Source organism: Kribbella pratensis (assembly GCF_004366075.1).
Classification (GTDB): Bacteria; Actinomycetota; Actinomycetes; order Propionibacteriales; family Kribbellaceae; genus Kribbella; species Kribbella pratensis.
Window position 1 is genome coordinate 56,655 of the sequence record NZ_SODU01000005.1, and the last position, 458,332, is coordinate 514,986.

General features: G+C 68.5%; 422 protein-coding genes, 2 tRNA genes and 1 riboswitch (2 of these 425 only partly in view). Of the genes, 157 read left to right on the forward strand and 267 right to left on the reverse strand.

Annotation, left to right across the window (positions count from 1 at the left end; genetic code table 11):
- The 6 genes in view from EV137_RS36905 to EV137_RS36930 are tightly spaced (at most 40 nt apart) and all read right to left on the reverse strand, a layout consistent with a single transcriptional unit that may run on beyond the window.
- Window positions 1–224, reverse strand: the 5' end (the start) of a protein-coding gene (locus EV137_RS36905) for an iron-sulfur cluster assembly protein (protein WP_134011359.1). Its footprint begins 502 nt before the window's first position; only the first 224 of its 726 coding nucleotides appear in the window; the start codon lies at window positions 222–224; the stop codon falls past the left edge of the window.
- On the reverse strand, window positions 221–1,240 hold the full coding sequence (locus EV137_RS36910; protein WP_134011357.1) for an amidohydrolase family protein: 1,020 nt from the start codon (window positions 1,238–1,240) through the stop codon (window positions 221–223). Before EV137_RS36910 ends, EV137_RS36905 begins: the two co-directional genes overlap by 4 nt.
- A 7-nt stretch (window positions 1,241–1,247) precedes the next feature.
- A complete protein-coding gene (gene mimD, locus EV137_RS36915) occupies window positions 1,248–1,583 on the reverse strand; it encodes a propane 2-monooxygenase effector subunit MimD (protein ID WP_134011534.1) in 336 nt (111 codons plus the stop codon).
- A 2-nt stretch (window positions 1,584–1,585) separates the two neighbouring features.
- The gene (locus tag EV137_RS36920) at window positions 1,586–2,683 is read right to left on the reverse strand and encodes an aromatic/alkene monooxygenase hydroxylase subunit beta (RefSeq protein WP_134132821.1); all 1,098 of its coding nucleotides are present in this window, start codon (window positions 2,681–2,683) and stop codon (window positions 1,586–1,588) included.
- Window position 2,684: 1 nt separating this feature from the next.
- Window positions 2,685–3,725 carry a 2Fe-2S iron-sulfur cluster-binding protein gene (locus EV137_RS36925; protein WP_133788667.1) on the reverse strand — a complete coding sequence of 347 codons (1,041 nt, stop codon included), beginning with the start codon at window positions 3,723–3,725 and terminating at the stop codon, window positions 2,685–2,687.
- A gap of 40 nt (window positions 3,726–3,765) precedes the next feature.
- A complete protein-coding gene (locus EV137_RS36930; RefSeq protein ID WP_134132823.1) occupies window positions 3,766–5,400 on the reverse strand; it encodes a ferritin family protein in 1,635 nt (544 codons plus the stop codon).
- 141 nt (window positions 5,401–5,541) lie between these two features.
- Here EV137_RS36930 and EV137_RS36935 point away from each other — a divergent pair, with 141 nt between their 5' ends.
- From EV137_RS36935 to EV137_RS36955, 5 genes are all read left to right on the forward strand, one after another.
- Window positions 5,542–7,233 (forward strand): sigma-54-dependent Fis family transcriptional regulator, encoded by a 1,692-nt coding sequence (locus tag EV137_RS36935; protein WP_134132824.1) that lies wholly within the window; start codon window positions 5,542–5,544, stop codon window positions 7,231–7,233.
- Between the two features lie 175 nt (window positions 7,234–7,408).
- Window positions 7,409–8,137: an amino acid ABC transporter ATP-binding protein gene (locus EV137_RS36940; protein WP_166680147.1), complete on the forward strand. Its 729-nt coding sequence runs from the start codon at window positions 7,409–7,411 to the stop codon at window positions 8,135–8,137.
- Window positions 8,138–8,185: 48 nt separating this feature from the next.
- Window positions 8,186–9,112: a glutamate ABC transporter substrate-binding protein gene (locus tag EV137_RS36945; protein ID WP_134011345.1), complete on the forward strand. Its 927-nt coding sequence runs from the start codon at window positions 8,186–8,188 to the stop codon at window positions 9,110–9,112.
- An 86-nt stretch (window positions 9,113–9,198) separates the two neighbouring features.
- Entirely contained in the window at window positions 9,199–9,846 is a 648-nt protein-coding gene (locus tag EV137_RS36950) for an amino acid ABC transporter permease (RefSeq protein WP_134011343.1), read from the forward strand.
- Window positions 9,846–10,715, forward strand: a complete 870-nt coding sequence (locus EV137_RS36955) for an amino acid ABC transporter permease (protein WP_134011341.1) — start codon at window positions 9,846–9,848, stop codon at window positions 10,713–10,715. Before EV137_RS36950 ends, EV137_RS36955 begins: the two co-directional genes overlap by 1 nt.
- 42 nt (window positions 10,716–10,757) lie before the next feature.
- Here EV137_RS36955 and EV137_RS36960 read toward each other — a convergent pair whose 3' ends face one another.
- The gene (locus EV137_RS36960) at window positions 10,758–12,047 is read right to left on the reverse strand and encodes an aspartate aminotransferase family protein (protein ID WP_134132825.1); all 1,290 of its coding nucleotides are present in this window, start codon (window positions 12,045–12,047) and stop codon (window positions 10,758–10,760) included.
- 56 nt (window positions 12,048–12,103) lie between these two features.
- Here EV137_RS36960 and EV137_RS36965 point away from each other — a divergent pair, with 56 nt between their 5' ends.
- Complete coding sequence (locus tag EV137_RS36965) at window positions 12,104–13,192, forward strand: LOG family protein (protein ID WP_202871346.1); 1,089 nt, start codon at window positions 12,104–12,106, stop codon at window positions 13,190–13,192.
- On the opposite strand, the gene EV137_RS36970 is transcribed toward EV137_RS36965, so the two are convergent.
- Both EV137_RS36970 and pdxY read right to left on the reverse strand, forming a co-directional pair.
- Window positions 13,185–13,640: a GNAT family N-acetyltransferase gene (locus EV137_RS36970; RefSeq protein WP_134132828.1), complete on the reverse strand. Its 456-nt coding sequence runs from the start codon at window positions 13,638–13,640 to the stop codon at window positions 13,185–13,187. The two genes, EV137_RS36965 and EV137_RS36970, sit on opposite strands and share 8 nt — an antisense overlap.
- A 13-nt stretch (window positions 13,641–13,653) precedes the next feature.
- Window positions 13,654–14,505 carry a pyridoxal kinase PdxY gene (pdxY, locus tag EV137_RS36975; protein ID WP_134132829.1) on the reverse strand — a complete coding sequence of 284 codons (852 nt, stop codon included), beginning with the start codon at window positions 14,503–14,505 and terminating at the stop codon, window positions 13,654–13,656.
- A gap of 120 nt (window positions 14,506–14,625) precedes the next feature.
- On the opposite strand from pdxY, the gene EV137_RS36980 reads away from it, so the two are divergent.
- Window positions 14,626–15,324: an alpha/beta fold hydrolase gene (locus tag EV137_RS36980; protein ID WP_134132831.1), complete on the forward strand. Its 699-nt coding sequence runs from the start codon at window positions 14,626–14,628 to the stop codon at window positions 15,322–15,324.
- Here EV137_RS36980 and EV137_RS41885 read toward each other — a convergent pair.
- The 5 genes from EV137_RS41885 to EV137_RS37005 all read right to left on the reverse strand — a co-directional run bounded on the left by EV137_RS41885 (window position 15,321) and on the right by EV137_RS37005 (window position 19,045).
- Window positions 15,321–15,821: a DivIVA domain-containing protein gene (locus tag EV137_RS41885; RefSeq protein ID WP_134133239.1), complete on the reverse strand. Its 501-nt coding sequence runs from the start codon at window positions 15,819–15,821 to the stop codon at window positions 15,321–15,323. The two genes, EV137_RS36980 and EV137_RS41885, sit on opposite strands and share 4 nt — an antisense overlap.
- The gene (gene rlmN / locus EV137_RS36990) at window positions 15,821–16,939 is read right to left on the reverse strand and encodes a dual-specificity RNA methyltransferase RlmN (protein ID WP_134011327.1); all 1,119 of its coding nucleotides are present in this window, start codon (window positions 16,937–16,939) and stop codon (window positions 15,821–15,823) included. Before rlmN ends, EV137_RS41885 begins: the two co-directional genes overlap by 1 nt.
- 33 nt (window positions 16,940–16,972) lie before the next feature.
- Entirely contained in the window at window positions 16,973–17,290 is a 318-nt protein-coding gene (locus EV137_RS36995; protein ID WP_134132832.1) for an Rdx family protein, read from the reverse strand.
- Window positions 17,291–17,383: 93 nt separating this feature from the next.
- Window positions 17,384–18,052, reverse strand: coding sequence for a C39 family peptidase (locus EV137_RS37000; RefSeq protein ID WP_134132833.1), 669 nt, complete (start codon window positions 18,050–18,052; stop codon window positions 17,384–17,386).
- Between the two features lie 96 nt (window positions 18,053–18,148).
- Window positions 18,149–19,045, reverse strand: a complete 897-nt coding sequence (locus EV137_RS37005) for an LLM class flavin-dependent oxidoreductase (RefSeq protein WP_202871323.1) — start codon at window positions 19,043–19,045, stop codon at window positions 18,149–18,151.
- Window positions 19,046–19,107: 62 nt separating this feature from the next.
- Here EV137_RS37005 and EV137_RS37010 point away from each other — a divergent pair, with 62 nt between their 5' ends.
- Window positions 19,108–19,512 (forward strand): MarR family winged helix-turn-helix transcriptional regulator, encoded by a 405-nt coding sequence (locus EV137_RS37010; protein WP_134011321.1) that lies wholly within the window; start codon window positions 19,108–19,110, stop codon window positions 19,510–19,512.
- A gap of 28 nt (window positions 19,513–19,540) precedes the next feature.
- Window positions 19,541–20,506: an LLM class flavin-dependent oxidoreductase gene (locus EV137_RS37015; RefSeq protein WP_134132835.1), complete on the forward strand. Its 966-nt coding sequence runs from the start codon at window positions 19,541–19,543 to the stop codon at window positions 20,504–20,506.
- Here the strand turns inward: EV137_RS37015 and EV137_RS37020 are convergent.
- From EV137_RS37020 to rpsB, 6 genes are all read right to left on the reverse strand, one after another.
- Window positions 20,496–21,086, reverse strand: coding sequence for a GNAT family N-acetyltransferase (locus tag EV137_RS37020; RefSeq protein WP_134011317.1), 591 nt, complete (start codon window positions 21,084–21,086; stop codon window positions 20,496–20,498). The two genes, EV137_RS37015 and EV137_RS37020, sit on opposite strands and share 11 nt — an antisense overlap.
- Window positions 21,083–21,931, reverse strand: a complete 849-nt coding sequence (locus EV137_RS37025; RefSeq protein WP_134011316.1) for a phosphatidate cytidylyltransferase — start codon at window positions 21,929–21,931, stop codon at window positions 21,083–21,085. Before EV137_RS37025 ends, EV137_RS37020 begins: the two co-directional genes overlap by 4 nt.
- Complete coding sequence (frr, locus tag EV137_RS37030) at window positions 21,931–22,485, reverse strand: ribosome recycling factor (RefSeq protein ID WP_202871347.1); 555 nt, start codon at window positions 22,483–22,485, stop codon at window positions 21,931–21,933. The genes EV137_RS37025 and frr overlap by 1 nt, the downstream gene beginning before the upstream one ends.
- A 147-nt stretch (window positions 22,486–22,632) precedes the next feature.
- The gene (pyrH, locus tag EV137_RS37035; protein ID WP_238175817.1) at window positions 22,633–23,394 is read right to left on the reverse strand and encodes a UMP kinase; all 762 of its coding nucleotides are present in this window, start codon (window positions 23,392–23,394) and stop codon (window positions 22,633–22,635) included.
- A gap of 64 nt (window positions 23,395–23,458) precedes the next feature.
- Window positions 23,459–24,277: a translation elongation factor Ts gene (gene tsf / locus EV137_RS37040; RefSeq protein ID WP_134011312.1), complete on the reverse strand. Its 819-nt coding sequence runs from the start codon at window positions 24,275–24,277 to the stop codon at window positions 23,459–23,461.
- Window positions 24,278–24,422: 145 nt separating this feature from the next.
- Window positions 24,423–25,424 (reverse strand): 30S ribosomal protein S2, encoded by a 1,002-nt coding sequence (gene rpsB, locus EV137_RS37045; RefSeq protein ID WP_134132837.1) that lies wholly within the window; start codon window positions 25,422–25,424, stop codon window positions 24,423–24,425.
- 282 nt (window positions 25,425–25,706) lie between these two features.
- On the opposite strand from rpsB, the gene EV137_RS37050 reads away from it, so the two are divergent.
- Entirely contained in the window at window positions 25,707–26,330 is a 624-nt protein-coding gene (locus EV137_RS37050) for a M23 family metallopeptidase (RefSeq protein WP_134132839.1), read from the forward strand.
- A gap of 3 nt (window positions 26,331–26,333) precedes the next feature.
- Here the strand turns inward: EV137_RS37050 and EV137_RS37055 are convergent, their stop codons facing one another.
- The 3 genes from EV137_RS37055 to EV137_RS37065 all read right to left on the reverse strand — a co-directional run bounded on the left by EV137_RS37055 (window position 26,334) and on the right by EV137_RS37065 (window position 28,268).
- The gene (locus EV137_RS37055) at window positions 26,334–26,732 is read right to left on the reverse strand and encodes a VOC family protein (protein WP_134132840.1); all 399 of its coding nucleotides are present in this window, start codon (window positions 26,730–26,732) and stop codon (window positions 26,334–26,336) included.
- A 51-nt stretch (window positions 26,733–26,783) separates the two neighbouring features.
- On the reverse strand, window positions 26,784–27,263 hold the full coding sequence (locus EV137_RS37060) for an RrF2 family transcriptional regulator (RefSeq protein WP_130387678.1): 480 nt from the start codon (window positions 27,261–27,263) through the stop codon (window positions 26,784–26,786).
- Window positions 27,264–27,326: 63 nt separating this feature from the next.
- Complete coding sequence (locus EV137_RS37065) at window positions 27,327–28,268, reverse strand: tyrosine recombinase XerC (RefSeq protein ID WP_134011304.1); 942 nt, start codon at window positions 28,266–28,268, stop codon at window positions 27,327–27,329.
- A 136-nt stretch (window positions 28,269–28,404) separates the two neighbouring features.
- Between EV137_RS37065 and EV137_RS37070 the strand changes: the two genes are divergently transcribed.
- Together EV137_RS37070 and EV137_RS37075 are read left to right on the forward strand one after the other, a co-directional pair.
- Complete coding sequence (locus tag EV137_RS37070) at window positions 28,405–30,039, forward strand: APC family permease (RefSeq protein WP_134011302.1); 1,635 nt, start codon at window positions 28,405–28,407, stop codon at window positions 30,037–30,039.
- A 233-nt stretch (window positions 30,040–30,272) separates the two neighbouring features.
- Window positions 30,273–30,614 (forward strand): DUF2200 domain-containing protein, encoded by a 342-nt coding sequence (locus EV137_RS37075; protein ID WP_134132841.1) that lies wholly within the window; start codon window positions 30,273–30,275, stop codon window positions 30,612–30,614.
- A 22-nt stretch (window positions 30,615–30,636) separates the two neighbouring features.
- Here the strand turns inward: EV137_RS37075 and EV137_RS37080 are convergent, their stop codons facing one another.
- The 15 genes from EV137_RS37080 to EV137_RS37155 all read right to left on the reverse strand — a co-directional run bounded on the left by EV137_RS37080 (window position 30,637) and on the right by EV137_RS37155 (window position 42,947).
- Window positions 30,637–31,179, reverse strand: coding sequence for a VOC family protein (locus tag EV137_RS37080; RefSeq protein WP_238175818.1), 543 nt, complete (start codon window positions 31,177–31,179; stop codon window positions 30,637–30,639).
- Window positions 31,180–31,370: 191 nt separating this feature from the next.
- Window positions 31,371–32,459, reverse strand: a complete 1,089-nt coding sequence (gene dprA / locus EV137_RS37085) for a DNA-processing protein DprA (RefSeq protein ID WP_134132845.1) — start codon at window positions 32,457–32,459, stop codon at window positions 31,371–31,373.
- 389 nt (window positions 32,460–32,848) lie between these two features.
- The gene (locus EV137_RS37095; protein WP_134132848.1) at window positions 32,849–34,426 is read right to left on the reverse strand and encodes a YifB family Mg chelatase-like AAA ATPase; all 1,578 of its coding nucleotides are present in this window, start codon (window positions 34,424–34,426) and stop codon (window positions 32,849–32,851) included.
- Window positions 34,426–34,782, reverse strand: coding sequence for a YraN family protein (locus EV137_RS37100; RefSeq protein WP_134011292.1), 357 nt, complete (start codon window positions 34,780–34,782; stop codon window positions 34,426–34,428). Before EV137_RS37100 ends, EV137_RS37095 begins: the two co-directional genes overlap by 1 nt.
- 94 nt (window positions 34,783–34,876) lie before the next feature.
- A complete protein-coding gene (locus EV137_RS37105; protein WP_012922325.1) occupies window positions 34,877–35,200 on the reverse strand; it encodes a DUF2469 domain-containing protein in 324 nt (107 codons plus the stop codon).
- A complete protein-coding gene (locus tag EV137_RS37110) occupies window positions 35,197–35,898 on the reverse strand; it encodes a ribonuclease HII (protein ID WP_134011288.1) in 702 nt (233 codons plus the stop codon). The genes EV137_RS37105 and EV137_RS37110 overlap by 4 nt, the downstream gene beginning before the upstream one ends.
- A gap of 52 nt (window positions 35,899–35,950) precedes the next feature.
- Window positions 35,951–36,715: a signal peptidase I gene (gene lepB, locus EV137_RS37115; protein ID WP_134132850.1), complete on the reverse strand. Its 765-nt coding sequence runs from the start codon at window positions 36,713–36,715 to the stop codon at window positions 35,951–35,953.
- Entirely contained in the window at window positions 36,712–37,341 is a 630-nt protein-coding gene (gene lepB / locus EV137_RS37120) for a signal peptidase I (protein WP_238151156.1), read from the reverse strand. Before lepB (EV137_RS37120) ends, lepB (EV137_RS37115) begins: the two co-directional genes overlap by 4 nt.
- Before the next feature lie 144 nt (window positions 37,342–37,485).
- On the reverse strand, window positions 37,486–37,845 hold the full coding sequence (rplS, locus tag EV137_RS37125; RefSeq protein ID WP_131291903.1) for a 50S ribosomal protein L19: 360 nt from the start codon (window positions 37,843–37,845) through the stop codon (window positions 37,486–37,488).
- Window positions 37,846–38,026: 181 nt separating this feature from the next.
- Entirely contained in the window at window positions 38,027–39,226 is a 1,200-nt protein-coding gene (gene trmD, locus EV137_RS37130; protein WP_134132851.1) for a tRNA (guanosine(37)-N1)-methyltransferase TrmD, read from the reverse strand.
- A gap of 1 nt (window position 39,227) precedes the next feature.
- Window positions 39,228–39,773: a ribosome maturation factor RimM gene (gene rimM, locus EV137_RS37135; protein ID WP_134132853.1), complete on the reverse strand. Its 546-nt coding sequence runs from the start codon at window positions 39,771–39,773 to the stop codon at window positions 39,228–39,230.
- A 94-nt stretch (window positions 39,774–39,867) separates the two neighbouring features.
- On the reverse strand, window positions 39,868–40,119 hold the full coding sequence (locus EV137_RS37140) for an RNA-binding protein (protein ID WP_133788830.1): 252 nt from the start codon (window positions 40,117–40,119) through the stop codon (window positions 39,868–39,870).
- A 5-nt stretch (window positions 40,120–40,124) separates the two neighbouring features.
- Window positions 40,125–40,652 (reverse strand): 30S ribosomal protein S16, encoded by a 528-nt coding sequence (rpsP, locus tag EV137_RS37145; RefSeq protein WP_134132854.1) that lies wholly within the window; start codon window positions 40,650–40,652, stop codon window positions 40,125–40,127.
- A gap of 175 nt (window positions 40,653–40,827) precedes the next feature.
- A complete protein-coding gene (locus tag EV137_RS37150; RefSeq protein ID WP_134132856.1) occupies window positions 40,828–42,198 on the reverse strand; it encodes a 6-phospho-beta-glucosidase in 1,371 nt (456 codons plus the stop codon).
- Complete coding sequence (locus EV137_RS37155; RefSeq protein ID WP_133788702.1) at window positions 42,195–42,947, reverse strand: DeoR/GlpR family DNA-binding transcription regulator; 753 nt, start codon at window positions 42,945–42,947, stop codon at window positions 42,195–42,197. Before EV137_RS37155 ends, EV137_RS37150 begins: the two co-directional genes overlap by 4 nt.
- Before the next feature lie 125 nt (window positions 42,948–43,072).
- On the opposite strand from EV137_RS37155, the gene EV137_RS37160 reads away from it, so the two are divergent.
- Genes EV137_RS37160 through EV137_RS37190 form a run of 7 tightly spaced genes read left to right on the forward strand, consistent with a single transcriptional unit; the run spans window position 43,073 to window position 49,569 of the window.
- A complete protein-coding gene (locus EV137_RS37160) occupies window positions 43,073–44,059 on the forward strand; it encodes a carbohydrate kinase family protein (protein ID WP_134132857.1) in 987 nt (328 codons plus the stop codon).
- A 4-nt stretch (window positions 44,060–44,063) separates the two neighbouring features.
- A complete protein-coding gene (locus EV137_RS37165) occupies window positions 44,064–45,353 on the forward strand; it encodes an ABC transporter substrate-binding protein (RefSeq protein ID WP_134132859.1) in 1,290 nt (429 codons plus the stop codon).
- Between the two features lie 11 nt (window positions 45,354–45,364).
- On the forward strand, window positions 45,365–46,282 hold the full coding sequence (locus tag EV137_RS37170) for a carbohydrate ABC transporter permease (protein WP_134011528.1): 918 nt from the start codon (window positions 45,365–45,367) through the stop codon (window positions 46,280–46,282).
- Window positions 46,279–47,106 (forward strand): carbohydrate ABC transporter permease, encoded by an 828-nt coding sequence (locus tag EV137_RS37175; protein WP_134132861.1) that lies wholly within the window; start codon window positions 46,279–46,281, stop codon window positions 47,104–47,106. Before EV137_RS37170 ends, EV137_RS37175 begins: the two co-directional genes overlap by 4 nt.
- Window positions 47,107–47,161: 55 nt before the next feature.
- Window positions 47,162–47,356 (forward strand): NfeD C-terminal domain-containing protein, encoded by a 195-nt coding sequence (locus EV137_RS37180; RefSeq protein WP_130387656.1) that lies wholly within the window; start codon window positions 47,162–47,164, stop codon window positions 47,354–47,356.
- A gap of 21 nt (window positions 47,357–47,377) precedes the next feature.
- Window positions 47,378–48,727, forward strand: a complete 1,350-nt coding sequence (locus tag EV137_RS37185) for a flotillin family protein (RefSeq protein ID WP_134011258.1) — start codon at window positions 47,378–47,380, stop codon at window positions 48,725–48,727.
- A gap of 59 nt (window positions 48,728–48,786) precedes the next feature.
- The gene (locus tag EV137_RS37190) at window positions 48,787–49,569 is read left to right on the forward strand and encodes a peptidoglycan DD-metalloendopeptidase family protein (protein WP_134132862.1); all 783 of its coding nucleotides are present in this window, start codon (window positions 48,787–48,789) and stop codon (window positions 49,567–49,569) included.
- A gap of 42 nt (window positions 49,570–49,611) precedes the next feature.
- Here EV137_RS37190 and EV137_RS37195 read toward each other — a convergent pair whose 3' ends face one another.
- The 8 genes from EV137_RS37195 to ffh all read right to left on the reverse strand — a co-directional run bounded on the left by EV137_RS37195 (window position 49,612) and on the right by ffh (window position 60,049).
- The gene (locus EV137_RS37195) at window positions 49,612–50,730 is read right to left on the reverse strand and encodes an alpha-lytic protease prodomain-containing protein (RefSeq protein ID WP_134132864.1); all 1,119 of its coding nucleotides are present in this window, start codon (window positions 50,728–50,730) and stop codon (window positions 49,612–49,614) included.
- 86 nt (window positions 50,731–50,816) lie between these two features.
- Entirely contained in the window at window positions 50,817–51,455 is a 639-nt protein-coding gene (locus tag EV137_RS37200) for a response regulator (RefSeq protein WP_134011255.1), read from the reverse strand.
- The gene (locus EV137_RS37205) at window positions 51,446–52,678 is read right to left on the reverse strand and encodes a sensor histidine kinase (RefSeq protein WP_134132865.1); all 1,233 of its coding nucleotides are present in this window, start codon (window positions 52,676–52,678) and stop codon (window positions 51,446–51,448) included. Before EV137_RS37205 ends, EV137_RS37200 begins: the two co-directional genes overlap by 10 nt.
- A gap of 60 nt (window positions 52,679–52,738) precedes the next feature.
- Complete coding sequence (locus EV137_RS37210; RefSeq protein WP_134132867.1) at window positions 52,739–54,058, reverse strand: N-acetylmuramoyl-L-alanine amidase; 1,320 nt, start codon at window positions 54,056–54,058, stop codon at window positions 52,739–52,741.
- Window positions 54,059–54,168: 110 nt separating this feature from the next.
- Window positions 54,169–55,263 (reverse strand): amidohydrolase family protein, encoded by a 1,095-nt coding sequence (locus tag EV137_RS37215; RefSeq protein ID WP_134132868.1) that lies wholly within the window; start codon window positions 55,261–55,263, stop codon window positions 54,169–54,171.
- 143 nt (window positions 55,264–55,406) lie between these two features.
- Entirely contained in the window at window positions 55,407–56,591 is a 1,185-nt protein-coding gene (locus tag EV137_RS37220; protein ID WP_238175820.1) for a lytic transglycosylase domain-containing protein, read from the reverse strand.
- Between the two features lie 276 nt (window positions 56,592–56,867).
- Window positions 56,868–58,232, reverse strand: coding sequence for a lytic transglycosylase domain-containing protein (locus EV137_RS37225; RefSeq protein ID WP_134132870.1), 1,365 nt, complete (start codon window positions 58,230–58,232; stop codon window positions 56,868–56,870).
- Window positions 58,233–58,492: 260 nt separating this feature from the next.
- Complete coding sequence (gene ffh, locus EV137_RS37230) at window positions 58,493–60,049, reverse strand: signal recognition particle protein (RefSeq protein WP_134011243.1); 1,557 nt, start codon at window positions 60,047–60,049, stop codon at window positions 58,493–58,495.
- Window positions 60,050–60,326: 277 nt separating this feature from the next.
- On the opposite strand from ffh, the gene EV137_RS37235 reads away from it, so the two are divergent.
- Window positions 60,327–61,202: an arginase family protein gene (locus tag EV137_RS37235; protein ID WP_238175821.1), complete on the forward strand. Its 876-nt coding sequence runs from the start codon at window positions 60,327–60,329 to the stop codon at window positions 61,200–61,202.
- 30 nt (window positions 61,203–61,232) lie between these two features.
- Here EV137_RS37235 and EV137_RS37240 read toward each other — a convergent pair whose 3' ends face one another.
- From EV137_RS37240 to EV137_RS37255, 4 genes are read right to left on the reverse strand one after another with little or no spacing between them, the layout of a single operon-like run.
- Window positions 61,233–62,291, reverse strand: coding sequence for a DUF2332 domain-containing protein (locus EV137_RS37240; RefSeq protein ID WP_134132871.1), 1,059 nt, complete (start codon window positions 62,289–62,291; stop codon window positions 61,233–61,235).
- 9 nt (window positions 62,292–62,300) lie between these two features.
- Window positions 62,301–64,559 (reverse strand): [protein-PII] uridylyltransferase, encoded by a 2,259-nt coding sequence (locus tag EV137_RS37245; RefSeq protein WP_134011239.1) that lies wholly within the window; start codon window positions 64,557–64,559, stop codon window positions 62,301–62,303.
- Window positions 64,560–64,898: a P-II family nitrogen regulator gene (locus EV137_RS37250; protein ID WP_133788719.1), complete on the reverse strand. Its 339-nt coding sequence runs from the start codon at window positions 64,896–64,898 to the stop codon at window positions 64,560–64,562.
- Window positions 64,895–66,250, reverse strand: a complete 1,356-nt coding sequence (locus EV137_RS37255; RefSeq protein ID WP_238175823.1) for an ammonium transporter — start codon at window positions 66,248–66,250, stop codon at window positions 64,895–64,897. The genes EV137_RS37250 and EV137_RS37255 overlap by 4 nt, the downstream gene beginning before the upstream one ends.
- A gap of 264 nt (window positions 66,251–66,514) precedes the next feature.
- On the opposite strand from EV137_RS37255, the gene EV137_RS37260 reads away from it, so the two are divergent.
- Window positions 66,515–67,129, forward strand: a complete 615-nt coding sequence (locus EV137_RS37260; RefSeq protein ID WP_134011237.1) for a TetR/AcrR family transcriptional regulator — start codon at window positions 66,515–66,517, stop codon at window positions 67,127–67,129.
- On the opposite strand, the gene EV137_RS37265 is transcribed toward EV137_RS37260, so the two are convergent.
- The 3 genes from EV137_RS37265 to EV137_RS37275 are packed head-to-tail and all read right to left on the reverse strand — an operon-like array spanning window position 67,118 to window position 69,768.
- Complete coding sequence (locus EV137_RS37265; protein ID WP_134011235.1) at window positions 67,118–68,353, reverse strand: hypothetical protein; 1,236 nt, start codon at window positions 68,351–68,353, stop codon at window positions 67,118–67,120. The genes EV137_RS37260 and EV137_RS37265 overlap by 12 nt on opposite strands.
- Window positions 68,350–68,793: a sigma factor-like helix-turn-helix DNA-binding protein gene (locus tag EV137_RS37270; RefSeq protein ID WP_134132872.1), complete on the reverse strand. Its 444-nt coding sequence runs from the start codon at window positions 68,791–68,793 to the stop codon at window positions 68,350–68,352. Before EV137_RS37270 ends, EV137_RS37265 begins: the two co-directional genes overlap by 4 nt.
- A 27-nt stretch (window positions 68,794–68,820) precedes the next feature.
- Window positions 68,821–69,768, reverse strand: a complete 948-nt coding sequence (locus EV137_RS37275; RefSeq protein ID WP_134132873.1) for an NAD(P)/FAD-dependent oxidoreductase — start codon at window positions 69,766–69,768, stop codon at window positions 68,821–68,823.
- A gap of 78 nt (window positions 69,769–69,846) precedes the next feature.
- On the opposite strand from EV137_RS37275, the gene EV137_RS37280 reads away from it, so the two are divergent.
- Together EV137_RS37280 and EV137_RS37285 are read left to right on the forward strand one after the other, a co-directional pair.
- Entirely contained in the window at window positions 69,847–70,422 is a 576-nt protein-coding gene (locus tag EV137_RS37280; protein ID WP_131463962.1) for a helix-turn-helix domain-containing protein, read from the forward strand.
- Window positions 70,423–70,433: 11 nt separating this feature from the next.
- Entirely contained in the window at window positions 70,434–71,393 is a 960-nt protein-coding gene (locus EV137_RS37285; protein WP_134132875.1) for an asparaginase, read from the forward strand.
- Here the strand turns inward: EV137_RS37285 and EV137_RS37290 are convergent.
- The 7 genes from EV137_RS37290 to EV137_RS37320 form a co-directional block, all read right to left on the reverse strand.
- On the reverse strand, window positions 71,390–72,601 hold the full coding sequence (locus tag EV137_RS37290) for an RNA polymerase sigma factor (protein ID WP_134132876.1): 1,212 nt from the start codon (window positions 72,599–72,601) through the stop codon (window positions 71,390–71,392). The genes EV137_RS37285 and EV137_RS37290 overlap by 4 nt on opposite strands.
- Window positions 72,579–72,986 (reverse strand): YciI family protein, encoded by a 408-nt coding sequence (locus EV137_RS37295; RefSeq protein WP_133788729.1) that lies wholly within the window; start codon window positions 72,984–72,986, stop codon window positions 72,579–72,581. Before EV137_RS37295 ends, EV137_RS37290 begins: the two co-directional genes overlap by 23 nt.
- Before the next feature lie 60 nt (window positions 72,987–73,046).
- On the reverse strand, window positions 73,047–74,195 hold the full coding sequence (gene ftsY / locus EV137_RS37300) for a signal recognition particle-docking protein FtsY (RefSeq protein WP_134133245.1): 1,149 nt from the start codon (window positions 74,193–74,195) through the stop codon (window positions 73,047–73,049).
- Between the two features lie 94 nt (window positions 74,196–74,289).
- Complete coding sequence (cydC, locus tag EV137_RS37305; protein WP_134132877.1) at window positions 74,290–75,903, reverse strand: thiol reductant ABC exporter subunit CydC; 1,614 nt, start codon at window positions 75,901–75,903, stop codon at window positions 74,290–74,292.
- Entirely contained in the window at window positions 75,900–77,525 is a 1,626-nt protein-coding gene (gene cydD / locus EV137_RS37310; protein ID WP_134132878.1) for a thiol reductant ABC exporter subunit CydD, read from the reverse strand. Before cydD ends, cydC begins: the two co-directional genes overlap by 4 nt.
- Window positions 77,522–78,505: a cytochrome d ubiquinol oxidase subunit II gene (gene cydB, locus EV137_RS37315; RefSeq protein WP_134132880.1), complete on the reverse strand. Its 984-nt coding sequence runs from the start codon at window positions 78,503–78,505 to the stop codon at window positions 77,522–77,524. The genes cydD and cydB overlap by 4 nt, the downstream gene beginning before the upstream one ends.
- Before the next feature lie 10 nt (window positions 78,506–78,515).
- Window positions 78,516–79,919: a cytochrome ubiquinol oxidase subunit I gene (locus EV137_RS37320; protein ID WP_134132881.1), complete on the reverse strand. Its 1,404-nt coding sequence runs from the start codon at window positions 79,917–79,919 to the stop codon at window positions 78,516–78,518.
- Window positions 79,920–80,001: 82 nt separating this feature from the next.
- Here EV137_RS37320 and EV137_RS37325 point away from each other — a divergent pair, with 82 nt between their 5' ends.
- Together EV137_RS37325 and EV137_RS37330 are read left to right on the forward strand one after the other, a co-directional pair.
- Window positions 80,002–80,394, forward strand: a complete 393-nt coding sequence (locus EV137_RS37325; RefSeq protein ID WP_134011217.1) for a BlaI/MecI/CopY family transcriptional regulator — start codon at window positions 80,002–80,004, stop codon at window positions 80,392–80,394.
- Window positions 80,391–81,296, forward strand: a complete 906-nt coding sequence (locus EV137_RS37330; RefSeq protein ID WP_134132883.1) for a M56 family metallopeptidase — start codon at window positions 80,391–80,393, stop codon at window positions 81,294–81,296. The genes EV137_RS37325 and EV137_RS37330 overlap by 4 nt, the downstream gene beginning before the upstream one ends.
- On the opposite strand, the gene EV137_RS37335 is transcribed toward EV137_RS37330, so the two are convergent.
- The 4 genes from EV137_RS37335 to EV137_RS37350 all read right to left on the reverse strand — a co-directional run bounded on the left by EV137_RS37335 (window position 81,289) and on the right by EV137_RS37350 (window position 84,347).
- Entirely contained in the window at window positions 81,289–81,849 is a 561-nt protein-coding gene (locus EV137_RS37335; RefSeq protein ID WP_134011213.1) for a dihydrofolate reductase family protein, read from the reverse strand. The two genes, EV137_RS37330 and EV137_RS37335, sit on opposite strands and share 8 nt — an antisense overlap.
- 148 nt (window positions 81,850–81,997) lie before the next feature.
- Window positions 81,998–83,089 (reverse strand): threonine aldolase family protein, encoded by a 1,092-nt coding sequence (locus EV137_RS37340; RefSeq protein ID WP_134132884.1) that lies wholly within the window; start codon window positions 83,087–83,089, stop codon window positions 81,998–82,000.
- Window positions 83,090–83,119: 30 nt separating this feature from the next.
- Window positions 83,120–83,821 (reverse strand): anti-sigma factor family protein, encoded by a 702-nt coding sequence (locus tag EV137_RS37345; protein ID WP_134132886.1) that lies wholly within the window; start codon window positions 83,819–83,821, stop codon window positions 83,120–83,122.
- The gene (locus EV137_RS37350) at window positions 83,814–84,347 is read right to left on the reverse strand and encodes a sigma-70 family RNA polymerase sigma factor (RefSeq protein WP_134011207.1); all 534 of its coding nucleotides are present in this window, start codon (window positions 84,345–84,347) and stop codon (window positions 83,814–83,816) included. Before EV137_RS37350 ends, EV137_RS37345 begins: the two co-directional genes overlap by 8 nt.
- A gap of 180 nt (window positions 84,348–84,527) precedes the next feature.
- Between EV137_RS37350 and EV137_RS37355 the strand changes: the two genes are divergently transcribed.
- Window positions 84,528–84,851, forward strand: a complete 324-nt coding sequence (locus tag EV137_RS37355; protein ID WP_134132887.1) for a nuclear transport factor 2 family protein — start codon at window positions 84,528–84,530, stop codon at window positions 84,849–84,851.
- A 4-nt stretch (window positions 84,852–84,855) separates the two neighbouring features.
- Here the strand turns inward: EV137_RS37355 and smc are convergent, their stop codons facing one another.
- The 10 genes from smc to fakA all read right to left on the reverse strand — a co-directional run bounded on the left by smc (window position 84,856) and on the right by fakA (window position 96,632).
- A complete protein-coding gene (gene smc / locus EV137_RS37360) occupies window positions 84,856–88,416 on the reverse strand; it encodes a chromosome segregation protein SMC (protein ID WP_166680151.1) in 3,561 nt (1,186 codons plus the stop codon).
- A 295-nt stretch (window positions 88,417–88,711) separates the two neighbouring features.
- Complete coding sequence (locus tag EV137_RS37365) at window positions 88,712–88,867, reverse strand: hypothetical protein (protein ID WP_238151152.1); 156 nt, start codon at window positions 88,865–88,867, stop codon at window positions 88,712–88,714.
- A gap of 188 nt (window positions 88,868–89,055) precedes the next feature.
- Complete coding sequence (gene mutM, locus EV137_RS37370; protein ID WP_134011201.1) at window positions 89,056–89,910, reverse strand: bifunctional DNA-formamidopyrimidine glycosylase/DNA-(apurinic or apyrimidinic site) lyase; 855 nt, start codon at window positions 89,908–89,910, stop codon at window positions 89,056–89,058.
- A 1-nt stretch (window position 89,911) separates the two neighbouring features.
- Window positions 89,912–90,640 carry a ribonuclease III gene (rnc, locus tag EV137_RS37375; RefSeq protein WP_130387617.1) on the reverse strand — a complete coding sequence of 243 codons (729 nt, stop codon included), beginning with the start codon at window positions 90,638–90,640 and terminating at the stop codon, window positions 89,912–89,914.
- Window positions 90,641–90,655: 15 nt separating this feature from the next.
- Entirely contained in the window at window positions 90,656–90,847 is a 192-nt protein-coding gene (gene rpmF, locus EV137_RS37380) for a 50S ribosomal protein L32 (RefSeq protein ID WP_130387616.1), read from the reverse strand.
- Between the two features lie 99 nt (window positions 90,848–90,946).
- Window positions 90,947–91,462 carry a YceD family protein gene (locus EV137_RS37385; RefSeq protein WP_238175824.1) on the reverse strand — a complete coding sequence of 172 codons (516 nt, stop codon included), beginning with the start codon at window positions 91,460–91,462 and terminating at the stop codon, window positions 90,947–90,949.
- Between the two features lie 128 nt (window positions 91,463–91,590).
- Window positions 91,591–92,061: a pantetheine-phosphate adenylyltransferase gene (gene coaD / locus EV137_RS37390; RefSeq protein WP_134011197.1), complete on the reverse strand. Its 471-nt coding sequence runs from the start codon at window positions 92,059–92,061 to the stop codon at window positions 91,591–91,593.
- Window positions 92,058–92,654 (reverse strand): 16S rRNA (guanine(966)-N(2))-methyltransferase RsmD, encoded by a 597-nt coding sequence (gene rsmD / locus EV137_RS37395; RefSeq protein WP_134132890.1) that lies wholly within the window; start codon window positions 92,652–92,654, stop codon window positions 92,058–92,060. Before rsmD ends, coaD begins: the two co-directional genes overlap by 4 nt.
- Before the next feature lie 115 nt (window positions 92,655–92,769).
- On the reverse strand, window positions 92,770–95,016 hold the full coding sequence (gene recG, locus EV137_RS37400) for an ATP-dependent DNA helicase RecG (protein WP_238175825.1): 2,247 nt from the start codon (window positions 95,014–95,016) through the stop codon (window positions 92,770–92,772).
- A gap of 2 nt (window positions 95,017–95,018) precedes the next feature.
- On the reverse strand, window positions 95,019–96,632 hold the full coding sequence (fakA, locus tag EV137_RS37405; protein ID WP_134132891.1) for a fatty acid kinase ATP-binding subunit FakA: 1,614 nt from the start codon (window positions 96,630–96,632) through the stop codon (window positions 95,019–95,021).
- Window positions 96,633–96,760: 128 nt separating this feature from the next.
- Here fakA and EV137_RS37410 point away from each other — a divergent pair, with 128 nt between their 5' ends.
- Window positions 96,761–97,780: an SAM-dependent methyltransferase gene (locus EV137_RS37410; RefSeq protein WP_238175826.1), complete on the forward strand. Its 1,020-nt coding sequence runs from the start codon at window positions 96,761–96,763 to the stop codon at window positions 97,778–97,780.
- Between the two features lie 216 nt (window positions 97,781–97,996).
- On the opposite strand, the gene rpmB is transcribed toward EV137_RS37410, so the two are convergent.
- From rpmB to EV137_RS37435, 5 genes are all read right to left on the reverse strand, one after another.
- A complete protein-coding gene (gene rpmB / locus EV137_RS37415; protein ID WP_130387610.1) occupies window positions 97,997–98,218 on the reverse strand; it encodes a 50S ribosomal protein L28 in 222 nt (73 codons plus the stop codon).
- Window positions 98,219–98,291: 73 nt separating this feature from the next.
- Entirely contained in the window at window positions 98,292–100,280 is a 1,989-nt protein-coding gene (locus EV137_RS37420; RefSeq protein WP_134132893.1) for an aldo/keto reductase, read from the reverse strand.
- 44 nt (window positions 100,281–100,324) lie between these two features.
- Window positions 100,325–101,152, reverse strand: coding sequence for a carbohydrate ABC transporter permease (locus tag EV137_RS37425; protein WP_131498669.1), 828 nt, complete (start codon window positions 101,150–101,152; stop codon window positions 100,325–100,327).
- Window positions 101,142–102,146, reverse strand: coding sequence for a carbohydrate ABC transporter permease (locus EV137_RS37430; RefSeq protein ID WP_238175827.1), 1,005 nt, complete (start codon window positions 102,144–102,146; stop codon window positions 101,142–101,144). Before EV137_RS37430 ends, EV137_RS37425 begins: the two co-directional genes overlap by 11 nt.
- Before the next feature lie 28 nt (window positions 102,147–102,174).
- Window positions 102,175–103,449, reverse strand: a complete 1,275-nt coding sequence (locus EV137_RS37435; protein ID WP_134132895.1) for an ABC transporter substrate-binding protein — start codon at window positions 103,447–103,449, stop codon at window positions 102,175–102,177.
- A gap of 121 nt (window positions 103,450–103,570) precedes the next feature.
- On the opposite strand from EV137_RS37435, the gene EV137_RS37440 reads away from it, so the two are divergent.
- Together EV137_RS37440 and EV137_RS37445 are read left to right on the forward strand one after the other, a co-directional pair.
- Window positions 103,571–104,182: an HAD family hydrolase gene (locus tag EV137_RS37440; protein WP_134132897.1), complete on the forward strand. Its 612-nt coding sequence runs from the start codon at window positions 103,571–103,573 to the stop codon at window positions 104,180–104,182.
- Between the two features lie 78 nt (window positions 104,183–104,260).
- The gene (locus tag EV137_RS37445) at window positions 104,261–105,832 is read left to right on the forward strand and encodes a GxGYxYP domain-containing protein (protein ID WP_134132898.1); all 1,572 of its coding nucleotides are present in this window, start codon (window positions 104,261–104,263) and stop codon (window positions 105,830–105,832) included.
- Window positions 105,833–105,841: 9 nt separating this feature from the next.
- Here the strand turns inward: EV137_RS37445 and EV137_RS37450 are convergent, their stop codons facing one another.
- The 6 genes from EV137_RS37450 to EV137_RS37475 all read right to left on the reverse strand — a co-directional run bounded on the left by EV137_RS37450 (window position 105,842) and on the right by EV137_RS37475 (window position 110,199).
- Entirely contained in the window at window positions 105,842–106,585 is a 744-nt protein-coding gene (locus EV137_RS37450) for a peptidoglycan-binding protein (RefSeq protein WP_202871325.1), read from the reverse strand.
- Complete coding sequence (locus tag EV137_RS37455) at window positions 106,582–106,812, reverse strand: hypothetical protein (RefSeq protein ID WP_134011181.1); 231 nt, start codon at window positions 106,810–106,812, stop codon at window positions 106,582–106,584. The genes EV137_RS37450 and EV137_RS37455 overlap by 4 nt, the downstream gene beginning before the upstream one ends.
- A 76-nt stretch (window positions 106,813–106,888) precedes the next feature.
- The gene (locus EV137_RS37460; RefSeq protein WP_134132900.1) at window positions 106,889–107,371 is read right to left on the reverse strand and encodes a GNAT family N-acetyltransferase; all 483 of its coding nucleotides are present in this window, start codon (window positions 107,369–107,371) and stop codon (window positions 106,889–106,891) included.
- A gap of 133 nt (window positions 107,372–107,504) precedes the next feature.
- Entirely contained in the window at window positions 107,505–108,338 is an 834-nt protein-coding gene (locus EV137_RS37465) for an SMP-30/gluconolactonase/LRE family protein (protein ID WP_134132901.1), read from the reverse strand.
- Window positions 108,339–108,376: 38 nt separating this feature from the next.
- A complete protein-coding gene (locus EV137_RS37470; RefSeq protein WP_134132902.1) occupies window positions 108,377–109,582 on the reverse strand; it encodes an MFS transporter in 1,206 nt (401 codons plus the stop codon).
- Complete coding sequence (locus tag EV137_RS37475; protein ID WP_134132904.1) at window positions 109,579–110,199, reverse strand: HAD-IA family hydrolase; 621 nt, start codon at window positions 110,197–110,199, stop codon at window positions 109,579–109,581. The genes EV137_RS37470 and EV137_RS37475 overlap by 4 nt, the downstream gene beginning before the upstream one ends.
- Before the next feature lie 48 nt (window positions 110,200–110,247).
- On the opposite strand from EV137_RS37475, the gene EV137_RS37480 reads away from it, so the two are divergent.
- Window positions 110,248–111,405 (forward strand): ROK family transcriptional regulator, encoded by a 1,158-nt coding sequence (locus tag EV137_RS37480; RefSeq protein ID WP_134132905.1) that lies wholly within the window; start codon window positions 110,248–110,250, stop codon window positions 111,403–111,405.
- Here EV137_RS37480 and EV137_RS37485 read toward each other — a convergent pair.
- From EV137_RS37485 to EV137_RS37495, 3 genes are all read right to left on the reverse strand, one after another.
- Window positions 111,402–112,103 (reverse strand): DinB family protein, encoded by a 702-nt coding sequence (locus tag EV137_RS37485; protein WP_238175828.1) that lies wholly within the window; start codon window positions 112,101–112,103, stop codon window positions 111,402–111,404. The genes EV137_RS37480 and EV137_RS37485 overlap by 4 nt on opposite strands.
- 78 nt (window positions 112,104–112,181) lie before the next feature.
- Window positions 112,182–112,988, reverse strand: a complete 807-nt coding sequence (gene thiD / locus EV137_RS37490; protein ID WP_134132906.1) for a bifunctional hydroxymethylpyrimidine kinase/phosphomethylpyrimidine kinase — start codon at window positions 112,986–112,988, stop codon at window positions 112,182–112,184.
- Between the two features lies 1 nt (window position 112,989).
- On the reverse strand, window positions 112,990–113,952 hold the full coding sequence (locus EV137_RS37495) for a thiamine-phosphate kinase (protein ID WP_134011167.1): 963 nt from the start codon (window positions 113,950–113,952) through the stop codon (window positions 112,990–112,992).
- A 124-nt stretch (window positions 113,953–114,076) separates the two neighbouring features.
- On the opposite strand from EV137_RS37495, the gene EV137_RS37500 reads away from it, so the two are divergent.
- Entirely contained in the window at window positions 114,077–114,313 is a 237-nt protein-coding gene (locus EV137_RS37500) for an Lrp/AsnC family transcriptional regulator (protein WP_170990044.1), read from the forward strand.
- 43 nt (window positions 114,314–114,356) lie between these two features.
- Window positions 114,357–114,965 (forward strand): DUF3515 domain-containing protein, encoded by a 609-nt coding sequence (locus EV137_RS37505; RefSeq protein ID WP_134132907.1) that lies wholly within the window; start codon window positions 114,357–114,359, stop codon window positions 114,963–114,965.
- A gap of 73 nt (window positions 114,966–115,038) precedes the next feature.
- On the opposite strand, the gene EV137_RS41685 is transcribed toward EV137_RS37505, so the two are convergent.
- Together EV137_RS41685 and EV137_RS37515 are read right to left on the reverse strand one after the other, a co-directional pair.
- On the reverse strand, window positions 115,039–115,794 hold the full coding sequence (locus tag EV137_RS41685; RefSeq protein ID WP_134132909.1) for a class F sortase: 756 nt from the start codon (window positions 115,792–115,794) through the stop codon (window positions 115,039–115,041).
- Window positions 115,791–116,882 (reverse strand): ice-binding family protein, encoded by a 1,092-nt coding sequence (locus tag EV137_RS37515; protein ID WP_134132911.1) that lies wholly within the window; start codon window positions 116,880–116,882, stop codon window positions 115,791–115,793. Before EV137_RS37515 ends, EV137_RS41685 begins: the two co-directional genes overlap by 4 nt.
- Window positions 116,883–117,397: 515 nt before the next feature.
- Here EV137_RS37515 and EV137_RS37520 point away from each other — a divergent pair.
- Together EV137_RS37520 and EV137_RS37525 are read left to right on the forward strand one after the other, a co-directional pair.
- Entirely contained in the window at window positions 117,398–117,814 is a 417-nt protein-coding gene (locus EV137_RS37520) for a YciI family protein (RefSeq protein WP_134011158.1), read from the forward strand.
- Between the two features lie 6 nt (window positions 117,815–117,820).
- Window positions 117,821–119,029 (forward strand): RNA polymerase sigma factor, encoded by a 1,209-nt coding sequence (locus tag EV137_RS37525; protein ID WP_134132912.1) that lies wholly within the window; start codon window positions 117,821–117,823, stop codon window positions 119,027–119,029.
- Between the two features lie 116 nt (window positions 119,030–119,145).
- Here the strand turns inward: EV137_RS37525 and EV137_RS37530 are convergent, their stop codons facing one another.
- Genes EV137_RS37530 through EV137_RS37540 form a run of 3 tightly spaced genes read right to left on the reverse strand, consistent with a single transcriptional unit; the run spans window position 119,146 to window position 123,027 of the window.
- Window positions 119,146–120,612 (reverse strand): carboxylesterase/lipase family protein, encoded by a 1,467-nt coding sequence (locus EV137_RS37530; protein ID WP_134132914.1) that lies wholly within the window; start codon window positions 120,610–120,612, stop codon window positions 119,146–119,148.
- 8 nt (window positions 120,613–120,620) lie between these two features.
- A complete protein-coding gene (locus EV137_RS37535; RefSeq protein ID WP_134132916.1) occupies window positions 120,621–121,751 on the reverse strand; it encodes a D-alanine--D-alanine ligase family protein in 1,131 nt (376 codons plus the stop codon).
- 58 nt (window positions 121,752–121,809) lie between these two features.
- Complete coding sequence (locus tag EV137_RS37540; protein ID WP_134132917.1) at window positions 121,810–123,027, reverse strand: cytochrome P450; 1,218 nt, start codon at window positions 123,025–123,027, stop codon at window positions 121,810–121,812.
- Window positions 123,028–123,135: 108 nt separating this feature from the next.
- On the opposite strand from EV137_RS37540, the gene EV137_RS37545 reads away from it, so the two are divergent.
- Both EV137_RS37545 and EV137_RS37550 read left to right on the forward strand, forming a co-directional pair.
- On the forward strand, window positions 123,136–123,744 hold the full coding sequence (locus tag EV137_RS37545; RefSeq protein ID WP_134011150.1) for a TetR/AcrR family transcriptional regulator: 609 nt from the start codon (window positions 123,136–123,138) through the stop codon (window positions 123,742–123,744).
- Between the two features lie 43 nt (window positions 123,745–123,787).
- Window positions 123,788–124,900 (forward strand): trans-sulfuration enzyme family protein, encoded by a 1,113-nt coding sequence (locus EV137_RS37550; RefSeq protein WP_134132918.1) that lies wholly within the window; start codon window positions 123,788–123,790, stop codon window positions 124,898–124,900.
- Here EV137_RS37550 and EV137_RS37555 read toward each other — a convergent pair.
- On the reverse strand, window positions 124,884–126,050 hold the full coding sequence (locus tag EV137_RS37555; protein ID WP_134132920.1) for an MFS transporter: 1,167 nt from the start codon (window positions 126,048–126,050) through the stop codon (window positions 124,884–124,886). The two genes, EV137_RS37550 and EV137_RS37555, sit on opposite strands and share 17 nt — an antisense overlap.
- Window positions 126,047–126,808 (reverse strand): DeoR/GlpR family DNA-binding transcription regulator, encoded by a 762-nt coding sequence (locus EV137_RS37560; RefSeq protein WP_134011144.1) that lies wholly within the window; start codon window positions 126,806–126,808, stop codon window positions 126,047–126,049. Before EV137_RS37560 ends, EV137_RS37555 begins: the two co-directional genes overlap by 4 nt.
- Before the next feature lie 52 nt (window positions 126,809–126,860).
- Here EV137_RS37560 and EV137_RS37565 point away from each other — a divergent pair, with 52 nt between their 5' ends.
- Together EV137_RS37565 and EV137_RS37570 are read left to right on the forward strand one after the other, a co-directional pair.
- The gene (locus tag EV137_RS37565; RefSeq protein ID WP_134132921.1) at window positions 126,861–128,039 is read left to right on the forward strand and encodes an MFS transporter; all 1,179 of its coding nucleotides are present in this window, start codon (window positions 126,861–126,863) and stop codon (window positions 128,037–128,039) included.
- Between the two features lie 13 nt (window positions 128,040–128,052).
- The gene (locus tag EV137_RS37570) at window positions 128,053–128,601 is read left to right on the forward strand and encodes a GNAT family N-acetyltransferase (RefSeq protein ID WP_134132922.1); all 549 of its coding nucleotides are present in this window, start codon (window positions 128,053–128,055) and stop codon (window positions 128,599–128,601) included.
- Here the strand turns inward: EV137_RS37570 and EV137_RS37575 are convergent.
- Window positions 128,547–129,236 carry a FadR/GntR family transcriptional regulator gene (locus EV137_RS37575; RefSeq protein ID WP_166680129.1) on the reverse strand — a complete coding sequence of 230 codons (690 nt, stop codon included), beginning with the start codon at window positions 129,234–129,236 and terminating at the stop codon, window positions 128,547–128,549. The genes EV137_RS37570 and EV137_RS37575 overlap by 55 nt on opposite strands.
- Window positions 129,237–129,326: 90 nt before the next feature.
- Here EV137_RS37575 and EV137_RS37580 point away from each other — a divergent pair, with 90 nt between their 5' ends.
- Window positions 129,327–130,493 carry an MFS transporter gene (locus tag EV137_RS37580; RefSeq protein ID WP_166680130.1) on the forward strand — a complete coding sequence of 389 codons (1,167 nt, stop codon included), beginning with the start codon at window positions 129,327–129,329 and terminating at the stop codon, window positions 130,491–130,493.
- 55 nt (window positions 130,494–130,548) lie between these two features.
- On the opposite strand, the gene EV137_RS37585 is transcribed toward EV137_RS37580, so the two are convergent.
- Together EV137_RS37585 and EV137_RS37590 are read right to left on the reverse strand one after the other, a co-directional pair.
- Window positions 130,549–131,556: a sugar phosphate isomerase/epimerase family protein gene (locus tag EV137_RS37585; protein ID WP_134011136.1), complete on the reverse strand. Its 1,008-nt coding sequence runs from the start codon at window positions 131,554–131,556 to the stop codon at window positions 130,549–130,551.
- Window positions 131,557–131,567: 11 nt separating this feature from the next.
- The gene (locus tag EV137_RS37590; RefSeq protein ID WP_238175830.1) at window positions 131,568–132,656 is read right to left on the reverse strand and encodes a Gfo/Idh/MocA family protein; all 1,089 of its coding nucleotides are present in this window, start codon (window positions 132,654–132,656) and stop codon (window positions 131,568–131,570) included.
- Between the two features lie 74 nt (window positions 132,657–132,730).
- Here EV137_RS37590 and EV137_RS37595 point away from each other — a divergent pair, with 74 nt between their 5' ends.
- On the forward strand, window positions 132,731–133,849 hold the full coding sequence (locus EV137_RS37595) for an ROK family transcriptional regulator (RefSeq protein WP_134132925.1): 1,119 nt from the start codon (window positions 132,731–132,733) through the stop codon (window positions 133,847–133,849).
- On the opposite strand, the gene EV137_RS37600 is transcribed toward EV137_RS37595, so the two are convergent.
- Genes EV137_RS37600 through EV137_RS37610 form a run of 3 tightly spaced genes read right to left on the reverse strand, consistent with a single transcriptional unit; the run spans window position 133,846 to window position 136,552 of the window.
- Window positions 133,846–134,760, reverse strand: a complete 915-nt coding sequence (locus tag EV137_RS37600; protein ID WP_202871327.1) for an aminoglycoside phosphotransferase family protein — start codon at window positions 134,758–134,760, stop codon at window positions 133,846–133,848. The two genes, EV137_RS37595 and EV137_RS37600, sit on opposite strands and share 4 nt — an antisense overlap.
- On the reverse strand, window positions 134,757–135,761 hold the full coding sequence (locus EV137_RS37605; protein WP_134011132.1) for an NAD(P)H-dependent glycerol-3-phosphate dehydrogenase: 1,005 nt from the start codon (window positions 135,759–135,761) through the stop codon (window positions 134,757–134,759). The genes EV137_RS37600 and EV137_RS37605 overlap by 4 nt, the downstream gene beginning before the upstream one ends.
- On the reverse strand, window positions 135,758–136,552 hold the full coding sequence (locus EV137_RS37610; protein WP_134132926.1) for a lysophospholipid acyltransferase family protein: 795 nt from the start codon (window positions 136,550–136,552) through the stop codon (window positions 135,758–135,760). The genes EV137_RS37605 and EV137_RS37610 overlap by 4 nt, the downstream gene beginning before the upstream one ends.
- A gap of 16 nt (window positions 136,553–136,568) precedes the next feature.
- Here EV137_RS37610 and cofC point away from each other — a divergent pair, with 16 nt between their 5' ends.
- Both cofC and EV137_RS37620 read left to right on the forward strand, forming a co-directional pair.
- Window positions 136,569–137,240 (forward strand): 2-phospho-L-lactate guanylyltransferase, encoded by a 672-nt coding sequence (gene cofC, locus EV137_RS37615; protein WP_134011130.1) that lies wholly within the window; start codon window positions 136,569–136,571, stop codon window positions 137,238–137,240.
- Window position 137,241: 1 nt separating this feature from the next.
- On the forward strand, window positions 137,242–137,448 hold the full coding sequence (locus tag EV137_RS37620) for a hypothetical protein (RefSeq protein ID WP_134011129.1): 207 nt from the start codon (window positions 137,242–137,244) through the stop codon (window positions 137,446–137,448).
- 121 nt (window positions 137,449–137,569) lie between these two features.
- Here EV137_RS37620 and EV137_RS37625 read toward each other — a convergent pair whose 3' ends face one another.
- From EV137_RS37625 to leuC, 4 genes are all read right to left on the reverse strand, one after another.
- Complete coding sequence (locus EV137_RS37625; RefSeq protein ID WP_134132927.1) at window positions 137,570–138,139, reverse strand: HU family DNA-binding protein; 570 nt, start codon at window positions 138,137–138,139, stop codon at window positions 137,570–137,572.
- A gap of 168 nt (window positions 138,140–138,307) precedes the next feature.
- Window positions 138,308–139,474: a magnesium/cobalt transporter CorA gene (corA, locus tag EV137_RS37630; protein WP_134011127.1), complete on the reverse strand. Its 1,167-nt coding sequence runs from the start codon at window positions 139,472–139,474 to the stop codon at window positions 138,308–138,310.
- Window positions 139,475–139,738: 264 nt separating this feature from the next.
- On the reverse strand, window positions 139,739–140,338 hold the full coding sequence (gene leuD / locus EV137_RS37635) for a 3-isopropylmalate dehydratase small subunit (RefSeq protein ID WP_134132928.1): 600 nt from the start codon (window positions 140,336–140,338) through the stop codon (window positions 139,739–139,741).
- Window positions 140,339–140,352: 14 nt separating this feature from the next.
- The gene (gene leuC / locus EV137_RS37640) at window positions 140,353–141,777 is read right to left on the reverse strand and encodes a 3-isopropylmalate dehydratase large subunit (protein ID WP_134132930.1); all 1,425 of its coding nucleotides are present in this window, start codon (window positions 141,775–141,777) and stop codon (window positions 140,353–140,355) included.
- 109 nt (window positions 141,778–141,886) lie between these two features.
- On the opposite strand from leuC, the gene EV137_RS37645 reads away from it, so the two are divergent.
- Window positions 141,887–142,606: an IclR family transcriptional regulator gene (locus EV137_RS37645; protein ID WP_130387568.1), complete on the forward strand. Its 720-nt coding sequence runs from the start codon at window positions 141,887–141,889 to the stop codon at window positions 142,604–142,606.
- A gap of 67 nt (window positions 142,607–142,673) precedes the next feature.
- On the opposite strand, the gene EV137_RS37650 is transcribed toward EV137_RS37645, so the two are convergent.
- Window positions 142,674–143,192, reverse strand: a complete 519-nt coding sequence (locus EV137_RS37650; protein ID WP_134011125.1) for a 2'-5' RNA ligase family protein — start codon at window positions 143,190–143,192, stop codon at window positions 142,674–142,676.
- Between the two features lie 80 nt (window positions 143,193–143,272).
- Here EV137_RS37650 and EV137_RS37655 point away from each other — a divergent pair, with 80 nt between their 5' ends.
- Entirely contained in the window at window positions 143,273–143,845 is a 573-nt protein-coding gene (locus EV137_RS37655; protein ID WP_134011124.1) for an HdeD family acid-resistance protein, read from the forward strand.
- A 7-nt stretch (window positions 143,846–143,852) separates the two neighbouring features.
- On the opposite strand, the gene EV137_RS37660 is transcribed toward EV137_RS37655, so the two are convergent.
- Genes EV137_RS37660 through EV137_RS37685 form a run of 6 tightly spaced genes read right to left on the reverse strand, consistent with a single transcriptional unit; the run spans window position 143,853 to window position 149,137 of the window.
- Window positions 143,853–144,254, reverse strand: coding sequence for a VOC family protein (locus EV137_RS37660; RefSeq protein ID WP_134011122.1), 402 nt, complete (start codon window positions 144,252–144,254; stop codon window positions 143,853–143,855).
- Window positions 144,255–144,263: 9 nt separating this feature from the next.
- Window positions 144,264–145,256 (reverse strand): LacI family DNA-binding transcriptional regulator, encoded by a 993-nt coding sequence (locus EV137_RS37665; RefSeq protein ID WP_166680131.1) that lies wholly within the window; start codon window positions 145,254–145,256, stop codon window positions 144,264–144,266.
- Window positions 145,240–146,157, reverse strand: coding sequence for a nucleoside hydrolase (locus EV137_RS37670; protein ID WP_238175831.1), 918 nt, complete (start codon window positions 146,155–146,157; stop codon window positions 145,240–145,242). The genes EV137_RS37665 and EV137_RS37670 overlap by 17 nt, the downstream gene beginning before the upstream one ends.
- Before the next feature lie 9 nt (window positions 146,158–146,166).
- Entirely contained in the window at window positions 146,167–146,985 is an 819-nt protein-coding gene (locus tag EV137_RS37675; RefSeq protein ID WP_134011118.1) for a carbohydrate ABC transporter permease, read from the reverse strand.
- Window positions 146,982–147,842 carry a carbohydrate ABC transporter permease gene (locus EV137_RS37680; RefSeq protein ID WP_202871328.1) on the reverse strand — a complete coding sequence of 287 codons (861 nt, stop codon included), beginning with the start codon at window positions 147,840–147,842 and terminating at the stop codon, window positions 146,982–146,984. The genes EV137_RS37675 and EV137_RS37680 overlap by 4 nt, the downstream gene beginning before the upstream one ends.
- The gene (locus EV137_RS37685) at window positions 147,839–149,137 is read right to left on the reverse strand and encodes a sugar ABC transporter substrate-binding protein (RefSeq protein WP_134132933.1); all 1,299 of its coding nucleotides are present in this window, start codon (window positions 149,135–149,137) and stop codon (window positions 147,839–147,841) included. Before EV137_RS37685 ends, EV137_RS37680 begins: the two co-directional genes overlap by 4 nt.
- A 126-nt stretch (window positions 149,138–149,263) precedes the next feature.
- Here EV137_RS37685 and EV137_RS37690 point away from each other — a divergent pair, with 126 nt between their 5' ends.
- On the forward strand, window positions 149,264–152,668 hold the full coding sequence (locus tag EV137_RS37690; RefSeq protein WP_134132935.1) for an ATP-binding protein: 3,405 nt from the start codon (window positions 149,264–149,266) through the stop codon (window positions 152,666–152,668).
- 1 nt (window position 152,669) lies between these two features.
- Here EV137_RS37690 and EV137_RS37695 read toward each other — a convergent pair whose 3' ends face one another.
- On the reverse strand, window positions 152,670–153,380 hold the full coding sequence (locus EV137_RS37695) for a hemerythrin domain-containing protein (RefSeq protein ID WP_134132936.1): 711 nt from the start codon (window positions 153,378–153,380) through the stop codon (window positions 152,670–152,672).
- 144 nt (window positions 153,381–153,524) lie between these two features.
- Here EV137_RS37695 and EV137_RS37700 point away from each other — a divergent pair, with 144 nt between their 5' ends.
- Window positions 153,525–154,526, forward strand: a complete 1,002-nt coding sequence (locus tag EV137_RS37700; RefSeq protein ID WP_202871329.1) for a pyridoxamine 5'-phosphate oxidase family protein — start codon at window positions 153,525–153,527, stop codon at window positions 154,524–154,526.
- A 91-nt stretch (window positions 154,527–154,617) separates the two neighbouring features.
- Here the strand turns inward: EV137_RS37700 and EV137_RS37705 are convergent.
- The 5 genes from EV137_RS37705 to EV137_RS37725 form a co-directional block, all read right to left on the reverse strand.
- Window positions 154,618–154,693 (reverse strand) — tRNA-Glu (locus tag EV137_RS37705).
- 78 nt (window positions 154,694–154,771) lie between these two features.
- Window positions 154,772–154,843, reverse strand: a tRNA-Gln gene (locus EV137_RS37710).
- Between the two features lie 117 nt (window positions 154,844–154,960).
- Complete coding sequence (locus EV137_RS37715) at window positions 154,961–155,872, reverse strand: CPBP family intramembrane glutamic endopeptidase (RefSeq protein WP_134132938.1); 912 nt, start codon at window positions 155,870–155,872, stop codon at window positions 154,961–154,963.
- Window positions 155,872–157,386: a glutamate--tRNA ligase gene (gltX, locus tag EV137_RS37720; RefSeq protein ID WP_134132940.1), complete on the reverse strand. Its 1,515-nt coding sequence runs from the start codon at window positions 157,384–157,386 to the stop codon at window positions 155,872–155,874. Before gltX ends, EV137_RS37715 begins: the two co-directional genes overlap by 1 nt.
- A complete protein-coding gene (locus EV137_RS37725; RefSeq protein ID WP_134132941.1) occupies window positions 157,379–158,167 on the reverse strand; it encodes a fumarylacetoacetate hydrolase family protein in 789 nt (262 codons plus the stop codon). The genes gltX and EV137_RS37725 overlap by 8 nt, the downstream gene beginning before the upstream one ends.
- A 40-nt stretch (window positions 158,168–158,207) precedes the next feature.
- On the opposite strand from EV137_RS37725, the gene EV137_RS37730 reads away from it, so the two are divergent.
- From EV137_RS37730 to EV137_RS37740, 3 genes are read left to right on the forward strand one after another with little or no spacing between them, the layout of a single operon-like run.
- Window positions 158,208–158,690, forward strand: coding sequence for a GNAT family N-acetyltransferase (locus EV137_RS37730; protein WP_134132942.1), 483 nt, complete (start codon window positions 158,208–158,210; stop codon window positions 158,688–158,690).
- Complete coding sequence (locus EV137_RS37735; RefSeq protein ID WP_134132944.1) at window positions 158,687–159,538, forward strand: 3-methyladenine DNA glycosylase; 852 nt, start codon at window positions 158,687–158,689, stop codon at window positions 159,536–159,538. Before EV137_RS37730 ends, EV137_RS37735 begins: the two co-directional genes overlap by 4 nt.
- Before the next feature lie 9 nt (window positions 159,539–159,547).
- Window positions 159,548–159,742 carry a hypothetical protein gene (locus EV137_RS37740; protein WP_134011098.1) on the forward strand — a complete coding sequence of 65 codons (195 nt, stop codon included), beginning with the start codon at window positions 159,548–159,550 and terminating at the stop codon, window positions 159,740–159,742.
- Here EV137_RS37740 and EV137_RS37745 read toward each other — a convergent pair.
- Together EV137_RS37745 and EV137_RS37750 are read right to left on the reverse strand one after the other, a co-directional pair.
- On the reverse strand, window positions 159,729–160,355 hold the full coding sequence (locus EV137_RS37745) for a class I SAM-dependent methyltransferase (RefSeq protein WP_134132945.1): 627 nt from the start codon (window positions 160,353–160,355) through the stop codon (window positions 159,729–159,731). The two genes, EV137_RS37740 and EV137_RS37745, sit on opposite strands and share 14 nt — an antisense overlap.
- Complete coding sequence (locus EV137_RS37750) at window positions 160,352–161,176, reverse strand: class I SAM-dependent methyltransferase (RefSeq protein WP_134132947.1); 825 nt, start codon at window positions 161,174–161,176, stop codon at window positions 160,352–160,354. Before EV137_RS37750 ends, EV137_RS37745 begins: the two co-directional genes overlap by 4 nt.
- Window positions 161,177–161,264: 88 nt before the next feature.
- Between EV137_RS37750 and EV137_RS37755 the strand changes: the two genes are divergently transcribed.
- The 5 genes from EV137_RS37755 to EV137_RS37770 all read left to right on the forward strand — a co-directional run bounded on the left by EV137_RS37755 (window position 161,265) and on the right by EV137_RS37770 (window position 167,314).
- Entirely contained in the window at window positions 161,265–162,530 is a 1,266-nt protein-coding gene (locus tag EV137_RS37755) for a Fic family protein (protein WP_238175832.1), read from the forward strand.
- A 69-nt stretch (window positions 162,531–162,599) separates the two neighbouring features.
- Window positions 162,600–163,181, forward strand: a complete 582-nt coding sequence (locus EV137_RS37760; protein ID WP_133788795.1) for a DinB family protein — start codon at window positions 162,600–162,602, stop codon at window positions 163,179–163,181.
- Window positions 163,182–163,317: 136 nt separating this feature from the next.
- The gene (locus EV137_RS40910) at window positions 163,318–163,467 is read left to right on the forward strand and encodes a hypothetical protein (protein ID WP_166680123.1); all 150 of its coding nucleotides are present in this window, start codon (window positions 163,318–163,320) and stop codon (window positions 163,465–163,467) included.
- Between the two features lie 20 nt (window positions 163,468–163,487).
- On the forward strand, window positions 163,488–166,277 hold the full coding sequence (locus EV137_RS37765) for a ribonucleoside-diphosphate reductase subunit alpha (protein WP_238175835.1): 2,790 nt from the start codon (window positions 163,488–163,490) through the stop codon (window positions 166,275–166,277).
- Window positions 166,274–167,314: a ribonucleotide-diphosphate reductase subunit beta gene (locus EV137_RS37770; RefSeq protein ID WP_238175836.1), complete on the forward strand. Its 1,041-nt coding sequence runs from the start codon at window positions 166,274–166,276 to the stop codon at window positions 167,312–167,314. The genes EV137_RS37765 and EV137_RS37770 overlap by 4 nt, the downstream gene beginning before the upstream one ends.
- Window positions 167,315–167,529: 215 nt before the next feature.
- On the opposite strand, the gene EV137_RS37775 is transcribed toward EV137_RS37770, so the two are convergent.
- Genes EV137_RS37775 through EV137_RS37805 form a run of 7 tightly spaced genes read right to left on the reverse strand, consistent with a single transcriptional unit; the run spans window position 167,530 to window position 174,367 of the window.
- A complete protein-coding gene (locus EV137_RS37775) occupies window positions 167,530–168,108 on the reverse strand; it encodes an isochorismatase family protein (RefSeq protein WP_134132950.1) in 579 nt (192 codons plus the stop codon).
- Between the two features lie 12 nt (window positions 168,109–168,120).
- A complete protein-coding gene (locus tag EV137_RS37780; RefSeq protein WP_202871331.1) occupies window positions 168,121–169,452 on the reverse strand; it encodes an MFS transporter in 1,332 nt (443 codons plus the stop codon).
- A 34-nt stretch (window positions 169,453–169,486) separates the two neighbouring features.
- Window positions 169,487–169,936, reverse strand: a complete 450-nt coding sequence (locus EV137_RS37785) for a MarR family winged helix-turn-helix transcriptional regulator (protein ID WP_134132951.1) — start codon at window positions 169,934–169,936, stop codon at window positions 169,487–169,489.
- A gap of 32 nt (window positions 169,937–169,968) precedes the next feature.
- Window positions 169,969–171,147 (reverse strand): ROK family transcriptional regulator, encoded by a 1,179-nt coding sequence (locus EV137_RS37790; protein WP_202871332.1) that lies wholly within the window; start codon window positions 171,145–171,147, stop codon window positions 169,969–169,971.
- Entirely contained in the window at window positions 171,128–171,991 is an 864-nt protein-coding gene (locus EV137_RS37795; RefSeq protein WP_238175837.1) for a carbohydrate ABC transporter permease, read from the reverse strand. The genes EV137_RS37790 and EV137_RS37795 overlap by 20 nt, the downstream gene beginning before the upstream one ends.
- Window positions 171,988–172,968, reverse strand: coding sequence for a carbohydrate ABC transporter permease (locus EV137_RS37800; RefSeq protein WP_134132953.1), 981 nt, complete (start codon window positions 172,966–172,968; stop codon window positions 171,988–171,990). Before EV137_RS37800 ends, EV137_RS37795 begins: the two co-directional genes overlap by 4 nt.
- A gap of 7 nt (window positions 172,969–172,975) precedes the next feature.
- Window positions 172,976–174,367 carry an ABC transporter substrate-binding protein gene (locus EV137_RS37805; RefSeq protein WP_134132954.1) on the reverse strand — a complete coding sequence of 464 codons (1,392 nt, stop codon included), beginning with the start codon at window positions 174,365–174,367 and terminating at the stop codon, window positions 172,976–172,978.
- A gap of 116 nt (window positions 174,368–174,483) precedes the next feature.
- Between EV137_RS37805 and EV137_RS37810 the strand changes: the two genes are divergently transcribed.
- The 4 genes from EV137_RS37810 (at window position 174,484) to EV137_RS37825 (ending at window position 178,169) form a co-directional block, all read left to right on the forward strand.
- Window positions 174,484–175,509: a zinc-dependent alcohol dehydrogenase gene (locus EV137_RS37810; protein WP_134132955.1), complete on the forward strand. Its 1,026-nt coding sequence runs from the start codon at window positions 174,484–174,486 to the stop codon at window positions 175,507–175,509.
- A complete protein-coding gene (locus EV137_RS37815) occupies window positions 175,509–176,303 on the forward strand; it encodes a sugar phosphate isomerase/epimerase family protein (protein ID WP_134132957.1) in 795 nt (264 codons plus the stop codon). Before EV137_RS37810 ends, EV137_RS37815 begins: the two co-directional genes overlap by 1 nt.
- Complete coding sequence (locus EV137_RS37820) at window positions 176,300–177,625, forward strand: MGH1-like glycoside hydrolase domain-containing protein (protein WP_134132958.1); 1,326 nt, start codon at window positions 176,300–176,302, stop codon at window positions 177,623–177,625. Before EV137_RS37815 ends, EV137_RS37820 begins: the two co-directional genes overlap by 4 nt.
- A gap of 268 nt (window positions 177,626–177,893) precedes the next feature.
- Complete coding sequence (locus EV137_RS37825; RefSeq protein ID WP_134011078.1) at window positions 177,894–178,169, forward strand: response regulator transcription factor; 276 nt, start codon at window positions 177,894–177,896, stop codon at window positions 178,167–178,169.
- On the opposite strand, the gene EV137_RS37830 is transcribed toward EV137_RS37825, so the two are convergent.
- From EV137_RS37830 to EV137_RS37840, 3 genes are all read right to left on the reverse strand, one after another.
- A complete protein-coding gene (locus EV137_RS37830; protein WP_134132959.1) occupies window positions 178,162–178,398 on the reverse strand; it encodes a hypothetical protein in 237 nt (78 codons plus the stop codon). The genes EV137_RS37825 and EV137_RS37830 overlap by 8 nt on opposite strands.
- Entirely contained in the window at window positions 178,395–179,984 is a 1,590-nt protein-coding gene (gene cimA, locus EV137_RS37835) for a citramalate synthase (protein ID WP_134011073.1), read from the reverse strand. Before cimA ends, EV137_RS37830 begins: the two co-directional genes overlap by 4 nt.
- Window positions 179,985–180,221: 237 nt before the next feature.
- Complete coding sequence (locus EV137_RS37840) at window positions 180,222–180,620, reverse strand: hypothetical protein (RefSeq protein ID WP_134011071.1); 399 nt, start codon at window positions 180,618–180,620, stop codon at window positions 180,222–180,224.
- 106 nt (window positions 180,621–180,726) lie between these two features.
- On the opposite strand from EV137_RS37840, the gene EV137_RS37845 reads away from it, so the two are divergent.
- Window positions 180,727–181,209, forward strand: a complete 483-nt coding sequence (locus EV137_RS37845; RefSeq protein WP_134011069.1) for a hypothetical protein — start codon at window positions 180,727–180,729, stop codon at window positions 181,207–181,209.
- 41 nt (window positions 181,210–181,250) lie between these two features.
- Here the strand turns inward: EV137_RS37845 and EV137_RS37850 are convergent, their stop codons facing one another.
- Window positions 181,251–182,342: a branched-chain amino acid aminotransferase gene (locus tag EV137_RS37850; protein WP_134132961.1), complete on the reverse strand. Its 1,092-nt coding sequence runs from the start codon at window positions 182,340–182,342 to the stop codon at window positions 181,251–181,253.
- 49 nt (window positions 182,343–182,391) lie between these two features.
- Entirely contained in the window at window positions 182,392–183,441 is a 1,050-nt protein-coding gene (locus EV137_RS37855) for a 3-isopropylmalate dehydrogenase (RefSeq protein WP_134132962.1), read from the reverse strand.
- A gap of 298 nt (window positions 183,442–183,739) precedes the next feature.
- Here EV137_RS37855 and EV137_RS37860 point away from each other — a divergent pair, with 298 nt between their 5' ends.
- Entirely contained in the window at window positions 183,740–184,306 is a 567-nt protein-coding gene (locus EV137_RS37860) for an O-methyltransferase (RefSeq protein ID WP_134011063.1), read from the forward strand.
- A 370-nt stretch (window positions 184,307–184,676) separates the two neighbouring features.
- On the opposite strand, the gene serA is transcribed toward EV137_RS37860, so the two are convergent.
- The 6 genes from serA to ilvD all read right to left on the reverse strand — a co-directional run bounded on the left by serA (window position 184,677) and on the right by ilvD (window position 193,154).
- A complete protein-coding gene (serA, locus tag EV137_RS37865) occupies window positions 184,677–186,275 on the reverse strand; it encodes a phosphoglycerate dehydrogenase (RefSeq protein ID WP_134132963.1) in 1,599 nt (532 codons plus the stop codon).
- 129 nt (window positions 186,276–186,404) lie between these two features.
- Window positions 186,405–187,589: a S1C family serine protease gene (locus EV137_RS37870; RefSeq protein WP_134132965.1), complete on the reverse strand. Its 1,185-nt coding sequence runs from the start codon at window positions 187,587–187,589 to the stop codon at window positions 186,405–186,407.
- A gap of 120 nt (window positions 187,590–187,709) precedes the next feature.
- Window positions 187,710–188,729: a ketol-acid reductoisomerase gene (ilvC, locus tag EV137_RS37875; protein WP_134011493.1), complete on the reverse strand. Its 1,020-nt coding sequence runs from the start codon at window positions 188,727–188,729 to the stop codon at window positions 187,710–187,712.
- Window positions 188,730–188,756: 27 nt separating this feature from the next.
- On the reverse strand, window positions 188,757–189,443 hold the full coding sequence (gene ilvN / locus EV137_RS37880) for an acetolactate synthase small subunit (RefSeq protein ID WP_134132966.1): 687 nt from the start codon (window positions 189,441–189,443) through the stop codon (window positions 188,757–188,759).
- Window positions 189,443–191,194 carry an acetolactate synthase large subunit gene (locus EV137_RS37885; protein ID WP_134011057.1) on the reverse strand — a complete coding sequence of 584 codons (1,752 nt, stop codon included), beginning with the start codon at window positions 191,192–191,194 and terminating at the stop codon, window positions 189,443–189,445. The genes ilvN and EV137_RS37885 overlap by 1 nt, the downstream gene beginning before the upstream one ends.
- A gap of 292 nt (window positions 191,195–191,486) precedes the next feature.
- Window positions 191,487–193,154 (reverse strand): dihydroxy-acid dehydratase, encoded by a 1,668-nt coding sequence (gene ilvD, locus EV137_RS37890; protein ID WP_134011055.1) that lies wholly within the window; start codon window positions 193,152–193,154, stop codon window positions 191,487–191,489.
- A 44-nt stretch (window positions 193,155–193,198) separates the two neighbouring features.
- On the opposite strand from ilvD, the gene EV137_RS37895 reads away from it, so the two are divergent.
- Window positions 193,199–193,918, forward strand: a complete 720-nt coding sequence (locus EV137_RS37895; RefSeq protein WP_134132968.1) for a class I SAM-dependent methyltransferase — start codon at window positions 193,199–193,201, stop codon at window positions 193,916–193,918.
- Between the two features lie 2 nt (window positions 193,919–193,920).
- Window positions 193,921–194,013, forward strand: a riboswitch (ZMP/ZTP riboswitch).
- Between the two features lie 18 nt (window positions 194,014–194,031).
- Window positions 194,032–194,910 (forward strand): 5-aminoimidazole-4-carboxamide ribonucleotide transformylase, encoded by an 879-nt coding sequence (locus EV137_RS37900; RefSeq protein WP_134132969.1) that lies wholly within the window; start codon window positions 194,032–194,034, stop codon window positions 194,908–194,910.
- Here EV137_RS37900 and EV137_RS37905 read toward each other — a convergent pair.
- The 4 genes from EV137_RS37905 to EV137_RS37920 form a co-directional block, all read right to left on the reverse strand.
- Window positions 194,900–195,439, reverse strand: coding sequence for an AAA family ATPase (locus tag EV137_RS37905; protein WP_134132971.1), 540 nt, complete (start codon window positions 195,437–195,439; stop codon window positions 194,900–194,902). The two genes, EV137_RS37900 and EV137_RS37905, sit on opposite strands and share 11 nt — an antisense overlap.
- A gap of 64 nt (window positions 195,440–195,503) precedes the next feature.
- Window positions 195,504–195,785 carry a ubiquitin-like small modifier protein 1 gene (locus EV137_RS37910; protein WP_134132972.1) on the reverse strand — a complete coding sequence of 94 codons (282 nt, stop codon included), beginning with the start codon at window positions 195,783–195,785 and terminating at the stop codon, window positions 195,504–195,506.
- A gap of 9 nt (window positions 195,786–195,794) precedes the next feature.
- Window positions 195,795–196,907, reverse strand: coding sequence for a WD40/YVTN/BNR-like repeat-containing protein (locus EV137_RS37915; RefSeq protein WP_134132973.1), 1,113 nt, complete (start codon window positions 196,905–196,907; stop codon window positions 195,795–195,797).
- 34 nt (window positions 196,908–196,941) lie between these two features.
- Window positions 196,942–197,874, reverse strand: a complete 933-nt coding sequence (locus EV137_RS37920; protein ID WP_134132974.1) for a 2-hydroxyacid dehydrogenase — start codon at window positions 197,872–197,874, stop codon at window positions 196,942–196,944.
- Window positions 197,875–197,951: 77 nt separating this feature from the next.
- Between EV137_RS37920 and EV137_RS37925 the strand changes: the two genes are divergently transcribed.
- The 4 genes from EV137_RS37925 to EV137_RS37940 all read left to right on the forward strand — a co-directional run bounded on the left by EV137_RS37925 (window position 197,952) and on the right by EV137_RS37940 (window position 202,392).
- The gene (locus tag EV137_RS37925) at window positions 197,952–199,331 is read left to right on the forward strand and encodes an FAD-binding oxidoreductase (RefSeq protein WP_238175838.1); all 1,380 of its coding nucleotides are present in this window, start codon (window positions 197,952–197,954) and stop codon (window positions 199,329–199,331) included.
- Window positions 199,328–200,614 (forward strand): SAM-dependent methyltransferase, encoded by a 1,287-nt coding sequence (locus tag EV137_RS37930; RefSeq protein WP_134132976.1) that lies wholly within the window; start codon window positions 199,328–199,330, stop codon window positions 200,612–200,614. The genes EV137_RS37925 and EV137_RS37930 overlap by 4 nt, the downstream gene beginning before the upstream one ends.
- 54 nt (window positions 200,615–200,668) lie before the next feature.
- Complete coding sequence (locus EV137_RS37935; protein ID WP_134132977.1) at window positions 200,669–201,781, forward strand: PQQ-dependent sugar dehydrogenase; 1,113 nt, start codon at window positions 200,669–200,671, stop codon at window positions 201,779–201,781.
- A 77-nt stretch (window positions 201,782–201,858) separates the two neighbouring features.
- Window positions 201,859–202,392, forward strand: coding sequence for a general stress protein (locus EV137_RS37940; RefSeq protein WP_134132978.1), 534 nt, complete (start codon window positions 201,859–201,861; stop codon window positions 202,390–202,392).
- 41 nt (window positions 202,393–202,433) lie between these two features.
- Here the strand turns inward: EV137_RS37940 and gatB are convergent, their stop codons facing one another.
- The 3 genes from gatB to gatC are packed head-to-tail and all read right to left on the reverse strand — an operon-like array spanning window position 202,434 to window position 205,743.
- On the reverse strand, window positions 202,434–203,930 hold the full coding sequence (gene gatB / locus EV137_RS37945) for an Asp-tRNA(Asn)/Glu-tRNA(Gln) amidotransferase subunit GatB (RefSeq protein ID WP_134132979.1): 1,497 nt from the start codon (window positions 203,928–203,930) through the stop codon (window positions 202,434–202,436).
- On the reverse strand, window positions 203,927–205,444 hold the full coding sequence (gene gatA, locus EV137_RS37950) for an Asp-tRNA(Asn)/Glu-tRNA(Gln) amidotransferase subunit GatA (protein ID WP_134132981.1): 1,518 nt from the start codon (window positions 205,442–205,444) through the stop codon (window positions 203,927–203,929). Before gatA ends, gatB begins: the two co-directional genes overlap by 4 nt.
- 2 nt (window positions 205,445–205,446) lie before the next feature.
- The gene (gatC, locus tag EV137_RS37955) at window positions 205,447–205,743 is read right to left on the reverse strand and encodes an Asp-tRNA(Asn)/Glu-tRNA(Gln) amidotransferase subunit GatC (protein ID WP_134011031.1); all 297 of its coding nucleotides are present in this window, start codon (window positions 205,741–205,743) and stop codon (window positions 205,447–205,449) included.
- Between the two features lie 213 nt (window positions 205,744–205,956).
- On the opposite strand from gatC, the gene EV137_RS37960 reads away from it, so the two are divergent.
- Entirely contained in the window at window positions 205,957–206,601 is a 645-nt protein-coding gene (locus EV137_RS37960; protein ID WP_134011029.1) for an amino acid-binding protein, read from the forward strand.
- Window positions 206,602–206,952: 351 nt separating this feature from the next.
- On the opposite strand, the gene EV137_RS37965 is transcribed toward EV137_RS37960, so the two are convergent.
- The 7 genes from EV137_RS37965 to EV137_RS37995 form a co-directional block, all read right to left on the reverse strand.
- The gene (locus tag EV137_RS37965; protein WP_134011027.1) at window positions 206,953–207,177 is read right to left on the reverse strand and encodes a hypothetical protein; all 225 of its coding nucleotides are present in this window, start codon (window positions 207,175–207,177) and stop codon (window positions 206,953–206,955) included.
- A 40-nt stretch (window positions 207,178–207,217) separates the two neighbouring features.
- On the reverse strand, window positions 207,218–208,702 hold the full coding sequence (locus EV137_RS37970; RefSeq protein ID WP_134132982.1) for a hypothetical protein: 1,485 nt from the start codon (window positions 208,700–208,702) through the stop codon (window positions 207,218–207,220).
- 97 nt (window positions 208,703–208,799) lie between these two features.
- Entirely contained in the window at window positions 208,800–210,908 is a 2,109-nt protein-coding gene (gene ligA / locus EV137_RS37975; protein ID WP_134132983.1) for an NAD-dependent DNA ligase LigA, read from the reverse strand.
- Window positions 210,909–210,943: 35 nt separating this feature from the next.
- Entirely contained in the window at window positions 210,944–211,921 is a 978-nt protein-coding gene (locus tag EV137_RS37980) for a uroporphyrinogen decarboxylase/cobalamine-independent methonine synthase family protein (RefSeq protein ID WP_134132985.1), read from the reverse strand.
- Window positions 211,918–213,006 carry a tRNA 2-thiouridine(34) synthase MnmA gene (gene mnmA, locus EV137_RS37985; protein ID WP_134132986.1) on the reverse strand — a complete coding sequence of 363 codons (1,089 nt, stop codon included), beginning with the start codon at window positions 213,004–213,006 and terminating at the stop codon, window positions 211,918–211,920. Before mnmA ends, EV137_RS37980 begins: the two co-directional genes overlap by 4 nt.
- Window positions 213,006–214,208, reverse strand: coding sequence for a cysteine desulfurase family protein (locus EV137_RS37990; protein WP_134132987.1), 1,203 nt, complete (start codon window positions 214,206–214,208; stop codon window positions 213,006–213,008). The genes mnmA and EV137_RS37990 overlap by 1 nt, the downstream gene beginning before the upstream one ends.
- A gap of 48 nt (window positions 214,209–214,256) precedes the next feature.
- Window positions 214,257–216,845, reverse strand: a complete 2,589-nt coding sequence (locus tag EV137_RS37995) for an ATP-binding protein (RefSeq protein ID WP_134132989.1) — start codon at window positions 216,843–216,845, stop codon at window positions 214,257–214,259.
- Window positions 216,846–216,950: 105 nt separating this feature from the next.
- On the opposite strand from EV137_RS37995, the gene EV137_RS38000 reads away from it, so the two are divergent.
- From EV137_RS38000 to EV137_RS38010, 3 genes are all read left to right on the forward strand, one after another.
- Complete coding sequence (locus EV137_RS38000; RefSeq protein WP_134132990.1) at window positions 216,951–217,544, forward strand: dihydrofolate reductase family protein; 594 nt, start codon at window positions 216,951–216,953, stop codon at window positions 217,542–217,544.
- Complete coding sequence (locus tag EV137_RS38005) at window positions 217,544–218,014, forward strand: pyridoxamine 5'-phosphate oxidase family protein (RefSeq protein ID WP_134132991.1); 471 nt, start codon at window positions 217,544–217,546, stop codon at window positions 218,012–218,014. The genes EV137_RS38000 and EV137_RS38005 overlap by 1 nt, the downstream gene beginning before the upstream one ends.
- Window positions 218,015–218,075: 61 nt before the next feature.
- A complete protein-coding gene (locus EV137_RS38010) occupies window positions 218,076–219,671 on the forward strand; it encodes a hypothetical protein (RefSeq protein WP_134132993.1) in 1,596 nt (531 codons plus the stop codon).
- 83 nt (window positions 219,672–219,754) lie between these two features.
- On the opposite strand, the gene EV137_RS38015 is transcribed toward EV137_RS38010, so the two are convergent.
- Both EV137_RS38015 and EV137_RS38020 read right to left on the reverse strand, forming a co-directional pair.
- Complete coding sequence (locus EV137_RS38015) at window positions 219,755–220,720, reverse strand: electron transfer flavoprotein subunit alpha/FixB family protein (RefSeq protein WP_134132994.1); 966 nt, start codon at window positions 220,718–220,720, stop codon at window positions 219,755–219,757.
- A 17-nt stretch (window positions 220,721–220,737) separates the two neighbouring features.
- Window positions 220,738–221,520, reverse strand: coding sequence for an electron transfer flavoprotein subunit beta/FixA family protein (locus EV137_RS38020; protein WP_134011007.1), 783 nt, complete (start codon window positions 221,518–221,520; stop codon window positions 220,738–220,740).
- A 119-nt stretch (window positions 221,521–221,639) separates the two neighbouring features.
- Between EV137_RS38020 and EV137_RS38025 the strand changes: the two genes are divergently transcribed.
- Window positions 221,640–222,365 (forward strand): class I SAM-dependent methyltransferase, encoded by a 726-nt coding sequence (locus EV137_RS38025; protein WP_134132996.1) that lies wholly within the window; start codon window positions 221,640–221,642, stop codon window positions 222,363–222,365.
- On the opposite strand, the gene EV137_RS38030 is transcribed toward EV137_RS38025, so the two are convergent.
- From EV137_RS38030 to EV137_RS38055, 6 genes are all read right to left on the reverse strand, one after another.
- Entirely contained in the window at window positions 222,352–223,458 is a 1,107-nt protein-coding gene (locus EV137_RS38030; protein ID WP_134132997.1) for a hypothetical protein, read from the reverse strand. The two genes, EV137_RS38025 and EV137_RS38030, sit on opposite strands and share 14 nt — an antisense overlap.
- A gap of 21 nt (window positions 223,459–223,479) precedes the next feature.
- Window positions 223,480–224,325, reverse strand: coding sequence for an acyltransferase (locus EV137_RS38035; protein ID WP_134132998.1), 846 nt, complete (start codon window positions 224,323–224,325; stop codon window positions 223,480–223,482).
- Window positions 224,326–224,334: 9 nt separating this feature from the next.
- A complete protein-coding gene (locus tag EV137_RS38040) occupies window positions 224,335–225,279 on the reverse strand; it encodes a class I SAM-dependent methyltransferase (protein ID WP_134010999.1) in 945 nt (314 codons plus the stop codon).
- Window positions 225,279–226,058 carry an enoyl-CoA hydratase/isomerase family protein gene (locus EV137_RS38045; RefSeq protein ID WP_134010997.1) on the reverse strand — a complete coding sequence of 260 codons (780 nt, stop codon included), beginning with the start codon at window positions 226,056–226,058 and terminating at the stop codon, window positions 225,279–225,281. The genes EV137_RS38040 and EV137_RS38045 overlap by 1 nt, the downstream gene beginning before the upstream one ends.
- A 77-nt stretch (window positions 226,059–226,135) precedes the next feature.
- Window positions 226,136–227,179, reverse strand: a complete 1,044-nt coding sequence (locus EV137_RS38050) for a Gfo/Idh/MocA family protein (RefSeq protein ID WP_134010995.1) — start codon at window positions 227,177–227,179, stop codon at window positions 226,136–226,138.
- Window positions 227,176–228,198, reverse strand: coding sequence for a Gfo/Idh/MocA family protein (locus tag EV137_RS38055; RefSeq protein ID WP_134010993.1), 1,023 nt, complete (start codon window positions 228,196–228,198; stop codon window positions 227,176–227,178). Before EV137_RS38055 ends, EV137_RS38050 begins: the two co-directional genes overlap by 4 nt.
- Before the next feature lie 201 nt (window positions 228,199–228,399).
- Between EV137_RS38055 and glgX the strand changes: the two genes are divergently transcribed.
- Both glgX and EV137_RS38065 read left to right on the forward strand, forming a co-directional pair.
- The gene (gene glgX, locus EV137_RS38060) at window positions 228,400–230,439 is read left to right on the forward strand and encodes a glycogen debranching protein GlgX (RefSeq protein ID WP_375372050.1); all 2,040 of its coding nucleotides are present in this window, start codon (window positions 228,400–228,402) and stop codon (window positions 230,437–230,439) included.
- 61 nt (window positions 230,440–230,500) lie between these two features.
- The gene (locus tag EV137_RS38065) at window positions 230,501–231,247 is read left to right on the forward strand and encodes an SGNH/GDSL hydrolase family protein (RefSeq protein ID WP_134010989.1); all 747 of its coding nucleotides are present in this window, start codon (window positions 230,501–230,503) and stop codon (window positions 231,245–231,247) included.
- Here the strand turns inward: EV137_RS38065 and EV137_RS38070 are convergent.
- From EV137_RS38070 to EV137_RS38080, 3 genes are read right to left on the reverse strand one after another with little or no spacing between them, the layout of a single operon-like run.
- On the reverse strand, window positions 231,215–231,676 hold the full coding sequence (locus EV137_RS38070) for a hypothetical protein (protein WP_202871333.1): 462 nt from the start codon (window positions 231,674–231,676) through the stop codon (window positions 231,215–231,217). The two genes, EV137_RS38065 and EV137_RS38070, sit on opposite strands and share 33 nt — an antisense overlap.
- Window positions 231,673–232,164 (reverse strand): RNA polymerase sigma factor, encoded by a 492-nt coding sequence (locus EV137_RS38075; protein WP_238175839.1) that lies wholly within the window; start codon window positions 232,162–232,164, stop codon window positions 231,673–231,675. The genes EV137_RS38070 and EV137_RS38075 overlap by 4 nt, the downstream gene beginning before the upstream one ends.
- Window positions 232,161–232,604: a DUF3995 domain-containing protein gene (locus EV137_RS38080; protein WP_134133001.1), complete on the reverse strand. Its 444-nt coding sequence runs from the start codon at window positions 232,602–232,604 to the stop codon at window positions 232,161–232,163. Before EV137_RS38080 ends, EV137_RS38075 begins: the two co-directional genes overlap by 4 nt.
- 124 nt (window positions 232,605–232,728) lie before the next feature.
- Here EV137_RS38080 and EV137_RS38085 point away from each other — a divergent pair, with 124 nt between their 5' ends.
- From EV137_RS38085 to EV137_RS38100, 4 genes are read left to right on the forward strand one after another with little or no spacing between them, the layout of a single operon-like run.
- Window positions 232,729–233,037, forward strand: a complete 309-nt coding sequence (locus EV137_RS38085; protein ID WP_166680132.1) for a MarR family winged helix-turn-helix transcriptional regulator — start codon at window positions 232,729–232,731, stop codon at window positions 233,035–233,037.
- Window positions 233,034–233,444, forward strand: coding sequence for a hypothetical protein (locus tag EV137_RS38090; protein WP_202871334.1), 411 nt, complete (start codon window positions 233,034–233,036; stop codon window positions 233,442–233,444). The genes EV137_RS38085 and EV137_RS38090 overlap by 4 nt, the downstream gene beginning before the upstream one ends.
- A 7-nt stretch (window positions 233,445–233,451) precedes the next feature.
- Complete coding sequence (locus EV137_RS38095; RefSeq protein WP_134133003.1) at window positions 233,452–234,276, forward strand: MerR family transcriptional regulator; 825 nt, start codon at window positions 233,452–233,454, stop codon at window positions 234,274–234,276.
- Window positions 234,276–235,148: a transglutaminase-like domain-containing protein gene (locus EV137_RS38100; RefSeq protein ID WP_134133005.1), complete on the forward strand. Its 873-nt coding sequence runs from the start codon at window positions 234,276–234,278 to the stop codon at window positions 235,146–235,148. Before EV137_RS38095 ends, EV137_RS38100 begins: the two co-directional genes overlap by 1 nt.
- A gap of 119 nt (window positions 235,149–235,267) precedes the next feature.
- Here EV137_RS38100 and glgP read toward each other — a convergent pair whose 3' ends face one another.
- Window positions 235,268–237,877, reverse strand: a complete 2,610-nt coding sequence (gene glgP, locus EV137_RS38105; protein WP_134010979.1) for an alpha-glucan family phosphorylase — start codon at window positions 237,875–237,877, stop codon at window positions 235,268–235,270.
- A 206-nt stretch (window positions 237,878–238,083) separates the two neighbouring features.
- Here glgP and EV137_RS38110 point away from each other — a divergent pair, with 206 nt between their 5' ends.
- On the forward strand, window positions 238,084–240,072 hold the full coding sequence (locus EV137_RS38110; RefSeq protein WP_134133006.1) for a maltotransferase domain-containing protein: 1,989 nt from the start codon (window positions 238,084–238,086) through the stop codon (window positions 240,070–240,072).
- Between the two features lie 125 nt (window positions 240,073–240,197).
- Here the strand turns inward: EV137_RS38110 and EV137_RS38115 are convergent, their stop codons facing one another.
- Entirely contained in the window at window positions 240,198–241,073 is an 876-nt protein-coding gene (locus EV137_RS38115) for an SDR family oxidoreductase (RefSeq protein WP_134133008.1), read from the reverse strand.
- Complete coding sequence (locus tag EV137_RS38120; RefSeq protein ID WP_134133009.1) at window positions 241,070–241,513, reverse strand: nuclear transport factor 2 family protein; 444 nt, start codon at window positions 241,511–241,513, stop codon at window positions 241,070–241,072. Before EV137_RS38120 ends, EV137_RS38115 begins: the two co-directional genes overlap by 4 nt.
- Window positions 241,514–241,572: 59 nt before the next feature.
- On the opposite strand from EV137_RS38120, the gene EV137_RS38125 reads away from it, so the two are divergent.
- The gene (locus EV137_RS38125) at window positions 241,573–242,256 is read left to right on the forward strand and encodes a TetR/AcrR family transcriptional regulator (RefSeq protein ID WP_202871335.1); all 684 of its coding nucleotides are present in this window, start codon (window positions 241,573–241,575) and stop codon (window positions 242,254–242,256) included.
- Between the two features lies 1 nt (window position 242,257).
- Here EV137_RS38125 and EV137_RS38130 read toward each other — a convergent pair whose 3' ends face one another.
- Together EV137_RS38130 and EV137_RS38135 are read right to left on the reverse strand one after the other, a co-directional pair.
- Window positions 242,258–243,436, reverse strand: a complete 1,179-nt coding sequence (locus tag EV137_RS38130; protein WP_134133011.1) for a threonine synthase — start codon at window positions 243,434–243,436, stop codon at window positions 242,258–242,260.
- Window positions 243,437–243,447: 11 nt separating this feature from the next.
- Window positions 243,448–244,056, reverse strand: a complete 609-nt coding sequence (locus EV137_RS38135; protein ID WP_134133012.1) for a winged helix-turn-helix domain-containing protein — start codon at window positions 244,054–244,056, stop codon at window positions 243,448–243,450.
- A gap of 259 nt (window positions 244,057–244,315) precedes the next feature.
- Between EV137_RS38135 and EV137_RS38140 the strand changes: the two genes are divergently transcribed.
- Entirely contained in the window at window positions 244,316–248,731 is a 4,416-nt protein-coding gene (locus EV137_RS38140) for a S8 family serine peptidase (protein ID WP_134133013.1), read from the forward strand.
- A gap of 606 nt (window positions 248,732–249,337) precedes the next feature.
- Here EV137_RS38140 and EV137_RS38145 read toward each other — a convergent pair.
- Window positions 249,338–249,886: a winged helix-turn-helix domain-containing protein gene (locus tag EV137_RS38145; protein WP_134010963.1), complete on the reverse strand. Its 549-nt coding sequence runs from the start codon at window positions 249,884–249,886 to the stop codon at window positions 249,338–249,340.
- Between the two features lie 231 nt (window positions 249,887–250,117).
- Here EV137_RS38145 and arfA point away from each other — a divergent pair, with 231 nt between their 5' ends.
- The 9 genes from arfA to EV137_RS38190 all read left to right on the forward strand — a co-directional run bounded on the left by arfA (window position 250,118) and on the right by EV137_RS38190 (window position 259,354).
- Complete coding sequence (gene arfA / locus EV137_RS38150; RefSeq protein ID WP_238175841.1) at window positions 250,118–251,221, forward strand: channel-forming protein ArfA/OmpATb; 1,104 nt, start codon at window positions 250,118–250,120, stop codon at window positions 251,219–251,221.
- Window positions 251,222–251,336: 115 nt separating this feature from the next.
- Window positions 251,337–251,984: a sunset domain-containing protein gene (locus tag EV137_RS41890; RefSeq protein ID WP_134133016.1), complete on the forward strand. Its 648-nt coding sequence runs from the start codon at window positions 251,337–251,339 to the stop codon at window positions 251,982–251,984.
- A 14-nt stretch (window positions 251,985–251,998) separates the two neighbouring features.
- Complete coding sequence (locus EV137_RS38160; RefSeq protein WP_134133017.1) at window positions 251,999–252,214, forward strand: hypothetical protein; 216 nt, start codon at window positions 251,999–252,001, stop codon at window positions 252,212–252,214.
- 50 nt (window positions 252,215–252,264) lie between these two features.
- The gene (locus EV137_RS38165; RefSeq protein WP_134133019.1) at window positions 252,265–252,474 is read left to right on the forward strand and encodes a hypothetical protein; all 210 of its coding nucleotides are present in this window, start codon (window positions 252,265–252,267) and stop codon (window positions 252,472–252,474) included.
- Window positions 252,475–252,491: 17 nt separating this feature from the next.
- The gene (locus EV137_RS38170; RefSeq protein WP_134133020.1) at window positions 252,492–252,743 is read left to right on the forward strand and encodes a hypothetical protein; all 252 of its coding nucleotides are present in this window, start codon (window positions 252,492–252,494) and stop codon (window positions 252,741–252,743) included.
- 259 nt (window positions 252,744–253,002) lie between these two features.
- Window positions 253,003–254,736 (forward strand): maltose alpha-D-glucosyltransferase, encoded by a 1,734-nt coding sequence (gene treS / locus EV137_RS38175; protein ID WP_133790726.1) that lies wholly within the window; start codon window positions 253,003–253,005, stop codon window positions 254,734–254,736.
- Window positions 254,737–256,149, forward strand: a complete 1,413-nt coding sequence (locus EV137_RS38180; protein ID WP_134010950.1) for a maltokinase N-terminal cap-like domain-containing protein — start codon at window positions 254,737–254,739, stop codon at window positions 256,147–256,149. It begins immediately after the preceding gene.
- A gap of 90 nt (window positions 256,150–256,239) precedes the next feature.
- Entirely contained in the window at window positions 256,240–258,468 is a 2,229-nt protein-coding gene (gene glgB / locus EV137_RS38185) for a 1,4-alpha-glucan branching protein GlgB (RefSeq protein WP_134133021.1), read from the forward strand.
- 10 nt (window positions 258,469–258,478) lie between these two features.
- Entirely contained in the window at window positions 258,479–259,354 is an 876-nt protein-coding gene (locus tag EV137_RS38190; RefSeq protein WP_134133022.1) for an NUDIX hydrolase, read from the forward strand.
- On the opposite strand, the gene EV137_RS38195 is transcribed toward EV137_RS38190, so the two are convergent.
- Both EV137_RS38195 and EV137_RS38200 read right to left on the reverse strand, forming a co-directional pair.
- Window positions 259,344–260,156 carry an aminoglycoside phosphotransferase family protein gene (locus EV137_RS38195; protein WP_134133023.1) on the reverse strand — a complete coding sequence of 271 codons (813 nt, stop codon included), beginning with the start codon at window positions 260,154–260,156 and terminating at the stop codon, window positions 259,344–259,346. The genes EV137_RS38190 and EV137_RS38195 overlap by 11 nt on opposite strands.
- Before the next feature lie 37 nt (window positions 260,157–260,193).
- On the reverse strand, window positions 260,194–260,577 hold the full coding sequence (locus EV137_RS38200) for a DUF4870 domain-containing protein (protein ID WP_134133024.1): 384 nt from the start codon (window positions 260,575–260,577) through the stop codon (window positions 260,194–260,196).
- Between the two features lie 66 nt (window positions 260,578–260,643).
- Here EV137_RS38200 and EV137_RS38205 point away from each other — a divergent pair, with 66 nt between their 5' ends.
- Together EV137_RS38205 and EV137_RS38210 are read left to right on the forward strand one after the other, a co-directional pair.
- Window positions 260,644–261,543 carry an alpha/beta hydrolase gene (locus tag EV137_RS38205; RefSeq protein ID WP_134133026.1) on the forward strand — a complete coding sequence of 300 codons (900 nt, stop codon included), beginning with the start codon at window positions 260,644–260,646 and terminating at the stop codon, window positions 261,541–261,543.
- Window positions 261,544–261,557: 14 nt separating this feature from the next.
- On the forward strand, window positions 261,558–262,505 hold the full coding sequence (locus tag EV137_RS38210; protein ID WP_202871337.1) for a sigma-70 family RNA polymerase sigma factor: 948 nt from the start codon (window positions 261,558–261,560) through the stop codon (window positions 262,503–262,505).
- On the opposite strand, the gene EV137_RS38215 is transcribed toward EV137_RS38210, so the two are convergent.
- Window positions 262,486–263,877, reverse strand: coding sequence for an MFS transporter (locus tag EV137_RS38215; protein WP_134133028.1), 1,392 nt, complete (start codon window positions 263,875–263,877; stop codon window positions 262,486–262,488). The two genes, EV137_RS38210 and EV137_RS38215, sit on opposite strands and share 20 nt — an antisense overlap.
- A 23-nt stretch (window positions 263,878–263,900) precedes the next feature.
- On the opposite strand from EV137_RS38215, the gene EV137_RS38220 reads away from it, so the two are divergent.
- Window positions 263,901–264,317 carry a MerR family transcriptional regulator gene (locus EV137_RS38220; RefSeq protein ID WP_133790712.1) on the forward strand — a complete coding sequence of 139 codons (417 nt, stop codon included), beginning with the start codon at window positions 263,901–263,903 and terminating at the stop codon, window positions 264,315–264,317.
- Between the two features lie 25 nt (window positions 264,318–264,342).
- Here EV137_RS38220 and EV137_RS38225 read toward each other — a convergent pair whose 3' ends face one another.
- Both EV137_RS38225 and EV137_RS38230 read right to left on the reverse strand, forming a co-directional pair.
- Window positions 264,343–265,647: an RNA polymerase sigma factor gene (locus EV137_RS38225; RefSeq protein WP_311136393.1), complete on the reverse strand. Its 1,305-nt coding sequence runs from the start codon at window positions 265,645–265,647 to the stop codon at window positions 264,343–264,345.
- Window positions 265,648–265,671: 24 nt separating this feature from the next.
- A complete protein-coding gene (locus EV137_RS38230) occupies window positions 265,672–266,043 on the reverse strand; it encodes a YciI family protein (protein WP_134010936.1) in 372 nt (123 codons plus the stop codon).
- 103 nt (window positions 266,044–266,146) lie between these two features.
- On the opposite strand from EV137_RS38230, the gene EV137_RS38235 reads away from it, so the two are divergent.
- The gene (locus EV137_RS38235; RefSeq protein WP_134133029.1) at window positions 266,147–267,583 is read left to right on the forward strand and encodes a flavin-containing monooxygenase; all 1,437 of its coding nucleotides are present in this window, start codon (window positions 266,147–266,149) and stop codon (window positions 267,581–267,583) included.
- A gap of 273 nt (window positions 267,584–267,856) precedes the next feature.
- Here the strand turns inward: EV137_RS38235 and EV137_RS38240 are convergent, their stop codons facing one another.
- Window positions 267,857–268,996, reverse strand: coding sequence for a citrate/2-methylcitrate synthase (locus tag EV137_RS38240; RefSeq protein ID WP_134133031.1), 1,140 nt, complete (start codon window positions 268,994–268,996; stop codon window positions 267,857–267,859).
- A gap of 73 nt (window positions 268,997–269,069) precedes the next feature.
- Between EV137_RS38240 and EV137_RS38245 the strand changes: the two genes are divergently transcribed.
- Window positions 269,070–270,245 carry a citrate/2-methylcitrate synthase gene (locus tag EV137_RS38245; protein ID WP_134133032.1) on the forward strand — a complete coding sequence of 392 codons (1,176 nt, stop codon included), beginning with the start codon at window positions 269,070–269,072 and terminating at the stop codon, window positions 270,243–270,245.
- Between the two features lie 32 nt (window positions 270,246–270,277).
- Here the strand turns inward: EV137_RS38245 and EV137_RS38250 are convergent, their stop codons facing one another.
- The 6 genes from EV137_RS38250 to EV137_RS38275 all read right to left on the reverse strand — a co-directional run bounded on the left by EV137_RS38250 (window position 270,278) and on the right by EV137_RS38275 (window position 277,848).
- Window positions 270,278–271,732: a hypothetical protein gene (locus tag EV137_RS38250; RefSeq protein WP_238175842.1), complete on the reverse strand. Its 1,455-nt coding sequence runs from the start codon at window positions 271,730–271,732 to the stop codon at window positions 270,278–270,280.
- Window positions 271,733–271,842: 110 nt separating this feature from the next.
- Window positions 271,843–272,724, reverse strand: coding sequence for a MurR/RpiR family transcriptional regulator (locus tag EV137_RS38255; protein WP_134133033.1), 882 nt, complete (start codon window positions 272,722–272,724; stop codon window positions 271,843–271,845).
- Window positions 272,725–272,871: 147 nt separating this feature from the next.
- Window positions 272,872–273,822 carry a tetratricopeptide repeat protein gene (locus tag EV137_RS38260; RefSeq protein WP_134133035.1) on the reverse strand — a complete coding sequence of 317 codons (951 nt, stop codon included), beginning with the start codon at window positions 273,820–273,822 and terminating at the stop codon, window positions 272,872–272,874.
- A 49-nt stretch (window positions 273,823–273,871) separates the two neighbouring features.
- Window positions 273,872–275,527, reverse strand: coding sequence for an NAD-binding protein (locus tag EV137_RS38265; RefSeq protein WP_238175843.1), 1,656 nt, complete (start codon window positions 275,525–275,527; stop codon window positions 273,872–273,874).
- A gap of 61 nt (window positions 275,528–275,588) precedes the next feature.
- Window positions 275,589–277,262, reverse strand: a complete 1,674-nt coding sequence (gene icmA, locus EV137_RS38270; RefSeq protein WP_134133037.1) for a coenzyme B12-dependent isobutyryl-CoA mutase large subunit — start codon at window positions 277,260–277,262, stop codon at window positions 275,589–275,591.
- Window positions 277,263–277,344: 82 nt separating this feature from the next.
- Window positions 277,345–277,848: a MarR family winged helix-turn-helix transcriptional regulator gene (locus EV137_RS38275; RefSeq protein WP_134010920.1), complete on the reverse strand. Its 504-nt coding sequence runs from the start codon at window positions 277,846–277,848 to the stop codon at window positions 277,345–277,347.
- A 109-nt stretch (window positions 277,849–277,957) separates the two neighbouring features.
- Between EV137_RS38275 and EV137_RS38280 the strand changes: the two genes are divergently transcribed.
- From EV137_RS38280 to EV137_RS38290, 3 genes are all read left to right on the forward strand, one after another.
- Window positions 277,958–278,680, forward strand: coding sequence for a maleylpyruvate isomerase family mycothiol-dependent enzyme (locus EV137_RS38280; RefSeq protein ID WP_134133038.1), 723 nt, complete (start codon window positions 277,958–277,960; stop codon window positions 278,678–278,680).
- Between the two features lie 91 nt (window positions 278,681–278,771).
- Entirely contained in the window at window positions 278,772–279,119 is a 348-nt protein-coding gene (locus tag EV137_RS38285; RefSeq protein WP_134133040.1) for a YciI family protein, read from the forward strand.
- 10 nt (window positions 279,120–279,129) lie between these two features.
- Window positions 279,130–280,374 carry an RNA polymerase sigma factor gene (locus EV137_RS38290; RefSeq protein ID WP_134133041.1) on the forward strand — a complete coding sequence of 415 codons (1,245 nt, stop codon included), beginning with the start codon at window positions 279,130–279,132 and terminating at the stop codon, window positions 280,372–280,374.
- 19 nt (window positions 280,375–280,393) lie between these two features.
- Here the strand turns inward: EV137_RS38290 and EV137_RS38295 are convergent, their stop codons facing one another.
- The 4 genes from EV137_RS38295 to EV137_RS38305 all read right to left on the reverse strand — a co-directional run bounded on the left by EV137_RS38295 (window position 280,394) and on the right by EV137_RS38305 (window position 283,843).
- Window positions 280,394–281,116: a PH domain-containing protein gene (locus tag EV137_RS38295; RefSeq protein WP_134010912.1), complete on the reverse strand. Its 723-nt coding sequence runs from the start codon at window positions 281,114–281,116 to the stop codon at window positions 280,394–280,396.
- Between the two features lie 90 nt (window positions 281,117–281,206).
- Window positions 281,207–281,365 carry a hypothetical protein gene (locus EV137_RS40915; protein WP_165546737.1) on the reverse strand — a complete coding sequence of 53 codons (159 nt, stop codon included), beginning with the start codon at window positions 281,363–281,365 and terminating at the stop codon, window positions 281,207–281,209.
- A 297-nt stretch (window positions 281,366–281,662) separates the two neighbouring features.
- On the reverse strand, window positions 281,663–282,619 hold the full coding sequence (meaB, locus tag EV137_RS38300; protein ID WP_134133043.1) for a methylmalonyl Co-A mutase-associated GTPase MeaB: 957 nt from the start codon (window positions 282,617–282,619) through the stop codon (window positions 281,663–281,665).
- A 21-nt stretch (window positions 282,620–282,640) separates the two neighbouring features.
- Window positions 282,641–283,843, reverse strand: a complete 1,203-nt coding sequence (locus EV137_RS38305; RefSeq protein WP_134133044.1) for an acetyl-CoA C-acetyltransferase — start codon at window positions 283,841–283,843, stop codon at window positions 282,641–282,643.
- 89 nt (window positions 283,844–283,932) lie between these two features.
- Between EV137_RS38305 and mce the strand changes: the two genes are divergently transcribed.
- The 5 genes from mce to EV137_RS38330 all read left to right on the forward strand — a co-directional run bounded on the left by mce (window position 283,933) and on the right by EV137_RS38330 (window position 290,079).
- A complete protein-coding gene (gene mce / locus EV137_RS38310; RefSeq protein WP_238175844.1) occupies window positions 283,933–284,394 on the forward strand; it encodes a methylmalonyl-CoA epimerase in 462 nt (153 codons plus the stop codon).
- A gap of 57 nt (window positions 284,395–284,451) precedes the next feature.
- Window positions 284,452–285,351 (forward strand): anti-sigma factor RsbA family regulatory protein, encoded by a 900-nt coding sequence (locus EV137_RS38315; protein WP_134010904.1) that lies wholly within the window; start codon window positions 284,452–284,454, stop codon window positions 285,349–285,351.
- A 158-nt stretch (window positions 285,352–285,509) separates the two neighbouring features.
- Window positions 285,510–286,841, forward strand: coding sequence for a crotonyl-CoA carboxylase/reductase (ccrA, locus tag EV137_RS38320; protein ID WP_202871338.1), 1,332 nt, complete (start codon window positions 285,510–285,512; stop codon window positions 286,839–286,841).
- Between the two features lie 95 nt (window positions 286,842–286,936).
- Window positions 286,937–288,805 (forward strand): transposase, encoded by a 1,869-nt coding sequence (locus EV137_RS38325; RefSeq protein WP_238175845.1) that lies wholly within the window; start codon window positions 286,937–286,939, stop codon window positions 288,803–288,805.
- The gene (locus EV137_RS38330; RefSeq protein WP_134133046.1) at window positions 288,802–290,079 is read left to right on the forward strand and encodes an AI-2E family transporter; all 1,278 of its coding nucleotides are present in this window, start codon (window positions 288,802–288,804) and stop codon (window positions 290,077–290,079) included. Before EV137_RS38325 ends, EV137_RS38330 begins: the two co-directional genes overlap by 4 nt.
- On the opposite strand, the gene EV137_RS38335 is transcribed toward EV137_RS38330, so the two are convergent.
- Window positions 290,080–290,844: a phytanoyl-CoA dioxygenase family protein gene (locus EV137_RS38335; RefSeq protein WP_134133047.1), complete on the reverse strand. Its 765-nt coding sequence runs from the start codon at window positions 290,842–290,844 to the stop codon at window positions 290,080–290,082.
- Between the two features lie 85 nt (window positions 290,845–290,929).
- Here EV137_RS38335 and EV137_RS38340 point away from each other — a divergent pair, with 85 nt between their 5' ends.
- Window positions 290,930–291,664, forward strand: a complete 735-nt coding sequence (locus tag EV137_RS38340; RefSeq protein WP_166680133.1) for a helix-turn-helix transcriptional regulator — start codon at window positions 290,930–290,932, stop codon at window positions 291,662–291,664.
- Window position 291,665: 1 nt separating this feature from the next.
- On the opposite strand, the gene EV137_RS38345 is transcribed toward EV137_RS38340, so the two are convergent.
- The 12 genes from EV137_RS38345 to EV137_RS40920 form a co-directional block, all read right to left on the reverse strand.
- Window positions 291,666–292,418 (reverse strand): carbohydrate deacetylase, encoded by a 753-nt coding sequence (locus EV137_RS38345; RefSeq protein WP_166680134.1) that lies wholly within the window; start codon window positions 292,416–292,418, stop codon window positions 291,666–291,668.
- A gap of 64 nt (window positions 292,419–292,482) precedes the next feature.
- Window positions 292,483–293,229, reverse strand: coding sequence for a PIG-L deacetylase family protein (locus EV137_RS38350; RefSeq protein ID WP_134133051.1), 747 nt, complete (start codon window positions 293,227–293,229; stop codon window positions 292,483–292,485).
- A 10-nt stretch (window positions 293,230–293,239) separates the two neighbouring features.
- Window positions 293,240–294,115, reverse strand: a complete 876-nt coding sequence (locus EV137_RS38355) for a carbohydrate ABC transporter permease (RefSeq protein WP_134133053.1) — start codon at window positions 294,113–294,115, stop codon at window positions 293,240–293,242.
- The gene (locus tag EV137_RS38360; RefSeq protein WP_238175846.1) at window positions 294,112–295,050 is read right to left on the reverse strand and encodes a carbohydrate ABC transporter permease; all 939 of its coding nucleotides are present in this window, start codon (window positions 295,048–295,050) and stop codon (window positions 294,112–294,114) included. Before EV137_RS38360 ends, EV137_RS38355 begins: the two co-directional genes overlap by 4 nt.
- Entirely contained in the window at window positions 295,047–296,333 is a 1,287-nt protein-coding gene (locus EV137_RS38365) for an extracellular solute-binding protein (protein WP_134133054.1), read from the reverse strand. Before EV137_RS38365 ends, EV137_RS38360 begins: the two co-directional genes overlap by 4 nt.
- A gap of 1 nt (window position 296,334) precedes the next feature.
- Window positions 296,335–297,300, reverse strand: a complete 966-nt coding sequence (locus tag EV137_RS38370; protein WP_134133056.1) for a GNAT family N-acetyltransferase — start codon at window positions 297,298–297,300, stop codon at window positions 296,335–296,337.
- Window positions 297,297–298,403, reverse strand: a complete 1,107-nt coding sequence (locus EV137_RS38375; RefSeq protein ID WP_134133057.1) for an exo-beta-N-acetylmuramidase NamZ family protein — start codon at window positions 298,401–298,403, stop codon at window positions 297,297–297,299. The genes EV137_RS38370 and EV137_RS38375 overlap by 4 nt, the downstream gene beginning before the upstream one ends.
- A gap of 100 nt (window positions 298,404–298,503) precedes the next feature.
- Window positions 298,504–298,983, reverse strand: coding sequence for a VOC family protein (locus EV137_RS38380; protein ID WP_134133058.1), 480 nt, complete (start codon window positions 298,981–298,983; stop codon window positions 298,504–298,506).
- 41 nt (window positions 298,984–299,024) lie between these two features.
- A complete protein-coding gene (locus tag EV137_RS38385; protein WP_134133060.1) occupies window positions 299,025–299,789 on the reverse strand; it encodes an alpha/beta fold hydrolase in 765 nt (254 codons plus the stop codon).
- 44 nt (window positions 299,790–299,833) lie between these two features.
- The gene (locus tag EV137_RS38390) at window positions 299,834–300,049 is read right to left on the reverse strand and encodes an Rv1322 family protein (RefSeq protein WP_238175847.1); all 216 of its coding nucleotides are present in this window, start codon (window positions 300,047–300,049) and stop codon (window positions 299,834–299,836) included.
- Window positions 300,050–300,169: 120 nt separating this feature from the next.
- The gene (locus EV137_RS38395; RefSeq protein ID WP_134133061.1) at window positions 300,170–300,607 is read right to left on the reverse strand and encodes a hypothetical protein; all 438 of its coding nucleotides are present in this window, start codon (window positions 300,605–300,607) and stop codon (window positions 300,170–300,172) included.
- Window positions 300,608–300,630: 23 nt separating this feature from the next.
- Window positions 300,631–302,181, reverse strand: coding sequence for an FAD-dependent oxidoreductase (locus EV137_RS40920; protein WP_166680136.1), 1,551 nt, complete (start codon window positions 302,179–302,181; stop codon window positions 300,631–300,633).
- A gap of 77 nt (window positions 302,182–302,258) precedes the next feature.
- Here EV137_RS40920 and EV137_RS38415 point away from each other — a divergent pair, with 77 nt between their 5' ends.
- The 3 genes from EV137_RS38415 (at window position 302,259) to EV137_RS38425 (ending at window position 305,914) form a co-directional block, all read left to right on the forward strand.
- A complete protein-coding gene (locus EV137_RS38415; protein ID WP_134133062.1) occupies window positions 302,259–302,846 on the forward strand; it encodes a helix-turn-helix domain-containing protein in 588 nt (195 codons plus the stop codon).
- A gap of 509 nt (window positions 302,847–303,355) precedes the next feature.
- A complete protein-coding gene (locus EV137_RS38420) occupies window positions 303,356–305,533 on the forward strand; it encodes an HNH endonuclease signature motif containing protein (protein WP_166680137.1) in 2,178 nt (725 codons plus the stop codon).
- A gap of 150 nt (window positions 305,534–305,683) precedes the next feature.
- Window positions 305,684–305,914, forward strand: coding sequence for a hypothetical protein (locus tag EV137_RS38425; protein WP_134133065.1), 231 nt, complete (start codon window positions 305,684–305,686; stop codon window positions 305,912–305,914).
- A gap of 974 nt (window positions 305,915–306,888) precedes the next feature.
- On the opposite strand, the gene EV137_RS38435 is transcribed toward EV137_RS38425, so the two are convergent.
- Entirely contained in the window at window positions 306,889–307,566 is a 678-nt protein-coding gene (locus EV137_RS38435; RefSeq protein WP_134133068.1) for a TetR/AcrR family transcriptional regulator C-terminal domain-containing protein, read from the reverse strand.
- Between the two features lie 84 nt (window positions 307,567–307,650).
- Between EV137_RS38435 and EV137_RS38440 the strand changes: the two genes are divergently transcribed.
- Window positions 307,651–308,697 carry an NAD(P)-dependent alcohol dehydrogenase gene (locus tag EV137_RS38440; protein WP_238175848.1) on the forward strand — a complete coding sequence of 349 codons (1,047 nt, stop codon included), beginning with the start codon at window positions 307,651–307,653 and terminating at the stop codon, window positions 308,695–308,697.
- A 6-nt stretch (window positions 308,698–308,703) separates the two neighbouring features.
- Here EV137_RS38440 and EV137_RS38445 read toward each other — a convergent pair whose 3' ends face one another.
- Entirely contained in the window at window positions 308,704–309,729 is a 1,026-nt protein-coding gene (locus tag EV137_RS38445) for a fatty acid desaturase family protein (RefSeq protein WP_134010865.1), read from the reverse strand.
- A 189-nt stretch (window positions 309,730–309,918) separates the two neighbouring features.
- Between EV137_RS38445 and EV137_RS38450 the strand changes: the two genes are divergently transcribed.
- Window positions 309,919–311,217 (forward strand): sensor histidine kinase, encoded by a 1,299-nt coding sequence (locus EV137_RS38450; RefSeq protein WP_134133069.1) that lies wholly within the window; start codon window positions 309,919–309,921, stop codon window positions 311,215–311,217.
- Complete coding sequence (locus EV137_RS38455) at window positions 311,169–311,816, forward strand: response regulator (RefSeq protein WP_134010862.1); 648 nt, start codon at window positions 311,169–311,171, stop codon at window positions 311,814–311,816. The genes EV137_RS38450 and EV137_RS38455 overlap by 49 nt, the downstream gene beginning before the upstream one ends.
- Here the strand turns inward: EV137_RS38455 and EV137_RS38460 are convergent.
- The 4 genes from EV137_RS38460 to EV137_RS38475 are packed head-to-tail and all read right to left on the reverse strand — an operon-like array spanning window position 311,794 to window position 315,056.
- Window positions 311,794–312,549 carry an amino acid ABC transporter ATP-binding protein gene (locus EV137_RS38460; protein ID WP_134010860.1) on the reverse strand — a complete coding sequence of 252 codons (756 nt, stop codon included), beginning with the start codon at window positions 312,547–312,549 and terminating at the stop codon, window positions 311,794–311,796. The two genes, EV137_RS38455 and EV137_RS38460, sit on opposite strands and share 23 nt — an antisense overlap.
- A complete protein-coding gene (locus EV137_RS38465) occupies window positions 312,546–313,397 on the reverse strand; it encodes an amino acid ABC transporter permease (protein ID WP_134133071.1) in 852 nt (283 codons plus the stop codon). Before EV137_RS38465 ends, EV137_RS38460 begins: the two co-directional genes overlap by 4 nt.
- The gene (locus tag EV137_RS38470; protein WP_134133072.1) at window positions 313,394–314,248 is read right to left on the reverse strand and encodes an ABC transporter substrate-binding protein; all 855 of its coding nucleotides are present in this window, start codon (window positions 314,246–314,248) and stop codon (window positions 313,394–313,396) included. The genes EV137_RS38465 and EV137_RS38470 overlap by 4 nt, the downstream gene beginning before the upstream one ends.
- 10 nt (window positions 314,249–314,258) lie before the next feature.
- The gene (locus EV137_RS38475; protein ID WP_238175849.1) at window positions 314,259–315,056 is read right to left on the reverse strand and encodes a helix-turn-helix domain-containing protein; all 798 of its coding nucleotides are present in this window, start codon (window positions 315,054–315,056) and stop codon (window positions 314,259–314,261) included.
- A gap of 50 nt (window positions 315,057–315,106) precedes the next feature.
- Between EV137_RS38475 and EV137_RS38480 the strand changes: the two genes are divergently transcribed.
- Window positions 315,107–315,889, forward strand: coding sequence for a phytanoyl-CoA dioxygenase family protein (locus tag EV137_RS38480; RefSeq protein WP_134133074.1), 783 nt, complete (start codon window positions 315,107–315,109; stop codon window positions 315,887–315,889).
- Window position 315,890: 1 nt separating this feature from the next.
- On the opposite strand, the gene EV137_RS38485 is transcribed toward EV137_RS38480, so the two are convergent.
- The 4 genes from EV137_RS38485 to EV137_RS38500 form a co-directional block, all read right to left on the reverse strand.
- Window positions 315,891–317,669, reverse strand: coding sequence for a 3-hydroxyacyl-CoA dehydrogenase family protein (locus EV137_RS38485; protein ID WP_134133075.1), 1,779 nt, complete (start codon window positions 317,667–317,669; stop codon window positions 315,891–315,893).
- 73 nt (window positions 317,670–317,742) lie between these two features.
- Window positions 317,743–318,198: an NUDIX hydrolase gene (locus EV137_RS38490; RefSeq protein ID WP_166680138.1), complete on the reverse strand. Its 456-nt coding sequence runs from the start codon at window positions 318,196–318,198 to the stop codon at window positions 317,743–317,745.
- Window positions 318,195–319,076, reverse strand: coding sequence for a class I SAM-dependent methyltransferase (locus tag EV137_RS38495; protein ID WP_134010850.1), 882 nt, complete (start codon window positions 319,074–319,076; stop codon window positions 318,195–318,197). Before EV137_RS38495 ends, EV137_RS38490 begins: the two co-directional genes overlap by 4 nt.
- The gene (locus EV137_RS38500; protein ID WP_202870535.1) at window positions 319,073–319,396 is read right to left on the reverse strand and encodes a hypothetical protein; all 324 of its coding nucleotides are present in this window, start codon (window positions 319,394–319,396) and stop codon (window positions 319,073–319,075) included. The genes EV137_RS38495 and EV137_RS38500 overlap by 4 nt, the downstream gene beginning before the upstream one ends.
- A gap of 49 nt (window positions 319,397–319,445) precedes the next feature.
- On the opposite strand from EV137_RS38500, the gene nucS reads away from it, so the two are divergent.
- The 3 genes from nucS to glmS all read left to right on the forward strand — a co-directional run bounded on the left by nucS (window position 319,446) and on the right by glmS (window position 322,337).
- Window positions 319,446–320,105 carry an endonuclease NucS gene (gene nucS, locus EV137_RS38505; RefSeq protein ID WP_130387417.1) on the forward strand — a complete coding sequence of 220 codons (660 nt, stop codon included), beginning with the start codon at window positions 319,446–319,448 and terminating at the stop codon, window positions 320,103–320,105.
- Between the two features lie 78 nt (window positions 320,106–320,183).
- The gene (locus EV137_RS38510) at window positions 320,184–320,468 is read left to right on the forward strand and encodes a hypothetical protein (RefSeq protein ID WP_238151128.1); all 285 of its coding nucleotides are present in this window, start codon (window positions 320,184–320,186) and stop codon (window positions 320,466–320,468) included.
- 48 nt (window positions 320,469–320,516) lie between these two features.
- Window positions 320,517–322,337, forward strand: coding sequence for a glutamine--fructose-6-phosphate transaminase (isomerizing) (gene glmS, locus EV137_RS38515; RefSeq protein ID WP_134010848.1), 1,821 nt, complete (start codon window positions 320,517–320,519; stop codon window positions 322,335–322,337).
- A 3-nt stretch (window positions 322,338–322,340) separates the two neighbouring features.
- Here glmS and glsA read toward each other — a convergent pair whose 3' ends face one another.
- Window positions 322,341–323,780: a glutaminase A gene (glsA, locus tag EV137_RS38520; RefSeq protein ID WP_134010846.1), complete on the reverse strand. Its 1,440-nt coding sequence runs from the start codon at window positions 323,778–323,780 to the stop codon at window positions 322,341–322,343.
- Between the two features lie 172 nt (window positions 323,781–323,952).
- Between glsA and EV137_RS38525 the strand changes: the two genes are divergently transcribed.
- Window positions 323,953–325,068, forward strand: coding sequence for an L-talarate/galactarate dehydratase (locus EV137_RS38525; RefSeq protein ID WP_134010844.1), 1,116 nt, complete (start codon window positions 323,953–323,955; stop codon window positions 325,066–325,068).
- Entirely contained in the window at window positions 325,065–325,745 is a 681-nt protein-coding gene (locus EV137_RS38530; protein WP_134010842.1) for a FadR/GntR family transcriptional regulator, read from the forward strand. Before EV137_RS38525 ends, EV137_RS38530 begins: the two co-directional genes overlap by 4 nt.
- On the opposite strand, the gene EV137_RS38535 is transcribed toward EV137_RS38530, so the two are convergent.
- From EV137_RS38535 to EV137_RS38550, 4 genes are read right to left on the reverse strand one after another with little or no spacing between them, the layout of a single operon-like run.
- Window positions 325,746–326,996: a glucarate dehydratase family protein gene (locus tag EV137_RS38535; RefSeq protein WP_134133077.1), complete on the reverse strand. Its 1,251-nt coding sequence runs from the start codon at window positions 326,994–326,996 to the stop codon at window positions 325,746–325,748. It lies immediately after the preceding gene.
- Window positions 326,993–328,483 carry a tripartite tricarboxylate transporter permease gene (locus tag EV137_RS38540; RefSeq protein WP_134133078.1) on the reverse strand — a complete coding sequence of 497 codons (1,491 nt, stop codon included), beginning with the start codon at window positions 328,481–328,483 and terminating at the stop codon, window positions 326,993–326,995. Before EV137_RS38540 ends, EV137_RS38535 begins: the two co-directional genes overlap by 4 nt.
- Entirely contained in the window at window positions 328,483–328,968 is a 486-nt protein-coding gene (locus tag EV137_RS38545) for a tripartite tricarboxylate transporter TctB family protein (protein WP_134133079.1), read from the reverse strand. The genes EV137_RS38540 and EV137_RS38545 overlap by 1 nt, the downstream gene beginning before the upstream one ends.
- The gene (locus EV137_RS38550; RefSeq protein ID WP_134133081.1) at window positions 328,965–329,978 is read right to left on the reverse strand and encodes a tripartite tricarboxylate transporter substrate binding protein; all 1,014 of its coding nucleotides are present in this window, start codon (window positions 329,976–329,978) and stop codon (window positions 328,965–328,967) included. The genes EV137_RS38545 and EV137_RS38550 overlap by 4 nt, the downstream gene beginning before the upstream one ends.
- A gap of 112 nt (window positions 329,979–330,090) precedes the next feature.
- On the opposite strand from EV137_RS38550, the gene EV137_RS38555 reads away from it, so the two are divergent.
- The 7 genes from EV137_RS38555 to mmuM all read left to right on the forward strand — a co-directional run bounded on the left by EV137_RS38555 (window position 330,091) and on the right by mmuM (window position 337,077).
- On the forward strand, window positions 330,091–330,978 hold the full coding sequence (locus EV137_RS38555; protein ID WP_134133082.1) for a LysR substrate-binding domain-containing protein: 888 nt from the start codon (window positions 330,091–330,093) through the stop codon (window positions 330,976–330,978).
- A gap of 51 nt (window positions 330,979–331,029) precedes the next feature.
- Window positions 331,030–331,944: a 5-dehydro-4-deoxyglucarate dehydratase gene (gene kdgD, locus EV137_RS38560; protein WP_134133083.1), complete on the forward strand. Its 915-nt coding sequence runs from the start codon at window positions 331,030–331,032 to the stop codon at window positions 331,942–331,944.
- Window positions 331,941–333,263, forward strand: a complete 1,323-nt coding sequence (locus tag EV137_RS38565) for an enolase C-terminal domain-like protein (RefSeq protein WP_134133085.1) — start codon at window positions 331,941–331,943, stop codon at window positions 333,261–333,263. The genes kdgD and EV137_RS38565 overlap by 4 nt, the downstream gene beginning before the upstream one ends.
- Window positions 333,264–334,088, forward strand: coding sequence for a M55 family metallopeptidase (locus tag EV137_RS38570; protein WP_134133086.1), 825 nt, complete (start codon window positions 333,264–333,266; stop codon window positions 334,086–334,088).
- Between the two features lie 70 nt (window positions 334,089–334,158).
- A complete protein-coding gene (locus tag EV137_RS38575; protein WP_134133087.1) occupies window positions 334,159–335,244 on the forward strand; it encodes an esterase-like activity of phytase family protein in 1,086 nt (361 codons plus the stop codon).
- A gap of 41 nt (window positions 335,245–335,285) precedes the next feature.
- Complete coding sequence (locus EV137_RS38580; protein WP_134133089.1) at window positions 335,286–336,212, forward strand: FAD-dependent oxidoreductase; 927 nt, start codon at window positions 335,286–335,288, stop codon at window positions 336,210–336,212.
- Window positions 336,205–337,077 (forward strand): homocysteine S-methyltransferase, encoded by an 873-nt coding sequence (mmuM, locus tag EV137_RS38585; RefSeq protein ID WP_134133090.1) that lies wholly within the window; start codon window positions 336,205–336,207, stop codon window positions 337,075–337,077. Before EV137_RS38580 ends, mmuM begins: the two co-directional genes overlap by 8 nt.
- 12 nt (window positions 337,078–337,089) lie before the next feature.
- Here the strand turns inward: mmuM and pdxR are convergent, their stop codons facing one another.
- Window positions 337,090–338,457, reverse strand: a complete 1,368-nt coding sequence (gene pdxR / locus EV137_RS38590; protein WP_134010818.1) for a MocR-like pyridoxine biosynthesis transcription factor PdxR — start codon at window positions 338,455–338,457, stop codon at window positions 337,090–337,092.
- Between the two features lie 147 nt (window positions 338,458–338,604).
- Between pdxR and EV137_RS38595 the strand changes: the two genes are divergently transcribed.
- Together EV137_RS38595 and EV137_RS38600 are read left to right on the forward strand one after the other, a co-directional pair.
- Window positions 338,605–339,207 carry an AMIN-like domain-containing (lipo)protein gene (locus EV137_RS38595; protein WP_238175850.1) on the forward strand — a complete coding sequence of 201 codons (603 nt, stop codon included), beginning with the start codon at window positions 338,605–338,607 and terminating at the stop codon, window positions 339,205–339,207.
- A gap of 11 nt (window positions 339,208–339,218) precedes the next feature.
- Window positions 339,219–340,175 (forward strand): hypothetical protein, encoded by a 957-nt coding sequence (locus EV137_RS38600; protein ID WP_238175851.1) that lies wholly within the window; start codon window positions 339,219–339,221, stop codon window positions 340,173–340,175.
- A 25-nt stretch (window positions 340,176–340,200) separates the two neighbouring features.
- Here EV137_RS38600 and EV137_RS38605 read toward each other — a convergent pair whose 3' ends face one another.
- The 8 genes from EV137_RS38605 to EV137_RS38640 are packed head-to-tail and all read right to left on the reverse strand — an operon-like array spanning window position 340,201 to window position 348,138.
- Window positions 340,201–340,965: a hypothetical protein gene (locus EV137_RS38605; protein WP_134133092.1), complete on the reverse strand. Its 765-nt coding sequence runs from the start codon at window positions 340,963–340,965 to the stop codon at window positions 340,201–340,203.
- Window positions 340,958–341,329, reverse strand: a complete 372-nt coding sequence (locus EV137_RS38610) for an STAS domain-containing protein (protein ID WP_134010814.1) — start codon at window positions 341,327–341,329, stop codon at window positions 340,958–340,960. Before EV137_RS38610 ends, EV137_RS38605 begins: the two co-directional genes overlap by 8 nt.
- The gene (locus EV137_RS38615) at window positions 341,322–341,723 is read right to left on the reverse strand and encodes an STAS domain-containing protein (RefSeq protein ID WP_134133093.1); all 402 of its coding nucleotides are present in this window, start codon (window positions 341,721–341,723) and stop codon (window positions 341,322–341,324) included. Before EV137_RS38615 ends, EV137_RS38610 begins: the two co-directional genes overlap by 8 nt.
- Entirely contained in the window at window positions 341,710–343,338 is a 1,629-nt protein-coding gene (locus EV137_RS38620) for an ATP-binding SpoIIE family protein phosphatase (RefSeq protein WP_134133095.1), read from the reverse strand. The genes EV137_RS38615 and EV137_RS38620 overlap by 14 nt, the downstream gene beginning before the upstream one ends.
- A 12-nt stretch (window positions 343,339–343,350) precedes the next feature.
- Entirely contained in the window at window positions 343,351–344,550 is a 1,200-nt protein-coding gene (locus EV137_RS38625) for a hypothetical protein (RefSeq protein ID WP_134133096.1), read from the reverse strand.
- Window positions 344,547–345,713, reverse strand: a complete 1,167-nt coding sequence (locus EV137_RS38630; RefSeq protein ID WP_134010806.1) for a hypothetical protein — start codon at window positions 345,711–345,713, stop codon at window positions 344,547–344,549. Before EV137_RS38630 ends, EV137_RS38625 begins: the two co-directional genes overlap by 4 nt.
- The gene (locus tag EV137_RS38635; RefSeq protein WP_134133097.1) at window positions 345,710–346,909 is read right to left on the reverse strand and encodes a hypothetical protein; all 1,200 of its coding nucleotides are present in this window, start codon (window positions 346,907–346,909) and stop codon (window positions 345,710–345,712) included. Before EV137_RS38635 ends, EV137_RS38630 begins: the two co-directional genes overlap by 4 nt.
- Entirely contained in the window at window positions 346,906–348,138 is a 1,233-nt protein-coding gene (locus EV137_RS38640; RefSeq protein WP_134133099.1) for a hypothetical protein, read from the reverse strand. The genes EV137_RS38635 and EV137_RS38640 overlap by 4 nt, the downstream gene beginning before the upstream one ends.
- Window positions 348,139–348,269: 131 nt before the next feature.
- On the opposite strand from EV137_RS38640, the gene EV137_RS38645 reads away from it, so the two are divergent.
- The 6 genes from EV137_RS38645 (at window position 348,270) to EV137_RS38670 (ending at window position 354,055) form a co-directional block, all read left to right on the forward strand.
- Window positions 348,270–351,023 carry an ATP-binding protein gene (locus EV137_RS38645; protein WP_134133100.1) on the forward strand — a complete coding sequence of 918 codons (2,754 nt, stop codon included), beginning with the start codon at window positions 348,270–348,272 and terminating at the stop codon, window positions 351,021–351,023.
- Window positions 351,024–351,168: 145 nt separating this feature from the next.
- A complete protein-coding gene (locus tag EV137_RS38650) occupies window positions 351,169–352,239 on the forward strand; it encodes a fatty acid desaturase family protein (protein WP_134010798.1) in 1,071 nt (356 codons plus the stop codon).
- Complete coding sequence (locus EV137_RS38655; protein ID WP_134010796.1) at window positions 352,236–352,463, forward strand: protein-tyrosine phosphatase family protein; 228 nt, start codon at window positions 352,236–352,238, stop codon at window positions 352,461–352,463. The genes EV137_RS38650 and EV137_RS38655 overlap by 4 nt, the downstream gene beginning before the upstream one ends.
- 133 nt (window positions 352,464–352,596) lie before the next feature.
- Complete coding sequence (locus tag EV137_RS38660) at window positions 352,597–352,785, forward strand: hypothetical protein (RefSeq protein WP_134010793.1); 189 nt, start codon at window positions 352,597–352,599, stop codon at window positions 352,783–352,785.
- A 69-nt stretch (window positions 352,786–352,854) separates the two neighbouring features.
- Complete coding sequence (locus EV137_RS38665) at window positions 352,855–353,325, forward strand: carboxymuconolactone decarboxylase family protein (RefSeq protein ID WP_134133101.1); 471 nt, start codon at window positions 352,855–352,857, stop codon at window positions 353,323–353,325.
- Between the two features lie 10 nt (window positions 353,326–353,335).
- A complete protein-coding gene (locus tag EV137_RS38670; RefSeq protein WP_134133103.1) occupies window positions 353,336–354,055 on the forward strand; it encodes an isocitrate lyase/PEP mutase family protein in 720 nt (239 codons plus the stop codon).
- Here the strand turns inward: EV137_RS38670 and EV137_RS38675 are convergent.
- Window positions 354,029–355,033, reverse strand: a complete 1,005-nt coding sequence (locus EV137_RS38675) for a sigma-70 family RNA polymerase sigma factor (RefSeq protein WP_134133104.1) — start codon at window positions 355,031–355,033, stop codon at window positions 354,029–354,031. The two genes, EV137_RS38670 and EV137_RS38675, sit on opposite strands and share 27 nt — an antisense overlap.
- 145 nt (window positions 355,034–355,178) lie before the next feature.
- Here EV137_RS38675 and EV137_RS38680 point away from each other — a divergent pair, with 145 nt between their 5' ends.
- Window positions 355,179–355,892 (forward strand): SDR family NAD(P)-dependent oxidoreductase, encoded by a 714-nt coding sequence (locus tag EV137_RS38680; RefSeq protein ID WP_134133105.1) that lies wholly within the window; start codon window positions 355,179–355,181, stop codon window positions 355,890–355,892.
- Here EV137_RS38680 and EV137_RS38685 read toward each other — a convergent pair.
- Entirely contained in the window at window positions 355,885–357,762 is a 1,878-nt protein-coding gene (locus tag EV137_RS38685) for a hypothetical protein (protein ID WP_238175852.1), read from the reverse strand. The genes EV137_RS38680 and EV137_RS38685 overlap by 8 nt on opposite strands.
- A gap of 51 nt (window positions 357,763–357,813) precedes the next feature.
- Here EV137_RS38685 and EV137_RS38690 point away from each other — a divergent pair, with 51 nt between their 5' ends.
- From EV137_RS38690 to EV137_RS38710, 5 genes are all read left to right on the forward strand, one after another.
- Window positions 357,814–358,335: a pyridoxamine 5'-phosphate oxidase family protein gene (locus EV137_RS38690; protein ID WP_238175853.1), complete on the forward strand. Its 522-nt coding sequence runs from the start codon at window positions 357,814–357,816 to the stop codon at window positions 358,333–358,335.
- 72 nt (window positions 358,336–358,407) lie between these two features.
- Window positions 358,408–359,046: a GntR family transcriptional regulator gene (locus tag EV137_RS38695; protein ID WP_134133107.1), complete on the forward strand. Its 639-nt coding sequence runs from the start codon at window positions 358,408–358,410 to the stop codon at window positions 359,044–359,046.
- A gap of 33 nt (window positions 359,047–359,079) precedes the next feature.
- Window positions 359,080–360,303: an amidohydrolase gene (locus tag EV137_RS38700; RefSeq protein ID WP_134133108.1), complete on the forward strand. Its 1,224-nt coding sequence runs from the start codon at window positions 359,080–359,082 to the stop codon at window positions 360,301–360,303.
- Window positions 360,300–361,538 (forward strand): MFS transporter, encoded by a 1,239-nt coding sequence (locus EV137_RS38705; protein WP_134133109.1) that lies wholly within the window; start codon window positions 360,300–360,302, stop codon window positions 361,536–361,538. The genes EV137_RS38700 and EV137_RS38705 overlap by 4 nt, the downstream gene beginning before the upstream one ends.
- A 145-nt stretch (window positions 361,539–361,683) precedes the next feature.
- Entirely contained in the window at window positions 361,684–364,494 is a 2,811-nt protein-coding gene (locus tag EV137_RS38710; RefSeq protein ID WP_134133111.1) for a glycosyltransferase, read from the forward strand.
- A gap of 9 nt (window positions 364,495–364,503) precedes the next feature.
- Here EV137_RS38710 and EV137_RS38715 read toward each other — a convergent pair whose 3' ends face one another.
- From EV137_RS38715 to EV137_RS38725, 3 genes are all read right to left on the reverse strand, one after another.
- Window positions 364,504–365,322 carry an aldo/keto reductase gene (locus EV137_RS38715; protein ID WP_134010775.1) on the reverse strand — a complete coding sequence of 273 codons (819 nt, stop codon included), beginning with the start codon at window positions 365,320–365,322 and terminating at the stop codon, window positions 364,504–364,506.
- 19 nt (window positions 365,323–365,341) lie between these two features.
- Window positions 365,342–367,321, reverse strand: a complete 1,980-nt coding sequence (locus EV137_RS38720; protein WP_134133113.1) for an ethylmalonyl-CoA mutase — start codon at window positions 367,319–367,321, stop codon at window positions 365,342–365,344.
- Window positions 367,322–367,396: 75 nt separating this feature from the next.
- A complete protein-coding gene (locus EV137_RS38725) occupies window positions 367,397–367,732 on the reverse strand; it encodes an STAS domain-containing protein (protein ID WP_134010771.1) in 336 nt (111 codons plus the stop codon).
- Window positions 367,733–367,874: 142 nt separating this feature from the next.
- Here EV137_RS38725 and EV137_RS38730 point away from each other — a divergent pair, with 142 nt between their 5' ends.
- Window positions 367,875–368,207, forward strand: a complete 333-nt coding sequence (locus tag EV137_RS38730) for a hypothetical protein (protein ID WP_134010769.1) — start codon at window positions 367,875–367,877, stop codon at window positions 368,205–368,207.
- Window positions 368,208–368,256: 49 nt separating this feature from the next.
- A complete protein-coding gene (gene sppA, locus EV137_RS38735) occupies window positions 368,257–369,909 on the forward strand; it encodes a signal peptide peptidase SppA (RefSeq protein WP_134133114.1) in 1,653 nt (550 codons plus the stop codon).
- On the opposite strand, the gene EV137_RS38740 is transcribed toward sppA, so the two are convergent.
- Window positions 369,906–370,487: a cob(I)yrinic acid a,c-diamide adenosyltransferase gene (locus tag EV137_RS38740; RefSeq protein ID WP_134010765.1), complete on the reverse strand. Its 582-nt coding sequence runs from the start codon at window positions 370,485–370,487 to the stop codon at window positions 369,906–369,908. The genes sppA and EV137_RS38740 overlap by 4 nt on opposite strands.
- A gap of 49 nt (window positions 370,488–370,536) precedes the next feature.
- Between EV137_RS38740 and murA the strand changes: the two genes are divergently transcribed.
- Both murA and fabV read left to right on the forward strand, forming a co-directional pair.
- A complete protein-coding gene (gene murA, locus EV137_RS38745) occupies window positions 370,537–371,823 on the forward strand; it encodes a UDP-N-acetylglucosamine 1-carboxyvinyltransferase (protein WP_134010763.1) in 1,287 nt (428 codons plus the stop codon).
- A 13-nt stretch (window positions 371,824–371,836) separates the two neighbouring features.
- Window positions 371,837–373,009, forward strand: coding sequence for an enoyl-[acyl-carrier-protein] reductase FabV (gene fabV, locus EV137_RS38750; RefSeq protein ID WP_134133116.1), 1,173 nt, complete (start codon window positions 371,837–371,839; stop codon window positions 373,007–373,009).
- Here fabV and ybiA read toward each other — a convergent pair.
- Together ybiA and EV137_RS38760 are read right to left on the reverse strand one after the other, a co-directional pair.
- Window positions 372,961–374,079, reverse strand: coding sequence for a riboflavin biosynthesis intermediates N-glycosidase (ybiA, locus tag EV137_RS41695; RefSeq protein ID WP_238175854.1), 1,119 nt, complete (start codon window positions 374,077–374,079; stop codon window positions 372,961–372,963). The genes fabV and ybiA overlap by 49 nt on opposite strands.
- Before the next feature lie 48 nt (window positions 374,080–374,127).
- A complete protein-coding gene (locus tag EV137_RS38760; protein ID WP_134010757.1) occupies window positions 374,128–376,629 on the reverse strand; it encodes a DEAD/DEAH box helicase in 2,502 nt (833 codons plus the stop codon).
- A gap of 136 nt (window positions 376,630–376,765) precedes the next feature.
- Between EV137_RS38760 and EV137_RS38765 the strand changes: the two genes are divergently transcribed.
- Window positions 376,766–378,001 (forward strand): SGNH/GDSL hydrolase family protein, encoded by a 1,236-nt coding sequence (locus tag EV137_RS38765; RefSeq protein WP_134133117.1) that lies wholly within the window; start codon window positions 376,766–376,768, stop codon window positions 377,999–378,001.
- Between the two features lie 59 nt (window positions 378,002–378,060).
- Here the strand turns inward: EV137_RS38765 and EV137_RS38770 are convergent, their stop codons facing one another.
- From EV137_RS38770 to EV137_RS38835, 14 genes are all read right to left on the reverse strand, one after another.
- Window positions 378,061–379,689, reverse strand: coding sequence for a type 2 periplasmic-binding domain-containing protein (locus EV137_RS38770; protein WP_134133119.1), 1,629 nt, complete (start codon window positions 379,687–379,689; stop codon window positions 378,061–378,063).
- Complete coding sequence (locus EV137_RS38775; RefSeq protein WP_134010751.1) at window positions 379,686–380,582, reverse strand: carbohydrate ABC transporter permease; 897 nt, start codon at window positions 380,580–380,582, stop codon at window positions 379,686–379,688. The genes EV137_RS38770 and EV137_RS38775 overlap by 4 nt, the downstream gene beginning before the upstream one ends.
- Entirely contained in the window at window positions 380,579–381,442 is an 864-nt protein-coding gene (locus EV137_RS38780) for an ABC transporter permease (protein ID WP_134010749.1), read from the reverse strand. The genes EV137_RS38775 and EV137_RS38780 overlap by 4 nt, the downstream gene beginning before the upstream one ends.
- Window positions 381,443–381,722: 280 nt before the next feature.
- Window positions 381,723–382,661 (reverse strand): MBL fold metallo-hydrolase, encoded by a 939-nt coding sequence (locus EV137_RS38785; RefSeq protein ID WP_166680140.1) that lies wholly within the window; start codon window positions 382,659–382,661, stop codon window positions 381,723–381,725.
- Between the two features lie 4 nt (window positions 382,662–382,665).
- Window positions 382,666–383,439, reverse strand: coding sequence for an enoyl-CoA hydratase/isomerase family protein (locus EV137_RS38790; RefSeq protein ID WP_134133121.1), 774 nt, complete (start codon window positions 383,437–383,439; stop codon window positions 382,666–382,668).
- Window positions 383,439–384,626, reverse strand: a complete 1,188-nt coding sequence (locus EV137_RS38795) for a CaiB/BaiF CoA transferase family protein (RefSeq protein WP_134010743.1) — start codon at window positions 384,624–384,626, stop codon at window positions 383,439–383,441. The genes EV137_RS38790 and EV137_RS38795 overlap by 1 nt, the downstream gene beginning before the upstream one ends.
- Window positions 384,623–385,369 carry an SDR family NAD(P)-dependent oxidoreductase gene (locus EV137_RS38800; protein WP_134133123.1) on the reverse strand — a complete coding sequence of 249 codons (747 nt, stop codon included), beginning with the start codon at window positions 385,367–385,369 and terminating at the stop codon, window positions 384,623–384,625. The genes EV137_RS38795 and EV137_RS38800 overlap by 4 nt, the downstream gene beginning before the upstream one ends.
- Before the next feature lie 16 nt (window positions 385,370–385,385).
- The gene (locus EV137_RS38805; RefSeq protein WP_134133124.1) at window positions 385,386–387,227 is read right to left on the reverse strand and encodes a right-handed parallel beta-helix repeat-containing protein; all 1,842 of its coding nucleotides are present in this window, start codon (window positions 387,225–387,227) and stop codon (window positions 385,386–385,388) included.
- A 5-nt stretch (window positions 387,228–387,232) separates the two neighbouring features.
- Window positions 387,233–389,092, reverse strand: a complete 1,860-nt coding sequence (locus tag EV137_RS38810; RefSeq protein ID WP_134010737.1) for a right-handed parallel beta-helix repeat-containing protein — start codon at window positions 389,090–389,092, stop codon at window positions 387,233–387,235.
- Window positions 389,093–389,120: 28 nt separating this feature from the next.
- Window positions 389,121–389,915: an RraA family protein gene (locus EV137_RS38815; RefSeq protein ID WP_134010735.1), complete on the reverse strand. Its 795-nt coding sequence runs from the start codon at window positions 389,913–389,915 to the stop codon at window positions 389,121–389,123.
- Between the two features lie 19 nt (window positions 389,916–389,934).
- A complete protein-coding gene (locus EV137_RS38820; protein WP_134133126.1) occupies window positions 389,935–391,851 on the reverse strand; it encodes a DUF8034 domain-containing protein in 1,917 nt (638 codons plus the stop codon).
- A complete protein-coding gene (locus tag EV137_RS38825; RefSeq protein WP_134133127.1) occupies window positions 391,848–392,726 on the reverse strand; it encodes a carbohydrate ABC transporter permease in 879 nt (292 codons plus the stop codon). The genes EV137_RS38820 and EV137_RS38825 overlap by 4 nt, the downstream gene beginning before the upstream one ends.
- Window positions 392,723–393,565 (reverse strand): carbohydrate ABC transporter permease, encoded by an 843-nt coding sequence (locus EV137_RS38830; protein WP_134133128.1) that lies wholly within the window; start codon window positions 393,563–393,565, stop codon window positions 392,723–392,725. The genes EV137_RS38825 and EV137_RS38830 overlap by 4 nt, the downstream gene beginning before the upstream one ends.
- A 35-nt stretch (window positions 393,566–393,600) precedes the next feature.
- Complete coding sequence (locus EV137_RS38835; protein ID WP_166680141.1) at window positions 393,601–394,878, reverse strand: ABC transporter substrate-binding protein; 1,278 nt, start codon at window positions 394,876–394,878, stop codon at window positions 393,601–393,603.
- Between the two features lie 177 nt (window positions 394,879–395,055).
- On the opposite strand from EV137_RS38835, the gene EV137_RS38840 reads away from it, so the two are divergent.
- The 5 genes from EV137_RS38840 to EV137_RS38860 are packed head-to-tail and all read left to right on the forward strand — an operon-like array spanning window position 395,056 to window position 402,613.
- Entirely contained in the window at window positions 395,056–396,183 is a 1,128-nt protein-coding gene (locus EV137_RS38840) for an FCD domain-containing protein (protein WP_134010725.1), read from the forward strand.
- Window positions 396,176–396,970 (forward strand): amidohydrolase family protein, encoded by a 795-nt coding sequence (locus EV137_RS38845; protein ID WP_134133131.1) that lies wholly within the window; start codon window positions 396,176–396,178, stop codon window positions 396,968–396,970. The genes EV137_RS38840 and EV137_RS38845 overlap by 8 nt, the downstream gene beginning before the upstream one ends.
- Window positions 396,967–399,399 carry a glycoside hydrolase family 95 protein gene (locus tag EV137_RS38850; RefSeq protein WP_134133133.1) on the forward strand — a complete coding sequence of 811 codons (2,433 nt, stop codon included), beginning with the start codon at window positions 396,967–396,969 and terminating at the stop codon, window positions 399,397–399,399. Before EV137_RS38845 ends, EV137_RS38850 begins: the two co-directional genes overlap by 4 nt.
- Window positions 399,396–402,146 (forward strand): glycosyl hydrolase family 95 catalytic domain-containing protein, encoded by a 2,751-nt coding sequence (locus tag EV137_RS38855; protein WP_134133134.1) that lies wholly within the window; start codon window positions 399,396–399,398, stop codon window positions 402,144–402,146. Before EV137_RS38850 ends, EV137_RS38855 begins: the two co-directional genes overlap by 4 nt.
- 2 nt (window positions 402,147–402,148) lie before the next feature.
- The gene (locus tag EV137_RS38860; RefSeq protein ID WP_134133136.1) at window positions 402,149–402,613 is read left to right on the forward strand and encodes an HIT family protein; all 465 of its coding nucleotides are present in this window, start codon (window positions 402,149–402,151) and stop codon (window positions 402,611–402,613) included.
- A 15-nt stretch (window positions 402,614–402,628) separates the two neighbouring features.
- Here EV137_RS38860 and EV137_RS38865 read toward each other — a convergent pair whose 3' ends face one another.
- Window positions 402,629–403,333 carry an SDR family oxidoreductase gene (locus EV137_RS38865; protein ID WP_134133137.1) on the reverse strand — a complete coding sequence of 235 codons (705 nt, stop codon included), beginning with the start codon at window positions 403,331–403,333 and terminating at the stop codon, window positions 402,629–402,631.
- A gap of 79 nt (window positions 403,334–403,412) precedes the next feature.
- Here EV137_RS38865 and EV137_RS38870 point away from each other — a divergent pair, with 79 nt between their 5' ends.
- A complete protein-coding gene (locus tag EV137_RS38870) occupies window positions 403,413–403,790 on the forward strand; it encodes a winged helix-turn-helix transcriptional regulator (RefSeq protein WP_134010714.1) in 378 nt (125 codons plus the stop codon).
- 625 nt (window positions 403,791–404,415) lie between these two features.
- On the opposite strand, the gene EV137_RS41895 is transcribed toward EV137_RS38870, so the two are convergent.
- From EV137_RS41895 to EV137_RS38905, 5 genes are all read right to left on the reverse strand, one after another.
- Window positions 404,416–406,482, reverse strand: coding sequence for an HNH endonuclease signature motif containing protein (locus EV137_RS41895; RefSeq protein ID WP_134133139.1), 2,067 nt, complete (start codon window positions 406,480–406,482; stop codon window positions 404,416–404,418).
- 77 nt (window positions 406,483–406,559) lie between these two features.
- Window positions 406,560–409,733: a glycoside hydrolase family 2 TIM barrel-domain containing protein gene (locus EV137_RS40925; protein WP_202871339.1), complete on the reverse strand. Its 3,174-nt coding sequence runs from the start codon at window positions 409,731–409,733 to the stop codon at window positions 406,560–406,562.
- Window positions 409,730–411,760, reverse strand: a complete 2,031-nt coding sequence (locus EV137_RS38895) for a beta-galactosidase (protein ID WP_134133140.1) — start codon at window positions 411,758–411,760, stop codon at window positions 409,730–409,732. Before EV137_RS38895 ends, EV137_RS40925 begins: the two co-directional genes overlap by 4 nt.
- Before the next feature lie 280 nt (window positions 411,761–412,040).
- The gene (locus EV137_RS38900) at window positions 412,041–413,048 is read right to left on the reverse strand and encodes a LacI family DNA-binding transcriptional regulator (protein WP_134010708.1); all 1,008 of its coding nucleotides are present in this window, start codon (window positions 413,046–413,048) and stop codon (window positions 412,041–412,043) included.
- 24 nt (window positions 413,049–413,072) lie between these two features.
- Entirely contained in the window at window positions 413,073–414,458 is a 1,386-nt protein-coding gene (locus EV137_RS38905) for a glycoside hydrolase family 28 protein (RefSeq protein WP_134133141.1), read from the reverse strand.
- Between the two features lie 155 nt (window positions 414,459–414,613).
- On the opposite strand from EV137_RS38905, the gene EV137_RS38910 reads away from it, so the two are divergent.
- From EV137_RS38910 to EV137_RS38920, 3 genes are read left to right on the forward strand one after another with little or no spacing between them, the layout of a single operon-like run.
- On the forward strand, window positions 414,614–416,014 hold the full coding sequence (locus EV137_RS38910; RefSeq protein WP_202871340.1) for a glycoside hydrolase family 28 protein: 1,401 nt from the start codon (window positions 414,614–414,616) through the stop codon (window positions 416,012–416,014).
- Between the two features lie 11 nt (window positions 416,015–416,025).
- A complete protein-coding gene (locus tag EV137_RS38915) occupies window positions 416,026–417,504 on the forward strand; it encodes a glycoside hydrolase family 28 protein (protein ID WP_134010704.1) in 1,479 nt (492 codons plus the stop codon).
- Window positions 417,501–418,775: a glycoside hydrolase family 28 protein gene (locus EV137_RS38920; protein ID WP_134133143.1), complete on the forward strand. Its 1,275-nt coding sequence runs from the start codon at window positions 417,501–417,503 to the stop codon at window positions 418,773–418,775. Before EV137_RS38915 ends, EV137_RS38920 begins: the two co-directional genes overlap by 4 nt.
- A gap of 39 nt (window positions 418,776–418,814) precedes the next feature.
- Here the strand turns inward: EV137_RS38920 and EV137_RS38925 are convergent, their stop codons facing one another.
- Entirely contained in the window at window positions 418,815–420,056 is a 1,242-nt protein-coding gene (locus tag EV137_RS38925; protein WP_134133144.1) for a hypothetical protein, read from the reverse strand.
- 6 nt (window positions 420,057–420,062) lie between these two features.
- Complete coding sequence (locus EV137_RS38930; RefSeq protein ID WP_134133145.1) at window positions 420,063–422,513, reverse strand: pectinesterase family protein; 2,451 nt, start codon at window positions 422,511–422,513, stop codon at window positions 420,063–420,065.
- 179 nt (window positions 422,514–422,692) lie between these two features.
- Between EV137_RS38930 and EV137_RS38935 the strand changes: the two genes are divergently transcribed.
- Window positions 422,693–423,718: a LacI family DNA-binding transcriptional regulator gene (locus tag EV137_RS38935; protein ID WP_134133147.1), complete on the forward strand. Its 1,026-nt coding sequence runs from the start codon at window positions 422,693–422,695 to the stop codon at window positions 423,716–423,718.
- Between the two features lie 953 nt (window positions 423,719–424,671).
- Here the strand turns inward: EV137_RS38935 and EV137_RS38945 are convergent.
- Window positions 424,672–427,395 carry an alpha-L-rhamnosidase gene (locus EV137_RS38945; RefSeq protein WP_166680143.1) on the reverse strand — a complete coding sequence of 908 codons (2,724 nt, stop codon included), beginning with the start codon at window positions 427,393–427,395 and terminating at the stop codon, window positions 424,672–424,674.
- A complete protein-coding gene (locus tag EV137_RS38950) occupies window positions 427,392–429,104 on the reverse strand; it encodes a glycoside hydrolase family protein (RefSeq protein WP_134133149.1) in 1,713 nt (570 codons plus the stop codon). The genes EV137_RS38945 and EV137_RS38950 overlap by 4 nt, the downstream gene beginning before the upstream one ends.
- A 124-nt stretch (window positions 429,105–429,228) precedes the next feature.
- On the opposite strand from EV137_RS38950, the gene EV137_RS38955 reads away from it, so the two are divergent.
- From EV137_RS38955 to EV137_RS38970, 4 genes are all read left to right on the forward strand, one after another.
- Window positions 429,229–430,236 (forward strand): zinc-dependent alcohol dehydrogenase, encoded by a 1,008-nt coding sequence (locus EV137_RS38955; RefSeq protein WP_134133151.1) that lies wholly within the window; start codon window positions 429,229–429,231, stop codon window positions 430,234–430,236.
- Window positions 430,233–431,612 (forward strand): RuBisCO large subunit C-terminal-like domain-containing protein, encoded by a 1,380-nt coding sequence (locus tag EV137_RS38960; RefSeq protein WP_134133152.1) that lies wholly within the window; start codon window positions 430,233–430,235, stop codon window positions 431,610–431,612. The genes EV137_RS38955 and EV137_RS38960 overlap by 4 nt, the downstream gene beginning before the upstream one ends.
- Window positions 431,613–431,760: 148 nt before the next feature.
- The gene (locus EV137_RS38965; protein WP_134133153.1) at window positions 431,761–433,107 is read left to right on the forward strand and encodes a four-carbon acid sugar kinase family protein; all 1,347 of its coding nucleotides are present in this window, start codon (window positions 431,761–431,763) and stop codon (window positions 433,105–433,107) included.
- Between the two features lie 78 nt (window positions 433,108–433,185).
- Window positions 433,186–434,394, forward strand: coding sequence for a lipase family protein (locus EV137_RS38970; RefSeq protein WP_134133155.1), 1,209 nt, complete (start codon window positions 433,186–433,188; stop codon window positions 434,392–434,394).
- 527 nt (window positions 434,395–434,921) lie between these two features.
- Here EV137_RS38970 and EV137_RS38975 read toward each other — a convergent pair.
- From EV137_RS38975 to EV137_RS39030, 12 genes are read right to left on the reverse strand one after another with little or no spacing between them, the layout of a single operon-like run.
- Window positions 434,922–436,103 carry a glycoside hydrolase family 28 protein gene (locus EV137_RS38975; RefSeq protein WP_134133156.1) on the reverse strand — a complete coding sequence of 394 codons (1,182 nt, stop codon included), beginning with the start codon at window positions 436,101–436,103 and terminating at the stop codon, window positions 434,922–434,924.
- Window positions 436,100–438,160: a hypothetical protein gene (locus tag EV137_RS38980; protein ID WP_134133157.1), complete on the reverse strand. Its 2,061-nt coding sequence runs from the start codon at window positions 438,158–438,160 to the stop codon at window positions 436,100–436,102. Before EV137_RS38980 ends, EV137_RS38975 begins: the two co-directional genes overlap by 4 nt.
- Entirely contained in the window at window positions 438,160–439,335 is a 1,176-nt protein-coding gene (locus tag EV137_RS38985) for a DUF5605 domain-containing protein (protein WP_134133158.1), read from the reverse strand. The genes EV137_RS38980 and EV137_RS38985 overlap by 1 nt, the downstream gene beginning before the upstream one ends.
- Complete coding sequence (locus EV137_RS38990) at window positions 439,332–440,756, reverse strand: DUF5060 domain-containing protein (protein ID WP_134133159.1); 1,425 nt, start codon at window positions 440,754–440,756, stop codon at window positions 439,332–439,334. The genes EV137_RS38985 and EV137_RS38990 overlap by 4 nt, the downstream gene beginning before the upstream one ends.
- Window positions 440,753–441,817 carry a sialidase family protein gene (locus tag EV137_RS38995; RefSeq protein ID WP_238175855.1) on the reverse strand — a complete coding sequence of 355 codons (1,065 nt, stop codon included), beginning with the start codon at window positions 441,815–441,817 and terminating at the stop codon, window positions 440,753–440,755. The genes EV137_RS38990 and EV137_RS38995 overlap by 4 nt, the downstream gene beginning before the upstream one ends.
- Entirely contained in the window at window positions 441,814–443,373 is a 1,560-nt protein-coding gene (locus EV137_RS39000) for an ABC transporter substrate-binding protein (protein WP_134133162.1), read from the reverse strand. Before EV137_RS39000 ends, EV137_RS38995 begins: the two co-directional genes overlap by 4 nt.
- 12 nt (window positions 443,374–443,385) lie before the next feature.
- Window positions 443,386–444,402 (reverse strand): ABC transporter ATP-binding protein, encoded by a 1,017-nt coding sequence (locus EV137_RS39005; protein WP_134133163.1) that lies wholly within the window; start codon window positions 444,400–444,402, stop codon window positions 443,386–443,388.
- On the reverse strand, window positions 444,399–445,400 hold the full coding sequence (locus EV137_RS39010; RefSeq protein WP_134133164.1) for an ABC transporter ATP-binding protein: 1,002 nt from the start codon (window positions 445,398–445,400) through the stop codon (window positions 444,399–444,401). The genes EV137_RS39005 and EV137_RS39010 overlap by 4 nt, the downstream gene beginning before the upstream one ends.
- A gap of 13 nt (window positions 445,401–445,413) precedes the next feature.
- Window positions 445,414–446,556 (reverse strand): ABC transporter permease, encoded by a 1,143-nt coding sequence (locus tag EV137_RS39015; protein ID WP_134010670.1) that lies wholly within the window; start codon window positions 446,554–446,556, stop codon window positions 445,414–445,416.
- Window positions 446,557–446,562: 6 nt separating this feature from the next.
- Complete coding sequence (locus EV137_RS39020) at window positions 446,563–447,561, reverse strand: ABC transporter permease (protein ID WP_134010668.1); 999 nt, start codon at window positions 447,559–447,561, stop codon at window positions 446,563–446,565.
- Complete coding sequence (locus EV137_RS39025; RefSeq protein ID WP_134133166.1) at window positions 447,561–449,543, reverse strand: ABC transporter substrate-binding protein; 1,983 nt, start codon at window positions 449,541–449,543, stop codon at window positions 447,561–447,563. Before EV137_RS39025 ends, EV137_RS39020 begins: the two co-directional genes overlap by 1 nt.
- A 10-nt stretch (window positions 449,544–449,553) precedes the next feature.
- Window positions 449,554–451,929 carry an Ig-like domain-containing protein gene (locus EV137_RS39030; protein WP_134133167.1) on the reverse strand — a complete coding sequence of 792 codons (2,376 nt, stop codon included), beginning with the start codon at window positions 451,927–451,929 and terminating at the stop codon, window positions 449,554–449,556.
- A gap of 228 nt (window positions 451,930–452,157) precedes the next feature.
- On the opposite strand from EV137_RS39030, the gene EV137_RS39035 reads away from it, so the two are divergent.
- Window positions 452,158–453,915: a glycoside hydrolase family 127 protein gene (locus tag EV137_RS39035; RefSeq protein ID WP_134133169.1), complete on the forward strand. Its 1,758-nt coding sequence runs from the start codon at window positions 452,158–452,160 to the stop codon at window positions 453,913–453,915.
- A complete protein-coding gene (locus EV137_RS39040; protein WP_255517882.1) occupies window positions 453,894–456,770 on the forward strand; it encodes a glycoside hydrolase family 2 TIM barrel-domain containing protein in 2,877 nt (958 codons plus the stop codon). Before EV137_RS39035 ends, EV137_RS39040 begins: the two co-directional genes overlap by 22 nt.
- On the opposite strand, the gene EV137_RS39045 is transcribed toward EV137_RS39040, so the two are convergent.
- Window positions 456,754–458,332, reverse strand: partial view of a DUF6351 family protein gene (locus tag EV137_RS39045; RefSeq protein ID WP_202871342.1) — the 3' portion only. 521 nt of this gene lie beyond the right edge of the window; only the last 1,579 of its 2,100 coding nucleotides appear in the window; the start codon falls outside the window, past its right edge — the gene reads right to left on this strand; the stop codon is at window positions 456,754–456,756. The two genes, EV137_RS39040 and EV137_RS39045, sit on opposite strands and share 17 nt — an antisense overlap.

The window sequence follows — 458,332 nt, forward strand, 5'->3', positions numbered from 1 at the left end:
GGCACCCGGCGCAGCGCGTCGACCGCGTCGGATGCCATCAGGTAAGCGAAGTTGGGTGCGCAGAAGGACGTCGGCAACCGGAGGTGGACCGTCACGCCCGTCGGGTCGATCCGGATCGACCGGACGAAGCCGAGGTCGGTGATGGGCTGGTCCAACTCCGGGTCGACAACGGTCGCCAGCGCCGCGACGACTGCGGACTGCAGCGAAGTGGCGACCGCGATCATGACGCCACGGCTTCTTCCCTCGACACGGTACCGGCGGGAAGCCTGAGCTCTTCCGGTACGTCGAGGCCGTACAGCGCCGCCGCGTTCAGGCCGAGGATCTTCTTCTTCTGCTCGACCGTGATCGGCGCGTACTCGGTCAGTTCCGCCGGGATCTGGAAGTCGACGAACGCCTCCACCAGCCACTTCGGCGTCCAGAGCGCGTAGTCGCTGGAGAACAGGATCCGGTCCTCGCCGATCCAGTAGAGCAGTTCGCCGATGATCTGTGCGAAGTACCCCGGCCGGGTGTGGATGAACGGCATCGCCACCGCGAGACCGCCGTACACGTTGGGTTCCTGGGTCGCGATCCAGCAGAAGTCCTCGAGCCGCGGCAGGCCGACGTGCTCGACGATGAAGTTGAGCTCGGTGTAGTCGGTCGCCACCTTGTCGATGTCGGCGACGTCGAACGAGTCCCGGTCCAGCGGCCGGATCGTGGGGCCCTTGTGCACGTGGATGTTCTTGATCCCGAGCTCGAGGCACTCCTCGAGGTAGCGCCGCGACCACGGGTCGTCCAGCTTCCAGCCGCGCGAGTCGCCGTACCACTCGGCGGTGTAGAGCTTGACGCCCTGCAGGTTCATCCGCGCAGCGTCTTTGCGAAGCTGCTCAAGTCCCGCCTCCGCGTGCCTCGGGTCCCAGGCGTGGTTGTACGTGAGCTTGCCGGGGTTCGCCCGGGTCAGCGCGAGTGCGTCCTCGGTCTGCCCGAACCCGTTGACGTAGAAGTCGCTCAGGATCGCGGGCTGGAAGATCGCGTGGTCGACGTACCCGTCCTCGAAGAGGTCCTTCAGCAACCGCTGCCCGCCGTAGTAGGTGTAGGTGTCGTAGTCCCAGACGACCTCTTCGGGGCTGAGGTTCTTGTGGTAGTCGTAGAAGCAGTCGATGAACTGCTTGCCGTGGATGTTCTTCTGGTTCGAGGCGCGACCGTCCCACAGGGCGATGTGCGCGTCGACGATGAAGTACTTCTCGCCGTTCTTCTCGTACATCCCGGCCTCATTTCGTGGTGAGGTCGAAGCCGATGTACTCGGCGGCGTCCTCGGGGCTGGCGAACAGGATGGTCTTGTCGTCCAGGTGGACCATCCGGCCGTAGTGGGTCGAGCTGATCTCCTCGAAGACCGAGCCGTCGAACTCCGAACCGAGCGCGTCGGTCAGCTCGGCGTAGTCGAAGTCGAGCAGCCCTACTCCGTCGACCCGGATCATCGAGGGGTACTCGGTGAGCTCGACGCCCTCCTTGGCGCCCATCACCTCCGCGACGACCCGGCCGATCGGCGTGTTCATCAGGGTCACGCCGCACTTGTTGGAGAACTCGGTGGCCGATCCGAACTGCATGCTCACTGGTCCAGCTCCTTCGGAGAGTCGAGCCCGAGATCCTCGAGCAGCGAACGGAACTTCTGCTTGGCCGCGTCCAGGCTGGACGCGAACGTCACGGACTTCTCGGCCGGCTGCGACCAGATCGGCTGCAGGGCGTGCGCGGCATCGAGGCAGCGCGGAACCCAGATCGCGAGCCACTCGCCGAACAGCACCTTGTTGGTCTCGCCGTACTCGGCGTCCCGGGTCAGCAACCGGAACAGGTTGCGGGTGTAGCCGAGGTCGCGGTCGTAGTCGTGCTCGCCGGTGCCGACGATGGTCGGCGTGATGTAGTCGCCGTTACGGGCGGCGATCTGCATCACCAGCTCGGTCCGGAACAGCGACCCGACCAGCTGCTCGAAGACGATGTTGGCCGCGAACAACAACTCGCACCAGTCCCCCACCGCGGTCAGCCGCTCCACCACCTCGCGGGTCGGCTGCCACTCCGGCGCGCTCTTCCAGACCTCCTTGTGGGCACCGCCGTCGAACGGTACGTCGGCTTCCGACAGGTCCAGGTTGAACAACGCGAGGTCCTGGGCGAAGCGCATCTTGTGGGCGGCGTTGACCGCGACCGCGGTGTTGATCATGTTCGTCGGCCCGGACCGCTGGATGCTGGTGAAGACGTGCAGTGCGAGACCGTTCTCGGCGTGCATCCAGGCGCCGAGGTTGCGCTCGATGAACTTCAGCCAGGCGGGGTTCCAGCTGTCGTACGCGCGGGCCCGCTTCGCGTTCTGCAGGCACAGGTCGACCTGGTGGACCACGGCCGAGTTGTTGCGGTAGATCGTCTGGTCCCACTCCTCGTTCGGGTCGAGGAAGGCGTGCCAGTTGGACGACTTCGCGGCCGTCCACTCCTTCGGGTAGCCGCCGGGACCGTCGCCGAAGCCGTAGATCCAGCCCTGGCTCAGGTGCCGCTCCGGGTCCGGCTGCACGTCAACGGTGACATCCTCGTACATCGTCGCGCGCAGCTTCGCCGGCTTGTAGTAGTTGTACGCGCGGCTCGTCGAGCTCGGGAACTCCAGCGCACCGGCCTCGGAGTCGGTGAACTCGATCGTCGGAAAGCTGCGCTGCTTGGTTTCTGTCATCTCAGGCTCCATCGGTAGTCGCTGGACTGGTGAACTTGTCGTAGAAGACCTGGTCCTTCGGCACGTTGCTTGCCTCCAGCAACGTCAAGGCGGCGTCGACCATCGGCGGCGGGCCGCACAGATACACCTCGCTGCGGTGCAGCTCGGGCTCCCGCCGTTCGACGATGTCGGTGACGTTGCCTTCCTCGGCCCGCAGCCCGTCCGAGCCCTGAGCCGACTCGGACAGGCAGGCGATGAATTCGAAGCCGGTGAGATCGGCACCGAGCTCCTCGATCGCATCCAGGTAGAAGAGGTCGGCCGCCGTACGAGCGCCGTAGTAGAACCGGACCGGACGGGTACTGCCGGTCTCCCGCAGATGTCGCAGGATCGACAGGATCGGGGCCATCCCGGCCCCACCCGCGACGCAGATCACCGGCAGCACATGGCCGTCCTTCAGCGTCGACGAGCCGTACGGCCCGGTCAGCGACAACTCGTCGCCGACCACGAGCTCGCCGTCGAGCAGGGCGGAGAACCGGCCGCCCGGGTACTTCTTGATCAGGAACTCGATCTCGTCCGGCGTCGACTGGGTGGTCGCCATGGAGAACGATCGGTGCTCGTCGGTGCCGGGGATCGTGATGTCGGCGTACTGCCCCGGCCGGAACTCGAAGGGTCGCTCGGTTCGCAGCCGGAGCGAGACGATGTCCCGGGTGACGGGATCGATCGCCTCGACGCGGGCGCCGACGGTCTGGATCGGGATGCCGCCGAGCAGCTCGTCCTCGTCGAAGTTGAGCAGCTCGATCGTGCAGTCGCTGAAGGCGTGCGCCCGGCAGAGCAGCACGTACCCCTCGGCGACCTCGGCGTCGTTGCAGGCGAAGGTGGAGTAGCGCTCCATCTGCAGGTCACCGTCCAGGACGTACGACTTGCAGGCGGAGCACTGCCCCTCCCGGCACCCGTGCATCAGGTGGATGCCCTGCCGGAACGCCGCGTCGAGGATCTTGTCGTCCTCCGTGACGTCCATCTCGATGTCGACCGGTTCGAAGCGGATCCGGTGGGTGTCGGCCATGGCGGCCTCCTCCTGATACTGAGTCGAATTCGGGCGGGATTCAGGCGGCCGTCGTGCCGTTCGCGCGGTACGCCGCCACGTGGGCCGCGCGCTCGGCGTCGGACATCTCGTTCAGCAGCACGTTCGGGCTCATGAACGTGTTGCCGCGGACGTCGTCGAGGGTCCACAGCTTCTTCGGGTCGTCCAGGTCGAGGTGCGGCTGGCCGATCAGCGTCTTGCCGTCGTCACGCACGTACCCGAGGTCCTGCACGATGTCGGCCAGGTCCTTGTTGTGGTGCAGGGTCTCCCACTCGCGGAAGCCGGTCAGGCGGCCCATGTTCGGCGTCGGCCGGCCGTCGTACTCGCCCCGGAACGCGACCGCGTCGGTCCAGTAGCACGTCTCCGAGCAGTACGTGCGCCACTGGTCGTCGACCTTCTCGACCACCATGTCCTCGCGGATGAGGGCAGGCACCATGCAGGTCCAGCAGCGGTGCGGGTACTGGTACCCGACCTCCTCGAAGGCGATCGGCTTGTTCCGGCCCGGGTACGCGAGCCGGTTGTAGTTCTCCCACCACTTGCCGTACTTCGAGTACCAGCCCGGGTACTTGTGCTCGAACCACTCGAAGTCCTTGTCGGTCATCGCGTCGATCCGCCAGTAGTTCACCGGCCAGCCGGTCGCGAAGAACCGGGCCACCTCGTGCACGTAGCCCTTGTTGGTGATCCGGTTCCACGCTTCCTCGACCAGGTCGTGCGGAATCGTGAGACCGTACTTCTCCAGCGGCAGCAGGTAGCTGCGGTAGTAGTCGTCGTAGATCCACCGACGCCACATCTCGGCGTACGACTCCCGGTCCCTGCGCCGGTCCTTGGTGCCGTACTCGATGAACGTTCCGATGGCGGCGTCGACGACACAGTGGTTGTTCCACCACGCGTACCGCAGGTCGCGCTCCAGCAGCGGCCGGTTGCGCTCGTCGGCCAGGGCCATCAGCAGGATCGAGTAGCCGTTGCTGATGTGGCGCGACTCGTCGGACTGCACCGAGTGGAACACGGTCGGCAGCAGGTAGTCGCCGTTCGCGGCCGCCTCGTCCGGCATCGCGACGAACAGCGTGTTGGTGAACGCGGTCTCGGCGACCACGGTCAGGTAGATGTTCGCGGCGGTGATCGCGTCACCGGTGATGAACCCCTCGCCGAACTGCCGGCCGATGGTGCCCGCGTAGTTGTTCGCGAACGCCTTCTCGGTCATGTCGAACCCGGCCGGGTCGATGTAGTTGTTCATGTACAGGCGCTTGAGGTTCATCTGGATCGTCGAGTGCCTGACCTCGTCGATCATCTGTACGGCGAGCCCGTTGTGGATCTCGGGGTTCGGTACGGCGTCGATCGCCATCGGCATCGCCCGCGCCGCGGAGATCTCCGGGAACGGGATGATCGACAGGAACAGCTTCTGCCACTCCAGCCAGCGTTGCTGCACCTGGCGGAACATGTTCCCGCGGATGGCGCCGTCCATGGCGCCGTACACGCGGTTGTCCTTCTCCTCCTCCATCGGGAAGTAGGACCGCATGATCTGCTTCAGCGGATCCTTCTTCGGCGCCTTCTCGAACGTGTAGTCGGTGCCGAAGCGGGTCGCCGGGGTCGCGAAGGTCGGTTCCCAGGACAACTCGGTGATCTTGGCGTGGGCCTTGGTAAGACTCTGCCTGCTCAATGTGGGCCTCCATCATCGGGGTTGAACAGTGATGAAAGCCGCGGATCGGAGGTCTCTGTGTCTCAATGTGAGATGGCGGTCCCGCGGCAGGGGGCTACCGTGGGAGCAGTTCCGCTGGTGACGGACGTGAAGGAGACGGCCATGGGCGCTGCACAGCCGGTCCGCGATCCGATCCGAGTGTCGTGGGAGCGTTCACACGCCTCCCAGGTGGATGTAGACCGCCCGGCACCGGCGTACTTCGACCGGATCGACCGCGAGACCACGCTGATGCGGGCGGCCCGGCCTGTCATCGACGCACTGTCGGCCGAGCTCCACAACGAGCCGGTCTGCATCATCCTGACCGACGCGAAGGGTGTGGTCCTCGACCGCCGGGGCGGCGACCCGGCCCTGCTCCGACGACTGGACTCGGTCGACCTCGCGCCCGGCTTCCAGTACGCCGAGTCCGCGGTCGGGACCAACGGGATCGGTACGGCGCTCGAGGTGTGCGGACCGATCCTGGTCGACGGCGCCGAGCATTACAACGGGAAGCTGCGGATGTTCTCCTGCGCGGGCGCACCGATCACCCATCCGGTCACCGGCGGCCTGCTCGGCGTACTGGACATCACCACCCAGGCGAGGAACTCGAACTCGATCCTGCTGTCGTTCGCCAAACTCGCGGCCCGGCGGATCCACGAGCGGGTCGTCGAGGAGGCGAACGCGCTCGACCACGCCTTGCTGAGTGACTACTACGCGGCCTGCCGGCACAGCGGTGGACCGGTGCTCGCGCTGGGCGACGAGGTGTTCATGATGAACTCCTACGCACAGGCGCGATTCGACGCCATCGACCAGGCGGCCCTGATCGACCGGACCCGCGACGCGCGCGGCGGCACGAAGCCACAGGTCTTCGTCACCGATCTACCCAGCGGGACCACCGCCCGGATGGCCTATCGGCCGACCTTCGTCGGCGACACCCTGGCCGGTGGGGTGATCCAGATCAAGGAGCAACGTCTGCCCGCCCGCAGCCACCAGGCCGCCCGGCTCCCGGTGGTCCCCGGGACGACCGGAACCAGCGCGGTCTGGCAGCACGTCATCCAGGAGATGCTGGAGGCGTGCAGCCGGTCCGAGTGGCTGATCGCCGACGGCGAGCCGGGTGCGGGCAAGCTGTCATTGCTGCGCGCTGTTCGCAGGCACGTGGCACCTGAGCGGCGGCTTGCGGTCCTCGATCCGGCGGTAACGGGCGAAGAACTGGTGGCCGAGGCCCGCGCGGAGCTGGAGTCCGGCGCCGACCTGATCATCCGGCGGGCGCATCTGCTGACCGGAGAGGCCCTCGACGGCTTCACCGAGCTCTTGCAGAGCGTCCGCGACGGCGCGATGGCCGGGGACGCCTGGGTCGCGCTCACGCTGCCGTCGGACCGCACCGAGATCGCCGACCAACTGCTGGCCTTCTTCCCGCGGACCGTCGAGGTGCCGCCGCTGCGGCATCACGTCGAGGACGTTCCGGCACTGGTCCGGTCGCTGCTCGCGACGGCCGGCATCCACGGCCTGACCTTCTCCACCGCCACGATGAACCAGCTGATGCGGCTGCCGTGGGCGGGCAACATCACTCATCTGCGCTCGGTCCTCGCAGCCGTCGCCAGACGACGCCGGTCCGGCGTGGTCGAGCTGGCCGACCTGCCGCCCGAGTGCAGGGCCACGACCCGGCGGCAGCTGACGCCGATCGAAGCGCTCGAGCGGGACGCCATCGTCGACGCGTTGTCGACGTACGACGGGGACAAGAAGGCCTCGGCCACCGCGCTCGGGATGTCCCGGGCAACCATCTACCGCAAGATCCGCGAGTACGGAATCGTCACCTGACCGGGCGGGCCGCTCACAAACGAACAGTCCTACGCAATCCGTGACCGTCCGGCTACGGTCAGCCCAGGTTTATTGCAGATCGTTACCAAGGGGGAACCACCCGGGCCTGCGGGCGCACCCCCGGCTCCAGTAGGTTCTGGCCATGAGCGATTCCGACACCTTGACGAAAACGGGTTTGGTGACGCTGACCGGTGTCAACAAACATTTCGGCGAGCTGCACGTCCTGAAGGACATCAACTTGTCCATCGCCAAGGGCGAAGTGGTCGTGGTGATCGGTCCGTCGGGGTCCGGGAAGTCGACGCTCTGCCGCGCGATCAACCGGCTGGAACCGATCGACTCGGGCGACATCCTGCTGGACGGCCAAGCGCTGCCCAGCGAGGGCAAGGCGCTGGCCAAGCTGCGGGCCGACGTCGGCATGGTCTTCCAGTCGTTCAACCTGTTCGCGCACAAGACGATCCTGCAGAACGTCACCCTCGGCCCCTTGAAGGTCCGCAAGACCGACCCCAAGCAGGCCGAGAAGCGGGCGATGGAGCTGCTGGAACGGGTGGGGGTGGCCAACCAGGCCTCGAAGTACCCGGCTCAGCTGTCCGGTGGCCAGCAGCAGCGCGTCGCGATCGCGCGGGCGCTGGCCATGGACCCCAAGGTCATCCTCTTCGACGAGCCGACGTCGGCGCTCGACCCGGAGATGATCCAGGAGGTCCTCGAGGTGATGGTGGACCTGGCCAAACAGGGCATGACGATGGTGGTGGTCACCCACGAGATGGGCTTCGCCCGGACCGCGGCGAACCGGGTGGTGTTCATGGCCGAGGGCGAGATCGTCGAAGAAGCCAGCCCGGAGACCTTCTTCACCAACCCGACCTCGAGGCGTGCCCAGGACTTCCTCGGCAAGATCCTCAAGCACTGACCTCCGCCCGCAGCCGTACCCAGCAACGAAACGAAGGGGAACCTGATCATGAGAATGCGCACCCTCGTCGCCACCTGCGGCGTCGCAGCGCTCGCGCTGACCGCCGCCGCCTGTGGCAAGGACGAGCCGAGCGCCGGCGGCGGCAACAGCGGCGGCAACGCGACCGACTCCTGTGGCGAGCTGCACAAGTTCACCGCCGCGACCGGCGTGGACGTGCCCGGCAGCACGGCGTTCACCAAGATCAAGTCCGCCGGCAAGGTGACCGTCGGCGTCAAGGCCGACCAGCCGAACCTCGGCTACAAGGATGCCGACGGCAAGCGCTGCGGCTTCGACATCGAGGTGGCCCGGATGGTGGCGGCCGGCCTCGGCGTCGACCCGGACAAGATCGAGTACAAGGAGATCCCGTCCGCGAACCGCGAGACCGCGATCGCCGGTGGTGAGATCGACTACTACGTCGGCACCTACTCGATCACCGACAAGCGCAAGAAGCAGGTCTCGTTCGCCGGCCCGTACTTCATCGCCGGTCAGGACCTGCTGGTCCGCAAGAACGACCCCTCGATGGACGCCGGCAAGACCGCCCTGAAGGGCAAGAAGGTCTGCTCGGCGACCGGCTCGACCCCGATCCAGCGGGTCAAGGACGAGCAGCTGACCGAGGCGAGCAACATCTCCGAGTTCAAGACCTACTCGGAGTGCGTCTCGCAGCTGCTGGACAAGAAGGTCGACACGGTCACCACCGACGACGCGATCCTCAAGGGGTACGCCGCGACGGCGCCCGACGAGCTGCGCGTGGTCGGCAAGCCGTTCAGCACCGAGAAGTACGGTATCGGCCTGCCGCTGGCCGACAAGGCGCTGCGCGAGAAGGTGAACTCCATCCTGGAGACGTCGGCCTCCGACGGCACCTGGAAGGCGATCTACGGCGAGACGCTCGGCAAGTCGGGTTCGGACTCGACCCCGCCGCCGCTCGAGAAGTACTGATCCAGCAGCCGGCCGCGGTGTCCTCGACTGGGCTCCGCGGCCGGACTTTGTTCCTGTAGGCACAGGCAGGTAAGAGGAAGGTCGCGATGTTCTCGGTCCTCACCGACAACTGGCCGTTGTTCCGGGACGGCTTCTGGCTGACCATCAGGCTGTTCCTGGTGTCCGGCGTACTCAGCCTGATCATCGGCACCGTGCTCGGCGCGTTCCGCGTCTCCCCGGTGCCCGCGCTGCGCGGCTTCGGCACCGGCTACGTCAACATCCTGCGGAACACCCCGCTCACGCTGGTTTTCGCGTTCCTGTTCTTCGGCGCCGCCAAGATGGACCTCGCCCTGCCCAACCCGTTCTGGACCGCGGTCGGCGCGCTGACGATCTACACGTCGGCGTTCGTCTGCGAGGTGGTCCGGTCGGGCGTCAACACCATCGCTCCGGGCCAGTCCGAGGCGGCCCGCGCGGTCGGCATGTCGTTCTTCCAGGTGCTCACGATCGTGGTGCTGCCGCAGGCCTTCCGGGCGATCATCCCGCCGTTGATGAGTGTCCTGATCGCCTTGCTGAAGAACACCACGATCGCGGCCGGCTTCTCGGTGGTGGAGGCCGGCTCGATCCCGGCAGCGATGTCCGAGCGCGGTGAGAACCAGCTGGTCACGCTGCTGTGGATCACGATCGGATTCCTGATCCTCATCGTGCCGCTGATCTTCCTGCAACGGTGGGCCGAACGACGGACGGCGGTAGCCTGATGAGCGCAGTTCTGTACGAGACGCCCGGGCCGCGCGCGAAGCTGCGGAACCGGATCTCCAACGTCGTGGTCCTGCTGGTGCTGCTCGGCGCGATCGCCTGGCTGATCCACCGGATGTACGCGTTCGGTCAGTTCGAGGGACGGCTCTGGCGGCAGTTCCAGTACTCGTCGATCCAGCGGCAGATGCTGGAAGGCCTGCTGAACACACTCAAGGCGGCCGGTCTCGCAGCCGTGCTGGCGATGCTGTTCGGCGCGGTGTTCGCCGCGGCCCGGATCAGTGACCACAAGTGGGTGCGGACGCCGGCGACCCTGATCGTGGAACTGTTCCGCGCGGTCCCGCTGCTGATCCTGATGTTCTACTTCTACTTCGGCAACATCCAGTTCGGCCTCGGGCTGAGCCCGTTCTGGGCGGTCGTCTTCGGTCTGACCCTGTACAACGGGTCGGTCCTCGCGGAGATCTTCCGGGCCGGCATCGCCGCCGTACCGAAGGGTCAGCGCGAGGCGGCGTACGCGCTCGGTCTGCGGAAGAACCAGGTCGTCCGAATGGTGCTGCTGCCGCAGGCCATCAGCGCGATGCTGCCGGCGATCGTCAGCCAGTTGGTCGTCCTGCTGAAGGACACCGCGCTCGGCTTCATCATCACGTACGGCGAGTTGCTGTACGTCGCGAAGCAGATGGGCGGCCGGCTCACCTACGGGTTCCCGTACATCCCGACGTACATCGTGACCGCGGTCATCTACATCGGCCTGTGTTCGCTGCTGTCGCTGCTGGCCCGCTACCTGGAGGGCCGCTCGAGGCGGCGCCGCAAGATCACCGGCGCCCCGCCACCACTGCCGCTGGCCAATGACCCGAGCGAAGGAGCTCCGGTCTGACAATCGAGGGCCCCTCCGCGTGGAGGGGCCCTCGATTCTTGTTCAGCGCAGGGTGTTGAAGGAGTCGCGGATGATGTCGAGGGCTTCGGCGGCTTCTTCCTCGGTCAGGGTCATCGGGGGCGCCATGCGGAGGACGTTGCCGTAGAGGCCGCCCTTGCCGACCAGGAGGCCGCGGTTCTTGGTTTCCTGCTGGAGCTTGGCCGTCACCGCGGCGTCCGGGCTGTTGTCGTCCGGTTTGACCAGCTCGGCGGCGAGCATCAGACCCTTGCCGCGGACATCGCCGAGTTCGGGGAACTCGTCGGAGATGCCGCGCAGGCCGTCGACGAGTTGCGCTCCGCGCTTGGCCGCGTTCGCCTGCAGGTCCTTGTCGAGCAGGTAGTCGATCGTGGCCTTCGCCGCGCTGGTCGAGATCGGGTTGCCGCCGAACGTCGACAGGGAGTTCGCCTTGACGCTGTCCATCAGGTCGCCGCGCGCGACCACGCCGCCGATCGCGAATCCGTTGCCGAGACCCTTCGCGAACGTCATCGCGTCCGGTACGACGCCGTGCGCCTGGATGCCCCAGAAGTGGTCGCCGGTGCGGCCCCATCCGGTCTGCACCTCGTCCGAGATGAACAGGATCCCGTACTCGTCCAGGACCTCCTTGAACGCGGCGTACAGACCGTCCGGCGGTGACGAGAACCCGCCGACGCCCTGGATCGGCTCCGCGATCATGCAGGCGACGTCGCCGGCTGTCGTGGTCTCGATGACGTTGCGCAGGTCATCGGTGCAGACCTTGATGTACTCCGCGTCGGGCAGGTCGCGGAACGGGCTGCGGTAGCGGTACGCGCCCTGCACGTACTGCACGTTCACCGGCGACAGGCTGCTCGCGGACCAACCGCGGTTGCCGGTGATCGCAACGGTGCCGAACGCGCGGCCGTGGTACGAGTTGCGCATCGCCAGCACCTGGTTGGAGCGGCGGTTCTGGGTGGCGAGCAGGAGGGCCGTCTCGTTCGCCTCGGTGCCCGAGTTCGCGAAGAACACCTTCGCGTCCGGGATCCCGGACAGCTCGGCGATCTGCTCGGCCAGCTCGATCTGCTGGCGGATCAGGTACACCGTCGAGGTGTGCGCGATCCCCGACGCCAACTGCTCCCGCACCGCATCGGAGATCTCCGCGATGTCGTACCCGATCGCGTTGGTCAGGATGCCGGCGAAGAAGTCGAGGTACGTGTTCCCCTCACCGTCGGTGACCCGGCGGCCGGACCCCTGCACGATCTCGATCGGCTCCTCGTAGTACAACGCGAGCCAAGCCGGCATAACGGCCTTGTGACGCTCCCAGAGCTCCGCATGTGTCATGCCCTAAGCATTACCTCAGCCGATAGCAGGCGTCTATTAGTGTGCTCTCCGTGACAATGCCGAGCATTCCGCACGTGGACATCGAGTCGTTGGAGCAGTTCGACCGGCTGCTGGCAGCGGGGGCCACCGCGATGGCCGGGTGGCGGGTGCAGTCGGTGGATCTGACTGGCCGTACGGCGGAACTCCTCGGGCTGCAGCCGACCGGCTCGGTGTTCCTCGGCTGCGTGCTGGAGGACAAGGCCGACGCGTGGGTCCGGGACGGCGGCGGGCTGGTGTTCCCGGCGATCCCCGAGTTGCCGTTCGACGCGTACCGCGGGCGGCTGTACGACGCCGACGAGCTGTACGCCGGTCTCGAGAACGGGTACGACGCGACTCCGGACGCCCGGATTTACGCGTGGTCCCGTCAGCACGACGAGAAGGGCGATACGAGCCGTACGCTCGCCACCGCGCTCCACGACCACGCGATCGCGGATGCGTTGACAGAACTGCCCGACGACAAGCCGTGGGTCGGGGTGATGGGAGGTCACGGCGTACTGCGGGGCGACGGCAACTACCGCGCCGCCGTACTGCTCGGCCGTACGCTTGCCCGGCGCAACCACCTGGTCGTCACCGGCGGCGGGCCGGGCGCGATGGAGGCCGCCAACCTCGGTGCGTCACTGGCGTCGTACGACGATGCCGACGTCGACGTCGCGCTGACCGAGCTGGCCGCCGTACCGTCGTTCCGCCCGTCGATCGGCGCGTGGGCAGCGGCAGGGCTGGGCGTGCGGGCTCGGTTCCCCGGGAACGGCGGGGTGTCGATCCCGACGTGGTTCTACGGCCACGAGCCGCCCAACGTGTTCGCCGCCTCGATCGCAAAGTACTTCTCGAACGCCCAACGCGAAGACGTCCTCCTCGGCCGCGCCCGAGGCGGCATCATCTACCTCCCCGGCGCCGCCGGCACCGTCCAGGAGGTCTTCCAAGCGGTAACCCCCAACTACTACGGCGACGCAGCCACCCAGATCCCCCTCGTCCTCGTAGACGTGGAGCACTGGACCGTGAAGCTGCCGGTGTGGCCCCTCCTTCAGTCCCTGGCCACCAACCGCCCCATGACCCACTCGATCCACCTGGTCGACACCATCGACGAGGCAGCCTCGTTGGTCAGCTGAGCCTCTTCGTCAGCTTGACGTCCTCCTCCTCGAAGCCGAGCTGGTTGTAGAACGTACGGGCGTTGGTGTTGGCAGCGCCGGTGTCCAAGGTGATCGACCTCAGGCCCTGCTGCCTCGCGTGGTCGGTGACTGCTTCCATCAGCGCACGACCGATTCCACGGCCCTCGTAGGGTTGAGCGACCACCAACTCACCGACGTACAGCTCGCGGTCGCCGGACCAGTGGGCGCGTTGCTCGCCGGCGACGAAGCCTGTGATGTCGTCGCCGTCCTCGGCAACGAACACGAAGCGTCCGGGTTCCCCGGCACGGTGCAGGGCTTCCACTACCCATCCGATGACGGCTGCAAGCACACCCTCGGGTGAGCGCCAGGGCGCGACACCTTCGGTCAGGCGTGGGGCAAGGGCGAGGACGGCTGAGCGGTCTGCCTCTTCGTACCGGCGAATGTGCATGCCCTTAGTTTCGTCAGGCGACCCGGTATGGCTTGAACTGCATCTGCGGGTTGGCGTACGCGTCCTGTGATTCGACGAGCTGCAACTCGCGCTCTCCCGACTCGTGGGTGCGCGTGAGCAGGTCGAACACGCTCGAGGTCGTGCGCGCGAGCGCCTCCGCGAGATCACCCGCACGGCGGTAGTGCGCCGTGAAGAGCGCGGCCGTCACGTCACCCGAGCCGTTCGCCTTCATCGGGATGTACGGCGTCTGCACGAGCCACGCGCCGCTGTCGTCGACGGCCAGCATCTCGATCGTGCCGTCCTCGCGATCGGGACGCTCGACGCTGGTGACGAGCACCGTGCGCGGCCCGGTCGCGCGGACCAGCTCCACCGAGGCCAGCGTGGACTCGAGCGTGTCCGGCTCGGTGCCGGTCAGGAAACCCAGCTCGAACTGGTTGGGCGTGATGATGTCGGCTGCCGGAACCACCCGATCGCGCAGCAGCACCGGGATGGCGGGAGCGACGAAGCACCCGGACTTCGCGTTCCCCATCACCGGGTCGCAGGAGTACACCGCCGCGGGATTGGCCGCCTTCACCCGTTCGACCGTCTCGAGGATCACGTCGGCGATTCCCTCGCCACCCTGATAGCCCGAGAGCACCACGTCGATCTGCGGCAGGACCCCGCGGTCCTCGATCCCCAGCAGAACCTCTCGCACATCGTCCGGACTGATCATGGGACCACGCCACGCCCCGTAGCCGGTGTGGTTCGAGAAGTTCACCGTGTACACCGGCAGCACCTCCACACCGATGCGCTGAAGCGGAAACACAGCTGCCGAGTTACCCACATGCCCGAAGGCAACCGCCGACTGAATCGAGAGAATCTTCACCGCTCGATCATGCCCCACCGCGCCTTCGCCGACCGCCGCCACCCCAGCTCGTCTGCCCCTCAGGACCGCCGTAGACGCATGCTGCACAGTCTGTCGGTGGCGTGGTTTACGGTGCGCTGCATGGCGAATTTTGTGTTGGTGCCGGGGGCTTGGTTGGGGGCCTGGGCTTGGGATGACGTCGCGGGTGTGCTGCGGGACGAGGGGCATGACGTCTACCCAGTGACTCTGAGTGGGCTGGCCGAGCGGCGAGGACAGGACGCTGGGCAGCTGCAGCACGTCGAGGACATCGTGGCCGTGATCGAGGAGAACGATCTGCGGGAGGTTGTGCTTGCGGGGCACAGCTACGCCGGTGTCCCGGTGGGACAGGCGGCGGGACGGATCGGGGACCGGTTGCGGCGGGTGGTGTACGTCGACTCGAACATCCCGACCCACGGGAAGTCCTTCGTGGACGGCTGGTCCGAGGAGGGCCAGGCCTGGGTTCGGGACCAGTTGGAGCAGTCCGGCGGTTACTGGCCACCCTTGACCGCGGAGGACTACGTCGGCCAGGACCTCTCCGACGAGTCCGTCGCGTTGATCCTGGAGCGCGGTACGCCGCATCCCGGCCGCTCGATCACCGAGCCGGCTCAGCTGACCAGGCCGATCGGCGAGCTGCCCACGACGTACATCAAGTGCCTGATGGACGGCGCGACGCCCTCGTCCTCGGTGGCCGAGCAGCTCACTTCCCCGTCCTGGGAGCTGGTGGAACTGAACACCGGCCACTGGCCGATGTTCTCCCAGCCCGCGGCGCTCGCAAAGACCCTCACCGAGGTGAACGCTTAGCTGAGCCATCCCTCGGCGGTGTCGAGGAATGCGTCGACCTCCGCCACGTCGTACCCCTCGGTCAGCCGGACCGGCGTGAACTGGACATGCCGGATCTCGCGTACCGTCACCGGCCGCTTGACCGGTAGCCCGTTGACGGTTGCCATCAACCGGTCGATGAATTCGTCGACCTCGTACGGCGCGTAGCCTTCGCGCAACCGCACCGGCGTGAACAGCGGGGCCGTCCGCTCGCCGTTGACCGACCCCGACGGACGAGCCGCCGGGCGATCGGGCAGCCAGCGCTCGGCCTCGGTCAGGAAGTCGTCGACCTCGTCGGCCCGATAACCCGGGCCGAGCAACGGCGTACGGAAGGCAGCGTTGCGAAGGTCGTCCACGGTGACGTTCGGACCGACCGACCGGCGTTCGACCGTGGCGACGACGCGGTCGACGAACGCGTCGACCTCCCCGCGGTCGTAGCGGTCACCGAGCAGGCGCACGCTGAACGCGGGCTTCAGCATCAGGACTCGCTGGCGGCGAGCTGGCCGCAGGCGCCGTCGATCTCCTGACCGCGGGTGTCGCGGACCGTGACCGGGATCCCGCCGGCCTCGAGACGGCGGACGAACTCGCGCTCGTCGGCCGGGTCGGACGCGGTCCACTTCGAGCCCGGCGTCGGGTTCAGCGGGATCAGGTTGACGTGCACCCAGCCCCAGTCGCCGCGCGCGTTCAGCTTCTCGGCGAGCAGATCGGCCCGCCAGGCGTGGTCGTTGATGTCGCGGATCATCGCGTACTCGATCGAGACCCGCCGCTTCGTCTGCCGCGCGTACCCCCAGGCCGCGTCCAGCACCTCGTCGACCTTCCAGCGGTTGTTGATCGGCACCAGCTCGTCGCGCAGCTCGTCGTCCGGCGCGTGCAGCGACAGCGCGAGCGTGACCGGGATCCCCTCGGTCGCCAGCTGGTTGATCCGCGGCACCAGCCCGACCGTCGACACGGTCACACCGCGCGCCGAGATCCCGAGACCTTCCGGCGACGGATCCGTGAACCGCCGTACGGCGCCCATCACGGCCTTGTAGTTCGCCATCGGCTCGCCCATGCCCATGAACACGATGTTCGAGACGCGTCCCGGCCCGCCGGCGACCTCGCCGCGCGCGAGCGCCCGCGCACCGTCGACGACCTGCTCGACGATCTCCGCGGTCGTCATGTTGCGCGTCAGGCCGCCCTGACCGGTGGCGCAGAACGGGCACGCCATCCCGCAGCCGGCCTGGGACGACACGCACATCGTCACGCGGCCCGGGTACCGCATCAGGACCGACTCGACGAGCGAACCGTCGAGCAGCTTCCACAGCGTCTTGCGGGTCTCGCCGTTGTCGCACTCCAGGTCGCGAACCCGGGTGAGCAGCGGCGGCATCAGGTCGGCGACGAGCTTGTCGCGGGTCGCCGCCGGCAGGTCGGTCATCTCGGCCGGGTCGGACACCAGCCGGGAGAAGTAGTGGTTGGACAGCTGCTTGGCCCGGAACGCGGGCTCGCCCAGCGCCTCGACCGCCGTACGCCGTTCCTCCCCGGTGAGATCGGCCAGGTGCCGCGGCGGCTTCTTGGCACGGCGCGGCTCATCGAACACAAGGGGAAGGGAGGTAGACATAACCGACCTATTGTCGCCCGCCGGTACGGCGCTTCACAAATTCACATCCCCGGCGTGCTGCGGATCACTCTCCTTGCGGTCCGAGTGGCCGAGCTTGCGGTCCGGCGCGATCCGGTCACGGACCATCTGCTTCAGCAGCGGGATCTCGGCGAATCCACCCTCCGCCTTCCGCGACCACAACAGCTCCCCGTCGAGGCTGACGTCGAACACTCCCCCTGTCCCCGGGACGAGCGCCACCTCCCCCAGTTCCTTCGGGAACGTGGTCAGCAGCTCCTGAGCGGTCCACGCCGCGCGCATCAACCACCGGCACTGCGTGCAGTACTCGATCTCCAACCGCGGCGCTCGACTCACACGCACCAGTATCGCTGACCCGCCTCTCCCAACTTTGAGAAGCCACCGACCATTCTCGGGGCGGCGAAATGATCGGTGGCTTCTCAAAGTTGCTCAGGCCGAGTAGCCCTTGGGCGGGATGAGGGTGGCCAGTTGGTTGAAGGTGAGCCAGTACGTCGCCGTGGGGGCGAAGCCGGCCGGGTCGGCGATGAGGACGGTCTGGTCGCTGTCGTCGTACCCGATCACCGTGAAGTAGTGGTAGATCGTGTAGTTCGGGTAGCCCGGCGGGTGGTTGCCGGCCGGGGCGACGATGTTGGCGACGATCGGGTAGTTGTTGTCGATGTCCAGTACGACGTCCCGCCAGAGCAGATCGCGCTGCGCCTGGGTGGGCGGGTCGTTCGGCATCTCCTTGGTCTCGTACCAGCCGGTGCCGAGGTGGTTGTTGAGCACCCTGGTGACCTGGCCGATCCAGTCGGTGCCGTTGGTTGTGGTCGGCAACTCGTTGGCCAGTTGCTGCTGGCTCGGCGGCGAGATCCGCGCCGAAAGCGCGATCCGGGTTGCGGCCGGGCCGCACCAGTAGCCGGTCTGCTGGTACTGGAAGTCGATGTTCAGCGTCTTGACGGTCTGCGTCGAGTAGCCGAGCTTCGGGACCGGCTTGCTCGCCGCGACCGCTTCGGCCGAGACAGTCTGCGGTACGGCGCTGGCCGCGTTCAGCGGAAGCACCGCGGCCGCAATCAGGGCGAGACCGCTCAGAGCGGCCTTGAACTTCGTGGTGGGAATCATGTCAGCTCCTCACTGGACGACCGGGGCGGGTCATCCTTGTTTGATACTGACACGGCGCGTTGAGTCGTGGTGAAAAAATCACCACTGGTTTCCAGTTCAGTGGAAAGGGTCGATGATTTCGCGAACCAGCCAGCGCACGGCGCGTTCCGGGTACGGGCGGGGCAGCGAGAGCACGATGTGATCGAAGCCGAGTTCAACGGCTTTTCGTACGATCGCCCGGGTCTCGGCCGGGTCGTCGTACGAGACGATCTGCTGCAGCGAGCGGCTGATCGTCGACGGGTCCCGTCCGATCCGCTCGCATTCCGCGTCCAAACGGCGCACGCGATCGGCAATGGTGCCGAAGTCGACATGCGGCGGGCCGCTGATGTTCCAGGTGTCGGCGTACTCCGCGACGAGGCGCAGCATGCGGTTGCCCCAACCGCCGATCAGCAGCGGCGGGCCACCTTGTTGGACCGGCTTCGGCGCGTTGCGGGTCCGCTCCAGCATGTAATACCGGCCGTGGAAGTCGAACTCGTCCTCGGTCCACATCCGGCGCAGGATCTCGATCGTCTCGCGCAGCCGGTCGATGCCCTCCCCCGGAGGGACGAGCGTCAACCCGTAGGCGGCGTACTCCTCGATCGCGGGATTCGGGCCGGGGATGCCGCTCTGGCCGGCTGGTTGGTGGGTGCCTCCGGCGCCGAGGCCCATGATCAGCCGGCCGCCGGAGATCACGTCCAGCGTGCTGGCGATCTTGCCGAGGACGGCCGGCGGGCGGATCCGGTTGCTGGTGACGAGGAGGCCGAGGCGGAGTCGCGTGGTTTGCGCGGCGAGCGCGGTCAGCAGGGTCCAGCCCTCGAGTACGTCGCCGTCCTTCGGGCCGGCGAGCGGGAGGAAGTGGTCCCAGAGCCAGGCGTCGCGGATCTGCGGCACCTCGTCGGCCTCGAGCCAGACGCGGCGGATCTCGGCGTACGGGACATGCATCGGGGTGGTCTTCAGACCGAAGGTCGGTTCCATAATCGTCAGGATAGCTGATGATCAGCAATCCTGACGATCAGTTACCCGGTAGATTTGACGGTATGGCGTCCGACCGGCTGGGGTACCTGCTCAAACACGTCCTCGCGCAGCTCACCGAAGCGCAGACGTCAGCGTTGGCGCCGCACGGCCTGAACGGGCGTGATCTGGCGGTGCTGGCGGCGATCGTGTCCGGTGAACCGCTCTCGCAGCTCGAGGTCGCCGCGCGACTGCGGGTGGACCGGACGTCCATCGGCGATCTGCTGGACGGTCTCGAGGAACGTGGCTTCGTCGAACGCCGGCGCAGCCCGGAGGATCGGCGCCGGAACGTCGTCGTCCTGACGCCACTGGGCGAGTCCACATTCGAGACCGCGGAGCGAATCCGCTTGGAGGTGGAAGAGGAGTTCCTCGCTCCCCTCTCCTCCGCTGATCGTTTCCGCGACGACCTGCGGCTGCTGCTCGGGGAATGAGTGCTCTGGTGGGCAGGTTGGACTCTGCATGCTTTCCGTCCCGCTGTCAGTTCTAGACCGCTCCCGGACGCGTGTAGGCGAGACCGAGGCGGAGACGCTGCGCGCGACCGTGGAGCTGGCGCAGCGGGTGGAAGAGCTTGGCTACAAGCGTTTCTGGGTGTCGGAGCACCACAGCGTGCCAGGAGTGGTCGGCTCTGCGCCGACGGTACTGGCTGCGGCTGTTGCGGCTCGCACTGATCAGATCCGCGTCGGCACGGGCGGTGTGATGCTGCCGAACCACAAGCCACTGGTCGTGGCGGAGCAGTTCGGCGTACTGGAGTCGCTGTACCCGGGCCGGATCGACATGGGCCTGGGCCGCTCGGTCGGCTTCACCAACGGCGTACGGCGGGCGCTCGGTGTCGAGAAGGACGCAGCGGACGACTTCACCGCGCAGGTCCAGGAGCTCCTCGGGTATCTGGCCGGTACGTCGACCGACCAAGTTCATGCGCGACCGGGTGAGGGACTGCGCATCCCGCCGTTCGTTCTGGCTGTCGGCGAAGGCGCGACGATCGCGGCGTCGCTGGGGCTGCCCGTGGTGCTGGCTGCGCGCTCGGACTCGGCCGACCTGCTCAAGGAATATCGGAGCACATTCCGGCCGTCCGCGTGGGCGTCGGAGCCGTACGTCATCCTCGCTGTCACCGCTGCGGTAGCTGACTCCTCTGATGCAGCACGAGAGCTCTTGTTGCCGGAGGCATGGGCCAGTGCGTACTCACGTACGCGGGGCGTGTTCCCTCCGCTGCAGCCCGACGTACCGGAGGAAATGACCGCGCGCGAGCAGGAGTTCTTCGAGAACGCGCTCCGCGGTCAGATCTACGGCACGCCCGCCGACGTAGACGAGGCGCTCGACGACCTGGTACGCCGGACCGCTGCCGACGAACTGCTGATCACCACGAACACCTACGACCGCGCCGCACTCCTGGCCACCTACGCGGCGCTGGCGAAGCTCACCGGCTGATCCGGTCCTCGAGCCGCTTGCGCACGTCCGGCCACTCGTCTGCCAGGATCGAGAACACCACCGTGTCCCGGAACGAGCCGTCGGCCAACAGCATGTGCCGCCGCAGCACGCCCTCGCGGGTCGCCCCGAGCTTCGCGATCGCCGCCTGCGACCGGGTGTTCTTCGAGCCGGTCTGGATCTTCACGCGCCCGAATCCACACGTCTCGAAGGCATGCTCGAGCAGCAGGAGCTTCGTCGCCGGATTGACGGCCGTCCCCCAGACTGCCGGCGCGTAGCCGGTCCACCCGAGGTGGATCCGCTCGTTGACGACGTCGACGTCGCCGAGGCTCGACGTACCGACGACGGTGCCGTCGGCAACCAGGCGGACGACGTACGCGAACCGCTTGGCCGCGGCCGGGATCCACTGCGCGCGCATGTCCTCCGCACTGGTGGGCATCGCGGCGGGGCCGCCGCCGAAGCCGCCCGCGTACACCTGCTCGTTGGCGATCGCGGCGTACAGCTCGTCGATGTCGGACTCCTGCATCCGGTCCAGGCGTACGACGTCGCCGACCAGGGAGCGTCCGTCCGGTGCGACCGTCATGCCTTCACCAGCAGGTGCAGGAGGAGCCAGACGACCGGCGCGGTCGCGAGCAGCGAGTCCAGCCGGTCCATGACGCCGCCGTGGCCGGGCAGCAGATTCGACATGTCCTTGATCCCCAGGTCGCGCTTGATCATCGATTCTCCGAGGTCACCGACCGTCGCGGTCAGCACTGCGACCGCGCCGACGATCGCACCGACCCACCAGTGACCGTCCAGCAGGAAAACAACCGCGGCGATGCCGCCGCCGATGCACGCGAGCACCGAGCCGGTGAAACCCTCCCAGGACTTCTTCGGGCTGATCGTCGGCGCCATCGGGTGCTTGCCGAACAGCACACCGGCCGCGTAACCGCCGACGTCACTGGCGACGACGACCACGAAGAACGTGACCACCCGTCCGGGTCCGTCCGCCTCCGGCTGGACCAGCAGGATCGCGAACCCGGCCAGCAACGGTACGTAGCCGATCAGGAACACCCCGGCGGTCACGTCCCGGACGAACCCGACCGACCCACCCGGCATCCGCCAGAAGATCGTCCCGAGCACCGTGATCCCGAGCGCGACGAGCAGCGCCATCGGTCCACCGAAGTACGCCGCCACCAGCATCGCCGTCGTACCGGCGAACAGCGGGATCCGCGGGATGACCGCCCCGCCGGTGCGTAGCGCCTTGATCATCTCGTCGACGGCAACCAGCACGACGGCCAGCACCAGGACGGTGAACAGGACTTTCTGCCAGTACAGCGATCCGAGGATCAGCGCGCCGAGCCCGACCCCCACCGCGATCGCCGCGGGCAGATTGCGCCCGGCACGGCTCGGGCTGGGACTCGGCGCAGGCGTGCTGTCGACGCCCATCACACCTCGAGCAGTTCGGCTTCCTTGTGCTTGAGCAGGTCGTCGATGGAGTCGACGAACTTCTTCGTCAACCCGTCGAGCCGCTTCTCAGCACTCTTGCCCTCGTCCTCGCCGGCGTCCCCGTCCTTGACGGTCTTGTGCACCTGGTCCATGGCGTGCCGGCGGATGTTGCGGACCGAGACCTTGGCCTCCTCGGCCTTGGTCTTCGCGACCTTGATGTACTCCTTGCGGCGCTCCTCGGTCAACGCCGGCATCACGACCCGGATGATCGAGCCGTCGTTGCCCGGGTTCACACCCAGGTCCGAGTCGCGGATCGCCTTCTCGATCGCCGCCATCGCACCCTTGTCGTACGGCGAGATCAGCACGGTCCGGGGCTCCGGCACCTGGAACCCGGCCAGCTGCTGCAGCGGGGTCGGGCTGCCGTAGTAGTCGGCCAGAATGCCGGCGAACATCTGCGGGTGCGCCCGGCCGGTGCGGATCGCGGCGAAGTCGTCCTTCGCAACCTCCACGGCCTTCGACATCTTCTGCTCGGCATCGCGGAGAGCTTCGTCGATCACGACATTCCTCGCTTCCTCTGGGCCACCTCGGCGCGGCCACAACTTCTACCCTACGAACGCAGGTCTACCAGATAACGGACATCCACCCGTGTCCGACGATCCTAGTCGTACGGGCGGGGTACCGAGAACGCCGGGTACGCCGGGTTACTGCCCCCGGGAGACGACCGTGCCGATCTTCTCGCCGTGGATCACCCGGGCGATGTTGCCTTCCTCGAGACCGAAGATCACGATCGGCAGCGCGTTGTCGCGGGCCAGGCTGATCGCGGTCGCGTCGGCGACCCGGAGTCCGCGGGCCAGGAAGTCGTCGTACGACAGCTGGTCGAACTTCACCGCGTCCGGGTTCTTCTTCGGGTCGGAGTCGTAGACGCCGTCAACACCCTGCTTGCCCATCAGCAGCGCCTCGGCGCCGACCTCCAGCGCGCGCTGGGCTGCGACCGTGTCGGTGGAGAAGTACGGCATACCGGAGCCGGCGCCGAAGATGACCACGCGGCCCTTCTCCAGGTGCCGCTCGGCCTTGCGCGGGATGTACGGCTCGGCGACCTGGCCCATCGTGATCGCGGTCTGCACCCGCGTCTCGATGCCGAGCTTCTCCAGGAAGTCCTGCAGTGCCAGGCAGTTCATGACGGTGCCGAGCATGCCCATGTAGTCGGCCCGGTTCCGCTCCATGCCGCGCTGCTGGAGCTCGGCGCCACGGAAGAAGTTCCCGCCGCCGACCACGACGGCGACCTGCACGCCCACCCGCGCCACGTCCGCGATCTGCTTGGCGATCGAGTTCACCACGTCGGGGTCGACGCCGAGCTTGCCGCCGCCGAACACCTCCCCGGACAGTTTCAGCAGCACGCGGTGGTAGGCGGGCGAGGACGGCGAAGAGGCCGGACTCGTCTCGGTACCCAGGGTTTCCGTCACGATTCCGGCCTCCTCGTTCGTTGCCTTGTGCTTCGTTGCCTGTGCGCTCAGATCCTTCGCGGGATCAGGCGCCGACCTCGAAGCGGGCGAACCGCTTCACGGTGACACCGGCGGCGTCGAGCACGGCCTTCACGGTCTTCTTGTTCTCCGTGACCGACGGCTGCTCGAGCAGCACGACGTCCTTGAAGAAGCCGTTGACCCGGCCCTCGACGATCTTCGGCAGGGCGCCTTCCGGCTTGCCCTCCTCGCGCGCGGTGGCCTCGGCGATCCGCTTCTCGTTCTCGACCGTCTCGGCCGGGACCTCGTCGCGGGTGGTGTACAGCGGGCGCATCGCGGCGGCCTGCATGGCGGCGCCACGGGCAGCCTCCACGTCGTCGCCCTCGAACTCGACCAGTACGCCGACCTGGGCCGGCAGATCCGCGGCGCGCTTGTGCATGTACGCCGTGACCTTGCCGTCGAAGACGGCGACCCGGCCGAGCTCCAGCTTCTCGCCGATGACCGCGGCCAGCGCCTCGATGTTCTCGGCGACCGACTTGCCGTCGGTCAGCTTCTCGTTGAGCAGGCCCTCGACGTCGCCGACCTTGCTCGCCGAGGCGTGCGCGACGATGTCGGCGGCCAACTGCTGGAACTGCTCGTTCTTGGCGACGAAGTCGGTCTCGCAGTTCAGCTGGACCAGAGCGTTCTCCGCCGCGGCCACGAGGCCGTTGGTGGCGGACCGCTCGGCGCCGCGCTTGGCTGCCTTGGCCGCGCCGTGGATGCGCAGCTCCTCGATCGCCTTCTCGAAGTCGCCGTCGGTGGTCTCGAGCGCCTTCTTCGCGTCCATCATGCCCGCGCCGGTGGCGTCGCGGAGCTTCTTCACGTCAGCGGCGGTGTAGTTCGCCATTCCTCGATCTCTCGTCTTGTCGATGCGTCAGCTAGTGGGACTCGGGCGGTCCGCCGGCCCTTGACCGGGCGGTACCCGGTGACGGACCGGCGAATGCGGTCCGGCGACGGCCGCTCGGCGTGAACCGAGCGGCCCCGCAGGCAACTCAGGCCTCGTCGGACTTCTCGGAAGCCTCGGCCGGGTCGACCGGGACAACCGGGGTGTCGTCGGCCTTGGCGACGGTCTCCGCGACCGCACCGGACTCGGCGACCGGCGGCTGCTCGGCCACAGCGTCCGTGGCCTCCGCAGCGGCAACGGCCTCGGCGGTCTCCGTCGTGGCAGCCTCCGTCTTGGCAGCCTCCGTCTTGGCAGCTTCCGTCTTGGCAGTGCCGTTCTGGCTCTCCAGCAGCTCGCGCTCCCAGGCGGCCATCGGCTCTTCCTGGCCCAGCTCCTCGCCGGCGGCGGCGGAGCCCTGGCCGGAGCGGCCCATCAGGCCGTCGGCGACAGCGTCGGCGACGACCCGCGTGAGCAGGCCGACCGAGCGGATCGCGTCGTCGTTCCCCGGAATCGGGTAGTCGACCTCGTCCGGGTCGCAGTTGGTGTCCAGGATGCCGATGATCGGCAGCTTCAGCTTGCGCGCCTCGTCGACGGCGAGGTGCTCCTTCTTGGTGTCCACGATCCACACGGCGGCCGGAACCCGGGCCATGTCGCGGATACCGCCGAGGGTCTTGAGCAGCTTGTCGTGCTCGCGACGCTTCTGCAGCAGCTCCTTCTTGGTGACACCGGAGGCGGCGACGTCGTCGAAGTCGATGAGCTCGAGCTCCTTGAGCCGCTGCAGCCGCTTGTTCACCGTCTGGAAGTTGGTCAGCATGCCGCCCAGCCAGCGCTGGTTCACGTACGGCATCCCGACGCGGGTCGCCTGCTCGGCGATCGCTTCCTGGGCCTGCTTCTTGGTGCCGACGAACAGGATCGCCCCGCCCGACGCCACGGTGCTGCGCACGAACTCGTACGCGCGGTCGATGTAGGACAGCGACTGCTGCAGGTCGATGATGTAGATGCCGTTGCGCTCGGTGAGGATGTAGCGCTTCATCTTGGGGTTCCAGCGCCGGGTCTGGTGCCCGAAGTGCACGCCGCTCTCGAGCAGCTGCTTCATGGTCACGACGGCCACGAGGTCTCCTTATTGCGACCCGGATTGCTCCGGGTCTACTCGGTTGTCTCGCCACTGACCGGATGATCCGTGGCTCCTGATGCCCGTCGCGCGAATCCACCCGGATCGCTCCGGGACCGTCGGATTCGACGCTCTTGTGCGGGCATGCGTAGTCGCCCCACCTAGGTGTGGCGCCACCGGAAGTGTACGGGACCACCCACGCCCAACGCGAACCGGGTCAGGTTGTCCACAAATCCCGGATCGCCGGTCCGCAGCCACCCCGAAACCGGCATCTTCCCTGGCATGAACCTCGCCCTGCTCCCCCTCGCCGCCCCGCCCCCGCCACCCACACCCAGCCCACCTCCGCACGCCGTCGCGGCCTGGCCGCTCCAACCCCGCCCGGAGATCGTGCGCGGCTTCGAGCTACCCGCGAAACCCTGGCTCCCCGGCCATCGCGGGGTCGACCTCGCCGGCCGCCCCGGCCAACCCGTCCTCGCAGCCACCGCCGGCACGATCACGTACGCCGGTGCACTAGCCGGGCGCGGCGTCGTCACGATCGCCATCGGTCCTCGCCGTACGACGTACGAACCCGTCGTCCCCGCGGTGTCGGTCGGAGTCACCGTCAAGACCGGCACCGTCATCGGCCGCCTGTCCGCCGCGGGCTCGCACTGCGTGCCCAGATCCTGCCTGCACTGGGGCCTGCTCCAGGGCAAGCAGTACGTCAATCCCCTGACCCTGCTCCCCAACCGCCCCGTCCGCCTACTCCCGCTCGCCGAGAGACCGGCCCAACCGGCCGCGGCAGCGCCCCGCGCCGTCTCGCCTGCACCTGAAAGCCCACCGAACCACAACCAGCGCGCGGCCAAGCTCGTCATCGCCGCGGCCGCCGCCCTGGCACTCACCGCCGGCGTGCTGATCAGGCGCGGATGAACCTCACGCGTGCGGCAGGTTCAGCTGCCAGGACACCCCGTACCGGTCGTTGACCCACCCGAACTTCTTGCTGAACCCGTAGTCACCCAGCGGCATCAGCGCTCCCCCGCCCTCGACCAGCGCGCCGTACAGCCGGTCCAATTCCGCCTCGTCCGCACAGTCCACGAACAACGACATCGAAGGAGTGAAGGTGAAGCCATGATGCTGATAGCTGTCGCTGCACATGAACTGCTGCCCGGCCAACCGGAAGACGGCCACCATCACAGACCCTTCGGGCCCCGGCCCTTCGGCGCCGTACTTGACCATCGACACGATCTCCGCGTCCTCGAACAGCGACAGGTAGAAGGTCATCGCCTTCTCCGCGCCGCCCTCGAACATGAGGAACGTCTTGATCTGCTGCATCGCCCATCTCCTACAGTCGCGGCTTATATAAGCCACGACTGTAACATGCGGTCAGCTGCCGGGGACCCGGGCCTGCCAGGCGTCCTCGTCCTTCGAGCGGCGCTCGACGCCGGCCGGGAGCTTGTTCTTGGCGAGATCGATCAGCGTGGTGTTCTCGAGCACGTCCCGCAGGCTCGCCCGAGCGGCGATCCAGACCCGCTGCAGGACGACCGCGTGCTCGTTGTACGTGACGCTCTCCGGCCGGACGCCCGAGATGCTCACGATCGGGCCGTCGACCGCGCGCATCACGTCGGCGACGGAGATCTCGTTGGGGTCGACGGCCAGCCGCCAGCCGCCCGACTGCCCGCGCTGGCTGGACAGGACGCCGGCTCGCCGCAGATCGGCCAGGATGCCCTGCAAGAACCCGTGCGGGATGCCCTGCGCCCGACTCAGCTCCTCGGCCGACACCACCGCCGCATCGCCGGCCACCCACCGCTGGGTGATCTCGATCAGAGCTCGCAACGCATAGTCAGACTTCGCCGAAACCCGCATGTCCCGCAGTCTGCCGCATCCCGGCGCCCACGCGCCGCATCCCCGGGCCATGTCATGCCTGGGTCACGCCCTGGGGTGCGCCTGCTGATAGGCCTGGCGGAGACGATCCGTGGAGACGTGCGTGTAGATCTGGGTGGTCGCGAGCGACGCGTGCCCGAGGAGCTCCTGCACGCTGCGGAGGTCCGCGCCGCCCTCCAGCAAATGCGTGGCCGCCGTGTGGCGCAGACCGTGTGGCGCGAGATCCGGTGCGTCGACGACCGCGATCCGCTCGTGCACCATCCGCCGTACCGTCCGCTGATCGATCCGGCCGCCCCGCGCCCCGAGAAAGGCCGCCGGCCCGCTCCCCTCACGCGCCAGCTTCGGCCGGGCCTCGACCAGCCACCGTTCGAGCGCCTGCCCGGCCGGCACGCCGTACGGGACCGACCGCTCCTTCCGCCCTTTGCCGAAGACCCGCACGACGCGGCGCGAGTCGTCCACGTCGTCTACGTCGAGGGCACACAGCTCGCCGACGCGGATACCCGTTGCATAGAGCAACTCCATGATCGCGAGATCGCGCAGCCCGACGGGACTGCCGTCGTCCGCGGCAACCGCTGCAGCGTCGAGCACCGCGCGGGTATCAGCCTGACCGAGCACCCCAGGAAGAGTCTTGTGCGCCTTGGGACTGGCCAGCAACGCTCCAGGATCGGTACCGATCCGCCCGGTCCGCTGCGCCCAGGCCGTGAACACCCTTGCGGCCGTCGCCCGGCGAGCCATCGTGCTGCGGGATTTCCCGAGACTTTGCTGTTTCGCCAACCACGAGCGCAGGCTCCGGATATCCAACTGCCCGAGATCATCGTGACCAAGCCGAATCAAATGTTCGAGTAAATCCGCGACATCTCCGATGTAGGCTCTGACCGAGTGAGTGCTGAGGTCTCTTTCCGCCGTCAGATGCCTTTCGTAGTCAGCCAGTAACACAGCGAAACCCTCCGGCCAGGAACGGTTTCCGGTGACTTCGTCCGGCGTCATACCTCGACGATGCGTGAGGTGGCCCGGCATCGCAAGCCACCGCGCGGAGACCGACGAGAGGAGGGCTGGTCGATATCCCGACGGTCGACTACTGTTCGGCCCGATTGCCCTAGTAGCAACGGAGGCACCCCTGACCATGGCCCCCTCAGCGAACGGACAGACCGTAGGCCGGCGCCTGCCGGTCGAGTCGGCGTTCACTCGAGTCGAGGACGCGCGGCACCGTCTGCCGCGTTTGTTCGGTCGTCGCGACCTGGTTGTACTCGGCCTGGGCGTGATGATCGGCTCCGGCATTTTCAGCATCAGCGGCGTTCAGGCGGCAAATGTCGCCGGACCGGCAGTGATCCTGTCGTTCGTCATCGCCGCGATCGTCTGTCTGCTGGCCGCGGCCTGTTACGCCGAACTGTCGTCCACCATCCCGGTTTCCGGTAGCGCGTACACGTTCAGTTACGTCACCTTCGGCGAAGCGTGGGCGTGGCTGGTCGGCTGGGCGCTCGTGCTCGAACTCGTCACCGCGGCGGCGATCGTCGCCCGGGTCTGGTCGGCGTACTTCCTGGCCACGCTGGACGGCTTCGGAGTGACGCTGCCCGCCGGAGTGGCCCAGTTCTTCGGCCCCGAGGCCAAGTTGAACCTGGTGGCCCCGCTGCTGCTGCTGATCCTGACCGCGCTGATCGTGACCGGCACCAAGCTCTCCTCCCGCGTGCTGACCGTCGTCGTGATCGCGAAGGTCGCGGTGATCCTGCTGGTGGTGATCGTCGGCGCCGCGCACATCAACATGGACAACTACCACCCGTTCGTCCCGCCGGCCCGGGCCGCGCCCGCGACCGCGAGCCCGACGTTGCTGGGCTGGATCCTGGACTCGTCGTTCGGCTCGTTCGGGACGATGGGCATCTTCACGGCCGCGAGCACGATCGTGTTCGCCTACATCGGCTTCGACCTGATCGCGACCGCGTCCGAGGACGCCCGCAGCCCGCGCAAGACCGTCCCGCAGGGCATGCTGCTCGGCGTCGGCGCGGTGACGATTCTCTACATCGCGATGGCAGTCGTGCTGGTCGGCATGCGCCCGTACGGCCAACTGGGCGGCGGGGCACCGGTCTCCGAAGCGCTGGCCGCGGTCGGGGTCGGGTGGGCCGCGAAGGTGGTCAACCTCGGTGCTCTGCTCGCGTTGATGACGGTGATCATGGTGGTCCTCATCGCGCAGAGCCGGGTGCTGTTCAACATGGGCCGAGACGGCCTGCTCCCGAAGAGCCTCGGCCGCGTCAGCCGCGTGTACTCCTCCCCCGCCCGCGCCGCAGCCGCCGCGGGCGTCGCCGCCCTGGCCCTCACGCTCTACCCGAAGGTCCTGGAGCTCGAGGAACTGCTCGTCATCGGAGCCCTGTTCTGCTTCGCGTTCTGCGCGATCGGCGTCCTCACCCTGCGCCGCTCCGAGCCCAACCTGGAGCGCGGCTTCCGGGTGCCGATGGTCCCGCTGATCCCGCTGCTGTCACTGGCCGCCACGGTCTGGCTGATGCTCAACCTGAAGACGAGCACCTGGACCAAGTTCGGCATCTGGATGGTCATCGGTATCGCGATCTACGGCCTTTACGGCCGCTGGCACAGCCGCCTCGCCAACGAGGACAGCTGGGACTTCGACCTCGGCGACACCGACCCGGGCACCGGCGGCCTCCAAGCCATCCGTCCCGACCACGACCGCCCCACCGAACTCCGCGCCATCCGCACCCCACCCCCACAACAACCCCAAAAACCCACCCGCGGCAAACACATGCGCAGCTAGCAGGACTTCGTTCTCCCTGGGCCGCCTCGCGTGGCTCGGCAAGGTTGCGCTCGCGGGCACGTTCGCGGCGGCGCTAGGTGCGTTTGCTCGCACCCGCCGGCTGTCTGCGCCTGGGGCGGGGATAGCGCCCTGGACCAGGAAAGGCCACTGGTAGGAGTCAGCCGGGCCCCGAACGGCCGTCGTTCGGCGAGCCGACCAGGCCCTGCCGGCCGCTGACCTTTTACGTTTGTCAGATGAGCCGAATCTTCACCGCCACTTTCGCGTCTGTGTATCCGCTGTATGTGACCAAGGTCGAAAAGAAGGGACGCACCAAGGCCGAACTCGATCAGGTCATCGAGTGGCTGACCGGTTTCGGCCCGGCAGCGTTGAAGGATCACCTGGAGGCGGGCACGACCTTCGAGGACTTCTTCGCCGACGCAGAACTCAATCCACGCGCATCGTCGATCACCGGAGTCATCTGCGGCGTACGCGTCGAACACATCGAAGATCCCCTGATGCAGAAGATCCGCTATCTCGACAAACTGGTCGACGAACTGGCCAAGGGCAAGCCAATGGAAAAAATCCTGCGCCCGTAGCCGCACCGCCGGCCCCGCCACCTCATCGGCTCGTCAGATCGCCATCGACCGTTGCCGGCATGGGCTCCCAGACGAATCCGTCCGGGTCGACGAAGTTGCCCGCGTCCCCGCTCAGTGCGATCCGGTGCGACCCGTTGCCGTCGACCGGTACGCCGGCGTCCTTCGCCAGGGCCCTCCGCCCGTACAGTCCCAGCTTGATGGGCCCCGTGGTGGCGAACTCGACGTACTTGCGCCCGAAGCTCCTCGCCACGGCCAACCCGTGGTCCACGTAGAATTTCTTGCTCACGGCAACATCGGCGCAGCCGAGCAGCAGTACGACGGAGTCGATCGCTCGTGTCGCCGGACCGGTGTCCTTCTTCGCCGAGGTGGCCACCTTCCAGATCGTGCCGTCGGGCGACTCGACGACGCCGCCGTACCCCCAGAGCAACTTGGTCACCGGCTTCACCACCGTCGCACCGGCAGCCACCGCCGTCTCGAAGAGGCTGCTCACCGTACTCGGCTGGGCCACCGTCAACGACAACGTGAAGTCACGAAAACCAGTCGTTTCCGCGCTCGACTCACGCACCCTTACCTGCCCACTCAGCCCGAAGGCATCCGTGAGAAACCGCTCTGCCGACGAACGGTCAGCCACTTCCAGAACCACACTGTGAAGAGTTGTCATGTCTCCAACCTAGGTAGCCAGGCTGCGGCTTGCTTCTCGATTCCTGACCAACTCCGGACGGCTGAAGGTGGTTCGTTGTGTTGGGCCCGTGGTTGTCACGGGGACGGCGGAGGTGGGGTGGGTAGGCGCCAGCCGGTGGGGGTTTGGGTTATGAGGGTCAGGGCGGCGAGGGTTTGTAGGCATTGCTGGGTGGTGGGGACGTCGAGGCCCGCGGTGCTGGCTATGCGGTCGGTGGGGGCGGGGTTGTGGACCGGGACGGCGTCCAGGGTTCGTTGGAGGTCGGGGTCGAGGGTGTCGGTGAGCGTTGGGGCGACTCTCGGGGGTTGGGTGAGGTTCGTGCCGAAGGGGGAGATTGCCTCGATGATGTCGGCGACGTTGGTGGCCAGGACGGCGTTGCGTTCGCGGACGAGTAGGTGGCTGCCGGCGGACATGCGCGAGGTGATCGGGCCGGGGACGGCCAGGACGGGGCGGCCGCATTGCTCGGCCCAGCCGGCGGTGTTGAGGGCGCCGCTGCGTACTGCGGCTTCGATGACGACGGTGCCTTGGGTGATGGCGGCGATGAGTCGGTTGCGGGCGAGGAAGCGGAGCTTGGTCGGGGCACAGCCGGGTGGGAGTTCGGTGACGACCAGGCCGTCCTCGGCGATGCGGCTGAGCAGGGCGGAGTTGCGTTTCGGGTAGCTGACGTCGACGCCGCAGGCGAGGACTGCGATTGTCGTGCCGGCCGCTGCGAGGGCTCCGCGGTGTGCGGCCGCGTCGATGCCGTAGGCGCCTCCGGAGACGACCGTGAGGCCGTTGTCGGCGAGGCCGGAGGACAGTTCGGCGGATACGTGTTCGCCGTACGACGAGCAGGCGCGGGCGCCGACGATGGCGACGGCTCGGGTGAGGGCGTGGCGGAGGTTCGCGCGGCCACGGATCCAGAGGCCGAACGGTACGCCTGCTCGGCGGGTCAACTGACCTGCTTCGTCGAGGACTTCGACCTCAGCCGGCCATTCGTCGTCGCCGGGGATCACGAACCGGGCACCCGCGGCCGCGGCTCGCTCGAGATCTCGGTGTGGATCGGCTGTGGCGAGTCGCGTGGACCAGCGCTCCAAGCCGGAGGCGTTGTGCTGGAGGCGGTCCCAGATCTCCAACGGTGGAAGGCCTTCGAATGCCTCGAGAGCGGCGAGATCGCCCGGCTCGACCACCCGGGACAGACCGGCGCGGGCCAGACGCTCCTCATCTCCGTTGCCACCAGCAACCGACTCGAAGCCATCCGCTCCTCTCCCGGAGCCAGAACCCTCGGCTCCGACTCCCCCGGCTCCGGAAGTCCCAGCCCCGGGTCGCCCAGGCTCTCCTCCCCCGAGGCCAACCGCGGCGCGAACGGTTGCTGCACGGACGGCTGCTGTGGGGACAGCTGGTGCGACAGCGGCTGGCGCGAGGACGGGCGCTGCGGGGATGGGCGCTGCGGGGATGGGCGCTGCGGGGATGGGCGCTGCGGGGATGGGCGCTGCGGGGATGGGCGCTGCGGGGATGGGCGCTGCGGGGATGGGGGATGCGGAGGCGAGGACCGTGGGTCGGAGTGCTTGGTGGGTGGTCATTGGGTGGGTCCTTTGAGGGGGCGGAGGTCGGCTAGCTGGGTCAAGGGCTCGCCTGAGCGGAGTTGGAAGGCTTCGTGGGTTTGGTCGACGGTGGGGATGGCGGCGCCGGCTAGGTCGGTCAAGGTCCAGGCGAGGCGGACCACGCGGTCGAAGCCTCGGGCAGTAAGGCGGCCGGCGGAGTAGTGCTCTTCGAGGAGTTTTTGGCTGGCGTCGTCCAGCGGGTGCTCGCGACGCAGGACCGGGCCGGGGATCTCGCTGTTGAGGGTCCAGGCGCTATCGCGGTAGCGGTGCGCCTGGCGATCGCGGGCGGCCTGGACGCGGGCGGCGACGACGGCGGTCGACTCCACGGGTTGGCCGTCGGTGACGGTGCGGGCGGCCGGCAGGATCTGGCGCTGGATGTCGAGGCGGTCCTTGATCGGGCCGCTGATCCGCTGGCGGTACCGCGCCAGATGCTGTGGGGTGCAGCTGCAGATGCCTTGGTTGGTGCCGGACAGGCCGCAGGGACAAGGGTTGGCGGCGAGGACGAGCATGAAGCGGGCGGGGAACTTCGCAACGGCTGCGGCCCGGTGGACCTCGACGAAACCGGATTCGAGTGGCTGACGAAGGGTGTCGAGGGTCAGGGGATGCATTTCGGGCGCCTCGTCGATGAAGAGGATGCCGCGGTGCGCGCAGCTGATGGCGCCCGGTCTCGGCACGCCGGTGCCGCCGCCGACCAGGCTGGCCAGGGACGCTGTGTGGTGCGGCGCGATGAACGGCGGCCGGTGGACCAGCTCGGCGTCGTTGGTGAGCAGGCCGGCGAGTGAGTGCACGGCCGAGACCTCGAGGGAGTCGTCCGTGCTGAGGTCAGGCATCAGTCCGGCCAGGCGCTCGGCGAGCATGGTTTTGCCTGAGCCCGGTGGGCCGTGCAGGAACAGGTGGTGACCGCCGGCGGCTGCGGCCTCGATGGCGCGCCGACCCTCGCGTTGGCCGATGATGTCTTCGAGATCGACCTCCGGCAGCCGGATCAGCGACTCCGACACCAGGCGCGGCTCGGCGCGGGGTGGTGCTTCGTCGGGGATCTCGGTGCCGCGGAGCAGGGCGAGGACCTGGCGCAGCGAGCGAGCGCCGTACACCTCGATTCCGGGGACCAGGCGGGCCTCGCCGACGTTGAGGTCGGGGACGACGATGCGGTCGAAGCCGGCCCGGGACGCGGCCAGGGTCATCGCGAGTGCGCCGCGGACCTCGCGGATGCGGCCGTCGAGGCCCAGTTCGCCGATGATCGCCGTACGGCGGAGCGCGCCGGGATCGACTGCGCCGGCTGCCGTGAGGAGCGACAAAGCGATCGCGACGTCGTAGTGCGAGCCGGTTTTGGGGAGGGTGGCGGGTGACAGGCCGATCGTGACCTTGCGGTCGGGGAACCGCTCCCCGCTGTTCACCACGGCGGCGCGGACGCGGTCGCGGGCTTCGGACAGCGACGTGTCGGGAAGACCGATCAAGGTCGTCTTCGGCAGGCCCTGGGCGATGTCGGCCTCGACCTCGACCAGGTGGCCCTCCAGACCGACCAGGGCGACGGACCAGGTGTGTGCGAGGGCCATCAGATCGCACCTCGCACGTGGTCCACGGTCGGTGGCGTGTTGTGGTCGAACAGGACCGAGATGACGTCGATCCTGATCTCGGCCGGTCTGAGCTGATGGGTCTGCAGCCAGCGGCCGGCCAGCCTCCGGAGTGTGGCCAGCTTCCGATAGGTGATCGACTCCAGCGGGGAGCCGTAGTTCAGCCCGCGCCGGGTCTTCACCTCACAGACGACGAGTGTGTCGCCTTCGCGCGCGACGATGTCGATCTCGCCGAACTCGCAGCGCCAGTTGCGCTCGAGCACCGCGAAACCGTGGGTGCTGAGATACCTCGCGGCGAGATCCTCGCCGTACCGTCCGACGGTGTTCCTGGTCCGCATCGATGACCACCTCCGGCAGAGAAGATGCCGGGATCAGGCCTCGGAAACGGACCTCACCTTCGAACTGTGGACAACCGCCTGCCGGTGGACGAGGTCAGCGGCCGAAGTCGGAGTCCTTCGGGACTTCCAGGTCGGACTTGGCGAGCTCTTCGATGTTGACGTCGCGGAAGGTGACGACCTTGGCGTTCTTGACGAAGCGGGCGGAACGGTACACGTCCCAGACCCACGCGTCGGCCATCGTCACCTCGAAGTACACGTCGCCGCCCTCGGTGCGGACCTTCAGGTCGACCGCGTTGCACAGGTAGAAGCGCCGTTCGGTCTCCACGACGTACTTGAAGATCCCGACGACGTCCTTGTACTCCCGATAGAGCTGAAGCTCCATATCGGTCTCGTACTTCTCGAGGTCGTCAGCGCTCATGCCTGGCTCTCCACTCCGGTGGGACTGGTGACATTCTGTCCCATATCGGGCCGCAGACTGCGGCGGACATTCTCAAACCGCCGTCGATGTTGTGGGCACGGGCCGTATTCGTCCAGTGCCGCCTGGTGTTCAGGGGTGCAGTACCCCTTGTGGATCCCGAACCCGTACTGCGGGTACACCTTGTCCCAGTGCTCCATCACGCGATCCCGCGTCACCTTGGCGATCACTGACGCGGCAGAGATGCAGGCGGCCACCCGGTCGCCCTTCCACATCGCCAGGCCCGGTACGCCGAGACCGTCGACGCCGAAGCCGTCGGTCAGCACGTACGACGGCCGCACGTCGAGCCGGAACAACGCCCGGCGGAGCGCCTGCACGTTCGCGACGTGCATACCGAGCCGGTCGCACTCGTCCGCCTCGATGGACACCACCGACCAGGCGAGAGCACGCTTGCGGACCTCTTCGTAGCAGCGCTCCCGCGCCTTCGCGGTGAGCAGCTTCGAGTCGGCCAGACCCGGGATCTGACCGCGCTTGCCCTCCGGCAGGATCACCGCCGCAGCCACCAGCGGGCCCGCACACGGTCCACGACCGGCCTCGTCGACACCGGCGATCGGATCCAGGCCGACGCGCCGCAGGGCTCGCTCGTACCCGTACAGCCCGGCGTCCCGCCGTACCGTGCTCCCGCGCGGCAACGCGCTCATCCAGCCCTCCGCATCACACAACTCACCCTAGGCGTCCGAGGCGACAGAACGGTTACTTGGGTGGTGGCGTCAGCGATATCGAGGGTTTGTCAGGGGCCGGACCGGCCGTCGGGACGGCCTTGAACGTGTCCGGTACGCCGAGTTTGCCCCAGCGGCCCGCCGGCCAGACGATCATGATCGCCCGCCCGGTGACCTTGTCGAGCGGGACGAACGCCGCGTCGCCCTGGTTGCCGCCGTTCGCGTCGAGGTCCTGCAGGTGCACGCGGGAGTCCCCGGAGGCGGAGCGGTGGTCGCCCATCACGAAGATCCGGCCGGCCGGGACGGTGACCTGGAAGTCCATCTGGGACGGGGCGTCGCCCGGATACAGGTAGCTGGTCTCGTCGAGCGGCTGGCCGTTCACGAGCAGCCGGCCCTTCGCGTCGCAGCACGCGACCTTGTCACCGGGCATGCCGATCAGGCGCTTGATCAGGTGACCGTGGCTGGAGTCCGGGAGCAGACCGACGATCTCGAAGAACCGGCCGATCGAGCCGCGCTTCTGGCCGCTCTCCTCGGCACCGAGCCAGCCGCCCGGGTCCTCGAACACGACCACGTCGCCGCGCTTGACGTCGGTGAGCTTCTCCACCACGACCCGGTCGCCGACCAGCAGGGTGTTCTCCATCGACTCGCTCGGGATGATGAACATCTGCCCGACGAACGCCCGCAGGATCGAGGAGACGATCAGGGCACCGACCACGATCAGCACGAACTCGCGGGCGGCCGCCGCGAAGCCCGAGCGGTGGGCAGGTTTGGCGTCCGTCTTGGTCGGTGTATCGGTCACTTCTTCAGCCCCGGCTTCTTGAAGGTTTCCGGAGGACGCAGCATCGTCATCCGGTCAGACGGCCAGATTACGCAACAGGCCCGGCCAACCACGTTCTCGACCGGCACGAATCCGCCGCCGGGGCCGCCCATGTGGGCGCGGGAATCGGCGGACTCGGCCCGGTTGTCGCCCATCACCCACAGGTGACCGGCCGGAACCAGCACGTTGAAGGGCAGCTCGGACGGCTTGGCGTCCTTCAGGAGGTACTCCCGCTCGTCCAGCGGGATGCCGTTGACGGTGATCTGGCCCTGCTTGTTGCAGCACACCACCCGGTCGCCGCCGATGCCGATCACCCGCTTCACCAGGTGACCCTCGCCGCTGCGCGGCAGGATGCCGACGAACTCACCGATCCGGCGCACCGTGCCCGGCTTGACCTCTTCCTCGTTCAGCCAGTTGTCCGGGTCCTTGAAGACGATGATGTCACCGCGGTCGACGTCGCGGTGCAGGTAGCTGATCTTCTCGGCGAGGATCCGGTCGTCCTTCGTCAGCGTGTCGTACATCGACTCCGACGGGACGTAGAACGCCTCCGCGACGAACAGCCGCAGGACCACCGTGATGACGAGGGCGAGCACCGTCACGGTGCTCATCTCGACGAGCAGGCTGAGCAGCGGATTCCGCTGCTTCAGCCTGCGGTGACGTCCCTTGCTGCGACGTGCCCTCTTGGATACCGGTCGAGGGCGAGCGCGAGTCGCAGTGCTCGGCGCCATAGGTGACCGTCGTCGTTACGGGCGTCAGGAGGCCGGGACTTCGCGCTTCTCCTTGATCTTCGCTGCCTTACCGCGCAGCTCGCGCAGGTAGTACAGCTTGGCGCGGCGGACGTCGCCGCGGGTCACGACCTCGATCTTCTCGACGATCGGGGTGTGCAGCGGGAAGGTCCGCTCGACACCGACGCCGAAGCTGACCTTGCGGACCGTGAAGGTCTCCTGCAGGCCGCCACCCTGGCGACGGATCACGACACCCTGGAAGACCTGGACGCGGGACCGGTTGCCCTCGACGACCTTGACGTGCACCTTGACGGTGTCACCGGGGCGGAAGGCGGGGATGTCGTCGCGCTTGCTCGCGTTGTCGAGCTCGTTCAGGACGTTGCTCATCAGGTGTCTCTTCCTCGCGCGTGCCACAGGTCACCCACGAATGTCGGTGGTGATGAAGTCATCAAAAGGCTGCCGGTCGGTGGTCACCCCCTGTGGCAGGAGCACCGAAGGGCAGCAACAGACAATCTTGCCACACGCCCCACACGGCGACGAAATCCGGTGCGTCGACCGCGCAGGGTGATCACTTACGGCGGCGGCGTTTGCCGAGCCGGACCAGGTCGACCTTGGGCGTCTGGGGCTCGCGGCTGAGCTCCCGGTAGCCCGCTTTCCGGTACAGGGCGAGATTCCGGTCACTCTGCGCGCCCGTGTTCAGGGTGTACGACGTGACTTCGGCGGGCGCCACCTGCTCGGCGGCACGCAGTAGGCGGGTACCGAGCCCCCGGCCCTGCCAGTCGGGGGCAACGATGAGGCGTTCGATCTGTCCGACCGTGTCGTCCACCAGGAGCTGGACCGATCCGACGATGCGGGTGCCGGCGACAGCCTTCAGGACGGTCCCCCGCTCCAGGCGGGCGGCAGTCGCGGCAGGGTCGTCTGTCAGCGGCGGGATCGTGTAATCGTCGTACAACCGCGCCTCGGACAGGAAGGCGGCCAGCTGCAGTACGTGGATCTCACCCGCGTCAGCAGCCGTGGCGGGCAGCAGGCGGACCCCTGAGGTGGCGTCCTCCTTCTGAGCGACCACGTCGCCCCACGCTGCCAGGAGGTCCGGCCGACGTTCCGCAGTACGCCGTACGGACTCGTCGTGGCGCCAGTCGGCGATCAGAGCGTGGTTCCCGGACAGCAGCACCTCAGGTACGTCGTACCCGCGCCAGCTCGGCGGTTTCGTGTAGACCGGGTACTCGAGCAGGCCGTCGCCCGAGTGGGACTCCTCCGCCAGCGACTCCGGGTTGCCGATCACACCGGGCAGGAGGCGCGCCACCGCCTCGACCATCACGAGTACGGCAACCTCACCGCCGTTCAGCACGTAGTCGCCGATGGACACCTCGTCGACGCGCATCCGCTCGCCGGCGTACGACGCCACGCGCGCGTCGATGCCCTCGTACCGCCCGCACGCGAACGCGAGCCAGGGCTCAGCAGCGAGCTCGTACGCGAGCTCCTGGGTGAAGGGCCGCCCGGCCGGGGTCGGCACGATCAGCCGCGGCTGCGAGGGGCTGTCGACGGGGGCGACCGCGTCCAGCGCCTGTCCCCAGGGCTCCGGCTTCATCACCATGCCCGCTCCCCCGCCGTACGGGGTGTCGTCGACGGTCCGGTGGCGGTCGTGGGTCCACTCGCGCAGGTCGTGCAGGTGGATGTCCAGCAGACCGCTCTTGGCCGCCTTCCCGACCAGGGAGACGTCAAGGGCGGCCAGATACTCCGGAAAGATCGTGACGACGTCCAGCCGCATGTCAGTCCCCCGGCTCGGTCTCTACCACCTCTGCGCCCTCGGGGTCGAGCAAACCGGGGCGGTCTGCCACCACGACGTACCGCTTGTCGATGTCGATCTCCGGGACGAGTTCCTCGACCATCGGGACCAGCACGAGGTTCCCCGCGGTACGCCGAATCTCCAGGAGGTCCTGCGCCGGCAGGTGCACGATGTCGGTCACTTCGCCGACCTCGGCGCCGTCGGTGGTGCGGACCGCGAGGCCGATCAGGTCGCGGTCGTAGTACTCCTCGGGGTCCTCGGGGCGCTCGGCCTCGTCGATCTCGGACTGGATGACCAGGTTGCGCAGCTGCTCCGCCGCGGTCCGGTCCGGCACCTCCGCGAACTTCACCAGCAGCTTCCCGCTGTGCCAGCGGCTCGAAGCGATGGTCAGGGTCCGGGACACCTTGGCATCGGTCACGACGGTCGCTCCGTCGGCGAACCGGCGGTCCGGCTCGTCGGTGCGCACGTCGATACCGACCTCGCCCTTGATCCCATGCGCCCGGCCGATCCGCCCGACAGTCACCAACACCTGCATTACTCCTTTGTAGGACCTCTTGTACGAAATGAAGGGCCGCACCCCAGACCGGGTGCGGCCCCTCACAGGACTGCTGTGGACTACCGAGTCAGCGGCGCGGGCGCCGGTTGAACTCGTCGACGAAGTCGATGCGTAGCGAGGACTCGGTGCTGAGGGCGCCGACGACGGTGCGGATCGCGGTGGCGGTGCGGCCGTTACGGCCGATCACCTTGCCGATGTCGTCGGGGTGGACGTGCACCTCGAGGGTGCGGCCACGCCGCAGGTTCCGGGCCCGGACGCTGACGTCGTCGGGGTTGTCCACGATGCCTCGGACCAGGTGCTCGAGCGCCTCGGTCTCCATCATCGTCAGGCCTCGGTGGTCTCGGCCGCAGCCTCGTCGGCCTTCGGCTCGTCGGCCTTGGCCTCAGCCTTCGCGTCCTCCGCCTTGTCAGCCTTCGGAGCCTCGTCGGCCTTGGGCGCCTCGGCGGCGTCGTCCTTCTTCTCAGCCTTCTTCGCGGTCTTCTTGGCGGTGACCGCCTCGGTCTTCAGCGAGCCGTGGGCCTCGGCCAGCGCCTCGTTGAAGATCTCCTGCTTGTCCCGCTTCGGCTCGGCCACCCGCAGCGGCGCCGGGGCGTCCAGGCCCTTGAACTTCTGCCAGTCGCCGGTGGCCTTGAAGAGCGCCTCGACGGCCTCGCTCGGCTGCGCGCCGACGCCCAGCCAGTACTGCGCCCGCTCCGACTCGACGCGGATGAACGAGGGCTCGGTCTTCGGGTTGTAGATCCCGATCTCCTCGATCGCGCGGCCGTCCCGCTTGGCGCGGGCGTCCATCACGACGATGCGGTAGTGCGGGGTGCGCTTCTTGCCGATGCGCTTCAAACGGATCTTGACTGCCACGTTTGTGGGGTCTCCCTTGGAATTACTGTCTTGATGAACTGCACGACGCGTCGTGGGGACAACGCAGTGACAAGCTCGATGGGCCGGCCGGGCAGTGGAGTTAGAGGGCTGCACGAAACCTGGACGGACTCAGCAGGCCATTGTGCCAGAAACCACGCTGCCCAACCAATTCGCCTCAGGGGCGCAGGTAGGCCAAGTTGGGGAGCTGCTCGACGTACGTGTCCAGGAGGCTGCGGGCGACCGTCACAGAGTCTACGAGCGGGTGGTAGGCGAAGGCCTTCACAGCGGTGGCCCGGGAGGCAGTGGTGGCGGCCTCGATCGTCGCGCGCTCGACGGCCTTCACAGCACTGACCAGACCGGCCTGGTGGTCGCTCAGTTGCGACACGGTCACCGGGAGTGCCCCGTTGGCGTCAACGGTGCAGGGGATCTCCACGACGGCGTCGTCATCGAGGTGGCGCAGTACGCCGCGGTTGCGAACGTTGAGGATCAGCGAGGCCCGCTCGTTGTGTGCGATCGCCCGCATCAGCGAGAGCGCGACCTGCTCGTACCCACCGGCCGCCATGTCCCGCTCGTCCCGCTCCCCCGCGTCGGCGACCTCACGGCTTTCCACCATGTACGTCGACTCGCGCTCGGCCCGGGTCTTCTGCCAGAGCTCGAACGCCTGCTCGGGGTGCTGCCCAGTCTCGGCGTAGAACGCGGACTGCTGCTCCAGGAGGAACGTGCCACGCGTCTGCCGCACCCCCTGTACGGCGGCCAGCGTCTCGCGGGCGAAGTAGTAGTAGTGCAGGTACTCGTTCGGAATGGACCCCAGCGACCGCAGCCAGTCCACACCGAACAGCCGGCCCTCCTCGAAGGAGGCCAACGCGTCAGTCGACTGCAGCAGCTCCGGCAAGCGGTCCGCTCCACCGGACCGCAGGCCCCGAAGCCAGCCGAGGTGGTTGAGACCGGCGTAGTCGTAGAACGCAGTAGACGGGTCGACGCCGAGCGCCAGCGCCGCCCGGCGACCCAGACCGGACGGGGAGTCGCAGATGCCGATCACCCGGTCGCCCAGGTACGGAATCATCGCCTCCGTCACCATGCCGGCCGGGTTGGTGAAGTTGATGGTCCACGCTTCCGGAGCGACCGCCGCGATCCGCTGGGCGATCTGTACGGCGACCGGGAGTGTCCGCAGCCCGTAGGCGATCCCGCCGGCGCCAACCGTCTCCTGCCCCAGTACGCCGAGGTCGAGGGCGACCCGTTCGTCGACGGTCCGTCCCTCGAGGCCGCCCACGCGGATCGCGGAGAAGATGAAGTCGGCACCACGCAACGCCTCGTCGAGGTCCGTGGTCGCGGTCACGACCGGCGGGTCGAGCGGGGCCGCGTCGACATCGGAGTGGCCGAGGCCTGCCGCCTGCTGACGCAGCACTGCGGCGATGGCGGACAGGCGCGACGGATCGGTGTCATAGAGAACGACGGACGTGATCCGTCCGGCTCCACGGTCGCCGAGCAACGCGTGGTACACGAGCGGAACCCGAAAGCCGCCCCCACCCAGGATCGTCAGCTTCACGCCAGCACCACCTCTACTCCTGCTTCGGTCAGTTGGGCACGCGTTGCCGCGTCGGAGTCGGGTTCGGTGACGACCATGGAGAGCTCTCCCGGCTCGCACACCCGGGCGACGCCGTGCCCCGGGAACTTCGTCCGATCGGCGAGCAGGACCACCCGGTCGGCGGCGTTGATCATCGCCCGCTTGACCGGCACCTCGATCATCGTGCTGTCCATGACCCGGCCGTCCGGCCGGACCCCGCTGGTCCCCAGGAACAGCCAGTCGACGTGGATCTGCCGCAGGCTTTCCTCGGTCAGGTAGCCGACCAGCGACCGGTAGCTTCGCCGGACGAACCCGCCCAGCACGATCAGCTCGATCTGCTCGTCGTTCTGCAACTCCTCCAGTACGGCGAGGTTGCTGGTCACCACGGTCAACGAGCGGCCGTGCAGGTGCTGCGCGACCCGGAGTGCCGTCGTACCGATGTCCAGCAGCACCGACTCGCCGTCGGCGACCAGCTCGGCCGCACGCCGCGCGATGCGGTCCTTCTCCTCGGCATGGACGGCGTTGACGTCCGCGAACGGCTCGTCACCGCCGTCGACCGCGAGCGCACCGCCGTACACGCGGGTCAGACGACCCTCTGCGTGCAACTGCTCGAGGTCGCGCCGGATGGTGGCCTCGCTGACGCCGAGCTTCCCGGCCAGCACCTTGACGCCCCCGGCCCCGTCGGCCCGGAGCGCGCGGACGATCTGATCCTGACGCTGCTTCGGCAACACAGAGAGACCGTATCACGCAAACTCCGTCATTATCAGTCAAATTTGTGATCAGCTCTTGCGGATCCTGAGCAAGAGTTTCAAGATTCATGCACGAGTTTGATCGACCCTGCAGGAGTGTGCTGAGCATGCACGAGCTGGACGTTCCCGTCCTAGATGTCGTCGTGTCCGGTCTGGTATTTGAGGACCTGGTGCTCGGCCTGCCCATGGCGCCACGTCCGGGCACCGAGGTCTGGGCCACCGAGTCGCACGAGAGCCCGGGAGGTATCGCGAACTTCGCGGTCGCGCTCGCCCGGCTCGGCCTGCGGACCGGCATGGCCGCGGCCTTCGGGGCGGACGCCGCCGGTGACCGCGTCTGGACGTACCTGAGCGCCGAGGGCATCGATCTGACACTCTCCCGAAAACTCGCCGGCTGGCAGACGCCCCTCACCGTGGCCCTTGCCTACGACAACGACAGGGCACTGGTCACCCGGGGTACCCCTCCCCTGCTGTCGGCCGACGAGCTGATCACCACGCCGCCGGCTGCTCGAGCCGTCGCCGCCCACATCGGATCCTGGCCGAACGAGTGGCTGGCGAAGGCGAAGGCGGCCGGCAGTGTGGTGTTCGCAGACGTGGGCTGGGACCCGACCGAGCAGTGGGACCCGGCAGTGCTCGACCAGCTCCAGCACTGCGACGTGTTCCTGCCGAACGCCGACGAGGCCATGCACTACACGCGGACGGACTCACCAGAGCAGGCCATGCGCCGCTTGGCGGAGCAGGTGCCGCTGGTGGTCGTGTCCAACGGCGCTGCGGGCGCCACCGCACTCGACGCGAGTACTGGCGAGCAGGTCGCCGTACCTGCGTATGCGGTCCCGGCGGCGGACACCACCGGGGCGGGTGATGTGTTCGCCGCCGGCTTCATCGCCGCCACGCTCTGGGACCTGCCGCTGGCGCAGCGGGTGCGGTTCGCGGCACTCACCGCCGCGCTCTCCGTCACCCGGCTGGGCGGTGCTGACGCCGCACCGCGCTGGGCCGACCTGGTGGCCTGGCAGGCCCTGCTCGATACCGGGCATCCCGAAGACCACCACCTCCAGGCGCTGATCAGCGCACACTCATGGGCACACTCAGGAAGGTAGAACCATGGAGCTCTCACGTCGGACATTGCTCGGGGGCTTCGCAGCCGTAGCGGGCGGGTCGCTGGTCGGCTGCTCGTCAGGAATGAACAACACCGGGACGACGGCCAAGAAGAACACTGCCACCACGCTGACCATGTGGTGCTGGCCGGGCGGTCTCGGCAAGTCGGTGCTGGACGACACGATCGCGCACTTCCCGGACCCGAAGATCAAGTACTCCGAGATCGGCGGCGACTTCAAGCAGAAGCTGATCACCACCTTCAACGGCGGTACGTCGATCCCCGACATCACGGGCCTGAAGGGCGAGGACATCGCGTCGCTGCTGCCCCAGGCCGAGCGGTTCGTGGACCTGAAGACCGTCGGCGCGGACTCGATCCTCGGCGACTACCTGGAGTGGAAGGTCAAGCAGGCCACCACCCTGGACGGCAAGGTCATCGGTCTGCCGATCGACGTCGGCCCGACCGCGCTGTTCTACCGCGAGGACGTCTTCGCCGCGGCCGGGCTGCCGAGCGACCCCGCGAAGGTGGCCGAGCAGCTGAAGACCTGGGACGACTTCTTCGCCGCCGGTGTCCAGTTGAAGGCGAAGAACCCGAAGGCGCTGCTGGTCTGGGACGCCACCGACCTCTACGACATGGTCGTCGGCCAGGGCACCGAGCGGTACATCTCCAAGGACAACAAGTTCATCGGCGACCAGGACCACATCCGCAAGGCCTGGGACACCTCGGTCAAGGCGATGACGATGAAGATCGACGGCAAGACGCCGAGCGGTTCGCCGGACTGGAACGCCGGCCTCGATCAGGGCACGGTGCCCGCGCACATCGGGGCGGCCTGGGTCGCGCTCGACATCAAGTCCGCGGTGAAGAAGACCGCGGGCAAGTGGCGGCTCGCGCCGACCCCGGGCGGCGCGGCGAACTTCGGCGGCTCGTTCCTCGCGATCACCAAGAACGCCGCCGACCCGCAGAAGGCGTTCGACGTGATCAAGTACATGCTCAGCGCCGACAACGAGGCCAAGGCGTTCGCCGACGCGCAGATCTTCCCGTCGACGCCGGCGGCGTACGACAAGCCGCAGCTCAAGGCGGCCGACAAGTTCTTCGGCGGCCAGGTCCCGATCGACATCTTCGGCCCGGCCGCGAAGGCAATCCCGGTCGCGTACCAGAGCCCGTACGACGACTCGGTCGCGGCACCCTTCCACGACGAGCTCAAGACCGTGCAGACCGGCGCCAAGACCTCGGACGCGGCATGGTCCGCCGCCGTCTCGAAGGCGAAGGCGATCGCCAAACGCCAGGGAGTGCAGTGACGGCTACAACGATGCGGACCGCGCCGCTGACCAGATCATCGACCGGTCAGCGACGCCGGATCTGGTCGTACTGGCGGTTCTACCTGGCGCTGTCACCGTTCTACGTTCTGTTCGCGGTGTTCGGGCTGTACCCGATGCTGTCCACGATCGTGCTGGCGTTCCAGCGCTGGGACGGCCTGAGCGCCCGCAGGTTCACCGGCCTGGACAACTTCGCGTTCCTGGTGAAGGACCCGACGTTCTGGCAGTCGCTGGAGAACACCGTCGTACTGTTCCTGATGTCGACGGTGCCGACGCTGGTACTGGCGCTGTTGCTGGCGGTGATGCTGCAGTCCGCGGTCCGGTTCACCAACGTCTACCGGATCGCGTACTTCATCCCGAACGTCACGTCGCTGGTCGCGATGGCGATCTTCTTCAGCTCGATCTTCAGCACGAACTTCGGTCTGGTGAACGCCGCGCTGCGCTCCCTCGGCATCCCGCAGCAGGACTGGCTCGGGCAGCCGTGGGGGATCAAGATCGCGATCTCCACGATGATCGTGTGGCAGTGGGTCGGGTACAACACGCTGATCTACCTGGCCGGTCTGCAGGCGATCCCGAAGGACCAGTACGAGGCCGCCAAGGTGGACGGGGCGGGAGCGGTCCGGACGTTCTTCTCGATCACGCTGCCGCAGCTGCGTCCCGTCGTACTGTTCACCGTCGTCATGTCGACGATCGGCGGGCTGCAGACGTTCACCGAGCCGCAGGTGATGGTCGGCAACAGCGGTGGCACCGGGCAGAGCGGGATGACCGTGGTGCTGTTCTTCTACCGGGCCGCGTTCCTGGACAACGACTACGGGTACGCCGCCGCGATCGCGCTGAGCATCTTCGCGCTCGTGCTGTTGTTCACGGCAATCAACTGGCGGATCTTCCGTGGACGGAGTGAGGACCGATGACGCGGTACCGGCTGCGCGGGCTCGCGCTGCACGCCGCCCTCGTGCTGGCCCTGCTGGTGTTCATGTTCCCGTTCGCGTGGACGATCATCATGGCGTCGAACACGACCGCGGACATCTATCGTTTCCCGCCGAAGTTCACGTTCGGCGGGCACTTCGGCGACAACGTCCGGCACGTGCTGGAGAACGTCGCGTTCTTCCCGTCGATGGCGAACACCGCGACGGTGGCGATCTCGACCACGTTGCTGGTGCTGTTCTTCGACTCGCTCGCGGCGTTCACATTCGCCAAGTTCCGGTTCCCGGGGCGTAACGCGTTGTTCGTGATCCTGCTGGCGACCATGCTGCTGCCGGCGCAACTTGCCGCCGTACCGCAGTTCCAGACGATGGCGATCCTGGGCTGGGTCGGCTCGCTGAAGGCGCTGATCATCCCGGGTGCTGCGAACGCGTTCGGCATCTTCTGGATGCGGCAGTACTTCCAGAACTCGATCCACGACGAGCTGATCGAGGCCGCGACGCTGGACGGCTGCGGCTTCTTCGGGACGTACTGGCACGTCGCGCTGCCGTCGGCGCGGCCGGCACTGGCGTTCCTCGGCATCTTCACGTTCGTCGGTTCCTGGAACGACTACATGTGGCCGCTGATCGTGCTGACCAACCCCGACCACGTGACGCTGCAGGTCGCCCTGTCGACATTGAACCGCTCGCACGGCGTGGACTACAGCATGGTGATGACCGGAGCGTTGATGGCGATGATCCCGCTGGTGATCGTGTTCGCGATCTTCGCCCGCCAGTTCATCAAGGGCGCGACGGAAGGCGCAGTACGCGGCTGACCCTCCGATGTAAGCTGCGGAACCCAGAGCAGCAGCGGTACGTCGGAGGGGCAACATGGTAGGCAAGCGGGGGCGGGTGATCGGCCGGATCGCACCCGGGATCGTCGGCGAAGTGATGCTGCCGGTCCGGGGTGCCACCGAGGCCTTCTACGCTTACCCGGCGACCGACGAGGTGCTCGAGGTGGGGACGCAGGTTGTCGTCGTCGACTTCGACCCACCCCGCACCGTGTACGTCGCTCGCGCCATCTAATTTCGTTCCCTTGGAGGGGAAATGCTCTGGACGTACCTGATCATCGCGGCGGTCGCGGTGGTCGTCCTTCTGATCCTGTTCCGGATGGTCTGGCGGGTGGCGGAGCCGAACGAGGCGCTGATCATCTCCGGCCTCGGCGCGCACTCGAGCACCGACCAGGTCAACGAGACCCTCGGTTTCAAGATCGTCGTCGGCCGCGGCACCGCGGTGCTCCCGGGGTTCCAGACGGTACGGCGGTTGCCGCTGGACATCCGCGCGACGCCGCTGACCGTGACGTGCGTGTCCAGCCAGGGCATCCCGCTGCACATCAAGGGCGTCACGGCGTACAAGGTCGGTGACGACTACGGCTCGATCGCGAACGCGGCCCGGCGGTTCCTGGAGCAGAGCGACGAGCAGGTGATGGGCACCATCCACGAGCTGTTCGCGGGTCACCTGCGGGCGATCGTCGGCTCCACCACGGTCGAGGAGATGCTGCACGACCGGGAGACGCTGACCACCAACATCCGCGGCTCGCTGGCCGGGGACATGGAGAAGCTCGGCCTGGTCGTGGACTCGCTGCAGATCCAGGAGATCGACGACGAGTCCGGCTACATCAAGAACCTCGGCCGTCCGCAGGCCGCCGCGGTCGAGGCCGCGGCCCGGATCGCGCAGGCCGAGCGGGACCGGGAGGCGACCGAGCGCGAGCAGGCCGCCGCCGCCCAGAAGGCCGCAGCCGTCCGGGAGAGCTCGATCGCCCAGGCCGGTTACCAGGCCGAGGTCGACCAGGCGAAGTCGAAGGCGTCGCAGTCCGGTCCGCTGGCCGAGGCGCTGGCCCGCCAGGAGGTCGTCGTCGCCGAGACGGAGACCGCCAAGCTGAACGCGTCGCTGGCCGAGAAGCAGCTGGAGTCGACGGTGCTGAAGCCGGCCGACGCCGAGGCGTACCGGCAGCGCACGCTGGCGCAGGCCGCCCGTGACGCGCAGATCGCGGCCGCCGAGGCGAACGCCCGGGAGGTCCAGCTGCGCGGTGAGGCGCAGGCGAAGGCCACCGAGCTGACCGGTAAGGCCGAGGCGTCCGCCGTACAGGCCAAGGCGATGGCGGAAGCGGCCGGTATCAAGGCGCGCGCCGAGGCGCTGGCCACCAACACCGAGGCGGTCGTCGCGCAGCAGCTGGCCGAGGCCTACCCGGCGATCGTGACCGCCGCGGCGAGCTCGTTCGACAAGGTCGGCAACATGGTCGTGCTGAACGGTGCCCAGGGCATCGAGGACACCCTGGTGAAGACGATCACGATGGGCGGCTCCGGCTTCGCGCTGGCCAAGCAGCTGATCGACTCGCTGGCCACCAAGAAGGACGAGGCCCCGAAACTGGAGCCGGTTCCGGACGAATCCGCCTGACAATTAACTACAGGCGGAAACCGTTGAAGGTTGCTGCTTGACGTCTGACACTGAGCAGCATGCCGCCCAGAAGGATTCTCGCAGCACTCGCCGCGCTCCTGCTCGGCGCCGCCACCCTGGTGGCGGTGCCGACGCAGGCGCAGGCCGCGCCGAACTTCAAGGCCCCGTTCCCGTGTGGCCAACGCTGGACCTACAGTCACCACTCCGGTGAGGTCCGCCGCGCACTCGACTTCATCCGCGCCGACGGCGGGACGACGAACGGTACGCCGGTACTCGCGTCCGCCGGTGGTACGGCGTACCGCTTCTCGCAACCGAGCGGCGCCGGAAACTACATCGCCATCGAGCACGGCGGCGGCTGGAAGACGTACTACTTCCACCTGTCCGCCTACTCCGTCGCCAACGGCCAGCAGGTCTCGCAGGGCCAGCAGATCGGTGTCACCGGCAGCACCGGCAACTCCACCGGTCCGCACATCCACTACGAGCAACTGCTCAACGGTGTCGGTCAGAACATCGTGATCAACGGGTCCGGACTGGCCTACCCGGGCTCGTACGGCTCCTACTTCCTCACCAGCGACAACGGCTGCTCCGGCCCGGGCAAGAACTACATGACCTGGGGCTCCGGCGTGAACGTCCGCTCCGACGCGCACCTGAGCTCGCCGGTCGTGACCACGCTGGCCGGACCGACCTCGGTGTGGGTGCTCTGCCAGAAGCAGGGCGACACCGTGAACGCCGAGGGCTACACGAACAACTGGTGGTCGAAGCTGCGTGACCAGAACGGCTTCATCAGCAACATCTACATCGACGATCCGAACGCCCAGCTCCCCGGCGTACCACTCTGCTGATCCCATGGGATCCCCTTGCACCGCAAGGGGATCCCACACGCGTTATGCCGTGTGCAACGTCAGGCCGTAGGCCTGCAGGATCTCGTTGACCGGCTGGAACCACGTCTCGCCGCCGCTGCTGCAGTTGCCCCAGCCACCGGACGTGACGCCCTGCGCCTGGTCACCCGTGATGAACGACCCCCCGGAGTCCCCGCCCTCGGCGCAGACGCTGGTCTTGGTCGCGCCGTAGAACAGCTGGCCGTTGCCGTAGTTCACGGTCTCGTTCTTGGCCAGGATCGAGCCGCAGTGCCAGTGCGTCGTCGAACCGCTCCGGCACACCGACGAGCCGATCGGTGCCTCCCACGACCCGCGGACGAGCTGGTCGCTCACCTGTCCCCAGCCGAGCACGACTGGTACGGTCCACCAGCCATAGCCCGTGGCGACCCAGGCGTAGTCGTTGCCGGGGAACGACCAGCCACGGAACTCACCCTGGTTCGAACCGTCCCAGCCGCGCACGATGCCGCTGCGGCCGCAGTGGCCGGCGGTCACGTACCCGCCGTACACCGAGAAGCCGATCGAGCAGCGGATGTTGCTGACGTAGTACGGGTCACCGCCGACGGTGCCGGCCGCGAAGGTGCGGGGCGCCTGCGCCGCGACCTCCTTGACCGTAACTGCTCCGGCCTTCGCGACCTTGGCGACGAACGCGTCGACGGCCTGGGAACGCTTGCCTGCTTGGACGTTGATCACCACGCTGCCGCTCCGCGGATCGGCAGACCAGCCGCTGACTGCAGCAGGCACCGCTTTGCCGGCCAGCTTGTCGACTGCAGCCTTCTGCTGATCCAACGCCTTTGCCGGCACCGGTACGGCGGCCACTTGCGCACCAGTCGCGCGTACAGCGGCTGCACGCTCAGAGCCAACTACGCCGACGACCAGCTTCTGCGTGGCCGGGTCGTACCAGGCTCCGCCGAACGCGACGCCGGCCGCTTTCTGGGCCGCAGGCAACAGCTTGGCCGCCGAGGTCTCGGCTGCCAGGCGCTGCTGCATCTGCTGCTCGGTCAGCCCGAAGTCACGTTGCATGGCGGCAGACTGGCCGGGCACAGCCAGCGGCTCGGGTGCTGCCAACGCCTGCGCGGGCACAGTCAGGACAGCCGCCGTGAGTACGGCAGCCAGTAGGACCTTCATGGGAACTCTCCTCACCTAGGGGCGGTTCGGTGGATGAGAGCGCTCTCAGGTCGAGAGTGGCCTACGTTGTCAGGCTCGTCAAGGGCTCAGAGTCCGAGGTAGGCGAGAACGGCCAGCACCCGGCGGTGGCCGGAGTCGGTCGGCGGCAGGTCGAGCTTCAGGAACACGTTGCCGACATGCTTGTGCACCGCGCCGTCAGAGATGACCAGCTTCTCCCCGATCGCCGTGTTGCCGAGGCCTTCGGCCATCAGTGCGAGTACTTCGCGTTCACGCGGCGTGAGCCGGTCCAGCGGGCTGCTCCGCTTCACCATGAGCTGGCTGACCACCTCCGGATCCAGCACAGTCCCTCCGGCCGCAACCCGGCGTACTGCTTCCAGGAACTCGTCGACGCGGGACACCCGGTCCTTCAGGAGGTAGCCGACTCCTTCGCTGCCGGCCGCCAGTAACTCGGCGGCGTACACCTCCTCGACGTACTGCGAGAACACCAGCACCGGCAGCCCCGGCCGGACGCGGCGGGCCTCGATCGCGGCGCGCAGGCCCTCGTCGGTGAAGGTCGGTGGCAGTCGTACGTCGACGATCGCGATATCCACGTGGTGCTCGTCGATCGCCTTGGCGAACTCTTCCGCGTCGGTGGCTACGGCGGCGACCTGGAAGCCGGAGTTGTCGAGCAGCAGGCTCAGGCCCTCGGCGAGGATCGGGTTGTCCTCGAGGATGATCACCTGCACGGAAGGATCACCTCGACGGTGGTCGGCCCGCCGATCGGACTGTTCAGCTCCAGGTGACCGTCGATCGCCTGCACGCGATGGAGCATGCCATGCAGACCGCTCCCCCGACCCAGTAGGTCGTACTGCTCACTGACTCGTGCTCCACCGATCCCGTCGTCTGTGACCGCCAGGTAGAGCTCAAGGCCGCGTCGCTCGAGCTGTATGTCGACATGTCCCGCAGCACTGTGTTTGGTGATGTTGGTGAGGGACTCTGCGACTACGAAGTACGCAGCGGCCTCTACTGCCGCGGGGACCTCGCCCAGCTCACCGATGCGGAGCTCAACGGGTAGCGGGCATCGGGCTGCCAGTGCGGAGACCGCTCCGGCCAGACCGCGATCCGCAAGGATCGGTGGGTACATGGTCCGCAGTACGCCGCGTAGCTCGGTCATGGCTTGCTCCGCGCCGTCACGCGCGTCGTCCAGCAGTTTGGCGGCCTTCTCCGGGTCGTTAGCCATCGTCTGCTTGGCGATGCCGATCCGCATCGCCAACGACACCAGCTGCGCCTGGGTACCGTCGTGCAGGTCTCGCTCGATACGGCGCAGTTCAGCGCCGTGTGAGTCGACAGCACCTGCCCTGCTCTTGGTGAGCTCTTCGACGCGTTGCTCGAGTTTGGCTGTCGCCAACTGCTCCTGAGTCGGGGCGAGCGCCGTCAGCACCGTCCTGGCATGGCCCCGAGCCAGAGCAGGGGCAACCCGTCCCAGGAACCACAGACTGGCGCCGATCTGCAGCGGGCCGAGGGTGAGCGCCTCGAACCAGTTGCTGACGCCTACACCCATCAAGCTGAAGTTGCCCGGGTCAAGCTTCCACAGCAGCATGCCCGCGACCCCAGCCGGCGCACCGATCACCGAGACCACCGCGACGAACAGCTCCGGGATCATCACGACCGGCATCAGCAGGCAGCGCAGACTCCGCTTGAACGACGCGTCCCGGAACAGCGTCACCACGTCGCCCGGGCCGCGCGGCAGCGCGGGCGGCAGCTCCTCGGCCTGCGGGAGACCGAGGTACTTCGCCGCGCGATACCGCTCGCTGTTGGCGAGCCGCACCAGCCCTGCGGTGGCGCCCGGGATGAGCCAGCCCCAGATCAGGCTGACCGGAAGCGCGGCCAGCAATGTGACCGACTTGAGGAAGCGGATGACCAGGTAACCAGCGGCCGGACCACCCCGGGACACGATCTTCGTGAGCATGGACCCATCCTGCGGTACACCGGCACCGCAGTCGGTACAGCAGGCTCTACCTTTCGTCTTCTAGCAGTCAGGTACGCCGGGCAGCTTCGCGTTGGGGTCGTCGATGTAGATGTTGGTCATGTAGCCCTTCTGGTCGCGCAGCTTGGCCCACCAGTTGTTGGTGTAGCCGCCGGCGGTCACCGTGTCGCCCTGGACCTGGCACTCGACGAACACCCGGGTCGGGCCGGGCAGCGTGGTCACGACCGACGCGGACAGCTTCGGCGCGGAGCGGACATTCACGCCGCTGCCCCAGGTGGTGAAGTTGTACACCGGCGGGTTCGGGTCGCCGCCGTTCACCAGCTGCATGTAGTAGTCCCAGTTCCAGTTCGGTCCCGGGTCGGTGTGGTCGTTGTTCGGCATCTCGCTGTGGCCCTTGATGTGGGCCCGGTCCTTCGGGATGCCCCGCCGGTCGGCGATGTTGCGGGTCAACGCCGCGGACGAGCGGTACATGGCGTCGGTGAACCAGGACGGCTGGTCGACGTACCCCTCGTGCTCGATGCCGATCGTGTACGGGTTCTCGGTCCGGACGTGCCAGGCGGTGTCCTTCTCGGCCACCATCTGGGTCACCTCACCGTCGCTGGAGCGGACCACGTAGTGCGCGCTGACCTGTGCGGACGGGTTCTTGAACCAGCTGATGGTGCCGGCGTACGAGCCCTGGGTCACGTGGATCACGATCGTGGTGATCGCCGCCGTCCGGCCGACGCGGTAGTTGCTGGTGGTGGCCGGGTTCCAGATCGCGCCCGGATAGTCGACCGCGGCAGTCCCGAGCGGCGCGGCCTTCGCGTACGCGCCGCGGTCCGGCGTGACCGTCTTCGGGTCCGTCGAAACGCCTGCCGTGCGGACGCCGCGGGCGATCACGCGGTAGACCTCGTCGGTGTACAGCCGCGCGGTCGGGGCGTCGGCGGAGTGCGAGTACTTCGCGATCACGCCGTACCACTTGCCGACATCCGATCGATCCGTCAGACCGGCCTGGTCGGCGTAGGAGTCGAGCACGGCGGCGGCGCCGAGGATGTTCGACGTGTCGTCCTTGGACAGCTCGGCGACCGGCATCCCGGTCAGTTTGCTTGCCTCGGACATCGTCTTGTTCACGTTGTTGCCGGCCAGGTGCATCACGCCGTAGCCGTTCGCCTGGCTCGGCGTGCCGTTGTGGCCGTCGAGATGCGTCTCGGCGAAGCCGACACCGACCAGGACTTCCCGCGGTACGTCGTACTTCGCGGACGCCGTCGTGAACGCGGCCGCGAGTTCGGACTCGGAGGGCGGTGGTGCCGCGTTGCTGGGCAGGGCGGTCAGCGCGAGTGCGCCGACGGCCAGGAGTGCGGACAGTTTGGGTACTCGGGACATTGGGGCGGTTCCTTCCCGTGTCTGGTCCGCCGAGGGGCGTCGGCGGTCCCGAGAGCCACGCTAAGGGAAGATCTTCCGTCCAATCCAGTGTTTGAGTGAATTTCTTCCCGTCACCGGGAGAAGACCACGTTTCCACGCAGTGCGATCAGCCGCGGATGCGTCAGTACGGCGGGATTCGCGCGCGGATCCTCGTCGTAGACGACCAGATCGGCCGGATCGCCGGGGCGCAGCTCGCTGGGCGCACCGAGCCAGGCGCGGGCCGCCCACGACCCGGCGGCGAGGGCCTGCTCCCCCGACATGCCGATCTCGGTGAGCGCCTGGACCTCCTGCGCGACGAGTCCGTGTCCGAGGACACCGCCCGCGTCGGTCCCGGCGTACACGGGGACGCCTGCCTCGAACGCGTCCCGCAGCCGGTGCAGGCGGCGCTCGTACAGGTCGCGCATGTGGGCCGAGTAGACCGGGAACTTGGCCGCGGCCTGATCGGCGTACTGCGGGAAGTTCTCGAGCTGGATCATGGTCGGTACGACGGCCACCTGACGCTCGGCCATCTCGCTGAGCAGGCCGGGCTCGATGCCGGTGCCGTGTTCGAGGCAGTCGATGCCCGCGGCCAGCAGATCCGGGAGGGCGTGCTCGCCGAACACGTGCGCGGTCACGCGGGCGCCGAGCTCGTGGGCGCGGGCGATCGCGGCGTTCAGCGCCTCGGCCGGCCAGCACGGGGTCAGATCGCCGGCGTCGCGGTCGATCCAGTCGCCGACGAGCTTCACCCAGCCGTCACCACGGCGGGCCTCCTGCTCGACGTACGCGACCAGCTCGTCGGGCTCGATCTCCCAGCCGTAGTTCCGGATGTACCGCTTCGAGCGGGCGATGTGCCGGCCGGCGCGGATGATCTTCGGCAGGTCCGCGCGCTCGTCGATCCAGCGGGTGTCGACCGGCGAACCGGCGTCGCGGACGAGCAGCGCACCGGCCTCGCGGTCGGCGATCGCCTGCTGCTCCTGGACCTCCTCGTCGACACCGCCGTGCTGGTCGAGGCCGATGTGGCAGTGCGCGTCGACCAGGCCCGGCACGATCCAGCCGCCGGTGTGCACGGTGCTCACATCAGCAGCGGTGGGCCGGTCGACGACCAGCCCACCGCTGAGATGAAGCTCCTGCTGCTCACCGGCCGGCAGAACCGTGCCGACCAGCCTGAGTACGCCGGAACCGGTCATCGGGCCTCCCGGCCTGGACTGAGGAGCGCAGGAAGCGAAGCGACCGGAGCGACGAGGGAAGGCCGGGAGTCACAGCCCGATGACCCGCCGCGCCGGAGGCGTGGCATCAATACCGTCATGGAGCGACCGTATCGGGCGGCGTGTTATCCGTGCGAGCCAGTGCCCGGGGTGCAGGTCGGGGTGGTGGTCTCGTTGCCGGCGCACGGCGATCCGGACGGGGTGCCCGTCGGGGTCGGTGTGGGCGTCGGGGTCGGAGTCGGTGTGGGCGTCGGAGTCGGGGTCGGCGTCGGCGTCCTGGTCGGCGTCTTCGTCGGCGTCCTGGTGGGGGTCTTCGTCGGCGTCGGCGTCCTGGTAGGAATCCTGGTCGGCGTGTCCACCGGCTTCGGCAGCGTCGGCGTCGCCCACGGCGTGGACGGCGGCACCTCGGTCGGCAGCGTCGTCGGGTCCGCGGTCGGGGTCGGCGTCGGCGTCTTGGTGTCGTCCGGTACGTCCGGGACGTCCCGCGGGTCGACCCGGCGGTCGGCGTTGCCGTTCGCCTTGGCGCTCGCGATGTTTCCCTTCGCGTTCGGCACCAGGACCGCGTTCTTGCTGTAGACGCGCATCCACTTCAGCACGGTGGCGACGAAGTCCTTGGAGTGCTGGTAGCGCAGCAGGGCGGCGACCAGGTCGCGCGGGCTGCGCAGGTCGTCGCCCTCGGCGCACAGCACCACGGCGACCGTGGTGACCGCGTCGTACACGTTGTTCGGGTTGCGGTAGCCGTCACCGTTGCCGTCGGCCCCGTACTCGTCCCAGACCTGCGGGATGATCTGCATCGGGCCGACCGCGCGGTCCCAGGTCGAATCCGCGTCGTACTTGCCCTTGTCGGAGTCGGTGATCCGGCCGTTGCCGTGCCGGCCGTTCAGCACCGGGCCGAGGATCCGGCCGCGGGTGGTGCCGGCCACGTCGACGCGGCCGCCGCTCGCGTGGTCGGACTCGACCTTGCCGACACCGGCCAGCAGCGGCCAGGTCAGCCCACAGTTCGGCCGCACGACCGCGAGGTTGGCGGTGGCGCGGCGGTAGGCGGGGAAGACCCCGCGCGGGATGCCGTTCACGGCACCCGGACGCCCGGGACGGACGACCGACCGGCCGTCGGTGGCCCCCTGCACGGGGACGTCGTCGCGAGCAGGTTTGTCCGAACCGAGCCGGCCGTCCACTCCGGGACGTTGCGGCACGATCATCGTCAGTTCGTCGAACTCACCGCTGTTCAGCCCGGCCCCAGGCGATGGGGCGACCGGGTTGCCTGCCGTGAGCGGTCCGGAGGCACCGGCTCCGCCCGAGGCGACGGTCACGATGGCCCCGACCAGGAGCGGGGCCGTACACAATGAAGCGATGATGATTTTGACCCGACGGTTACCACTACGGGTTAGGCGCATAGCCCCTTCAACGAACCATGCGCCAGAAAGTTACATCAAGACGACGCAAAGTTACGCCGTCCAGAATCCCCTCGGAAAACCGGCACCGAGGTAACGACCGCCGCTACGTCACCTTACCCACGGTAGGCAGCCGACAGCCACCCGGCCGAGTTTCAGCCGGCGGAGCAGGCGCGGCAGACCACAGCTAGCGGTTCAGTTGGTCGTCTGCGGAGCGGCGCTCGGGCTACCTGCCGGCTCGCTCGGGTTCGACTCCGGGTCGGTGGAGCTGCACGGGCTCGGGGTCGGCGTAGGCGTCACCGTCGGCGTGGTCGTCGGCGTCCCGGTCGGAGTCGACGTCGGGGTGCAGGTCGGGTCGCTCGGAGTCGGGGTTGGCGTCGTCGGCGTCGTGGTTGGCGTCGTCGGCGTCGTAGTGGGCGTCGTCGGCGTGGTGGTCGGGGTGTTCTGCGTCTTGGTCGGCGTAGGGGTCGGCGTCCTGGTCGACGTCGGCGACGGGGTGGGCTTCGACGTGGTCACGCTCGCGGTCGGACGAGGCGTCGTCGGCCGCGTGGTCGCCGGCACGCTGGTGGGCACCGTGGTGGGCACAGTGGTCGGCACGGTGGTCGGGGCCGTCGTGGGCGCGGACGTCGGAGCAGTGGTCGACGGCGAGGTCGTCGTACGGGTCGAGTCCCGCTCGTCGTTGTTGCCGTCGTCGTCCGGGGTGTCGATGGTCCCCGGCTCGTCCGGGATCGTCACGGTGTCCTTGCTGTAGGTCTGCATCCACCGCAGGACGGTCGACACGTAGTCCATCGAGTGGTTGTAACGCAGCACCGCCTGGACCAGGCCCTGCGGGTCGGACAGGTTCGCCCCGCCGGAGCAGAGGTACTCCCCCGCCGCCCGCGACGCATCGAACACGTTGTGCGGGTCCTTGACGCCGTCACCGTTGCCGTCGGCACCGAACGCGTTCCAGGTCCCCGGGATGAACTGCATCGGCCCGACGGCACGGTCCCACGTCGGGTTCCCGTCGTACACGCCCTGGTCGGTGTCGGCGATCGCTGCCATCCCGGGGCCGCCGTCGAGGACCGGCCCGAGGATCTTGCCGCGGGTGTTGCCGTTCGCGTCCACCTTGCCGCCGCTCGCGTGCCCGGACTCGACCTTGCCGATCCCGGCCAGCAGCGGCCACGTGATGTGACAGCCCGGCATCGACATCGCGAGGTCGCGCGCCGCCTTCTGGTACGCCGCCAGCACGGTGCCCGGGATCCCCGAAGCGTCCCCGAACACGCCGGGGATCGGCTTCCCGGTACCGTCCGTCGTCCCCGTGATCGGGACCTGGACCGTGGACTTCTCCTGGGTCGGCAGACTGCCGTCGACACCCGGCTGGTTCGGCACGTCCTGGGCCAGCTCGTCGAACACCGCGTCCTGCCGCGGGGCGGCCAACGCGTGCGCGTCGACGACGAACGTGTTCGAGGTGACTCCGCCGACCACGAACACGGCGATCATGGCGGTGGGCGGAGCCAGGCAGACCCAGGTGGCGGTCAGCTTTCCCCGCCACGTGTCCAGGTTCTTGAACTGCTGCCTCATCCGAACCGTCCTCGACGCGTTCCGCAGTGGTGTGTCTCTCGGGCGTAGGGATGATCTTAGCCGCCCGAAGGTCGGCCACAACCGGAGCCGGTGCGCCGTGATCGAGTACCGAACACGCAAGTTCAGGTATTCGTCCCCGGGCGTTCACTCCCCCACGCCTCTCCACAGTAGACCGCGGGCAGCACCGGGCGCGCCGGGTGAACGGATGACAAAGTTCGCCATCCGTTCGGCCGACGCGGGTCTGCCCTTTCGGGAAGGGCTCAGTTGCCGCCGAGCATCTTCTTCAGGTCGTCCGGCAGCTCGAAGTCGCCGCCGTCCTGCCCGCCGAACGCAGCCGGCAGCTGACCCGGCTGCGGAGCCTGCGGCTGCTGGTTGCCCTGGTTGGCCCGCTTGGCAGGGTTGCCGGAGCCGCGCTTCTTGCCCTTCTTCTGCTGCTGCTTGGCCTTCCGGCCGCCGGAGCCCATCCCCGGCATGCCCGGCATCCCGGGCATTCCCGGCATCCCCTTGCCGGAGGCCATCGCGGACATCATCTTGCGGGCCTCGAAGAACCGCTCGACCAGGCCGCTGACGGTCGCCACCTCGGTCCCGGAACCCTTCGCGATCCGGGCCCGGCGGGAGCCGTTGATGATGGTCGGGTCGTTCCGCTCGGCCGGCGTCATCGAGTGGATGACCGCCTCGATCCGGTCGATCTCGCGCTCGTCGAAGTTCTCCAGCTGGTCCTTGAACTGGTTCGCGCCCGGCAGCATGCCGAAGATCTTGGTCAGCGGGCCCATCTTGCGGACCGACTGCATCTGGGCGAGGAAGTCGTCCAGCGTGAAGTCCTTGCCGCCCTTCTTCTGCAGCTTGGCCGCGGTCTTGGCGGCCTCCTCCGCGTCGAAGGAGCGCTCGGCCTGCTCGATCAGGCTCAGCACGTCGCCCATGCCGAGGATGCGCGACGCCATCCGGTCGGGGTGGAAGACGTCGAAGTCCTCGAGCTTCTCGCCGTTGCTGGCGAACATCACCTGGCGGCCGGTGACCTGCGCGATCGACAGCGCGGCACCACCCCGGGCGTCACCGTCGAGCTTCGACAGCACGACACCGTCGAACCCGACGCCGTCCAGGAAGGCCTGCGCGGTGACGACCGCGTCCTGACCGATCATCGCGTCGACGACGAACAGGATCTCGTCCGGGCTGACCGCGTCGCGGATGTCCGCGGCCTGCTTCATCAGCTCCTCGTCGACACCCAACCGGCCGGCGGTGTCGACGATGACCACGCTGTGCTGCTTGGAGCGCGCCTCGTCCATCGCCTTGCGGGCCACCTCGACCGGGTCGCCGACGCCGTTGCCGGGCTCGGGCGCGAACACCGGTACGCCGGCGCGCTCGCCGACCACCTGCAGCTGGGTCACCGCGTTCGGCCGCTGGAGGTCGGCGGCGACCAGCATCGGGGTCTGGTGCTTGGTCTCCTTCAGCCACTTGGCGAGCTTTCCGGCCAGGGTGGTCTTACCGGCACCCTGCAGACCGGCGAGCATGATCACCGTCGGCGGCCGCTTCGCCATCCGCAGCTCGCGGGTCTCGCCGCCGAGGATGTTGACCAGTTCCTCGTTGACGATCTTGATGACCTGCTGCGCCGGGTTCAGCCCGCCACGGACCTCTGCCCCGGAGGCGCGTTCCTTCACCGCCGCGATGAACTCCCGCACGACGGGCAGCGCGACATCGGCCTCCAGCAACGCGACCCGGATCTCCCGGGCGGTCGCGTCGATGTCGGCGTCGGTCAGCTTGCCCTTGCCCCGCAGGTTCTTGAACGCGGTGGAGAGCCGATCGGAAAGCGTGTCGAACACGAGAAACAGTCCGTTTCCTCGAAGCGATGAACTCCCCGAGTCTACCGGCCCCCCAACCTGTGGATAACTCCACCGGCACAGTCCTCTTTCTCGGCCTCCGCGGCCGACGGCGTACGGCAGCGGGCTGCGGAGCAGACGCCCGTACGAAGCAGCAAACAGTCGGAGGTGACGCCCGCACGGGACGGGAGGCAGGCGGGGGTGGCGGCTGGTTGACAGGTGGGGATCAAGGATCGAGGATCTAACCAATTCAATGGCATTTACAGGTTAGGAGACTCGGGTGCGGGTTGTGGTGGACGGGCCTTCTAACTTGGGGTTGCGGGCGCCGAAGGCGGGGGTGGTGCCGGGGTGTTACAAGTTGGCGGGGGCGGTGCGGGACCGGGGGTTCCTGGGGCGGATCGGGGCGGAGGACGGTGGGTGTGTGACGCCGCCGCGGTACGACGTGCACGACTGGAAACCCGGAGACGGCGTGTTCAACGCGGCGGGCATGGTGTCGTACACGGTGCAGCTCGCGGATCGGGTCGCCGGGTTCGTCGAGCAGGGGAAGTTCGTGGTGTTGCTGGGCGGTGAGTGCAGCAACCTGCTCGGGCCGGCGTTGGCGTTGAAGCGGCTCGGGCGGTACGGCGTGGTGTACCTCGACGGGCATTCGGACTTCCGGACCGTCGACAACTCTCCGTACGTCGGAGCAGCGGGCGGTGAGGCGCTGGCGTTGATCACCGGCCGGGGCCAGGCGGACCTGACGGATCTCGAAGGACTGGGGCCGTACACGCGGGACACCGATGCGGTGCTGCTCGGGATCCGGGCGGACGACGAGTACGCCGGCGATGTCGAGAAGGCCGGGATTCCGGTCTGGCCGGCGTCGAAGATCGCCGACGACCCGACCACAGCCGCCCAAGGAACGCTCAAGCACCTGGCCGACCTCGACGGGTTCTGGGTGCATCTGGACGCGGACATCCTCGACGCGGCGATCATGCCGGCCGTCGACAGCCCGGACCCGGGCGGCATCGACCACGACCAACTGCGGGCACTCCTCCGTCCACTGCTCGCGTCCCCGCAGTGCGTCGGGGTCGACATCGGCATCTTCGACCCCGACCTCGACCCCGACGGCACTTACGCCACCGAACTCACCGACACCCTCGTCGCTGCTCTCAGCTGAACGGGGATGTAGACGTCGCCCTCGGCGAGCTCATTTCTCGCCCGATCCCCACACCAGGCCCTGTCCGTGTGGTTCGGCACGGCCGAGGACCCGGCGCTGTCCGCCTGGCCAGGTCTGCAGGTCGACGCGGTACTCCCAGCCGGTCGCGCCGCGACCATGGGCGATCACCTGGTGCGGCTCGAGCCGCAGATGGGCTAGTGGCGTCGACGCGGTGGCCGATGCGCCGAGCTCGTCCAGTCGCGCCTCGATCGCAGCTCGGTCGGGGCGGCGCAGGTACTGCCACATGATCGAGTGCCACACGACAGTCACGTGCTCCGACGACAGCTCCAGCCCGCGCAGGAACGAGACCGCGTCCTCCCGTCGTACGTCGGCCGGCACCTCTCGCGCGACCTTCAGGGCACCACGGAGTCGCTCGAGGCGATCAGCCATGTCCGGCCACACGTACGACGTGAGTGTGAGCGCACCGTCGGCCGTCAGCGGGTTCAGCGGGGCGATGTCGCATCCCACTCGCTCAGCGATCCGCAAGTCCACTGACGGCACCTGTCCGGACCAGGCCGAGTCAAACACCACCGGACTGTCAGCAGGCCCGTACGACGCCTCGTCCGTCACATACCGGTACCGATCGGCCCGCAGGTTCAGACCGCCGCTCGCACCGATCTCGAACAGCCGCACCGGCAGCGGCACCGCCTCGACCAACTGCAGCAGGCCGCCGTACAGCGCGGCGGACCGTCCCACCTCGTTCGTCTGCGGCGGCTGTGCCAGTAGCGACCGCACCTCTCCCATCCGCGACTGCAGTACCTGCTCGAACGCCTCCCAGCCGAGCACTGGGTCCCACGTCCCGCCGACACTCGGGTAGAACTCCGCCAGCTCAGGAGCCGTACCGGACAGCACCATGCCGTGCACAGCTGCCAGCAAGCGCAAACCGATCGCCTCACCGAACGAACGACCCTCATACCCGGCCAGTACTTCGACCGACACCCCGCCGACCTCGTAGTCGTCCACGAGCAGCCGGAGCAGCTCGGCGTACATCGGGGACCCAAGGTCCTCGCAGGCGGTCGCTTGTCGCTGGAGAGCCTCTACAAGATCCACGTGCCGAGACTAGAAGGTCAGTCGATCCAGAACTGACTTTGCGGTCGTCCGCGCGTCCTCGGATTCGAGTGGCGCGCCATGGCTGTCGGTGAGGTAGAAGACGTCCACACACTCCGCGCCGAGGGTGCTGACGTGTGCGGAGCGGATGTCCGCACCAGTGGAGGCGATCGCCGCTGTGACGTCGTACAGCAGGCCCGGACGGTCGTGGGCGCGCACCTGCAGCACCGTGGCTGTCTCTGACGCTTCCGGCAACAGGTCCACGCGACTCGCGACACGAGCGCGCGACGAGTCCCGTGCGGCCAATCGCCGTACGACGTCGGTCGAGTCACGCAGCGCCACCGCCAGCCGGTCCCTCAGACGCACCGGATCGGGAGGTGATCCGGCGACGGTCCACTGCGAGATGCCCAGCCCATCAACGGACGTTATGACCGCAGACCGGACCGCCAGCCGCTCCACCGCGAGTACGGCGGCAACGGTCGACAGCGTGCCTACTTGGTCGGGTACGGCGACGTTCACTCGCAGGTCGCCGTGATGGTCGGACACCGTGACGCCGAGCCGCCCCACACCAACCACCTGGTGCAGCACGGGCACCGCAACGGGCGGTGCCTCGGTCCACATCCCCTCGCCACCACCAGCCAGCTCACCACGCACGCGCCGGCAGAGCTCACCAACCAGGCGCATCCGCCAGGGCGACGACGCGGCCGGACCGGCTGCCCGTGCGTCGGCGTAGGTCAGGGCCTCCAGCAGGTCCAGCGTCTCGGTGCTGCGCACGATGCCGACGACCATGTCCACGGTCATCGGGTCTTCCAGGTCTCGCCGGGTGGCGACCTGCGCGAGCATGAGGTGCTGACGAACCAGCAGCGTGATGGTGTCTGCGTCGGCCTCGCTGAAGCCGATGCGACGGGCCACCCGAGCCGCGATGCCCGCACCGGTGACGCTGTGGTCGCCGTCGAGCGCCTTTCCCAGGTCGTGCACCAGAGCAGCCACCAGCAACAGGTCCGGTCGCCGTACGTCGCGCACCATCGCCGACGCCTCGACACAGGTCTCCAGCAGGTGCCGGTCGACGGTGAACCGGTGGATCGCCGACTGCGGCGGCCGGAACCGTACGGCGTCCCACTCGGGCAGGATCCGGGAGATGTACCCGGCCTGATCCAACGCCTCCCACACTTCAAGCAAACCGTTGCCCGCGCCGAGCAGGGCGCACAGCAACCGCCGCGCCTCCCCCGGCCACGGCTCGGGCAGGTCCGCAGCTGACGCCGCCAGCCGCGCACAGACAGCAGGCGACAACACGAGCTCGCGGTCCGCAGCAACTGCAGCAGCGCGCAGTCCGAGCACCGGGTCCCGCTCCGGACGCGCGTCCGGCATCAACACGACCTCGCCCTCGTGCTGGGCCACACCCTCGTCCAGTGCGAGCAGCAACGGCCCACCGCTCCGCTGACGACGCCGGGACCGCGGCGGCTTGGTCATCAAGCTCTCGACGCGCCGCCAGGACACGTCACACACGTGTGCCAGCGTCCGGCCCGTCGCGTACACATGCCGCAGCAGCTCGTCCCGCCCCGACATCCCGAGCCCAGCCGCCACTTCACCGGCCAGGTCGGCAACAAGCCGGTCCGTCGCGCGACCGGCAACCTCGTGCAGTACGTCGCGGACCTCGAGCAGGTCGCGCCGCGCACGCTCCAGCACGGGGTGCGGTACGTCGACCAACCACGACGCCACCAACGCACGCAGTACGACGGCATCGCGCAGACCGCCGTACGCCTCCTTCAGGTCGGGCTCCGCGAGGTGTGCGAGCTCTCCGACCGTGGACGCCCGGTCACGGCACGCCTGAGCCAGCCCGGGCAGCCTGGACTTCGCAGTACGTCGCCAGTCCGCCATCAGCACCGAACGCAGCTGGAGCGTCAGGTGCGTGTCCCCCGCGACATGTCGTGCGTCGAGCAGTCCCAGGGCCACGCGGTCATCAGCCGCCGCGGCCTCCCGTGCCTCGGCCAGTGTGCGGACGCTGTGGTCCAGCTTGGTCCTCGAGTCCCACAGCGGGTACCAGATCTGCGCGGCCAGCTCGTCGAGCCGCGGGTACCCCTCGGCGTGCACGAGCATCACGTCGAGGTCGCTGTACGGCGACAGCTCCTCACGCCCGTAGCCGCCCACCGCAACCAGGGCGACGCCCTCGGTAGGTACACCGAGGGCGTCGCATGCCTTTGCGAGCAGCAGCTGCAGCAGCGCGTCGGCCTCTTCGGCACGCCCGCGCCGCTGCTCTGCTCGATCGGTCATCTAGAGTGCGTCTCCATCCAGTTCGCCGGTGCGGACCCGGACGATCGACTCCACCGGGGTGACCCAGACCTTGCCGTCGCCGATCTTGCCGGTCTGCGCGGCCTTCACGATCACATCGACCACGTCGGTGCTGTCACCGTCCTCGACGACCACCTCGAGCCGCACCTTCGGCACCAGGTCCACCTCGTACTCCGCGCCACGATAGACCTCGGTGTGGCCCTTCTGCCGGCCGTAGCCGCTCGCCTCGGTGACCGTCATGCCGGTGACGCCGAACGTCTCCAGCGCGGCCCGGACGTCCTCCAGCTTGTGCGGCTTGACCACCGCGGTGATCAGCTTCATGCCTTGACACCTTCCTTCTCCGAGGCCTCAGTGGTTCCATTCTCGGTCTCGGCGGGGGCCGGTGCCGGGCGGGCCGTCCCCAGCGCGCCGCGCAGACCGCCGGCGCTGAGGTAGTCGTACGCCGTCTCCGCGTGCTCGGTCTGGTCGACACCGGTGACCTCGTCGTCCTCCTTGAGCCGGAAGCCGATCGTCTTGTCGATCACCTTGCCGAGGATGAACGCGACCGCGAAGGAGTAGACACCGACCGCCAGGTTGGCCACCGCCTGCTTACCGAGCTGGGACGCTCCACCGCCGTAGAAGAGGCCGTCGACCGCGGACGGCGCCGCCGCCGAGCCGAGCAGACCGATCGCCAGCGAGCCGAACAGACCGCCGACCAGGTGGACGCCGACCACGTCGAGCGAGTCGTCGAAGCCGAGCTTGTACTTCAGCGACACCGCGAAGGCGCAGATGGCACCGGCGAACAGGCCGAGGATGATCGCACCGACCGGGGTGACAGCCCCACAGGACGGGGTGATCGCGACCAGACCGGCGACCGCACCGGACGCCAGACCCAGCGTGGTGGCCTTGCCGTGCGTCAGCCGCTCGACGATCAGCCAGCCGATCACCGCGGCAGCGGTGGCGACCTGGGTGTTCACGAAGGTGACGGCCGCGGTGGTTCCGGCGCTCAGCGCGGAGCCGGCGTTGAACCCGAACCAGCCGAACCACAGCAGGCCGGCGCCGAGCAGCACGAGCGGCAGGCTGTGCGGCCGCATCGGGTCCTTCTTCCAGCCGATCCGCTTGCCGAGCACGATCGCCAGCGCGAGCGCGGCAGCACCGGCGTTCACGTGCACCGCCGTACCGCCGGCGAAGTCGACCGCCTTCAGCTTGTCGCCGATCCAGCCGCCGTTGCCGTCGTCGAGGAACCAGACCGAGTGCGCGACCGGGAAGTACACGAGCAGCGTCCAGCCGACGACGAACGCGATCCAGCCGCGGAACGTGGCCCGGTCGGCGATCGCGCCCGAGATCAGCGCGGGGGTGATGATCGCGAACATCAACTGGAAGGCGACGAAAGCGAGCGTGGGCGTCGTCCCGCTCACCGCCTCGGGTGCGAGCAGGCCCTTCAGCCCGACTTCGGAGAAGTCTCCGATCACGTGCCCGGTGTCACCGGCGAATGTCAGCGAGTAGCCGACCACCACCCAGAGGATGGTGACGACGGCGATGGTGACGAAACTCATCATCATCATGTTCAGCACGCTCTTCACGCGCACCATGCCGCCGTAGAAGAAAGCCAGGCCCGGGGTCATCAGCATCACCAGGGCGGCACTTGCCAAGACCCAGGCGGTATCGCCGGCGTTGATCTCCATCAACGTCATCCCTTCCATCGAACTGGGGGTGGCCGGCGTCCTCAGTCGGGAGGTCTCCACAACGCCGGGGAGCCCGCCGCTCGGCCACAACGCACACGGTGTCGGCGTGCCGTTTCAGCCGATCGGTCCATTTGTTTCAGGCATGTGACAAAGCGGGCTCCCAGGTGACATCGAGGTGACATCGCTCACCGAAGGCCGACATGTGGCACTCTGGCCTGGACCACACGGGCCGCAGCCGCGCCACTGCACCCGTCCGAGCTGGGGAACGACGAAATGGAGCAGAACCACGGGGTGAGGCCGCGCCGCGGCCGACCACGGGACCCGGACGCGGAGCCGAGGATCCGCAGGTACGCGGTGCAGCTGCTGCTGGAGCGGGGATTCGAGGGAATGACGGTGGACGACGTCGCCGAGGCCGCGGGGGTGGGCAAGGCGACGATCTACCGGCGGTGGGCCAGCAAGGAGCTGCTCGCCAATGATGCGATGGCCGATTTGTTCGACCTGGAGATCCCGGACGCGGACACCGGTTCGATCGTGGGTGACCTGCGCCAGGTCTACCGCGTCGCACTGGCGTTCGCGAACAGCGAGTACGGCCGGGCGATGATTCGCCTGGCGGTCTCGGAGGCGAACCGCGACGCGCGGTCCGCCGCGATCTACCGAGGTGTACTGGAGCGCCGGATCGAACTCACCCGGCAAGCACTCGAGCGCGCACGGGCGCGTGGCGAACCGATCAAGAGCACCGCGGACCCGGTGCTGATGGTCGAGTGGATGGCCGGGGTGTTCGTGATCCGAGCCCTGACCGGACAGCCGATGCCGCCGCCCGAAGATGCCGATCGCCTGGCCGACATCACGCTGCGCGCAGTACTCGACCTGCCTGTCTCAGAGCCGTAGTCCGGGGCCCAGAGCCACCTGGTCCACGCCCATTTCGGTAACGCGTCGGACCCGTCCGCTGTCGAGGTTCCAGGCCAAGACCCAGCCGTGGACCCGGAACAGCACGTTGTTGTCGTCGTACCAGCCGAGCACGACGCAGCAGCCTGCCTCCCGCACGAACGGACGATCCCCCGCCCCCTCGTACGTCGGGGGACTGTCCTGTGGTTCCCCGAGCACCAGCAGTCGGCTGGGCAGCGTCCGCAGCGTGGAGATCGCGGCCACCACCTGCGGCTGCGACACCCGCGTCGGGACCTCTGGGAGGTCCTCCGCGATGAAGACGCGTGCTGCGGCTGAGTTCGACGACATGGTCTGCCCCTGCCAGGACCGGACAGGCAGGGTGAGAGGACTGTCGTCCGACCACTGGCCGTCGACCACGTAGCGCAGCACCGCCCCGGTCTGGATCCGGTACGGCGCGGTGACCTCGTCCGGGTCCTTCGTCGCCGGGATCGGGAGCACAGCCCGCTCTCCGTTCGCGATTTCTCCGACGACCACCTGATATGCCGAACTGGGGCCGCTGATCAGGACACGCTGCCCATCGGCGACCCAGGACACACTGCGGAACGCACCTTCGGGCAGCGGGAAGTGAGCGATCTCCGCGGTCGATGCGTTCACCGTGACCAGTTCGGCCGGCTGTGGGAAGGCCGCCACCCGGCCGTCCGGAGAGATCGCTCCCGAGCTGAGCGGTTCCTCGCCGCCGACCGCGCCGAGGCTGACGTCCGCCTGGGCCCAGGAGCCGTCCGCGCCGAGCAGCAGCGGCCGGTAGCGGTCGTCCTGCTTCACGAGGACGACCGCCGCAATGTCGTCCAGGGTGTGCTTCGCCAGCGGACGGACTTTGTGCGGCAACTCCAGCCGATCACCGAGCGGTGTCTCGAGCCGGTCGAGGAAGCGCTCGCTGCCGGGCGGCGGCGCGACCCAGTAGTCGATCCCGCTGATCTTGCCGGACGCTTCGATGTACCCGGGCGGCGTCGTCGGGGGTGTGATGTCGGCGTTGCCCGACGTACCCACCCCGATCAGGATCGAGGCGAGGATCGCCAGCGCGATGAAGGCGATCACGCTGATCACGACGGTACGGCGCCGACGGCGACTGACCCTCACACCGGCTGTCCATGCCGCGTCGGCCAGCTCAGGCTCCGGCAGCTGGTCGGCCGCCTGCAGCAGCAGGGGCTGCACGTCCTCCCGTCTCATCGGGCATCACGCCAGTCCCCCGCGCCCATCGCCGTACGGAAGCGGCCGAACGCGCTCATGCCATGGGCGTGTACTGCGGTGTGCGACAGACCGAGCAGCTCGGACACCTCGAACTCGGTCAGCTCCTCCAGGTGCAGCAGCACGAACACCGTGCGTTGTGCGGGCGTCAGCTCGGCCAGTGCCAGCTTCACCGGGTCTTCCTCGTCCGGAAACGGTTTCGCCCGGTTCCACGGCCGCAGGGCCGGCTGGTAGAGCTGGCGCTGGACGAAGGCGTCCGGGTCGTCCACCCTGGTCCAGCGCACGGACAGCTGCGTGAAGGCGCGCAGCAGTAGCTCCTCGGCTCGGTGCAGGTCGCCGTACACGAGGTACGCCGTACGGAGCCATCTGCCCTGCCGCGCATCGACGAACGAGGCGAAGTCCGGGTCGACCGTGTCGTGCATCCACCCTCCCGGCCTCCATTCAACTCCTCAACTACTGCGCGCTGCTACAGCCAGACGCGTCTCTTCGGTGATCAGGTCGAAGTTGATACCCCCTGCGGCTGCCAACCCGGCTGCTGCGGACGGCATGACCTGCGCCATCGGGTTGCTGACGTTGCCGGCCGCGAAGACACCAGGGACCTGCGTGGCACCCATGCCGTCGACCTGGACCGCAGTACCGACCTCTACCCCGTTCGACTCCACCAGAGTGGTCTCCAGGCCCAGGTCGGCCAGGAAGCCGGCGCGTGCCCGCATGGTCGTCTGAATCGCCAGTGCTTGCCGCGGAACGACCTTGCCACCCTCCAGCCGCACACCGGTGATCCGGTCGTCCGTGATCTCGACCTGCTCGACCTTGCCCTGCACTACAGCGATTCCACGCGCAGCCAGTTCCTCCCACTGCTCCTCGGTCGGCTCCGGCGCAGTGTGCAGGAACAGGGTCACGTCATCACTCAACTGCCGGAACAGCTGCACCTGGTGCATTGCCATGGAGCTGGTCGCCAGCACTCCGATGGCCTGGTCTCGCACCTCCCACCCGTGGCAGTACGGGCAGTGCACCACGTCCTTCCCCCACCGCTCCGCCAGCCCAGGTACGTCGGGCAGCACATCAGTCAACCCTGTCGTAACCAGCAGTCGCCTGCTCCGGTACGTCGTACCGTCGGCCAGCTCGACCGTGAACCCGTCCTCGTCTCGCCGGGCCGTCGTCACTGTGCCGTCGACGAACTCGCCGCCGTACCCCTGCACCTCCTGGCGGCCGATCGCGTAGATCTCCCGGGGCGGTACGCCGTCACGCGTCAGGAAGTTGTGCACACCGTCGGCGGGCGCGTTGCGCGGCGTACCGTCGTCGATCACCAGCACCGCCCGGCGGAACCGGGACAGCGCCAGCGCTCCGCTCAGGCCGGCCGCGCCGCCGCCGATCACGATCACGTCGTACTTCGTCATCTCTGGACTCCTCTGTTGTTCAAGGTCTGAACCGAGGATGCGTCGTGGTTTTCATTTTCGACAAGTATTGTTGCCGGTATGGCAAACGACGAGGACGTACTCGAGTCGGTCGGACCGCGGCTGCGGGCGCTCCGGACCGAGCGTGGCACGACGCTGGCCCAGCTGTCCGAGACGACCGGCATCTCGGTCAGCACACTGTCCCGGCTGGAGTCCGGGCAGCGCCGCCCGACGCTGGAACTGCTGCTGCCGTTGGCCCGCGCGCACCAGGTGCAGCTGGACGAGCTGGTGGACGCACCACCGACCGGAGACCCGCGGATCTACCAGAAACCGATCAAGCGCCACGGCACCATTCACGTTCCGCTGAGCCGGCGGCCGGGCGGACTGCAGGCGTTCAAGCAGATCCTGCCGGCCGGTTATCCGGGCAATGACGTGGTGCAGAAGACCCACGAGGGCTACGACTGGTTCTACGTGCTGTCGGGCCGCATCCGGCTGAAGCTCGGCGACCAGGACTTCATCGTCAAGGAGGGTGAGGCGGTCGAGTTCGACTGCCGGGTGCCGCACTGGTTCTCCAATCCGGGACCTGGACCGACCGAGGTGCTATGTCTTTACGGCCCGCAAGGGGAGCGGATGCACGTCAGAGCTCGCACTACCTGAGGAGAGACCAAGTGAGCGTCGCGTTGTTCACGCTGGGCGGGACCATCTCGATGGCCGGCACCCATCGCCTTACCGGTGACGACCTCACCGCCGCGATGCCCGGGCTCCTTGAGCTTGGCCATGCGGTCGAGATCCAGGACATCGAGAAGGTTCCCAGCGCCAACCTCACAGCCGCCAAGCTGCTCGAGGTCGTCGACGCCGCCTCCAAGGCCGTCGCCGCCGGAGCCGCGGGAGTCGTCGTCACCCAGGGAACGGACACGCTGGAAGAGAGCTCGTTCCTCGCCGATCTGGTCTGGCCGCATCCGCAGCCGCTTGTGTTCACCGGGGCGATGCGCAATCCGACGCTGGCCGGTCCCGACGGCCCTGCGAACTTGCTGGCCGCGCTGCGCGTCGCCTGCTCTCCCGCGGCACGTGACCTGGGTGCACTGGTCGTCTTCAAGGAGGAGATCCACGCGGCCCGCTGGGTGCGCAAGACGCACAGCACGAGTACGGCGACGTTCGTGTCACCGAACACCGGTCCGATCGGTCACGTCGTCGAGGACCAGGCCCGCGTACTCACCCGCCCGCTGCGGCTGGACGGCGTACAGGGCAGTCCTGAACCGGCCGAGCTCGACAACATCCACGTCGCGCTCTACACCGTCACGCTGGACGACGACGGCCTGCTGCTGCAGGGCCTGGCCGAGACACACCAGGGGCTCGTCGTCGCCGGGTACGGCGTCGGACACGTGCCGGCCGCGCTCGCACCGGTTCTCGGCCAGTTGGCGGCCCGGATGCCGGTCGTCCTCACGTCACGGACCGGCGCCGGCTCGATCGTCCGTAACACGTACCACTCCCCCGGCTCGGAGACCGACCTGTTGCAGCGCGGTCTGATCGACGGCGGGTTCCTCGATCCCTACAAGGCGCGCATCCTGCTCCGGTTGCTCCTGGCAACGGACGACGACCTCGCCGCGGGTTTCGCACAGTACTGCTAACTCAGCGACGCGGCCTTCGTCATCAGGTAGTCGCGTTCCGGCAAGCTCGTCGTACCGCGGGCCGCCGCCCGGAAGTGCTCGGCGGCGGTCTCGCGGTCGCCACGCATCTCGTAGAGGTGACCGCGAGTGGCGGCGAGGCGGTAGTGGCCGGCCAGCTCGTCGTCCAACGGTGCGAGGAGCTTCAGGCCGGCGTCCGGTCCGTCCACCATGGCGGCGGCGATCGCCCGGTTGAGCTTCACCATCGGGTTGCCGGACAGGTCTTCGAGGAGGCCGTACAGCCCTAGGATCTGCGGCCAGTCGGTGTCCTCGGCGCGGTCCACCTCGTCGTGCAGTGCGGCGATCGCCGCCTGGATCTGGTACTCACCCAGGGGAGGCGTGCTGAACGCCTCGACCGCGAGTGCCACGCCTTCTGTGATGGCTTCGTGGTCCCACAGGGACCTGTCCTGCTCAGCCAGCGGGATGATCTCCCCGCCCTTACCGGTCCGCGCTGCGCGACGTGCGTCGGTCAGCAGCATCAGAGCGAGCAGTCCGGTGACCTGTCCGTCGTCCGGCAGCTGAGTCCGTACTGCGCGAGTCAGGCGGATCGCCTCACTGGACAGGTCGCTGCGGTGCAGCTCCGGACCACTGGTGCTCGTGTAGCCCTCGTTGAACATCAGGTACAGCACGTGGAGCACGTTGCGCAGCCGGTCCGGGTCGGCGTCCAGCTCGAAGCTGGAGCCCTTGAGCTTCGACTTCGCCCTGCTGATGCGCTGCGCCATCGTCGCCTCAGGCACCAGGTACGCCGTGGCGATCTCGGCCGTGGTGAGCCCACCGACCGCCCGCAGGGTCAGTGCGATCGCCGAGGCCGGTGTGAGCGTCGGGTGGCAGCACAGGAACAGCAGCCGGAGCGTGTCGTCGTGCTCTTCGACCTCACCGGCCGGTACCTCCCGTAGCGCCGCCCGCTCCTCGCGGCGTCGCCGGGCCTGTTGCTGGCGAACCTCGTCGATCAGCCGCCGTGAGGCCGTCTGGATCAGCCAGCTCTTCGGATTGTCCGGCCGGCCGTCCCGCGGCCAGGTGGTCGCTGCAGCGAGCAGTGCCTCCTGGACCGCGTCCTCGGCCGCGGCGAAGTCGCCGGACCAGCGCACGACGGCGCCGAGGACCCGCGGCGTCAACTCCCGCAGCAGGTCCTCGAGCTCGCCGTCCGGTTCAGAAGTCGTGGAGATCGGCATCCGACTCCATCACGCGGCGTACCTCGATCGGTTGCTCGAGCGGTACGCCGCCGGGTCCGGGTGCGGCGGACTGCCACGCCGCGATCTCGTAGGCCCGCTCCTCCGACTCCACGTCGATCATCGTGTAGCCGGCCAGGACCTCCTTCGACTCGGCGTACGGGCCGTCGGTCAGCACCGGAGCGGTCACGCTCGTCGCCCGCACCACCTTGGCGTGTGACGGCCAGGTCAGCCCCTGGACCTCGACCAGCTCGCCGCTCTTCCGCAGTCGCTCGATGCCCTCGCCGAGGTGGTCCATGTGGGCCTTCATGTCGGCCTGGTCCCACTCCAGCATCGGGGTCTCGCAGTTGCCGCCGTCCATGTTCATCAGCAGCATGAACTTGGTCATGTCCTTCTCCTCTTCGTAGAGCCTTTACCCGGAGACGGAGCCGGGGCTGCGTTCTCTACATCAGTCCAGCAGCGCGTCGACGAATTCTTCAGGGTCGAACGGCGCCAGGTCGTCCGGACCCTCGCCGAGGCCGACGAGCTTGACCGGTACGCCGAGTTCGCGCTGTACCGCGATCACGATGCCGCCCTTCGCCGTACCGTCCAGCTTGGTCAGGACGAGGCCGGTGACGTTGATGACCTCTGCGAACACCCGGGCCTGCGTGAGTCCGTTCTGGCCGGTGGTGGCGTCGATGACGAGCAGGACCTCGTCCACCTCGGCGGACTTCTCGATGACCCGCTTCACCTTGCCGAGCTCGTCCATCAGGCCGGTCTTGGTGTGCAGACGGCCGGCTGTGTCGACCAGGACGACGTCGGCCTCTTCCTCGATGCCCTGCTTGACCGAGTCGAACGCGATGCTGGCGGGGTCGCCGCCCTCCGGGCCGCGCACGGTCCGGACACCGACCCGCTCACCCCAGGTCTGCAGCTGGTCGGCCGCGGCAGCGCGGAACGTGTCCGCAGCCCCCAGTACGACGTGCTTGTCCTCGGCAACCAGCACCCGGGCCAGCTTGCCGACCGTGGTGGTCTTGCCAGTGCCGTTCACACCGACGACGAGTACGACCGCCGGCTGCGTCTCCTTGCGGCTCACGTTCAGCGCCCGGTCCAGGGACGGGTTGACAAGGTCGATCAGCTCCTCGCGGAGGATCTCCCGGGCCTGTGCGGCGCCGACGCCCTCGACGCGCATGCGGGTGCGCAGCTTCTCGACCAGCTCCTGCGTGGGCGCCACACCGACATCGGCGGTGATCAGCGTGGTCTCGATGTCCTCCCACGCCTCCTCGTCGAGCTTGTCGCGGGAGAGCAGCGCGAGCAGCCCCTTGCCGAGGGAGCCCTGCGAACGCGCCAGGCGGGCCCGGAGCCGGACCAGCCGGCCCTGCGCGGACTCGGGCTTCTCGATCGTCTCGGTGGCCGCGGGCTCCGGCAGCTCGGTGTCCTCGAGCGTGCGGGTCGGGGTGTCCCGCGGTTCCTCCGCGTCGTCACCGACCTTCGGCTCGGCGACCTCCGCGGACTCGACGGCGGGCTTCTGAGCGTCCGGCGGCAGCTCGGCACGGCGGCGCCGCGCGACGACCAGGCCGGTGGTTCCGACGACCAGAACGACCGCGATGACCACGACCATCGTGATGAGAGCCTGGTCGGTGAGCAGAGAAACGAGCAGTGGGGTCAACACGGTTCCCCATCTTGACAGACACCTGGCCCGCCGCTGGCATTTGTCACGTCAGGCAAACGAATTGTTGCGGTACGTGAGGAGGCACCAACTCGGGGCGGTGAGTGAGCAGAACCACCGTTCGGTTGCCTGCCGCCGCGAACAGGTCGGCCAGCAGCGCCCGTCCGGTCTCCTCGTCCAGGTGCTCGGTCGGCTCGTCGAGCACCAGTACGTCGCGATCGGCCAGTAAGAGCCGCGCGAAGGCGAGCCGCTGGCGCTCACCACCCGACAGCCGCGCACCGTGCTCCCCGACCATGGTGTCGAGGCCCTGCGGCAGCTTCTCGACGAGCATCCCGAGCCGCGCCCGGTAGAGCGCCTTCCACACCTGCAAGTCGCTGACCCCCGGCTTCGCAAGCAGCAGGTTCTCCCGGATGCTCGTGTCGAACACGTGGCTCTCCTGGGTCAGCAGCCCGACGACAGACCGCACCTGGTCGCCTTCGAGCCTGGCCAGGTCCACTCCGTCCAGCAGCACCTCGCCCCCACGTGGCTCGAGGAACCGGAGCAGTACAGCGGCCAGCGTGCTCTTGCCCGAGCCACTCGGGCCGGTGATCACCACACGACTCCCGGCCGGCATGTCCAGGCTGAGTCCATCCAGTACGTCAGGGCCGTCGTACCCGGCTCGCAGCAGGTTCACCTGCAGATCGCGTCCCGTCGGGAGGGGCAGTGGCTTGGCCGGCTCGGTGACCGGCGCGGGGGTGTCTACGAGTTCCTGCACTCTGTCGAGGGACGCCCGTACCCGGATGGCCAGTTGGGCGGCTGCGGGAATTCCGCCGAGTACGTCGGCCAGTGCGAGCGGGGTGAGGACAAGTACAGCGAAGACAGCACCAGTGATGTGCGCCGTACTGCCGAGGATCAGGGCGGCCACGCTGGCGCCGCCGACGCACAGGACGAGCAGGGCACTGCCGAGGCCTGCGCTCCAGGCGGACCGGCGTTCAGCGGCGGCCAGGTGGGCATCGCGGCGGCTGAAGTCGTCCAGCACCGAGTCGATCGCGTTGTAGGCGACCACATCCGCTGCAGTGAGCAGGGACTCGGTGGTGGTGGCTGCGACGTCCCCACGGGCACCAGCGACGTTGCGCTCGGCTCGCTCGGCAGTCCGGGCAGTCAGCCACGGTACGACGGTGCACGCGATCAGGACCGCCAACGCGACGGCGGCGCCGGCTGTGGGAAGCAGCACCGCGAGGAGGCCCACCGTGGCGGCTGCTGTGACAGTTGCGACCGCAACGGGCAGGAGGACTCGTAGCCAGAGGTCGAGGACCGCGTCCACGTCCAGCACCAGTCGGGCGAGCAGATCGCCCTTCCGCTGCGAACCGAGTGGTGCGAGCTTCTCCAGACGCCCGGTGATACGAGCGCGGGTCTCCCCCAGCACCCGGTACGCCGCATCGTGTCCGACGAGCCGCTCGACGTACCGGAAGACGCCACGCCCGACACCGAAGGCGCGCACTGCGACGATCGGGACCATCATCAACAGCACCGGTGGTTGTGCCGAGGCTGCTGTGATCAGCCAGGCCGACGTGGCGAGCAACGCGACAGCCGACCCGGCAGCGGCGACGCCCAGCAGCAGCGCCAACCAGAGCCGCCACATCACTCCGCGCTGCGGCCGAGCTAGCTGCAGGCTCTTCATGCGTTCACCAACTCTCGGGCGCCGACTGTGACTGTGCGGTCGGCGGCGGCGATCAGGGCGGGCCGGTGGGCGACCATGAGGACTGTGCGGCCGCTGGAGCGCAGGCCGGTGATGACGGTGGCCTCCGTGTCGGCGTCGAGGCCGGCTGTTGGTTCGTCGAGCAGCAGCACCGGGGCGTCGGTGATGAGCGCGCGGGCGAGCGCTACCCGGCGTTGCTGACCGCCTGAAAGCTGCTGTCCCTGCTCCCCTACAGGCTTGTCCAACAGTAGGTCGGGAGCACCAGCAGCCAGAAGCGCCAAGCGGACCTCGTCGTCCGACGCGTCCGGCCGGCCCAGGCGCACGTTGTCGGCCACGGTCCCCAGCCTCAGACCGGGACGCTGCGGCACCCACGCGAACTGCCGCCGCCACTCCACCGGATCGAACTCGTCCGCTGCACTGCCGGCAGCGACGACCATCCCACGCTCCGGCGCCACGAACCCGAGCAGTACAGCCAGAGCGGTCGACTTCCCAGCACCACTCGGCCCGGTGAGCGCCACCACCTCACCCGGCCGCAACTCCAGATCGAACCCCTCCAATGCCGGCACGTCCCGCCCCGGGTAAGTCACCGTCACGTCGTACAGGTACAGCGGACTCACTCGAAGATCGGGTACGTCGGTGCGCTCGCCACGTGCGGGCAGTGGCGTCTCCAGCACGCGGAACACCTCTTCGCTCGCCGCAACCCCGTCCGCGCTCGCGTGGAACTGCATGCCGACCTGCCGCAGCGGCAGGTACGCCTCCGGCGCCAGGATCAACACCATCAGCGCGGTCTCGAGCCCTAGTTTCCCGTCAACCAGCCGAAGCCCGACGCCGACAGCAACCAGTGCGACCGACAGACTCGCCAACAGCTCCAACGCGAACGACGAGAGGAACGCCAGCCGCAGGCTCCCCATCGACGCAGCGCGGTGCTGGTCGGTAACCCGCCGTACCGCGGACTCCTGCGACTTCGCGCGGCCGAACAGCTTCAGTGTGGTCAGTCCGCCGACCACATCAGCGAAATGATGCGCTAGCACAGCCAGCGCGTGCTGACGTTGCCGGCTGCGCGCCTGTGTCACCCAGCCGATCAGTGCCATGAAGATCGGGATCAGCGGTAGCGTGATCAGCACTGTCCCAGCGGCAATCAGGTCACCGGTCGCCATCCAGCCGATCACGCCTGCGGGCACAGTGGCGGCCAGGACGAGCTGCGGCAGGTAGCGGGCGAAGTACGGGTCCATATCGTCCAGGCCCTTGGTCAGCAGGGTTGTCAGCGCGCTGCTGCGTTCACCGCTCAGCCAGACCGGTCCGAGCTTCAGAGAGTGCTCCAGCACCTGCCGCCGCAGCGTGGACTTCACCGCGGCGGCTGCGCGTTGTGCGACCACCTCCTGCGCCCACACCAGCAACGCGCGGCCTGCAACGACTGCAGCCAGACCCCAGGCGACAGCAGTCACCCTGCTGCCCCGCAGTACGACGCCTGCAATGCCGTGAGCGAGCAGCACGGCCTGCACGATGATCAGCACGCCGCTGGCGACGCCGATCAGTACTGACGCCGCCAGGAAGACTCGGGCACCACGGGCGCGCCTCAGGAGCCGCGGGTCGAGCGGCTTCATGCGACCACGACCCGCTTACGGAAGACCCAGTACGTCCACCCCTGATAGAGCAGCACCAGCGGCATGAAGATCGCCGTGATGATCGTCATAGCCTTCAACGTGTACGGCGTTGACGCGGCATCAACAATTGTCAATGTTGATCCGGGGTCAAGTGTTGACGGCATGACGTCGGGGAACAGCGCGACGAACAGCGACACCACGGCCAGTCCGATCGCGAGCGTCGTACCGACGAAGGCCCAGCCCTCGCGGCGCAGGAGGTTCGCGACCAGACCGCCCGCGAATGCAACGATCGCCGCGATCGTCACGATGACGGAGACGGTGTCGCCGCGCAACGCCTGCGCCCAGGCGAGGAAGGCGATCGTCAGCACCGCGGCGACGGCACCGGTGCGGGTGGCGAGCCGGTTGGCGCGAACGCGTAGGTCGTCGGTGGTGCGCAGGGCGAGGAAGATCGCGCCGTGGGTGACGAACACCGCGACGAAGGTCAGGCCGCCGAGCAGCGCGAACGGGTTGAGCAGCGTCCCGAAGCCGCCGACGTACTCGTGGCCGGCGTCCAGCGGCACCCCGCGCACGATGTTGCCGAAGGCAACGCCCCAGAGCAGCGCGGGCAGCACCGAACCGACGACGATCATCGCGTCCATCCGCGCGCGCCACTCCGGTTCGTCCCGCTTGCCGCGGTACTCGAGTGCGACGCCGCGCACGATCAGTCCCACCAGGATCGCGAACAGCGGCAGGTAGAACCCGCTGAACAGCGTTGCGTACCACTCCGGGAACGCCGCGAACGTGGCCGCGCCGGCCATGATCAGCCAGACCTCGTTACCGTCCCAGACCGGGCCGATCGTGCTGATCGCGGCCCGCCGTTCGGGCTCGTTCCGGCCCAGCACGCGGTACAGCATCCCGACTCCGAAGTCGAAACCCTCCAGCACGAAATACCCGGTCCACAGCGTCGCGATCGCAACGAACCACACAGTCGTCAGTTCCATCACAGGCCCCTCAGTACGCGAACGAGAGCGGTTTGTCGGGCTGATCCGGAGCCGTGTCCGGTGGCGCATCTGTCCCGGCCAGGCCGGTCCGGATCGTCCGCAGCAGCAGCTTGGTCTCGACCACCGCGAGTACGCCGTACAGCGCGGTGAACCCGACCAGCGAGGTGATCACCTCGCCGCTGGTCGTCCCGGGTGAGACACCCGACGCCGTCGGCAACAGACCGAACACCAGCCACGGCTGCCGGCCGGTCTCGGTGAAGATCCAGCCGAACGTGTTCGCCACCAGCGGCAGCAACGGCAACGGCGCCGCCAGCCACACCAGCCAGCGAGCAGGAGCCCGCCCGCGACGCGTGGTCCACAACAACCACAGCGCGACCGCCGCCGACGCCATCCCGACCCCGATCATCAACCGGAACGTCCAATACGTCAGCGGGATGTTCGGCTTGTACGACCCCGGCCCGTACAACTGCTCGTACGCCTCCTGCAGCGAGTTGATCCCCTGCACCTCACCATCGAAACGCCCGGTCGCCAGGAACGACAGCAGGTACGGCAACTTGATCGAGAAAATCTCCTTCGAACCGTCCAACGTGCCGACCGTGAACACCGAGAACGACGCCGGCTTCTCGGTCTCGTACAACGCCTCGGCCGCCGCCATCTTCATCGGCTGCACCTCAGTCATCACCTTGCCCTGCAGGTCACCGCTGATCGCGACACCCACACCGGCCACCAGCACGACCGACGCCCCGATCTTCAACGCCGACCGGAACACATCCCGGTCCGTGCCCGGCCGACGGACCAGATGCCACAACGCGACACCGGCCACGAACGCACCACCGACCATGAACGCCGCGAAGATCGTGTGCGGAAACGTCACCAGCACGACCTTGTTGGTCAACACCGCCCACAGATCCGTCAACTCCGCACGACCACGAGCCGCGTTGTAACGAAAACCCACCGGGTTCTGCATCCACGAATTGGCCGCAAGGATGAAGTACGCCGACAACTGCGTGCCCAGCACCACCATCCAGATGCACCCCAGATGCACCAACTTCGGGAGCCGGTCCCAGCCGAAGATCCACAAACCGATGAACGTCGACTCCAGAAAGAACGCCAGCAGCCCCTCCAGCGCCAACGGGGCCCCGAACACGTCGCCGACGAACCGCGAATAGTCACTCCAGTTCATCCCGAACTGGAACTCCTGCACCAGGCCGGTGACCACACCCATCGCAATGTTGATCAAGAACAGCTTCCCGTAGAACTTCGTCAGCCGGAGGTACTTCTCCTTCCCGGTCCGGTACCAGGCGGTCTGCAGGCCGGCGGTGATCGCGACCAGCGAGATCGTCACCGGCACGAAGAAGAAGTGGTACACGGTGGTGATCGCGAACTGCCACCGCGCCAGATCCAGGGTGTCCATCGGAAGGCCTCCCCAGCCATCTACGACGTGTCGTAGTAGATGTTAGCGCGGATCTACTACGACGTGTAGTTATACTGGTCACGTGGCGAGTGAGGAGAAAGGACCACGCCCCCTGGGCGACCTGGAACGCCTGGTGATGGAGCAGCTCTGGGCGGCTCCTGCCGCGCTGACCGTGCGTGAGGTGCACGAGCGGCTGGCAGGTACCCGTGAGCTCGCCTACACGACCGTGATGACCGTTCTGGACCGGCTGGCGAAGAAGAAGCTGACCGAACGCGAGCGCGACGGCAAGGCCTGGCGCTACCGCGCCGCCGCACCACGCGAGGAACTGGCCGCCGACCTGATGCGGGACGCACTCGACCGTGCGGGCGACCGGCGCGAGGCCCTGGTCCGTTTCGTGGGTCAGGTGTCCGACGAGGAAGCGGCACTGCTCCGCGAAGCCCTGTCGAGGTTGAACGAACAGGAGCCGACGGGGTGATCACCCCGGTCCTGCTGGCCATTCTGGCGCTGGTCCTCACCGGCCCGGCACCGGCCCTGCTGGCTCGTTCCGACTGGCCCTACCGGGTCCCCCGAGCCGCCGTCATCCTGTGGCAGGCGATCGCACTGGCCGCAGTACTGGCCGCCCTAGGTGCTGGTGTCGCGTTGTCCTACTCGATTGCCGGCCGCCCTGGCGAGCCACGGTTCGATCCGTCGTCGGCACGGGATCTGGTGGCCGCAGCGATCCTCGCCATGGTCGCGCTGGTCGTAGTGCGGCTGCTGTGGGCGATCGGGCGGGTAGCGGTCGGGACTCGGGCACGGCGCAAGCGGCACCGCGATCTCGTCGACGTACTGGCCACACCGGACGGACTGATCCCAGGGCTGCGGGTGCTGGCCGAGGAGACACCGCTGGCCTACTGCCTGCCGGCGCTGCGTGGCGCGCGGGTTGTCGTCTCCGTTGGCGCGTTGGAGCGGCTGGACGACAGTGAGCTGAAGGCTGTCCTCGCCCACGAGCAGGCGCACCTGCGGGCTCGGCACGACCTCGTGCTCGAGGAGTTCACCGCGCTGCACCATGCCTTCCCGCGCTGGGTGCGTAGCGATGTCGCGCTGGAGCAGGCACGCACACTGGTCGAACTGCTCGCAGACGACGACGCTCGCCGCCGCAACGGTGCAGGCCCACTGGCGCGCGCCCTGGTCGCACTCGCCGGTTCACCTGCACCAGAGGCCGCAATGGCAGCAGCCAAGTCCGCCACGGTCCTGAGGGTTCAACGCCTGGCCGGTCCGGCCCCCAACGAGGCCAGGCTCTCCGCTGTCACGTACGCCGCAGCAGCCGCACTCCTGATCCTGCCGACGATCACCATCGCCGCTCCGATCGTGCGCGCGATGGTCGACGCGCTCAGTTAGCCGGCCGGTACCGCACCAGTACCCCGCCCGCACCCCAGGGACGCGCCTCGATCAGCTCCAGACCCACCGGCGAACCACCGGAAGGGAAGGCGCTCTTGCCTACCCCCAGCAACACCGGGCAGATCCGCAGCTGCACCTCGTCGACCAGCCTGGCCCGCAGCAACGACTGGAACAGCGTGATGCTGCCCCACAGGATGATGTCCTTGCCGGTCTGCTCCGCCTTCAGCGCCCGCACCGCGTCCAGGTCACGGACCACCAGACCAGGCTCGTACGGACCCCACGGCGCACTGCGCAGCGTCGTCGACACGACGACCAGTCGCAGAGCGTTGAGCTTCTCGGCGATCGGCTCGCCGGCCGACGCCTCGGTCGGCCAGAACCCTGCGAACAACCGGTACGTCTCGGCGCCCAGCAGCATCGTGTCGACACTCTCGAGCAGCTCGAGGTTGTCGTCGTCCGGCTGCGAGCTGATCGCGTCGAAGAACTCCAGTCCGCCGTCCGGCCCCGCGGCGTACCCGTCGAGCGTCACATATTCCTGGAAAATCAGCCGCCTCATCCAGCGAGGCTACCCGAAATGTTTTCCCTCACCCCGTGCTACCGCCAGGAGCACCAGCCCCGACAGAACCAGCAGAACCACCATCGTGACGACGAATGTCAGCACTTCTCTCCCCAGATCCCCACACCCAACACAGTGCTTGACGTTCTCAGCGTGCCAGAAGTTCCCCGAACGCCTTGGCGATCTCGTCGATCTGCCATTCCAGCGACGCCGGCGTCATCACCAGCTCGACCCACGACCACCCTGGTACGTCGGCAGGCTGCCACGGCCCGCACAGCGACTCGTGTGTCCGCTCCATCCGCTCGACGGCAGCATGCTCGATCGACTCCGCGGAACGCGGCGCGTAGACCCGGAACGAGTTGGTGTGCGGCGGCTCCGGGAAGACGCGGAAACCTTCGCTCTGCAAGGCCATTGCGACCTCGACGGCCCGCTGGTGCAGGTCGTTCATCAACGGCAGCACCGTGCGAAGTCCGTTGCGCGCGGACACGGCGTACGGGAAGAGCGAGTACAGGTTGCCGCCGAGGCGCCGCTGCCACCGCCGTACCTCTGCGATCACGTCCTCGGGGCCGGCCAGCGCTGCACCACTGATGCCGCCCAGCACCTTGTAGAACGACACGTACACCGTCGACGCCAGCGCTGCGATCTCAGCCAGGCTGTGCTCCAGGTACGGCGTGCTCTCCCACAGCCGTGCGCCGTCCAGGTGGAGCGGTACGCCGCGCTCCGCACAGGACTCGGAGAACACGACCAGCTCGTCCCAGCTCGGCAGCACGAACCCTGCATCGCGTAGCGGCAGCTCGAGCGTCACCGCGGCCAGCTTGCCCGGGATCGCGGTCAACTCGTCTGGTCGCGGCTGACGCGGTTCTGACGTCAGCCGCTCGATCCGCAGGTGATGCACCTCTTCCAGCGCGTTGAGTTCGTGCACCAGCAGGTGGGCGAGCCCGTGGACCGCTACTCGGCTGGTGCCCGCGCGGTCGGCGTACACCCGCAGTACGCCCTGCTGAGCGAGGATGCCGGTCGGAAGGAACACGGCGGCCGGTTTGCCCAACAGCTCGGCCACCTCCTGCTCCAGCGCGGCTACCTCACCACCGTTGCCGTAGACATCGACCAGATCGTCGGTTGCGACATCTGCAAGGTGACGCAGCCGGTCCGCTACGGGCACCCGCCGCTGGCCAAGCCAACGCTCACAGTTGTCCGCCGCGTTCTTCCGGCGCTCTCGCAGGTCCTCGGAGGTAGTAGCCACAGCTCCATCCTCTCGCGTCCCGCAACGGGGTTAGATCGTGGCCGTCACCACGTGCTTTCCCTGCACGGTCCTGATCTCCACCGAACGCACCTGGTCGATCGGAGTCAGCACACCGCCCCCGAACGTGCTCCCGTTCTTCGCAGCCTTGTCGGACACCAGCCAACTGCCCGCTACCCAGGTCCTGCCTGACTTGTCGGTGACGACCATCTCGCACTGGTCGCCGGCTTTCAGACCGCTCACCTGCACCCTCACCCAGCTCCAGCCCGCCCGTGGTTCCACTGTGGCGGCCATGGTGGCACCGGTCGTCGTGTCGGACGTTGTGACCTGTTTGGAGCCGGCGACAGGCTCATTGGAGTCCGGTGCGGTAGACCGGCCGAGTACGACACCCCCGCCGAGCGCACCAGCCACCACGACCACCGCGGCCGCGATCAGCAACCAACGCGAGCGTCGCTTGGGCTTCGTTTGGGGCTCCAGTAGCTGCGGCTCCTGTGCCTGCGGCTCCCGGACCTCGCGCAGCGTGCGCTGCAGCAACAGGTCGCCACCCTCAGGTGGTCCCTCCAGGAACGCCTCCGGTGGTACCTCTCCCAGGAGTTCCTTCATCTCGGTGAGCTCAGCCAGCTCCGCACGGCACTCAGCACAGGTGGCCAGGTGCTCGTCGACGGCCGCTACCTCGGCCGGCTCCAGTGCACCGAGAGCGTAGGCGCCCAGTTGCGTACGGTCATGCTCACTCATGGGACACCTCCGTTGCTTTCTCTGCCATCACCGCGCGCAGAGCTCGGAGGGCGTAGTACGAACGCGATTTCACGGTACCGGGCGGAACACCCAGCTCTTTGGCAGCCTCTGCGACGGACCGGCCGCGGTAGTACAGCTGCACGAGTACTTCGCGGTGCTCGGGCGACACCTTGTCCAGCGCGTCCATCACGACCATGGTGTTCACCACGGACTCGGAGTGATCCCCTGTGACCGGCGGCGTGTCCACCACGTCCGCCACCTCGGTCGGGCGCACTGCCCGAGCGCGTGCCCGGTCAGTGACCAGATTGCGCGCCACCGTCAGCAGCCAGCCCCGCACCGACCCGCTGCCGCTGGTCAGGTCGTCCGCGTGCTTCCAGGCCCGCAGCAGCGTCTCCTGTACGACGTCCTCGGCCGCGGCTCGATCTCCGGTGAGGCGGGTGGCGTACGCCAGCAAGCTGCGGCCGTGTTCGGCGTACAGCGCCCGGATCAGGATCTCGGTGTCGTGCGGCCCTGGGTTGTCAGCCACCGACCGCACGATACCGGGATCAGCGGGCGCCCACACCACGACAGCACCAGCCAGACACCACCGACGGCCTATCCACTCATCACACGCTGCATCACAGGCTCCCCCGATCGGGTCCGAACGTCACCTGTCATACGTGCCGATCCGCCGATCGGTTCAGGCTGGAGCGATATCGTCGTCGGCATGAGCCAAGAGATTCCCGCAGCGGTTCAGCGCGCGCTCGACGCGATCGACGCCCTGGACAACGACGCGTTCGTGGCGGCGTTCGCCGCGGACGGCTACGTGAACGACTGGGGCCGCGAGTTCCGCGGCCACGACCGGATCCGCTCCTGGAGCGACAACGAACTGATCGGCAAGAACGTCACCTTCACCGACACCCAGGTCTCCACCCCCGGCAACCCCCTGACGATCCTCACCCAGGTAGGCGGAGACGGCTTCAACGGCCCGTCCCACTTCACCTTCGAAACCCAAGGCGACGAACTGGCCTCCATGACCATCACCGCGTGAGGTCCTAGACGGGTTCGGGTTCGCGGATCCGTTGGGAGATGACGGCGGAGACGCCGTCGCCGCGCATGGTGACGCCGTACAGGGCGTCGGCGACCTCCATGGTGCGTTTCTGGTGGGTGATGACCAGGAGCTGGCTGTTCTCCCGGAGTTCCTCGTAGATCTCCAGGAGGCGGCCGAGGTTGGTGTCGTCCAGGGCGGCCTCGACCTCGTCGAGGATGTAGAACGGCGACGGGCGGGCCTTGAACAGGGCGACCAGGAACGCGACCGCGACCAGCGAACGCTCGCCGCCGGACAGCAGCGACAGCCGCTTGACCTTCTTGCCCGGCGGGCGCGCCTCGACGTCGATACCGGTGGAGAGCATGTCGTCGGGATCGGTCAGCACGAGCCGGCCCTCACCACCCGGGAACAGCCGGCTGAAGACGTGCTCGAACGCGATCTCGACGTCCCGGTACGCCTCGGTGAAGACCTGCTCGACCCTGTCGTCGACCTCCTTGACGATGTCCATCAGGTCGCGCCGCGACTTCTTCAAATCCTCCAGCTGCTCGGAGAGGAACCGGTGCCGCTCCTCCATCGCCTCGAACTCCTCGAGCGCGAGCGGGTTGATCTTGCCGAGCTGGTTGAGCGCACGCTCGGCCTGCTTGAGCCGCTTCTCGACCTTGGTCCGGTTGAACGGCTCGGCCTCGAGCTCGAGCGTGTCGTCGTCACCGGCCTTGGGCAGCGGCGGCACCAGCTGGTCCGGTCCGTACTCGGTGACCAAAGCGTCGACCTCGATACCGAGCTCGCCGAGCGCCTTCTCGTACAGCTGCTCCAGGCGCATCTTCTGCTCGGCCCGGGCCAGTGCGTCCCGGTGCACGGTGTTCGTGAGCTGCTCCAGCTCGGAGCTGAGGTTCCGCGTCGCGGACCGAGCCTGTGCGAGCGCCTGTTCCCGGTCGGCCCGCTGCGCCTGGATCGCCGCCCGCTCGGCCGCGGCCAGCTGCAACGACGACTCCAGCCGCGCCAGCACGTGACCGGCAGCCAGGTGTACGGCGTTCGCCGCCTCGGCCTGCCGCGCACGGCGTGCCGCCCGCGCGATCGACCTGGCCCGCGCCTCGCGCTCCTGCCGGGCCGCGCGCTCCAGCGAGTCCGCGCGACCGGACAGCGCCCGGGCCCGCTCTTCGGTGGTCCGCAGCGCCAGCCGCGCCTCCATCTCGGCCGCACGCCCCGCCTTGGCCTCCTCGGCCAGCCGGTCGCGCTGCGACGTGTCGGGCTCGTCGCCCTCCTCGTCGAACGCCTCGGCGTCCATCAACCGCTCTTCGAGCTCGGCCAGACCGGACAGGTTCCGGTCGCGCTCCTCCTCGGCGGCCGCGATCGCCTCGGCCATCCGCTCCGCCTCGCCGCGGGACGCCTTCGCCAGCGATCCGAAGTGCCCGAGCTGCTCGGCCACCGCCGCCATCGACGCGTCCGACTCGTGCAGCCGGGCCAGCGTGATCTCGACGGACTCCTTCTGCCGGCTCCGCTCGTCCTCGAGGCCCTGCAGCTCGAAGCGCAGCCGCTCGCTCCGGGCAGTCGCCTCGGTCAGCTTCTCCGTCGCCTCGTCGACCGCGGACTGCACCTCAATCAGGCTGGGTGCCGCGTCCGACCCGCCATACGCGAAATGAGCGCCCAGTACGTCGCCCACACGCGTCGTACACGTGACGTCTGGCAGGTTCCGCAGCAGGGACCGTGCCGCGTCCACGTCGTCGACGACCGCGACCTTGCGCAGCAGCCGCCGTAGGGCGGGCCGCAGGGTCTCCGGGCATTCCACGACATCCACGGCGTACGACGCGCCGTACGGCAGCGCCGGCCACGTGGCGTAGTCGTCGGCCGGGGCGTCGCCCAGGAGCATCCCGGCGCGGCCGAGGTCGTGCTCCTTGAGGTGACCGACGGCGTGCAGCGCCGCGTCGGTGTGGGTGACGGCGACCGCGTCCGCGGCCTCACCGAGCGCCGCGGCGATCGCGGTCTCGTACCCGGACCGCACGCTCAGCAGGGCGGCGACCGACCCCATCAGCCCGTTGATCTGCTCCGACGCGGCCAGCAGCGCGCCGGCCCCGTCCTTGCGGTTCAGACCGAGCTCCAGCGCTTCCTTGCGGGCGGCCAGACCGGTGCGCTCGCGCTCGGCGTCGCGCTCCTCGGCTCGCAGCTTCGCCAGCCGCTCGTCCAGCTCGTCGAGAACGGCCTGGGCAGCCTCGTACTGGTCGTCGAGGCCCTTCTCCCCGGCATCCAGCCCGGCGACCTGGGTCTCCAGCGCGGTGAAGTCGTGCTGGGCCTTCGCGGCGCGCTCCTCGGCCTCGCGCCGGTTGGCGGCGAGCCGGCCGATCTCGGACTCGGCGGCGGCCGCGCGGCTCTTCAGCGCGTTCACCTGGCCGGTCAGCCGGGCCAGTCCTTCGCGGCGGTCGGCGGCGGCCCGGATCAGCGCCGAGATCCGGCGCTCCTCCTCGGCCTCCTGGGCCTCCAGCTGCTGGCGGCGCTCGACGCACTCGGCGAGCAGCTCCGAATGCGCCTCGACCTCGGCCTCGATCTGCGCCTCGGTCTCGCGGACCCGGGCGGCTTCCAGTTCGAGTTCCTCGGGGTCGCGGCCGGCCCGCGGCTCCTCGGCCTCGTCGTTCAGCGACCGGATCCGGTCCGCCGCGATCCGCGCCGTACCTTTGATCTTCTCGCCGAAGCCGGACAGCTGGTACCAGGTGTCCTGCGCGGCCTGCAGGGCCGGCGCGTCCTCGCGGAGCGCGTCCTCCAGCTCCGCCTCGAGCTCGCGGGCCTCGCGCAGCTTCGCCTCGGTCTCGGTACGCCGCTGCGTGAGCGCGGCCTCGTCCCGCAGCTCCGCCTCGAGCGCGGACTGCGCCTGGACGATGTCGTCGGCGAGCAGCCGGGCGCGGCCGTCGCGGACCTCCGCCTGGATGGTCACCGCCCGGCGCGCCACCTCCGCCTGGCGCCCGAGCGGCTTCAACTGGCGGCGGATCTCCTGGATCAGGTCGCCGAGCCGGTGCAGGTTGCCCTCGGTGGCCTCCAGCTTCCGGATCGCCTTTTCCTTGCGCTTGCGGTGCTTCAGGACACCGGCGGCCTCCTCGACGAATCCGCGGCGGCCTTCCGGCGTGGCGCGCAGGATCGAGTCCAGCTGGCCCTGACCGACGATGACGTGCATCTCGCGGCCGATCCCGGAGTCGCTGAGCAGCTCCTGGACGTCGAGCAGGCGGCAGTTCTGGCCGTTGATCTGGTAGTCGGACCCGCCGTTGCGGAACATCGTCCGGCTGATCGTCACCTCGGCGTACTCGATCGGCAGGGCGCCGTCGGTGTTGTCGATGGTGAGCACCACCTCGGCGCGGCCCAGCGGGGCGCGGCCGGAGGTGCCGGCGAAGATGACGTCCTCCATCTTGCCGCCGCGCAGCGACTTGGCGCCCTGCTCACCCATCACCCAGGCCAGCGCGTCGACGACGTTGGACTTGCCGGAGCCGTTCGGCCCGACGATGCAGGTGATGCCTGGTTCGAAGTTCATCGTCGTCGCGGACGCGAACGACTTGAAGCCTCGGAGCGTCATGCTCTTCAGGTACAAGGCGAAGCTCTCCAACCCGTGAAAGGACAGACGGTACCGGAGGAACCGCCGTAGCTGTACGTCGCGCTGCCGCTACCCGGGGGAAGGTGTTCCGCTTCGCAGTCTACAAAGAGATCCGCGGAATCCAGCGGAGGCCAGGCCGTTGAGAGATGGCCGGCGAGGATGGGTGCACAACCAATCGTTGAACCTACGGCGCTGTTACACACCACGGCGGCGGAGGCCCGGACGGGGGCCACCGCCGTCCCGCGAACGTAGCAGCGTAGTGCGGACGGTCGAGATCGAATCTCTGCCTGCGTCAGACCGAAGCGGGAGTACGCAGGGCCTCGTCGACGGTCAGCAGCCGACCCTCGTGGATCTGTGCCACCAGGTGGTCGTTCTCTGCCTGGAGCCGCATCACGTGCGCCTCCAGATCTGCGACGCGCCGGTTGAGCAGACGAACCTGCTCGAGCATGCGCGGGTCAGTGCCTCCAAGATGCCCTAGAAGAGCCTTGGCCATTGTGCTGTCCTCCGGAAGGGTTCTGGCCGGTCGCGCTCCGTATCGAGGTCATGAAGGAGCGCCGAAAATGTGTGCCGTCTTTCAGGGTGACACCGGCGAGGGCGACGGGTCAACCTGGACCACGTTTATTAACGATACCTCGTTCACCAGCGGACATGGCGCGGGACCGGTTGACATTTCGGGCAGCGGTACGACGAACGGTTCATGAACGGCTCGCGACGGATCGGCCGGCCGTCCCGCGGGCAGGGCGATCCCTCCTGCCCGTAGACGTTCAGGCCACGCTCGAAGTACCCGGATTCCCCGTTCACGTTGACGTACAGGGCGTCGAAGCTGGTGCCACCAACGGTCAGCGCCTCGGCCATCACGGCGTGCGCCTGCTCGAGAATGCCCTTTATTTGTGAGGGTTTCAGCGTTTCTGTCGCCCGGGCGTAGTGCAGCTTGGCCCGCCACAACGCTTCGTCGGCGTAGATGTTGCCGATCCCGCTGATCGCGGTCTGGTCCAGCAGTGCTCGTTTCAGGCCGGTCCGGCGGCGGCGGATCTTCGCGGTCGCCAGCTCCGGATCGAACAGAGGATCGAACGGGTCGCGGGCGATGTGGGCGATCTCGGCGGGCAGTTCGGCACCGCCCTCGGAGTAGGACAGACCACCGAACATCCGCTGGTCCACAAAACGGACCTCTCCGCCGCCGTCGGCGAACCGGAACCGCACCCGCAGATGCGGCTCGTCGGGCGCGCCGACCGGCTGGACCCGGAACTGACCGCTCATTCCGAGGTGGGTCAATACCGCGTCACCGGACGTCAACGGCAGCCACAGGTACTTGCCGCGCCGGGCCGGCTCGGCGAAAACCTGCCCCTTGAGCCGCGAGACGAAGTCCTCCGGCCCGGCGGCATGACGCCGTACCGGGCGGGGGTGCAGCACCTCGACGGTCTCGATGGTCCGCCCGGCGAGAAACTCCACCAGACCCCGCCGTACGACTTCTACCTCAGGAAGCTCCGGCACTTCAGGACTGCGAGGGGTCCACGCTGTCGGGATGCGCGGCGCGCAGGGCCTTCCAGGCGGTCTCGGCGGCCTGCTGCTCGGCTTCCTTCTTGCTCCGGCCGATGCCGTGGCCGTAGGTGTCGGAACCGATCCGGACCCGCGCCTCGAACGTCTTCGCGTGGTCCGGTCCGGACTCCGCGATCACGTACTCGGGGACGCCGACGCCGAGCTGGGCGACCAGCTCCTGCAGCGACGTCTTCCAGTCCAGGCCGGCGCCGAGCCGGGCCGACGACTCCATCAGGTCGTCGAACAGCCGGTGCACGACCCCGCCCGCGACCTCGAAGCCGCGGTCCAGGTACACGGCGCCGATCAGCGCCTCGACGCAGTCGGCAAGGATCGACGACTTGTCCCGGCCGCCGGTGGCTTCTTCGCCGCGGCCGAGCCGCAGGTACTTGCCCAGCTTGAGCTCGCGGGCGACACCCGCGAGCGCACGCATGTTGACCACCGCGGCCCGTAGCTTGGCCAGTCGGCCCTCGGACAGGTCGGGATGGTTCCGGAACAACGACTCCGTGACGATGACGCCGAGCACGGAGTCCCCGAGGAACTCCAGCCGCTCGTTCGTCGGCAGCCCGCCGTTCTCGTACGCGTACGAGCGGTGGGTGAAGGCGTGCTCCAGCAGTTCGTCAGCCAGCGATACGCCGAGCCGCTGGTTCAGCTCGGCGTAGAGCCCCGTTTCGTTGGCAGAGTTCACTGTGAAGGTGGCCGTTTAGCTCTCGACGACCTGGCGACGCTCGCCCTTCGCGCCGTACTGGCCGCAGTTCGGGCAGACGGTGTGCTGCAGGTGCTTCGCGCGGCAGGCGGGGTTCACGCAGGTGACCAGCGACGGGGCAGTCGTCTTCCACTGCGCCCGGCGGCTCCGGGTGTTGCTGCGCGACATCTTCCGCTTCGGAACGGCCACGGTTATGACTCCTCGGTTCGGCCGGGGGCTGGTGGACCCGGCCGGCTCAGTCTGACGTTTTCGGGTGGAGCGGTACTGCGGTGTTGCGATGGAGCTGTTTCAGTTGTCCTGCTGGTCCTGCTGGAGCAGGTTGCCGAGGGCGGCCCAGCGCGGGTCGGTCCCGTCCTCGTGCTTGTGGCCGGGCTCGTCCGCCAGGCGTACCCCGCAGTCGGGGCACAGACCCGGACAGTCGTCCGTACACAGCGGCTGGAACGGCAGTGCGAGCACCACCTGGTCCCTCAGCACCGGCTCGAGGTCGATCAGATCGCCCTCCATCCGGCTGGCCTCGTCCGGCTCGGCTTCGCTCTCCGGGTAGACGTACAGCTCCTGGATGTCAGCGAGGAACTCGTCCTCGATGTCGACCAGGCACCGCGCGCACTCCCCGACCAGACGGCCGCGAGCCGTTCCGGTGACGAGCACCCCTTCGACCACCGATTCCAGCCGTAGATCGAACTGGATCGGATCGCCCTCGGGGACGCCGATCACGTCGATTCCGAGATCCGCCGGCGCCGGCGCCGTGAAGGTGACTTCGCGTTGGGACCCTGCGCGGCGGGTCAGCTCGTGCGTGTCGATCACGAGTGGGGACCGCGGGTCCAAGACGCTCAGAACATCCCTTTCAGGCGTGGGCAGGCAAGAACTCGGTCTCGTCGAGACCGGTGATCAACACTACCAACTCCCCGGCGTTGCGCCCAATCCGGGGACACTCACAGCGTGTTCAGTAACCGTGTGTGAACGGCCGGCGTCACGAACGTGCTGACGTCGCCGCCGAGCCGGGCGATCTCCTTGACCCAGCTGGACGAGATGAAGGCGTGTTCCGGCGCGGTCGGCAGGAAGACCGTGTCGACGCCGGTCATCCGCCGGTTCAGCTGCGCCATCTGCAGCTCGTAGTCGTAGTCGGCCGCCGAGCGCAGGCCTTTCACGATCACGCCGGCGCCCTCGGCCCGGCAGTAGTCGACCAGCAGCCCCTCGAAGGAGCCGATGCGGACGTTCGGGAACGGCTCTACCAGCTCGGTGAGCATCTCGATCCGCTCCTGCGGGCCGAACAGCCGGTTCTTCGACTGGTTCACCCCGGTCGCGACGATCAGCTCGTCGAAGGCGGCCGCCGCCCGGGTGACGATGTCGAGGTGCCCGACCGTGGGCGGGTCGAAGGTCCCTGGGAAAACGGCCCTACTCATCCCGGCACCTCGCCGTCGCCTTGACCATGGCGGTGACCGTACCAAAGGCGTGCCTCGCCGTACTTACGGTCCCGCAGCGCGGCGAACCCCTCGGGCCAGTCCCACGGCTCCCGTTTCCCGCGTTCGACGACCACGACCGCGTCGTCGGCGAGCCAGCCGTGCGTCACCAGGTCGGTCAGCACGTCCTGCAGCTCGGCCGTCTCTAGCTTGTACGGCGGGTCCGCGAAAACGAGGTCGAACACCGAGTCGAATCCAGGGGGAGCGTCCCCGGCTGTCACCTTCTCCACCGGCCGGGTCAGCAGCGTCGCACCCGGCAGCCCCACGACCTTGATATTGGCCGCGATCACCTCGGCCGCCTTCCGGTCCGATTCGACCAGCACGACCGTCGCGGCACCCCGGGACAGCGCCTCCAGCCCGATCGCACCGGATCCGGCGTACAGATCGAGGACCGCGAGCCCGTGGAAGCTCCCGAACTCGGACTCCAGCGACGAGAACAGCGCCTCGCGCACCCGATCCGCCGTCGGCCGCGTCCCACTCCCCGCCGGCACCCCGATCCGCCGCCCACCAGCCGCTCCCCCGATGATTCGGGTCACGGGGCCTCCCGTTCTGGACTGAGGAGCGGAGGGAGCGAAGCGACCGGAGCGACGAGGGAAGAACGGGAGGAGAAGCCCCGTGACCCCCGCGCCGGAGGCGCGGCATTCGACACAGTCACGTTTTCTCCAGGTACTCGGTGGTCTCGGACTGCAAGGCGTTTCGGACGATTGCGAGGAGTTCCGGGAACTCGGACAGGGCGGGGTCCACGCCGACGATCCTGGTGGCCTCGTGCCGGGCCGCGAGGATGATGTCCTCGTCCCGCAGCACGCTGAGCAGTTTGAGGCTGCTGCGCCGCCCGGACTGCGCGACACCGAGCACGTCGCCCTCGCGGCGGGTCTCCAGGTCGATCCGCGACAGCTCGAACCCGTCGGTCGTCGACGCGACCGCGTCCAGTCGCCCGTACGACTTCGATCCCGCCCACAGGTCCGTGACCAGCAGGCACAGCCCCGGGACCTTGCCCCGCCCGACCCGGCCGCGCAGCTGGTGCAGCTGCGAGATGCCGAACCGGTCGGCGTCCATGATCACCATCGTCGAGGCGTTCGGTACGTCGACCCCGACCTCGATGACCGTGGTCGCGATCAGTACGTCGATGTCCCCGGCCGCGAACCGGGACATCACCGCGTCCTTCTCCTCGGCCGGCAGCCGCCCGTGCAGGATCTCGACGCGCAGGTCGTGCAAGATCTCCGCGAGCGCCTCGGAGACCTGCATCACCGAGATCGGCGGGCGGGCCTGCTTCTTGCCGCCTTCGTCGGTGTCGAGGAGCTCGCCTTCCTCGTCCTTCGCGTTCTTGACGTCGTCCCCGATCCGCGGGCAGACGACGTACGCCTGGTGGCCCTTGCCGACCTCCTCGCGGACGCGCGCCCAGGCCCGCTGCAGCCAGTCCGGCCGCTCCTTGGCGGGCACCACGGACGACTGGATCGGCGATCGCCCGGCCGGCAGCTGGGTGAGCGTCGACACCGCGAGGTCGCCGAACACCGTCATCGCCACGGTCCGTGGGATCGGTGTCGCGGTCATCACCAGCACGTGCGGCGTGTTCTCGCCGGACTTCGCGCTCAGCGCGGCCCGCTGCTCGACCCCGAACCGGTGCTGCTCGTCGACCACCACGAGCCCGAGATCCGCGAACTGGACCTTGTCCTCGAGCAGCGCATGCGTTCCGACGACGATCCCGGCGGCACCACTGGCCGCGTCGAGCATCGCCGTACGGCGGGATGCGGCGTTCAGCGAACCGGTCAGCAGACCGATCTTGGTGGCATGTTCCGCGCCGCCGAGCATGCCCTGCTCGGCCAGGTCGCCGAGCATCTTGGTGAGCGTCTTGTGGTGCTGGACGGCCAGCACCTCGGTCGGCGCGAGCAGCGCGGCCTGACCGCCGTTGTCGACCACGGACAACATCGCCCGCAGCGCGACCACGGTCTTGCCGGAGCCGACCTCGCCTTGCAGCAGCCGGTGCATCGGGTGTGGCCGGGCTAGGTCGGCGAAGATCTCCTCCCCCACCTCGGCCTGGCCCTCGGTCAGCTCGAACGGCAGCCGCTGGTCGAAGTCGTCGAGGAGCCCACCGGCCTGCCGCGGCCGCGGTACGGCGCTCTGCGCGTCCATCACCGCGCGGCGCTGGGCGAGGATCGTCTGCATCACCAGCGCTTCCTCGAACCGGAACCGCTGCTGCGCGTCGTGGATGTCCTTCTCGGTGTCCGGAAGATGCACCTTCTGCAGGGCTTCCCGGAGGCCGAGCAGCTTCTCGTTGCGCAGGACCAGGTCCGGGACCGGGTCGTCGACGCGGTCGTCGAGGCTGTCCAGGACGATCTTGACGGACCGCTCGATCGTTGCGGTGGGCAACTTCGACGTGGCCGGGTAGATCGGGCGGAACGGCCGGGCCCGGCGTTCGATCTCGGCCTCGGTGAGGTCTTCCTCGTCCAGCACCTCGGTGCCGGGATTCTTCAGCTGCATGGTGGTGCGGAACATCGTCACCTCGCCCCAGAACAGGGCAGCGGTGCCGGGCGTCAGCTTCGTCAGCAGCCAGGGCTGGTTGAAGAACGCCAGCTCGATGTCGTTGCGGCCGTCGGTGACCACGACCTTGGTGATCGTCCGCTGCTTGCGGAACCTCTGGACCTGGTCGGGCTTGATCTCGATCTTGCTGTCCAGCGCGCGAGCCGTGACCTTCTTGACCCGGCCGTTGACAGTCGCCTGGTCGCCGACCTCCAGTTCGTCGAACGGGGTCAGCTCGCCCTTCTTCAGGTACCGCCGCGGGTAGTGCCGCAGCAGCTCGCCGACGGTCTCGATCTCGAGCACGTCCGCGAAGGTCTTGGCCGTCTTCGCCCCGAGGAAGTCCCGGAGCTTGCGGTCCATGTCGCCCGTACTGTTCAACACCGCTATTCCACCCCGATCAGCAACGGGTACCTGTCCTGTCCTCCGTCGTACACCACGACATCGACATCTTTGCGTTGCCGACGTACGTGCCGCTCCACAGCCTCGGCCAGGGCGGGGTCGGCGTCGCGGCCGGTGACGATCGTGAGCAGCTCGCCACCGCCGCCGAGCAACCGGTCGACGACCGCCAGCGCCGCCTCCTCCAGGTCGGCGGTGATCAGCGCGAAGTCGCCGTCGACGACGCCGAGCGCGTCGCCGATCCGGCACCGGCCGGCCATCGTCCAGGCATCCTTGACCGCGATCGTGACGGCGCCGTGCCGGGTCTGCCCCGCAGCCGCCGAGAGGTGTACGACGTCGTCGTCGAAGCTGCGGTCCGGGTCGTGGACGGCGATCGCCGCGAGGCCCTGGACCTGGGCGCGGGTCGGGATCACGGCGACCCGGATCCCGTCCTGGCGGGCGGCGGTGGCGGCGGCCTCGGCGACCGCGATCGAGTCCTGGTCGTTGGGCAGGATCACGATCTCCGGCGCCTGGGACTGCTCGATCGCCTGGAGCAGCTCGCCGGTGGAGCAGCGGCGGCCGGGAGCGCCGCGGATGATCCGGGCGCCCGCCTCGGCGAACAGCTCGGCGAGGCCTTCGCCGGCGACGACCGCGATCACCGCGCGTCCGGGGGCGGGCTCGTGGTGGTGCGCCTGGTCGTCGAAGTGGGTGACGCGGATCCGGTGCGGGCGGCCGATGTCGATGCCCTGCTCGATCGCGGCGCCGACGTCGTCGGTGTGGACGTGGACGTTCCAGAGCCCGTCACCGCCGACCACGACCACGGAGTCGCCGAGCGCGGCCAGGGTCTGCCGGAAGTCGCCGATCTTGTCGTCGAGCGCGTCGAGCAGGTACATCACCTCGTACGCGGGCCCGTCCTGGCTCTCGGCGCTCTCGCCCTGCGGTTCGACCCTGGCCGGTACGTCGACGCGCACGTGCTGCCCAGTGAGTACCGATTCCATCGCGCCCAGGATCACGACGAGGCCTGCTCCTCCGGCGTCGACGACCCCCGCATGCCGCAGTACGTCGAGCTGTTCCGTCGTCTTGGTGAGGGCCTGGCGGGCGGAGGCGACCGCGGCGAGGCAGACGTCGGCGAGGGTCTTGCCGTCGTTGGCGGCGGTCATCGCGCCGGTGGCGGCGGCGCGGGCGACGGTGAGCATCGTGCCTTCGACGGGTTGCGCGACGGCCCCGTACGCGGCGTCGGCGGCGAACTTGAGCGCGTCGGCGAAGGCGGCGGCCTCGCTCATCTGTGGATCGGCCAGGACGCCGTCCGTCTGGTGGTGCGGGAGGTTCTCGTCGAGGCGGAGGCCGCAGGCACGGATCAGCTGGGAGGTGATCACGCCGGAGTTGCCGCGAGCGCCGAGCAGGGCACCGCGGCCGAAGGCCTGGATCGCCTCGGTGAAGGTCAGTTCGCCCTTGGGCAGCGCCTCGCAGGCAGCTTCCCAGGTCAGGTAGAGGTTGGTGCCGGTGTCGCCGTCCGGCACCGGGTACACGTTCAGCTCGTCGATCTCGGTCCGGGCGCGGGCCAGATCGGCCAGTGCCGTCCGGGCCCAGGCCCGCAGCACGTCAACGGTCAATTCCTCCACGCCCGGAAGGCTAACGCGTACCGAAGGACAGGAGGTGGTCCCCTCCGGTGCTCGTGTTGCGCGGTTCGCCAGGCGTGGACCGGCCTATACGTACCCGACTACGTCCTGTTGTTCGGTACGGTTCCCGGGTGAGCGGCGGCAGGAGTGTGTTGTTCTCGGCCGCGGCCGACAGTTACGAGTTGGCTGTGCGGGAGATCCGGGGCGAGTTCGGGCGGGACGTGCGGGTCCAGCGGGTCGGCGCGGAGCTGGGACGGGTCGACGGGCCCCCAGGGCTCACAGTGGAGGCATTCGCGGCGGCGTGTGATGCGGGACGGATCATGTTCGTCCGGCATCTGACGGTGGAGATCGCCAGCTTCGAGGAGCTGCCGCCGGAGTACGAGCTGGCCGAGGTGGTGCTGGGCGAGCTGCCCGAGTACCCGAAGGCACTCGCCGTACAGGCCTGGACCGATGCGGCCGGCACCGGCGGGTCGTACTACCACCGCCTGGAGGAGGCCCTGACCGGCCGCGGGGTCGCCGTCACGCGTTCCGGGCAGGAGTACGTCGTCTCGTGCTTCGCGGGGCGGAAGGCGGTGTTGCTGGGGCTGAACCGGCTCGCGGACAGCCTATCGGACTGGCCCGGCGGGCGGATGCGGCTGGCTCGTGGTGACGAGCGGGTATCGCGGTCGGAGTTCAAGCTGGAAGAGGCGATCGCGACCTTCGGGCTGGAGCTGCCGCGGGGCGGGAAAGCAGTCGACCTCGGCGCCTCACCGGGCGGATGGACGCGGATCCTGCGGCAGCACGGGCAGGAGGTGTGGTCGGTCGACCCCGGTTCGCTGGATCCGCGCCTGCGCGGTGATCGCCGGATCCATCACGAGCCCACGACGGCGGGCCGGTTCTTCGCCGCGAACCGGGTCCGCTTCGACGTGGCCGTGAACGACATGCGGATGGACCAGGTGACGAGCGCCCGGATGATGCTGGACGCGGCGGCGCACCTACGGCGCGGCGGTCTCGCGATCGTGACCCTGAAGGGCGGCGGCAAGAACCCGCTGGACGGCGCCCGCCGCGGCATCGACATCCTCCGCGAGCAGTACGACGTACTCCACGCCCGGCAACTCCACCACAACCGCAACGAGATAACCGTGGTCGCGAGGCAGAGGTCCCGCGAGTAGGTGGCGCCGTCGCGAGCGTCGTCCCGCGGAGTGCTGGGCAAGGCGGAGGAGGGAGGCAGGACGGAGTCCTGTCGACCGACGACAACGCCGCCCAGTGCCCGCGGGGCGGCGCGCAGCAGGCGCCACCTACTCGCGGGACCTCTCAACACGAATAGGCGCCCGGGGTGAGACCCGGGCGCCTATCGGAAGGCCCTACACGGAGTGAAAGCTGAGGGATCAGCCGACGACGCGCTGGACCTTGCCGGCCTTGATGCAGGAGGTGCACACCTTCATCTTGGTGGGCGTGCCCTTGATGATGGCGCGGACCGGCTGGATGTTGGGGTTGAACCGGCGGGGCGTACGAGCCTTGACCCGCCGGATCATCGCGCCCTTACCCAGACGGGCAACGCTGTTGCCGAACGTCGGCTGCTTGCCGCAGACATCGCACTTCTTAGACATGATTCTCCGTGTTCAGGGTCGTGACACCGACAGACCATGTTACATGTGTGTCAGCGCCCCGCCAATTCGGCTGTCAGGCAGTGAGGTAGGCCACTTCGTCGTCCGTCAACGTGACCGAAAGACCAGGTGTTGAGGTCCTGGTCTCGCTGACGTGCCGCGGCCCGATCAGCGGGAACACCGGGTACGGCTGGTGCAGCAACCAGGCCAGCGCGATCGCTGTCGGCTCGACTCCCTTGGCGGCCGCCAGCTCCCGTGCCCGGTCGAGCCTACGGAAGTTCTCGTCGGAGTAGAAACAGCGCACGAGCTCCTGGTCCGAGGTGTCCTCCGGCTTGGCCCGTCCGGTGAAGAACCCGCGCGCCTGGCTCGACCACGGGAACAGTGCGACCTGCCGCTCGCGCAGCCACTTCTGCGACTCGTCGTCGGCCACGTGCCGGCAGCCGGCCCACGGTACGTCGTAGGCCCGCGCGAGGCTGAGGTGGTTGCTCAGCAGCGTGAACGGCTGCTTGCTGTTCGCCTCGGCGTACGCGTTGGCCTCGTCGAAGCGCGCGGTCGACCAGTTGGAGCCGCCGAACGCCTTGATCCGGCCGGCCTTGAAGTGCTCGTCGAGGACGTCGACGAACTCCGAGACCGGGATGTCCTCGTTGTCGCGGTGCATGAAGTACAGGTCGACGTGGTCGGTCTGCAGCCGTTCGAGGCTCTCGTGCAGTTGCCGGGTGATCGACTCGGGGTCGCAGTACGGCGTGTGCGCGCCCTTGCCGATCACGACCAGGTCGTCCCGGTTGCCCCGCGACTTCATCCACTGCCCGAGCAGCTTCTCGCCGCGGCCGCCGCCGTAGATGTACGCCGTGTCGAACGTCGTACCGCCACGCTCGACGAAGTCGTCGAAGATCACCGCGGCGTGCGGCAGCGTCTGCTGGTTGTCGACGCCCATGACGAGCCGGGAGACCTGCTTGTCGACGCCCGGCACCTTGCCGTACGTCATCGGGGCGTCGTCGCGCCGGGTCAGCGGCCGTCCGGTCGCGGTCGGGATGATCGCGTCGTCCCGCTCGCTCGCGTACTGCTGTCCGATCGCGGCCCGCCACTGGTCCTGGACCGTGAGGTTCCCGAGGGTGTCGGCCCAGGTCATCTCCGGCGCCTGCTTGGCCCCGGACTGGATCGCGGCCTGCACGGCCTCGGCCTCCGCGGTGTAGATCAGCGCCGGCTCCGCGGAGATGTCCCGCGGCTCCTCCCCCACCCGGTGCAGGGTGACGTGGGTCGGCTTGCCGTCGCCGCCGAACCACGGGTCCTCGACGACGAGGTATCCCTCGCTGCCGAAGATCCGGACCTGGTTCTGGTCGGCGAGCCGTACGCCGGTGCTCACCTGGGCGGTGACGCCGCCGTCGAAGAACAGTGTCGCCACGGTCCATTCGTCGGCGCCGGTCTCACCGACGTGCCCGACCGCGCTGACGGCGGCCGGGTCGGCGTACGGCTGCCCGGTGGCCGCGCCGGCGATCAGGCGGGCCATCGACACCGGGTACCCACCGACGTCGAGGATGCCGCCGCCGGCCAGGTCGTCGGCGAAGATCCGGCTCTCCGGCCGGTACCCGGCGGCGAACGCGAACGTGGCCTGGATCTGGTGGACGGTGCCGATCTCGCCGTCGCGGACCAGCTGGGCGATCAGCTTGGTCTGCGGCAGGCACCGGTACATGTACGCCTCCATCAGGAAGACGTCGTTGCGTACGGCGGCCTCGATCATCGCCTCGGCCCACGCGCGGTTGATCGCGAGCGGCTTCTCGCACAGCACGTGCTTGCCGGCCTCGGCCGCCTTGATCGCCCACTCGACGTGCATCGGGTGCGGCGTGGCGATGTAGACGGCGTCGACGGTTGCGTCGGCGAGCAGGTCGTCGTACGAACCGTGCCGGTTGGCGATGTCCCACTTGTCGGCGAAGGTGTTCGCCGACTCGAGGGACCGGCTGCCGACGGCGACGACCTCGTTGGTCTTCGAGGTCGGCACCTGACTGGCGAACCGGGAAGCGATGTTGCCGGTGCCGATGATGCCCCAGCGGAGCGTGTGGTCAGTCAAAAGAAATCCCGTTGTGATTGTGGTTGCAGGTCAGAATTCCAGGGTCAGAATTTCATCGCCCCCGCGGCCAGGTCGGCGATGAAGGAGCGGGCGCCGATCAGGAAGACGCCGATCAGCGGGATGACGCTCATCAGCGCACCGGCCATCACCATCGAGTAGTCGGTGCCGTAGATGCCGTTCAGCTGGTCGAGAGCGACCTGGAGGGTGAGGCGGTTCGGGTCGGTCATCACGATCAACGGCCAGAGGTAGTCGTTCCAGACGTTGATGAAGGTGAAGATGCCGAGGAAGGCCAGACCGGGCCGGAGCACCGGCAGGCCGACGGTGAGGTACTGCCGGAAGAATCCGGCGCCGTCGACCTTGGCGGCCGAGATGAGTTCGTCGGGGATGGCGCCCTTGGCGTACTGGCGCATCCAGAAGATCCCGAACGCGTTCGCCGCGCCCGGGATGATGAGGGCCTTCAGCGACCCGATCCAGCCGAACTCGGCCAGCGTCACGAACTGCGGCACCAGCGACAGCTGGGCCGGGATCATGAAGGTCGCCAGCAGCAGGCCGAACAGCAGGTTCCGGCCCGGGAACTCGTACTTCGCGAACGCGAACGCGGCGAGCGAGTCGAAGAACAGCACCAGGACCGTGACGCCGAGGGACGCGATCAGCGTGAGCAGCATCGAGCCGAAGAAGTCGATGTTGTCGAGCACCTTGCCCATGTTCTCGAACAGGTGCGAGCCGATCAGCAGCTTCGGCGGGTAGCTGAAGATGTCCGGGGTGGTGTTGGAGGCCATCACCACCATCCAGTAGAACGGGAACAGCGAGACCAGCACGCCGAACATCAGCACGATGTGACCGACGGCGGTGCGAATGCGCTCAACGGACATCTGCGGCCTCCCTCTTGGCATTCTGGGCTGCGATCCTGCGTTCCACCCGTCGTGCGGCGCGTCGGGTCAGCCGTTCGTCGTCGTTTCCGCCGATCAGCCGCCAGTTGATGATGCTGAACAGCACGATCAGGATGAACAGCGCCCAGCCGATCGCGGCGCCGTACCCGAACTGGTTCTTGATGAACGCGCTCTGGTACAGGTACGAGACGATGGTCAGGCCGGCGTCGCCGGGGCCGCCGATGTTGTTCGTGTCGCCGAACAGCACCCGGGACTCGGTGAAGATCTGCAGTCCGCCGATCGTCGAGGTGACCGCGGTGAACAGGATGACCGGCCGCATCATCGGGACGGTGATCCGCCAGAACGTCTGTCGCGGGCTCGCGCCGTCGACCTTGGCGGCCTCGTACACGTCGGCCGAGATCGCCTGCAGGCCGGCCAGGTAGATGATCGCGTTGTAGCCGACCCAGCGCCAGGTGACGATGGTGGCGATCGCGATCTTGATGCCCCACGGGGAGGTCAGCCATTGGACCTCGCCGACGCCGATCGAGCGCAGGAACGCGTTCAGCAGGCCGAAGTTGTTGCTGAAGATCGAGCCGAACACCAGGGTGATCGCGACCACCGAGGTGACGTTCGGGATGAAGTACGCGATCCGGTAGAAGGTGCGCAGCCGGGTCGCGTTGTGCAGGGCGTTGGCGATCACCAGCGCCAGCAGCAGCATCGGGACCGTCGAGAGCACCCAGATGATCATCGTGTTGCCGATGGTCTTCCAGAACGTGACGTCGCTGAGCAGATAGTTGTACTGCTCCAGGCCGACCCACTTCATCTGCCCGATGCCGTCCCAGGAGTGGAACGAGATCCAGATCGAGAACAGCACCGGGAACGCGCCGAAGATCGCGAACAGGATGAAGAAGGGCGAGACAGCGGCGTACTGCGGGAACGCCTGCTTGTACTTGTTCGGCGGCTTCTCCGCGGTGCTCGCGGTCGTGGTCGTTACCACCGGGGCAGTCTTGCTGGTGACAGCCATGTCAGATCGCCCCCGCTCGGGTGAGTTCGCGCTCGACCTGGCGCTGGGCGTCGGCCCAAGCCTGATCCGGGTCCTTGCCGGACGCCTCGATGTTCACGAGTTCGGCGCTGATCGGCGTGTCGATGATGGTGTCGTACGGCGAGAAGTAGGCGCCCGGGTACTTCTTCGCGGACTCCGCGAACACGTCGACGATCTTCTGGCCGCCGAAGAACGGGTCCGGCGCCGACAGCTTCGGATCGGTGTAGCTGGCCGGCGTCGACGGGAACAGCACCGGGTCGAGGAACGCCTGCGCCTGGTTCTTCGCCGACTCCAGCCAGCTGATGAACGCGAACGCCGCCTTGGGGTTCTTGCAGTACTTCGTGATCGCCAGGAAGGACCCACCCTTGTTGCCCGCGCCACCAGGAGCCGCCGTCACCCGCCAGAGCCCCTTCGTCTTCGGCGCCGCGTTCTTCGGCCCGAGCTGCGCCCACCAGACGGCACCCATGAACGCGACGAGCTTGCCGTTGGTCACGACCGCGTTCTTGTCGCTGGAGTTCTGGGCGTTGGCCGACAGGCCCTCCTTCACCACGCGGACAGCCAGGTCGAAGGCCTGCCGGACGTGGTCCTGATCGCCGAGGTACTGCCCGTCGGGCGTCATGTAGCGCTTGGACTGCTGCGCCATCCGGTACCCGTAGATGCTGGTGATGTTGTCGGTGATCGCGGAGCCGGGCACGGCCTGCTTGAGCTTCTTGCCGAGCGCGATGTAGGCGTCCCAGTCCGGCGCCACCCCCGCGACCGCCGCCGGATCTATGTCGACGCCGGCCTTCTGGAAGATGTCGGTCCGGTAGAACAGCGCCGTCGGCCCGGTGTCCATCGGGTAGGCCATCATCTTGCCTTCCGGCGTGACGCCCCACTTCCACTTCCAGGGCAGGAAGTCCTTCTCCAGGTCCTTCGCGCCGAGCTCGTTCAGGTCGTAGAACTGGTCGGCGTTCGGGAAGTACGTCGCGACGTCGTCGTTGATCGCGACGATGTCCGGGACGAGCGACTTGCCGGCCAGGGCGGTCAGCACCTTGGTCTTGTAGTTGGAGCCGATCCGGGTCATCGCCAGCTTCATGCCGTCGTATCCCGGAATCGCCTTCTCCGCCTGGCCGATCAGGTCGTCGTTGACGGACCCGACCCAGGTCCACATGCTGAGCTCGTGCGAGCCGCCCAGCGAGCTGCGCGAACCGCAGCCGGTGAGCCCCGCGGCGGCTATGGCGGAGCCGGCCGCGAGGAAGTGCCTTCTGCTCAGGGTCATAGCCTCACCTGGCGCTTTCTGTTGGATTTCGCCGGAAGGTGTCCACATATGTTTACGTAGCCATCAAGGTAAGCGCATACCGACTGAACCGGTCAAGCCTCGGATGACAAGATTGGGTTCCATGAGTCCCAGCGCAGTCCTCTTCGATGCCGATGGCGTTGTGCAGCGTCCTGACCGCGACTGGTGGTCGCAGCTGACCTCATTCGTCGGCTCGGACGGCGAGGCGTTCGTCGCGGACCTGATGGTGGCCGAGAAGCCGGCGCTGATCGGGAAAGTCGATTTCCGGGACGCGCTGGCCGACGTGCTGCGGCGCTGGAACTCGCCGGCGTCCGTCGACGAGGCGCTCGAGCCGTGGAGCTGGTTCGTCGCGGAGCCCGAGGTGATCGCGCTCATCCAGTCGCTGCGATCGGCCGGCATCGGGTGCCATCTCGCGACCAACCAGCACGCGTACCGGCGGGCGATCATGCAGGACGAGCGCGGGTACGGCGAATGGTTCGACCAGACGTTCTACTCGTGCGACGTCGGGCTGGCCAAGCCGGACCCGGCGTACTTCCGAGCGATCCTCGGCTCGCTCGGATTGCCCGCCTCGTCGGTGCTGTTCATCGACGACAACGTGGACAACGTGGCGGGTGCTGCGAGCGTCGGGCTGCGGGCGGAGGTGTACGACCTGTCGTCCGGCGTACCGGCCCTGGTGGAGCTGCTTCGGCGTCATAATCTGCCTGAGGTCTTGTGATGGCGTGAGGGCTGTGACATCGTCGCCGGGCAGATGACAACGTAGGACAGTCGACCAGCCGCTCCCTGGAGGCATCACATGTCCGATCGCCGCCGCACGCTCTCCCGCCGCAGTGCACTGGGTCTCACCGCGGGCCTGGGCCTCGCCGCTACCGTCTCGCGTCAGTCGCCTTCGGCAGCTGCGTCTGCTCCGTCGGCGTACCCGAAAGGGCAGCGGCCGAGGCTGCTGAACGTATTCGACGAGAACGCGCTGAGCCTGCCCGAGCGGACACTGGCGACCACGCTGCAAGGCCTGATGGCCCGACGCAGCGGTGAGTCGCTGTACCTGAACCTGCCGACGCTCGGCTACCAGCACTGGCTCGACGACCTGGTTTCGCGGTACGGCGTCCAGGCGCGTCCCGGAGACCTGTGGAAAACCGTCAAGCGATCCGGCGTCCGCGGATACGTTCTCTTTCGTACGGGCACCCCGTCGGTCAACGTCGCGACCACGCTCGCCGGCGTGACGGGTGCCGTGGCAATTGAGGAGAGCTTGGAGGCACTCGCGATCCGGAACGGATTGCGCAAGGTCCTGGACGTGCGGGACAAGGACGACCGCTGGGTGTTCGAGACGTACTGGCCCCGGCTGCGGCACGACGTCGTGGTCGAGCAGCGCGCCGACATCCCGGAGCGGCTCCGGGACTACGTCACGATGGCGGGGACGTTCGCCTTCTTCGACGGGAACTCGGAGTTCCGCGCCGACGTCGTCGACGCGCTCGACGACGACGGCACGGTGATCGGCTGGGGTGACGCCTCGGCTGGCGAGGACGCCTTCATCGGCGTGAACTCGGCCACCGGTGTCAAAGCACTGCCCGCCGACCACGCCCGCAACCTGTCGGTGCTGTCAGGCATCTCCGAAGACCGCCTGACGCAGCACGTCCCGGCGCAACCTCCGACTCCGGACCCCGGCGCGCATTACGTCACCTTCCTGATCACCGATGGCGACAACATTCAGTGGGCTCTGGGCGACTTTCCCACCGATCCGCGGTGGTTCGGGAGTCCGCGCCGCGGTGAGGTCGACCTCGGGTGGGGCATCTCCCCGTCGCTGATCGATCTCGCGCCGTCGGTGATGCGCTGGTTCTACGACCAGTCGCGGAAGGATCGCTGGGTCGTCGGCCCGTCGGGCGGCGGGTACATGTACCCGAGCCGCTACCCCGCTGCTGCGCTGGACAAGCACACCGCGTCCCTCGCCCGGGCCATGGGGCGGGCCGATCTCTCGGTCGCGCAGATCATCGACTTCGACGCGTTCGAGAACACCCGGCTGTGGTCGTCGTACCTCAAACGCCCCGAGATCGACGGCCTCATCTACCTCGAGTACTCCAGGTACGACGGTCTCAAGGGCAAGGTGGTCTGGTCCGAGGGGAAGCCGGTGATCTCGGCCCGGACGATGCTCTGGGAGGGCCTCGACGGCGCCGACGAGGCCTCCGTCACCGCGGAACTGAACGCCGCGACCCGCAACCCCTTCTCCACGGCCGGCTACTCGATCGTCGTCTGGCACGCGTGGAGCAAGTCCGTCGACGACGTCCTCACGGTCGTCGACGGCCTCGCCCCGCACGTCAAGGTCATCCCACCCGACACGCTGGTCCGGATGCTCGCAAAGCACGCCAAACCGTAGTTCCCAGGGTCAGGTGCGGGGGACCTTGAGTTTGTCCCAGGTTTCCTTGCCGGGGATGCCGTCGGCATCGGAGCCGGGCTGGGCGACCGAGCCGTGGAAGCCGAGCTTCTGCTGCCAGGCCGAGTAGGATTTGAGGTCGCCGGTGCCCCAGGTGTCCTTGTTGGTCTGGGTCTCGTACCTGTCGCACCCGACGGCCACGAGCCGCGCGTGCATCGCCGCGACGATCGGGCTCTTGCGACCCATCACGAAGAACGACTTGCCCGGGAACGTGACGAACCCGGTGCGCGCCCCGGCCGAGTGCACGTACTTCGGCCGCCCGTAGCCGGCGATCGTGCTGGACATCCGCGTGTGCCGGCCGCACTTGTCGCTGTAGTTGCCCTCGATCGTGTAGACCTTCGAGCCGCTGACCCCGGTGACGAGGCCCACGTGATCGATCCTCGACTTGAGATCGGTGCCGTCCCAGTCGAAGAAGACGATGTCGCCACGCTGGATCCCCGCGACGTCCACGTGCCACTGGTTGTGCGTCTTGAACGCGTGGGCGTGCGCGGTCGTCAGCGCGAAGTCCTTCCCGAACGTGACCGCGTTCTCGTTGCCCGAGTGGAACGCCCAGAAGGTGATGGACGCGTCGCACCAGGCGAAGTTGCCGTTGAACGCCGAGCCGTTGCGCTCGCGGTACCACTTCTGGATGTGGTTCGGCTCGCCGAGGCCGATGTCCTCCTCGGCGATGCTGATCATGTCCTCGACGCCGCTCATGATTCACCACCGCCACCGGTCAACGACGGTTCCTGGTCATCAGCCGGCGGCTTGCGGCCGAACTCACCGTCCTCGGCGGGCCCGAACTCGGCCTCCAGTTCCTCCGCCTCGTTCTCGATGTCATGGTCGAAGCTCGGTTCGACGAGCAACTCGGCCTGCTCTTCCTGCGACATGTCGTCCGGCATCTGGTCCAACTCGTCCAGCGACGGCCGCGCGTTGTCGGTCATGACAATGCCTCCCCCTCACCACGATGAATGCCCCCAGCCCTGATCCCATCATCATGCTCCGGCCCGTGAGGTTCGACTAGAGCTCACGGAAGTACACGGCCACCGGCAGCTGCACACATCCGAGCGACTCGTAGAACGCGCGCGCCGGCGCATGGAAGTCGTCGCCTCCGGTGCCGATCTCGACGTACTCCGCGCCCTCGGCTCGCATCGCGGCGAACGCGTGCTCGCAGAGCGCGGTGGCGATGTTGGAGCGGCGGTACTCGCGCGCGACCGCCAGGAGCTCGACAGTGGCCTGATGGCGGGCGGTGTCGAGATGCCAGGCGACGTACCCGGCAGGTACGTCGTCAGCGACGGCAACGGCGACGTACTTGTGTGCGGCCGGCTCGTGCAGCCCGGCGATCTGCCGGCGATAGTCGCCGCGCCAGTCGCCGTGCTGGCGGGTGAAGATGAGGTCGCCGACCAGCGGCCGGAACGATTCCTCATAGAACGGCCCGAAGGTCTCGATGGTGAGGTCGATGAGCCGGGCCAGGTCAGCGTCGACGTACGAACGGATGTGCATGGAGCGTGCCTCTCGCGAGTGAAGGAGAAATCCGGGCAGGCGCGACCGGCTCACCGCACGCGCGCAGGCGGCGGCGGTGGGCCGGGATCAGCGCCGGGTACGCCCGGCGGCGAAGCACTCCATGTCCGCGATGCTAGCGAGCCGGCGGCGGTACGGCGACCGGGACGGTGTGGATCTGGCCGGTTCGGGGGCCGTTGGTGAGGCGGCCGAGGTTGTCGGCGATGCTGTCGGCCATCCGCCATTCCGCGGTCAGGATGCACAGCGTCGGGCCGTCGAAGTCGACCAGGCCGAGTGCGAACGGCGCCCGGTTCTCGGGTACGTCGATCCGCTCGAAGATCTCGCCGCCCGCCGCGACGCGGACCACGCCTTCTCCCCAGGTCTGGGACCAGATCGCGCCCTCGGCGTCGAGGCAGATACCGTCCGGGCCGAGGTTCTCGGCGTACACGCGACGGTTCGACAACCCGCCGTCCGGCTCGACGTCGAACGCGCTCAGCCGCCCGGCGAACGACTCCGCGATCACCAGCGTCCGGCCGTCCGGCGTCAGCACCATCCCGTTCGGGAACTGGATGTCGTCGGCGACCTGCCGCACCCGGCCGTCGGGGGTGACGAGCTTGATCCAGCCGGGTACCGGCTCCTCGCCACCGGAGAAGTCGAAGTCCGCGCCGTCCAGATAGATGTTGCCCTGGGCATCCACCACGATCTCGTTCGCGGCCTGCTCGGCGAGCACGGTGATCGAGCCGTCGGGCTCGTACCGGCGCAGCTTGTCACCGGTGGTCAGCATCCGGCCGTCCGGCAACCAGTCGACGGACCAGCCCATCAGGCGTTCGACCGGTGCCTCGAAGGTCTCCGTCGTACCGTCGGCGTCGACAGCGACGATCTGCTGCGCGATCCAGTGGCAGAACCACAACCGGCCGTCGTGCCGGCGCGCACCTTCGGGAAAGGCCAGGCCATCCAGCAGAAGCTTCATCACGTCACCTCGTTCGTCGTTTCGGGCTCGTTCACCTTCTACACGAACGCGGCCCGGTCAGATCGACGGCTCAGCAGAAGAAGTACGGCGATCAGCGGCAAGGTCACGAGGTACGCCGTCCGCAGATCGACGAGCCGTGCGAGTACGGCGAGGAGCGCCGGCGCGACGAGGATCGCCGTACCCGAGGCCATCGCACCAACCGCGGCGAGGCGGGCCGAGCTGAGGCCGGGGGTCGCGACGAGGGCTGCGAGCGTCACCGGATACAGCGGGGCGACTCCGAGACCGGCCACGACCAGGCCGAGCGCGACCACGGCCGGCGCGTCGAACAGGCTCACCAGCATCGTGCCGCAGGCGGCGAGTGCGCCGGACGGAAAGACCGGCGACCAGCCTCGGTACCGGATCGGTCCGATCGCGCGGCCGACCGCCATACCGATCGGGAACGCGCTGCCGAGCAGCGCGGCTGCTGCCGTGGGCAACCCGCTGGCCACCAACCGCGCCACGGCCCACACCACGAAACAGAACTCGACCGACACGGCGAGCACGACCCGGAGCCAACCCGCGCCGACGTCCATGACAACCCGCCGCCCCACTCGCCGCCACTTCCCCCCGAGCCCGACAGCCGGCGCCGAATCAATCAGCACCGGCACATCCCCCGCGCCGCGCGCCGCCGTTGTCTGGGGTGGTCGAGTGCGCCGAGTCAGCACCGCTAGGAGGAGGAGTGGTGGCGCGGCGGCGAGCATGGCGTAGCGGCCGCTGGGGCCCAGACCGTCCAGGGTGCCGATTGCCAGCGGCGCCAGGATTCCGGTTCCGCTGGCGACCGCGTTGACCCGGCTCAGCCGGGCGGCGGCTGTCGGACCGTTGAGCATCAGCGGGGCGACCAGGACAAGGAGCGCGCCGCCGAGGCCGACCAGCAGCCCACCGGCGATAGCCACCGAGTACGCCGGGGCAACCGCGATGAGCACTGCGCCAACCGCGCAGACGACTGAACCGAGTCCAAGCACCGTCGGCATCGGCCAGATCTTGAGCATCCGCGGACCGATCACCGCGACCAGCAACAAGCCGACCGCGAACCCCGAGGACATCAGCGCCAGCCGGCCGATCGGCTCGTCGAGGTCCCGAGCGAGGATCGCCACACACGCGCCGAGCCCGGCCAGCACGAACCCCATCGCGGACAGCGCGATGCCGATGCGTATCTCGTCGCCGCGAGCACCGCTCCGCGGCGGGGCCTGCGCGCCCGCGGTCATTCCAGACCTTTGAACAGCGCGTCGAGCCGCTGCAGATCAGCCAGCTCGATGTCCGCCGAAATGCCCTTCAGGCCGGCCGTGAGCGCACCAGACGCCTGACCGGCCGACAATCCGACCACGGTGTCCTCGACCACCAGGCACTGCGTCGCGGGTACGCCGAGAAGCTCCGCCGCCCTGAGGTACCCCTCCGGGTCCGGCTTGCCACGGCTGACGTCGTCGACCGTGACGAGGACCGACGGCGCGATCCCGGCCGCGGTGAGTCGCACCTTCGCGAGCTGGGCCGGCGCACTGGTGTAGACCGCCCACGGCACACCGATCCGGTCGAGCGTGGCGAGCAGATCCAGCGCACCCGGCTTCGCCACCACGCCGTCGACGTCGTTGACCTCGAGATCGAGCACCCGCGCCCCCGCCGCGGCACGCTCGTCCGGCGTCGCGTCGGGCAGCATCTGCGCAACAGTCGCGACCGCGGGGTTCCCGTGCGCGACGGCGAGCACCTCCGCCGGCGAGATGCCGTACTCCGTCGCCCAGCGGCTCCAGCTCCGGTCGACGATCGCGTCGGAATCGACCAGAGTGCCGTCCATGTCGAACAGGACCGCGCGGATGTCCCGGATCTCCATGAGCCCTCCTATTAAACTCGTCCTCCGAGCATAACGGGAAGGACAGCGATGACTCCAGTACGCCGTGGACAGTGGCAGACGGCTGCCGACGTACTGACCCAGCTCACCCGGCAGCCCGGGATCACGCGGGCGGCGGTCGCACGGGCGCTGCGATTGAGCACGAGTTCGGCGACAGAGGTGACCGCTCGGCTACGCGACGTACACCTGCTGACCGAGGTACCTGCTCCCAGTCAGGGCCGCGGTCGGCCGACCACGGTGCTGCAGCCGCATCCGCTGGGACCTGTGGTGCTCGTACTCGACCTGAGGCAGAGCAGTTGGCGGAGTGCGGTTGTAGCGCTCGACGGGGCGCTGCAGGAGCCGCAGTACAAGCGGCACCGCAGTCGGCGCGCACAGGTCGTGCTGAACAACCTGCGGCGTGAGGTGGAGCAGGCGCAGCAGCGGTACGGCGCTCGGCTCCAGATGGTGAGCCTCGCCGTACCGGGCACTGTTCGTGACAACCACCTGATGCAGGCACCGACGCTGGAGTGGGTCGAGCTGGATCTTGCACAGGTCACTGGCGACACCGGCGTACCGCTGCTTGCCGGCAACGACGCGACACTGAGTGGGGTGGCAGAGGCGCGTACTGGCGCTGCTGCAGGAGCTGGTACGGCGGTGCACCTGATCATCGAGGTGGGGATCGGCGGGACGCTGCTGATCGACGGGGTGCCGGTACAGGGCGCGTCGGGAGCAGGTGGCGAGTACGGCCACATGCCCTTTGGCGACCGGTCTCGTGCCTGTCCGTGTGGTGCACGTGGCTGCTGGGACCTGGAGATCGACGGACGGGCGCTGGCGCGTTATCTGAAGCAGCCGACGCCGGACGATCCGGTTGCCTACACAGAAGAGGTACTGCGGCGCAGTGACCGGGCTGCCCGCGCTGCGGTGATCAGGGTGGTTGCTTCCCTGGGCTACGGCATCGCAGGTCTCGTGAACGCGCATGACCCGGATGTGGTGACGATCGGTGGTTTGGCGATCCCCCTGCGGGCAGCGGCGAAGGACAACTTTGCTGAGGCGTACGAGAGCGGACTAATGACGTCCCACCGCAGTGCTCCCCCGCCGGTGCTGCCTGCCACGCACCAGCTGGACGGGCCGCTACGTGGCGCAGCCGCGCTGGCACTCGACCAGCTCACCAGCGAGCAGGCCATCGCAGCCTGGGTCGCCCAGCGCTAGTCGGTCACCTCTACTTCTTCTGCAGCCTCTTCCTCAGTCTCTTCGACGCGGGGCTTGGGGACGATCGGGGGTTCCACCTTGGCCAGGATCTCGAGGATGTCGTGCCGGTGGTGCTGGATCTCGTGGGCCGTGTGCCGGATGATCCAGCCCAGCGTGCGCGGCGCCCGGACCGGATAGTTGTACAGCCCCAGCTTCCCCAGCTCCTGCGGCTGCAGCACCCGCGCCGCCGCGCCGAACTCACGCGCGAACCGCACCAGCGCGGCCGCGACCTCCATCGGGTCCTGGTTCTCGTACTTCTCCTGCTTCACCCGCCCGGTCCGGTCCATCGGCGCGTACACCGGCCGGTCCTCGGCCAGGCACTGCGCGATCCGGTGCCGCTGCACCTCCAGTACGTCGCGCACGTGGCACGCGTACTCGATCGCCGACCACACGTCCGGCTCCGGTCGCAGGCGCACCACGTTCGGGTCCGGACCGGCCGCGGCCTTCGTCAGCGCCATGCTGCAGTCCGCCGACTGCCGGACGAGCAGCGTCACCGTGCCCTGCAAGGTCCCGGTGTCGTAGTTGAAACCGCACTGCTCGCAGTACCCGTCGACCGGGGGCTGCTGCTTAGAGGGCATCTGGGACCCCTGCGCCGTCGCGAGCAGGTGCTCGGCGGAGTGCCTCGGCGTGCTGGAGCGGAGGGTTCGATGTGGTTTCATCGTGCCCTTCGCTCCAGCGCGGCGAGGTGCCCGCCGAGTGCCGCGCAGTAGGCGCAGGGGTCCCAGATGCCCTCTTTATCAACTGCTACTCCCTCTGAATCTCCACGCATGATCGACCGGACCGATGCCGTCGCCGAGCGCGAACCCGGCCGCGATCGCCCCGGTCACATACTCCTTCGCAGCACCGACAGCACCCGGTACGTCGTACCCACGCGCAAGGTACGACGCGATGGTGCTGGCGAGCGTGCATCCTGTGCCGTGCGTGTGCCTGTTGTCGGCCCGGACCGCGCTGTAAGAACGCCGTACCCCAGGACCGTGCAGTACGTCGACCGACGCCGTACCGACGTCGTGGCCGCCCTTCACCAGCACCCACGACGCACCCGCCTCGAGCAGAGCCTTCGCGGCGAGCTCCCGGTCCTCCACCGTCTCCAGGTCGATGCCGGAGACCGGTCCGAGCTCAGTGAGGTTCGGAGTGAGGACTGTGGCCAGCGGGACGATCTCCGAGCGCACGGCCTCCATCGCGTCGGCCGCGAGCAGTGCGTCGCCGTGCTTGGACACCGACACCGGATCGACCACGACCGGCACGTCCGGCGGCAGGGTCCGCAGCAGGGACGCGACGACGCGCACCATCGACTCGGACGCCAGCATGCCCGTCTTGACCGCGTCGACCCCGATGTCGTCCACCACGCTGCGGAACTGGGCGCGGACCTGCTCCTCCGGCAGCTCCCAGGCGCCCTGGACGCCGACGCTGTTCTGCGCGGTGATCGCGGTCAGGACGCTCATACCATGCACGCCGTTCGCGAGCATCGCCTTCAGGTCCGCCTGGATCCCGGCCCCGCCGCCGGAGTCGGAACCGGCGATCGTCAGCACTCTGGGGAGAGGCATCTCAACTCCTGAAATGGGCGTGTCCGGTGTCCGCAGCATACGGCGCGCCGTCGACGGTCACCGTCCCGGCCGGTCGTTCCTCGTTGCCCTCAGCAACTGAGCCGATCACTGTCCAGCCCTCGGGGACGTCGGCCGGCTCGAAGGTGCCGACCAGCGCGTGGTCCTCGCCGCCGGTCAGCACGAACTTCAGCGCGTCCACACCGGTCGCCGCAGCCACCGCCTGCAGCGGCTCGGGCACGGTCAGGGCCTTCGTGTGCACATCGATGATCACCTGGCTCGCCGCCGCGATGTGGCCGAGATCGGACAGCAGGCCGTCGCTCACGTCACACAACGAGGAGGCGCCGGCGAGCGCGGCCCGCGGACCTTCGGCGTACGGCGGTTGCGGGCGACGGTGCGCCTCGACGACGGCCCGTGGCGAGCGGAACCCGCGAGCGAGCACCGCCCAGCCCGCCTCGGCCCAGCCGAGCCGGCCGATGTACGCGACCTCGTCCCCCGGGCGAGCGCCCGAGCGCAGCACCGGTGGACGGCCGTCGAGCGAACCGAAGGCGGTCACCGAGACGACGATCTTGTCGGACTGGACCGTGTCGCCGCCGATGATGCTCGCCTCGACCAGCTCGCATTCGTCGACGAGGCCTTGGTTCAGCTCCAGCGCCCACGCGGTCGGCAGGTCGGCAGGCCCGCCGAAACCGACCACGAGCGCGGTCGGGCGGGCACCCATCGCCACTACGTCGGCCAGATTCTGTGCGGCGGCCTTGCGGCCCACGTCGTACGCCGACGACCAGTCCTGGCGGAAGTGCCGACCCTCGACCAGCAGGTCCGTCGTGATCACCATGCGGCCGTCCGGCACCGCCATCACCGCCGCGTCGTCACCGGGACCGACCAGGACGTCCTCACCTGTGGACAGCCCCTTGGTGACGGCCGCGATCAGGCCGAACTCACCCGTGCTCCCCAACGTCTCTGTCACGTCAGCAGACCTCCCATATCGCTGACCGGAGTCTAGGCGGTACCGTGACCGGGCAACGAGTACGCCCGGCCACCTGGCAGTACTGTGGCTGGAGCCAGCTGAGGACGACTGAGTGGAGAACGACGTGGTGGTCCAGGCCTACATCCTGATCCAGACCGAGGTCGGCCGTGCTGCCGACGTCGCGGCGCAGATCGCCGAGGTCCAGGGCGTCACCCTGGCCGAGGACGTCACCGGTCCGTACGACGTGATCGTCCGCGCGGAAGCTCGCAACGTCGACGAGCTGGGCAAACTGGTGGTTGCCCGGGTCCAGAACGTTCCCGGCATCACCCGCACCCTGACCTGCCCCGTCGTCCACATCTGAACCAGACCTGATCGTCGACACGGGGACCCGCCACTTCATCGGTATGCCCAAGCTCCTGCTCGCAGCACCGCCCTGGTCCCGCCCCCGGACCACGCACCGGCCCCCGACCCACCGCGGCCAGCTCGCTCCGCGCGGCCGGCTCGGCCTGCGCAGCCTGGTTGGTCTGCGCGGCCGGTTTGCTCTGCGCAGCCGGCTCGGTCTGCGCAGCTTGGTCGGTCTGATTGGGCTGTTGCTGATTGCCGGGTGCAGCCCCGGGCCGACGCCGGTGCCTGTGCCCTCCCCCGCGCCTGAGGTCGCGGCCGCCTGCGCCGAGCTCGTCAAGGCGCTCCCCGCCAAGGTCCTTGACGCCGAACGCCGCGAGACCTCCCCGAAGAGCCCGCTGACCGCGGCGTACGGCGACCCGCCGATCGAGATGACCTGCGGCGTCACGCCCCCGGCCGGCATGGCCGAGGCCCAGTCCCAGTGCTTCGAGGTGAACGGCGTCGGCTGGTTCGCCAAACAGGTCGAGAACGGCTTCATCTTCACCACTATCGGCCGCAGCCTCTACTTCGAGGTCGCCGTCCCCGCCAAGTACACTCCCGAAGCCAACGCCCTCACCGACGTCTCCGACGCTGTCCAGAAGCACAACAAGCTCGTCACCCCCTGCACCTGACGACTGCATAGTCGATGACGAGCTCGAGACGTCTCGCGTCGGCGTACTGGGCGCGGCCGTGCAGAGCTGCCCTTCAGCCGATCAGATCGGCGAAGACCACCAGATTGGCCTCGTACTTCTTCTTCACGGCATCGAGCCCACCGCACGTGATCAGTCGCAGTCCGGCGTGGTCGATATCGCCGTAGACCGCGGCGCTCGGGAAGGTGGCCTTCGGGTACTCCTGGACCCGGCTCACCCGGAACGTCGCGGTTGAGCGGTCCTGCCGGGCCACCATGATCTTGTCGCCGGGCTTCAGCGAGGCGAGCCTGGCGAAGACACCGGGCCGGCCGGACCAGCGGACGTGGCCGGCGATAACGGCTGGGCCTGTCTCGCCGGGTGTGGGGGCACCGGTGAACCAGCCGGCCGGGAAGCCGTTCGGCGGCACCTGCAAACTGCCGCTGCTGGTCAGGCCGAGACGCATCAGACGTGAATCCACCCCGATCGCGGGGATCCGCACCCGGATCGGGGTGGACGTCCGCAGCGAGGCCGGCTTTCCGCGCCCGTGACCGTGGGGTGGTCGTCGGGACGGTTCGGCGGATGGCTCCGTGCGGGGTGCTGGGGTGTTCTTGCCTACCGCAAGGGTGCGTCTTCCGGTCGGTGCGCCCGTGTTCCGTGTGCTCGGGGTGGGGATGCTGGGCGTGGGTGTGATGACGGTGGTGGTTGGCGCGGCGGCTCCGCTCGGGACCTCGGCCGTGGGTGCGCCTTGAGTCTGCCCCGTGCCTGACTCAGTGGTGCATCCGGCCACAGTGAGGGTGGTCGCGAGGAACAGAACCGCCGCGCCGGTCCTCATGGGGTGCCGGCCAGTGTCCACCAGAACCAGGGGAAGGTCGGCGGCTCCACGAGGAGTATCGACGGGCCGGACGCGTCACCCGTTCCGACAGAACCTCCCGGCGTCCTGGTGACCTGCGGCGGCCTGGGCGTGGTCGGCGGTGTCGTCGGCGGTGTCGTCGGCGGCGTGGTCGGCGGCGTGGTCGGCGGCGTGGTCGGCGGCGTGGTCGGCGGTGTCGTCGGCGGCGTGGTCGGCGGTGTCGTCGGCGGTGTCGTCGGCGGTGTCGTCGGCGGTGTCGTCGGCGGCGTGGTCGGCGGCGTGGTCGGCGGTGTCGTCGGCGGCGTGGTCGGCGGCGTGGTCGGTGGGGTGGTGCTGCAGGTTGGTTTGGTGAGGGTGTTGGTGTCCAGGGTCACCGAGCCGTTACGAGCCAACATCCGGCCGACCGCGGTGGCACCGGTGTTCATCGTGATCGATGTCAGCGCCATGATCGTCCCGCGGAACTGGGTCGCCGTACCGATCGTCGCCGAGCTACCCACCTGCCAGAACACATTGCACGCCTGAGCACCGTTGGTCAGCACCACGCTGCTGCTGGACGCGGTGGTGAGCGTGGAGCCCGCCTGGAACACGAACACCGCCCCCGCGTCGCCTTCGGCATTCAGAGTCAATGCCCCGGTCAGCCCCATCGAGGAGGCCGAGTTGTAGACGCCCTGGGTCAGCGTCTTGCCGCCCAGGTCGTCCGTCACCGGCGTCGGCGGCGACTCCCCGGCGGCGACGTTGTACGCCGTGACCAGATCCTTCTTCGCCTCCTGGGTCACGTTGTCGCCGGCGTGGTTCGTTCCGGTGATCGTCATCGTTCCGGTGCCGGTGATCGCCGGGTTCGGGAAGCTGCCGATGTCCCCCGTGAGCACGGTCGGTCCGGTGTTGGTGATTCCGGCTCCAGCCAGGACCACGAAACTCTCGGCGGTACCGAGTGGCACCGCCACGGCTGCGGCCTGCGCATTGCCTCCGGTGACGAGCAGACCGCCCGCGGATACGACGAGCGCCGCGGCGACCGCCAGTACGCTCAGCCGGAACCGGCCGAGTGTGGGCGCATAGGTGGGCAACTTCATGATCGGTTTCACCCTCAGTCCGTCGATAAGCCGCCTGATCGGTGACAGGACGACTTGTTGTTCGGGCAGTTCGTCGTTGGAGATGCGCGGTCGCAAGAAATGACATCGAGCGATCCGGGACAGGTCCAGGCCCGGTAACAGGACATCGGGAGATCGCCACGGGAAGCAGAACCGTCGCTGTCCCGCCATCGTGCTGGCGTCCCGTTCGATCAGCGGCGGCCTCACGGGCCGTCTCACGCCGATCACAATTCGTTACTGATAGCAGACGCTAGGTCCATGCTGACTTTCTGTCAACAGTTTGATGCGGGCGCTCGGCAATCAAACCTAGTTGTTGCTTCATTCAACTAGTACCGTGCCGCGATCCACCGCTGCTGCGATCGCGGTCCCACGGTGGACACCGGCATACTCGCTGATGGGGTCGGATTCGTCTGCTGGTGGTGTCCGGTTGGGGATGTCGGGCGCGACGTCTCGGGTGGAGGCGCCCGCAGTGGGCGCCCGGAGGACGGGAGTGATCGATGAAGTACATGATCCTGACGTACGCGTCGCAGCAGGACTACGACGGGATGGCGGGGAAGGACACGGGGAAGCCTGCCTGGAAGCCGGAGGACTTCGCGGCGATGGCGCAGTTCATGGACAAGTTCAACAACGAGCTGGTCGAGTCGGGTGAGCTGGTCGAGACGCGCGCGCTGGCGGCGCCGGTGCTGACCCGGCGGCTGGGGTCGAAGGACGGGGAGTCGGTGGTGACCGACGGGCCGTACGCCGAGACACAGGAGGTGCTCGCGGGGTACTGGATCGTCGAGTGCGAGTCGTTCGACCGGGCCACAGAGATCGCGTCGCGGCTCGCCGACACGCCGGCGCCGGAGTTCGTCCGCGCGACGGCGTACGCGGACATCCGGCCGCTTGTCGAGGATCGCGACGACCTGGTGGAGTGACGTGTCATGACTGGTGCTGTCGAGGAGCTGATGCGGGAGCTGGCACCGCAGGTTCTCGGGGCGCTGGTCCGGCGGTACGGGCACTTCGACACGGCTGAGGACGCGGTGCAGGAGGCGCTGCTCGCGGCGGCGCAGCAGTGGCCGGTGGACGGTGTGCCGGACAGTCCGCGCGCGTGGTTGATCACGGTCGCTTCTCGTCGGCTGACGGATCTGCTCCGGCGGGAGCAGGCCCGTCAGCGGCGGGAGGACCGGGTCGCGTCCTGGGCACTGCAGGGCGACCCGGTCGGGGACGCCGACGACACCTTGGTGTTGTTGTTCCTGTGTTGCCATCCGTCGTTGTCGCCGGCGTCGCAGATCGCGTTGACGTTGCGGGCGGTCGGAGGTCTGACGACGGTGGAGATCGCGCGGGCGTTCCTGGTGCCGGAGGCAACCATGACGCGGCGGATCACCCGGGCGAAGACGAGTGTGCAGGACAGCGGCGCGCGGTTCACGATGCCGGCCGATCGCGAGGAGCGGCTGGGCGCGGTGCTGAAAGTCGTGTACCTGATCTTCAACGAGGGTTACGCGAGTACGACGGGGCCGAGTCTTCAACGGGTCGAGTTGGCGGCCGAAGGGATCCGGTTGGCGCGGATGCTGCACCGGCTCCTCCCGGATGATGCCGAGGTCGCCGGCTTGCTGGCGTTGCTGTTGCTGACGGATGCGCGGCGCCCGGCGCGGACCGGGCCGCTCGGTGAGCTGGTGCCGATGGCGGAGCAGGACCGGTCGTTGTGGATTCCGGAGCTGATCCGGGAGGGCGTCGAGCTGATCACGAAGACGCTGCCGCGTGGGCCGGTCGGGCCGTACCAGTTGCAGGCGGCGATCGCGGCGGTGCACGACGAGTCGCCGACGGCCGAGGAGACGGACTGGCGGCAGATCGTCGCGCTGTACGAGGTGCTGCTGCAACTCACCGACAACCCGATGGTTGCCCTCAACCACGTAGTTGCGGTCGCGATGGCGCGCGGTCCGGACGAGGGGCTCGTGTTGCTGCGGTCGATCGAGCACGACGACCGGATCGCCAAGGACCACCGGCTGTCAGCGGTGCGGGCACATCTGCTGGAGATGTCGGGTGACATGTCGGGCGCGCGAGCGGCATACGAGGAAGCAGCAAGCCGCACAACCAGCCTCCCCCAACAACGCTACCTACACGCCCGAGCCGCCGCCCTCCCCACCACCTGACCCCCGCACCACACCCCGCCCCGCACACGTGCTCCCCGCACCACATGGGTTATCCCGTCGCGTGCAGGTCGCGCCGGTTCCTGTGCAGCGGCGGTCGGCCAAGCTGGCTCGGCGGGTCAGCGGAGGTTTTGCCAGGTGTGGCGTTCGGTGGGGCGGTCGTCGGTGGTGGTGCCGGAGGCGGTGTTGAAGTGGCGGCTGATGCGTTGTTGGGGGGTGTACGGCGGCCAGCCGGGGTCGCCGGTTACCGCGAAGTCCACCCAGGACTTGTGGACGAGATCGGCCAGGTGCTGCGGTGGCGCGGGACCCAGCATCGGTGCCGCCGACGGGTCGTCCAGGTTGTCGAACACGAACGCCAACTCAAGGCCGTGACAGGCACCGAGAGCACCATCGCAGGCGGGCGATCGCCAGCCGAACTCGTAGACGTACGTGCCCTGGTGGGCCTCGGCGAGCCGGATCGCGGGGATGCGGTAGTACGAGTCCGTCATGACCGCCGCCAGCACATCACCTGGCGTGGCACCGGGGAGGCCGGCGCGATAACGACGTACGCCGCCTACAGGCAACCCGAAGCGGAGCGCGGCCGCGGCGTACAGGAAGGGTGTGTTCATCCTGGCGCCGACGCCGGTCGGAACGAGGAAGAGCCGCGCCTCCTCGCTGTTCGTGCCGATGAGGAGGTCGACGTCAGCGCCGGCCCCGGCCCGGATACGGTCGAGCGGCGCAGCGGGCAGAAGGTCGCCGTCGACCACGGGACTGAACGGCAGCAGCGTGCGGGCAACGTCACCCCACGGTTTGGCGCGCGGTTTCGCCGCCACCTGCTGGCTGAGGCTGTCCTGCGCGGCAAGCAACCGCGCGACAGGCACCCGAGCGATTGCCGCACGCGTCGGCGCCGTACCGAGGGCCGCGGCCAAACGAGCGCCGACTTGGCGCGCGGACGACGGCCCGATCGTGTTGTGAGCGGCGCCCGACTCGGCGATCGCCCGGTGGAACAGGCCTTCGGCAGCGGGCATTGCGAGCAACGTGCAGACGCTCATCGCACCGGCCGACTCGCCGAAGATCGTCACGTTTCCCGGGTCGCCGCCGAACCCGTCGATGTTGTCGCGGACCCAGGTCAGGGCCGCGATCTGATCGAGCAGCCCGAGGTTCGGCGTACCGTCACCGAACCACAGGAACCCGTCGGCGCCGAGCCGGTAGTTGATCGTCACGAGTACGACGCCGTCGCGGGCGAACCGCGTGCCGTCGTACACGGATAACGCTCCGGAGCCGCTCGTGAACGAGCCGCCGTGGATGAAGACCATCACCGGCGCCCGCCCGCTCAACCCCGGCGTCCAGACGTTCAGGTTCAGGTAGTCGTCGCCCGGGATGATCGTCCGCGGGATGAGTTCACCCAAAATGCCCTCGGTGCGGGTCTGCGGCGCAGTCGCCCCGTAACTACGCGCGTCACGGGGCGAAGTCCACGGCTCCGGCGGTCGCGGCGGCAGGAAGCGGTTCGGGCCGACGGGCGGCGCGGCGTACGGGATGCCCTTGAAGGACAGCACGCCGGCGTCGGTTCCCCGGACGGGGCCGTACTGCGTGCTGACGAGCGGCATCCGGTGGGTCAGCGGAGGCCGGTGGGGCGGGTCATGGCCAGTTGCAGGAGATGCTCGACGAGGCCTGCGTAGTCCTTGCCGGAGGCGGCCCACAGCCGCGGGAACATGCTGGTCGGCGTGAACCCGGGCATCGTGTTGATCTCGTTGATAACCACGCGGTTGTCGGCGTCCAGGAAGAAGTCGACGCGTGCCAACCCCTCGGCCTCGATCGCGTCGAAGGCGATCAGCGCCTTCCCGCGGACCTCGTCGGCGATCTCCGAAGGCAGGTCGGCCGGCACCGAGAGCGCCGTGTACTCCTCGCCCTCCGGCAGGTACTTGGTCTCGAAGTCGTAGAAGTCGTGCCCGCCGCCCGAGATCGCGATCTCGCCGCAGACGCTGACCTCCGGGTTGCCGCCGTTCAGGCCGCCGAGGACCCCGACCTCGATCTCGCGCGGGCTCTTCGCCGACGCCTCGACGATCACCTTCGGGTCGTGCGCCCGCGCCACCACGATGGCCTCGTCGAGCTCTTCGAGGCTGTTCACCTTGCTGATCCCGAGGCTCGACCCGCCCCGGCACGGCTTCACGAACACCGGGTAGCCGAGCGCGTCCACGGCCTCCCGGCAGGCGGCCGGGTCCCGGGTCCAGTCGCGGTCGCGGATCACGACGTACGGCGTGACCTCGAGTCCGGCGGCCTGGAAGACGACCTTCATGTAGTGCTTGTCCATGCCGACGGCGCTCGCGAGTACGCCGGAACCGACGTACCGGATGTCGGACATCTCGAGCAGGCCCTGGATGGTGCCGTCCTCGCCCCACGGACCGTGCAGCAGCGGGAAGACCACGTCGACCTCGCCGAGCGTGCTCGGCACCTGGTCGGGTTCGCTGACCACCAGCTCGCGGTTGGCGCCGAACAGCACCGGCATCGCGGTCACGTCGACCTCCGGGAGCTTGCCGTCGGTGATCGACAGCCGCTCGGGGTCACCGCTCTCGAGCACCCAGTGCCCGCTGGTGCTGATGCCGACCGGGACCACGTCGTACTTGTCCCGATCGATGACCTGCAGGACGTTCGCGGCGGTCACGCACGAGATGGCGTGCTCGCTCGACCGGCCGCCGAACACGACGGCGACACGGGGCTTTCGCTGACTTTCCGAGTACTCACTCACCGGCTCGACTGTAGCGGCCCGGAGATCAGGTTCCGACCGGGGTTCGGTTAAGAACCCTTCAGATCGCAGTAGGTAGCGGCGGGTCCCAGGTGACTGGCAACGCTGTCACTCCGTACACGAGCGTGTTGTCTCGGTAGTCGATTTCCTCGAACGGTACGGCGAGTCGCAGCGTCGGAATGCGGGCGAACAGCCGCGTGAACACCTCCTGCAGTTCAACCCGGGCGAGCTGCTGGCCGATGCACTGGTGCGGCCCGAACCCGAAGGCCACGTGCGCCGCCGCGTTCCGCTCCAGGTCCAGTCGGTCAGGGTCCGGGAACACGCTCTCGTCGCGGTTGGCCGAGGACAGCGCCGCGATCAGGTAACCGCCGGCGTCGATCGTCAACGGGCCGACGGGCAGATCGTCGGTGACGTAGCGGAACAGTCCGAAGTGCACCACGGACAGGTACCGCAGCAGCTCTTCGACCGCGGCCGGTGCGAGCGATGGATCGGCCCGCAGTGCATCGAGCTGCGCCGGATTCGCCAGCAGCGCCAGCGTGCTGAGCGCGATCATGTTCGCGGTCGTCTCGTGGCCGGCGATCAGCAGCGTGACCCCGACCGTCACCAGCTCCTCCAGGCTCAGCGGCGTACCGAGCTCCTCGCCGCGGGTGATCAGCCGGGACAGCAGGTCGTCCTCGCGATGTGCCTGTTTCGCGAGCACCAGGCCGACGATGTACTGGTTAAGCTCGTCGCTGGCCCGCCCGATCTCCTCGGTCCACCCGTCGACCCGGACGAGCAGGGCGCTCCGCTCCTGGAACTCGTCGCGGTCCGAGTACGGAACGCCCAGCAGCTCGCAGATCACCAGCGACGGAATCGGCAACGCGAACTCCTGCACCAGGTCGACCGGCCCACCACCAGCCAGCATCGCGTCGAGCCGTTCCTCGATCATCGACGCGATCCGCGGCCGCATCGCCTCCATCCGCTTGGCCGCGAACTCGGTCGCCAGCATCCTGCGAAGGCGTTTGTGCGCCGCCCCGTCCACCTGCAGGATCGACCCCGACTCCACCTCCCGGTCCAGATCCGCATCCGGTACGACGTGATCGGACGGCGCCAGCCGCGAACTCAGCCGGCTGTCCCGGAGCAGCGTGCGGACCTCGTCGTACCGGCTGATCACGTACGCGTCGACACCGGCCGGCGTCGACACCTTCGCGGGCGCCTCGGTACGGCGGAACGCGGCGTACTCCGGCGCCGGATCGAAGGGGCAACCGGACGGCCTGCGGACGGGGAAGCTCTCGGTCATCGCGCGCCCTCTCCTGGGAATTTGGTAGTGACTACCATATGGCTGACGCTTCCGATCAGGAACAGGCTGCGGCGCGTCGGAGGCGGTACCCTGCCCGCGGAGGTGCTGATGGGACTGCGCGAGGTGAAGCGGGAGCGGACCCGCCGGCTGATCGCGGACAAGGCGTTCGAGCTGTTCAGCGACAACGGGTTCGGCCGGACGACGGTCGAGCAGATCGCGGCGGCGGCCGAGGTCGGGCCGAGCACGCTGTACCGGTACTTCCCGACCAAGGAGGGCCTGGTCCTCGAGTTCGTCGACGACTGCCTGGCCGACGCGGTCGACTGGTTCCACCAGCAGCCCGCGATGGACCTGCCGGACGGTCTGCGCGCGGTGATCGAGCGGGTCCTCGAACAGCTCGAGAGGAACCCGGAACGGATCCGCGCGGTGTTCGACCTGGCCGAGCAGACCGGTTCGGTGAGCGCCCACCTGAACGAGCTGATCTGGCGCTTCCGCACCGATCTCGCCGACGAGCTGGTACGCCGGCTGCCCACGGACGACCCGCGCCGCTCGGAGTTCGTCGCCGCCCTGTCCGCGGGGATCGCGATGAACATCATCGAGACCGTGGTCCGCGTCTGGGTGGACACCCCGGACACCGTCGAGGCGAAGGCGCTGGCCCGGCGCGCGATGCGACTGCTGTCCACCGGCGGCGTCCCACTCCCCGGAGCGCCCGACGCTTGACCCGCCCGATGCGAACGGTCCGTAGGCAGGGACAATTCGGGGTATGAGTCCTGACCTCGATCCGTCCACCGTTGTCGTCCACGCAGGCCGGCCGGAGCGGGTGCCGAATGCGCCCGTCGGCGAGTCCCCGGTCTTCAGCTCGACGTACGTCGCCGGCGGCGATCGTGGCTACGGGCGGTTCGGGAACGACGCCTGGACCGCGCTCGAGGAGACCCTCGGCGAGTTGGAGGGCGGTCGCGCGCTGACGTTCGCTTCCGGGATGGCGGCCGCAGCAGCCCTCATCGATCTGATCCCGGTCGGTGGCCGCGTGGTCGCACCGCAGCACGCGTACTCCGGCGTACTCTCGCTCCTCGATCAGCAGGCGGCAACCGGCCGGCTGAAGGTTGACCGAGTCGACATCGCCGACACAGACGCAGCTGTCCAAGCGGTCGACGGCGCCGACATGCTGTGGATCGAGTCGCCGACGAATCCCGCGATGGAGGTCGCCGAGATCCCGGCCCTCGCCGTGGCAGGCCGTGCCGCCGGCGCGACCGTCGTCGTCGACAACACGTTCGCCACTCCCCTGCTCCAGCAGCCGTTGCGGCTCGGCGCGGACGTCGTGATGCACTCGGCAACCAAGTTCATCGCCGGCCATTCGGACGTTCTTCTCGGCGCGATCGTCACCGCGGACGACGACCTGTGGTCGGCCATCGACCTGCGTCGCCGCAGCCTCGGCGCGATCCCGGGCCCGATGGAGGCCTGGCTCGCGCTCCGCGGCCTGCGCACGCTCGCACTCCGCCTCGAGCGGGCACAGTCGAACGCCGCCTTCCTCGCCGAGCGACTGCGCGAGCACCCACGCGTCAGCCGGGTGCGCTACCCCGGACTACCGGACGATCCGGGACACGACCGGGCCGCGGCGCAGATGTCCGGCTTCGGCGCGATCCTCGCGTTCGAGCTCGGCGGCGACGCGGCCGGCGCCCAGAAGGTTTGCGAGAGCACCGAACTCTGGGTGCACGCGACCAGCCTCGGCGGCGTCGAGTCGATGCTGGAACGCCGCCGCCGCTGGCCGATCGAGGTCCCGACGATCCCCGAGGACCTGATCCGCCTGTCCGTCGGCATCGAACACCCCAACGACCTCTGGGCCGACCTGGAGCAGGCGCTCAACGCCGTGACTTGAGGACCGGTCCGCCGAAGAACGTCAGGATGCACAGGACGACCGGCAGGATGAACGCGATGTTCAGCGGCATCCAGTGCGCGAGGCCGCCGATCAGTGCGGGACCCGCGAGCAGGCCGACGTACCCGAGGCCGACGACACGGGCCATCAGCGCGCCGGACGAGCGCGGGTCGAGGTTGCCGGCGGCGGTGAACAGTTGCGGTACGCCGCCTGCGAGGCCGAGGCCGAAGATCGCCCAGCCGACGAGCGCGACCGGCACCCACGGTACGACGATCACCAGCGTCAGACCGACCGCGGCCATCGCGGCGCCCCAGCGCACGATCGCCGCCGGACCGACGACGGCCGCCACCCGGTCGGTCAGGAACCGGCCGACGGTCATCGCGACCGCGAACGCGCCGTACGCGAAGGCCGCCGTACTGACCGAGGTGCCGAGGATGTCGCGGAAGTGCAGCGCGGCCCAGTCGTTGGCCACCCCCTCGGACAGCATCAGGCCGAACGCGAGCCCGCCGAGCGCCCAGACCAGCTTGGCCGGCGGCTTCGCCCGCGGTGCCGCGTCGTCCGCGTGGTCCTCCTCGATGGTTGCCTCCAGCAAGAACCGGCTGGCGGCCACTGCGATCGCGATGCAGACCAGGCCGGACAGGCCGAGCGTGACCTCGGTCGGTACGCCGGCCCTCAGGGTGGCCGCGCCGATGACGGCGGCGATCGCCCCGCCGATCGACCACATCGCGTGGAAGGCGGCCATGATCGGTCGCGGGTAGCCGCGCTCGACCACGACGGCCTGCGCGTTCATCCCGACGTCGATCGAACCGTTGCCGAAGCCGACGAGGATCAGCGTGAGCCCCAGCGTCCACCAGTTCGTGGCCAGACCGGGGCCGGCGAGCGCGATACCGAGCAGGATGCCCGCCGCCGGGACGAGCCGGCGCTGGCCGAGTCTGTCGACGAGCGGCCCGGCGACCTGCATGCCGATGAACGCGGCGCCGCCGAGGACCAGCAGGAGCAGTCCGAGGGTGCTGTGGGTGATCCCGGTCTTCTGCTCGATGCTCGGGATGTGCACGACCCACATCCCGACGGCGAACCCGTTCAGACCGAAGTACAACCAGGTCGCGACCCGAGCGGCTCGGGGCGGCGCGCTCTGCAGTTGTAGGGTGCTCAACCTGCCACCTCTACCAGTACGCCGCGTTGGGTCAGCATGGTTCGTTGGTCCTCGGGTGCGGAGTCGTCGGTGATGATCAGGTCGGGGCGATCCGCCGGGCAGACGTAGGCGAGGGCGGCGCGGTCCCACTTGGCGCCGTCGGCGAGCACGATGGTGCGGGTGGCAACGTTCATCGCCTCCTGCTTGACCTCGGCGTCGCCCAGGTCGAAGGCCGTCAGTCCCGCGTCGAGACTGAACGCGCAGGGGCTCAGTACGGCGGCGTCGAAGCGAAGTGCACGCAGCGAGGCAACGGTCAGCGGACCGACCAGCGACAGCTCCCCCTTGCGCGCCTCGCCGCCCGGCATCAGCAGCCGGATCCGCGGCGCGTCGGCGAGTTCGTGCGCGACGTGCAGCGAGAGCGGCATCACCGTCATCGTGCGGTCGCGCAGGAGCTTCGCGGTCTCGAGCGCCGTCGTACCGCTGTCGAGCACGATCGTCTCGCCGTCGCGAAGATGCTCGACGGCAGCGCGGGCGATCGCCTGCTTGGCGGCGACGGCGGCCTGGGCGCGCAACGAGTGCGGCGGCTCCAGGCCGGACGGCATCGAAGACACCGCGCCGCCGTGGACGCGCTTCAGCACGCCCTGCGCCGCCAAGAAGTCGAGGTCGCGGCGGACCGTCATGTCCGAGGCCGCGGTCGCCTCGACCAGCTCCTGGACCGACACTCGGTCAACGACTCGTAGTCGTTCTACGATCACTTGGTGCCGTTCCGCGCTTCTCATGCGCAAAAAACTACCATCCGCCTGATCGTTCAAACAGATAGTGTGTTTGCTTGTGACTGAAGACACCACGCTCGTCAAGCGATCGCGGTACGCCGTGGCCGCCGTCTTCTGCGTGCACGGATCGGTGACCGGGTCGTTCGCGACCCGGGTGCCCTGGATCCAGGACCATGCAGGGGTGTCCGCGGGCCAGCTCGGCCTGGCGCTCGCGTTCCCGGCGCTCGGAGCGGCATTGATGATGCCGCTCGCCGCCCGGGTCAGTCACCGGTTCGGGACCCGCACCGCACTGCGCGGGCTGCTCGCGCTCTGGACGCTCTCCCTGATCCTGCCGTCGTTCGCTCCCGGCCTGCTGACGTTGTGCGCCGCGCTGCTGATCTACGGCGGTACGGCGGGGATGGCCGACGTCGCGATGAACGCGCTCGGCGTCGAGGTCGAGCATCGGCTGAAGAAGTCGATCATGTCCGGGTTGCACGGCCTGTGGAGTGTGGGCGCGCTGCTCGGATCCGCGGTCGGGACGGTCGCGGCGCATGCGGACCTCAGTGCGCAGATCCATCACACGATCGCTGCCGTCGTACTGACCGTCGTCGGCGCGGTGGTGTGTCAGTTCGTGCTGAACATCCATCCCGAGGACGACGAGGAGCCTCCCGCACGGTTCGCGCTGCCGCCGAAGTCGGCGTTGCTGATCGGGGCGGTCGGGTTCTGTGCGGTGTTCGCGGAGGGCGCGAGCCTGGACTGGTCGGCCGTGTACCTGCGCGACATCCTGGACAGCTCGGCCGGTGTCGCGGCCGGCGCGACGACCGGGTTCGCGTTGACGATGGCGATCGCCCGGATCACCGGCGATGCGGTCGTCGACCGGTTCGGCGCCGTACGCACAGTGCGCTGGAGCGGCGTGATCGCGACCCTCGGTGGCCTGCTGGTCGTCCTCGCACCGAACGCGATCCTCGCGATGGTCGGCTTCGGCCTGATCGGCATCGGCATCGCGGTCGCCGTACCGCTCGCCTTCGCCGCCGCCGGCCGCACCGGCCCCAACCCGAGCCAGGCCATCGCCGGCGTCGCCACCATCACCTACGCCTCCGGCCTGGTAGCGCCGTCGATCATCGGCGGCATAGCCCAGGCCAGCAACCTGACCATGTCCTTCATCGTCGTCACCGCCCTCGCCGCCGGCCTGGCTGTCTTCGCCCGGGTCCTCGCACCCACCCAGCGGACAGCACCCGGCGACGTCCTCCCGCGGTGATACGAATCATCAGGTGACGACTTTTCGAGTAGCTGGACCAGATGACGCGGCGGCGGTTGCGGAGTTGCACGGTGACAGTTGGCGGCGGCATTACCGGGGTGCTTACGCGGATGAGTTCCTCGACGACGAGTCGCCCGAATATCTCGGAACTATGTGGGCCGAGCGGCTCGCGGCGCGTGACGGTACGTGGACGACGGTGGCGGAGTACGACGGGCAACTGATCGGGCTCTCGCACGTGGTGTACGACGCGGATCCGAAGTTCGGCGCACTCGTCGACAATCTGCACGTCCGGGCACCGCGCAAGCGGCAAGGGATTGGCACGCGGCTGCTCGCACTCACAGCCGAGACGGTGCGGGACACCGGGATCTATCTGTGGGTGCTCGAGCAGAACACCGCCGCGCAAGGCTTCTACGCAGCGCGCGGTGGTATCCGGGGCGAGCGCAAGGAGGTCCCACCGCCGGGTGGTGAGCCGCGTCGCCTCAACGGCCGGCCCGCCTGCTTCCGGTACTACTGGCCGGATCCCGCCACCTTGACGGACTCGATCAGCGCGTACGACGCCTGACTCGCCGCCTCGGGATCACCGGCCCGGATCGCCTCCAGTACGTCGACGTGCGCGTCGAGGATCCGGTGGTCCTCGGGGATCGTCGCGGTTTCCCGGATCGACTCGGCGAGGACCTCGGCGAGGGCGTCGTACAACCGCAGCAACAACGGGTTCCCGCTCACGACGACGACGCCGCGGTGGAAGTCCGCGTCGACCGCCACGAACGCGTCCAGGTCCCCCGCCGCCAGGGCGGCGGCGCGAGCCTCCAGCGCATCGGACAGCGGCCTCAGGTTCGCCGGATCCGCGTGCTGAGCGGCCAACCGAGCCGCGGCCGCCTCGATGCCGGCGCGGGCGTCGAGCACATGCGTGAGCGACGCTGAGAGCTCGTCCCGGGCCAGTACGCCGCTGATCTCGTTGGTCGCCCGCACGTACGTGCCGTCGCCCACGCGCGGCTCCAGCAGACCGGTCAGGCTCAGCGAACGCAACGCCTCCCGCACCGTGCCACGACTCACCCCGAGCTCGCTTGCGAGCTGGTTCTCCCCGGGGATCCGCGACCCGCGCGGCCACGCCCCGGACTCGATCTGCGCCCGGAACCGCTCCGAGACCTGCAGCACGAGCGGCACCTGCCGCACCGGCCCTTCGAGTGACCCCTTCAACGACATCACCTCTTCACGCGTAGCGTACTGTGTAAATGTAGGACATCTGCACAGAGAGAGAGGCGTGTTGTGGCGGTAGTGTCCGAACCAATGGCTCGAGAGCGGTCGGCGCTGATCACCGCGACCGCCTTCGTGGTCGCGCTGAGCCTGCGCCCGGCACTGACCGCGGTCGGTCCGGTGCTGCCGCGGATCGGGCTCGATCTGCACCTCGGTGAGGCCGCGCAGGGTCTGCTGGGCACGCTGCCGCTGCTCGCGTTCGCGGTCGCCTCTCCCCTGGTCCACCTCGCGTCGCGGCGGTTCGGGATGGAGCGGGCGGTGTTCGTCTCACTCCTGGTGCTCGCGGCGAGCAGCGCGCTCCGCCCGTACACGGGCCAGGCCGGTCTGTGGATCGGTACGGCGGTGGTCGGCGGCGCGATCGCGGTCGGCAACGTGCTGGTGCCGGTCATCATCAAACGCGACTACGCCGCACACGTTTCCCGTGCGACCGGCATCTACACCGCATTCATCACCGGCGGCGCCGCGATCGCCTCGATCCTCGCCGTACCGATCGCCGACGCGGTCGACTGGCGGCTGTCACTCGCCGTCTGGGGCGGGCTCGCCGTACTGGTCGCAGTGATCTGGTTGCCGCGGACGTTGTCGCCGGAGCCGATGCCGTCGGCAACAACGGACGACGGCGCTCCGCCGGTGAGCGTCTGGCGGCAGCCGATGGCCTGGCTGGTAACCGGGTTCATGGGCCTGCAGTCCACGAGTTTCTACCTGTTCGTGAACTGGCTTCCCACCATCGAGATCGCGACCGGCGGCGTCTCGGAGCGGTCCACCGGAGTGCATCTGTTCGTCTTCCAGGTGTTCGGCCTGATCGGCGGGCTGAGCATCCCGTTGCTGCTCAAGCACCCGACCAACCAGCGGGCCGGGTTGATGACCGCGAGCGCGCCGATTCTGCTAGCACTGCTAGGTCTGCTGCTGGCGCCGCACCTGGCGATCGTCTGGGCGGTCGTCGGTGGGCTGGGCCAGGGCGCCGGACTGGTCGCCGCGCTGTCGTTGATCAGCCTCCGCGGCCGCGGCCACCACGAGACCACACAGCTGTCCGGGATGGCGCAGGCAGTCGGGTACACGCTCGCCGCTGCCGGTCCGGTCGTCGCGGGCTACTTGACCCAGGTGACCGGCGGCTGGACCACGACGCTGACCGTGTTCGCGACCCTGGCCGCCGTACAAGTCACGCTCGGCTTCGTGGTCGGCCGCGACTCTCGCCCTGTTTGAGCGACTTGGGGAGGGTTTTGGCCCGTTTCGGGTAGAAAACCCTCCCCAAGTTCGGCTACTTGTCGGTGGCGAAGGCGGCGTCGAAGGCGGCTTCGGGCTTGTCGAAGGCGAGTGCACGGATGACGTTGACCGCCTCCGCCGCGCCGACCTTGCGCTCCATACCGGCGTCCTCCCACTCGACCGAGATCGGGCCGTCGTAGCCGATCGAGTTCAGCACCCGGAAGCAGTCCTCCCACTGCACGTCTCCGTGGCCGGTGGAGTAGAAGTCCCAGCCGCGGCGCGGGTCGCCCCACGGCAGGTGCGAGCCGAGCCGGCCGTTGCGTCCGCCGCCGACCCGCATCCGGGTGTCCTTGCAGTCCACGTGGTAGATCCGGTCCTTGAAGTCCCAGAGGAACGCGACCGGGTCGATGTCCTGCCACACCATGTGCGACGGGTCCCAGTTCAGGCCGAACGCCTCGCGGTGGCCGATCGCCTCGAGGGTGAGCGTGGTGGTCCAGTAGTCGTACGCGATCTCCGACGGGTGCACCTCGTGCGCGAACCGCACGCCCTCCTCGTCGAACACGTCGAGAATCGGGTTCCAGCGGTCGGCGAAGTCCTTGTACCCGGCCTCGATGCGCTCCGCCGGCACCGGTGGGAACATCGCGACGTACTGCCAGATCGAGGAGCCGGTGAAGCCGATGACGGTGTTCACGCCCAGCTTCTTGGCCGCGCGGGCGGTGTTCTTCAGGTCCTCCGCGGCGCGCTGCCGGACACCTTCGGCGTCGCCGTCGCCCCAGATCCGGGACGGCACGATCGCCTGGTGCCGGAAGTCGATCGGGTTGTCGCAGACCGCCTGCCCCACCAGGTGGTTGGAGATCGCGAAGACCTGCAGGTTGTACTTCTCCAGGATGTCCTTGCGGGTCTGGACGTACGAGTCGTCGTCAACGGCCTGCTGGACGTCGAAGTGGTCCCCCGAGCAGGCGATCTCGACGCCGTCGTACCCGGCCTCGGACGCGAACTGACAGACCTCCTCGAACGGCAGATCGGCCCACTGACCGGTGAACAGTGTGATCGGGCGTGGCATCTCACAGGCTCCTAAGAGTTCTCGACTGGGATCCAGGCGCTGTCGTCCGCCGCAGACCGCAGTACGGCGTCGACCACGCGAGCGGACCGCGCTCCGGCGGCGAAATCGGGCAGGCCGTCCGGGCGGTCACCCAGTACGGCGGCATAGCTGTCGGCGACGAACGAATCGAACGCGTCCTGGTACCCCTGCGCGTGCCCGGCCGGCAGCCGGTTCACCCGGGCCGCGGGCGGGCTCAAGGTCTCGGGGTCGCGGGTCAGCAGTTGCGAAGCGGTACGGCGACCGACCCAGAGGCGATCCGGGTCCTCCTGGTCGAAGCCGAAGCTCGACTCAGTGCCCGAGACCTCCAGGTACAGCCGGTTCTTGCGGCCGGCCGCGACCTGACTGACCACGATCGTCCCGACCACACCGGCCTCGGTCCGGAACTGCGCCGTGGCCAGGTCCTCGGTCCGTACGTCGACGCCGCCACGCTGCGCTCGTACCGTCCGCAACTGGGCGCTGATCGCGGCGATCCGGTCACCGGTGACGAACTCGGTCAGGTCGCACCAGTGCGACCCGATGTCGGCGAACGTGCGCGACGGCCCACCGGTGGTGTCGTCCACCCGCCAGTTCTGGTCGTCCGCGCCGGCGAGCCAGTCCTGCAGGTACGAGCCGTGCAGGCTGGTGATCACGCCGGCGTCGCCCGCGGCGATCCGGGTGCTCAACTCGCGGACCATCGGGTGATAGCGGTACACGAACGGCACCGCGCCCACCAAACCTGCCTCGACCGCGGCGGCGTGCAGACCGGTCGCGTCCTGCACCGAGGTGGCGAGCGGCTTCTCGCAGACCACGTGCTTGCCCGCTTCGAGAGCCTTCAGCGCGACGTCGCGATGCGTGTTGTTCGGCGTACAGATGTGGACGACGTCGATGTCGGCGGCCAGCAGCTCGTCGAGGGTCGCGAAGCCGCGCTCGGCACCGGTCGCCTCGGCCGCGGCCTCAGCTCTGGCAGGCGACGAGCCGACCGCGCCGACCACCGTCGCCCCGGAGACCAACGCGGACCTGCCATGGACCTGGCCCATGAAGCCGCCGCCGACGATTCCTACCCTGAGCCGTTTGGTGGACACGTCGTAGGACGCTATGGGACCCTTTTGAACCCTGTCAAGCAAAAGTCCAGGCCCAGTACGACGAAAGTCCGGTGATGAGCGATCTCGGTACGGCGGACACGGTGCTGCGGCTGCTCCTCGACGGGCAACCGCGGACGCGCGCCGAGCTGATCGAGCGCAGTGGTCTTGCGCGGTCCACGGTGACCGGGCGGATCGAGGCGTTGCTCGCGGAAGGGCTGGTGGTGCCGTCGGGTGAGGCGGCGTCGACAGGCGGCCGGCCGCCGGCGCGGTTCCGGTTCAATCCGACCGCGCGGCTCGTGCTCGCCGCGGACGTCGGCGCGACGCACCTGTCCGTCGCCCTCACGGACCTGGCCGGCGAAATCCTGCACCGGTCGACCACGCCGCTCGAGATCGCCGAAGGACCCGAAGTCGTCCTCGATGCGGTCGCCCGGGCCGGACATGCGCTGCTGCGCGAGGCCCGAAGGCCACCGGACGATCTGGCGGGCACCGGCGTCGGGCTGCCCGGGCCGGTCGAGCACAACACCGGGCGGCCGAACCATCCGCCGATCATGCCGGGCTGGGACTCGTACGACGTGGTGGGTCGACTGAGCCGTGAGCTCCCCGGACCCGTCCTGGTCGACAACGACGTGAACATCATGGCGCTCGGCGAGCACGCGACGACGTACCCGGACGTCGAGCACCTGCTGTTCGTGAAGGTTGCCACCGGCATCGGAGCGGGCGTGATCAGCGGCGGCCGGTTGCACCGTGGCGCGCAAGGGGCGGCCGGCGACATCGGCCACATCCAGGCGCCCGGACACACCGAACTCTGCCGCTGCGGCAACACCGGCTGCCTGGAAGCGATCGCGTCCGCGGCCGCACTCGCCCGCACGCTGGGCGTCGAGACCAGTCAGGACATCGTCGACCTTGTCCGAGCGGGCAACACGCCCGCGACCACCGCCGTACGCCAAGCGGGCCGCGAGATCGGCACGGTCCTCGCCGCCGCGGTCAGCCTGCTCAACCCGTCCGTGATCGTCGTCGGCGGCTCCCTGTCCCAGGCCGGCGACAGCCTCCTGGCCGGCCTCCGCGAAGCTGTCTACGCGAGATCGTTGCCCCTGGCCACAACCCACCTCCACGTCGTCCGCTCCCGAACCGGCCGCGACGCCGCCCTCCTGGGCGCCGTCACCCTGGTCCTCAACCAGGTCCTGCAGGCCTAGTCGGTCCAGCTGATGGCGAGCTCGTCGATCAGGCGGAGGATCTGGTCGAGGTGGCTGCCGCCGCGGGCCCGGCCGAAGCCGTGGCGGCGGCCCCAGAACGACGACTGTACGGCGATCAGCTGGAGCCAGCGGTTGATGCGTTCGGGGTCGATGCCTGATGCCTCGGCGAACTGCCCGAGCTCGGCGCGCAACTGCCGCAGCAGGTCGGCCGCGAGAAGACCCTCCCCGACGAACAGGTGGTAGGCCCGGGTGCGGAGAAAGATCGCGGCGTCGTACGCCGGGTCGCCGACGTAGCCTTTCGGGTCGATGGCCAGCCATGGCTCGCGGTCCGCGCTGAGGATGTTGCGGGGGTGGAAGTCGCCGTGGATCAGGATCTCCGGCTGATTGCGACCGAGGTCGTCGACGACCGCGAGGGCTGCGTCCACCACCGCCGCGGGCAACGGGTGATCCAGCTCGGCGGCGTCCTTGCGGAGCGCCTCCGCCCACCCGTCGGCCTGCGCCGACAACCGCGGCAGGCCGTCAGGAGCCGGGATGGTCAACTGGCGATGCAGTACGCCGGCGATGGTGACGACGTCCTCGTCGTACTCGAACAGCGTCGACGGATGGGCTCGCTCAAGAAGCATGGCGTAGCGGGCGTCGTCGCGTTCGTACAGCTTGACCGCCCCGCGACCGTCCCACACCTCGAACGCATCCGGCTCGTGATCGTTGCCGGGGTGCGGGAACGACACCTTCAAAGCAGCACCGCGCACCGGCACGACGACGCCGACCTGGCCGTACGCGACCTCGCCGTCGACCGTGCAGTCCCAACGCGCCAGCAGATCCTCGATGATCTCCGGCAACTCGGCGAGCCACGCCGCCCCGGCGTCACCTTCGCGCGCGACTGTGCTCTGCGCGAACGCTTCCGGGATCAACCCCAGCGCTCCGACTTCGCAGAGCGCGACACGAGACTGAACAGCATGTCCTTCGGCGTCATCTCGCCGGCGACCACCTTGGTGACGTGCTCGACGATCGGCATCTCCACGTCGTGATGGTGCGCGAGTTCGCTGATCGACGCGCAGGACTTCACGCCCTCGGCGACCTGACGGGTCCCGCTCGCGATCTCGGCGACCGTCATGCCCTGACCGAGCTTCTCGCCGAAGGTCCGGTTCCGCGACAACGGCGACGAACACGTGGCCACCAGGTCGCCCAGGCCGGCCAGCCCGGAGAACGTGTGCTCGTCCGCACCCAACGCCGTACCCAGACGAGCGATCTCGGCCAGCCCGCGGGTGATCACCGACGCCCGGGCGTTGTCGCCGAACCCGAGACCGACCGCCATCCCGACCGCGAGTGCGATCACGTTCTTGCAGGCGCCGCCGAGCTCGCAGCCGACGACGTCGTTGTTCGTGTACGGGCGGAACGTCGGGGAATGGCACAGCTTCTGCAACCGCGCCGCCGTCCCCTCGTCAGCACAGGCGACGACCGACGCGGCCGGTTGTCCCTCGGCGATCTCGCGCGCCAGGTTCGGCCCCGACACCACCGCGATTCGCTCGGGGCCGGCGCCGGTGAGCTCGGCGATCACCTCGCTCATCCGCTTCGTCGTACCGAGCTCGACGCCCTTCATCAGGCTGACCAGCGGTACGGCGTTCGGCAGCACGCCGGCCCAGTCCGCGAGGTTCTCGCGCAGCGACTGCGACGGCACCGCGAGAACCACGGCCTCCGCCCCGTCGGCCGCCGCGGCGGGATCGTGCGTCGCGGTGATCGCGTCCGGCAACCGCAGTCCCGGGAGGTAGTCGGGGTTCTCGTGCGCGGTGTTGATGTCCGTGCACAACGTCTCCCGCCGGGCCCACAGGGACACGTGGTTCCCCGCGTTCGCCAGCACCACGGCGAACGCCGTACCCCAGGACCCCGCGCCGAACACCGCTACTTTCGTCATTCCTTTTCCTCACCGTCGGCGGCTTTCCTGGCCTTGCGCAGGTCGTAGAGCTCCTTGGGCGGGGTCTCGCCGCGCAGTTCGCCGAGGGTCTCGGCCACCCGGGCCATGATCACCTCGGTTGCCTCGTGCAACAGCTGGTTGGTCAGCGGCTTGCCTTCGAAGGCGCTCAGGTCGACGGGCGCACCGGCCCGCACCTGCAGGGTCTTGCGCGGCAGCAACCGGATCCGGATCTTGCCGGTGTACGACTGCAGGATCTCCTGCGCGCCCCAGTTCGCGACCGGAATCACCGGGCAGCCGGTCATCAGCGCGATCCGCGCGGCGCCGGTCTTGCCGGTCATCGGCCACATCTCGGGATCGCGGGTGATCGTTCCCTCCGGGTAAACGCCCACACACTCACCGCGTTCGACCGCGGCCACCGCGTCCCGGAAGGCGTCCACGGCCTGCGCGGAATCCCGATACACCGGGATCTGCCCGGCACCGCTGATGATCTTCCCGAGCACCGGGATCTTGAACACCGACGCTTTTCCGAGGAAGCGCGGGATCCGCCGGCACTCCCAGATGAAGTACCCGAGCAGCACCGGGTCGAAGTGCGAGACGTGGTTCGGCACGTACACCACGCCGCCGGTGCGGGGCATGTTCTCCCGTCCGGTGAACCGGCACTTGGTGAACACGATCATGAACGGCTTGACGATCGCGACGATCACCCCGAACCAGAATCCACGCGGCGGCCGTGGGTCCGCCTGCCTCGCGTCCACAGCTGCCTCCTGGTGCTCATGATGGCCGTCGGTCATGGGAGAATCCTGCCTGATGGCAGACCTACAGGTCGCTCCCTGGACCCTGGTGATCCCGGTGAAGCGTACGGCGATCGCGAAGAGCCGGCTCGCTGCGGCCTACCCTCAGCACCGTCCCGAACTGGCCCGCGCGTTCGCTGTCGACACTACTGCGGCCGCTCTCGGCTCTCCCCTGGTGCAGGCCGTCCTGGTGGTCACCGACGACCCGCTGGTCGCCGCGGACGTGACCGCCGCCGGAGCGCACGTGGTCCCGGACCTGCCCGCCGCCGGTCTCAACGAAGCCTTGCTGCATGGAGCCACTGTGGCCGCTGCCGAGTTCGGAGGCAACGCAATCGCAGCCCTCTCGGCTGATCTTCCCGCCCTGCGCCCGGCCGAACTGACCGCCGTCCTCGCAGCCTGTACGGCGCCGCGCTCGTTCGTGATCGACCAGCCCGGCACCGGTACGACGTTGCTCGCCGCGGCGCCCGGGGTGGCGCTGGATCCCCGCTTCGGCGTGGGTTCCGCCCTGGCGCACCAGGCGTCCGGGGCGATGCCGATCGAGCTGACCGCGATCGAGTCGGTACGCCGTGACGTCGACACGGCCGCCGATCTCGCGCACGCCGTACAACTGGGAGTCGGTCCGGCGACCGCGGACGTGATGTCGCTGGTGCTCGGTGCCGCGACCGGGACCGAAGGTCTAGCCTGCTGACATGCAGGCAACCGTGAGCCGCTACGACGGCGAGACGTTCTCCGGTGCAGTGCTGACGGACACCGGGATCGAGCTCCCGTTCACCGTGCACGCCGTCTCGGACACACCGGTCCGCCACCTGCGGGTGGGCCAGCGGGTGCGGATCGAGACCACTGGTTCGGGTGCGGGACTGGCGATCACCAAGCTGGAGTTCGGCACCGCTCTGTAGTTGCCACAAGCATCTCCGGATACTTTCTCCGGACACTTCTCGGGACACGGCGAAGGCCGGTCAACCCTGGAGTGGGATGACCGGCCTTCGCTGTTGTGCGGTATGCCGCAGTGCGTGAAGATCAGCGGGCGGTGCGCTTCGCCGCGGTCTTCTTGGCGGGGGCCTTCTTGGCCGGCGCCTTCTTCGCAACGGTCTTCTTGGCCGGGGCCTTCTTCGCCGGGGCCTTCTTGGCAACGGACTTCGCCGGAGCCTTCTTGGCGACCGTCTTGGCCGGGGCCTTCTTCGCGACCGTCTTCTTCGCAGCGGCGGTCTTGGTCGCAGCGGCCTTGGCCGGAGCGGCCTTCTTCGCCGGGGCAGCCGCCTTGGTGGCGGTCGCGGCCGGCTTCGGGGCTACCAGCTTCGGCAGCTTCTTGGCACCGGAGACAACGGCCTTCAGCTCCGCACCCGCGCGGAACTTCGGAACCGTGGTCTTCTTGGCGCGCTTGGTCTCACCGGTCCGCGGGTTGCGCACGATGCGCGCACCACGCTCGATGGCCTCGAAGGCACCGAAACCGGTGATGGCGACCTTGCCGCCCTTCTTGGTCAGCTCACGCTGGACGGTGTCGATCACCGACTCCAACGCGTGCTGGGCCTGGCGGCGGTTTCCGTCGAAGTGCACTGCGAGCGCTTCGACCAACTGGCTCTTGTTCACTGCTTCCCTCCGTGAACGTAGGCGTCGAGCACAGCGCTCGATCTCACAGGAACGTTATGGACTCAACACGCCGTTCACAAACACCAACGCGGCAATTCGGCCTTGTTTTAGGCGATTCGTGCCACAATTTGGCCCGATTCGGCCCGATACGGTGCCGTTAGCAGGGTTTCAGAGCCAGCCGCGGCGCTTGAAGATCTGGTGCAGACCTCCACACACCAAGGCCATCAGGCCGATCGCGAAGGGGTATCCGTACTCCCAGTGCAACTCCGGCATCTTGTCGAAGTTCATGCCGTAGACGGTGCCGATCAGCGTCGGGGCGAACAGGATCGCCGCCCAGGCAGAGATCCGCTTCACCTCTTCGTTCTGCTCGCTGCTGGCGATCGCGAGGCTCTTCATCTCCTCGTTCTGCTGCTGGGCCACCAGGGTCGCGTTCACGGTCAGGATGTCGCGCAGCAACTCCCGGAAGCCGTCGACCTTCTCCACCACTTCGGTGACGTGGTCGGCCACGTCCCGCAGTGAACGTTGCAGTTCCTCGTCGACGCCGTACTTCTGGAATCCGCCGCGGAGCTGCTCGAGCATGCCGACCAGCGGCCGGGTCGCGCGCTGGAACTCGATCACCTCACGGGACAGTTCGTAGATGCGCCGCGACACCTTCGGGTCACCGCGGAACACCTCGGTCTCGATCTCGTCGATGTCGTTCTCCAGACCGGCGACCACCGGCGCGTACCCGTCGACGACCTTGTCCATGATCGCGTACAGCACCGCTTCGGCGCCCCGGCCGAGGAGTTCGGGGTCGCGCTCGACACGACGCCGTACCGCGGCCAGATTGGGCGCTTCGGCGTGCCGGACCGTCACCACGAAGTCCGGGCCGACGAAGACGTGCACCTCACCGAACTCGACCTCCTCGGTCGCGTCCCGGTACCGCGCGGCCTTCAGTACGACGAACAACGTGTCGCCGTACCGCTCCAGCTTCGGCCGCTGATGCGCCTCGTTCGCGTCCTCGATCGCGAGCTCGTGCAGGTCGAACTCCTGCGCCAGCGAGGCGAGCTCGCGGCGGTCCGGCCGGTACAGGCCGATCCAGGCCAGGCTCTGCGGCGATGTGTGCAGCGCCGCGTAGGTCTCCGCGAGCGAGTGCGGGGACGCGATCCGGTTGCCGCCGCAGTAGATCGCGCTGTCGACGACGCTGTGCCCCTTGGGCTTCTGCGGATCGCGGGACGGCTTCTCGGCCGGCTCGATCGCGGTCGCGGCAACGGACGCGGCGTGCTTACGGGCGGCGGCGCGCAGTGACGGGGTGCGGCTGAACGCGCGGAGCGAACGCAGGCGCAGGTCGGACATGAGTCCTCCAGGAGCAGTGTGGTGCGGGTGAGTGATGAGCGCGCACGTCTGCTCGACCCCACAACTGCTGGCGACTCTGCGACTTCTAGAAGAAGGCGGCCCCCGAAGGTCGAGCGAGACCGGTATGTCTGGAGGGATCGCTGTTCATCAGCGCCTCACCTCCTCGGTCTCGCAAGCCTTGTTCTGACAACCACGCAAGGGTAACACCAGAGTTATCGCCCCCGCCCCCTCCAACGTTACGGGGACGATAACTCCGGTTGAGTTTCAGGCCTTCGCGGGCAGGGTGGCCGGCTTGAAGGACGGGCGGGTCGCTTCGTACGCAGCGATTTCGTCCGCGTGCGACAAGGTGATGCCGACGTCGTCCAGACCGTTCAGCAGCCGGTAGCGCGTGTAGTCGTCGATCTCGAAGGGTGCCGAGACGTCACCGGCCGAGATCGTCTTGTTCTCCAGGTCGACCGTGACCTTGGTCCCCGGGTCGGCCTCGATCGCATTCCACAGCTGCTCCACGACGTCCTGCGTCACCAGGGCCGCGAGCAGACCGGCCTTGCCCGAGTTGCCGCGGAAGATGTCGCCGAACCGCGACGACACGACGACCCGGAACCCGTAGTCGAGCAGGGCCCAGACCGCGTGCTCCCGGGACGATCCGGTGCCGAAGTCCGGTCCCGCCACGAGGACCGAGACACCGTCGTACTCGGGCTGGTTGAGGACGAACGAAGGATCGTTGCGCCAGGCCGCGAACAGTCCGTCCTCGAAGCCGGTCCGAGTGACCCGCTTCAGGTAGACGGCCGGAATGATCTGGTCGGTGTCGACGTTGCTGCGGCGCAGCGGGGCCGCCGTACCGATGTGCTGGGTGAAGGCATCCATGATTCCGTTGCTCCTCAGGCGTTCGCAGGTGCGGCGACGGGCGGCAGGTCGGCCGGTGCGGCCAGGGTGCCGGTGACGGCGGTCGCGGCCGCGACCAGCGGCGACACCAGGTGGGTGCGGCCGCCCTTGCCCTGGCGGCCTTCGAAGTTGCGGTTCGAGGTGGAGGCGCTGCGCTCCCCCGGGGCCAGCTGGTCCGGGTTCATCCCCAGGCACATCGAGCATCCGGCACCCCGCCACTCGGCGCCGGCGTCCTTGAAGATGGTGTCCAGGCCCTCGGCCTCGGCCTGCAGCCGGACCCGGCCGGAGCCCGGGACCACCAGCATCCGGGTGCCCTCGGCAACCTTCCGCCCGGCCAGTACGCCGGCCGCGGCGCGGAGGTCCTCGATCCGGCCGTTGGTGCAGGACCCCAGGAACACCGTGTCCACGTGGATCTCGCGCAACGGCGTACCGGCGGTGAGGCCCATGTACTCCAGGGCGCGCTCGGCGGCGACCTTGTCGTTCTCGTTGTCGAAGTCGTCCGGCGACGGCACGGTCGCGGACAGTGGAACGCCCTGGCCGGGGTTCGTGCCCCAGGTGACGAACGGCGCGATGTCCTCGGCGCGCAGCACGACCTCACGGTCGAAGCCGGCGTCCTCGTCGGTGGCCAGGCTCTTCCAGTACTCGACCGCGGCCTCCCAGTCGACACCCTGCGGCGCGTGCGGCTTGTCCTTCAGGTACGCGAACGTGGTCTCGTCCGGCGCGATCATGCCGGCCTTCGCGCCCCACTCGATCGACATGTTGCAGATCGTCATCCGGGCTTCCATGCTCAGCGCCCGGATCGCCTCGCCGCGGTACTCGACGATGTAGCCCTGGCCGCCGCCGGTGCCGACCTTCGCGATCAGCGAGAGCACCAGATCCTTCGCCGAGACACCGTCCGGCAGTACGCCGTCGACCGTGACGGCCATCGTCTTCGGGCGGGCCTGCATCAGCGTCTGGGTGGCGAGCACGTGCTCGACCTCGCTGGTACCGATGCCGAAGGCAATCGCCCCGAACGCGCCGTGCGTGGACGTGTGGCTGTCACCGCAGACCACGGTCATCCCGGGCTGGGTCAGGCCGAGCTGCGGGCCGATCACGTGCACGACGCCCTGGTCCGGGTCGCCGAGGGTGTGGATCCGGATGCCGAACTCCTCGGCGTTCTTGCGCAGCGTGTCCACCTGCGTCCGCGACACCGGGTCGGCGATCGGCTTGTCCACGTCGAACGTCGGGACGTTGTGGTCCTCGGTCGCGATCGTCAGATCCGGCCGCCGGACCTGGCGGTTCGCCAGCCGGAGGCCGTCGAACGCCTGCGGACTGGTCACCTCGTGCACCAGGTGGAGGTCGATGTACAGGAGGTCGGGTTCTCCGTCGGCATGGCGCACGACATGCGCATCCCAGACCTTTTCCGACAACGTCCTACCCATCAGACTCTCCTTCGAGGATGTGTGTGGTGAAGTGCTCTCGCTCACAGTGCTCTCGATTGGGCAGCTGAAGCGACTTGCGTTCCACGATTCGAGACGGCAATATCGTCTCATGGACAACTCTAGCGGAGTCGGTGTTCTCGACAAAGCAGCCCTCGTACTGTCCGCCCTGGAGTCCGGGCCGGCGACCCTGGCCGGTCTGGTGGCGGCCACGGGCCTGGCTCGTCCGACGGCCCACCGGCTGGCGGTCGCGCTCGAGCACCACCGCCTGGTCGGCCGCGACATGCAGGGACGCTTCGTGCTCGGGCCGCGACTCAGCGAGTTGGCCTCGGCGGCCGGTGAGGACCGGTTGCTCGCGACCGCCGGTCCGGTGCTGGCGCGACTGCGGGACATCACCGGTGAGTCGGCGCAGCTGTTCCGCCGCCAGGGTGAGTACCGGGTGTGCGTCGCCGCTGCCGAGCGTCCGTCCGGTCTGCGTGACACCGTCCCCGTGGGCAGCCAGCTGACCATGGCGGCCGGGTCGGCCGCTCAAATACTGCTTGCGTGGGAAGACCCGGAGCGGATGCACCGCGGTCTGCACAACGCATCGTTCAACGCTGCCGCGCTGGCCGGCGTACGGCGTCGCGGCTGGGCGCACTCGGTCGGCGAAAGGGAGCAGGGCGTCGCGTCCGTCTCCGCCCCCGTCCGCTCCCCCAGCGGCAAGGTGATCGCGGCCGTGTCGGTGTCCGGCCCGATCGAGCGCCTGTCCCGCCAGCCCGGCCGCATGCACGCGCCTGCCGTCATGGCCGCCGCCGAACGCCTCTCCGAAGCCCTCCGCCGCGCGTCGGAGTAGCGCGTCGGAGTAGTCCCAAGAAGGCCAAAGGGTTCCTGGACGCCCAAGAACCCTTCACATGCAGCCGTCAACGCTTGAGGGGCCAGAGTTGTCCTGTGCTGCTGTCGATGAGGGCGGCGTGGTCGGCGGTGGCTTCGAGTGGGAGTACGTCGTACACCGCTGCCGCCAGCACCGGCAGCGCGGCCAGCGGGACCCGCGGTGCAAGAGTGCAATGCGGCACCCACCGCCCCGGCTGATAGTGCCGATGCAGTTCGGCATCCGTCGCCCGCAGCGCGGACACCACGGTCGCCTGCAGTTGCAGCACCTCCACTCCCACAGCCGGCACCAGCCAGGCTCGGCCGCGGCGGAACGTGCCGAGCGCATCGAAGTACAGCTCGGCAGAGTGTTCGTTCAGCAGGGGTTGGACGGCTGTCTGCACTCTGTCGTGGTCCCACTCGCGCAGTACTGCAAGCGACAGGTGCGGCACGTGCCGGCCATGGGTGTGGGATTTCAGCGTCGGTACGCCGAGATTCTCCAAGCGGTCCCACAGCGCTCGCAGGAGCCGGTCGGTGCGGCGATCGAAGAGTAGGCAGACGGCAAGTGCCACACGACCACAGTAGGTCGGTGATTGCCGTGAGTGAGCAATCGGATCACCATGAGGAGAGCGAGCCCTCAAGGAGGTCCGACATGGAGCGGGACTGGTTGACTCTGGGGTGGAAGATGCTGCTCGTCCGCGGTGCGATCGGCATCGTGTTCGGGATTCTCGCGATCGCGTGGCCGATCTCCACGGCGATCGCGCTGGCGCTGCTCTGGGGGTTCTGGGCCCTCACCGACGGGATCGGATCGATCGTTCAGGCCTTCCAGCCCGAGTCCCGGGGTAGTCGGCTGTGGTTGGTCGTGCTCGGCGTGATCGCGTTGCTCGCGGCGTTCTTCGCGATCACCAGTCCCGGCATGACCGCCAAGACGCTGACCTGGATCCTCGGGATCTGGCTGATCATCCGCGGCATCTTCGAGCTCGCGGGCGCCTTCAGCAGCCACCAGGTGATGCCGCGCTGGCTGCTCGTGCTCAACGGGCTGTTGTCGCTCCTGATCGGCGTACTGTTCGCCGCCAATCCCGGTGCGGGCGCGGTCAGCATCGCCGTACTGCTGGGGATCACGGCACTGATCTGGGGCGTGGTCCTGATCGGCGTCGGATGGTCGATGCGGCGCGCGCTCTCGGCCCCACCCGGACCGACCCGGTCGAGTCCGTCGCCGGCCTGACGAGCAACTAACCGAGTGCGTTGCCCTGGTTCCAGCCGCCGTACGGCACCGTGAGGATCTCGAGGTTGTGGCCGTCGGGGTCGTCCCAGTACAGGCCGCGGCCGCCGTCGTTGGTGTTGATCTCGCCTTCGCTGCGGTGGAAGGGGTCGGCCCAGTAGGTCAGCCCGCGGTCGACGATCCGGGCGTGGATCTGGTCGAACTCCTCCTCGCTCACGAGGAAGGCGTAGTGCTGCCGGTGCGGCTGCCCCTGGCCCTCGGCGAAGTCGAGCGTCGTGCCGTTCGCGAGCTGCACGACGGCGAACGGCCCGTAACTGCTCGGTTCGCCGACCCCGAGGATGTAGGCCAGGAACCGGGCCGAGGCATCTTTGTCGGTGCAGTTCACGATGGTGTGGTTGAACTCGACAGCCATTCCTTCAGGCTACTCGGATTCGGTGCAGCCGCAGGAGGTGCTGGGAACCAACTCGTAGTCGAGCACGTGGCGGGCTGCCGGTGGATTGGTGCGGTCCAGCAACAGTTCGACGGCCTGGCGGGCGGTTTTCTCGATCGGCTGGCGGACGCTGGCCAGTGGCGGGATCGTCACTGTGCACTCACTGGTGCCGTCGAACCCCATCACAGCCACGTCGTCCGGCACCTGCAGCCCGGCTTCCCAGGCCGCGAACAATACGCCGAACGCCTGCTCGTCCGTCGAGCAGTAGATCGCCCGCGGCGGCCGCTTCTGCGCGAACCACGGCCGTACGGCGTCCCGCGCGGCGAACCGCGACACGGGCGCGGCGACATACCGGGCCGAGGCTTGCGGATGCGCCTTCAGCGCACGTTCGATGCCCCTGCGGTGTTCCGCCGTACCGGGTGAATCCTCGGGGCCGGTGACGACACCGAGGGTCCGGTAGCCGTGTGACAGCAGATGGTCCGCCGACGCCTCGGCGCCCGCGACGTAATCGATCGAGAGCGTGGAGACCGTCACGCCGTCGGGGACGGGATGCAGAGCGACGACCGGTACGCCGGCGGTCGCGAAGCGCTGGATCGCCGGCGCGACGAGCAGCGAGACGAGGACGACGCCGTCGACCTTGCGTTCGATGAACGAGCCGATGTGGGCCGACTCCTGTTCCGGGTCGCCGGCCGAGTCGCCGATAAGGAGCAGGTGGTCGTGCTGCCGCGCGTAGTTCTCCAGGTGTTCGGCGAGCGTGGCGAAGTACGGGTTGCGGATCTGCGGAATGAGCAACCCGAGCGAGTACGTGCGGCCCGCGCTCAGCGCCCGGGCGAGGATGTTCGGCCGGTACTCCAGCTCCGCCGCGGCCTCCAGCACGCGCCGGCGGGTCTCCGCCGACACGGGCCGGGGGCCGTTGTTGAAGACGTAGCTGACGACCGCCGTGGACGTGCCGGCGCGTTCCGCGACGTCACGTGCGGTCGCCATCGATCTCCCCACGAGCCACAGGGTATGCCGTCCCGGCTGCCACGATCCGCGCCGTGATCTCCTCGGCCACCTGCTCGGCCTCCAGCGCGGTGACGATCCGCACGGTGCCGTCCGCATGGGGCGCGAACGTGCTGTGCCCCGCCCGCTCTCCCCCGACCTCGATCGACACCCGTCCGAGCTTGGAGAACGTGAACAGTTCCGGGCGACTCATCGCGAGCACCGCCACCGGATCGTGCGGCACGTTCCACGTCTCGTTCCAGTACGCCCACCATTGCTCGATGTCCGCCCCGAGCGCGGCGCCGAGTGGTCCGGCGGTGCGGATCCGCTCCAGGCGGGCCGCCTCGATCGTGACCTGCTGGGTGATCTCCAGCCCGGTGATCGTGGTCGGAATCCCCGCGCTCAGCACGGCCTGCGCAGCCACGTCGTCGGACTTGAAGTTGTGCTCGCACACGTCGTCGCCGAACGATCCACCCATCACCCACAGATGCCGGATCCAGTAGGCCGCCTGCGGTTCGAGAGCCAGCGCGGCCGCCACGTTCGTCAGCGGGCCGATCGCGGCTACGTCGAGCTCACCAGGTTGCTCGCGAAGCCGGGCGACCAGCCGTTCGGGTGCGCTGTCCGCGCTGATCGTCTCCTGCTCGAGGTGGTCGTGCAGCGTGCCTTCGTGCCCGGCCCACCAGACCTTTCGCCCCGACAACGCCTCGGCCTCACCGGGTACGACGTTCAGTTCGCGGCCCGCGAGTACGCCGTACCGCCTGGCGAGCTGGGCCCGCAGCCGGGTGTCGCCGTACACGGTGTGCACCTCGACGAGGTCGAGCTCCGGGCTGCCCAGGAGCTGGGCGAGCGCCATCGCGTCGTCGACGTCGGAGCCGATATCGGTATCGAGAATGATGGATCGCACAGATCTCCCTTACTTGAGTCCGGTACTCGACACGGACTGGACGAAGTACCGCTGGAAGCCGGCGATGACGACCAGCGGGATGACGGTGAGGACGACGGCGCCCGCGAACACGAGACCGTAGTCGGTGAAGTTCTGGCCCTGCAGGTTGGACAGCGCGACCGGGCCGAGGATGTGCTTGGCGTCGGTGCCGATCAGCAGCGGCCAGACGTACGCCTGCCACTGGAAGAGGAACAGCATCAGGCCGGCGCCGATCAGCGCTGGCTTCGACAGCGGCAGGTAGATCCACCGGAACACGCCGAACCAGCCCAGCCCGTCGAGCCGGGCGGCCTCGACCAGTTCGGCCGGGATACCGAGGAAGAACTGCCGCAGCAGGAAGATCGCCATCCCGTTGCCGATCCCCGGCAGCACCAGACCCGCGAACGTGTTGGTCAGGTGCCAGTCCCGGAACATCGTCGACAGCGGGATCGCGATCGCGTCGAACGGCACCAGGAAGCTCAGGACGACGATGCCGAAGACCAGCCCGCGGCCGCGGAACTGGAACGCCGCCAGCCCGAACGCCGCGGTCGCGCAGATCGCCAGCCCGATGACGACCGTGGCCGCGCTGACCACGATCGAGTTGAGCGTCGCGCGGCCGATCGCGCTGTTCAGCAGGGCGGAGTAGTTGGTGAGGGTGGGACGCAGCTCGAGGAACGTCTGCCAGGACAGCGGATTGAGGTTGGCGAACGTCTCCGAGCCGGGGCGCAGCGAGTTCGTCACGACCCAGAGCAAGGGCAGGAAGAACAGGATGCCGACGACACCGCCGAGCACCGAGAGGCTGGCGCGCTTCACTGGTCACCTCGCAGCAGCCGGAACTGCCCGGCCACGATCGCCAGCGTGAGCGCGACCAGGATGACGACCTCGGCCTGGGCGACGTGGATGTCGCCGATCGCGTACGCGCGGCTGTAGACGTCGTACATCAGCAGGTTGCTGTTGCCGTTCGGGCCGCCCTTGGTGAGGATCTGCACCGGCGCGAACACGAGCAGGTTCGACACCGTGTCGGCGACCAGGACGAACGCCAGCGGACGACGTACCAGTGGAAGGACCACGGACACCATCCGGCGCCACGGGCCCGCGCCGTCGAGCAGCGCGGCTTCACGGACCTCTTCCGGGACCTCCTGGATGCCCGCGATCAGGAACAGCATCCAGTACCCGACGCCGATCCACGACAGCAGGACGATCAGCGACGGCAGCACCTGGCTCGGCGAGGTGAGGAACGGCTGCGCAGGCAGGCCGAGTCGTTCGAGGACGCCGTTCGCGAGACCGTCCGGCCGGTAGATGACGCTCCAGATCACTGCCGACACCGCAGGCGGGGTGGCTATCGGCAGGATCACGAGCGTGCGCCAGAGCTTCGCACCCGCGGCCCGCTGGGTGAAGAGGACCGCGAGCAGGAACGAGACCGCGACCTGGATCGGGTTCACCAGCACGGTGAACAGCAGCGTCACGCCGATCGACTGCCGGAAGTCCTTGTTCGACAGCAGATCCGTGTAGTTGCCCAGGCCCGCGAACACCCGCCCGCCGCGCAGGAGGCTCTCGGTGTAGAAGCTCTCGACCACGGCCGAGATCGCCGGGACGATCCGCAGTACGGCGAGACACACCAGCGCGGGGGCCAGGAAGGCGAGGGCGATCAGCCCCTGCCTTTGTTTCACTTGATCGACTTCCAGGCGTCGGTGAGCTGCCGGGTCGCCTCCTGCAACCGCGCGTCCGAGTTGGTCCCGTTGCGGATGTCGGCGAACGCCTTGCCCATGACTTCCTCGAACTGGATGTACCCGACACTCACCGGCCGCGACACCGCGGTGTGCTCACTCTCGTACGTCGTGATCGCGGCAGCACCGGCCGTCTTCGCGCCGGAGAACTTGTCCATCTGCGGTGTGTACTGCTTCTGCGCCTCGAGGTTCGCCGGGATGATCGTCGTCGTACTCGTGGTGGCCAGGTTGCCGGCCGGGTCCAGCGTCGCGAACTCGACGAACTTGCGCGCCATCCCCTGCTGCTTCGACGCCGGGTTGATGCCGACCGACCACGAACCGGTCGGCGTGACCGGCTTGCCGCCCTGGAAGTACGGCATCGGGGCGACGCCCCAATCGACCTTCGAGCTGCCGAAGATCTTCAGGTCCCACGGGCCGCCGACGAAGAACGCGACGTCACCGGCCGCGAACACCGGACCGGTCTGGAACCCGCCGATGCCGCGCGGCGACAGTCCGCTCGCGAACGTAGCGCCGTACCACTGCATCGCCTTCTTCCAGCCGTCGGTCTCGACCGCCGGGGTGAGTGCGTCGTCGCCTTCGATCCCGGATCCGCCGCCGAGCGACTCGGCCAGCGGCTGGAGCTGGTAGTACGCCTCGGGCTGTTCCATGAACAGCCCGTACTTCGTGCCGCCCGACTGCATCGCCTTCCGGCCGGCGGCCTCGACCTGCTCCCAGGTCCAGCGCTGCTCCGGGTCCGCGGTCGGCGGCGTCACCTTGGCCTTGGCGAGCGCGGTCTTGTTGTAGAAGAGGAACTGCGTCGAGTTCCACATCGGCAACGACCACAGCTTGTCGCGGAAGTGGTTGGTCTTGTACGCCGTCGCGCTGAAGGACGTCTTCACCTTGGCGTCGAGGTCGCTGAGATCGGTGAGGAAACCCTTCGCGGCGAGCTGCGAGACCCGCGGTTCGTCGACGGTGTAGACATCGATCGCGGCGTCCTTCGCGCTCAGCCGCTGCTGCATGGTCGCGTTGAACTGGTCGAACGGGATCTGGGTGTAGGTCACCTTGATCCCGGGGTTCTTCGCCTCGAACGCCTTGATCACGGGCTGGTAGGTCTCGGCGTTGTCGGTGCCGGTGAACGTGATCGTGCCGGTCTGCGGACCTTGGTCCGCGGTGGCCGGAGCGCCGGTATCCGGCGAGCCACCGCATCCGGCGACGAGTGCCGCGACGGCAACGATCGCGGCGGGAAGTAGTCGCTGCACAGGAGTCCCTTTCCTCGAACGGCCCCCGACGGTCTGATCTAAGCGGTTAGACTAAGCGCTTAGACCTCGCCTGTCCAGCGACTCCGGTGCTGTCCGATCCCGGGCTCACCGACGTACTCTCAGCTGATGAGGGTGGGGATTCTCGGGGCGGCGGAGGTCCTGCGGGACGGGGAGCCGGTGGAACTCGGTGGCCGGAAGCAACGCATGCTGCTTTCGGCCCTGGCGCTGTACGCCGGGCAACCGGTGCCGGTGGACAGCCTGATCGACATGCTGTGGCGGGACAGCCCGCCGCCGAGCGCTCTGTCGACCCTGCAGGTGTATCTCGCCGGCGTGCGCAAGGCACTGGAGCCGGACCGGCCGGCTCGCACCTTGCCGAGAACGGTGGTGACGGTGGCTCCGGGCTACGCCCTGCGCCTGCCCGGGGACTGCCTCGACGCAGCGCGGTTCGCCGCCGTCGTCGACGCGGCACATCGTCGCCTCGGCTCGTGGTCCGACGAGGTTTCGGGGGCAATCGCGGCGCCGGAACTCGAGCCAGACGAACTGGGCCCGGTCATCACCGCGCTCGACGACGCGCTGGCCTTGTGGCGAGGCACGCCATACCTCGATCTGGACGATGCCCCCGCAGCGATCGCCGAGCGCGGACGACTCGAGGAACTTCGGCTCGTGGCTCTCGAGGACCGCGCGGTCGCCCGGCTGGCGCTCGGCCTGCATGCGACGCTCGCCGCCGAACTGGAGGCGCTCACAGCCGAGCACCCCCTGCGGGAACGGCTGTGGGCACTGCGCGTCCTGGCGCTTGCGGGTGCCGGCCGGCAGGCCGACGCGCTCGACGCGCTGCGCCGGGTGCGCAGGGTCCTGGCGGACGAACTCGGGCTGGATCCGGGCACACCGCTGCGTGAACTGGAACTCGCCGTCCTTCGCCAAGACCCGCAACTGGTCTGGCGGCCGAAGCCCGGCAACGGATCCCACGTCCTTCCAGTCGCCACCGGTCCTGTTCCTGATGCTGCTACTGGTGCTGCTACTGGTGCTGGTGCCGGTGGCGCGTCGCAGTGGCCGCTCGTCGGACGGGTCGCGGAGCTCGCGGCGCTCGAACGGCTGCTCGACGAAGCGGGTGCGGCACCGCAGTTCGCCGTACTCACCGGGGAGCCGGGAATCGGCAAGACCAGGCTGGCATCGGAGATCGCGGCGCGAGCGCGGTCGCGCGGATTCGCCGTACTCACCGGGCGGTGTTCGGAGGACGAGGGCGCACCGCCACTGTGGCCGTGGATCGGTGTCCTCCGGGCCCTCGCCGACACAGTCGATCTCCCGGACGCGGTACGGCGGCAGCTCGCCGAGCTGACCGGCCTACTGGAGCCCGGTGTCGCGGGACCGTCAGCGCCCGCGGAGGACGTGGATGCCGCGCGGTTCCGGCTGTGGACCATGACCTCCGATGTCCTGGTCTCCGCGTCGCGGATCCGGCCGCTGCTCGTGATCCTCGACGACCTGCATTGGGCCGACCCGTCGTCACTCAAGCTGCTCAGACATCTCGCCGACATGATCGACACCGGACGCCTGCTCGTCGTCGCCACTCGGCGAGCGGCTCCCGCGCTCGCGGGTCAGCTCGCGGCCGTAGCCGAGAGCCTCGCCCGGCGGCACGCACTGCGCCTGGACCTGCCGGGGCTGACGACGTCCGAGGCGGCCGCACTGGTCGAGGTCGCGACCCATCGCCAACCCGGCGGCCGGGAAGCGGAGGCGTTGCGTGCGCGGACGGACGGAAACCCCTTCTTCCTGGTCGAACTCCTCCGCGACGGCCGCGGGGACGTGCCGGCGGCGGTGACCGACATCGTCGCCCGCCGGGTCGCGAGGTTGCCCGAGGCAACCGGTGAACTGTTGCGCACCGCAGCTGTCATCGGCCGGGAGTTCGACCTCGCGGTCCTCGCCGCGGCGACCGGGTGCGACGAGGACGAGCTTCTCGACGCGCTCGATCCCGCGCTGGCCGCCGGTGTGCTCGCCGAGGGAGACCGGCTGGAGCGGTTCCGGTTCGCCCACGCGCTGGTGCGCGACGTGGTGTACGCCGGTCTGCCGGCGGCGCGGCGGGCTCGCCGGCACGCGGTGATCGCGCGGGTGCTCGAGGACACCGACGCGGCACCATCCGAGACTGCGCGGCACTGGCTGGCCGCCGGGCCGGCGCATGCGGCACGAGCCTGGCGGTCGGCTGCCGTCGCGGCCGAGCACGCGACCCGGCTGTACGGGTACGACGAAGCGGCCGGGCTGCTCGCGGCCGCACTCGACGTACAGCGCACCGACGGCGCGGCCACCCCACTCGACCGGTACGGCCTCTTGATGGCACGAGCCGACGCGTGCCGCTGGTCGGTCGATCGCGACGGCCTGGACGCAGCCCTGACCGCCGCCGTGCAGGAGGCCGAGCAGCTCGGCGACGTCGTACGCATGGCGCAGGCGGCGGTCAGTACCGCAGAGGGCGCCTTGTGGCAGACCCGCGCCTACGGGCGGGCAGATCGGCACATGATCGCGACCCTGCGACGGGCGCTGCGGGAGCTGCCCGCAGAGGACCAGGAGCTGCGCTGCCGGGTCCTTCTCGTCCTGGCGACCGAGCTCTACCACACCGACGCGCCCGCCTACCGGGAGGCGTTGGTCGAGCAAGGCCTGGCGATGGCGCGCAGGCTCGGCGACCCCGCCTTGCTGGTGTGGGCCTGTCAGGCCGCGTTCATCGCCATCTGGCGTCCGGCCACTGCGCCGGACCGTCTGCGGCTGGCGGACGAGGCCCTGGCCAGCGCGGTCGAGCAGGCCGACCCGGTACGCGAGGCGCTGGCGCGCACCCTCCGGGTGATCGTCACCTGTGAGCTGGGCCTGGTCGCGGAGATGCGGGACGAGATCAGCCGGCTCCGGCAGATCGCTGAGCCACGGCGGCTGGTGTACGTCCTCATCGTGCTGACCGAGCTCGAGCCACCGTGGCTGGCGATGCAAGGGCGGTTCGACGAGGCGGACCGGCTCATCGAGCAGCGGCGCGAACTCGTCGCCGGTGCCTCGCTCCCGCAGCGGGACGAGTCGATGGTCGCCGCCCCGGCGTGCATCGAGCTGTGGCGCACCGGCGCAGCCGGGATCGTGCCCGCGTTCCGGGCGCTCGCGTCGGTCAGTCCGATGCCGTTCGACCTGACCGTCCAATGGCTGCTCGTGCGGGCCGGCCGGCTGGAGGAGGCGCGCACGGTCCGGGCCGAACCGGTTCCGTCCACCGACGACTGGGTCTCGGTGCACCACTACTGCATCGCGGCCGAGGTCGCCTTCGCCCTGGAGCGGCCCGCGGCGGCGCGTTCGGTGTACCACTGGCTGAGTCCGTACGCGGGACGCGTCTGCAGCGCCGGATTCTCGGTGGCAATAGGTCCGGTGGACGCCTTCCTGGCCTTCGCGGCGATGGCGTCGGGCGAACGCGAGATCGCGAGCCGGCACGCCGACACGGCGCTGGAGTTGTGCGCCGAATGGGAGATCCCGCTGGCCGCACAGTGGTTGCGCGAGCAGCGGGATCGCGGCGGCTTCTGAGTCAGGCGTAGCGGAACGCCGCGCGTTCCCGGCGCTCGAACGGGCGCCGCCAGAAGAGCCGCCACACCAGTTCCATCGGACGCCCCGCCATGGAGTCGCGAACCCGCCCGAAGTGTTCGGCCGGCAACCCGTACAGGGCCCACGAGGCGATGAACGGCAGGTCGCGCGGGCCGTAGGCGGGCTTGAACTGCTCCGTCTCCAGCCGATGCCAGTCGGCGTCGACCAGATAGCGCTGGACCAGGACCATGGCGTCGCGCTCCTCGTGCGCCAGGTGTCGCGCCAGGAGTTCCCCCAAGGCGACCACACGCACCTCCAACGCATCCCGCGCGTCGACGTCGGCGTACGCCGCCAGTCGCTCGAATCCCGCCGTACACGACGTCAGGAGGGGGTCGATCTCGGCATGCTCATCCTCCATCGCCTCCAGCGTCGCCCGGCTGTCGGCGTCCGCCTTGGCCATCAGGAGCGGCCACAAGCCGGCGTCCTCGCCGGTGTGGTGCTTGTGCAGGATCTCGCAGAACCTGCCCCATCGCGTGGCGAGTGCCCGCCAGGTGCCGCGGTCCTCCACCGGCGTGCGGATGACGGCGGTCTTGAAGGCGGCGAGGTCGCGACGGAACCCGTGGTGCATGACGTACATGGCGGTCAGGTCCACCGGTCCGGGCGGTGCGGCCGCCTGTCCCGGCAGCATCAACTGATCGACGGTCGCTGTGCTCATCAGCGGTTCCTTCCTCTCGAGCTGCGCCTACCGTCTCCCAGCTCGCTTGGAAGGCGCTTGGGGCCGAACCTGAAGCGGACCCCAAGCCGAACCCAAGCGACCGCGCGGATGATCCTTCCAAGGACCCAAGGGGAGGAATTGTCGATGAACACCGTGTCCGCACCGTCGGTCTCGCGCTGGCCCGCGGAGGTGCTGCCGCTCTTCGAACGTGCCATCACCTGCGAGTACGCGTCGCTCACCCGTTCGGGCGCACCGATCACCTGGCCGCTCACGCCGTACTACGACCCGGGCGCGACGACCGTCGACGTCAGCACCGGGCTCACGTATCCGGCCAAGGCGGAGCGTGCCCGGCGTGACCCGCGCGTCGCTCTGCTGTTCTCCGATCCGACCGGTTCCGGCCTGAGTGATACACCGGTTGTTCTGGTCCGGGGGTTGGCGACGGTTCGAGACGCCGACCTGCAGGCCAACACGGATCTGTACGTGCGTCGCGTGCTGGAGAAGCTGCCGCAGACAGTGACCGGGCAGCCGTGGTTCTTGGTACGGCGGCAGCAGTGGTACTGGGGCCGGCTGTGGATCGAGATCACGCCGCTGAAGATCCTGTGGTGGCCTGCCGGTCAGCTCGACGCCGAGCCGCTCCGCTGGGACGCCCCCGCAGACGTAACCGCACCGCCGTCGGATCCGGCGCCCGAGGGTGCCGCACCGCCGCCGTGGGCCGCACCACCGGCCGACTGGCGGCCGGGGGCCGATCGCGCGATGCGACTCGGCCACCCGGTACTGACCGTCCGCGACGCGGAAGGCTGGCCACTGCCGCTGCGATCGCTGGGAGTCGAGCGGGTGGACGACGGCTTCGTGGTCCGGACCGGTGCGCTCGGCACTGCGGCCGCCGGTCGGGCCTGTCTGACGTTCCACGACCATCCGGAAGTCTTCACCGGCCAGGAGAACGCCGCATTCGTCGGCACTGCGACCCCGGCTGCTGGCGGCGTCCATGTCCGGGTCGACCGTGCGCTGGCAGACTTCAGCCTTCCGACCGGCCGCTTCAGCCAGCTGCGGAGATTCGTGTCCAGCGGCCGGAAGTTGACGCCCCGACTTGCTCACGAGGCCGCTCGCAGACACCAGCCGGTACCGGTCGTCCGCCGTCCTGAATGACAGTCGTCAATGACCGTCGACAATGACAGCCGTTGACGACCGTCCGGAATGACAACAGCCTCCCGTCCGACTGGATGGGAGGCTGTTTCTCTGGTAGCCCCGACGGGATTCGAACCCGCGCTACCGCCTTGAGAGGGCGGCGTGCTAGGCCGCTACACAACGGGGCCAGAGGTGTGTCATCCGGACCTGATGGCCCGGGCAACGAGGTTGAACTGTACCGATTTTCACCGGTGCGGTCCAATCCGCTGGGGTACTAGGACTCGAACCTAGACTAACTGAACCAGAATCAGACGGGCTGCCAATTACCCCATACCCCAAAGGCATTTCACTGGGTCGAGAGTTTGTTTCCGCCCTCATCAACCCGGCTCGGAGAGCTTACCCGAGGCAGGGACCGGACAGCAAAACGGGCCCCTCGCAGCGGGTTGTCACTCCCGTCACACCCGTCCCGGGCCGGCGACCGGCAGCGCGGTCAACGGCAACTCGGAGCTGTCGGCCAGCTTCATCCGCCCGGACATCCACCACGCGATCGCGCCGAACGCCACGAACTTCACCACGTCGATCGTCACCAGCGGCCAGGGCGCGTCCTTCACGCCGAAGCTCGCCCCGACGGTGTCGGTCAGCGCCGCGAACACGAACGTCACCACGTTGTTCGCCGCATGCGACGCGATGCCGGCCTCCAGACCGCCGGTCCGGATGACGAGCAGCCCGGCGACCAGACCGAACGCGAGCCGGTCGACGAAGAGCGCCGGGCTCTGCCACGGCCAGATCCCGTGCGCCGCGGTGAACAGCACTCCGGTGACGATCACGACCACCAGCGAGCTCCGCACGAACGACCCGACGGCCTGCAGCAGGTACCCGCGGAAGAAGTACTCCTCCCCCGCGGCCTGGATCGGCGAGGTCAGCAGCGTGATCGCGATGACCGCGATCGCGTCCGGCGCCACACCGCCACCGTGGCGTTCACCGGTGGCGAGCGGGACGTTGCCGACCTGGATGATCGTGAACGCGACCAGCTCGAGCCCGACCGAGACCAGCGCGAACCAGGCCAGCGGCCGCCACCGCAGCCGGCCGACCACCGACGACAGCAGGCCCGGAGTCTGCTTGTTCAGGCCCCGGGCGACCAGCACCGACAGCGGGATCAAGGAGATCAGGGTCAGGTTGACGCCCAGCAACCCGAACCAGGACAGCGTCCCCTCGGCGTCCTTGTGGATCGCGAGTTGCACACCCTGGATCACGACCCCGGCGATCATCCAGCCGACCAGGATCGTGAGCGAACCCAGTACGACGAACGCGCGTGGCGTGATGTCGTTGTCGAGCAGCCGCTGGTACGGCGTGGTCTGCTTGCTCATCACGTCGTACGGCGAGCGCGCTCGAGCCGGTGCAGGGACTTCTCCCGCCCGAGCAGTTCCAGTGACTCGAACAGCGGCGGCGAGATCCGGCGACCGGAAATCGCCACCCGGACCGGGCCGAACGCGTTCTTCGGCTTCAGCCCGAGCCCGTCGATCAACGACGCCCGCAGCGCGGCCTCGATCGCCTCGGTGGCCCACTCGGTGTCGCCCAGGTCGGCCAGCGCCTTCGCGGCCGCGTCCAGTACTGCGTGCGCGTCACCGGTCAGCACCTTCGCGGCGGCGTCCGGATCGACCCTGAACGCGTCCTCGTCGACGAACAGGAACCCGAGCATCTCGTCGGACTCCGACAGCGTGTTCATCCGCTCCTGCACGAGCGGTACGGCGGCCCGCAATACCGCGAGCTGCTCCTCGGACGGCTGCTCCGCAAGCACGCCGGCCGTGGCCAGGAACGGGATCATCCGCTGCGCGAACTCCTCCTGCGGGAGCAGCCGCATGTGCGCGGCGTTGATCGCCTCGCACTTCTTCGGGTCGAAGCGGGCCGCGTTCGAGTTCACCTTGCGGATGTCGAACGCCTCGACCATCTCCGCCATCGTGAACACGTCACGGTCTTCGGCGATCGACCAGCCCAGCAGCGCCAGGTAGTTCAGCAGCCCCTCGGGCAGGAACCCGCGCTCGACGTACTCCGTCAGCCCGGATCCCTTGTCCCGCTTGGACAGCCGCTTGTTGCCCTCGCCCATCACCATCGGCAGATGCCCGAAGCGCGGCGTCCGGCCGCTGCCGACGCCGATCTCCGCCAGCGCCTCGTACAGCGCGATCTGCCGCGGCGTCGACGGCAGCAGGTCCTCACCGCGGAGGATGTGGGTGATCTCCATCAGCGCGTCGTCGACCGGATTCACCAGCGGGTAGAGCGGGTAGCCGTTCGCCCGGACCAGGACGTAGTCGCCGAGGTTCTCCGGAAGGAACGTGATCTCGCCGCGGACCAGGTCGTCGAACACGATCGGGCGGTCCGGCATCCGCAGTCGCACCACGGGCCGCCGGCCTTCGTCGACGTACGCCTGGACCTGCTCGGGCGAGAGGTTGCGGCAGTGACCGTCGTACCCGCTGTGCTGGCCGGCCGTGCGGGCCTCTTCGCGGCGCTGGTCGAGCTCCTCCTGCGAGCAGTAGCAGTGGTACGCCTTGCCGGCGGCCATCAGCTTCGCGACGACGTCGGCGTAGATGTCCATCCGCTCGGACTGCAGGTACGGACCGAAGTCGCCGCCGGCCTCGGGGCCCTCGTCCCAGTTCAGGCCGAGCCAGCGCAGCGCGTCGTACGTGTACCGGTAGCCCTCCTCGGTGTTCCGGGAGGTGTCGGTGTCCTCGATGCGGAGCACCAGCGTGCCGCCGAAGTGCCGGGCGAAGGCCCAGTTGAACAGCGCACTGCGGATGTTGCCGACGGTCAGCATGCCGGTCGGGGACGGTGGGAATCGGACCCTGACGGCACTCGGTTCCAGATCGCCCAGTACGGCGTCAGTCACGCACGATCACCTTGTTCGTCAGGGTTCCGATTCCTTCGATGCTGACCGAGACCTCGTCACCGGGCAGCATCGGGCCGACGCCGGCCGGGGTGCCGGTCAGCACCACGTCACCGGGCAGCAGCGTGGTGAAGGAGGTGATGTAGGCCAGCACCTCGGGGATGTCGAAGATGAACTGGGAGGTGCGCCCGTCCTGCTTGGGCTCACCGTTCAGCTCGGTGCTGACCCGCAGGTCGGACACGTCGAGCTCGGTGCTGATCCACGGACCGAGCGGGCAGAACGTGTCGAAGCCCTTGGCCCGCGCCCACTGCCCGTCGCTCTTCTGCAGGTCGCGCGCGGTCACGTCGTTCGCGATCGTGTAGCCGAAGATCACCTCGTTGACCCGCTCCTTGGGCAGATCCCGGCAGATCCGGCCGATCACGATCGCGAGCTCGCCCTCGAAGTGCAGGTCTCCTGTCTGCTCCGGGTAGACGATGCCGTCCCGCGGGCCGATCACGCTGGTGTTCGGCTTCAGGAAGATCAGCGGTTGTTCCGGTACGTCGTTGCCGAGCTCCGCGGCATGCGCCGCGTAGTTGCGGCCGACACAGACCACCTTGCTGCGCGGGATGACCGGCGCGAGCAGGCGGACGTCCGCGAGCTGCAGCTTTTCCCCGGTGAACTGCGCCGACCGGTAGAGGGGGTCGGAGTCGAGGACGTTGACAGTACCGGCGAGGCCTTCGGGGTCGTCGGTCTCGACGACGCCGTACTTCGGCTCGTCGTCCACGGAGAATCTGGCGATACGCACGGGCCGAGCCTACCGGGGCGTGGGATGAGACAGTTATGCGGTGACTGTTGAGATCCGGCCGGCCGTTCCGGCGGAGTACGACGCTGTGGGCGAGCTGACCGTGGAGGCGTACTCGCACGACGGTTTCGTTCGTGGTGAGTACGCGATGACGCTCCGTGCAGCCGCCGATCGCGCCGCGAAGGCGGAGCTGTGGGTCGCGGCGGACGCTTCCGGTCTGCTTGGCACTGTTACCTACTGTCCTGTCGGCTCGGTCTACCGCGAGATCGGGCGGGACGACGAGGGCGAGTTCCGGATGCTCGGCGTCGCGGGCCGCGCGCGGGGCCTGGGGATCGGGACCGCGCTGACCGAGCGCTGCATCTCGCGAACGCGTGAGCTCGGTCAGCGGCGAATCGTCATGAGCAGCGCCGTCTACATGACCACAGCGCACCGCATCTACGAGCGCCTCGGGTTCGTCCGCCTGCCTGAACGTGACTGGTCCCCCATCCCGGGCGTCGATCTGTACGCGTTCGCCCTGGACCTATGAGCGTCACGCTGCCCTTTGCGGAGTGGTCGTCGTACGCCGAGGATCACGCCGCGCGCGTCGACGTACTGCTGGCGGACCACCTGGAACGGCGGCGCCGCCGGGAAGCGCATCCGGTCGAGGACTTCCTCTTCACCTACTACCCGACGCGGCCGAACCAGCTCCGCGTCTGGCACCCGGGCCCTGGGATCCGCCTGGAAGACGCTGCTTCGTACGGCGATCGGCGCGGGTACGTCGTCGTCGACGGGACTGCCGCACTCGATCCGGCCGAGATCGCACGCCGCGCGGACAGCATCACGTGGATCCGCCGGCTGCTCGTGTCGACACTCGATCGACAGCCCCAGTTCGGGTGCTTCGGCCTGCACGAGTGGGCGATGGCCTACCGGACTCCCGACGTACGGCATGCCGCTTGGCCGCTCCGGCTAGGTGCCGAGGGCACCGATCAGGTCGTGGAGTCGCACAAGATCAGCTGTTCGCACTTCGACGCGTTCCGCTTCTTCACCACTCCTGCTCGGCCCCTGAACACACTCCAGCCCGACCGCGAATCCCAGCCTGCGTTGGAACAAGGCGGCTGCCTGCACGCGAACATGGACCTCTACAAATGGGCGACCAAGCTGATGCCGTTCACGCCCAGCTCACTGCTCCTGGAGTGCTTCGAGCTCGCCCGTGACATCCGCACCCTCGACATGCGCGCATCGCCGTACGACCTGGCTCCCCTCGGCTACTCCCCCGTGCGGATCGAAACCCCTGAAGGCAAAGCGGAGTACACCGCCGCCCAACGCGCCTTCGCCGACCGCGCCCGCCCACTCCGCGCGAAGCTGATCGCCCTCTGCGACGAGCTGCTCCGCTAACCTCCCTGCATGGGAAAGATCGTCGCCATTGCCTTCGCCGCGCTCCTCATCGCGACCGGCGGCGTCTGGACACTGCAGGGCCTCGGCTACCTCAAAGGCAGCTCCATGACCGGCAGCACCCTCTGGGCCACCATCGGCCCAATCACCGCAGCCTTCGGCGTCTCCCTGCTGTACGTCGCGATCCGCGGGCCTAGGAAGCGCTGACTCGCAGCACTGCCCACTGGTAGTGCAAGACGCGGTCGTCGTCCCAGGTCATCCACTCCTCCACCGCGCCGTACCGGCCGAGGACCTCGCGCAGTCCCTCGTCGCTGCGGATGCTGAAGAACCGGCCGGGACCGTAGCCCTTGCCGTCCTCCCAGACGTGTTCGTGTGCGCTGACGTCACCCCAGAGTCCGACGGCCAGCGGTGCTCCTGGGCGCAGTACCCGGATGATCTCCTGCAGCGCTTGGTCGAGATCTTCGTCGGCGACGTGCAGCAACGTGCTCATCGTCCAGCCGGCATCGAACGTCGCGTCGTCGAACGGCAGGTCGACGACCGAGGCGACCTCCGCGCGCAGGCCGAGCTCGCGGCAGGCGTCGACGCCGGCCGGCGACAGATCCACGCCGGTGTAGCTGAATCCGGCCGCCGCGATCGCTTCTCCGTCGCGACCGGGACCGCAGCCGAGTTCGAGGACCGTGTCGCGGCCTTCGGCGCGAAGTTGTTCGAGGTACGCCGTACGCCGGGCGATACGCGGCTCGGGGAGGTCACGCTCGACGCGAGCCTGGATCTCGTTGGAGTAGTAGGTGATGAGGTCCTGCTCGCGTTCTGCGCGGCTCATGGCTTCGTGACCTTCAGGGCGAAGAGAAGTGGGATACGAGGCGCGGTGTCCGGGAGACGCCACCAGCCCTCGGGGGTCTGCTGCATCGATGGCCAGCGAGGCCACGGGAGTACTTCGGATTCGCGCAGTGTAGTGATCTGGAAGCCGGCGCCCGCGAGGGTGGTGACGATCTCGCCGAGGCCGTGGCGCCACTCGTAGCTGGTCTGGCGGCCGGGGACTTCGTCGCCCGTGTAGGTGACGGTGGAGTCGCGAGCGATGGGCCCGCGGCCCTCTAGGTAGTCGGCGCGAAGAACCAGGTCGTCGGACTCGCCGGGCAGGGAGACCTCACGGAGCGCGTTGAGCAGCGGGTGGAACTCGACGATGTAAAGGACGCCGCCTGGCTTGAGCAGGTCGCGAACGACGTCAGCCCACTGCTTCAGCTCGGGCAGGTAACAGAGCGCGCCCTTGCCGGTGTAGACGATGTCGAACCGCCGTCCGTCGACCGCGTCCAAGGCGTCGTACACATTGGCGTGCACGTAGTCGACCTCGACGCCCGCCTCGGCTGCGATCCACCGTGCGGCCGCCAGCGACTTCTCGGACAGGTCGAGTCCGCTGGTCCGCGCACCCCGCCGCGCGAACTCGATCGTCTCGGTCCCCAGGTGACACTGCAGATGCAGTACGTCGCGACCGTCGAGCGGACCGAGATCCTTCCACTCGTAGTCGGCGAACCAGAACTCCGCGGGCCGGTCGTAGAACTCGCTCGCCGCGTGCAGCGGCGCCCGTGCGTTCCAGTCGGCCTGGTTTGCGGCCACCATCTGCTGCGTCTCAGCGTCCAGAGTCACAACCAGCAGTCTCCCCATCGCCGGGTTCAATGCAGGTTGTTTCTCCACAGACCTTGTTCAAGGTTTGTGGATAAGCTTGAATAAGGGTATGGCGAGGGTTGAGTTGCACCGCTGGCCCGGGCACCCCGACGGGTTCACCCGGGCGGAGCGCCTGGGCGGGTCGTACGAGCTGTATTTCCCCGACCCGCTGGTCGGGCGTGAGTTCGACCTGTCCGACGACGTGCTCGCAGTGCTCGAGGACGCCGCCGGCGATCTGGCCCGTCTGGACGCGACAGCCGCCGTCCTGACGAACAGCGAGGCACTGGCGCGATTGCTGCTGCGCGCCGAAGCGGTCGGGTCGTCGCACATCGAGGGACTCGTCGTCGGCGCACGCAGGTTGCTGAAGGCCGACGTACTGCGGGATCGCACCAGCGACGTGACCGCCGAGGAAGTGCTCGGCGCGGTCGACGCGATGACGTGGGTGACCGAGTCCGTCCAGGCCGGGGAGAAGCTCGAGGTCGACCATCTGCTCGAGGCGCATCGCCGGTTGATGGCGCAGTCGCCGCATCCGGAGTACGGCGGCGAGATCCGCTACCTGCAGAACTGGATCGGCGGCCGCTCCCCCGCCGAGGCGTACTACGTGCCGCCGCCGGCGCAACTGATCCCCGAACTGCTCGCGGACCTGATGACATTCGTCCGCGAGTCCGGGCTGCCGGTGCTGGCGAAGACGGCGATCGCGCACGCGCAGTTCGAGACCATCCACCCGTTCGCGGACGGCAACGGCCGGACCGGGCGCGCGCTGATCCACTTGATCCTGCGCGCCGACGGTCTGATCACGCGCACCGTGCCACCGGTCTCGCTCGCACTCGCGACCCACGCCGCGGAGTACGTCGAGACACTGACCGCCTTCCGGTACGTCGGGCGCGCGACGACCGCAAAGGCCCGCGCGGCCGCGAACCCGTGGCTGCGGATGTTCGCGAAGGCCTGCACGCACGCGACCGCCGAAGCCGCGCGCTTCGAGCGAAGTGCCGCAGACCTCAAGGCCGAATGGCGCGAACGCGCGGCGCCGGTCCGCGCCGGCTCCGCGGCCGAACTCCTGATCGAGGCACTGCCCGCCGCACCGGTCCTGACCCTCGCGGCCGCGGCCCAGCTCATCGACCGATCCCAGCAGGCCGCGAACCAGGGTCTCGCCCGGCTGGTCGAGACAGGCATCCTTCGCGAGATCACCGACGGGCGCCGGAACCGCGTCTACGAGGCGCCCGAACTGATCGACGCCTTCACCTTGCTGGAGCGTCGCTTCGCGAGTCCGGCCGCCGACACGCGGATCCAGGCGCCTAGCAGACCGGTCCCCGCGAGGCCAGAACCGACACGCTAGGGGGTTTGACTTTCCGGTCGCGATCGAGCAAGAATTCGAACACATGTTCGATCGTACAGGGGAGTTGTGATGCCGGAGGCGTTCGACTGGGACATCCTGCACCGGCCGTCGGCGATGGCGATGGTCCGCGGCCAGCTCGGCTTCAGCTGGATGGTGCTGTCCGGGCGGCTCGCCCAGTTGACCGACGAGCAGTACTTCTGGCGGCCCAGCAGTGAGGCGCTCACCGTCGTACGGCGGCACTACACCGGGCGATTCCGGCCACTCGGATCCGGCGAGTGGGTCGCGCAGTGGCCGGACGAACCGGACCATCGCGGACCGCGGACGATCGCCTGGCTGATCGCGCATCTGACCGAGATGTTCTTCGAGCGCTGGGAGTGGACGTTCGGCGAGAGCCGGCAGGGACGGGCCGACATCACGCTGCACGGCAACGCCCGGGACGCGGTCGCCTGGCTGACCTACTGGGTCGAGGCCTGGCAGGACGCGATCGCCGGCCTGGACGAGGACGCCGCGATGACGATCGGCCTGAGCCAGGCCAACGAACTGGATGCCGCCGAGCCGTTCGGCCACGTCGTCCTGCGGCTGAATCGCGAGCTGATCCATCACGGCTCGGAGATCATGACGCTCCAGGATCTCTACGCGGTCGCCGCATGATTCGAGGGCGAGGACCACAAGATGTGCGACACGCGGCGTGGCGCTACCACAAGATCTAGATCGATCCGCCTAGCATCACTACCACTGGTGGGTTGGAGCGATCAGCACCACAACATGTTGTGGGCGCCTGCCACCGGTGCGTGTACCGCCGGTGCACGCGGTCCGAGATCTCGCGGGTGGGTCGCAGGGCGTGACGGCAGTGTTCCCGGCCGGTGCCGCCGGTCCCGTCGTACGCCTGCTCGCGCGGTCCCGGATCTCCGAACTCTTCTGGAGCGCACACCTGTGACCATTGCTTCCTCATCATCTGTGGCAACGGCAGATCTCCGAACGGAGCTCACCGTCATCCGCAGGGACGGCACCAGTACGCCGTTCGACGCCACCAAGATCTCCGTCGCCATGACCAAGGCCTTCCTCGCTGTCGAGGGCTCCGAGGCCGGCGCCACGCACCGGGTCCGCGACCTGGTCGCCGACCTGACCGGCCGGGTCGTCGCCGCGTTGACCAGCCGCGGCGACACTCGTCGCAGCGTGCAGGTCGAGGACATCCAGGACCAGGTCGAGCTGGCGCTGATGCGCGCCGGCGAGCACCAGGTCGCCCGCGCCTACGTGCTGTACCGCGAGGAGCGGACCAAGGCCCGCACGCCCGCCGATCCGGCCGGCGTCACCGAGAAGCCGGCGCTGACCGTCCGCGCCGCCGACGGCAGCCGGTCCCCGCTCGACGTCGACCGGCTCCGGGTGATCGTCGCCGAAGCCGCCTCCGGACTCGACGCAGTCGACCCCGAGCTGATCCTGAACGAGACCCTCGGCGCCTGCTACGACGGCATCGCGCAGCACGAGGTCGAGCTCGCGATGGCGATGGCCGCGCGGTCGTACGTCGAGACCGAGCCGCAGTACAGCTTCGCCGCGTCCCGCCTGCTGCTGGACCAGATCCGTCGCGAGACGCTGGGTCGCGTCCACGGCGAGCCGCGTCAGGCGAGTCAGGCCGACATGACCACGGCGTACGTCGACTACTTCCCGCGCTACATCCAGCTCGGCATCGAGGCCGGGCAGCTCGACCCCGAGCTCGGCCGCTTCGATCTCGACCGGCTCGCCGCGGCGATCAAGCCCGAGGCCGATCTGAACTTCACGTTCCTCAGCCTGCAGACGCTCTACGACCGGTACCTGCTGCACCTCGCCAAGGTGCGGTACGAGTTGCCGCAGGCGTTCTTCCTCCGGGTCGCGATGGGAATGGCCCTGCGCGAGGACGACCGCGAGGCGCGGGCGATCGAGTTCTACGAACTGCTCAGCTCGTTCCGCTTCATGTCGTCGACGCCGACGCTGTTCAACTCCGGCACCACCCGGCCGCAGCTGTCGTCGTGCTTCCTGACCACGGTCGAGGACGACCTGTCCGGCATCTTCACCGGCATCCGCAACAACGCCCTGCTCGCGAAGTACTCCGGCGGCCTCGGCAACGACTGGACCCCGGTCCGCGGCATCGGCGCCCACATCCGCGGCACCAACGGCGAGTCCCAGGGCGTAGTCCCCTTCCTCAAAATCGCCAACGACACCGCCGTAGCTGTGAATCAGGGTGGAAAAAGGAAGGGCGCAGTCTGTGCGTATCTCGAGACGTGGCACATTGACGTCGAGGAGTTTCTTGATCTGCGGAAGAACACCGGCGACGAGCGGCGGCGTACGCATGACATGAACACCGCGAACTGGGTGCCGGATCTGTTTCTGCAGCGGGTCGAGGCCGGTGGGGAGTGGACCTTGTTCTCCCCCGACGAGGTGCCGGATCTGCACGATCTGTACGGCGCTGCGTTCGCCGAGGCGTACGCGCGGTACGAGGTGGCTGCGGATCGCGGGGAGATCCGGGTGTTCAAGCGGGTCAAGGCCGTTGACCTGTGGCGGCGGATGCTGACCGTATTGTTCGAGACCGGGCACCCGTGGATCACGTTCAAGGACGCCTGCAACCTGCGCTCGCCGCAGCAGCACGACGGCGTCGTCCACTCGTCGAACCTGTGCACCGAGATCACGCTGAACACGACCGTCGACGAGACCGCGGTCTGCAACCTCGGCTCGGTCAACCTGGTCGCCCATCTGACCGAGGACGGTCTGGATGCCGACCTGCTCCGCGACACCGTGAAGACCGCGGTGCGGATGCTCGACAACGTGATCGACGTGAACTTCTACACCACCCCGGAATCGGAGCGCGCCAACCAGCGGCACCGCCCGGTCGGCCTCGGCCTGATGGGATTCGCCGACGCGTTGTTCACATTGCGGATCCCGTACGCGTCCGACGCCGCGGTCGAGTTCGCGGACCGCTCGATGGAGCAGATCAGCTACCACGCGATCGAGGCGTCCAGTGAGCTCGCGGCCGAGCGCGGCCGGTACTCGTCGTACGACGGATCGCTGTGGAGCCTCGGGATCCTGCCGATCGACTCGCTCGACCTGCTGCACACGGCGCGCGACGGTGACGTGATCATCGACCGCGACACCCGGCTCGACTGGGACGGTCTGCGCGCGAAGGTCCTGCGTGACGGCATGCGGAACTCCAACGTGATGGCGATCGCGCCGACCGCGACGATCTCCAACATCTGCGGCGTGAGTCAGTCGATCGAGCCGACGTACAGCAACCTGTTCGTGAAGTCGAACATGTCAGGCGAGTTCACCGTCGCCAACCCGTACCTCGTCGCCGATCTGAAGGCACGCGGGCTGTGGGACCAGGTGATGGTGTCGGACCTGAAGTATCACGACGGCGTCGTCGCGGGGATCGAGCGGATCCCGGCCGATCTGCGCGAGCTGTACGCGACGGCGTTCGAGATCGACCCGCTCTGGCTGGTGAAGGCGGCGTCGCGGCGGCAGAAGTGGATCGACCAGGCGCAGTCGCTGAACCTCTACATGGCGAAGCCGTCCGGCCGGGCGCTCGACGAGCTTTACCGGTCAGCTTGGCGTTATGGCCTCAAAACGACTTATTACCTGCGTTCCCAGTCAGCGACCCATGTCGAGAAATCCACGCTGAAGGGCACCGACGGCCGGCTCAACGCCGTACCCGTATCCGTCCCTGAACCTACCGGAGCGGTCTGCTCGATCGACGACCCTGACTGCGAGGCCTGCCAGTGAGCGCCATTTCGATCGGGGCCGCCCGCGTCGAGGTCGCCGACAAGGCGATGATCAACTCGCGCGCGGACGTGAACCAGCTGCTGCCCTTGAAGTACACGTGGGCTTGGGAGAAATACCTTGCCGCGTGCAACAACCACTGGATGCCCACCGAGGTCTCGATGCAAGCCGATATCTCGCTGTGGAAGTCACGTGATGGTCTGACCGACGACGAGCGCTTGATGCTGAAGCGGAACCTCGGGTTCTTCGCCACCGCGGAGTCCCTGGTCGCGAACAACATCGTGCTGGCCGTCTACCGCCAGCTGAGCAACCCCGAGTGCAGGCAGTACCTGCTCCGCCAGGCGTTCGAGGAGGCGGTGCACACGCACACCTTCCAGTACATCTGCACGTCGCTCGGTCTCGACGAGGGCGAGCTGTTCAACATGTACCGCGAGGTGCCGTCGATCTCCGACAAGGACGCGTGGGCCCTGAAGTACACGCAACACTTGGAGGACCCGGATTTCCGCACTGGTACGCCGGAAGCGGACACCGCATTCCTGCGCGACCTGATCGCGTTCTACGTGGTGTTCGAGGGGATGTGGTTCTACACCGGGTTCGCGCAGATCCTGTCGCTCGGCCGGCGGAACAAGATGGTCGGGATCGCCGAGCAGTACCAGTACATCCTGCGCGACGAGTCGATCCACCTGAACTTCGGGATCGACTGCATCAACCAGATCAAGCAGGAGAACCCGCACCTGTGGACGACGGCGTTCCAGGCCGAGGTCCGGCAGATGCTGACCGAGGCGTGCGAGCTCGAAGTCGCCTACGGCCGCGCCACGATGCCCAACGGCATGCTCGGCCTGACCGCGGACCTCTGCGAGCAGTACATGCACTTCGTCACGGACCGCAGAGCAGAACAAATTGGTATCGAACCGATTTTCGGTGAAACGCGGAACCCCTTCGGATGGATGTCAGAGGTGATGGACCTGAAGAAGGAGAAGAACTTCTTCGAAACCCGCGTCATCGAGTACCAGTCCTCCAGCGGCCTCAGCTGGGACTGACCCGATCCGGGAGGCCCGCGGCGCAACTCGCCGCCCCGCGGGCCTCCCGCCAACGCACCGCCCGCCGAGCAGCTGACTCGGGGAGGATATTGCGCCGGTTGCGTGGAACGCCAAGCCTTGTCCGGACGATCGCGCCGAGGCGTGTCGTTTGGCTCGGCCCCGGGACCGCGAGTCGTGGATCGGGGTTGCGATTGGCCGCCGAAATCTAACCGGGCTCATCCGAGCAGTGCGAGGATCTCCGCCGTCGAGCCGGTCTCTCCCAGTCGCGGGAAGATCCAGTTCAGTGAGTTCTCGTGCGCGGAGGCGGACAGGTCGGTCATCGCGTCGGTGGCGAGGGTGACGTGGTAGCCGTGCTCGTACGCCGCTCGCGCGGTCGACTCCACGCCGATACTGGTGGCCACGCCGGTCAGCACAATCTGCGTGATGCCGCGACGGCGCAACTGCACATCGAGGTCGGTGCCGTGGAACGCACCCCAGTTGCGTTTCGTCACGACGATGTCCTCGGCGTTACCGGCCAGCTGGTCGACGATCTGGTCCGCCCCGGCCGGCGGCGTCCCTCCACCTGAGCGGGCCGGCTGCTCAGTCCGGCCGGGCAGCCGATCGCCACCGTCGGCGGCGAAGCTGACGCGGACGAGGACAACCGGCAGGTCGTGCTTACGGAAGGCGTCGGCGAGCTCGACGGTCTTGCCGATCACGTCCGCGGTGGAATGCGGCGCACCGGGCAGTAGGGCGACGGCGTTCTGCAGGTCGATGACGACGAGGGCGGTCTTCGGGTCAAGGGTGGTGACAGGCACAGTTGAACCTCTCTATTCGGGTAGGTCGAGGAAGGTGACCAGGAGGAGCAGGCCAGCGACGACGAGCAGGAAGATCGCCAGGTCGTGCAGTCCGGCCGTAGTTGCGCCGTACTGGAAGAAGTGGGCGTTCGCCGCGGCCGAGATGAGAGCGCCGACGTACACGCAGGTTCGTAGCAGGCCCGCGGATGAGCCGATGCGGGCCGGATCGGCCTGCTGGTACAGGGCGGTCTGGTTGGCGAGGTTGTTGAGGCCTTGTGGTACGCCGGCGATCACGCCGACGAGGGCGAGGACCCAGATCGGCGTGCTCGTGCCGACGAACAACTGCGCGGCCGCGGCCAGCAGCAAAAAGAGGCCTCCGGCAACGAGTTTGCCGCGGATCGCTGCCCGCCGGCCGGTCAGCGCGGTGATCACAACCGCCGCGAGCGACAGCGGCAACAGGAGCAGACCGGCCGCGGACGCACCGAGCCCGCGGGCCTCCTCCAGCCACTGGGTGAAGCCGTAGAGGAACGAGTAGGCGCCGACATACGCGAGCACCTGGCGGGTGTAGGTCATGATCAGCGGCCGGTTGCCACCCAGTACACGCAGATCGATGAATGGCTCCACCACCCGCAACTGCGCGATCACGAACGCCACGCCAAGGGCGACCGCGAGCACCACCAGGTACCAGTGCGAGACCCGCGGCTGCATGAGGAAGAACATCAGTGAGACCAAAGTGCCGGTGAACAGCACGATGCCCACGTAGTCCAGTCCGCCGGCACCCCGCGAACGTGCGCGGCGCGGCAGCCAGAGCGAGCCGAGGACCACGCAGATCACGGACAGCGGGACGTTGATCGTGAAGATCAGATGCCAGCCGCCGAGGCCGATCAGGAGGCCGCCCAGCGTCGGGCCGATCACCGCGATCACCTGGTTCGCGATCGACAGACTGCTGAGGATGGCGGCGGGCGTGTCCATCCCGGTCCGGTCGGCCTCGCTGCGGATCAAGGACATCGACGCCGGGTACGCCGCCGACGTACCGAGGCCGAGGAGGACACGCGATGCGACGAGTACGCCGAGGTTGGGGGCCAGCGCACCGAGCAGACCGGCCACGCCGACGAGCGAGGTGGCGATCAGGTAGAGCGGTCGCGGCCCGAACAGGTCGACGAGCCGGCCCATCACGGGCTGACCGACCGCGGTGGCCAGGTACAGGCCGGTGACCAGCCATGCGGTCTGCGACGGCGGTACGCCGAATGCGGCGCCGATCGGGATCAGCGCGACCGCGAGCATCGACGAGTTGATCGGGTTCAGGATCGACCCGACGAGCATCGGTGCGATCAGCCGCCGATCGAAGCGTTCCGGCGGCGTCACCTCGAGGCCGCCGTGGACGTGCGATGAGAACCGGTCAACGGTCGGTCGCCGCCTCGATCGCGTGGTCCAGCAAGGCGAGCGCCTTGATGATCGTCTGTCGCTCGGACTCGGTGCAGTGCTCCTGGAGCGTCTCCGCCAGCCACTCCTGCCGGACCTTGCGATCGCCCTGCAGACGATTCCGGCCGACTGTGGTCAGTGAGACCACCTGGCGGCGACCGTCCTCCGGATCCGGGTTGCGCTCGATCAACTCCGCCTCGCGCAGTCCGGCGAGAATCGCGGCCATCGACTGCGGCCGCACCCGCTCGGCCGCCGCGAGCTCGCTGGCCGACGCCGGTCCCTCCTTGTCCAACCGACTCAGCACGGACGACTGCGACGGCGTCAGGTCGTCGGTGTCCGCAAGCGCCTTCAACCGCCGTTTCACACGGCCGAACACCACCCGCACCTGACTCGCGGCCTGGACGGCAGACTCTGATACACCAGCCATATGAACAGTATAAACTGTTCAGTCCAGACTGACTATCTCTGGAGGGTCGCCAACCGGGCGTCGACGGCGGTCGACGAGAAGACCTCGTTGACGACCAGGCGTGCCATGCCGTCGAGGGCGGCGCGGTCGGCGAGCCGGCCGGTCGTGACGCCCAGATGACGGGTGGCCCGGGGCAGCGTCACCTGATAGAGGACCTCGTTGACGCCGGCCACGAAGTCCGTGTGGGCCAGGTCGCCCGCGATCATCAGCACCCCCGGATTGAGGACGCTCACCACGGTCGCGAGCACCTCCCCCACCCGGCGGCCGGCCTCGCGGGCGAGCCGCAACGCGTCCGGCTGCCCGGCCTGCAGCAACGCCCGGACGTCGGCGCCCGAGCGCGCGGCCACGCCCAGCTCGGTGAGCGCCGCGGCGATCGCGCCGCCGCTCGCGACCGCCGCCAGGCAGCCGATCGAGCCGCACTGGCACTTCGCGTCACCGGCGTCCCGGACCCGGATGTGCCCGATGTCGCCGGCCCCGCCGTCGATCCCACGGAACACCTGCCCGTCGATCACGACCCCGGACCCGATCCCGGTCGACACCTTGACCAGCACGAACGCCGGGCAGTCCGGGTACTCGGCGGTCTGCTCCCCGAGCGCCATCGCGTTCGCGTCGTTGTCGACCAGCACCGGTACGTCGAACCGGCGGCGGAGGTGATCGCGGATCGGGTACTCGTCCCAGCCCGGCATGATCGGCGGCCGGATCACCAGCCCGGTGTCGAACTCGACCGGACCGGGCACCGACACCCCGATTCCCGCCAGCTCCGCCGCCGACCGCCCAGCCGCGGCGAGCAACGCGTCGAACCAGTCCGCCAGCGTGTCGAGGACGACTCCCGGACCGTCCGCGATGACGAGGTCGCCGGACTGCTCGGCCAGCACGGCGCCGCCGAGATCCATCAGCGCGGCCCGCGCGTGCCGGGTGTCCAGGTCGGCGGTCAGCACGCAGGCATGCTGCTCGTCGAACCGCAGGACCACCGGCGGCCGCCCGCCGGTGGAAGCGGTCGACCCCGCTTCCACCAGCCAGCCGTTCTTCAGCAGGCCGTCGAGACGCTGGCCCAGCGTCGACCGGGAGAGGCCGGTGAGCTCCTGCAACTCGCCACGGGTCAGCGCCCGGCCGGTGCGAACGAGCTCCAGCAGGTACCCCGACGTCGTGAGATCAGCTCTTATCGGCCCCACTGGTCAATCCCTCCGTCAGCATGCGCTCCGCCGCGTAGAACATGAGCACCACCGGCAGAGTCAACACGACCGAGCCTGCCATCAGCACGGTCTTCGGCACCTCGACCCCGTTCGACAGTTGCTGCAGCCCGAGCGAGACCGTCCAGTGTGTCGGCTCGGCCGCCAGGAACAGCAGTGCGAACAGGAACTCGTTCCACGCGATCATGAAAACGTACAGCCCGGTGGCCATCACCGACGGAGCGGCCAGCGGCAGCACGATCCGCCGGATGATCGACAGCCGCGAGCACCCGTCCAGCGCGGCGGCCTCCTCGACACTCACCGGCACGGTCGCGAAGTAGTTGCGGAGCATGTAGATCGCGACCGGCACGGTCTGCGCGATGTACACGATCACCAGTCCGACGAGGCTGCCCTGCAGCCCGGCCTTGGCGAACATCACGAACAGCGGTACGGCGAGCAGCGTCGCCGGGAACAGGTACACGCCGAGGAAGAGCGCGCTCACCTCGCGCCGCCCGGTGAACCTCAGGCGGCTCACGGCGTACGCGCCCGGGATGGCGACCAGCAGCGTCAGGACGACGGCTCCGATCGACACCAGGGCGGAGTTCCGCAGCATGGTGAGGAAGCCCTGGCCGCCGTCCTCGACCGAGGTGAGCACCTGCCGGTACGAGTCCACGGTGAACTCGCTGACCGACACCCAGATCCGGCCCGGGTCCAGCAGCAGGTTGTCGATCGGCTTCACCGACAGCAACAGCATGTAGTAGAAGGGGAAGAGCGTCGCCACCACCAGGACAGCGATCACCACCCAGCGCATCACGCCGAAGAACTTCTCCTGGAACGCCGCCCTCACGACTCCTCCTCCTGTGCGCGCCGGCCCCAGAACCGGAAGTACAGACCGAGCAGCACGATCAGCACTGCCGCGAGTACGACGGCCTGCGCGGACGCCAGTCCGACATCGAACCGCGCGGTCAGGAACCGGTAGACCCGGACCGCGACCACGTCGGTCCCGGCGCCGCCGCCGGTCAGCAGGTACACGTCGTCGAACTTGTTGAACGTCATGATGAACCGCAGCACCGACAGCAGCGCGATCACCGGCATCAGCTGCGGCAGCAGGACGAACCGGAACCGCTGCCACGGCGTGGTCCCGTCCACGACGGCCGCCTCCTCGAGCACCACTGGGACCGCCTGCAGCCGGGCCAGCAGGAACAGGAAGGCGAACGGGAAGTACCGCCAGGTCTCGAAGGCGATCACGGTGAACAGCGCCATCGGCACCGGTACGCCGAGAACGTCGTACGAGCGTTGCGTCAGGAAGGCGATCGGGCGGTCCCAGCCGAAGATGTTCATGCCCCAGTGGTTGACCACGCCGAGGTCCGGGCTGAGCAGGACCTGCCAGACGAACGCGACGGCCACGACCGGTGCGACGTACGGCAGCAGCATGGCGCCGCGGATCAGGGCACGGCCGCGGAACGGCCGGCGCAGTGCGAGCGCTGCGACCAGGCCGACCAGGATCGAGCCGAGGGTGGAGCCGATCGTGTAGACGACCGTGGTCCACAGTGACGACCAGAAGCCCGGCGAGCTGAAAACACGTTCGAGGTTGCGCAGGGTCCAGTGGCCCCACAGGCCCTGGCTCTGGATGTCGACGAGCCGGACGCTCTGGAACGCCAGCACGATGGTCCAGAGGATCGGCAGCACCACGACGACCAGCACGATGACGAAGGTCGGCGAGACCAGCGCGAGCCCTGTCCGGTTCTCTTCGCGGCGGGCGGTGCGAGGCCTGGTACGGCGTTCCGGCTCGGTCGCCGGCGGCCGCTCGGTCAGTGTTGTCATCAGGCCCTCATCCCAACGTGTCCTGGATCGCGACGATGTCGTCGGTCGCCTGTTTCGCGGCCTCGTCGGCCGTCACCTGCCCGCTCGCCAGGGCGCTGATCGCCTTCGGCACCGGCAGCTCGCCGAGCGTCGCGCCGACCAGGGCTCCCTGTCCTTCGGTGATCCCCCAGCGCTGCATCTTGCCGACCCCCTCGCGCAGGTCGGTGATGAGCGGCGCAGGGTACAGCGCGGCCAGCGGCTTGCGCGCGTCGACGCCGATGTCGGCCTTGTCCCACGCCTGGTCGAACGCTTCCGGCTCGGCGGCGGTCCCGTGCCGGACCGGGAACTTGCCTTCGGCAGCCATCCCGATCCACTGGTTGTAGCCCTCGTTCAGCATGTACTCGACGAACTGTCGCGAAGCGTCCGCCTTCGCGGTCTTCGTGACGGTCCAGCCAGTGAGTTCACCGAACTGCGCCGGCTGCTTGCCGTCCGGCCCCTGTACGGCGGTGACGACACCGGTGTTGCGCGAGAGCCACTGCTTGTCCGCCTTGCACTGCTCGCAACTGGGCAGTGCGTCGTCGCGCAGGCCGGCGAGCTCGTCGAGCAGGAACGACGACCAGACCACCATGGCGGACTGCCCCGCGAAGTACGTCGCACGCGTCGAGTCGACCGTCTGCGTCCCTGAGGCGGAGTACTTGGTCGCCAGGTCACCGTAGAAGCGGAACGCGTCCTTGCACGGCCGGCTGTCGAGCGTCACCTTGCCCTGCGGGTCCACGAGCTGGCAGCCGTTCGCCAGCGCGAGGTGCTCGAAACTCTGCTGCGTGAACGGGTCCGCGGGGTCGGTGGCCAGCGAGATGCCCTCGACACCGCCCTTGTTCAGCGTCCGGGCCGCCTGCTCGATGGCAGCGTACGTCGTCGGCGCGGGCAGCCCGGCGGCCGCGAACAGGTCCTTGCGGTAGTAGAGCAGCTGAGTCCAGCCGTCCGACGGTACGGCGAGTTGCCGGCCACCGTCCCTGGTGAGCTCGAGCGCCCGCGGGTTGAACGTGGAACTGCCGAGATCCTCGACCGCCTGGTTCGCGACGTCGGGGTTGAGCAGGCCGTTGCTCGACAGCTGCTGCATCGCGGCCAGCGGGACCGCGCCGATCACGTCGGGCAGCTTGCCGGCCGCGGCCGCCGACATCACCAGCTGGCTGAGCTGCGGCTCGTCGACCCCGACGAGCTTCACCTCGATGCCGGTCTCGGCGGTGAACTTCTTCAGGATCTGTCGTGTGGTCTCGAGCCGGTCGGAGACGTTCTCCAGCGACCACACGGTGATGCTGCGCGGGTTGCCGCCGGCGGACTCGTCGCCGCACGACGTCAGCAACCCTGCGGCGAGCACCAGCGCGCACAAGGTGCCGAGCACCTTGGTCAGACGTGCCATGCGTCCTCCTCGATGGACGATCACGAGGCATAACATCAGGACTTATGCGTTTTGACAAGACCTAAGTCCGGATGATTTGTTGGTCTCGTTCCGTTCGCCAGTGCCGGAGGTGCCCTGTGGCCCGTGTCGTCCAGTTCTCCGCTCCCCGCGTCGCCGAGGTCGTCGACTTCGATCCGCCACCGCTGCCGCCGGGCCACGTCCGTGTGCGGACGGCGTTCTCCGGTATCTCCGCCGGCACCGAGCTGACGGCGTACCGCGGCACGAATCCGTACCTGACGCGCAGCTGGGACCCGGACGCCCGGCTGTTCCGCGAATCGACCGCGGGGATCGCGTTCCCGGTCGTCGGCTGGGGGTACTCCGAGTCCGGCGAGGTCACCGAGGTCGCGGACGACGTGACCGGCCTCGCGCTGGGCGACCAGGTGTGGGGCATCTGGGGTCACCGCAGCGAGGCCGTGCTGCCGGCCGAGAAGCTGGCCGGGCACCAACTGCCCGACGGCGTCGACCTGGCCGCGGCCGCGTTCGCGCGGGTCGGAGCGATCGCCTTCAACGCGATCCTGGCCGCCGGGATCTCGCTCGGCGAACTTGTCGCGATCTACGGTCAAGGCGTGATCGGCTTGCTGGCCACCCGGCTCGCGGTGCTGAGCGGTGCGCGCGTCGTCACCGTCGATGCGGTTCCCGCGCGACGCGAGGAGTCGGTGCGCTTCGGAGCGGTCGAGTCGCTGGCGCCCGGGGCGGCGGCCGAGCGGATCCGCGAGCTGAGTCCGGCCGGCGCGGACACGGCGATCGAGCTGTCCGGCGTGTACGCCGCGCTGCACGAAGCGATCCGGTCCGTGACGGTCGGCGGGCGGGTGGTTGCCTCGGGCTTCTACCAAGGTGGCGGCGACGCGCTACGGCTCGGCGAGGAGTTCCACCACAACCGCGTGCAACTGGTCAGCTCGCAGATCGGCGGGGTGCCGCCGGAGCTGACCGGACGCTGGTCGGTCGATCGGCTGCAGACGACGTTCCTCGGTCTGATCGGCAGCGGTCAGGTCGACGTGCGGCCGCTGATCAGTCACCGCGTCCCGGTCGACGACGCCGCGGACGCCTACACCCTGCTCGACACGCGTCCCGGCGACGCCCTGCAAGTGCTGCTGGAGTTCTGATGAAGATCATTTGCCAAGAGCAACTGCTGCCGGGCGAGAGCCTGCAGGAGAAGTGGGACTTCGCGGTTGCCGCCGGCTACGAGGGTATCGAGCTGCGCGGCAAGGGTGACCTGTCGTTCCGCGACCGCTTGCCGGAGCTCCGGCAGGCCAAGGCGGACGGTGTCGTGATGCCGACGGTCTGCGTCGACATGCTGCACTTCTTCGGCGCGTTCGACGCCGATCAGCGGGCCGACGCGGTGGCGCAGATGAAGTCGCAGTTGTCGGTGATCGCGGAGCTCGGCGGGATCGGCGCACAGACCCCGGCGTCCTACGGGATGTTCTCCCGGCGGCTACCGCCGTTCGAGCCGCCGCGGGACGAGGCCGGCGACCGTGAGGTGCTGCTCGACGGACTCCGTCAGCTGGGTGAGCACGCGGCGTCCGAGGGCGTCGAGCTGTTCCTGGAGCCGCTCAATCGGTACGAGGACCACATGGTCAACCGGCTCGAGCAGGCCGCTGGACTGATCCAGGAGGTCGGGCTGGACGCGGTGCGGATCGGCATCGACAGCTATCACATGAACATCGAGGAAGCCGACCCGTCCGCCGCGATCACCGAGTTCGCGGCGTACGTCGGCCATGTGCAGCTGAGCGACTCGAACCGGCTGCAGCCGGGCGCGGGGCATCTCGACTGGGCCGCGTTCCTCGGCGCGCTGGATGCGGTGGGCTACGACCGGTACCTGGCCGTCGAGTGCCGGTTGAGTGGTGACCCGGTCGAGGCGGTCCGCTCGATCCCCGCTGTCGTCAGGCGGTACGTGTGAGCGAGCTGCGGCGCGCGGCGGAGCGCGTGCTGTTGGGGAACTGGACCGGCCGGTCGACCGTGCCGTCGCACTCCCTGTATCCGCATCACTGGAGCTGGGACTCGGCGTTCATCGCGATCGGCCTACGGCACCTCTCGCCCCGCCGTGCCCAGGTCGAGCTGGAGTCCCTGTTCGGCGCGCAGTGGCAGGACGGGCGGATCCCGCACATCAGCTTCTCCCCCAGCGTCCCGCGGGACGCGTACTTTCCCGGGCCCGACTTCTGGCAGGCGACGACGCGAGGCGGGGTGGAGAGCTCCGGGATCGTCCAGCCGCCGGTTCATGCGCTCGCGGTCTGGCTGACCCATCAGGCCGACGAGGCCGAGTCGATCCGCCGGGGCTTCCTGGCCAGGATGTATCCGAAGCTCGTTGCCTGGCACACCTATCTGCGCGAGCGCCGCGATCTCGGTGGGCGCGGACTGGTCGCAGTGGTGCATCCGTGGGAATCGGGCATGGACAACAGTCCGGCCTGGGACGAGGCGCTCGCGCGGGTCGAGCCGGCGCCGTTGCATTCGTTCACCCGCAGGGACACCGACCATGCCAGCGACGACGACCGGCCGACGGACCTCGACTACGGACGCTACGTCCAGCTCGCGGCGACGTACCGGGACCACGGGTACGACGACGCGCGGACACCGTTCACCTTCGCCCTCGAGGACCCCTGTTTCAACGCCCTGCTCATCGCCTCCGAGCATGCGCTGGCCTCCATCGCGGAGGCTCTGTCTCTCGACCCCAGCCGCCATGTCACCGCGGCCGCCGAGTTGACATCCGCCCTGACCACCCTGTTCCACGACGGCATCTTCCGCCCCCGCGACCTGCGCGCAGGCCAGCCGAGAGCGGAAGATGAGCAGACAACGGCGGGTGAGCAGGCAGCGGGGCGGCTTGTCGAGGTCGACACGGTGGCGGGGCTGGTGCCGTTGATCGTGCCGGAGTTGCCGCAGGCGAAGGAGTTGCTGGCGACTGCGCGGGGACCGAAGTTCCGGTTGGGCGAGGTGCGGATGGTGCCGAGCTACGACCTGACCGGGCCGGCGTTCGAGCCCGGACGCTACTGGCGCGGCCCGAGCTGGTTCAACACCGCGTGGCTGTTGCATCGCGGCCTGGTTCAGCGAGGCGAGCACCAGGCGGAAGAGCTGGCCGACGCGTTGCGGGCCGACGTACTCGAGCTTGCGGGATCGACCGGCTTCGCCGAGTACGTCGAGCCCTTCACCGGCGAGGCCCGCGGCGCCCGCGACTTCTCCTGGACCGCAGCCCTCGCCCTCGACCTGCTCCGCCCCTCTCGCCCTTGACCTCCGCCCCTCTCGCCCCTGACCTCCGCCCCTCTCGCCCTTGACCTCCGCCCCTCTCGCCCCTGACCTCCGCCCCTCTAGCCCGGGCCTCCCTCCCACCCGCCCATGACCTTCGACCACTCGCGCTTGACCTGCTGGATGCACTCGCCAACCGAGGCGGCCCCCGGACATCCCAGCTAGGAGGTCAGGCGTCGGCGGAGGGTCGGGAGGAGCCCGAGGGCGTTGTCGCGGCTGATCTGGCGGTGTCGGCGTCGGTGCCGGGTGGCGGATGATCCGGGTGCTGGTCGTGGACGACGAGTGGATGGTGCGCGCGATGCTGTTCCGGATTCTCGACGGGTACGACGACCTCGAGGTCGTCGGCGAGGCCGAGGACGGACGCCAGGCGGTCGAGGAAGCGCGCTGCATCGCCAACAGCGATATCGCCGAGCAGCTGTATCTCAGCGAGGCGACGGTGAAGACTCACGTCAGCCGGATCCTCGCCAAGCTGCAACTCACGAACCGCGTGCAGGCCGCGATCCTCGCCCACCACGCGGGGCTCAGCTGACGGAGACCTCGAGGACGCCGATCACCTTGGCGAGCCGGGCGGCGACGCGGCCGGCGTCGAAACCGTCGCCTTCGACGACGACCCGCAACTCGCCGCGGTCCAGTGAGAGCGAGAGCTCGCGAACGTCGTACGGGTTCAGAAGTACGGCGATCCGCGCGAGGATCCCCGTGGTCTCGACGACCTGGGCGGTGAACTCGGTGACGGTGCGTTCGACCGCGAGGAGACTCATCGCACGACCTCCTTGTGGCGCAGGAGACCGAACGTGAAGCCGTCGACCAGCGCCTCCCAGGACGCCTCGACGATGTTGTGGCCGACCCCGACCGTCACCCACGAGCCCTCGCCGTCCGCGGTCTCGATCAGCACTCTGATCACCGCGTCCGTCCCGTGTCCCTGGTCGAGGATGCGGACCTTGTAGTCGACCAACTCGAACTTGTTCACCACCGGGTACGCGCGCTCGATCGCGGTCCGCAGCGCGTGGTCGAGCGCATTGACCGGGCCGTTGCCCTCGCCCGTGACGATCTCCCGCTCGCCGCCCGCGACCAGCTTCACCGTCGACTCCGACACCGCCTCGCCGTCGGCGCGCGACTCGGTGATCACGCGCCAGGACTCGACGTCGAAGAAGGACGCCCGCTCGCCGGTCACCTCTTCGGTCAGCAGCAGCGAGAACGACGCGTCCGCGGCCTCGAACGTGTATCCGCGCGACTCCATCTCCTTCACCCGATCGGTCACCCGGCTGACCAGCTCGCGGTCGCTGCCGAGGTCGAACCCGAGCTCCCGGCCCTTCAGCTCGACGCTCGCCCGGCCCGCCATCTCGGACACCAGCATCCGCATGTCGTTGCCGACCTTCGCCGGATCCGTGTGCTGGTAGAGATCCGGGTCCACCTTGATCGCGCTGGCGTGCAGGCCCGCCTTGTGGGCGAACGCGGACACACCGACGTACGGCTGCCGGGTCGACGGCGGCACGTTCGTCACCTCGGCGATCGCGTGCGCGAGCCGGAACGACTCGGCGAGATTGCCCTCCGGGAGCAGCTTCAGGTCACGCTTGAGCTCGAGGTTGGCGACGATCGCCAGCAGATCGGCGTTACCGGTGCGTTCGCCGTACCCGTTGATCGTGCCCTGGACGTGCGTGACGCCGGCCTCGACGGCGGCGATCGTGTTCGCCACCGCGCAGCCGGCGTCGTTGTGACAGTGGATGCCGAGCCTGGCCCCGGTCGATTCGAGTACGTCGCGGACGACGTCCTGGAGCTCCCGGGGCAACGTCCCGCCGTTGGTGTCGCACAAGGCGACGACGTCGGCGCCGGCCTCGGTGGCTACCCGTACGACCTCGAGCGCGTAGGCGCGGTTCGCGCGGTACCCGTCGAAGAAGTGTTCGGTGTCGAGGAAGACCCGCTGGCCGTTCTCCCGCAGGTGCCGGACGGTGTCGGCGACCATCCGGAGGTTCTCGTCGAGCGTCGTCCGCAAGGCCCGTTCGACGTGCGCGTCGTGGCTCTTGGCAACGAGTGTGACGACGCCGGCGCCGGACTCCCGCAGCGCGGCGACCTGCGGGTCGTCGGCGGCCACGGCCTCCGGCTTACAGGTCGCACCGAAGGCCGCGAACGTCGCGTGCCGCAGGTGCAGCTCGGTCTTCGCCCGCTCGAAGAACTCGGTGTCCTTGGGTACGGCGCCCGGCCAGCCGCCCTCGATGAAGCCGACCCCGAGCTCGTCCAGGTACTGCGCGATGGCGATCTTGTCGGCCACGGACAGCGCCAGACCCTCCTGCTGCGCACCGTCGCGCAGAGTGGTGTCGTACACGTGGAAATCGTCCGAGATAGTCATGGGGGTCGGCCTTCCGGAGGGGTGTGCGGCGTCGATACGGGCAAACAAAAAACCTCCCGCAAGGTGCGAGAGGTCTGCGCGCTCAGGTACAGCTTGCTGAGCGCGCCTAGGAAATAATCACCCGATAGTGCTTCATGACGTTTTGCAGTCTGCCACACAATGTCCGGACCATGACGCGGCTGTCTCGCATCACGAACATTCAGTACGCGGAGGCGTACTGGAGTTCAGGCCCCAAGATTACGCACTGAGGGACCAGCCGGGATCGTCCCAGGCGGTGTAGAAGTCTTCGCGGGTGAGCGGACGCAGGCCCCACTCCTCGCGGTCCAGGGACTGGTCGGTGAGCATCCCCTCGTCGTCCTCGAGGCGCTGCCACCAGTACCGCCGTACCTCGCCGTCCTCACCCATCCCGAGCTGGCGGACGACGACCCACTCCCGCTCGTGCCAGACCGCCTCGTAGAGCCAGTCGGTGCCGTAGTCGTCGACAACAGCGCCGTACGTCCGCGACGCCGTCCCACGGTCCAGATCCCGAATCAGCTCGACCGTCGCCCGAATCGCGGCGGACGTCTCGGCGGACCATCCCCGGCGCTCGGCCAGCTCGGCGTAGTAGCCCTCGACGTCGTCCGGGAAGCTGCTCATGGCGCCCGACCCTATCGAACCGAACCTGTGCACAGCGACCACCGGTCCAGCCCCCAGACCTGAAAAGATCCTGTGAAACATCCGCTGGAGAGATGGGAACCATCAAGTGAGTGAGCCCGACGACCAGGTCGACCTGAACGTCCTGAAGGCTCCGTTGCCACCGCAGGGCGAAAGGGATCCCCTGCAACGGCTGCGGTTCCAGCTGCTGGGTTACGCCACCGCGCTTGCGGTGCTGGTCACGCTCACGCCGACCTGGCTGACCCGGGAGTACAGCCGCAGCAGCCCTCACCTGTACACCGGATTCGGCATGGCCCGCGACGCCACGATCCTCGGCAGCGCCGCCAACCTCTTGTTCATCGCGTACGTCGTCCTAGTGCTGGTCGCACTGGCGACGCCGACGAGGCTCGCCGGCTTCGTCTGTGCGTACGCCGGGCTCGTGGACACGATCGTGATCATGCTGCTGAAGCCGGACGGGAGTCGACACACCGAGATCGGCTGGACCGGGGCGCCGATCCTCGCGCTCGGACTGTGGTTGCTGCTGGCCGTCATCAACCACATCGGCTGGTTCGAGACCAGGCGCCGGTCATGACAAAGGCCCGGCGACAAATCGCCGGGCCTTCGTCACCTGCTTCAGGAAATGCGGGTCATCCAGCCGTGGGGGTCAGCCGCTCGGCCGTACTGGACGTCGAGGAGGGCGGTGCGGACGGCTGCGGTGACCGGGCCGCCGTTGCCGTCGCCGATCTGGGTCTCGCCGCCCCTCCACTTCAGCGAGGCGACCGGGGTGACGACCGCGGCGGTCCCGCAGGCGAACACCTCGCGCACCTTCCCGGAGGCCGCGCCCTCACGCCACTCGTCGACCGAGACCTTGCGCTCGGTGACCGTGTAGCCGAGGTCGGTGACCAGCTTCAGGATCGAGTCCCGGGTGACGCCCTCCAGGATCGTGCCGGACAGCTCCGGTGTGACCACCGAGTTGTCGTCGAGGACGAAGTACAGGTTCATCCCGCCGAGCTCCTCGACCCACTTCTTCTCCACCGCGTCCAGGAACGCGACCTGGTCGCAGCCCTGCTCGATCGCCTCGGCCTGGGCGAGCAGCGAGGAGGCGTAGTTACCGCCGGTCTTCGCCGCGCCGGTGCCGCCGGGGGCCGCGCGGGTGTACTCCTCGCTCAGCCAGATCCGGACCGGCTTCACGCCGTTCGCGAAGTACGACCCGGCCGGCGACGCGATCGCGCAGTACGTGACCCGGGCGGACGGGCGGACACCGAGGAACGGGTCCGAGCCGAACATGAACGGCCGCAGGTACAGCGACGTCTCGCCGCCACCCGGAACCCAGGCCCGGTCGATCTCGACCAGCTTGTGCAGCGAGTCGAGGAACGCCGCGACCGGCAGCTCCGGCAGCGCGAGCCGGTGCGCGGACCGCTGGAACCGGATCGCGTTCGCCTCGGGGCGGAACAGATGGATCGAGTCGTCGGGATGCCGGTAGGCCTTCATCCCCTCGAAAATCGTCTGGGCGTAGTGGAACACCGAGGTCGCGGGAGACAGCTCCAGCGGCCCGAAGGCGGTGATCCGTGCGTCGTGCCAGCCCTTCTCGGCCGTCCAGGTGGCGATCGCCATGTGGTCGGAGAAGTACTGCCCGAATCCCGGGTTCGCCAGGATCTGGGCGCGCTGGTCGTCGCTGGCCGGTTGGGTGTTCGGCTCAACTGAGAACTGCAGATCGGCGCTCATGCCGAAACCGTACCTCTCGGCTGACTGGTCATGCGAGCATCAGCCTTTCTCAGCCGGCCGCGCGCTTGGCGATCGCGTCACCGATCTCCGCGGTACTGCGGGCAACGCCCGTGCGCTCCTCGATGTCCGCCGTGACGGCGTCCTCGATCGCGCGCGCGGCCTCGGTCAGACCGAGGTGCTCGAGCAGCAGCGCCGCGGACAGGATCGCCGCGGTCGGGTCGGCCTTCTGCTGGCCCGCGATGTCCGGCGCGGAGCCGTGCACCGGCTCGAACATGCTCGGCGCGGTCCGGTCCGGGTTGATGTTGCCGCTCGCGGCCAGCCCGATCCCGCCGCTGATCGCGGCCGCCAGGTCGGTGATGATGTCGCCGAACAGGTTGTCGGTGACGATCACGTCGAACCGGGCCGGGTCGGTGACCAGGAAGATCGTCGCGGCGTCCACGTGCAGGTAGTCGACGGTGATCTCCGGGAACTCCTCGGCGACCTTGTCGACGGTCCGCTTCCACAGGTGGCCGGCGTGCACGAGCACGTTGTTCTTGTGCACGAGCGTCAGCTTCTTGCGCGGGCGGGCCTGCGCGCGGGCGAAGGCGTCCCGCACGACCCGCTCGACGCCGTACGCCGTGTTCACCGACACCTCGGTGGCGATCTCGGCCGGCGTACCGACCCGGAGCGCGCCGCCGTTGCCGACGTACGGGCCCTCGGTGCCTTCGCGGACGACGACGAAGTCGACCTCGCCCGGGTTCGCCAGCGGGGATCCGACGGACGGGTAGATCTTCGACGGCCGCAGGTTCACGTAGTGGTCGAGGGTGAACCGGAGCTTGAGCAGCAGACCGCGCTCGAGGACGCCGGACGGGACACTCGGGTCCCCGACCGCGCCGAGCAGGATCGCGTCGTGCTTGCGGATCTCCTCCAGCTCGGCGTCCGGCAGCGTCTCGCCGGTGGCGTGCCAGCGCTTCGCGCCGAGGTCGTACTCGGTCCGCTCGAACGTCACGCCGTGCTGTGCGGCGACCGCGTCGAGGACCTTGAGCGCCTCGGTGGTCACCTCGGGTCCGATCCCGTCACCGGGGACGACGGCCAGCGTGAAGTTCTTCGTCTCGCTCACTTCTTGGGTTCTCCCCCATTGTCACGGCGGTTCATGGCCTCTTGGACAGCCTTGACCTCGTCGCTCGCCGGGCGCGCGGTGCGGCGACGCCGGGTCGCCTTCCGCTCGCGTGCGTCGATCGAGGGCCAGTTGGCTGGATACATGTCATACATGCAGCTGCTCCCAAATATGTCGTGGGCGGCAGGATGCGCACGAATTTACTCGCACATCCGACTATTTCTCCACCATGCGGGCAGCTTGTCCCGGAATATGAGATCCGAGTGCGGTCACTGGACCGGACCTGTGCGACTCTCAGCCGGTGAGTGCTCCTCCAGAACTGCCGCCGCTGGTTTCAGCGGCCCTCAGCCTGTCCGGCCGGCGCGGATTCGTCAGTTCCACCAGGAACGAGACCGGCCGTTTGCTCGCCACCCTCGCGGCGTCGAAGACCGGCCTGCTCGGTGAGCTCGGGACCGGCTGCGGCGTCGGCTCGGCGTGGCTGCGCAGCGGCGCCGGCGAGAGCACGTCGATCGTCACCGCGGAGAGCGATCCGCAGCTCGCGCAGGTGGTCGCGGAACTGTTCGCCGACGACGAGCGGATCGAGGTCGTCTCCGCCGACTGGACCGCGCTGATCGAGCGCGGCCCGTTCGCGCTGCTGTTCGTGGACGCCCGCGAGGCGAAGCTGTCCGCCCGCGACATCATCGCGGACGTGGTCGAGCCGGGCGGCTTCGTCGTACTGGACGACTTCACGCCGTCGGCCGTCTGGCCGCCGATGTACGAGGGGCGCGTCGACACGCTCCGCCAGGAATGGCTGATGGACAGGCGCTTCACCACCGTCGAGGTGATGGTCGCCCCGGACGCCGCCGTCCTGCTCGCCACGCGCCACTGAAGCTCCACCACCCGTACCACCACCCGACCCGACCACTCGTACCGCCGCCCCAGCGCCCCTCCTCCTCGCCATTTGGCTGGGTGACCCATCAAATGCGGGGTTACGGACCCTGGTTCAGGGTGTAGAACCCCTTAGCTGGCTGGCTTACCCAGCAAACTGGCTGGCTTATCCAGCAAATCGGGCCACGGGACGACCGGCAGGACGGTGGCGGGCGGTGCGGCTGGGTGGGGTGCGGCTGGGTGGGGTGCGGCTGGGTGGGTGGTGGGGTGCAAACGTGAAGCGGGCCCGAGCTATGGAGCTCGGGCCCTTGTCAGCCGCCATGCGCCTGCGGGCGGCTGACCGCCTCCAGTAAATCAGTCGTTGGGGTGAATCAGGCCTCGAGGTCCACGGTGCGGGCTGTGTCCGCCTGAACCGCGACCGCGATGTCGTCCAGGACCGTCGGCACGATCTTCGAGTCGACCGACAGCGCGACGAGCGCCTTGCCGCCCTTGCGGTCCCGGCTGACCTGCATGCCGGCGATGTTGACGTCGGCATCGCCGAGGATCCGGCCGATCTGGCCGACCGCGCCCGGCCGGTCCTCGTAGGTGAGGAACGCCAGGTGCGCGGCGAGCTCGATCTCGGGGTCGTACCCGTCGATCTCGACCAGCCGCTCCGACTGCCGGACGCCGACCAGCGTGCCGGACACCGACACCTGCGCGCCGTCGGCGAGCGTGCCGCGGAGCGTGATCAGGTTGCGGTGCTCGGGGCTGTCGTGGTCGGTGACCAGCCGGACCTCGAGGCCCCGCTCGGCCGCCAGCAGCGGCGCGTTCACGTACGAGACGTTGTCCTCGACGACATCCGCGAAGACGCCCTTCAGCGCGGCGAGCTCGAGCACCTTCACGTCGTACTGCGTGATCTCGCCGCGGACCTCGACGTCGAGCTGCTGCGCGACGCCGCCGGCCAGCGCGGTGAAGATCCGGCCGAGCTTCTCGGTCAGCCCGATGCCCGGGCGGACGTCCTCGGCGATCACGCCGCCCTGGACGTTGACCGCGTCCGGGACCAGCTCACCCGACAGCGCCAGCCGGACCGATTTGGCGACCGCGATACCGGCCTTCTCCTGCGCCTCGTCGGTGGACGCGCCGAGGTGCGGCGTGACGACGACGTTCTCGAACTCGAACAGCGGCGAGTCGGTGCACGGCTCGGACGCGAACACGTCCAGACCGGCGCCGGCCACCCGGCCTTCCTTGAGCGCGCTGTACAGCGCCTGCTCGTCGACGATGCCGCCGCGGGCCGCGTTCACGATGATGACCTCGGGCTTGACCTTGTGCAGCTGCTCGTCGCCGATCAGGCCGATGGTCTCCGGGGTCTTCGGGAGGTGCACGGAGATGAAGTCACTGGTCGCCAGCAGCTCGTCCAGGGTGGCGAGCCGGACGCCCATCTGCGCGGCCCGGCCGGCCTGCACGTACGGGTCGTAGGCGATCACGTTCATGCCGAAGGCGGCCAGCCGCTGTGCGACCAGGACGCCGATCTTGCCGAGGCCGACGATCCCGACGGTCTTCTCGAACAGCTCGACACCCGAGTACTTGCTGCGCTTCCACTCGCCCTTCTTGAGCGCCTCGTTCGCGGCCGGGACCCGGCGCGCGGACGCGAGCAGCAGCGCGACGGCCAGCTCGGCGGCGCTGGTGATGTTGGAGGTCGGGGCGTTCACGACCATCACACCGGCCTGGGTGGCGGCCTTCACGTCCACGTTGTCCAGGCCGACCCCGGCCCGGGCGACGACCTTCAGCTTCTTCGCGGCGGCCAGGGCCTCGGCGTCCACCTTGGTGGCGCTGCGGATCAGGATGGCGTCGACGTCGGCGATGGCCGGGAGCAGTTCGGCGCGGTCGGCGCCGTTGGTCTGGCGGATCTCGAAGTCGGGGCCGAGCGCCTCGACGGTGGCCGGGCTGAGCTCTTCGGCGATCAGGACGACGGGCCGGGTTACGTCAGTCATGGAGGAATCTCCTGCAGAAGCGGTAGGGGCTCATCAAGAACAGAGCACCGCGCTGTGCCCGCTGCCTCGATGGTACCCCGTCCGCTGCACGCCGTGTGCGGGGACCCGGATGCCGGTCACAGGGGGTGTCTAGCTGTCGCAGGGGACCGCTGCGGTCATCGGCGAGGTGCGGTCGATGACCAGCTTGCCCTTCGAGCGGACCAGTTCGAACTTCGTGTCCAGCCGGCTGCAGTTCTGCCCGGCTGCGCCCGTCGCGGTGGGGGCGAACAGCACGTTGTACGACATCCGCGCGTAGGACCCGTCCGCGGCCAGGTCGGTGAGCTTCGGGCCGAAGAAGTACGACGTCAGGTGCTTGGCCCTGTCTTGTTCCTCGCTCAGGTTCCGCGCGAACCGTGGTGAGTACAACGGCCGCAGCGCCGCGAAGTCCTGGCGATTCTCCAGCGTCAGGTAGCTGCCGAGCAGCCTCTGGACTTCTACCGCCAGCGGCGTGTTGGCAACCTGCAGCACCGGCGCGATCGCGGCCTGCGGGCCCTTCGATTGGGCACACGTTCCAACCGCTGCGACGGTGAGGCCCGTCGGCGCGGGAGCGACGTACCCTCGGAGCTTGTCGAGACCGACGACCGTGCCGGCCTGGACGGTTCTGCCGACGACGAGACCGATGAGTCCGCCGGACTTGTCGACGACCGGGCCGCCCAGCTTGGCCGCGTTCATCACCTCGCCCAGCGCCGTAGGGTCGGCCGCCGAGCCGATCGCGTTGATGACCTCCTTGCCCGCGGCGGTGTACCCGACCAACGCGCGCTCGGCCTTCGGCTCGGGATCCGTGGCCGGCAGGTGCAGCGGCGCGCCGTCCAACCCGATCGACTGCAGGACCGCGACCCCGTCGGCGCTGGTGCTGAGCAGGTTGGCCCGCCGGATCCGGCCGTCCGGCGCCACCACCACGATCGACCTCGGATTCTCGACCGCCGATGTCGCGGTCAGGATCCGCCCGTTGTCGATCAGCACGCCGGATGCCTCGCCGGACGAGCCGCAGGTCGTCGCGAGCACCCGGACGACCGACGGTCCGACCGACTCGAGCACCTCGTCGGTGTTGATCCGCAGGCTCTCCTGCCGGATGAACCAGCCCGCACCGGCACCGGCCGCGACGATCACGATCAGCACGAGGAGGCCGGCCAGGATCCGGCCGAAGATCCACGGACCCCGAGGCGGCGGCGTGGCTCCGGCCGGCCGGCTCGGAGCCTCCAGCTGGGTCAGCGTGCCGACCCCCGCCGGAACCCGCCGCGGCGGCCGCGGAAGTCCGCTCCTGCCGTCCTCCACCGCTCGCCCTCCCCCAGATCACCAGTACAGACCACAACCGTCACACATTGTGTCAAACAAAAGGGCCCGGACCACCCACCTGGATGGTCCGGGCCCTCGAGTCACCGGCGAGGTCGTTCGTCAGCGGGCGGCGCTGCCCTCGACGTAGTCGTCGTCGTGCGACTTGACCCACGCCATCAGACCGCGCAGCTCCTTGCCGACGGCCTCGATCGGGTGCTCCTGGCTCTTCTTGCGGAACTCCGCGAACTCCGGCGCGCCGGCGTCCTGGTCGGCGATGAAGCGGGCCGCGAAGGTGCCGTCGGTGATGTCGCCGAGGACCTCCTTCATCCGGGCCTTAACGGACGCGTCGATGATCCGCGGGCCGGACACGTAGTCGCCGTACTCGGCGGTGTCGGACACCGACCAGCGCTGCTTGGCGATGCCGCCTTCGTAGATCAGGTCGACGATCAGCTTGAGCTCGTGCAGGCACTCGAAGTACGCGACCTCGGGCTGGTAGCCGGCCTCGGTCAGCGTCTCGTAGCCGGCCGTGATCAGCGCCGACACGCCACCGCAGAGGACGGCCTGCTCACCGAACAGGTCGGTCTCGGTCTCCTCGGTGAAGGTGGTCTTGATGCCGCCGGCCCGCAGACCGCCGATGCCCTTGGCGTACGAGAGCGCCAGGTCCCACGCCTTGCCGGTGGCGTCCTGCTCGACCGCTACCAGCACGGGTACGCCGCGACCCTCGGAGTACTCGCGACGGACCAGGTGACCCGGGCCCTTCGGGGCGACCATGAACACGTCGACACCCGCCGGCGGCTTGATGTAGCCGAACCGGATGTTGAAGCCGTGACCGAAGACCAGCGCGTCGCCGTCGACCAGGTTCGGCTCGATGGCCTCCTTGTAGAGCTTGCGCTGCGCGGGGTCCGGGGCGAGTACGACGATCACGTCGGCTTCCTCGACCGCCTCGGCCGGCGTGACGACCCGCAGGCCCTGTGCCTCGGCCTTGGCCCGGCTCTTCGAGCCCTCCGGCAGACCGACCCGGACGTCGACGCCGGAGTCGCGCAGCGAGAGCGCGTGGGCGTGGCCCTGGGAGCCGTAGCCGAGCACTGCTACGTGCCGGCCCTGGATCACCGACAGGTCGGCGTTGTCGTCGTAGAACATTTCAGCAGCCACTTCGGGCACTTCTCCTTAGTGTTGATTCGGTACGGCGGCGGCGGTCCGGCCCGGCGGCGGGGCCGGCACCGGGTGGTGCGAGGAGCCGGCACTGGCCTGGGTACTGGCCTGGGCGCTGGTACTGGCACTGGTGTTGGCGGGTCGCGCCTGCACGTTCGGGGGTCCGGTCTGCACGTGCGGCGGCGGCACCGGGACCGGTCGCAGGGTGCGGTCGGAGATGGAGCGGCCGCCCCGGCCGATCGCCACCATGCCGGACTGCACCAGCTCGCGGACGCCGAAGGGTTCCAGCACCCGGAGCATGGCCTCGAGTTTCTCGGGATTGCCGGTCGCCTCGATCGTGATCGCGTCCGGTGCCACGTCCACCACCTTCGCACGGAACAGCTGGACGGTCTCCAGCACCTGTCCGCGGGTCAGGGTGTCCGCCTTGACCTTCACCAGCAGCAGTTCACGCTGAACCGTCTGGCTGGGCTCCAGCTCGACGATCTTGATCACGTTCACCAGCTTGTTCAGCTGCTTGGTGATCTGCTCCAAGGGCTGCTCGTCCACGCTGACCGCGATGGTCATCCGGGAAACCTCGGGGTGCTCGGTCGGACCGACCGCGAGCGAGTCGATGTTGAAGCCCCGCCGCGAGATCAACGCGGCCACCCGGGCCAGCACACCGTGCTTGTTCTCCACCAGGATGCTCAGCGTGTGCTTACTCATCAGAGTTCCTCCCCGTCCCACTTCGGCGCCATGTCGCGGGCGATCTGGATGTCGTCGTTGCTGGTGCCGGCGGCGACCATCGGCCACACCATCGCGTCACGGTGCACGACGAAGTCGACCACGACCGGCTGGTCGGTGACCGACATCGCCTTGTCGATGGTGGCGTCGACCGAGTCCTTGTCGGAGCAGCGCAGCCCGACGCCGCCCATCGCCTCGGCGAGCTTCGCGAAGTCCGGGATCCGGGCGGAGTGCAGATCGGTGTTGGAGTAGCGCTTGTCGTAGAACAGCGTCTGCCACTGGCGGACCATGCCCAGCGACTGGTTGTTGATCACGGCGACCTTGATCGGGATGCCCTCGAGCGCGCAGGTGACGAGCTCCTGGTTGGTCATCTGGAAGCAGCCGTCGCCGTCGATCGCCCACACGGTCTTGTCCGGCCGCGCGACCTTGGCGCCCATCGCGGCCGGCACGGCGTACCCCATCGTGCCGAGGCCGCCGGAGTTCAGCCAGTGGCCGGGCTTCTCGAACGGCAGGTAGTGCGCGGACCACATCTGGTGCTGACCGACGCCCGCGGTGTAGACGGCGTCCGGGCCGGCGATCTTGCCGATCCGCTCGATCACGTACTGCGGGGACAGCGTGCCGTCCTCGGGTTCGTCGTACGCTACCGGGTACTTCGCGCGGACCGATTCGAGCAGCCCGCGCCACGCGTCGTACGACGGGGTGCGGCCGGCGCTCGCGATCTCGGTCTTGAGCGCCGCGATCAGGTCGGTGATGACCTCCTTGCAGTCACCCACGATCGGCACGTCGGCGGCCCGGTTCTTGCCGATCTCGGCCGGGTCGATGTCGGCGTGGATGACCTTCGCCTCCGGCGCGAACGAGTCGAGCCGACCGGTCACGCGGTCGTCGAAGCGGGCGCCCAGGGTGATCAGCAGGTCGGAGCGCTGCAGGGCGCCGACGGCCGAGACGGAGCCGTGCATCCCGGGCATGCCGAAGTGCAGCTCATGGGTGTCGGGGAGCGCGCCGCGGGCCATCAGCGTGGTGACCACCGGGATGCCGAGGAGCTCGGCGAGCTCCTTCAACTCGGCGCTGGCCCGAGCGCGGATCACACCGCCGCCGACGTACAGGACCGGCTTCTCGGCGGCGACGATCAGGCGGGCCGCCTCGCGCACCTGCTTGGGGTGCGGGCGGGTCACCGGCCGGTAGCCGGGCAGCGACAGCTCGGTGGGCCACTGGAAGTCGACGCCGGTGGTCTGCATCGCGTCCTTGGTCACGTCGACGAGCACCGGTCCGGGTCGGCCGGTGGAGGCGATGTGGAACGCCTCGGCGATCGTGCTGGCGATGTCGTTGGGGTCGGTCACCAGGAAGTTGTGCTTGGTGATCGGCATCGTGATGCCGCGGATGTCCGCCTCCTGGAAGGCGTCCGTACCGATCGCGGCCCCGGCCACCTGACCGGTGATCGCGACCATCGGCACCGAGTCCATGTACGCGTCGGCGATCGGCGTCACCAGGTTGGTCGCGCCCGGCCCGGAGGTCGCCATACACACGCCGGTCTTCCCGGACGCGGCGGCGTACCCCTGGGCGGCGTGGCCGGCGCCCTGCTCGTGACGTACCAGGATGTGGCGGATCTGGGTCGAGTCGAGCATCGGGTCGTACGCCGGGAGGATCGCGCCGCCCGGGATGCCGAAGACGGTGTCGACTCCGGCATGTTCCAGTGCGCGGATCAGAGCCTGTGCCCCGGTCAGCAGCTCACTCATGGGTGCCTTCCCTCAGTCCTGTCACGATGTGGCCTTGATGGCTTTTCGCGACCGATCCATCCTCGCTTGTGGCTGTCGTCCGGGCACTACTGGGTCGCAGATAGTCGCCCTGGCAACAAAAAACCCCCTCCGCCGGGTGGGCTGAAGGGGGCGCGCTCGACTCTGTGGTCGCGTCAGTCGGCGCGCCGCACAAGTACGAGGAGAATCGATCGCATGTAGGCATTATTCGCCCGCGGACCGCGACCCGGTCAAGTTGGACGCCGCCGTGTCTCATCATTTGGTACGACCGTCCCTAGATGCAGACAGCGCCTTCGGAGGCGGAGCGGACCAGGCGGGTGTACTTGCCGAGGACGCCCTTGGTGATGGCCGGGGTCTTCGGGGTCCAGCCCACGCGGCGGCGTTCGAGTTCCTCGGGGTCGACGTGGAGTTCGAGGGTGCGGTTCTTGACGTCGAGGGTGATCCGGTCGCCGTCCCGGACGAAGGCGATCGGGCCGCCGTCGACGGCTTCCGGCGCCACGTGCCCCACGCAGAGTCCCGTCGTACCGCCGGAGAAACGGCCGTCGGTGAGCAGCAGGACGTCCTTGCCGAGGCCCGCACCCTTGATCGCGCCGGTGACCGCGAGCATCTCGCGCATGCCGGGGCCGCCCTTCGGGCCTTCGTACCGGATCACCACCACGTCGCCGGGATTCAGCGAGCCGACCGCGTCCATCGCACCACGCTCGCCGTCGAACACCCGCGCCGTACCTTCGAAGACGTCCGAGTCGAAGCCGGCGCTCTTCACCACCGCGCCCTCGGGCGCGAGCGAGCCGTGCAGGATCGTGATGCCGCCGGTGCCGTGGATCGGCTTGTCCAGCGCGCGGATGATGGTGCCGTCGACATCCGGTGGCGCGATGTCGGCGAGGTTCTCGGCCATCGTCTTGCCGGTCACCGTCAGGCAGTCGCCGTGCAGCAGGCCGGCGTCGAGCAGCGCGCGCATGATCACCGGGATGCCGCCGACGCGGTCGACGTCGGTCATCACATAGCGGCCGAACGGCTTGAGATCACCGAGATGCGGGACCCGGTCGCCGATCCGGTTGAAGTCGTCGAGGCTCAGATCGACCTCGGCCTCACGGGCGATCGCGAGGAGATGGAGTACGGCGTTCGTCGAGCCGCCGAGTGCCATCACCACGGCGATCGCGTTCTCGAACGCTTCCTTGGTGAGGATCTGGCGGGCCGTGATGCCTTTCCGCAGCAGCCCGACGACGGCCTCGCCGGACCTGCGGGCGTACCCGTCGCGGCGGCGGTCCACCGCCGGCGGGGCGGCCGAGCCCGGGAGCGACATGCCGAGGGCTTCGGCGGACGCCGCCATGGTGTTGGCGGTGTACATGCCGCCGCAGGCACCTTCGCCGGGGCAGATCGCGCGCTCGACCGCGTCGACCTCGTCCTGGGTGATCAGGCCGCGGACACAGGCGCCGACCGCCTCGAAGGCGTCGATGATCGTGACGTCCTTGTCGCCGAGCTTGCCCGGCATGATCGAACCGGCGTACAGGAACACCGACGCCAGATCGAGCCGGGCCGCGGCCATCAGCATGCCCGGCAGCGACTTGTCGCAGCCGGCCAGCAGGACCGAACCGTCCAGCCGCTCGGCCTCCATCACGGTCTCGACCGAGTCCGCGATGATCTCGCGGCTGACGAGCGAGTAGTGCATGCCGACGTGGCCCATCGAGATGCCGTCGGACACGCTGATCGTGCCGAACTCGAGCGGGTATCCAGCGGCCGCGTGCACGCCGTCCTTGACCGCCTTGGCGAGCCGGTCCAGCGACAGGTTGCACGGGGTGATCTCGTTCCAGCTCGACGCGACGCCGATCTGTGGCTTGACCCAGTCGTCGTCCCCCATCCCGACCGCGCGCAGCATGCCTCTGCTGGCGGTCGCTTCCAATCCGTCGGTGACTGTCCGGCTGCGGGGCTTCACATCGACCATGCCGCCACCCTATTCCTGGGTCGCCGCCCAGTAAGGTGCGGTGGGTGATCGATGACCCGTACGGCGACCAGCAGTTGGTGGAGCTCTACGACCTGGACAACCCGGCCGGGGAGGATCACGACTATTACCGCGCTTTGGCCGAGGGCACTGCGAAGGTCCTGGACTTCGGTTGTGGAACCGGTCTGCTCACCCGGTCTCTGGTCGCACCGGGACGGGTGGTGATCGGCGTCGATCCGAGTCCCACCATGCTCGGGTACGCGCGCCGGCAGCCCGGCGCCGACGCGGTCACCTGGATCGACGGCGACCACCTGGTCGTGGAGCCGACCGGCGATGTGGATCTCGCGGTCAGCAGCGGCAACACGATGATGCACGTCGCGGAGCACGCAGCCGCGGTCGCTGCGCTGGCGGCCGCGCTGCGTCCCGGTGGCGTGCTCGCTTTCGAGTCGCGCAATCCGGCGGCGCGGGCGTGGGAGCAGTGGACGAGCGAAGCGACGTACGGCGAACGGGACACGGTGGCCGGGCACCTGAAGGAGTGGCTCGAGCTGATCGAGATCGCGAACGGGCGCGTGACCTTCGACGCGCACAACGTCTTCGAGGACGGGCGCGACGCGGTCTACCGCAACGTCCTGTACTTCCGCTCTGCCGACGAGATCACGGCTGATCTGGTGGCGGCAGGCTTCTCGGACGTCGTCATCGAGGGCGGTTGGCACGGAGAACCGTTGACCGAGGCATCACGTCTGCTGGTGGTGCGCGCGACGAAGTAGGCTGGGCGCACCGCGACTGGCGAGGGTGGAGTACCACCGGGGAGCGGGTGTTCGTACACTGTTCGTACAGGGCGTCGTCCGCCTGGGCGCCTCCGATCCGATCGGAGGTCCTGATGCGTTTGCGGTACGGCATGAATCCTCATCAAGCGGCGAGCCTCGACTCTGCGCCGTTCACGGTGGTCGCGGGTGAGCCGTCGTACATCAATGTTCTCGATGCGCTGACCGGATGGCAGTTGGTGCGGGAGGCTGCGGAGCGGTTCGGCGTACCGGCTGCGGCGTCGTACAAGCATGTGTCACCGGCGGGTGCCGCGCTCGGCGAGACGGTGGCGGCCGCGTACACCCGTGCGCGGGACGCTGATCCGAAGTCGTCGTACGGCGACTTCGTGGCGGTCTCGCATCCGGTGGATCTCGAGTTGGCCATGGTGCTGAAGCGGGTGGTGTCGGACGGGATCATCGCGCCCGGGTACGACGAGGGCGTGGTGGAAATCCTCGCCGCGAAGAAGCGCGGGACCTACCTGGTGCTGGAGGTCGACCCGGACTTCGAGCCGCCGGCCGAGGAGGTGCGTGAGCTCTACGGAGTGCGGCTGACGCAGGAACGTGATGCGCTGCCGGTGCCCCGCGGCCTTCCGGACGACGTGGTGCTGGGCATGATCGTCGCCCGCTACACCCAGTCGAACACGGTCGTGATGGTGAAGGACGGGATGACCATCGGCATCGGCGCCGGGCAGCAGTCGCGGGTGGACTGTACGAGGCTCGCCGGTGAGAAGGCCGCACTCTGGTGGGCCCGCCGTTCGGCCGATCCGCTCACCGGTGTCTCGATGGTCTCCGACGGTGCGCTGCCGTTCACCGACAACGTCGTGGAGGCCCAGCGGTACGGCGTTTCGCACATTGCCGAACCGGGCGGTTCGATCCGCTCGCCCGAGGTGGCGGCCGCCTGCGCGGCAGCCCGGATCACGTGGTCGGAAACCGGGATCCGCCTGTTCAGGCACTGAGCAGATAGTTACCTGAGGCAACGGCTCCGCGGACCTCGGCCGCCGTCTGCTCCGCATCGAGCCGACTGGTGTCGATCGCGTGCGGCTCGAGGGGGCCGAGGTCCGCGAACGCACCGTGCAGACCGGTGAGCGCGTCGGCGTCCGTCAGCTCGGGGTGGGGCCGGTCTTGCCCGCGCCGCAACGTCGTACCGAGGTCTGGACGCAGTACGACGTACGACATCGTCCACTCCCCCGCCTTCGCGGCCTCGCGGAACGGGGCGAGGAACCAGGGCCCGATGATGCCGTCGACGACCACGTCGTACCCACCGCGCGCGTACACGCTCACCGTCGCGACGATCGCCTCGACGACCACCTCGTTCTGGCGGTGCGCTCCTGGCAGGTACGGCGCGATGAAGCCGGTGCGGATGCCGCGGTAGAACTCATCGGTCGTCAGGTGCATCGTCGGCCGCGGCGCGCCGGTCGCGACCATCCGGGCCACGGTCGTCTTACCGGAGCCCGACGGGCCGGTCAGCAGGAGGACGTTGCTCATGCCGCCCGACGCTAACCAAGCCCGCCGCCGAACGGCAGTCTTTTGTTTTCGCCGGCGCCGGACGTCAGCCGCCGGCGACGCTCGGGAGGACGAGGAGCTCGTCGCCGTCGGTGAGCTTGGTCTCGAGCCCGGAGAGATCACGGATGTTGTCGTTGCCGAGGTAGATGTTCACGTGCCGGCGGACCGCGCCTTGCTCGTCGGTGAGGCGGCGGCGCAGCGCCGGGTGGTCGGCTTCGAGCGCCGCGAAGACCGAGGCGACGGTCGGCGAACCGTCCACCTCGACCTCCACGCGTTCGGCGCCGCCCGCGAACGGGCGCAGCACCGTGGGTAGGCAGACCGCGATCATCCGACCCCCTTATCCCAGCACCGCTGCTCGCACGGTGAGGACATCCGGAAGGTGGCGCGCGACCTCGGTCCAGCTGTCGCCGGCGTCGGCGCTCGCGTAGACGCAGCCGTCCCGCGTGCCGACGTACACACCGGCAGGGTCGGCGGTGTCGACGGTCATCGCGTCCCGCAGCACCGGGGCGTAGGACACGTCCGGCAACCCGGCGGCCAGCGGCTCCCAGGTCGAGCCGGCGTCGCGGGAGCGGTAGACCCGGCACTGCGCCTCGGTCGGGATCCGGTTCGCGTCCGCGACCAGCGGGAAGACGTACACGGTCTCGGGCTCGTGCGGGTGCACCACGATCGGGAACCCGAAGTCCGAGGGGAGGCCGTCGGCGATCGACTTCCAGACCGCGCCGCTGTCGTCCGACCGGTACACGCCGTGGTGGTTCTGGGCGAACATCCGCTCCGGGACGTCGGGGTGCGCGGCCAGCTTGTGGACACACTGACCGAACTCCGGATACGGGTCCGGGAAGAACTTCGCCTGGATGCCCTGGTTCCGCGGCGACCAGGTCTTCCCGCCGTCGGCGGTCTGGTACACCCCGCCGGTCGACATCGCGACACTCACGCGGTCGGCGTCGGTCGGATGCGGCAGCACGGTGTGCACCGCCTGGCCGCCGAATCCGGCGCCCCACTCCTTGCGGTGCGGGTGGTCCCACAGGCCGGTGACCAGCTCGAACGTCACGCCGCCGTCGGTCGACTTCCACAGCGCCGACGGCTGCGTCCCGGCGTACACGACGCCCGGTTGGCCGGCGGGTGCCGGCTGGATCTGCCAGACCCGCTCGAGGGAGGCGTCGGCGCCGGCCGGGAACCCGATCGAACCCTCCGGCGGCTCGGCCCAGGACGCGCCGAGGTCGTCGGAGTGGAAGACCGCCGGGCCCCAGTGCTCGCTGGTGCCGCCGACGAACAGCCGGGCCCCGTGGGCACCGCGGGCACTGTCGCCGCGGGTGTCGATGCCCACGGCGTACACGCCCTGCATCTCGAACTCCGGCACCGGTCCGTCGAGCTGCCACTCCTCGCGGGCAGCGTCACTCCGGCCGATCCAGAGACCTTTCTTGGTCCCGATCAGCAGTACGGCCTCGGACATCGTCGTCCTCCCCTTTCAACCTCTTAAGGCACTGTCAGCGTGGCGGACCCGCCACCACATTGATCAACGGTTCCCCGGACGCGTAGCGCTCGAGTTGCGCGCGCACCAGCCTGGCCACCCGCGGCGCGAACGCCGTCGAGGCGCCGCCGCGATGCGGATTGATCAGTACGTTCGGAGCAGACCACAGCGGATGTCCGGCGGGCAACGGCTCGGGATCCGTGACGTCCAGCGCGGCCCGGATCCGCCGTGTCCCGAGCTCGGCCAGCAACGCGTCGGTGTCCACGACGACACCGCGCGCGACGTTCACCAGCAGGGCGCCGTCCTTCATGCTCGCCAGGAACTTCGCGTCGACCATCCGCTCGGTCTCCGGCGTCGCCGGCGTCAGCAGTACGACGACGTCCGCGCGCGGCAACAGCTCCGGCAGCTCACTCGTAGGATGCACACCGTCGCGGGCCCGCCGGGCGACCCGGATCACGTCGCACTCGAACCCGGTCAGCCGGCGCTCGAGCGCCTCACCGATCGCGCCGTACCCGAGGATCAGCACCGTCCGGTCGGCGAGCGAGTCGTCGACCTCGTCGTACGAGTCCGGCCAGATCTGCTGCTCCTGGTCACGGACGGCCCGCGGAAGATTCCGGTACGACGCCAGGATCAGCCCGACCGCCAGCTCGGCCGTGGACGCGTCGTGCACCCCGCGCGCGTTGCACAAGGTGACGCCGTCGGCGATCCGCGACTGCGCGTGCTCGAACCCGGCCGTCTGCAGCTGCACGACCTTCAGTGCCGGCATCTCCCGGATGACGTCGAACACGTCGCCACCGCCCATGTAGCTGGGCACGTAGAACTCCACCTCGTCGAGCGACCGCGGCCGCTCGGCGCCGGAGTAGAAATCCACGTCGTACCCCTTGGGCACCCCGCCGAGGAACGCGTCCGGATCCTCCCACGGGAGCCATGCCTTCACCACGTCAGCCATGCACCAGAACCTACTCGGGGTCGTGGACACTTTGAACTCCCGCGCCTGAGGAGGCGGCGCCGTCGTACTCTGGTTTGGTGCCTTCGACATCGGACATGGCGGTGGGGGTCGCGCACGATCAGGCCGTCGGGCGGCTGCGGGAGTCGTACGAGCAGATCCCGCCGGGCGAGCCCGTCCGGCTGGCGAAGCGCAGCTCGAACCTCTTCCGGCCGCGTACGGAGATCCAGCGCCCCGGCCTGGACGTGTCGAAGCTGACCGGCGTGATCAGCGTGGACCCGGTCGCGCGGACGGCCGACGTGCAGGGCATGTGCACGTACGAGGACCTGGTCGCGGCGACCCTCCCGCTCGGGCTGACGCCGATGGTCGTGCCGCAGCTCAAGACGATCACGCTCGGCGGCGCGGTGACAGGGCTCGGCATCGAGTCGTCGTCGTTCCGCGCCGGCCTCCCGCACGAGTCCGTGCTCGAACTGGACATCCTCACCGGCGCCGGCTCGTTGGTCACGGCGCGTCCCGAGGGCGAGCACGCCGACCTGTTCCGGATGTTCCCGAACTCGTACGGAACGCTCGGGTACGCGACCCGGTTGCGCATCGAGCTCGACCGCATCTCGCCGTACGTCGCCCTCCGGCACGTCCGGCTCGGCCTCGACGCGCTGGCCCCGGCCGTCGACGAGATCGTTGCCACTGGCACGTACGACGGTGAGCCGGTGCACTTCGTCGACGGTGTCGCGTTCAGCCCCTCCGAGGCGTACCTGACCCTCGGCCGGAACAGCGACGCCGCGGTGCCGACCAGCGACTACACCGGTCAGCAGATCTACTACCGCTCGATCCAGCAGCGCCCGAAGGACTTCCTCACCGCGCACGACTACCTCTGGCGCTGGGACACCGACTGGTTCTGGTGTTCCGCGGCGTTCGGTGCACAGCATCCCGTCGTACGCCGGTTGTGGCCGAAGCGCTGGCGCCGCAGCGACGTGTTCCACAAGATCGTCGGCTTCGAGAACCGGCACCACGTCGCCGCCCGGCTGAACCGTCGCCGCGGCCAGCCGGACCGCGAACGCGTGGTGCAGGACGTGGAGATCCCGGTCGCCCGGCTGGCGGACTTCCTGCGCTGGTTCGACGGAGAAGTCGGCATGCGTCCGGTATGGCTCTGCCCGCTGCGGCTTCGTGGAGACACGTCCTGGCCGCTCTATCCGCTGCAGCCCGGCGAGACGTACGTGAACGTCGGCTTCTGGGGCACCGTCCCGATCGCCCCCGGTGCCGCCGACGGCGACGTCAATCGGCGGATCGAGCAGGCCGTCACCGACTTCGGCGGCCACAAGTCCCTGTACTCCGACGCCTACTACGACCGTGACACCTTCAACCAGCTCTACAACGTCGCGGCGCTGGACAAGGTGAAGAAACGCTATGACCCGGACGCCCGGCTCACCGGGCTCTACGAAAAGGCGGTGACGCGCCGATGACGACGCTTGCGACCCACGTATCGATCGCCGAAGCCCTCACGGCGGTGACTCCGGACGGGCTGCCGTTCAGGTTCACGGCGTACGACGGCAGCGCGACCGGACCCGAAGATTCACCTGTGCACATGCACCTCGCCTCCGAGCGGGGACTGTCGTACGTGCTGACCGCGCCTGGCGACCTCGGTCTGGTGCGGGCCTACGTGATGGGTGATCTGGAGATCACAGGTGTGCATCCGGGCAACCCGTACGACCTGATGCGGATGATGCTGAACCACGTCCACTTCCACCGTCCGAGCCCCAGCGAGGCGCTGCGCATCGTCCGCGGGCTCGGCTGGAGTCACCTGAAGCCGCCGCCCCCTCCGCCGCAGGAGCACCTGCCGAAATGGCGTCGTACCTTCGAGGGACTGCGGCACTCGAAAGCGCGGGACAAGGCGGCGATCCACCACCACTACGACGTGTCGAACCGGTTCTACGAGTTGATCCTCGGACCGTCGATGACCTACACGTGTGCGGTCTACCCGTCGGCCGATGCCACGCTCGAGGAGGCGCAGGCGGAGAAGTACGACCTGGTCGCGCGCAAACTCGACCTGCGACCGGGGCAGCGGCTCCTCGACGTCGGCTGCGGGTGGGGCGGCATGGTCCGGCACGCGGCCCGCGAGTACGGAGTCCAGGCGCTCGGCGTCACGCTGTCCGCGGCCCAGGCGGAGTGGGCGACCCAGGCGATCAAGCGGGACGGCCTGGAGGATCGCGCCGAGGTGCGGTTCCTCGACTACCGCGACGTCGCCGAGCGCGACTTCGACGCGATCAGCTCGATCGGCCTGACCGAACACATCGGCGTCCGCAACTACCCGTCGTACTTCGGTTTCCTGCTCGACCGGCTGAAGCCGGGCGGCCGGCTGCTCAACCACAGCATCACGCGGCCCGACAACCGGTTCCGCTCGACCGGCGCGTTCATCGACCGCTACATCTTCCCGGACGGCGAACTGATCGGGTCCGGCCGGATCATCGCCGAGGCCCAGGACGCCGGCTTCGAGGTCCGCCACGAGGAGAATCTCCGCGAGCACTATGCCCTCACCCTGGCCGGCTGGTCGGCCAACCTGCTCGCGAACTGGGACAAGGCCGTGGCCGAGGTCGGCTACCCGACCGCCAAGATCTGGGGCCTCTACCTGGCCGCCTGCCGCGTCGGCTTCGAACGCAACACCACCCAACTCCACCAGGTCCTCGCCGTAAAACTCGACGACGACGCCAACGCCCACTTCCCCCTCCGCCCCACCTGGGGAAGCTGAGCTCAGGTTGGACCTCGCAGTAGCTTGGGGGCAGGGCTAGCGGAGGAGACGGGCGTGCACGGTCGGGCTGCGGTAGTGGTTGCGGCGTTGGCGTTGGCGTTGGTGTCGGGGTGCTCGGACGACTCGCCGTCGGGCGCGGGTCCGGCGCCGGCGCCGGCCAGCTCGGGTACGGCGTCCGGGCCGCGTGGGGCTGCCGCGGTGAGCCTGACGGTGGCCTCGACCGTGGCGACGGGGATCGAGGTGCCGTGGGGGCTTGCGTTCCTGCCGGACAAGAGCGCGTTGGTGGCCGAGCGGGACTCGGGGAAGATCAAGCGGATCGCCGACGGGCAGGTGTCCGAGGTCGGGTCGGTCGACGGGGTGAAGAACTCGTCGGAGGGTGGGCTGCTCGGGCTGGCGGTGGATCCGGGATATCCGGGCAAACCGTACATCTACGCCTACTACTCGGGTGGGGACGACAACCGGATCGCGCGGATCACCTACCAGGACGGGAAGTTGTCGGACCAGCAGGTGATCCTGGACGGGATTCCGGCGGCGGCGATCCACAACGGCGGGCGGCTGCGGTTCGGGCCGGACGGGTTCCTGTACGCCGGGACCGGCGACGGGTCGGACCGGCCGAACTCGCAGGACGACGACTCGCTCGGCGGGAAGATCCTGCGGATCACCACCGAGGGCAAGGCCGCGCCGGGCAATCCCGACGGCCGGGTCTGGATCACGAAGGGCCACCGCAACGTCCAAGGCCTCGCGTTCGACGGGAACCAGTTGTACGCCGCCGAGTTCGGGCAGAACACCTGGGACGAACTCAACGCCATCACCCCCGGCTCGAACTACGGCTGGCCGGCCGCCGAAGGAATCAGCCAGCTGGACGGGATGACCGACCCGATCGCGCAGTGGCACACGGCCGATGCGTCGCCGTCCGGGATCGCGTTCGCCAAGGGATACGTCTTCATGGCGTCGCTACGCGGCCAGCGACTCTGGGCAATTCCTGTTGCCGGAGGCAAACGAGTTGGCGAGCCGCAGGCGTTCTTCACCAACAAGTACGGGCGTCTGCGCACGGTCGAACTCGCTCCGGACGGCTCGTTGTGGGTCACCACGTCGAACACCGACGGCCGCGGCGGCACCCGCGACGGGGACGACCGCATCCTCCGAGTGACCATCAGCACCTCCTGACCAGTCAACCGTTTGCGCTCTTCGGTCGTCTGGTACTTGTTGAGGAAAGAACCGCACGACTCGAGGAGGAGATCGGTATGCCGACCGGCCAGGCGTCTGGCGTCCCCAGCAGTGTGATCGCATCGGTGAGCAACTTCGGTGATGCTCAGCGGACAGTCGAGTACCTGCGAAGTTACGGGATGGACGCGGCGAGGCTGGAGGTTGTCGGCGCCGGACTCCGGCAGGCGAGGAGACAGCGGGCGGTGCCGGTCGCGCGGCTCACAGCGGTCAGCGCGTCGCAGGGCGCGCTGCTCGGCGTACTCGCGGCGATCTTCATCACCCTGGTCGCCGAGACCACGCTCAACGGCCTCGCCGTCGTGGTCTGGGGCTTTGTGTACGGCGTCCTGATCGGAGCGCTCTGGGGCCTGTTCCGGGGTCTCGTCCGCAACCGCCCGGACGCGTTCGACACAGAAGTGCTGCCGACTCGCTACGAGGTCCGCTGTCCGGCCGATGAGCTGTCGGTCGCCCGAACGTTGCTCGCGGATGCGGCCGACGTGGACGACGGCCGGGTCGAGCGTGGAGTGATCGCCGACGCGCCACAGTCCGAGGAAGCGCACAGAGACGCGGCGTGAGAACCGAGGTGCCGGACCTGGGTCCGGCACCTCGGCCGCATTCAGATACCCAGCTTCTCGTTCAGGAGTTGGCGGACCTTGGCGGCGTCGGCCTGGCCGCGCATGTCCTTCATCACGGCGCCGATCAGCGCACCGGCCGCGGCCGGCTTGCCGGAGTTGACCTTCTCGACCACGTCCGGGTTCGCCGCGATCGCGCGGTCGATCGCCTCGAGCAGCGCCGAGTCGTCCGACACCAGCGCCAGACCGCGCTTCTCGATGATCTCCGCCGGCGTACCCTCACCGGCGAGCAGACCCTCGAACACCTGCCGCGCGAGCTTGTCGTTCAGCGTGCCGTCGTCGACGAGCTTCTGCACCTCGGCGACCTCGGCCGGACCGACACCCAGCGCGTCCAGATCCTGACCGGACTCGTTCGCCGAGCGGGCCAGCTCACCCAGCCACCACTTCTTCGCGGCGGCCGGCGTGACGCCGAGTTCGATGGTCGCCACGATCGGCTCCAGCGCGTTGCCGTTGATGACGTCGCGCATCTCGAGGTCGGTGAAACCCCAGTCCTCCTGCAGCCGCACACGACGTAGCGAAGGTGCCTCGGGCAGGGTCGCGCGCAGCTCCTCGACCCACTCGCGCGACGGCGCGACCGGGACCAGGTCGGGCTCCGGGAAGTACCGGTAGTCGTCGGCGTCGGACTTCTCCCGGCCGGACGTGGTGATACCGGTGTCCTCGTGCCAGTGCCGGGTCTCCTGCAGGACCTTGCCGCCGGACGACAGGACGGCCGCCTGCCGGGTGATCTCGTACGTCACCGCACGCTCGACCGAACGGAACGAGTTCACGTTCTTGGTCTCGGTCCGCGTACCCAGAACAGTCGAGCCGTGCGGCTTCAGCGAGACGTTCGCGTCGCACCGCAGCGAGCCCTGGTCCATCCGGACGTCGGAGACGCCCAGCGCGAACAGCAGGTCACGCAGCATGCTCACGTACGCACGCGCTACCGCCGCGGCCTTCGCCGGCGGCACCTCGATCGTCTTGGTGACGATCTCGATCAGCGGAATACCGGCCCGGTTGTAGTCGACCAGCGAGTGCGAGGCGCCGTGGATCCGGCCGGTCGCGCCACCGACGTGGGTGGACTTGCCGGTGTCCTCCTCCATGTGCGCGCGCTCGATCTCGATCCGGTACGTCTCGCCGTCGACGACGACCTCGGTCCAGCCGTTGAACGCGATCGGCTCGTCGTACTGCGAGGTCTGGAAGTTCTTCGGCATGTCCGGGTAGAAGTAGTTCTTCCGGGCGAACCGGCACCACTCGGCGATCTCGCAGTTCAGCGCCAGGCCGATCTTGATCGCGGACTCGACGGCCTTCGCGTTCACCACCGGCAGCGCGCCCGGCAGACCGAGGCAGACCGGGCAGGTCTGGGTGTTCGGCGGCGCGCCGAACTCGGTCGGGCAGCCGCAGAACATCTTCGACTTCGTGTTCAGCTCGACGTGGACCTCGAGGCCCAGCACCGGGTCGTACTGCGTCAGCGCGTCGTTGATCTCAAGGACATCAGCAGTCATCGGGTCACCTCCAGCTCCGGAGCCTTGGTCATCAGTACGCCGCCCCACTGCTCGGCCAGCGCGGACTCCAGCGCGGCGCCGACCTTGTAGAGCAGGTCGTCGCGCATCACCGGCGCCATCACGTGGAAGCCGACCGGCAAGCCGTCCTCGTCGGCGAGGCCGCACGGGAACGACGCGGCCGCGTTACCGGCCAGGTTGGACGGGATCGTGCACAGGTCGTTCTTGTACATCGCGATCGGGTCGTCGATCCGGTCACCGATCGCGAACGCGGTCGTCGGAGTGGCCGGCGAGACCAGGACGTCGACCTGCTCGTAGGCCTTGGCGAAGTCGCGGGCGATCAGCGTCCGCACCTTCTGCGCCTGACCGTAGTACGCGTCGTAGTACCCGCTCGAGAGCGCGTGCGTGCCGAGGATGATGCGGCGCTTCACCTCGGCGCCGAAACCGGCCTCACGGGTCAGGCTCGTCACCGTCTCCGCGCTGTTGGTGCCGTCATCGCCGACGCGCAGCCCGTACCGCATCGCGTCGAACTTGGCCAGGTTGGACGAGGCCTCGCTCGGCAGGATCAGGTAGTAGGCCGGGAGCGCGTACTCGAAGTGCGGGCAGGAGACCTCGACCACCTCGGCGCCGAGCTTGGTGAGCAGCTCGACCGCCTCGTGGAAGCGGGCCTCGACCCCCGACTGGTACCCCTCACCGCCGAGCTCCTTCACGACACCGATCCGCAGACCGGCGACATCGCCGTTGCGGGCCGCCTCGACGACAGCCGGGACCGGCTGGTTGATCGAGGTCGAGTCCATCGGGTCGTAACCGGCGATCGCCTCGTGCAGCAGCGCCGCGTCCAGCGTCGTCCGCGCACACGGACCGGGCGTGTCCAGCGATGACGCCAGCGCGATCAGTCCGTACCGCGAGGTCCCGCCGTACGTCGGCTTCACACCGACCGTGCCGGTGAACGCGCCGGGCTGCCGGATCGAGCCGCCGGTGTCGGTGCCGATCGCCAGCGGCGCCTCGTACGCCGAGATCGCGGCCGACGAACCGCCGCCGGAACCGCCCGGGATCCGGGCCAGGTCCCACGGGTTGTGGGTGGTGCCGTACGCCGAGTTCTCGGTGGAGGAGCCCATCGCGAACTCGTCCATGTTGGTCTTGCCGAGGATCACGATCCCGGCCGCCTTCAGCCGCTTCACGACCGTCGAGTCGTACGGCGGCTTCCAGCCCTCGAGGATCTTCGAGCCGGCCGTGGTCGGCACGCCCTCCTGGGTGAGCACGTCCTTCAGCGCCAGCGGTACACCGGCCAGCGGGGACAGCTGCTCGCCACTCTTCTTGGCCGCCGTCCGCTTGTCGTCGACCGCCTTCGCCTGCGCCAGCGCGCCTTCGGTGTCGACATGCAGGAACGCGTGCACAGCACCGTCGACAGCGGCGATCCGGTCCAGGTGGGCCTGCGTGATCTCCACCGAGCTGGCCTGCCCGGACGTCATCAACTCCGCGAGCTCCGCCGCAGTTTTCCTGGTGAGGTCGCTCATCGTCAGTCCTCCTCCAGGATCCGCGGCACCCGGAAACGCTGCTCTTCCGCGGCGGGCGCGCCGGACAGCGCCTGCTCGGGGGTGAGGCACGGGACGTTCTCGTCCGGGCGCATCACGTTGGTCAGCGGCAGGGCGTGCGAGGTCGGCGGGATGTCGTCCGCCGCCACCTGGCTGACCTGCCCGACCAAGGTGATGATCTGGTCGAGCTGCGGCGCAAGGTGGTCGAGCTCGTCGTCGGAGAGCTCGATCCGCGCCAGTCGCGCCAGGTGGGCGACCTCTTCGCGGGTAATCGATGGCATGAACTGATCCAATGGTTCGCAGGACTTCCGCAGCGTGTTCCGCCGCGACCCGAGCCATCCTAGTGGGCCGCTGTGACAGGCACGTTGCGTCGCCCCCCGGGCTGGGGACGACGGTGGGATGAGATGGGTCGGCGTGTCTGTGCCTACCGCTCTGTAACATAGGCCGCGACAAGGCGTTACGCGCATGGTGATCGGCTGGGAGATGATCGTTCGGTGTTCCTGCTGCGCTTGATCATCCCCGACCGGCCCGGTTCGCTGGGCGTGGTGGCGACGGCCCTCGGTGAGGTGGACGCCGACATCCACGCGATCGAGATCGTCGAGCACCGGCGGGAGAACGGCACCGCCGTCGACGACATCGTGGTCGACCTGCCACCGGGCGTGCTCCCGGACCGCCTGGTCTCCGCCTGCAACGGCGTACCCGACGTCGAGGTCATCTGGTTCTCGCGGTACGGCGCCGGCGGCGGACTGCACATGGACCTCGAAGCGGTCGAGCAGATGACCTCGGCGCCCGCGGACGCGATCGACATCCTGGTCGAGCAGTCACCGGCCGTGCTGCACGCGGACTGGGCGGCGCTGCTCGACGGCACCGGCAGCGAGGTGAAGGTCGCGCTCGAGACCAGCGCGACGCCGGAGTTCGGTGACATGGCCGGCGCCTGGCTCCCGCTGGAGAAGGCGACGACGCTGCAAGCCCCGGACCACAAGGGTCTGTCGGAGTCCGTGCTGGTCGCCGCGCCCCTGGATTCGGACCGCCGGGTCCTCGTCATCGGCCGCCGCGGCGGCCCCGAGTTCCTCGGCTCCGAAGTGGCCCGCCTCTCCTACCTGGCCTCCCTCGCCGTAACCATCCGCGCCACCGCCTGATCCACCGCGAAAAGCGTCAAGAGCAGCCGCGTCAACGGCCACGCGACGCTACGACCGTCGCCGGATCGACCACAGCCGGGGATATCTCGTCGTGTGTGGGGTTCTCCCCTCGCATATCAGCAGAGAACCCTCCCTCCGAGGGGATAACCGTTCGAGTCGCGGGTTTTCGCCGGTGCCCGGAGGGTGAGCTGTCGCGTCGGCCCGCGTGAGCTCACGTGGTGGGAAACAAACCGTCGCGATATGCAATTTTGTTTCCCCGCTCTTGGGGTTCGGCCCGGAGGAGAGCGCGAGAACCCCCGCTCGCTGAATCGGTGCGAGCGGGGGTTTGCTGTGTCTCAGGTGAAGTGTGGCTCAGGTGAACTGGAAGTAGGCGAGGGCCCAGAGGCCCGCGATGATCAGCAGGACGACGATGCCGATCAGGCTGACGATCAGGATCGCCTGGCTGTTGCTGCCGTTCCGGTCCGGGAGGTCGAACTGGGTGGGACCCCAGGCCCCACCGCCGTCGACCCGCTGGACCGCCTCGGGCGGTGGCTGGGCCATCGTCCGGGACTCCCGCTTCTCCCGGGGGAACTTCAAACCGTCCTCCGTGCTGCTATCTACTGCTCCGTGCTGCTGGTCAGGCGTAGAACGACTCGTACTCGATCGAGACCTGCTGCGACGTGTAGCTGGCGGAGCTGTTCCCGCTGATCTCGACCTTCCAGCCGCCTACATAAGCAGAGTACGGCTTCCCGTCGTTGTGCGCCTCGACGTACGCCTTCACGGCTTCGACGTTGCCGCCCTTGAGGGCACCGAACGCGTCGCCGAGCGCGGCCGGCAGGGCCTTCTTGGCGTCCCCGGCCTCACCTGAGGCGCTGATCTCGATGTCCTTGATGCCCTTGCCGCTGCTGGCGTAGAAGAAGACCCGCTGGTAGCCGTACTTGCCGACGTCCTTCTTGCAGGAGGTCGTGCAGACGTAACCCTTGGCCTTCAGCGCCGTCACCAGCTGCGCCTGGGTGGTGTCGAAGGACTGGTCCGGCAGATCCAGCGAGTCCTCGCCGGACTTGTGACCGGACAGCCGGACGCTCTGGCCCTGGTTGCTCAGCTGGAACTCGCCCCAGGTGGTGCCGACCTCGTCGGAACGCTGACCGGTCTTCACCGCGTCCTGGACCTTCTTCACCTGGTCCGCGCCGAACGTGTCGTTGCCGAGCGCCTGCAGCAGCTGGTCGAAGGCGACCTGGGCGTTGTTGAAGTTGTCGTCGTCCTCGGCCTGCAGCCGCACCGCGATGATGGTGCCGTCGGACTGGAACTGGAAGATCGCCTCGGCGCCCTTGCGGCCGTCGGTCTTGAAGCAGCCGCGGTGCGCGCCCTGACCGGTGTTGAACAGGTCGCTGCAGCCGAAGCCGAGGCCCTGCAACTTGTCGGTCGCGGTCTTGGCCTGGCCGGTCGCGTTGCCGAGCTCGCCGTTCTGGCCCGGACCGCCGGAGGTGGAGGTCGTCGGGTTGCCGGTCGGCTCACCGGTCGGCTGCCCGGTCGGCTGCTCCGTCGTCGTCGGCTGGGTCGTCGGCTCGTCGTCACCGCCGAACGCGCGGATGCCGAGGAACACCAGCAGGCCGATCACAATGAGACCGATCACGCCGCCACCGATCACCAGCGGCAGCTTCTCCTTGCTGATGCCGCCCGGGCCCTTGGAACCCGGACCGCCCGGCTGCCACTGCTGGCCCGGACCGCCCTGCTGCTGGTGCCAGGCGCCTGGCTGCTGCGGGCGCTGACCCCACGACTGCTGCTGGTACGCGCCACCCTGCTGCGGCGGCTGACCCCAGCCACCCGCAGGCGGCTGTCCCTGCTGCGGCTGACCCGGGTGTCCAGGCTGACCCGGTTGTCCAGGCTGCTGTCCCCAGCCGCCCTGCTGCGGGGGCTGGTCCTGCCGCGGCGGCTGACCGTGCGGGGGCTGGCCTTGCGGCTGCTGCGGGGGCTGTCCCCAGCCGCCACCCTGGCCTTGGCCCGGGGGTTGCTGTCCCCAGCCACCCTGCTGTGGCGGCTGGCCGCCTTGTCCCCCGTGCTGCCCGCCTGGCTGGCCCCCCGGCTGCCCAGGACCCCATGGTCCCTGCGGCGGCGTCGTCATATGTGCTCCTTCTGACCCAGTGTCGACGTGCAAAGTTAACAGTCGGACGGCTCAGCGCTGCCGTTGGATCCATCCGGTTCGCGGACTGCCGAAATCGTTACGACTGGTCGGCCGCCGGCGTGGTCGCCACGGCTGCGGCCGCCTCGGCGCCGTCGTCGAGCAGCACCCGGAAACCGGCGGCGTCCAGGATCCGTACGCCGAGCTGGACGGCCTTGTCGTACTTCGATCCCGGCGAATCGCCGACGACCACGAACGACGTCTTCTTCGACACCGAGCTCGCGACCTTCCCGCCGCGCCCGACGATCGCCTCGGTCGCCTCGTCCCGGCTGAACCCCTCGACGGTCCCGGTCACCACGACCGACAGCCCGGTCAGCGTCTGCGGCAGGGTCGGGCCGCTGCGCTCCTCGCGCATGACCACGCCGGAGGCTTGCCACTTGTCCACGATCGCCTGGTGCCACGGCACCTGGAACCACTCGATCATCGCCTGCGCGATGGTCGGTCCGACGCCCTCGGTCTCGGCCAGCTGCTCCTCGCTGGCTGCCCGGACGTCGTCGATGGTCCGGAACACCTCGGTCAGCGCCACCGCCGCCGTCGGTCCGACGTGGCGGATCGACAGCCCGACCAAGACCCGGGACAGCGGCTTGGTCTTCGCTTCCTCGAGGTTCGCCAGCAGCTTGCGGGCGTTGGCCGACAGGGCGCCGGCCTTCGTGGTGAAGAACTCGCTCTCGGCCAGCTTCTCCTCGGTGAGCGCGAACAGGTCGCCCTCGTCGGCGATCAGCCCGCCGCGGATGAGTGCGTCGGCCGCCTTGAACCCGAGTCCTTCGATGTCGAACGCGGACCGCCCGGCCAGGTAGAACAGCCGCTCCCGCAGCTGGCCCTGGCAGTACTGCGAGTTCGGGCAGCGGATGTCAACGTCCGACTCCTTCGCCGGGGCCAGCACCGTGTCGCACCACGGGCACCGGGTCGGCATCTCCCACGCCGGCAGGCCCTTCGGACGCAGGTCCACCACCGGTCCGAGGACCTCGGGGATCACGTCACCCGCTTTCCGCAGTACGACGGTGTCACCCGGGCGGACGTCCTTGCGGGCGACCTCCTTGGCGTTGTGGAGGGTCGCGTACTCGACCGTGGAACCGGCCACGCGGACGGGCTCCATGTGCGCGAACGGGGTGACCCGGCCGGTGCGGCCGACGTTCACCTCGATCTCGATCAGCTTGGTGTTGACCTCTTCCGGCGGGTACTTGTACGCGATCGCCCAGCGCGGGGCGCTCGAGGTCGACCCGAGCGCACGCTGCAGATCGACCTCGTCGACCTTTACCACGACACCGTCGATCTCGTGGTCCACCGAGTGCCGGTTCTCGCCGTAGTACGCGATGAACTCGTTGACCTCGTCGAGCGTGCCGACCCGGCGGGCGCGGTCGCTGACGGGCAGGCCCCACGCCTTCAGCTGGTCGTACGCCTCCGAGAGCCGTCCGACGTGGTAGCCGTCGACCTTGCCGAGGCCGTGTACGACGAACCGCAGCGGCCGGCCGGCCGAGACTCGCGGGTCCTTCTGACGCAGCGATCCGGCCGCGCTGTTCCGCGGGTTGGAGAACACGTCCTTGCCGGCCTCGACGAGCTGGGCGTTGAGCTCCTCGAAGTCCTCGACCCGGAAGTAGACCTCGCCGCGGACCTCCAGGAACGTCGGGAGGTCGTCGCCGCGCAGCTGCTCCGGGATGCTCTTGATCGTCCGGACGTTCGGCGTGACGTCCTCACCGGTGCGGCCGTCCCCGCGGGTCGCGCCGCTGACCAGCTTGCCGTTCTCGTACACCAGGTCGAGGGCGAGGCCGTCCACCTTGAGCTCGCAGAGGAAGCCGCTGTCGTGGATCTGCTGGACCGTGACCTCGCGCTCCAGCCGCTTCGCCCAGGCCTCCATCTGCTCGGCGGAGAACGCGTTGCCGAGGCTCTCCATCCGCGTCGGGTGCTGGACCGGCGTGAACAGCGTGGAGATCGGCGCGCCGACCTTCTGGGTGGGCGAGTCCGGCGTCCGGAGCTCCGGGTACTGCTCCTCGAGACCCTCTAGCTCGTGCATCAGCGCGTCGAAGTCCGCGTCCGAGATGATCGGGCTGGCCAGGTAGTACCGCGCCCGGTGGTCCTCGATCTCCTGGCTCAGCTCAGCGTGCCGCGTCCTGACCTCAGCGGGCGCCGCCCCGTTCTCCTCCGTGCTCATGAGGTGAATTTACAGGGGGTTACCGACATTTCCGCTCAAGCGTCGGCAGCTTCGCCGACGACGTCGACGATGTCGCGGAGGAGCTTCAACCGCGCTCCGGCATCGGCCGGTGACGGAGCGGCCGCAAGCCCGCAGGCGGGCGTGATGACGACCTTCTTCAGCAGTTCAGGGTCGAGGCCGAGTTCGCGCCAGCGGCGGACGAGCGGGTCCGCTGCCTGCTCGGCGGACGGCAGCGCCCCGGTGGTGGGTACGACGCCCGCGTAGATCGTGGTGCCCGCCTCGGCGGCGATCGCGATCTGGTCCCAGGCCGCGGTGTTCAGCAGGGCCGTGTCGACGGCCACCCCGCTGGCTCCCGACTTGGTGAAGACCTCGATCGGAGGCCGGGCGGCGCAGCAGTGGACGACGGTGGGTGCACTCGTGGTGAACAGGCTGAGGAGCTCAACAGCACCAGGCCCGTCGACAGACCTGTGCTTGCTCCAGCCGGACGCAGTCGGCACAGCTCCCGCGAGTACGGCGGGCAGGCCGGGCTCATCCACCTGCAGCACGACCTCTGCCCCTGGAACCCGCTTCCGTACGTCGGCCACGTGTTGCTGCACACCATCCGCCAGAGCCTGCGCCAGGTCCCGCCGCGCACCGTGGTCCGCCAGCATCTTGTCCCCACGCGGCCGCTCCACCGCAGCAGCCAATGTCCACGGCCCTGTGACCTGTACCTTCAGCAGCCCCTGGTACCCGTCCGCGTACTCCTCCAGCACGTCCAGGTCCTCGTGCAGCACCGCACGCGCCCGCCGCTGGTCCAGGCTCGCCCGTGAGTCCCCACCACCGGTCAGCCGCCACCCGACCGGCTGCAGGTCCGCAGCCAACCCCGTCAGTACGGCGACGGTCCGGCTGATCATGTCGCCGTACGGACGCGCTGGGAGCTCCGGCAGGAACGGGAGGTCGACCAGCTCGAGTACGGCGCGCATCCACTCGCGGATGTCGTCGCCGGGGAGCGAGCCCAGGCCAGTGGTTGTCATACCGCAGCAGTGACTCGCTCGACGGTGTCGATGGTCGCGGAGCCGATCACCCGCGTGCCGTCGTACAGCACGACCGCCTGCCCAGGTGCAACGGCAGAGGTCGGCTCGGCGAACTCGACCTGAACCTGGTCACCGTCCAGCCAAGCGGTAACTGCCACCTCGTCACCATGGGCGCGGAGCTGTGCCTTGACGGTCATGCGATCGGCCGGAGCTGGGCCGCACCACCGGGGCTTGGAGGCGGTCAGGCGCTCGACAGCCAGCTCCTCGCGGGATCCGACGGTCACGGTGCGGTCGACCGGGCTGATGTCGAGGACGAAGCGCGGTTTGCCGTCCGCGGCCGGCGTACCGATCCGCAGGCCCTTGCGCTGGCCGATGGTGAAGCCGTGCGTGCCCTGGTGCTCGCCGAGCTTGTTGCCGTGTGCATCGATGATGTCGCCGGGCGCCTCGCCGAGCTGTGCGCTGAGGAAGCCCGGGGTGTTGCCATCGGCGATGAAGCAGATGTCGTGGCTGTCCGGCTTGGCCGCGACCGACAGGCCACGCCGCTCGGCCTCCTCGCGCACCTCGGTCTTGACCGTGTCGCCGAGTGGGAAGAACGCGTGCGCGAGCTGCTGCTGCGTCAGCACGCCGAGCACGTAGGACTGGTCCTTGGCCGGATCCACGGCTCGGTGCAGCTCACGCCCATCAGCCGTGTCCACGATCCGCGCGTAGTGGCCCGTCGCGACCGCGTCGAAGCCGAGTGCGAGGGCCCGCTCCAGTACGGCGCTGAACTTGACCTTCTCGTTGCACCGCAGGCACGGGTTCGGCGTACGGCCGGCGGCGTACTCGCTGACGAAGTCCTCGACCACGTCGGCGTGGAAGCGCTCGGCCAGGTCCCAGACGTAGAACGGGATGCCGATCACGTCCGCGGCCCGGCGGGCGTCGCGCGAGTCCTCGATCGTGCAACAGCCCCGTGCGCCGCTGCGATACGACTGCGGGTTGCGGCTGAGCGCCAGGTGCACGCCGGTCACGTCGTGCCCGGCCTCGGCCATCCGCGCGGCCGCGACCGCGGAGTCCACTCCGCCGGACATGGCTGCGAGTACCCGCATCAGGTGTTCCTTCCCACGTTCTGCAGACCGGCGGACTTGGCCCGCTCCACGACCGGTCCGATGTTCTCCAGTACGGCGTCGATGTCGGCGCGCGTACTCGTGTGCCCGAGGGTGAACCGGAGCGAGCCGCGGGCCCGCTGGTCGTCGTACCCCATCGCCAGCAGCACGTGACTCGGCTCGGCGACCCCGGCGTTGCACGCGGACCCGGTCGAGACCTCGATCCCGCGGGCGTCGAGCAGCAGCAACAACGAGTCACCCTCACAGTCGCTGAAGGACAAGTGTGCGTTACCGGGCAAGCGGTCCGTCGGGTCCCCCGACAGCAGCGCTCCCTCGACGGTGCCGGTGATGCCGCGGATCAGGGTGTCCCGTAGCTCGGTCAGCCGACTGGCCTCGTCCGCCTGGTGCTTCACCGCGTGCTCAGCGGCCACGGCGAACCCGGCCGTCGCAGGCGCGTCGAGAGTGCCGGACCGTACGTCGCGTTCCTGTCCTCCGCCGTGCAGGATCGGCGTCAGTTGCGTCTCCTTGTGGACGACGAGCGCCCCGATCCCGTAAGGACCACCGAGCTTGTGCGCGGACACCGTCATCGCGTCCACACCCAGCTCACCGAAGTCCACCGACACCTGCCCGATCGCCTGTACGGCATCGGTGTGCACGGGTACGCCGTACTCCTGAGCGATCGCCGCGACGTCGGCAACCGGCTGCAGCGTGCCGACCTCGTTGTTCGCCATCATCAGCGTGATGAACGACACGGACTCCGGGTCGCGCTCGACGGCCCGCCGTACGTCCTCCGGACGCACACGACCCAGCTCGTCGACGGGGAGCCACTCGATCTCGGCATGCTCGTGCTGGCCGAGCCACACGGCCGGGTCGAGCACCGCGTGGTGCTCGATGCCGCTCAGCAGGATCCGGCGCCGGCGTGGATCGGCCGCCAGGCGGGACCACCACAGGCCCTTCAGCGCGAGGTTGTCCGCCTCGGTGCCGCCCGACGTGAACACGACCTCGCTCGGCTGCGCTCCGAGCGCCGCGGCGATCGACTCGCGAGCTTCCTCGACTGTACGCCGCGCGCACCGGCCGGAGCCGTGCAGTGACGACGCGTTACCGGTCCGGGAGAGGTGATAGGTCATCGCCTCGATCGCGGCCGGGAGCATCGGGGTCGTCGCCGCGTGGTCCAGGTACACCGTGCGACGGTCGGAAGCAGTCATATCGGTTTCAAGGGTATGTCCGGTCCGGATGTTCCCGCTCCCCGGGAGTCAGCGCGCGAGACCGATCGTGTACTGCTCCTCGAACCGGGCCCCGATCCGGCGGAACATTCCGGCTGCCTCCAGGAGTGCGTCACGGTCCCCCGTCAGGCAGGCCTGGGCCCTTCGGAGGACCGCCTCCGCCCAAGCGTTCTCGCTCACCGCCCGCTCCAGGTACTGCGCCGCATGGGCGTGCCCCGACACCACGGCAAGCTCCGCCCCGGCCGCGTGAGCATACGGAATCCACCACGGCTCCGGAAAGGACGCGAACGCCCGCTCCACCACCTCGCCCATCCCGATCGGCGCGGTGTCGTGGCGGTGGAGGGTGAGGCGGGCTTCTACGAACGCGGCGGGGGCCGCGAGGCCCGGGTCGTCGGTTGCGTCGGTCACGCGGGCGATCTCCAGGGCGCGGGCCTGCCAGACCGCCTCCTGTCCACTGCCGAGCAGTCCGTGGGCGAGCGCTGCCATCGCGGCGGCCGAGGCCATCCAGACCCGCGGCGGGCATCCCGCCGCCCGCCAGCCGTTCCACATCACGTCGGCGGCGTGTACGGCGTCCTCGAACCGCCCGGCGAGCGCGTAGGCCCGCACCTTGCGCGGGGCGGTGATGTACGGATGACCATGCACCGGGTCGTCGATCAGCTGCGCGAGCCGGACGGCCTCCACGATGTCGCCGACCGCGATCGCCGTGGTCGAGGCGACGTGGAACGCGTCGACGATCTCGGCCGCGGCCCGCGGATCGTGTGCGGGAAGGGTTGCAGCCAGCGACATCCGCTCCTTGGACGCCGCGTCGGCCTCGCGCATGCGCCCGGCAGCGGCGACCGCAGTGCTGTACGCGTCGAGCGCACTCATCAGATCCAACGGCTGGTTCGCCCGCCGAGCAGCGGCCACGGCATCCTCCGCCGACGCGACCCCGAACCGATCCGCCCAAGCCCACGCCACCCGAACCAGCACGCTGGCTCCCGGGTCGCCCGGTTTGCCTGGGAGGAGGCTCGCGCCGCGGTCGTCGGGCAGGTCGGCCGGGCGGGTCATCTCGTAGCGGTTCAGGATCGTGACCGCGTACCCAGAAGCGTCAGGGATCCCGTCCGCGGCCGATCGCATCATCAACTGGTAGGCGTGTGCACCGTCCGCAACGACCAACGCAGCATCGGCAGCATCACGCAGGTCGTCGTACCGCTCGGCCGCGTCTGCAGCGTTCGCAGCAGCAACCAGGTAGTGCTCGCGCGCCTCCAGGAAGCGCCGCCTGGCAAACGTCAGATGAGCAAGCTTGCGAGCGACAGACCGTACGCCGCCACTCGCCACGCGCAGGTCCGGAGCAAGCAGGTCGAACTCCTGCTGCCACTCCTCCCCCGCCTCCAGCCGCTGCTCCAGCTTGGTGGCCAACTGGTCAGCCCACCCCACATGGAGCGCAGCAACCTCGTCGTACTCGTCCTTGAGCTCTTCGAGCGCGAAGACCCGCACGGTCTCCAGCATCCGCCAGCGACTGGTCCCCGCGTGTTGACTGCGGTGCAGGAGGCTCTTGTCGGTCAGCCGGCCGAGGAGGTCGCTCAACTCGCCCCTGGTACGGCCCGGCGCCACACCAGCGACCGCAGCAAGGTCGAACCCACCAACGAACACGCCCAGCCGCCGGAACAACCGACGCTCGTCCTCACCAAGCAGGTCGTAGCTCCAGCCGATCACCTGCGCCAGCGAGTTGTGCCGCTCATTAGGACCACGGCCTCCGGACAGGAGCCGCAGCCGATCGTCCAACGCCGCCAGAAGACCGTCCGGCCCCAGCGACCCGGCGCGAGCCGCCGCCAACTCAATAGCCAGCGGTACGCCGTCCAGCTCGGCACACACCTTCTGCGCAAGCTCACTGTCATCCGCCAGCTCAGGCGCGACCAGAGCGGCCCTGTCGCGGAACAGCTGCTCTGCCTCAGCTCCTAGCGTCAGCGGGCCCAGCTGCACCGGCCGCTCCCCCGCCACACCAAGACGCTCGCGGCTCGTCACTAGCACTGCCGTCTCAGTCGCCTCAGTGAGGATGCGGGCGACCAGACCGGCCACCTCGTCCAGCAGGTGCTCGCAGTTGTCCAGCACAAGCAGAGTGCGGCCGCGCTTGAGTCGTTCGAGTACGGCGTCCGCAAGCGTCTGTGGTGGTTGCTCGGTGGCCTGGAGCGCTTCGGCGACCGCAGCGACCACAAAACCAGGACGTACCGGGACGAGATCGACAACTGCACCGCCGTACGGGTAGTTGTCGGCGATGTCGGCTGCGACGCGCAGCGCGAGGCGGGTCTTGCCCACGCCACCAGGTCCCAGCAGGCTGACGAGGCGGTTGCTGCCGAGTGCTCTGGTCAGCTCTGCGCGGTCCTGCTCGCGGCCGACGAACGTCGTACCCGGTCCGGCCGGCGTACTGAAGCCCGGCGGTTGTGAGTCGGCCACGTCCGCGAGTGCGGCGAGCTCGTGCCGGTCCGCGACGCCGTACTTGCGCAGCAGCGACGAGATGTGGCTCTCGACGGTCCGGATGCTGATGTGCAGCCGCCGGGCGATCTGGGCGTTCGAGCGGTCGCCCGCGAGCGCCGCGAGTACCTCGGCCTCCCGTGCCGACACGTCCTTCGGACCAGCCATTGGCCCATCATGCGGGATCCGTGGTCCTTCCGTGGCCGGTACGGACGACTTTCCGTGGCGCCCGCGCCGACTGTGGAGGCACAACCTCGGAACCAGGAGAAGACCATGGGACGCGTACTGCTGGACATCACGATGTCGCTCGACGGATTCGTCACCGGACCGGGAGCGGACCTCACGCACGGTCTCGGGATCGGCGGTGATCCGCTCCACGACTGGATCGCCGGCGAGGCGGACGCCGACCGCGAGGCGTTCGATCGCACCAGCACGGGCATCGGCGCCGTACTGATGGGACGGCGGACGTTCGACCTCATCGACGGGCCGCAGGGGTGGAGCGCCGACGGGTTCGGCGGCGAGCGGCCGGCGATCTACGTGGTGACGTCGAATCCGCCGAGCCGGGTCCGGCTGGACGGCTGGTTCGAGTTCGTGCCGGACGGGATCGGTGCCGCGCTCAAGCTCGCACAGGCCGCCGCGGGTGCGCGGGACGTGATGATCATGGGTGGCGGGCACCTGTGCCGGCAGTACCTGTACGCCGGGCTGGTGGACGAGCTGCGGGTCCACGTCGCGCCGATCGTGCTCGGCGACGGCACCCCGCTGTTCGAGCGGACCACACTGACACCGATCCGGCTGGTGCCACGAGGCACTACGAGCACAGCGAACGCGACCCATCTGACGTACGACGTACCTCATCAGGAGCAGTGATGACACAAGAGATCCTCGACCGGCGGGCTGCGGCGGTCATCGAAGCGAACAAGTACATGGCGCTCGGGACGGTCGGAGGGGACGGGCTGCCGTGGGTGACGCCGGTGTACTTCACGCCGGACGGGCACGACACGTTCTACTGGGCGTCGTCGCCGAACTCGCTGCACTCGCGCAACCTGGCCGAGCGGCCGGACGTGAGCATCGCGATCTTCGACTCGACCGTTCCGATCGGCGGAGCGTCGGCGGTGTACTTCCGCGCGCAGGCCGCTCTCGTCCCGGACGACGAGCTCGAAGCGAGCGCGACGCTCTTCTCGTCGCGCTACACCGAACTGCGCGCGTACACCGCCGACCAACTGCGCGACGACCTCCGCCTGTACCGTGCCCGCGCCACCGAGCACTGGATCCTGGTCACCGGCGGCGACCCGGAGTTCGGCACCGGACGCGACTCGCGGCGACCCGTGTGGCCCTGATGACCCGCTGACACGCAATCCTTCCGGAGAGCAATGTTCTGGTGGAGCGGAAGGCGGAAGCATGAGCGACTGGTGGACTGAACGCAAGCAGAACCAGCAGCTCTCCAACTTGGAGAGCGAGATGTCGTATGCGCGCCAGGAGGCCTCCAGTCTCCGGTCCCAGCTGTCCCGGATCCAGGGCAGCCTGCAGAGCCGCGTGGACAGCATGTCTCGCGCTTTCGACGCCTTCGTCGAGCTTTCCGATCTCCGCCACGAGACGGCCGGTTTCGTTGCCGCCGCGGAACTCCGCCGCTACGCCACCCGGGTCCTCTCCGCAATGGCGTCGGGCACCGAGCTACCGGAGCCCGTTGCGCCCGTCGCCCGGTACTGGTTGAGCCCCGCCACCCAAGCGCTGATCTCCCTGCACGCCGCCACGCCGGACGAGCAGGCGATCAGTGCGGCGATGGAGCTCGACCAGCGCCGTACGTCGATCTACCTGTCGCTGGCGTTGGCAGTGCTCGGTCAGCGGCACCAGGTGCAGAACGAGTGGCTGGACGTCGCGTTCGGCGTACCGGCCGCGGACGGGACGCTGACCCGGGTGCAGCGGGTGCTGTGGACTACAGCTGCGCGTGGGGGCTTCGGGGCCGACGGTCTGGAGCTCGTGGTGAAGCGGCTGCAGTCGGCGGCGTCGCCCGACGGCGGGTGGCTGTCGCGGCTCGAGATCCGCGGCAGCTCGAGCCGCTCGAACGGCCCGCGTCTCAAGGCGACCGAGGAGCAGGACGAGGCGGCGTACCGCTTGAGCCGGATCCGCAACGCCGTCGAGACGATCCTCGGCAACACCGAGGCCCGCGAGCCCGACCCCGACCTGAACTACCCGGAGACCCGAAAGACCGACAGCACCCCGGACGACACCAAGTCGTCCCGTCGCGGTGCCAAGGCGTCCGCCGAGGCCGAGAAGGAGCCCGAGGACAGTGCCGCCGCCATGCTGCGGCTGCTGATCTCCGAAGGCAGCGAGCCGGAGCGCGAGACGCTGGCTCGCATCGCCGTACTGCGTGCACGCGTGAGCGGAGCGGCCGAGTCGGAAGCGCAGACGCTCGACGACTCGGCCGGCACGGTCGACGCGCTACTCACCGAGGACCTCGGCCTGTCCTCCGATCCGCACCTGTCGACCGCCGCCCTGCGCGTCGTCGGCCCGTTGGTCCTGCCCGCGGTCGAGACCGTGGCGCGGACCGCCGAGCTACCGGCCCCGTCGGAGGTCTCCATCGAGAGCGGCGTACACACGATCACCGTCCGCGCCGACGGACCCGACCAGCTCGAGCTCGGCAAGGCGACGTCATCGCTCACCGCGTCCGCCGGCGTCACGACCACCGGACAGCGCGCCACTCCGATCGCGCTCCTGGTCGGCGGCGCGGTGGTGGCGATCGGGCTCGGGTTGCTCCTGCACTGGTTCTGGATCGTGGTCGGCCTGGTCGTGATGGCCTTCGGCCTCAACAGCTACGTCAAGCTGCGGGGCGCCGTCAACGCCGACAAGACCCGAGCCGCCGGAGAGGTAACCACCCTCAACGAACGCTGCGCAACAACCGCCACAGCACTCGCGACCTACCTCAACAACACCGACGCCCGAAAAGCCGCCATCGCGGAAGACCTAGCCACCATCCGCCACCAACTAACCACCTGAGCCAACAGATCCGCCCACACCAGGCGCAGATGGGACAGCCCGGCTCGGGCGGGTGCCGGGCCGGGCTGTTGGCGGGGTGTGGCTCAGGACTTGCGCTTGGTGACTTCTTCGGTGGCGGTGGGGAGGACCTTGTGGAGGTCGCCGACCACGCCGAAGTCGACCAGCTCGAAGATCGGGGCCTCGGGGTCCTTGTTGACCGCGACGATCGTCTTCGAGGTCTGCATGCCGGCCCGGTGCTGGATCGCGCCGGAGATACCGGCCGCGACGTACAGCTGCGGCGACACGGTCTTGCCGGTCTGGCCGACCTGGTAGGCGTGCGGGTACCAGCCTGAGTCCACCGCCGCACGCGACGCACCGACAGCGGCGCCGAGCGAGTCGGCGAAGGCCTCGATCGGGCCGAAGTCACCGCCCGTACCGCGGCCACCGGACACGATGATCGCGGCCTCGGTCAGCTCCGGACGACCCGTCGCCTCCCGCGGCTTCGACTCCACGATCCGCGCCGTCTTCGCGGCGTCGGAGATCGTGACGTCGAACTCCTCCACCTCCGGCGACGTCTCGGCGGCCTCGGGAGTGGCGGCGTTCGGCTTGACCGTGATGATCGGCGTGCCGTGCGTGACCTTCGCCCGCACGGTGAAGTTGCCCGCGAACACCGACTGCGTCGTCACCGCGCCACCGTCGGCCGCGACGACGTCGACGGCGTCGGTGATCAGGCCAGAGTCAAGCTTGACCGCGAGCCGGGCCGCGATCTCCTTGCCCTCGGCGTTCGACGAGATCAGGATCGCCGACGGCTCGATCTTCGCCGCGACCTGCGCCAGCGCCTCGGCCTTGGGAGCGACCAGGAACTGCGTGAGCTCCGGGTTCGACAACGCGATCACCTTCGTCGCGCCGTACTGCCCCAGAGCCGGCAGCGCCGCCTGCACATCAGTGACACCCTCACCGACGAACACCGCGACCGGCTCGCCGAGCCGGCGGGCGATCGTGAGGAGCTCGGCGGTCGTCTTGCGGACCGCGCCCGCGGTGTGGTCAACGAGAACCAGAACGTTCGACATAACTAGACCCGCACCCCTCAGAGGAACTTGTTCGTGGACAGGAACTCGACCAGGCCGGCGGCGCCGCTACCGTCCTCGTCGGTGACGATCGTGCCGGCGGTCCGCGGCGGACGGGCGGTCACCTCGACCACCTCGGTCCACGCCGACGAGCCGCCCACCTGCTCCGGCGTCAGCTCGAGGTCGGCCAGCGACCAGGTCTCGACCGGCTTCTTCTTCGCGGCCATGATCCCCTTGAACGACGGGTACCGCGGCTCGTTCGCCTGGTCCGACACCGACAGCACCAGCGGCAGCGTGCCCTCGATGGTCTCGCTCGCGGTGTCGCCGTCACGGCGGATCCGCACGGTCTGCCCGTCGACGGTCACCTCCGAGCCCAGCGTGACGGCCGGCAGTCCGAGCCGCTCCGACACCATCGCCGGAACGACACCCATGCCGCCGTCGGTCGACCCCATGCCGAACACGACCAGGTCCGCTTCCAGCTTGGCCAGCGCCTTGGACAGGATCAGCGAGGTGGCGACCGCGTCCGAACCGTGGATCGCGTCGTCGAGAACGTGGACACCGGCGTCGGCGCCCATCTGCAGGCCCTTCTTCACCGCGTCGGCCGCCTGCTCGGGGCCGACCGTGAGAACGGTCACCTCGGCGTCCCCGGCCTCCTTCACGGTCAGGGCGGTCTCGACGGCGTACTCGTCCAGCTCGGACAGCAGCCCGTCGACACCCGCACGGTCCACCGTGTTGTCCTCCGGGCGGAAGCGGCGGTCCGCGGTGGCATCCGGCACGAACTTCGCGCAGACGACGATCTTCATAGCGTGTGGGACCCCTTCTGGTTAACGGTCTCTGCCAAGCCTGCCACGGATGTTACTCGCGAGAAACATAACTGCGATGCGAGTCCCATCACAGTCTCGTGGACGACTAGTCTGAGTCAGTGACCGAGACGTTACCGCTGACCGGTGAGAGGACCGCGCCCGGGATCTGGCACGAGAACTATTGGTTCGCGCGCCATGATGCCGCCTATCGCTGGATCACGGCCCACCTGCCGATCGGGACCGGTCGCGTCCTCGACGCCGGCTGCGGCGAGGGCTACGGCGCGGAACTGCTCCGACTCGCCGGGGCGAGCCCGGTCACCGGTCTCGACTATGAAGATACGACGTTGCGGCACGTCCGCCGCGTTTATCCACAGGTCGATGTCGTGCGCGGCAATCTCGTGCAGACGCCCTTCGCGGACGACGCTTTCGAGACGGTGACCTCACTGCAGACGATCGAGCACCTCTGGGAACAGCCGCGGTTCGTCGCCGAGTGCGCGCGCATTCTCGCCCCCGGCGGAACGTTGGTCCTGAGTACGCCGAACCGCCTGACCTTCCCGACCGGGAACTGGTACCACACGCGCGAACTCACCGCCGCCGAGTTCATCGAACTCCTCGAGCCGCACTTCGAGATCACGCAGGCACTCGGGCTCCACCACGGCGAACGGCTGACGTCCTGGGAGACGCAGTACGGATCCTGTGTCGACGCGCAGCTCGCCGCCGGGCACGACCAGTGGGACGACAACCTGGCCGCGCTCGTGCGCAGTACGACGTACGCCGACTTCGAGATCCGCCCAGGAAATCTGGACGAATCTCTCGATCTCGTCCTGGTTGCTACGGCCGGATGATGCGTTCGAGGATCTTGCCGGCGATCAGGTAGACGAGCGCCGCGATCCCCCAGTTGACCAGCAGGGTGTTCTTCGCGGTCTCCAGCCGGAACAGATCCTTGAACGGGCCGACCAGATCGTGACCGCGCTCCAGGATCCAGCGCACGATCTCGTTGCTCTGGTTGGTCTGGTCGAGCGCGGTGAACAGCGCACCGAGCGCCAGCACCGCGGCCGCGAGCACCGCGGCCAGCCAGATCAGCGACGCGATCAGGTTGCGCAGCTTCCGGACACCGGAACCGACCGAGGTCAGCGCCTGCTTGCCCACCCCGGACGCGCCGCCCTTCGAAGCCGGTTTGTTGCCCGAGGCACCGGTCGGTTTCGCGGCAGGCTTGCCCGCCCCAGCGCCTGTACCAGTGCCCGCACCAGTGGCCGCCGCAGCCGGCACCTTGTCAGTGGCACCCGTCCCGGCATCCTTCGAGGGTTCCTTCGAAGCATCGTCCGGCCGACCGGGCGCGGCCTCCTCCGAGGCGGCCGCATCCGCTGCAGGGGCCTCGGCCGCCGCCTTCTCCCGGGCCCGCTGCTCCGCCACGATCTCCGCCGCCGTCTTCGGCCGGGCAGTCTTCGTCGCGGTCGCCGCACCCGAAGCGCCCGTGCCGGCCTCGGCGGCAGGAGTGGTGTCTGCCTTCTCGGCTTTCAACTCAGCCTTCTCGTCCTGCGTACCCACGTCGTCCATCTCCTCAGCCGGGGTCCGTTCCTCGTCCGTGGCCGCTGCGGTCACGTCGGTCACTGTGGTCACTGTGGCCGGCGGTCTCCTACGCCGGCTGACCGGGACCGGGCGTGGCGACAACCGGCGGCGCGCGCCCGCAACCGGTGCCGCCGCCGTACTGCCGTCTACTGCTTCCGGGTTCACGCTGCTGTTCACGCCCATGTCTGACTCGTTCGTTTCAAGCACTGGTTCCAACGTAGCGCTGCCGGCGACCACTGGCTCGGCCACGATCGGCACCGGGTCGACCGCGCGGGTCCTCGCCTGCGTGATCGAGTTGTCGGCCGCGGCCTGGTCGAGCGGCGACCGGGCGGCCGGATCGGCCGGGCCAATCGCGGCTGGGTCAGCCACGCTACTTCTCCTCTCCGATGCTCATCCGGTCGTGGGCGTCCGACCGGATGTGGGGGCCATAGTGCCCGACTGGTGAGTAACTTGAGAACCCCTCACGCTCTCTTTTTCACCATCTGCTTCTACCTCATCACCACCCGCATCCCCCGGCGCCACGCTCTGGGTCGGCCCAGAGGAAGGCACAGTCGGGGCCTCACCGGACCTGAGCAGGCCGGCGGTCCGGGCGTTCGCCGCGGCCAGACCGGCCAGGTACTTGCGGCGTTCGGCATTGGCGGCGTACCGGGCGGTGCGGTCACCGAGGACCTTGGCCGGTACGCCGGCCGCGATCGCGTACGCCGGAATGTTGCCACGGGCAACACTGTTGGCGCCGATCACCGCGCCGCGGCCGATGTCGGCGCCCCGGGTGACCGTGACCTTGGTGGCCAGCCAGCAGTCCGGGCCGATCCGGACCGGCGACTTCACCAGGCCCTGGTCCTTGATCGGCAGGTCCAGGTCCTCGGTCTTGTGGTCGAAGTCGCAGATGTAGGTCCAATCGGCGATCAGCGTCGATGCGCCGATCTCCACGTCCAGGTAGCAGTTCACCGTGACGTCGCGGGCGAACACCACCTTGTCGCCGATCCGCAGCGTGCCCTCGTGCGCGCGCAGCCGGGTCTCGTCACCGAGATGCACCCATCTGCCGAGCACGATCCGCCCGTGACCGGGCCGCGCCACGATCTCCAGGTGCTTGCCGAGGAACACGAACCCCTCGGTGATCACCTGCGGGTGGCGCAGCTTGAACCAGGCGAACCGCCAGTAGCGCTTGAGGTAGTACGGCGTCCACGCCCGATGGCGCACCACCCAGCGCAGATTCGCCACGGACAGCAACCGCATCAGCACACCCTACTGCGCTACTCCGGTGATCGAGACGTTGTAGTACAGCTCGTCCGGTACGACGGCCGACAGCGCCTTGTCCACCTTGGACAGCTGCAGCCACGACTTGTACGCGAACATCCGCCACCCGAACCCGAGCTTCTGCTCCGGTACGGCGGCCTCGAACGTACGGATCGGCCACCCGACCCACGCCGCCAGCAACTCCTCCGTGACGGTCTTCACGTCCACCGCGCCGGCACGCGACGCCATCCGGGCCAGTGTGTCCGGGTCGAACGTGTGCAGGTCGACGACTGCCTCCAACGCCGCGGCCCGGGAGGACTCGTCGAGTTCCGCCTGCGGCCGCCGCCAGTGCGCGAGCGCGGGCAGCTTGGTCACGTTGGTGGTCGCCCACCAGGTGAAGCGGGACAGTCGCCGGGCCACGAAGTCGCCGTACCGTGTCGGCTCACCGCAGATCACGAAACGTCCGCCCGGCTTGAGGACCCGGAGCATCTCGCGGAACGCCAGCTCGACGTCCGGGATGTGGTGGATGACCGCGTGCCCGATGACGAGGTCGAACGTGTCGTCGTCGTACGGCAGTTTCTCGGCGTCCGCGACCTTGCCCTCGATCGCGAACCCGAGGGTCTTCGCGTTCTTCTTCGCGGCCTCGACCATGCCCGGCGAGAGGTCGGTGACGTGCGCCTCGTCGAGAACGCCGGCCAGCTTGAGGTTCAGCGTGAAGAAGCCGGTGCCGGCGCCGATCTCGAGCGTCTTGCCGTAGGGCCAGCCGCGAGTTCCGGCGACCGCGACGAAGCGGTCCCGGGCGTAGTCGACACAGCGTTCGTCGTACGAGATCGACCACTTCTCGTCGTACGTCGACGCTTCCCAGTCGTGGTACAGCACCTGGGCGAGCTTGTTGTCGTTCCAGGCCGCCTCGATGTCTTCGGCAGAAGCAGCGGGCTTAGAAGTAGCAGACATCAGATTCCCTTGAACTCAGCTTTGCCAGGACCGTTCTCGACAAAGGACTTCATCCCGATCGCGCGGTCCTCGGTGGCGAACAGCGCCGCGAACTGCTGACGCTCGATCTCCAGCCCGGTGGTCAGGTCGACGCCCAGACCGGAGTCGATCGACTCCTTGGCCGCGCGCAGCGCCATCGCCGCGCCGCGGGAGAACTGGGACGCCCAGGCAACGGCCGCGTCGTACACCTCGGCGGCCCGGACCACCTTGTTGACCAGACCGATCCCGAGCGCCTCGTAGGCGTCGACGAACCGGCCCGTGTAGATCAGGTCCTTGGCCTTCGACGGGCCGACCAGGCGGGACAGCCGCTGGGTGCCGCCGGCGCCGGGGATGATGCCGAGCAGGATCTCCGGCTGGCCGAGCTTGGCGTCCTCGGCGGCGATCCGGTAGTCGGCGCAGAGCGCGAGCTCGCAGCCGCCGCCGAGGGCGTACCCGGTGATCGCGGCAACGGTCGGCTTCGGTATCGCGGCGACCGCGGTCAGCGAGGACTGCAGCGGACCGGAGCGCTTGGCCATGTCGGCGTACGACATGTCCGCCATCTCCTTGATGTCCGCGCCGGCCGCGAACACCCGCTCGCCGCCGTAGATGACCACGGCGCGTACGTCGTCATTGGCCGCAGCCTCGAGCGCCGCGGCCCGGATCTCCTCCTGGACCTGGACGTTCAGCGCGTTCATCTTCGGCCGATCCAGCCGGATCGTGCCAACACCCTCACTCACGGTGAGGTTGACGAACTCGCCCATGGCGTCCACTCCTTACGGTTCCCGGGGCTTACCGGTCGGTCACATCCCCGGGAACCGTACCTGACAGGAGCAGGACCTTAAACATCCACCGCCTGGCCGGAGGCCGCCGAGCGGCGGGCCGCGTCGACGATCTTCAGCGTGCGGAGGCCGACAGCGCCGTCCGGCTGCGGTACGACGGCCGGCGCCTGGCCGGGCTGTGCCGGGCCGGACGTGCGGACGGCGTCGAGGAACGTGTCGAGCAGTGACGCGTCCAGGTTGCCGCCGATCGGGAGGAAGACCTCGCCCGCGGCATCCGTGCCGCCGATGTGCGCGACGAACGGCTCGATCTCCACGGACCCGTTGGTTCCGGTGACCTGCAGCGATACGCCGCCCCAGGTCGGACCGTTGTCCGGGACGCTCCACGAGCAGTCAATGGTTGCCAGCAGCCCGTTGTCGTAGTTGATCGTCACCAGACCGCCCGTCTCCACCTCCACACCCTTGTCCTGGTGCAGGATCCGGTTCGCAGCGGCGTACACGCGGGTGGCCGACGCGCCACCGGTGAGACCGTCGATCAGGTCCGCGCAGTGCACGGTGTGGTCGACCAGCGCTCCCCCACCGGCGAGTTTCGCGTCGGTGAACCACTGGCGGGCGGCGTAGGGGATCTTCCCGTTGTTGGTGCCGAGAATCGCGAACACGTCACCGAGCCGGCCGGCCTCGACGTTCGCCCGTAGTTGTGCGTACGCCGGCGCGAACCGGACCGGGTACGCGATCATCAGGATCGTCCCGGCCGCCTCGCACGCCGCGAGCATGGCCTCGCCGTCCGCGACCTCGGTCGCCAGCGGCTTCTCGCACAGCACATGCGCACCGACCGCAGCGGCGCGCTCGACCAGTTCGCGGTGGCCCGAGTTCTCGGACGTCACCACGACCGCGTCGGGTCCCCACGCGAACAGTTCGTCGTACGAATCGACGTACGGGATGCCGAACTGTGCGGCGAACTCGGCCCCACGCGGACCGGGGTCCGGCGCCCCGGCACCATCTGGATCGGCGGACAGTACGTCGATGTCCGGCAGCGACGCGAGCAGGTGCGCGTACGAACCCGCGTGGACGTGTGCGAACGAAGCGATCGCAACCTTCAAGCTCATGCCACTGCTCCCGTCGAGACGAAGGTCTTCATGTCGATCGGCTGACCGGACTCCATCGACGCGCGCGCCGCTTCGGCCAGGTAGACCGCGGTCGCACCGTCCGACGCGACAACGCGCGGCTCCGGTCCGCCCCGCAGGCCGATCGCCAGCTCCCGCAGCTGCGTCAGGTACGGGCTCTCGCCCAGAGCCGACTCGGGAATCAGCAGGTCGCCGGCAGTAGCGCCGTTCTGCAGCTCTTCCTTGTAGCCGGTGTCGGCGTCGGACTTGAACTTCAGTACGCCGCTCGAACCCGCGACCGAGAAGCCGGTCTGGAACGTCGTACCGGTCGCTCCCCAGGTCGCGCGGCAGTGGCTGATCGCACCGGACTCGTGCGTCAGCGTGACGTGAGCAGCCACGTTGACGGGACTGACACCGTCCACGGTCGGCGGGTTCTGTACGGCGTACACCGTGGTGACCTCGCCGCACAGCCAGCGCGCCTGGTCGAGGTCGTGCACCATCAGGTCCATGATCACGCCACCGGACCGGGCCACGTCGCGGTACCAGCCCGCACCGGCCGGCGAGGACGCCTGGCGGTAGAACCGCGCCACCGCGACCTCACCGATCCGCCCGGCCTGGATCGCGTCGTACGCCGCCTTGTACGCCGGGAACCACCGCACCACATGCGCCGGGTACAGCCGGACGCCGGCCGCCGCGGCCGCGTCGATCACCTCGTGCGAGTCGGACGCCGTGAGCGTCAGCGGCTTCTCGCAGATCACGTTCCTGCCCGCCTCGATCGCGGCCAGCGTGATCTCCTTGTGCGTCGCCGACGGCGTGACGATGTCGACGAACTCGACCGCGGCCAGCAGCTCCTCCCGCGACGCGACGACCTCCAGCCCGTACTTCTGTGCCAGTTCCTCCGCGCCTTCGAGTGAATAGACCAGGACCCGGGCGCCGACGGCCTTCCAGGACGCGGCGTGGATGCGCGAGATGTTGCCCGCGCCGATCAGACCGACGGTCAGACCGGCCAACTCTTCCGACATGTGTTCCCCTGGGGGTGGGTAAATTAGTAACGGTCCTTGCGTATCACTGCGCACAGGCGTTCGCAACTACCGTCTCACGAACACAACCACCTCACTATCGTGAACTGACGCCGTACTGTGCAGAATGACCCGGTGAAAGAAGCGACCGCCGCCCCGAGCGCTCCAGGCCAGTCCCCCGAGACCGGTCCGCGTCCAGGCGCAGTGGTCCAGACCGATGGGACCACTTTTACGCTCTGGGCTCCGGCCGCGGAACGGGTCGAGCTGGCCCTGATCGCCGACGACGGCAGCCAGCGGAACCTGGACCTCACGCACACCGGCGAGTTCTGGACGGGGTTCGTCCCGGGTGTCGGCGCCGGCCAGCGGTACGGGTACCGCGTGCACGGTCCGTTCGACCCGTCGCACGGTCTGCGCTTCAACCCGTCGAAGCTGCTGCTCGACCCGTACGCACGGGCCGTGGACGATTCGCTCGACTTCGACAGTCCGCTCGTCTACGACTCCTCCGACGGTGACTCGGCCGGACATGTGCCGGTCGGCGTCGTGGTTGCCGACTCCGCGCCGCCGCCACCGATCAGCAAGCCGGTGCACTGGGGCGAGACGGTCATCTACGAGCTGCACACGAAGGGGTTCACGAAGCTGCATCCCGACGTACCCGAGCACCAGCGCGGCACGTACGCCGGTCTCGCGCATCCGTCGGTGATCAAGTATCTGACCGAGCTCGGCGTGACGTCGGTCGAACTGTTGCCGATCCACCACTTCCTCACCGAGCCGGCGATCGCAGCACGCGGCCTGCCGAACTACTGGGGCTACAACACGCTCGGTTTCTTCGCGCCGCACGCGCCGTACTCGTCGTCCGGTTCGCGCGGTGAGCAGGTGGCCGAGTTCAAGGCGATGGTCGCCGCGTTCCATGCGGCGGGCATCGAAGTGATCCTCGACGTGGTCTACAACCACACCGCCGAGGGCGGCTTCGACGGACCGACGCTGAGCTTCCGCGGGATCGACAACCGCGCGTACTACCGGCTGACCCACGGTGACGGTCATGGCGCCGCGATGTACGACGTGACCGGCACCGGCAACTCGGTCGACACCTCGCACCCGCACGTCCGGCAACTGGTGATGGACTCGCTGCGGTACTGGGTCGAGGAGATGGGCGTCGACGGGTTCCGGTTCGACCTCGCCGTCACGCTGGTGCGCAACGAGCGGCACGAGGTCGACATCCCCGACCACCCGTTCCTGGCCGAGGTCGCGGCCGATCCGGTGCTCGGCCGGGTGAAGCTGATCGCCGAGCCGTGGGACGTCGGCCCGTTCGGCTACCAGGTGGGCAACTTCGGGCCGCCGTGGTCGGAGTGGAACGGCAAGTTCCGCGACAGCGTCCGCGACGTCTGGCGCAACACCTCCGACGGAGTGAAGGACCTCGCCTACCGGCTCTCCGGGTCCAGTGACCTGTACGGCGACGACGGCCGCTACCCGTACGCGTCGATCAACTTCCTCACCGCGCACGACGGGTTCACGCTGCGGGACCTGGTCAGCTACGACCACAAGCACAACGAGGCGAACCACGAGGACAACCGGGACGGGACCGACGACAACCGGTCCTGGAACTGCGGGTTCGAGGGCGAGACCGACGACGCCGGCGTGATCGCGTTGCGCAAGCAGCAGATGGCGAACCTGATGTCCACGCTGATCCTGTCCACCGGCGTACCGATGATCACCGCCGGAGACGAGTGCGGGCGGACGCAGCACGGCAACAACAACGCGTACTGCCAGGACAGCGAGATCTCCTGGTTCGACTGGTCGCTGCCGAGCACCTGGTCCGACCACCTCGAGCTGACCAAGAAACTGTTGGCCCTCCGCGCCGCGCATCCCGCCCTGCGGCAGTGGCACTACTTCTCCGGGCAGCCCGTCGTGTCCGGTGGCCGCAAGGACCTGTCGTGGATCGCTCCGCACGGCGGGGAGATGACCGACGCGGACTGGTTCGACGGGAGCCTGCGGACGATCGGCATGTTCCTGCGCGGTGACGCGTTGCGGGCGACTGATGCGGAGGGCAACGCCCTGACCGACAGCTCGTTCCTGCTCGCGCTCAACGCTACGGCCGAGACGCGGAATGTCGTCGTACCGGATGCGTCGTGGGCGCCGGCGTACGAGGTGGTGCTGGACACCAGCAACAGCATGGTGACCGAGGTGGAGGCCGGTGCGACCGTGCCGCTCGGTCCACGCTGTTTGGTGCTGCTGCGCGCGCTCTGAGGTTGTTAACCTTCCGCCTGTACATTCGTCGGTCACCTGGTGTTCACCCCTGGGGGGACCGATGTTGCGGGAACGGACGACCCCGATCGGGGCGATGCATCGCGCGATCATGCGCTGGGGTGAGGCAGAGCGGACCAGCTCGCGGCTGGCGATCCAGCGCTGGGTGGACGGCGTGGCGTACGTCGACGTACAGGCGCGGACGTATGCGGAGTACTGGACTGCGCAGAACTCTTTGACGCTGTCGGCCGAGGGACCGCTCTGGGTCGTCCTCGGCGACTCGACCGCGCAAGGGCTGGGCGCTTCGTCGCCGCTGCACGGGTACGTCGGTCAAGTGCTGAACGCCCTGCGCCGTAAGGGAACGCCGTGGCGAGTACTCAACCTGTCCCGCTCCGGTGCGCAGACGCGACACGTACTGGAGGACCAGCTCCCGCTGCTGGACGGTCTGACGCCGGCACTGGTCACCTGTGGCATCGGCAACAACGACATCCTCGCGACGCCGCCAAAGCGTTTCCGTGACCACCTCCGCCAGGTGATCGACCGACTCCCCTCCTCGTCCGTCGTGATGGACCTGACCGTCCCAGACCGTTTCTGGCGCATCGGTGGAGCTGTGAGCCCGTACGTCTCCGGTATCAACCAGCTGATCAGCAGCACAGCCACCTCCCGTGGCCTCCCGGTTGCCGAGGTGTCCCGCTACGCCCGCCCACCGTGGCGGGGCATGCTCGCGCCAGACGCCTTCCACCCCAACAACCTCGGCTACCGCCGCCACGCCGACGCCCTACTGGCCGCGCTCCCTGAGAAGCTCTTGTAGCCGGTCCAGCGTCTTGTTGCTCTCGTGTCGCACTCTGATCGGGATGATCGCGGCACGGCCCGGTACGCGAATGCCGCCGGTCAGAGCCACCCGCGTGCCACCACCTGGTTCGGCGGCGACTGCCATGCCGGTGATCAGGAAGCGGCTCTGCAACCAGCACCACCCCGGGCGGAGCTGACCTTCCAAGCGCGCGCGTTGTCCTCTGGCGCCTTTCGCCCGTACGACGACGCGATCGCCGTCGCGCTCCTCGAGCGTGGCCGAGACCAGGTCCGCCTGAATGGTGGCGAACACGTCGAGGTCGGCGAGCATTGCCTGCACCCGATCGGGATCCTGTGGCAGCACGCGTTCGGTGACGGCTGCACCCGGCACGCCCGCGGCGAGCGCGCGGAACCGCTCGACGTCGGTCAGTTCAACTTGTGGCCAGTTCATGAGCTCCATGCCTTCCGAAAGCTTGCCCGGGCCCGGTGCAGCCGCGACTTCGCCGTACCCGTTGGCACGTCGAGTACGGCGGCCGCTGCGTGTTCGTCCATTCCTTCGAGATCCCGCAGTACCAGGACCGCCCGATGCTCGGGCGACAGCCTCCTGAGCACGTCCTGTACGTCGATCGCGAGCTGCGGATCGTCTGCGGCCGGCAGGTCCGCGAGCTCGGCGGGCCGTTGCCGCTGCCCGCGGCGCGCGACCCGGACCGCCTCGCGGACGGCGATCGCCCGCGCCCAGCCGAACAGCGCCGCCGGCTCCTGCAGGCTGTGGAGCCCGCGGAAGATCGCGATCAGTGCTTCCTGCGCCGCGTCGGCTCCGTCGTGCAGCGCGATCGGCCCGCAGATCCTCCCGACGTACGGCGTCAACGCGTCGAGCACCTCGTTCATCGCGACCGTGTCACCACGTTGCGCCGCGCGCACCAGATGTTCCTCGATCACCTGAGGAAGTCTGACAGCAGCGGCCTGTCCACTGCTGCTGGCCGGCGCGCTCGGAGGAGCTTCAGATCAGCTACGCACAACGCAACACAGGCCGGGGTGTAGAGGAACAGGTTGAGCCAGTAGAACGCCGTACTCGTGTCAATCGCGCCCGTGATCCAGACCAGCCCAACAGCCGCCCGCGCGGCCAGCCCGGCCACCAGCCCGACGACCACGAGCCTGCTGAGTCTCCACCTCGCACTGGTGAGGACGGCGCCTGCCAGCAGGAGGTGCAGTGCAGCCAGCGGCAGCACGACCCTGGGGCCGAAGCTCACCTGCGTGTTGAGGACAGTCAGCGAGAGGCTGCGCTCATCACTCGCGGGCCAGCTGGCGCCCGTTGCCCAGTAGACGTGCACTGCCGCAAGCAGGAAGTGTGCGCTCGCGGAGACCTTTCGAGAATCCATCTCGACTCCTTCTCAGATGTGCGTGACAGCTGAGAAGAGGAGCCGTTCGACCGAGACGTTCCCCTGCGTGACGCAGATCTCAGTCAGCGCAAATACTACGGATTCGGATAATCTGGCTTCCGAGGTGAACGTGCTGGCGAACCTCGCGGACGGCCGGCCGCGGACGGCCTCCGAGATCGGGGTCGCGGCGGGTGTGCGGCCGACGACGCTGACCGGCGTACTCGATCGGCTTGCCGACAAGGGGCTGCTGACTCGCGCCACCCGAACCGGCGACCGGCGCGCTGTGGAGATCTCACTGACTGCAGCCGGTGCCCGGAGTGCGGCACGGGTGGCGCAGGCGTTCAAGGGGGTGGAGATGCGAGCGTTGGACGGCGTACCCGAGCCAGCGGTCAAACAGACCCGGCGGGTGCTGAAGGCGTTGACGGAATCATGAACGACTTCGACGAGCTGATGGGTGACGTGATGTCGACCGCCGAGCGGTTCGGGCATCGGGAGCACGTCCGCTTGACCTGGCTCGCCGTACGGCGGTGTGGGACAGCCGGCGCGGTGGAGCTGATCAGTAACGGGATCCAGAAGACGGCCCGGTACGCCGGGGTGCCGCAGAAGTACAACGCCACGGTCAGTAGGGCGTGGGTCGAGTTGACGGCGTACCACATGGCCGAGGCGCCGGGCGAGGACTTCGAAGAGCTGGTACGCCGGAACCCGGGACTGCTGGACAAGCGGCTGCTGACGCGCTTCTACAGTTCACGCGCGTTGGCGTCTTCGGCTGCGCGGACCGGATGGGTGGAGCCGGACGTGAACGCGTTCCCCTTTACTCTGCCCCAAGGGCAGGGGGTGTGATGGTCCGGTGTTGACGATCAGTGAGTTCGGGCGGAGGGCCGGGCTTTCGCACAAGGCGCTGCGGTTGTACGACGTGTCGGGGCTGCTTGCACCGGCGCAGGTCGACCCGGCGAACGGGTACCGCTTGTACGACGAGGCGCAACTGGAGCGGGCGCGACGGATCAGTGTGCTGCGGCAGTTGGACATGCCGCTGACCACGATTGCTGAAGTACTCACCGGGACGGACGAGGACGCGTTGATCCGGCTCGACCGGTGGTGGGCCGCCGAGGAGGCGACCACGGCGGCCCGGCGGGCGACGTTGCAGTACCTGCGCGACCGCCTGTCGCGTTCGGGTACGACGGGGCTCGCACCGCGACCGGTGCACACCCGGGACGTGCCGGCGACGAAGATCGCCACCATCCGGGTCGACACCGATCAGCAGATGCTGGTCGGGATGATCGTGACGTGCACCGACGAGATCACGTCGTACCTGCGTGCTGCCGGGGCGACCGCGACCGTGGGCTCGTGGGTGATCTTCCACGGCGCGGTGACGCCGGAGGCTGAGGCGACCGTCGAGATCTGCGTGCCGTTCGACGGCCTCGTGGACCCGTCCGGCCGGATCGGCATCCGGGTCGAGCCGGCCCATCGGGAGGCGTACTGCACGATCACGATGGACGAGTGCGCGTACCCGCGGATCATGCTCGCGTACGACCTCGTCTACGACTGGGTCCGGTCGTCCGGCAACCCCGAAGCGGGTCCGCCGCGGGAAATCTACCGCCCGGACTGCCACCTCCTCCCCCGCGACGAACCTGCCGTCGACATCGCACTGCCCATTCTCGAGAGGAACCTTTGATGGACTACGCGATTCAGACGCGCTTCAGCGATCCCGGCGTACATGCCGGCCTGTTCGACGCGCTGCCGGACGACGTCAGCGAGATCGCCGCGGTGGTCCGCAACCTGCTGATCCACTACCGCGCCGGCGGCATCGAGTTCACCGGCGAACGACTGGCCGAGATCGACAACCGCTGGGTGTCGGCGATCCTCGCCACGGACCAGAAACGCAACGGTACGGCGCTCGCGGTGCCGCGGGAACCGGTGGACCGGGTAGTTGGCTGTTGCCGCGACTACACGCTCCTGTTCGTCTCGATGCTGCGGCACAAGGGGATCCCCGCGCGCAGCCGGGTCGGGTTCGGGAACTACTTCACCGAGGGCTTCAGCCACGACCACGTGGTCGCCGAGTACTGGAACGGCGACCGATGGGTGATGATCGACGCCGAGATGGATCCGGCCGATCCGCGCTTCACGTTCGACGTGGCGGACATGCCGGCCGGCCCGTTCCTGTCGGCGGCCGAGGTGTGGCGGGGATATCGGTCCGGCGAGCTGAACGGTGATCTGTTCGGCGCGGACCCGAATCCGGACGCCCCGCTGAAGCTGCATGGTGGTTGGTTCATTCGCACTTATGTGCACTATCAGCTCGCGCATCTGAACGGCGACGAGCTTCTGCTCTGGGACAACTGGGGGTCCATGTCGGACACGCTGGAAGGCGCCGACGTCGAGCTGACCGATCGGATCGCCGACCTGATGGTTGCCTCCGACAACGGCGACGACGCGGCGACGAAGGAGGTCAACGAGCTGTACCGCACCGACCCCGGACTGACGTACGCGGGCCGCGCCTTCGTCACCTCTCCCGCCGGCGGACCGTTCGCTTGGAAGGACCTCGGCTAGCGGTCGGGGCTGAGCACACCCGCCGGGGCCGCGAGACAGGTTATTGCCTGTGCCGCGGTCCCGGCGCTTGTTCACAGACACAAAGCACCCCCGCCTGGTGAGGCAGGCGGGGGCGTGTCTCAGATGGTGTTGGACCAGAACTCCGAGCCGGCCGGGAGGTCCGGGATGGAGGGGTCGTCCGGGTCGGACGGACCTGCGGCGAGGCCGAGTTCGGCGACGCTCGCCAGGCCGACGTGGTTCGGGACGACGCGCACCGTGTAGCCGAACGGGCCGGTGCGGTCCAGCTTCAGCTCGCCCTCGTACCGGTGCCGGTTGCCCTCGTACGTCTCGGCCAGCGAGAGCGTGGCGCGGACCGGGTCCGTGATCTCGTCGTTGGTGTCGACGCGACCGTGCAGCACCTCGACGCAGATGTCCGACGGGGCGAGGTCGCCGAGCGCCGCGAACGCGCGGATCCCGACGGTCGTGCCCAGCTGCGGTACGTCGCCGAGGCCCTGGAGCTCCACGTGGTCGACCCGGATCTGCGGCCACGCCGCCCGGACCTTCTGCTTCCACGCGGCCAGCTCACGAGCACCGTCGTACGTCGAATTGAGGGCCCGCGACGACTGCGCCGCCGGCACGTACAGCTGCTCGACGTAGTCCTTGACCATCCGGGTGGCGAGCACCTTCGGGCCGAGCTCCTTGATCGTGTGCCGCAGCATCTCGATCCAGCGGGTCGGCACGTCACCGTCGTAGAACCGCGGCGCGACCTGCTTCTCGATCAGGTCGTACAGCGCGTGCGCCTCGAGGTCGTCGCGGCGGTCGGTGTCCTCGATCCCCTCGGCGGACGGGATCGCCCAGCCGAACTCGTCGTCGTACCACTCGTCCCACCACCCGTCGCGGATGGACAGGTTGAGACCGCCGTTGAGCGCGGCCTTCATGCCGGACGTGCCACACGCCTCGTACGGACGCAGCGGGTTGTTCAGCCAGACGTCGGTGCCGGGGTACATCGGCTGCGCGAGCGCGATGTCGTAGTCCGGCACGAACACGATCCGGTGCCGCACCTCCGGGTCGTCGGCGAAGCGGACCATCTCCTGGATCAGCTTCTTGCCGCCCTCGTCGTGCGGGTGCGCCTTGCCGGCGATGACGATCTGCACCGGACGCTCCGGGTGCAGCAGCAGCGCCTTCAGCCGCGCCGGGTCGCGCAGCATCAGCGTCAGCCGCTTGTACGACGGAACCCGCCGGGCGAACCCGATCGTCAGGACGTCCGGGTCGAGGATCGAGTCGACCCAGCCGAGCTCGGCCTCGCTGGCGCCACGGTTCAGCCAGGACTGCCGCACCCGCGAACGGGTGTCGTCGATGAACCGCTGCCGGAGCAGCCGCTTGGTCTCCCAGATCTGCGCGTCGGTGGTCTTGTCCAGACCCTCGAACACCGAGTCGCCGTCGGCGGTGTAGTTCGCGTAGGTCAGGTCGTGCACCTCACGCGCCACCCACGTCGGCGCGTGGACGCCGTTCGTGATCGAGGTGATCGGCACGTCGATCGAGTCGAAACTCGGCCAGAGCCCCGCGAACATCCCGCGGCTGACCACACCGTGCAGCTTCGACACGCCGTTCGCGCGCTGCGCCAGCCGCAGCCCCATGATCGCCATGTTGAACAGCGCCGGGTCGCCGCCCTCGAAGTCCTCGGCGCCGAGCTCGAGGATCCGGTCGACCGGGACCTCCGGGCCGAACACGTCCGGCGAGAAGTGCTGCTGGATCAGCTCGACCGGGAACCGGTCGATACCGGCCGGGACCGGGGTGTGCGTGGTGAACACGGTGCCACCGCGGTTGACCTCGAGCGCGGTGTCGAAGTCGAGATCCTTCTCGGCGGCGAGCTCACGGATCCGCTCGATACCGAGGAAGCCGGCGTGGCCCTCGTTGGTGTGGAACACCTCGGGCGCCGCGTGGCCGGTGATCCGGCAGTACGTGCGGACCGCGCGGACACCGCCGACGCCGAGCAGCAGCTCCTGGAGCAGGCGGTGCTCGGTCGAACCGCCGTACAGCCGGTCGGTCACCTCGCGCTCCGACGGCTCGTTCTCCTCGATGTCGGAGTCGAGCATCAGCAGCGGCACCCGGCCGACCTGGGCGACCCAGATCTGCGCGTGCAGCTCGCGGTTGCCGGGCAGCGTCAGCGTCACGGTCGCGGGGGCGTCACCATCCCGGAGCAGGCTGATCGGCAGCCCGTCCGGGTCCACCAGGGGGTAACGCTCCTGCTGCCAGCCCTCACGGTTCAGCGACTGCGCGAAGTAGCCGTGCCGGTACAACAGACCGACGCCGATCAGCGGTACGGCGAGGTCGCTGGCCGCCTTCAGGTGGTCACCGGCAAGGATGCCCAGACCGCCGGAGTACTGCGGCAGCACGTGGGTGATGCCGAACTCCGGGGAGAAGTACGCGACCGCGTCGAGCGGCGAACCGCCCGCGGTCTGGAACCACCGGTCTTCGGTCACATAGCTGTCCAGGTCGGCTACAGCCAGTTCCAGCCGGCGCAGGAAAGCGTGGTCGTTGGCCAGCTCGTCGAGCCGGGCCGCCGGGACCTCGCCGAGCAGCTTGACCGGGTCACCACCGGTGCTCCGCCACAGCTGCGGGTCGACAGCCTCGAAGACGTCCTGCGTCTCCGGGTGCCAGGCCCAGCGGAGGTTGTTCACCAGGGTGCCCAGGCCGGTCAGCGGCTCGGGCAGGACAGGGCGGACGGAGAATCGTCGTATCGCTCGCACCGGGACACCGTACAAGCCCGGGGCGAGCAAGACACCCTCGGGATGCATCGATCTTGCAACGCGAGCAAGAATTTGCAGCTCTGCATGCCACAGACCGGTACTGGGAACCGATAACGTCAGCAGTGCAGTTCCCGACGTACTTGCCCAACCGCCGGATCCACGATCCGACGGTTCCTCTATTCGGAGAGTGAAGGTTCGTCTACGCCATGACTGGGCGCATCCCGATCACCGACGTCACCCCGACCGTCGACGCCGGAGCTTATCCGGCGAAGGCCGCGGTCGGCGAGACGTTCACCATCGCGGCCACGGTCTTCCGGGAAGGCCATGACGCGGTGAACGCGAACGTCGTACTGACCTCGCCGTCGGGGCAGACCAGACGGATGCTGATGACCCCCGTCGGTCAGGGCACCGACCGCTGGACCGTCGATGTGACGCTGCAGGAGCAGGGCGCGTGGACGTTCGCGGTCGAGGGCTGGAGCGACCCGTACGGGACCTGGCGGCACAACGCCGAGATCAAGATCCCGGCCGGCCTGGACGTCGACCTGATGTTCGCCGAGGGTGCCGCGTTCTTCGACCGCGCGGCCGCCGGCGTGCCACCCGCCGTACGCGCGGATCGCGGAACGTTGAGCGACGCGGCGCATGCGTTGGCGAACGGTGCGCTGCCGCCGGAAGCGCGGCTGGCCGCGGGCATCTCCCCGCAGGTACGGGCGGCCCTCGGTCGCTATCCGGTGCGCGAGCTGATCACCTCCTCCGAGACGTACCCGGTGTGGGTCGACCGGACCCGCGCGCTGTACGGCAGCTGGTACGAGTTCTTCCCGCGCTCCGAGGGTGCGACGTACGACGAAGAAGCCGGTCAGTGGAAGTCCGGAACCTTCCGGACCGCGGCGCGGCGGCTCGAAGCGGTCGCGAAGATGGGCTTCGACATCCTCTACGTGCCGCCGATCCACCCGATCGGGCACTCGTTCCGCAAGGGCCCGAACAACACCCTCGACCCGAAGCCGGGCGACCCGGGTTCGCCGTGGGCGATCGGCTCCGAGGACGGCGGTCACGACGCGATCCACCCCGAGCTCGGCACCTTCGAGGACTTCGAGTACTTCGTCGGCCAGGCCCGCGAGGTCGGCCTCGAGGTCGCGATCGACCTGGCGCTGCAGGCGTCGCCGGACCACCCGTGGGTGAAGGAACACCCGAAGTGGTTCTCGGTCCGCGCCGACGGCTCGATCGCGTACGCCGAGAACCCGCCGAAGAAGTACCAGGACATCTACCCGATCAACTTCGACAACGACCCCGAAGGCATCTACGCCGAAGTCCTGCGGATCGTCCGGCTGTGGATCTCCAAGGGCGTCACGGTGTTCCGGGTCGACAACCCGCACACGAAGCCGGTCAACTTCTGGGAGTACCTGCTCGGCGAGATCCGCAAGACCGACCCGGACGTGGTGTTCCTGTCCGAGGCGTTCACCCGGCGACCGATGATGCAGGAGCTGGCGAAGGTCGGGTTCCACCAGTCGTACACGTACTTCACCTGGCGCAACGAGAAGTGGGAGCTGGAGGAGTACCTGGAGGAGCTCACCAAGGAGACCGGTCACTTCCTGCGGCCGAACTTCTTCGTGAACACGCCGGACATCCTCACGGCGTACCTGCAGTACGGCGGTCCCGGCGCGTTCAAGATCCGCGCGGCGATCGCGTCGACGTCGTCACCGGCCTGGGGTGTGTACGCCGGGTTCGAGCTGTTCGAGCACGTCGCACTGCGGCCCGGCTCGGAGGAGTACCTGGACACCGAGAAGTTCCAGCTCCGCCCGCGGGACTGGGAGGCCGCGGAGGCCGAGGGCCGCTCGCTGGCGCCGTACCTGACGCTGCTGAACAACATCCGCCGCCGGCACCCGTCCCTGCAGCAACTGCGCAACCTGACGCTGCACACGGTCGATGACGAAGCCATCATGTGCTTCTCGAAGCGCTCGACGGCACCCGACGGCCACAGCGACACCGTCATCGTCGTCGTGAACACCGACCCGCACTCGGTCCGCGAGTCGATGGTCCACCTCGACATGACCGCCCTCGGCATGCGGCCCGAAGACACCTTCACCGTCTACGACGAAATCACCGGCGCCACCTGGCGCTGGGGCCAGAGCAACTACGTCAAACTAGACCCCAACGGCGAACCAGCCCACATCCTCGCCGTCCGCCGCGGCCAAGCCTGAACAGTCCCCGTGTCGACGCTCTTGAGGGATTGCTCCGACCGAATGGAGTCTCATCGCCGGGCTGCCGCCGCCCCTGTTCGGGGTCTGTGACCTGCAGCCTGGTTATGGCTGTGACGTCTTCGTTCTCAGCCAACCTGCTGAGGAGTTGCTGCGACGGAGTCGCGGGCGAAGTCGGCGATCGAGGTCGGTGTCACGCCGTAGGAGCTCGCCAAGCGGCTGATGTCGATGTGCGAGTCGTAGCTGTCAAGCACTGCGAGTAGCTGGGCGACGAAGTCCGGGAGGCCGGGCACCGGCTGCCCGGGCGGCACGCTCCGTAGTGCCACTGGATGGCCGAGTTCTTGCTCGAACACCTCGACGATGTCACGCCACGTCAGAGCCTGAGGCCCGCCGATCAACAGTGTTTGCCCCTCTGCGTCTCGGTGGTCGAGCGCTGCTACGGCGTACGCCGCGACGTCGCGCATGGCCACGAAGGAGTGACGTCGCCGCCCGTCGCCGACAACCGTGACTGGCTGGCCCGCGAGGGCTGGGCTGCCGACCACGGCCGGGACCCAGGTGTCCATGACGGCGTCCGGCTGCAGCACCGTCCAGGCCATGCCGCTGTCACGAAGCCGCTGCTCGGTCTCACCCTTCGCCCGCACGAACGGCATGGCGCTCTCGGGACTGGCGCCGAGCACCGACGTGAAGACGAAGCGACGCACGCCCTCGGCCGACGCCGCTTCGACGAGATTGCGATTGCCGACCCGGTCCACTGACTCGACGGTGTCGTCGCCGCCGCGCCCCATGGAGTTTGCCGTGGTGAGAATCGCGGTGGCGCCTGCGCATGCGGCGCGGAGAGAGGGCGGGTCCTTGAGGTCACCGGTCACGGGCTGGGCGCCGGCGGCCACGAGACTCTCGTACGACGAGCCGCTGCGCACCAGGATGCGCACGGGCTTTCCTTGCGCCAACAGTGTCCGGGCGATCAGCCCTCCGAGCCGACCTGTGGCTCCGACAACGAGGATCATGAGATTTCCTTCGGGTTCGCCGCGGTGCCGACAACGCGGCGGGTGTGGGCGTCGACGTCGCCGCTGGTCTCCTCGACCGGTTCCAGGTAGAACCGGGCCGAGGTGATCGCTTGGTCCGTGATGCCGAAGATGACAACGCCGCGCATGAGAAACGCGGTCCCGTCGGGCCGGCTCCCGGTGATGTCCCACTCGGTCCACAGCGTGCCGCCGTCCACCGCGCTGCGAGGCACCCGGGCTCGCAGATCCGGGACGCCGGCGAGGATCTGAGTCCAATTGGTGCGGACCTGCGCGCTGCCGCGAAATCCTCGCTGTGGGTGCGCGGGGGTCTCGTTGACGTAGTCGTCGGCGAAGCAGGCCACCATCGCGTCGAGGTCGTGGGCGTTCATCGCCTCGAGCAGTCGTTGCAACACCGGCAACTGGCCTTGGTTCGGTCGGTCCATGAGGACCTCCTAGCTCTGTTACAGTTATCTGTAACTAATACAGAAGCATGGAACGAATTATGAGCCGAGTCAAGGGCAAGCGTCAGTACGACTCCACCGGCCGCCAGGCGCAAGCACGGCGCGCCCGCGAGGAAGTCCTCGACGCCGCCGAGCGGCAGTTCCTGGCCAACGGGTACGCCGCCACCACCATCGCCGCCGTTGCCGCCGAGGCCGGGGTATCCGTGGAAACCATTTACAAGGCGTTCGGCGGCAAGTCGGGGCTGGTGCGCGCCATCTACGAGCGCGGCCTGACCGGGCGGGGACCGGTCCCGGCATACCAACGCTCCGACGAAATGCGGGCACACGAAACCGACCCCGAATCCATCATGCGCAAGTGGGGCCTGCTCACCACCGAAGTCGCCTCGACGGTTACGCCGATCCGGTTGCTCATGCGCTCGGCCGCCGCCATCGACCCCGACATGTCCACCGTGCTCAGCGACAGCGACGCCGAGCGCCTCACCCGGATGCGGCACCACGCCCGGTTCCTGGCCGAGCGCGGCTATCTCCGCGCCGGCGTCACGGTCACCGAGGCCACCGACATACTGTGGACCTGCAGCTCCGTCGAGATCTACGAACTCCTCGTCCTGCAGCGCGGCTGGTCGCCCCGCCGGTTCGCCCGATTCATCGCCGACTTCATGATCGCTTCGCTGCTGCCGGACCGCGAGGCGAACGTTGCCGCGCCCGATGGAGCCCTAGATGCGTGAGTCATCGCAGATCCGGAAGTGGCGGAACGGTCTCCGGGTACTTCAGGCCCGCGCCGGTGTTCAGGGCGACGACCTGTTCACCGGCGCGGATCCACCCGGACTCTCGCAACTGACGGATCGCCGCGAAGTTCGCGGCACCTTCCGGACAGATGAACGAGCCCTCCAGCTGAGCGACCTGGTGCAGCTCGGCCAGCAGGTCCTCGTCGTCGACGGCTACCGCGCAGCCGTTGGTCTCCGCGATCGCCTGGAGGACGAGGAAATCGCCGAGGGCCTTCGGGACGGTGATGCCGAAGGCAACGGTCTTGGCGTCCGGCCAGGGCTCGCTCTCGGGGAGGCCCTTCTCCCAGGCGCGGACGATCGGGGCGCAGCCGGTCGACTGGACCGCGACCAGGCGCGGCAACGGTCCCTCGATCCAGCCGAGGTCGCGGAGTTCGTTCAGTGCCTTCCAGATGCCGATGATGCCGACGCCGCCCCCGGTCGGGTAGACGATCACGTCGGGCAGCTGCCAGTTCAGCTGCTCGGCGATCTCCAGGCCCATCGTCTTCTTGCCCTCGATCCGGTACGGCTCCTTCAGCGTCGACGCGTCGAAGTACCCGGGCTGTTCCTGGATCAACGACCGGATGTACGCCGCCGCGTCGCCGATCAGCCCGTCGATCAGCTGCAGCCGCGCGCCGACCGCGGTCACCTCGCGCCGGCAGATCTCCGGCGCGGCGATCGGCATCGCGATCAACGCCTCCATCCCGGCGCGCGCGGCGTACGCGGCCCAGGCGGACCCGGCGTTCCCGTTCGTCGGCATCGCGATCTTCCGGACGCCGACCTCGTACGCGCGCGACACCCCGACGGCGGCGCCCCGCGCCTTGAACGTCCCGGTCGGGATCAGCCCCTCGTCCTTCATCAGCAGGCGATCCACCCCGAGCTCGGCGCCGTACCGCGGCAACGGCAGGAGCGGCGTCATCCCCTCCCCCAGCGTCACCACGTTCTCGGGCGAGCGCACCGGCAACAGCTCGTGATACCGCCACAGGTCCGGCGCCCGCGAGGCCAGGTCCTCCTTGCGAAGCGCTGGTACGTCGTACCTCGCGAGGAGCGGCGATCCGCACGGGCACAGGCCGATGATCTGATCGGCGTCATGGGTGGCGCCACAGCGAGGACACTCGAGATGACTCAGCGCGGAGAAGGTCACGACAACAGAAACTACCCCGCGCGCAGATCGGTGATCATCGGGCGCTGATGATCGGTGAGCCGGAACCCGATACCGCGGACGGCGTCGATGGTGACCGTCGTACCGAGGTCGTCGAGCTTGCGGCGCAGACGCTTCACCACCGAGTGCACGTCCGCGGTGCCGCGGATGTTCCGGTCCCGCCACACGGTGTGGTGCAGAGCGTCGTACGACCAGACCCGCAGCGGCGCGGACATCAGACGGCTGAGCAACTCCTGCTCGAGATCGGTCAACTGGATCTCGTCACCACCCCAGCAAGCCACCGAACGAGCCCGATCGATGGTGAGGACGTCGGCCTCGGGGTCGTCGCCGGTTGCACGGACGGCGGTGGCATCGACCGCATCGGGGTCCGGCGGCTCGGGCTGCCCAGGTGCGGCGGGCGGTGGTTGCTGCGCGGGAACCAGCAGTCTGCGCAGCTCGTCGAGGCTGGAGACCAGGAGCAGCGGCGCGACGTCGTCGACGAGTTCGGCCAGCCGGACGCGCTGCTCGGGTGAGGCCGCGACCGCGATGAGCAACGGGAACGCCCCTGATCCGGTAGTGGTCAGATCGGCGTCCGTAGGGGCGGGTTCACGGGCGGTGACCATCTGATCACGATGTCAACATCTGCCTGCGATCGTCAACGGAATGCCAACGATTGCCCAGCTTGCCTCGATCAGTGCGACAGCTAGTCACAAGTTGCTCACCAAGTGTGCTTGTTACCACGTTGTTCTGACACATAAGGTCCACGTCAAGCTTGCGGTGTCACATGCCGCGACCTGGGGGGCACTGAGCGTTCGCACGCCCTCCTGCAGCAATGACTCGGGGGAGTCGACTCGGGGTCGTTTCAAGTGAGGGGCTGCAGAGATGTCACATCAACGAAAGGGACTCGCCAGATCACTGGCGGGCGCCCTCGCGACGGTGGCAGTCGTCGCAACCAGCCTGGCCGCCGCCGGCCAGGCCCAGGCTTCATCACCCACCAAGCCGGAGGCCACGCCGGCCTCCAAGATCAAGCCAGAACTTCTGGAGAAGCTCGACGGCAAGGACGCCAAGTCCGCGACGGACTACTGGGTCCGCTTCGCCGCGAAGGCCGACCTGACCGCCGCGAGCAAGATCACCAACTGGAACGAGCGCGGCACCGCGGTGGCCGCCGCGCTGAAGAAGGCCGCCGCGGACAGCCAGGCGAAGATCCGCGCCGAGCTGGACGCGCAGCAGGTGAAGTACCAGTCCTTCTGGGGCACGAACGCGATCCGCATCGAGAGCGGCTCGCTCGAACTCGCCCAGAACCTGGCCGGTCACACCGAGGTCGAGGGCCTGTACGCGCCCGTCCAGATCGAGGTACCGAAGGTCACCCCCGGCCAGCAGGAGAAGGCGATCCAGGCCGTCGAGTGGGGCGTCGCCAACATCAAGGCGAACCAGGTCTGGTCGCAGTACGGCGACAAGGGCGAGGGGATCGTCGTCGCCAGCATCGACACCGGTGTGCAGTACGACCACCCGGCGCTGGTGAACCAGTACCGCGGCAACAACGGTGACGGCACCTTCAACCACAACTACAACTGGTTCGACGCGGCCGGCACCTCGCCGAACGCGCCGGCCGACGGCAACGGCCACGGCACCCACACGATGGGCACCATGGTCGGTGACGACGGCGCGGGCAACCAGATCGGTGTCGCCCCGGGCGTGAAGTGGATCGCCGCGAACGGCTGCTGCCCGAGCGACGCCGCGCTGATCACGTCCGGCCAGTGGATGCTCGAGCCGACCGACCTCGCCGGGCAGAACCCGGACGCGAGCAAGCGGCCGAACGTCATCAACAACTCGTGGGGCTCCACGCTGCCGTCGAACGACCCGTTCATGGAGGACATCACCCTGGCCTGGACCGCGTCCGGGATCTTCGGGACTTTCGCCAACGGCAACAGCGGTGAGGGCGGCTGCAACACGTCCGGCTCACCGGGCAGCCTGACGAGCAACTACTCGGCCGGCGCCTACGACATCAACAACAACATCGCGTCGTTCTCCGGCCGCGGTGTGGGCCAGAACGGCACCATCAAGCCGAACATCTCGGCCCCCGGTGTCAACGTCCGCTCCAGCCTGCCGGGCAACACGTACGGCGCCTTCAACGGTACGTCGATGGCGACACCGCACCTGACCGCCGCTGTGGCCCTGCTGTGGTCGGCCTCGCCGGCCCTCAAGGGTGACGTCGCGGCGACGCGGGCGCTCCTGAACTCGACCGCGATCGACACGCCGAACAGCCAGTGCGGCGGCACCGACGCGAACAACAACGTCTTCGGTCAGGGCCGTCTGGACGCGCTGGCGCTCCTGAACGCGGCGCCGATCGGCGACACCGGCACGCTCTCCGGCACTGTCACCGCCGCCACCGGTGGTGCCGCTCTCGCCGGCGCCAGCGTGACGGTCAAGGCAGCGGGCCAGCCGGACAAGACGCTGACCACCAGCAGCAACGGCACGTACTCGACCGTGCTGCCGGCCGGCGACTACAACCTGACGGTCGCATCGTTCGGTTACGCGACGCAGACCGCCACCGCCACCATCACCACGGGTCAGACCACCACCAAGAACTTCGCTCTGGTGAGCACGCCGCAGGTGAGCGTCGGCGGCACCGTCACGGACGGCTCCGGCCACGGCTGGCCGTTGTACGCGAAGGTGTCGGTCGAGGGTCCGGGTGGCGTGTTCGACTACACGACCCCGAGCAACGGCCGGTACAGCCTCAAGGTCCCGTCCGGTGCGGCGTACTCGCTCAAGGTCGAGTCGAAGTACCCGGGTTACCAGACCGTCAGCCAGCCGATCACCGTCGGAACCGGCAACCTGACGAAGAACATCGCCGTACCCGCCGACAGCAACTCGTGCAGCACCGCGCCCGGTTACAAGTGGGGCTCGGACGGCGTGTACGAGACCTTCGACTCCGGTGCCGCGCCGAGCGGCTGGACCGTCGTCGACAACAAGGGCAACGGTCAGGTCTGGAAGTTCGACGACCCGGGCAACCGGGGCAACCTGGCCGGCGGCAGCGGCAAGTTCGCCATCATCGACAGCGACAAGTACGGCGGTGGCGGGTCCCAGGACACGTCGCTGGTCAGCCCGGTCGTGGACCTGACCTCGGTCACCGCTCCGGTGATCCGGTTCAACCAGGACCTGAACTACCTCGGCGGTGAGAAGGGCGACGTCGACCTGTCGATCGACGGCGGCGCCACCTGGAGCAACGTGCTCACGCAGTCCGTCGACGCCCGCGGCGTCAAGGAGATCGCGATCCCGCAGGCGGCCGGCAAGTCCGCGGTCCAGGTGCGGTTCCACTACTACAACGCGTCGTACGAATGGTGGTGGGAGGTCGACAACGTCCTCGTCGGCAGCCAGGTCAGCTGTGTGCCGACCGGCGGCGGCATTGTCGTCGGCAACGTCAAGGACGCCAACACGAGCGGCTTCGTCAACGGCGCGGTCGTCACCCGTGACGGCAGCACCGAGTCCGCGACCACCGTGGCGACGCCCGAGGACACCGGTCTGAACGACGGTTTCTACTGGCTGTACTCGTCCGCTGACGGCGACCAGGGCTTCACCGCCAAGGCCGGCAACTACGTCAGCTCGACCGCGACCGTCGGGGTCGAGGCCGACTGGACGACCACGGCCGACTACAGCTTGAAGGCCGGCCAACTGTCCGTGACGCCGGGTGCCGTCAGCGGCAGCCTGAAGCTGCCGACCGGCAAGGTGACCAAGTCGTTCACCGTCAAGAACACCGGCGGTGCCGATGTCGACGTGAAGTTCGGCGAGAAGGACAGCGGTTTCGTCCTGCAGAACGCGAACGGCAGCACGACCACCAAGGCCCAGGTGGAGAACGGGCCCGGCGCACCGCTGCAGCGGCTCGCCGTGGACACCTCGTTCGCCCGGATGCTGATCGGCAAGACCGGCCCGGTGTCACCAGGGCCGGCCGCCGCGAAGCCGATGGCGGCTCCGTGGACCGACATCGCCGACTACCCGGCGTCCGTGATGGACAACCGGGTGGTCAGCCTCGAGGGCAAGACGTACTCGATTGCCGGTGGCAACGGTAGTGCGTCGACCGGGAACAGCTACGTGTACGACCCGGCGACCCTCGCCTGGACCGCGATCGCCCCGCTGCCGGGTGCTCGCAACGCCATCAGCGTCGGTGTGATCGGCGGCAAGATCATCGCCAGCTCCGGCTGGGGATCGTCCGGCCCGGCGCCGGAGACCTGGTCCTACGACCCGGCCGCCAACGCCTGGACCGCACTGGCCGCCAACCCGGCCCCGCGGGCCGCGGCCGGTCAGGCCGTGCTCGACGGCAAGTTGTACGCCGTCGGCGGGTGCACCACCTCCAGCTGTCTGCCGATGAGCAACACGGTCGTCCGGTACGACGCGGCGGCGAACGCCTGGGAGACGCTGGCGAACTACCCGCAGTCGGTCGCGTTCGCGTCCTGCGGTGCCATCGACGGCAAGCTGTACTGCGCCGGCGGTAACGACGGCACGAACTCGCTGAAGGCGGCGTACGTCTACGACCCGGGAGCCGATTCCTGGACCGCGATCGCGGACGCTCCGGCCGACCACTGGGCGGCGTCGTACGCCGTCGCGGGCGGCAAGCTGCTGATCGTCGGCGGTGTCCAGGCCGGTGCGGTCACCAACGCCGGGTTCTCGTACGACCCGTCGTCGGAGAGCTGGACCGCGCTGCCGAACGCCAACCTGCCGCGGTACCGCGGTGGTGCGGCGTGTGGCTTCTACAAGATCGGCGGCTCGTCCGGCAGCTTCAACGCGACGGCGGACAGTGAGGCCCTGCCGGGTCTCGAGGACTGCTCCGAGTCGTCGGCGGACGTGAGCTGGATGTCCATCGACCAGACCGAGGTCACCCTGGCCCCGGGACAGTCGGCGACCGTCAAGGTCACGCTCTCCGCGAGCGTCGACCAGCCCGGCACCTACAGCGGTGCCGTGACGATCGGCGAGAACACCCCCTACACGGTCGCTCCGGTCGGCGTGACGATGACCGTCACCCCGCCCACCACGTGGAGCAAGCTGCAGGGCACCGTCACGGGCGTCAGCTCGTCCGGCGCCTCCGCCGCCCTCCCGGGCGCAATCGTGCAGGTGGACTCGTGGGCCCAGTCCTACACCTTCATCACCGACAAGGACGGTAAGTACGCCTACTGGCTCGACCGTCGCAACAACCCGCTCACCCTGATCGCCGCGAAGGACGGCTACAAGCCTCAGACCCGCACCACCAAGCTGGTCGCCGGCACCCCCGTCACCGAAGACTTCGCCCTGAAGTCGATCAAGTAAGCAGGCAGTAAAAGCTCGGCCCCCGGACCACACACGGTCCGGGGGCCGAGCCCTTTGCAGAGGGAGTGGGGAATCCAACGCACCTGAGACGACCAGTAGGACTCCCCACTCCAGAGACTTGTGCACAGGAGGGAAGTTGGGCGGCAGTCTGGGGTGGGGATCGGTGCATGTGCAGGCTGCGCGGCGAGGCCGGAGTTGTCATCACTCGAACTCGCGACTTCGCTGACCGGGTGCTCGGATCACGCGAGCCGCCGATGGTCCGGCTCGAAGTCGCTGTCCTGACGGTCGCGAGTCGACGGTCCCGGCCGGACGACGCGGCGGCGCTCGTGCTCGACGTATGTCGTCAACGTCCGTACGACGCCACAACGTCTGCTCGCCGAGTTGGCCCGGATGCAGCAACTGCCCCGGCGCGTGGCGGCGAAGGCGACCCTTCGGTTCGGCTACCAGATCGTGAGTGATCCGTGCGGTGCTGCAGTCCAGGTCGCCACGGTCCTCCGCACCCGCGGCTGGCCCGGTCCAGCTACCGCGTGCGGCCCCAAGTGTCCGATTGGGTTGGGGAACGCAGCGAACCTGAACTGACCTGCTGGATTCCCCAGTTCGTGAGGGTCAGGTGGTGGGGAGGAGGTGGAAGCCGACGCCTCGGACGGCGTGGATGGAGACGGTGGCGCCGAGGTTGGTGAGTTTTTGCCGGAGGCGTTTGACCACCGAGTGGATGTGCGAGCCGTGGCCGAGGTGCTCGTTGCCCCAGACGGCGTGGTGCAGGCGCTGGTACGTCCAGACCCGGCCGGGTTCTGCTACCAGGCAGTGCAGGAAGTCGTGCTCCAGCCGGGTCAGCGGCAGCTCGCGGTCCTTCCAGCGGACCACCCGGCGGTGGACGTCCAGCCGCAGCTCGGCGACCGGCTCGGGTTCACGCACCGCCTGCATCCGACGCTCAACAGGCGCCGCCACATCCGGTACGCCGCCTGCCGCACTGATTGCCGCGCTCGGGGCGACCGTGACGCCGGTCAGCTCCAGGAATGCGCGGGCCTGGTCGGCGTTCGAGACCAGCAGCAGCGCGTCGGCTCCGCCGAGCAGACGCGCCAGGTGTACTCGTTCGGCCGTGGACGCGGCCACGCCGATGATCAATGACGAATCGGACGGCCTCTCGATCGGCATCACAAGCTCGCCCCTCCCAGTCGAACCGGCCCGCCACAAGTACGGTTCACGGCGCGAACCAAGTCAAGGGATTCGCCGCTCCGTGGGCTGGCACATATGCGTCCTGTCCGAGACAGGACAGGCAAACCTTGGCAAAACCTCGCGCCGCTCCCCGGACAGGTGTGCGATCGGCCCGCCAAGCGGAGTAGTCTCCTCGCGCACGGTCACTCTGACCGCATCCACGGAGGAACAGTGCCCGGTCTCGTTCGACGGCCGCTCGTCATCTGGTTGCTCGCGGCCCTCGCAGTCCCTGTACTGCTGACGGCTGTGCTGATTCCCGCGAGGGCCGGCACCACCGAGGACGACCTCCGCGAACGCACCACGGCCGCCCTGAAGGCGCGCGGTATCGAGACCGGCGGCGTCGACTTCGACGGCCGGAACGCACGCATCACCGTGCCGTCCGGCGTGGATCCGGCGGTCGTCCGCGAGGTCGTCTCCGGCGTCGACGGCGTGCGGTCGGTCGAGCTCGTCAACGGGCAAGCGGCCGGCGCAACGCCGACACCTGCTCCGACCAGCAGCAGTACGCCGCCGCAATCCGACGTACCGGCGTTCGAGCTCGGGCGGACGGATCGGTCGATCCGGGTGCAGGCGCCGGTGCGGAGCCAGGCGGTCAAGGACGCGATCGCGGCCGAGGTCGACCAGGTGCTCGGCGAGGACCGTGAGTACGACGACCGCACGACGATCGACGCCGCGACCGGGCTCGCCGACGCGTCGACGGTGTCCGCGCTGCTGCGGGCGCTGGCGATCGGTGGCGGTGACGCCTCGGTACGGTACGACGGGGAGACCGTGACGTTGTCCGGTCAGGTGCCGGACCAGGCGACGAAGGCGACGATCGGCCGGGCCGCGGCGACTGCCGTTCCGGGTGCGGTGATCGCGGACGAACTGGCGCTCCCGGCGCCGCCGAAGAGCGCGGTCAGCGAGCCGTGCCGTACCTTCCCGAGCCGGCTGGCCGAGTTCAGCCGGCAGCACCCGATCAACTTCCTGTCCGGTACGTCGATCGTGAACGACGCGTCGAAGCCGTCCGTGGTGAAGGCCGCCGCCGTCCTCAAGTCGTGTACGACGGTGCGCGTCGAGGTGGCCGGTCACACCGACGACCTCGGCTCACCCGCGACCAGCCTGCCGCTGTCCGAGCGCCGGGCCGCCGCGCTGAAGGCCGAACTGGTGCGGCTCGGGGTCGGCGCCGACCGGATCCTCGCGCACGGGTACGGCGAGGCGTTCCCGATCGCATCCAACGCCACGGGCGCCGGGCGGGTCGCGAACCGCCGCGCCGAGATCCGAGTAGTACAGGGGAATTGATGAGCTGGCTGATCGCCGAGACCTGGATTCTGCTGCTGGTCGCGTTCGTACTGGGCAGCGCCGCCGCCTGGCTGGTACACAGACTCGTCCGCCATTCGGCCGGAGGAGCACGCTGATGGGCTGGCTACTCCGAGACAACTGGCTGGGCTCGCTCCTCGCGTTCGTCGTCGGCGCGGGCATCACCTGGGTCCTCCTCGACCGCCGCCGCCCCGCCCCCGCAATCCCCGCTCCGCCCCAGCAGCCGACCGGCACCAAGCCGGCTGCCGCCACCGCCCCCTCTCCCCCGACACCCGCACCAACCCCACCAGCAGCCGAGCGAGCCACTCCGGAACCGCCTGCCGAGCAACCGACGGCGACGCCGGGACCCGAGGCTGACCCGGTTCCTGCAGCTTCGACAACTCCGGCAGCGCCCGCGGCTTCGCGTGGTGAGGTTGAGCGGCCGGTGTTTTCGCAGTTGATGGGTGAGGAGGAGACGCTGTTCGACCACATCCAGCCGGCTGCTGGCACGACTCCGGACGCGCCAACCGGCGTACCAGCTGGACGGTACGGCGACGGATCGGCGGATGCCGTGCCGCATCAAGGCCCGCCCGACGGGTTCACGATCAAGGGCAATGCGCAGTCGATGCTCTTCCACACACCCGATTCGCCGTACTACGGCCGCACCAAGCCGGAGGTCTGGTTCCGCACCGAGGCCGACGCCGAGCGGGCCGGCTTCACCAAGTACACCCGCCGTCCGCGTAAGGCCGCGGACCCGCGCGACTGACCCCGGGAGAGACCGTGCGACGCCAGCTCCACCTTCCCTTCATCGTCGGCCAGGACGAGGACGGCACCTGGGTCGCCGAGGCCGCGCTCACGCCGGACATCTTCGTCTCCGGCGAGGGCGACACCCGCGAATCCTCCCTCGACGACCTCCGCGTCCAGATCGCCCGCGCAGTAGCCGATTCCGGCGCCCCCGAACAACTGGTCATCGAGATCGACGTCCCGGACAACTGACCCGCCAACAGTCCTACGATTCCGCCAACACCGAATCACCAGGAGGCGGAGTGCAGCGCGACATCACCGTGCCCTTCACCGTCGTACAGGACGAGAACGGCGCCTGGTGCGCCGCGGCGGCGCTGAGCGCGGAAGCGTTCGCGAACGGCGAAGGCGCTACCCGTGACGCCGCGATCGCGGACCTCCGGGAAGCGATCGTGCTCCTCGTCGCGGAGATCGGCGTGCCCGATCAGCTGACCGTCACGGTTGAGACCGACTGAGAGAAGGAGGCCGGCTGATGAGCGAGGAGCTGTCCCGGAGCGAACCTGGTCGTGGCACGCAGGGGCCGGATGAGGTGCTGACGCCGGACGCCGTCATTCTGCCGGGGGAAGGGCAGGAGGGGCGGAGCGTCAATGCGGACGAGGCGTATCCGGGGCTGCGGTCGGTGAACGTCAGGGGGCTGTTGCGACGGTACCGGCGTGGTGGTGGTCGCGGTAGTGCGGCCCAGCAGACCGCGAAACAGCGTGAGGAGCGGTCGCCGCGGCGGTGATCCCGCCGCGCTGGACCGACCGCCCCGAAGCCCGTTCGCAACTGCCGTCATCGAATCGCAGTACAGCCGGATTGCGAGCCCTATTTGCTTGTACTGGCAAAGGGCCGCCAGACTGTGCGGAACGCCTTGCGGACCCGTCCGGCCGACGGCGTCACCACATCATCGCTGTACCCCCGGGAGTTGTCCGGGCGCAACGCACTGCCCTCCCCTTTTAGGTGCGCCCGAACGGGGTACGGGACCTTAGGTTTGATGACACCCGATGGAGGTGAGCGTGACCGACATGCTGCCGGAGCAGCACCACGGACTGACGAAGAGTGACCCGCTGTGGTTCAAGCGGGCCGTCTTTTACGAGGTCCTCGTGCGGTCCTTCAAGGACTCGAACGCCGACGGCATCGGCGACCTGCAAGGCCTGACCGAGAAACTCGACTATCTCGAGTGGCTCGGTGTGGACTGCCTTTGGTTACCTCCGTTCTATCCCTCGCCGTTGCGCGACGGCGGCTACGACATCTCGGACTACACCGACGTGATGCCGGAGGTCGGGACGGTCGCCGACTTCGCGGAGTTCCTGCAGCAGGCACACGCCCGCGGCATCCGGGTGATCGTCGACTTCGTCATGAACCACACCTCGGACCAGCACCCCTGGTTCCAGGCGTCGCGGGAGGACCCCGAGGGTCCGTACGGCGATTTCTACGTGTGGTCCGACACCGACGACAAGTACGCCGACGCACGCATCATCTTCGTCGACACCGAGCAGTCGAACTGGACCTGGGACCCGGTGCGCGGCCAGTACTTCTGGCACCGGTTCTACTCCAACCAGCCGGACCTGAACTTCGAGAACCCGGCCGTCGGCGACGCGATGATCGAGGCGCTGAAGTTCTGGCTCGACCTGGGCGTCGACGGTTTCCGGCTGGACGCCGTGCCGTACCTGTTCGAGGTCGACGGCACGAACTGCGAGAACCTCCCGCGTACCCACGAGTTCCTGAAGCGGGTCCGCAAGGAGGTGGACGCGAACTACGAGGACCGCGTCCTGCTCTGCGAGGCGAACCAGTGGCCGGCCGACGTGGTCGAGTACTTCGGCGACCGGGACTCCGGCGGTGACGAGTGCCAGATGGCGTTCCACTTCCCGGTGATGCCGCGCATCTTCATGGGCGTACGGCGGGAGTCGCGGTTCCCGATCTCCGAGATCCTGGCCCAGACGCCGGAGATCCCGGACACCTGCCAGTGGGGCATCTTCCTGCGCAACCACGACGAGCTGACGCTCGAGATGGTCACCGACGAGGACCGCGACTACATGTGGTCGGAGTACGCGCAGGACCCGCGGATGAAGGCGAACATCGGCATCCGCCGCCGGCTCGCTCCGCTGCTGGACAACGACACCAACAAGATGGAGTTGTTCACCGCACTCCTGCTCAGCCTGCCGGGCTCCCCGATCCTGTACTACGGCGACGAGATCGGCATGGGCGACAACATCTGGCTGGGCGACCGGGACGGCGTCCGCACCCCGATGCAGTGGTCCCCGGACCGCAACGCCTCGTTCTCGACCGCGACGCCGGGCAAGCTCAGCCTGCCGGTGATCATGGATCCGGTCTACGGTTTCCAGGCGGTGAACGTCGAGGCCGAGATGGAGAACGCCTCGTCGCTGCTGCACTGGACCCGGCGGATGATCCAGACCCGCAAGCAGCACCCGTCGTTCGGTATGGGCACCTTCACCGACCTGGGCGGCTCCAACCCGAGCGTGCTGTCGTACGTCCGGGAGTTCGGCGACGACGTGGTGCTGTGCGTGAACAACCTGTCGAGGTTCCCGCAGCCGATCGAGCTGGATCTGCGGCAGTGGCAGGGCGTCGAGCCGATCGAGCTTCTCGGCGGCGTGCACTTCCCGACAATCGGCGAGTTGCCCTACCTTCTGACCCTCGGCGCCCACGGTTTCTACTGGTTCCGGCTGCCGGTGGCGAAGCCGGAAGCACAGTCGGAAAAGCATGAGGAGAGCATTTAAGTGACTTCCCATCTGGACCAGGTCCAGTCCTTCTGCTCGGGCCAGAGGTGGTTCGGCGAGAAGGGACACGACGTTCACGTCGAAGCGATGGCCACCTCGGCGTGGCTCTCGGACGCGGACGCCTGGCCCGCGGTCCGGATCGGGTTCGTCTACTGTGCGGGTCCACCCGGGGCGGAAACCCCGATCCGGGTGTACCAGCTGCCGCTCAGCTACCACCGCGAGCCGGTCGAGAACCTCGGCCACGCGCTGGTCGGTGAGTGGACCGAGCCGGACCTCGACGACACCGAGGTCTGGGTGTACGACGCGTTGCACGACAAGGAAGCGACGCCGTACTGGCTGGACGGGCTCACGCACGGACGGCAGCTGGACGGGCTGGAGTTCCATCCCGTCCAGGCGCCGGAAGGGTCGATCAAGGTGCCGGAGGACGCGCAGTCGCTGGTCCTCACGGTCGAGCAGAGCAACACCTCGCTCGTGTTCGGCGATGTCGCGCTGCTGAAGGTGTTCCGGCGCCTCGAGCCCGGGAGCAACCCCGGGGTCGAGATCGAGTCGGCGCTCACCGAGGCCGGGTCCGAACTGGTCCCGGCGGTGCTGGGGTCCGCGCGTGGTCGGTGGCCGCGGGCGGGCGGCGGCACCGACAGCGGCGAACTGGCGATGATGACGGCGTTCCAGAAGAGCGCGACCGACGGCTGGACGTTCGCGACGTCGTCGGTGCGCGACCTGTACGCCGAGGCGGACCTGCACGCCGAGGAGGTCGGCGGTGACTTCGCCGCCGAGTCGCACCGGCTCGGCGCGAGCACGGCGCAGGTGCATTCCGAGCTCGCGAAGGCGCTCGGCACCGACATCTGGGAGCCGGCCAAGCTGGTCGAGCACGCGGCCGCGATGCGTCGCCGGCTCGACAAGGCCGCTGCGGCGATCCCGGAGCTCGCACCGTACGCCGACGGACTGGCGCGGGCGTTCGACGCGCTGGCGGCGTACGACCAGCCGGTGACGGTGCAGCGGATCCACGGCGACTTCCATCTCGGGCAGGTGCTGCGGACGATCGACGGCTGGAAGCTGATCGACTTCGAGGGCGAGCCTGCCAAGTCGCTGGTCGAGCGGCGGGCGCTGGACACCGAGGTGAAGGACATCGCCGGTATGCTGCGGTCGTTCGACTACGCGGCCCGGTCGCTGCTGGCCGATCACCAGGGCGACCAGCAGATCGCGTACCGCGCGGCGGAGTGGGTGACCCGCAACCAGCAGGCCTTCTGCGACGGGTACGCCGAGACGGCGGGCAGCGATCCGCGCGAGCACAGCGTGCTGCTGAACGCGTTCCTCGCGGACAAGGTCATCTACGAGACCCTCTACGAGGCCCGTAACCGCCCGAGCTGGCTGCCGATCCCGCTGTCGGCCGCCGCGCAGCTGGCCGAACGGTAATACCCCGAAATCTTTGACCGTTTGTGTACTTCGGGACTCGTCGGGTACGGGGTGCGGTGTACAGGGTCCGGATCGGGCAGGATGGGGTTCATGGGAGAGCGTGAAGCTTTTGAGGTGCCGGTGGTGGCGGCCGACGAGCCTGTGGTGACAGCGGTTCCGGTCGCTCGGACCGATCTCGAACGACTGGTCGCCGGCACGTTCCACGATCCTCATCAGGTGCTCGGCCCGCATCTCGGCGAGCACGGCGTCACCGTCCGCGCGCTGCGCCCGTACGCGAACAGCGTGACAGTGCTGTACGACGGCCAGCGGCTCGACCTGCGGCACGAGCACGACGGGGTCTGGGTCGGCGTACTCGATATCGACAAGGTCCCGGACTACCGGCTCGAGGTCACCTACACCGACGGTCCCGCGACCGAGGTCGACGACCCGTACCGGTACCTGCCGTCGCTCGGCGAGGTCGACCTGCACCTGATCGGCGAGGGCCGGCACGAGCAGCTGTGGACCGTGCTCGGCGCCCACGTCCGCCGGTACGACGGCCCGGCCGGGCAGATCACGGGTACGTCGTTCGCGGTCTGGGCCCCGAACGCGCAGGGCATCCGGCTGACCGCCGACTTCAACTTCTGGGACGGTCGCGCGCACCCGATGCGCTCGCTCGGCGGCTCCGGCGTGTGGGAGCTGTTCGTGCCCGGCGTCGGCCCGGGTACGCGGTACAAGTTCGACATCTGCGGCCGGGACGGCGTCTGGCGGCAGAAGGCCGACCCGATGGCGAACCTGGCCGAGACTCCCCCGGCGAACGCGTCCGTCGTGCACGAGTCGACGTACGAGTGGAGCGACTCCGACTGGCTGACCAAGCGCGCCGGCGCGCAGGCGTACGCCGAGCCGATGAGCGTGTACGAGGTGCATCTCGGCTCGTGGCGCAAGGGCAGGTCGTACCGCGAGCTGGCCGACGAGCTCGTTGCCTATGTCAACGAGATGGGTTTCACCCATGTCGAGTTCATGCCGGTGATGGAGCACCCGTTCGGCGGTTCGTGGGGCTACCAGGTCACGTCGTACTTCGCGCCGACCTCGCGGTTCGGCGACCCGGACGACTTCCGGTTCCTGGTCGACAGGCTGCACCAGGCGGGCATCGGCGTCCTCGTCGACTGGGTGCCGGCGCACTTCCCGAAGGACGCCTGGGCGCTGGCCCGGTTCGACGGTACGCCGCTCTACGAGCACCCGGATCCGCGCCGCGGCGAGCAGCCCGACTGGGGCACGCTGGTGTTCGACTTCGGCCGGCCGCAGGTGCGCAACTTCCTGGTCGCGAACGCGCTCTACTGGGCCGAGGAGTTCCACATCGACGGCCTGCGGGTGGACGCGGTCGCCTCGATGCTCTACCTGGACTACTCGCGGCAGGACGGGCAGTGGGTGCCGAACCAGTTCGGCGGCCGCGAGAACCTGGAGGCTGTGTCGTTCCTCCAGGAGATGAACGCGACGCTCTACAAGCGGGTCCCGGGCGTGATCACGGTCGCGGAGGAGTCGACGTCCTGGCCGGGTGTCACCCGCGCGACGCATCTCGGCGGGCTCGGATTCGGCTTCAAGTGGAACATGGGCTGGATGAACGACTCGCTCCGCTACCTGGAGCACGAGCCGGTGCACCGGCAGTACCACCACCACGAGCTGACGTTCTCGATGATGTACGCGTACTCCGAGAACTTCGTCCTCCCGCTGTCCCACGACGAGGTCGTGCACGGCAAGGGGTCGCTGCTGCGGAAGATGCCCGGCGACCGCTGGCAGCAGCTGGCGAACCTCCGCGCGTACCTGGCGATGATGTGGGCGCATCCGGGCAAGCAGTTGCTGTTCATGGGATGTGAGTTCGGCCAGGAGTCGGAGTGGTCGGAGAAGGGCGAGCTGGACTGGTGGCTGCTGGAGCACAGCGACCACAAGGGCCTGCAGGACCTGGTCCGCGACCTGAACCGGGTCTACAAGGACAACCCGGCGTTCTGGCGGACCGATCACGACGCGGAGAAGTTCAGCTGGATCGACGCGAACGACGCCGGCAACAACGTGTTCTCGTTCCTCCGGTACGGCGCGGAAGGCGAGCCGACCGTGGCGTGTATCGCGAACTTCTCCGCGATCCCGCACCACGGTTACCGCCTCGGCCTGCCGTACGCCGGCCGCTGGGAGGAGGTCGTCAACACCGACGCCACCTCGTACGGCGGATCCGGTGTCGGCAACTTCGGCGCGGTCGAAGCAAACGGCACGCCGTGGCACGGGTTGGAGAGTAGCGCCGAGCTGTCCGTGCCACCCCTGGCGACGGTGTACCTGCGGTTCACCGGGTAGCGTTCACGGCGTGACCGCCGTACCGCCGCTGACCGATGGTGACCTGACCCTGCGACTGTTGCGCCACGATCCGAAGGTGATCGCCTTCGACGTCGAGAACGGCGCACCGGTCGGCACGGTCGAGGTACGCCGGACCACGCCCGGCGTCGGCCTGGTGGTCTGGGCGGTGGAGAACTCCGACGCGGCGCAGCGCGCGCTCCGGCTGGTGAGCGAGTACGCGTTCGGTGAGCTCGGTCTGGAGCGGCTGCAGGTCGAGGTGGACCCCGAGCTGCACTCCTCCGCCCGGGTCGCGGTCCGGTCCGGTTTCCGGCGGGAGGGAGTCCTGCGCGGGGCCGCGGTCGTGGAGGGCGAACGCCGCGATGTCGCCGTGTACGGGATGCGCGTCGACGATCCGCGTCCGGACACGGTGACGGGCTGGACCGCGTTGATGGACTCGACGCTGCCGAAGAAGCGGGTGATCGCGCACGTCGTCGTACGCGACACCGGTGGACGGGTGTTGCTGTGCCAGGTCAGCTACAAGAAGGACCTGGAGCTGCCGGGCGGGGTGGTCGAGCCGGACGAGGACCCCGCGACGGGTGCGTCCCGCGAGATGGAGGAAGAGCTCGGTACGGCGCTCCCGCTGCTCGGCGTACTTGCGATCGACTGGCTGCCGCGCTGGGAGGGCTGGGGCGACGCCGTCGAGATCCTGTACGACGGCGGCGTGCACGACCCGTCGTTGATCGACAGGCTGCAGCCGGACGGGTTCGAGATCCGGGGCATCTCGTGGCACGCACCGGAGAAACTGGCCGGCCTGGTCTCGCCGCTCAATGCCCGCCGGCTCCCGATGCTCCTGGACGCGCCGGACCAGCTCCACAACCTCAGAAACGGCTCACCCATCACCTCGTGAGCTGACTGACGCACCAGGTGTAGTGGCCGTCGCCGGCGTTCTCGTCGTAGATCGTGGCGGTGATGATCGCGTACGCCCGGCGGTACAGCCGCATCCGCTCTCGATCGTGCCCGAGCTCCTCGAACCGGGCGGTGAGCAGGTCGTCGAGCCGGCGCGCGTCGGGTGAGTACATGTCGAAGAACCCCGCCGCCAGCGACGCCTCGAATGTGCTGTCCCCCGCGGTCGACAGGAATCCCCAGTCCAGCACTGCCGCCACCCGCTGCCCATCCATCAGCAGGTTGGGCGGACAGATATCCCCGTGCACAACGCTCGACGCGTCCTCCAGCTGGGTCAGGCCGTGCAGCACGTCGTCCAGCAATGCTGGGAAACCGGAGACATCACGCTCCAGGTGAGCACGGGACGCTTCGGCGCGACGTCGTACCAAGCCCGCCAGACTCTCACCCCAGGACCGCCCCCAGAACGGCTGCCCCACTACCGGCATCGCCTTGCTCGCCGGCCCAGGTCGCACCTCCCGCAACGCCTCCACGACTGCGACGAACGCGTCCAGCGCAACGTCTTCCGGCAGCCCGGCCTCGTGCAGCGGCACCCCGGTCAACTTGTCCTCGACGCTGACCGCGAGCCCGTCCTCCCCCGCCGTGATCTCCCGGATCCGCGGCGTCCGGAAGGGCAATTCCGGCAACTCGTCGAGGAACGCCTTCAACGGGCGCACGTCCTCCGGCCGCCGATCGAACCAGACCTTCCGCACGGTCCCGTCGCCGAGATCGTAGACGGCGCCTTCCATCCCCTGCCCGATGAGCTCCACCGGACCGACCCTATCGGCCCCGTCCAGCGAGATCCGTCTAGCGGATGAAGCGGATCGTCAGCGGATAGCTGTAGTCGTTCCCACCGGACGCGGCGACCGTCGCGAGGATGATCACCACGAGCGCCGCGATCGCGCCGATCACGACCAGCGGTACGACGATCAGCACGCCGAGCCCGAACGTGATGAAGATCAGCACCGCCGCGAGCGCCGAGTAGATCAGCAGCGAGATCTGGAAGTTCAGCGACTCCACCGCATGCCGCCGTACGAAGTCCGAGCGGTCCCGGAAGACCAGCCAGATGATCAGCGGGCACAGGAACCCCATCGCCAGCCAGGCCGCGATCAGCACGCCGATGTGCGCGACCATCGCCCACGTGCGTTCTTCAGAGCCGGACAGCGGCGTGCTCATAGTCCAGTCAAGCACACCGATTCCTTTTCGCGGTGTCCTCGGTCAATACCGGTGACAGACCTGCAACGAAAGGGATGCACGATGGCGAGCAAGGAGTCGGAAGCGGTTCTGCGGCACTGGGCCGCGAACCGGAAGGCGGCTGAGGAGAACGTCCAGGACGGCGATCAGGAGCTGGCCGATCACCGCTGGGCCGGGCTGACGACCGAGCCGCCGGAGGTGGACTACCTGGCGGTGCCCGGACGGCGGGCGATGTGGATCGTGCCGCACGGCGCCGCAGCGGACCGGGTGCTGCTGTGTCTGCACGGCGGCGGTTTCATCGGCGGATCGCAGTACTCGCACCGGAAGCTGTTCGCGCACCTCGCCCGTGCGGTCGGGGCGCGGGCGCTCGTCTTCGACTATCCGCTGGCGCCGGCTCACACGCATCCGGCCCAGGTCGACGACGCGGTCGACACGTACCGCTGGCTGCTCGACCAGGGAATCGCGCCCGAACACATCGTGTTCACGGGTGACTCGGTCGGCGGTGGCCTCGCCATCACCACCCAGTTACGCGCCCGATCGGCCGGCCTGCCACTTCCCGCCGGCACGATGCCGTTCTCACCGGCGGTGGACTTCGAGGCGACCGGAGCGTCGTACGACACCAACCGCGACCGCGACGCGTTCTTCCACCGGGACCTGGTCCGTGGGCTCGCGTGGATGTTCCTCGGACCGGACGGCTCGCCGCGCGACCCGTTCGTGAATCCTCTGTACGGCGACCTGACCGGGCTCGGACCGATCTACATCCAGGTCGGCGGGGACGAAGTACTGCTGGACGACGCGCAACAACTCGCGGCCGCCGCCGAGAAGGCCGGGGTCGAGGTGCGGCTGGATGTGTTCCCGGAGATGCAGCACACGTTCCAAATGGCGGCCGGACGCGCGCCGGAGGCGGACGATGCGATCCAGCGGATGGGAAGCTTTGCTCGTCGGGTGCTGGGGCTGTCATGACTCAGGGAGCTGTGATGACGGAGGACGCTGAGTTCGCTGACCGGACCGAGCCCTTCCGCAAGGAGTTGCTGGCGCATTGCTATCGGATGCTCGCGTCCGTGCACGAGGCCGAGGACGCCGTACAGGAGACATACCTGCGGGCCTGGCGGTCGTGGGACGACTTCGAGGGCCGCTCGTCGGTGCGGGTCTGGCTGTACCGCATCGCGACCAACGTGAGCCTCACCGCGCTCGAGCAGCGCGGCCGCCGCGCGCTGCCCTCCGGTCTGGGAGCACCTGCCACCGACCTCAGTCCCGGCGTGCCGCCGGACGATCCAACGGTGCGCTTCGTGGAGCCGATCGCCGAGACCTTGGTCGTGTCCGATCCCGCGTCGATCGTCGCCGTCCGGGAGAGCCTGCGGCTGGCGCTGATCGCCGCCCTGCAGTACCTGCCGCCGAAGCAGCGCGCCGTACTGATCCTGCGAGAGGTCCTCGCGTTTCCGGCCGCCGAGGTCGCCACGATGCTCGACACGTCGGTCGCGGCCGTGAAGAGCACGCTTCAACGCGCCCGTGCCCGCTTGGACGAGAAGGCGCCGTCACAGGGTGACGTCTCGGCGCCGACCGATCCTGAATCGCTAGCACTGCTGGACGACTACATCGCCGGTTTCGAGAACGCCGACACCGCAGCCCTCGAACGCGCTCTCCGCGCGGACGCCGCGATCGAGATGGTCGGTACGACGGCCTGGTTCAACGGTCGCGTGATGTGCATGCGCTTGCTGGCTTCCGCGGTCGGCGCACCGGGTGACTGGCGGATGATCCCGATCATCGCGAACGGCCAGCCCGCGGTCGGCAGCTATTTCAAGGGCGATCCGTACGGCGTCGCCGTACTCACGCCCACTCCGACCGGAATCACCCACATCCACGTCTTCAGCACCCCGAGCCTCGTCACGTACTTCGGTCTGCCGCCTACAGCTCCTGCACGGTAAGGCGCGCGCGGCGGCTCGTGCTGACGAGAGCCAGCGCCAGTACGACGAGACCCATGGCGAGCGTCGGCCACCAGACGATGTGCTCGGCGCGGACGAACCGTCGCGGATCGGTCGTCGCGGTGGCACCGACGATCGATCCGGCGATCGCGACGCCGAGCGACGTACCGGTCTGCCGGCCGACCGAGGCGAGCGAACCGGCCAGACCGGCCATCGACCCCGGCATCCCGGACACCGCCGAGTTCGCGATCGGCGGGTTGATGGTGCCGAGGAAGACGCCGAAGAACAGGAAGACCGCAAGCACGTTCGGCAGCGGTGTGGACGCTTGGATCGTGAGCGATGCGAGCGCTCCGAGCGTCAGCGCCGTACCGGCGACGACGAGCGGCAGGCGTGGGCCGCGCGCGCCGACGACCCGGCCCGTCAGCGGTGAGAGGACGCAGATGAGGAGACCGACCGGCAACAGGCACAGGCCCGCGTCCAGGGCGGACAGGTGGCGAACGCTCTGCAGGTAGAGCGTGGTGACGAACAGGAACGCGCCGAACCCGGTGTAGGCGAACATCGCGATCACGACGGCCGAGCTGAACGGGACGCTGCGGAACAGGCGGAGTTCGAGCAACGGCTCCGCGCGGCGGCGTTCGTACGCGATCAGGAGGACCGCGGCGACGGCAGCCGCGACGATCAACGGCGTACGCCACCCGTTGTCCTCGATGATCGCGGACACCACGCTGCCGAGGAGTACGACGACCAGGAGCTGGCCGATCGGGTCGAAGCGGCGGCCAAGCGCGGCCCGGGACTCGGGCACGTACAAGCTGGTGAAGACCACCGCCAGGACGACGATCGGCAGGTTCACCCAGAATATTGACCGCCAGCCGAGACCGTCGACGAGCGCGCCGCCGAGGATCGGGCCGAGGACGAGCGACAGGCCGGCGGTCGCGCCGAAGATCCCGATCGCGCGAGCCCGCTCGGCGCGCTCCGGGAACACGGTCACCACGATCGCCATCGCGACCGGGTTCAGCAGCGTGCCGCCGACGGCCTGGACGGCGCGGGCGGCGATCAACGCCTCGATGCTCGGGGCGAGGCTGCAGAGGAGCGAGCCGAGGCCGAACACGGTCAGACCGAGGCGGAACATGCGCTTGCGTCCGTACCGGTCCGCGGTGGAGCCGGCCAGCAGCAGGAAGCTCGCCAGCACCAGCGTGTAGGCGTCGACGGTCCACTGCAGACCGGCCGTCGATGCGCCGAGATCGTCCCGGATCGCGGGCAGCGCCATGTTCACGATCGAGATGTCCATCACCGAGATCAGCAGGCTCGCGCAGCAGATCACGAGGACGACGTACCGGCGGGCACTGGCCGTTTCCTGGAGTGTTGGAAGGGTCATATCACCACGCTAGGATTTAGAGCGTGCTCGAAGTCAATGAACGCGGGATCAGCATCGCCGAAGCCGCCGAACGCACCGGCGTCAGCGTCCACACGCTGCGGTACTACGAGCGCGCCGGCCTGGTCGTCACCACCGTCGACCGCACCGCCGGCGGGCGCCGTCGCTACCGCCAGATCGACCTGGACTGGATCAAGATCTGCACCAAGTTCCGCGCCACCGGCATGCCGATCCGCACCATCCGCCGGTACGCCGAACTCGTCACCGCCGGTCGCGGCAACGAGAAGGACCGCCTCGAACTCCTCGAGACCCACCGCGCCGAGATCCTCACCCAACTGGCCGACCTCACCGAAAGCCTCGAACTCATCGACCACAAGATCGACGTCTACCGCGGCCGCATGCAAGCCGGCGACGCCGACCAACTCTGGGCGCCCCGCGAGTAACCACCGGCATGGCCTCAGACGGGCGTTAGCGGCCCAGGTTGGTTTGGCGGGTGGTGAGGAAGCGGCGCTCGGTTTCGTTCGCCGTCAGGTGGATCGCTTGCTCGTAGGCCTCTGCCGCTTCCCCGGGACGGCCGAGCCGGGTGAGGACATCGGCTCGCGTCGCGGGGAGGTAGGCGTACGTCGCGAGGGCCGGCTCCTTGCTCAAGGCATCCAGTTCGACCAGGACCGCCTCAAGATCGGCCCCCGGAACCAGACTGCGCGCAGCCACCCGATTGAGCGCCACGATCGGGGTAGGCCAGCTCACCATCATCGCGTCGTACATCCGGACCACCTGCCTCCAGTCCGTCTTCTCCCACGACGGCGCCGTCACATGCAGCCCGGCAACCGCCGCCTGCAAAGCGAACCGACCATGCCCGCGCTGCAACGCCGCCGTCGCCCGGGAGACGCCCTCCGCCAACAGCTTCACGTCCCACCGCGAGCGGTCCTGATCCGCCAGTAGCACCAGTTCACCGTCCGCACTGACCCGCGCATCACCGCGCGCCTCGGTCATCAGCAGCAGCCCTAGCAGTGCTAGCGGTTCCGGCTCGTCCGGCATCAAACGCTCCAGCATCCGCGCCAGCTCGATCGCCCGCCCGGTCAGATCGGTCCGCGTCAGCTCCACCCCCGTGGCGACGTACCCCGCCGTGTAAACCAGATGTACGACGGTCAGCACCACGTCCATCCGCGCCGGCAACTCGTGATCCGCCGGGATGCGATACGGAATCCCGGCCGCCGCGATCTTCTTCTTCGCGCGGGTGATCCGCGCCGCCGCCGTCGCCTCGCCGATCAGCAGCACCGCGGCCACCTCCCGCGTGGTCAACCCGCAGATCAGCCGCAACGTCAACGCCACCTGCGATTCGCGTGCCAACGCCGGGTGGCAGCAGGTGAACACCAGCCGCAACGGGTCTGTCGGCTGCTCGGCGTCGTCAGGCTGCTCGGCGTCGGGCTGCTCCACCAGAAGCGGCAACTTCCGCCGCAGATTCGTCTCCCGCCGCAACCGGTCCAGCGCCAGCCGTCGAGCGACGGTCGTCAGCCAGCCGGCCGGATTGTCCGGAATCCCGTCCGGCCAGGTACGCAGCGCCTGGACGAACGCGTCCTGTGTGCAGTCCTCCGCGAGATCCAGGTCCCGAGTCAGCCGGACCACGGACGAGAGCACCGTCGACCAGCTCTCCCGGTGCGCCCGGTCCACCACCCGGGTCACCTCTACTGCCTCCGTCACCATCTCCCCTGTCCCCCTGCCCGTGGGTACGCCGACGGGACGGAGCGTCGGCGTACCCGGGTCGAACGGCATGATCAGGCCGATCGCGATCGCCGGTCAGGCCGGCGGCGCCGCGTCCTCGGACGTCGGCATCACCGGGCGGACCTCGATGTTGCCGGACGGGCAGAGCTTGGCCAGTTCCAGCGCCTGGTCGAGGTCACGCGCCTCGATCACGTAGAACCCGCCGAGCGCCTCCCGCGTCTCGATGAACGGCCCGTCGGTGACCAGCGGCTCGGCACCCTCACGGTTCTTGACCGTGCTCGCCGTACTGGACCGCTCCAGCGCCTCCCCGCCGAGGATCCGCGCCCCGGCCTTCTCCACCGCCGCCGCGAACTCGCCGTGCAACTTCATCGCCTGCTGCCACTCGTCGCGCGTCAGGTTGTCGTACCACTCCTCGCTGTCGAACAGGAGGAACATGTACTGCGCCATCTCAGGCTCCCTCGTTGAGGTCTTGTACTTGGACATCTTGCTGACGATCGTCGCGACACGGAATCGACAACACCCGGAAAGAATTTTTATTACCGTGGGGTACATGGAGCATCTCGACGTCCTGATCGTCGGCGCAGGGCTGTCCGGGATCGGTGCGGCGTACCGGATCCAGACCCGGTGCCCGGACCGCACGTACGCCGTACTGGAGGGCCGCGACGCGATCGGCGGCACTTGGGACCTGTTCCGGTACCCGGGGGTGCGGTCGGACTCGGACATGTTCACGCTCGGGTTCCCGTTCCACCCGTGGAAGGCGGCGAAGGCGATCGCGGACGGCCCGTCGATCCTCGACTACCTGCACGAGACCGCGACGACGTACGGGATCGACAAGCACATCCGCTTCGGTCAACGCGTCGTACGGGCCTCGTGGTCGTCGGCGGACGCGCTGTGGACCGTGGAGACGGCGGACACGTCGTACACCTGCTCCTTCCTCTACGTGTGCAGCGGGTACTACGACTACGACTCGGGGTACGTCGTCGACTTCGACGGAAAGAATGATTTCCAGGGACAGATCGTGCATCCGCAGCACTGGCCGGACCAGTTGGACTACACGGGCCAGCGCGTCGTCGTGATCGGCAGTGGCGCGACCGCGGTGACTCTGGTGCCCGCGATGGCGGGTACGGCGGAACACGTGACGATGCTGCAGCGGTCGCCGAGCTACGTCGCCTCTCGCCCGGCCCACGACGCGATGTCGGACCGCATCCGCGCCGTACTGCCCGAGAATCTCGCGCACCGGTTGATCCGCGGGAAGAACGTTGTCCTCAGCACCGCGATCTACAACGCGTTCCGGAAGTGGCCGGCGCATGCGGCGTGGTTGCTGAACAGCACCGTTGCGAAGCAACTGCCCGAGTCGATCCCCGTCGATCCGCACTTCACGCCGCGGTACAAGCCGTGGAATCAACGACTGTGCCTGGTCCCGGACGCGGACCTGTTCAAGGCGCTGCGCAACGGATCGGCCTCGATGGTGACCGACGAGATCGACCGGTTCACCCCTCGCGGACTGAGGTTGCGGTCCGGGCGTGAACTGGAGGCCGATCTCATCGTCACCGCGACCGGCCTCCGCATGGTTGCGCTCGGCAACATCCAGGTGACGGTCGACGGACGGGCGATCGCGCCGCACGACACGTTCGTCTACAAGGGCATGATGCTGAGCGGCGTACCGAATCTCGCCTGGTGCATCGGGTACACCAACAACTCGTGGACGCTGCGCTCCGACCTCACCTCGCAGTACGTCTGCCGGCTCCTCAACCACCTCACGGCCACCGGCACCCGCATCTGCGTTCCCGAGGTCGACCCGGCCGAGTACGACGCCCCGCCCCGCCCCGTCGTGGACCTGAGCTCCGGCTACATCCGCCGAGCCGCCCAGATCCTCCCCCGCCAAGGCACCCAAGGCCCCTGGCGCCTCCGCCAGAACTACCCCCGCGACCTCATCACCCTCCGCTACAACCGAGTCGACGACGGCATCATGCAATTCACCCCCTGACTCAGATTGCCGCAGCGCCCCACCCGACCACCACCTCCCGCGGCCAACGCCGACCCACCCCACGTGTGACGCCCACCCACCCCACCCCACCCGTGACGCCAACCCCCACCCCACGCGTGACGCCAGCCCCACCCCGCTACCCCCCGCCCGCGGGTGACCCCCGCAGATGGAGGGTTGCCCCCTCGAATTCTCAGTGGGCAACCCTCCAGTCGAGCGGGCAAGTCCGGCGTCGTCCGGTCTGGTGGTGCGGGCGCGGCGTTCGACCAGTGCGGGTCAGGGGACGGGTACGGGCGGTTGCGGGCCGACGTACGTTGCGATCGGGCGGATGATCTTCGGGTCGGTGGACTGTTCGAGGATGTTGGCGGACCAGCCGATGATGCGGCTGACGGCGAACGTCGGTGTGAACATGGCGCGCGGGATCCCACACAGCTCCATCACGACACCGGCGTAGAACTCGACGTTGGCGTACAGGTTGCGCCCCGGCTTCAGCTCGGCGAGTACGTCGACGATGCGCTGCTCGACGGTCGTCGCGAAGTCGACGAGCTCGCCGCCGATCCCGCGGGCGATGTCGCGCAGCATCAGCGAACGCGGGTCCTCGGTGCGGTACACCGCATGCCCGAACCCCATGATCCGGTCGCCGGCGGACACCTTCGCGCGGACCCAGTCGTCGATGCGGTCCGGCGTACCGATCTCGTCGAGGCTGGCGAGAGCGCGATCCGGCGCGCCGCCGTGCAACGGACCGGAGAACGCACCGATCGCACCCGCGACGGCCGAGACCACGTCCGCACCGGTGGACGCGATGACGCGGGCGGTGAAGGTGGACGCGTTGAAGCCGTGGTCGACGGTCGAGACCAGGTAGTGCTCGATCGCGGTCGCGTGGACAGCGGTGGGTTCGGTGCCGGTCACCAGGTAGAGCCAGTTCTCGGCCGCCGACAGATCGGCGCGCGGCTCGAGCGGCTGCTGTCCTTCGCGAAGCCGATACAAGGCCGCGAGGATGGTCGGCGTCACGGCGCAGACCAGCATCGCGTCCGCCTTGCGGCGGGCCGGGTCCGCGTCCCAGAGCGGCGGCAGACCACGGACAGCCGCCAGGAGCGACAAGGCGGTGCGGAGACCGGCGAGCGGGTTGAACGTCGTACCGGCGGTCGCGATCGCCGGGAGGACGGCACTGACCTCGTCGGGCAGGACACGCAGCGGGGTTAGCTCGGCGACGAACCGGTCGCGCTCGGCGGCGGTCGGGAGGTGGCCCTCGAACATCAGGTACCAGACGTCCTCGAGGGTCTTGGACTTGGCGAGATCGATCGCCGAGTACTCGCGGTAGTGGTAGAAACCCTCGTCGCCACGGACGTCACCGAGGGTCGTCTCGGTGACGACGACGTTGCGCAGGCCGGGCGGAACATTGATTGTTGTTGACATATCTTCAGAGTTGACAGGCGATCAATGATTGTCAATATTGATCCAGTCAACATGAATGGTCCGAGGAGCGGGGATGCCGTCCGAAGGTGACGAGAATTACCTGACCACCGCCGAGGTCGCGCGCCGTCTGCAGGTGAAGCCGGCGACGGTCTACGCCTACGTCAGCCGCGGCCTCCTCACCAGCGTCCGGGCCCGAGGCCGCCGCGGCAGCCTCTTCCCCGCCGCCGACGTCGAACGCCTGGCCGCCCGCTCGGTAGAACACTCGGGCGTCGTCGAACGCATCGAGTCCGAACTGACCCTCCTCCAGGACGACAACCTCTACTACCGAGGCCACTCCGCCCAGTCCCTGGCCACCACCGCCACCCTCGACCAGGTAGCCACCCTGCTCTGGACAGGTCAACTCCCAGCAGATCCGGCTGGGGTGGAGGCTGACTTGTTCGGGGTGGAGCGGGCAGGGGTGGAGCTGGCTCGGTCGGCGATGGAGGTGGTGCCGGCGGGGGCTCGGTTGACGGATCGGTTGCGGGTGGCGGTGGCTGTGTTGGGGGCTGCGGATCCGTTGCGATTCGACCTTTCGGCGGCGTCGGTGACCGCTGCGGCCGGGAGGTTGATCGGGACGTTGGTCGCGGCACTCCCGGGGCCGATCGTCACGCGTACGACCCTGGGCGGGAAGCTCTGGCCCAAGCTCACGGACGCAGAGCCGCGACCAGAAGTGCTCGACGCCGCACTCATCCTCCTCGCCGACCACGGCCTCGCAGTCTCCACCGTCGCGGCCAGAGTCGCGGCCAGCGCACGAGCGAACCTGTACGCCGTCATCTCGGCAGGACTCGGCGCACTCGACGGCCAGTACCACGGCGCCGCGCCGACCCTCGCCTACGAGTTCCTGGACCGAGCGAAACACGATCCGCTGAAGGCGTTGTCGGACCAGTTGCGTTCCGGCGAACCGATCCCCGGCTTCGGCCACCGCATCTACCAGCACCGCGACCCGCGGGCCGACGTACTGCTCGAACTCCTCGGCGACCACCCGATCGTCAGCACGATCCACGCGATCGCCGAACGTACGCCGACATTCCCCAACAGCGACCTCGCGATCGCCGCCGTCATGCACGCCTACAACTTCCGCCCCGACGCCGGCGACGCCCTCTTCGCCCTGGCCCGGATGATCGGATGGACCGCCCACGCCCTGGAAGAGTACGCAGCCCCCGCCCTCCGCTTCCGAACCCTAGGCATCTACACAGGCCAAACCACCTAACCGGTGGGTGGCTGGCGACTACTGGCCTGGGGCTACTTGGTGGTTAGTTTGAGGAGGGTTGCGGCGCCGGGGGCCAGGGAGATCGGGACTGGTGCGACGCGTTGTGGGGTGTACTTCTGGCGCGCCGGCTGGAAGGTTCCGATCGAGCCGACCGTTTGCTCGTTGACCGACACGACCGCCCGCGCCCGGGCGCTGTGTGAGCGGTTGGCGACCAGCAGCCAGCGATCGCTCGACGCGGCGTCGCGGGATCGGAAGGTGCCGACCACGACCGCGTCGCCCGTGATACCCGACACCAGGTTGGTCGGGGTGAAGCCGACGGTCCCGTTCGGCAGCGGTGTTTCGTTGGCGTGCTCCACGGTCTCGGACACGAGCGGCTTGAGTTCACGGCCGACCTGGTGCAGCCAAGTGGTGTTGATCTGCTTCGCCGCGTAGTACCGCGACGTCCGTTCCCCGTCGACGGTGATCAGCGCCGGCCCGAACCCTTCACCGCGGGCCGCCTCGGGCGTCCAGTAGGTGAAGTACTGGATGCCTTTGGCGCCGTACGCGAGGCTGATGTTCACCTGCCAGAGCAGTTCGGCCGCGGTCGGTTCGCGATGGTTGTTGTAGGCAAGCGTCTGGATGAACACCCAGGACGGGATGTCGCCGTGCAACGCCGCGTCCCGGACGATCGCCCAGTTGTGGAAGTAGTTCGCGTCCTCGCGCCCCTCGGAGAGCAGCGGGTACCGGTCGAACGAGATCAGCGACGGCTTCACCACGTCGACGAAGCTGCGGTAGTACGACGCGTCGTCGGACGGGAACAGGTTGATGTACGGCAGCAGTTGCGGCGCGAGCTCGCGGGAGATCGACAGTGCCTTCGCGAGCGTCGCGAACCAGCCCGCGCCGGGTTCGTCGTAGAAGTTGAAGCCAGCGAGCGAGGAGAACGGCCCGTACGCGTCGCGGGCCCGGATGTAGAGCGCGCTGGCCTCGGCCGGGGTGACGCTGAGGAAATCCGACGGAGTGTCGGAGATCGAGAACCAGCGGGACATGTTGCGGATCTGGATGTCGTCCGAGATCAGCATCTTCAGGCCGGCGTCGCGGGCGAGCCCGAGCTGGTACTGGAAGATGTTGCCGTCGCCGGCGTAGTTGCCGGAGATCACGAAGTCGAACCCGGCGTTCTTGATCTCGCCGAACCGTTCCGCCGTACTCGCGTACGGATGCGGCGGCCAGAACAACCCGATCGGGAAGTCGGCCCCGCCCGTCAACGGCAACGTGTCAGGCGACGGTACGGCGACCGCAGCCGAGCCGATCGAACCGCCAGCGGCTGCACCCGACGCGGATCCTGCGGAAGCTGATCCCGCCGAAGCGGAAGTGGTGGAAGCAGACGCGGTGGAAGCGGACGCGGTCGTAGCGGATGCCGCGGAGACGGCTCCTGCGGTGAGGGCGGTGGCGCCGGCGCCGAGAAGCAGGGCGCGACGGCTCATGCCGAGGGTCTGGTGTGGACTCTGCATGTCTCTCCTTCGAAAGGCGGTCGAACGGAGTGGCGAGGGTTGTTCAGGTGCGGTCGAACGGAAAGGCGAGGAGATGATCAGGGGCGGTCGAATGGCGTGGCGAGGGTTGTTCAGGTGGGTTGCCGGTGCGTGGACACTGCGTCGGCAGTCGCGTCGAAGGCCTGTTCTGCCAGGGGGTAGTCGCGTTGGGCAACGCCGAGGTAGAGCGCGTCCAGGACGATCATCTGGGCGTGCCGTCCGGACAGTCCCCCGGTGCGGAACGTGACGTCGCGGGCCGCGGTGACCAGTACGATGTCCGCCGCCTGGGCCAGCGGCGAGCGGGGATAGTTGGTGATGGCAACAGTCGTCGCGCCCTGCCGGCCGGACCGTGCCATCGGCTCCAGGACCTCGATCGTCTCGCCGCTGTGCGAGATCCCGATCGCGACGTCGCCGGTACCGAGCAGCGCGGAGCTGGCCAGCGCGGTGTGTACGTCGCTCCAGGTGCTCGCGGCGCGCCCGATCCGGTGCAGCCGCAACCGCAGGTCCTCGGCGACGGACGCCGACCCCGCCACGGCGTACAGATCGATCCGCCGCGCGTCCGAGATCGCCCGGACGGCCCGCCCGAGCGCTTCGACGTCGAGTGCCGCGACCGTGTCTTCGAGCGCGCGGGTGTCGGCGCGCAGCAGAGTCCGGAGTACGTCGTCCAGCGAGTCGTCCGGTCCCACCTCCGAGCCGGTCCCCCGCTCCCAGCTCGGACTGGTCCGACCACTCTCGGCCGCCAGCGTCAGCCGCAACTCGGCGTACCCGGACAGACCGAGCGCGAGGCAGAACCGGGTGACGCTCGGCAACGACGTACTGCACCGGGCCGCCAACTGGCCGATCGTCGACGAGGCGACCGCCGCCGGGTCGCGGAGCACCTCGGCGGCGATCCGCGCCTGCGCCGGGCTGAGCGCCGGCAACAGGCCGTGGATCCGCGCCTCGACACTCGGCGGCGGTGACTCGACAGCACTCATGTAAAGAATTCTCAGAGCACGCCAACCACAATTACAAGAATTCACACTGACCGGTTCCGGCCAGGAAAGTGACATCCGCCGACCAGTGCACTGGTCAGACCAGTACGCTCGCCCGACGAGAGCCGGCGGGCGCACACTCGCGAAGAGTTAGAACAGCGCGGCCATCAACCGGCGGCGCGCCTTGACGACGCGCTCGTCGTCCGCGCCGACGACCTCGAAGAGCTCGAGCAGGTGCAGCCGTACGGCGTTCCGCTCATCGCCCGAGGTCGCCTGGACCGTGGAGATCAGGCGTGCGAACGCGTCGTCCACATGCCCGCCCATCAGGTCCACGTCGGCCACCAGCAGCTGCGCCTCGACGTCGGTCGGGTCGTCGGCCGCCCGCGTCCGCACGTCGGCCGGCACGTTCTGCGTACGCTTCACCAGCTGAACCCGGGCCAGCCCCGACTTCGCCTCGGCGTCGTTCGGCGTCTCCTTCAGGAGCTCTTCGTACGCCGCAATCGCGCCGTCGAGATCGCCCGCGGCGACCGCGTTCTCGGCCTGCTCGTACCGCGGGTTCGGGGCCGCTTCCTCCTCGGCGGCCTCGGCCGCCGGGCCGACCGGCTCGGCGCGCCCGGTGATCCCGTTCGCGACGGCGACCGTCAGCAGCTGGTCGAGGTACTGCCGGACCTCGGGCTCACCGAGGACGCCCTGGAACAGCGGCACCGGCTGACCCCGCAGGATGGCGATCACGACCGGCACCGCCTGTACGCCGAACGCCTGGGCGACCTGTGGGTTCGCGTCGACGTCGATGCGGGCCAGCAGGAACTTGCCGGCGTACTCGGTCGACAACTGGGCCAGCACCGCACCGAGCGCGTTCGAGCCCTGCGACCGCGGCGAATACAGCTCGACGACAACCGGTGCCTGGAGCGAGCGCTCGATGACGTCGGACTGGAAGTTGGCCTCGCCGACCTCCAGCACGTACGCACCTGCAGGCCCGCCACCCGCGGCGCCACCCCCAGCACCACCCGCTGGAGCACCAGGAGCGCCGGGCGCACCGGCCGGTTTACGGAGGGACGACAGGTCGACCGCCCCTGGACGGGAGAAGTTGGACTGGCTCACCACTGTCCTCGCATTCCGTGCACACTCCGTACGTTCACAGGTCCATCCTCTACGACGCGGCCGACTTGCGCTGCGCCCGGGTCACCATCAGCAGCCGGGCGAGGCCCGCCCGGGTCCCCGCGACCGCCAGCCGGTCCCCTACCTTGACCTGCCGCTCGGACGCCGGACTCCACTCCCAGGGACCGTCCCGATCCTGCCGTGCGAGCACCCGCAGGCCCTCGGCCTCGTTCAGTTCGCCGAGCCGCCGACCGTCGGCGACCGACCCAGGCTCGACGGTCACCTCGGTCAGCAGCAGCACGCGGCGCCCGGCCGGGATCGTCACCTGCTTGCGCCGGTTCGCGACCGCGGCAGCGATCGCCGGCGCCACCAGCATCGACACCGAGCGGCTGTGGCCGAGGCCCAGCCGCCGCTCGACCCGCTGCGCCAGGTCGTGGTCGAACATCCGCATCGTGATCCGGGCGTCCGGGTTCAGGTCCCGGGCCACCATCGCCGACTCCAGGTTCGTGATGTCGCCGTCGGTGATCGCAAGCACCGACTGGCACCGCTGGACGCCGGCCGACCGCAGCGTCTCCTCGTTGCTGCTGTCCCCGATCACGACCGGGATCTTCAGCCGATGCGCGACCTGGATGCCCGGCGCGTCCTCGTCCTGATCGACGCCGACGACCGCGACGCCCCGCTCGGTGAGGATCTCGAGCACCCGAGCGCCGACCGTACCGAGGCCGCACACCACCACATGATTGCGAGGCCGCCCGCGGACACCGCCGATGATCCGCGACAGCCGCGCGCCGATCAGCGAGTCGACCACGACCGCGGTCAGCAGCGCCATCAGCACGATCCCGGTCAGTTGCACGACGACCGCCGCGACCTTCACCCACGGGTCCGCGTCGGAGAACGCGTTGTCCTCGATGCCCGCCGAGGTCACCGCACCGGCCGCCAGGTAGATCGCGCGCCACCAGTCGATCCCGCCGACGAAATGGACGACCGCCGTACCCGCCGCGACCAGGAACGCCATCACCGCGGCGATCTTCCGGACCCGGCTGTCCAGGATGTCGCGGAGCCCCATGAACCAGCCGGCCGGACGTACGTCGCGGCTGCGCCAGATCGCCCGTACGCCGGTGCCGAGCACGATGTCACCGTCCGGGTCGGCGCTGGCCATCGGCAACAGCTGCGGCGTCGCGGACGAGGTCGTGTCCGCGAGCACCGTCAGATGCGGCTCGCGGATCAGATCGGCCTGTCCCACGACCACCCGCTGACCGCCGAGCTCCATCCAGGTCAGCTCGTCGTCCTCCAGCGCGTCCGACACGAACGCGGGGGCGGCGAGCGACGGCCCGTTGATCACCACGCAGTCGCCGAGCAGGCTGTTCAGCTGCTTACTGAGCCGCGGATTGACCATCTGTACGACGATCCGCAGCTCCGGATCCATGTCCCGCGCAGTCAGCGCGGTGTGCACGTTGTGTACGTCGTCGGTGTCCAGCAGGACCAGTGCGCGCGCGGTGGACGGCGTACCGTCGTCGTCGGCGTCGATCCCGGCCCGCCGCAGCAACGCCTCGCTGATCACCCGGGCGCCCATCACGGTCGCGCCCAGCTCACCGATCCGGTCGTAGTGCCGGGAGGCGGGGTTGACGATCGCGGTCACGCGTTCGCCCGAGCTCACCAGTTCGGTGACCACCCGCAGCATCGTGCGGTCCGAACCGCAGACCACCACGCGCCGACCGTCCGGGGAATCGGCCGCACCAGGGGCCTCTCGCCCGGACGGTGGCGGCTCCTCAGAATCGGGCGGGCTCTCGGTACTCTCCCCACTGTTCCCGAAGAACGTGACAGATTTCCCCCATCGTGGCCTCCGCACGCACTGCCTCCAGCATGGGCTCGATCAGGTTGCCAGTGCCGCTGGCCGCCTCCACCAGAGCCGACAGCGTACGCCGTACCCGGTCCTCGTCGCGGTGCGCCTTGCGTTCCGCGAGGACGCGGCACTGCTCGACCTCGACCTCGTGCGAGACCCGGAGGATCTCCAGCTCGCCGGACACGGTGTCGGTGAGCGTGTTGACGCCGACGATCTTCTTCTCGCTCTTCTCGAGCTTCTGCTGGTACTCGAACGCGGCGTCGGCGATCTCGGCCATGAACCAGCCGTCCTCGATCCCGCGCAGGATGCCGCCGGTCATCGTCTCGTCCGGGCTCATCTCCTTGATCCGCGCGAAGATCGCCTCGGCCTCGGCCTCGATCGCGTCGGTCAGCGCCTCGACGTACCAGGACCCGCCGAGCGGGTCGGCGACGTTCGTGATGCCGATCTCCTCCATCAGCACCGACTGGGTCCGCAGCGCGATCTCGGCCGACTCCTCACTCGGCAGCGCCAGCGTCTCGTCGAGCGCGTTGGTGTGCAGCGAGTTCGTCCCGCCCAGTACGGCGGCGAGAGCCTCGACAGCCGTCCGTACGACGTTGTTGTACGGCTGCTGCGCCGTGAGCGACACCCCGGCCGTCTGCGTGTGGAAGCGGAGCCACTGCGCCTTCTCGGTCATGGCGCCGTACACGTCCCGCAGCCAGCGGGCCCAGATCCGGCGGGCGGCCCGGAACTTCGCGATCTCCTCGAAGAAGTCGAGGTGGCTGTCGAAGAAGAACGACAGGCCCGGTGCGAACACGTCGACGTCGAGCCCGCGGGAGAGCCCGAGTTCGACGTACCCGAAACCGTCGGCGAGCGTGTAGGCGAGCTCCTGCGCGGCGGTCGAGCCGGCTTCACGGATGTGGTACCCGGAGACGCTGAGCGGCTTGTACGCCGGGATGGTGGTCGCGCAGTACTCCATCAGGTCGCCGATCAGGCGTAGGTGCGGCTCCGGCGGAAACAGCCACTCTTTCTGCGCGATGTACTCCTTGAATATGTCGGTCTGCAGAGTCCCGTTCAGCTTGGAGATGTCCGCGCCCTGGCGCTCGGCCGCGACGAGGTACATGCAGAACGCCGGCACGGCCGGGCCGGAGATCGTCATCGACGTCGTGACGTCCTGGAGTGGGATGTCCTTGAACAGCCGGTCCATGTCGACGGCCGAGTCGATCGCGACGCCGCAGTGCCCGACCTCGCCGAGCGCCTTCGGGTCGTCGGAGTCGCGGCCCATCAGCGTCGGCATGTCGAACGCGACGGACAGACCGCCGCCACCGCCGTTCAGGATCATCCGGTAGCGCTCGTTGGTCTGCTCCGCGTTCCCGAAGCCGGCGAACTGGCGGATCGTCCACGTCCGGCCGCGGTACCCGGTCGCGTACAGACCGCGGGTGAACGGGAACTCCCCCGGCCAGCCGATCCGCTCCATCCGCGAGTCGTCGACACCCTCGGGCGGCCCGTACACCGGCTCGACCTCGGTGCCGGACAGCGTGGTGAAGTCCGCCTCCCGCTTGCGCGCGGCGTCGTACCGCTGCTGCCACCGGCTCCGGCCGGCCGCAATCTGCTCGGCATCCATCAGTCAGACCTCCTAGGGAACTGGTCCCAAAATACTAGGACGTCCAACTATTTCCAACCGCTACGAACGTCCGGGGTTCGGGTCAGTTGAAGTCGCCGGCGTTGTGGCGGAGCGGTTCCAGGACGGACCAGAGCATCTTCAGTTGCTCGTCGGTGAGGCCGGACAGGGCGAAGTCGGCGGCGACCAGGTCGGCGGTGGCGCGTTCGACCAGGTCGCGGCCCTCGGGGGTGATCTCGCAGAGGACCGCGCGGCCGTCGTCCGGGTGCGGCGTCCGGGTCACAAGCCCGGCCGCCTCGAGCCGGCGGACGATCGAGGTGACCGACGTCGGGTGCACCTGCAGCCGCTCTCCCATCTTCCCGAGCGGCAGCGATCCGCGCCGGGAGAAGGTGAGCAGCACGAGGGCCTCGAACCGGGCGAACGTCAGCCCGTGCTTGCGGAGGATCTCGTCCAGCTCGTTGATCACGATCTGCTGCGCGCGCATCAGCGACGTCACGGCCCGCATCTGCTCGACGGCGCCCCAACGCCGCCCCCACTGCCGCGACGCCTCGTCGATCGGATCGAACGGCAACGCCCTCTTCCTGGCCATGACCGGAACCTTAGTCCCCCATCGATCTGGCCACGGACCGAGAACTGGCAGGCGGCGCTCACGGCGCGCGGCATCAGAAACTGTCGATGGAGCCTGCGAGGGTGCCGGCATGAGATTCCTGGAGCACGTGCGGACGGAGAGCGCCCGGCTCGGTGAGGTTGCGCGGGTCGGGCTCGACGCGGCCGTGCCCAGTTGTCCGAGGTGGACGGTGGACGACGTGGTGCGGCACGTCGCGATGGTGTACGTCCACAAGGTCGAGGTGCTGAAACTCGGCGCCCTCCCCGACCCGTGGCCGCCGGACTTCTCCGGCCTCACTTCGCTGGAGTGGTACGACGATGCGCGCGCAGCGATCGTCGACGCCCTGGAGGCGGCCGGGACCGCGACGCAGACGTGGACGTTCAGCCCCCGCGACCGCACGTCCGCGTTCTGGTACCGGCGGATGACACACGAGACCGTCATTCACCGGATCGATGTCGAGCAGGCGCATGGCGTCGTCACACCGATCGACGCCGAGCTCGCCCTCGACGGCATCGACGAGGTCCTCTACCCGACGCTCGGCGGGCCGTGGTGGGAGGAGGGCGACACCGCCTACCCGATCGACGCGACCGTTCGGCTGACCGCGGGAGGCCGGTCCTGGACCGTGCACGCCGACGCGACGAGTGTCGACGTACGGCGAGGGGCTGAGGGGGATGCGACAGCGGAGGTTTCCGGGGATCCGGCGCAGGTCTACCTGTGGTTGTGGGGGCGGGCCGGCGAGGACGCGATCCAGACGGCCGGCGATCCGAACGTCGTGCGGGCGTTTCGCGGGAGACTTTCGGAGGCGTCGCAATGACGATGTCCTCTCGAGCGTGGGCTGTTCGTTCTCCCATTGAGAGAGCACAGCCTGAGAGACCACCGTGGTCTCAGCGAGAAGGAGGAGTCCGATGGCGCAGTACCTTGCACTGACCTACACCGCCGACGTCGACTGGTGGGCGCCCGAGCAGGCCGAGGAGCTGGCCGAGTACCGGAGGTTCGGCGTCGAGTTCGCCGAACAGGTGAAGGCGAGCGCCGTACTGCATCCGACCTCGACGGCGACCGTCGTCCGGGTCGAGGGTGCCCGCGGCGGTCCGGTGGTCACCACCGACGGGCCGTACGCCGAGACCAAGGAAGCGCTGACCGGCTACTACCTGATCGAGGCCGAGGACCTCGAGGAGGCGGTGCGGGTCGCGGCCGAGATCCCGGCGGCCTGGGGCGGCGCGGTCGAGGTCCGCCCGGTGATCGTGGCGAAGTAGCACAGGTCCCGTGAACGAGCGGTACGACGCGGTCGCCGAGACGATCCGGATCGAGGGGACGCGGATTCTCGCGACCCTGATCCGGACCGTCGGCAACGTCCAGCTCGCCGAGGACGCGGTTCAGGAGGCGGCGTTGGCGGCGCTGGGTGCGTGGCCGGTGACCGGCGTACCGCCCGAGCCGCGCGCCTGGCTCACCGTGACCGCCCGCCGGAAGGCGATCGACATCATCCGCCGAGAACAATCCCGCGGCGCCAAGGAACGCGACGGCGCCGACCTGATCGAGCTGACCAAGCGCGAGGTCGAGACCGAAGCCGTCGTTCAGGACGACCTGCTGCGGCTGATCTTCACCTGCTGCCACCCGTCGCTGTCGCCGCCGACTCGCGTGGCTCTCGCACTCCGCACGCTCTGCGGCCTGTCACCCGCACAGATCGCCGGCGTACTGCTGACGACCGAGGTCGCCACGACGAAGCGGCTGGTCCGCGCGCGGCAGAAGATCGCCGCCGCGCGCATCCCGTACCGCGTGCCGGCCGAGGCCGAGCTGCCCGAACGGCTGCCCGCGGTCTGCGCCGTCATCCACAGCCTCTACACCGCGGGTCACGCGCCGGCCGAGGGCGAAGCGGCGTACGACGTCGACCTGTGTGCTGAGGCCATCCGCCTGGCTGAGCTCCTGCACTCGCTCCTCCCAGACCAGCCGACACCGACCGCGGTGCTGGCGCTCCTGCTCCTGACCGAGGCGCGTCGACCGGCCCGTGTCGATGACTCCGGCGAAGTGGTGACGCTCGATCTACAGGACCGTTCGCTGTGGGATCAGGACCTCATCGACCGCGGCGTCGCGCTCCTCAACGACTCGCTGGAGCGGTCCGAGCGGCAAGCCGACGCGTACCAGTTGCAGGCCGCGATCGCGGCCGAGCATGCGCGTGTACCCAGCTACACCGCGACCGACTGGCGCGAGATCGTCCGGCTGTACGACCTGCTGGTCGAGGTCTCCCCCAGTCCCGCGGCCGAACTCGCCCGCGTCGTCGCGATCGCCGAAACCGGCGACGTCGACACGGCCCTCAAGCTGCTCGACGAGATCCCGCCCAGCTCACGCAAACACGCCGTACGCGCCGAACTTCTCGCCCGCACCTCGCGGTACGCCGAAGCCGTCGCAGAGCTGGACCAAGCGCTGGCCGGCGCGCCGCTCGATCATCCCGAGCGCGCACATCGGGAACGCCGCCGAGCCCTGTTCGACGCGAAGGCCACCATGAACGCCTGACCAGCTGTCCGCAGCCGGGTCAGTCCTCGTCGGTCCAGTTACCACGTTCGCTGTTGAAGATCGACTTCGCGCCGGAGGAGGGTGGCGGTGCCGGCCGGGAAGGCTGGCTGCTCGTCGTCGTGACCGGCGCGTACGCACCGGCGACCTCCTGCGCCGAGTCCATCCCGATCGGACCGGTGCCGTCGTCGTCGGAGTCCTCGTCGCCCTGGAGTACGTCGACGCTCGCGGAGGCTCGCAGCCCGGTGCGCTGGATCACGCGCTGAATGGTGAGGTCGCGGTCGTCGGGCCGGCTGACCCACTTGATCTCGCGGAAGCCCTGGTCCTGCGCGGCGGATTCGAAGACGAAGTGGCCGTAGCCGAGCATCCGCCCGATGATCGGCTTCTGCAGCGTGATGTCGAGCACCCGGGCGATCGGGGTGGTCGCGACGGTCTGGGAGAAGACGCCGCGGATTCGCATGACCCGCATGTTCGTGACCACGAAGCGGTCGCGATGCTGGGTGAGGAATTGCCAGAAGGCATGACTGAGCAGCACCAGGACGATCGCCAGCAGCACCGGCTGCCCGCCGATCGATGTGGTGGCCATCGTGAGCAGCAGGGCCGCCGCGAGCACGACCTCGAGCATCGGCACCGTGAACACCACCCAGTGGTGCCGCACCTCGTCGATGACGACTTCGCCCTCGTCCGAGATCAGATGGCGCCGGACCTTCGGGTCGAAGATCCGGAACAGGCCTATTCCGGCCATCCGCTCACTCCCCTGTCACGCTGTTGTGTGACCCCGTACGACTCAAGTGTCCCGCACGACGACGCGCAACGGGACACGAGAGACGGCAGATCAGCTGAACAGCGCCGTCAGGAAGGTGATGACGCTTCCGAACGCGTCACCAACGGCCGAGAACGCACCCCCTACCGCTCCCGCGGCGTTGGCCGGCTGAGTGAACAGATAGAAGCCGGCAAAGGCGATGAGCGACCAGATCAACAGCTTCTTCGGCATGTCGCCACTCCTTGTTCCTAACCACTCGGTCGACTGTGTTTTGAGTTTGTATCACGGACCGTGACCAATTGTCACTGACTGAACACAGCCCACCGCACAATCCTCACCAGCTACAAGGTCCATTCTGTAACGGATCCGGGGGCACGGCAGCCATCGGCGCGCCGCCCTGAGACGCAGATCGCCGTACCCGGCGGAAATCCTGCGGCATTTGCCCGAAATCGGTACAACTTCCAGTGAACGAAAGCAAAAGACACGATGTGACACAACGTGGTCGATTGTTCCACGGCGAGACAAGTGTCACAAAGCAGAGATCAACTCGTCGGCCGCTGAATAGGGGTCGGTGCCGCCGTCCGCGACCTTCGCGGCGAGTACGTCGAGTCGCGCGTCCCCGTGCAGGTGCGCGAACCGGGCCCGCAACGCCGTCGTCGCGATCGCCTCGATCTCGTCCCGCGCGCGACTGCGACGACGCTCGGTCAGTACCCCGTTCCCACGCATCCATTCCAGCCGGTCCTCGATCGCCTGCACCACCTCGGCGATCCCTTCGTTGCGGGAAGCGACCGTCTTCAGGATCGGCGGCGACCAGGCGCCCTCGGGGCGCTCGGCCAGCGCCAGCATCGACCGCAGGTCCCGGGTGACCGACTGGACGCCGTCCCGGTCCGCCTTGTTCACCACGTAGATGTCGCCGACCTCGAGGATCCCGGCCTTGGCCGCCTGGATGCCGTCACCCATTCCCGGCGCCAGCAGGACCAGCGTCGTGTCGGCCATCCCGGCGATCTCGACCTCGGACTGCCCGACTCCGACCGTCTCCACCAGCACCACGTCGAACCCGGCCGCGTCCAGCACCCGCAGCGCCTGCGGCGTCGACCACGACAGCCCGCCGAGATGCCCGCGCGACGCCATCGACCGGATGAACACCCCTCGGTCGGTCGCATGGTCCTGCATCCGCACCCGGTCCCCGAGCAATGCGCCGCCGGAGAACGGCGACGACGGGTCCACGGCGAGTACGCCGACCCGCTTCCCGGTCTCGCGGTACGCCGACACCAGGGCCGACGTCGATGTGGACTTGCCGACGCCGGGCGAGCCCGTGATGCCGACGATGTGCGCGTGACCGGCGTGCGGCGCCAGCTCCGCCATCACCTCGCGCAACAGCGGGGATTCGTCCTCGACCAGCGAGATCAGCCGAGCGACGGCCCGGGAGTCGCCCTCCCGGGCCCGCTCGACCAGCTCACCGACCGGCGCCGTACGTCGTGGCATCAGCTCTCGATCAGCTCTAGATCACTTCTGGGGAACGCGGACGATCAGTGCGTCGCCCTGACCGCCGCCGCCGCACAGGGCCGCCGCGCCGACGCCACCGCCGCGCCGGCCGAGCTCGAGGGCCAGGTGCAGCACGAGGCGCGCGCCGGACATCCCGATCGGGTGGCCGAGCGCGATCGCGCCGCCGTTCACGTTCACCTTGTCGTCGCTGACCTGCAGCTCACGAGCGGACGCGATCCCGACCGCCGCGAACGCCTCGTTGATCTCGATCAGGTCGAGGTCCGCGGGCTGGATGCCTTCCTTCGCGCAGGCCTTGACGATCGCGTTGGCCGGCTGGCTCTGCAGCGACGAGTCCGGTCCGGCGACCGAACCGTGCGCGCCGATCTCGGCGATCCAGCTGAGCCCGAGCTCCTCGGCCTTCGCCTTGCTCATCACGACGACCGCACAACCGCCGTCGGAGATCTGCGACGCCGAACCGGCCGTGATCGTGCCGTCCTTGCCGAACGCGGGCCGCAGCTTGGCCAGCACCTCGACCGACGTGTCACCGCGAACACCTTCGTCGCTGTCCACCACGATCGGGTCGCCCTTGCGCTGCGGCACCTCGACCGGCACGACCTCGTCGGCGAAGAGGCCGTTCTTCCAGGCCTCGGCGGCGCGCTGGTGCGAACGGGCGCTGAACTCGTCCTGCTCCTCGCGGCGCAGTTTCTGGCGCTCGTTGTTCGCCTGGTCGGTGAGCGCGCCCATGGCCTGGTCGGTGAACGCGTCCCACAACCCGTCGTACGCCATGGAGTCGACCAGCGCGGTGTCGCCGTACTTGAAGCCCTCGCGGGACTTCGGGAGCAGGTGCGGCGCGTTCGTCATCGACTCCATGCCGCCGGCGACGACGACGTCGTACTCGCCGGCGCGGATCAGCTGGTCGGCGAGCGCGATCGCGTTCAGCCCGGACAGGCAGACCTTGTTGATCGTGATGGCCGGCACATCCATCGGAATGCCGCCCTTGACCGCAGCCTGGCGGGCGGTGATCTGACCGCCGCCGGCCTGCAGGACCTGGCCCATGATCACGTACTCGACCTGGTCCGGCGCGACGCCGGCCTTCTCGAGTGCGCCCTTGATCGCGAACCCGCCGAGCTCTGCTCCGGTGAAGCCCTTGAGGCCACCCAGCAACCGCCCGATCGGGGTCCGTGCACCGGCGACGATGACGCTGTGGTTCCGCGTGTCAGACATGCCGTCACGATACCTGCGACCGCACTGGTACGCCGCTGCTCGCGCACGTCAGACGGGTCACACGGATGGTGTCAGGTGAGCCACTTTCGATGGTCTACCGCCGCGAGCTGCGCCAGGCTGACGGGATGGACCAGCTGTTCGACGCGATCGACCACGTCGGCATCGCGGTGCCCGACTTCGACGAGGCCGTCCGGTACTACGCCGACGTGTTCGGCATGACCGTGGCGCACGAGGAGATCAACGAGGAGCAGGGCGTCCGGGAGGCGATGCTCTCGGTCGGCGACTCGGGTTCCTCGATCCAGTTGCTGGCGCCGCTGTCGGACGCCTCGCCGATCGCGAAGTTCCTCGACCAGCGCGGCCCCGGCATCCAGCAGCTCGCGTACCGGGTCCGCGATCTCGACGCGGTCTCGACGGTCCTCCGCGACCGCGGCGCCCGCCTCCTGTACGACGAGCCGAAACGCGGCACCGCCGGCTCCCGCGTCAACTTCATCCACCCGAAGTCGGCCGGCGGAGTCCTGGTCGAACTCGTGGAGCCATCAACCTCGCACTAGCTGTGACGGCGCGCTGTTCGAGTCTCCTCGGCGTCGTTGGCGGACTACGCTGTTCGGGTGCTGAAGGACAGCGCCACCGACTCCTTGCACGGTGCGCCGGCCGGATTCCTGCACGACGCCTTTGTCCACGTGTCGGACGAGGAGTTCGTGCAGCGCTCGGCTGCGTTCATGCAGGATGGTCTGGCGGCGGGGGAAACCATCGTGGCCGTGCTGCCTCCGGAGCGCATCGCCGTACTGCGCGACGCTCTCGGACCGATCCACCATGAGGTCTGTTTCACCGACATGACCGTTGCCGGGGGCAACCCGGCGCGGCTGATCCCGTACTGGCGCAGCGTCATCGAGCAGCACCCCGGCCCGGTGCGCGGGCTCTCCGAGCCGGCGTACCCGGGCCGAAGCGCGGCGGCGTACGACGAGGTGCTGCTGCACGAGGCGCTGTCCGACATCGCGTTCGCGCAGGACCGGGCGTTCCGGCTGTACTGCGCGTACCAGGCGTCCGTCGGCATCGACCCGACCGTGACGCATTCCGGCGCGGAAGCTCTTGCGGAGAAGGAGTTCCGGACCGCGCTCGACGACGTACCGGACCGGGCCGAGCGGTGGGAGTTCGGGCCGGGCGAGCTCGGGCAGGTCCGGCAGTGGCTCAGTGGGCAGGCGGCGTCGCACGGCGTGTCGAGGGACAGGCTCGAGGACCTGTCGCTGGCGTTGCACGAGATCTGCACGAACAGCATCCGGTTCGGCGGCGGACGCGGGCGGCTGGCGGTGTGGATCGCCGACGGCACGCTGATCTGCGACGTACGGGACTGCGGGCGGATCGACGACCTGCTCGTCGGACGCGTGCTGCCGCCGCTGGACGGGCTCGGCGGGCGAGGCGTCTGGCTCGCCAACCAGCTGTGCGACCTGGCGCAGTTGCGGTCGGGGGACGACTTCACCCAGGTACGGCTCCACACGCGACTGCGGTGACCTCGAGGCGATAAGACCACTGACAACGGTGGACTGGAAAAGTGACGGTCGTCTCAACCGTCGCTCGCTGTGTTACAGCGCACAGCCACAGGCGCATACTCAACGGTAAGTTCCGCTCACCGATTTGTTACGGGACCGCCGCTGCAGGAGGTACTTTCGTGAAGCAGATCCTTGAGGCGATCCTCTCCGGCGACAACGCCGCCGTCGGAGAGCTCGACGTACCGGAGCATTACCGCGGAATCACCGTCCATGCCGACGAGGCCGCGATGTTCGACGGGCTGGACAGCAAGGAGAAGGATCCGCGCAAGAGTCTGCACCTCGACGACGTACCGACGCCCGAGCTCGGGCCGGGTGAGGCGCTGGTCGCGGTGATGGCCAGCGCGATCAACTACAACACCGTCTGGACGTCGATCTTCGAGCCGGTGTCGACCTTCTCGTTCCTGAAGCGGTACGGGAAGCTGTCGCCGCTGACGGCCCGGCACGACCTGCCGTACCACGTGGTCGGCTCCGACCTGGCAGGCGTCGTACTGCGGACCGGACCGGGCGTCAACGCCTGGAAGCCGGGCGACGAGGTGGTCGCGCACTGCCTGTCGGTCGAGCTGGAGTCGCCGGACGGGCACAACGACACGATGCTCGACTCCGAGCAGCGGATCTGGGGATTCGAGACGAACTTCGGCGGTCTCGCCGAGATCGCGCTGGTGAAGTCGAACCAGCTGATGCCGAAGCCGGCCCACCTGACGTGGGAGGAAGCTGCGTCGCCGGGGCTGGTGAACAGTACGGCGTACCGGCAGCTGGTGTCCGCGAACGGCGCCAACATGAAGCAGGGCGACGTGGTGCTGGTCTGGGGCGCGTCCGGCGGTCTGGGGTCGTACGCGACGCAGTTCGCGCTGAACGGCGGGGCGATCCCGGTGTGCGTGGTGTCGTCGCCGGAGAAGGCGGAGCTCTGCCGGGCGATGGGCGCCGAGCTGATCATCGACCGGACGGCGGAGGGGTACCGGTTCTGGAAGGACGAGACGACCCAGGACCAGAAGGAGTGGAAGCGGTTCGGGGCGCGGATCCGGGAGCTGACCGGCGGCGACGACCCGGACATCGTGTTCGAGCACCCGGGCCGGGAGACGTTCGGGGCGTCGGTGTACGTCGCCCGCAAGGGCGGCACGATCGTGACGTGCGCGTCGACGTCCGGGTTCATGCACGAGTACGACAACCGGTACCTGTGGATGAACCTGAAACGGATCATCGGCTCTCACTTCGCGAACTACCGCGAGGCCTGGGAAGCCAACCGGCTGATCGCCAAAGGCATGGTGCACCCGACGGTCAGCAAGGTCTACCCACTCGAGGACACCGCGCAGGCCGCGTACGACGTCCATCGCAACCTCCACCAGGGCAAGGTCGGCGTCCTCACCCTGGCCCCCACCGAAGGCCTCGGCGTCCGCGACCCCGCGCTGCGCGAGCAGCACCTGGCCGCCATCAACCGCTTCCGCAACAGGTAGTTGCCACCGACTCCCGATTGGCTGGTTTCGAGTCGGTTCTGACAGGCTTAAGGTGGGGGATTCACACTGAGCCGCCAGAAGGGAACCTCGGGAGAATGCCTGACGAGTCGAGCCTGCCGTTCTTCGACCGCACGGCGACTGCGGCCGGGGGCTTCCCGGTCAGTCGCCGAGGGTACGACAAGCAGGCCGTGGACGACTATGTCCGCGCGCTGGAGATGCAACTCGTCGAGGCACGCAACCGCGCCGACGAGCTGCAGCAGAGCGTCGCGCCGATGCAGCACGAGCTCGCGGAGACGCGGCGCCAGCTCGAGGCCAGCGCCAACCCTTCGTACGCCGGGCTCGGCGACCGGGCCGCGCAGATCCTCCGGCTCGCCCAGGACCAGGCGTCCGAGGCGCTCGACGAAGCCAAGCGTGAGGCGGAGGAGCTCCGCGCGAACGCGGCCAAGGAGGCTGCCGCGGCGCGGGCGACCGGTGAGCGTGAGGCCGAGGACATCCGGACCGTCGCGCTGAACGAGGCGGACAGCATGCGCCGTACCGCCGAGGGTGACGCGGCCGAGCTGCGGCGTACGGCGGAAACCGAGGCCGCCGAGGTGCTGCAGGCGGCCCGGCGGAAGGCGGAGCAGCTGCAGCTGACCGCCGAGTCGCAGGCGAGCACGCTGAAGAACGGGGCGCTGCACGAGGCCGAGAAGATCCGGACCGCGATCCAGCGCGAGTCGGCAGCCCTGCGCGCGCGGCTGGCGGACGAGCGCGAGCAGCAGGCCAAGGAGCTGGCCGACAAGCACCAGCAGATCGCGGCCGACACCGACAGCCTGACCACCCAGATGAAGGAGGCCGCCGAGGCGTCCGAGCGCCGGGTGGCCGAGGCGACCGAGCAGGCCCGCAAGATCCGCGCCGAGGCGGAGGAGTCGGCCGAGCGGACGCTCGCGCGTGCCCGCCGGGAGGCCGAGCAGCTGCTGACCACCGCGCGCACCCGCGCCGAGGCCGAGCTGGCGAACGCGGCCGACGAGGCGGAGCGGTCCCGGACCGTCGTCGCCCGCGAGACCGAGCGCCTGGCGAAGCGCCGCGACGGCATCCTCACCCAGATCGCCGGCCTGAACGAGATCGCCAGCAACATCGCCCGCCAGGCCGCCGAGCTCGACTCGGAGACCGCCGCGGGGCCGTACGTGAACCCGTTCGCCCGGCCCGCCGAGTCCCCCCGGCCCCCGGCCGGTGCGCTGGGGCAGGGTGTCGGCAGCCCCTTCGCCTCAGAGCCCTCGACCCCGTACCCCTCCGCCCCCTCAGCTCCGTCCGACTCAGCTCCTGCTGGCTCGGGTCCTGCTGGCTCGGGTCCTGCTGGCTCGGCTCCGGCTGGCTCGGGTTCGGCTGGCTCGGGTTCGGCTCGGGCCGAGGCAGGTACGGCGGCTGACTCGGGCGCTGCCGCGGACTTCGGGGATGACGACAGCCCGTTCCCGGCGACGACGCCGGCCGACAACCCGTTCCCGGGGGCGACCCCTGCCGCGGGATCCTCGCGCGAGTCGTCGTACGACACCGAGGGACCGTTCACCGGTTCCAGCCCGTTCGTCGGCATCGGCGCCGGGGATGCCCGCGTCGACGAGACCCGGATCGACACCGGCCTGCGCATCGACCCGAAGGACGCCGGCAACCTCGCCGGCCAGACCAGCAAGACCGCCGGCGGCCCGGCCGACCCCGCTGCCGACGCCGCGGACCTCGCCGAGCTTGCCGACATCGCCAATTCTGCCGACCTGGTCGAGTCGGCCGGTTCCGGGGACTCGGACGACGACGAGAAGCCGAAGGACTCGACGATGGTGGACGAGTTCCGGCTGGGTGACCTCGCGAGCGAGGAGACTCGGGTCCAGAAGCGGCGCTCCAGCTCGGCGAAGTCCTCCGACGACGAGTCGCCCGCGGACGACGAGAAGACCGATGCGGCCACCTCGCGCGCGCGATCCCCGAAGGACAAGATGTGACGCCATCCGGCGACGACACCTCCACAGCGACCCCCGACAAGGATCTGGCCGACGCCACGCGCGAAGCCAAGTCCGCCGCCGCGGAAGCCCAGGCCGCCGCCGACAAGAGCGAACAATCCGCAACCGACGCAGCCGATGAGGCTGCTGCCGCCGCGCATGCGGACGACGACGACACGAACTTCGCGGACGAACTGCTGATCGAAGAGCGGCACCCGTCCGTCGGTATGGGTACGCCGGGTCCGCCGCTGCGCCGGGGGAACCCGTTCACGTTCGGCTTCTTCGCGGCACTCGGCGTACTCGTCGCCCTGGGTCTGTGGAACGCAGCCGGCCAGGCCCGCTCGGTCCTGATCCTGCTGCTGGTCTCGATGTTCATTGCGGTCGGCCTGAACCCGCTGGTCGAGTGGTTCATGCGCCGCGGACTGAAGCGCGGTCTGTCCGTCGGCGTGGTGTTCCTGCTGATGATCCTCGCGGTCGCCGGCGTCGCCGTCGCGATCGTCCCGGTCGTCTCGGACCAGATCAACAGCCTGATCAAGAACGCGCCCGAGTGGCTCGACCTGCTGAACAAGTCGAAGACTCTCAACGAGCTGGACGACAAGTACCACTTCATCCAGAAGGCCCAGGAATACGTCCAGGACCCGGCGCTGGCGCAACGTGCGTTCGGCGGGATCCTCGGCGTCGGCAAGGTGGTCGCGGGCGCGCTGTTCAACACGTTCACGATCCTGGTGCTGACGCTGTACTTCCTCGCCTCGCTCCCCTCGGTGAAGCGGGCGGCGTACAGCCTGGTCCCCAGCACCCGCCGTACCCGCGTCTCGATCCTCGGCGACGAGGTCCTCGGCCGGGTCGGCGGCTACGTCAGCGGCCAGTTCCTGGTGGCGCTGACCGCCGGTGTCATGATGTTCATCTTTCTCGAGATCATCGGGCTGCGGGAGTACGCCGTGGCGCTGGCGATCGTGGTGATGTTCTGTGACTTCATCCCGATGGTCGGCGGCCTGATCGGCGTCGTCGTGGTCGCGCTGATCGGCTTCACCGGCGGCCTCGGGATCGGCATCGCCTGCCTGATCTACGGCGTCATCTACCAGCAGGTCGAGAACTACTTCGTCGCACCGCGCATCATGCGCCGGGCCGTCGACATCCCCGGCGCCGTCACGGTCATCGCCGCCCTCCTCGGCGGCGCCCTCCTCGGCGTCGTCGGCGCCCTCCTGGCCATCCCGTCAGCCGCCGCCATCCTCCTCATCATCCGAGAAGTCTGGGTCCGCAAAGCCGACGCCTCCTAGCTAGGAACACGTGACGTCGAGGATGAAGTGCTGGGCGGGGGTCAGGCGGTTGTAGGTGTTGAGGCGGATGTAGGTCTGCTGGTCGAGCTGCTGGGGTAGGTGGCGTCGGGCGAAGTAGGAGTGCAGGGCTCGGCGGGGGTTGTCGGTGCGGTTCTGGGTGCCGCCGTGCCAGAGGTGGCTGTTGAAGATGACGACCGTGCCGGCTTGGCCGGTCAGTTGGATCTGGTCGGTGTGGTCGGCGCCCGGGTCGGGCATCTCGTCGCCGGGCATGGTGCCGCGGCGGTGGGAACCGGGGACCACGCGGGTGGCGCCGTTCTCGGGGGTGAAGTCGTCGAGGAGCCAGATCGAGTTGCAGACCTCGTACTCGCCCGGTTGGACGGGATGCCCGAAGTCCACATGCAGGCCCTGGCGCCCTTCACCGGGTAGGGCCGCGCGGCTGTTGAGGGACGAGAGTTTGAACTCGCCCAGCACGTGCCGCATGGCCGCCAGCACCCGCGGGTGACTGAAGCACACCTCGAACCTCGGATCCTTGTTCACCAGATCCGCCAACCGGTCCGTACCCCGCTCCTGATGCACCTCGAGGCCGGCCCGATCCCCCTCGGCCGCGGTCAGTTCGGCCAGCCGTTCGTTGATCGCGGCCACCTCCTCCGCCGTGAGAATCCCCTCCAGTGGAAGGAACCCGTCGCGGTCGAGCTGGTCCTTCTCGTCCTGCGTGAGTACGTCGTCAGTGACGCCGAGATCGCGTAATGCGGTCGCCATATCCATCGGAGTGCTCCTTCACAAGATGCACGAATCGATGCCAGCATCGTTGCGACGTACGTGAGAAACAATGCAGGAGGCGACAGGGCTTATGCACAAATCGCCACGGCTGCTCGGCGCCGGCGTACACATGGCGGCGCCCGGCAAGGACTATCCGCCCCACGCGCACACGTCGTGGGAGCTCGTGTACTACGTTCGCGGCCGGATCACCTGCCCCGTCGGCGACGAGACGTACGACGCCACTCCGGGCACCGTGCTCCTCACCCCGCCGCACACCTGGCACGCCGAGCAGAGCCGCACCGGGTACGCGAACCGCTTCCTCCAGGTCGACGCCGCAACCACCCACCCCTGGCCGCGCCTGTGCTACGACGACACCGACCACACCCTGCGCCGGGTCTTCGACGCCCTGGTCCGCGAAACCGAGAGCGAGGACCTCCGCTCCCTGCTCCTGGCCGAGCTGGATCTGCGCCTCCGCCGTGCCGCAGCCACCCCACCCACAACGCTCGCCGAACAACTCGTCGCCCAAGCCGAGCAGCTCTTCGAGGAACGCTTCGCGGCCGGTCTCCGCATCGCGCAGGTCGCAGCCGACCTCGGCGTCTCGCAGTCCGGCCTGCGGGCCGCGTTCACCCGCCTCCGCAACACCAGCCCGCAGGCCGCCCTTCAGGCAGTACGCCTACGCCACGCCCTGGCCCACATCCGCAACTCGACCCTCCCTCTCCAGGCCATCGCCGACCTGACCGGCTACCACTCGGTCAGCCACCTCACCCGCCACATCAAAGCCGCCACCGGCTCACCGCCGGGCGCCCTGCGCATCAAGGGCATGTGAATCAGAAGGCAGCCTGGACCGTGGTGAGTTCGATGTCGTGGGCCTCGATGGCTTGGCGGATCTCCGGGTCGGTGACCATCGCCTGGTCGGAGAGGCGGTACTCCTCGGCCCAGCGGTAGGTGTATGAGCCGGGCCGGTGGATTGCTGCTAGCTCCGGTTCGGCGGCTGCGCAGTGCGTGACGAGCAGGTGGACGCCGGGCGTCAGCTTGTCCAGGTACTCGAGCAGCCAGGGCTTCTTGTCGGCGGCGTCGCGGTCGCTCAACGTCTCGATCGACGCAAACCGTTTCGACTCCTCCGGCCCGTAGATGAACGGCTTCCCGAGCGCCGCCGAGACCTCGTCGTACGCCGCCGGCGCTGCCTGACCCATGTGTACGTCGAGATACTCGAGCGTCAGCCCTTCCGCCGCGAACTTCGCCGCCTGCGCCGACAACTCCCGTACCGCGTCCGCGTGACTGACCGCAGCCTTGGACTCCTCGACCGTACGCCGGAACGTGCCGTCCTCCCCCACCAACGACGTACCGTCCGTCAACGGCCGCCACCGGAGGAAGTCCCACTCACACGTCAGCGTCTGATGCACACCCACCGGGATCGCGAACTCGCGCGCCAACGCGGCCGCCTCCGTGAACCACGGGCAGGCCGCCATCGTCGACGCCTGCGTCACGATCCCCTCGCGAAAGGCCTGCACCGTCCCCACGTTGACCGCATGACACATCCCGAAGTCGTCACCCTGAACAACCAGCCGGACTTCACTCACGCCTACTCCCACCATCCGCCGACAGAGCCACCACTGACCGTACGACCAAACGCCGACAGATCCCCTATGGTCCGGCGAGTTTGGTGACCTCTGGGGACTGATCGGTGTGGAAGGCGCACGCCCGGGGGTACGACGCCAGACAGCCGCGAGTCGTCATCAGCGCGGTGTAGTAGTCGATGTACCGGAAGCCGTACGTCTCGCCGCGGGCGAAGGCCTGGTGCCGGGTGGCGGACACCCAGCGGTAGAACGCCTCGTCGGAGATCGGGACGTACAGCGAAGGCGTGAAGCCCTCCATGTCCTCCCAGTTCTCCGCGTGCAGGAACGAGCGCACGCCGTGTCGCGGCAGTGCGGCGAGCTTCTCGGCCAGTTCGGCGTACGGCGTGATGGCGGCGAAGTCGTCCGCGGGATCGATGGGCAGGCCGGCGAGGAAGCGGGCGCGCTCGGCCAGCACAGCGGTGTGTTCGTGATCGCGGTGGATCGAGTGCTTCCAGTGCGTGATGATCGTGTCGGGCTGCTTCTCGCGGATGATCTGGGCGAGCTGCAGGGCCACGTCGTCGGTGTCCGGGAGGAAGCCGTCGCTGTGGTCGAGGACCAGGAAGTCCGCGCCGATCGCCTCCGCGAACGCCGTACCCTCCGCGATCTTCTGCTTCTTGTAGTCGGCCGGCGTCAGCCGCGGGTGACCGCGCTCCCCCGGCGTCAGCGCGACGATCGTCGCCGACGCGCCCTCCAGGACGAGCTTGGCCAGCGTCGGCCCGGCGGTCAGGTCCATGTCGCCGATGTGCGCCCCGATGGCGAGCACTGATCTGGTCACAACAATCTCCTCACTTCAGGCCACTGAGTACGACGCCACGCACGTAGTACTTCTGGAACACCAGGAACACGACCAGCACCGGCAACGTGCTGATCACCAGGCCGGCCATCACGATCGGCATGGTGCGGTCCGGATCGAGGAAGCTCTGCAGCAGCTGGATGCCGACCGGAAGCGTCTGCAACGACGGGTCGGACGACGAGATCAGCAGCGTCCAGATGTACTCGTTCCAGGTGCCGATGAACGTGATCAGCCCGAGCGTGATCGCCACCGGCTTGGTCTGCGGCAGCACGATCAGCCGCCAGATCTGCCACTGGTTCGCGCCGTCGATCTTGGCCGCCTCGAGCATCTCGTCCGGCAGCGAGATCATGAACTGCCGCATCAGGAAGATCCCGAACCCGGAGACCGTGAACGGCAGGATCAGCGCCAGCAGGCTGGTCGTCAGCCCGCCGTCGCCGCCGCGTCCGAGGAAGTCGTTGCCGCCGGCCAGCGGCCAGTTGAGCATGATCAGGAACGTCGGGATCAGCAGCAGGAACGGCGGCAGCATCATCGTCGCGAGGATGAACCGGAAGATCACCGCCCGCCCGCGGAACCTCAGCTTGGCCAGCGCGTACCCGGCCAGCGCCGAGGTGATCAGCACCGACACCGTCACGCTGACCGTGACGATCACGCTGTTGCGGAACAGCCGTGGCAGCTCCAGCTGCGAGAACGCCTCGCGGTAGTTGTTCAGATCGAACGACTCAGGGAACAGCTTGTACGGGATCACGCCGTACTCGCCCGCGCCCTTGAACGAGCTCATCACCATGTCGAGGAACGGCATCACCATCGCGACCCCGCCGAGGATCACGACCAGGTACGCGAACCACGGGAACTTGCCGTGCCGCCTCACGAGGTCTCCTCCCCGCGCCGCCGGGCGACCCACAACTGCAGCAGGGTGATCGCCAGGATGATCACGAACAGCACCATCGCCATCGCGCTCGCCGTACCCCAGGCGCCGTACTTGAACGCCCGCTGGTACATCTCGAAGGCCGCCACGTTGGTCGCGTTCACCGGCCCGCCGTCACCCGTCATCACGATGATCAGCGCGAACGACTGCAACCCGCCGATGAACTGCGTGATCAGCACGAACAGCAAGGCCGGCCGCAGCAACGGCAACGTGATCGACCAGAACATGTGCCACGAGTTCGCCCCGTCCACCTCGGCCGCCTCGTAGTACATCTCCGGGATCGCCTTCAGCCCGGCCGTCAGGATCAGGACGGCTCCGCCGATCGAGGCCCAGGCCTGTACGACGGTCACCGACGGCAGCGCGTACGACGCGTCGGACAGGAACCCGATGCTGTTCACACCGAGCTTGTTCAGCACACCGTTGATCAGCCCGGCCGGTTGGTACATCATCTTCCACACGTTGCCGATGGCCACGACCGTGGCGACCACGGGCAGGAAGTACAGCACCCGCCAGAACCCCTGGAACGCCAGCCGATCGATGCAGTAGGCCACCAGCACCGACCCGAACGTGGCCAGGAACACCGACCCGAAGGCGAACAGCAGCGTGTTCACCAGGATCGGCTTGACGAATGTCCCGTCGAAGCTCAGGACGTCGCCGAAGTTCGCCGTACCGGCCCACTTCAGGGTCCCGAGGTCGAAGCCGCCCCAGTCCGAGAAGGCGAGCACGATCGCGAAGATGAACGGCAGGATCAGGAACACGCAGAAGAACAGCAATGCCGGCGCGAGGAACAGGTACGCCGCCCGTCCCTCGCGCTGCAGCTTTCCGACCCGCTGGGCCGGCACCGCCAACGTGCCGACCCTGCCGACCGCGGATGTCATTGCGGCTTGACCGCCTTGGCGGCCTGCGCCAGCGCGTCGTCCGGGTTCTTGCCGTCGGCAAGCACACCCATGAGCGCGTTGTGCAGCGCGGTCTTCGCCTCGTACGCACCCGGCTGGTTGGGTTCGGCCATCGCGTACGTCGCCGCGTCGTAGATCGGCGCCAGGTTCGGGTCGGACAACGACTTCTTGTACGCCGCCTGGTCAGCGGTCCGCGGCGGGATCAGGCCCTGGTCGGCCAGCCACTTGCCGGTCTCGGTCACCTGACCGTCGGCCGCCTTGTGTTCGTTCATCCAAGTGAGGAACTTCCACGCTTCGTCGGCGTGCTTGCTGCGCTGGTTCACGCCCATGAAGAACCCGTACGCCAGCGAGCCCTTGCTGCCCGCCGTCGGCCCGGGGATCGCGGTCACGCCGACGTCGGAGGAGTACTTGTCCTTCATCTGGGTCTTCAGGCTGCCGATCCACCAGCCGGCCTGGATCGCCATCGCGACACCGCCGCTGCGGAACTGCTTGGTCGGCATGATCGAGGGGTTGGTCGCCTTCGCGGCCGCGAGGTCGGCCTCGAACTTCAGCGCCGCCTTGCCCTCGGCGTTGTCGAACTGCGCCGTACCGTCCGGGCCGAGGAACTTCCCGCCGGCCGCGTCGAGCAGCGACAGGAACGGGTGCACGGACTTGTTGTCGCCGTCCTGGATCAGGCTCAGGCCCTCGACCTGGATGTTGCCCTTGGCATCGCGCTGCACCGTCTTCTTGGCCGCGTCGGCGAGCTCGGCCCAGGTGGCCGGCGGCTTGCTGATGCCGGCCGCGGCCAGGATCTTCTTGTTGTAGAAGAGCACGTAGGTGTTCAGCTCGGTCGGGTACCCGAGCAGCGTGTCGCCGGTGGTCACCGCGCCGAGCGCGGCCGGGCTGTACTCCGCCTTGATCTTGGTCGCGATGTCGTCCGGCACCTTGGCCACGACGTTCGCCTTCATCAGCTGGCCGCCCCACAGGCCGTACGCGCTGACGATGTCGGCGCCGCGGCCGCCGGTCTGCCGGACCGTCATCGTGGTGAGCAGGTCGTCGAACTTGACCACCTGCGCCTTCACCTGGACCTTCGGGTTCTCCTTGTTCCACTGCTGGATCATCTTGTCCAGCCCTTCCTTGGACGGGCCGTCGCTGTAGTGGCTCAGCAGCGTCAGCTCGACCTTGTCGCCGCTGCCGCCCGCCGCGCCGCCACCGCCGCCGCAGGCCGCGGCCGTGGCGAACAGTCCGAGCGCAACGGCAAGCCGCAGACCTCTGGAAATCCTCATGTCATTCCTTCCCGCCATCCGGGACCAGGGGCGCCCGGAGGATGGTGAACGTGCGGGTGATGTCGAAACCTGTCTTCAGGTACAGCTGCCCGGCGGCGGACTTCTCGCCGGTCCACAGGAACCAGGCGCTGTGCGCGCCGGCGGCGACCATCCGCTCGAGCGTCAGGTGCAGCAACACCTTCCCGAGCCCGGTGCCGCGGGAGGCCGGCAGTACGCCGAACGGCCCGAAGCGGTCGATCACCGCCTCGTACGTCCCGTGCATCGCCCAGCCGAGGATCGCTCCGCTGGGGTCGCGTGCTACCACGATGCGGTCGAGTGGCAGACCGGACACGACGCCTTCGCGGATCGCGCGCGCCCAGTCCGGGTTGAACTCGGCGCCGGCGATCGCGATCAGCGCGGTCAGCTCGTCACCGGATGGTGTACCAAAGCTGTAGCCCTCGGCCGTCAGTGCGTCGATCCGCTTACGGACCTCGTCCGGGATGGCATATCCGACGAGGCTGCGGTCCATCGCGACCGCGTCGTACCCGCGCTCGAAGCCGAGCTCGGCGAGCAGTCGAGCCGCGGTGGGATAGCGCGCCGCGTCGAGACCGGGGAGGAAGTAGTTCGGCGTGTACGACGAGAAGTAGACCTCGGACCGCCCGTGGGACCGGAGCCAGTCCATTGCCGCGGACAACAACTCGCGCCCGAGCCCACGGCCGCGGTACTCCGGATGCACGAAGAAGAACGGGATCCAGCCGGAAGCCGGCTCCAGGTCGTCGGCGTCGACGGCGATCAGCCGGCGGACGGCGTACGCGGCGCCGACGACCTGATCATTGATCACGGCCACCTGCAGACCGGCCGCGTCGAAGTTGCGGTCGAGCAGGAACAGGTCACGGAACCGCTGGTAGCTGATCGGGTCGGCCGGCGCCGCGGCGGTCCAGGCCGCAGCCAGCGCCGGCCCGTCGCCGACCTGGAACGAACGGATCATCGGGCAGTCCCTTCGTAGAGCAGTACTCCGTCGCGTACCCAGTCGGCCGGTGTGGTTGCCGCGGGCAAGAGCTCGACCGGGTCGTCGCCGGCCTCCAGCGCTCTCCGCAGCGAGTCCGAACCCCACAGCTTGTCGAGCGACGGCAGCAGCCCGAAGTCGTCGGGATACAGCTCCTTCAGCACCCGCAACATCGTCAGCGCGGTCCGCACCGGCTCGAACGCATCGCGGTCCACGACGTGCAGCTGTACGCCGGACAGCGGCTGGCCCGCGTACTTGTGGAACACCGGCTCGAACCACGTCCGCCGGAAGATCACCCCGGGCAGCTCACACGCGCGCAAGGCCGGCACAAGCCGGTCATCGACGTACGGCGCTCCGATCGTCTCGAACGGTCGCGTCGTACCGCGGCCCTCGCTCAGGTTCGTGCCCTCGAACAGGCCGGTGCCGGGGTACACCAAAGCCGTCTCCGGTGTCGGCATGTTCGGCGACGGCGGCACCCACGGCAGACCGGTCCCGGTCGAGGTACGGCTCCAGCCCTCCGCCTCGACGACCGTTGCCGTACCCAACTGAAGGGCGAGCTCGCCGACCGTCAGCCCGTGCCGGAGTGGGATCGGCGCCCGCCCGACGAAGCTCTCGAACCCGGGCTGCAGCAGCGGGCCCTCGACCCGTAGGCCGCCGAGCGGGTTCGGCCGGTCCAGCACCACAAATGGCATACCAAGCCGGGCGGCCGACTGCTGGCAGTCGTACATCGTCCAGATGTAGGTGTAGAACCGCGTCCCGATGTCCTGGATGTCGAACAGCAGTACGTCGACACCGGAGAACAGGTCGTCGAGCTCGCGACCCTTCCGCCGGTACGTGTCGAATACCGGGAGTCCGGTGTCGGGGTCGACGCCCTCGCCTTCGCTTTCACCCGCTTGCGCCGTACCGCGGAGGCCGTGCTCGGGACCGAACAACGCCGTCAACGGCAACCCGGCGGCCCGCAACGCGACCGAGGTCGGCGTGAGGTCCGGCAGCACGCCGGTGAAGTTCGTGATCAGTCCCAGGCGCCCGTCCGGCACCAACCCCGGGTCCTCGGCCAGACGCTGCGCGCCGGTCCGGACCACCATCGCCACCACCCCAGATCGTGGATCCTGCAGGAACTGGGTTGAAAACTTACCGATGTTTTCAGGTGAAGGTCAATGGATTACGGACAAACGTTTGCCGGTGTCAGGTTCCGAGCGAGCCCAGGTAGTCCATCACACGCGCGCGGATCTCGTCCGCCGGGTTGTCGCGGGCCCGCAGTTCCGCCATCCAGCCGTCGTACACCTCGTTGGAGGCACTCAGCTCGAGCGCGATGCCGTCCGGATCCCGGAAGTTCAGGTGCGACCCGAACGCCTCGTCCCGGATCGGCGTGTACGTGACCCCGAGCGCCTCGAAGCGTCGCTCCCACTCGACGAGCTCGTCCCGACTCGCCGCCGCCATCCCGACGTGGTCGAGACCCGTTGTCAGCTCGGTGAACGGCGCGGCTGTCCCGAGCTCGTGCCTGCACAGCGACAGTACGAACCCGCTCGCCCGGTCGACGAGCGTGCGCACGGTCCCGAAGTCCATCAGCGGCTTCAGCCCGAGGACCTCGGTGTAGAAGCGCTCGCTGCGATCCAGGTCGGTGACCGTCAGCGCGAGATCATCGATTCCCGCAAAGGCCGGCATGGTGGCCCCCTTCCCCTGCTCGCGAACGTAACTCCGCGGCGTCAGGGAAGGAACGGTGTGAGCGCGGCGAGGAAGTCGTCGAGGCGTTCGGCGTGGACCCAGTGCCCGGCCTCCGGGACTTCGGCGTACTGGACGTGCGGGAAGTACGCCGCGATCGTCGCGCGGTGGTCCTGCTGGACGTAGTCGGACTTGCCGCCGTAGATGAACAGCGTCGGCCCGTCGTACCGCCGTCCCTCGACCGCGGGCCAGCCGGAGATCGCCGGCAGCGCGGCCTCGATCACCGGCAGGTTGGGCCGCCACCGCGCACCGTCGGCGTCGAGGATCAGGTTCTGCAGCAGGAAGGCGCGTGTCCCGGGTGTCGGTACGGCGTCGGCGAGCTGGGCGTCGACCTCCCCCCGGCGGGTGATCGACGACAAGTCGGCGTTCCGCATCGCCCGGGCGTACTCGACGAACGCCGGCGGATACGCGACCGGTGCCGCGTCCACGACGACGAGCCGCTCGACCGCCGCGGGGTACTGCAGCGCGGTGAGCATCGCGGTCTTGCCGCCCATCGAGTGCCCGACGAGCGCGACCGGCCCGAGCCCGAGCGACTCGATCGTCTCGCGGACGTCGTCGGCCATCTCCGGGTAGCTCATCGTCTCGACGTGCGGCGAGGTCCCGTGGTTGCGCAGGTCGAACGCGAACACCCGGTGCCGGTCCGCGAGACGGCGCGCAGCGGTCATCCAGTTCCGCCCCGAGCCGAACAACCCGTGCATCACCACGACCGGCGTACCAGTGTCGCCGTACGCCGTGACCGGAAGCTTCATGCCCTCCACCCTTTCACCGAGCTCACCGACTGCTCACCGACTGCTCACCGACTGCGCTGCCAGCAGGCCGTGTGCCAGTGGCGCCGCTCGTCCAACGACTGGCTGCCACCGATCGCACCGAGCAGGCTCGGGTTCTCCGGCCACACCACGACGTGCGGGGTGGCCGGCAGGATCTGCTGGTCGCAGCCCGGGCAGCGGTACGACTTCGCGGACGCGGACCCGGACACCCGGCGGACGTTCCACTCGGCGCCCGCCTTCACCTCGCGAGACTGGGTACCACCAAGGAGCGGCCGGTCACTGACCGGCCGCTGCCACTTCGAAGGCCTTCTACGCGACATAGCCCCTCAAGGCTAGGCCATGCCCCAACCAGAGGTTTGACGTCATCGCCACCTGTCTCCAGGAGCACGCACGTACTGCTGCCAGACGTACCGCCACGGCGTGACCGCGAGGATGACCAGGACCACAGCGCAGTTGACCGCAATGGCTTGCGTAGCCGAGTCCATGTCTCCGGCGACTGCCTTGGGTAGTGCCACGACGGAGAGCCAGATGAGCTTCCAGGCGGACTCGAAAAGAAGGAGCGGCAGCAGCCGGACCGGGTAGCGCAGCCCGAGGAACGCGAGCAGCGACATGGCGGTGAGGATGCAGGTGACGACTCCTTCGAACAGCGGCCAGGAGCTGCCGTGGCTGATGAGGATCGGCCACTTGACGACGGCAAGACCGACGCCCATGAGGAGGTACCCGGCGCGCATGAGGTGCAGACGGTAGAGCGGCAGATCGGTGGTGGTCGTAGGTTTTGGGTAGGTGATCAGAGTCGACATCGGAGCTCCTTCGTGGGGATGGCTCAGCGGTCCGCGGATCGAGACAGGATGCGGGTGCGGAGCCGGTGGAGTTGCGGCATCACGCCGTAGATCACGATCGGTACGGCGATGGTGGCCAGCACGAATGTGCGCAGTACGGGCGCGAGCGTGCCCAGCCAGTCGGCGAGGGTCAGGTTGAGGACGGTGAGGGTCGGAAAGACGGCCAGCCAGATCATCAACGCCAACTGATGCTTGGTCGGCGGGCCGGCCACACGCCGGCTGGGGTCGGCACTGGTGCGGGGGTTCGGGGTGGTCATATCGCTCCTTGGTGTTGTGATGGTGATGTGTGCGCGAGAGGTCAGTGCACGAGGTCGTGAACGGCTTTGCGTACGTCGTCCTCGACCACGTCGGCGTCGAGCGCGATCGCGGCCGGCGCCGTCGGCGGTGACGGTGGCGGTGGCGGTGGCGACCTGGGCGGGTGGCGACGACATCGCCCGCGCCCCAGACGCCGGGAACGCCGGTGCGTCCAGTGGCCTCGACTGCGCCCCAGCCGCCGTCGTCAACCGCCCAACCGAGGCTGCGGAGAAGATGGTTGTTCGGTACGAGCACATCCCGCGCCACCACGCTGCCGTCGACCAACTGCATGCCCGCAAGCGGCCACCTTCGACGATCAGCCGCACGCCCGTACCGCGGCGCGACGTGACCTCCGCGCCGTCGTGGTTGAGGCTGACCGTTCCCGCGACCACACCGATCCCGCGGGCCGACAACGCGGATCGTCCGGTCGCGGTGAGCCCGTCGGGCGGGGTGAAGTAGACGAGGCCGTGGGTCCATTGGCCCACGATCTGCGCATACCGGACCGCACCCGAACTACCTCCAATGACGCCGAGCCGACGGTCGCAGACCTCGTAGCCATGGCAGCACGGACAATGCAGGACGTCGCGTGCCCACCGGTCGCGCAGTCCTGGGACGTCCAACAGTTCGTCACACAGGCCGGCAGTCACCAGCACCCGACCCGCCAAGACCCGCCGCCCGCCAACACCAGGCAGACCGACACACACCCCAGCAGCCACCAGCACCCGACCCGCCAAAACTCGCCACCCACCGACAACAGGCAGCCCGACACACACCCCAGCAGCCACCAGCATCCGACCCGCCAAGACCCGCCACCCGCCAACAACGCGCAGTCCGACACACACCCCAGCAACCACCACCACCCGACCCGCCAAGACACGCCACCCGCCAACAACGCGCAGCCCGACACACACCCCAGCAACCACCACCATCCGACCCGCCAAGATTCGCTGCCCGTCGACGAGGCGGCCCCAGAAGCCGTTGTTGCCGTCGGCCACCAGTTCGGTGGTGGTGCCGGTGAGGACGCCACCGACGTACCTCCCGAGTTCGTCCCGTCCTAGATCCAACAGTTCGCTCGGCGTGAGGCCGTCACGCGACAGGTACCCGCGCAGGTGGACGGCCTGGCCGTTGAGCGGCATGCCAGCATCGACCACGAGAACCTTGCGGCGAGCGCGTGACAGGACGAGGGCAGCGGACAGTCCGGCGGCGCCTCCGCCGATGACCACCACGTCGTACTGACTCATGTCCATCAGGCTGAAGCACCGTCGATCTCTCACCTACGGACGTTGCTGTTTCCGGGAATGCGCAGTGTGATGAGGTCGTGGAAGACACGTCATCGGAGATCGCCGCGGTGCTCGAGCAGGTTGGGCCCAGGCTGAAGCGGGTTCGCACCCAGCGCCGCATCACCCTGACCGCTCTGGCGGCCACGACCGGCATCTCGAAGAGCACGCTCTCGCGACTCGAGACCGGACAGCGGCGACCGACCCTGGAACTGCTGCTTGCGCTGTCGCAGGCCTACCGGGTGCCCCTGGACGATCTGGTCGGCGCGCCCGACGTCGGTGACCCACGCATTCGCCTCAAGCCCGGCCGCGTCAAGGGCCGAACGGTCATCCCGCTCACCCGGCAGCCCGACGGCATGCAGGTCTGGAAGATCGTCATCCCGACCAGCAAGATCATCCCGGAGCCGCGGGCCCACGACGGTCACGAGTGGATCTACGTCCTGTCCGGGCACATGCGATTCGTCCTCGGCGAACGGGACTGGGTCCTCGGCCCCGGCGAGGTCGCCGAGTTCGACACCCACGTGCCGCATTGGTTCGGCAGTACCGGCCAGGGCCCCTCGGAGATCCTCAGCATCTTCGCAAGACCCGGCGAACGAATGAACATCCGAACCCCCGACCCCAAGTCCTGATCCCGCGGGCGGCGCGACATTGCGGTGGCTCGCATGGCTCGTGTCCGGTCCACGGACGACGGTATCGACGACCCGACTCGCACTCCTGCATTCGTTGCCTGGAGAGCCCCAACCCTCACAGCGGCCACGACCGCTCCGACGGCCTGGGATCCGGTGAAGGGTTCCGATGATTTGGAGTAATCGAACGAATGTTCTAATGTAGGTGCATGAGCGGAATCCCGGGCACACACCTCGGCGGCGACCACCAGGTCCCCGCCGAACCGGGAGCGCCCACCGCGACCGTCGCCCTCTCCCCATCCGGGGCGGCCGGGACCCTGGTCGCGCACGACCTCCCTCAGGCGGCGACCGCCCCAGCAGAACGGGCAGAACGGGTAGACCGGTTCGCCGACGATCTCCACCACCGACTCGGTGGGCCGGCTAGCCGGCCGGACCGGATTGCACCAGCGAACGGCTGCCGGGCTGCCTCCCCTGTCCGCGCCTCAACGGCTCCGGCTCCTGACCAGGCGGCCATGATCGACTCCACCCCCGGCGGGGCCGTCAGGCGGTCTCCATGGAGCGGTTGGGATGACGAGCCGCTCGCCGATGACTACGTGCCGGACGACCTTGTCTACCCAACCGATCCCGAGCTCCCCGGCGGCCCGGCGGTCATCACTGAGCAGGACCAGTTGGACGCCGAACTCGACGAACTGCTGGGCCGGAACCGCTACTCCCGTGTCGATGAGTTCGAGTGGCAGGAGTGGGACGGGGTCGAGCAGGACGCCGCCGAGCGGGAGATGCTGCGCCGGGAGGCGCCGGCCTGGGCGTTCCTGCCACCCGGCGGTGCGCTGGCTGCCGCGTTGGAGGTGACCCGGCCGGAGGCGATGTCGCCGATGGCGCTGATCGAGTTGATGAAGGCCGCGGACCGGCTGATCAGCTGGGGAGAAGCGATCAAGACCAGTGCGACGGCGTCGTTCGTCCGGCAACGCCGCGCCGAACACCGCGAATCGCCCCGCCCGACGCAGCTCGATTCCAAGGGCCGCCCGATCGACCCGGAGCGGTCCTGGCATGGCGAGATCGCCCTGGCACTCGGCCTGTCGCCGAGCACCGTGGGGCGACGGGTCGACACCGCGCTGCGGCTCACCTCGACCCTGTCGGCCACCTATTCGGGCCTGCGCTGCGGCGCCCTGACCTGGGGCAAGGCGCTCGCGATCTCCGAGGCCACCAGCGACCTGCCCGATGACGCGGCCCGGGCGGTGCAGGCCCATGTGCTGAAGCGTGCCGCCCGCCAGACCCACCGCAACCTGCTGGAGTCGCTGCGCCGCCAGGTCGCCAAACACACCACCGCGCAAGCGGCCGACGATCACCGCGCCGCGGTGGCCGAGCGCACCTGCAAGATCGTCCCGCTGGCCAACGGCATGGCCGGGCTGTGGATCGTGCACACCGCCGACAAGATCCAGCAGATGTGGGTCACCCTCCAAGCCATGACCACCCTCGCCAAACGCAGCACCCCCACCACCAACCCCACCGCGGACCCCACCACCACTCCAACCACCGACGCCAACGTCCACGCCACGGCCGACACCACCACCGACGCGAACACGCACGCCACGGCCGCCGCCACTGCGGACGCCGACGGCAGCCCCGCGGCCGACACAGGCACGACCGGCCACGCTGGCACGACGGTCAACGCTGGCAACGCTGGGAACGCGGTCTCCGACGGCATCGCCGATGTCGCAGGCGGCGGCACTGTCAGCGCCACCGCGGCGGTTCAAGCCAACGACTCAGCGCCCACAGGCAACGCCGCAACGGCGCCGCTCGGCGCGTCCGTGGATCCCGGACCGCCGGCCCCCGCGGACGCCGGCCCATCCCCGCACGCCAGACCCGATCCCGATTCGGCCACCCCCGACGACATCACCGCCACCGGCACCACCGCCAGTGCGGGTTCCAATGCGGGTGCTGAGGTGAGTGCCGGCGGTGGTACGGATATTGGCGCGGGTGCTGATACGGGTGCCGGCGTTGGTGCGGGTGCTGATGCCGGTGCGGGGAAGGACACCCGCACCGCCGAGCAGCGGCGTGCGGATGTGGCTGCGGATCTGTTCGAGCACATCCTGCGCAACGGGCTGGACTGGCTCGGCCGACGGCTGCCCGACCAGCACCGCCGCCGCCCCCACATCGAGGTCGTCGTCCCCGCCTCAACCCTGCTCGGCCTCGACAACAACCCCGCCGAACTCACCGGCTACGGACCCATCCCCGCCGAAATGGCCCGCCGCATCGCCACCGACGGCACCTGGCGACGACTCCTCACCGACCCCACCAACGGCACCGTCCTCGAGGCCTCCACCACCCGCCACGACCCCGGTGCGTTGGTGACCGAAACTTTGCTCGCCCGCCACCCCGTCTGCGCCTGGCCCGGCTGCAACCGCACCTCCCGCGACTGCGACCGCGACCACCTCACCCCCTTCACCCAGTCCGGGCGCACGAGTCTGTCCGGGATGGCGCCGTACTGCGAATATCACCACGTCATCAAAGACACCCCCGCCTGGGGCTGGACCACCACCGCCCACCCCGACGGGACGATCACACTGACCACGCCCACCGGTCACCGCTACACCACCGTCCCGCCCGCCCGCGGCCCCATCACCCAACAACTCGACCCAAATCCCACCACCGGCCCTCGGCAGGCAGCTCACGACCCGCCACCGTTCTGAAGCCAGCACGCCAGTCGGAACTCACCATCCGCCGTCGGCCCGTTCGCCCGGCCCGGCCGCGTGCCTAGCCGCGTGACCCGGCCGCATGACCCGGCCGCATGACCCGGCCGCATGACCCGGCCGCATGACCCGTCCGCATGACCCGGCGGCATGACCCGGCGGCATAGCTGGGCCGCATGGCTGGGCCGGGCGCACGCCATCACTCTGAAGGCACGCCATCACCGGCGCCAGCAGACCCAGAACCACACCGGCCGCCCCGCGACGCTGCTCGTGCTCCAAGACGAGGACGAGGCCGACGACGCCCTCTCACGGGCAACGCCGTCGCCGGCAAATACCATCGCCGGCCCCCGGCAGGCAGCTCACGACCCGCCACCGTTCTGAAGCCAGCACGCCAGTCGGAACTCACCATCCCCCATCGGCCCGGCCGCATGACCCCGCGGCATGGCTGGGCCGCATCGCTGGGCAGCATCGCTGGGCCGCATCGCACGCCATCACTCTGAAGGCACGCCATCACCGGCGCCAGCAGACCCAGAACCACGTCCGCCGCGCCGCGACGCTGCTCGTGCTCCAAGACGAGGACGAGGCCGACGACTCCCTCTCACGCGCCAACGCCGTCGCCCGCAAATACCGTTGGCGGCCCCCGGCAGGCAGCTCATGACCCGCCACCGTTCTGAAGCCACCACGCCGGCCAGAACTCACCAACCGCCACGGCCCGTTCACCCGACCCGACCGCCCGGCCGCATGACCGGCCGCATGAACGGGCGCATGGCTGGGCCGCATGGCTGGGCCGCATGACCCGGCGGCATGGATGGGTCGCATGGCTGGGCCGGGCGCACGCGATCACTCTGACGGCATCACCGGCGCCATCACGGGCGACGCCGGGGCTGGCCAATACCATTGCCGGCCCCGGGCAGGCAGCTCACGATCCGCCACCGTTCTGGAGACACGCCTTCACTCTGAAGGCACGCCATCACCGGAGCCATCACCGGCAAACGCCGTCGCTGGCACCGCTATCGGCGAACTCGGATTTCACGGTTGCCGCCACAACTAGCCCGCGCAACCACACACAGCTGCCAACGGCCCAACAGGCTGCTGACGAGCCGCACCCCTGACCAGCAGCCCCTGACCGAAAGCCCCGGGCCGGCACGCCCCACACCGGCACGCCCCACACCGGCACGCCCCACACCGGCACGCCCCTCACCGACACGCCTTCACCAGCACACTCCTGACCGGCACGCCCCACACCAGCACGCCCCTCACCGGCACGCCTTCGCCAGCACGCCCGGACCGGCACGCCTCTGGCACATCGCCCGGAGTCGCACGGACCGTGGACCGCGGCGACAGCTCGGGCTCGGTTAGGTGGTTGCGGTTGCTCGGGTCGCTAGGGCGTCGAGGATGAGGTCGAGGCCCCAGGTGAACTCGTCTCCGAAATCGTAGCCGGGGCGTAGGTAGTAGTCGGTGGCCATCTCGACGAGGTGGGGGTACTCGCCGGTCGAGAATCGTTCCATGATCGGCTCGGCGACGTCGGCGACGGTGTCCGAGCCCTCGAAGGGCAGACCGGCCTCCTGCAGCGCGAAGCCGTACGTGTAGCTGTCGAGCATCGCGTAGGCGTGAGCCGTCAACTCCTGGGAGAAGCTGGCGGCCCGCAGGGTGGCGATGACCGCGTCGTGGTGCCGCAGAGTCGCCGGCCCAGGACTGGTGCGCGACTCCATCAGCCCGATCGCCCAGGGATGGGCCCGCAGCACCCGGCGCGCCGAGTCGGCTCGCCGGCGGATCTCCGTACGCCAGTCACCGCCGGGTTCGGGCAGCTCGATCTCGCCGAACACGAGGTCGACGATGCCGTCGAGGATCTCGTCCTTGTTGGCGACGTAGTAATAGACCGACATCGGCTTCGTACCCAGGCTCTGCGACAGCGAGCGGATCGTCAGGGAGTCGATCCCACCGGCGTCGGCCACCGCGACGGCAGCCCACAGGACGCGTTCCCGGCTGAGCCGGGGTCGTTCGCCGGGGCTGTCGTCCGTCCGTTCAGTCATCTCACTCCAGCCGAGCCGTAGTGCTTTCGTACTTTGTACTGTAGCTTCTCGTACTAAGTACGACGACCCGACACGAGGACAGCCATGACAAGCACAGCGGCAGGAAGCCAGGCGTCAGACGCCACCACCCCCGGCGGGACGCCGGCAACTGCCGCTTCGATGCGCGCGATCGTGCAGGACTCGTACGGCGACGCCGGCGTACTGCGTCACGAACGCATCGCCCGTCCGCAGATCACCGGCAACGAGGTCCTGGTCCGGGTGCACGCCGCGGGGCTGGATCGCGGGACCTGGCACCTGATGGCCGGCAAGCCGTACCTGATGCGGATCGTGGGCCTCGGCTTCCGCGGCCCGAAGGCCCGGGTGCCGGGACGTGACCTCGCCGGAACGGTCGAGGCCGTCGGTCCCGCGGTGACCAGGTTCGCCGTCGGCGACGAGGTGTACGGCGTCGGCCGCGGCGCGTTCGCGGAGTACGCCGTGGCTGTCGAGGACAAGCTGGCCCACAAGCCGAAGAGCCTGTCGTTCGAGCAGGCAGCTGTGGTGCCGATCTCAGCAGGGACCGCACTCCAGGCGTTGACCGACCACGGCCGGATCGAGGCAGGGCAGCGGGTGCTGGTCATCGGCGCGTCCGGGGGTGTCGGCAGCTACGCCGTACAACTGGCCAAGGCCTTCGGCGCGGAGGTCACCGGCGTGGCGAGCACCGCGAAGCTGGACCTCGTGCGCTCCCTGGGCGCCGACCAGGTCCTCGACTACACCCGCGACGACTACGCCGACGGTACCCACCACTACGACCTGGTCCTCGACATCGCCGGGAACCCCAAGCTGGCCCGGCTGCTCCGCGCGCTCACACCCAAGGGGACAGCGGTGCTTGTCGGTGGTGAGGACGGCGGCGATCTGACCGGCGGCATGAACCGGTCCCTCCGGGCGCTGATGCTGTCACCGTTCGTCGGCCAGCGGCTGGCCTGGTTCGTCGCCCAGGTGCGGGCCGGCGACCTCGAGCGGCTCAACGAGTTCGTCGATTCCGGTCAGGTGACGCCGAGCATCGACCGCACGTACCCGCTCGACCGCGTGCCGGAAGCCATGCGCCACCTCGCGTCCGGACAGGTCCGCGGCAAGGCAGTCATCACGATCTGAGGACTGCTACGCAGTGGCGCGGAGTTCCTCGCCGACGTCGTGCATGTGACGCAACCCCAAGCGGTACGACTCGATCAGGCTCGTCGAGACGTAGGGCATTTCGATGCTCTCGCAGTACTTGCGCACGATCGGCTGGGCGAAGCGGAGGTTGGCGCGCGGCATGCTCGGGAAGAGGTGGTGCTCGATCTGGTAGTTGAGCCCGCCCATCATCCAGTCGGTGACCAGACCGCCGTTCACGTTGCGTGAGGTGAGCACCTGCTTCTCCAGGTGGCCCCAGTTGCTGTCGTCGTCGGGCATCTCCATGCCCTTGTGGTTCGGCGCGAACACGCTGCCGAGGTGCAGCCCGAAGATCATGTGGTGGACGAGCGCGAAGACGACCGCCTGGCCCGGCGACAGGATCAGGAACAGCGCGGTGAAGTACAGCACCAGGTGCGCGGCCATCAGGCCGAGCTCGACCTTCTCCGTACGGCGGCGAGCGAGCAGGAAGCGGATGCTCGACACCTTGAGGTTGAAGCCCTCCAGGGTGAGCAGCGGGAAGAAGATCCGCGCCTGGTTACGGCTCAGCCAGCCTTCGAGTCCCTTGCGGCCGGAGGCCTGCTCGAGGGTCCAGACCAGTACGCCCTCGCCGACGTCCGGGTCCTTGTCGGTGTGGTTCGGGTTGGCGTGGTGCCGGTTGTGCTTGTCGTTCCACCAGCCGTAGCTCATGCCGAGCAGGAGGTTCCCGTGCAGCATCCCGATCCAGTCGTGCAGCTTGCGCGAGCTGGCGATCTGCTGGTGCCCTGCGTCGTGCCCGAAGAAGGCCGCGCGGGTGGTCAGGATTCCCATCGGGAGCGCCAGCAGCAGTGCCCACCACGAGCTGCCGATCACGGCGACGGCCGCCCACGTCAGACCGAGCAGAACCGCGTTGATCCCGATCGCCATCGCGTACGCCGCCGTACGGCGCTCCAGCAGGCCGGCAGCCTTGATCTCCCGTAACAGTGGGGAGAAATCGGAACGGCGGGTAGCAGCAGGTGACGCGACAGGCTGTGCCATCAGGTCCTCGTCTCGGTAGCGGGGGAAGGCCTAGGCGTACAGCCGCGGCCAGCGTAGTGCATCAAGCCTCATCGCCCTAACCTCCGAAAGCATGAGAGTTACTACCCGAATCGGCTGTGGAGTCAGGCCCCAGGAGACAGTGGGGATAACACCACTGCAGGAGATCTCACGCTCGGTCATGATGGAGGCATGAGCACCGTTGCCACGACTGAGGCGCCGCCGATGCGCTATCCCAAGCTTGCGCAGCCGTGGATCGCGCTGTTCCTCGCGATCCTGGCCGAGCTGGGCATCGCCCTGTTCGTGCTCAGCGTGGTGTCCGTTCCGCTGATCGCCGTGTGGGTCGGCATCCCGCTGCTGCTCGTCGTCGTACCGGCCGCGCGGTGGTTCGCGAACTGCCACCGCACGCTACTGGCCGGCTTCCTCGGTGAGCGGATCCCGCGCCCGTACAAGAAGCCTCCGATGCCCGGCATGCTGATGCGGCTGCGGACGATCCTGACCGATCCGCAGACCTGGCGGGACATCGTCTGGCTGCTGGTGAACGCGGTGATCGGATTCACACTGTGCCTGCTGAGCGCCGTTCTGTTCCTGGCCACACTCTTCTACCTGGTCTACCCGCTGCTCGTCGGCGTCACGCCGGAGGGAGTGTTCACCGAGCCGTTCGGCGGGTTGTTCACGGTGAACTTCTGGACCAGCTTCCTGCTGATGCCGGTCGCGCTGCTGGCGTTCATGATCTGGAACGCCGCCGGCGAGCGGCTGCTGAAGGCGAACGCATTCGTGGCCCGCTCACTGCTCGGCCCGACCGAGAGCGCCAAGCTGGCGATGCGGGTCCGCGAGCTGGCCGAGTCCCGGGCGGAGACCGTCGACACCCAGGCGGCCGAGCTGCGCCGGATCGAGCGCGACCTGCACGACGGCGCCCAGGCCCGGCTGGCGGCGCTGAGCATGAACCTCGGCATGGCCGAGGAGATGGTGGCCCGCGACCCGGCCCAGGCGGCTGCCCTGCTGACCGAGGCCCGCGAGTCCGCAAGTACGGCGCTGTCCGAGCTGCGCGACCTGGTCCGCGGGATCCACCCGCCGGTGCTCGCCGACCGCGGTCTGGACGGCGCGGTCAAGGCACTCGCGATGTCCTGCCCGTTCAAGGTCGACGTCACCTTCGACGTACCCGGTCGTCCGCCGGCGCCGGTCGAGTCCGCGGCGTACTTCGCGATCGCCGAATGCCTCGCGAACGCGGTGAAGTACTCGGCGGCGACCACCGCCTGGATCCAGATCACCCACGAGGTCGAGAAGCTGCACATGATCGTCGGCGACGACGGTGTCGGAGGTGCCGTGATCAGGCCCGGCGGCGGTCTGTACGGTATCGAGCGGCGGCTGGCCGCCTTCGACGGTACGTTGACCGTGGTGAGCCCGAGCGCCGGGCCGACCACCGTGATCATGGAGCTGCCTTGCGAGTCCTCATCGCTGAAGACCACGCCCTCCTCCGGGACGGCCTGATCCGCCTGCTGGAGGCGCACGACTTCGAGGTCGTCGAGGCGGTCGACAACGGGCCTCGTCTGGTGCCCGCGCTCGTGGAGCACCGGCCCGACGTCGCAGTGGTCGACGTACGGCTGCCGCCGACCTTCACCGACGAGGGCCTGCGGGCCGCGATCGAGGCCCGCAGCCAGGTGCCTGGGCTGCCGATCCTGGTGCTCTCGCAGTACGTCGAGCAGCTGTACGCGCGGGAGCTGCTGACCGGCGGCGGAGGCGGTGTCGGGTACCTGCTCAAGGACCGGGTGTCTAACGTCGCCGACTTCCTCGATGCGGTACGCCGGGTCGCAGCCGGCGGAACCGCGATGGATCCGGACGTGATCGGTCAGCTGCTGGCCCGGAACACCCGCGACGAGCCGATCGGCCGGCTCACGCCGCGCGAGTCCGAGGTCCTCGGACTGATGGCCGAAGGCCGCTCGAACGCCGCGATCGCCGCCGCCCTGTTCGTCACCGAGAAGGCCGTCAGCAAGCACACGAACAACATCTTCTCGAAGCTCGACCTGCCCCCGTCCGAGGACGACAACCGCCGCGTGATGGCAGTCCTCACCTACCTGTCGTCCCGCTGACCCGGCGCAGGAACTCCTGGGTGCGGGCCTCGCGGGGAGCGTCCAGGACCTGGGCGGGTGGGCCGATCTCGAGCGGCCGGCCGTGGTGCAGGAAGCAGACCTGGTCGGCGACGTCGCGGGCGAAGGCCATTTCGTGGGTGCAGACGAGCATCGTCATCCCCTCGGACTTCAGTTCGCGGAGCAGGTCGAGGACCTCGCCGACGAGTTCGGGGTCGAGCGCCGATGTGACCTCGTCGAGCAGCATCAGCTGCGGCGAGTTCACCATCGCGCGGGCGATCGCGGCGCGCTGCTGCTGACCGCCGGACAGCTCGTCCGGCTTGGCCGCCGCCTTGTCCGCCAGGCCGACGCGCTCCAGCATCTCCATCGCCCGGGCCCGCGCCGCATCACGCGGCACCCGGTGCACCCGGATCGGCGCCAGCGTGATGTTGTCGAGCACGGTCAGGTGCGGGAACAGGTTGTACGCCTGGAACACGATCCCGATCCCGGACCGCACCTTGTCCGCGTCGACCCGCGGATCCGTGATGTCCGCCCCGGCCAGCTCGATCACGCCGTCGTCGACCGTCTCCAGGAGGTTCACGCAGCGCAGCAGCGTCGACTTCCCGGACCCCGAGGCTCCGATCAGTACGACGCACTCTCCCGCCGCGACCTCCAGATCCATCCCGTCCAGTACGACGTTGTCGCCGTACGCCTTCCGCACACCGCGGAGACTGAGCAGATTCTTGGGCAAACTCATACCGGTCCGCCTCCCCCGCCGTACCAGCCCTGCCGTCGGGCGACGTAATCGGTCAGCCGGGTCAACGGGATCGTCAGCGCGACGAACAGCAGCCCGGCGACGACGTACGGCGTGAAGTTGAAGTCCTCGGCCGTCTCCAGTTGCGCGGCCCTGATCGCGTCGATGACGCCGAGTACCGCGATCAGCCCGGAGTCCTTCTGCAGGCTCACGAAGTCGTTCAGCAGCGGCGGCAGCACCCGCCGTACCGCCTGCGGAAGGACGACGAAGCGCAACGTCTGTCGATAGCTGAGCCCGAGTGATCGCGCCGCCGCCCGCTGCGACGGATGCACCGACTCGATCCCGGCCCGGAACACCTCGGCGACGTACGACGAGTAGGTCAGGACGAGGGCCGCTCCGCCCCAGATCACCGCCTGGTTCGGCAACCCGCGCAACTGCAGGGCCGGTACGCCGAAGCCGAGCAGGAAGATCACCAGCAGCAAGGGCAGGCCGCGGAACACGTCCGTGTAGGCGGCCGCGAACACGCGCAGCGGGAAGAAGATCGGGCCCCGCGACGTCCGCATGATCGCCAGCGTCAGCCCGAACACCACGATCAGCACCGCACAGACCAGCATCACGCGCACGTTCAGCCAGAGGCCCTCGGCAACGACCGGCAATGCCTCCCAGCCACGATGGACGTCGAAGAACGTCGCCCGGACCCGCGGCCAGCCCGGCGTGGAACCGATGCCCACGACAACCAGCGCGAGCAGGATCACCGAGCTGACCAGCGCGATCACGGTCGATCGCCGCGCTTGCCGACGCCGGTACGCGATCCGCTCGCGCTGCAGCTCCGACGGTTGCCAGGTCGTCACGAGAGTTCGGGCGCGCCGGACTCGGTCAAGTACTGCTTCTGCAGGTTCGCCAGGGTGCCGTCGGACTTGAGCGCGTCGACCGCCTGCGTGACGCAGCCGGTCAGCTTCGAGTTCTTCTCGAGCACGAACCCGAACTGCTCCGCCTGCCCGCCGGCCGGCAACTGCCCGACGATCTTGCCGTTGTCGAGCTGCGCCGCGGTCATGTAGAACGCCGTCGGCAGGTCCACGACGATGCCGTCGATCTGCTTGTTCTTGAGCGCTTGGACGGCCAGGTCGTTGGTGTCGAACACGGCCGGCTTCTGCTTGGGCTTCACCTGGTCGCGCAGCGCGGTGTAACTCGTCGTACCGACCTGGGCCCCGAGCTTCGCATCAGCGAGGTCGGCGACGGACTTGGCGTTCGCGATCTTGCTGCCCGCGGTGGTGATCACGGTCTGGCGTACGTCGTAGTACCCGGAGGAGAAGTCGACGGCCTTGCGGCGGTCCTCCGAGATCGACACCTGGTTGACGTCCAGGTCGAACGCCTTCGGGCCGGGCGCGAACGCGGTGTTGAACTGCACGGTCCGCCACGTCACCTCGGCCTGCTCGAACCCGAGCTTCTTCGCCACCGCGTAGGTGACCGCGGACTCGTACCCCTTGCCGTTGCTCGGGTCGTTGCCGCTGAACCACGGTTCGTACGCCGGCTTGTCGGTGCCGACCGTCAGCGTGCCGGCCGTCTTTACCGCCAGCTTGTCCTTCGCACAGGCATCCGCGCCCGACGGCGTCGAGGACCCGGACGAGCTCTCCTCCGGCGCACACGCCCCCAGCCCCACGATCGCCAGCACCGCCAGCCCCACCACAGCACGCGTTCTCATGCGGAGAACTCTAAGACCTCTTGCGGTACGCCGTGGGGCTTGATCCGGTGTGCAGACGGAAGCGGGTCGCGAAGTAGAGCGGGTCGGCGTACCCGACCTGGGCCGCGACCGACGCGACCGACCGGCTGGTGAGCTCCAGGAGCCGCGCCGCGGCGTCCAGCCGGCGGCGCTCGACGAACTGTTGCGGGCTGACGCCCAACTGCTCGCGGAACAGGTGCGCAAACCGTGACACCGAGAGATTCACGGCACGAGCCAGCCGCGGTACGTCGAGGCTCGCGGTCAGGTCCTGGTCGATCAGCTCGATCGCACGCAACAGGCGGTCGTCGATCTGCACCGCCTTCGGGTTCTGGGTGTCGCACCACAGCAGCGCCGCCTCCAGCGAGTTGGCGCTGAGCTGCTCGGCCTGCGGCAGGACGCTGTGTTGATGCCGTACGGCGTCGCGCAGGTGGTCGGCGATCCGCTCGAAGGTCGGTGCGGCGGGATGGAGCTGAACGATGCCGGGAGCAACCTCCGGCCAGTCCAGCAGCGGCAGCCAGTCCGGCTTCGGGTGCATGTGCGCGTATCGGAAATGCCAGCGGTCACCGACCGTGGCGTAGTCGTGCAGGGTGCGCGGGCGGACCAGCGTGACGCTGCCCGGCGCGGCCGCGACCTGACCGAATCGTCCCTGGCCGTCGAGGGTCTGGACCAGCAGCCAGTCGGTCGTTCCGCGCCGCCGATACGTCGCGTACTCAGGGCCTTCGTCGAACTCACCGGTCACCAGCCGGCGTACCACCGGATGCGGGGACTCAGCAGGATATCGAAGGTTCACAGCTCGATAGCGTATCGCTGCCCGCGGCCCGGCCGCCGCATCCTGGAGACATGACAGTGGTTGACATCTACCAGCGGGACGGCATCGTCCAGGTCCCCCAACTGCTCGAACCCGCCGAGGTCGAGCGGATCAAGACAGTCTTCATGGAGCAGGTCGCCGTCGACCACTCGCTCGCCATCGACGACGGCGTACCGGACGACGATCCGCTGGCGAAGTACCCGCGGTTCGTGCACCCGCACCGGGCAAGCGACACCGAGGCCGGCAGGCTCGCGATGGAGCTGATGCTCGACGACCGGATCCTCGATGTCGTCCAGGCGCTGATCGGTCCCGCGCTCGGCGCCCAGTCGATGTTCTACTTCAAGCCGCCGGGCGCCCGCGGGCAGGCGCTGCACCAGGACAACACGTTCCTGCGCGCCGACCCGGAGACCTGTCTCGCGGCCTGGATCGCGGTCGACGACGTGGACGCGGACAACGGCGGACTGGCAGTCGTCCCGGGCTCGCACAAGACCGAGCTGGTCTGCCCCGAGCCGGCTGACCTGACCGAATCCTTCACCAGCGTCGAGGTCCCGGTGCCGGACGGCCTCAGCAAGGTACAGACGAAGATGAAGGCCGGCGACGTCCTCTTCTTCCACGGCAGTGTCGTCCACGGCTCCCGCCCGAACTCCACCGACGACCGCTTCCGGCGGTCGCTGATCTTCCACTACATCCCCGAGGACAGCGTGGAGATCGCGGCCTTCTACAACCCTCTGGTCCGCCCCGACCGCCGCGAGACGGTCCTCCCCGAAGCCATCGGCGGCGGCCCCTGCGGCGACTACGCCCAGGCCGAGCCGTAAGTCAGTTGGAGTAGTCGCGGAAGCCTCGGCCGGTTTTGCGGCCGAGGTAGCCGGCCGTCACCAGGTGCTCCAGCAGCGGAGCAGGGGCGAAGCCGGGCTCGCGGAACTCCAGGTACAAGGTGCGTTGAATAGCGAGCGAGACGTCCAGCCCGACCACGTCGAGCAGGGCGAACGGGCCCATCGGCAGGCGGCAGCCGAGCTTCATCGCGGCGTCGATGTCGTCGACGCCGGCGTAGTGCGCCTCGAGCATCCGGACCGCGTCGTTGAGGTACGGGAACAGCAGCGCGTTCACGATGAAGCCGGCCCGGTCGCCGCACCGCACCGGGTGCTTGCCTGCGGCAACGGCCACGGCGGCCACCGTGTCGGCGACCTCGGGGGCGGTGCTGACGGTACTGACGACCTCGACGAGCTGCATCACCGGCGCCGGGTTGAAGAAGTGCAGCCCGACCACGTCACTCGGCCGCTTGGTCGCCATCGCCAGGTCGATCACCGGCAGACTCGACGTGGTGGTCGCCAGGATCGCGCCCGGCTTGCAGATCTCGTCGAACGTCTCGAACAGCGCCTGCTTGACGCTGAGCTCCTCGACGACGGCCTCGATCACCAGGTCGGCATGCGCGAGGTCGTCGAGCTTCGCCGTACCGGTCACCCGGCGCAGCGCGGCGTCCCGCTCCTCCGTGGACAGCTTGCCGCGCTGAACGCCCTTCTCCAGCGAGCGCTCCAGCACGCCGCGGACCCGGTCGACCTTCTCGGTACCGCGAGCGACGTACAGCACGTCGTACCCGGCCTTGGCGAGGACCTCGACGATGCCGACCGCCATCGTGCCGGAGCCGACGACGCCGACCTGCTTGACCGGGCGGATCGGCACACCGTCCGCCGACACGACCGGGGTGTTCTCGTCGTCGACCACGACCGGCGAGTCCGGCGACTCGTAGGTGTAGAAGCCGCGCCCGGTCTTCCGGCCGAGGAGGCCCGCGGTCACCATCTGCTTGAGGATCGGGGCCGGCGCGTGCAGCCGGTTCCGGCCCTGCTTGTACATCGTGTCGAGAATCTCGTACGCCGTGTCGAGGCCGATCAGGTCGAGCAACGCCAGCGGACCCATCGGGTACCCGCAACCGAGCCGCATCGCCGCGTCGACGTCCTCGCGGGTCGCATAGCGCGACTCGACCATGGAGACCGCGTGGTTCAGGTACCCGAACAACAGCGCGTTGGCGATGAACCCGGCCCGGTCCGCCGCGACGACCGGGACCTTGTCGAGCCGGCGGGCCAGCGCCTGCACGTCCTCGACCACGTCCGGCTCGGTGACCACAGTCTTGATCACCTCGACGAACTCCTGCACCGGCGCCGGGTTGAAGAAGTGTATCCCGACCACGCGCCGCGGGCGCTGGGTGGCGACGGAGATCTCGGTGACCGACAACGACGACGTGTTGGTCGCCAGAATCGCGTCCTCGCGGACGACCTTGTCCAGTGCGGCGAAGATCTCGCGCTTCAGCTCGAGCCGCTCGACCACGGCCTCGATCACCAGGTCGCAGTCCGCGAGCGCCTCCAGCGAGGTGGCGAACGTGACCCGGTCGAACAGCGCCTGCTGGTCCTCGACCGACAGTTTGCCGCGCTTCACGGCACGGTCGGTCGAGTGCTGGATGTGCCCGCGGCCGCGCTCGACGGCTTCCTCGTCACGCTCGACACCGACGACCGTCAGGCCGTTGCGCGCGAACACCTCGGCAATCCCGGCGCCCATCGTGCCGAGACCCACCACACCCACCGTCGTCAATTCCCGAGCCATGCTGTGCACTATGCCAGTCCAGGCACTGGTAAGCCCATGAGCTGCGTCACCGGCGAGGTCAACCTCACACAGCTCACACTGTCTCGTCGATGACGACCGGAGTCGCCATCCAGCCGTCGAGCAGCCACCACGGGTCAGGTGCGCCCTGGAGTGCGGCGGCGATCGGTCGCGGCCGGAGGTCGCAGGCGGCGAGGTCTGCCACCGGGAGCCAGACGGCGCGATAGCTCCCCCGCTCCGAGTCGGCCGGGCTGTCCAGCTCCGGGCCGTCGCCGGTGCCGAACTCGCCGCCGATCACGTCGGCGACGAAGTAGTGCTGCGTGCTGTCGCCGAAATGCACGACCGCGACGGCAGAGCGGATCTTCACCAGCAGGCCGAGTTCCTCGTGAACCTCCCGGTGCGCGGCCTCCGCCGGGCTCTCGCCGTCCTCGACCTGACCGCCGGGCAGCACGTGGTACGTCCGCCCGTCGCGAACCCGCTCGATCGCGGCGATCCCGTGCTCGCCGAGCAGTACGACACCGGCGCGGATCACGAGCGCGTCGCCAGGATCTGGAACCAGGTGCCGATCTTCGAGTCACCGCGTTCCAGCCGCGCGACCGTCCACCCGGTCGCGGTCAGCAACTCACGGAGCGGATCTTCCTGCCAGAGAACGAAATGCCGCGGCAGGTCCAGGTGCCGGTTCGACCACTCCTCGCCTTTGCCCTCCCGGGTCGCGAACGCGAGGATCGGCGCGGAACGGGCCGCCTTCCGTAGTACGTCGACCAGTTGCGCGCGATCGAAGTGCAGGAACACCGCGCTCGCGTACACGGCGTCGTACGGACCGCCGAAGTCGTCGGTGATCGCGTTCAACCGGTCGGCGGCGTACCCGTCGGATCGCATCATGCCGACGAACGCCTGCGTCGCGTCGGTACGGCGTACGACGTACCCGCGGCTCTCCAGCTCGATCGCGTCCTTGCCGGTGCCGCTGCCGAGCTCGAGCACCCGTCCGCCCGGTGCGAGGTGTTCGGCGAGCAGGTCGATCAACAGGTGGTTGGGGTCCTTGGGGATCGAGTCGCGGAACTTGCCGGCGGCCTGCTCGTACGCCGCGAGCGTGAGCTCGTTGTCCGAGGCGACCCGGGTCCAGCCGTCGCCGGTGTGCTCGACGACGGCGGGCAGTTTGAGGCCGAGATCCAGCCCGAGGACGACGACGGTCTCGCCGCGATGCAGGTCCGCGATCGACTGCAGCTCCTCGTCCGGCTGCTGGGTCAAATCGGGTACGACGGTCAGCCGCACCGCGAGCGCCTCGGCCAACCGAGCGCCGGCGGCCGCCTCGAACGACCCGGCGTACACGTGCACGACCCGCTCACCCACCACCGCGTCCTGGACGTCACCGGGCAGCAGCAGGATCCGGGCGGGACACATGAGGTTCATCGATCGACGTACTCCAGGGCCTCGGCGGCGTAGTCCGGCCAGACACCGGACTGGTCGAGCGGGATCCTTACCCACTCCTTCATCGGCCGACCCATTCCCGGATCGAACTGCTCCGCACCGGGGACCGCCAGTGCCTTCTCCCGCGGCTCGGGCGGGAGCTTGAAGGTCATCGCGTCGCCGTACATCCCGGCGAGCACCTTCTTGCCGATCTTCAGGCACGGCATCCCGAACATGCTGCCGCGGACCACTCCGGCCCCTTCGAGCCCGGCCGCAACCGCGTCGTACGCCGCGACCGCCTCGTCGCTCACCTTCGGCATCATGCTCACCACCTTCCCACTCCGTAGCCCCGGTGCACTACCGTGCTTTCTCGTGCGCTTGGTGATTGCTACGTGTTCTGTTGACTACTCGGGGCGGCTGACGGCTCATCTGCCGATGGCGCCGCGGCTGCTGATGGTGAAGGCGGACGGGTCCGTGCTGATCCACGCCGACGGCGGGTCGTACAAACCGCTGAACTGGATGTCGCCGCCGTGCAAGCTGACGGAGGACGAGGGGGTCTGGAGCGTCACCAACAAGGCTGGTGAGGAGCTGCGGATCACCATCGAGGAGGTGCACAGCGACACGGCGTACGAGCTCGGGACGGATCCCGGCCTGATCAAGGACGGTGTCGAGGCGCATCTCCAGGAGCTGCTCGCCGAGCACGTCCACACGTTCGGTGAGGGCTGGACGCTGGTACGCCGGGAGTACCCGACCGCGATCGGCCCGGTCGACCTGCTGCTCCGTGACGCCGACGGCAAGCACGTCGCGGTCGAGATCAAGCGCCGCGGCGAGATCGACGGCGTCGAACAGCTGACCCGGTACGTCGAACTCCTCAACCGCGACCCCCTGCTGGCCCCGGTCCGTGGGATCTTCGCCGCCCAGCTGATCAAGCCGCAGGCACAGTTCCTCGCCACCGACCGCGGCCTCGACTGCCTCACCGTCGACTACGACGCCCTCCGCGGCATGGAGTCCGACGTCCTCCGGCTGTTCTAGCTCCTGACAAAGCAGGTAATTTGCCCGATTTCGGGCAGATGCTTGGCGTTGGCCCCGGAAAGACTGCATGGTGGACCAGTGATCAGTGAGGCGGCGGCCGTGGAGCCGGTCGACGAGCTGGCCGATCAGGTCAGCCGCACGACCGGACTGTCGGCGGATGTCGCGCGGCGCGTGGTCGCCGACGTACTGGCCTATTTCACCGAGACGACCGAGGAGTACGTCCGGCGCCGGCACCGTGAGCTGCAGACCTACGGCGCCCGCAACGACGAGATCTTCGCCCGTCTCGGCACCGAGCTCCGGCACTGGCCGGTCCGCTCACCCGAACTCTCCGCCCGCCAGCTACGACGGATCGTCTACGGCTGACGGGCCACTCTGGCACGACCGAGAAGACCTACGAAGGGGCACCACTACATGTGCGGAATCGTCGGGTACGTCGGCACCAAGCCGGCCGCGCCCATCCTGGTGGACGGACTGGCCCGGCTCGAGTACCGGGGCTACGACTCGGCGGGCGTCGCCGTCCTCGGGTCCAGCGAGCTGAAGGTGCACAAGGACGCCGGCCGGGTCCGTGAGCTGGAGGCGTCGCTGCCGAAGCGCTTCGGCGGCAAGCTCGGCATCGGCCACACCCGGTGGGCCACCCACGGCGGCCCGAGCAAGGACAACGCGCACCCCCACACCAGCGGCAACGAGCGGATCGCGGTCGTGCACAACGGCATCTTCGACAACGCCGGTGCGATTCGCGCGCAGCTCGAGGACGCCGGCGTCAAGCTGCGCTCCGAGACCGACACCGAGGTGCTCGCGCACCTGATCGAGCAGTCCGACGGCGCCACCCTCGAGGAGAAGGTGATGGCCGCCCTGCGCCGGATCGAGGGCACCTACGGCATCGCGGTGATCGACCTCGACTTCCCGGACCGGATCGTGGTCGCCCGCAACGGCAGCCCGCTGATCCTCGGCATCGGCGACGGCGAGATGCACATCGCCTCCGACGCGGCCGCGCTGATCCGCTACACCCGCCAGGTCGTCTACTTGGACGACGGCGAGCTGGCCACCGTCCGCGCCGACGGCTACCGCACGTTCACCCAGGACGCGTCCCCGACCACCAAGACCGCCAAGACGGTCGAGTGGGAGGCCGAGGAGTTCGAGCGCGGTCTGCACGAGCACTTCATGATGAAGGAGATCCACGAGCAGCCGGACGCGGTCGGCCGGGTCATCCGGGGCCGTCTGGACGAGCGCTTCCACACCGTGCACCTCGGCGGCCTGAACATGGACGCCCGCGAGGCGCGGGAGATCAAGCGGGTCAAGATCCTCGGCTGCGGTTCGGCGTACTACGCAGGTCAGATGGGCGCGCAGTTCATCGAAGAGGTCGCGCGGATCCCCGCCGACGCGGAGCCGGCGTCCGAGTTCCGGTACCGCAACCCGGTGGTCGAGCGGGACACCCTGTACGTCGCGGTGTCGCAGTCCGGTGAAACCCTCGACACCCTGGTCGCGGTGCAGGAACTGAAGCGCAAGGGCGGCCGGGTGATCGGCCTGGTCAACGCGGTCGGTTCGAGCATCGCCCGTGAGGTCGACGGCGGCGTGTACCTGCACGCCGGCCCGGAGGTCTCGGTGGCGTCGACGAAGGCACTGACCAACATGGCGGTCGGGTTCGCGATGCTCGGCATCCACCTCGGCCGGATCCGGGACGTGTCCCCCGCCGACGGCCGCCGGCTGATCGAGGGCCTGAAGAAGCTGCCGGCGGACATCGCCGCGATCGTCGCCCAGGAGGAGGAGCTGGCCAAGATCGCCGGCCGCCTCGCCAAGCACGAGAGCCTGTTCTTCGTCGGCCGGACCCGCGGGTACCCGGTCGCGCGTGAGGGTGCGCAGAAGCTGAAGGAGATCTCGTACCGGCACGCCGAGGCGTACCAGACCTCCGAGCTGAAGCACGGCCCGCTGGCGCTGATCTCGCCGGACGTGCCGAGCGTCGCGATCGTCCCCGACGACGAGCTGCTCGACCGCAACATCGGCGCACTGCACGAGATCGGCGCCCGGTCCGGCCCGCTGTACGTCGTCACGCACCCGGGCGTCGAGATTCCGGACGGGGTCGCGGCGAAGATCGTCGTACCGAAGAACGAGCCCGAGCTGGACCCGATCCTGCTGACGATCCCGCTGCAGATCATCGCGTACTACGCCGCGGTCGCACTCGGCCACGACGTGGACAAGCCGCGCAACCTGGCGAAGTCGGTCACCGTCGAGTAGAGGTCACAGGTGCTGGCCGGGCTGTCCCATGCGGCGCCCGGCCGCCCCGGCCTTCGCCGCGTCGGCGGCGTTCACCGTCACACCGCCCGACCCGGCCCGGGCTACGCCGCCGAGTGCGCGGTCGGCGGCGCTCGCTGCTTCGGCGCGCTTGTCGGCCTCGTTCATCTGGCCGCCGATCTGGTGTGCGGCGACGCGGCCGGCGGTCATGCCGCGGTACGGGTGCAGGCCGAACTCGTTGACCAGCCGCTTGCACACCTCGACCCCGCGCACCGAGTTGCCGACCGCGTCCAGCCGCGGTGAGAACACCACGACGGCCATGCGCTTCGACGGCACCACCATCATGACGTTGCCGGACACCCCGCTCTTGGCCGGCAGCCCGACCTGGTTCGAGAACTGTCCGGAGTCGTTGTACATCCCGCTGTGGCCCATCACGGACAGCACCCGCGCAGCGGTGTCCGCGGAGAACACCTGCTTGCCGCTCAACGGTGCGACTCCATTGTTCGCGAGCGTCGCGCCGGCCTTGGCCAAGCGCTCGGCGTTCATGGTGAGCGAACAGACCATCGTGTAGAACTCGGTGGCGTCCTCCGGGGCACGCCGGTCGGTCGGACCGGCGCCGTACAGCTTCCCCACCTTCGCCAGCGCGTTGGCGAACGCGACGTTGCCGAACCCGGTGTCGCGCTCGGCCAGGAACGTCGCACCGTGCACCTGCGGCCGCTCGCCCGTCATCGCCCTCCACGTGTCCTGGACGGTGGCCAGCCGGCCGGACTGATCCTTGCCGGACTCGACCAGCGCGAGCGTCCCGATCGCTCCGGCGTTGATCATCGGATTGTGCGGCCTGCCGTCCCGGCTGAGCGACAGCAAGGGATCGTTGAAGGGACCACCGCTCTGCTCCTGGCCGATCCAGCGGTGCACCTCCTCCGGGCCGAGCTGCTCCAGCGCGATCGCGTAGCTGAACGGCTTCGAGGTCGACTGCACGCTGAACTCTTCCGCGGTGTCGCCGATCGAGAACACCTGACCGTCGGCGGTGCAGATCGCGATCCCGAACTTCTCCGGATCCGCGTCCCGCAAGGTCGGGATGTAGTCCGCGACCTCGCCGGACCGCTCGTCCAGCAGGTCGGTATGGATCCGCTCCACCGCGTGCGCGAACTCCGCGAACTCGTCTGCGGGGACCGCGAGGTCACCGGTCAGCGTTCGCTGGATCACCCCGTGCTGCGCGACCTCGGCGAACGTGTCGAAGTCGAGCTGCACCGGTTGGGCGTACGGCGTGATCGCCGGCCGGCCGGCGGCGTCACGGACGCCGTCCAGCGCCACCCGTACCCGCGGATCGTCCGGCATGATGCCGGCCCGGCCGAGCGTGTTGAGCAATTCCCAGGACCAGATCCGGCCGTCGCCGTCCTCGTCGATCTCCACGTACGACCGGAGCAGCTTCTCCGCAACGTCCATTGGCTGCTTCCTTCCCCAGCTGGCGGCAGGCGGGCGCGCACGACCACACTGTCGGCACTGTCGGCGCGCAGCAGCTTGTCCAACTTGTGTTTCCAGAGCAGTCGCCTGGTGTTACGGCGACGTCAAACGAATCTGTTGTAGGACAAGTTGGCTGCTTGTATGATCACTGCCTATGGACCGCATCCGCCAGGTGAAGCTCTCGTCCGTCGTCCTCCCGCTCGAGCAGCCGATCAGTGACGCCAAGGTGCTGACCGGGCGGCAGCGGCCGATGACCGAGGTGGTGTTCCTGTTCGCGGAGATCGCGACCGAGCAGGACCAGCACGGCATCGGGTTCAGCTACTCGAAGCGGGCCGGCGGACCGGCGCAGTTCGCGCATGCGAAGGAGATCGCGGCCAACCTGATCGGCGAGGACCCGTCCGACATCGCGAAGGTGTACGACAAGCTGCTGTGGGCCGGTGCCTCGGTCGGCCGGTCCGGCGTCGCGACGCAGGCGATCGCCGCGATCGACATCGCCCTGTGGGACCTGAAGGCGAAGCGCGCCGGCCTGCCGCTCGCCAAGCTGCTCGGCGCACACCGCGACTCGGTGCGCGCGTACAACACCTCCGGCGGGTTCCTGCACGCCCCGATCGAGGAGGTGATGGAGCGCGCGTCGAAGTCGCTCGCCGACGGGATCGGCGGGATCAAGATCAAGGTCGGCCAGCCCGACAGCCGGATCGATCTCGACCGCGTCCGCGCCGTCCGGGAACACCTCGGCGACGACGTACCGCTGATGGTGGACGCGAACCAGCAGTGGGACCGCCCGACCGCGCTGCGGATCGGCCGGGTGCTCGAGCAGTTCGGTCTGGTCTGGATCGAGGAGCCGCTGGACGCGTACGACGCGGAAGGCCACGCCGAGCTCGCGGCGGCGCTCGACACCCCGATCGCGACCGGCGAGATGCTGTCCAGCGTCGGCGAGCACGTGCGGCTGATCGAGGCCCGCGCGGCGGACATCATCCAGCCCGACGCGCCCCGGATCGGCGGCATCACACCGTTCCTCAAGCTCGCGACGCTGGCCGACCACAACGGTCTGCAGCTCGCGCCGCACTTCGCGATGGAGATCCATCTGCACCTCGCGGCGGCGTACCCGCGCGAACCCTGGGTCGAGCACTTCGAGTGGCTGAATCCCTTGTTCAACGAGCGTCTGGAGACGGTCGACGGACGCATGCTCGTCCCCGACCGGCCGGGCCTCGGCTTCACGACCACCGAGCAGTGCGCGCGCTGGACCGTGGACAGTTGTGAGTTCCGGTGAGCGGACTGGCGGATCAGATTGTCGAGGATCTGAAGCGGCGGATTCTCAGCGGCGGGATCGCGCCGGGCGAGAAGCTGCCGGGTGAGAACAGTCTGGTCGAGGAGTTCGGGGTCAGCCGGACCGTCGTACGCGAGGCGGTCTCGCGGTTGCAGGCCGCCGGGCTGGTAGAGACGTTCCAGGGGCGTGGCTCGTTCGTGCTGGAGGTCCCGGAGCGTACGCCGGGATTGCGCGAGGTGCGGTCGCACCGCGACGTCCTCGACTTGATGGATTTCCGGATCGGCGTCGAGAGCGAGGCGGCCGGGCTGGCGGCGCTACGGCGTACCGACCATCAGCTGAAGGGGATCGAACGGGCGCTGGACGATTTCCGGCGGGTCGGCGACGATCCGGGGCGGTCGGTGGAGGCGGACTTCGCGTTCCACCTCAAGGTCGCCGTTGCCTCGGGCAACCGGTTCTACGGGGACCTGATCGGGGAGCTCGGGCCGATGATGATCATGCTGCCGCGGACCCGGCTCGACCCGGCGTACGAGATGTCGGACCCGGAGCACCTGACCCGCGTGGTGCACGAACACGAGAACATCAGCGCGGCGATCGCGCGGTCCGAGCCGGAGGCGGCGCGGGCGGCGATGCGGGTGCATCTGTCGAGCACGCGACACCGGTTGCTGACGCACAACCCCTGACTACCAGCGTGCTGTGTTAGGGCTGAACCCCGGATCGACCGTCCGCATGTACGTCGTGTCATCGCGCCTCCGAATCCCGCACGCCAGGTACTGCTCGTGCAAGGCCCCCAGCGCCTCGACATCCAGCTCGACACCGAGCCCCGGCCCACGAGGCACCCGAACACTCCCGGACTCGAACGCCAACACACCCGGCTTGATCACGTCCTCGGTCTTCCATGGGTAGTGCGTGTCGCAGGCATACGTCAGATTCGGCGTCGCCGCGGCAAGATGCGTCATCGCGGCGAGACTGATCCCGAGGTGTGAGTTGGAGTGCATCGACAACCCCATCCCGAACGTGTCGCAGATCCCCGCCAGCAACTGCGACCGCCGCAGCCCACCCCAGTAGTGATGATCCGACAGCACCACCTGTACTGCGTCCGCGAGCACCGCCGGCCTCAGGTGTGCGAAGGCGATCACGCACATGTTGGTCGCCAGAGGAATCTCACTCTGCCGCGCAACGCCAGCCATACCGTCGATCCCGGGTGTCGGATCCTCCAGATACTCCAGTACGCCGCTGAGCTCCCGAGCGACCTGCACCGACGTGTCCACGGTCCACGCACAGTTCGGATCGATCCGCAGCTTGTGCTCCGGGAACGCCTCGGCGAGCGCCCGCACCGCCTCGGCCTCCTGCGCCGGCGGGAACACGCCGCCCTTCAACTTGATCGCCGTGAACCCGTACTCGCCGATCATCTTCGCGGCCTGCCGCACGATCCCGTCCGGATCGAGCGCCTCGCCCCACGCGTCCGCTTCACCACCTGGATGCGCGGCCCACTTGTAGAACAGATACGCACTGAACGGCACCTCGTCCCGGACCACCCCGCCGAGCAGGTCCACCACCGGCAGCCCCAACTGCTTGCCCTGCAGGTCGAGCAGCGCAACCTCGTACGGCGACAACACCACGTCGACCGGGTCCTGCAGGTTGAGCATCCCGCCGACCTGAGCCCCGCCACCACTGGTCAGTACGTCGTTCACCCGCTGACGCAGGCCGTTCACGTCGAAGATGTCCAGCCCGGGCAGTACGTCGGCGACGGCGCGCAACCGTGCCAGATGGTCGTCGGCGGCGTACGTCTCCCCCAACCCGACCAGCCCGTCGTCCGTCCACACCTGGACGATCGTCCGCAGCGCGAACGGTTCGTGGACGCCGACCACGTTGAGCAGCGGTGGGTCCGCGAACGCGACCGGGGTGAGTTCGACGCGGGCGATCTTGCTCATACGCGTTCCTTCTCCTTGCGTCGACGTACCAGCAGCCGGACACCGGGCAGTGCGAGGACGACGATCAGCGCCACGAGGACCGTGCCGGAGATCGGCCGGGTGAAGAAGCCCATCGGGTTGCCGCCGAAGATCAGCAGCGACTGCCGGACCGCGGTCTCCATCACGCTCCCGAGGACGAACGCGAGCACCAGCGGCCCCGGCTCGAACCCGAACTTCTTCATCAGGTACCCGAGGACGCCGAACACGATCACCAGGAACATGTCGAACACCTGGTTCGCCACCGTGTAGACGCCGAGCAGCGTGATCAGCACCGTGATCGGCGCGAGGACGGCGGGTCGCACCTTGAGGATCTTCACGAACACCCCGACCAGCGGGATGCTCATGATCAGCAGCAGGATGTTGCCGAGGTACATCGAGTTGATCACGCCCCAGAACAGGTCCGGGTGCTCGGACACCAGTTGCGGACCGGGCGCGATCCCCTGGATCAGCAGCGCGCCGAACATCAACGCCATCGTCGCGTTCGCGGGGATTCCCAACGTCAGCAGCGGGATGAACGACGAGGTGGCGGCCGCGTTGTTCGCCGTCTCCGGTGCCGCGACCCCCTCGACCGCGCCGCGACCGAACCGCTCGGGTTCCTTCGCCCGCCGTTTCTCCACCGCGTACGCGACCAGCGACGACAGCGTCGCGCCACCACCGGGCAGTACGCCGAGCACGAAGCCGATCACCGATCCGCGGGCGATCGCCCCGCGCGACTGCCGCAGGTCGGCCCGGGACGGCCAGGCGTTCGCCACCGCGACCGGCGCCTGCACCTTGTGATGGCGTTCCTCGAGGTTGTAGAGGATCTCGCCGAGCCCGAACAGGCCCATCGCGATCGGCACGAAGTCGATGCCGTCGGCAAGGTTCAGGCTGTCGAACGTGAACCGGCTCGCCCCGGTGAACGTGTCCCGCCCGACCGTTGCCAGCAGCAACCCGAGCCCCGCGGCGATCACCGCCTTCAGCCGGCTGCCGTTCCCGACGGTCGCCACCAGCAGTACGCCGAACAACGACAAGGCGGCGTACTCCGGCGGACCGAAGTCCAGCGCCACGCCCGCGACCACCGGAGCGAGCAGTGTCAGCCCGATGATCGACACCGTGCCGCCGATGAACGACCCGATCGCCGCGATGCCGAGTGCCGTACCGGCTCGTCCTTGTTTGGCCAGCGCGTATCCGTCGAACACGGTGACCACGGAGGACGCCTCGCCCGGTAGCCGCAACAGGACGGACGTGATCGTGCCGCCGTACTGCGCACCGTAGAAGATGCCGGCCAGCATGATGATCGCGGACACCGGCTCCACGCCGTACGTGATCGGCAGCAGGATCGCGATCGTCGCGGCCGGGCCGAGCCCGGGGAGGACGCCGATCAGCATGCCGATGACGACGCCGATCAGGCAGTAGAGGAGATTCGCGGGCTCCAGGACGACGCCGAAGCCATCGATCAGGCCGCCCATCAGATCAACCTGGGCAGCGGAATCTGCAGCAGCAGCACGAAGAGGACGTAGAACGCGACGACCGTGCCCACGCTGATCGCGACCGACGACACCCAGGACTCCTTGCCGAGGAACCGCAGCCACACGAACGTCAGCAGCAACGACGGAATCTCGAACCCGATCAACGGCAGCACGGACGCAAAGACCACCAGCGTCAGTACGGCGACCGCGGTCTGGACACTCGACCGCGAGAACTGCTCGGTGTCCGTCCCGTGCCGGCCGACCAGTGCAAGGATGATCGACAACACGGTCACGACGACGCAGACCACGAACGGCCACAGGCCCGGCCCGGGCTGGGTCAGCCGACCCAACCCGAGCGCGAGCGACCCGATCACTCCAGCGATACCGACGACAGCGGCGACGACCGCGGCCCCGAGCTGGGACCACGGCCCCGCGTGCGGCGGGCGATCCTCGGCGAGCTCCTCCCGCAGCGCGGCCTCACTCACTTCTTGGCCGCCAGCGAGATCCCGAACTGGTCGAGCTGTGCCTTGTACTTCGTCGCGTACCCGTCGAGGATCTTCCGCACCTCGTCCGGCGACACCTCGATCGGCGTCAGGCAGTGCGCGTCGTTGAACTTCTTGTACGCGTCGGTCGCGTAGGTCTTCTTCGCCGCGTCGGCCAGCTTCGTCCTGACGTCGTCCGGCGTACCCTTCGGCGCCGTGAGGAAGCGGTACTGCGACACCACGACGTCGTACCCCTGCTCCTTGGCGGTCGGCACGTCGGGCAGGAACTTGATCCGCTCGGCCGAGAAGACCGCGAGCGGGACGACCTTCTTCGCCTTGATCTGCTCGATGCTGTCGCCGACCTGGATCGTTGCCACGTCGACCTGGCTGCCGAGCAAAGCGGTCAGCGCCGGAGCACCACCGTCGAACGGTACGTCGGTTGCGGGGATGCCGGCCTGTTTGAACGTCAAGGCGGACGCGAGTTGCGCGCCGGTGCCGACACCGGTGGTGCCGTACTTGACGTTCTTGCCGGCCTTCTTCAGGTCGGCGATCGTCTTGTACCCGGAGCCGACCGGCGCGATCAGCACGTAGTCGTCCTGCGAGATTCCGCCGAGCAGGTCGAAGTCGTCGAGCTTCACCACCTCCTTGGCCGACACCGCGAGCGGGGTGATGGTGAACAGGGACGCGTTCTGGACCGCGATCTTGTAGCCGTCCGGCTTGGCGGCCTGCAGTTCCTTGGCGTTCAGCGCGCCGTTCGCACCAGGCTTGTTGACCACCGGCACCGAGACACCGAGCTCTTTGCCGAGCCCCTCCGCGATTGCTCGCGTGATCAGGTCGGTGCTGCCGCCCGGAGAAGCACCGACGCTCATCTGGATGTTGCCGGTCGGATAGTCACCCTTGCCGCCGGTGGAGGTCGTCTTGACCCCACCGCAGCCTGCCAACACGACTGAAGCCATTGACACAGCACTCACCGCCGTCACCAGGACGCGGCGGTTGAGCTTGCTGAACAGCATCGGAATCCTCCTCTGCGGAGAGTGGTCCTCCGGCTCGATTGCGTGAGCGTAAGAAGGGTGGATCATGCGTGTCCAAGGCCGATGTGGCATCGAGTGATACCTTTCCTGCATCATGTTTTCGCTCGACCAGCTGAGCGCGTTCGTCGCCGTCGCCGAGGAGCTGCACTTCGGTCGCGCCGCCGAGCGGCTGAACATGACTCAGCCGCCGTTGAGCCGCCAGGTGCAGAAGCTCGAGCGGGCCGTCGGCGCGCGGCTGCTCGAGCGCGACAACCGCAAGGTCGAGCTGACCGAGGCCGGGCAGGCGTTCCTCACCGAGGCACGCCGGCTGCTCGCGCTGGTCGAGACCGCGGGCGATCTCGCGCGCCGGGTGGACCAGGGCGCCGCGGGAACGCTGCGGCTCGGGTTCACGGCCACGTCGGCGATCCGGACGCTCGGGCCGCTGCTGCGCCGGCTGTCCGAGGAACTGCCGGACGTCGACGTGATCCTGCACGAGCGGGTCACGCCCGCGCAGATCGACGGGCTGCTGCGCGGCGAGCTGGATCTCGGGCTCGGGCGGCCGCCGTTCGACTCCGGCGTACTGGACTCCCGGATCGTGGTCCGCGAGCCGTTGTGCGCTGTTGTCCCCGGCAACCATCGGCTCGCCGCGCTCGGCCGGCCGTTGACGTCGGCGGACTTCAGCGGGGAGCAGGTGATCAGCTACTCGCCGACCCAGGCGCGGTACTTCCACGAGTTGACCGTCCGGTTCCTCGCCGAGTCGCATCCGCGGATCGAGCAGCGGGTGCAACAGATCCTCACGGTGATCCTGCTGGTCGCCGCCGGTCGCGGGGTCGCGCTCGTACCGGCGTCGGCCCGGCACCTCGGCGTCGAGGGCGTGACGTACTGCGACCTGGACGGACCGGGCGGACCTGTCGAGGCGGTCGAGTTGCACGCGATCTGGCGGCGGGACGCGACCAGCCCGGTCCTGCAGCGCGTGCTCACGATGCTCCCAGAGCATCATTAGATCCAAAATCGATCTTGGACAGGTATCCACCGACGTTCCTACGCTGACGGCGTGACCCACTACTCCCCCACTGAACTCGCCGCGCAGCTCAAAACCGGCCTGCTCTCGTTTCCCGTGACGCACTTCCACGCGGACCTCAGCTTCAACGAGGCCGGGTACCGCGAGCACTTGTCCTGGCTGAGCCAGTTCGACGTCGCAGGCCTGTTCGCCGCGGGCGGGACCGGCGAGGGCTTCTCGCTGACGCCGGTGGAGATCGACACCGTCGTACGGACCGCTGTTTCCGAGGTGAACGGGCGGGTCCCGGTGATCGCGCCGGCGACCGGTGGAACCGCGTCCGCGGTGGCGGGCGCCCAGGCGGCGGAGGCGGCCGGTGCGGACGGGGTGCTGCTGTTCCCGCCGTACCTGACCGAGGCGGGTCAGCGTGGTTTGATCGAGCATGTGTCGGCGGTGTGCCGCAGTACGGGCCTCGGGGTGACGGTCTACAGCCGGGCGAACGCGATCCTCGATGACGTGACGGTCGCGGAGCTCGCGGACAAGAACCCGAATTTCGTGTGCCTCAAGGACGGCGTCGGGAACGTCGAGCAGATGACGCGGACGTACGCACGGGTCGGCGAGCGGCTCACGTACGTCGGCGGGCTGCCGACGGCGGAGACGTTCGCGCTGCCGTTGCTGCAGCTCGGGTACAGCACGTACTCGTCGGCGATCTTCAACTTCGTGCCGGAGTTCGCCCTCGGCTTCTACGCCGACGTGATCGCCCAGGACCGCGATTCGGTCTACCAGAAGCTCCGGGAGTTCGTGATTCCCTACCTGGACATCCGCGATCGGACCAAGGGGTACGCCGTTTCGATCGTGAAGGCCGGTGTCAACGTGATCGGGCGCAGCGCTGGGCCGGTCCGGCCGCCGTTGCAGGATCTCAGCGACGAGGAACTCGCACAGCTCGCGGAGTTGATCGGAAAGGTGAAATGACGCCTACCGTCACCTCGGTGGAGGTCGTGCCGGTTGCCGGGTACGACAGCATGCTGCTGAATCTGAGCGGGGCGCACGGGCCATTCTTCACCCGGAACGTCGTGATCGTCACCGACAGCTCGGGCAACACCGGCCTCGGCGAGGTCCCCGGCGGCGAGCGGATCGCCAGCACGATCCGGGACGCTGCGCCGCTCCTCGTCGACCAGTCGCTCGGTCGATACCGTCACCTCCTTCAGACCATCTCCACCACCTTCGCAGGTCGTGACAGTGGTGGGCGCGGGCTGCAGACCTACGACCTCCGGACGACGGTGCATGCCGTGACCGGGCTCGAGTCGGCGCTGCTCGATCTCCTTGGACAGCATCTCGGCGTACCTGTCGCTGAATTGCTTGGTGACGGGCAGCAGCGTGCCGCGGTCCCGGTGCTGGGATACCTGTTCTATGTAGGAGATGTTGCGCTAACAGACCTGCCCTACCGGATAGACGAGGGTGGTGCGGATGGGTGGCTCGAGCTCAGGCGGAGGCCGGCTCTGACGGCTGAGGCGGTGGTCGAGCTGGCTGTGGCGGCGCAGGAGCGGTACGGGTTTGCGGACTTCAAGCTCAAAGGTGGCGTGTTCGATCCGCATGTCGAGGTGGACACGGTCCGGGCGCTGCACGAGCGGTTCCCCGCGGCGCGCATCACGGTCGACCCGAACGGCGCGTGGCTGGTCCGCGAGGCGGTCGCGGTCTGCTCGGGTCTGGACGACGTACTGGCGTATGTCGAGGATCCGTGCGGCGCCGAGTCCGGGTTCTCCGGGCGCGAGACGATGGCCGAGTTCAAGCGGCAGACCGGTCTGCGGACGGCGACCAACATGATCGCGACCGACTGGCGCGAGCTCGCGCACGCGATCCGGACGGACGCGGTCGACATCCCGTTGGCGGATCCGCACTTCTGGACGATGGCCGGATCGGTGCGGGTCGCGCAGCTGTGTCACGACTTCGGGCTGACCTGGGGTTCGCACTCCAACAACCACTTCGACATCTCGCTGGCGATGTTCACGCACGTGGGCGCGGCCGCGCCGGGTGACATCACCGCGCTCGACACGCACTGGATCTGGCAGGACGGGCAGGCCCTGACCAAGGAGCCGCTGCAGATCGCCGGCGGCGAGATCGCCGTACCGACGCGACCGGGGCTCGGGGTCGAACTCGACCGCGACGCGCTGGCGGCCGCGCACGAGCTGTACCTGAAGCACGGCCTCGGGGCGCGCAACGACGCCATCGCGATGCAGTACCTGATCGAGGACTGGGAGTTCGACCCGAAACGGCCTTGTATGGTGCGGTAGATGAAGATCTTCTTGTCGACAGACATGGAGGGTACGGCGGGGGTCGTCGACTGGAGCCAGTGTCGCGGACCGGGACCGGAGTACGAGTACTACCGGGGCCAACTGCAGGCCGAGGTGAACGCCGCGATCGACGGCGCACTGGCTGCGGGCGGGACCGAGTTCCTGGTGAACGACTCGCACTCGACGATGCAGAACCTGCGCCCGGACGAACTGCACGGGCGCGCGAGCTACCTGTCCGGGAAGCACAAGCCGCTGTACATGATGCAGGGCCTCGACGACTCGTTCGACGCCGCGTTCTTCGTCTCGTACCACGGTTCGGCAGGGTCGACGTCGTCGGTGCTGCATCACACGTACAACCCGCGGGCGATCGCCGAGGTCCGGCTGAACGGCGCGATCACCGGTGAGGCCGGGATCAACGCCCTAGTAGCGCTGGCGTACGGCGTTCCCGTCGTACTGATCTCGGGTGACCGGGTGACGATCGACGAGGCACAGGCGTTCTGTCCGGAGATCGAATCGGTCGTCGTGAAGGACTCGGTGTCGCACAACGCTGCCCTGTCGGTGCATCCGGAACGGGCCCGGGAGCTGATCCACGACGGTGCCCGCCGCGCACTCGCCCGGCTGAGCGACATCCGGTTGCCGAGCATCCCGCTGCCCGCCGAGCTGACCGTTCGCTTCCACAACGGCGCGTTCGCCGAGCTGGCCTGTGAACTGCGCGGCGTCCAGCGGCGCGAGGAGAAGGTCGTTGCCTTGCACAATGATGACCCGCTGCAGTTGTACCGAACCTTCATCGCGACCGTCCTGCTGAGTCGCGGCGTCAGCGAGTAACCGTGGGTTCAACTGCCGTTGCGCAGGATAGGTTTTGATCGCAGCTGTCGACACCCCTAAGGAGTCCGGAATGCGTTGGCACCAGCCGCTGGCCGCAGCAGTCGTCCTGACCGCCCTCACCACGACGCTCACCGCGTCCGCGACTTCTGTCCAGCGGGGCGGTGCGTGTTCGCCGGACGCAACGCTCCTCGGCTTCAGCGATGCGCTCGACAAGACGACGTACGGCGGACAGCCGGTGGCCGGGCTGTCGGCACTCAACGTGACCGGGCCGCACAGCGCGGTCGCGCTCGTCGACAACGTCGCGACCACGCCGGCCCGCGTGTTCGACCTGAAGGTGAACAGCGAGCCGACCTCGGTGCAGGTCGACGGGATGACGATCCTCCGGCGTCCGGACGGTACGCCGTACAACGGCGGCGACTTCGACGGCGAAGGGCTCGTTGTCGAGCGGGGCAACCAGACCATTCTGGCGACGTCGGAGCGGGAGCCGTCGATCCGGCGCTTCCGGCTGTCGGACGGCAAGCAGATCGGTCAGCTGCCGGTGCCGGCCCGCTTCCAGGTCGCGCCGGCCGGTGAGGCGACCAGCAACGCGACGTTCGAGTCGCTGGCGGTCAGCCGTGACGGTCTGTCACTGTACGCCGGGATGGAGGGCCCGCTCGCCTCGGACGGGACCGACGCCGACAACCGCACGCGGAACCGCATCATCCGGTACTTCGGCCTGCCTGGACACGAGTACCGGCCGGTCGCGCAGTACGCCTACAAGCCGGATCCGGGACTTGCGCTCGTCGAGCTCGCGTCGGCGAGCCCGACCGAACTGGTGTCGATGGAGCGGACGTACACGCCGGGCGTCGGGAACACGATCCGCGTGTTCACGGTGTCGCTGCGGCACGCGGCCGACGTAACTGCTCAGGCCTCGCTGGCGGATGCGCCCGAGTCGGTGTTTCTGCAGAAGAAGCTGCTGTTCGACCTCGTGGACTGCCCGCCGTCGGGTGCGGTCGCGAAGCAGCCGCAGCCGAACCCGTTGCTGGACAACGTCGAGGCGCTCGCGCTCGGCGGATACCTGCCGGGCGGACGGCGGCAGCTGTACCTGATGTCGGACGACAACAACGGCGCCACCCAGATCACCCGCTTCTACTCGCTGGCCGTCGACCTGCACTAGCGCGCCTGGCGTGATCACCGTGTGTAGGTAAGACTGTGGGAATGCGCGTGATCGTGGTGGGTGCGGGCGTGATCGGGCTGAGCTGTGCCATCCGGCTCGCCGAGGGCGGGTACGACGTGGCGGTGTTCGCCCGCGATCTGCCGTTGGAGACGACCTCGTCCGTGGCGGCCGCGATCTGGTACCCGTATCTGTCGGCGCCGGAGGACCGGGTGGCCGGCTGGTCGCGGGCGACGTACGAAGAGTTCGCGAAGCTGGCGGAGATCGAGCCGTCGGTGCAACTGCGGCACGGGCGCGAGTTCCTCGTGGAGCGGAAACCGGATCCGCGGTGGGCCGACGTACTCCCTGATCTCACGCGGGTCGCGTCGCCGCCGGCCGGGTTCGTGGACGGGTGGGCCTTCACGTCGCCGGTGATCGACATGCCGGCGTACCTGCCTGCGTTGGTGAAACGCCTCGAGGCCGCGGGCGGGACGCTGACGCGCGCGGCGTTGTCCGCGCTGCCGACCGAGGCCGATCTCGTGGTGAACTGCACCGGGCTGGGCGCGCGGCTGACCGCGAGCGATCCGACCGTCACGCCGGTTCGTGGACAGGTGCTGACGGTTGAACCGTGCGGACTGACCGATTGGCTGGTCGCGGACCGTTCACCGGACGAGCTGACCTACGTGATCCCGCGGCAGAACGACGTGGTCGTCGGCGGCACCAGCCAGCCGGGCGACTGGAACCTGGCCGTCGATCCCAAGACCACCGCGGAGATCATGGAGCGGGCGGCTGAACTGGTTCCCCAACTACGCAAGGCGAAAATCATCCGTCAGCGCGTCGGGCTGCGGCCTGCGCGACCCGCGATCCGGTGCGAGCTCGTGCGTACCCGCTCCGGCGAGCCGATCATCCACTGCTACGGCCACGGCGGCTCCGGTGTCACGCTCTCCTGGGGCTGCGCGGACGAGGTCTTCGAACTGGTCCGAAGTGTCTGACCATCCGGTCATCCTGGACGGCGGCCTGTCGAACGCCCTGGAGGACCGCGGCCACGACCTGTCCGACGCACTCTGGTCCGCCCGCTTGCTGCGCGACGCTCCGTCGGAGATCGCCGCCGTACACCGCGCGTACTACGAGGCCGGCGCGATGGTCGCCACCACGGCGAGCTACCAGGCCAGCGTGGTCGGCTTCGAACGCGCCGGTGTCGAACGCGCCGAGGCCGAGCACCTGATCACAAGCAGCGTCCGCGTCGCGCTTGAGGTCCGCGACGAGTTCCCCGGACGGCTGGTGGCCGCGTCCGTCGGTCCGTACGGCGCGATGCTCGCCGACGGCTCGGAGTACCGCGGCCGGTACGGCGTGAGCTCACAAGTTCTCCGCGACTTCCACGGTCCGCGCCTCGAACTCCTCGCCAACGCGGGGCCTGACCTGCTCGCCGTCGAAACGATCCCCGACACGGACGAGGCCGAGGTCCTGGTCGAGTTACTGCGCGAACTCGACTTCCCCGCGTGGTTCTCGTACTCGATCGAGGGCGACCACACCCGCGCCGGCCAACGACTCACGGAAGCCTTCGCGATCCCCGCCATCCCTCAAATTGTTGCGGTAGGCATCAACTGCTGCCGGCCCACCGACGTCCGGGCCGCGGTGCAGACAGCAGTCGCGGTATCTGGCAAGCCCGCGATCGCCTACCCCAACCACGGCGAGTCCTGGGACGCGATCGCTCGCAAGTGGGTCGGCAACGGCGAGGGACCGGCAACCTTCGCATCCGGCTGGGTCGAGGCGGGAGCGACGTACGTCGGAGGCTGCTGCCGAGTAGGCCCGGACGACATCCGGGCGCTCGTCGGCCGGTTAGGTCCTGTCTGGTGATCCAGCGAGGACCTAGACGCCTAGGACCTGGCAGAGGAGGTCCAGGGCTCCGGGGTAGGCGTGGTCGGGCGGGGTGCCGTAGCCGACGATCACTGCCTGGCGGGTGGCTGGGGTGGGGTTGAAGTGGTACGTCGTGAGGGTCGCGAGGCCGAGGCCCTGGCGGGCGGCTCGGGTGACCATGTCTTCGGCGTCGCCAGGAACGTCGAGGAGGACGTGCAGGCCGGCTGAGATGCCGGCGACCTCGACCGTGGGTGCGCGGACCGCGAGCAGCTCCACCAGGCGGTCGCGGCGACGACGGTAGTGCAGGCGAGACCGCCGTACATGACGGTCGTAGTGGCCGGAGGCAATGAATTCCGCGAGGACGAGCTGTTCGAGGGTCGCGGTCTGGAAGTCCGCCGTCCGCTTCGCCGCGACCACCGGCTCGATCAACCGCTGCGGCAGCACCATCCATGCGAGCCGCAGCCCCGGCGCGAGACTCTTGCTCGCCGTACCCGTGTAGACGACCCGCTCCGGATCAAGCGCCTGCAACGCCCCGACCGCCTGCCGGTCGTACCGGAACTCGCCGTCGTAGTCGTCCTCGAGCAGCACTGCCCCCGACTCCCGCGCCCACTCGACGGCAGCGGTACGGCGCTCCGGTGCGAGCGGCACGCCGGTCGGCATCTGGTGCGCCGGCGTGAGCAGCACGCCCTGCCCGGTCAGCCCGGCCGTCTGCGCACCCAACTCGTCGACCGGTACGGCGGCCACGTCCAGCCCGCGCGCCCGGATCACGTCCCGATGCAGCCCGTACCCGAACTCCTCGACCGCGATCGTCGTACCGCCGAGCGCCTTGATCGCCTCGCTCAGCAGACTCAGCGCCTGCACGTACCCCGAGCAGATCAGGATCCGCTCCGGATCGGCCCGCACCCCGCGCGCCCTGGCCAGGTAGTCCGCCAGCACTCGCCGCAACTCGATCCGGCCGCGCGGATCCCCCAGGCCGAACGCCTCGTTCGGCGCCGCGGTCAGCGCCTTCCGCGCCGCGGCCAGCCACTCGGTCCGCGGGAACGTCGCCACATCCGGCGATCCCGGCGTCAGGTCGTACCGAAAACTCCGGGCCTCGGGCAACGAAACGACCGGCGACGGCGGTACGGCGGCCCTGCTCGCAACCACTGTCCCGGACCCTTGCCGCGCCGTCAGCCACCCCTCGGCCACGAGCTGCCCGTAGGCATCGGCCACCGTGTTCCGCGCGATGCCGAGATCGCGAGCCAGGGACCGCGACGACGGCAACCGGGTCCCCGCCGCCAGCCGTCCGCTCCGGATCGACTCGTGCAACGCCCGCACCAGGTCTCCCCGCCCCCGGGCCGCCGTCAACTCGAGATGCAGGTCCGCGCCTCCGTCCTCCATAGAACTGGACCTTATCCCGGCCGGCGGGCGGAGGACCCGATCCTGGCCCGCGACATGAATCCAACGCTTGTATACGAGGGCCGGTGGGCCGATGTGCAACTTCCGGTCTGCCGGGTGCATCTAACAGAGTGTCCTTAGGGGGGCATCGTGAAATGTATTCCGACCATCGACATCCGCAGACCGATCCGCACCGCACTCGCGGTGCTCGCAATCGCCGCAGTACCGGCGGGAGCGGTCGCTGTACCGGCGTTCGCCGGCCCGTCCAAGGCCTCAGCCGTCACCACCGCTGCCGCCTGCGCGACCGGCTGGGGCTCGTTGCCTGAGGCAAGTACGTTCCAGGGCTTGGGTCACCTGACCGACGTCCGGACCGGACAGCACGCGTGTTTCGACCGGATCGTGTTCGACATCGACGGCAAGCCGTCCTGGTTCCGGGTGGAGTACGTGAAGGACATCTTCACCGTCGGCGAGGGCAAGCTCGTTCCGGTCCGCGGTGGCGCCAAGCTCGCGATCGTCCTGCTGGCACAGTCCTACGACGAAACCAACCACTACACCTACAACCCGGCGAACTACGACGAGCTCACCGACGTGGCCGGCTACCGGACGTTCCGGCAGGTCGTCAGCGCAGGCAGCTTCGAGGGTGAGACAACGATCGGACTCGGCGTCCGCGCCCGACTCCCGTTCCGCGTCTTCACACTCACCGGTCCAGGTACGACGAGCCGGGTCGTCGTCGACGTCGCCCACAGCTGGTGAGGGGCGACGCCATGAGAACACTTCGCACGTTCCGACTTCGCACAGCACTCGCAGTCCTCGCGGTCGCCGCAGTACCGGCGGGAGCGGTCGCTGTCCCGGCGACCGCCTCAACGGCCGGCTCACATGCGCGAGCGACTTCTACCACGGCGTCTGCGTCCTGCCTGGTCTCACTCGGTTCACTGACGGCCGGCGGTGACCACCTGGCACGTCACGTCAGCGCGACCGTGCCGCCCACAGCGGGCGCCGGCGAGCTCGTGGCACACGATGTGTACCCCGACGGACTGGTCCGGCTGAGCAGCTCGATGATCGGCACCGACGACGGCTACGACGGCCTCGACGTCAGCGGCTTCGTCGTCATGGGCGATGCGCTGTACGGCAGCGGCTACAAGGCCGCGAACGGCGAGATCGTCAACGCCGGCCTCTCGCGGGTCGGTGGCGGCTGGAGCAGCTTCACCGGGTTCGAACGGGCCGAGTACCGGTCGCCGACCGGTGACTTCTGGCGGATGAACGCTTACGGACTCCGCAACGACGGCACGCTCTTCCGCTGGACCTTCGACCGCACCGGTGCCTGGCGCACCAAGACGTCGTACCCGGGATTCGCCGCGGTGAAGTCGATGGCCCTGATCAGCAAGACCCGGACCTACGACACGTTCCTCGCCAACACCCGCAGCGGAGCGCTCTACACCATCCACATCCCGACGACCTCGCCGATGAAGCCGGTCGTGAAGCTCGTCCGCGGATCGACCTGGCAAGGATTCGAAACGATGCTCGTCCAGCCGTGTGGTCAGAACGGCACGCTCCTGCTCGGCATCGACAAGGACACCAAGGCCGGCTACCTGTACGCCGTTGGTCACGCCAACGGGCCGGCCACTGTCATCCAAGGCCGCGGCAAGGTCCCGATCACCTTCGACGATCCGGTGAACTTCCGCTGGATCCCCCGCTACGACGACTGGCTCTTCGGAGAGTAGCCGCCGCCAGAAAGTTCCGAAGCGGTCAGGAAGCGGGGTGTCTGCGGTGGGTGAGGTTCTGGGCGCCGCGGATGGGGGCTTCGGCCATGTAGATCGCGGAGCGGATCGCCGACGAGTGCCACACGTTGCGCCATCTCGACCATTGGCGCCGCTTGTCCACGCAGACGACCTTTGTGTCGACGACCGCCTCCGGACAGCCGAAGTGCGCCGCGACGTTCCCGAGCGTCTCGCCCCAGAACCGGTCTTCCTGACCGTGGCCTCCCATCGTCAGCGCCAGCTCGAAGACGGGATCCGAAGCACGCATCAGAACTTGTGTCTGTACGACGGTCTCGTCGCCCTGCTGCGCCGCGCTGAACGTGATCCAGCCCGCGAACATGTGCCCCTGCGGCGTCATCAGCGTGAACGACTCCTCGTCGGCGTACAGCACCATCACACCGGTCGACAGCTTGCTGCCGCCGGGCATCCGCAGGTTGAGGAGCGCGACGTCACCAGGCTCGATGCCGGTGAGCGGTCCGTAGAAGTGATTCCCCGACGGCCAGAAATCACCGAACTGCCGACGCCAGGTGGCGATCACTTCGGCCGGTGCGATCCGCTCCCCCGGCAGCCGCACCAGGTACGTCTTCTGCCACATCTTCCCGAACCCCTGGATCGGGCTCGCGAGCTGCCGGCCGTCGACGTTGAGGTTCACGGCACCGTCCGGTACCTGTGCGACCTTCAGCCGCGAGACCATCTTGGCCCAGTTGGCCGCGTCGCGGTTCGCCGCGGTGGGCCGCTCGTCGTTGCTACTCATGGTGTTCACCCCTCCGGGCCACGCCGGCCGCGGCCAACGCGTCCTGCTCGGTGTCGTGAATGCCGATCGCCTCGTCGAGGCGGGTCAGCTCGAAGATCTGGCGGTAGTGCTCGGACAGCCCGTACGCCAGGAGCCGTTGCGAACGCCGCTTGGCGCGCACCAGCAAGGTGACCAGCAGACCGATGCCGCCGCTGTTCATGTACGAGAGCCCGGCGAAGTTGAGGACCACCGCCGTCACCTCCCCGGCGCTCTCGTACGCCTTCATCAGGACGTCCTCCGAACCCGCTGTGACATCTCCCCGGATGTCGAGAACCCCGGCGGACCCGTGCCGCCTTACGTCGAATGTCGCTGTTGCCTCAGCCATTTCCGTCCCCTCCCGCGCCCTGTGCGTCCCCGTGTATCGCCCCGTGTATCGCCCCGTGTATCGCTTGGTCCTCGTCGTCCTCGATCGCCATGAAGTCGGCCAGCCGGGTGATCTCGAAGATCTCCCGGTAGTGGTCGCTGAGCCCGTACGCCCGGATCGGGATCCGGTGGGCCCGTGCGCTCGCGAGCAGGCCGACCACGAGCGCGATACCTGTCGAGTTGATGTAGCCGCTGTTCTCGAAGCTGAGCACCACGGCATCGGGTCGCTCGCGCGTCGCGGCGGTCCAGGCTTCGTCCAGGGCCGGCTCGGCCGCGGCGTTCAGGTCACCGACCAGTTCGATGACCGCCACGCCGTCCCGCAGCCGGACGTGGGCGAGCGCTTCACGAGTCGCCATCGTCGTCTCCTTCCTCCCGCACCGGTTCCAGGTGCATGACGAGCTCGACGATGTGGCGTTCTCCGACGGTGGTCTCCCGCGCTTCGTCGACCATGTTCTTGATCAGGAACAGCCCCCACCCACGCGGCCGCTGCAGCCCCGCGAGCTTGGCCTCCAGGTCCGGTACCTCGGTCTCACCGGGGGCGGGCCGGGCGCCCCCGCGGTCGGCGACCTCGACGCGGACCTGACTCGGCTCGCCGTACACGCGAACGGTCACCGGGCAGTCGGCGCGGTAGGAGTTGCCGTGCTCCATCGCGTTCATCGTGGCCTCGGCGACCGCGGTCTCGAGGCGGCGCAGCCGGGCGGCGGGGAGGCCGAGCGGAGCGACGAGGCCGGAAACCCGTTCGAGTGCCAGCCGCTCGTTGCCCTCGACGCTCGGCACATCGAACTCGGCGAGCATCTTCGGAGTGACCCGGCCGTTGGAGCGCTGAGCCGGCTCCCGTTGCAGGACGACCATCGTGATGTCGTCCTCCTGCTCGGCACCGGGTCCGGTGTGCGCGTGCAGATCGGCCAGTACGAGGTCGATCAGCTCGCCCCCACCCGGGTAGCGCGCCACCAACTCCTTGAGGCGCGGGAATCCGAACATCTGTCCCTGCGGATCGTGCGCTTCCACGATGCCGTCGGAGTGCAGCAGCAGCGAGTCGCCGGGGGCGAGCAGCGTTTCGTGCTCCTCGTAGGACATCCCGGTCATCAGCCCCAGTGGCATGCCGCGGGCGCGCAACTCGACCGAGCCTTCGGCGGTCTTGACGTACGGCAGATCGTGACCGGCGTTCGCGAACCGGAAACGGCCGGTCGCCGGATCGAGAACGCCGTACAGGCAGGTGACGAACATCTTCGCCGGCATGTCCGGGCAGAGGTGCTCGTTGACCCGCTCGAGCACCTGGCCGGGCTCGATCAGTCGCTGCGCGGAGGCGCGCAGCACGCTCCGGGTGGCAGCCATCACCAGCGCGGCCGGTACGCCCTTGTCGGTGACGTCACCGATCACGAAGCCGACCTGCTCATCGGCCAGCGGGATCACGTCGTAGAAGTCACCGCCCACTTCCCGGGCCGGCTGGTAGCAGGCCGCGACCTGCCAGCCGGGCAGCTCGGGCAACTGCTTGGGCAGGAAGTTCTGCTGGATCAGCCGGGCGACCTCGAGTTCCTGCTCGAAGCGCTGGCGGGTCCGGGCCTCGGCCTGTTGCTGGCGGACCAGTTGGCCGACCCGCAGGGCAGGCGCGGCCTGCGCGGCGAGATTGTCGAGCAGCCGACGGTCGTCACTGGAGTACTCCTGCTCGGAGCGGCGCGGCCCGAGGTTCAGTACGCCGATCAGCTCGCCCTGACTCACCAGCGGTACGGCGAGCTTCACGCCTGCCGCCTTGAGCTCCGCCAAGGCCGGTGAGTCGAGTTCGAGGGTCTCTACGTCGACTGCGCCGCTCGCGCTCTGCAGGTAGGCCAGCAGCGGATCATTGGGTGCGATGTCGACCGGCGTCGCCTCGTCCACCGCGGCGGGTTGCGGGCGCTGCTCGGGCGCGGCCTGACCGGCGTCCGCGGCGGTTCGCCTGCGGAAGCGGCGGAGAGTGCTGCTCAATACGACCATCACAAGCCCTTTCTACGGACCCGGCGTCCGGGAATCGTTACGGTCACGCAGCCACAACGTCACGTGAGCGGGTTGCATGGTGTCGTTCACCACGTCGCGCAGGTCGACGCCCAGCGCATCCAGGTCCAGTTGCTCCCGGAGCCGTACGCCGAATTCCTCGAGCGTGCGTACGGCGTCGTACCGGCGCCGGAAGAACCGCCGGTCGACCACGGCCTGGATCCGCGACCGCACCGGCCGGAACAACCCCGCCACCGCCAGGGTCGACACCGCGACAGCGGGTCCCGAGCCGTGCGTCACCGGACGCAGCACGAGCTGCAACACGAGCACACTGCCCAGATAGCCCGCGGCCAACGTGACGGTGAGGACGCCGTACACGATGGTGCGGTTGATCACCACGTCGATGTCGTACAGGCGATGGCGCAGGATACCGATGCCCGTGGCAACAGGCAGGCCGAGAACGCTGAGCATGATCGCGACGTTCGCGACCGCGGGTGTCAGCAGGTCGTAGCCGGCGGTGCCGATCGCGATCGCGGCGGCCGCGAGTGCCCCAGCCCAGACCAACCACTTGATCTGCTGGCGTTGCTCGTAACCCGCTCTGCGAAATCGCAGGATCAGCGCCAGCGGCGAGGCGACGAGGGCGCACAGCACCACCAGCGCGGACAGGCCCTCGCCTGTCGTCCGTACGACGTTGTCGATCGCGTACGGGTTCGCCAAGCCGGGATAGTCCTCGAGCGCGCCCGGCTGTGTAGCCGACGTCAGGAACGCGGCCGTGATTCCGAGCGCGGCGGACCAGGCCACGGGTCGCCAGCGACGGGACGGGAGCCGGCCGTCAGGGAAGAGCAGCGGCAGATACGCCACGGGCACGAGGACCACCGGGATCCATGACACGGTCGCGTACGAGGCCGCTGCCTCGGCGAGGGATCCGGCGGAACTCGATCCGACCTGCCGGTAGTCGGCGTACCCGCTGGCCAGTCCACCCAGGCCGTTCGCCACAGCGGAGGCGCAGAAGATCCAGCCGATCGGGTTGCGCCGGTGACGGGTCGCGATCATCACTCCGACCGTGCAGAAGACCAGCACCATCACGATGCCCAGGCTTCCCCAGCCGACGTCGAGCGTTCCGGCGGCCGCAGCCAGGCCGGCGGAGGTCGCAGTCAGAGCCACTGCCGCACCGGCCAGCAACCAGGCCATGACAGGTACGGCACGGGCACTCATCGGGGACTCCGCAGCCACAGCGACAGGTGGGCCGGCTGCATGGTGTCGCGCACCACGGCTTGCAAGTCGTGGCCCAAGGCATCGACGTCCAGTTCGTCGCGCAGCCGGACGCCGAACGCCGCCAGCGTCCGGGCCGCGTCGTACCTGCGCCGGAAGAAGCGCCGATCCACGACGGCCTGGATCCGCGACCGGACCGGCCGGAACAACGCCGCGACCGCAAGGGTCGACACAGCCACCGCCAGGCCGGATTCCTCGGTCAGCGGGCGCAGTACCAGCTGCAACAGCAAGACGATGCCGACGTACGCCGTACCCAATGAGACTGTCAGCCCGCCGTAGACCAGGGTCCGGTTGACCACGACGTCGATGTCGAACAGCCGGTGCCGCAAGATCGCGATCCCGGTTGCGACTGGGACGGTGGCGAGCGCGACCGACGGGATCAGGGCCGAGTAGGCACCGTCGTCACCGACCACGATGTCCAACCCGACCAGTGCGCAGAGACCGGTGACGAGCAGCAGGGCGGCGTACAGGAGCCACTTGATCTGCTGCCGCTCGACCGTGCGTGCGCCCCGATAACGGACCACGAGCGAAAGGACCGACAGTGCGACCGCTGTCAGCAGCGCGATCGTTCCCACCGCGGTCAACGGAGCCCACACATCGATGCCGACGTCGATCCCGAGCGGGTTGTCCCGTCCGGTGTCCTCCATCGGCCCCGGCGCAAACGCGGCTCTGACCAGCAGTACCACGAAGCCGCCGATGGCGAGCCAGGCGACCGGACGCCAGCGCCTGGACGGCAGTCGGCCGGTCGGAAAGAGCAGCAGCCCGAAGGTGGGTGGCAGCCAGACCGGCATCCAGCCCCAGGTCGAGAACCAACCGACCACGGGGACCAACCGGTCCAGTCCTAACCTGTCGAGTTGCCCGGCCACGAAGCCGGCGGCTCCCACCAGCACCGAGCTGACCCCGGCCAGGAGCAGGAACCAGCCGATCGGATGGCGGGGACGCTGCGAGACGATCAGCGCACCGACCGACACGAACGCCAGGACGAACACCAACCAACCGGCGGACGTCGGAAATCCACCGCTGGTGGTGATCTCGTTCACGACGCCGACCACCGGGACACCGACCGCGAGCAACCAGATCAGACCGATCGGAATCCACCGTTTCATCGCGAGCCTCGCAACCACAGCGTCACGTGGGTGGGCTGTACGGTCTCCCGCACCACGTCCGAAAGGTCGTTGCCCAGCGCATCGACATCCAGTTGGTCGCGCAGCCTGGAACCGAACGCCTGCAGGGTGCGCGCGGCGTCGTACTTGCGCCGGAAGAAGCGCCGGTCCACGAGCAGCTGGATCCGGCGCCGGGCCGGGCGGAACAACGCCGCCACCGCGAGTGTCGACATCGCCACGGCGAGATCCGACCCTTGGGTCAGCGGGTCCAGCGCCAGTTGCAGGAGCAGGACGCTGCCGAGGTACGCCGTACCGAGGGTCAGCGTGAGCGTGGCGTACACGAGCGTCCGGTTGATGACGATGTCGATGTCGTACAACCTGTGCCGCAGGATCGCGATGCCGATCGCGGCCGGCAGGCCGATGAGCAGGAGGGCGACCAGCGACCACCAGGCGATCACCTGCACCACGTTCAGCCAGGGCGCGACGTCATCGCCCACGACCAGGCTGACGAGCGCGAGTACGACGAACGGGACGAGCGCCATGATGCAGATGTAGGCGAACCAGGTGACCTGCTGACGCTCCCGGCCGTGCGCTCGGCGCAGGCGCAGGAAGACGGACAACCCACCGAGCACCAACGTGCCGGCCGCCAGCAGCTCGCCGGCGCCGGACAGCCAGGAGAGCGCGTCGCCAACGGGTCCTGCGATGCCGAGCGGATTTCGGATCGGCTGGTCCGCGGGGATCTCGAGGACGCCCGGCGCGAAGGCGGTTCCGACGATGTCGGCCGTGACAGCACCCATGCCGAGCCAGACGACAGTCCGCCACCGGCGGGACAGCAGCCGTCCGGCCGGGAACACCAGGACGAGGAACAGGGCCGGGACATAGAGCCACACGAACAGCAACCAACTGTTGAGCCACCCCGCCCATTGCGCGCCGGGCGATGACGACCGACTCGCGTAGACGGTCGTGCACGTATCGAGGCCGAGGGCAACAGCAGCGGTGAGAAGCAGCCAGCCGACCGCGTTCGCGGGTTGCCGCGACGCGACCAACGCACCGACGAACGCGAAACCGATCCCCAGCGCGACCAGCGAATCCGATGCATGGCCGTTGCGAATCGCAACAAGCACCGGAGTCGCCGCGGCCAACACCACGAAGAGCCCGAACAGGCTCCACGCGAGCAGGCGGGCGGCGCGGGCGCTCATCGGCCGGACCCCCGCACCCACAACGACACGTGGGTCGGTTGCATGGCGTCGGCGATCACAGCTTGCAGGTCGTTGCCGAGCGCGTCGACATCCAGTTGGTCGCGCAGCCGCGTGCCGAACGCCTCCAGGGTGCGAGCGGCGTCGTACCGGCGCCGGAAGAACCGCCTGTCCACCACGGCCTGGATCCGCGACCGCACCGGGCGGAACAGCCCGGCCACCAGGAGTGTCGAGACCGCGACCGCGACGCCCGACCCCCGCGTCACAGGGCTCAAGACCAACTGCAGCAACAAGACGCTACCGACGTACGCCGCGGCCAGGGTCACGGACAGAGCGCCGTACACCAGCGTCCGGTTGATCACCACGTCGATGTCGTACAGGTGGTACCGCAGGATCGCCATGCCAATGGCCAGCGGGACGGTCATCAGCAAGCCCGCGTAGAAGAGCTCGTCCACCGGGATGTCACCGATCTGGAAGTTGACGGACGACAACGCGGTCGTGATCGGAATGGAGACGAACAGCATGGCCGCGATGTAGAACATCCAGGAGATCTGCAGCCGCTCCACCCCTCGTGCTCGCCGGAAGCGAAGCGCCAGTGCAGCCATCCCGAGAAGGAGCCCGAAACCGAGGGCAGGTGCGGCGACTCGCCCGACCGCCGCCATCACAGGGCTCGTTGCAGGAAACGGATTCGGGACCGTTGGGAAGTAGTGCAGTTCCCTCGGATCGAGGAGGGTCCCGGCAACGTAGGCAGCTACGTCGACCGCCACCGCCCACACGAGCCACCGCCATCTCCGCGACGGCACGTGTCCGGTCGGGAAGAGCGCGAACATCAGGATCGAAGTGCCCGCGACGGAGGGCCAGATGACGGCATCGGCCACGAGGCCTGCCCAGGCTCCGCCGGGCCCTGTGCCCGGTGCGCGAAGCAGGGAGTACGCGCCGTACTCGAGCAGGGCCTGCGAGACCGCGTTCCCCAGACCGGTTGCCAGGAGCAGCCAACCGATCGCGTTGTCCCCTTGCCTGGCGACAATCGCCGCGCCGACCGTTGGGAACCCCAGGACGCCGATATCGATGACGGCATCCAGAGAGCCGTAGGAGTCCGCCGGTCTGGTATCGCCGTTGATGACGAAGAGTACAAGCGCGACTGCGGTGAGCATGACGCACAGACCCCACAACGCCCATGCCGCCCATGCCGGCCAGGCCAACCGGGCAGCTGCACGCACTCGGTCCGTCACGTGTCCCCCTCCCCCTGCAGGCATGGAACTCCTGATCCGTCAGGTGACGACAGGTTCGCGCTCGACCGTGCAAGAATCGTTACGGTTTCGGTGCGCGGTGCCTGCGCAGCCGGCGCCGGGGGTGGGATGCGGTGATCGAGGTCAGTCTGTTGGGGCCGCCGCGGGTCGAGCGGGCGGGCACGCTCGTCGGGTTCGACACCCGCAAGGCGATGGCTCTGCTCGCCCATCTGGCGATGGCGGACCGGCCGCGGCCCCGTGACGCACTGGTCGACCTGCTGTGGCCGGACAGCGACGTCGAACGGGCCCGCGGTGCGCTGCGGCGGACCCTGTCCACGCTGCGGGCCGCGATCGGTCCTGAGCTCTTGGAGACCACCCGCGACCACGTACGCCTGGTGAAATCGGCTGGGTTGACCGTCGATGTCGACCGGTTCCGGGCCCTGCTGGCCGATGACGATCTCGCTGCGGCCGTCAACGTGTTCCGGGGCGATTTCCTCGAGGGCTTCGGTCTGCGGGACGCACCCGACTTCGAGGACTGGTCCCGGAACCAGGCCGACGAGCTGCGCCGCGAGCTGACGGCCGCGCTCGCCCGGCTGGCCGCCGACGAGGAACAGGGCGGCCACCTGCCGGCCGCCCTCGATCACGCTCGCCGCTGGGTGTCGCTCGACCCGTTGCACGAGCCGGCACACCGCGAGGTCATCCGGCTGTACGCCCGCACCGGGGATCGCGCCGCCGCAATCCTCCAGTACCGCCAGTGCCTTCGCACCCTCTCGCGCGAGCTCGGTGTCTCGCCGCTCCCAGAGACCACCGAGCTCTACGAGGCAATCAACGCCGGCGCCTTCGTCGGTCCGCCGCCCACCGCGACCTCTGCCTCGACGCCGGAGGAGCCTGAGACAGCACGGACGCCGTTCGTCGGACGTGATCAGGATCTGCGCGCGCTGCGTGCGCTCTACGACGCGATCGATCACGACGGCCGGCTGGTCGTCGTCGAGGGCGAGGCCGGCATCGGCAAGACCCGCTTGGTCGAGGAACTGGTCCTCGACCTGCGCAAGAACGGTGCGGCCGTCCTGGCCGGGCGCGCGTACGAGGACGAGGCGACGCTGGCCTACGCGCCGCTGCTCGACGCACTGCGCGCCCGCCTGCACGAGGACAGCCGATGGATCGCCGACGTACCGGCTCAGGCACTCGCCGAGGCGTCGCGGTTGTTGCCCGAGCTCACCGAGACCCGATCGAGGGTCGACGCACAGAGTCCGGGCGCCGAAACCAGGTTCCTGGCCGGTGCGTGGGACACCCTCGCGGGCGCTGTCGCGGGGACGGTCCCGGGCGTGATCCACATCGACAACGCGCAATGGCTCGACGAGGCGTCCCTGGTGCTGCTGAGGTACGGCGTACGGCGTCTCGCCGGCCGCCGGCTGCTCATCGTGCTCACCTGGCGAACCCCCGCGGACCGTCCGCCCGGCAGCATCGTCGCGGCGGCCGCACGGGGCGTTGCCTCCGTACGACGGCTCGATCGGCTAGGGGTCGACGCGATCGAAGACCTGCTTGCTGCCGCACATCCTGAGCTGGACCGTGAGTTGTCACGCCGTTTGTACGCCGAAACCGAAGGCGTGCCGTTGTTGGTGGTCGAGTATCTCGACGCTCTGAAGACCGGTTCGGACGAGAACTGGCCGGTCCCGTCCGGCGTCAACGACCTGCTGCGCGCGAGGATCGACACTGTCGGCGAAACCGGCCGGCAGGTTCTGACCGCCGCCGCGGTGCTAGGACGATCGTTCGACGTCGACACCGTCCGTACCGTCAGCGGGCGCTCCGACGAGGAGACCGTCGCCGCGCTGGAGGAGCTGGTACGTCGTGGGCTGATCCACGAGGGCCCGCTCGAGTACGACTTCGTCCACGACCAGCTCCGCAGACTGGTCTCCGCCGACACCGGTCTCGCGCGGCGCCGGCTGCTCCATGCCCGAGCGGCGCGCGCCGTACGCGGTCCTGACGCGGCCATTGCCCGGCACCTCGAGCTCGCCGGCCAGGACCAGGAGGCCGCCCGCGTCTACGCCGGCGCCGCCGAGCAGGCCAGGCAGGTCTATGCCAACGCCGAAGCTCTCGAACACTTCCACGCCGCGCTGGCGCTCGGACACGAGCAGCCGTCGGCGCTGCACGCTTCGATCGGCGACCTCGAGACACTCGCCGGGGATTACACGGCCGCGATGCGTAGCTACGAACTGGCAGCCGCAGAGGCAGCTCCGGGTGACCTGCCGGGGATCGAACATCGGCTCGGACGTCTGTGTCACCGGCGGGGCGACTGGGCCCTCGCCGAGGCACACTTCCGTGCGGCCTTGGACGTCCTGCCACCCGACCAGCCCGCCGCGTTCGCCGGTGTCACGGCCGATCTGAGCCTGACCCGCCAGGAAGCAGGCGATGCGGCAGGAGCGACAGACCTCGCCGAGCAGGCCCTCGCGTATGCAATCGAGTCGGGTGACCAGCGAGCTCTCGGCCAGGCCCACAACATGCTCGGCATGCTCGCGACCACTTCCGGCCGGTTCGACGAAGCTTTCCGGCATCTGGAGGCCGGCCGTGACCTCGCCGAGCAGATCGGGGATCTGCCCGGTCGCGTCGCGGCCCTGAACAACCTCGCCCTCGCTCACCGCGCCCGCGGCGACCTCGAACCCGCACTCGAACTCGCCACCACCGGGCTCGCCTTGTGTACCGAGCAAGGCGACCGGCACCGGGAGGCCGCGCTGCACAACAATCTCGCCGACCTGCACCACGCCCTGGGCCACCCCGACAAGTCGATGCGCCACCTGAAGTCAGCCGTAACGATCTTCGCCGAGGTAGGCGCCTCACACGACACGGACCAAGACCCCCACCCAGAACTCTGGAAACTCGTCCGCTGGTGACGGCACCGGAATTTCTGTCCGCCGTAGATCGTTGAACCTTTCAGACCAGAGTTTCTCGTCTTCGTGACCGGCGCCCGGACCCGCGCAGGAATGCCGCCGTGGAACACCATCGGCCCGACCCGGCCCGCACGATACGAGGATTCCTATGGCTTCGGCCGCTACCCTCCTGAACCGCCCCGAACGATCCAAAGGCAGCGACTTCGCGCCCCTGCTCCGCGAGATCAAGACCTCCGGCCTGCTGGAACGGCGTACCGGCCGGTATCTGGTCTCGATCGCTGTGAACCTGCTCTGCCTGGCCGCTGTCGTCGCAGGGCTGATCCTGCTCGGCAACTCGTGGCTGGTGCTGCTGCTCGCCGTACCCGCCGCGCTCTTCACCACACGCGCGGCGTTCTTCGGCCATGACGCGGGACATCAGCAGATCGGGCGCTCGCGCCGTCTCCATGACGCCGTCGGCCGGCTGCACGCCAACCTGCTGCTCGGGATGAGCTACGGCTGGTGGAACGACAAGCACAACCGGCACCACGCGAACCCGAACCACACGGACAAGGATCCCGACGTCGGCGCCGGCGTACTCGTCTGGACGCTCGACCAAGCCGAAGGCCGCACCGGCCTGTACGGCTGGCTGAGCCGTAACCAGGCCCGGATCTTCTTCCCGCTGCTGACCCTTGAAGGCATCGCACTGAAGGTCTCCAGCATCACCTACCTGCTCGGCCGCCGGCCGCGTCGCACCGCCGCGATCGAGCTCGGCCTGATCGCCGCCCACCTGACCGTGTACTTCGGCGGGTTGCTGCTGGTCGTGTCGCCGCAGAAGGCGATCGTCTTCGCCGTGCTCCACCACGCCCTCTTCGGGCTGCATCTCGGCAGCGTGTTCGCCCCGAACCACAAGGGCATGGAGATGCCGGACAGCGGGACCAACTGGGGGCATCTGGAGAAGCAGGTGCGTACGTCGCGGAACGTCAACGGCAACCCGGTCACCGACTGGCTGATGGGCGGCCTGAACTACCAGATCGAGCATCATCTGTTCCCGAACATGCCGCGGGCCAACCTGCGGCACGCACAGGGCGCCGTCCGTGCCTACTGTCAACGCGTCGGGGTTCCGTACCTGTCCACCGGCGTCATCGACTCGTACGCCCAAGGCCTGCGTCACATGCACTCCGTCGGCGAGCAGCTTCGCCAGGCGGCAGCTCTGCCGACCTCGGCGGTGCAAACCTCATGACCGAACCCGTCGACCACGACGCCTACCGGCTGGACCGCCTGCAGTTGCCCGCTCACGTCCACGTCCGGATCCGCGGCGACTGGCGATCGGGATGGCTCATCGGCTGCGACCGCCAGCTGTCCGGCTGGCACGGCCTCGTCCAGTACCAGGACGACGACGAGAACCAGCCCGAGACCACCAGATGGCTACGCGCAGAAGAGATCACCGCCGACGGTGGCACGTAACCACCACCGCGTGAATGCTGGGTCTTGGCTAGCGCTTTCCGGACCAGACAGGAGTAGTGTCGAGGTAGTTCCGGAATCGTTGACATCCGCTTGAGGTGCCGGCCGCACCGGCCCTCTCCCCCCAGGGGATGTCATGTCTGTATTCCGTCGTACCCCGACCACACCCGAGCCCGTGGCGACAAAGCCCGCGCCGACGCCGACCGACGACCTGGCACCGATGGGGTCGGCCGTGGACGAGCTCCTCAAACCGATCCAGAAGCGAGCACCGGGGAACCCGATGAGCCGCTCCTGGCGTCGTCTGGTGCGTCGCCCCAAGGCCTGACGATTGGCCCCCCGATCTCTGCGAGGATTGGACCATGCCGCTGGGCCGGTTCACGCCTAGGTTGAAGGCATGAGCACAACGACAACGACGACGCGGCGGGTCAAGCTCGCCAATCTGGTGCCGGACTTCTACCAGGCGATGATCGAGCTGGACCGGGTGTCGGACCACGGCCTCGACCCGAAGCTGGCGCATCTGGTGCGGATCCGGGCCTCGCAGATCAACGGGTGCGCGTACTGCACCGACATGCACTCGCTCGACCTGCTGCAGTTCGGCGAGGACCAGCAGCAGCGGATCACCCTGCTCCCGGTGTGGCGCGAGGCGTCGAAGTTCTACACCGAGCAGGAGAAGGCCGCGCTGCAGCTGACCGAGGCGATCACGCTGATCAGCGTCGACCACGTCCCGGACGACGTCTACGAGGTCGCCGCGCAGGCGTTCGACGAGAAGGACCTGGCGCAGCTGATCGCGCTGATCATCACCATCAACATGTGGACCCGCGTCGGGGTCACCGGTCGGATGGAGCCCGGCCACTACAAGCCGTGAGGTCGCAGCGATGACAGCCGAACTGTTCAGAGCACTTCACCACGGCGGCACTCCCCTGGTTCTCCCGAACGCGTGGGACCCGGTGAGCGCACGTCTGGTTGCCGAGGCCGGCTTCTCCGCGGTGGCCACCAGCAGCGGCGCGGTCGCGCGCGTGCTCGGGTACGACGACGGGCAGCTGACCCCGCCGGAGAAGATGTTCGCCGCGGTGGCGCGGATCGCCCGCGCCGTCGACGTACCGGTGACGGCCGACATGGAGGCCGGGTACGGTCTGCCGCCGAAGGAGTTCGCGGAGCGGTTGCTGGAGACCGGCGCGGTCGGCTGCAACCTCGAGGACTCGGTCGACGGCGCGTTGGTCGACATCGCCCGGCAGGCAGACTATCTGGCCGAGGTACGGGCCGCCGCGGGGGCCGAGCTGGTGATCAACGCGCGCGTCGACACCTTCATTCGCCCGGTGGACGACCCGGTCGACGAGGCGGTACGGCGGGGACGCGAGTACCGCCGCGCCGGGGCGGACTGTGTGTATCCGATCCTCGCGCCGCTCGACCAGCTGGCCCAGGTGGCCGAGGCTGTGGGCGGGCCGATCAACGGGCATGCGAAGACCGGTGGACCGACGCCGGCCGAGCTCGCGACGGCCGGTGCGACCCGGATCTCGTACGGGACGAGCGTGCACGAGTACGTGATGACCCAGCTCCGGGAGCTGCTCCTAACTCTCGGCGAGGGTCCGCGGTAGACCGAAGTACGGCGCAACCGAGGTCTCGAAGTGGGTGATCTCGTCGATCCGGTCCCCGGCGATGCCGATCACCAGCACCCCGATCAGGTGCAGGCCGCCGGTGACCGGGTCACGCAGATACTCGCCCCAGGCCGGTTGGCGGTTCGCGCCGACCGGGACCATGGCGGCGATCTGCCGCCGGTGGCCGGCCAGCGCGGTGAAGAACCGGTGCGCGGCCTCGGTGCCCTGGTACTCGAACGGCAGCGGCGGCATCCGCACCCACGCGTCACTGGTCATCAGCGCGACCAGCGCATCGACGTCCTGCGCCGTGAACGCCTCGACGAACCGGTCGGTCAACGCCCGCTCGTCCGTGCCGCCGTGCACGCCGTGCACAGGCGATCGGTCGGTCGCCTTCGCGTCCATCGTCGCCCGGGCGCGAGCAAGCGCGCTGTTCACCGCGGCCTCGGTGAGACCGAGCAGTTCCGCCGTCTCACTCGCCCGATAGCCCAGTACGTCGCGCAGCAGCAGTACGGCGCGCTGATTCGGAGGGAGCAGCTGTACCGCGGTGATGAAAGCAAGCGAGATCGCCTCACGGGACTCGTACCGCGCCTCAGGTCCCGGTAACTGATCCGGAAGGCCCTCCAGCAGGACATCCGGATACGGCTGCAGCCACAGCACCTCCCCTGACCGTGACGGTTCGGGCGCCGGAACCGGAAGCGGGACCGCCGGCACCGGTCGGCGCGACGTCGACCGCAGTGCGTTCAGGCACCGGTTGGTCGCGATGCGGTAGAGCCAGGTGCGGACCGAGGACCGCTCCTCGAAGCCGCTCAGCCCGATCCATGCCGAGAGCAACGTTTCCTGCAGCGCGTCCTCCGCGTCCTGCAGCGACCCGAGCATTCGGTAGCAGTGCACCTGCAACTCACCGCGATGCGGCTCGACCAGCGCCGCGAACGCTTCGCGGTCACCTTCGCGCGCCCGGTGGAGCAGCTCGTCAGGCATTCGTCACCTCCGTCGTCATTCTCCTCGCACTGGTTCTGACACCGCGGCTCCCCCGAACTGATCGATTCCCCAACGACCAGTTCGCGTCTTCACCGCCGTCTGTCTCCTGTGCAAGCACCGTGAGAACTGAACGGAGAAGATCACCATGCCGAACCCCTTCGCGGACCGCAGCGTCCTGATCACCGGAACCAACCGCGGCATCGGGCGTGCTCTGGTCGAGGAAGCCCTGCGCCGAGGCGTCGAGCACGTGTACGCCGGTACGCGGGTCCCCCTCACCCACGCCGACCCACGAGTGACGTACCTGAGCCTGGACGTGACCGACGAGGCCCAGATCGAGGCAGCGGCGAAGACCGTCGACTCCCTCGACGTCCTGATCAACAACGCGGGCATCGCGGCGTACGACGACCTCGGAGACCGTGCACTGCTCGAACAGCATCTGGCCGTCAACCTCTTCGGGCCACATGCCGTCACCACAGCGTTCCTGCCTCACCTCGTCGCGGCGCGGGGATCGATCGTCAACGTGCTGTCCGTGGCGGCGATCGCATCCGTCCCGATCATCCCGGCGTACTCGATCTCCAAGGCGGCCGCGTTCTCGCTCACCCAGTCGCAGCGTGCGCTGCTCGCCCCTCGGGGCGTGCGGGTCCACGCCGTCCTCACCGGCCCGACCGACACCGAGATGTCGCGCGACCTCGACGTGCCGAAGGCAGCACCGGCGTCGGTCGCGCGGGCGATCTTCGACGGCGTCGCAGCCGGCGAGGAGGAGATCTTCCCGGATCCCCAGTCCGCGGCACTGGCTCCGAGCTGGGAAGGCGGTTCGGTCAAGGTGCTCGAACGTCAGAACGCCGCGCTGCTCAGCTGACCTGTCGTAGCGCGTAGACGAGGGCCCAGTCCTGGTCGTTGGCGAGCGGGTCGGCGACGTGGGCGGGCTGCCCGTTGACGCAGCTCGGGTACACGAACGCGCAGGTCGCCGATCCGTCCGGGGCGAAGCTGACCAGGTTCGCGCGGAGGATCGCGTCCTCCGCGCGATCCAGCCACGCGGCCTGCTCGGGTGTCACGAGTTCCCGCGGCCAAGCGGCGTACACGACCGCGCTCAACGCGGACCAGTAATGCGGGAAGACATCGCCCCACAGGCGCAGCCGGCCGAACCAGTAGCCGTCCCAGTGCCGGACCGCCACGTGCCGCAGCCGTACGTCGGGCTGGTCGGCGGCGAACGCGGTCAGCCACGGGAGACGGCGGGTCAGCTCGGCGCCGTCGATCTGGTCCGGTGCGATTCGGTATGCCGAAACGAGCAGCTCGAGGAGCGGGGCGACCATCGACTGCTCGTAGTTGACCTCGTGCGGCGGCAGCTCGTCGCCGTACCCGATGAAGGTCTTCGCGTGCCGGACGAGGTGCTCGTGCAGGCCGAGTTCGCTGAGCAGCGGCCCGAGGTCGAAGGCGAGGAAGTGGTCGCCGCCGAGTTCGTAGTACCGGTTGAGGATGCGGGTCGCGGCGGCGCGATCGCCCTGGCCGAGCAGGAAGCGGGCGAACCACGGGAAGTTGTAGAGACGTACGGCGTTCTGGTGGATGCTGTCGTCCTGGATCGTGCCTTGCTCGTCGAGCAGATGCTCGCGGACGAACTGCTCGTAGCCGGCCAGCGCCTCGTCCAGCTCGGCGCGGTCGCCCCAGCCGCGGTCGCGGACCTCCTGCAGGAGAAGGGCCATGCCGACGCGTTCGCGGGCATCGGACCAGTCGCGCCAGGCGCTGGACAGGACGGTGAGCCCGCTCTCGTTGTCGTACGGCACAAACGCGTACTTGCGGCTGTCGGGAAGCTCCGGTCGTCGCTGACGGTCGAGGACGAAGCGGACGCGGCGTTCGGCGATCGTTCGCAGCGGCTCGTGGAAAAGGACCGCGATCCGGGACCTGCCGTCGGGCGCTTCGACGTACCTGAGGCCGGGCTCGGCGCTGGTGATCTCGCGCCCGTCGTCGAGCTCGATCGTCTCGTTGACCTCGACGGCGAGGCGGTCTGCGTCGATGAGCGGTGCGCGGTCCGCGTGGAACGCGGGCAGATCGTCGTACCAGGCCAGCTGCCAGGTCCAGCGGTACGACGCTCCCCGTGCGAGCGTGATCGCCGGCTGGCCGCCCATCGCGCCGGGTACCCGTGCGTGGTCGGTGACGTGGAGGTAGATGTGGCCGCGGATGTTGCTGCTCGTGCCGGGCTCGCGGGACTCGACCGAGTACGCCCAGAGCTCGCCCTCCTTGAGCTGCAGCCCGAGTCCGGGTCCACTGCCGTCCATCGGGACCGCCCAGACCCATGCGTCCGCGCCACCGGTCCAGACGTGCGCATGCACCGCGCCGGTGAGACTCTCCCGGCTCGACGTGTAGACATCGCGGTACGGCGTACTGATCGCGAGGGACCCGATCTCGATGGTGGCTTCGCTCGTGTTGCGCAGCTCGTACGTCTCGGTCCACTGCTCCCCGAAGCGGCGCCCGACGCGGAGCTCGAGGTCGCCGAACCGGTACATCAGGTCGATGCCGCTGCTCCGCCACCGGGTGAACCCCGGGGCATCGAACCGGTACGCACCGCGGTCGGTGATCACGAAGCCCTTGCCCCAGGCATGCAGGCTGTCGTGCACTGCATCATCGGCGCCCGAGTCGAGCAGCACGCACCGCCCGTCCGGGTGCAGCACCTGCGCGACCGCCCCGTCGTCGGCGAGCCGGACCGTTCCGCGACCGAAGTCAAAACTTTCCACGATTCGCCAACCTATCGATGTCGAGAACCCCGCGGCAGCTCCGTCCCCCTGATGAGAACCAGCCTCCTCAGATTGGAAACCGAGATGAACCAGCAGCAGATCGCCGAGATCCTCGCCAAGCCGTACGCGCAGCAGCTCCTGAACGGCTCCGAGCCGGCCCGCTTCGCCTACGACGGCCTGGACGGCGACCCGCGGTGTATCCCGATCGGGTTCTGGGTCGAGGGCGAGCAGATCGTGATCGCCACCGTGCCGAAGTCCGCGAAGGTCGCCGCGCTCCGCAAGAACCCCAAGGTCGCGCTCACGATCGACACCGGCGCGTTCCCGCCCAAGGTGCTGCTGCTCCGCGGCACCGCCGAGCTCACCACCGTCCCGGGCGTCCCCGAGGGCTACCTCGTCGCCGGCCACAAGGTCATGACCGACGAGCAGTACCCGGGCTGGGTCGAAGGCGTGAAGGCCCTGTACGACGAGATGGTGCTCATCACGATCACGCTCACGTGGGCCAAGCTGCTCGACTTCGAGACCACGATCCCGAAGGCCGTCGAGGACCTGATCAAGGAGAAGTCCGCGAGCTGATTCGCCCGGCAGCCGCCGGTACGCCATGCTGTGAATGGCCGTGAATGGCATACCAAAAGCTGGAGAGGGTCGATGAGCGACAGTCGGGAGTCCGAGACCGAGCGGGTCACGCGACAGCTACGGGGCGAGATCCTCGACGGCGTACGGCGGCCTGGAGAGCGACTCGTCGAGCGGGAACTGGCCGCCGCACTGGATGTCAGCCGGGTGCCGGTGCGGGAGGCGCTGAAGGCGCTGGTCAGCGAGGGCCTGGTGACGTTGCGGCCGCGCTCGTGGGCGGTCGTGCGGACGTTCACCGACTCTGACATCGCCGATCTGACCGAGGTCCGGGAGGCGTTCGAGCCGCTGACGTTCCGGCTCGCGGCGGAACGGCGTACCAGGGAAGGACTCGACCGGCTACGGGCGGTTCTGGACGAGCAACTGGCCGCGGCACGGGCGAAGGACGCCGTCGTCGCGCGGCGGAAGGCGGCCGACTTCCACGAGCTCGTGACCGAGCTGGCGTCCAACGAACTGCTGGTCGAGATCGAGCGCCCGTTGCGCAGCCGGATGCGTTGGCTGCTGACCCAGCACGACGACCTGATCGCGGTCGCCGGCCAGCATCTGGAGCTGTTCACCGCGATCGCCAACCGGGACGTCGCGGCCGCCGAACGCCTCGCCGCCGAGCACCTGGCCCAGTCGCACATCCTGTTCCGGAGCAGCCGCGGCATGGAGTGAAGGCACCGCGCAGTTTGGTATACCATTCTCGGCATGACCTCTCTGCTGCTTGCTGACGTGCGCCCGTGGGGCGGCGACGCGGTCGACGTGACAATCGTCGACGGCGTGATCTCGGACCTCTCCCCCGCCGGGAGCAGCACCGGGAGCAGCACCGAGAGCAGCACCGAGAGCAGTGCGGAGACAGACCAGCGGATCGACGGGCACGGGCTGCTGGCGCTGCCGGGCTTCGTCAATGCGCACGCGCACGTCGACAAGAGCTGGTGGGGCCAGCCGTGGGTGTCGTACGGCGGTGAGCCGACCACTCAAGGCCGGATCGCGCACGAGCGCGCCGAGCGGGACAAGTACGGCATCCCGAGCGTCGGCGGCGCGAAGGCCGTGCTGCGTGAGTTCCTCCGGCACGGTACGACGGCGACGCGCACGCACGTCGACGTCGACCTCGGCGTCGAGTTGCGTGGCATCGCCAACGTCCGCGAGGCCGCGGCCGCGCTGGACGGCGCCGTCGAGGTGGAGATCGTCGCGTTCCCGCAGGACGGCGTACTCCGGCGGCCCGGCGTACTCGATCTGCTCGACAAGGCCGCGGCCGAAGGGGCGACGAGCATCGGCGGGCTCGACCCGGCGACGATCGACCGCGACCCGGTCGGCCAACTGGACGCGCTGTTCGAGATCGCGGTCCGGCGCGGGGTCGGGATCGACGTGCACCTGCACGACCACGGTGACCTCGGCGGGTTCCAGTACGAGCTGATCGCCGAGCGCACCGTGCAGGCCGGTCTGCAGGGCAAGGTGAACGTGTCGCACGGGTTCGCCCTCGGCGAGCTGGCCCCGGCGCGGCGGAGCGAAATGGTAGACCAGCTCGGCGCGGCCGGGATCTCCTGGACCACGGTCGCCCCGGCCACCTCGGCACCGCTACCGTTCCGCGAGATGCGCGCGGCGGGCGTCCCGATCGGCCTCGGCACCGACGGCATCCGTGACCTCTGGTCGCCGTACGGCGATGGTGATCTGCTGCAGATCGCCCGCGGGTTCGCGCGGCTGCACGGGCTCCGCACCGACGAGGACCTGACGTACGCGGTCGAGCTCGCGACGACGTACGGCGCCTCCTTCGTACACCGCGAGAACCACGGCCTCACCGTGGGCGCTCGCGCGGACATCGTGCTGCTCGACGCCGAGAACGCGCCGGACGTGCTGGTCCGCGCACCGCGTCGCGAGTACGTGATCGCCGGCGGGCAGGTCGTCGTGCGCGACGGCGAACTCCAGGTGTGAGCACCGGCACTGCCGTCGGACGCACACTGGGCTCACTGAGGGACAACCGCGCGTTCCGGCTGTTCTGGTTCTCGAACCTGTTCTTCTTCGGCGGCGTCTGGACGCAGACGCTCGTGCTCGGGTGGCTCGCCTGGGAGACCACGCATTCGGACTTCCTGGTCGCCGTCTACACGGCGGTGCGGTTGGCGCCGTTGCTGCTCGGGCCGTTCGCCGGGGCGTTCGCGGACCGGCACAACCGGGTGCGGCTGCTGATCGTCGCGGCCTCGTGGGCGCTGGTGGCGGTCAGTGCCGTTGCCACGCTGGCCTCGCTCGGTAAGGCGCCGTACTGGGTGCTCGTGGTCGGCGGCCTGGCGATCGGACTCGCGCAGTCGCCGTCACAGCCGGCCCGCGCCTCGCTCGTGATGGACCTGGTCGGCCGCAGGAACCTCAGCAACGCCAACGCGCTGAACTCGTTGGCGCTGAACATGACGCAGGTGATCGGGCCTGCGATCGGCGGATTGATGATCACCGGCCTGGGCGCGCCGGCCGCATTGTGGGTCTCGAACTTTTGGTATGCCATTTCCTTGGCCGCGTTGCTGCCGCTGCGCGAGTACGGCCGGGTGGTCGGCGGGCACACCGGATCGGCGCTCCGGATGGTCACCAGCGGCCTCCGCGACCTCGCCCGGAACCGGCTGGCCTCGACCGTCCTCCTGATCACGCTGGCAGCGAACACCTTGCTGTGGCCGATCGCGCAGTCCTTCATGCCGGTGTTCGCGCAGGAGTCGCTCGGGCTCGACGCGGCCGGACTGGGCTGGCTCCTGACCTGCGCCGGCGTCGGCGGGCTGACCGGTTCGCTGGTGATCGCCTGGCTGGGCGACTTCCGGTTCAAGGGCGGCATGTTCGTGGTGGGTACGGCGATCTGGGGCACGCTGTGGTCGCTGTTCGCGCTGTCCCACGACACGATGGTGTCGTTCGTGCTGATGAGCGCGATCGGAGTGATGAGCGCGGCGTTCGGCGTACTGCAGACGACGCTGCTCCTGATGACCACCGACGAGTCACTGCACGGCCGCGCCCTGGGCGTCCAGGAGCTGGCGATCGGCATCATGCCCCTGGCATCCCTGGCTCTGGGTGCCTTCGCCGAGCACTACGGCGTCGGCATCACCACGTTCGTGAGCGCCGTACTTCTGGTCGCCGCCGTCGCTGCCCTCGGTCTCTGGACGCCCAAGTTGCTCCGCTACAGCGGCCTTCTTCGATAACAAATGACGATTCTTAGCAACCAATCGAGAGTCTCGCTGCATCTATAGGTTGAGTCCGGGGGGACTCAAGACACAAAACCAAGGGGCAAGTCTGACCTGATACCGGTCTAGTCCTTAAATGTCAAACCGTGGGGGAAGAACAACTGTGGATCGGAACTCGGACCCGCGCGACGGTATGCCGGCACGGCTCGACGCATCCGTCCGGCTGCTCGTTGGTCCGGCCAACTTCGCGGGGCAGGGCACTCGGTGGGCGCGCGCGATCGAGGAGCGGGTGCCCGGCACGAAGGCGACCTCGTTCGCCTTCTTCAAGGGCGTGCTCGACTACCAGGTCGACTACGGCGTGCCCGCCCGCACGTACCGGCGCAATCCTCGCTGGCGGCTGAACTTCTACAACCATGTCGTGGGCAACTACACGCATGTACTGCTCGAGGCGGCCCGGCCGATCTTCGGTCCTTTGCACGGACCGGACGGGTCCTTCGAGATCCCGCATCTGCTCACCAAGGGTCTGCAGGTGGGGCTCATCGCCCACGGCTCCGACGTCCGGATCCCCAGCCGGCACGCGGAGACCGAGCCCTGGTCGCCGTTCCCCGACCTCGACGACGAGACCGTCGAGCTGCTCGAACGCAATTCGACCCGTGCCGTCGAGCTGTTCACGTCGTACCCGGGCCGCGTGTACGTCTCCACCCCCGATCTCCTCGACTACGTGCCCAACGCGGTCTGGTGCCCGGTGGTCGTCGATGTCGATGCCTGGCGCAGTGACGCCCCGGTGCTCGGGCGCAAGGTGCCGGTGGTGGCGCACGCGCCGAGCAAGTCGGCCATGAAGGGTTCCGAGCTCATCGACCCGATCATGGAGAACCTGGCGCAGCGGGGCCTGATCACCTATCGCCGCGTCGAGGGTGTCGACCCGGCGGACATGCCGGCCGTCTACCGCGACGCCGACATCGTCCTCGACCAGTTCCGCATCGGCAGCTACGGCGTCGCCGCGTGCGAGGCCATGGCGGCAGGCCGGATCGTGGTGGGTCACATCGCCCAGCACGTCCGGGATCGCGTGGCCGCGGACACCGGGCTCGACCTGCCCATCGTCGACGCGACCCCCGAGACCGTCGAGCAGGTCGTGCTCGACCTGATCGCGCACCCGGAGCGGGGCCGCGAGGTCGCCGCCCGCGGACCGGACTTCGTCGCGACGGTGCACGACGGCAGCTGGTCGGCCAACGCGCTGGCCACGTTCGTCGAGCAGTCGAGCCGATCAAGTCCGGTGCCGGTCGACTGGAAACCGTCCTGGATCCGGCCCAAGGTCGTGATGATGGCCGGCAACGACATCGTCGTCGACGCCCGCGTGCTCAAGTACGCGCAGACGGTGGCCAACTGGGACCTCGACGTCACCTGCATCGGCCTTCCCGGACGCCGGTTCAGGGGCGTCCGCTACTTCGGCAAGGTGCAGGTGCTGTGCCCGGTCATCCCGTCGAAGGTGCTGTTGACCGGGTGGCGCAAGCGGCTGGCCAACCTCAAGACCAACCTGAGGCCGTGGTTCAGGACCGAGGCCGAGTACATGCTGGCCTACGGCCGCTGGCAGTACGCGAGTCGCGAGCTACGCGGCGACCGCGGCCGCGACCGCCGTGACCACGAGCGCGCCGGCGGCGAGCCCGGCTCGGCGGTGCGCGCCCAGCGGTCCGTCCGCGACCGGCTGCAGCGGGCGGTGCGCTGGCGGACGTTGCGACTGCACCGCGCGATCCTCCAGGCCCGCGCCTACTCGTTCCGGCGTACCAAGCCGCAGGCCGACATCACCGACCTGGGCATCGGCAAGCGGCGCGAGCGGCTGCTGAGGCTCTACCGCTACTTGCCGGCGGGGCGCTGGCGGCGGGTGATGCCCGAGCTGGTCGACCAGGAGCTGACGCTGGGCCCGCTGCTGGACCGCCTCCTGATCGAGGTCATCCACGTGCACGACGTGTTCATGCTCGGCATCGCGGCGCGCGCGGCGCACCGGGCGGCACTGGACGGGCGGACGATCAAGATCATCTACGACGCCCACGAGTACATCCCGGGTGTGCCGGTGGTGGCTCCGCGGCGAGTCGCGGCGTACAGCGATCTCGAGCGCGAGTTCATCCGCGACGCCGACCGCGTGATCACGGTGTCCGAGCCGCTGGCCCACTGGCTCAAGCGCGACCACAAGCTGGCCGAGCTACCCGACGTCGTCCTCAACGCGCCGGTCGAGCCGCCGGAGGACGCCGAGGACGCCGACTTCAAGGGTCTGCGCGAGCAGCTGCGGTTGCCCGAGGACGTGCCGCTGCTGGTGTACGGCGGCGGCGTCAACCGTGCCCGCGGCGTCGGGACGGCGGTCGAGGCGCTCACGAAGCTGCCCGGCGTACACCTCGCGATCGTCGCGCGGGCCAACTCCGTCACCGCGGAGTTGGAGGCCCGTGCCGCCGAACTGGGCGTGGCGGACCGCGTGCACCTGGCGCCGTTCGTCGCTGCCGAGGTCGTGCCGCTGTACCTGCGCTCGGCCACCATCGGCCTCAGTCCGCTGCTGCACGCGCCGAACCACGACATCGCGGTGACGAACAAGTTCTGCGAGTACATCGGTGCGGGGCTGCCCATCATCACCAGCGACACCCCGGCGCAGGCCGACCTGGTGAAGGAGCTCGACCTCGGCGCGGTCTACCCCGCGGGCGACGTGGAGGGCCTCGTGCTGGCAGTCCGGACGGTGCTCGCCGACCGCGACCGCATCGCCCAGCGCATCGCCGACGACCCCGAACTGCAGCACCGGTTCTCCTGGGCCGCGCAGGCCGAGGTCCTCCGGTCGGTGTACGCCGACGTGATGGGGACCTTGCCCGACGCCGCCTGGGCTCCCGGCGCCACGGTCGTCCGCAAACTTCTCCCCGGCCCGCCCGAACTGCCGGAGACGAAGTGGCGGGCCTTCAGGGAGAAGATGGCGAAGAGTACGAGCTTGCTGGTCTGAGTCGCGGGGTCAGGACCACCACTTGCCACTCTGGGACAGGGCGTCCGCGGTCAGGTTCGTGGTGTCGAGGGCGTCGAGGTCCGCGATCGCCGCGTCGTCCAGCTCGAAGTCGAAGACGTTGAAGTTCTCGACGATGCGGTCCTGGTGGATGGACTTCGGGATCACCGAGAGGCCCTTCTGGATCGCCCAGCGGATCAGGACCTGCGCCGGCGTGTGGCCGGTGGCCTCGGCGATCCGGGCGATGACCGGGTCGCCGAGGTGGCGGCCGGTGCCGAGCGGGCTGTACGCCTGCGCGACGACGTTCGCCTCCTCGCAGGCCTCGACGAGGCCCTTGCGGTACTCGAACGGGCTGAACTGGATCTGGTTCGCGGCCGGCTGGATGCGGGCGATCTTGTTCAGTTCCTGCAGCTCGGTGGAGCTGAAGTTGGAGATGCCGATGCCTTTGGTGAGGCCCGCGTCGACGGCCGCTTCCATCGCCGGCCACGCCCAGGTCGGCCCGCCCTGCGGCCAGTGGATCAGGTAGAGGTCGAGGTAGTCGGTCCCGAGCCGCTCGAGGCTCTTCTCCGCCTCGACCCGCGCGTCCTTGCCGCCCGGGTAGAACTTGGTCGTCAGGAAGATCTCTTCGCGCGGGATCCCGCTCTCCCTGATCGCCTTCCCGACGCTGGCCTCGTTCCGGTAGGCCTGCGCGGTGTCGATCAGCCGGTAACCGGCCTCGAGCGCCCAGGTGACGGCGCGCTCGCACTCCGCCCCGTCATCCACCTGCCAGACCCCCAGCCCGAGCACCGGGATCTCAGTTCCGTTGGACAGCTGCCGAGTATTAGCGGTCATGCCTTCCTTCTACCACGGCCTACAACTTGTTCGCGTGGCGGATGACGTCGACGACGTCGGACATCATGCCGGTGAGGTCGTAGTCCTTGGGGGTGTAGACGGCCGCTACGCCGGCGGACCGCAGGGAGTTGGCGTCGGCTTCGGGGACGATGCCGCCGACGACGACGGGGACGTCCTCGAGACCGGCCTCGCGGAGACCTTCGACGACCTGCGGGACCAGTTCCATGTGCGAGCCGGACAGGATCGAGAGGCCGACGCAGTGGACGTCCTCGGCGACGGCCGCGGCGACGATCTGCTCGGGAGTCAGGCGGATGCCTTGGTAGATGACCTCGAAGCCGACGTCGCGCGCGCGGACCGCGACCTGCTCGGCGCCGTTCGAGTGGCCGTCCAGACCGGGCTTGCCGACCAGGAGGCGGAGGCGGCCGCCGAGCTCGGACGACGTGGCGGCGACCTTCTCACGGACCGCGGCGATCTCGGCGCCACCACCGGAAACCCCGACGGATCCGGCGACACCGGTCGGTGCGCGGTACTCGCCGTACATCTCCCGCAGTACGCCGGCCCATTCGCCGGTCGTCACGCCGGCGCGAGCGCACTCGAGCGTCACGGGCATCAGGTTGTCGGTGGTCTTCGCGGCGGCGCGCAGCCTCCCGAGCGCCGCCTCCACCGCCGACGCGTCGCGAAGGCCGCGCCACTTCCGCAGTGACTCCAGCGCAGCCGATTCGGCCGCCGGGTCGACAGTCTGGATCGCGGTGTCGAGGTCGGCGGTCAGCGGCGACGGCTCGGTGTTCTCGAACTTGTTCACCCCGACGACGATCTGTTCGCCGGACTCGATCCGCTGCCGCCGCTCGGCATGCGATCCGACGAGCGCCTGCTTCAGGTACCCGCTCTCGACGGCGGCGACCGCGCCGCCCATCGCCTGCACGCGGTCGATCTCCTCCTGCGCCCCGGCGACCAGCTCGTCGACCTTCGCCTCGATCACGTGCGACCCGTCGAAGATGTCGTCGTACTCGAGCAGGTCGGACTCGTACGCCAGCACCTGCTGCATCCGTAACGACCACTGCTGGTCCCACGGTCGCGGCAACCCGAGCGCCTCGTTCCAGGCCGGCAGCTGGACCGCCCGCGCGCGCGCGTTCTTCGACAGCGTCACCCCGAGCATCTCGAGGACGATCCGCTGCACGTTGTTCTCCGGCTGCGCCTCCGTCAAGCCGAGCGAGTTCACCTGTACGCCGTACCGCAGCCGCCTGGCCTTCGCGTCCGTCACGCCGTACCGCTGCAGCGTCAGCTCGTCCCAGAGCCGGACGAAGGCACGCATCTTGCACGTCTCCTCGATGAACCGCACGCCGGCGTTCACGAAGAACGAGATCCGCTGCACGACGTCCCCGAACCGCTCCGGTGGCACCTGCCCGCCGTCCCGTATCCGGTCGAGTACGGCGATCGCCGTCGACAGCGCGAACGCCAACTCCTGGACGGGCGTCGCGCCGGCCTCCTGCAGGTGGTAGCTGCAGATGTTGATCGGATTCCACTTCGGCATCGTGGCGACCGTGTACGCGATCAGGTCGGTCGTCAGCCGCAGCGACGCGTCCGGCGGGAACGCGTACGTCCCGCGCGACAGGTACTCCTTGACGATGTCGTTCTGCGTGGTCCCGGTCAGCTCGTCCGGCAGCGCGCCCTGCTCCTGCGCGGCGACCTGGTAGAGCGCGAGCAGCCACATCGCGGTCGCGTTGATCGTCATCGACGTGTTCATCTGCGCGAGCGGGATCTGGTCGAACAACGCCCGTACGTCGCCCAGGTGCGCGACCGGTACGCCGACCTTTCCGACCTCACCCTTCGCGAGCGGGTGGTCCGCGTCGTACCCGGTCTGGGTCGGCAGGTCGAACGCAACGGACAGCCCGGTCTGGCCCTTCGCGAGGTTCCGGCGGAACAGCGCGTTGGACTCCGCCGCGGACGAGTGGCCCGCGTACGTCCGCATCACCCAGGGTCGATCCTTGTCGGTCGCCATGTACCCGAGAGTAGGACTCTGTGCCCTTGTGAGTCTGCCTCTCGTGACTGGCGTCACCAGGGGCTTAGATCACAGTCAGGCGCTGATCGGGAGCGGGGTCCGCTCCACGTTCAGCACGCGGTGCAGACGGGTGACCGCGAGGATGCGGACGACCGACGGCATCGGGTGCCAGAGCACGAGTTGGCGGCCGAGCAACTGGGTGCGGCGGTGGGTCGCGACCAGCAGGCCGAGACCGGTCGCGTCGACCGCATCGACCTCTTCCAGGTCCACGATCACGTCGCCGTCGGAGGCGTCGATCAGGTCGTTGAGAGTTTGACGGACGTCGCCGACGGAGCGCACGTCCAGGATGCCGGTCAGGTGTACGACGTTGTCAGAGGCCCTGTTGGGCTTGCTGTGGGTCGGTGCGAGCATGTCCGTGCCCTCCCGCTCTTCCGGCGGCCCCCGAGTTGATCGGCCGGCCCAGAAAATTTGTATGGCAGCGTCTGTGTTGGTAAAGACTCCCTGGAGACACGGAAGGTTGCCAAGGGGTCAGGATCTTTTGTTTCGCGAGACAATGGTGTCCGTGTTCGCCGAGGATTACTTCCTGTTCCCGGTGGTGGCCATCGCCCTGGCCGGCGTGATGGTGCTGCTGTGCCGCTGGGCCTTCTCGAAGGCGAAGGGCGGGTCGCTCGTACGCCGGGTGGACCACCGCCCGGCCGACCGGGACGCCTTCGGCCTGCTCATCGACATCCGCACCGTGCCGAACTACAACGAGGCCCGCGTCCTGGTCAGCCGCCTGCGGGACTTCGGCATCAAGGCCACCGCGGCCCGCACCACCGACGGCTGGACGGTCTACGTCTGGCCGAAGGACGAAGCCGCCGCCCGCGGCCTGCTCGAAACTCCTTGAGCGAACTGGTCGAGCTGATCGGCCTTTTGTGTGGGTCTAGGGTCGGAGTATGGGGACTCTGCTCGAGCTGGACCTGACCCGCGGCGTACTCGAGACGCCGCCCGCTTCACCGGTGGCGGCGTTCCGTGCGCGCCACCTGCCGACTCTGCGCGAGTTGGTAGGCGCGCTGCGGAAGGGGGCGCGGGACGACGGTGTGGTCGGCGTAGTGGCCCACATCGGCGGCAGCCGGCTCTCACTCGCGCAGGTGCAGGAGCTGCGTGAGGCGGTGGCGGACTTCCGTACGTCGGGCAAGGCGGCCGTAGCGTGGACCGAGTCGTTCGGCGAGACCGGACAGGGCACGGTGCCGTACTACCTGGCGACGGCGTTCGACGAGATCTGGCTCCAGCCGTCCGGCGACCTGGCGATCACCGGTGTGTCCGTGCAGGCGGTCTTCGTCCGCGGGGCGCTCGACAAGGCCGGTGTGATCCCCCAGTTCGGCAAGCGGCGTGAGTACAAGACCGCTGCCGACACGTTCACCGAGCGGGAGATGACCGCGCCTGCTCGCGAGATGGCGTCGCGGCTGGCGGAATCGGCGTACGAACAGATCGTCGAGGGCATCGCCGTACGACGGCGTCTGGACAGTGCACGGGTCCGAGAGCTCGTCGACGGTGCGCCGCTGCCCGCACAGGTCGGTCTGGACGCCGGACTGGTCGATCGACTCGGCTACCGGTCGGACGTGTACGACGAGCTCGAGAAAGAGCTGCGGTACGACGACAGGCTGCTGGCCGAGCGGTACATCCGGCGTGGTCCGCGGACGCTCCACGAGGTACGCAAGAACCTCCCGTGGCCGCAGAAGCCGCTGGTGGCGGTTGTCCGTGTGACAGGTGGCATCTCGGTCGGCCGCAACTCCAACAGCCCGATGGGGGGTCCTGGCTCTGGCTCCGACACCGTCGGCGCCGCACTGCGTGCTGTAGCGGACAACGAACGCGTGAAGGCGGTAGTGCTGCGCGTCGACAGCCCAGGTGGTTCGTACGTCGCCTCGGACGCGATCCGCAACGAAGTACTGCGGCTGCGCTCGACCGGACGGCCCGTGATCGCGTCGATGGGTGGTGTGGCCGCATCCGGTGGGTACTTCGTGGCGATGCCGGCCGACGTGATCGTGGCGCAGCCCGGCACGATCACCGGGTCGATCGGGGTCCTCACCGGCAAGGGCGTCATACGCGATGCGCTCGGGCGGATCGGCATCTCACGCGAGGCCGTGTCGGAGGGCGCGAACGCACAGATGTACTCGGCGCAGGAGGAGTTCACCGACGAGCAGTGGGCGCAGTTGGAGGAGACACTCGACCGCATCTACAAGGACTTCGTCGCCAAGGCCGCACAGGATCGCGGCCTGCCCGAGGACCAGCTGGAGTCGCTGGCCCGCGGACGGGTCTGGACCGGCGCCGACGCGCACAGCCACAAGCTGATCGACGAGCTGGGCGGCTTCCAGCACGCACTGACGCTCGCGTGCAACCGGGCCGGTCTGGACCGCGACGAGATCGCCGTGACCTCCGTACCGCACCGCAACCTGCTCAGTCAGCTGAAGGCGCCCACGACGACCGATGATCTGGCTGTCAGTGCGGCGCCGTTGACCCTCGACGGCCTGACCACTGGTCTCTACAGTGCGCTGGGGTTGCCGCCGGCCGGCGTACTGCGGATGCCCTTCAGCTGGGAGATCAGCTAACCCCGCTCTCCGCCCGGGACCCAGAGGACGTCGCCTCCGGAAGACAGGTTCGCGACGCGGCCGAGGATGAAGAGCAGGTCGGACAGCCGGTTCAGATAGGTGAGCGCAAGCAGGTTGACGGACGGCCCGTGCGCCTCGACGGCGGCCCAGCCGGCCCTCTCGGCGCGGCGGACAACCGTGCGGGCGACGTTCAGGTACGCCGCGCCCTCGGTGCCACCGGGCAGAATGAACGACCGGAGCTTGGTCAAACGACTGTTGTAGTCGTCGCACCAGCCCTCGAGGCGGTCGATGTAGTCCTGGGTGATGCGCAGCGGCGGGTATTCCGGGTCGGGCGTGATCGGGTTGCACAGGTCCGCGCCGACGTCGAACAGGTCGTTCTGGACGTGGGTCAGCAGGACCACGAGCGCAGTGTTCAGGTGCCCGGCCGCGATGGCCACGCCGATCGCGGAGTTCGCCTCGTCGACCTCGCCGTACGCCGCCAGCCGCGGATCCGTCTTCGAGGTGACGGAGTTGTCGCCGAGGCGGGTCTCGCCGGCGTCTCCGGTGCGGGTGTAGATCCGCGTCAAGTTCACAGCCATGCCAGGACTCTACGCAAAGCCTCGGCGGGTCAAACGCTACAGTCGACCGGTGGAACGGTTTCGGATCGCGGGTGAGGCACGGCTCGACGGCACTGTCGAGGTGGCCGGAGCGAAGAACAGTGTGCTCAAGCTGATGGCGGCAGCGCTGCTGGCAGAGGGTACGACGACGCTGCGGCAGGTGCCGGGCATTCTCGACGTCACGTTCATGGCGCAACTGCTGGACACTCTCGGTTGCGAGGTGAAGGTTGACGCGGAGCAGCGGCTCGCGACGATCGCCGTACCGGGCACGATCGGGCACCAGTGTGACTACGACCTGGTCCGCAAGCTGCGCGCGTCGATCTCGGTGCTCGGTCCGCTGCTGGCCCGCTGCGGCCAGGCGGAGGTCGCGCTGCCGGGCGGCGACAACATCGGTTCCCGCGGCCTGAACATGCACGTCGCGGGCCTGGAGTCGATGGGCGCCAAGGTGCACATCGAGCACGGTTTCGTGATCGCCGAGGCTCCGCAGGGGCTGCACGGCGCCGAGGTCTGGCTGGACTTCCCGAGCGTCGGCGCCACCGAGACGATCATGATGGCGGCCGTGCTCGCGCGCGGTACGACGATCATCGAGAACGCCGCCCGCGAGCCGGAGATCCAGGACATCGCGGCGATGCTGGTCGAGATGGGCGCGCAGATCGACGGCGCCGGCTCGCCGCGGATCGAGATCACCGGGGTGAGCGGGCTGCTCAAGCCCGTCGACCACGTCGTGGTCCCGGACCGGATCGTGTCCGGCAGCTGGGCGTTCGCGGCGGCCATCACCAAGGGTGACGTGACAGTCACCAACGGGCACGCGGAGCACCTCGAGCTGCCGCTCGACAAGCTCCACAAGGCCGGCGCGGAGATCACGGTGCTGAACCCCGGTTTCCGGGTCCGGATGCACGACCGGCCGAAGCCCGTGGACGTGGTCACGCTCCCCTACCCCGGGTTCGCCACCGACCTGCAGGCGTTCGTGATCGCGCTGAACGCGATCAGCGACGGCGCGGCGATGGTCACCGAGAACCTGTTCGAGGGCCGGTTCACGTTCGCGCAGGAGCTGACCCGGCTCGGTGCGCAGATCCAGACCGACGGGCATCACGCGGTGGTTCGCGGCGTACCGCGGCTGTCCGGTGCTCCGGTGGTGGCCTCCGACATCCGCGCCGGCGCGGCGCTGGTGCTGGCCGGTCTCGCCGCCGAGGGCGAGACGCTCGTATCGGCCGCCCACCACGTGCACCGCGGCTACACCGACTTCGCCGGCAACCTCCGCCGCCTCGGCGCCGACGTCGTAGTCGAGCCGGACGATGCGGAGATGTACTGGAGCTAATAGGGTCTCCCTCATGACTGAGCGTGTGGTGAAGCCGGTTGGGCGGGGATTTCTGTTTCTCGATTCGCATCCGGCGGGGTGTGCGCGGGTGGTGCGGGAGATGGCGGCGGAGGTCGAGCGTCGTACGCCGGCACGCCGTACGGCGCTCGTGATCGGGTCGAGTTCGGGCTACGGGCTCGCGACCACGATCGCCGGGCTCGCGCGGTACGGCATCGACGGCATCGGCATCTGCTTCGAGAAGGCTCCGACGGCACGACGTACAGCCACCGCCGGCTGGTACCGCACCGCGGAGACCGCCGCGCTCGCCGCCGAGCTCGGTCGCTCGTGGACCTTCGTGAACGCGGACGCGTTCGCGGACACCACGAAGGACGAAGTACTCGACCTGGTCGCCGAGCAGCTCGGCGGGATCGACCACCTCGTCTACAGTGTCGCCGCGCCGCGGCGGACCGACCCGCGCACCGGCGAGACGTACCAGTCGGTGCTGAAGGCGATCGGCGCCGAGCACACCACGAAGAGCCTCGCGTTCGACGACGGTGCGCCGGTGCTGCAGGAGGTCGGGATCGAGGTCGCGACCGACGACGAGATCGCGCAGACCGTGAAGGTGATGGGCGGCGAGGACTGGACTCGGTGGATCACCGCGCTCCAGGACCGCGACCTGCTCAAGCCCGGCTTCAACACCGTCGCCCTGACCTACATCGGCTCCGAGCTGACCGGTCCGCTCTACCGCCAGGGCTCGATCGGCGCGTCCAAGGCGGACCTGGAGCAGACCGCGCTGAAGCTGGCCGCGGACGGGGTGACCGCGATGACGTCCGTCAACGGCGCCGCGGTCACGCAGGCATCGTCCGCGATCCCGGGCATCGGCCTGTACGTCAGCCTCCTCCACAAGGTGACCGGCCTGCAGACACCGGTGGAGCAGTCGATCGCCCTGTGGGACCAGCTCACCGGCGCGTCCCCGTTCGACCTGGACGACGAGGGCCGCATCCGCCTCGACCGCTGGGAACTCAACGACGACGTACAGTCCGCCGTCCGCGCCCAGTGGGAGTCAGTGACCCAGGCCAACATCGCCGAGGTCGCCGACGCCGCCTGGTTCCTCACCGAAGTACGCCGCCTGTACGGCTTCGACGTACCGGGCGTGAACTACGACGCCGAAACCGAGGTCGACGTGAACTGGCCAGCCACCAGCTGAGTCAGGTGTTCGCGGGCGGCCATCAACGCGAACCCGAGCAGGTTGGAGCCCTTCCACTGGGCCGGCTCGGTGGCGGCGTCGTCATTGGCGCTGAGGCCGATGCCCCAGACGGGGTCGACAGGACTGGCCTCGACCAGCACCCGTGATCCCGTTGCGAGCAGGAACTCCTGCAGGCCCGGATGCGCGGTGAACTTGTGGATCGAGCCGTCCACCACCAACTCGAAGCGATGGCGGCGCCAGACGTCCTCGTCGAAGTCGCGCACAGTGCGGCCGGCGGCTTTGGCGGCGCCTGGGTGGCGTGCGTCGAGCACAGCACGGAGCGCGGCCTGGTCGCCGAAGAGCCTGGCCTTCCCCGCCATCATCCAGTGCTCGGCGGTCAGATAGGTGACGTCTTCAACCGTGAATGGCGCCGGATACCACTGGCTGAGGCAGCTGGCGTCGACCAGGCCCTCGCGACGCGGCGTGTGACCCCAGAAGCGGAGGAAGCGATAGCGGCGACCCTGCTCGTGTCCGTCCAAGAGATCAGTGGCGCTCCGCGGCTCGTCGACCGAGCCGGTCAGCAGCCAGGCCCGCTCGAACTCGGCGGGGGTGATCTCCATCGCCGCGAGGACGGGGTTGTACACGTCGAAGGTCGGCTCGATCGGCCAGTCGATCACCCGTTCGGCTCGTCCGTCCGGCCGACGCCGGACAATCCGCCGCCGACGCCCTGTCGGCACGCCGTGCGCCTCGTCCTCGGCAACGACCTCCATCAGGAACTCTGCACCGTCCTCGGCGGAGTCGCGCAGGAACACGGGCATCCGCCGCGCGAGTACGCCGTACGCGGGGTGCTTCTTGTCCCTGGCCCGGCGATCCCGGAGGTTCAGGAGTACGCCGTCGTTCCCCAGGTCGTCGAGGCGGAGTCGAGGGATTTCGCCGATGTCGGCCGCCGCTCGCGCGATCTCGTCCGGATCGGTGACGACGCTGACTTCAGACAGCGTGTCGAGGATCTGTGCCGGTGAATCAGCCTCGATCCACCACACGAAGCCCCCCATACCGTAGCTGTGGCTGACCAGGTACTCGTGGCGGCTCATACCTCTCATCCTCGGTCATCGGCCGAGGCGCGGCCATCTAGATATCCGCTACAACGGCTTGAACGAGACCATTTCCAGGGCGAGTTCGCCGGCTTCGTCCGAGGCGTTCAGGTCTACGCTCGCGGTGATGCGCCAGTCGTGGTTGCCTTCGGGGTCGTCGATGATCTGTTGGACTTCCCAGTAGCCGGGGTGTTCCTCGACCATGAAGAGCGCGGGGCCGCGGGCGGCGGGCCCGGTGCCTACGACGTCGTGTTCGGCGTAGTACGCCGTACCGGCTTCGGCCCAGCGGCCCGCGTCCCAGCCGGCTGCGTTGTCGAGCTGTCCGAGCTCGGCCCAGCGGTGCAGGGCGAGTAGCTCGACGCGGCGGAACATGGCGTTGCGGACGAGGACGCGGAAGGCTCTGGTGTTCAAGGTGATCCGGCGCGGACCAGTCGGAGCCGGCGCGACAACCTCCTCCTCGGTCGGGTTGGTGAGCTCCTCCCACTCGTCGAGCAGGCTGGAGTCGGTCTGGCGGACTACCTCACCGAGCCACTCGATCAGGTCGGTGAGATCCTCGTTCACCTTGTCCGGCGGCACGGTCTGCCGCAGCGCCTTGTACGCGTCGCTCAGGTAGCGAAGGACGATGCCCTCCGAGCGCGCGAGACCGTAGTACTGGATGAACTCGCCGAAGGTCATCGCCCGCTCGAACATGTCCCGTACGACGGACTTCGGCGACAACCCGGCCTCCGCGATCCACGGATGCGTCTGCCGGTACATCTCCAAGGTTGCCTCGAGCAACTCTTCGAGCGGTTTCGGCCAGCTGATCTCGTCGAGCAGCTCCATCCGCTCCTCGTACTCGATGCCGTCGGCCTTCATCCCCTGCACGGCCTCGCCCTTGGCGTGGTGCAGCTGCGCCAGCAGGATCGCGCGCGGATCCTCCAGCGTCGCCTCGACCACCGACACCACGTCGAGCGCGTACAGCGGGTCCTCGGGGTCGAGCAGGTCCAGCGCGGCCAGTGCGAAGGTGGACAGCGGCTGGTTCAGGCTGAAGTCCTTCTGCAGGTCCACGGTCAGCCGCAACGATCGGCCGTTCTCGTCCGGCTCGTCGAGGCGTTCGACCACACCGGCGGTGAGCAGCGTCCGGTAGATCTGGATCGCGCGGCGGATCAGCCGGATCTGCGCCCGGGAGTCCTCGTGGTTGTCCTGCAGCAGGTGCCGCATGCTCGCGAACGCGTCACCGTCGCGGGCGATCACGTTCAGCAGCATCGCGTGGCTGACCCGCATCCGCGACTGCAGCGGCTCGGGGTCGGCCGCGACCAGCCGGTCGAAGGTGTCCTCACCCCAGGTGACGAAGCCCTCTGGCGGCTTCTTGCGCTGCACCCGGCGCTGCTTCTTCGGGTCGTCGCCTGCCTTCGCGAGCAACCGGACGTTCTCCACGACATGGTCCGGGGCCTGGACGACGACCGTGCCGGACGTGTCGTATCCGGCCCGCCCTGCGCGGCCGGCGATCTGGTGGAACTCGCGTGCTTTCAGGATCCGCTGCCGGCGTCCGTCGTACTTGCTCAGCGCGGTCAGCAGGACGGTGCGGATCGGCACGTTGATGCCGACGCCGAGGGTGTCGGTGCCGCAGATGACCTTCAGCAATCCCGCCTGCGCCAACTGCTCGACCAGCCGCCGGTACTTCGGCAGCATGCCGGCGTGGTGCACCCCGATCCCGTGCATGATCAGGCGCTGCAGGGTCCTGCCGAAGCCCGCGCTGAAGCGGAAGTGCCCGATCAGCTCCTTGATCTTGTCCTTCTCTTCCTTCGTGCAGACGTTGATGCTGGTCAGCGCCTGGGCGCGTTCCAGGGCAGCGGCCTGCGTGAAGTGCACGACGTACACGGGAGCCTGATGCGTCACCAGGAGCTCGGCGAGCGTCTCGTGCAGCGGCGTGGTGACGTACTTGTAGATGAGCGGGACCGGGCGCTCGCCGGACGCGACGATCGCGGTCGGACGGCCGGTACGTCGGGACAGGTCGATCTTGAACCGCTCGACGTCACCGAGGGTCGCGGACATCAGCACGAACTGCGCCTTCGGCAGCTCGAGCAGCGGCACCTGCCACGCCCAGCCGCGATCCGGCTCGGAGTAGAAGTGGAACTCGTCCATCACCACCTGGCCGACGTCCGCGTCCGCCCCTTCGCGCAGGGCGATGTTCGCCAGGACCTCCGCCGTACAGCAGATGATCGGCGCCCCCGCGTTGACGGAGGCGTCGCCGGTCAGCATGCCGACCTTCTCCGCGCCGAACACGTCGCACAACGCGAAGAACTTCTCCGACACCAGCGCCTTGATCGGCGCCGTGTAGAACGTCCGCTGCCCGTTCGCCAGCGCCGCGAAGTGCGCGCCGGTCGCCACCAGACTCTTCCCGGAGCCGGTCGGCGTCGACAGGATCACGTTCGACCCCGTCATCACCTCGATCAACGCCTCTTCCTGAGCCGGGTACAACGAGATCCCCTGCTCCCCCACCCACCGCGCGAACGCGTCGTACAGGTCGTCAGGCTCGGTCGTCTCCGGCAACATCTCGGTCAGCGTCATCACTACCCATTGTCCCCGACCGGCCAATCCACCGGCTGCCGGGATATCTACCGTTCGGCTCGCCAGGCCGACCGTTCGGCGACGGAACCTGTGCAAACGATTGCAAGCATGTCTATTCGGGGGTGACTTGATGGGCATGACTTTTACTGCGTGGCGCCGGGTGGGCGCGAGTTTGCTGGTGACGGCGGTGGGTGCGGCGGGTCTGGTGGCGGCCGCACCGGACAAGGTGGCGACGACCGGTGAAGGAGGACGTGGAGGTGGGCTCGTGACGACCTGGGGTGCGGCGGACGACATCGCCGGCGGGTCGTTGAGTGATGTGACGGTGCGGAACGTGCTGCGGACGTCGGTGGGCGGCAAGGAGCTGCGCGTCCGGATCTCCAACGCGAACGGGGATCAGCCGTTGGTGTCTGACTCGGTGTACGTCGGGCGGCAGGCCAGCGGCGCGACCGTGGTACCGGGGTCGAGCCGGCGGTTGACGTTCAGCGGCAGCACTACGGTGACGATCCCGCCGGGTGCGATGGCGATCAGCGACCCGCTGCCCGGTGTGGTGCCGGCCCTGACGAGTCTGACGGTCAGCCTGCACGTGGTCGGGACGACGGGCGTGATCACCGCGCACAACCGGGCGATGCAGCACAGCTACAAGTCGACATCCGGTGATCACGCGGCCGACGAGTCGAGTACGGCGTATCAGACCGAGTCCTCGGCGTGGTACTTCCTGAACGCAGCGATCGTCGAGGCGACGCGGGACGTGGCGACGGTCGCGACGCTGGGCGACTCGATCACCTCGTCGGTCGGGACGACGATCGACACGAACCGGCGCTGGCCGGACATCCTCGCTGCCCGCTACGCGCGACTGCCGGAGCCGGCGCGGCTGGCGATCTCCAACGAGGGCATCTCGGGGAACCGGGTGCTCGGCGGGGTCGCGAAGGCTGGTAGTGCGGGGGCGAGTGCACTGGCCCGGCTGGACAAGGATGTGCTCACCAAGCCCGGCGTACGGACGGTGCTGGTACTGGAAGGGATCAACGACATCTACGCCGGCGCGACGACGGAGCAGTTGCTCGCCGGATACCGGCAGCTGATCGCCCGGGTGCACGCGTCCGGACGCTGCATCGTCGGCGGGACGTTGACGCCGATGGGGAGCTCGTTCGTGTACACGCCGGAGAAGGAAGCGATCCGGCAGGCGGTGAACACGTTCATCCGCACGAGCGGTGAGTTCGACGACGTGGCGGACTTCGACGCGGCAACGCGCGACCCGGCGGATCCGACCCGGCTCGCAGCGGCGTACGACGGCGGCGACGGCCTGCACCCCAACGACGCCGGCAACCAGGCGATGGGCGACGCACCGAACCTCGACAGCCTGCGCTGCGACTGACAGCCAACCGCCGTACGCATCGCCTTGCGGGCGGTGCGTACGGCGGTTGTTGCCTCCGGCTACTTCCGGCCCTGCGCGGCCATTGCTTCTTCGTACTCGTGGCGGATCGCGTCGCCGCTCGACTTACGCCAGTTGGCCACCGCCTTGTCCCAGTCCGACAGACTGGAGCGGCCGAGCTGGATCTCCTTGGTGAGCGAATCGAAGTCCTTGTCGGCGACTTTGCCCTTCGTCGAGTCTGTCGACGAGTAGAGCCCGTACGTCGGCTGCAGGATCGCGGTCGGCAGGATCGTCTTGAGGTGGTTGTACGCGACATCGACCGCCTCGGGATGACCCGGGAAGTAGACCGGATAGCCACCGTCGGCGAGGTACTGGATCGGGAACTCGCCCAGGCAGACCTCACTACTGCCGTCCTTGGTCAGCACCGGATCGGTACCCTTCAGGGTGTAGTGCCGCCCGGGCAGGCCGAACTTACGGAACAGGTACTCCTCGGTGCCGAACGGCGCTGCCATCCAGTTCAGCACCCGCAGCAGCATCTTGGTCCGCTCCGGCGAGCTGGGTCTGATCGCCGAGATCGAGTTGTTCGGCGAACCCAGCAGGAACCGGCCGATCTCCCCGGCGCTGTCCCGGACGACCGGCAGCGCGATGGCGAAGTTCGGCGTCACGGCGCGCCGGTAGAAGCTCTGGATCGACGAGTAGGTGTCCTGCGTCATCACCGCGGACCCCTGGCTGAACCAGACCTTCTGGTTGTTCTTCGCCACCCCGTCGGGATGGATCAGCCCGTCGGCCTGCATCTTCGCCGTGATCGCGAGCATCTCCTTGTACTCCGGGAGCTCGCGGCCGTGCACCAGCCGGCCGTCGCGAACCTCCCAGCCGTTGGGCAGCCGCAGCATCGCGCTCAGCGCCGACGCGGGTGGGACCGCGAACGCCCAGCGGTTCTTCTTCTGGTCCGTGACCGCCTTCGCCACCGCGTTCAGCTCGTCCACGCCGGGTGAGCCGAGCTCGACGCCGAACTGGTCGAGGAGGTCCTGCCGGGCCAGCAGCAGGGTGGACGACATGACGCCGCGCTGGATCGGGACCGCCCGGATGCCGCCGGCGAACACGCAGCCGCGCCAGGAGTCGGGTGACAGGTTGGCCAGGAACGGGTACTCCAGGATCGCGTCGCCGGACAGGTACTCGGTCAGGTCCTGGGCCCGGGCCTCGAGGAACTGTGGCAGATAGGAGAATTTGCCGTCGACGTTGAACAGATCTCCCAGCGTGTCTCCGGCCACCGAGGTCGCGAACTTGTTGGTGAAATCGGAGCCGGTGGCCGAGGTGATCGTCAGCGACAGCGGCGAACCGATTCTCCGGTTCAGCTCCTGCCAGTACAGGTTGCGGTCCGCGGTCGGCGGAATCGGGTTCGACGTCGGCACCGACCCGGACAGGTCGCTGCCATCGGCCGGTACGCCGTCGGTGACCTTCGCCGGATGTTCCGGGAAGCGGTAGAAGCAGTCCGGCATCAAGGGGTGGCTGCGTGGCAGGTCCGGCTTCGGGCCGTCGAAGCGTTTGTACGTCGGGAGCGCGACCGGCTTGTTCAACGCCGCGATGTCCGTCGACCTGGTGACGGTGGAGCAGCCGCTCAGGCCGACGGCCGCGGCCGCCAGCGATCCACCGAGGAGCGTTCGCCTGCTGATCCTGCTGATTTCCGTCATCCCTTCACCGCCCCGGTCAGCATGCCCTTGGCGAAGTGCCGTTGCAGGAACGGGTACACGATCAGGATCGGCACCAGCGACACCACCAGGATCGCCATCTGGATCGACTCCTGCGGCGGCAGTTGGTCGGCCGACGCGCCGCCGAGATCACCGCTGCTCAGCTCGGTGTTGTTGATCACGTAGGTCCGCAGTACCAGCTGCAACGGCCATTTCGCGGTGTCGTTGATGTAGAGCATCGCGTTGAAGAACGCATTCCAGTACCCGACCGCGTAGAACAACCCGACGACCGCCAGCACCGCCTTCGACAGCGGCAGCACGATCGACCAGAAGATCCGGAAGTCGCCGGCGCCGTCGATCCGGGCCGAGTCGAGTACCGAGTCCGGGATGCCCATGAAGAACGAGCGCAGCACGATCACGTTGAACCCGCTGATCGCCGTCGGCAGGATCAGCGCCAGCAACGAGTCGAGCAGCCCGAACTCCTTCACCACCAGGTAGTTCGGGATCAGGCCCGGGCTGAACAACAGGCTGAACAGCACGATCATCAGGATCGGGCGCTGCCCGAACGACCCCGGCCGGCTGAGCGAGTACGCGAGCATCGTGGATCCGGCCAGGCTGATCAGCGTGCCGAAGGTGGCGATCACGACGCTGATCAGCAGCGCCCGCTGCACCACGCCGCCGTTGAAGATCGCCTTGTACGCGTCCAGGTTCAGCCCGTCCGGCCAGAGCACGAACCCACCGGAGTTCGTAACATGTTCCTGACTGGCGATGCTGGTCGCGATCACGCCGATGAACGGGATGATGACGACCGCGCAGCAGATCAGCAGTACGACGCCCTTCACCGCCCGCGACGGCATCCCGGGACCGTCGTCGATCCCTGTCTGAACAGCGCTCATCGTTTGTACACCCCTGCCTCGCCGAAGATGTGGGCGATCTTGTTGGCGCCGAGCACCAGGACGACGGCAACAAGACCCTTCACCAAGCCGACCGCGGCCGACACACCCCATTGGCCGGCCAGTACGCCGTTGTTGTAGACGTAGGTGTCGAGCACTTCGCTCGCCGGTCTCCCGACCAGGTTCTGCTGCAGGATGATCTGCTCGAACCCGACGGTCAGCGAGTCACCCAGCCGCAGGATCAGCAGCAGGATGATCAGCCCGCGGATCCCGGGCACCGTGACGTGCCACAGCTGCCGCCAGCGCGAGGCGCCGTCGACGCGCGCGGCTTCGTACAGCCCGGGATCGATCTGGGTCAGCGCGGCGAGGAACAGGATCGTCCCCCAGCCGGTGTCCTTCCAGATCACCTGGCTGGTGAGCAGCGCGATGAAGCCGTCCGGGTTACCGAGGAAGTCGATCGTGCCCATCCCGTGCTCGCGGAGGAAGTTGTTGATCAGTCCGCTGCCGCCGAGGATCTGCTGGAAGATCGCGATCACGATCACCCAGGACAGGAAGTGCGGCAGGTACAGCACCGACTGCACGACCCGCTTGATCCGCTCGGACAGCAGGCTGTTCAGCAGCAGCGCCAACGCGATCGGCGCCGGGAACACGAAGATCACCTGGACCAGCGTGATCAGCAGCGTGTTCTTGAGTGCGTTCAGGAATTCCGCGTCGCCGTTGAAGATCACCGCGAAGTTGTCCCACCCGACCCACGCGCTGCGGCCGAGCGGCACGAACGGCAGGTACTCCTGGAACGCGATCAGGTTCCCGAGCAGCGGCAGGTAGTGGAACACCAGCAGCAGCGCCAGCCCGGGCAGGGCCATCAGCAGCAGGATCTTGTCCCGCCGGGCGCGCGCCCACCAGGACGGCGGCTTACCCGCCGAGCGCTCCGAGGATCTACTGTCCGTAACGGTGCCCGGCGGTCCGGACCCCGTCGGTTTTCCGGCCGTGGTCTGTCGGCTGGGGATTCGTTCTGTTTGAGCCACGCGACACTCCCAGGTCGTAGCCCCCCACGATTGGAGAGCGCTTTCCGATCTCCTTGTCCGACTGTGTCGTGTCTTGGGGAGTCACGCAGCTTTGTTCGGAGTGTCTTGCGGAATCCGGTCAGCCGGAGTGGTGCCAGCGGGTCTCGGCGCCGCCGCGACGGGCCAGGTGTTCGAGGTGCGCCCGGGCCATCCGGACGGTCTGCAGGTTGATCGCGCCGTACGCTCCCAGCTCGGTGCCGATGGCGTAGGCCAGGTCACGGACAGTCAGCGAACCCTTGCTACGTAGCAGGCTGCTGGTGAGCTCGTCGACGGCGGCGACCCATTCGAGGCTCTCCTCGATCAGCTTCCGGCCGGCGGTCGCGTCCATCGCGTCGCCGTGCGACGGGACGAGCGCGTCGAAGTCCAGCTCGAGGAGCCGGCTCAGCCCGTTCGTGTACCGGGTGACGTCGGTGTAGAGCGGCGCCAGCCAGAGCGCGCTGTCGAGGTACGGGCGCCCGCGGCCCTGCACGTCGTCGAAGGTGAACAGCGTCCGCGAGGCCTCGTCGAGTACGGCGATGTGCCCGGGACTGTGGCCGCTGGTCGTGATCACCTGCAAGGGGCGTTCACCGGGGAGCCGGTCCCCGTCGCGCAACAGGACGTCGATCCGGACCCGCTCGTCCAGCATCTCCAGCAGGTCGGTCCGCTCGGTGTCCGACAGGTCCAGCGCGTCCGGATCCGAGCCCCACAGCTCGGTCAGCAGCCGCTCGTTGTCCTCCAGCCACCCGGCCTCCAGCGCGGGCGCCGCGAACCGTGCCCCGCTGTGCTTGCGCAGTACGGCGTTGCCGCCCATGTGATCGGGATGGGCGTGGCTGTTGACGACCAGGGTGAGATCGGACAGCCCGAGCCCCAGGCCGGCGAGCTCGGGTGCTGTCGACGACTCGGGCGTGGACGCGATCCCCGCGTCGAGCAGCACCAGTTCGGAGCCGGCGTCGATCACGTGCAACCAGAGCGGCAGTCCACCCACGTGCGGATAGTCGGTCGCCAGCCGATGGATACCCGGCGCGATCTCTTCAGCCACAACCTCACCGTCCTTCGAAGGTTCCGGTACGACGTTCCGCGAAGGCCGCCCGTCCTTCGGCGGCGTCCTGCGTGCCGAGGGCAACGGCCTGCAGCTCGCGCTCGTACTGAATGGCGGCCTCCAGACCCATGGACCAGGCCGCGCGCAGGTTCGCCTTGGCCGCGGCAGCCGCGACCGGTGGGCGTGCGGCGATCCGGTGCGCCAACTCGGTTGCGGTCGGCAACAGGTCTTCGGGGTCCACGATCTCGCTGACCAGCCCGATGCGGAGCGCCTCGACAGCGTCGATGGGATCACCGGTGAGCAGCATCATCGCCGCATCGCTCGCCGGCACCGACGCCGCGAGGAGTGCCGTCACTCCCCCGCCGCCGATCCACCCGAGCTTGATCTCCGCCGCCGCGAAGCTCGCCGTTCCCGAGGCCAGCCGGATGTCGCACGACAGCGCCAGCTCCAGTCCGCCGCCGTACGCGTACCCGTTGACCGCCGCGATCACCGGCGTTCGCAACGAGCGCAGCGCGTCGCAGTAGTCCCGCCGGTTCCGGAAGTGCCACGGGCCGTCGTACCGGTCGAGCTCGCCGATGTCGCTACCGACCGAGAAGGCGCGCTCGCCCGCTCCGGTCACCACGACCGCGCGGATCGACGGGTCGTCGTCGATACGCGGGATGAGCTCGAGCAGCTCGGCGCTCATCGACCGGGTGGCCGCGTTCAGCTTCGCGGGACGGTCCAGCGTGAGTATGCCGACGTACCCGTCCTGCTCGAAGCGGACCTTCCCGTCCGCCATCACAGCGCTACCACCGCACCCTGCTCGAGCAACGCCTGTCGTCTCGCCGGTGACACACCGAGCTCGGCCAGCAGCTCATCGGTGTGCTCGCCGACCAGCGGAGCAGGACGATGTACGTCGGGAGGCGTGCGACTGAAGCGGTACGGGAAGCCAGGTGTCGTCACAGTGCCCTCGGTCGGGTGCTCGTAGGTCACGAACGACTCGTTGTGCAGCACCTGTGGGTCCGTGCGTACGTCGTCGTACGAGAGCACTGGACCGCACCACACGCCGCGCTCACGCAGCTTGAGCATCCAGTGCTCTGTCGTCTCTCGTCGTAGCGCAGTGGACACCGCGGCGGCGATCTCGTCCCGCCGCGCAAACCCGTCTCGCTCGGCGTCCAGTCCGGCGAGCTGTGGCGCGTCCAGCACCTCCGCCAGTACAGGCAGGTTCGCAAACGCCAGTGAGATGTACCCGTCCGCAGTGGTGAAGATGCCGTACGGCGCACGGATGTAGCTGTGCGCATGCACCTCCTCCGACCGTGTCTGCGGTACGCCGCCAACGGTGTGCACCGACAGCTCCTGCATCTGTAGCGCGATCACCGCGTCCAGCATGTTCACCTGAACCAGCTGTCCCTCACCGGTCCGCTCCCGATGCAGCAGAGCGGCCAGTACACCTTCGAACGCGCTGTACGCCGTGACCGCGTCGGCCAGGAAGTACGGCGCAGCCACGGGCGGCTCGTCCGGTCGGCCGGCGCTGAACAGAGCACCGCTCATCGCCTGCACCAGCAGGTCCTGTCCGGGCCACTCGGCGTACGGACCGCTCTCGCCGTACCCAGAAATCGACACGTAGACCAGCGAGGGCTTCAGTGCGCGGAGGGTGTCGTAGTCGACGCCGAGACGGGCAGCCACACCAGGCCGGTAGTTCTGCAGGAACACGTCCGCTGTGCGCACCAGCTCGTACAAGAGCTCGCGGCCGGCGTTGGACTTGAGGTCTACGGCCAGACTGCGCTTGTTGCGGTTCAGCGACAGGAAGGACGCGTTGACCTGGTTGCCGGTCGCGCCACCGGCGGCCGTGTGCCGTTGCCATTCACCGGTGACCGGCTCGACCTTGACGACGTCCGCGCCGAGGTCGCCGAGCCGCATCGCCGCCAGCGGGCCGGCCATCGCCACCGACACGTCGAGTACTCGGTAACCGCCCAGGATGTTCATTGCGCCGTCCAGCCCGCGTCGACCGGCAGGATCGCACCGGTGATGAACGAGGCGTCGTCGCTGGCCAGGAACGCGATCGCCGCCGCCACTTCCGACGGCTGACCGATCCGGCCGAGCGCGTGATGCCGGTCGACCATCGCCTGCATCGCACCCGGATCGTCCGCACCGCTGACCTTGCCGTTGCGGATCAGCGGTGTGTCGATCAGCCCGGGCGCCACGCAGTTCGCGCGGACGCCGTCCGGGCCGTGGTCGAGTGCCATCGCGCGGGTCAGGTTCTCCACACCGGCCTTCGCCGCGCAGTACGCCGACCTGTTCCGCTCCCCGACCGTCCCGATCGCGGACGAGATCGTGACGATCGCACCGCCGCCCTGCGCAACGAAGCGCGGCAGGACGGCCCGGCACGAGTTGTAGACACCGGTCAGGTCGACGTCGAGGATCGTCCGCCATTCGTCCGGCGTCGTGTTCGGCACGGTGTCGCAGACGTCCACACCAGCAGCACTCACCAACACATCAACCCGCTCCAGCCCCGAGACAACCTCCACCGTCCGCTCGAGATCAGTCACGTCGAGCTGAAACGCCGTACCACCCAGCTCATCGGCAAGCTCAGCAGCTGCTGAGCCGTAGCGGTCACAGATGACGACCGTGCCGCCCTCGTCGGCGATCCGGCGGGCGGTGGCCGCGCCGATCCCGGAGGCACCTCCGGTGATCAGCGCGACCTTGCCCTTGAACCTCTCGATATCCATTGAACTCTCAGAACCCTCAGGGCTTCTCGTAGGGGAAGGACGGCAGTACGCCGATCTGGTCGTACTGCATCTTGGACTCGTCGAACCCGGCCTCCCAGCTCACGTTCGCGAATGTGTCGCACGGCCCGGCCGACGGCCCGTGGTACGGGTCGCTCTCGGTGTTCGTCACCTTGATGTCCGAGAACGCGAACCCGCACCCGCCGAAGTCCATGTGCACGCCGTACGGCTTGGCGTCCGGCATCGACGGATCGGCGTTGGCGTCGTCGATGATCATCTGCGACACGGAGGCGTCCGGCGTGTACGGCGGCTGGTTGCGGACGCCGTACGCGTAGAAGGGACCGGTGTCGCCGCTGTCCTGCGCCAAGTGCGACAGCCGGACGAACTTGACGGTGTTGCCGCCGGCGTAGTTGTCCGCGTTCGGGATCTCCGGCCGCGACTCGATGCTGATGCCGTACCGGGCGCCGTGCTCGACGACGGTGTGGCTGACCTCGTTGCCGCCGCTGTTCATGATCTCGACGCCGGCCGAGTCGCCGGGCACCAGCTCGCCGATGTGGTGGATGTAGTTGTTGGTGAAGGTGTTGCCATGGGCAACGTCGCCCTCACCCGGCCAGCCGCCCTCGACCTTGATGCCGTCGTTGCCGAGGTGCTCGAGCAGACTGTCGGACACGGTGGTCTTCTCGTTCGCGAACAGCAACTCGATCGCGGTGAACCCGGTCTGCCGGATGTGCAGCCCGGTCAGCTTCACCCCGCGCGTGTTCGTGAGCGTGATCGCACCCCAGCGGTTCCGCGGCAGCTCGATCTGGGTGTCGTACTTCGGGTACTTGTGCTTGTTGCCCGAGTCACCCGTCCCGTTCCAGCCGTACCGGTACCAGTCCATGAAGTCGGTGTGCTGGATGGTCAGGCCGTCGAGTGTCAGGTTCTCCACCCGCCGGTTCGGAGACGCGCCCTCGATCGAGAACACCTGCGTCTGCGTCGGCCGGTACACCTTGACACCGTCCATGGTGCCGCCGGCCGGCTTGTAGTACAGCGTTTTCGCCGGGTAGTCCAGGTAGTACTCGCCGGCCTGGTCGAGCAGGCTCAGCGAGTTCTGCACGAAGTACCGCGAGCCGCCGCCCGAGTTGATGAAGCCGTACCGCGCCGGGTACACCAGGGTGGTCCGCTTCTTCGTGAAGTTGATGTCGAGCATCGGGATCGTGTCGGTGAACCACGACCACGAGCCGCCCGACCACACCGTCACCTGCGCGGGCCACGACGTACCGAGCCGAAGATCCCAGGACGGGTCGATGTCACCGGCGTTGAACCCGAGCTGGTCGCGCACCGCTTCCTTGGTCGGGTCGAACAGGACCGATCGCAGGTACGGCGCCCACTTGTCGTCGGACTCGCGGTTCGGGTATCGGGCCGTGGTGGCACGCTTCCCGTCGGCGTACAGGCTGTAGAACGGCTGGCTGATATCGACCGGCGCCTTGAAGATGCCGTCCTTGTACGGCGTCCAGCCGCTCACCTCCCGCCCCGCTTCGAAGACCGCCTTGCCCGGCCCGTCCACGCTCCGGTACGTGACCCCGGAGTCGCGGTCGTCGAAGGTGATCGTCTTGTCGACCTGGTAGGTGCCCGCCCGCAGGTTCACCACGGGCGTGCAACCCGCATGCGCCCTGATCCGCAAGGTGTCTCGTGCGTGTTCGATCGTCTTCCAGGGCTTCGACTCGGTCCCCGGCGCCTTGTCGTCGCCGTCCGGTGCGACCCAGAACGAGCTGCACGTGTCCTGCCCGGCCGGGGCGGCGGCTCGCGCCGCCACCCCGCCTCCGAGGACAAGAGCAGGAAGGGCCAGACCGGCCAGCACTCCCGCTGCGAAACGTGGCATCGGAGTCACCGGCCCGCGACGTCGTACGGGAAGGTGGGCAGTACGCCGATCTTGTCGTACTCCATCTTCGACGCGTCGAAGCCCGCCTCCCAGTCGGCATTGGTCACCTGGTTGCACTGGTACGCCTGGTACTTCTGGTCGGTCACCTTCCCGACCTGCACGTTGCTGATCGCGAACCCGCAACCACCGGCGTCCATGTGCACGCCGCGGGTGCCGCCCGCGTCGGGCATCGACGGGTCCGGAATCACGTCCCCGATCACCATCTGGTCGACCGTGTTCTGGATCGGGTGCGGCTCCTGGTTGTCCACGCCGTACGTGTAGAAGGCGCCCATGTCGCCGCTGTCCAGACCCATCTCCTCCAGCTTGATGTACTTGAAGGTGTTACCGGACGAGTACTGGTCCGGGTCCTTCACCTCCGGCCGCGACTCCAGGCTGATGCCGTAGCGGGCGCTGTGCTTCACCTCGACATTCGTCACCGTGTTGTTCCCGGTGGTCATCAGTTCGATGCCGGCCGCGTCACCCGGGACCAGTTCACCGACGTGGTCGATGAACAGGTTCGAGAACGTGTGGTGGTTGGTCAGGTCACCTTCGCCGGGCCAGCCGCCCTCGACCTTGATCCCGTCGTTGCCGATGTTCTCCAGCAGGCTGTCGGTGACCCTGGTGTGATCGTTGGCGTACAGCATGAAGATGCCGGTGTAGCCCGTGTCGGAGATGTGCATCCGGCTCAGGTCGATGTTGCTGGTGTTGGTCAGGGTGATCGCACCGAACTGGTCCCGCGGTAGCTCGATCTGCCGGTCGTACTCGGGGTACTTGTGCTCGAAGCCGGAGTCACCAGGGGCGTTCCAGCCGACCCGGTACCAGCTGACGAAGTCGGAGTACTGCACGCCCAGACCGTCGAACGTCACGTCGTGCAGCCGGTCCTGCGGTGACTTACCGGCCAGGTTGAGCACGGTCTTCACCGTGGGCCGCAGGACCTTGACGCCGTCCATCGTGCCGGCGCGCGGCTTGTAGTAGACCTCACCGGCCTTGAAGTCGACGTAGTACTCCCCTGGCTGGTCAAGGAAGCTCAGCGAGTTCTGGAAGTAGTATCGCGAGCCGCCGCGGCTGTTCACCATGGCGAACCGGGTGAAGTACTTCAGGGTGGTCTGCGTCTTCTTGAAGTTGGTGTCCAGCAGCGGGATCGTGTCCGTGAACCACGACCAGGAGCCACCGGACCAGATCGTCACCGACGCCTGGCTCAGGTCCCACGTCGGATCCCAGTCACCGGCCTTGCCCCACAGCCAGTTGTGGACGTCCATCTTGTCCTCTTCGTAGAGGATCGATGTCATGTACGGCGCCCACGTGTCCTCGGCGGCGCGGTTCGGGTAGCGGGCGTTCGTGGCGCGCTTGCCGTCCTCGAAGAGCGTGTAGAAGGGCTTGGACGCGTCGAACTTGGTCTTGTAGATGCCGTTCTGGGTCGGGGTCCAGCCGGTGAGCTCCTCGGCGCCCTGGAGCTGCGCCTTACCGGGGCCGTCGACACTGCGGTACACGACCCGGTGACCGTTCTTGCCGGAGTCCTGCTCGTTCAGGTCGATCGTGGACGCGACCGGGTAGTTGCCGGCCTTCAGGTTGACGGTGATGTCGCAGTTCATCCGGTCGTTGAGATCCTTGTTCCGGATCTCGTCGCGGGCCCGGGTGACGGTCTTCCAGGGCTCCTTCTCGGTGCCCTTCGCGGAGTCGTTGCCATCGGGTGCGACCCAGAAGTTGTTGCAGTCGACCGCACCGGCGGGCTGGGCGTTGAATTGGAGGGCCGCGACGGTCACCAGGGCAGCCGCGACCACCCCGGCGCCGACGCTGAGCGTCGTACGCCTGGTTCTTCTGGACATGTTGGGCGGGGTCCTCTCTCAGGGAGGGTCAGTCGCCGGCGTTGCCGTTCCGGCTGCGCCAGCGCTCGTACTCGAGACGGGTCTTCTCGGTCAGGGGGTAGTAGTCACGCAACGGGGCGCCTTCGTCGATCCGGCGCCGGCTGAACTTCTCCCACTCGTCGTGCTCGGCGGCCGCCTGGACGACGGACTCGGCACGCCGGCGGGGTACGACGACGGCACCGTCGTCGTCGGCGAGCACCAGGTCCCCCGGCAGCGTGAGGACGCCGCCGACCGCCACCGGGACGTTGTACGCCCACGGGAACAGCTCGGACTGGGACGCGTAGTGCGGGGTGGCTCCGGTGGACCAGATCGGGACGTCGAGCTCCGACACCCGCGGTACGTCGCGGATCCGGCCGTCGACGACGATGCCGGCGCCGCCGCGGAGCTTGAAGTAGCGGACCAGCATGTCGCCGAAGCAGCCGGTGGTGTGGCTGCCGTACGCCTGGACCACCAGGACGTCACCCGGCTGGATCTCGTCGAGCACGGCCCACAGCGCCGTACTGCGCTCGATGTACTCCTGGGTCTGGCCGTCGGCGATGTCCTCACGCTGTGGCATGAACTGCAGGGTCAGCGCGCGGCCGACCACCTTCTTGCCGGGGAACATGCTGGTCGGACCGTCGACGAAGGTCCGGCGGATGCCCTGGTTGTGCAACCGGGCGCAGGCGGTGGCCGACCCGATCTCGGACAACCGCGACACCAGGTCCGGATCCGGCGCCGGCGGGGTGTCGCCGCGTACCGGCAGGTCCCAGACAGGCGTCACCGGAGCTTGTTCCGTGCTGCTCATATGTCTCCTCAGTACTGAATTAGGCAAGCGCCAGGTGGGCGGCGCGATAGGTGTTTCTGGTCAGCCGCAGATCCAGCCGGATGGTCCGGCCCGGCGGCATCGTCACTTCGAGTCTGTTGCCGTCGACAACGACCGTCCGGCTGCCGGGCGTCGGTGGGGTCGAGGTGTACGCCGGTGACGGCCCCGGGTACTCGCCTGTGGCCGTGGACACCGTGGCCTCGTCGATCCGGTCGGTGCCGAAGCTCCCGGCCTGAACGATCACCCTGCGGGTCTGGGTCGCGGACAGGTTGACCAGTTGCAGACCTGTCCGGTCCGGCTCCACTGTGTCGACCAGTGCGGCGACATCAGGTGGCAGACCGGGACGGCCGCGGTCCGCGTCCAGGTAAAGGACGCGCAGTGGCAGCAGACCGCCGTTGTAGAGCAGCTGCGGCGTACCTGTGGTCAGCTGCAGCAGCGCCTCGGTGGCGACCGGGTTGTGCCGTTGCCAGTGGTGGATGTTCATGTCGGCCGGGTCGACGGTGTCGACGGCCATCAGGTCCATCCGGCGCTGCACCTGGGACAGTGCGACGCCCAGCATCGCCTCCGGGTAGCCGGGGTTGTCTCCGGCCAAGTAGGCGAGCCAGGGCGCCTCGTGACCGGCGTCCTCCTTGTTGCGGAAGTCGCGGACCGTACGCCAGTCATAACCGCTGCGCTCGCGCAGCTTGCTCAACCGGTCGCGGTCACTCGACTCGAAAGATGCCTGCCACAACCACATCGGCAGTCCCAGCTGCGGCGGCTGGTAGTCGAACCACCCGTCGTCGCTGTGCCGGTTCGGGATCAGCAAGGTCGGGTTGGCGCAGTCGTCCCCCAGCTCGGCCTCCCACCGGTCCCGGATGCTCATGTCGGTCTCGTCGACCGCACCGCTGATGCCCCGTTCGTACAGGTGGTCCAGTAGCTGCCGTGCGAAGTCCAGCCGCTTCGAGTCACCCGTGAGTACGACGCCGTTCAACGCCGCGACGCAGGCGGCCGATCCGACGCTGTAAACCCCGTGCGGCCAGTTCCAGCCGTACTTGCCGCCGTACCAGCGGCCGTCGTGAAGCTCGCCGACGATGCCGTTCGGGCCGACGTTGTCGGGCAGCAGGCCGCCGTTCGCCTTGGCGCGCTCCTCCCACGCGTCCAGGTACTCCAGCGTCCACGCGGCGAACCGGTCGCTGTGGTCGTACAGCCAGGCGTTCGCGGTCAGCGTCGTCGCGGCCAGGTTGACTGCGGTGTCACCAGCACCGAGTCGGCGGATCATCTCCGCACCCATGAGGTCCGCGTTCGCCGGGTCCTTCAGATCGTCCCAACTGCTGATCCCGGGTACGCCGGACAGCGGCAGCCCGAAGATCCGCATCCGCTCCTGGTTGGCGCCGAATGTCCGCCACTCGTCGTTGATGCCCCACCGCGGACCGCCGGCGCCGTTGTGCGGGGCGCGGATCGTCCGGGTCACCGGGTCGTAGTTGGCCGCCGGCGATCCCGGGAGGTACAGCTCGGCGAACCGGTACGCGCGCTCGCGGAACACCTCGTCCGTCGGGTCGGCCGCGCACAGCGAGTAGAAGAAGATCATCGACTCGCCGAGGTGGAACCAGTCGTACCCGCGCTCGAACTCGTCGACCAGGAACCCCAGGTCGGTAAGCTGCCGGGTGACGCCTTCCCAGTGCCACTTCGACACGTCGATCAGGTCGTCAGCGCCGCCGAGCTGGTACAGCACCGGCCAGTTCACGAACGCCTCGTAGAAGTCGTCCGCACCGTCTCGGCTCTGCACCGGGCCGGCGTACCGCAGGCTGCCGTCGGGCAGGCAGTAGCGTTCGCGGAACAGCCACCAGCCTTCGTCCATCACGTCGAACAGGCGCCGCTGCATGATCGCCCAGGCGGGGGGCGAGCCGATCGGTATCTCCGCGACAACTGGTTCGTTCATCCCTTGGTCGCTCCCGCGGTCAGGCCGCTGATCACGTGCCGCTGGAGCAGCACGAAGACCACCAGCAACGGAGCCACTGCGAGCAGCAGCGTCGGGAACACCACCGTGTAGTCGGTGGAGTACTGGCTCACCGCGGCGTACACGCCGGTCGTCACGGTGTAGAGACCGCTGCCCGGGCCGAGGATGATCTGTGGGTTCACGAAGTCGTTCCACACCGAGAAGGTGTTCAGGATGACCATCGTCACCACGGCCGGCTTCATCAGCGGGAACACGATCGACCAGAACACCCGGTGCTTGCCGGCCCCGTCGACCGCGGCCGCCTCGTCCAGGCTGGCCGGGATCGTCATGATGTATCCGGCGTACAGGAAGATCGAGAACGGCAGCGTCAGCGTGGTCTCGAACAGGACGAACCCGGGGATCGTCCCCATCAGCCCAAGGAACTTCAGCGTGTAGACGACCGGGATCACCAGCACCTGGCTGGGGATGAAGGTCCCGGCGACGAACAGCAGCAGGAGCATCCGGTACCGGCGTTCGCTGCGCCGCGCGATCACGTACGACACCGGACCGGCCAGTGCGACGGACAGCACGTTCACCGACACCACGAACAGGATCGTGACGGCGTATCCCTTTCCGATGTTGAAGTCGGGGTTCGTCGCGGCCTTCCGCAGGTACTCCGTGGTGAGTTGGTCGGGCGACAGCGAGAACGGGTGCTGCAGGATGTCCTGCTGCGACTTGAACGCGCTGACAATCAGCAGGTACATCGGCACCAGCATCAGCACACTGGTCACGACCAGGAACGCGACCCGTCCCCAGCCCTTTGCTCTGAAGGGTTTGAACTGCACAGTGGCCACCCGTGGCATCCGGAGCGCGCTCATGCCTGCACTCCTCGGTCAGCGCGTGCTCGCAGCCGTGCGACGGTCAGAGCGAGACCTGCGGTGATGACCATCAGTACGACGCTCTGCGCCGAGCCGAAGCCGAGCGCGTTGTTGTGGAACGAGTCCCACAGGATCAGGTACGCCGCGGTCTGCGTGGACCCAGCCGGGCCACCTCCTGTCAGCGACACCACGAGGTCGTACGTCTTCAGCAACGTCACCAGCGACAGCACGAGGTTCACCGTCACGACAGGTGCCAGGGCGGGCAGTGTGACGTTGAAGAACGTCTGCTGCTTCGACGCACCGTCGATGCGCGCCGCCTCGAGCAGGTCCTTCGACACCGTCTGCAGCCCGGCCAGGTAGAGCACTACGTTCACACCGAACCCGGCCCACACCAGTACGGCGATCAGACTCGCGAGAGCCCATTTCGGGTCGGAGAGGAACGGCAGTACCTCGGTGCCCTTCGACGTCAGCCAGCCGTTGACGACACCCGACGTACCGAGCACTGCGCTCCACAGGAAGCCGACGACCAGTGCGCTCAGCACGTGCGGGTAGAACAGCACGATGCGGAAGAACGCGTTCAGCCGGGACGCACCGTTCACCAGCAGGGCGAACCCGAGTCCGAGCACGCTGAGCAAGACCGTGCCGATAGCCGCGATCAGCAGCGTCACCCAGCCCGCCCGGATCGCCTCGGCGCTGTGGGTCAGGCTGACGTAGTTCTTCAGGCCGACGAACGCCGGGTTCGCGCTGTAGCCGTCCCAGTCGGTCAGGCTGAGGTAGAGCGACAGACCGACCGGGACGACCAGCATGACGACGAACAGCACCAGCGCCGGGCCGACCATACTGAGGGTCGTCAGATTTGTCGTCAGGCGGGCCCTCACGACTTCGAGCCCATCCAGCTGTCGATGCGGGTAGCGACGTCCTTCGCACTCTTCCCCGTGTAGAGGCTCTGGACTGCCTTGTTCCATTCGCCGTTGAAGCCCTGCGGCAGCGTGTTGGCGCCGTACCCCTCACCCTGGGCGACGTGCTTCGGCGCCTGGTCGAGGATCTCCTGCACCTGCTTGCCGAGCGGCGACAGCTTGTCGGTGTAGCCCTTGCGGAAGTTGCCGTCCTGCGCGAGCTGGCTCTGGACGGCGGTCTTGTCCGTGACCAGCCACTGCACCAGCTTCACCGAGAGGTCACGCTGCTTGGTCGACTTCAGGACCATGTACGGCGCGGCCATCGTGACACCCTGCGGACCCGGCGACGGCTGCCCCTTGTCGGTCGGTGCGGCGAACACACCGAGGTCGAACTTCGGCTTGGCGTCGTCGGCCGTGCGGACGAACCAGCTGCCCATGATGTACATGCCGGCCTTGCCGGACAGGAAGTTGGTCTGCGCGCCGACGTCCTTCAGGCCGAGCGCGTTCTTGTCGACGTAGCCGTTCTTGATCCAGGACTCGTAGCGCTCCAGCAGCGGCAGCATCGTCTCGCCGACCTTGGCCTGCTTGGAGCTGATCTGCTGGTACCAGTCCGGGTACTTGGTGGCGATCGACGGGTCGCTGAGCTGCAGCAGCTGCAGACCGGTCACGTAGTCGCCGGCGGTCTGCAGCGGCAGGTATCCGGCCGCCTTGAGCTTGCCCATGGCCGCGGTCAGCTCGTCCAGGTCCTTCGGCGGAGCGCTGATGCCGGCCTTCGCGAAGGCGTCCTTGTTGTAGAACACCAGCGACTGCGCCTGCTGGCCGACACCGACCGTGTACACCTTTCCGTCCAGCGAGGCCTGCTCCACCAGCGGGGTGTCCTTGGTCCACGCCTGGTCGGTCAGGTCGAGCATCTGCGGCGCCAGCACCTTGTCGGCCATCAGCGTCTCGACGACATCCGGCGCGTTGCCGGCCGCCAGCAGCTGCGGCAGCGTGTCCTTGACGCCCGAACCCGTCGGCGCCTCGATCTTCACGTCGACGCCAGGGTTGGCGTCCTCGAAGGGCTTGACCAGGCCCTCCCAGTAACTCTTGGTCAGGTTGGGGGTGATGTTGACCAGCATCCGCACTTCGCCGGTGCTGTCACCAGCAGCACCCTTGTCGTCACTGAAGCCGCCACCGCAGCCCGCCGCGCCCACCAGGATCACAACGGATGTCAGCAGGCCGAGCGTGCGCCCTGGTTTGCGTGCCGAACGAGCCATTTCCGGGTCCTCCTCGGATCGTCCCGGCGTCGGGGGCGGCCGGGCGTCGTTATCGAGTGACGATGCAGAGCGCAGCGCTGAAGTGTCAACGTTTAAACGGCAAAGTGGACGTTCTGAGTCAGAAGTCCGTGCCATATAGGGTTGGCAGAACGCTGTGAACCGGGTCACCATGCAGCCATGCCCGATGCCGGAAGACCGAAGTCGCCGCTGACCCTGTCGGTGCCCGAGCGGACTGCGCTCAGCCAGCTCGCGGCCGCCCCGCGGACCAGTGCCGCGATGCGGCTGCGGGCGCGGATCGTGCTGGCCAGCGCCGAGGGACGCTCGAACAAGGCGGTCGCGGACCTGCTCGAGGTCACCCCGGGCACGGTCGGCAAGTGGCGCCGGAGGTTCCTCCGGATGGGCATGGCCGGCCTCGACGACGGGATGCGCAGCGGACGGCCGCGGATGGTCGACCGGGTGCAATTGGGCGCGGCGTCGATAACAGGTGCGCCAACATCGATGGCCGATTCCGGACATCGCCCCTCGACCCGCGAGCTGGCCGCGGCGTACGGCGTCTCGCAGTCGACGGTCTCGCGGCGGCGCCGGGAGGAGATCCAGCACTACCGCTCCGGTGCTGGAACTGTTGTGGCGACCAGCCATCCCGCCCCACCGCCGCCAAGTGACACAGAGTTGCTGTCCGACCGGGTGTACGAGGCGATCCGCGGCTGGATACTGTCCGGCGAGCTGGCGCCCGGGATGCGCGTGGTCGAGTCCGAGATCGCCCGGGTGCTCGGCACCAGCCAGACCCCGGCCCGGGAAGCGGTACGCCGGTTGGCGCACGAGGGACTCGTCACGTACCGCCCGCGGCTGGGGAACTTCGTCACCGAGATCTCGCAGGTCGAGGCCCGCGAGGCGCGGGAGGTCCGCGTACTGCTCGAGTCCGCGGCAGCGCGCCGGGCGACCGGCCACGCGCCACCGGAGGAACTCGACCTGCTCCGGATCGAGGTGCAGCGGATGATCGAGGCGGCCGGCCATCACGACATCGGCGCGTTCCGCGAGGCTGACCTGCGGTTCCACCGGCAGGTGCTGGCGACCAGCGGCAACTCGATGCTGCTGCGCGTGTGGCGGACCCTGGAGCCGGCGCTGTGGAGCCTGCAGGTGGTGTCGAACGCGATGTACGCCGGCGACTGGGGCCTGATGGCGCGCCGCCACCTGGACCTGATCGAGGTACTCGCCGGCACCGACCCCGAGGACTCCGCCCGTCTCTTCGCCGCCCACGCCCGCGGCGAGAGCTCGATCACCAGACCAGCCGGCCACCATGATTGACGCCCACGTCCACGTCTGGGACCTGACCCGCCGCCGGCTTCCCTGGCTGGCTCCCGACCACCCCCTCCGCCGCAACTTCACCCTCCCCGACCTGCCCCACCTCTCCGACCTCCCCGGCCCGTCCGATCGCTCCGACCTTGTGCTGGTGCAGGCCGATGCCGACCCAGCTGAGGTGGATGACCTGCTGGCTCTGGCTCAGGAGAACGCGGCTGTGGTTGGTGTGGTCGGCTGGTTCGACCTGCTCGACTTCCCGGACCGGCTGCCGGACGACCCGCTTCTTGTCGGCGTGCGCAGTCCACCCATCGACCAGACCGACCCTGACCTGCTGACAGCTCCCGCGCACCTGCGCGGCGTGCGGGCCGCCGCCGACGCCGGCCTCGCCATCGACCTCCTGCTCCGCCCCTCCGCCCTGATCGGCGCCGCCCGGCTGGCTTCCGCCGTACCGGACGCCCGTCTCGTGCTCGACCACCTCGGCAACCCGACAGCTGCCACCGCCGAGTGGCGGTCCGGAATGCAGGCACTCGCCGAGTGCCCGAACGTGACCGTCAAGCTCTCCGGCACCGCCCACCTCGCGACCGACGACCTCCGCACGCTGGTCGACGTCGCCCTCGAACTCTTCGGCAGTGAACGGTTGCTGTTCGGCTCGGACTGGCCCGTGTGCACGCTGGCCGCCACCCGCGCCGAGGTGATCCGCCGTACCACCGCACTGCTGCCACCTGCCACGCACAACGACGTGTTCCGTGGCACCGCCCAGCGCATCTACCGCTCCAGGGAGACCGCCCCATGACCCAGTACACCCGCCGCCAGGTCCTGCGGACCGCCGGCGCCGCGGCCGGCACCGCAGTTGTCGCCGGCTCGCTCACCAACCCCCTGACTGCCGGAGCCGTCAGCTCACCGCCCGGCAGTGACACCAACCCGCTCAAACTCTGGTACACCCAGCCCGCCACCGAGTGGCTGCAGGCACTTGCCATCGGCAACGGGCGCCTCGGCGCCATGGTGTACGGCGGCACCGCGACCGAGCAGCTGCAACTGAACGAGGACTCGATCTGGGCCGGTGGTCCACACCAGTACGATGACCCGGTCGGCAAGGACGTCCTCCCGGAGATCCGTCGGCTGATCGCCGAGGAGAAGTACCTCGACGCGCAGAACCTCGCCGATGCGCACTTCATGGGTCTCCCGCACGAGCAGATGCAGTACCAGCCGGTCGGCTACCTTTCGCTGGCCTTTCCGGGCATCGACGCCACCGCGGTCACGGCGTACCGGCGAGAGCTGGACCTGACCACGGCGATCACGTCGGTCAGCTACGAGCACGCGGGCGTGCGCTACACGCGGGAGGTGTTCGTCAGCCATCCCGCACAGGTGCTGGTGATGCGGCTGACTGCCAGCCAGCGCGGGGCGCTCACGTTCGACGCGACGTACAGCACGGAGCAGGCCGCGACACCATCGGCGTACGACAAGCAGACGCTCGCGCTCAACGGGATCAGCGGCGACGCCGAGGGCCTGACCGGTTCGGTCAAGTTCTGCGCGCTGCTCCGCGCTTTCACCGAGGGCGGCAGTACGACGGTTGCTGACGGCAAACTCTCGGTCGCCGGCGCTGACGAGGTCACGCTGCTGTTCTCGGTCGGCACCAGCTACCGCAACTACCTCGACGTCAGCGCGGACCAGATCGCTCGCGCCGTAGCGCCACTGGCCGCGGTCGGACGCCCGGCGTACGGCGCCCTGCGGCACCAGCACGTCGAGGACTACCAGCGGCTCTTCGGGCGCCTCGATATCGACCTCGGTACGTCGGACTCGATCGCGCTGCCGACCGACCAGCGGATCATGGCGTTCCGCAACGGCGGCGATCCGCAACTGGCCGCGCTGTACTACCAGTTCGGCCGGTACCTGCTGATCTCCAGCTCCCGCACCCCGGGCCAGCCTGCGAACCTGCAGGGCATCTGGAGCTACAAGATGCTGCCCGAGTGGCAGTCCAAGTTCACGCTGAACATCAACGCCGAGATGAACTACTGGCCGGCCGGACCGGCCAACCTGGCGGAGTGCTGGGACCCGATGTTCCAGATGATCAGCGAGCTGTCCGAGTCCGGCGCCCGTACTGCGGCCACCATGTACGACGCACCTGGCTGGGTGGCGCACCACAACACGGACGGATGGCGCGGGACCGCACCGGTCGACTTCGCGTACTACGGGGTCTGGCCGACCGGCGGTGCGTGGCTGTCGCTGCTGTTCTGGGAGCGGTACGAGTACACCGGCGACCTCGACATGCTGCGGAAGTACTACCCGGTCCTGCGCGGCTCCGTGGAGTTCTTCCTCGACCAGCTGCAGACCGACGCCAAGACGGGCTGGCTGGTGACCAGCCCGTCGCACTCCCCCGAGGTCAAGCACCACGACTACGACAACGTCGGCGTGAGCATGTGCGCGGGGCCGACGATGGACACCGAGATTCTGCACGACCTGTTCAAGGTGTTCGGGCAGGCGACCGCAGTGCTTGGTGTCGACAGCGCGATGGCCGCTGCCGCCGCGGACGCGCGGTCGAAGCTGGCACCGATCCAGATCGGGTACCTCGGCCAGATCCAGGAGTGGCTGATCGACTGGGAGGAGGCCGCTCTGGAGACGAGTCGACATGTCTCACACCTGTGGGCAGTCTTCCCCAGCGACCAGGTGACCCCACGCAGTACGCCGGAACTCGCCGACGCTGCCCGCAAGTCGCTGGAGCTGCGCGGCCCGGCTGTGACCGCAGGGTGGTCGCTGGCGTGGAAGCTCAACCTCCGGGCCCGGCTGCTCGAGCCGGACAACGCGTACAAGCACCTGACGCAGCTGCTGGGCCCCGGACGTACCGCGCCGAACATGTTCGACCTGCACCCGCCGTTCCAGATCGACGGAAACTTCGGCGGTGTCTCCGGGATCACCGAGATGATCATGCAGAGCCACTCCGGCGAAGTCGCGCTACTCCCCTGCCTGCCGACGGCGTTCCCGACCGGGACCGTCCGGGGTATGCGCGCCCGCGGCGGCTTCGACCTCGAGTTCTCGTGGTCCGGCGGGAAGTTGACCAAGGCAACGGTTCGGTCGCTGCTCGGCAACCGGCTACGGCTGCGGACCGGCGCTTCGGTGGATGTCAAGTCGTCCATCGGCCCGGTGGCGTTCGCCCGCCCGGAGGACGGCGTCGTGGAGTTCCGCACTCGCCCGGGTGTCGACTACTTCATCGAGGTGCGCCCGTGACGGCTCTTCGATTGACGCTGCCGTTGCTGGCCGCGCTGCTCACTGTGGGCGCCACCGCTGTGCCGCCTGCCAGTAGTACGCCTCCTGAGCAGGGGACGACCGCCTGGCGCGACGGTGCGCTGCAGGGCGACACGGCAGGGCTGGTGTCACGGTCCGACCTCGTCCAGGAGGGCCCTGCGTGGCGTTCGTATCAGGCGATGCCGCTGGGAAACGGTGTGCTCGGTGCTTCGGTCTGGGCCGAGAAGGGCTACAGCGCACAGCTCAACCGCGTGGACACGTTCCCGGACCTCAAGTCCGCCGGGCGTCTCGTCGTACCCGGTCTGGGCTCTCTGATGCGTGCTGACGACTACAGCGGACGGCTGGCGCTGTACGACGGTCAGGTCGTACAGAGCGGTGGCGGTCTCACTGCACGCTCCTACGTGCGTGCTGACGCGGACCAGTTCGTTCTGGAGGTGACTGGTGCGGACCCATCGCAGGTGCAGACCGCTGATCTGAAGCTATGGGCCGGCCGTACCCCGGCCGTCAGCGCAAATGGTGGGGTTGCTGCGCTCGCGGAGACGTTCCACGACGAGGCGTCCGGCAGCATCACCGGTGCAGTTGCCGCACTGACCGCACAGGCCCAGGGCGTCACCGCGTCGGTGGTGGACCCGCTGACGGTGCGGCTGACGTTCCGGCCGCGTGCGGACGGCAGTTTCCGGCTCGTGGTCGGCGTACCGTCGTACCGCGGCGGAGAACTACGGACAGCCGCGCGACGTGCCGTTGTCGAGTCGCCCAGTCATCACCTCGACTGGTGGCACGCGTTCTGGGACAAGGCGGCGCCGATGCGGATCACGTCGGCGGACGGGTCCGGTGAGTACGTCGAGAACCTGCGGACGTTGCAGCTGTACACGATGGCCGCGTCGATGCGCGGCGACGTACCGAGCACGCATGGTGCGGTGGTGCGGATGTTCTCGTCCTCGGGAGACCAGGCGGACTGGGCCCAGGACTCGTACTGGCACTTCAACCTACGGATGCTGGTGTCCGCGAACCTCGGCGCGGGCATCGGCGAGCTCAACTCGCCGTACTTCAAGTTCTACCTGGACCGTGCCGAGCTGATGCGCGAGTGGACGCGCACACACTGGAAAGGCGGCGAGGGCCTCTGCCTGCCGGAGTTCATGCGGTACGACGGCACAGGCGACGGCTGCGACAACATGCAGGAGCCCAGCTGGACACGGCGCATCCTGACCAGTGGGCCGGAGCTGGTGAACAACATCTGGCAGCAGCACCGGTACACCGGTGACACGGCCCTGCTGAATCGGAGCTATCCGCTGATGCGGGACGTGGCGCGGTTCTACCTGTCCGCCATGACCACTGGTGCGGACGGCTACCTGCACCTGGAGCACGTGAATGCTCTTGAGGTGCAGTGGGACACCAGCGACCCAGTGCCGGACCTGGCCGCGATGCGGGTCATCTTCCCGCTCGTCGCCGACCTTGCGACGTCGCGTGGCGACACAGCATTGGCCAAGCAGTTGCGGGACGCTGTGGGCAAGCTGCCGCCGTTCCGGACCGTGCAGCGTGGCGGCGAGGAGGTGCTGGCGTGGTCCGGCACCGACGAGGAGTCGCACAACACGCAGAACCCGGAGATGGAGGCGCTCTGGCCGTGGGGCGTGTTCGACGAGACGTCCGAGCTGATGCAGGCGACGTACCGGCAACGGGTGTATCCGCAGGACAAGGACTGGGGCATGGACTCCACCTGGGCGGCCCGGCTCGGGCTCTCGGACGAGGTGAAACGCCTGCTGCTGAAGGGGATCGCGGACTTCCAGATCTACCCGAACGGCTTCACCGTGCACCGCACCGGCCAGGAAGCGGTCCGGAACCGCAGCTTCTACAACGAGTGGGGCGGCGTACTCACCACCGGCCTGCAGGAAGCCCTGGTCCAGTCGTACGACGGGATTGTGCACGTCGCGCCCGCATGGCCACGTGATTGGGACGTCGCTGGGTCAGTCCAGATCGAGGGCGGGCACCGGATCAGCACCGAGGTGCATGACGGCGTACCGACCGTGGTCGGCATCCAGGCCGGCAGCCGCGACACGTTGAAGCTGCGCAACCCGTGGCCGGGTCAGCAGGTCCGCGTGGTCGACTCTCATGGACGCGTTGTCGTCGGTGGGACTCCTGCCGACCTCGTGACCCTGCAGACGGCTCCTGGTACGTCGTACACGCTTGAGCGCGTCGCCGTACCGCTGTCGTCCTTGACGTTCGCCCCGCTGGCCGGTCAGCCTGCGTCTGCAGTCAAGACGGTCGGCAACCGGGTGCTGGGCATCACGCGGAGCGAGCCGCCGCTGCTGAGCGACCTGGTGTCGGTGCAGTCGCCGGAGAAGCTGACCAACCTCGTCAAGGCTCAGGTCGGTGCACCGATCTATGTGGATCGCAGCTACACGGTCACTGAGCTGCCTGGGGCGTTGAACGGTCAGGCCTTGGTACAGGGCTCCAACGACGACTCCAAGGCGACGACACCACCTGACTACCTGACGCTGAATTTGACTCGGCCGGCGACCGTGTACGTCGCCTTCGATCCCCGTGGCGAGAACGTGTGGTGGCCGTCGTGGCTGTCCTCGTTCACTCGCACTGGTGAGACGGTCGGCACGACGGATCAGCGTCTGGTCCTCTTCAAACGCGACGTACCCGCCGGGCAGCTGTCCCTAGGCCCGAACTCCGGCGTGTCCGGCAAGGGGAACTCCACCTACGTCACGTTTGTGGTACCACGCTGAGCATGTTCAACCACGCACCCGACGGCTACGACTGCCCCTTCTGCCGACTAGCCGCCGGCCGCAAAGACCACCTCACGGCGCAGCACGACATAGTGCTGCGCCGTGAGCACGCCCTCGCCTTCGTAGCCTCCCGCTGGTGGCCCAACAACAAGGGCCACGTCCTCGTGGTCCCGACCGCCCACCACGAGAACCTGTACGACCTGCCCCCGGAATCCGGGCACGCCGTCCACGACGTAGTCCGCGAAATCGCCATCGCGATCCGCACCACCTACAACGACTGCGAAGGGATCTCCACCCGCCAACACAACGAACCCGCCGGCTACCAGGACGCCTGGCACTACCACGTCCACGTCTTCCCCCGTTACCCCGACGACAACCTCTACAACACACGCCACCTGGAAACCCCCGCCACCCCCGCCCAACGAGCCCCCTACATCCACCGCCTCCGCGCGTTCCTCGGCAACTGACGGGCTCGCGTGTCGTCAGGAGGTCTTGTGGCGGGCACCGCCCTCGAGGTGGATTGTCTCGCCGGAGATGAACCCCGCACGGAGCAGCCACATCACCGTGTCGACGACGTCGTCGGACTCGCCGTACCGTCCAACCAGCGTTCCAGCGGCACTCTTGCTCAGCAAGCCGACCTTGCTGTCGCCCAACCGATCCCAGGCACCCGAGTCGACGACCCCGGGCGAGATGGCATTGACCCGTACCGGGGCGAGGTCCGCCGCGAGGTGGCGAGCGACGTACTCGACCGCACCATTGGTCACTCCCTTGACCAGCGAGCCCCATCCCGGCCGCCACCCGACGACCCCGGAGAACAACACGATCGACCCGCTCGGCCGCAGTACCGGCGCGAAGTGCTTGGCGACCAGCATCGGCCCGATCACCTTCGCCGTGAACGCAGCGACCAGCTTGTCATGATCCAACTCAACAGCCCGAACATCGTGCGGCGCCGAACCGGTCGACACGATGTGGTCGATCCCCTCCGCAAACCGCCCGGCCGCTGCCGCGATCGTCGCCTCGTCCTGCAGATCGATGCGCACCGTGGTCGCGCCGATCTCCGCCGCCTGCGCCTCGGCGGCAGCCAGATCACGCGCACCGATCACCACTTCGTACCCGTCCTTCACCGCACGCCGCGCGATGGCCGCTCCCAGCGCCCGTGCACCGCCGATGACCAGGATCCGCTCCACTTTTCGTCACTCCCTCTCGTAGGATCGGACCCACGGTATGGATTTGATACCGGTATCTTCAACGGAACTGGGAGCACCCATGGGCAAGGCGTACAACGTGATGGCGGCAACCTGTCCGAGCCGAACCGTGCTCCACCGCATCGGCGCCCGTTGGACCGTGTTCGTCGTCAACGCCCTCGCTGACGGCCCGCGCCGCTTCACCGACCTGAAGGCACACATCCAGGGCATCACCCCGAAGGTCCTGACCGAGACGCTGCGCTCCCTCGAAGCCGACGGCCTGATCAGCCGGCACGAGCATGCCGAGAACCCGCCACGTGTCGAATACGCCCTGACACCCCTAGGACGATCCCTCCTCGTCCCACTCCGCGCCGTACGAGTCTGGGCCGAACAACACGTCCCCGACATCGAAGCCGCCCGAGCCCGCCACGAGCACCAGACGTACGCCGACACAGTGTGAATGCACGAGCCAGGCTGGCCGCCCGACTCAACCCGGTCAACGCTGGCCCGCCGCTGCGCCTAACGAAGCATCACCCAACTCGAGCTGACGTCCGCGGCTGAATCAGCGTGTGGATCGCCGATCGCAAACCCTTCCTCCGGTCCAAGACCGGCGACCAGCCGCACCCGGCCGCATGCTGCGCACGAGTTGATGACGCAGGTGTGCGCCGCTAGCGCGGCAGGCGAAGGATCGCGGAGATCCGCTGGGATCAGATCATGTCGAAGGAGGTCGGGCCGGAGCCGGGCTCATCGGTGGCGCGCTCACCCCGGACCGCGAACCGGGCCGCCTCCGCCCGCGTCACCTCATCGACCTGTCAGCTGGATCGCCGTACGCGCCATCGCGTCGGCCGACTGCGCGCCACTGACTTGGCCTCACACCCCATCCGGCGGCTGCGGGCGCGGCGGTTTCCCGCCCCCACGGATCGTCTTGTGGGGTTGAGACTTGGAGCCTTGGGTTGCCGGTGGGCGCGGGTTCGCCGTCCGGCTGCTGTGCGGACAGAGGCATGCCCGGCGGGGTTGCCAGTCTGCCCGCGGACCGTGCAGACCCGATGGCAACTCCTTGCAGGCCGGCCTCGTCCTGGTCCCGTTCAGATCGTGGCGAAGGAGGGCGGGCCGGTGTCGGCGTCGTCGGTGGCGCGCTCACCCCACACCGCGAACCGGGCCGCTTCCGCGCGGGTCGACTCGTCGGCGTGCCAGCGGCTCGGTCTCACACCCGACCCGGTGGCCGCGGGCGCGGCGGTGTCACCCCAGGGATCGTCTTGTGGGCTTGAGATTCGAGGCTTTGAGTTGCCGGCGGGCGTCGGCTCGCCGTCCGATGGCGCCGAGGGCGAGGGGTGCTCGCGCGGTGGCTGGGGTGGCCGGGGTGCGTCACCCGTTGGTTTGTGCGCCCGGGATGGGTCATCGAGTGGGCCCGCGGGCGTGGGGCGATCACCCGGCGGCTCGTGCGCTCGGAAGGCGGCCTCCGATGGGCCCGAGGGCGTGCGGTGCTCGCGCGGCGGCCCGGGCAACCGGGGTGCGTCAGCCGGTGGTTGGTGTGCCCGGGAGGCGTCGTCCGATGGGCCTGAGGGCGTGGGGTGTTCGCCCGTTGGTTCGTGTGCCCGGGATGGGTCATCGGGTGGGCCCGAGGGCGTGGGGTGATCACCCGGCGACTCGTTTGCCCGGGATGGGTCGTTCGATGGAGCCGAGGGCCTGGGGTGTTCACCCGGTGGCTTGGGTGCTCCGGATGCGTCGGCTGGTGGTTTGTGTGGGTGGCGGGGTGGTGGGTCGGCCCAGGTGGGTCTGGTGACGTGGACTTGGCCGTTGGTGATGGTGATGGTCCAGTGGCCGTGGTGGAGGTCGGTGTGGTCGCGGCGGCAGACCAGGGCGAGGTTGTCGAGCTTGGTGTGGCCGCCGTCGATCCAGGAGATCAGATGATGTGCGTCGCACATGACCGGTGGCGCGTTGCAGATGACGCAGCCGCGGTCGCGGGTGTTGAGGGCGCGGCGGAGGGCTTTGGTGACGAGGCGTTCGCGGCGGCCGACGTCGAGGGGTTCGGAGTTGGAGCCGAGCACGATCGGGATGACGTTGGCGTCGCAGGCAAGGCGGCGGATGGTGGCCGCGGACAGTCCGTTGCTGTAGACGGTGTGCCCGATCGCGTCCGCGGTGGCTGCCTTCAGGTCTTCCAGGTCGATCGTGACGGTCAGGTTCGCCTTCGCCCCGAACCCAGGTACCACGTCACCACCCACACCGCCGCACCGACCGGCTCCACCGTCCGAGCCACCAACTGAGCCGCCTGCCGCATCGGCCGTTGCCTCCGCCGTAGAACCAGCGTCTGTGGAGCTGGCTGGTTTGCTGGTGGGGCGGGGCATGGTGGGTGAGGGGATGCCGGCGTCGAGGGCGGTGGCGGCGAGGGTGAGGGTGGTGGTGAGGGCGTCGGCTTGGCGTTTTTCGCGGGAGCGGGGGTCTCGCTCGCCATCGACGGTTTTGTGGGCGCGGGCGCCGGTGACGATCAGGGTGCGGAACAGTTCGGCGTTCTCGTTGGCAAGGTAGCCCTTGAACTTCACGCCGCGGTCAGCGGTCGTCAAGGTCAAGGTTTCGCGGGCGGCGGCCTTGTGTTCTTCGGGTTCGGGGCCGTCGGTGTCGAGGATGTCGCGGGATTGTTCGGCGGCCTTGCGCAGGTCGGTCGGACACAGGTGCCGGGCGAGGCGGACCAGTTCTTGTTCGGCGAACTCCAGATCGGCCACCGGGACGGTTGTCGGGACTTTTTCGAGGGCGGTGATGATTGCTTCGGCTTGTGCCGGCCGCAACACCACCTCAGGAATCTCCCCGTCCCGGTCGTCTGCCACATCGGCCACATCGGGGAGGGCGGCGGTGACGGCCGGGTATTTGGGGAGTGCGCGGGCCAGCCGGACGTCGCGGAAGGCGCGGGAGTGGTCCAGGCGGTAGCGGAACTCCAGGTACTGCACCATGTCACGCGCACCGACCCGTTCGGCATACCCGGAAGTGTCCATCGCCGCGACCAGCCGCAACCGGCGCGTCTCGAGCAGCGCCAACTCGGCATCGGCCTGGTCGAGAGCACGCGCCAGCTCCGCATCGCTCATCAACTCCACCGGCTTGTCCATATCGAGAGCACGCGCCAGTTCCGCGTCGCTCATCAAGTCGGCCGGCTTGTCCATGTAGCAAAGCCTAGACACCGCCACCGACAGTTTTCAAAGCCAGATCCCCTTATTTTCAAGGAGATTCGGTGCAGCTCTCAACTGTATGGGTGGAATCTGAGAGTAAAGGTGTAGGGCGCTACTTCGAGGGTGTGTTGCTGGGTGGCAGGTGGGCCGCAGGAGGCTGAGCCTAGGCCGTTCTGGGCCAGGTCGAGGTTCAAGTAGATGTGGTCGTGGGGCGTGAGGTCCGAGCGGTGACGGGCGCGTTCCAGGTCTTCGGTGGTCCAGCGGCGGGCGGTGAGCTGGAAGTGCGGCGTACCGGCGACTCGAAAACCGTTGCCGTTGGCATCGGTCAGCGAAGCCCAGCGTACGTCGATGCGGGAGCCGTTCTCCTGCGGTACGACGTACGGCGTCTGCAGCTCGTCTACGGTGCATGCGTACCGTCCCACTCGGGCTGCCTCGCGGCTGTCGGCGTACGCCTCGCCCGGGCCACCGCCGTACCACTGCACGTTCTCCAGCTCCTTGGGGAGCGTCAGCCGTACGCCGACGCGCGGCCAACTGCCGCAGCGTGGTGTGACAGCTGTGCCGGCCCACTCACCCTCCGGCTGTACGTCGACTGTCAGTTGGAGGCCGTGCTCGTTGGCGGTCCAGCTGTACGTCGTGCGCACGCTGACGCCGAGGCCTTCGGGGGCTACTCTCGTGCGCACGATTAGCTCGTTGTCCTGCAGTTCTACGGCGTCGACTCGGTGTAGCAGTCGGTCGAGGCCGGCGGCTCGCCATTCCTGGGTGACGCCGTTCCGGCCGCCTTGGCCGTTGTCGTTGTCGGTGGGGGCACGCCAGAGGTCCAGCTCTGGTCCGTCGACCACCTGTCCGAACAGACGGGTCAGCTTGCCGGTACGACGGTCGAACTCTCCTCCACCGAGTGTTAGCACTTCTCCGTTGTCCACCACGGGAGTCGCCGAGGTGGCAGGTGTCTCGGTGGGTTGATCCAGCACGAACTGGGCCCAGGCAACCTCATGCCCGGCAGTAGCCCACGCTTCGTCCTTCGCCAGCACCGCATACACGGTCAGCACCCGCTCTCCATCAGAAGATGAAGAGGCGAGACCAGCCTCAGGTAGAGCGCAGGCTGGGGCAGTCGACGCGGGCGCGGCGGGGCGGGCGGGAGTGGTGGCGCAGGTGGCGGTGGCGCAGGTGGCGGTGGCGCAGGTGGCGGTGGCGCCGGTGGCGGTCGCGGTGGCGCAGGTGGCGGTGGCGCCGGTGGCGGTCGCGGTGGCGCAGGTGGCGGTGGCGCCGGTGGCGGCCTCGGGGGTGGCGGCCTCGGGGGTGGCGGCCTCGGGGGTGGCGGCCGTGGGGGTCGCGGCCGCGGGGGTGGCGGGCGGGAGGGGGATGGTGGTGGATTGGCCTGGGGGGATGGGCGGGAGGGGCAGGTGGCCGGTGGCTAGTTGTTGGCCGTCTTGGATGAGGGTCCAGTGGAATTGGAGGTCGGTGGTGTCTGTGTAGGTTCGGTGGTTGTGGATGGTTAGAGGGTCGGGGCCGGTGATGCGTACTGGTTCCAGGACCTTCTTGTATTCGGTGAGGCCCGGAGACGGGGTTCGGTCAGGAAACAGCAGACCGTCGATGCAGAAGTTGGTGCCGTGGAGGCGCTCGCCGAAGTCGCCGCCGTACACGTGGTCTGTTGCGCCGGGCAACAACAAGCCATGGTCGATCCACTCCCAGACGAAGCCGCCCTGCAGCCGCGGGTAGTGCTCCAGGATCCGCTGGTAGTCGGCCAACCCGCCAGGACCGTTACCCATCGCATGGGCGTACTCGGCGAGGATGAACGGCAGCGCACGCCGCCTGGCCTCCAGCGAAGGATGTTCCGCGGTCTCCTCCGGCACGTCCTCCGTTCGCGTCCCGATCGCCTCGAGGTCCTCCAGCGGCGGGTACATCAGGCTGTAGAAGTCCGAGAACTCGTACGTCCGGTCCCGCTCGTAGAACACTGCCCGCTCCGGATCCCGCCGCCGCGTCCACGCGGCGAGCTCGCCGAAGTTCCGGCCGCGGTGGCTCTCGTTGGCCAGCGACCAGATCACCACGCTCGGATGGTTCTTGTCGCGCTCGACCATCCGGCGCATCCGGTCGAGCATCATCGGCGCCCAGTCCGGGTCGTCGGCCGGGTTGCCGCGCCAGTCGGTGTAGATGAAGCCGTGCGTCTCGATGTCGCACTCGTCGATGACCCAGAGCCCGAGTTCGTCGCACAGGTCGAGGAACGCGGGATGTGGTGGGTAGTGCGCGGTCCGTACGGCGTTGATGTTGTGCTGCTTCATCAGCACCAGGTCCTGCCGCATCGCCTCGATCGTCATCGCCCGGCCGCGCCGCTCGTCGTGTTCGTGCCGGTTCACGCCGCGGAAGAACAACGGCTTCCCGTTCGCGGTGAACAGCCCGTCGACCATCGCCACGGTCCGGAACCCGATCCGCAGCTCGACCGTCTCCCCCGGCACCTCGACCGTCGCGTCGTACAGCCGCGGCAGCTCAGCCGACCACGGTTCGACCCCACTGATCGTCACCGGCACACCAGGCTCGACGACCACCCCGAGCTCGGGCACCCGCACAACCGCACCCGGCACCGAGTCCGACACCGAGGATGAGCCCAACGACGTGACGTCGACTCGCAGCGTCCCGGCGCCGGTCAGGTGGTCGTACGACGCGTGCACGAAGACGTCGTCGATCAACGGGCGCGCGAGCAGGGTCACGTCCCGGAAGATGCCCGGCAGCCACCACATGTCCTGGTCCTCGAGGTACGAACCTGACGACCACTGGTGGACCCGCACAGCCAGCGTGTTCCGCCCCGGCCTCAACAGCTGCCCGACCGTGAATTCACTCGGCAGCCGGCTCCCCTTCGCGGTCCCGGCCTCGACGCCGTTCACCCACACCTTGAAGCACGAGTCGACGCCCTCGAACCGCAGGACCGCACCGTCGATCGGCCAGTCGTCCGGCAGCTCGAACGTCCGGACGTGGTCGCCCGTCGGGTTCGCGTCCGGTGCGTACGGCGGATCGATCGGGAAGGGAAACGCGGTGTTGGTATACCGCGGTCGGTCGTGTCCCTGGAGTACCCAGTGCCCGGGAACGGTCAGCTCGCCCCAGTCCGCCTCGACCTTTGGCATACCATCCGGCGCGCTGTCCCAGAGCTTGAAGTTCCACTGCCCGTTCAGGCTGATCCGCGGTCGGGACGAGCGCAGCCACGCCCGCGGTTCCCGCGCCCCGGTGCTCGGCGTCAGATCCTCGAAGTACCTCACTGCGCCTCCTTGAGCACCCGAACATCCCACGGCCCCAACTCAACCCGCGCCAACGCACCCTGCCCCGACTCCACCGGCACCAGCGGCACGACAGCCATCGGCGGCTCGACGACCACTGCCGTTCCCGACCAGTTGTGGACGAACCACAGGCGCTCCCCCGCCGCGTTGACCGCCGACAGCGCAGTCACCGACGGAGCCCACAGCCGCGACTCGCCGTGCAATGCCGCGGCCAAAGCACGATCCGGCACTGTCCCGACGTACGTCACCCGCCCGGCACCGAACTGCTTGCTGGTGACGATCGGTCGGCGTCCAGTCGGATGCTCGTACGTCGCCAGTACGTTGGCATCGTCCACGAGCAACGTCTCCGCCCACCGCGTGACATGCCCGTCCAACCCGCTCACCGGCATCGCCGACTCCAAGTTCTCGAACTCCTGGTATGCCATTCCGGCCGCCTCCCGCAACCGCGGCGGCGCGGTCTCAGGACGCGGCCGGGCCTCCAGATCCGCATACCCGGTCCGCGGTCCGACGATCAGATGCCCGCCGTCCCGCGCATAGGAGACCAACCGATTCAGCACCGCGTCCGACGCGACGTAAAGCCCGGCCGCGACGACCACCGGAGCCGACAACGCAGCCTCGAGCCGCTCGACCGGCACCACACCGGGCCGCAACCCGGCGTCCAGAGTCCCCGAATAGAAGGCCTCCACGATCGTCCGGTACGACGCCTTGTCCGGTATACCACCGTGCGTCGCCAACGGCGGCTGGCACTGCATCGCCCAGTCGCTCTCGTTCGACCACAGCACCGCGACGTCCACATCAGGCGTCAGATCGACCACGGACGACCCGGCCGCCGCCAACTCGGCCCCGATCGCAGCGATCTCGCGGTATACCCGTCCCGGCTCCAAATCGTGCCCGAGAATCCCGCCCCAGAACGTTTCTGCCCCGTGATGGATCGAGTGCCAGTGCCAGTACTCGACCATCCGCGCACCACGCGACACCATCGCCCACGCGAGCTGCCGGAGCTGCCCGTCGTACGGCGGCCGGTTCTGGTGCGCGCCGCCGATCGACGTCGCGTTCGTCTCGGTCACCAGGAACGGCTCACCGCGCGACCCGTGGACCCGATCCGCGGCCAGGAACAACTCGGCGACACTCCGCCCGATCCATCCCGGCTCGAGCCGCGATGGATCCGCCGGCCGAGTCAACCCGCCCTGGACGTCGACGTAAATGTTGCCTGCCGCAACGTCCAGCTGTGACGTCAGCGGTACGTCGGCGACCGCCGGCCGGTCGTACGCGAGGCACGTCGTGACGAACTGCCCCGGCCGCCGCAACCCCTGCAGCAACGAGGCCTGCCAGCCGATGAACTCAGAAGTCCGCGCCGCCTGGAACCGCCGCCAGGCCAGGTCGTACGACGGCGTGCTGTTCCCGTCCGGCCGCCACAGCTCGGACCAGTCGCTCAACCGATGCGACCAATACGTCAATCCCCACGCCTCGTTCAGCGCCTCGACGTCGCCGTACGTCCGACGCAATCGAGCCACGAAGTCCTCGAACGCGGACGAGTTGTGAGCCAGCAGCACACCGGGCTCGTTGTCGACCTGGTACCCGATGACCGCCGGATGATCGCGATAGCGCTCCACGATCCGCCGTACGACCCGCTCCGCGTGGAACAGGAACGCGGGCTGCCCGTAGTCGATCTCCTGCCGGATCCCCCACGGCACCGGTACGCCGGTCTGTCGCTCGGCAGCGATCTCCGGGTGTGCGCGTTGCAGCCACGGCGGCACGGCGTACGTCGGCGTCCCGAGGATCACGCCGATCCCGCGGTCACGAGCACCGTCGAGTACCGGGCGGATCCATTCGAGGTCGAAGACGCCGTCCCTTGGTTCCCAGGTCGACCAGACCGACTCACCGACACGGATGGCGGTGATGCCCGCCGCAACCATCAGGTCCAGGTCGGTCGGGACCCGATCACCGAGTGAGCGCGGCAGGTACTCCGGGTAGTAGGCCGTCCCCAGCACGACATGTGGCGGCAGCATGCGCCAACGCTAACCGACACCACGCCACCCATGCAATCGTTTGCACACAGGAGAATCGCACAGAGGAGTCGGGCACAGGGAGCTACGCCCGAGGAGTGGAGCTCGAGGAGTGCGCCCGTGGAGCGCGCACGGGGAGTGCGCGCGTGGAGTGCGCGCGTGGAGTGGCGCCCGTGGAGCGCGCGCGTGGAGTGCGCGCGTGGAGCGCGCGCGTGGAGTGGCGCAGGTGGAGCGGCGCACGGGAGTGCGCGCGGGGAGTGCGCGCCGGAGTGGCGTGCCGGGCTCAGCTTGCGCGGATCCTCGCTCGTCGCCGGGCCGGGCCGGTGCTGGCGCGCACCACGAGCTCCGGGGTGAGCAGGTCCGGCGCCGGCCAGTCGGCGCCGGCGAGCCGCTTGGTCAGCTGTTCCCAGGCGAGTTCGCCCAGCTTGGCCCGCTCGTTGCGCAACGAGGTCAACGGCGGCCGCGAGTACGCCGCGATCGGAATGTCGTCGTACGACGCGACCGACAGCTCGGACGGCACCTCGACGCCGTTGTCGTACATCCAGCTCAGCAGGCCGATCCCGACCAGGTCGTTGAAGGTGATCACCGCGGTCGCCCGGCTGTGCAGCACCGTCGGGCCGGCGTCGTACCCGTGGTTGCCGGACCAGCCCCCGTCGATCTCGTCCAGAGTCACATCGAGCGCCCGCGCCGTACGACGCAACGTCCGTCGGCGCTCCCCATCGGACCAGGACGTGGCCGGACCGCCGACGTACAGCACCCGGCGATGGCCGAGACCGGTGAGATGCTCGAGCAGGAGTCGCGAGGCGGCGCGGTAGTCGATCGCCACCACGCCGGCGTTCTTCACGGTGCGGTTGATGCAGACCACGGGCACCGGCTGCGCCAGCGCCTTCTCCAGGCCGGCGCGGGTCAGTCGCGAGCTGCAGAGCACCAGCGCGCCGGAGTAGTCGACGAGCTCGTCGACGAGTCGCAACTCCTCGGCCGGGTCCTCACTGCTCTCGCCGATCAGCAACCGGTACCCACCGGCCCGCGCGGCGGCGTTGAGGCCCTTCAGAACCTCGGAGAAGAACGGGTTCGTCAGGTCCGGCACCGTCACGCCGACGGTCAGCGGGCGACCGAGCTTGAACTCCTGCGCTCGCTTGTCGGCGCGGTACCCCAGCTGGCCGGCGACCGCGCGCACATGCGCGACCACCTCGGGCGAGATCAGGTCCGAACCGTTCAGCGCCCGCGACACCGTCGAGACCGAGGTACCGGCCTCGCGTGCCACGTCGATCAACCGAACCCGTTCCGCCACTGTCTTCCTCTCAGCCCATGTTCCTTAAGTCTGGCCGATCCGCACGTTCCGGATCGTCACGTCGTCGGCGTACTGTACGACAGCTTCCGCCGCGACTTCGTCGAACCGGCTGTCGGTGATCGCCACCGAGGTGATGTGCTTGGTCTCCGCTCCCACGATGCGGTACGCCCGCTCGGCGCGGGCCACCCGGACCCGGTCGAAGCGGATGCCGCGCACGTCCGGGAACAGCGACTGGTCGCCACCTCCCTGGTAGCTGAAAGTAACCTCCAAAGGACGATACATCCAGGCCCGCGAATCCACGTCGCGGACATCGACATTGTGCACATAGCCACCGCGGGTGGAGGTCGACTTCACGCAGAGCAGCCATTGCAGGTAGGCCTCGTCGGCCGCCGGATCGGCCGGCGCGTACAGACGGCGTACGAAGACGTCCTCGACTCCGCCGCTCATCTCGCTTCCGACAGCGACCGCGGCGCCACCGCTGAGGAACGTGCAGTCCTCCACGATGATCCCGCGCGACGGCAGCCCGAGCCGGCGTCCGTCGGCGTCCCGGCCGGACTTGATCGCGATGCAGTCGTCGTGGGTCGCGAACGTGCAGTCGCGGATCAGTACGTCGGTGCAGGACTCCGGATTGCAGCCGTCGCCGTTCGGGCCCAGGTTGCTGACGGTGACGTCCCGGACGGTGACGTTGCGGCACTCGAGCGGATGGATCGTCCACATCGGCGAGTCCTTCACGGTCACGCCCTCGATCAGCACGTTCGTACACCGGAACGGCTGGACGAAGCTCGGACGGAGGTAGTGCCCCGCACCGAAGACACGCTGCTCGACCGGGACCTGCTCGTTGTTCATCCGCTCCAGCTCGCCCCAGTCGGCGCGCTGGTTCGGCAGGCCGGTGTGCCAGCCGTACTGGCCGCTGCCGATCAGGTACCACCAGTGCTCGTTGTCGCCGGCACCGTCGAGCGTGCCCTTGCCGGTGATGCCGATGTCGGTCTGCCCCTCGGCGCGGATCAGCGACGAGTGGTTGTACACCTCGACGCTCTGCCACCGCGTCCGCACGACGGGCAGGTACGCCGCCGGGTCGGTGCTGAACCGCAGCGTCGCGCCTTCCTCCAGGTGCAGGTCGACGTGACTCAACAGGTTGATCGCACCGGTCTGCCACACCCCCGGCGGTACGACGACATGCCCGCCACCGGCGTGATGGCAGGCGGAGATGGCCGCGGCGATCCCAGCGGTCGCGTCGTCGGGCGTCGCGCCGTACGCCGTGATCGGGAACCAGGCGTCCCGGAAGCGCGGCGGCCGGATCCGCGCTCTGACGAGAGCCTCCTGATCGGCGGCGACCGCGGGCAGTCCGATGCCGGCAGCAACCACCCCTCCGAGTGAGACACCGAGCAGCTGACGACGAGTGGGACGCATAGGACAACCTTCCTCAGGGCGGGTGAGGTAAAGCTTTGCCCGCAAGTATCCAAGAGATTCGGGGCCGGTCAAGCCTTCGTCCACAGCCAGGCGTTGACAGCCCACCGCATGAAAGGCACGATCGGTTGCAATCGTTTGCACGCTAGGAGCCGCGGATGACCGCCCCCGTTAGTCGCCGTACTGTCCTGCTCGCCGGTGGAGCTGCTCTCACCGGTGGATCCCTGCTCGGCGGCGGTACCGCCCCGGCCGCCGCCGAAACCGCACCGGACGCGCAAGTGGCCGCGATCCTGCGAAGGATCTGCCCGCCGCGCTTCCCGGACCGCTGGTACGACGTGACCGACTTCGGCGCGGTCGGCGACGACGCGACCGACTGTACGGCGGCACTCCGCGCGGCGATCGAGACCTGTCACCGGCACGGCGGCGGACACGTCGTCGTACCAGCGGGTGACTACCGGACCGGCGCCGTACACCTGCTCAGCCGCGTCGACCTGCACCTAAAGGCCGGTGCGCGACTGGCGTTCAGCCAGGACCCGGCGGCGTACCTCCCGGTTGTCGCGACGCGCTACGAGGGCACGGAGTGCTACAACTACTCCGCCTTCGTCTATGCGTACGGTCAGCGCGACATCGCGGTCACCGGGCAGGGTGTGCTCGACGGACGCGCCGACGCGACGCACTGGTGGGACTGGACCGGCGGGCCGCCGCCGAACGAGGGACCGGACAAGACGCTGCTGATCCAGATGGCGACGGCAGGCGTTCCGGTCGAGGAGCGGGTGTTCGGCGCGGGTCACAATCTCCGGCCGAACCTGCTGCAGTTCAACCGCTGCGAGAACGTGCTGCTCGACGGCATCACGGTCAAGGACTCGCCGATGTGGAACATCCACCCGGTGCTCTGCCGCAACGTCACGATCCGCGGCGTCACCGTCGACAGCCCGGACGGCCCGAACAACGACGGGATCGACCCGGAGTCCTGCACCGACGTACTTATCGAGGACTGCACGATCTCCACCGGCGACGACTGCATCGCGTTCAAGTCCGGCAAGGACGCCGACGGCCGGCGGGTGAACGTGCCGGCCCGGTACGCCGTCGTGCGGAACTGCGAGATGGCCGACGGGAACGGCGGCGTGACGGCCGGCAGCGAGACCAGCGGCGGCGTGATGGACATCTTCGTCCGCGACTGCCGGATGAGCAGCCCGCACCTCGAGCGCGCGATCCGGATCAAGAGCAATCCGGCCCGCGGCGGGACCATCAGCAACATCGACGTACGCCGGGTGACGGTCGGGCAGGCCGCCGACTCGGCGATCGAGATCGTGCTCAACTACGCGAACGTGACCACCGGGGCGTACCCGCCGGACGTGCACGGCATCACGATCAGCCAGCTCACCGTCGCGTCCGCGCCGCGCGCCCTCAACCTGCTCGGCCTCACCGACGACCCGCTGCGCGACATCCACCTGCACCAGTGCCGCTTCGACGCGATCACCGAGGACAACGTGATCGAGAACGTCGAGGGACTGCGCCTGGATCAGGTCTGGATCAACGGCGCCCGCGTCGACAACTGAAGGAGCCTCACATGGACGACCTGACTCGGAAGAACTTCCTCCGCCTGGGCGGTGCCGCGGCCCTCGCGGGCACGGCCGCGAGCCTCGGCGCCGGCCCTGCCGCCGCGGGAGGCGCGGGCGCAGGCACCGGAAGCGGCAGTGCGGGAAGCGGTACTGCGGCGGCGCAGCTCGGCTCCTCGGCCGGGATCGACCCGGGGCCCGGGTGGGGTCATGTCGGCCACATCCTGTCCACCGTCCGGCCGCCGCGATTCCGCGCCCGCGACTTCTCGATCACCACCTTCGGCGCTGTTCCCGACGGCACCACCCTCGCGACCGGCGCGATCGCAAAGGCGATCGACGCCTGTCATCAGGCCGGCGGCGGGCGCGTCGTCGTACCGGCCGGCACCTTCCTGACCGGCGCGATTCACCTCAAGTCCAACGTCAACCTGCACGTCTCCGACGGCGCCACATTGCTCTTCAGCACCGACCCGGCGCAGTACCTCCCGGTCGTGCTGACCCGCTTCGAAGGCGCCGAGTGCATGAACTACTCGCCGCTCATCTACGCGCGCAACTGCGAGAACATCGCCGTCACCGGCAACGGAACGCTCGACGGCGGTGCGACCTGGGACAACTGGTGGTCCTGGGTCACCCCGTCCGGCCCCGACGCCCAGGCGCTGCAGCAGATGGCGGCGGACGGCGTACCGGTCGCGGATCGGGTGTTCGGCGACGGCCACCACCTGCGCGCCGCGTTCATCGAGACCCAGTCCTGCCGCAACGTGCTGATCGAGGGCGTCACGATCCTGCGTTCGCCGTTCTGGGAGGTGCACCCGGTGCTGTCGCGCAACATCACGGTGCGCGGCCTCCACATCGACAGCCGCGGCCCGAACAACGACGGCGTCAACCCGGAGAGCTCGCAGTACGTCCACATCCAGGACTGCACGTTCAACTGCGGTGACGACTGCATCGCGATCAAGTCCGGCCGCGGCGCCGACGGTCTGCGCGTGAACGTGCCGTCGGAGAACATCCTCATCGAGGACTGCACGCTGAACATCCGGTACGGCGCGATCACGATCGGCAGCGAGATGACCGGCGGCGTCCGGAACGTGTTCGTCCGCAACTGCACGGTCGGCAGCCCGAACCTGTACTTCGGCCTGTACATCAAGACGAACTCGGTCCGCGGCGGTTTCGCCGAGAACATCTACCTGCGCGACCTCGAGATCTCGAACCTGACCAAGGAAGTCGTGTCCTGCAACTTCTACCGCAGCGAGGGCGACGTCGGACCGCTGACGCCGCGGGTGCGGAACGTCGAGCTGCGCAACGTGAACGTCGGCCATGCGCGGAACGCGTTCTCGATCTTCGGGTACCCCCGGTCGCCGATCCAGGACTTCCGGGTGATCGACTGCACGTACACCAGCATCGACGCCGCGAGCTCGATCCAGGACACCGAGCTGACGTTCCAGAACTTCCACGTGAACGGTCAGCTCATCACGGATCCGGCGCAGCTCACGTGACCCCCGGCTGGGCTGACGCCGACCGTATCCTGGCCGATGTCCGGCCGCCCGTCTTTCCCGCAGTCGACTTCCCGATCACGTCGTACGGCGCGGTCGAAAGCGACGCCGGTCCCGGGATCGCGGCCGCCATCCTGGCCTGTCACGAGTCCGGTGGCGGGCGCGTCGTCGTACCGCCCGGCGAATGGCATACCAAAAAGATCCACCTGCTGTCGTACGTCGAGCTGCACGTCAGTGAGGGCGCCACGCTGCTGTTCAGCACCGATCCGGCCGACTACCTGCCGGTCGTGGAGACCCGGTACGAGGGACTCGAGGTGCTCAACCACTCCCCCATGATCTACGCGAACGGCTGCACCGACATCGCGATCACCGGCACCGGGACGCTCGACGGGCAGGGATCGTGGGACACGTGGTGGCAGTGGTTCCACGAGTGCGACGAGGACTTCAAGCGGCTACGCGAGCAGAGCTGGTACGGCGTACCGCTCGCGGACCGTGATGCCGGCGACCGGCTGCGGTCGTCCTTCGTGCAGCCGTACAACTGCACCAACGTGCTCATCGAGGGCGTGACCGTCGTTCGTTCACCGTTCTGGCAGATCCACCCGGTGCTCTGCCGCAACGTGACGATCCGCGACCTGGTCATCGACTCGCAGGGGCCGAACAACGACGGCATCGACCTCGAGTCGTGCCGCTCGGTCGTCGTCTCCGGCTGTGTCATCGACGCCGGCGACGACTGCATCGCGCTCAAGTCCGGTCGCGAGGCGGACGGACTACGGGTCGACGTACCGACCGAGGACGTGCTGATCGAGAACTGCGAGCTGCGGGTCAAGTACGGCGCGATCACGCTCGGCTCGGACCTCACCGGCGGCATCCGCAACGTGTACGTCCGCAACTGCCGGATCGGCGGGCCGTACTTCGCCTTGTACATCAAGACGAATGCGGTCCGCGGCGGCTTCGTGGAGAACGTCTACCTGCGCGACATCACGGTGTCCGAGGTCGTGAAGGAAGTTGTCCAGTGCAACTTCCACCGCGGTGAAGGTGAAGCCGGCCCGCTCACGCCGTACGTCCGGAACGTCGAACTGCGCGGGGTGAAGGTCGAGCGCGCGCGTAATGCGCTGCTGCTCCGCGGCTACCGGAACTCCCGGATCGAGGACTTCCGGCTGGTCGACTGCACCTTCACCGTCGACCAGCCGAGCACGGTGCAACATGCCGGGCTCACGTTCGAGACCGTGACCGTCAACGGGCACCCGGTCAAGGACGTTCACCAGATCAGGTGAAATGAGGGCGGCCCGCCTCGGCCCGGGCCGCCCTCGCCGTCAGGGCAGGTGGGCGCAGTGGACGTCCAGGTCCCACAGGATCACCGACAGCGCGTACGGGCTGATCGTGTGGTCGCCGTGGGTCGCGTCCTCCAGCAACTCCCAGTGGCCGTTCGATTCGTTGCTCACCGCATCGGTCCCGATCACGGCGATCCGCTGCCGCACCGCGGCCTCGTACGACCGGTGCCCGACGCCGTTGAAGCAGCACTCGTCGAAGCGGTTGAGGATCTGGATCTGCCGCCGGTTCGGCCCGACCGAGGCGAGCGCGTAGAAGTCCGGGAAGTCGGCCAGCCCGTAGAACCCGGGTTGCTTGTCCAGCCGCTGCTCCCAGTCGCCGCGCGTCGGGCTCGGCTTCGGCGACCCCGGCCGGACGAAGAACGGCAGCGAGCCGGCCGTCGGGTACGACCGCGTGATCCGGGTGTCGAGTGCCGGGTACACGCTCGTCGCCCAGCCGCCGCCGGACAGTCCGATCATCTGCACGGAGGACGGGCGGTACGTCGCCTGGACGTAGTTCATCGCGACGGCCAGCGGCTCCATGAACAGCGCGAGCGGCGAGTACGTCTCCGACTCCCACAGCGGCAGGTCGTTGTGCGACGGCTGCAGCTGCTTGGTGGGGTCGGCCGGGTCCTGCAGCGTCTTCGGGTTCCAGTGGTAGAACGGCATGGCGAACAGGAGCACGGTGTACCCGTGGTCGAGCAGGCCCTGTGCGACGCGCTGCATCGTGTCCAGGCCCTCACCGTGCCCGTTGTGGTAGAACGCGACCCTCCGGTGCGTGCTCTGCGTCGGCTCGAGTACGAAGACCGTGGCGACGTACCCGAACGGCATCGCCACGTCGAGCTTGTCGTAGCGCCGTACGCCGGTGAACTCGGGCAGCTCCGGTGGCACTCCGACATCCCGCCGTACCGTCGGCAACCCGGTCGGCAACGCGCCGGTGTCCTTCCACACCTGCGCGACCAGCTGCGGCCGCAGCGCGTCCGCGTCGGCGGCGGTGTGGATCTTCATCAGCTCCTCGACGTCCACCCCGACGACGACCTGCGGCAGCGTCTTGTACGTCGCCGCGTGGGCAGCCGCGATCTCGGCGTTCACCGGCGCGACCGGCCGTGGCGCCGGATGCGGCTGCACACCGCCCGCGGGGACTTCCGTCGCGACCGCGCCGGCAGCGTTGAGCGGCCATCCGGTCGCACTGCCGGCTGTCACGGCGAGAGCACCTCCGAGAATGGCCCGACGGTTGACGTTCTTCATGATGGATCACCTTTCGAGGCGGGGAACAACCGGGTGCCATCCGCCGAACACGAACGACGGGTCGCGCAGCTGCGCTGCCTCCTCGTCGCCGAGCTGCCGGGAGCAGGCCAGTCGTGTGCTGGTGTCGAGCGGCTGACCGGTCAGGTCGGTGCTGTGGTACTCCCAGAACCGGATCTGACCGGCGGCCGCGCAGTCGTTGGGGCTGGTGATCTGCCAGCCGGTCTTCTTCACGTGGCTGTCCATCGCGGAGTCGATGAAGACGGCCTGGCTGGTCGGGAACCGGCTGAGCTCGGCCCGCGCCAGGAACACGCTGTCGTCGGCCACCTCCGGCGCGCGGGTCAGCCGCACCCGCACGAAGATGTTGCCGGGCCCGTTGTCGATGTTGCGGACCTGGTTGTAGTAACCCTCGTGCAGCGCCCTCAGCTCCGAGTCCTGCATGAACACGCCGCCGGTCCCCCAGACGAAGTCCACGTCACCCTCGACGTAGCTGTTCGTCACGAACGCCTGTCCTTGCAGGCGGAGACTGTCCTGGTACCCGAGGATGCGAACCCGCGCCAGCACGATCCGGCTCCCGTTCCCGAAGAACGCCTCGGCCTGCGACCCGCGGTACGGCGTGAGGTTCTGCACGGTCACGTCCGTCATCGTGAAGTCGTCGGCGAACACGCCCATCGCGGACCGCCAGCAGTTGAAGCGATCCGACTGCGGGATGAAGCGGCGCTGGCAGTACGACTGCTCGACCGGGACGTTCCCCATCGCGGAGTCGCCGTTGAGCAGGTTGTTGTTCGGGTAGCCGATCACGGTCCGGCCGGCGCCCGCACCGCGGATCGTGAGACCGGGTTTGGTCGGCGGCACCCAGACGAGCTCACGGTAGAGACCGGGGGCGACGTCGATCGTCGCCTGGTGCCCCTCGCCGACGAAGTCGATCGCTGCCTGCACCGTGCAGAAGTCCTTGCCACGTCCGACGGTCAGCTGGGCATCTGATTTCGGATCCAGGCGGGTGCGGATCCGCCAGCCGTCCGCCTTCGTGATCCCTGGGTCGCCTTGCACGAATCCGGGATCGACTGTCACGTAGTACACCTGGCCGGCTTTGAGCCGCTGGTGCGGGTAGACCTTTACAGTCCGCCCGTCGACCACGACCGCCTGGTACGTCCACGTGTGCAGCTCGCCGTAGTCCGTGCGAGCGTCGCCGACCGTCCGGTGGTACGACGTGAGGTCCGCGAGGCTGATCGTGTCGACGACCTCGCCGTCCGCCGCGTGGATGTTCAGCTTGCCGGTCACACCGAGGCGGACCGGTCCCTGGTACGTCAGGCTGAGCGGGGTGTCCGAGCACGTCGCGTCCTCGAGACCCTGCGGCGCGAGTTTCGGCGTACCGCTGGGGCCGGTGGACCAGCCGGTCAGACGTTTGAGCACCGCGGTGAGTTTGGTCGCGGCGACCTGGTGGCCTTGGACGTTCGGGTGCGTGCTGCCGTTGAAGTCGTCCGGCCCGAGCCAGCCCGTCGTGTCGACGTACACGATGCGACTGTCGTTCGTCGCCGCGACCGCCGCCTTGATGTCGTCGGCGTGCGTGCCGTTGAAGGGGCGCAGGGCAACGATCAGCGCCTGTGGGTCCGCCGCGCGGATCTTGCGCAGATAGGCCAGGTACGCCGGGGTGAACTCGGCGCTCGTCGACGCCGCGTCGTTCGTGCCGAAGTTGACGACGACCGCGCCGGGGTCGAAGGGTGCAGCCGGGAAGCCCGCAAGGTTCCAGCCGAAGGACTCCGACGCCGTACCGACGTTGCCGTGACCTTGCTGGATGATGCCCTGCTTGCCGAAGCCGACCTGGTTGGTGTCCGCGCCGAACGCCTGGCCGACCAGGTGCGGGTACGCCTTGGTGCCGTCCGCGCAGTCCGTCCCGAGCTCGGCGCAGAGCGCCATCACGCCTTGGGTGATCGAGTCGCCGTAGAACTCCATGCGGTGCTCGGCGGTCGTCTGCAGCGGGATCAGCTTGGCGTCGGGGGCGAGCTCGATCTTCTCCAGGACGACGCCGGTCTGCAGCGGCACGTTCCAGCGGTTCTCGTACTCGTCGACGTCCTTGACCACGATCTCCGCGGTGTGCGCGACCGTCGGGTCGAGGTTGTCGGCGAACACCTTGTGGTCCGCGTCGGCCTTGTGCAGTACGGGCGCCTGGCCGTCGATTGCGACGTACAACTGGGCCGGGACGGTGATCGACGCGGTGTCGAGCAGTGCGCCGAGGTGCGAGCCGGTGAACCGGAAGCGGACCGAGGACCCGGAGTTCACGGTGATCGCGACGTCGTCGTCCCGGCCCCAGTGCCCGTCGAGCTCGATCCGCGGGTCGAACGGTCCGTACGTCGCCGGGTTCGCGGCTGTTGCTGTACTTGCCGCCGTACTGGCTGACGCTGTCAGGAGGCCGGCTCCGGCCAGGATCACCAGACACAGACTCAAGAGGCGATTTCGCACGGCGTTCTCCTCGCGCGGACCGCCACAACAGAGCCCGGGGCGGTGGGCGGGTAATCCTTTTCCTGGCTACCGTCGCAGTGTCGCGCATTGACGTCAAGGGCTTGTCCGGGGAAATCGGGAAAAGGTTTACATCACGCTACCGGCAGCGATCCGCGCTGGGATCATGGTCCAATGGGCCGGTGAGACGGTATCGATCCTCTGAGCCCGCTGCGGACCGCGCGGCCCGCCCCACGATCCATGACGTGGCGCGGCTGGCCGAGGTCTCGACGGCGACCGTGTCGCGGGTGCTGAGCGGCGGCAAGCCGGTGTCGCCGGAGGTCGCCGACCGCGTTCGCGTCGCCGCCCAGGACGTCGGCTACCGGCCGAACCCGGCGGCCCAGACGCTGTTGCGCGGCAGCAGCCGGACGGTCGGCGTCGTCGTACCGGACCTCGGAAACCCGTACTTCGCCGAGATCCTCAAGGGTGTCGCCTCCGAGGCGGCCGCCACCGAACACCACACGCTGGTCGCCGGCACCGACGAGGACCCTGAGCAGGAGTACCGCTCCGCGATCGAGCTCGCCCGCTGGGTCGACGGGCTGCTGCTGTGCGCGCCCCGGATGAGTACGCCCCGCCTGCGCGAGGTCGCCGAGGCTGCACGCCGGCTCGTCCTGATCAACCGGGTACTGCGGCATTCAGCGGTCGGATCGGTCGTGGTCGACTACCACCTCGGCGTCCGCGCGCTCTGCGAACATCTGGCGTCACTCGGGCACAAGCGGATCGCGTACCTGCAGGGCCCGACTGCCGCGTGGTCCGATCAGCAACGCCAACGCGGTTTCCGCTCACCGGAGGCGTCCGGTCTCACGATCTTCCGGGTGCCGTGCGGCTCGACGCTCGTCGACGGACAGGCCGCGGTGGACGAGGCGCTCACGTACAAGCCGACCGCGATGATCTGCTTCAACGACCACGTCGCCGTCGGCGTCCTCAGCCGCCTGCGCGAACTCGGTCTCTCCGTCCCCGGCGACATCTCCGTCGCCGGTATCGACAACGCCCCAATGAGCGCCCACACCGACCCCGGCCTCACGACGTACGCCGTCTCCACCATCGAACTGGGCCGCCAAGCCTGGGAACGCTTCACCCCCCGAGTAACCACCGCCACCACCCACCTCCAAGGCGAACTGGTGATCCGCTCCTCCACCGCACCCCCACCCCACCGCCCCCACCGCTAACCGCACCCGCCCCAACCCCACCGCACATACAACCCACCCGCCCCACCCCACGCACCACCGCACGTACCACCGCACGTACGACCGCACGTACCACCTCCGCACGCACCACAGCACGCCCCACCCCATCGCACGCACCAGCACCCGCCCCACCCACCGCATGCACGCACCACCGCACGTACCACCTCCGCACGCCCACCCCACCGCACGCACCACAGCACGCCCCACCCCATCGCACGCACCAGCACCCGCCCCACCCACCGCATGCACGCACCGGCACCCGCCCCACCCCACCGGACGGACGCACGCACCACCGCACGCACCACCTCCGCACGCCCCAACCCCACCGCACGCACCACAGGACGCCCCACCCACCGCATGCACGCACCACCGCACGCACCACCTCCGCACGCCCCACCGGACGCACGCACCACCACCACACACACCACCACCCGCCGCCCACCCCACCGCACGCACGCACCACCGCACGCCCCGCTCGAGCACGGCTTGAGACCCGCATATGGGTGGATATCCGTCGGTGTTGTGCCTTCTCCCGTTGGTATGCGAGGGGAGAACCCCCAACACCCGGGGACATCCCCGCGGGAGTTGTCGGGCGCGTTGTGCTGCCGGGTGCCAGGTTGTTTCACCGCTGGCGGGTTGTATGGCGGCATCGGTGAAACAACCCGCTATCCGCACGAACCGGCGCAACACGGCTAGCGGCAACGGCAGCCGCTGACGCGGGCGCCGACCGCGAGTGGGGGCGGATGCGCGGGTGGGGCGGGTGCGCGGGTGGGGGCGGGTGGGGTGTGGCGGCGCAGTCGACGGCACCATCCTGCGACCGGGGGCGGGGAGTGCGGCGGCCGGGGGGTGGTGAGTGTTGGGGGGCGGGGGTGGGCGAGGTTAGGCGGGGTGGGCGAGGTTAGGCGGGGTGGGCGGGGTGGGCGGGGTGGGCGGGGTTAGGCGGGGGTGGTGAAGTGGTAGGTGCCTGATCCTGTGCGGCAGATGGTGGTGTCGGGGGTGGAGTCGAGGACGGTGACGTCCTTCGCCTGGGTCAGGGGGTGGCCGGACTCCTTGGTGGCTTCCGGGTTTGTGGTGGGGATGTGGATGGTGGCGTCGGCGCCGGGTGGGACGGTTACGTCGAGGGTGAGGGTGCCGTCGGACTGTTGCCAGCGGGTGGTGACTCGGCCGGTGGGGGTGTCGTACGACGCTTCGGCCCAGTTCAGGCGGCCGCCGGGGCGGGGTTTGATGACGAGGTCGCGGAAGCCGATGGACTCGGGCGACTGGCTGATACCGGCGACATCGCCGTACAGCCATTCACCGACCGAGCCGAGCGAGTAGTGGTTGAACGAGTTCATCGCGACCGGCCCGAATCCGTTCTCCTCCGTCCACCCGTCCCAGCGCTCCCAGATCGTCGTCGCGCCGTGCTTGATCGAGTACCCCCAGGACGGATACCGGTCGTCGTGCAGCAGGTCGTACGCCAACTCGGCGTACCCGTACTTCGTCAGGATCGGGCACAGCAACGCGACCCCGGCGAACCCGGTCGTCAGCGATCGCCCGCGCGACTCGAGATCCGCGACCAGATGCTTCACCACCGCCTGCTCCGCCTGCTCGGGCAGCAACCCGAACGCCAACGGCAACAGGTACCCGGTCTGGGTCTCCCCGCGAACCTTGCCCTCGGCATCGACGAACTCCGCCACGAACGCCGCCGCGATCTTGTCCCGCAATTCGCCGTACGCCGCTGCCTCGTCCGCCAATTCGAGCACCCGAGCGGCCGCCGCCGTGAACTCCACGCTCCGCGCGAAGTACGCGGTCGCGAGGACATCTCGATCGGTCTGTACGCCGAACTGGAGCCAGTCGCCGTAGTGACCGCTCGTCCGGTTCCGCCAGATCAGGTCGGGGTTGGCGCGGTGCACGTAGTCGACCCAGCGCCGCATCACCGGCCACGCGGTCCGCAGTACGCGCTCGTCGCCATAGATCCGGTACAACGTCCACGGCACGATCGTCGCCGCGTCGGCCCACGCCGGCGTACCGTGCCGACCGGTGATCACGTGTGGGATCACGTCCGGGATCGCGCCCTCATCGGTCTGTGCGACCGCGAGATCCGCGAACCAGTTCTCGAAGAACGTCAGTACGTCGGCCTGGTACGCCGCTGTGGGCAGGAAGATCTGTGCGTCCGCCGTCCACCCGAGCCGTTCGTCGCGCTGCGGGCAGTCCGTCGGAACGCTGACGAAGTTGCCTCGCTGCCCCCACCGGATGTTGCTGAGCAACTGGTTGACGCCCGGATCCGAACACTCGAACCGTCCCGCGACCGGCGTGTCCGAATGCAGCACCCGCCCGGTCACGTCCTCCGCGGTCAGCTCACCCGGATAGCCGTCGACCTCGACGTACCGGAAGCCGTGCACGGTGAAGATCGGCTCGAAGAACTCCTCGTCCCCGCCGGCGCTGACGAAGTAGTCCGTGGCGTCGGCCGTGCGCAGGTTGGCGGTGTACAACTCGCCGTCCGCCTGCAGCATCTCGCCGTGCCGCAGCCGGATCCGGTCCCCGGCCTGGGCGCCACGCACCCGCAACCGGACGCGACCGGCGAGGTTCTGCCCGAGGTCGACGATGAAGCGTCCGGGTTCGAGCGCGGTCACCGCGGTCGCCGCGACGTCCTCGGTCACCCGCACCGGGTCGGTCGTCACCGCGATCAGCGTCGACACGTCACCACCGAGATCGCCCGCCGGCGCCCACTCGCTCGCGTCGTACCCCGGGCTGCTCCAGTCACCGAGCTCGAGCCTGGCGTCGTACGACTCGCCCATCAGCAGATCGGCGAACCTGATCGGCCCGACGCGTTCGACCCAGCGGCCGTCGGTCGCGACCACGGTCCGCGAACCGTCCGGGTGGTCGACGACGAGTTGCGCGAGTAGCTGCGGCTTCTTGCCGTAGTGGTGCGCGTGGCTTCGTGTATCCCACCCGACGTACCCGGACCACCAGCCCTCGCCGAGGACGGCGCCGATGACGTTCTCGCCCTCGTGCAGCAGCTCGGTCGCGTCGTACGTCTGGTAGGCCACGCGCTTGCGGTAGTCGGTCCAGCCCGGTGTCAGCTCGTCGTTCCCGACCCTCTGACCGTTGGCGCTGAACTGGTAGAGACCGTGGGCAGTCGCATAGACCCGTGCCCTGGTGACTGGTTGGGTCAGCTCGAACGAGCGCCGGTAGTAACGTGGCGGCGCGATGGTTGCCTGCCGCACCGTCCGCGGCTCCGCGCGGTCGACGGGCGGCTCGAAGTACGGATCGGTCTCGTAGTCGTGCTCGATCCAGTGTGCTTCCCACTCGTCCTCGTGGAAGAGACCCGTCGCAAAGGTCGACTCCGCAGACGAAACCTGTCCGGCCGCATCCCGCACCGAGAGCCGCCAGACGTAGTCGGTCTGCGATGTCAACGGAGCACCACCGTGGTCGACGTACGTCTCCCGCTCGCTCCGCCATCCGCTGTCCCACACCTGTACGCCATCGCGCAGCACCTGCACGCGGAACGCGTCCTGCCGATCGCCACGGGTCGGCGACGTCAACCGCCAGCTCAGCCGCGGCCGCGCCGTACCGATCCCGAGCGGATCGACACGGTGCTCACAGCGCAGGTCGTACGCCGTCAGCCCAGTCAGGCCGGTCGCACTCGGCACCTCGGACAGCACCCAGGTCGTTGTCACCAGGACCACTCCGTCTCGGGTCGGTGGAGCTCGTACTCACGGAGGCCGCCGGCGTGTTCCGGGCGGTCGCCGTACATCGGTCGGGACGTGCCCGGCGGGTCGATCGCGATCACGTCGTCGCCGCGCCAGGTGGTCCGGAACTCGTTGCCGGCCGCAAACTCTGTGGTGGTCTGCTCGACCATCGGGAACGTCACGGTGATGCGCTCCCCCGGCTGCGGCTTCGGAATCGACAGGTATCCGTCGGGCGCCCAGATCCGCTCGGCGCCGGTCCGCTCTTCGTCTCCGCGCTGCAGCCTCAGCCGCGCGTACCCGGCCCAGTCGGGGATGCGCACCCGGAGCTCGTCCATGGGCTCGTTGACGTGCAGCTCGACCTTGCCCTCGACCGGCAGGTGGCTGATCACGTCGACCGCATGATGGCCGCGCGTGAGCAGCAGGTTGACTCGGGTCAGCCGGTGGTCACCGGTGACGATGCTGTTCCACGCCCAGAACAGTCCTCGGACGCCTGAGCCGACACAGCATGCCTGGACGTCGTTGGTGTGGCCACGCCCCAGCGGTACGTCGGACACGTAGTCGTTCGGAGCGCCGTACCCACAGAAGGCGCCGAGGACGCGCTCGCCCACGTCGACGTGCGTCCGCCAGCCGGGCTCGTCCTGCGAGCGGTCCGGCGCGGACTCCACCCAGCTGACGTCCTGCAGCTGCGACGCGGCCAGGTGGTTGCGGACGAAGCGCTCGACGACCGCCCAGTACTCCGTGAGGCCGTTGCCGGCCAGCGTCGTACCCAGACCGATGAGGTCGACGAGCGAACAGGTCTCATGCTCGTACTGCTGGTCGGCAAGGTCACCTGGCGTCCAGCCGAACCGGGTGGCCTCGCCCAGCACCCAGTCGTAACTGCGGCGCACGAACTCGGTCAGCCCGTGGTCACCGGTGTGCCTGGCCAGTCGAGCAAGGCCTTCCAGGGTCCCGACCCGCGTGTGGAAGTGGCCACTGCGGTACGCACGGGCCGGGTTGAAGCTCCCGTCCGCGTTGAAGACACCGCTCTTCTCGACGATCAGCCGGGCGAACCACTCGCACAGCTCCAGCGCGTCGGTGTTGCCGGTCGCCTGGTGGTAGCGCAGCAGCGGCATGATCAGGCGGCCGGAGAACGAGGCCGGGTCGGGCGCGAGATGCAGGTCGATCGCGTTCGACGACGGCCAGCCGTCCTTCGTGTACTCCGACGCCGGGTAGAACCAGACGTCGCGCTCCTTGATCGCGATCCGCTTCAGCGCCGCCACCTGGCGGTCCGCGGCCCGCTGCGCCTGTGGATCGTCGGCAGCGACCACTGCGGTCGTCATGGCGAGCAGAGTGGCGCGCTGGTCGATCAGGTTCGCATTCGGCAGCCAATGGCCTTTGGGGTGCGCCTGGCGGTAGGTGAGACCGTCGTCGGCGAGCAGTGCGAACAGCCGCTGCCGGTAGCGGTCGGCGATCGTGTCCCAGCGCGGGTCCCAGCCCTTGCCGCCGGTCATCTGGCGGGTCAGCAGGATCGCGTCGGTGAGCCGTCCGTGACTGGAGCCGTAGTCCCAGTCGCCGTGGTCCATGCGGGCAGGACGGGCGAGCAGGTTCGCGCTGAAGAACGGGATGCCGTCCAGGTCGTCGTCGGCCAGGCCGGTCACCGCGTTCATCGCCAGCGCGGCCCGGTCCTCGAGCAGCAGAGTCGCAGGGATCGTCGCCATGAGGTAAACCTTTGCCTCCTCCGCCCGCGAAGTCAACCGGCTATCCACAGGCTGGCCGATCCGCCTTGTTTTCTTGAGGTTTACTGGCGGAGACTGGTCGGACCTCGAGCAAAGGAGAGGCCTGATGCGAGCAGCCGTTCTGGAGGCGCCACGGCAGGTTTCGGTGACCGACGTCCCGGATCCGGAGATGGGTGACGACGTGCTGCTCAGGATGCGTGCGGTCGGGCTGTGCGGCTCCGATCTGCATACCTGGAGCGGACACCATCCGTTCCGCAAACCGCCTGTGGTGCTGGGGCACGAGGGCGCCGGCGAGGTCGTGTCGTCGGGCGATCCACGCTTCCGTGCAGGCGATCGGGTCGCCGTGCTGCCGGCGTTGTCCTGCTGGGAGTGCACGCGGTGCGAGGCAGGTCATCCGCATCTCTGCAAACACAAACGGGTCCCCGGGCTGGGCTGGCCGGGGATGCTGAGCGAGTACTTCGTTGCGCCCGGCCGGGTGCTCGTGTCGTTGAACGACGAGATCGGGTACGGCGAGGGCGCGATGATCGAGCCGGTCGCGGTGGCCTGGCGTTCCACGTCGGCGGTGCGCGCCGGAGATGCCGTCGCCGTCCTCGGTGGTGGGGCGATCGGAAGCCTCGCGGCGGCGCTGAGTCGGCACCGTGGCGCGCGGACCGTGTTGGTGAGCGACATCCAGCGGCACAACCGTGAGTTCCTCGTGTCACAAGGCGTTGAGACCGTGGTTGATCCGCGCTCGTCGGACCTTGTGCCGCTCGGGATCGAGGTGAGCGGCGGGGACGGGTTCGATGTGGTCGTGGTGGCGTCCGGGCATCCGAGCTGTCTCGCGGAGGCTCTGGCGTTGTGCCGACCGCGCGGGCAGGTGGTGCTGCTGCCGATGTTCGGCGGCGCGTTGACGGTCGATCTGAATCCGGTGGTTCTCAAGGAGGTCACAGTGCAGGGGTCGACGATCTACACACCTTCCGATTTCGCGGCGGCGGCGCGGCTCGTCAACACGCGGAGTCTCGACGTACGTCCGTACATCTCCGACGTGGTTCCACTCGACCGAACCCCGCAGACCCTGTTGGCGATCGACGGTGGGGCAGCGCACCTCAAGACACAGATCGATCCGACCCGATGAGCGCCGGAGAGGTCGTTGCCACGTATCTGGTCGAGACCTACCTACCGCTGGAACAGGCCGCCGAAGCCATCGCCGGCGAACAGTCGACGGGCACGTTCACGGCTGTCGCCAGGGAGACACCCGAGCTCCGCGAACGTTTCGCCGCCCGCGTCCTGTCCGTCGACGAACTCCCGCCCACCGGCAACCCGGACCTGCCAGGCACCACCCGCTCGCGGGTGCCGACCGGCAACCCGGACCTGCCGGGCACAACCCGGCCGCGGGTGCCCACCGGCAGCCCGGACTTGCCGGGCACCAACACCCACGACGCCTCGCGGGATGACGGGAAGCGGAGCGCTCGGGTGCGGATCGCGTTCGGACTGGACAACTTCGGGCCGTCGTTGCCCAATCTGCTCGCCGCGGTGGCCGGCAACCTGTTCGAGCTCAGGCAACTCGCCGGCATCCGGCTTCTCGACCTCGACCTGCCGGCGCCGTTCGCCGAGCGCTATCCCGGCCCGCAGTACGGCCTCCGCGGGACTCGCGAACTGCTCGACCGGCCGGACGGCGTCCTGCTGGGCACGATCGTGAAACCGAGTATCGGGCTGCCACCCGAAGAACTGCGGCTCGTCGTCCGCGAGCTCGCCGAGGCGGGCATCGACTTCATCAAGGACGACGAACTCATGGGCAACCCGCCCCATTCACCGCTCGCCGACCGGATCGCGGTCGTCACCGAGGAGCTCGACAAGGTCGCCGCCCGTACCGGCCGGCGTCCCATGTACGCGTTCAACATCACCGACGATCTCGACCGCATGGCCGCCAACCACGACCTGGTTCACGCGGCCGGCGGCACCTGCGTGATGGTGTGCGTGAACCTCGTCGGCTTCAGCGGCCTCGCCTGGCTGCGCGAACGCTGCGCCCTGCCCATCCACGGACATCGCGCGATGACCGGTGTCTACACCCGAGCGCCGCAGCTCGGCATCGACTACGTCGCCTGGTCCAAACTCGCTCGCCTGGCGGGCGCGGATCACCTGCACACCAACGGCCTGTCCAACAAGTTCTACGAAACCGACGAGGAGGTCCTGCGCTCCATCACCGCCGTCCGCACACCACTCCTGGGAGGGTATGAAACCCTGCCCGTCCTCTCCTCCGGTCAGACGCCTGGGCTGGCTTCGGAGACGTACCGTCGCACCAACACAACTGATCTCCTGGTACTGGCCGGCGGCGGCATCCACGGCCACCCGAGCGGCCCAAGCGCAGGCGTCACCGCAATGCGCGCCGCCTGGTCCGCAGCAACCTCCGGCACCGACCTGACCACAGCCGCCAAACAGGTCCCCGAACTACAAGAAGCACTAAACAAGTTCGGCTCGCCGTACACCGGCAGCGGTCATGGGCCGGCCTAGACATGGCCAGGCGCAGATCACGGGGGTGGGGCGTCGGCATGAGCGGGAGTACGCATGAGCGGGAGTAGGCATGAACGGGAGTAGGCATGAACGGGAGTAGGCATGAGGGGGACTATGCGAGTGAGAGTAGGCATGAGCGGGAGTAGGCATGGTTGAGGCGGCGTTCTACGGGGACGACTTCACTGGGTCGACGGATGCGATGGTGCAGTTCGCGCGGGTCGGGTTGCGGGCGGTGCTCCTCGTGAGGTTGCCGTCGGCATCTGAGTTGCGGGAGCTGGCTGAGCGGTACGACGTGATCGGCGTTGCCGGGATCGCGCGATCGCTGCCGCCCGATGAGCAGGAGGCCGAGCTGCGGCCGGTGCTGGAGGCGTTGCGGGATCTTGGGCCGCGCGTGCTGCAGTACAAGGTGTGCTCGACCGCGGACTCCTCCCCCACCCGCGGCAGTATCGGACGCGCGCTGGAGATCGGGCGCGAGGTCTGCGGCCCTGCTGTCGTCCCCATCCTCATCGCTCAACCGGAGCTGGGTCGCTACACCGTCTTCAGCCACCACTTCGCCGCCGAAGCCGGCACCATCTACCGCCTCGACCGCCAACCCACCATGTCCACCCATCCCGCCACCCCCATGCACGAATCCGACCTCCGCCACCACCTGTCCCACCAAACCACCCTCCCCCTAACCGCCCTCCACCTGACCACCTACACCAACCTCCCCACCACCTACACAAACCTCACCAACCCCCGACGCCCGAGACAGTCCACCCGATCCACCTCCCAGTCCTCCACGCCCCAGTCCTCCACGCCCCAGTCCTCCACCGGCCCCGCTCTCCACCCCACCGCCCAGTCTCCTGTTGTGCCCGGTGGAGTTGGGGCGGTGGTGCTGGATGCGTTGACTGACGAGGATCTACACAGGCTCGGGAGGGTGATTCTGCGGGACGGGACCGCGGGTGAGGTCAGGTTTGTGATCGGGTCGGGTGGGATGTCTCGGGCGTTGGGGTTGGCGCTTCGGCCCGGCGGTGGGGCTGTTGGCTCGGGTACGTCTGGTGCGGGTGGGCCGGTGTTGGTGGTGTCGGGCAGTCAGTCGCGCCGTACCGCCGAGCAGATCGAGCACGCACGATCGGCTGGGTGGATCGTGCTGCCGTTCGCCGACGACGTACCGCGGAAGGCAGTCGCCGCCATCGCAGCAGGAGCCGATGGCGTTGTCGTGCATACGAACGAGCTGTCACCGGACAAGCTCTCGCTGGTACCAGCCGGCCTTGCCGACGTGGTCCGGAAGGCCGCCGTACGCCGCGTCGTAGTAGCCGGCGGCGACACGTCAGGTCAGGTACTGCACCAGCTGGACGTCACCGCGTTGGAGCTGGCGCGATCCCTCTGCCCCGGCGTGCACCTCTGCCACGCAACCTCGCCGTACTTCGACGAAGTCCTCCTGAAACCCGGCCAGCTCGGCCCCGTCACGCTCTTCACGGAATTCCAGCAACGGTCGGTGACGAGTGCATAATGCTGCGTGTTGACTCGATCGGGTCTGCACGGGGGCGGCGCCGAATCATCGGCACGCCAGATGAGATGAGGTCCTGTGGTGCGTCGTCCTGTTTTCGCCAGCCTGCTCGGCCTGGCCCTCCTGGCGGTGGCCGGGCCGATGACGGCGTCGGCCGCGCCCGCAGCGACTTCAGCCCCTGGTGATTTCTACCAGGCGCCGTCGCCGCTACCCGCTGGTCGCCCCGGCACGCTGATCCGTACTCGGCCCGCGACAGTCCTCGCGACCGCGCTCACGGCGAAGGCCACGACGATCATGTACCACTCGCGCGACGCGCAGAACGCGGATATCGCGGTGACCGGCACGGTCTTCACACCAACGCTGCCGTGGCTGGGACGTGGCTCGCGGCCCTGGGTGAACCTCGCGGTCGGTACCCAGGGCCTGGGTCAGCAGTGCGCGCCGTCGAAGCAGTTCGTCGCCACGACCGAGCAGGAACTCGAACCGGTCGAGCTCCTGTTGGCGAACGGTTGGGGTGTCGTGGTCAGCGACTACGAGGGCTACACCGCCGGCTCCACTCCGACCTATGTCGCGGGAGTCTCCGAGGCACACACGGTGCTCGACATGGCCCGTGCGGCTGCCTCCGTCCCGGGAACGGGCATCTCGGCGGCGACCCGCTGGGCCACGATGGGCTACTCGCAAGGCGGCGGCGCGTCGAGCTGGGCGGCGTCGCTGGCCCCTTCCTACGCGCCCGAGCTCAACCTCGTCACCGACGTATCGGGTGGCGTGCCGGCCGACGTCCGAAACGTCGCCGAGTCTCTGGACGGCAGCCTCATCGGCGAAGGTCTGCAGCTGTACGCGCTGATCGGCCTGCAGCAGGCCTATCCCGGTCGGTTCCCACTGGACGAGGCTCTCAGCGTTGAGGGCAGGGCCACCGTGGCGTCGGTGAAGGCCCAGTGCGTCGTGCAGACGCTGGCCAGCTTCCCGTTGAAGAGGTTCAGCGACTACTCCACCGGCCAGACAATCCAGCAGTTCAACGCCCGGCCCGACGTCGCCTCTGTGTACGCGGAGAACAACCTGAGCACCCGGCCCGCTCCCGCCGTGCCGGTCTTTCAGTACCACGCAGCCCTGGACGAAATCGTTCCCATCGGCCAGGCACGCGCGCTCAACCAAGCCTGGTGCGCCAAAGGCACGCCCATGGTCTTCTCCGTCGTCCCCGGAGACCACATCACCGGCGAAACCACCGGCCTGCCCGGCGCGGTCTCCTGGCTGGCCGACCGCTTCGCAGAGCGGCCCCTGCAAACCACCTGCTGACACTTCCGACCTGGGCATGCCGGTGATTCGTCGCTGACCCAAGCGTCCCTAGGGTTTCGGCGCGGGTATGTTGCCCGGACGGCCGAGCAGTTGCGCACATCCGCGCCATCTCGCACACGTGGTGGACAGCCTCCACGAGCGAATCGGCCAACCACTCGAATTCGCTGTGCTTCCAGGCCTACACAATCGAGAACAACCAGGTCGCCCTGACCGAATGGCCGGCCGTCGATCCCTTGGTGGGAAAGAAATCGTCGGCATATACACATTTGTTTCCCAACAAGCCGCCACACACTCCGCCTCACGACTCGACGAGGTCGACAGCGGGCAACTGATTCCTGCAGTGGCGGGTTGCCCCCTGATGTGGTGGGTTGCCCCCTCGGATTTTCGGTGGGCAACCCTGCAGTTCAGGGGGCAACCTTCGGATTGAGGCGTGCTTGGGGTTGCCCGGCCTGGTCACTGACGGGATCGACAGTCGACCCACTCCCTTAACCGAACAGCCGCGCCGCCAACCCTGCGAAGGTGCGGGTTCAGAAGTATTCGCAGTTCTCGGTGGGTTGCCGGTCCGTCGCTGCGGAGGTCAGGCTGAAGTTCTCGACCGGGGAGTGTGGGGTGTCGAGGATCTCGACGGTTCGGGGGGCTGAGCGTACGGCGAGGTTGGTGACGGTGATGTCGCGTACGACGGGGGCGTGGCCGCCGAACTGTTCCGGTTCCGCGTGCCGGGTGGTGATGAGGATCGCGGAGGTGGTGACCGCGTCGACGATCAGGTTCTCGACCGTGACGTGCTCGATCACGCCGCCGCGCAAGGAGTTCGTCTTGATGCGCAGCGCGTGGTCCACGCCCGCACCGGCAACCGGCCCACCCGCGGGGGTGGTGACGTGGAGGTCTCGGGCTTGGATGTTCGATGCTCCGGCGGAGGCTTCGCTGCCGATGGTCAGGGCTCCGTGGCCGGCGGTGAAGCGGCAGGATTCGATGAGGATGTTGCGGGACGGGCGGCCTGCGCGGCGGCCGTCGGCGTCGCGGCCGGACTTGACGGCGATGCAGTCGTCGCCGGTGGTGAACGAGCAGCCGGTGATGACGACGTTCTCGCAGGAGTCGGGGTTGCAGCCGTCGTTGTTCGGGCCGAGGGAGTCGACCGTGATCCCGCGGACGAGTACGTCGGTGCAGAAGACCGGGTGGACCACCCACATCGGGGCGTTCACGATGCGTACGTCTTCGATGCGCACGCGACGGGAGGTGTGCGGCTGGATGAAGCTCGGGCGGAAGCCGTGACCGGGTTCGAAGATGCGGTCCTCGACGGGTACGTCGGCTTCGACCATGCGGAGCAGGCGTTCCCAGTCGGTGCGCGGGCGGGTGTTGCTCCACCAGGTGGCAGTGCTCGCACCGCCGTCGAGGGTGCCGGTGCCGGTGATCGCGATGTCGGTTTCGTCGTACGCGTAGATGAGAGGTGAGTGGCTGAAGCACTCGATTCCTTGCCAGCGGGTGCGGACGATCGGGTACGTCGTCGGGTCGGTGTGGAACCGGAGTGTCGCGCCGGCGGGCAGATGCAGTTCGACGTTGCTGCGAAGCCGGATCGGCCCGGTGACGAATTCACCGTCGGGTACGACGACACGCCCGCCGGTGAGCGCACACGCGTCGATCGCCTCCGCAATCGCCCCAGTGCAGTCCGACCCGGCGCGAGCCCCGAAGTTGGTGATCAGGTAGTCGGTCATCGGAGAGCTTGGATGCGGAGGGCGTTGGCCAGGGGGACGGCTATGACCCAGCTCGGGTTCCAGGTGTTGGTGTGGCCTCGGCGTTGCCAGTGGGTTTGGAAGACGGCTTCGCCTTGTTCGCCGGGAAGGGGGAAGTTCCAGTCGTTCGGGGCAGCGGCGACGGTTTGACTCAACGCGTGCAGGGTGGTTCGCGCGGCGGCGACGTACGCGGGGCGGTCGGTGGTCAGGCCGAAGGAGAGGAGTTCGTACGTCGGGAGGAAGGCGTCGAGGTGGTGGTTCTGCACGCTGACGGTCGGCCAGCCGATCGCGTTGAAGCCGGCGGCGTGAAGAGGCGAGTCCTCGTCCTGTTCCGGGGACCAGACGTACACCCAGGTGAGGAGCCAGTCGGCGGAGACTTCGCACCAGGTGGCGTACAGCGGGTCGCCGGTGCGGCGGAGGAGTTCGTAGGCGGCCATGAAGTAGTACATGCCGGCTTCTTTGTCCTCGCAGGCCGCGTCCAGGGTGGAGCGGGAGAACGGCCGGTCGAAGGTCCGCGCGTGCTGGTCGTGGTACCGGGACAGCCAGACGGTTGCTTCGGACAACAGTTCGTGAGAGTCGAGGACCGACGAGGCCTTCAGAGCGGCCAGTACGCACGGGATGCCCGCCGAGGAGACCGTCGTCGCAGCTGGCAGGCCGTCGAGTCGCCATCCGACCGGAAAGGTCCCGTCGGCCAACTGAGCGGTACCGCGGAGGAAGGTCATGGCTTCTTCGAGGGCGTTGAGCCACGACGGCGGGACGGGTTCGTCGTGGTCGCGGAAGAGGGTGATGATGTCGGTCAGGTCGCTGATTGTCTCGCCGTACGCTCGGCTGGAGACCATGGGGCGGTTACCGGCACGGAAGCTGGTCCAGCGGCGGGTGCTGACCTGGTACGCGTTGTGGCGCAGGCCGGGGGTCGGTGTCGGGCTGCCGGCCAGGTAGAACTCGACGGCCGCACGGCAGCGGTCGATGCGCAGCCGGTCCCGGGTGTTGAAGCCGACCTGGGCGTCGCACCAGGCGAGCTTCAGCGCCTGGCCTGTCCAGCCGTACATGAAGTGCCGAGACTTACGCGGCCCGTTGCCGGGAATGTCGCTGAACTTGGTGTACCCGGCGACGGTCCCGGACTGGTACCACCGGTTGTCCAGGGCAACAGTCTTCAACGTGATGAGCTCGACGAGAGCCAATCCGGGTGAACCAGCGGCCGTGAAGAGGGTGCGCGCACTCTCGACAAGGTGCCGAAACGCGTGACCGCGGAGCTCCTGCCGTCCCCAGTCGAGGACCAGGTGCTGGGTGTATACCTCACCGGGACGCAGCGTGAGGTAGCCGTCGTCGGTCGCCTCGGTCTCCGCCTTGCTGACGTACCGGACGTCCTGCTTGCCGTCGAACATCAGTACGCCGCTGAGCGCCGCGATCACCGGACCGTCCTGCCGGATCGCGCCGAGCGAGCCGTACCGGACCTGGCCGTCGCCCGAGCGGCGTGCCTGCGGGCGCGAGATGACGGACAGCCAACGGCGTTCGCGCCCCTCGCGCCATTCGAGGTTGGCGCCGGGGATCGGGAGCCGGTCCTCCTCGGCGACGAAGCCGCCGCCGGGTGTCGGGCCGATCCGCGGCACGGCGCGGGCCGGGTCGGCGGACGGGTTGTCGTTGTAGATCACGCCGGGGATGGTGAGCTGGCTGTCCTTCACCCTGCCGAGGTCGAGCAACAGTCCGACGGCGAGGTCGGCGACGCGGCGCTTGCTCGTGTTACGCCAGCAGAGCTCGAGGTTCAACCGGTCGCCGTCGTCGAACGCCAGCCGCACCTCGACCGCGAGCGGTCCGGTCCGGCAGCCCGCCCGGTGTTCGCCCGGCCGCCGCGAGATCCACCACCCGTCGGGACACGTCAGCGGGCTGGGCTGCCAGGGGCGACCGGCCGAGCAGGTGAGGAGGTCGCCCAGCGGGCGTTCCAAGTAGACCGGCCCGTCGACCTGGCCGAACTCGAGCACCACACCGTCCGGTGTGCGACGCAACGAAGCCTGGCGCGGACCAGACGTCAGCGCGGGCATCAGGACGCCCGGCGGATCTGAATGGCCTGGTACTGCGTGCCGGGCAGCCGGACCGTCAACGTGCCGGCATCAGCGACACTCTCGCGAGTACGGCGTACCGAGTGGTTCCACACGTCCAGTACGTCGACGTCGTACTCGCCCTCGGGCAGTGAGAACGTCCGGTCCGGGAACTGGTGCTCGCCGAGGTACTGGAGGTAGTACGAGCCAGGCACCGCGAGCGTCGGGGCGTCGCGGTAGTCGTCGATCGGCTCCACACCGGCGGGCAGTTCGTCCAGCACCTCCCGCAACAGCCGCAGCCGTCGCGCGACAACACCAGTGGGCCGACTGCCGCCGTCCGACCACGGCACGACGCTCACGGACGACGGGTCGACGTACCACTCGCCGTGCGTCACGTAGGCCCCGCGAACTATCCCCTCCCAGATGCGGGTCAGCATCTCCTCAGGCCGGAGGCTGGTGTCGGGGGTAGTGCCGTTGCCTTCGTGGCCACATGCGTCAACGAAGACGGGCTTGGCGTGGGCCACACGCAACGCGGACACTCCACGGAGGTTCTCCAGCCGGACGCTCAGGTGAGTCAGCCAGGGCGGTCCCGGGTCGGTTGCCTCGTGCATCGAGATCAGGTGGCGACTGGAGTCGAGTTCCGCGATCAGCTCGGCCAACTCTCGCGACCTGTCAGCGGACTCCAGGCACCAGGTGACATTCCGATAAGCGGCCAGCCGATTCACCGCAGCGCGAACAACAGACGAGTCCGTCGGCAGGACGATGTCAGCCACGATGTCGGCCGCCAGCAGGTCACGGACCTGGTCCTCGATGCCGTCGGACACCCGCAGCCGGACGCGGTTGAACGGCGAGGCCGCGAGCGCCGGGCGTGCGGCAGCCCACTGCGCCGGATCACCGAACCACGTGGTCGTGAGCGGGTGGTACGGCGTACCGTCCGCCCAGCGCAATGTGGTGCCAGCACGACGGACAGGACCATGCGAGGTCGCGGGCGTGCACTCCACAGTCCCGCCGTCGTACGACCAAACGCCTTCCAGATCAGGGCTGTAACGGACCACCCACCCGTCGTCCGACTGGAACGGTTCGACGTACGCGGTGGCGCCGGACGTGTGGCGGAACAGCACGCCTGCCGGCGCGGGCACAGGTAGTTCGAGCACGTCCCAGCGTGCTACTGACGTCATCGGGTCCCTCTCAGGGCGAGGTACGGGGTGGCGGGCAGTGGGATGCGGCTCGGGCCGGAGTACTCGGCCAGCGGGGTGATGGTCATCGCCCGCGTGTCGATCAGGTCGAAGTGGAAGGGCGAACCGTCCGGCAGGTCCAGCTCGACAGCGGACGGCTGACGGTCGCCGAGGTAGTGCAGGACACAGCGGTCCGCGTCGACCTCACCGTCCGACTGCCGCGGCAGCCCCGCGAACACGGCCCGGAGGAAGTCGATCCGCTCCGGGCTCTCGCCGTACAGCCGGCCGCCGATCGAGATCCACGCGCGGGTCTCCCGGTCGACGAACGACTCGCCGTGCCCGACGTATCCGCCGAGCGACATGCCCTGCCAGAACCGGTGCACCATCTCGTCCGCGGTCAGGTTCCCCCAGCGCCGGCCGGCATTGCCCTCGTAACCGATCTCGTCGATCACGACCGGCTTCCGGCAGTCCCGCCAGGCAGCGACCTCGGCGCCGTCCCAGTGCTGCACGCTCTGATGCGTGATCCACGGCTTGGTGAAGTCGTACGGCGTGAAGACCTCGTACATCTTGGTCCCGTTGTGGATCGACCGCAGTCGCTGGTACGGGTCGTACCGCTGCACCAGCTGCAGCAGCCGGTCCCAGTCCGCGATCGTCTTCTCGTGGTTGAAGTCGTACTCGTTCGACAGCGACCACCAGACGTTCCGGTACGCCGCCAGCCGCGCGACGACGTACCGCAGATAGGCCGCGTCCTGCGCCGGGGTCATCCGGTCGAAACCCCACACGCCGCGGTCGTACGGGTGGAACAGGATCAGGTCCGCCTGGACGCCCAGCGCCAGCAGGTCCGCCACCCGCGCCTCGAACTCCCGGAAGAACACCGGGTCGTACCGGTCCACGTCGACCGAACCTGGTGTCGCCCCGGCGAACGGCGTGCGCTCGGGTCGCATTCCGTCCGTGGGCAGCAGACACATCCGGACCTTGTCGAAAGGTGCTGAGCGCAACGACTCCAGCGTCAGTTCCTGGAGCTCTTTCGACTCGTACGTCCAGTGGTAACACGTCGTCCCGATGCAGTCGTACCGCGTGCCGTCGGCGTACGAGAAGTGGTGCCTGCCGAGGACGTCGACCGGCCCGTGGTTCCCGGGCCCCGGCGGGGAGCACACGAAGCTCCCACGCCGGCCGTCGAGCTCGGGTGCGGAGCTCGACGTGATGTACGACCACTCCCCCTCCCGGTCCGGCGAGAACCGCGCCCGGTACGTCCCGTCGCCGTCGTAGAAGCCGTCGACGGTCACCATCCGGTTCCGGAACTGGTACGTGACCTGGAACTCCACCTCGGCGAACGGATTGCCGCCGGACGGGCCGGTCAGGGTGAGCTCGTGCAGGCCCCACTTCTCCGGGGTGGTGGGGTGGGTAAATCCAATGCCGCTCATGGCAATCGGTCTCCTGCCTGGATCCACTCGGGCGCCAGGATCACGTGCTTGATGGTCTTGCGCAGGTACGAGTACGCGACGTGCAACTGCCCGTCGCGGGTCTGCAGCAGCGTCGGGTACGAGTAGCCGAACTCGTTCTCCCGGTACTCCTCGTCCTGCACCTGCAGGTTCCGCCAGTACGGCCAGGTAGCGCCGTCGTCCTCGGACAGTGCCAGCGTGAGCGGGGTCCGCAGGGTCTTCCGGCGTACGCCGCCCTTGCCGTCGTCGACCCAGCGGAACTGGTCACGCTCGGCCGACGAGTCGTTGAACACCATGACGAGCCGGCCGTCGGACAGCCGCAGTACCTGGACCGCCGAGTTGTTGTTCGGCAGGGTGGTGCGCTCCGGCGAGGTCCAGGTCCGGCCGTTGTCCTTCGAGACCGACCGGTGGATGCGGTCGGCGGCACGGCTGCGGAAGTACCCGACGAGCTCGCCGGGCGACAGCTCGACGACGCTCATCTGCACCTGCCCGATCGCGTCCGGCAAGTCCACCGCCGACCAGGTCTCGCCCTGGTCGGTGCTGAGTTGAAGAACGCTCCGCTCGGCGGTCTTGTCGCAGTCGTACGCCGGCAGCAACCAGTCACCGTTGCTCAATACAACAATCGGGTTCCGGATGAACGAACCGAGGTGATCGAACAGCACCTCGCTCCGCTCCCAGGTGAGCCCGCCGTCGTGTGACACCCGCCGGATCACGCGCGAGGTCGACTGGTCATGCGGCTCGTTGGAGGTGTGCAGCAACCAGACGTCATCGTCCGGAGTCACGAACAACAGTGGGTTCTGTTCGGAGCGGCGCGGATCCGACGAGAGCCGCTCGGGCGGCAGCCAGGTGTCCGTTCCGGCGGGGAGGCGGGACAGGACGATGTTGGTGTCCGGCTCGCCCTCCCCCGGGCCGTTGAACCAGGCGCACAGCAGGTCGCCGTTCGCCGTCTCGACCAGCGTCGCGGCGTGGCTGTCGCCGGGATGGATGGTGGGCAGGAGGGCCGCACCCTCACGGATGCGGCCGTCGAACCTCGCGTCGTTCACCATGTGAGCCCGCGGGCGACCTGCGCCTTGATGTAGTCGGGGATGTCCTGCGTCTCGGTGACCAGCAGCGACGAGTCGACGTCCATACCGTCCTTGAGTACGTGCTGCCGGAACACCTTGTACAGCGGGATGTCCCAGTACTCGGTGTTCTGGTAGTTCTTGATCACCGCGTTCTCGCCCCAGTACACGGCCGACGTGTCGATGGCCGCCAGCTCCGGGATCGCCGTACCGAACGCGTTCACGACAGCGTCGGTCTTCAGCACTCCCTTCATGCCGTACGACGAGATGCGGGTCTGCATCTCCTCCGACACCAGGTACTTGACCACGTCGAGCGCCTGGGCCTGGTGCTGCGACTGCGGCGGGATGAAGGCCGCGCGGGTGTCCGGCTGGTAGATCGTGTTCGCGCCGCGGGACAGCACCGGCATCGAGGTGACGCCGATCTTCACGCTCTTCGCCCACTCGGCGAACTGGGCCGCGTCGTCCTCCTCGATGTAGTACGAGCTGAGCGCGTAGGCGTTCAGCTTCGACAGGTTGTTCACCGCCATCGCGAGGTGGCCGGGGAAGCTCATGTCGCCCTTGAAGAAGTCGTCCACCGTGGTGAAGTTGTTCCGCGGGATCATCAGGAACCGGTGCAGGTTGTTCGCGACCGACTTCCACTCCGCGCTCGTCAGGTTGACCTTGACGTCCTGCGGCGCCGGCTGCTCGCTCGAACCGGGCACGAACGGGTAGAGCCCGAGCTGGTTCATCGCGAGGTAGTTGTCCGGGTGCTGCATGTAGCCCTTGTAGTGGTGGATCCCGTCCTGCCGGGTGAGCTTGACGGCCAGCTTGTAGACGTCGTCGTACGTCGAGCCGACCGTCGGGTACTTCACGCCGAACTTGTCGAAGATCAGCTTGTTGTAGAACAGCAGGCTCTCGTCGATCCACAGCGGGACGCCGTACAGGCCGCCGTCGGAGCGGGACTTGATCTGCTCGACCGAGCCGACGTTCAGCTTGGTCAGGTCGATGCCGGCGCCCTGCACCAGCGACGTGATGTCCTGGGTCCAGCCGAGCGGCTCGAGGTCCCGGTCGATCCGCAGCCGCGGGTCCTCCAGGATCAGGTCCGGCACCCGGCCGGCCTTCGCGATGTCCTCGTACCGGATCGGGTAGTCCCAGGTCGCGTACTTCAGCTTGATGTTCGGGAACTTCGCCCGGATCGCGTCGCCGAACACGGCATCGAAGTACCGGTGCGCCTCCCGGCCGTCGTCGTTGCCGCCGAGCTCGAACGGCTTGAAGTTGGCGGCGAACACGAACAGTTCGTCGTCGGCGACCGAGAACGGCACGTTGTACTTGTTCGGGATGTCGACGGTGCCGGCCGCCGACACCCCGGCCTGCGCGCCGGCCCGCGGGACCGCGGAGGTGGAACTGGTCGCGGCAGCCGGGCCGGCGGACAGCGCCGCACCGAAGGCGGCCAGACCGCCGATCGCGGCGCTGCCGCGCAGCAGTCCGCGGCGCGACAGGCCGGGAGCCGAAGCTTCGTTCTGCGGGCGATTGGCGGCTGCGTCGTGTGCTTCAGACATGGTTGACCTTTCCTATGGGGCGGTGGTGGCCGTGAGGACACCCTTCAGGTCGAGCTGCTCGGCGAAGTGGCACGCGACCTTGCGGCCATTTGCTCCCCCGATCTCGCGCAGCTGCGGGACTTCGGAGGCACACCGGGCTTCGGCGTACCCGCACCGGGGATGGAACGGGCAGCCGGCCGGCACCTTGGAGGGATCCGCGATCTCGCCGAGCAGCTTGATCCGCTCGCGTTGCCCGCGGGAGGCGGGATCGGGATCCGGTACGGCGCTGAGCAGCGCCTCGGTGTACGGGTGCAGGGGCTTGGAGTAGAGCTCCTCGGTCGACGCGCTCTCGACGAGCTTGCCGACGTACATCACCGCGACGTCGTCGGCGACATGCTCGACGATGCCGAGGTCGTGGGAGACGAACAGATAGGTGAGGCCGGACTCCTCCTGCAGATCGCGCAGCAGGTTGAGGATCTGTGCCCGGACGGAGACGTCGAGTGCGCTGACCGCCTCGTCGGCGACCACCAGCCGGGGGTTGGTGGCGAGGGCCCGTGCGATCACGACGCGCTGCCGCTCGCCGCCGCTGAACGCGTGCGGGTAGCGGTGCGCGTACTCCGCCCGCAGTCCGACGCGGCGCAGCAGCGAGGCGACCTTGTCGTCGATCTCGTCGCGTGAACCCGCGTCCTGGACCCGCAGCGGCTCGGCGATGATGTCGCGCAGCGTCTTGCGCGGGTCGAGCGAGGAGTGCGGGTCCTGGAAGATCAGCCTGACCTGCGCACGGTACGGCTTCAGCTGCTTCTCGCTCAGCGGCGCCAGGTCGACACCGTCGAACATGATGCTGCCCGAGGTCGGCTCGTACGCGCGAACGATGCAGCGGCCGAGCGTGGTCTTGCCGCAGCCCGACTCCCCCACCAGTCCGAGCGTCCGGCCGGCCTTGATCGACAGGTCGACACCGTCGACCGCCTTCACGAAGCCGCGGTTCCGCCCGAGAAACCCACCATGCAACGGAAAGTGCATGGTCAGACCCTTGGTCTCCAACAAGCTCATCGGTCCGCCTCCTCGCCGTACAGCAGGCAGGCGACATCGATCTCGTCGCTCCGTACCCGGACAGGCACAGTCACGTCGCACTTTCCCGCCATGAACGAGTCGCACCGCGGGTGAAAGCGGCATCCGGTCGGACGCTCGTACGGCGGCGGCACGGTTCCCCGTACGGCGACCAACCGGTCCTGACCGCGCTGGCCCAGCCGCGGCACCGAGCGCACCAGCGCCTGCGTGTACGGGTGCTTGGGATGACTCAGTACGGCGGATGCCGGCCCCTGCTCGACCACCTCGCCGAGGTACATCACCGCGACCTCGTCGGCGACCTGCGCGGCGACCCCGAGGTCGTGGGTGATCAGCATGATCGCCATCCCGAACTCCTGCTGGAGATCCTGCAGCAGGTCGAGGATCTGCGCCTGCGTGGTGACGTCGAGCGCGGTCGTCGGCTCGTCCGCGATCAGCAGCCGCGGGCGGCAGGACAACGCCATCGCGATCATGGCGCGTTGCCGCATGCCACCACTGAGCTGGAACGGGTACGAGTCGACACGGCGCTTCGGGTCCGGGATACCGACCCGGTCGAGCATCTCGATCGCGCGGTCGCGGGCTTCCTGTTTGCCGACGTTCTCGTGCAACCGGACAGCTTCGATGATCTGGTCGCCGATCGTGTGCACCAGACTCAGCGACGCCATCGGCTCCTGGAACACCATCGCGATATCGGCCCACCGGACCTGCCGCAGCCGCTTGTCCTTCGCGGCCAGCAGGTCGAGCGGCTTCGTGTCCGGCGCGTCGTCGTACAGCAGGATCTCGCCGCCGACAATCCGGGCCGGCTTCTCCACCAGCCGCAGGATCGACCGCGCGGTGACGCTCTTGCCGCAGCCGGACTCACCGACCACGGCCAGCGTGCGGCCACGAGGTACGGACAGGCTGACACCGTCGACGGCCTTCACGACACCGTCACCGAGCTCGAAATGGGTCCTGAGCTCGCGAACTTCCAACAACGGCTGCATGGGAAGGCGCCTCCTACTTGTAGGGATCCGCGGCGTCGCGGAGACCGTCGCCGACGAAGTTCATGGCGAGTACGACGACCACGACCGCGAGGCCCGGGGTGAGCAGCCACGGGGCGGTGGCGACCGCGCGGATGTTCTGCGCGCCCTCGAGCAGCACACCCCAACTGACCGCGGGCGGCTGCAGACCGAGGCCCAGGAACGACAGGCTGGTCTCGGCGAGGATCATCCGCGGCACCGCCATCGAGATCGAGGCGATGATGTGGCTGGCGAACGACGGCACCATGTGGCCGAAGATGATCCCGGTCCGCCCGACACCGTCGAGCCGGGCCGCCATCACGAAGTCCTCCTCGCGCAGGCTGAGGAACCGACCGCGGACGTCCCGCGCCAGTCCGGTCCAGCCGATCAGCGACAGGATCACGGTGATCGCGAAGTACCTCGTCAACGGACCCCAGCTGCCGGGCAGTGCCGCCGACAGTGCCATCCACAGCGGCAATGTCGGGACCGACATGATGAACTCGATGATCCGCTGGATGATGTTGTCGACCCGGCCGCCCACGTAGCCGGAGATGCCGCCGATCAGCATGCCGAGCAGGAAGCTCGCGAACACGCCGACGAGACCGATCGACAACGACACCCGGGCGCCGTGGATCAGCCGGGACAGCAGGTCCCGGCCGGACTGGTCGGAGCCGACCAGGAAGAACGCCTCACCGGCCTTCGTCGGGCCGATCAGGTGGATGTTCGACTTGATCGGGCCCAGGATCGAGTACTCGTCGCCGCGCACGAACCACCCGACGTCGACGATCTTCGACTTGTCGACGGTGAAGGTCTGCTCGAACGTCTCCTGGTTGCGCGTCGACGAGTACCCGTACACGAACATCCCGTGCTCGGCCGAGACGTGCACTCGCTGCGGCGGGGCATACGGCAGCGCGGTGTGCGCGGTGTCGGCGCTGGACGGCGCGAAGAAGCCGGCGAAGATCGCCATGAAGTAGATCGGGATCAGCACGATCAACCCGATCAGCGCCAGCCGGTGCCGCCGGAACTGCCGCCACATCAGCCGCCACTGCGGCAGCGCGCCGTGGTCGCGCAGGCTCTTCACGACCTCCTGCGGGGTCTCGTGCTGAGTGTCGGGGGCGATCGCCTCGGTCTGCTGGACCATTCAGATCTATCCCTTCTGGAACCGGGTGCGGATCCGCGGATCCCACCAGGCCAGTGCGAGGTCGCTGAGCATCGTGCCGATCACCGTCAGCGTGCTGAGAATCAGCACGAAACTGCCGACCAGGTACATGTCCTGGCTCTTCACCGCGCCGAGCAGCAGCGGGCCGCTGGTCGGCAGGCTCATCACGACCGACACGATGGTCTCGCCGCTGATCAGGCCGGGCAGCAGCCAGCCGACCGTGCTGAAGAACGGGCTGAGCGACATCCGGACCGGGTACTTGAGCAGCAGCTTCCACTCCGGCAGGCCCTTCGCACGGGCGGTCGCGACGTACGGCTTGTGCAGCTCGTCGAGCAGGTTGGCCCGGGTGATCCTGATCAGTCCCGCCGTACCGGCGACCCCGACCACCACGATCGGGACCCATAGATGGGAGATCAGGTCGAGCAGCTTGCCCAGGTTCCAGGCCGCGTCCGCGTACTCGGGTGAGAACAGTCCGCCGACGCTCTGGCCGAAGTACCGGAAGCCGATGTACATCATCACCAGCGCGAGCATGAACTCCGGGACGGCCATCCCGATGAAGCCGAGGAAGGACGCCAGGTAGTCGCCGCCCGAGTACTGCCGCAGCGCGCTGTAGATGCCGATCGGGAACGCGATCGCCCAGACGAACAGCAGACTCGCGATCGACAGCACCATCGAGAGCAGTACCCGGTTGCCGATCAGGCTGGCGACCGACTGGTTCCAGGCGAACGACTGCCCGAGGTCACCGTGCAGCACCACTCCCTTGATCCAGGTGAGGTACTGCACGATGAACGGCTTGTCGAGCCCGTAGTGCCGCTTCAGCTCGGCGATCTGCGAGTCCGGGATGTCCTGGCCGCGGGCCTCCGCGTTCGCGATCACCGTGGTGGTGTAGTCGCCCGGCGGCAGTTTGATGACCACGAAGGTGACGAACGAGATCGCCGCCAGCGTGATGACCATCCAGACCAGCCGCCGGGCCACGAACCGCAGCATTACTGCCCGATCGCGAACTGCTCGGGGTGGACGATGCCCGGGGCAACCGACTCGCTCATCTTCTCCGGCACGTTGTGGAAGTCGTTCTTCACGACGCCGTACGTGTTCGGCACCGAGCTGACGCCGATGTAGTAGAACTGGTCAGCCGCGATCTGCAGGATCTGCTTGCCGAGTTCGAGCGTCTTCGTCGGGTCCGGCTCCTGCCGCGCCTGGGTGAACAGCTCCATCTGCTTCTGGATCTCCGCCGGCGGCTTCACGCCCTCCTCGCCCTTCGACTGGTACCACTGCGCCCAGCCGATGCCGTACCGCGCGCTGCCGTCGTTGGTCGGCACCCAGTAGTGGTCACCACCGGTACCGGTCGGCAGTACGAACGTGCCGCAGGTCCAGGTCCCGGCGTCGTGGTCGTTGGCCTTGACCCGTTCCTTGTAGAGATCCTCGCTGACCGCCTGGGTGCGCAGCTCGATCCCGACCGCGGCCCAGCGCTTCTTGACGAACTCGATCGCCTCGACGTGGTCCGGGAACGATTCGCTCACCAGTACCGTGACCGAAACCGGCTTCCCGTCGGCGCCGAGCCGCTTGCCGTCCGGCGACTTCTTCGTCAGCCCGGCCGCGTCCAGGTGCTGGTTCGCCTTGGCGGCGTCGAACTCCAGGAACTGCGTGGCGAGCTGCTCGTTGTAGTACGGCGAGTCCTTCGGCGGAGCGCCCTGCCAAGGCTCGCCCTGACCGGCGTAGACCGCGTCGATGACCTCCTTGCGGTTGATCGCGTGCGAGAGGCCGGCCCGGAACTCCTTGTTCGAGAACAGTGCCCGCTTGACCGGGTCCTTGTGCGTCAGGTTGATGCCTATGACCATCGTGTTGGTCAGCTGGGTCGGCACCTCGAAGATCTTGTAGCCGCCCTTCTCACGGTTCTGCGCGACGACCGGCTTGTTCTGCGGCGTCCCGAAGTTCCGGTACTGCATGCCGAACTCGCCGTTCATCACCTTCAGCAGCTCGACCTGGGCGTCCTGGACGACCTCGACGCGGCAGTTGTCGATGTACGGCAACTGGCGGCCCTGGTCGTCGACCTTCCAGTAGTACGGGTTCCGGGTCAGGGTGACCGCAGAGCCCTTGCCGAGCGGGGTGGTCACCTTCCAAGGTGCCAGCGTCGGCTGCTCCGGGTTCGTCCACGGGTTCTGCTTCTGCGCGAACAGGTCGGTCCAGCTGCCGACGCCGGCCTTCTTCGCCAGTGCGTTCGCGAACTTGTTGTACTTCAGGTGGAACTGCTGGAAGTAGTGCTTCGGCAGCAGCATCCCGTAGGCGCCTTCACGCTCGAAGATCGCGTCGGCGATCTGCACGAGCAGCGACGGCTGCGGCGAGCTGTAGGTCATCTTGATCGTGCGCTCGTCGACCTTCTCGACCTTCGCGATCTTGCCGGTGTCCGGCGACGTGAAGGCGTCGTACAGGCCGTCCGGGTGCAGCCCCTCGTCGCACTGCACCTCGAGGATCGTGAACATCAGGTCGTCCGCCGTGCACGGCCTGCCGTCGGACCACTTCAGGCCCTCGCGCAACGTGAACGTGTACACCTTGCTCTCGGCATCGACCGTGTACTCGGCGACGTTCGCCTCGATCTCGTCGTACCCGGGCTTGCCGACCTTGTCGGGCTTCCAGCGCAGCAGCGGTTCGTAGCGCATCGCGTACCACAGCCACTGGGTGTCCTCCTGGGTCAGCATCGCCGACCGCCAGGTTCCGCCGTACTGCGCCTTGCCCTCGAGGGGCTTGATCACCGGCGGGTTCTTCGGCAACCGGTCCGCCAGCGGGGGCAGGGAGCCCTTGTCCACCAGGGCTTTGAGCATCGGCGATTCCTTCTCGCCGGCCACTGCGGCCTGTGCGCCGGAGCCTGCCGGCTTGGTGTCGAAGAAGCCGCACCCAGGGATGGTCGCCACGGCCAGGAGGCCGAGACCGCCCTGCAGCAGCCGACGCCGGTCGATCATGCGTTCTGACATGTCATTTACCTCACTGCTGCTCGAGCGTGATGTTGCTGAACTGCGCGGTCCCGTAGTCGACGAGGGCGTTGTCGACCCTGCCGCCGTCGATCGCGAACCCGATGTAGAAGGAGCGGCTCGGCATCATGATCTTTTCGTAGCCGAAGCGGTCCCACTTGACCTGATCAGTGGAGATGAAGGCCTCGAACTCGACCTCTCTGGCCTGCGGGCGCTCGCGCCGGAGCAGCCGCAGCCAGTACACCTTCGTGGGGTCCAGGTAGCTCCCGTCCCACGGCCACGGGCCGACACTCGGCACCGAGCCGTCGGTCTGGATCCGGATCGCCTGCGCCTTCATGCCGCCGTCGTCGGTGGCGGTCGGCGCGGCGCTCGCGTTGTCGTTGACGGTGCCGTACCCGCCCGCGACACCGAAGCCGATACCGCCGTACATGTACGGCGCGGCCGGGTCCAGCGAGTCGCGGATCATCAGGCCCGCGGTGAGTCCGTTGGCGATCTTGCCGAGCTGGTCCAGCCGCGCGGTGATCCGCGTGACCGCACCCGCACCGCCGACCTGGAGCTTGCGGTACACGTAGTGGAAGTTGCTGGTCCGCCCGTAGATCCGGCCGGAGCCCTTGATGGTCAGCACTCCGCCGTCCAGGCTGCCGGAGCCCGGCACCGGCGGCTTCCCGATCGACGCCGACGTCCAGCCCGGCGTACCCAACTGCTTGTTGACGTGCACCTGGACAGCGGTCGACTGGGTCGCCGTACCGTTCTTGTCCGTGGCCCGCGCAGTGATCCAGTAGGAGCCGTCGGCGACGTTCTTCCATTGGACCTGGTACGGCGCACTCGTCGCAGCGCCGACGATCTGGTCGCCGACGAAGAACTCGACCTTGGCGAGCTGCCCGCCCTTCGCGGGGGATGCGTCGGCCTTGATCGTCACGGTCGGCGCGGTGCGACCGGCGACCGTCGTGTTCTGCGCCGGGCTGGTGATCTGCACGACCGGGTTGCCGATCGGGTCCGGGACCAGCGAGTTGAGGTAGTTCTCCAGGTAGGTGTAGCCGTTCGGGGCGATCTTCTGCGCGTCCGACGGGTCGTTCGGGTCGAGGCCGTTGGCCTTCTCCCACCAGTCCGGGATGCCGTCGTGGTCGGAGTCCACCGGTGCCTCGGTCTGGACGAGCTCCGGGTAGCCGCCGACCTGCTTCTGCGAGTTGATCAGCCGGCCGGTGCCGTTGCGGACCTCCTCGACGACACGGGCGTCGGCGGCGTCGCGCTTCGGCAGGATCGCGCCGGCGTTGGCCAGCACCGCCTCGTACGCCTTGCTCGCCGCCTGCAGGTCGCCGCGGCCCGGGATCGGCTGCGGCTCGGCCAGCTCGACGATCCCGCCGATCGGGTAGCGGATGCCGCGGCGATTGTGCGTGGTGACGTCCGGGTGGCCCTCGACCTCGTTGCCGGCGACGTACCACTGGCCGCCGCGGTTCGCGCTCACCACGACCGGTGCGACCTCGTCCAGCGTGGTCGGGCCCGGCTTGTAGAAGTTGTTCATGATGTTGATGCCGTTGGCCCACTCACCGCCGTACACCGACGTGTACCCGTGGTCGTAGATCACATTGTTGTAGTGGTCGACCTCGAGGTTGATGCCCTCGGTGTAGCCGAAGCGCGGCTGCCGTCCGCCCTGGTGGGCGACCAGATTGTGGTGGTACGTGTTCCGCTCGCCACCCCAGATACCGCCGTACCCGTGCCGGTTCTTCGGGTGCGCGGACAGCGCCAGGCCCTCGGAGACGATGCACCACTGGACGGTGACGTCGTAGTTCCCGTACGGCGACAGGCACTCGTCGACCGCCCAGCTGAACGAGCAGTGGTCGATGATCAGGTTGCGGATCTCCGGGCTGACCGAACCGGGCACGTTGGTGTTGAACGAGTCGTCCGCGACCGCGTACAGGTCGCCGAGCCGGAACCGCAGGTAGCGGATCACGATGTCGTGGGCACCGCCCTTGATCCCGGTGCTGTGACCCGACAGGCAGATGCCGCCACCAGGCGCGGTCTGTCCGGCGATGGTCAGGTTGTTGCCGGAGATCAGCAGCTGGGTCTCCAGCTTGATGGTGCCGGAGACCCGGAACACGATGGTCCGGTCGGAGCCGGAGACACCTTCACGGAGCGAGCCGGGTCCGGAATCGGCCAGCGTGGTGACCTCGTACACCGAGCCGCCGCGGCCGCCCTTGGCCCACATGCCGGCGCCCTCGGCGCCGGGGAAGGCCGGCAGCCGGTCATCGTTCACGCTCGTCGCGGCGGTCTTCGCAGCGGTGGCCGTCGGCGTGATGCCCAGCGACGCCACACCGATGGCGGCTGCGGTCGTCCCGACGAATCCGCGCCGGGACCAGCCCGGTGGAGTGAGAGGGGGAGTTTCGGTCATCGTCCATGCCTCGCTTTCGGCAGGGGGCGGCGGCTGCTGACATGCGCAGTCTGAATATCTAATCAAGTCCGAATGGAACGACGGCCCTCATGGTCACGGAGGTCACGAAGCCGTGTCAAGAGCATGACGCGCAAAAACCGCAATCGTTTGCACTCGGTGATTCTCGTGGCCGCAATCGTTTGCACGAACCCTTGCCTGGACGTCCGCGACGATGGTTACCTTGCCACCATGCCTTTGCGCCCCCTCCCCCTCGGCAGCACGAAACTCACCGGCGGGTTCTGGTTGAACCGGCAGCGGATCAACCGGGAGACGACCATCCCGGCCGCAGCTCAGCGCCTCGAGGAGGTCGGCACGCTCCGCAACTTCCGCCGGGCCGCGGACGAGCAGACTGGTGGCTTCGCCGGGAAGTTGTTCGCCGACACCGATGTCTACAAGTGGCTTGAGGCGGTCGCCTGGGAGCAGGCCCGGGAGCCGTCGACTGACCTCGCTGACCGGCAGTCCACAACGAGCGCGCTGGTCGCCGCAGCGCAAGACCCCGACGGGTACCTCAACACCTACACGCGGCTCGCACTCGACGGGCAGCGGTACGGCGACCTGGAGAAGGGGCACGAGCTGTACTGCGCGGGACACCTGCTGCAGGCGGCCGTGGCACAGGTACGAGGGACCGGCGATCGCACCTTGCTCGACGTGGCGTGCCGGTTCGCCGATCACCTGTGCAAGACGTTCGGCCCGGGGCGGCTGGAAGGTATCGACGGGCATCCGCTGATCGAGATGGCGCTCGTCGAGCTCTACCGCGAGACCGGTACGGCGGCGTACCTCGAGCTGGCGTCGTACTTCGTCGAGGCGCGTGGGCGCGGGCTGCTCACTCCCCCGGGTCACCACGGTCCGGCGTACTTCCAGGATCACCTGCCGGTGCGGGACGTTCGCACGATCGCGGGGCACGCGGTCCGGGCGCTCTATCTCGCGTCCGGTGCGACCGACGTCGCGGTGGAGACCGGCGACGCCGAACTGCTCGACGCGTTGCAGGCGACGTGGTCGACGATGGTCGAGAGCCAGACGTACCTGACCGGTGGCGTCGGGGCGAGGTGGTACGGCGAGGCGTTCGGCGACCCGTTCGAGCTGCCGCCGGATGCGGCGTACTGCGAGACCTGTGCCGCGATCGCGAGCGTGCAGTGGAGTTGGCGGCTGCTGCTCGCGACAGGGGAGGGCAAGTACGCCGACCTGATCGAGCGGACGCTGTACAACGCGGTGATCTCCGGGGTGTCGCTCGACGGTGACCGGTTCTTCTACGTGAACACGTTGAAGGTGCGGAACAACGCCTTCGCCGACGATCAGCGGTCCGCGGTGGGTGGGCGGCAGCCGTGGTTCGGTACGGCGTGCTGCCCGCCGAACGTGATGCGCACGCTGTCGTCGCTGGATCAGCTGATCGCGACCTCGGACGACGACGGGGTGCAGGTACAGCTGTACGCGCCGGCGGCGGTGAGGGTCGGTCCGATCGGCTTCGAGGTTGAGACCGAGTATCCGTGGCACGGGACTGTCCGGGTGCGGATCACGTCGACGCCGGACACGCCTTGGACTCTCGGTCTGCGGATCCCGGCGTGGGCGGAGACTCATCGGCTGACGGTCAACGGGTTCGAGGGACCGCTGCGGCGGGTGTGGGCGGTGGGCGACGAGGTCGTGCTGGAGTTGCCGGTGGCGGCCCGCCGTACGACGCCTGACGAGCGGATCGACTCGGTGCGCGGCTGCATCGCGATCGAGCGCGGCCCGTTGGTGTACTGCTTCGAGCAGCAGGACGCAGACGTCGTACTCGACTCGGCGGCCGTGGTCGCGGGCGAGCTGATCGAGCACGAGCAGCCGAACCTGCTCGGCGGCGTGACCACGGTCGACGTACCGACGCGGAACGGCACGCTGACCGCGATCCCCTACTACGCCTGGGCGAACCGGGAAGTCGGCCCGATGACCGTATGGATCCGGGAGGACGCGTGAACTACTGGGAAGACCCGGGTCCTGGCTCCGGCGTGCTTCCTCCGCGAGCCGCTGTGCGGTCGGATGCGCCTCGGTTGAGTCTGAACGGCCAGTGGCGGTTCCGGTTGTCTCCCTCAGTGGGCGACGCCGGGTTCGAGGAGGTGGACTTCGACGACTCGGACTGGGACGTGCTGCCGGTGCCTTCGTCGTGGCCGATGCACGGGCACGGGAGTCCGGCGTACACGAATCAGAAGTATCCGTTTCCGGTCGATCCGCCGTACGTGCCGGACGAGAACCCGATCGGCGATCATCGGCTGGTCTTCGAGCTGCCGGAGTCGTGGAGTGGTTCGACGGTCCTGCGGTTCGACGGCGTGGACTCGTGCGCGCGGGTCTGGCTGAACGGGGTCGAGCTCGGGGTGACGCGAGGTTCGCGCCTGCCGGCCGAGTTCGCGGTCGGCGGCGTACTGCGGCCGGGGCGGAACGTCCTGGCGGTGCGAGTGCATCAGTGGTCGTCCGGTTCGTACCTCGAGGACCAGGACATGTGGTGGCTGCCGGGGATCTTCCGGGACGTCACACTGATCGCCCGGCCCATCGACAGCATGGACGCGGACGTGTTCGTGCACGCGGACTATCGGGACGGCGCCGGCGTGTTGATGGTCGAGTCGGCGCCGGGTGCGGTGGTGCGGATCCCATCGCTGGACGTCGTGGTGCCCTGCGGCGAGACGGTGACGATCCCGGGTGTCGAGCCGTGGTCGGCCGAGGTACCGCGGTTGTACGACGCGGTCGTGGAGTTGCCGGGCGAGCGGGTCGCGCTGCGGATCGGGTTCCGGACGGTGGAGATCGTCGACGGCGTACTGCGGGTCAACGGGCGGCGGATCCTGTTCCACGGGGTGAACCGGCACGAGCACGATCCCGTGTTCGGTCGCGCCGTACCCGAGGAACGGTTGCGTGCGGAGCTGCTGGTGATGAAGCGGCACAACATCAACGCGATCCGGACCAGTCACTACCCGCCGGACACGCGGCTGCTGGAGTTGTGCGACGAGCTCGGGTTCTGGGTGATGGACGAGTGCGACTACGAGTCGCACGGGTTCATGCTGCTCGACTGGCAGGGGAACCCGGCCGACGATCCGCGGTTCCTCGACGCGTCGCTGGACCGGATGCGGCGGACCGTCGAGCGGGACAAGAACCACCCGTGCGTGGTGATGTGGTCGCTGGGCAACGAGGCTGGCGTCGGGTCGAACCTGACCGCGATGGCAGCGTGGACGCGGGATCGGGATCCGTCGCGGCCGTTGCACTACGAGGGCGATCTGTCGTGTGCCGATGTGGATGTGTACAGCCGGATGTACGCGTCGCACGCCGAGGTCGAGGCGATCGGGAAGCGCGCCGAGAAGCCCCTGGACAATCCGGTGCTGGATGCGCGGCGGCGTTCGATGCCCTTCGTGCTGTGTGAGTACTCGCATGCCGGAGGCAACGGTCCTGGCGGGTTGCCCGAGTACGAAGCGCTCTTCGACACCTACGAACGCTGCCAGGGCGGGTTCCTGTGGGAGTGGATGGAACACGGCATCCTGCGAGCGGACGGTTCCTACGGGTACGGCGGTGACTTCGGTGAGGAACTGCACGACGGTACGTACGTCCTCGACGGGCTGGTCTTCCCCGACCTGACCCCGCAGCCGGTGCTCGCGGAGGTCCACAAGGTCTACGAGCCGGTGCGCTTGTCCGTCGCCGGCGACGTCCTCACGATCACCAACCGGTACGACGTGCTGAACACCTCCCACCTCTCGCTCCACTGGGAGGCTGCCGACGAGGGCGAGGTAGTTGCCCGCAGCCCCCTCCCCTTCCCGGTGGTCCCGGCCGGCCGGTCCGCGACCGTACAACTTCCGGAGCTCCCGGCCCTTGAGAACCGCGAACGCTGGCTGACAATCCGCGCCGTACTCACGAACGACAGCCCCTGGGCACCCGCCGGCCACGAGGTCGCCTTCACACAGACCCGCCTCGCACCGCCCGACCTCACCACCCTGCCTACCGCCGCCGCGGGGCAGCCGACTCTCACGCCCAATCGCAGGGGTGGGGAGGTCGCCCTTGGCCCGGGGCGGTTCGACGGGCGGACCGGGCGGTTGGTGGGGCTTGGCGGGTGGGCGATCGAGCATGTTCCGCTCGAGCTGTGGCGGGCGCCTACGCAGCATGATGCTCGGACCTGGGATGCGACGACACTCGACCGCAAGACCCGGTGGGCGAATGCCGGGCTGGATCGTTTGCGGTACCGGACCGTATCCGTCGAGGCCTCAGGTGATGAGTTGGTCGTGGCAACGATGGTGGGGGCTGCGGCGACGGATGCTCGGGTGCTGACGACGTACACGTGGAGGACCGACGACGGGCGGTTGACGGCGGAGGTCGACGTGGAGCCGTTGGGTGAATGGATGGTGCCTTGGGCTCGTCTCGGAGTGACGTTCGGTGTGCCGGCGGGCTTTCACGGCCTGACGTGGTTCGGGCTGGGGCCGGGACAGGCCTACCCGGACTCCCGCTCGGCAGCGCGGATCGGCCGCTACACAAGCACGATCGACGACTTCCAGGTGCCGTACCTGTACCCGCAGGAGAACGGCGCCCGCGGCGACGTCCGCTGGGCCGAGCTCTCCGGCCCAGCCGGCAAACTCCGCCTGACCGGCGACCCACACTTCAGCCTGACCGTACGCCGCTGGACGATCGCCGAGCTGGCCGCCGCCGACCACCCAGCCGACCTGCACCCAGGCGACCGCGTCTGGATCACCCTCGACGCCCTCCACCACGGCCTCGGCAGCCCCACCAGCGGCGCACCGATCCTGCCGCCGCACGACCTGCAACCGCAGAAGCACACCTTCAGGTTCAGTTTGGGAAGCTGATCCACGTCCCGGCCAACGGCTGCTGCCCGATCCCCGGCTTCGACCAGTCGCAGACCCCGCTCGGGAAGATCGCCAGCAGTTTGTGCCACTGTGCGTCGGTGAAGCCCGGGTAGTCCGCTCGTGCCGGTGTGCGGAGCTTGCACTTGATCACGTCTGCCGCTACACCTGCTCCGGCCACCTCGCGCGGGAAGGAGGCGGACGGGAACAGCTTCTCGCAGCGCGACTCCGGGTCCCGGTTCAACGGTTGCGCGACGAAGCCCTCGGGAGCACGGCACCCTTCGACCAGACCGGACGGCCGCGCCGCCACGATCTTGTCGATCCGGGGACGGGACGTGGTGTCCGCGGTCAGTTGCGTCAGCCAACGATCCATCTCGTCGATCGCGTGCTGCAGCAGCGGGCTCGACGTGCTGAACAGTCCGTACGTCGCGTCCTCGAGCAGACTCACCTGGTTGGCCGCCGTGCCGTTCGCCTTCTGCAGCCGGGCGCGCATCGAGAACGTGTGGTACCGGACGTGGATGTCGCCGTACGACTGGGTGTCGGAGTACGCCCGGTAGTCGATGATCGGCACGTCCTTCAGCCCGCCCCCGCCGTACGTCAGCCGCCCGGTCCGGTACGCCGCACGCACAGCCTGCGGATCCGCCACGGTCCGGGACGGCACCAGGTTCGCGTCCGCGTCGAACCCACCGACCCGCTCGTTCAGGTCGAGGAACTGGGCCGGTGTGATCACCCCGGACTTCAGCACCTTCAGCCCGTACTGGACGCCGACGTTGTCGAGCGGCCGGCGGGCGAACCCGGTCGACGGATCCGCGCCGTACGCGTTGATCGTGTGGTCGAAGACGTCGCAGCGGGCGCCGCGTGGGTTCGTCGCGGGGTCGTAGCGTTGCGCAGGCGGGAGATGGGAGCAATTGAGCCGCGGATCGATCCGGTTCGCGCTCACCGCCATACTCGGCAGCGTCGCGTACGTCTGGAAACCGGCCACCTGACGCTTCTGCTCCTGCGTCCACTGGAGGTTGGACTTGGTGAAGTACGAGTCCAGCAGCCACGAGTCGCTGATGAACGAGACCGTGCCGAACCCGACCTCCGGGAACGAGCAGCCGACGACGATGCCGTCGAAGATGCCCGGGTAGTTGTCGGTGATCTGATGCGCCTGGTACGAGCCGCCGGAGCACCCGAAGCCGACCGTGAAGTCCGGCCGTCCGTAGTGCTCGACGAACAGTTCCTTCGTCATCATCGCGGACTCAGCCGCGGTCAGGTCGTTGCAGTTCTGCCCGAACACGTTCAGAGACGACGACATCAGCGCGTACCCGCGACCGAGCAGGAACGCGTCCGTCACCCCGCCGGTCGTTGTACCCGACCGGTACCAGCCGCCGGCGCATCCACCGCCGAGCGTGAAGATCGCCCGGCCGTTCCAGCTGTGCGATCGCCGTGTCGGAGTGGGCGCGGCCGAACGCAACGGGTCGTGCAGCATGCTCGTCTGGACGACCGCCCGGTTCGCGCTCCCGGTCTCCATGCGCACGATGAACGGATCACCAGAGTCCGTCTTCGCGAGATCCGCCGGGTAC

Bases quoted from the DNA above. Each gene is read 5' to 3' on its own strand.
- EV137_RS36910 (WP_134011357.1), bottom strand. From the start codon at position 1,240: ATGTACGAGAAGAACGGCGAGAAGTACTTCATCGTCGACGCGCACATC.
- mimD (WP_134011534.1), bottom strand. From the start codon at position 1,583: ATGCAGTTCGGATCGGCCACCGAGTTCTCCAACAAGTGCGGCGTGACC.
- EV137_RS36920 (WP_134132821.1), bottom strand. From the start codon at position 2,683: ATGACAGAAACCAAGCAGCGCAGCTTTCCGACGATCGAGTTCACCGAC.
- EV137_RS36925 (WP_133788667.1), bottom strand. From the start codon at position 3,725: ATGGCCGACACCCACCGGATCCGCTTCGAACCGGTCGACATCGAGATG.
- EV137_RS36935 (WP_134132824.1), top strand. From the start codon at position 5,542: ATGGGCGCTGCACAGCCGGTCCGCGATCCGATCCGAGTGTCGTGGGAG.
- EV137_RS36945 (WP_134011345.1), top strand. From the start codon at position 8,186: ATGAGAATGCGCACCCTCGTCGCCACCTGCGGCGTCGCAGCGCTCGCG.
- EV137_RS36950 (WP_134011343.1), top strand. From the start codon at position 9,199: ATGTTCTCGGTCCTCACCGACAACTGGCCGTTGTTCCGGGACGGCTTC.
- EV137_RS36955 (WP_134011341.1), top strand. From the start codon at position 9,846: ATGAGCGCAGTTCTGTACGAGACGCCCGGGCCGCGCGCGAAGCTGCGG.
- EV137_RS36960 (WP_134132825.1), bottom strand. From the start codon at position 12,047: ATGACACATGCGGAGCTCTGGGAGCGTCACAAGGCCGTTATGCCGGCT.
- EV137_RS36965 (WP_202871346.1), top strand. From the start codon at position 12,104: ATGCCGAGCATTCCGCACGTGGACATCGAGTCGTTGGAGCAGTTCGAC.
- EV137_RS36970 (WP_134132828.1), bottom strand. From the start codon at position 13,640: ATGCACATTCGCCGGTACGAAGAGGCAGACCGCTCAGCCGTCCTCGCC.
- EV137_RS36980 (WP_134132831.1), top strand. From the start codon at position 14,626: ATGGCGAATTTTGTGTTGGTGCCGGGGGCTTGGTTGGGGGCCTGGGCT.
- EV137_RS41885 (WP_134133239.1), bottom strand. From the start codon at position 15,821: ATGCTGAAGCCCGCGTTCAGCGTGCGCCTGCTCGGTGACCGCTACGAC.
- rlmN (WP_134011327.1), bottom strand. From the start codon at position 16,939: ATGTCTACCTCCCTTCCCCTTGTGTTCGATGAGCCGCGCCGTGCCAAG.
- EV137_RS37000 (WP_134132833.1), bottom strand. From the start codon at position 18,052: ATGATTCCCACCACGAAGTTCAAGGCCGCTCTGAGCGGTCTCGCCCTG.
- EV137_RS37005 (WP_202871323.1), bottom strand. From the start codon at position 19,045: ATGGAACCGACCTTCGGTCTGAAGACCACCCCGATGCATGTCCCGTAC.
- EV137_RS37010 (WP_134011321.1), top strand. From the start codon at position 19,108: ATGGCGTCCGACCGGCTGGGGTACCTGCTCAAACACGTCCTCGCGCAG.
- EV137_RS37015 (WP_134132835.1), top strand. From the start codon at position 19,541: ATGCTTTCCGTCCCGCTGTCAGTTCTAGACCGCTCCCGGACGCGTGTA.
- EV137_RS37020 (WP_134011317.1), bottom strand. From the start codon at position 21,086: ATGACGGTCGCACCGGACGGACGCTCCCTGGTCGGCGACGTCGTACGC.
- EV137_RS37025 (WP_134011316.1), bottom strand. From the start codon at position 21,931: ATGGGCGTCGACAGCACGCCTGCGCCGAGTCCCAGCCCGAGCCGTGCC.
- tsf (WP_134011312.1), bottom strand. From the start codon at position 24,277: ATGGCGAACTACACCGCCGCTGACGTGAAGAAGCTCCGCGACGCCACC.
- EV137_RS37050 (WP_134132839.1), top strand. From the start codon at position 25,707: ATGAACCTCGCCCTGCTCCCCCTCGCCGCCCCGCCCCCGCCACCCACA.
- EV137_RS37055 (WP_134132840.1), bottom strand. From the start codon at position 26,732: ATGCAGCAGATCAAGACGTTCCTCATGTTCGAGGGCGGCGCGGAGAAG.
- EV137_RS37060 (WP_130387678.1), bottom strand. From the start codon at position 27,263: ATGCGGGTTTCGGCGAAGTCTGACTATGCGTTGCGAGCTCTGATCGAG.
- EV137_RS37065 (WP_134011304.1), bottom strand. From the start codon at position 28,268: ATGACGCCGGACGAAGTCACCGGAAACCGTTCCTGGCCGGAGGGTTTC.
- EV137_RS37070 (WP_134011302.1), top strand. From the start codon at position 28,405: ATGGCCCCCTCAGCGAACGGACAGACCGTAGGCCGGCGCCTGCCGGTC.
- EV137_RS37075 (WP_134132841.1), top strand. From the start codon at position 30,273: ATGAGCCGAATCTTCACCGCCACTTTCGCGTCTGTGTATCCGCTGTAT.
- EV137_RS37095 (WP_134132848.1), bottom strand. From the start codon at position 34,426: ATGGCCCTCGCACACACCTGGTCCGTCGCCCTGGTCGGTCTGGAGGGC.
- EV137_RS37100 (WP_134011292.1), bottom strand. From the start codon at position 34,782: ATGCGGACCAGGAACACCGTCGGACGGTACGGCGAGGATCTCGCCGCG.
- EV137_RS37105 (WP_012922325.1), bottom strand. From the start codon at position 35,200: ATGAGCGCTGACGACCTCGAGAAGTACGAGACCGATATGGAGCTTCAG.
- EV137_RS37110 (WP_134011288.1), bottom strand. From the start codon at position 35,898: ATGAGCGCGTTGCCGCGCGGGAGCACGGTACGGCGGGACGCCGGGCTG.
- lepB (WP_238151156.1), bottom strand. From the start codon at position 37,341: ATGAGCACCGTGACGGTGCTCGCCCTCGTCATCACGGTGGTCCTGCGG.
- rplS (WP_131291903.1), bottom strand. From the start codon at position 37,845: ATGAGCAACGTCCTGAACGAGCTCGACAACGCGAGCAAGCGCGACGAC.
- trmD (WP_134132851.1), bottom strand. From the start codon at position 39,226: ATGCGGCTGGACGTCGTCACGATCTTTCCGGAGTATCTGGCCGCCCTT.
- EV137_RS37140 (WP_133788830.1), bottom strand. From the start codon at position 40,119: ATGGAGACCGAGGCGCTCGAGCACCTGGTCCGAGGCATCGTGGACAAC.
- EV137_RS37160 (WP_134132857.1), top strand. From the start codon at position 43,073: ATGCACGAGCTGGACGTTCCCGTCCTAGATGTCGTCGTGTCCGGTCTG.
- EV137_RS37165 (WP_134132859.1), top strand. From the start codon at position 44,064: ATGGAGCTCTCACGTCGGACATTGCTCGGGGGCTTCGCAGCCGTAGCG.
- EV137_RS37170 (WP_134011528.1), top strand. From the start codon at position 45,365: ATGCGGACCGCGCCGCTGACCAGATCATCGACCGGTCAGCGACGCCGG.
- EV137_RS37175 (WP_134132861.1), top strand. From the start codon at position 46,279: ATGACGCGGTACCGGCTGCGCGGGCTCGCGCTGCACGCCGCCCTCGTG.
- EV137_RS37180 (WP_130387656.1), top strand. From the start codon at position 47,162: ATGGTAGGCAAGCGGGGGCGGGTGATCGGCCGGATCGCACCCGGGATC.
- EV137_RS37185 (WP_134011258.1), top strand. From the start codon at position 47,378: ATGCTCTGGACGTACCTGATCATCGCGGCGGTCGCGGTGGTCGTCCTT.
- EV137_RS37190 (WP_134132862.1), top strand. From the start codon at position 48,787: ATGCCGCCCAGAAGGATTCTCGCAGCACTCGCCGCGCTCCTGCTCGGC.
- EV137_RS37195 (WP_134132864.1), bottom strand. From the start codon at position 50,730: ATGAAGGTCCTACTGGCTGCCGTACTCACGGCGGCTGTCCTGACTGTG.
- EV137_RS37205 (WP_134132865.1), bottom strand. From the start codon at position 52,678: ATGCTCACGAAGATCGTGTCCCGGGGTGGTCCGGCCGCTGGTTACCTG.
- EV137_RS37210 (WP_134132867.1), bottom strand. From the start codon at position 54,058: ATGTCCCGAGTACCCAAACTGTCCGCACTCCTGGCCGTCGGCGCACTC.
- EV137_RS37215 (WP_134132868.1), bottom strand. From the start codon at position 55,263: ATGACCGGTTCCGGCGTACTCAGGCTGGTCGGCACGGTTCTGCCGGCC.
- EV137_RS37225 (WP_134132870.1), bottom strand. From the start codon at position 58,232: ATGAGGCAGCAGTTCAAGAACCTGGACACGTGGCGGGGAAAGCTGACC.
- EV137_RS37245 (WP_134011239.1), bottom strand. From the start codon at position 64,559: ATGACCGATCGAGCAGAGCAGCGGCGCGGGCGTGCCGAAGAGGCCGAC.
- EV137_RS37250 (WP_133788719.1), bottom strand. From the start codon at position 64,898: ATGAAGCTGATCACCGCGGTGGTCAAGCCGCACAAGCTGGAGGACGTC.
- EV137_RS37255 (WP_238175823.1), bottom strand. From the start codon at position 66,250: ATGACGTTGATGGAGATCAACGCCGGCGATACCGCCTGGGTCTTGGCA.
- EV137_RS37260 (WP_134011237.1), top strand. From the start codon at position 66,515: ATGGAGCAGAACCACGGGGTGAGGCCGCGCCGCGGCCGACCACGGGAC.
- EV137_RS37265 (WP_134011235.1), bottom strand. From the start codon at position 68,353: ATGAGACGGGAGGACGTGCAGCCCCTGCTGCTGCAGGCGGCCGACCAG.
- EV137_RS37270 (WP_134132872.1), bottom strand. From the start codon at position 68,793: ATGCACGACACGGTCGACCCGGACTTCGCCTCGTTCGTCGATGCGCGG.
- EV137_RS37275 (WP_134132873.1), bottom strand. From the start codon at position 69,768: ATGACGAAGTACGACGTGATCGTGATCGGCGGCGGCGCGGCCGGCCTG.
- EV137_RS37280 (WP_131463962.1), top strand. From the start codon at position 69,847: ATGGCAAACGACGAGGACGTACTCGAGTCGGTCGGACCGCGGCTGCGG.
- EV137_RS37290 (WP_134132876.1), bottom strand. From the start codon at position 72,601: ATGCCGATCTCCACGACTTCTGAACCGGACGGCGAGCTCGAGGACCTG.
- EV137_RS37295 (WP_133788729.1), bottom strand. From the start codon at position 72,986: ATGACCAAGTTCATGCTGCTGATGAACATGGACGGCGGCAACTGCGAG.
- ftsY (WP_134133245.1), bottom strand. From the start codon at position 74,195: ATGGTCGTGGTCATCGCGGTCGTTCTGGTCGTCGGAACCACCGGCCTG.
- cydC (WP_134132877.1), bottom strand. From the start codon at position 75,903: ATGAAGAGCCTGCAGCTAGCTCGGCCGCAGCGCGGAGTGATGTGGCGG.
- cydD (WP_134132878.1), bottom strand. From the start codon at position 77,525: ATGAAGCCGCTCGACCCGCGGCTCCTGAGGCGCGCCCGTGGTGCCCGA.
- cydB (WP_134132880.1), bottom strand. From the start codon at position 78,505: ATGGAACTGACGACTGTGTGGTTCGTTGCGATCGCGACGCTGTGGACC.
- EV137_RS37320 (WP_134132881.1), bottom strand. From the start codon at position 79,919: ATGGACACCCTGGATCTGGCGCGGTGGCAGTTCGCGATCACCACCGTG.
- EV137_RS37335 (WP_134011213.1), bottom strand. From the start codon at position 81,849: ATGAGGCGGCTGATTTTCCAGGAATATGTGACGCTCGACGGGTACGCC.
- EV137_RS37345 (WP_134132886.1), bottom strand. From the start codon at position 83,821: ATGAGTGAGCATGACCGTACGCAACTGGGCGCCTACGCTCTCGGTGCA.
- EV137_RS37355 (WP_134132887.1), top strand. From the start codon at position 84,528: ATGAGCCAAGAGATTCCCGCAGCGGTTCAGCGCGCGCTCGACGCGATC.
- EV137_RS37365 (WP_238151152.1), bottom strand. From the start codon at position 88,867: ATGCTCGAGCAGGTTCGTCTGCTCAACCGGCGCGTCGCAGATCTGGAG.
- coaD (WP_134011197.1), bottom strand. From the start codon at position 92,061: ATGAGTAGGGCCGTTTTCCCAGGGACCTTCGACCCGCCCACGGTCGGG.
- rpmB (WP_130387610.1), bottom strand. From the start codon at position 98,218: ATGTCTAAGAAGTGCGATGTCTGCGGCAAGCAGCCGACGTTCGGCAAC.
- EV137_RS37425 (WP_131498669.1), bottom strand. From the start codon at position 101,152: ATGTCCGTTGAGCGCATTCGCACCGCCGTCGGTCACATCGTGCTGATG.
- EV137_RS37435 (WP_134132895.1), bottom strand. From the start codon at position 103,449: ATGACCCTGAGCAGAAGGCACTTCCTCGCGGCCGGCTCCGCCATAGCC.
- EV137_RS37440 (WP_134132897.1), top strand. From the start codon at position 103,571: ATGAGTCCCAGCGCAGTCCTCTTCGATGCCGATGGCGTTGTGCAGCGT.
- EV137_RS37445 (WP_134132898.1), top strand. From the start codon at position 104,261: ATGTCCGATCGCCGCCGCACGCTCTCCCGCCGCAGTGCACTGGGTCTC.
- EV137_RS37450 (WP_202871325.1), bottom strand. From the start codon at position 106,585: ATGAGCGGCGTCGAGGACATGATCAGCATCGCCGAGGAGGACATCGGC.
- EV137_RS37455 (WP_134011181.1), bottom strand. From the start codon at position 106,812: ATGACCGACAACGCGCGGCCGTCGCTGGACGAGTTGGACCAGATGCCG.
- EV137_RS37460 (WP_134132900.1), bottom strand. From the start codon at position 107,371: ATGCACATCCGTTCGTACGTCGACGCTGACCTGGCCCGGCTCATCGAC.
- EV137_RS37465 (WP_134132901.1), bottom strand. From the start codon at position 108,338: ATGAAGCTTCTGCTGGATGGCCTGGCCTTTCCCGAAGGTGCGCGCCGG.
- EV137_RS37470 (WP_134132902.1), bottom strand. From the start codon at position 109,582: ATGACCGCGGGCGCGCAGGCCCCGCCGCGGAGCGGTGCTCGCGGCGAC.
- EV137_RS37475 (WP_134132904.1), bottom strand. From the start codon at position 110,199: ATGGAGATCCGGGACATCCGCGCGGTCCTGTTCGACATGGACGGCACT.
- EV137_RS37480 (WP_134132905.1), top strand. From the start codon at position 110,248: ATGACTCCAGTACGCCGTGGACAGTGGCAGACGGCTGCCGACGTACTG.
- EV137_RS37485 (WP_238175828.1), bottom strand. From the start codon at position 112,103: ATGAAACCACATCGAACCCTCCGCTCCAGCACGCCGAGGCACTCCGCC.
- thiD (WP_134132906.1), bottom strand. From the start codon at position 112,988: ATGCCTCTCCCCAGAGTGCTGACGATCGCCGGTTCCGACTCCGGCGGC.
- EV137_RS37505 (WP_134132907.1), top strand. From the start codon at position 114,357: ATGCCCAAGCTCCTGCTCGCAGCACCGCCCTGGTCCCGCCCCCGGACC.
- EV137_RS41685 (WP_134132909.1), bottom strand. From the start codon at position 115,794: ATGAGGACCGGCGCGGCGGTTCTGTTCCTCGCGACCACCCTCACTGTG.
- EV137_RS37515 (WP_134132911.1), bottom strand. From the start codon at position 116,882: ATGAAGTTGCCCACCTATGCGCCCACACTCGGCCGGTTCCGGCTGAGC.
- EV137_RS37520 (WP_134011158.1), top strand. From the start codon at position 117,398: ATGAAGTACATGATCCTGACGTACGCGTCGCAGCAGGACTACGACGGG.
- EV137_RS37525 (WP_134132912.1), top strand. From the start codon at position 117,821: ATGACTGGTGCTGTCGAGGAGCTGATGCGGGAGCTGGCACCGCAGGTT.
- EV137_RS37530 (WP_134132914.1), bottom strand. From the start codon at position 120,612: ATGCCGCTCGTCAGCACGCAGTACGGCCCCGTCCGGGGAACCGACGCC.
- EV137_RS37540 (WP_134132917.1), bottom strand. From the start codon at position 123,027: ATGACCGAGAGCTTCCCCGTCCGCAGGCCGTCCGGTTGCCCCTTCGAT.
- EV137_RS37545 (WP_134011150.1), top strand. From the start codon at position 123,136: ATGGGACTGCGCGAGGTGAAGCGGGAGCGGACCCGCCGGCTGATCGCG.
- EV137_RS37550 (WP_134132918.1), top strand. From the start codon at position 123,788: ATGAGTCCTGACCTCGATCCGTCCACCGTTGTCGTCCACGCAGGCCGG.
- EV137_RS37560 (WP_134011144.1), bottom strand. From the start codon at position 126,808: ATGAGAAGCGCGGAACGGCACCAAGTGATCGTAGAACGACTACGAGTC.
- EV137_RS37580 (WP_166680130.1), top strand. From the start codon at position 129,327: ATGGCTCGAGAGCGGTCGGCGCTGATCACCGCGACCGCCTTCGTGGTC.
- EV137_RS37585 (WP_134011136.1), bottom strand. From the start codon at position 131,556: ATGCCACGCCCGATCACACTGTTCACCGGTCAGTGGGCCGATCTGCCG.
- EV137_RS37595 (WP_134132925.1), top strand. From the start codon at position 132,731: ATGAGCGATCTCGGTACGGCGGACACGGTGCTGCGGCTGCTCCTCGAC.
- EV137_RS37605 (WP_134011132.1), bottom strand. From the start codon at position 135,761: ATGACGAAAGTAGCGGTGTTCGGCGCGGGGTCCTGGGGTACGGCGTTC.
- EV137_RS37610 (WP_134132926.1), bottom strand. From the start codon at position 136,552: ATGACCGACGGCCATCATGAGCACCAGGAGGCAGCTGTGGACGCGAGG.
- cofC (WP_134011130.1), top strand. From the start codon at position 136,569: ATGGCAGACCTACAGGTCGCTCCCTGGACCCTGGTGATCCCGGTGAAG.
- EV137_RS37620 (WP_134011129.1), top strand. From the start codon at position 137,242: ATGCAGGCAACCGTGAGCCGCTACGACGGCGAGACGTTCTCCGGTGCA.
- corA (WP_134011127.1), bottom strand. From the start codon at position 139,474: ATGTCCGACCTGCGCCTGCGTTCGCTCCGCGCGTTCAGCCGCACCCCG.
- leuD (WP_134132928.1), bottom strand. From the start codon at position 140,338: ATGGATGCCTTCACCCAGCACATCGGTACGGCGGCCCCGCTGCGCCGC.
- leuC (WP_134132930.1), bottom strand. From the start codon at position 141,777: ATGGGTAGGACGTTGTCGGAAAAGGTCTGGGATGCGCATGTCGTGCGC.
- EV137_RS37645 (WP_130387568.1), top strand. From the start codon at position 141,887: ATGGACAACTCTAGCGGAGTCGGTGTTCTCGACAAAGCAGCCCTCGTA.
- EV137_RS37655 (WP_134011124.1), top strand. From the start codon at position 143,273: ATGGAGCGGGACTGGTTGACTCTGGGGTGGAAGATGCTGCTCGTCCGC.
- EV137_RS37660 (WP_134011122.1), bottom strand. From the start codon at position 144,254: ATGGCTGTCGAGTTCAACCACACCATCGTGAACTGCACCGACAAAGAT.
- EV137_RS37665 (WP_166680131.1), bottom strand. From the start codon at position 145,256: ATGGCGACCGCACGTGACGTCGCGGAACGCGCCGGCACGTCCACGGCG.
- EV137_RS37690 (WP_134132935.1), top strand. From the start codon at position 149,264: ATGAGGGTGGGGATTCTCGGGGCGGCGGAGGTCCTGCGGGACGGGGAG.
- EV137_RS37695 (WP_134132936.1), bottom strand. From the start codon at position 153,380: ATGAGCACAGCGACCGTCGATCAGTTGATGCTGCCGGGACAGGCGGCC.
- EV137_RS37700 (WP_202871329.1), top strand. From the start codon at position 153,525: ATGAACACCGTGTCCGCACCGTCGGTCTCGCGCTGGCCCGCGGAGGTG.
- EV137_RS37715 (WP_134132938.1), bottom strand. From the start codon at position 155,872: ATGAGCAAGCAGACCACGCCGTACCAGCGGCTGCTCGACAACGACATC.
- EV137_RS37735 (WP_134132944.1), top strand. From the start codon at position 158,687: ATGAGCGTCACGCTGCCCTTTGCGGAGTGGTCGTCGTACGCCGAGGAT.
- EV137_RS37740 (WP_134011098.1), top strand. From the start codon at position 159,548: ATGGGAAAGATCGTCGCCATTGCCTTCGCCGCGCTCCTCATCGCGACC.
- EV137_RS37745 (WP_134132945.1), bottom strand. From the start codon at position 160,355: ATGAGCCGCGCAGAACGCGAGCAGGACCTCATCACCTACTACTCCAAC.
- EV137_RS37755 (WP_238175832.1), top strand. From the start codon at position 161,265: ATGGCGAGGGTTGAGTTGCACCGCTGGCCCGGGCACCCCGACGGGTTC.
- EV137_RS37760 (WP_133788795.1), top strand. From the start codon at position 162,600: ATGCCGGAGGCGTTCGACTGGGACATCCTGCACCGGCCGTCGGCGATG.
- EV137_RS37785 (WP_134132951.1), bottom strand. From the start codon at position 169,936: ATGGCTGGTGTATCAGAGTCTGCCGTCCAGGCCGCGAGTCAGGTGCGG.
- EV137_RS37800 (WP_134132953.1), bottom strand. From the start codon at position 172,968: ATGACAACACTGACCGAGCGGCCGCCGGCGACCGAGCCGGAACGCCGT.
- EV137_RS37805 (WP_134132954.1), bottom strand. From the start codon at position 174,367: ATGGCACGTCTGACCAAGGTGCTCGGCACCTTGTGCGCGCTGGTGCTC.
- EV137_RS37815 (WP_134132957.1), top strand. From the start codon at position 175,509: ATGAAGATCATTTGCCAAGAGCAACTGCTGCCGGGCGAGAGCCTGCAG.
- EV137_RS37825 (WP_134011078.1), top strand. From the start codon at position 177,894: ATGATCCGGGTGCTGGTCGTGGACGACGAGTGGATGGTGCGCGCGATG.
- EV137_RS37830 (WP_134132959.1), bottom strand. From the start codon at position 178,398: ATGAGTCTCCTCGCGGTCGAACGCACCGTCACCGAGTTCACCGCCCAG.
- cimA (WP_134011073.1), bottom strand. From the start codon at position 179,984: ATGACTATCTCGGACGATTTCCACGTGTACGACACCACTCTGCGCGAC.
- EV137_RS37840 (WP_134011071.1), bottom strand. From the start codon at position 180,620: ATGAGCAGCTTCCCGGACGACGTCGAGGGCTACTACGCCGAGCTGGCC.
- EV137_RS37850 (WP_134132961.1), bottom strand. From the start codon at position 182,342: ATGAGCGCCGATCTGCAGTTCTCAGTTGAGCCGAACACCCAACCGGCC.
- serA (WP_134132963.1), bottom strand. From the start codon at position 186,275: ATGACTGACGTAACCCGGCCCGTCGTCCTGATCGCCGAAGAGCTCAGC.
- ilvC (WP_134011493.1), bottom strand. From the start codon at position 188,729: ATGTTCTACGACGACAACGCCGACCTGTCGGTGATCCAGGGCCGGCAC.
- ilvN (WP_134132966.1), bottom strand. From the start codon at position 189,443: ATGAGTAAGCACACGCTGAGCATCCTGGTGGAGAACAAGCACGGTGTG.
- EV137_RS37885 (WP_134011057.1), bottom strand. From the start codon at position 191,194: ATGAGTGAGCTGCTGACCGGGGCACAGGCTCTGATCCGCGCACTGGAA.
- ilvD (WP_134011055.1), bottom strand. From the start codon at position 193,154: ATGGTCGATGTGAAGCCCCGCAGCCGGACAGTCACCGACGGATTGGAA.
- EV137_RS37900 (WP_134132969.1), top strand. From the start codon at position 194,032: ATGCGTTTGCGGTACGGCATGAATCCTCATCAAGCGGCGAGCCTCGAC.
- EV137_RS37905 (WP_134132971.1), bottom strand. From the start codon at position 195,439: ATGAGCAACGTCCTCCTGCTGACCGGCCCGTCGGGCTCCGGTAAGACG.
- EV137_RS37910 (WP_134132972.1), bottom strand. From the start codon at position 195,785: ATGATCGCGGTCTGCCTACCCACGGTGCTGCGCCCGTTCGCGGGCGGC.
- EV137_RS37915 (WP_134132973.1), bottom strand. From the start codon at position 196,907: ATGTCCGAGGCCGTACTGCTGATCGGGACCAAGAAAGGTCTCTGGATC.
- EV137_RS37920 (WP_134132974.1), bottom strand. From the start codon at position 197,874: ATGGCTGACGTGGTGAAGGCATGGCTCCCGTGGGAGGATCCGGACGCG.
- EV137_RS37930 (WP_134132976.1), top strand. From the start codon at position 199,328: ATGACGACGCTTGCGACCCACGTATCGATCGCCGAAGCCCTCACGGCG.
- EV137_RS37940 (WP_134132978.1), top strand. From the start codon at position 201,859: ATGCCGACCGGCCAGGCGTCTGGCGTCCCCAGCAGTGTGATCGCATCG.
- gatB (WP_134132979.1), bottom strand. From the start codon at position 203,930: ATGACTGCTGATGTCCTTGAGATCAACGACGCGCTGACGCAGTACGAC.
- gatA (WP_134132981.1), bottom strand. From the start codon at position 205,444: ATGAGCGACCTCACCAGGAAAACTGCGGCGGAGCTCGCGGAGTTGATG.
- gatC (WP_134011031.1), bottom strand. From the start codon at position 205,743: ATGCCATCGATTACCCGCGAAGAGGTCGCCCACCTGGCGCGACTGGCG.
- EV137_RS37970 (WP_134132982.1), bottom strand. From the start codon at position 208,702: ATGACGACGCCGCCGCAGGGACCATGGGGTCCTGGGCAGCCGGGGGGC.
- ligA (WP_134132983.1), bottom strand. From the start codon at position 210,908: ATGAGCACGGAGGAGAACGGGGCGGCGCCCGCTGAGGTCAGGACGCGG.
- EV137_RS37980 (WP_134132985.1), bottom strand. From the start codon at position 211,921: ATGACAACCACTGGCCTGGGCTCGCTCCCCGGCGACGACATCCGCGAG.
- mnmA (WP_134132986.1), bottom strand. From the start codon at position 213,006: ATGCGGGTACTCGCAGCCATGTCCGGCGGAGTGGACTCCGCGGTCGCG.
- EV137_RS37990 (WP_134132987.1), bottom strand. From the start codon at position 214,208: ATGACTGCTTCCGACCGTCGCACGGTGTACCTGGACCACGCGGCGACG.
- EV137_RS37995 (WP_134132989.1), bottom strand. From the start codon at position 216,845: ATGGCTGGTCCGAAGGACGTGTCGGCACGGGAGGCCGAGGTACTCGCG.
- EV137_RS38000 (WP_134132990.1), top strand. From the start codon at position 216,951: ATGGGACGCGTACTGCTGGACATCACGATGTCGCTCGACGGATTCGTC.
- EV137_RS38005 (WP_134132991.1), top strand. From the start codon at position 217,544: ATGACACAAGAGATCCTCGACCGGCGGGCTGCGGCGGTCATCGAAGCG.
- EV137_RS38010 (WP_134132993.1), top strand. From the start codon at position 218,076: ATGAGCGACTGGTGGACTGAACGCAAGCAGAACCAGCAGCTCTCCAAC.
- EV137_RS38015 (WP_134132994.1), bottom strand. From the start codon at position 220,720: ATGTCGAACGTTCTGGTTCTCGTTGACCACACCGCGGGCGCGGTCCGC.
- EV137_RS38020 (WP_134011007.1), bottom strand. From the start codon at position 221,520: ATGAAGATCGTCGTCTGCGCGAAGTTCGTGCCGGATGCCACCGCGGAC.
- EV137_RS38035 (WP_134132998.1), bottom strand. From the start codon at position 224,325: ATGCGGTTGCTGTCCGTGGCGAATCTGCGCTGGGTGGTGCGCCATCGG.
- EV137_RS38040 (WP_134010999.1), bottom strand. From the start codon at position 225,279: ATGTCTGCTACTTCTAAGCCCGCTGCTTCTGCCGAAGACATCGAGGCG.
- EV137_RS38045 (WP_134010997.1), bottom strand. From the start codon at position 226,058: ATGGGCGAGTTCGTCAACCTCACCGTGAGTGAGGGTGTTGGCACGATC.
- EV137_RS38050 (WP_134010995.1), bottom strand. From the start codon at position 227,179: ATGAGCTTGAAGGTTGCGATCGCTTCGTTCGCACACGTCCACGCGGGT.
- EV137_RS38055 (WP_134010993.1), bottom strand. From the start codon at position 228,198: ATGTCGGAAGAGTTGGCCGGTCTGACCGTCGGTCTGATCGGCGCGGGC.
- EV137_RS38065 (WP_134010989.1), top strand. From the start codon at position 230,501: ATGTTGCGGGAACGGACGACCCCGATCGGGGCGATGCATCGCGCGATC.
- EV137_RS38070 (WP_202871333.1), bottom strand. From the start codon at position 231,676: ATGAACTGGCCACAAGTTGAACTGACCGACGTCGAGCGGTTCCGCGCG.
- EV137_RS38080 (WP_134133001.1), bottom strand. From the start codon at position 232,604: ATGGATTCTCGAAAGGTCTCCGCGAGCGCACACTTCCTGCTTGCGGCA.
- EV137_RS38090 (WP_202871334.1), top strand. From the start codon at position 233,034: ATGAACGACTTCGACGAGCTGATGGGTGACGTGATGTCGACCGCCGAG.
- EV137_RS38100 (WP_134133005.1), top strand. From the start codon at position 234,276: ATGGACTACGCGATTCAGACGCGCTTCAGCGATCCCGGCGTACATGCC.
- EV137_RS38110 (WP_134133006.1), top strand. From the start codon at position 238,084: ATGACTGGGCGCATCCCGATCACCGACGTCACCCCGACCGTCGACGCC.
- EV137_RS38115 (WP_134133008.1), bottom strand. From the start codon at position 241,073: ATGATCCTCGTTGTCGGAGCCACAGGTCGGCTCGGAGGGCTGATCGCC.
- EV137_RS38120 (WP_134133009.1), bottom strand. From the start codon at position 241,513: ATGGACCGACCGAACCAAGGCCAGTTGCCGGTGTTGCAACGACTGCTC.
- EV137_RS38125 (WP_202871335.1), top strand. From the start codon at position 241,573: ATGAGCCGAGTCAAGGGCAAGCGTCAGTACGACTCCACCGGCCGCCAG.
- EV137_RS38135 (WP_134133012.1), bottom strand. From the start codon at position 244,056: ATGGTCACCGCCCGTGAACCCGCCCCTACGGACGCCGATCTGACCACT.
- EV137_RS38140 (WP_134133013.1), top strand. From the start codon at position 244,316: ATGTCACATCAACGAAAGGGACTCGCCAGATCACTGGCGGGCGCCCTC.
- EV137_RS38145 (WP_134010963.1), bottom strand. From the start codon at position 249,886: ATGCCGATCGAGAGGCCGTCCGATTCGTCATTGATCATCGGCGTGGCC.
- EV137_RS41890 (WP_134133016.1), top strand. From the start codon at position 251,337: ATGGGCTGGCTACTCCGAGACAACTGGCTGGGCTCGCTCCTCGCGTTC.
- EV137_RS38170 (WP_134133020.1), top strand. From the start codon at position 252,492: ATGAGCGAGGAGCTGTCCCGGAGCGAACCTGGTCGTGGCACGCAGGGG.
- treS (WP_133790726.1), top strand. From the start codon at position 253,003: ATGGAGGTGAGCGTGACCGACATGCTGCCGGAGCAGCACCACGGACTG.
- glgB (WP_134133021.1), top strand. From the start codon at position 256,240: ATGGGAGAGCGTGAAGCTTTTGAGGTGCCGGTGGTGGCGGCCGACGAG.
- EV137_RS38205 (WP_134133026.1), top strand. From the start codon at position 260,644: ATGGCGAGCAAGGAGTCGGAAGCGGTTCTGCGGCACTGGGCCGCGAAC.
- EV137_RS38210 (WP_202871337.1), top strand. From the start codon at position 261,558: ATGACGGAGGACGCTGAGTTCGCTGACCGGACCGAGCCCTTCCGCAAG.
- EV137_RS38215 (WP_134133028.1), bottom strand. From the start codon at position 263,877: ATGACCCTTCCAACACTCCAGGAAACGGCCAGTGCCCGCCGGTACGTC.
- EV137_RS38225 (WP_311136393.1), bottom strand. From the start codon at position 265,647: ATGCCGTTCGACCCGGGTACGCCGACGCTCCGTCCCGTCGGCGTACCC.
- EV137_RS38230 (WP_134010936.1), bottom strand. From the start codon at position 266,043: ATGGCGCAGTACATGTTCCTCCTGTTCGACAGCGAGGAGTGGTACGAC.
- EV137_RS38235 (WP_134133029.1), top strand. From the start codon at position 266,147: ATGGAGCATCTCGACGTCCTGATCGTCGGCGCAGGGCTGTCCGGGATC.
- EV137_RS38240 (WP_134133031.1), bottom strand. From the start codon at position 268,996: ATGTCAACAACAATCAATGTTCCGCCCGGCCTGCGCAACGTCGTCGTC.
- EV137_RS38245 (WP_134133032.1), top strand. From the start codon at position 269,070: ATGCCGTCCGAAGGTGACGAGAATTACCTGACCACCGCCGAGGTCGCG.
- EV137_RS38250 (WP_238175842.1), bottom strand. From the start codon at position 271,732: ATGCAGAGTCCACACCAGACCCTCGGCATGAGCCGTCGCGCCCTGCTT.
- EV137_RS38255 (WP_134133033.1), bottom strand. From the start codon at position 272,724: ATGAGTGCTGTCGAGTCACCGCCGCCGAGTGTCGAGGCGCGGATCCAC.
- icmA (WP_134133037.1), bottom strand. From the start codon at position 277,262: ATGGATGCCGAGCAGATTGCGGCCGGCCGGAGCCGGTGGCAGCAGCGG.
- EV137_RS38275 (WP_134010920.1), bottom strand. From the start codon at position 277,848: ATGGCCAGGAAGAGGGCGTTGCCGTTCGATCCGATCGACGAGGCGTCG.
- EV137_RS38280 (WP_134133038.1), top strand. From the start codon at position 277,958: ATGAGATTCCTGGAGCACGTGCGGACGGAGAGCGCCCGGCTCGGTGAG.
- EV137_RS38285 (WP_134133040.1), top strand. From the start codon at position 278,772: ATGGCGCAGTACCTTGCACTGACCTACACCGCCGACGTCGACTGGTGG.
- EV137_RS38295 (WP_134010912.1), bottom strand. From the start codon at position 281,116: ATGGCCGGAATAGGCCTGTTCCGGATCTTCGACCCGAAGGTCCGGCGC.
- EV137_RS40915 (WP_165546737.1), bottom strand. From the start codon at position 281,365: ATGCCGAAGAAGCTGTTGATCTGGTCGCTCATCGCCTTTGCCGGCTTC.
- meaB (WP_134133043.1), bottom strand. From the start codon at position 282,619: ATGCCACGACGTACGGCGCCGGTCGGTGAGCTGGTCGAGCGGGCCCGG.
- EV137_RS38305 (WP_134133044.1), bottom strand. From the start codon at position 283,843: ATGTCTGACACGCGGAACCACAGCGTCATCGTCGCCGGTGCACGGACC.
- mce (WP_238175844.1), top strand. From the start codon at position 283,933: ATGGTCTACCGCCGCGAGCTGCGCCAGGCTGACGGGATGGACCAGCTG.
- EV137_RS38325 (WP_238175845.1), top strand. From the start codon at position 286,937: ATGCCTGACGAGTCGAGCCTGCCGTTCTTCGACCGCACGGCGACTGCG.
- EV137_RS38335 (WP_134133047.1), bottom strand. From the start codon at position 290,844: ATGGATATGGCGACCGCATTACGCGATCTCGGCGTCACTGACGACGTA.
- EV137_RS38340 (WP_166680133.1), top strand. From the start codon at position 290,930: ATGCACAAATCGCCACGGCTGCTCGGCGCCGGCGTACACATGGCGGCG.
- EV137_RS38360 (WP_238175846.1), bottom strand. From the start codon at position 295,050: ATGACATCCGCGGTCGGCAGGGTCGGCACGTTGGCGGTGCCGGCCCAG.
- EV137_RS38365 (WP_134133054.1), bottom strand. From the start codon at position 296,333: ATGAGGATTTCCAGAGGTCTGCGGCTTGCCGTTGCGCTCGGACTGTTC.
- EV137_RS38370 (WP_134133056.1), bottom strand. From the start codon at position 297,300: ATGATCCGTTCGTTCCAGGTCGGCGACGGGCCGGCGCTGGCTGCGGCC.
- EV137_RS38375 (WP_134133057.1), bottom strand. From the start codon at position 298,403: ATGGTGGTCCGGACCGGCGCGCAGCGTCTGGCCGAGGACCCGGGGTTG.
- EV137_RS38380 (WP_134133058.1), bottom strand. From the start codon at position 298,983: ATGCCGGCCTTTGCGGGAATCGATGATCTCGCGCTGACGGTCACCGAC.
- EV137_RS38385 (WP_134133060.1), bottom strand. From the start codon at position 299,789: ATGAAGCTTCCGGTCACGGCGTACGGCGACACTGGTACGCCGGTCGTG.
- EV137_RS38395 (WP_134133061.1), bottom strand. From the start codon at position 300,607: ATGTCGACTCTGATCACCTACCCAAAACCTACGACCACCACCGATCTG.
- EV137_RS40920 (WP_166680136.1), bottom strand. From the start codon at position 302,181: ATGAGTCAGTACGACGTGGTGGTCATCGGCGGAGGCGCCGCCGGACTG.
- EV137_RS38420 (WP_166680137.1), top strand. From the start codon at position 303,356: ATGATCGACTCCACCCCCGGCGGGGCCGTCAGGCGGTCTCCATGGAGC.
- EV137_RS38425 (WP_134133065.1), top strand. From the start codon at position 305,684: ATGACCCGGCGGCATAGCTGGGCCGCATGGCTGGGCCGGGCGCACGCC.
- EV137_RS38435 (WP_134133068.1), bottom strand. From the start codon at position 307,566: ATGACTGAACGGACGGACGACAGCCCCGGCGAACGACCCCGGCTCAGC.
- EV137_RS38440 (WP_238175848.1), top strand. From the start codon at position 307,651: ATGACAAGCACAGCGGCAGGAAGCCAGGCGTCAGACGCCACCACCCCC.
- EV137_RS38445 (WP_134010865.1), bottom strand. From the start codon at position 309,729: ATGGCACAGCCTGTCGCGTCACCTGCTGCTACCCGCCGTTCCGATTTC.
- EV137_RS38450 (WP_134133069.1), top strand. From the start codon at position 309,919: ATGAGCACCGTTGCCACGACTGAGGCGCCGCCGATGCGCTATCCCAAG.
- EV137_RS38460 (WP_134010860.1), bottom strand. From the start codon at position 312,549: ATGAGTTTGCCCAAGAATCTGCTCAGTCTCCGCGGTGTGCGGAAGGCG.
- EV137_RS38470 (WP_134133072.1), bottom strand. From the start codon at position 314,248: ATGAGAACGCGTGCTGTGGTGGGGCTGGCGGTGCTGGCGATCGTGGGG.
- EV137_RS38480 (WP_134133074.1), top strand. From the start codon at position 315,107: ATGACAGTGGTTGACATCTACCAGCGGGACGGCATCGTCCAGGTCCCC.
- EV137_RS38485 (WP_134133075.1), bottom strand. From the start codon at position 317,669: ATGGCTCGGGAATTGACGACGGTGGGTGTGGTGGGTCTCGGCACGATG.
- EV137_RS38495 (WP_134010850.1), bottom strand. From the start codon at position 319,076: ATGAACCTCATGTGTCCCGCCCGGATCCTGCTGCTGCCCGGTGACGTC.
- EV137_RS38500 (WP_202870535.1), bottom strand. From the start codon at position 319,396: ATGATGCCGAAGGTGAGCGACGAGGCGGTCGCGGCGTACGACGCGGTT.
- glmS (WP_134010848.1), top strand. From the start codon at position 320,517: ATGTGCGGAATCGTCGGGTACGTCGGCACCAAGCCGGCCGCGCCCATC.
- glsA (WP_134010846.1), bottom strand. From the start codon at position 323,780: ATGGACGTTGCGGAGAAGCTGCTCCGGTCGTACGTGGAGATCGACGAG.
- EV137_RS38525 (WP_134010844.1), top strand. From the start codon at position 323,953: ATGGACCGCATCCGCCAGGTGAAGCTCTCGTCCGTCGTCCTCCCGCTC.
- EV137_RS38535 (WP_134133077.1), bottom strand. From the start codon at position 326,996: ATGAGCAAGATCGCCCGCGTCGAACTCACCCCGGTCGCGTTCGCGGAC.
- EV137_RS38540 (WP_134133078.1), bottom strand. From the start codon at position 328,483: ATGGGCGGCCTGATCGATGGCTTCGGCGTCGTCCTGGAGCCCGCGAAT.
- EV137_RS38550 (WP_134133081.1), bottom strand. From the start codon at position 329,978: ATGCTGTTCAGCAAGCTCAACCGCCGCGTCCTGGTGACGGCGGTGAGT.
- EV137_RS38555 (WP_134133082.1), top strand. From the start codon at position 330,091: ATGTTTTCGCTCGACCAGCTGAGCGCGTTCGTCGCCGTCGCCGAGGAG.
- EV137_RS38565 (WP_134133085.1), top strand. From the start codon at position 331,941: ATGACGCCTACCGTCACCTCGGTGGAGGTCGTGCCGGTTGCCGGGTAC.
- EV137_RS38570 (WP_134133086.1), top strand. From the start codon at position 333,264: ATGAAGATCTTCTTGTCGACAGACATGGAGGGTACGGCGGGGGTCGTC.
- EV137_RS38575 (WP_134133087.1), top strand. From the start codon at position 334,159: ATGCGTTGGCACCAGCCGCTGGCCGCAGCAGTCGTCCTGACCGCCCTC.
- EV137_RS38580 (WP_134133089.1), top strand. From the start codon at position 335,286: ATGCGCGTGATCGTGGTGGGTGCGGGCGTGATCGGGCTGAGCTGTGCC.
- pdxR (WP_134010818.1), bottom strand. From the start codon at position 338,457: ATGGAGGACGGAGGCGCGGACCTGCATCTCGAGTTGACGGCGGCCCGG.
- EV137_RS38600 (WP_238175851.1), top strand. From the start codon at position 339,219: ATGAGAACACTTCGCACGTTCCGACTTCGCACAGCACTCGCAGTCCTC.
- EV137_RS38605 (WP_134133092.1), bottom strand. From the start codon at position 340,965: ATGAGTAGCAACGACGAGCGGCCCACCGCGGCGAACCGCGACGCGGCC.
- EV137_RS38610 (WP_134010814.1), bottom strand. From the start codon at position 341,329: ATGGCTGAGGCAACAGCGACATTCGACGTAAGGCGGCACGGGTCCGCC.
- EV137_RS38615 (WP_134133093.1), bottom strand. From the start codon at position 341,723: ATGGCGACTCGTGAAGCGCTCGCCCACGTCCGGCTGCGGGACGGCGTG.
- EV137_RS38620 (WP_134133095.1), bottom strand. From the start codon at position 343,338: ATGGTCGTATTGAGCAGCACTCTCCGCCGCTTCCGCAGGCGAACCGCC.
- EV137_RS38625 (WP_134133096.1), bottom strand. From the start codon at position 344,550: ATGAGTGCCCGTGCCGTACCTGTCATGGCCTGGTTGCTGGCCGGTGCG.
- EV137_RS38630 (WP_134010806.1), bottom strand. From the start codon at position 345,713: ATGAAACGGTGGATTCCGATCGGTCTGATCTGGTTGCTCGCGGTCGGT.
- EV137_RS38635 (WP_134133097.1), bottom strand. From the start codon at position 346,909: ATGAGCGCCCGCGCCGCCCGCCTGCTCGCGTGGAGCCTGTTCGGGCTC.
- EV137_RS38650 (WP_134010798.1), top strand. From the start codon at position 351,169: ATGGCTTCGGCCGCTACCCTCCTGAACCGCCCCGAACGATCCAAAGGC.
- EV137_RS38655 (WP_134010796.1), top strand. From the start codon at position 352,236: ATGACCGAACCCGTCGACCACGACGCCTACCGGCTGGACCGCCTGCAG.
- EV137_RS38660 (WP_134010793.1), top strand. From the start codon at position 352,597: ATGTCTGTATTCCGTCGTACCCCGACCACACCCGAGCCCGTGGCGACA.
- EV137_RS38665 (WP_134133101.1), top strand. From the start codon at position 352,855: ATGAGCACAACGACAACGACGACGCGGCGGGTCAAGCTCGCCAATCTG.
- EV137_RS38670 (WP_134133103.1), top strand. From the start codon at position 353,336: ATGACAGCCGAACTGTTCAGAGCACTTCACCACGGCGGCACTCCCCTG.
- EV137_RS38675 (WP_134133104.1), bottom strand. From the start codon at position 355,033: ATGCCTGACGAGCTGCTCCACCGGGCGCGCGAAGGTGACCGCGAAGCG.
- EV137_RS38680 (WP_134133105.1), top strand. From the start codon at position 355,179: ATGCCGAACCCCTTCGCGGACCGCAGCGTCCTGATCACCGGAACCAAC.
- EV137_RS38690 (WP_238175853.1), top strand. From the start codon at position 357,814: ATGAGAACCAGCCTCCTCAGATTGGAAACCGAGATGAACCAGCAGCAG.
- EV137_RS38695 (WP_134133107.1), top strand. From the start codon at position 358,408: ATGAGCGACAGTCGGGAGTCCGAGACCGAGCGGGTCACGCGACAGCTA.
- EV137_RS38700 (WP_134133108.1), top strand. From the start codon at position 359,080: ATGACCTCTCTGCTGCTTGCTGACGTGCGCCCGTGGGGCGGCGACGCG.
- EV137_RS38715 (WP_134010775.1), bottom strand. From the start codon at position 365,322: ATGACCGCTAATACTCGGCAGCTGTCCAACGGAACTGAGATCCCGGTG.
- EV137_RS38720 (WP_134133113.1), bottom strand. From the start codon at position 367,321: ATGGCGACCGACAAGGATCGACCCTGGGTGATGCGGACGTACGCGGGC.
- EV137_RS38725 (WP_134010771.1), bottom strand. From the start codon at position 367,732: ATGCTCGCACCGACCCACAGCAAGCCCAACAGGGCCTCTGACAACGTC.
- EV137_RS38730 (WP_134010769.1), top strand. From the start codon at position 367,875: ATGGTGTCCGTGTTCGCCGAGGATTACTTCCTGTTCCCGGTGGTGGCC.
- sppA (WP_134133114.1), top strand. From the start codon at position 368,257: ATGGGGACTCTGCTCGAGCTGGACCTGACCCGCGGCGTACTCGAGACG.
- EV137_RS38740 (WP_134010765.1), bottom strand. From the start codon at position 370,487: ATGGCTGTGAACTTGACGCGGATCTACACCCGCACCGGAGACGCCGGC.
- fabV (WP_134133116.1), top strand. From the start codon at position 371,837: ATGACTGAGCGTGTGGTGAAGCCGGTTGGGCGGGGATTTCTGTTTCTC.
- ybiA (WP_238175854.1), bottom strand. From the start codon at position 374,079: ATGAGCCGCCACGAGTACCTGGTCAGCCACAGCTACGGTATGGGGGGC.
- EV137_RS38760 (WP_134010757.1), bottom strand. From the start codon at position 376,629: ATGACGCTGACCGAGATGTTGCCGGAGACGACCGAGCCTGACGACCTG.
- EV137_RS38765 (WP_134133117.1), top strand. From the start codon at position 376,766: ATGACTTTTACTGCGTGGCGCCGGGTGGGCGCGAGTTTGCTGGTGACG.
- EV137_RS38770 (WP_134133119.1), bottom strand. From the start codon at position 379,689: ATGACGGAAATCAGCAGGATCAGCAGGCGAACGCTCCTCGGTGGATCG.
- EV137_RS38775 (WP_134010751.1), bottom strand. From the start codon at position 380,582: ATGAGCGCTGTTCAGACAGGGATCGACGACGGTCCCGGGATGCCGTCG.
- EV137_RS38780 (WP_134010749.1), bottom strand. From the start codon at position 381,442: ATGGCCCTGCCCGGGCTGGCGCTGCTGCTGGTGTTCCACTACCTGCCG.
- EV137_RS38790 (WP_134133121.1), bottom strand. From the start codon at position 383,439: ATGGCGGACGGGAAGGTCCGCTTCGAGCAGGACGGGTACGTCGGCATA.
- EV137_RS38795 (WP_134010743.1), bottom strand. From the start codon at position 384,626: ATGAACATCCTGGGCGGTTACCGAGTACTCGACGTGTCGGTGGCGATG.
- EV137_RS38800 (WP_134133123.1), bottom strand. From the start codon at position 385,369: ATGGATATCGAGAGGTTCAAGGGCAAGGTCGCGCTGATCACCGGAGGT.
- EV137_RS38805 (WP_134133124.1), bottom strand. From the start codon at position 387,227: ATGCCACGTTTCGCAGCGGGAGTGCTGGCCGGTCTGGCCCTTCCTGCT.
- EV137_RS38810 (WP_134010737.1), bottom strand. From the start codon at position 389,092: ATGTCCAGAAGAACCAGGCGTACGACGCTCAGCGTCGGCGCCGGGGTG.
- EV137_RS38815 (WP_134010735.1), bottom strand. From the start codon at position 389,915: ATGAGCAGCACGGAACAAGCTCCGGTGACGCCTGTCTGGGACCTGCCG.
- EV137_RS38820 (WP_134133126.1), bottom strand. From the start codon at position 391,851: ATGAACGAACCAGTTGTCGCGGAGATACCGATCGGCTCGCCCCCCGCC.
- EV137_RS38825 (WP_134133127.1), bottom strand. From the start codon at position 392,726: ATGAGCGCGCTCCGGATGCCACGGGTGGCCACTGTGCAGTTCAAACCC.
- EV137_RS38830 (WP_134133128.1), bottom strand. From the start codon at position 393,565: ATGGTCGGCCCGGCGCTGGTGCTGTTCGTCGTCATGCTGGTCGTCCCG.
- EV137_RS38835 (WP_166680141.1), bottom strand. From the start codon at position 394,878: ATGGCTCGTTCGGCACGCAAACCAGGGCGCACGCTCGGCCTGCTGACA.
- EV137_RS38840 (WP_134010725.1), top strand. From the start codon at position 395,056: ATGCCCGATGCCGGAAGACCGAAGTCGCCGCTGACCCTGTCGGTGCCC.
- EV137_RS38845 (WP_134133131.1), top strand. From the start codon at position 396,176: ATGATTGACGCCCACGTCCACGTCTGGGACCTGACCCGCCGCCGGCTT.
- EV137_RS38850 (WP_134133133.1), top strand. From the start codon at position 396,967: ATGACCCAGTACACCCGCCGCCAGGTCCTGCGGACCGCCGGCGCCGCG.
- EV137_RS38860 (WP_134133136.1), top strand. From the start codon at position 402,149: ATGTTCAACCACGCACCCGACGGCTACGACTGCCCCTTCTGCCGACTA.
- EV137_RS38870 (WP_134010714.1), top strand. From the start codon at position 403,413: ATGGGCAAGGCGTACAACGTGATGGCGGCAACCTGTCCGAGCCGAACC.
- EV137_RS41895 (WP_134133139.1), bottom strand. From the start codon at position 406,482: ATGGACAAGCCGGCCGACTTGATGAGCGACGCGGAACTGGCGCGTGCT.
- EV137_RS38895 (WP_134133140.1), bottom strand. From the start codon at position 411,760: ATGCTGCCGCCACATGTCGTGCTGGGGACGGCCTACTACCCGGAGTAC.
- EV137_RS38905 (WP_134133141.1), bottom strand. From the start codon at position 414,458: ATGCGTCCCACTCGTCGTCAGCTGCTCGGTGTCTCACTCGGAGGGGTG.
- EV137_RS38910 (WP_202871340.1), top strand. From the start codon at position 414,614: ATGACCGCCCCCGTTAGTCGCCGTACTGTCCTGCTCGCCGGTGGAGCT.
- EV137_RS38915 (WP_134010704.1), top strand. From the start codon at position 416,026: ATGGACGACCTGACTCGGAAGAACTTCCTCCGCCTGGGCGGTGCCGCG.
- EV137_RS38925 (WP_134133144.1), bottom strand. From the start codon at position 420,056: ATGAAGAACGTCAACCGTCGGGCCATTCTCGGAGGTGCTCTCGCCGTG.
- EV137_RS38950 (WP_134133149.1), bottom strand. From the start codon at position 429,104: ATGGCGACGATCCCTGCGACTCTGCTGCTCGAGGACCGGGCCGCGCTG.
- EV137_RS38955 (WP_134133151.1), top strand. From the start codon at position 429,229: ATGCGAGCAGCCGTTCTGGAGGCGCCACGGCAGGTTTCGGTGACCGAC.
- EV137_RS38960 (WP_134133152.1), top strand. From the start codon at position 430,233: ATGAGCGCCGGAGAGGTCGTTGCCACGTATCTGGTCGAGACCTACCTA.
- EV137_RS38965 (WP_134133153.1), top strand. From the start codon at position 431,761: ATGGTTGAGGCGGCGTTCTACGGGGACGACTTCACTGGGTCGACGGAT.
- EV137_RS38975 (WP_134133156.1), bottom strand. From the start codon at position 436,103: ATGACCGACTACCTGATCACCAACTTCGGGGCTCGCGCCGGGTCGGAC.
- EV137_RS38980 (WP_134133157.1), bottom strand. From the start codon at position 438,160: ATGCCCGCGCTGACGTCTGGTCCGCGCCAGGCTTCGTTGCGTCGCACA.
- EV137_RS38985 (WP_134133158.1), bottom strand. From the start codon at position 439,335: ATGACGTCAGTAGCACGCTGGGACGTGCTCGAACTACCTGTGCCCGCG.
- EV137_RS38990 (WP_134133159.1), bottom strand. From the start codon at position 440,756: ATGAGCGGCATTGGATTTACCCACCCCACCACCCCGGAGAAGTGGGGC.
- EV137_RS39000 (WP_134133162.1), bottom strand. From the start codon at position 443,373: ATGTCTGAAGCACACGACGCAGCCGCCAATCGCCCGCAGAACGAAGCT.
- EV137_RS39005 (WP_134133163.1), bottom strand. From the start codon at position 444,402: ATGAGCTTGTTGGAGACCAAGGGTCTGACCATGCACTTTCCGTTGCAT.
- EV137_RS39010 (WP_134133164.1), bottom strand. From the start codon at position 445,400: ATGCAGCCGTTGTTGGAAGTTCGCGAGCTCAGGACCCATTTCGAGCTC.
- EV137_RS39015 (WP_134010670.1), bottom strand. From the start codon at position 446,556: ATGGTCCAGCAGACCGAGGCGATCGCCCCCGACACTCAGCACGAGACC.
- EV137_RS39020 (WP_134010668.1), bottom strand. From the start codon at position 447,561: ATGCTGCGGTTCGTGGCCCGGCGGCTGGTCTGGATGGTCATCACGCTG.
- EV137_RS39025 (WP_134133166.1), bottom strand. From the start codon at position 449,543: ATGTCAGAACGCATGATCGACCGGCGTCGGCTGCTGCAGGGCGGTCTC.
- EV137_RS39030 (WP_134133167.1), bottom strand. From the start codon at position 451,929: ATGACCGAAACTCCCCCTCTCACTCCACCGGGCTGGTCCCGGCGCGGA.
- EV137_RS39035 (WP_134133169.1), top strand. From the start codon at position 452,158: ATGCCTTTGCGCCCCCTCCCCCTCGGCAGCACGAAACTCACCGGCGGG.
- EV137_RS39040 (WP_255517882.1), top strand. From the start codon at position 453,894: ATGGATCCGGGAGGACGCGTGAACTACTGGGAAGACCCGGGTCCTGGC.